At 71.9% G+C, this 456564-nt stretch carries 415 protein-coding genes, 4 tRNA genes and 10 pseudogenes (2 of these 429 only partly in view); 163 read left to right on the forward strand and 266 right to left on the reverse strand.

Annotation, left to right across the window (positions count from 1 at the left end):
• Both phoH2 and CP967_RS11660 read right to left on the reverse strand, forming a co-directional pair.
• A protein-coding gene (gene phoH2, locus CP967_RS11655; RefSeq protein ID WP_150487922.1) for an RNA 5'-3' helicase PhoH2 crosses the window boundary here: on the reverse strand, positions 1-846 show its 5' portion. Its footprint begins 477 nt before the window's first position; 846 of the gene's 1323 nt are visible here — the first part of the coding sequence; it begins with the start codon at positions 844-846; the stop codon falls past the left edge of the window.
• A 402-nt stretch (positions 847-1248) separates the two neighbouring features.
• Entirely contained in the window at positions 1249-2010 is a 762-nt protein-coding gene (locus CP967_RS11660) for an isoprenyl transferase (protein WP_150491802.1), read from the reverse strand.
• Positions 2011-2214: 204 nt separating this feature from the next.
• Here CP967_RS11660 and mgrA point away from each other — a divergent pair, with 204 nt between their 5' ends.
• Positions 2215-3252: an L-glyceraldehyde 3-phosphate reductase gene (gene mgrA / locus CP967_RS11665; RefSeq protein ID WP_150487923.1), complete on the forward strand. Its 1038-nt coding sequence runs from the start codon at positions 2215-2217 to the stop codon at positions 3250-3252.
• A gap of 588 nt (positions 3253-3840) precedes the next feature.
• Here the strand turns inward: mgrA and CP967_RS11670 are convergent.
• The 3 genes from CP967_RS11670 to CP967_RS11680 form a co-directional block, all read right to left on the reverse strand.
• Positions 3841-4293, reverse strand: coding sequence for a hypothetical protein (locus CP967_RS11670; protein ID WP_150487924.1), 453 nt, complete (start codon positions 4291-4293; stop codon positions 3841-3843).
• Positions 4294-4445: 152 nt separating this feature from the next.
• Entirely contained in the window at positions 4446-5276 is an 831-nt protein-coding gene (locus CP967_RS11675; RefSeq protein WP_150487925.1) for a class I SAM-dependent methyltransferase, read from the reverse strand.
• Between the two features lie 104 nt (positions 5277-5380).
• Positions 5381-6427 (reverse strand): prepilin peptidase, encoded by a 1047-nt coding sequence (locus tag CP967_RS11680; RefSeq protein ID WP_150487926.1) that lies wholly within the window; start codon positions 6425-6427, stop codon positions 5381-5383.
• Between the two features lie 105 nt (positions 6428-6532).
• Here CP967_RS11680 and CP967_RS11685 point away from each other — a divergent pair, with 105 nt between their 5' ends.
• On the forward strand, positions 6533-6982 hold the full coding sequence (locus CP967_RS11685) for a DUF192 domain-containing protein (RefSeq protein ID WP_150487927.1): 450 nt from the start codon (positions 6533-6535) through the stop codon (positions 6980-6982).
• On the opposite strand, the gene CP967_RS11690 is transcribed toward CP967_RS11685, so the two are convergent.
• Together CP967_RS11690 and CP967_RS11695 are read right to left on the reverse strand one after the other, a co-directional pair.
• A complete protein-coding gene (locus CP967_RS11690; protein WP_150487928.1) occupies positions 6954-7736 on the reverse strand; it encodes a hypothetical protein in 783 nt (260 codons plus the stop codon). The genes CP967_RS11685 and CP967_RS11690 overlap by 29 nt on opposite strands.
• Positions 7737-7835: 99 nt before the next feature.
• Positions 7836-9086, reverse strand: coding sequence for a hypothetical protein (locus CP967_RS11695; protein WP_150487929.1), 1251 nt, complete (start codon positions 9084-9086; stop codon positions 7836-7838).
• Between the two features lie 437 nt (positions 9087-9523).
• Here CP967_RS11695 and CP967_RS11700 point away from each other — a divergent pair, with 437 nt between their 5' ends.
• Positions 9524-10819, forward strand: coding sequence for a benzoate/H(+) symporter BenE family transporter (locus CP967_RS11700; RefSeq protein ID WP_150487930.1), 1296 nt, complete (start codon positions 9524-9526; stop codon positions 10817-10819).
• Positions 10820-10935: 116 nt separating this feature from the next.
• Here CP967_RS11700 and CP967_RS11705 read toward each other — a convergent pair whose 3' ends face one another.
• From CP967_RS11705 to CP967_RS11715, 3 genes are all read right to left on the reverse strand, one after another.
• Complete coding sequence (locus tag CP967_RS11705; RefSeq protein ID WP_150487931.1) at positions 10936-11199, reverse strand: Imm32 family immunity protein; 264 nt, start codon at positions 11197-11199, stop codon at positions 10936-10938.
• A 76-nt stretch (positions 11200-11275) separates the two neighbouring features.
• Positions 11276-12784 (reverse strand): Hint domain-containing protein, encoded by a 1509-nt coding sequence (locus CP967_RS11710; RefSeq protein ID WP_268253012.1) that lies wholly within the window; start codon positions 12782-12784, stop codon positions 11276-11278.
• Between the two features lie 170 nt (positions 12785-12954).
• Entirely contained in the window at positions 12955-13560 is a 606-nt protein-coding gene (locus CP967_RS11715; protein WP_150487932.1) for a hypothetical protein, read from the reverse strand.
• A 341-nt stretch (positions 13561-13901) separates the two neighbouring features.
• Here CP967_RS11715 and CP967_RS11725 point away from each other — a divergent pair, with 341 nt between their 5' ends.
• The 3 genes from CP967_RS11725 to CP967_RS11735 all read left to right on the forward strand — a co-directional run bounded on the left by CP967_RS11725 (position 13902) and on the right by CP967_RS11735 (position 17816).
• A complete protein-coding gene (locus tag CP967_RS11725; protein WP_150487933.1) occupies positions 13902-15896 on the forward strand; it encodes a hypothetical protein in 1995 nt (664 codons plus the stop codon).
• A 115-nt stretch (positions 15897-16011) separates the two neighbouring features.
• On the forward strand, positions 16012-16572 hold the full coding sequence (locus CP967_RS11730; protein WP_150491804.1) for a hypothetical protein: 561 nt from the start codon (positions 16012-16014) through the stop codon (positions 16570-16572).
• Positions 16573-16895: 323 nt separating this feature from the next.
• A complete protein-coding gene (locus CP967_RS11735; protein WP_150487934.1) occupies positions 16896-17816 on the forward strand; it encodes a transglutaminase-like domain-containing protein in 921 nt (306 codons plus the stop codon).
• Positions 17817-17865: 49 nt separating this feature from the next.
• On the opposite strand, the gene CP967_RS11740 is transcribed toward CP967_RS11735, so the two are convergent.
• The 15 genes and pseudogenes from CP967_RS11740 to CP967_RS11810 form a co-directional block, all read right to left on the reverse strand.
• A complete protein-coding gene (locus CP967_RS11740; protein WP_150487935.1) occupies positions 17866-18219 on the reverse strand; it encodes a hypothetical protein in 354 nt (117 codons plus the stop codon).
• Between the two features lie 159 nt (positions 18220-18378).
• On the reverse strand, positions 18379-19029 hold the full coding sequence (locus CP967_RS11745) for an OmpA family protein (RefSeq protein WP_150487936.1): 651 nt from the start codon (positions 19027-19029) through the stop codon (positions 18379-18381).
• Between the two features lie 8 nt (positions 19030-19037).
• Positions 19038-19394, reverse strand: a complete 357-nt coding sequence (locus tag CP967_RS35210; RefSeq protein ID WP_341874670.1) for a hypothetical protein — start codon at positions 19392-19394, stop codon at positions 19038-19040.
• A gap of 285 nt (positions 19395-19679) precedes the next feature.
• Complete coding sequence (locus CP967_RS11755) at positions 19680-20270, reverse strand: pilus assembly protein TadG-related protein (protein WP_268253014.1); 591 nt, start codon at positions 20268-20270, stop codon at positions 19680-19682.
• Positions 20267-20506, reverse strand: coding sequence for a hypothetical protein (locus tag CP967_RS11760; protein ID WP_150487938.1), 240 nt, complete (start codon positions 20504-20506; stop codon positions 20267-20269). Before CP967_RS11760 ends, CP967_RS11755 begins: the two co-directional genes overlap by 4 nt.
• Positions 20507-20721: 215 nt before the next feature.
• Positions 20722-21810: a response regulator transcription factor gene (locus tag CP967_RS11765; protein WP_150487939.1), complete on the reverse strand. Its 1089-nt coding sequence runs from the start codon at positions 21808-21810 to the stop codon at positions 20722-20724.
• A 67-nt stretch (positions 21811-21877) separates the two neighbouring features.
• The gene (locus CP967_RS11770) at positions 21878-23218 is read right to left on the reverse strand and encodes a sensor histidine kinase (RefSeq protein ID WP_150487940.1); all 1341 of its coding nucleotides are present in this window, start codon (positions 23216-23218) and stop codon (positions 21878-21880) included.
• 66 nt (positions 23219-23284) lie between these two features.
• Positions 23285-24169 (reverse strand): DUF5936 domain-containing protein, encoded by an 885-nt coding sequence (locus tag CP967_RS11775; protein ID WP_150491805.1) that lies wholly within the window; start codon positions 24167-24169, stop codon positions 23285-23287.
• Positions 24170-24194: 25 nt separating this feature from the next.
• Positions 24195-25133 (reverse strand): type II secretion system F family protein, encoded by a 939-nt coding sequence (locus CP967_RS11780; RefSeq protein ID WP_150487941.1) that lies wholly within the window; start codon positions 25131-25133, stop codon positions 24195-24197.
• A 10-nt stretch (positions 25134-25143) separates the two neighbouring features.
• Positions 25144-26481: pseudogene (locus tag CP967_RS11785) on the reverse strand (TadA family conjugal transfer-associated ATPase).
• Positions 26482-26546: 65 nt separating this feature from the next.
• On the reverse strand, positions 26547-26921 hold the full coding sequence (locus CP967_RS34570; protein WP_229888172.1) for a TadE/TadG family type IV pilus assembly protein: 375 nt from the start codon (positions 26919-26921) through the stop codon (positions 26547-26549).
• Positions 26922-27173: 252 nt separating this feature from the next.
• Entirely contained in the window at positions 27174-27641 is a 468-nt protein-coding gene (locus CP967_RS11795) for a TadE family protein (RefSeq protein WP_150487943.1), read from the reverse strand.
• 51 nt (positions 27642-27692) lie between these two features.
• Positions 27693-28937: a CpaE/TadZ family protein gene (locus tag CP967_RS11800; protein ID WP_150487944.1), complete on the reverse strand. Its 1245-nt coding sequence runs from the start codon at positions 28935-28937 to the stop codon at positions 27693-27695.
• 7 nt (positions 28938-28944) lie between these two features.
• A complete protein-coding gene (gene cpaB / locus CP967_RS11805; RefSeq protein ID WP_150487945.1) occupies positions 28945-29649 on the reverse strand; it encodes a Flp pilus assembly protein CpaB in 705 nt (234 codons plus the stop codon).
• 80 nt (positions 29650-29729) lie between these two features.
• Positions 29730-30596, reverse strand: coding sequence for a hypothetical protein (locus tag CP967_RS11810; protein ID WP_190174958.1), 867 nt, complete (start codon positions 30594-30596; stop codon positions 29730-29732).
• 742 nt (positions 30597-31338) lie between these two features.
• Between CP967_RS11810 and CP967_RS11815 the strand changes: the two genes are divergently transcribed.
• Positions 31339-33072, forward strand: a complete 1734-nt coding sequence (locus tag CP967_RS11815; RefSeq protein ID WP_150487946.1) for a chitinase — start codon at positions 31339-31341, stop codon at positions 33070-33072.
• Between the two features lie 229 nt (positions 33073-33301).
• A complete protein-coding gene (locus CP967_RS11820) occupies positions 33302-35236 on the forward strand; it encodes a caspase family protein (RefSeq protein WP_150487947.1) in 1935 nt (644 codons plus the stop codon).
• Between the two features lie 23 nt (positions 35237-35259).
• On the opposite strand, the gene CP967_RS11825 is transcribed toward CP967_RS11820, so the two are convergent.
• From CP967_RS11825 to CP967_RS11845, 5 genes are all read right to left on the reverse strand, one after another.
• Entirely contained in the window at positions 35260-39354 is a 4095-nt protein-coding gene (locus tag CP967_RS11825; RefSeq protein WP_150487948.1) for a CHAT domain-containing protein, read from the reverse strand.
• Between the two features lie 127 nt (positions 39355-39481).
• Positions 39482-40135, reverse strand: coding sequence for an RES family NAD+ phosphorylase (locus tag CP967_RS11830; protein WP_229888171.1), 654 nt, complete (start codon positions 40133-40135; stop codon positions 39482-39484).
• A gap of 2 nt (positions 40136-40137) precedes the next feature.
• Complete coding sequence (locus CP967_RS11835) at positions 40138-40839, reverse strand: hypothetical protein (protein ID WP_150487949.1); 702 nt, start codon at positions 40837-40839, stop codon at positions 40138-40140.
• A 47-nt stretch (positions 40840-40886) separates the two neighbouring features.
• Entirely contained in the window at positions 40887-41990 is a 1104-nt protein-coding gene (locus tag CP967_RS11840; protein ID WP_150487950.1) for a macro domain-containing protein, read from the reverse strand.
• 141 nt (positions 41991-42131) lie between these two features.
• Positions 42132-43511: an Nramp family divalent metal transporter gene (locus CP967_RS11845; RefSeq protein ID WP_150487951.1), complete on the reverse strand. Its 1380-nt coding sequence runs from the start codon at positions 43509-43511 to the stop codon at positions 42132-42134.
• Between the two features lie 173 nt (positions 43512-43684).
• On the opposite strand from CP967_RS11845, the gene CP967_RS35095 reads away from it, so the two are divergent.
• Positions 43685-45811, forward strand: coding sequence for a serine/threonine-protein kinase (locus CP967_RS35095; protein WP_150487952.1), 2127 nt, complete (start codon positions 43685-43687; stop codon positions 45809-45811).
• Positions 45812-45831: 20 nt separating this feature from the next.
• Here the strand turns inward: CP967_RS35095 and CP967_RS11855 are convergent, their stop codons facing one another.
• The 4 genes from CP967_RS11855 to CP967_RS11870 all read right to left on the reverse strand — a co-directional run bounded on the left by CP967_RS11855 (position 45832) and on the right by CP967_RS11870 (position 49758).
• Positions 45832-47301, reverse strand: a complete 1470-nt coding sequence (locus tag CP967_RS11855; protein WP_150487953.1) for a GntP family permease — start codon at positions 47299-47301, stop codon at positions 45832-45834.
• A 223-nt stretch (positions 47302-47524) separates the two neighbouring features.
• Positions 47525-47935, reverse strand: a complete 411-nt coding sequence (locus CP967_RS11860) for a RidA family protein (protein WP_150487954.1) — start codon at positions 47933-47935, stop codon at positions 47525-47527.
• Positions 47936-47941: 6 nt separating this feature from the next.
• The gene (locus tag CP967_RS11865; RefSeq protein ID WP_150487955.1) at positions 47942-48700 is read right to left on the reverse strand and encodes an IclR family transcriptional regulator; all 759 of its coding nucleotides are present in this window, start codon (positions 48698-48700) and stop codon (positions 47942-47944) included.
• Positions 48697-49758: a sugar kinase gene (locus CP967_RS11870; RefSeq protein WP_229888170.1), complete on the reverse strand. Its 1062-nt coding sequence runs from the start codon at positions 49756-49758 to the stop codon at positions 48697-48699. The genes CP967_RS11865 and CP967_RS11870 overlap by 4 nt, the downstream gene beginning before the upstream one ends.
• 185 nt (positions 49759-49943) lie before the next feature.
• On the opposite strand from CP967_RS11870, the gene CP967_RS11875 reads away from it, so the two are divergent.
• The 3 genes from CP967_RS11875 (at position 49944) to CP967_RS11885 (ending at position 54799) form a co-directional block, all read left to right on the forward strand.
• Positions 49944-51299 (forward strand): type III PLP-dependent enzyme domain-containing protein, encoded by a 1356-nt coding sequence (locus tag CP967_RS11875; RefSeq protein ID WP_229888169.1) that lies wholly within the window; start codon positions 49944-49946, stop codon positions 51297-51299.
• Between the two features lie 54 nt (positions 51300-51353).
• Complete coding sequence (locus CP967_RS11880; protein WP_150487957.1) at positions 51354-52976, forward strand: N-acyl-D-amino-acid deacylase family protein; 1623 nt, start codon at positions 51354-51356, stop codon at positions 52974-52976.
• 317 nt (positions 52977-53293) lie between these two features.
• Positions 53294-54799, forward strand: coding sequence for a glycosyltransferase family 39 protein (locus CP967_RS11885; RefSeq protein WP_150487958.1), 1506 nt, complete (start codon positions 53294-53296; stop codon positions 54797-54799).
• 51 nt (positions 54800-54850) lie between these two features.
• Here the strand turns inward: CP967_RS11885 and CP967_RS11890 are convergent, their stop codons facing one another.
• Positions 54851-55777, reverse strand: coding sequence for a S1 family peptidase (locus tag CP967_RS11890; protein WP_150487959.1), 927 nt, complete (start codon positions 55775-55777; stop codon positions 54851-54853).
• 328 nt (positions 55778-56105) lie between these two features.
• Positions 56106-56462 carry a helix-turn-helix domain-containing protein gene (locus CP967_RS11895; protein ID WP_150487960.1) on the reverse strand — a complete coding sequence of 119 codons (357 nt, stop codon included), beginning with the start codon at positions 56460-56462 and terminating at the stop codon, positions 56106-56108.
• Positions 56463-56789: 327 nt separating this feature from the next.
• Here CP967_RS11895 and CP967_RS11900 point away from each other — a divergent pair, with 327 nt between their 5' ends.
• Together CP967_RS11900 and CP967_RS11905 are read left to right on the forward strand one after the other, a co-directional pair.
• On the forward strand, positions 56790-58001 hold the full coding sequence (locus CP967_RS11900; RefSeq protein WP_150487961.1) for a pyridoxal phosphate-dependent aminotransferase: 1212 nt from the start codon (positions 56790-56792) through the stop codon (positions 57999-58001).
• A gap of 122 nt (positions 58002-58123) precedes the next feature.
• Positions 58124-58522, forward strand: a complete 399-nt coding sequence (locus tag CP967_RS11905; protein WP_150487962.1) for an SCO4983 family protein — start codon at positions 58124-58126, stop codon at positions 58520-58522.
• Between the two features lie 304 nt (positions 58523-58826).
• Here the strand turns inward: CP967_RS11905 and CP967_RS11910 are convergent, their stop codons facing one another.
• A complete protein-coding gene (locus tag CP967_RS11910; RefSeq protein ID WP_150487963.1) occupies positions 58827-60653 on the reverse strand; it encodes a phosphoenolpyruvate carboxykinase (GTP) in 1827 nt (608 codons plus the stop codon).
• A 218-nt stretch (positions 60654-60871) separates the two neighbouring features.
• On the opposite strand from CP967_RS11910, the gene trhA reads away from it, so the two are divergent.
• Positions 60872-61558 (forward strand): PAQR family membrane homeostasis protein TrhA, encoded by a 687-nt coding sequence (gene trhA, locus CP967_RS11915; protein ID WP_150487964.1) that lies wholly within the window; start codon positions 60872-60874, stop codon positions 61556-61558.
• A 109-nt stretch (positions 61559-61667) separates the two neighbouring features.
• Here trhA and CP967_RS11920 read toward each other — a convergent pair whose 3' ends face one another.
• Positions 61668-63689 carry a thioredoxin domain-containing protein gene (locus CP967_RS11920; RefSeq protein WP_150487965.1) on the reverse strand — a complete coding sequence of 674 codons (2022 nt, stop codon included), beginning with the start codon at positions 63687-63689 and terminating at the stop codon, positions 61668-61670.
• A gap of 198 nt (positions 63690-63887) precedes the next feature.
• A complete protein-coding gene (locus tag CP967_RS11925) occupies positions 63888-64706 on the reverse strand; it encodes an RNA polymerase sigma factor (protein ID WP_150487966.1) in 819 nt (272 codons plus the stop codon).
• A 148-nt stretch (positions 64707-64854) separates the two neighbouring features.
• Between CP967_RS11925 and CP967_RS11930 the strand changes: the two genes are divergently transcribed.
• Positions 64855-68070: a tetratricopeptide repeat protein gene (locus tag CP967_RS11930; RefSeq protein ID WP_190174990.1), complete on the forward strand. Its 3216-nt coding sequence runs from the start codon at positions 64855-64857 to the stop codon at positions 68068-68070.
• Positions 68071-68682: 612 nt separating this feature from the next.
• Here the strand turns inward: CP967_RS11930 and CP967_RS11935 are convergent.
• Positions 68683-68916 carry a hypothetical protein gene (locus tag CP967_RS11935; protein ID WP_150487968.1) on the reverse strand — a complete coding sequence of 78 codons (234 nt, stop codon included), beginning with the start codon at positions 68914-68916 and terminating at the stop codon, positions 68683-68685.
• Between the two features lies 1 nt (position 68917).
• The gene (gene mca / locus CP967_RS11940) at positions 68918-69799 is read right to left on the reverse strand and encodes a mycothiol conjugate amidase Mca (RefSeq protein ID WP_150487969.1); all 882 of its coding nucleotides are present in this window, start codon (positions 69797-69799) and stop codon (positions 68918-68920) included.
• A gap of 97 nt (positions 69800-69896) precedes the next feature.
• Here mca and CP967_RS11945 point away from each other — a divergent pair, with 97 nt between their 5' ends.
• A complete protein-coding gene (locus CP967_RS11945) occupies positions 69897-70295 on the forward strand; it encodes a DUF4307 domain-containing protein (protein WP_150487970.1) in 399 nt (132 codons plus the stop codon).
• 212 nt (positions 70296-70507) lie between these two features.
• Positions 70508-71005 carry a transcription elongation factor GreA gene (gene greA, locus CP967_RS11950; RefSeq protein ID WP_150487971.1) on the forward strand — a complete coding sequence of 166 codons (498 nt, stop codon included), beginning with the start codon at positions 70508-70510 and terminating at the stop codon, positions 71003-71005.
• Between the two features lie 78 nt (positions 71006-71083).
• Here greA and CP967_RS11955 read toward each other — a convergent pair whose 3' ends face one another.
• From CP967_RS11955 to ilvA, 3 genes are all read right to left on the reverse strand, one after another.
• Positions 71084-71941 (reverse strand): ABC transporter permease, encoded by an 858-nt coding sequence (locus tag CP967_RS11955; protein WP_150487972.1) that lies wholly within the window; start codon positions 71939-71941, stop codon positions 71084-71086.
• Positions 71938-72927, reverse strand: coding sequence for an ATP-binding cassette domain-containing protein (locus CP967_RS11960; protein WP_150487973.1), 990 nt, complete (start codon positions 72925-72927; stop codon positions 71938-71940). The genes CP967_RS11955 and CP967_RS11960 overlap by 4 nt, the downstream gene beginning before the upstream one ends.
• 277 nt (positions 72928-73204) lie before the next feature.
• Positions 73205-74434: a threonine ammonia-lyase gene (gene ilvA, locus CP967_RS11965; RefSeq protein WP_150487974.1), complete on the reverse strand. Its 1230-nt coding sequence runs from the start codon at positions 74432-74434 to the stop codon at positions 73205-73207.
• Between the two features lie 158 nt (positions 74435-74592).
• On the opposite strand from ilvA, the gene CP967_RS11970 reads away from it, so the two are divergent.
• A complete protein-coding gene (locus CP967_RS11970) occupies positions 74593-75126 on the forward strand; it encodes a MarR family winged helix-turn-helix transcriptional regulator (protein WP_150487975.1) in 534 nt (177 codons plus the stop codon).
• Positions 75127-75189: 63 nt separating this feature from the next.
• Positions 75190-75381, forward strand: a complete 192-nt coding sequence (locus CP967_RS11975; RefSeq protein WP_150487976.1) for a DUF1059 domain-containing protein — start codon at positions 75190-75192, stop codon at positions 75379-75381.
• Positions 75382-75447: 66 nt separating this feature from the next.
• Here the strand turns inward: CP967_RS11975 and CP967_RS11980 are convergent, their stop codons facing one another.
• The gene (locus CP967_RS11980) at positions 75448-76593 is read right to left on the reverse strand and encodes a cystathionine gamma-synthase (RefSeq protein WP_150487977.1); all 1146 of its coding nucleotides are present in this window, start codon (positions 76591-76593) and stop codon (positions 75448-75450) included.
• An 80-nt stretch (positions 76594-76673) separates the two neighbouring features.
• On the opposite strand from CP967_RS11980, the gene CP967_RS11985 reads away from it, so the two are divergent.
• The 3 genes from CP967_RS11985 (at position 76674) to msrA (ending at position 78835) form a co-directional block, all read left to right on the forward strand.
• The gene (locus tag CP967_RS11985; protein WP_150487978.1) at positions 76674-77777 is read left to right on the forward strand and encodes a hypothetical protein; all 1104 of its coding nucleotides are present in this window, start codon (positions 76674-76676) and stop codon (positions 77775-77777) included.
• 118 nt (positions 77778-77895) lie between these two features.
• Positions 77896-78066 (forward strand): hypothetical protein, encoded by a 171-nt coding sequence (locus CP967_RS33950; RefSeq protein WP_167535369.1) that lies wholly within the window; start codon positions 77896-77898, stop codon positions 78064-78066.
• 67 nt (positions 78067-78133) lie between these two features.
• Positions 78134-78835, forward strand: a complete 702-nt coding sequence (msrA, locus tag CP967_RS11990; protein WP_150487979.1) for a peptide-methionine (S)-S-oxide reductase MsrA — start codon at positions 78134-78136, stop codon at positions 78833-78835.
• Positions 78836-79129: 294 nt separating this feature from the next.
• Here msrA and CP967_RS11995 read toward each other — a convergent pair whose 3' ends face one another.
• Positions 79130-79615 (reverse strand): hypothetical protein, encoded by a 486-nt coding sequence (locus CP967_RS11995; protein WP_150487980.1) that lies wholly within the window; start codon positions 79613-79615, stop codon positions 79130-79132.
• Positions 79616-79769: 154 nt separating this feature from the next.
• On the opposite strand from CP967_RS11995, the gene CP967_RS12000 reads away from it, so the two are divergent.
• The 3 genes and pseudogenes from CP967_RS12000 (at position 79770) to CP967_RS12010 (ending at position 81302) form a co-directional block, all read left to right on the forward strand.
• The gene (locus CP967_RS12000) at positions 79770-79976 is read left to right on the forward strand and encodes a hypothetical protein (RefSeq protein WP_150487981.1); all 207 of its coding nucleotides are present in this window, start codon (positions 79770-79772) and stop codon (positions 79974-79976) included.
• A complete protein-coding gene (locus CP967_RS12005) occupies positions 79963-80472 on the forward strand; it encodes a DUF6879 family protein (protein ID WP_150487982.1) in 510 nt (169 codons plus the stop codon). The genes CP967_RS12000 and CP967_RS12005 overlap by 14 nt, the downstream gene beginning before the upstream one ends.
• Before the next feature lie 23 nt (positions 80473-80495).
• Positions 80496-81302 (forward strand): annotated as a pseudogene (locus tag CP967_RS12010) (helix-turn-helix domain-containing protein).
• Between the two features lie 361 nt (positions 81303-81663).
• On the opposite strand, the gene CP967_RS33955 reads toward CP967_RS12010, so the two are convergent.
• The gene (locus CP967_RS33955; protein ID WP_167535370.1) at positions 81664-81804 is read right to left on the reverse strand and encodes a hypothetical protein; all 141 of its coding nucleotides are present in this window, start codon (positions 81802-81804) and stop codon (positions 81664-81666) included.
• A gap of 24 nt (positions 81805-81828) precedes the next feature.
• On the opposite strand from CP967_RS33955, the gene CP967_RS12015 reads away from it, so the two are divergent.
• The 5 genes from CP967_RS12015 (at position 81829) to CP967_RS12035 (ending at position 84515) form a co-directional block, all read left to right on the forward strand.
• A complete protein-coding gene (locus tag CP967_RS12015) occupies positions 81829-82053 on the forward strand; it encodes a DUF397 domain-containing protein (RefSeq protein ID WP_150487983.1) in 225 nt (74 codons plus the stop codon).
• An 80-nt stretch (positions 82054-82133) separates the two neighbouring features.
• Entirely contained in the window at positions 82134-82604 is a 471-nt protein-coding gene (locus CP967_RS12020; RefSeq protein WP_150487984.1) for a hypothetical protein, read from the forward strand.
• 63 nt (positions 82605-82667) lie between these two features.
• A complete protein-coding gene (locus CP967_RS33960) occupies positions 82668-83015 on the forward strand; it encodes a hypothetical protein (RefSeq protein ID WP_167535371.1) in 348 nt (115 codons plus the stop codon).
• Between the two features lie 268 nt (positions 83016-83283).
• A complete protein-coding gene (locus tag CP967_RS12030) occupies positions 83284-84177 on the forward strand; it encodes a protein kinase domain-containing protein (protein WP_150487985.1) in 894 nt (297 codons plus the stop codon).
• A complete protein-coding gene (locus CP967_RS12035; RefSeq protein ID WP_167535372.1) occupies positions 84174-84515 on the forward strand; it encodes a GNAT family N-acetyltransferase in 342 nt (113 codons plus the stop codon). Before CP967_RS12030 ends, CP967_RS12035 begins: the two co-directional genes overlap by 4 nt.
• 518 nt (positions 84516-85033) lie before the next feature.
• Here the strand turns inward: CP967_RS12035 and CP967_RS12040 are convergent.
• Positions 85034-86284, reverse strand: coding sequence for a hypothetical protein (locus CP967_RS12040; protein ID WP_190174957.1), 1251 nt, complete (start codon positions 86282-86284; stop codon positions 85034-85036).
• Between the two features lie 703 nt (positions 86285-86987).
• On the opposite strand from CP967_RS12040, the gene adhP reads away from it, so the two are divergent.
• Positions 86988-88013 carry an alcohol dehydrogenase AdhP gene (adhP, locus tag CP967_RS12045; protein WP_150487987.1) on the forward strand — a complete coding sequence of 342 codons (1026 nt, stop codon included), beginning with the start codon at positions 86988-86990 and terminating at the stop codon, positions 88011-88013.
• A gap of 10 nt (positions 88014-88023) precedes the next feature.
• Here the strand turns inward: adhP and CP967_RS12050 are convergent, their stop codons facing one another.
• The 3 genes from CP967_RS12050 to CP967_RS12065 all read right to left on the reverse strand — a co-directional run bounded on the left by CP967_RS12050 (position 88024) and on the right by CP967_RS12065 (position 91683).
• The gene (locus CP967_RS12050) at positions 88024-88380 is read right to left on the reverse strand and encodes a helix-turn-helix domain-containing protein (protein WP_150487988.1); all 357 of its coding nucleotides are present in this window, start codon (positions 88378-88380) and stop codon (positions 88024-88026) included.
• Between the two features lie 297 nt (positions 88381-88677).
• A complete protein-coding gene (locus CP967_RS12060) occupies positions 88678-90153 on the reverse strand; it encodes an RICIN domain-containing protein (protein WP_150487990.1) in 1476 nt (491 codons plus the stop codon).
• A gap of 90 nt (positions 90154-90243) precedes the next feature.
• The gene (locus tag CP967_RS12065) at positions 90244-91683 is read right to left on the reverse strand and encodes a pectinesterase family protein (RefSeq protein ID WP_208838867.1); all 1440 of its coding nucleotides are present in this window, start codon (positions 91681-91683) and stop codon (positions 90244-90246) included.
• A 237-nt stretch (positions 91684-91920) separates the two neighbouring features.
• Between CP967_RS12065 and CP967_RS12070 the strand changes: the two genes are divergently transcribed.
• Positions 91921-94083, forward strand: coding sequence for a sigma-70 family RNA polymerase sigma factor (locus CP967_RS12070; protein WP_150487991.1), 2163 nt, complete (start codon positions 91921-91923; stop codon positions 94081-94083).
• 265 nt (positions 94084-94348) lie between these two features.
• Here CP967_RS12070 and CP967_RS12075 read toward each other — a convergent pair whose 3' ends face one another.
• The 7 genes from CP967_RS12075 to CP967_RS12100 all read right to left on the reverse strand — a co-directional run bounded on the left by CP967_RS12075 (position 94349) and on the right by CP967_RS12100 (position 101891).
• On the reverse strand, positions 94349-95557 hold the full coding sequence (locus CP967_RS12075; protein WP_150487992.1) for a hypothetical protein: 1209 nt from the start codon (positions 95555-95557) through the stop codon (positions 94349-94351).
• Positions 95558-95702: 145 nt separating this feature from the next.
• Entirely contained in the window at positions 95703-97082 is a 1380-nt protein-coding gene (gene gdhA, locus CP967_RS12080; RefSeq protein WP_150487993.1) for an NADP-specific glutamate dehydrogenase, read from the reverse strand.
• Positions 97083-97411: 329 nt separating this feature from the next.
• Positions 97412-97588 (reverse strand): hypothetical protein, encoded by a 177-nt coding sequence (locus CP967_RS33965; protein WP_167535373.1) that lies wholly within the window; start codon positions 97586-97588, stop codon positions 97412-97414.
• 123 nt (positions 97589-97711) lie between these two features.
• Positions 97712-98395, reverse strand: a complete 684-nt coding sequence (locus tag CP967_RS12085) for an ABC transporter ATP-binding protein (protein WP_150487994.1) — start codon at positions 98393-98395, stop codon at positions 97712-97714.
• 52 nt (positions 98396-98447) lie between these two features.
• On the reverse strand, positions 98448-99887 hold the full coding sequence (locus CP967_RS12090) for an ABC transporter permease (RefSeq protein ID WP_150487995.1): 1440 nt from the start codon (positions 99885-99887) through the stop codon (positions 98448-98450).
• Between the two features lie 140 nt (positions 99888-100027).
• Positions 100028-101296, reverse strand: coding sequence for a L,D-transpeptidase (locus tag CP967_RS12095; RefSeq protein WP_150487996.1), 1269 nt, complete (start codon positions 101294-101296; stop codon positions 100028-100030).
• Positions 101297-101489: 193 nt separating this feature from the next.
• A complete protein-coding gene (locus CP967_RS12100; protein ID WP_150487997.1) occupies positions 101490-101891 on the reverse strand; it encodes a hypothetical protein in 402 nt (133 codons plus the stop codon).
• 237 nt (positions 101892-102128) lie between these two features.
• On the opposite strand from CP967_RS12100, the gene CP967_RS12105 reads away from it, so the two are divergent.
• Positions 102129-102437: a hypothetical protein gene (locus tag CP967_RS12105; RefSeq protein WP_150487998.1), complete on the forward strand. Its 309-nt coding sequence runs from the start codon at positions 102129-102131 to the stop codon at positions 102435-102437.
• 52 nt (positions 102438-102489) lie between these two features.
• Here CP967_RS12105 and hutH read toward each other — a convergent pair whose 3' ends face one another.
• The 5 genes from hutH to CP967_RS12130 all read right to left on the reverse strand — a co-directional run bounded on the left by hutH (position 102490) and on the right by CP967_RS12130 (position 109126).
• Entirely contained in the window at positions 102490-104049 is a 1560-nt protein-coding gene (hutH, locus tag CP967_RS12110) for a histidine ammonia-lyase (RefSeq protein WP_150487999.1), read from the reverse strand.
• A 181-nt stretch (positions 104050-104230) separates the two neighbouring features.
• Positions 104231-105397, reverse strand: coding sequence for a GGDEF domain-containing protein (locus tag CP967_RS12115; RefSeq protein WP_150488000.1), 1167 nt, complete (start codon positions 105395-105397; stop codon positions 104231-104233).
• A 158-nt stretch (positions 105398-105555) separates the two neighbouring features.
• Positions 105556-106368: an enoyl-CoA hydratase/isomerase family protein gene (locus tag CP967_RS12120; RefSeq protein WP_150488001.1), complete on the reverse strand. Its 813-nt coding sequence runs from the start codon at positions 106366-106368 to the stop codon at positions 105556-105558.
• Between the two features lie 392 nt (positions 106369-106760).
• Positions 106761-107960 (reverse strand): adenylate/guanylate cyclase domain-containing protein, encoded by a 1200-nt coding sequence (locus CP967_RS12125; RefSeq protein ID WP_150488002.1) that lies wholly within the window; start codon positions 107958-107960, stop codon positions 106761-106763.
• A 299-nt stretch (positions 107961-108259) separates the two neighbouring features.
• Complete coding sequence (locus tag CP967_RS12130) at positions 108260-109126, reverse strand: biotin--[acetyl-CoA-carboxylase] ligase (RefSeq protein WP_150488003.1); 867 nt, start codon at positions 109124-109126, stop codon at positions 108260-108262.
• Positions 109127-109307: 181 nt separating this feature from the next.
• On the opposite strand from CP967_RS12130, the gene CP967_RS12135 reads away from it, so the two are divergent.
• From CP967_RS12135 to CP967_RS12145, 4 genes are all read left to right on the forward strand, one after another.
• Positions 109308-110888 (forward strand): acyl-CoA carboxylase subunit beta, encoded by a 1581-nt coding sequence (locus tag CP967_RS12135; protein WP_150488004.1) that lies wholly within the window; start codon positions 109308-109310, stop codon positions 110886-110888.
• 37 nt (positions 110889-110925) lie between these two features.
• Positions 110926-111132, forward strand: a complete 207-nt coding sequence (locus CP967_RS12140; protein WP_150488005.1) for an acyl-CoA carboxylase epsilon subunit — start codon at positions 110926-110928, stop codon at positions 111130-111132.
• Positions 111133-111228: 96 nt separating this feature from the next.
• The gene (mmpB, locus tag CP967_RS35100; RefSeq protein WP_267882482.1) at positions 111229-111357 is read left to right on the forward strand and encodes a morphogenic membrane protein MmpB; all 129 of its coding nucleotides are present in this window, start codon (positions 111229-111231) and stop codon (positions 111355-111357) included.
• Between the two features lie 93 nt (positions 111358-111450).
• A complete protein-coding gene (locus CP967_RS12145; protein ID WP_150488006.1) occupies positions 111451-112065 on the forward strand; it encodes a Maf family protein in 615 nt (204 codons plus the stop codon).
• 33 nt (positions 112066-112098) lie between these two features.
• Here CP967_RS12145 and CP967_RS12150 read toward each other — a convergent pair whose 3' ends face one another.
• Positions 112099-112551 carry a hypothetical protein gene (locus CP967_RS12150; protein ID WP_190174956.1) on the reverse strand — a complete coding sequence of 151 codons (453 nt, stop codon included), beginning with the start codon at positions 112549-112551 and terminating at the stop codon, positions 112099-112101.
• A gap of 432 nt (positions 112552-112983) precedes the next feature.
• Here CP967_RS12150 and CP967_RS12155 point away from each other — a divergent pair, with 432 nt between their 5' ends.
• Together CP967_RS12155 and CP967_RS12160 are read left to right on the forward strand one after the other, a co-directional pair.
• On the forward strand, positions 112984-114738 hold the full coding sequence (locus CP967_RS12155; protein WP_150488007.1) for an acetyl/propionyl/methylcrotonyl-CoA carboxylase subunit alpha: 1755 nt from the start codon (positions 112984-112986) through the stop codon (positions 114736-114738).
• 200 nt (positions 114739-114938) lie between these two features.
• Positions 114939-115505: a TetR/AcrR family transcriptional regulator gene (locus tag CP967_RS12160; RefSeq protein WP_229888211.1), complete on the forward strand. Its 567-nt coding sequence runs from the start codon at positions 114939-114941 to the stop codon at positions 115503-115505.
• Between the two features lie 218 nt (positions 115506-115723).
• Here the strand turns inward: CP967_RS12160 and CP967_RS12165 are convergent, their stop codons facing one another.
• On the reverse strand, positions 115724-116695 hold the full coding sequence (locus CP967_RS12165) for a DeoR/GlpR family DNA-binding transcription regulator (protein ID WP_150488008.1): 972 nt from the start codon (positions 116693-116695) through the stop codon (positions 115724-115726).
• Between the two features lie 174 nt (positions 116696-116869).
• Positions 116870-118309, reverse strand: a complete 1440-nt coding sequence (locus CP967_RS12170; RefSeq protein WP_150488009.1) for an NAD(P)H-quinone dehydrogenase — start codon at positions 118307-118309, stop codon at positions 116870-116872.
• 254 nt (positions 118310-118563) lie between these two features.
• On the opposite strand from CP967_RS12170, the gene CP967_RS12175 reads away from it, so the two are divergent.
• From CP967_RS12175 to CP967_RS12185, 3 genes are all read left to right on the forward strand, one after another.
• Positions 118564-119001, forward strand: coding sequence for a gamma-glutamylcyclotransferase family protein (locus tag CP967_RS12175; protein WP_150488010.1), 438 nt, complete (start codon positions 118564-118566; stop codon positions 118999-119001).
• Between the two features lie 137 nt (positions 119002-119138).
• The gene (locus CP967_RS12180) at positions 119139-119963 is read left to right on the forward strand and encodes a purine-nucleoside phosphorylase (RefSeq protein WP_150488011.1); all 825 of its coding nucleotides are present in this window, start codon (positions 119139-119141) and stop codon (positions 119961-119963) included.
• 43 nt (positions 119964-120006) lie between these two features.
• Entirely contained in the window at positions 120007-121647 is a 1641-nt protein-coding gene (locus CP967_RS12185; protein ID WP_150488012.1) for a phospho-sugar mutase, read from the forward strand.
• A gap of 56 nt (positions 121648-121703) precedes the next feature.
• On the opposite strand, the gene CP967_RS12190 is transcribed toward CP967_RS12185, so the two are convergent.
• Positions 121704-122348, reverse strand: a complete 645-nt coding sequence (locus CP967_RS12190; RefSeq protein WP_150488013.1) for a PH domain-containing protein — start codon at positions 122346-122348, stop codon at positions 121704-121706.
• A gap of 121 nt (positions 122349-122469) precedes the next feature.
• On the opposite strand from CP967_RS12190, the gene deoC reads away from it, so the two are divergent.
• Genes deoC through CP967_RS12205 form a run of 3 tightly spaced genes read left to right on the forward strand, consistent with a single transcriptional unit; the run spans position 122470 to position 125764 of the window.
• A complete protein-coding gene (gene deoC, locus CP967_RS12195) occupies positions 122470-123414 on the forward strand; it encodes a deoxyribose-phosphate aldolase (RefSeq protein ID WP_150488014.1) in 945 nt (314 codons plus the stop codon).
• 6 nt (positions 123415-123420) lie between these two features.
• Positions 123421-124857 (forward strand): aldehyde dehydrogenase family protein, encoded by a 1437-nt coding sequence (locus tag CP967_RS12200; protein ID WP_150488015.1) that lies wholly within the window; start codon positions 123421-123423, stop codon positions 124855-124857.
• Positions 124850-125764: an aldehyde dehydrogenase family protein gene (locus tag CP967_RS12205; protein ID WP_150488016.1), complete on the forward strand. Its 915-nt coding sequence runs from the start codon at positions 124850-124852 to the stop codon at positions 125762-125764. Before CP967_RS12200 ends, CP967_RS12205 begins: the two co-directional genes overlap by 8 nt.
• Before the next feature lie 66 nt (positions 125765-125830).
• Here CP967_RS12205 and CP967_RS12210 read toward each other — a convergent pair whose 3' ends face one another.
• Entirely contained in the window at positions 125831-126253 is a 423-nt protein-coding gene (locus CP967_RS12210; protein WP_150488017.1) for a hypothetical protein, read from the reverse strand.
• A gap of 127 nt (positions 126254-126380) precedes the next feature.
• Between CP967_RS12210 and CP967_RS12215 the strand changes: the two genes are divergently transcribed.
• A complete protein-coding gene (locus tag CP967_RS12215) occupies positions 126381-127043 on the forward strand; it encodes a uridine kinase (protein WP_150488018.1) in 663 nt (220 codons plus the stop codon).
• A 150-nt stretch (positions 127044-127193) separates the two neighbouring features.
• On the opposite strand, the gene CP967_RS12220 is transcribed toward CP967_RS12215, so the two are convergent.
• On the reverse strand, positions 127194-127970 hold the full coding sequence (locus tag CP967_RS12220) for a SigE family RNA polymerase sigma factor (protein WP_150488019.1): 777 nt from the start codon (positions 127968-127970) through the stop codon (positions 127194-127196).
• A gap of 203 nt (positions 127971-128173) precedes the next feature.
• Here CP967_RS12220 and afsQ1 point away from each other — a divergent pair, with 203 nt between their 5' ends.
• The 5 genes from afsQ1 (at position 128174) to CP967_RS12245 (ending at position 132122) form a co-directional block, all read left to right on the forward strand.
• Positions 128174-128851: a two-component system response regulator AfsQ1 gene (gene afsQ1 / locus CP967_RS12225; RefSeq protein ID WP_015578482.1), complete on the forward strand. Its 678-nt coding sequence runs from the start codon at positions 128174-128176 to the stop codon at positions 128849-128851.
• Positions 128848-130410 carry a sensor histidine kinase gene (locus tag CP967_RS12230; protein WP_150488021.1) on the forward strand — a complete coding sequence of 521 codons (1563 nt, stop codon included), beginning with the start codon at positions 128848-128850 and terminating at the stop codon, positions 130408-130410. The genes afsQ1 and CP967_RS12230 overlap by 4 nt, the downstream gene beginning before the upstream one ends.
• The gene (locus CP967_RS12235) at positions 130407-131027 is read left to right on the forward strand and encodes a hypothetical protein (RefSeq protein ID WP_229888168.1); all 621 of its coding nucleotides are present in this window, start codon (positions 130407-130409) and stop codon (positions 131025-131027) included. Before CP967_RS12230 ends, CP967_RS12235 begins: the two co-directional genes overlap by 4 nt.
• 205 nt (positions 131028-131232) lie before the next feature.
• Positions 131233-131826 carry a VanZ family protein gene (locus CP967_RS12240; protein WP_150488022.1) on the forward strand — a complete coding sequence of 198 codons (594 nt, stop codon included), beginning with the start codon at positions 131233-131235 and terminating at the stop codon, positions 131824-131826.
• Between the two features lie 92 nt (positions 131827-131918).
• On the forward strand, positions 131919-132122 hold the full coding sequence (locus tag CP967_RS12245) for a PspC domain-containing protein (protein WP_150488023.1): 204 nt from the start codon (positions 131919-131921) through the stop codon (positions 132120-132122).
• A 127-nt stretch (positions 132123-132249) separates the two neighbouring features.
• Here the strand turns inward: CP967_RS12245 and CP967_RS12250 are convergent, their stop codons facing one another.
• Both CP967_RS12250 and CP967_RS12255 read right to left on the reverse strand, forming a co-directional pair.
• Positions 132250-132543: a hypothetical protein gene (locus CP967_RS12250; protein ID WP_150488024.1), complete on the reverse strand. Its 294-nt coding sequence runs from the start codon at positions 132541-132543 to the stop codon at positions 132250-132252.
• A 134-nt stretch (positions 132544-132677) separates the two neighbouring features.
• The gene (locus tag CP967_RS12255; protein ID WP_150488025.1) at positions 132678-133832 is read right to left on the reverse strand and encodes an adenosine deaminase; all 1155 of its coding nucleotides are present in this window, start codon (positions 133830-133832) and stop codon (positions 132678-132680) included.
• 102 nt (positions 133833-133934) lie between these two features.
• On the opposite strand from CP967_RS12255, the gene CP967_RS12260 reads away from it, so the two are divergent.
• Entirely contained in the window at positions 133935-134693 is a 759-nt protein-coding gene (locus tag CP967_RS12260) for an alpha/beta hydrolase (protein ID WP_150488026.1), read from the forward strand.
• A 22-nt stretch (positions 134694-134715) separates the two neighbouring features.
• Here the strand turns inward: CP967_RS12260 and CP967_RS12265 are convergent, their stop codons facing one another.
• The gene (locus CP967_RS12265; protein ID WP_150488027.1) at positions 134716-135669 is read right to left on the reverse strand and encodes a LysR family transcriptional regulator; all 954 of its coding nucleotides are present in this window, start codon (positions 135667-135669) and stop codon (positions 134716-134718) included.
• A 62-nt stretch (positions 135670-135731) separates the two neighbouring features.
• Here CP967_RS12265 and CP967_RS12270 point away from each other — a divergent pair, with 62 nt between their 5' ends.
• The 3 genes from CP967_RS12270 to CP967_RS12280 all read left to right on the forward strand — a co-directional run bounded on the left by CP967_RS12270 (position 135732) and on the right by CP967_RS12280 (position 138952).
• A complete protein-coding gene (locus CP967_RS12270) occupies positions 135732-137060 on the forward strand; it encodes an MFS transporter (protein ID WP_150488028.1) in 1329 nt (442 codons plus the stop codon).
• Between the two features lie 86 nt (positions 137061-137146).
• Positions 137147-137863: a L,D-transpeptidase family protein gene (locus tag CP967_RS12275; RefSeq protein WP_150488029.1), complete on the forward strand. Its 717-nt coding sequence runs from the start codon at positions 137147-137149 to the stop codon at positions 137861-137863.
• 96 nt (positions 137864-137959) lie between these two features.
• Positions 137960-138952 (forward strand): sigma-70 family RNA polymerase sigma factor, encoded by a 993-nt coding sequence (locus CP967_RS12280; RefSeq protein ID WP_150488030.1) that lies wholly within the window; start codon positions 137960-137962, stop codon positions 138950-138952.
• A 291-nt stretch (positions 138953-139243) separates the two neighbouring features.
• Here the strand turns inward: CP967_RS12280 and CP967_RS12285 are convergent, their stop codons facing one another.
• Positions 139244-139660: an STAS domain-containing protein gene (locus tag CP967_RS12285; protein WP_150491813.1), complete on the reverse strand. Its 417-nt coding sequence runs from the start codon at positions 139658-139660 to the stop codon at positions 139244-139246.
• Positions 139661-139868: 208 nt separating this feature from the next.
• Between CP967_RS12285 and CP967_RS12290 the strand changes: the two genes are divergently transcribed.
• Entirely contained in the window at positions 139869-143222 is a 3354-nt protein-coding gene (locus CP967_RS12290) for a S8 family peptidase (RefSeq protein WP_425281754.1), read from the forward strand.
• A 244-nt stretch (positions 143223-143466) separates the two neighbouring features.
• On the opposite strand, the gene CP967_RS12295 is transcribed toward CP967_RS12290, so the two are convergent.
• The 8 genes from CP967_RS12295 to CP967_RS12330 form a co-directional block, all read right to left on the reverse strand.
• A complete protein-coding gene (locus tag CP967_RS12295; RefSeq protein ID WP_150488031.1) occupies positions 143467-144744 on the reverse strand; it encodes a thymidine phosphorylase in 1278 nt (425 codons plus the stop codon).
• Positions 144745-144891: 147 nt separating this feature from the next.
• On the reverse strand, positions 144892-145293 hold the full coding sequence (locus CP967_RS12300) for a cytidine deaminase (protein ID WP_150488032.1): 402 nt from the start codon (positions 145291-145293) through the stop codon (positions 144892-144894).
• Positions 145290-146555, reverse strand: coding sequence for an ABC transporter permease (locus tag CP967_RS12305; protein WP_150488033.1), 1266 nt, complete (start codon positions 146553-146555; stop codon positions 145290-145292). The genes CP967_RS12300 and CP967_RS12305 overlap by 4 nt, the downstream gene beginning before the upstream one ends.
• Positions 146552-147670, reverse strand: coding sequence for an ABC transporter permease (locus CP967_RS12310; RefSeq protein WP_150488034.1), 1119 nt, complete (start codon positions 147668-147670; stop codon positions 146552-146554). The genes CP967_RS12305 and CP967_RS12310 overlap by 4 nt, the downstream gene beginning before the upstream one ends.
• On the reverse strand, positions 147667-149253 hold the full coding sequence (locus CP967_RS12315) for an ABC transporter ATP-binding protein (protein WP_150491815.1): 1587 nt from the start codon (positions 149251-149253) through the stop codon (positions 147667-147669). Before CP967_RS12315 ends, CP967_RS12310 begins: the two co-directional genes overlap by 4 nt.
• Positions 149254-149710: 457 nt before the next feature.
• On the reverse strand, positions 149711-150766 hold the full coding sequence (locus CP967_RS12320; RefSeq protein WP_150488035.1) for a BMP family lipoprotein: 1056 nt from the start codon (positions 150764-150766) through the stop codon (positions 149711-149713).
• A 141-nt stretch (positions 150767-150907) separates the two neighbouring features.
• Positions 150908-152119, reverse strand: coding sequence for an amidohydrolase (locus CP967_RS12325; protein ID WP_373300323.1), 1212 nt, complete (start codon positions 152117-152119; stop codon positions 150908-150910).
• A 249-nt stretch (positions 152120-152368) separates the two neighbouring features.
• Positions 152369-152953: a TetR/AcrR family transcriptional regulator gene (locus CP967_RS12330; RefSeq protein ID WP_150488036.1), complete on the reverse strand. Its 585-nt coding sequence runs from the start codon at positions 152951-152953 to the stop codon at positions 152369-152371.
• Between the two features lie 126 nt (positions 152954-153079).
• Between CP967_RS12330 and CP967_RS12335 the strand changes: the two genes are divergently transcribed.
• The 7 genes from CP967_RS12335 to CP967_RS12360 all read left to right on the forward strand — a co-directional run bounded on the left by CP967_RS12335 (position 153080) and on the right by CP967_RS12360 (position 162890).
• Complete coding sequence (locus tag CP967_RS12335; protein WP_150488037.1) at positions 153080-153877, forward strand: SDR family NAD(P)-dependent oxidoreductase; 798 nt, start codon at positions 153080-153082, stop codon at positions 153875-153877.
• A 766-nt stretch (positions 153878-154643) separates the two neighbouring features.
• The gene (locus tag CP967_RS12340; RefSeq protein WP_229888167.1) at positions 154644-155876 is read left to right on the forward strand and encodes an MFS transporter; all 1233 of its coding nucleotides are present in this window, start codon (positions 154644-154646) and stop codon (positions 155874-155876) included.
• Between the two features lie 162 nt (positions 155877-156038).
• Positions 156039-157079 (forward strand): SGNH/GDSL hydrolase family protein, encoded by a 1041-nt coding sequence (locus tag CP967_RS12345; RefSeq protein ID WP_150488038.1) that lies wholly within the window; start codon positions 156039-156041, stop codon positions 157077-157079.
• A 136-nt stretch (positions 157080-157215) separates the two neighbouring features.
• Complete coding sequence (locus CP967_RS12350) at positions 157216-159402, forward strand: iron-containing redox enzyme family protein (protein ID WP_150488039.1); 2187 nt, start codon at positions 157216-157218, stop codon at positions 159400-159402.
• Positions 159403-159540: 138 nt separating this feature from the next.
• On the forward strand, positions 159541-161394 hold the full coding sequence (locus tag CP967_RS12355) for a carbamoyltransferase family protein (protein WP_150488040.1): 1854 nt from the start codon (positions 159541-159543) through the stop codon (positions 161392-161394).
• Positions 161395-161469: 75 nt separating this feature from the next.
• Positions 161470-161634, forward strand: coding sequence for a hypothetical protein (locus CP967_RS33970; RefSeq protein WP_167535374.1), 165 nt, complete (start codon positions 161470-161472; stop codon positions 161632-161634).
• The gene (locus CP967_RS12360) at positions 161631-162890 is read left to right on the forward strand and encodes an ATP-grasp domain-containing protein (RefSeq protein ID WP_150488041.1); all 1260 of its coding nucleotides are present in this window, start codon (positions 161631-161633) and stop codon (positions 162888-162890) included. The genes CP967_RS33970 and CP967_RS12360 overlap by 4 nt, the downstream gene beginning before the upstream one ends.
• Positions 162891-163030: 140 nt before the next feature.
• On the opposite strand, the gene CP967_RS12365 is transcribed toward CP967_RS12360, so the two are convergent.
• Complete coding sequence (locus CP967_RS12365) at positions 163031-164650, reverse strand: ADP-ribosyltransferase domain-containing protein (RefSeq protein ID WP_150488042.1); 1620 nt, start codon at positions 164648-164650, stop codon at positions 163031-163033.
• A gap of 231 nt (positions 164651-164881) precedes the next feature.
• Here CP967_RS12365 and CP967_RS12370 point away from each other — a divergent pair, with 231 nt between their 5' ends.
• A complete protein-coding gene (locus CP967_RS12370) occupies positions 164882-165562 on the forward strand; it encodes a macro domain-containing protein (RefSeq protein ID WP_150488043.1) in 681 nt (226 codons plus the stop codon).
• A gap of 43 nt (positions 165563-165605) precedes the next feature.
• On the opposite strand, the gene CP967_RS12375 is transcribed toward CP967_RS12370, so the two are convergent.
• From CP967_RS12375 to CP967_RS12390, 4 genes are all read right to left on the reverse strand, one after another.
• Entirely contained in the window at positions 165606-166649 is a 1044-nt protein-coding gene (locus CP967_RS12375) for a hypothetical protein (RefSeq protein ID WP_150488044.1), read from the reverse strand.
• 11 nt (positions 166650-166660) lie between these two features.
• Positions 166661-167596 (reverse strand): N-acetylneuraminate synthase family protein, encoded by a 936-nt coding sequence (locus CP967_RS12380; protein WP_150488045.1) that lies wholly within the window; start codon positions 167594-167596, stop codon positions 166661-166663.
• Between the two features lie 12 nt (positions 167597-167608).
• On the reverse strand, positions 167609-168901 hold the full coding sequence (locus CP967_RS12385; protein ID WP_150488046.1) for an acylneuraminate cytidylyltransferase: 1293 nt from the start codon (positions 168899-168901) through the stop codon (positions 167609-167611).
• A 164-nt stretch (positions 168902-169065) separates the two neighbouring features.
• Complete coding sequence (locus tag CP967_RS12390; protein WP_150488047.1) at positions 169066-170460, reverse strand: DUF6716 putative glycosyltransferase; 1395 nt, start codon at positions 170458-170460, stop codon at positions 169066-169068.
• A 208-nt stretch (positions 170461-170668) separates the two neighbouring features.
• Here CP967_RS12390 and CP967_RS12395 point away from each other — a divergent pair, with 208 nt between their 5' ends.
• Entirely contained in the window at positions 170669-171652 is a 984-nt protein-coding gene (locus tag CP967_RS12395; protein WP_150488048.1) for a glycosyltransferase family 2 protein, read from the forward strand.
• The gene (locus tag CP967_RS12400) at positions 171649-172986 is read left to right on the forward strand and encodes a polysialyltransferase family glycosyltransferase (protein WP_150488049.1); all 1338 of its coding nucleotides are present in this window, start codon (positions 171649-171651) and stop codon (positions 172984-172986) included. The genes CP967_RS12395 and CP967_RS12400 overlap by 4 nt, the downstream gene beginning before the upstream one ends.
• Positions 172987-173059: 73 nt before the next feature.
• Here CP967_RS12400 and CP967_RS12405 read toward each other — a convergent pair whose 3' ends face one another.
• Genes CP967_RS12405 through CP967_RS12425 form a run of 5 tightly spaced genes read right to left on the reverse strand, consistent with a single transcriptional unit; the run spans position 173060 to position 180388 of the window.
• Positions 173060-174157, reverse strand: coding sequence for an acyltransferase (locus CP967_RS12405; RefSeq protein WP_190174955.1), 1098 nt, complete (start codon positions 174155-174157; stop codon positions 173060-173062).
• A gap of 12 nt (positions 174158-174169) precedes the next feature.
• Positions 174170-176704 (reverse strand): polysaccharide pyruvyl transferase family protein, encoded by a 2535-nt coding sequence (locus CP967_RS12410; RefSeq protein ID WP_229888166.1) that lies wholly within the window; start codon positions 176702-176704, stop codon positions 174170-174172.
• Positions 176701-178014 carry a tetratricopeptide repeat protein gene (locus tag CP967_RS12415; protein ID WP_150488051.1) on the reverse strand — a complete coding sequence of 438 codons (1314 nt, stop codon included), beginning with the start codon at positions 178012-178014 and terminating at the stop codon, positions 176701-176703. Before CP967_RS12415 ends, CP967_RS12410 begins: the two co-directional genes overlap by 4 nt.
• 58 nt (positions 178015-178072) lie before the next feature.
• Positions 178073-179419, reverse strand: a complete 1347-nt coding sequence (locus tag CP967_RS12420) for a polysialyltransferase family glycosyltransferase (RefSeq protein WP_150488052.1) — start codon at positions 179417-179419, stop codon at positions 178073-178075.
• A 3-nt stretch (positions 179420-179422) separates the two neighbouring features.
• Positions 179423-180388, reverse strand: coding sequence for a glycosyltransferase family 2 protein (locus CP967_RS12425; protein ID WP_150488053.1), 966 nt, complete (start codon positions 180386-180388; stop codon positions 179423-179425).
• A 258-nt stretch (positions 180389-180646) separates the two neighbouring features.
• On the opposite strand from CP967_RS12425, the gene CP967_RS12430 reads away from it, so the two are divergent.
• Positions 180647-181105, forward strand: coding sequence for a MarR family winged helix-turn-helix transcriptional regulator (locus tag CP967_RS12430; RefSeq protein ID WP_150488054.1), 459 nt, complete (start codon positions 180647-180649; stop codon positions 181103-181105).
• A 58-nt stretch (positions 181106-181163) separates the two neighbouring features.
• On the opposite strand, the gene leuE is transcribed toward CP967_RS12430, so the two are convergent.
• Both leuE and CP967_RS12440 read right to left on the reverse strand, forming a co-directional pair.
• Positions 181164-181829, reverse strand: a complete 666-nt coding sequence (leuE, locus tag CP967_RS12435) for a leucine efflux protein LeuE (protein ID WP_150488055.1) — start codon at positions 181827-181829, stop codon at positions 181164-181166.
• A gap of 197 nt (positions 181830-182026) precedes the next feature.
• Positions 182027-183616 carry an acyl-CoA mutase large subunit family protein gene (locus CP967_RS12440; RefSeq protein ID WP_150488056.1) on the reverse strand — a complete coding sequence of 530 codons (1590 nt, stop codon included), beginning with the start codon at positions 183614-183616 and terminating at the stop codon, positions 182027-182029.
• A 259-nt stretch (positions 183617-183875) separates the two neighbouring features.
• Here CP967_RS12440 and CP967_RS12445 point away from each other — a divergent pair, with 259 nt between their 5' ends.
• Positions 183876-184826, forward strand: a complete 951-nt coding sequence (locus CP967_RS12445; protein ID WP_150488057.1) for a L,D-transpeptidase family protein — start codon at positions 183876-183878, stop codon at positions 184824-184826.
• Between the two features lie 218 nt (positions 184827-185044).
• Here CP967_RS12445 and CP967_RS12450 read toward each other — a convergent pair whose 3' ends face one another.
• From CP967_RS12450 to CP967_RS12470, 5 genes are all read right to left on the reverse strand, one after another.
• Positions 185045-186127, reverse strand: a complete 1083-nt coding sequence (locus tag CP967_RS12450; RefSeq protein ID WP_229888165.1) for a serine/threonine-protein kinase — start codon at positions 186125-186127, stop codon at positions 185045-185047.
• Positions 186106-186813, reverse strand: coding sequence for an RNA polymerase sigma factor (locus tag CP967_RS12455; protein WP_150488058.1), 708 nt, complete (start codon positions 186811-186813; stop codon positions 186106-186108). The genes CP967_RS12450 and CP967_RS12455 overlap by 22 nt, the downstream gene beginning before the upstream one ends.
• A gap of 657 nt (positions 186814-187470) precedes the next feature.
• Positions 187471-187959: a glutathione peroxidase gene (locus CP967_RS12460; RefSeq protein WP_150488059.1), complete on the reverse strand. Its 489-nt coding sequence runs from the start codon at positions 187957-187959 to the stop codon at positions 187471-187473.
• Positions 187960-187996: 37 nt separating this feature from the next.
• Positions 187997-189196, reverse strand: coding sequence for a DegT/DnrJ/EryC1/StrS family aminotransferase (locus tag CP967_RS12465; protein WP_150488060.1), 1200 nt, complete (start codon positions 189194-189196; stop codon positions 187997-187999).
• Positions 189193-190899 (reverse strand): carbamoyltransferase family protein, encoded by a 1707-nt coding sequence (locus CP967_RS12470; RefSeq protein WP_150488061.1) that lies wholly within the window; start codon positions 190897-190899, stop codon positions 189193-189195. The genes CP967_RS12465 and CP967_RS12470 overlap by 4 nt, the downstream gene beginning before the upstream one ends.
• Before the next feature lie 314 nt (positions 190900-191213).
• On the opposite strand from CP967_RS12470, the gene CP967_RS12475 reads away from it, so the two are divergent.
• Together CP967_RS12475 and CP967_RS12480 are read left to right on the forward strand one after the other, a co-directional pair.
• A complete protein-coding gene (locus CP967_RS12475) occupies positions 191214-192290 on the forward strand; it encodes a radical SAM protein (protein WP_244338960.1) in 1077 nt (358 codons plus the stop codon).
• A 61-nt stretch (positions 192291-192351) separates the two neighbouring features.
• On the forward strand, positions 192352-193431 hold the full coding sequence (locus CP967_RS12480; RefSeq protein WP_150488063.1) for a methyltransferase: 1080 nt from the start codon (positions 192352-192354) through the stop codon (positions 193429-193431).
• On the opposite strand, the gene CP967_RS33975 is transcribed toward CP967_RS12480, so the two are convergent.
• From CP967_RS33975 to CP967_RS12490, 3 genes are read right to left on the reverse strand one after another with little or no spacing between them, the layout of a single operon-like run.
• Positions 193432-193950: a hypothetical protein gene (locus CP967_RS33975; protein WP_167535375.1), complete on the reverse strand. Its 519-nt coding sequence runs from the start codon at positions 193948-193950 to the stop codon at positions 193432-193434.
• A gap of 8 nt (positions 193951-193958) precedes the next feature.
• Positions 193959-194594, reverse strand: a complete 636-nt coding sequence (locus tag CP967_RS12485; RefSeq protein ID WP_150488064.1) for a winged helix-turn-helix domain-containing protein — start codon at positions 194592-194594, stop codon at positions 193959-193961.
• Between the two features lie 54 nt (positions 194595-194648).
• Positions 194649-195605: a PIG-L deacetylase family protein gene (locus tag CP967_RS12490; RefSeq protein WP_229888209.1), complete on the reverse strand. Its 957-nt coding sequence runs from the start codon at positions 195603-195605 to the stop codon at positions 194649-194651.
• A 550-nt stretch (positions 195606-196155) separates the two neighbouring features.
• On the opposite strand from CP967_RS12490, the gene CP967_RS12495 reads away from it, so the two are divergent.
• Genes CP967_RS12495 through CP967_RS12525 form a run of 7 tightly spaced genes read left to right on the forward strand, consistent with a single transcriptional unit; the run spans position 196156 to position 205531 of the window.
• The gene (locus tag CP967_RS12495) at positions 196156-198060 is read left to right on the forward strand and encodes a KedN5 family methylcobalamin-dependent radical SAM C-methyltransferase (RefSeq protein WP_150488066.1); all 1905 of its coding nucleotides are present in this window, start codon (positions 196156-196158) and stop codon (positions 198058-198060) included.
• Between the two features lie 31 nt (positions 198061-198091).
• Positions 198092-198367 carry an acyl carrier protein gene (locus CP967_RS12500; protein WP_150488067.1) on the forward strand — a complete coding sequence of 92 codons (276 nt, stop codon included), beginning with the start codon at positions 198092-198094 and terminating at the stop codon, positions 198365-198367.
• Positions 198364-199329, forward strand: coding sequence for a glycosyltransferase family 2 protein (locus CP967_RS12505; protein ID WP_150488068.1), 966 nt, complete (start codon positions 198364-198366; stop codon positions 199327-199329). Before CP967_RS12500 ends, CP967_RS12505 begins: the two co-directional genes overlap by 4 nt.
• Positions 199326-201065: a beta-ketoacyl synthase N-terminal-like domain-containing protein gene (locus tag CP967_RS12510; protein WP_150488069.1), complete on the forward strand. Its 1740-nt coding sequence runs from the start codon at positions 199326-199328 to the stop codon at positions 201063-201065. Before CP967_RS12505 ends, CP967_RS12510 begins: the two co-directional genes overlap by 4 nt.
• Entirely contained in the window at positions 201058-202785 is a 1728-nt protein-coding gene (locus CP967_RS12515; RefSeq protein ID WP_150488070.1) for a B12-binding domain-containing radical SAM protein, read from the forward strand. The genes CP967_RS12510 and CP967_RS12515 overlap by 8 nt, the downstream gene beginning before the upstream one ends.
• Positions 202786-202834: 49 nt before the next feature.
• Positions 202835-204571, forward strand: coding sequence for a B12-binding domain-containing radical SAM protein (locus CP967_RS12520; RefSeq protein WP_150488071.1), 1737 nt, complete (start codon positions 202835-202837; stop codon positions 204569-204571).
• 3 nt (positions 204572-204574) lie between these two features.
• On the forward strand, positions 204575-205531 hold the full coding sequence (locus tag CP967_RS12525; protein WP_150488072.1) for a Gfo/Idh/MocA family protein: 957 nt from the start codon (positions 204575-204577) through the stop codon (positions 205529-205531).
• 206 nt (positions 205532-205737) lie between these two features.
• Here CP967_RS12525 and CP967_RS12530 read toward each other — a convergent pair whose 3' ends face one another.
• Positions 205738-206487 (reverse strand): alpha/beta fold hydrolase, encoded by a 750-nt coding sequence (locus tag CP967_RS12530; protein WP_150488073.1) that lies wholly within the window; start codon positions 206485-206487, stop codon positions 205738-205740.
• Between the two features lie 93 nt (positions 206488-206580).
• Here CP967_RS12530 and CP967_RS12535 point away from each other — a divergent pair, with 93 nt between their 5' ends.
• From CP967_RS12535 to CP967_RS35390, 5 genes and pseudogenes are all read left to right on the forward strand, one after another.
• Positions 206581-207828, forward strand: coding sequence for a bis-aminopropyl spermidine synthase family protein (locus tag CP967_RS12535; RefSeq protein ID WP_167535378.1), 1248 nt, complete (start codon positions 206581-206583; stop codon positions 207826-207828).
• An 11-nt stretch (positions 207829-207839) separates the two neighbouring features.
• Positions 207840-208322 (forward strand): GNAT family N-acetyltransferase, encoded by a 483-nt coding sequence (locus CP967_RS12540; protein WP_150488075.1) that lies wholly within the window; start codon positions 207840-207842, stop codon positions 208320-208322.
• Complete coding sequence (locus CP967_RS12545) at positions 208319-209419, forward strand: FkbH-like protein (RefSeq protein WP_150488076.1); 1101 nt, start codon at positions 208319-208321, stop codon at positions 209417-209419. Before CP967_RS12540 ends, CP967_RS12545 begins: the two co-directional genes overlap by 4 nt.
• Positions 209419-209685, forward strand: coding sequence for an acyl carrier protein (locus CP967_RS12550; protein ID WP_229888163.1), 267 nt, complete (start codon positions 209419-209421; stop codon positions 209683-209685). The genes CP967_RS12545 and CP967_RS12550 overlap by 1 nt, the downstream gene beginning before the upstream one ends.
• A pseudogene (locus CP967_RS35390) lies at positions 209682-210155 on the forward strand (4'-phosphopantetheinyl transferase superfamily protein); the annotation flags it as partial. The gene CP967_RS12550 and the pseudogene CP967_RS35390, both read left to right, overlap by 4 nt.
• 81 nt (positions 210156-210236) lie before the next feature.
• On the opposite strand, the gene CP967_RS34580 reads toward CP967_RS35390, so the two are convergent.
• The 3 genes from CP967_RS34580 to CP967_RS12570 all read right to left on the reverse strand — a co-directional run bounded on the left by CP967_RS34580 (position 210237) and on the right by CP967_RS12570 (position 212565).
• Positions 210237-210638, reverse strand: coding sequence for an S-adenosylmethionine decarboxylase family protein (locus tag CP967_RS34580; protein WP_229888162.1), 402 nt, complete (start codon positions 210636-210638; stop codon positions 210237-210239).
• A gap of 483 nt (positions 210639-211121) precedes the next feature.
• Positions 211122-211772, reverse strand: coding sequence for a histidine phosphatase family protein (locus CP967_RS12565; protein WP_150488079.1), 651 nt, complete (start codon positions 211770-211772; stop codon positions 211122-211124).
• 40 nt (positions 211773-211812) lie between these two features.
• On the reverse strand, positions 211813-212565 hold the full coding sequence (locus CP967_RS12570) for an SDR family NAD(P)-dependent oxidoreductase (protein WP_150488080.1): 753 nt from the start codon (positions 212563-212565) through the stop codon (positions 211813-211815).
• A gap of 166 nt (positions 212566-212731) precedes the next feature.
• On the opposite strand from CP967_RS12570, the gene CP967_RS12575 reads away from it, so the two are divergent.
• From CP967_RS12575 to CP967_RS12595, 5 genes are all read left to right on the forward strand, one after another.
• Positions 212732-214057 (forward strand): aspartate aminotransferase family protein, encoded by a 1326-nt coding sequence (locus CP967_RS12575; RefSeq protein ID WP_150488081.1) that lies wholly within the window; start codon positions 212732-212734, stop codon positions 214055-214057.
• The gene (locus CP967_RS12580; RefSeq protein WP_150488082.1) at positions 214054-215517 is read left to right on the forward strand and encodes a class I adenylate-forming enzyme family protein; all 1464 of its coding nucleotides are present in this window, start codon (positions 214054-214056) and stop codon (positions 215515-215517) included. Before CP967_RS12575 ends, CP967_RS12580 begins: the two co-directional genes overlap by 4 nt.
• A 12-nt stretch (positions 215518-215529) precedes the next feature.
• Positions 215530-216591, forward strand: a complete 1062-nt coding sequence (locus CP967_RS12585; RefSeq protein ID WP_150488083.1) for a ketoacyl-ACP synthase III family protein — start codon at positions 215530-215532, stop codon at positions 216589-216591.
• The gene (locus CP967_RS12590) at positions 216588-221879 is read left to right on the forward strand and encodes a type I polyketide synthase (protein ID WP_150488084.1); all 5292 of its coding nucleotides are present in this window, start codon (positions 216588-216590) and stop codon (positions 221877-221879) included. Before CP967_RS12585 ends, CP967_RS12590 begins: the two co-directional genes overlap by 4 nt.
• Positions 221880-222382: 503 nt before the next feature.
• Positions 222383-222592 (forward strand): DUF3073 family protein, encoded by a 210-nt coding sequence (locus CP967_RS12595; protein ID WP_150488085.1) that lies wholly within the window; start codon positions 222383-222385, stop codon positions 222590-222592.
• 25 nt (positions 222593-222617) lie between these two features.
• On the opposite strand, the gene rsgA is transcribed toward CP967_RS12595, so the two are convergent.
• The 4 genes from rsgA to CP967_RS12615 form a co-directional block, all read right to left on the reverse strand.
• Entirely contained in the window at positions 222618-223736 is a 1119-nt protein-coding gene (gene rsgA, locus CP967_RS12600) for a ribosome small subunit-dependent GTPase A (protein WP_150488086.1), read from the reverse strand.
• 361 nt (positions 223737-224097) lie between these two features.
• A complete protein-coding gene (locus tag CP967_RS12605) occupies positions 224098-225141 on the reverse strand; it encodes an SGNH/GDSL hydrolase family protein (RefSeq protein WP_150488087.1) in 1044 nt (347 codons plus the stop codon).
• Between the two features lie 546 nt (positions 225142-225687).
• Positions 225688-226467 (reverse strand): DUF4328 domain-containing protein, encoded by a 780-nt coding sequence (locus tag CP967_RS12610; RefSeq protein ID WP_229888161.1) that lies wholly within the window; start codon positions 226465-226467, stop codon positions 225688-225690.
• A gap of 133 nt (positions 226468-226600) precedes the next feature.
• Positions 226601-228229 carry a family 20 glycosylhydrolase gene (locus CP967_RS12615; RefSeq protein ID WP_150488089.1) on the reverse strand — a complete coding sequence of 543 codons (1629 nt, stop codon included), beginning with the start codon at positions 228227-228229 and terminating at the stop codon, positions 226601-226603.
• Positions 228230-228727: 498 nt separating this feature from the next.
• On the opposite strand from CP967_RS12615, the gene CP967_RS12620 reads away from it, so the two are divergent.
• The 6 genes from CP967_RS12620 to CP967_RS12645 all read left to right on the forward strand — a co-directional run bounded on the left by CP967_RS12620 (position 228728) and on the right by CP967_RS12645 (position 233704).
• Positions 228728-229234, forward strand: coding sequence for a 2-oxo-4-hydroxy-4-carboxy-5-ureidoimidazoline decarboxylase (locus CP967_RS12620; protein ID WP_190174954.1), 507 nt, complete (start codon positions 228728-228730; stop codon positions 229232-229234).
• A 192-nt stretch (positions 229235-229426) separates the two neighbouring features.
• On the forward strand, positions 229427-229807 hold the full coding sequence (gene sdhC, locus CP967_RS12625; RefSeq protein WP_150488090.1) for a succinate dehydrogenase, cytochrome b556 subunit: 381 nt from the start codon (positions 229427-229429) through the stop codon (positions 229805-229807).
• A gap of 5 nt (positions 229808-229812) precedes the next feature.
• Positions 229813-230292, forward strand: coding sequence for a succinate dehydrogenase hydrophobic membrane anchor subunit (locus CP967_RS12630; protein ID WP_014154476.1), 480 nt, complete (start codon positions 229813-229815; stop codon positions 230290-230292).
• A 30-nt stretch (positions 230293-230322) separates the two neighbouring features.
• Complete coding sequence (gene sdhA, locus CP967_RS12635; RefSeq protein WP_150488091.1) at positions 230323-232077, forward strand: succinate dehydrogenase flavoprotein subunit; 1755 nt, start codon at positions 230323-230325, stop codon at positions 232075-232077.
• Positions 232077-232844, forward strand: a complete 768-nt coding sequence (locus CP967_RS12640) for a succinate dehydrogenase iron-sulfur subunit (protein ID WP_150488092.1) — start codon at positions 232077-232079, stop codon at positions 232842-232844. Before sdhA ends, CP967_RS12640 begins: the two co-directional genes overlap by 1 nt.
• Before the next feature lie 131 nt (positions 232845-232975).
• On the forward strand, positions 232976-233704 hold the full coding sequence (locus tag CP967_RS12645; RefSeq protein ID WP_150488093.1) for a TetR/AcrR family transcriptional regulator: 729 nt from the start codon (positions 232976-232978) through the stop codon (positions 233702-233704).
• 30 nt (positions 233705-233734) lie between these two features.
• Here the strand turns inward: CP967_RS12645 and CP967_RS12650 are convergent, their stop codons facing one another.
• From CP967_RS12650 to CP967_RS12660, 3 genes are all read right to left on the reverse strand, one after another.
• A complete protein-coding gene (locus CP967_RS12650) occupies positions 233735-235288 on the reverse strand; it encodes an ABC transporter substrate-binding protein (protein ID WP_150488094.1) in 1554 nt (517 codons plus the stop codon).
• 333 nt (positions 235289-235621) lie between these two features.
• Positions 235622-237049: a metallophosphoesterase gene (locus CP967_RS12655; RefSeq protein ID WP_150488095.1), complete on the reverse strand. Its 1428-nt coding sequence runs from the start codon at positions 237047-237049 to the stop codon at positions 235622-235624.
• A 71-nt stretch (positions 237050-237120) separates the two neighbouring features.
• Positions 237121-237348, reverse strand: a complete 228-nt coding sequence (locus tag CP967_RS12660; RefSeq protein ID WP_425281755.1) for an SCO4848 family membrane protein — start codon at positions 237346-237348, stop codon at positions 237121-237123.
• Between the two features lie 55 nt (positions 237349-237403).
• Between CP967_RS12660 and CP967_RS12665 the strand changes: the two genes are divergently transcribed.
• Positions 237404-237640: an SCO4848 family membrane protein gene (locus CP967_RS12665; RefSeq protein WP_150488097.1), complete on the forward strand. Its 237-nt coding sequence runs from the start codon at positions 237404-237406 to the stop codon at positions 237638-237640.
• A gap of 57 nt (positions 237641-237697) precedes the next feature.
• Here CP967_RS12665 and CP967_RS12670 read toward each other — a convergent pair.
• From CP967_RS12670 to CP967_RS35395, 7 genes and pseudogenes are all read right to left on the reverse strand, one after another.
• Positions 237698-238273, reverse strand: a pseudogene (locus CP967_RS12670) (methyltransferase domain-containing protein); the annotation flags it as partial.
• Positions 238274-238294: 21 nt separating this feature from the next.
• Entirely contained in the window at positions 238295-238576 is a 282-nt protein-coding gene (locus CP967_RS35215; RefSeq protein ID WP_308436041.1) for a hypothetical protein, read from the reverse strand.
• 489 nt (positions 238577-239065) lie between these two features.
• Positions 239066-239266 (reverse strand): hypothetical protein, encoded by a 201-nt coding sequence (locus CP967_RS12675; RefSeq protein ID WP_229888160.1) that lies wholly within the window; start codon positions 239264-239266, stop codon positions 239066-239068.
• A gap of 90 nt (positions 239267-239356) precedes the next feature.
• A complete protein-coding gene (locus CP967_RS12680; protein ID WP_150488099.1) occupies positions 239357-240205 on the reverse strand; it encodes a helix-turn-helix domain-containing protein in 849 nt (282 codons plus the stop codon).
• Positions 240206-240215: 10 nt separating this feature from the next.
• Positions 240216-240735, reverse strand: a pseudogene (locus CP967_RS12685) (DUF6879 family protein).
• 137 nt (positions 240736-240872) lie between these two features.
• Entirely contained in the window at positions 240873-242600 is a 1728-nt protein-coding gene (locus tag CP967_RS12695; protein ID WP_150488101.1) for a recombinase family protein, read from the reverse strand.
• A gap of 64 nt (positions 242601-242664) precedes the next feature.
• Positions 242665-242739, reverse strand: a pseudogene (locus CP967_RS35395) (SCO4848 family membrane protein); the annotation flags it as partial.
• A gap of 121 nt (positions 242740-242860) precedes the next feature.
• Here CP967_RS35395 and CP967_RS12700 point away from each other — a divergent pair.
• Positions 242861-244129, forward strand: coding sequence for a D-alanyl-D-alanine carboxypeptidase family protein (locus tag CP967_RS12700; protein WP_229888159.1), 1269 nt, complete (start codon positions 242861-242863; stop codon positions 244127-244129).
• Here the strand turns inward: CP967_RS12700 and CP967_RS12705 are convergent.
• Positions 244077-244997 carry a YihY/virulence factor BrkB family protein gene (locus CP967_RS12705; RefSeq protein WP_150488102.1) on the reverse strand — a complete coding sequence of 307 codons (921 nt, stop codon included), beginning with the start codon at positions 244995-244997 and terminating at the stop codon, positions 244077-244079. The genes CP967_RS12700 and CP967_RS12705 overlap by 53 nt on opposite strands.
• Positions 244998-245125: 128 nt before the next feature.
• On the opposite strand from CP967_RS12705, the gene dprE1 reads away from it, so the two are divergent.
• Positions 245126-246469: an FAD-binding oxidoreductase gene (gene dprE1, locus CP967_RS12710; RefSeq protein WP_150488103.1), complete on the forward strand. Its 1344-nt coding sequence runs from the start codon at positions 245126-245128 to the stop codon at positions 246467-246469.
• Positions 246470-246543: 74 nt separating this feature from the next.
• A complete protein-coding gene (gene dprE2, locus CP967_RS12715; protein WP_150488104.1) occupies positions 246544-247299 on the forward strand; it encodes a decaprenylphospho-beta-D-erythro-pentofuranosid-2-ulose 2-reductase in 756 nt (251 codons plus the stop codon).
• A 90-nt stretch (positions 247300-247389) separates the two neighbouring features.
• On the opposite strand, the gene CP967_RS12720 is transcribed toward dprE2, so the two are convergent.
• Together CP967_RS12720 and trpS are read right to left on the reverse strand one after the other, a co-directional pair.
• Entirely contained in the window at positions 247390-247980 is a 591-nt protein-coding gene (locus CP967_RS12720; RefSeq protein WP_150488105.1) for a 2'-5' RNA ligase family protein, read from the reverse strand.
• A gap of 126 nt (positions 247981-248106) precedes the next feature.
• Entirely contained in the window at positions 248107-249120 is a 1014-nt protein-coding gene (gene trpS / locus CP967_RS12725; protein ID WP_150488106.1) for a tryptophan--tRNA ligase, read from the reverse strand.
• Positions 249121-249377: 257 nt separating this feature from the next.
• Here trpS and rocD point away from each other — a divergent pair, with 257 nt between their 5' ends.
• A complete protein-coding gene (rocD, locus tag CP967_RS12730; protein ID WP_150488107.1) occupies positions 249378-250583 on the forward strand; it encodes an ornithine--oxo-acid transaminase in 1206 nt (401 codons plus the stop codon).
• 48 nt (positions 250584-250631) lie between these two features.
• On the opposite strand, the gene CP967_RS12735 is transcribed toward rocD, so the two are convergent.
• The 3 genes from CP967_RS12735 to pdxR all read right to left on the reverse strand — a co-directional run bounded on the left by CP967_RS12735 (position 250632) and on the right by pdxR (position 253701).
• The gene (locus tag CP967_RS12735; protein ID WP_150488108.1) at positions 250632-251819 is read right to left on the reverse strand and encodes a glutathionylspermidine synthase family protein; all 1188 of its coding nucleotides are present in this window, start codon (positions 251817-251819) and stop codon (positions 250632-250634) included.
• A gap of 4 nt (positions 251820-251823) precedes the next feature.
• Positions 251824-252099 carry a hypothetical protein gene (locus CP967_RS12740; RefSeq protein ID WP_150488109.1) on the reverse strand — a complete coding sequence of 92 codons (276 nt, stop codon included), beginning with the start codon at positions 252097-252099 and terminating at the stop codon, positions 251824-251826.
• A 198-nt stretch (positions 252100-252297) separates the two neighbouring features.
• Positions 252298-253701 (reverse strand): MocR-like pyridoxine biosynthesis transcription factor PdxR, encoded by a 1404-nt coding sequence (pdxR, locus tag CP967_RS12745; protein WP_150488110.1) that lies wholly within the window; start codon positions 253699-253701, stop codon positions 252298-252300.
• Positions 253702-253748: 47 nt separating this feature from the next.
• Between pdxR and CP967_RS12750 the strand changes: the two genes are divergently transcribed.
• Both CP967_RS12750 and CP967_RS12755 read left to right on the forward strand, forming a co-directional pair.
• Positions 253749-254252: a carboxymuconolactone decarboxylase family protein gene (locus tag CP967_RS12750; RefSeq protein WP_150488111.1), complete on the forward strand. Its 504-nt coding sequence runs from the start codon at positions 253749-253751 to the stop codon at positions 254250-254252.
• Between the two features lie 12 nt (positions 254253-254264).
• Complete coding sequence (locus CP967_RS12755) at positions 254265-255002, forward strand: isocitrate lyase/PEP mutase family protein (RefSeq protein WP_150488112.1); 738 nt, start codon at positions 254265-254267, stop codon at positions 255000-255002.
• A gap of 161 nt (positions 255003-255163) precedes the next feature.
• Here the strand turns inward: CP967_RS12755 and CP967_RS12760 are convergent, their stop codons facing one another.
• The 3 genes from CP967_RS12760 to CP967_RS12770 all read right to left on the reverse strand — a co-directional run bounded on the left by CP967_RS12760 (position 255164) and on the right by CP967_RS12770 (position 258112).
• Entirely contained in the window at positions 255164-256153 is a 990-nt protein-coding gene (locus CP967_RS12760) for a malate dehydrogenase (protein ID WP_150488113.1), read from the reverse strand.
• Between the two features lie 490 nt (positions 256154-256643).
• Complete coding sequence (locus CP967_RS12765; RefSeq protein ID WP_150488114.1) at positions 256644-257216, reverse strand: DUF3017 domain-containing protein; 573 nt, start codon at positions 257214-257216, stop codon at positions 256644-256646.
• A 20-nt stretch (positions 257217-257236) separates the two neighbouring features.
• On the reverse strand, positions 257237-258112 hold the full coding sequence (locus CP967_RS12770) for a bifunctional methylenetetrahydrofolate dehydrogenase/methenyltetrahydrofolate cyclohydrolase (RefSeq protein WP_150488115.1): 876 nt from the start codon (positions 258110-258112) through the stop codon (positions 257237-257239).
• Between the two features lie 237 nt (positions 258113-258349).
• On the opposite strand from CP967_RS12770, the gene CP967_RS12775 reads away from it, so the two are divergent.
• Positions 258350-259093, forward strand: a complete 744-nt coding sequence (locus CP967_RS12775; protein ID WP_150488116.1) for an RDD family protein — start codon at positions 258350-258352, stop codon at positions 259091-259093.
• A 117-nt stretch (positions 259094-259210) separates the two neighbouring features.
• Here the strand turns inward: CP967_RS12775 and CP967_RS12780 are convergent, their stop codons facing one another.
• The 3 genes from CP967_RS12780 to purN form a co-directional block, all read right to left on the reverse strand.
• Entirely contained in the window at positions 259211-260692 is a 1482-nt protein-coding gene (locus tag CP967_RS12780) for a DUF2079 domain-containing protein (protein WP_150488117.1), read from the reverse strand.
• A gap of 219 nt (positions 260693-260911) precedes the next feature.
• Positions 260912-262465, reverse strand: a complete 1554-nt coding sequence (purH, locus tag CP967_RS12785) for a bifunctional phosphoribosylaminoimidazolecarboxamide formyltransferase/IMP cyclohydrolase (RefSeq protein WP_150488118.1) — start codon at positions 262463-262465, stop codon at positions 260912-260914.
• Positions 262452-263108 carry a phosphoribosylglycinamide formyltransferase gene (purN, locus tag CP967_RS12790; protein WP_150488119.1) on the reverse strand — a complete coding sequence of 219 codons (657 nt, stop codon included), beginning with the start codon at positions 263106-263108 and terminating at the stop codon, positions 262452-262454. Before purN ends, purH begins: the two co-directional genes overlap by 14 nt.
• A 242-nt stretch (positions 263109-263350) precedes the next feature.
• On the opposite strand from purN, the gene CP967_RS12795 reads away from it, so the two are divergent.
• Positions 263351-264331, forward strand: coding sequence for a hypothetical protein (locus CP967_RS12795; RefSeq protein WP_150488120.1), 981 nt, complete (start codon positions 263351-263353; stop codon positions 264329-264331).
• 57 nt (positions 264332-264388) lie between these two features.
• Here the strand turns inward: CP967_RS12795 and CP967_RS12800 are convergent, their stop codons facing one another.
• Positions 264389-266407, reverse strand: coding sequence for a cell division protein PerM (locus CP967_RS12800; protein ID WP_483030202.1), 2019 nt, complete (start codon positions 266405-266407; stop codon positions 264389-264391).
• 86 nt (positions 266408-266493) lie between these two features.
• On the opposite strand from CP967_RS12800, the pseudogene CP967_RS35400 reads away from it, so the two are divergent.
• Positions 266494-266643: pseudogene (locus tag CP967_RS35400) on the forward strand (helix-turn-helix domain-containing protein); the annotation flags it as partial.
• Positions 266644-267057: 414 nt separating this feature from the next.
• Positions 267058-267807, forward strand: coding sequence for a sigma factor-like helix-turn-helix DNA-binding protein (locus tag CP967_RS35405; RefSeq protein ID WP_381816204.1), 750 nt, complete (start codon positions 267058-267060; stop codon positions 267805-267807).
• A gap of 237 nt (positions 267808-268044) precedes the next feature.
• Here the strand turns inward: CP967_RS35405 and sucD are convergent, their stop codons facing one another.
• The 5 genes from sucD to CP967_RS12830 form a co-directional block, all read right to left on the reverse strand.
• On the reverse strand, positions 268045-268929 hold the full coding sequence (gene sucD, locus CP967_RS12810) for a succinate--CoA ligase subunit alpha (RefSeq protein ID WP_150488122.1): 885 nt from the start codon (positions 268927-268929) through the stop codon (positions 268045-268047).
• A gap of 21 nt (positions 268930-268950) precedes the next feature.
• Positions 268951-270132 carry an ADP-forming succinate--CoA ligase subunit beta gene (gene sucC / locus CP967_RS12815; protein ID WP_150488123.1) on the reverse strand — a complete coding sequence of 394 codons (1182 nt, stop codon included), beginning with the start codon at positions 270130-270132 and terminating at the stop codon, positions 268951-268953.
• Between the two features lie 447 nt (positions 270133-270579).
• The gene (locus CP967_RS12820) at positions 270580-271743 is read right to left on the reverse strand and encodes a VWA domain-containing protein (RefSeq protein ID WP_150488124.1); all 1164 of its coding nucleotides are present in this window, start codon (positions 271741-271743) and stop codon (positions 270580-270582) included.
• Entirely contained in the window at positions 271724-274300 is a 2577-nt protein-coding gene (locus CP967_RS12825) for a DUF5682 family protein (RefSeq protein ID WP_229888158.1), read from the reverse strand. The genes CP967_RS12820 and CP967_RS12825 overlap by 20 nt, the downstream gene beginning before the upstream one ends.
• Positions 274297-275394, reverse strand: a complete 1098-nt coding sequence (locus CP967_RS12830; RefSeq protein ID WP_150491824.1) for an ATP-binding protein — start codon at positions 275392-275394, stop codon at positions 274297-274299. The genes CP967_RS12825 and CP967_RS12830 overlap by 4 nt, the downstream gene beginning before the upstream one ends.
• A 377-nt stretch (positions 275395-275771) precedes the next feature.
• Between CP967_RS12830 and CP967_RS12840 the strand changes: the two genes are divergently transcribed.
• Positions 275772-277241 (forward strand): SWIM zinc finger family protein, encoded by a 1470-nt coding sequence (locus tag CP967_RS12840; RefSeq protein WP_150488125.1) that lies wholly within the window; start codon positions 275772-275774, stop codon positions 277239-277241.
• Between the two features lie 224 nt (positions 277242-277465).
• The gene (locus CP967_RS12845) at positions 277466-279268 is read left to right on the forward strand and encodes a DUF5691 domain-containing protein (RefSeq protein WP_373300322.1); all 1803 of its coding nucleotides are present in this window, start codon (positions 277466-277468) and stop codon (positions 279266-279268) included.
• Between the two features lie 488 nt (positions 279269-279756).
• Here CP967_RS12845 and icmB read toward each other — a convergent pair whose 3' ends face one another.
• The gene (icmB, locus tag CP967_RS12850) at positions 279757-280170 is read right to left on the reverse strand and encodes a coenzyme B12-dependent isobutyryl CoA mutase small subunit (RefSeq protein WP_150491825.1); all 414 of its coding nucleotides are present in this window, start codon (positions 280168-280170) and stop codon (positions 279757-279759) included.
• A gap of 912 nt (positions 280171-281082) precedes the next feature.
• Here icmB and CP967_RS35410 point away from each other — a divergent pair.
• Both CP967_RS35410 and CP967_RS12860 read left to right on the forward strand, forming a co-directional pair.
• Positions 281083-281283 (forward strand): annotated as a pseudogene (locus tag CP967_RS35410) (hypothetical protein); the annotation flags it as partial.
• Positions 281284-281892: 609 nt separating this feature from the next.
• Positions 281893-283662, forward strand: a complete 1770-nt coding sequence (locus CP967_RS12860; RefSeq protein ID WP_150488127.1) for a M23 family metallopeptidase — start codon at positions 281893-281895, stop codon at positions 283660-283662.
• A gap of 249 nt (positions 283663-283911) precedes the next feature.
• Here the strand turns inward: CP967_RS12860 and pcrA are convergent, their stop codons facing one another.
• The gene (pcrA, locus tag CP967_RS12865) at positions 283912-286347 is read right to left on the reverse strand and encodes a DNA helicase PcrA (RefSeq protein ID WP_150488128.1); all 2436 of its coding nucleotides are present in this window, start codon (positions 286345-286347) and stop codon (positions 283912-283914) included.
• A 441-nt stretch (positions 286348-286788) separates the two neighbouring features.
• On the opposite strand from pcrA, the gene CP967_RS12870 reads away from it, so the two are divergent.
• Positions 286789-287964: a C40 family peptidase gene (locus CP967_RS12870; protein WP_150488129.1), complete on the forward strand. Its 1176-nt coding sequence runs from the start codon at positions 286789-286791 to the stop codon at positions 287962-287964.
• Between the two features lie 86 nt (positions 287965-288050).
• Here the strand turns inward: CP967_RS12870 and CP967_RS12875 are convergent, their stop codons facing one another.
• A complete protein-coding gene (locus tag CP967_RS12875) occupies positions 288051-288404 on the reverse strand; it encodes a hypothetical protein (RefSeq protein WP_150488130.1) in 354 nt (117 codons plus the stop codon).
• Between the two features lie 266 nt (positions 288405-288670).
• On the opposite strand from CP967_RS12875, the gene CP967_RS12880 reads away from it, so the two are divergent.
• A complete protein-coding gene (locus CP967_RS12880; protein ID WP_150488131.1) occupies positions 288671-289735 on the forward strand; it encodes a C40 family peptidase in 1065 nt (354 codons plus the stop codon).
• A gap of 124 nt (positions 289736-289859) precedes the next feature.
• Here CP967_RS12880 and CP967_RS12885 read toward each other — a convergent pair whose 3' ends face one another.
• Positions 289860-290555, reverse strand: a complete 696-nt coding sequence (locus tag CP967_RS12885) for a LuxR C-terminal-related transcriptional regulator (protein WP_150488132.1) — start codon at positions 290553-290555, stop codon at positions 289860-289862.
• On the reverse strand, positions 290552-291838 hold the full coding sequence (locus CP967_RS12890; RefSeq protein ID WP_150488133.1) for an ATP-binding protein: 1287 nt from the start codon (positions 291836-291838) through the stop codon (positions 290552-290554). Before CP967_RS12890 ends, CP967_RS12885 begins: the two co-directional genes overlap by 4 nt.
• 163 nt (positions 291839-292001) lie before the next feature.
• Here CP967_RS12890 and CP967_RS12895 point away from each other — a divergent pair, with 163 nt between their 5' ends.
• The 3 genes from CP967_RS12895 (at position 292002) to CP967_RS12905 (ending at position 294407) form a co-directional block, all read left to right on the forward strand.
• The gene (locus tag CP967_RS12895; protein ID WP_150488134.1) at positions 292002-293360 is read left to right on the forward strand and encodes a PspC domain-containing protein; all 1359 of its coding nucleotides are present in this window, start codon (positions 292002-292004) and stop codon (positions 293358-293360) included.
• Positions 293347-293598, forward strand: a complete 252-nt coding sequence (locus CP967_RS12900) for a hypothetical protein (RefSeq protein ID WP_150488135.1) — start codon at positions 293347-293349, stop codon at positions 293596-293598. Before CP967_RS12895 ends, CP967_RS12900 begins: the two co-directional genes overlap by 14 nt.
• 134 nt (positions 293599-293732) lie before the next feature.
• Complete coding sequence (locus CP967_RS12905; RefSeq protein WP_229888157.1) at positions 293733-294407, forward strand: pentapeptide repeat-containing protein; 675 nt, start codon at positions 293733-293735, stop codon at positions 294405-294407.
• A gap of 37 nt (positions 294408-294444) precedes the next feature.
• On the opposite strand, the gene CP967_RS12910 is transcribed toward CP967_RS12905, so the two are convergent.
• From CP967_RS12910 to guaA, 3 genes are all read right to left on the reverse strand, one after another.
• On the reverse strand, positions 294445-294954 hold the full coding sequence (locus tag CP967_RS12910) for a DoxX family protein (protein WP_150488136.1): 510 nt from the start codon (positions 294952-294954) through the stop codon (positions 294445-294447).
• Positions 294955-295047: 93 nt separating this feature from the next.
• Complete coding sequence (locus CP967_RS12915) at positions 295048-296316, reverse strand: hypothetical protein (protein ID WP_150488137.1); 1269 nt, start codon at positions 296314-296316, stop codon at positions 295048-295050.
• 260 nt (positions 296317-296576) lie between these two features.
• A complete protein-coding gene (gene guaA / locus CP967_RS12920; RefSeq protein ID WP_150488138.1) occupies positions 296577-298169 on the reverse strand; it encodes a glutamine-hydrolyzing GMP synthase in 1593 nt (530 codons plus the stop codon).
• A gap of 310 nt (positions 298170-298479) precedes the next feature.
• Between guaA and CP967_RS12925 the strand changes: the two genes are divergently transcribed.
• Positions 298480-298857 carry a chorismate mutase gene (locus CP967_RS12925; protein ID WP_150488139.1) on the forward strand — a complete coding sequence of 126 codons (378 nt, stop codon included), beginning with the start codon at positions 298480-298482 and terminating at the stop codon, positions 298855-298857.
• 427 nt (positions 298858-299284) lie between these two features.
• Here the strand turns inward: CP967_RS12925 and CP967_RS12930 are convergent, their stop codons facing one another.
• The 7 genes from CP967_RS12930 to CP967_RS12960 all read right to left on the reverse strand — a co-directional run bounded on the left by CP967_RS12930 (position 299285) and on the right by CP967_RS12960 (position 315161).
• Entirely contained in the window at positions 299285-301018 is a 1734-nt protein-coding gene (locus CP967_RS12930; RefSeq protein ID WP_150488140.1) for a peptidase, read from the reverse strand.
• Between the two features lie 221 nt (positions 301019-301239).
• Entirely contained in the window at positions 301240-303114 is a 1875-nt protein-coding gene (locus tag CP967_RS12935) for a GMC oxidoreductase (protein ID WP_150488141.1), read from the reverse strand.
• A 77-nt stretch (positions 303115-303191) separates the two neighbouring features.
• Complete coding sequence (locus tag CP967_RS12940) at positions 303192-304820, reverse strand: succinic semialdehyde dehydrogenase (protein ID WP_150488142.1); 1629 nt, start codon at positions 304818-304820, stop codon at positions 303192-303194.
• A 147-nt stretch (positions 304821-304967) separates the two neighbouring features.
• Positions 304968-306719, reverse strand: a complete 1752-nt coding sequence (locus CP967_RS12945) for a serine/threonine-protein kinase (protein ID WP_150488143.1) — start codon at positions 306717-306719, stop codon at positions 304968-304970.
• 143 nt (positions 306720-306862) lie between these two features.
• The gene (locus CP967_RS12950) at positions 306863-310414 is read right to left on the reverse strand and encodes a protein kinase (RefSeq protein ID WP_150488144.1); all 3552 of its coding nucleotides are present in this window, start codon (positions 310412-310414) and stop codon (positions 306863-306865) included.
• Between the two features lie 304 nt (positions 310415-310718).
• On the reverse strand, positions 310719-312830 hold the full coding sequence (locus CP967_RS12955) for a serine/threonine-protein kinase (protein WP_150488145.1): 2112 nt from the start codon (positions 312828-312830) through the stop codon (positions 310719-310721).
• A gap of 621 nt (positions 312831-313451) precedes the next feature.
• On the reverse strand, positions 313452-315161 hold the full coding sequence (locus tag CP967_RS12960) for a glycerol-3-phosphate dehydrogenase/oxidase (RefSeq protein ID WP_150488146.1): 1710 nt from the start codon (positions 315159-315161) through the stop codon (positions 313452-313454).
• 427 nt (positions 315162-315588) lie between these two features.
• Between CP967_RS12960 and CP967_RS12965 the strand changes: the two genes are divergently transcribed.
• Positions 315589-316851, forward strand: a complete 1263-nt coding sequence (locus tag CP967_RS12965; RefSeq protein ID WP_150488147.1) for a nucleotide sugar dehydrogenase — start codon at positions 315589-315591, stop codon at positions 316849-316851.
• A gap of 111 nt (positions 316852-316962) precedes the next feature.
• Positions 316963-317556, forward strand: coding sequence for a hypothetical protein (locus tag CP967_RS12970; RefSeq protein ID WP_150488148.1), 594 nt, complete (start codon positions 316963-316965; stop codon positions 317554-317556).
• A gap of 76 nt (positions 317557-317632) precedes the next feature.
• On the opposite strand, the gene CP967_RS12975 is transcribed toward CP967_RS12970, so the two are convergent.
• From CP967_RS12975 to CP967_RS12990, 4 genes are all read right to left on the reverse strand, one after another.
• Positions 317633-318757: a GuaB3 family IMP dehydrogenase-related protein gene (locus tag CP967_RS12975; protein ID WP_150488149.1), complete on the reverse strand. Its 1125-nt coding sequence runs from the start codon at positions 318755-318757 to the stop codon at positions 317633-317635.
• Positions 318758-318906: 149 nt separating this feature from the next.
• Positions 318907-320412: an IMP dehydrogenase gene (gene guaB, locus CP967_RS12980; protein ID WP_150488150.1), complete on the reverse strand. Its 1506-nt coding sequence runs from the start codon at positions 320410-320412 to the stop codon at positions 318907-318909.
• A gap of 146 nt (positions 320413-320558) precedes the next feature.
• Complete coding sequence (locus CP967_RS12985; RefSeq protein WP_056796454.1) at positions 320559-321134, reverse strand: sigma-70 family RNA polymerase sigma factor; 576 nt, start codon at positions 321132-321134, stop codon at positions 320559-320561.
• A gap of 273 nt (positions 321135-321407) precedes the next feature.
• Positions 321408-322019, reverse strand: a complete 612-nt coding sequence (locus CP967_RS12990; RefSeq protein WP_003948568.1) for a response regulator transcription factor — start codon at positions 322017-322019, stop codon at positions 321408-321410.
• A 433-nt stretch (positions 322020-322452) separates the two neighbouring features.
• Between CP967_RS12990 and CP967_RS12995 the strand changes: the two genes are divergently transcribed.
• Positions 322453-322800 (forward strand): WhiB family transcriptional regulator, encoded by a 348-nt coding sequence (locus tag CP967_RS12995; protein WP_150488151.1) that lies wholly within the window; start codon positions 322453-322455, stop codon positions 322798-322800.
• A 119-nt stretch (positions 322801-322919) separates the two neighbouring features.
• On the opposite strand, the gene CP967_RS13000 is transcribed toward CP967_RS12995, so the two are convergent.
• Positions 322920-323810 (reverse strand): LysR family transcriptional regulator, encoded by an 891-nt coding sequence (locus tag CP967_RS13000; protein WP_150488152.1) that lies wholly within the window; start codon positions 323808-323810, stop codon positions 322920-322922.
• Between the two features lie 987 nt (positions 323811-324797).
• On the opposite strand from CP967_RS13000, the gene CP967_RS13010 reads away from it, so the two are divergent.
• Entirely contained in the window at positions 324798-325571 is a 774-nt protein-coding gene (locus tag CP967_RS13010; RefSeq protein WP_150488153.1) for an SDR family NAD(P)-dependent oxidoreductase, read from the forward strand.
• Between the two features lie 141 nt (positions 325572-325712).
• Here CP967_RS13010 and groL read toward each other — a convergent pair whose 3' ends face one another.
• The 3 genes from groL to CP967_RS13025 form a co-directional block, all read right to left on the reverse strand.
• Entirely contained in the window at positions 325713-327341 is a 1629-nt protein-coding gene (gene groL, locus CP967_RS13015; RefSeq protein ID WP_150488154.1) for a chaperonin GroEL, read from the reverse strand.
• Between the two features lie 101 nt (positions 327342-327442).
• The gene (gene groES / locus CP967_RS13020; protein WP_003966899.1) at positions 327443-327751 is read right to left on the reverse strand and encodes a co-chaperone GroES; all 309 of its coding nucleotides are present in this window, start codon (positions 327749-327751) and stop codon (positions 327443-327445) included.
• 291 nt (positions 327752-328042) lie between these two features.
• On the reverse strand, positions 328043-328990 hold the full coding sequence (locus CP967_RS13025) for a polysaccharide deacetylase family protein (protein WP_150488155.1): 948 nt from the start codon (positions 328988-328990) through the stop codon (positions 328043-328045).
• Positions 328991-329080: 90 nt separating this feature from the next.
• On the opposite strand from CP967_RS13025, the gene CP967_RS13030 reads away from it, so the two are divergent.
• Positions 329081-330328, forward strand: a complete 1248-nt coding sequence (locus CP967_RS13030; protein WP_373300310.1) for a THUMP-like domain-containing protein — start codon at positions 329081-329083, stop codon at positions 330326-330328.
• Between the two features lie 30 nt (positions 330329-330358).
• On the opposite strand, the gene CP967_RS13035 is transcribed toward CP967_RS13030, so the two are convergent.
• The 7 genes from CP967_RS13035 to tsaB form a co-directional block, all read right to left on the reverse strand.
• Positions 330359-331009, reverse strand: coding sequence for a hypothetical protein (locus tag CP967_RS13035; RefSeq protein ID WP_150488157.1), 651 nt, complete (start codon positions 331007-331009; stop codon positions 330359-330361).
• A 106-nt stretch (positions 331010-331115) separates the two neighbouring features.
• Positions 331116-331394 carry a DUF1876 domain-containing protein gene (locus CP967_RS13040; protein ID WP_150491827.1) on the reverse strand — a complete coding sequence of 93 codons (279 nt, stop codon included), beginning with the start codon at positions 331392-331394 and terminating at the stop codon, positions 331116-331118.
• Between the two features lie 78 nt (positions 331395-331472).
• Positions 331473-331937 (reverse strand): VOC family protein, encoded by a 465-nt coding sequence (locus CP967_RS13045; protein ID WP_150488158.1) that lies wholly within the window; start codon positions 331935-331937, stop codon positions 331473-331475.
• Positions 331938-332041: 104 nt separating this feature from the next.
• The gene (locus CP967_RS13050) at positions 332042-332344 is read right to left on the reverse strand and encodes a hypothetical protein (protein WP_150488159.1); all 303 of its coding nucleotides are present in this window, start codon (positions 332342-332344) and stop codon (positions 332042-332044) included.
• On the reverse strand, positions 332341-333447 hold the full coding sequence (gene tsaD / locus CP967_RS13055; protein ID WP_150488160.1) for a tRNA (adenosine(37)-N6)-threonylcarbamoyltransferase complex transferase subunit TsaD: 1107 nt from the start codon (positions 333445-333447) through the stop codon (positions 332341-332343). The genes CP967_RS13050 and tsaD overlap by 4 nt, the downstream gene beginning before the upstream one ends.
• A gap of 3 nt (positions 333448-333450) precedes the next feature.
• Positions 333451-333939 (reverse strand): ribosomal protein S18-alanine N-acetyltransferase, encoded by a 489-nt coding sequence (gene rimI, locus CP967_RS13060; protein ID WP_150488161.1) that lies wholly within the window; start codon positions 333937-333939, stop codon positions 333451-333453.
• On the reverse strand, positions 333936-334598 hold the full coding sequence (tsaB, locus tag CP967_RS13065; protein WP_229888156.1) for a tRNA (adenosine(37)-N6)-threonylcarbamoyltransferase complex dimerization subunit type 1 TsaB: 663 nt from the start codon (positions 334596-334598) through the stop codon (positions 333936-333938). The genes rimI and tsaB overlap by 4 nt, the downstream gene beginning before the upstream one ends.
• Before the next feature lie 155 nt (positions 334599-334753).
• On the opposite strand from tsaB, the gene CP967_RS13070 reads away from it, so the two are divergent.
• On the forward strand, positions 334754-335314 hold the full coding sequence (locus tag CP967_RS13070) for a hypothetical protein (protein WP_150488162.1): 561 nt from the start codon (positions 334754-334756) through the stop codon (positions 335312-335314).
• A 93-nt stretch (positions 335315-335407) separates the two neighbouring features.
• Here CP967_RS13070 and CP967_RS13075 read toward each other — a convergent pair whose 3' ends face one another.
• From CP967_RS13075 to CP967_RS13110, 8 genes and pseudogenes are all read right to left on the reverse strand, one after another.
• Positions 335408-335608 (reverse strand): hypothetical protein, encoded by a 201-nt coding sequence (locus CP967_RS13075; RefSeq protein ID WP_150488163.1) that lies wholly within the window; start codon positions 335606-335608, stop codon positions 335408-335410.
• 126 nt (positions 335609-335734) lie between these two features.
• Entirely contained in the window at positions 335735-336268 is a 534-nt protein-coding gene (gene tsaE, locus CP967_RS13080; protein ID WP_150488164.1) for a tRNA (adenosine(37)-N6)-threonylcarbamoyltransferase complex ATPase subunit type 1 TsaE, read from the reverse strand.
• Positions 336240-337513 (reverse strand): annotated as a pseudogene (locus tag CP967_RS13085) (alpha/beta fold hydrolase); the annotation flags it as partial. The gene tsaE and the pseudogene CP967_RS13085, both read right to left, overlap by 29 nt.
• A gap of 112 nt (positions 337514-337625) precedes the next feature.
• Positions 337626-338780, reverse strand: coding sequence for an alanine racemase (gene alr / locus CP967_RS13090; protein WP_150488166.1), 1155 nt, complete (start codon positions 338778-338780; stop codon positions 337626-337628).
• A 286-nt stretch (positions 338781-339066) separates the two neighbouring features.
• Complete coding sequence (locus CP967_RS13095; RefSeq protein WP_150488167.1) at positions 339067-340512, reverse strand: NAD(P)H-hydrate dehydratase; 1446 nt, start codon at positions 340510-340512, stop codon at positions 339067-339069.
• A 4-nt stretch (positions 340513-340516) separates the two neighbouring features.
• Positions 340517-340885, reverse strand: coding sequence for a holo-ACP synthase (locus CP967_RS13100; RefSeq protein WP_150491829.1), 369 nt, complete (start codon positions 340883-340885; stop codon positions 340517-340519).
• Between the two features lie 12 nt (positions 340886-340897).
• Positions 340898-342745, reverse strand: a complete 1848-nt coding sequence (glmS, locus tag CP967_RS13105) for a glutamine--fructose-6-phosphate transaminase (isomerizing) (protein WP_150488168.1) — start codon at positions 342743-342745, stop codon at positions 340898-340900.
• Between the two features lie 59 nt (positions 342746-342804).
• The gene (locus CP967_RS13110; RefSeq protein ID WP_308436036.1) at positions 342805-343152 is read right to left on the reverse strand and encodes a hypothetical protein; all 348 of its coding nucleotides are present in this window, start codon (positions 343150-343152) and stop codon (positions 342805-342807) included.
• A gap of 156 nt (positions 343153-343308) precedes the next feature.
• Between CP967_RS13110 and coaA the strand changes: the two genes are divergently transcribed.
• Together coaA and CP967_RS13120 are read left to right on the forward strand one after the other, a co-directional pair.
• Positions 343309-344301: a type I pantothenate kinase gene (gene coaA, locus CP967_RS13115; RefSeq protein WP_150488169.1), complete on the forward strand. Its 993-nt coding sequence runs from the start codon at positions 343309-343311 to the stop codon at positions 344299-344301.
• 18 nt (positions 344302-344319) lie between these two features.
• Positions 344320-345276, forward strand: coding sequence for a DUF389 domain-containing protein (locus tag CP967_RS13120; RefSeq protein ID WP_150488170.1), 957 nt, complete (start codon positions 344320-344322; stop codon positions 345274-345276).
• Positions 345277-345310: 34 nt separating this feature from the next.
• On the opposite strand, the gene glmM is transcribed toward CP967_RS13120, so the two are convergent.
• From glmM to CP967_RS13140, 4 genes are all read right to left on the reverse strand, one after another.
• Positions 345311-346669 (reverse strand): phosphoglucosamine mutase, encoded by a 1359-nt coding sequence (glmM, locus tag CP967_RS13125; RefSeq protein WP_150488171.1) that lies wholly within the window; start codon positions 346667-346669, stop codon positions 345311-345313.
• Between the two features lie 234 nt (positions 346670-346903).
• Positions 346904-347440 (reverse strand): 30S ribosomal protein S9, encoded by a 537-nt coding sequence (gene rpsI, locus CP967_RS13130; protein ID WP_150488172.1) that lies wholly within the window; start codon positions 347438-347440, stop codon positions 346904-346906.
• A gap of 45 nt (positions 347441-347485) precedes the next feature.
• Positions 347486-347929 (reverse strand): 50S ribosomal protein L13, encoded by a 444-nt coding sequence (gene rplM, locus CP967_RS13135; RefSeq protein ID WP_136201730.1) that lies wholly within the window; start codon positions 347927-347929, stop codon positions 347486-347488.
• 247 nt (positions 347930-348176) lie between these two features.
• Positions 348177-349796: an ATP-binding cassette domain-containing protein gene (locus CP967_RS13140; RefSeq protein ID WP_150488173.1), complete on the reverse strand. Its 1620-nt coding sequence runs from the start codon at positions 349794-349796 to the stop codon at positions 348177-348179.
• 66 nt (positions 349797-349862) lie between these two features.
• Between CP967_RS13140 and CP967_RS13145 the strand changes: the two genes are divergently transcribed.
• Complete coding sequence (locus CP967_RS13145) at positions 349863-350714, forward strand: hypothetical protein (protein WP_150488174.1); 852 nt, start codon at positions 349863-349865, stop codon at positions 350712-350714.
• An 81-nt stretch (positions 350715-350795) separates the two neighbouring features.
• Here CP967_RS13145 and truA read toward each other — a convergent pair whose 3' ends face one another.
• From truA to rpsJ, 31 genes are all read right to left on the reverse strand, one after another.
• Positions 350796-351650: a tRNA pseudouridine(38-40) synthase TruA gene (truA, locus tag CP967_RS13150; RefSeq protein WP_150488175.1), complete on the reverse strand. Its 855-nt coding sequence runs from the start codon at positions 351648-351650 to the stop codon at positions 350796-350798.
• 78 nt (positions 351651-351728) lie between these two features.
• Positions 351729-352223: a 50S ribosomal protein L17 gene (gene rplQ / locus CP967_RS13155; RefSeq protein ID WP_150488176.1), complete on the reverse strand. Its 495-nt coding sequence runs from the start codon at positions 352221-352223 to the stop codon at positions 351729-351731.
• A gap of 134 nt (positions 352224-352357) precedes the next feature.
• The gene (locus CP967_RS13160) at positions 352358-353380 is read right to left on the reverse strand and encodes a DNA-directed RNA polymerase subunit alpha (RefSeq protein WP_024755423.1); all 1023 of its coding nucleotides are present in this window, start codon (positions 353378-353380) and stop codon (positions 352358-352360) included.
• A 137-nt stretch (positions 353381-353517) separates the two neighbouring features.
• Positions 353518-353922, reverse strand: a complete 405-nt coding sequence (gene rpsK / locus CP967_RS13165; protein WP_150488177.1) for a 30S ribosomal protein S11 — start codon at positions 353920-353922, stop codon at positions 353518-353520.
• Positions 353923-354027: 105 nt separating this feature from the next.
• On the reverse strand, positions 354028-354408 hold the full coding sequence (gene rpsM, locus CP967_RS13170; RefSeq protein WP_014047799.1) for a 30S ribosomal protein S13: 381 nt from the start codon (positions 354406-354408) through the stop codon (positions 354028-354030).
• 197 nt (positions 354409-354605) lie between these two features.
• Positions 354606-354719: a 50S ribosomal protein L36 gene (rpmJ, locus tag CP967_RS13175; RefSeq protein ID WP_003956441.1), complete on the reverse strand. Its 114-nt coding sequence runs from the start codon at positions 354717-354719 to the stop codon at positions 354606-354608.
• 60 nt (positions 354720-354779) lie between these two features.
• Positions 354780-355001 (reverse strand): translation initiation factor IF-1, encoded by a 222-nt coding sequence (gene infA, locus CP967_RS13180; RefSeq protein ID WP_003956442.1) that lies wholly within the window; start codon positions 354999-355001, stop codon positions 354780-354782.
• A 184-nt stretch (positions 355002-355185) separates the two neighbouring features.
• On the reverse strand, positions 355186-356022 hold the full coding sequence (map, locus tag CP967_RS13185; RefSeq protein WP_150488178.1) for a type I methionyl aminopeptidase: 837 nt from the start codon (positions 356020-356022) through the stop codon (positions 355186-355188).
• Between the two features lie 131 nt (positions 356023-356153).
• Positions 356154-356810, reverse strand: a complete 657-nt coding sequence (locus CP967_RS13190; RefSeq protein WP_150488179.1) for an adenylate kinase — start codon at positions 356808-356810, stop codon at positions 356154-356156.
• Positions 356810-358129 carry a preprotein translocase subunit SecY gene (gene secY, locus CP967_RS13195; RefSeq protein ID WP_150488180.1) on the reverse strand — a complete coding sequence of 440 codons (1320 nt, stop codon included), beginning with the start codon at positions 358127-358129 and terminating at the stop codon, positions 356810-356812. Before secY ends, CP967_RS13190 begins: the two co-directional genes overlap by 1 nt.
• Positions 358130-358353: 224 nt before the next feature.
• Positions 358354-358809 carry a 50S ribosomal protein L15 gene (gene rplO, locus CP967_RS13200; protein WP_150488181.1) on the reverse strand — a complete coding sequence of 152 codons (456 nt, stop codon included), beginning with the start codon at positions 358807-358809 and terminating at the stop codon, positions 358354-358356.
• A 1-nt stretch (position 358810) separates the two neighbouring features.
• Positions 358811-358993, reverse strand: coding sequence for a 50S ribosomal protein L30 (rpmD, locus tag CP967_RS13205; RefSeq protein ID WP_150488182.1), 183 nt, complete (start codon positions 358991-358993; stop codon positions 358811-358813).
• Entirely contained in the window at positions 358993-359595 is a 603-nt protein-coding gene (rpsE, locus tag CP967_RS13210; protein ID WP_150488183.1) for a 30S ribosomal protein S5, read from the reverse strand. Before rpsE ends, rpmD begins: the two co-directional genes overlap by 1 nt.
• 47 nt (positions 359596-359642) lie before the next feature.
• Positions 359643-360026: a 50S ribosomal protein L18 gene (rplR, locus tag CP967_RS13215; protein ID WP_065484979.1), complete on the reverse strand. Its 384-nt coding sequence runs from the start codon at positions 360024-360026 to the stop codon at positions 359643-359645.
• Positions 360027-360028: 2 nt separating this feature from the next.
• Complete coding sequence (gene rplF / locus CP967_RS13220; RefSeq protein WP_150488184.1) at positions 360029-360568, reverse strand: 50S ribosomal protein L6; 540 nt, start codon at positions 360566-360568, stop codon at positions 360029-360031.
• A gap of 21 nt (positions 360569-360589) precedes the next feature.
• A complete protein-coding gene (gene rpsH / locus CP967_RS13225; RefSeq protein WP_150488186.1) occupies positions 360590-360988 on the reverse strand; it encodes a 30S ribosomal protein S8 in 399 nt (132 codons plus the stop codon).
• Between the two features lie 223 nt (positions 360989-361211).
• Positions 361212-361397 (reverse strand): type Z 30S ribosomal protein S14, encoded by a 186-nt coding sequence (locus tag CP967_RS13235; protein WP_003948630.1) that lies wholly within the window; start codon positions 361395-361397, stop codon positions 361212-361214.
• A gap of 2 nt (positions 361398-361399) precedes the next feature.
• Positions 361400-361957, reverse strand: coding sequence for a 50S ribosomal protein L5 (gene rplE, locus CP967_RS13240; RefSeq protein ID WP_003966948.1), 558 nt, complete (start codon positions 361955-361957; stop codon positions 361400-361402).
• On the reverse strand, positions 361957-362280 hold the full coding sequence (gene rplX / locus CP967_RS13245) for a 50S ribosomal protein L24 (protein WP_150488187.1): 324 nt from the start codon (positions 362278-362280) through the stop codon (positions 361957-361959). The genes rplE and rplX overlap by 1 nt, the downstream gene beginning before the upstream one ends.
• A 2-nt stretch (positions 362281-362282) precedes the next feature.
• Positions 362283-362651: a 50S ribosomal protein L14 gene (rplN, locus tag CP967_RS13250; RefSeq protein ID WP_003966950.1), complete on the reverse strand. Its 369-nt coding sequence runs from the start codon at positions 362649-362651 to the stop codon at positions 362283-362285.
• Positions 362652-362751: 100 nt separating this feature from the next.
• Positions 362752-363039, reverse strand: a complete 288-nt coding sequence (gene rpsQ, locus CP967_RS13255) for a 30S ribosomal protein S17 (protein WP_150488188.1) — start codon at positions 363037-363039, stop codon at positions 362752-362754.
• Complete coding sequence (gene rpmC / locus CP967_RS13260; protein WP_014047786.1) at positions 363039-363263, reverse strand: 50S ribosomal protein L29; 225 nt, start codon at positions 363261-363263, stop codon at positions 363039-363041. The genes rpsQ and rpmC overlap by 1 nt, the downstream gene beginning before the upstream one ends.
• Positions 363263-363682 (reverse strand): 50S ribosomal protein L16, encoded by a 420-nt coding sequence (gene rplP / locus CP967_RS13265; protein ID WP_014047785.1) that lies wholly within the window; start codon positions 363680-363682, stop codon positions 363263-363265. Before rplP ends, rpmC begins: the two co-directional genes overlap by 1 nt.
• Before the next feature lie 5 nt (positions 363683-363687).
• Entirely contained in the window at positions 363688-364524 is an 837-nt protein-coding gene (gene rpsC, locus CP967_RS13270; RefSeq protein ID WP_150488189.1) for a 30S ribosomal protein S3, read from the reverse strand.
• Complete coding sequence (gene rplV / locus CP967_RS13275) at positions 364524-364871, reverse strand: 50S ribosomal protein L22 (RefSeq protein ID WP_004571827.1); 348 nt, start codon at positions 364869-364871, stop codon at positions 364524-364526. The genes rpsC and rplV overlap by 1 nt, the downstream gene beginning before the upstream one ends.
• A gap of 42 nt (positions 364872-364913) precedes the next feature.
• Positions 364914-365195, reverse strand: coding sequence for a 30S ribosomal protein S19 (gene rpsS / locus CP967_RS13280; RefSeq protein WP_003966956.1), 282 nt, complete (start codon positions 365193-365195; stop codon positions 364914-364916).
• 12 nt (positions 365196-365207) lie between these two features.
• The gene (gene rplB, locus CP967_RS13285; RefSeq protein ID WP_150488190.1) at positions 365208-366044 is read right to left on the reverse strand and encodes a 50S ribosomal protein L2; all 837 of its coding nucleotides are present in this window, start codon (positions 366042-366044) and stop codon (positions 365208-365210) included.
• A gap of 39 nt (positions 366045-366083) precedes the next feature.
• A complete protein-coding gene (gene rplW / locus CP967_RS13290; protein ID WP_003966958.1) occupies positions 366084-366407 on the reverse strand; it encodes a 50S ribosomal protein L23 in 324 nt (107 codons plus the stop codon).
• Positions 366407-367057 (reverse strand): 50S ribosomal protein L4, encoded by a 651-nt coding sequence (rplD, locus tag CP967_RS13295; RefSeq protein WP_150488191.1) that lies wholly within the window; start codon positions 367055-367057, stop codon positions 366407-366409. Before rplD ends, rplW begins: the two co-directional genes overlap by 1 nt.
• Positions 367058-367061: 4 nt before the next feature.
• Positions 367062-367706: a 50S ribosomal protein L3 gene (gene rplC / locus CP967_RS13300; protein WP_150488192.1), complete on the reverse strand. Its 645-nt coding sequence runs from the start codon at positions 367704-367706 to the stop codon at positions 367062-367064.
• Positions 367707-367719: 13 nt separating this feature from the next.
• The gene (gene rpsJ / locus CP967_RS13305) at positions 367720-368028 is read right to left on the reverse strand and encodes a 30S ribosomal protein S10 (RefSeq protein WP_003948644.1); all 309 of its coding nucleotides are present in this window, start codon (positions 368026-368028) and stop codon (positions 367720-367722) included.
• Between the two features lie 516 nt (positions 368029-368544).
• Here rpsJ and CP967_RS13310 point away from each other — a divergent pair.
• Together CP967_RS13310 and CP967_RS13315 are read left to right on the forward strand one after the other, a co-directional pair.
• Complete coding sequence (locus CP967_RS13310; protein WP_150488193.1) at positions 368545-369411, forward strand: hypothetical protein; 867 nt, start codon at positions 368545-368547, stop codon at positions 369409-369411.
• A gap of 62 nt (positions 369412-369473) precedes the next feature.
• Positions 369474-369938 (forward strand): GNAT family N-acetyltransferase, encoded by a 465-nt coding sequence (locus CP967_RS13315; RefSeq protein WP_150488194.1) that lies wholly within the window; start codon positions 369474-369476, stop codon positions 369936-369938.
• 22 nt (positions 369939-369960) lie between these two features.
• On the opposite strand, the gene CP967_RS13320 is transcribed toward CP967_RS13315, so the two are convergent.
• The 11 genes and pseudogenes from CP967_RS13320 to CP967_RS13355 form a co-directional block, all read right to left on the reverse strand.
• Positions 369961-371394 (reverse strand): family 43 glycosylhydrolase, encoded by a 1434-nt coding sequence (locus CP967_RS13320; protein ID WP_150488195.1) that lies wholly within the window; start codon positions 371392-371394, stop codon positions 369961-369963.
• Positions 371376-372344 carry an arabinan endo-1,5-alpha-L-arabinosidase gene (locus CP967_RS13325; RefSeq protein ID WP_150488196.1) on the reverse strand — a complete coding sequence of 323 codons (969 nt, stop codon included), beginning with the start codon at positions 372342-372344 and terminating at the stop codon, positions 371376-371378. The genes CP967_RS13320 and CP967_RS13325 overlap by 19 nt, the downstream gene beginning before the upstream one ends.
• 256 nt (positions 372345-372600) lie before the next feature.
• Positions 372601-372967: pseudogene (locus CP967_RS34585) on the reverse strand (mycothiol transferase); the annotation flags it as partial.
• A 52-nt stretch (positions 372968-373019) separates the two neighbouring features.
• Positions 373020-373517, reverse strand: a complete 498-nt coding sequence (locus CP967_RS13330; RefSeq protein WP_150488197.1) for an HAD domain-containing protein — start codon at positions 373515-373517, stop codon at positions 373020-373022.
• A complete protein-coding gene (locus CP967_RS35105) occupies positions 373510-373632 on the reverse strand; it encodes a hypothetical protein (RefSeq protein WP_268253010.1) in 123 nt (40 codons plus the stop codon). The genes CP967_RS13330 and CP967_RS35105 overlap by 8 nt, the downstream gene beginning before the upstream one ends.
• A 313-nt stretch (positions 373633-373945) precedes the next feature.
• On the reverse strand, positions 373946-374194 hold the full coding sequence (locus CP967_RS34590) for a hypothetical protein (protein ID WP_229888155.1): 249 nt from the start codon (positions 374192-374194) through the stop codon (positions 373946-373948).
• Positions 374191-374391, reverse strand: a complete 201-nt coding sequence (locus CP967_RS34595) for a hypothetical protein (RefSeq protein ID WP_229888154.1) — start codon at positions 374389-374391, stop codon at positions 374191-374193. The genes CP967_RS34590 and CP967_RS34595 overlap by 4 nt, the downstream gene beginning before the upstream one ends.
• Before the next feature lie 34 nt (positions 374392-374425).
• Positions 374426-374647 carry a DUF397 domain-containing protein gene (locus CP967_RS13340; RefSeq protein WP_150488198.1) on the reverse strand — a complete coding sequence of 74 codons (222 nt, stop codon included), beginning with the start codon at positions 374645-374647 and terminating at the stop codon, positions 374426-374428.
• 47 nt (positions 374648-374694) lie between these two features.
• The gene (locus CP967_RS13345; RefSeq protein WP_150488199.1) at positions 374695-374904 is read right to left on the reverse strand and encodes a DUF397 domain-containing protein; all 210 of its coding nucleotides are present in this window, start codon (positions 374902-374904) and stop codon (positions 374695-374697) included.
• Positions 374905-374950: 46 nt separating this feature from the next.
• Positions 374951-375160: a DUF397 domain-containing protein gene (locus CP967_RS13350; protein WP_150488200.1), complete on the reverse strand. Its 210-nt coding sequence runs from the start codon at positions 375158-375160 to the stop codon at positions 374951-374953.
• Positions 375157-376038 (reverse strand): helix-turn-helix domain-containing protein, encoded by an 882-nt coding sequence (locus CP967_RS13355; RefSeq protein ID WP_150488201.1) that lies wholly within the window; start codon positions 376036-376038, stop codon positions 375157-375159. The genes CP967_RS13350 and CP967_RS13355 overlap by 4 nt, the downstream gene beginning before the upstream one ends.
• A 153-nt stretch (positions 376039-376191) precedes the next feature.
• Here CP967_RS13355 and CP967_RS13360 point away from each other — a divergent pair, with 153 nt between their 5' ends.
• Together CP967_RS13360 and CP967_RS13365 are read left to right on the forward strand one after the other, a co-directional pair.
• Positions 376192-376629 (forward strand): ATP-binding protein, encoded by a 438-nt coding sequence (locus tag CP967_RS13360; RefSeq protein WP_150488202.1) that lies wholly within the window; start codon positions 376192-376194, stop codon positions 376627-376629.
• 302 nt (positions 376630-376931) lie between these two features.
• Entirely contained in the window at positions 376932-377960 is a 1029-nt protein-coding gene (locus tag CP967_RS13365; RefSeq protein ID WP_150488203.1) for a helix-turn-helix domain-containing protein, read from the forward strand.
• A 26-nt stretch (positions 377961-377986) separates the two neighbouring features.
• On the opposite strand, the gene helR is transcribed toward CP967_RS13365, so the two are convergent.
• The 3 genes from helR to CP967_RS13380 all read right to left on the reverse strand — a co-directional run bounded on the left by helR (position 377987) and on the right by CP967_RS13380 (position 382202).
• Positions 377987-380134, reverse strand: coding sequence for an RNA polymerase recycling motor ATPase HelR (gene helR, locus CP967_RS13370; RefSeq protein ID WP_150488204.1), 2148 nt, complete (start codon positions 380132-380134; stop codon positions 377987-377989).
• Positions 380135-380629: 495 nt separating this feature from the next.
• A complete protein-coding gene (locus CP967_RS13375; RefSeq protein ID WP_150488205.1) occupies positions 380630-381082 on the reverse strand; it encodes a hypothetical protein in 453 nt (150 codons plus the stop codon).
• A 121-nt stretch (positions 381083-381203) separates the two neighbouring features.
• Positions 381204-382202: a hypothetical protein gene (locus tag CP967_RS13380; protein ID WP_150488206.1), complete on the reverse strand. Its 999-nt coding sequence runs from the start codon at positions 382200-382202 to the stop codon at positions 381204-381206.
• Positions 382203-382334: 132 nt separating this feature from the next.
• Here CP967_RS13380 and CP967_RS13385 point away from each other — a divergent pair, with 132 nt between their 5' ends.
• The 3 genes from CP967_RS13385 to CP967_RS13395 all read left to right on the forward strand — a co-directional run bounded on the left by CP967_RS13385 (position 382335) and on the right by CP967_RS13395 (position 386467).
• Positions 382335-383330: an ArsR/SmtB family transcription factor gene (locus CP967_RS13385; protein ID WP_150488207.1), complete on the forward strand. Its 996-nt coding sequence runs from the start codon at positions 382335-382337 to the stop codon at positions 383328-383330.
• A gap of 257 nt (positions 383331-383587) precedes the next feature.
• Positions 383588-385639 (forward strand): PIG-L family deacetylase, encoded by a 2052-nt coding sequence (locus CP967_RS13390; RefSeq protein ID WP_150491830.1) that lies wholly within the window; start codon positions 383588-383590, stop codon positions 385637-385639.
• A 96-nt stretch (positions 385640-385735) separates the two neighbouring features.
• Positions 385736-386467: a S1 family peptidase gene (locus CP967_RS13395; RefSeq protein ID WP_150488208.1), complete on the forward strand. Its 732-nt coding sequence runs from the start codon at positions 385736-385738 to the stop codon at positions 386465-386467.
• A gap of 222 nt (positions 386468-386689) precedes the next feature.
• On the opposite strand, the gene tuf is transcribed toward CP967_RS13395, so the two are convergent.
• From tuf to CP967_RS13425, 6 genes are all read right to left on the reverse strand, one after another.
• Positions 386690-387883, reverse strand: coding sequence for an elongation factor Tu (gene tuf / locus CP967_RS13400; protein ID WP_150488209.1), 1194 nt, complete (start codon positions 387881-387883; stop codon positions 386690-386692).
• Between the two features lie 157 nt (positions 387884-388040).
• The gene (gene fusA / locus CP967_RS13405; protein WP_150488210.1) at positions 388041-390167 is read right to left on the reverse strand and encodes an elongation factor G; all 2127 of its coding nucleotides are present in this window, start codon (positions 390165-390167) and stop codon (positions 388041-388043) included.
• Positions 390168-390205: 38 nt separating this feature from the next.
• A complete protein-coding gene (gene rpsG / locus CP967_RS13410) occupies positions 390206-390676 on the reverse strand; it encodes a 30S ribosomal protein S7 (protein ID WP_150488211.1) in 471 nt (156 codons plus the stop codon).
• A gap of 2 nt (positions 390677-390678) precedes the next feature.
• The gene (rpsL, locus tag CP967_RS13415) at positions 390679-391050 is read right to left on the reverse strand and encodes a 30S ribosomal protein S12 (RefSeq protein ID WP_003948652.1); all 372 of its coding nucleotides are present in this window, start codon (positions 391048-391050) and stop codon (positions 390679-390681) included.
• A gap of 262 nt (positions 391051-391312) precedes the next feature.
• A complete protein-coding gene (locus CP967_RS13420) occupies positions 391313-392008 on the reverse strand; it encodes a hypothetical protein (RefSeq protein WP_190175157.1) in 696 nt (231 codons plus the stop codon).
• Positions 392009-392392: 384 nt separating this feature from the next.
• Positions 392393-392842, reverse strand: a complete 450-nt coding sequence (locus CP967_RS13425) for a helix-turn-helix transcriptional regulator (RefSeq protein WP_150488212.1) — start codon at positions 392840-392842, stop codon at positions 392393-392395.
• A 196-nt stretch (positions 392843-393038) separates the two neighbouring features.
• Here CP967_RS13425 and CP967_RS13430 point away from each other — a divergent pair, with 196 nt between their 5' ends.
• Together CP967_RS13430 and CP967_RS13435 are read left to right on the forward strand one after the other, a co-directional pair.
• Positions 393039-393779, forward strand: coding sequence for a hypothetical protein (locus CP967_RS13430; protein WP_150488213.1), 741 nt, complete (start codon positions 393039-393041; stop codon positions 393777-393779).
• Positions 393776-393955 (forward strand): helix-turn-helix domain-containing protein, encoded by a 180-nt coding sequence (locus CP967_RS13435; RefSeq protein ID WP_150488214.1) that lies wholly within the window; start codon positions 393776-393778, stop codon positions 393953-393955. Before CP967_RS13430 ends, CP967_RS13435 begins: the two co-directional genes overlap by 4 nt.
• An 86-nt stretch (positions 393956-394041) precedes the next feature.
• Here CP967_RS13435 and CP967_RS13440 read toward each other — a convergent pair whose 3' ends face one another.
• On the reverse strand, positions 394042-394320 hold the full coding sequence (locus tag CP967_RS13440) for a hypothetical protein (protein ID WP_351740048.1): 279 nt from the start codon (positions 394318-394320) through the stop codon (positions 394042-394044).
• Positions 394321-394681: 361 nt separating this feature from the next.
• On the opposite strand from CP967_RS13440, the gene CP967_RS13445 reads away from it, so the two are divergent.
• The 4 genes from CP967_RS13445 (at position 394682) to CP967_RS13460 (ending at position 396610) form a co-directional block, all read left to right on the forward strand.
• Positions 394682-395092, forward strand: coding sequence for a hypothetical protein (locus CP967_RS13445; protein WP_150488215.1), 411 nt, complete (start codon positions 394682-394684; stop codon positions 395090-395092).
• Between the two features lie 141 nt (positions 395093-395233).
• Positions 395234-395836, forward strand: a complete 603-nt coding sequence (locus CP967_RS13450) for a phage tail tube protein (protein WP_150488216.1) — start codon at positions 395234-395236, stop codon at positions 395834-395836.
• A 79-nt stretch (positions 395837-395915) separates the two neighbouring features.
• Positions 395916-396206 carry a hypothetical protein gene (locus tag CP967_RS13455; RefSeq protein ID WP_150488217.1) on the forward strand — a complete coding sequence of 97 codons (291 nt, stop codon included), beginning with the start codon at positions 395916-395918 and terminating at the stop codon, positions 396204-396206.
• 65 nt (positions 396207-396271) lie between these two features.
• Entirely contained in the window at positions 396272-396610 is a 339-nt protein-coding gene (locus tag CP967_RS13460) for a hypothetical protein (RefSeq protein ID WP_150488218.1), read from the forward strand.
• Between the two features lie 30 nt (positions 396611-396640).
• Here the strand turns inward: CP967_RS13460 and CP967_RS13465 are convergent, their stop codons facing one another.
• A complete protein-coding gene (locus CP967_RS13465) occupies positions 396641-397042 on the reverse strand; it encodes a DUF3592 domain-containing protein (protein ID WP_150488219.1) in 402 nt (133 codons plus the stop codon).
• A gap of 231 nt (positions 397043-397273) precedes the next feature.
• On the reverse strand, positions 397274-397975 hold the full coding sequence (locus CP967_RS13470) for a hypothetical protein (RefSeq protein WP_150488220.1): 702 nt from the start codon (positions 397973-397975) through the stop codon (positions 397274-397276).
• Between the two features lie 35 nt (positions 397976-398010).
• On the opposite strand from CP967_RS13470, the gene CP967_RS13475 reads away from it, so the two are divergent.
• The 12 genes from CP967_RS13475 (at position 398011) to CP967_RS13530 (ending at position 409558) form a co-directional block, all read left to right on the forward strand.
• Positions 398011-398733, forward strand: coding sequence for a hypothetical protein (locus CP967_RS13475; protein ID WP_150488221.1), 723 nt, complete (start codon positions 398011-398013; stop codon positions 398731-398733).
• A gap of 42 nt (positions 398734-398775) precedes the next feature.
• Positions 398776-399975: a phage tail protein gene (locus CP967_RS13480; protein WP_150488222.1), complete on the forward strand. Its 1200-nt coding sequence runs from the start codon at positions 398776-398778 to the stop codon at positions 399973-399975.
• Positions 399972-401255, forward strand: a complete 1284-nt coding sequence (locus tag CP967_RS13485; protein WP_150488223.1) for a phage tail family protein — start codon at positions 399972-399974, stop codon at positions 401253-401255. Before CP967_RS13480 ends, CP967_RS13485 begins: the two co-directional genes overlap by 4 nt.
• A gap of 42 nt (positions 401256-401297) precedes the next feature.
• Positions 401298-402242, forward strand: a complete 945-nt coding sequence (locus CP967_RS13490) for a phage distal tail protein (RefSeq protein ID WP_150488224.1) — start codon at positions 401298-401300, stop codon at positions 402240-402242.
• A 47-nt stretch (positions 402243-402289) separates the two neighbouring features.
• Positions 402290-403489: a hypothetical protein gene (locus CP967_RS13495; RefSeq protein WP_150488225.1), complete on the forward strand. Its 1200-nt coding sequence runs from the start codon at positions 402290-402292 to the stop codon at positions 403487-403489.
• Between the two features lie 8 nt (positions 403490-403497).
• Positions 403498-404604: a hypothetical protein gene (locus CP967_RS13500; protein WP_150491832.1), complete on the forward strand. Its 1107-nt coding sequence runs from the start codon at positions 403498-403500 to the stop codon at positions 404602-404604.
• Positions 404605-404608: 4 nt separating this feature from the next.
• The gene (locus CP967_RS13505; protein WP_150488226.1) at positions 404609-405325 is read left to right on the forward strand and encodes a hypothetical protein; all 717 of its coding nucleotides are present in this window, start codon (positions 404609-404611) and stop codon (positions 405323-405325) included.
• Between the two features lie 51 nt (positions 405326-405376).
• On the forward strand, positions 405377-406834 hold the full coding sequence (locus tag CP967_RS13510; protein ID WP_150488227.1) for a phage tail protein: 1458 nt from the start codon (positions 405377-405379) through the stop codon (positions 406832-406834).
• 83 nt (positions 406835-406917) lie between these two features.
• Positions 406918-407835: a peptidoglycan-binding protein gene (locus tag CP967_RS13515; protein WP_150488228.1), complete on the forward strand. Its 918-nt coding sequence runs from the start codon at positions 406918-406920 to the stop codon at positions 407833-407835.
• A gap of 13 nt (positions 407836-407848) precedes the next feature.
• Positions 407849-408094, forward strand: a complete 246-nt coding sequence (locus CP967_RS13520; protein ID WP_150488229.1) for a hypothetical protein — start codon at positions 407849-407851, stop codon at positions 408092-408094.
• On the forward strand, positions 408087-408350 hold the full coding sequence (locus CP967_RS13525; RefSeq protein WP_150488230.1) for a hypothetical protein: 264 nt from the start codon (positions 408087-408089) through the stop codon (positions 408348-408350). Before CP967_RS13520 ends, CP967_RS13525 begins: the two co-directional genes overlap by 8 nt.
• A gap of 275 nt (positions 408351-408625) precedes the next feature.
• Positions 408626-409558: a L,D-transpeptidase family protein gene (locus CP967_RS13530; protein WP_229888507.1), complete on the forward strand. Its 933-nt coding sequence runs from the start codon at positions 408626-408628 to the stop codon at positions 409556-409558.
• 90 nt (positions 409559-409648) lie between these two features.
• Here CP967_RS13530 and CP967_RS13535 read toward each other — a convergent pair whose 3' ends face one another.
• The 10 genes from CP967_RS13535 to CP967_RS13585 form a co-directional block, all read right to left on the reverse strand.
• Positions 409649-413548 carry a DNA-directed RNA polymerase subunit beta' gene (locus CP967_RS13535; RefSeq protein ID WP_150488231.1) on the reverse strand — a complete coding sequence of 1300 codons (3900 nt, stop codon included), beginning with the start codon at positions 413546-413548 and terminating at the stop codon, positions 409649-409651.
• Between the two features lie 129 nt (positions 413549-413677).
• On the reverse strand, positions 413678-417163 hold the full coding sequence (rpoB, locus tag CP967_RS13540; RefSeq protein ID WP_150488232.1) for a DNA-directed RNA polymerase subunit beta: 3486 nt from the start codon (positions 417161-417163) through the stop codon (positions 413678-413680).
• 598 nt (positions 417164-417761) lie between these two features.
• Entirely contained in the window at positions 417762-418148 is a 387-nt protein-coding gene (gene rplL / locus CP967_RS13550) for a 50S ribosomal protein L7/L12 (protein ID WP_150488233.1), read from the reverse strand.
• An 84-nt stretch (positions 418149-418232) separates the two neighbouring features.
• Positions 418233-418790: a 50S ribosomal protein L10 gene (rplJ, locus tag CP967_RS13555; protein WP_150488234.1), complete on the reverse strand. Its 558-nt coding sequence runs from the start codon at positions 418788-418790 to the stop codon at positions 418233-418235.
• A 296-nt stretch (positions 418791-419086) separates the two neighbouring features.
• A complete protein-coding gene (locus CP967_RS13560) occupies positions 419087-420004 on the reverse strand; it encodes an SCO4651 family lipoprotein (RefSeq protein WP_150488235.1) in 918 nt (305 codons plus the stop codon).
• Between the two features lie 116 nt (positions 420005-420120).
• Complete coding sequence (rplA, locus tag CP967_RS13565) at positions 420121-420843, reverse strand: 50S ribosomal protein L1 (RefSeq protein ID WP_103491259.1); 723 nt, start codon at positions 420841-420843, stop codon at positions 420121-420123.
• A gap of 82 nt (positions 420844-420925) precedes the next feature.
• Positions 420926-421360, reverse strand: coding sequence for a 50S ribosomal protein L11 (gene rplK / locus CP967_RS13570; RefSeq protein WP_006126872.1), 435 nt, complete (start codon positions 421358-421360; stop codon positions 420926-420928).
• Between the two features lie 177 nt (positions 421361-421537).
• A complete protein-coding gene (gene nusG, locus CP967_RS13575) occupies positions 421538-422395 on the reverse strand; it encodes a transcription termination/antitermination protein NusG (RefSeq protein ID WP_150488236.1) in 858 nt (285 codons plus the stop codon).
• Between the two features lie 73 nt (positions 422396-422468).
• Positions 422469-422756: a preprotein translocase subunit SecE gene (gene secE, locus CP967_RS13580; protein ID WP_150488237.1), complete on the reverse strand. Its 288-nt coding sequence runs from the start codon at positions 422754-422756 to the stop codon at positions 422469-422471.
• Between the two features lie 106 nt (positions 422757-422862).
• Positions 422863-422935, reverse strand: a tRNA-Trp gene (locus CP967_RS13585).
• A 236-nt stretch (positions 422936-423171) separates the two neighbouring features.
• Here CP967_RS13585 and CP967_RS13590 point away from each other — a divergent pair.
• Both CP967_RS13590 and CP967_RS13595 read left to right on the forward strand, forming a co-directional pair.
• Positions 423172-424398 carry a pyridoxal phosphate-dependent aminotransferase gene (locus CP967_RS13590; RefSeq protein WP_150488238.1) on the forward strand — a complete coding sequence of 409 codons (1227 nt, stop codon included), beginning with the start codon at positions 423172-423174 and terminating at the stop codon, positions 424396-424398.
• A gap of 119 nt (positions 424399-424517) precedes the next feature.
• Positions 424518-425546, forward strand: a complete 1029-nt coding sequence (locus CP967_RS13595; RefSeq protein ID WP_150488239.1) for an adenosine deaminase — start codon at positions 424518-424520, stop codon at positions 425544-425546.
• 156 nt (positions 425547-425702) lie between these two features.
• On the opposite strand, the gene CP967_RS13600 is transcribed toward CP967_RS13595, so the two are convergent.
• From CP967_RS13600 to CP967_RS13625, 6 genes are all read right to left on the reverse strand, one after another.
• Entirely contained in the window at positions 425703-426782 is a 1080-nt protein-coding gene (locus tag CP967_RS13600) for a UDP-N-acetylmuramate dehydrogenase (RefSeq protein WP_268253041.1), read from the reverse strand.
• Positions 426783-426961: 179 nt separating this feature from the next.
• Complete coding sequence (locus CP967_RS13605; RefSeq protein ID WP_150488241.1) at positions 426962-427390, reverse strand: MaoC family dehydratase; 429 nt, start codon at positions 427388-427390, stop codon at positions 426962-426964.
• Positions 427390-427842 carry a MaoC family dehydratase N-terminal domain-containing protein gene (locus tag CP967_RS13610; RefSeq protein ID WP_150488242.1) on the reverse strand — a complete coding sequence of 151 codons (453 nt, stop codon included), beginning with the start codon at positions 427840-427842 and terminating at the stop codon, positions 427390-427392. The genes CP967_RS13605 and CP967_RS13610 overlap by 1 nt, the downstream gene beginning before the upstream one ends.
• Positions 427843-427954: 112 nt before the next feature.
• A complete protein-coding gene (rpmG, locus tag CP967_RS13615) occupies positions 427955-428119 on the reverse strand; it encodes a 50S ribosomal protein L33 (RefSeq protein WP_003956487.1) in 165 nt (54 codons plus the stop codon).
• 89 nt (positions 428120-428208) lie between these two features.
• Positions 428209-428281 (reverse strand) — tRNA-Met (locus tag CP967_RS13620).
• 45 nt (positions 428282-428326) lie between these two features.
• Positions 428327-428399: transfer RNA gene (locus CP967_RS13625), tRNA-Thr, on the reverse strand.
• Positions 428400-428775: 376 nt separating this feature from the next.
• Between CP967_RS13625 and CP967_RS13630 the strand changes: the two genes are divergently transcribed.
• A complete protein-coding gene (locus CP967_RS13630) occupies positions 428776-430029 on the forward strand; it encodes an amidohydrolase family protein (RefSeq protein ID WP_150488244.1) in 1254 nt (417 codons plus the stop codon).
• Between the two features lie 34 nt (positions 430030-430063).
• Positions 430064-430720 carry an SDR family oxidoreductase gene (locus CP967_RS13635; RefSeq protein WP_150488245.1) on the forward strand — a complete coding sequence of 219 codons (657 nt, stop codon included), beginning with the start codon at positions 430064-430066 and terminating at the stop codon, positions 430718-430720.
• 85 nt (positions 430721-430805) lie between these two features.
• Here CP967_RS13635 and CP967_RS13640 read toward each other — a convergent pair.
• Positions 430806-430887, reverse strand: a tRNA-Tyr gene (locus CP967_RS13640).
• A 266-nt stretch (positions 430888-431153) separates the two neighbouring features.
• Here CP967_RS13640 and CP967_RS13645 point away from each other — a divergent pair.
• Positions 431154-431642: a YajQ family cyclic di-GMP-binding protein gene (locus CP967_RS13645; RefSeq protein ID WP_019764830.1), complete on the forward strand. Its 489-nt coding sequence runs from the start codon at positions 431154-431156 to the stop codon at positions 431640-431642.
• Positions 431643-431833: 191 nt separating this feature from the next.
• The gene (locus tag CP967_RS13650; protein WP_150488246.1) at positions 431834-432343 is read left to right on the forward strand and encodes a methylated-DNA--[protein]-cysteine S-methyltransferase; all 510 of its coding nucleotides are present in this window, start codon (positions 431834-431836) and stop codon (positions 432341-432343) included.
• A gap of 118 nt (positions 432344-432461) precedes the next feature.
• Here CP967_RS13650 and CP967_RS13655 read toward each other — a convergent pair whose 3' ends face one another.
• From CP967_RS13655 to CP967_RS13720, 14 genes are all read right to left on the reverse strand, one after another.
• The gene (locus tag CP967_RS13655) at positions 432462-432734 is read right to left on the reverse strand and encodes a GlsB/YeaQ/YmgE family stress response membrane protein (protein ID WP_150488247.1); all 273 of its coding nucleotides are present in this window, start codon (positions 432732-432734) and stop codon (positions 432462-432464) included.
• Between the two features lie 78 nt (positions 432735-432812).
• The gene (locus tag CP967_RS13660; protein ID WP_150488248.1) at positions 432813-433205 is read right to left on the reverse strand and encodes a YccF domain-containing protein; all 393 of its coding nucleotides are present in this window, start codon (positions 433203-433205) and stop codon (positions 432813-432815) included.
• Positions 433202-434065, reverse strand: a complete 864-nt coding sequence (htpX, locus tag CP967_RS13665; RefSeq protein ID WP_150488249.1) for a zinc metalloprotease HtpX — start codon at positions 434063-434065, stop codon at positions 433202-433204. The genes CP967_RS13660 and htpX overlap by 4 nt, the downstream gene beginning before the upstream one ends.
• 181 nt (positions 434066-434246) lie before the next feature.
• Entirely contained in the window at positions 434247-434732 is a 486-nt protein-coding gene (gene mscL, locus CP967_RS13670) for a large conductance mechanosensitive channel protein MscL (protein ID WP_150488250.1), read from the reverse strand.
• Between the two features lie 109 nt (positions 434733-434841).
• Positions 434842-436380, reverse strand: coding sequence for an NADH-quinone oxidoreductase subunit N (locus CP967_RS13675; protein WP_150488251.1), 1539 nt, complete (start codon positions 436378-436380; stop codon positions 434842-434844).
• A complete protein-coding gene (locus CP967_RS13680) occupies positions 436377-438113 on the reverse strand; it encodes a complex I subunit 4 family protein (protein ID WP_150491834.1) in 1737 nt (578 codons plus the stop codon). The genes CP967_RS13675 and CP967_RS13680 overlap by 4 nt, the downstream gene beginning before the upstream one ends.
• A 27-nt stretch (positions 438114-438140) precedes the next feature.
• Positions 438141-440141 (reverse strand): NADH-quinone oxidoreductase subunit 5 family protein, encoded by a 2001-nt coding sequence (locus CP967_RS13685; RefSeq protein WP_150488252.1) that lies wholly within the window; start codon positions 440139-440141, stop codon positions 438141-438143.
• A complete protein-coding gene (gene nuoK / locus CP967_RS13690; RefSeq protein WP_229888508.1) occupies positions 440138-440590 on the reverse strand; it encodes an NADH-quinone oxidoreductase subunit NuoK in 453 nt (150 codons plus the stop codon). Before nuoK ends, CP967_RS13685 begins: the two co-directional genes overlap by 4 nt.
• Entirely contained in the window at positions 440590-441288 is a 699-nt protein-coding gene (locus CP967_RS13695) for an NADH-quinone oxidoreductase subunit J family protein (protein WP_229888509.1), read from the reverse strand. The genes nuoK and CP967_RS13695 overlap by 1 nt, the downstream gene beginning before the upstream one ends.
• The gene (locus tag CP967_RS13700; protein WP_150488253.1) at positions 441285-441962 is read right to left on the reverse strand and encodes a NuoI/complex I 23 kDa subunit family protein; all 678 of its coding nucleotides are present in this window, start codon (positions 441960-441962) and stop codon (positions 441285-441287) included. Before CP967_RS13700 ends, CP967_RS13695 begins: the two co-directional genes overlap by 4 nt.
• Positions 441962-442930: a complex I subunit 1/NuoH family protein gene (locus CP967_RS13705; protein ID WP_150488254.1), complete on the reverse strand. Its 969-nt coding sequence runs from the start codon at positions 442928-442930 to the stop codon at positions 441962-441964. The genes CP967_RS13700 and CP967_RS13705 overlap by 1 nt, the downstream gene beginning before the upstream one ends.
• On the reverse strand, positions 442927-444096 hold the full coding sequence (locus CP967_RS13710) for an NADH-quinone oxidoreductase subunit C (RefSeq protein ID WP_150488255.1): 1170 nt from the start codon (positions 444094-444096) through the stop codon (positions 442927-442929). Before CP967_RS13710 ends, CP967_RS13705 begins: the two co-directional genes overlap by 4 nt.
• Entirely contained in the window at positions 444093-444869 is a 777-nt protein-coding gene (locus CP967_RS13715; protein ID WP_150488256.1) for an NADH-quinone oxidoreductase subunit B, read from the reverse strand. Before CP967_RS13715 ends, CP967_RS13710 begins: the two co-directional genes overlap by 4 nt.
• The gene (locus tag CP967_RS13720; protein ID WP_150488257.1) at positions 444860-445261 is read right to left on the reverse strand and encodes an NADH-quinone oxidoreductase subunit A; all 402 of its coding nucleotides are present in this window, start codon (positions 445259-445261) and stop codon (positions 444860-444862) included. The genes CP967_RS13715 and CP967_RS13720 overlap by 10 nt, the downstream gene beginning before the upstream one ends.
• Positions 445262-445440: 179 nt before the next feature.
• Between CP967_RS13720 and CP967_RS13725 the strand changes: the two genes are divergently transcribed.
• The 5 genes from CP967_RS13725 (at position 445441) to CP967_RS13745 (ending at position 452699) form a co-directional block, all read left to right on the forward strand.
• On the forward strand, positions 445441-446676 hold the full coding sequence (locus CP967_RS13725) for a sensor histidine kinase (protein ID WP_150488258.1): 1236 nt from the start codon (positions 445441-445443) through the stop codon (positions 446674-446676).
• A gap of 356 nt (positions 446677-447032) precedes the next feature.
• Complete coding sequence (locus CP967_RS13730) at positions 447033-448397, forward strand: sensor histidine kinase (RefSeq protein WP_150488259.1); 1365 nt, start codon at positions 447033-447035, stop codon at positions 448395-448397.
• A 324-nt stretch (positions 448398-448721) separates the two neighbouring features.
• Positions 448722-449381, forward strand: coding sequence for a response regulator transcription factor (locus CP967_RS13735; RefSeq protein WP_150491835.1), 660 nt, complete (start codon positions 448722-448724; stop codon positions 449379-449381).
• A 311-nt stretch (positions 449382-449692) separates the two neighbouring features.
• On the forward strand, positions 449693-451648 hold the full coding sequence (locus CP967_RS13740) for a 2-oxoacid:acceptor oxidoreductase subunit alpha (RefSeq protein WP_150488260.1): 1956 nt from the start codon (positions 449693-449695) through the stop codon (positions 451646-451648).
• The gene (locus CP967_RS13745) at positions 451641-452699 is read left to right on the forward strand and encodes a 2-oxoacid:ferredoxin oxidoreductase subunit beta (RefSeq protein ID WP_150488261.1); all 1059 of its coding nucleotides are present in this window, start codon (positions 451641-451643) and stop codon (positions 452697-452699) included. Before CP967_RS13740 ends, CP967_RS13745 begins: the two co-directional genes overlap by 8 nt.
• Positions 452700-452753: 54 nt before the next feature.
• Here the strand turns inward: CP967_RS13745 and CP967_RS13750 are convergent, their stop codons facing one another.
• Positions 452754-453146, reverse strand: coding sequence for a winged helix-turn-helix transcriptional regulator (locus CP967_RS13750; protein WP_150488262.1), 393 nt, complete (start codon positions 453144-453146; stop codon positions 452754-452756).
• A gap of 105 nt (positions 453147-453251) precedes the next feature.
• On the opposite strand from CP967_RS13750, the gene CP967_RS13755 reads away from it, so the two are divergent.
• Complete coding sequence (locus tag CP967_RS13755; RefSeq protein WP_150488263.1) at positions 453252-454112, forward strand: SDR family oxidoreductase; 861 nt, start codon at positions 453252-453254, stop codon at positions 454110-454112.
• 129 nt (positions 454113-454241) lie between these two features.
• Positions 454242-455330 carry an EamA family transporter RarD gene (gene rarD / locus CP967_RS13760; protein ID WP_150488264.1) on the forward strand — a complete coding sequence of 363 codons (1089 nt, stop codon included), beginning with the start codon at positions 454242-454244 and terminating at the stop codon, positions 455328-455330.
• Here rarD and CP967_RS35110 read toward each other — a convergent pair.
• Positions 455322-455777, reverse strand: coding sequence for a MarR family winged helix-turn-helix transcriptional regulator (locus CP967_RS35110; RefSeq protein ID WP_150488265.1), 456 nt, complete (start codon positions 455775-455777; stop codon positions 455322-455324). The genes rarD and CP967_RS35110 overlap by 9 nt on opposite strands.
• Before the next feature lie 61 nt (positions 455778-455838).
• Here CP967_RS35110 and CP967_RS13770 point away from each other — a divergent pair, with 61 nt between their 5' ends.
• Positions 455839-456564: the 5' portion of an alpha/beta fold hydrolase gene (locus CP967_RS13770; protein ID WP_150488266.1), read on the forward strand. The gene runs 108 nt beyond the window's last position; only the first 726 of its 834 coding nucleotides appear in the window; it begins with the start codon at positions 455839-455841; the stop codon falls past the right edge of the window.

Genomic DNA, 456564 nt, shown 5'->3' on the forward strand with positions numbered 1-456564 from the left:
CTTCTGGTGCTGCCTGCGCTCCAGCACCGCCTCCAGGCCCGCGCAGAGCGCCAGCGCGGATTTGCCCGTGCCCGCGCGCCCGCCCATGGAGACGATGCCGACGTCCGGGTCGAGCAGCAGGTCCAGCGCGATGCGCTGCTCGGCGCTGCGGCCGTGGATGCCGAACGCTTCCCGGTCGCCGCGCACCAGGCGTACGTTGCCCTCGGCGGTGACCCTGCCGAGGGCCTTGCCGCGCTCGGACTGGATGACGAGACCGGTGTGTACGGGGTGTCCGGCCGCCTCGGGGACGTAGAGGGTCTCCTCCGAGAAGAGCAGGTCGACCTGTTCGCCGGTCAGCGCCAGTTCGGCCATCCCGGTCCAGCCGGAGTCGGTGATGGCGAGCTCGGCGCGGTACTCCTCGGCGAGCAGGCCCACCGAGGACGCCTTGATCCGGAGCGGGAGGTCCTTGGAGACGACGGTGACGTCGTACCCCTCGGCCTGGAGGTTGCGCGCGACCGCGAGGATCCGTGAGTCGTTGTCCCCCAGCCGGTAGCCGGCGGGCAGTACCCCGGGGTCCGAGTGGTTGAGTTCGACACGGAGCGTCCCGCCCAGGTCCCCGAGCGGGACCGGGGCGTCCAGCCGGCCGTACCTCACCCGGAAGTCGTCGAGCAGGCGCAGGGCCTGCCGGGCGAAGTAACCGAGTTCGGGATGGTGCCGTTTGGCCTCCAGCTCCGTCACCACCACGACCGGGAGCACGACTTCGTGCTCGTCGAAGCGGGTCAGGGCACTGGGGTCGGCCAGCAGGACACTGGTGTCGAGAACATAGGTGCGCCTGTCGGGCATGCGGCGCTTGGTACTGGTCACCACGGAAGGACGTACCCCCTCGGACGAGGTCGGGGAGTGCGACGGAAGTCGCGGAACTTCCCGAAGGAAGAGGACGGACCGGGTCCGGACCCTGTGCGCGGGCCGGACACCGGCCCTTCGCGTCGGCCGCACGTCGTGCGGTCCTTCGAGTGCAAAGGGCCTCCCGGGTGAGCGGGCGGGACGCCGCTCATCGGTCTGCGACGTCCGCCTGGCTGATGACCGGACATCGACCTGACAGAGGCATTCCCCTCAGGCAGCCCCGCCATGCCGAGCCCGTACGGTCATCGCCGCAGCCCGGAGGGCACGGTTCGGGAAGCACGGCCCGAGGGACGCGGGCCCCGGGCGGGGCGCCGCGGCCCGGGCCGTCCCCGCCGCCCGGGCCGGTCCGCCGGAACCGTTCCGCGCTCAGGCGCCGTAACGGCGGTGGCGGGCGGCGTAGTCGCGCAGGGCCCGCAGGAAGTCGACCTTCCGGAAGGCCGGCCAGAAGACCTCGCAGAAGTAGTACTCGGAGTGGGCGCTCTGCCAGAGCATGAACCCGGACAGCCGCTGCTCACCGCTGGTACGGATCACCAGGTCGGGATCGGGCTGTCCCCGGGTGTAGAGGTGCTCGGAGATCAGGTCCGTGGAGACGACCTCGGCGAGTTCCTCGAAGGTGGTGCCCTTGGCCGCGTGGTCCAGCAGCAGTGACCGGACGGCGTCCGCGATCTCCTGGCGTCCGCCGTAGCCGACGGCGACGTTGACGAGTATCCCCTCGACCCCGGCCGTGGCCTCCTCCGCCTCCTTCAGCACGGTCTGGGTCCGCGCGGGCAGCAGGTCCATCGTCCCGACGTGGTGGACGCGCCACCGCCCGTCGGCGGCGAGGCTGCGCACCGTGTTCTCGATGATGCCGAGCAGCGGGACCAGTTCCGCCTCGGGCCGGTCGAAGTTGTCCGTGGACAGCAGCCACAGGGTGACGACCTCGACCTCGGTCTCGCCGCACCAGCCGAGGAGCTCGGAGATCTTGTCGGCCCCGGCCTGGTGCCCCTGTACGGCCGACCCGCCCGACGCCTTCGCCCATCGCCGGTTGCCGTCGAGGATGACTCCGATGTGCTTGGGCACCTGGGCGTGGTCCAGGCGGCCTTCCACACGGCGCGCGTAGAGCCCGTACACCAGGTCACGCAAGTTCACTGAAGTCACCCTCTCGGTTCTTTACGGGTCGTGGGCCCGCCGTCCCCGTCACCGGGGGTCCGGGTCCGTCCCCGGGGGAGCTCCGCACGGTCCGCGCCTACAGATCCGGGCCGCGGACCTGCGCATCCCGAAGCCGCCACATTACTGCGGGCCGGTCACCACGGCCCAACCGGTGTGTCACAAGTCCGTGATAAGGAGTGAAAGGTGACTGAATCCATCCACCACCGTGCCGCTGAGTCGCGATACGACTCCATGGAATACCGCAGGACCGGGCGCAGCGGCCTCAGGCTGCCCGCCGTCTCGCTCGGCCTGTGGCACAACTTCGGCGACGACCGGGACCTGGCCACCCAGCGGGCGATCCTGCGCCGCGCCTTCGACCTCGGTGTGACCCACTTCGACCTCGCCAACAACTACGGTCCGCCGCCGGGCTCCGCCGAGCTGAACTTCGGCAAGCTCTTCCGCCAGGACTTCGCGCCGTACCGGGACGAGCTGGTCGTCTCCACGAAGGCCGGTTACCTGATGCACCCGGGCCCGTACGGTGAGTGGGGCTCCCGTAAGTACCTGCTGTCCTCGCTGGACGCCTCCCTGCGGCGGACCGGCCTCGATTACGTCGACATCTTCTACTCGCACCGCTTCGACCCGGCGACCCCGCTGGAGGAGACCATGGGGGCGCTGGCCTCCGCGGTGCACCGGGGCAAGGCCCTCTACGCGGGGGTGTCCTCCTACAACTCCGAGCAGACGGCCGAGGCGGCCCGGCTGCTCCGGGAGATGGGGGTGCCGGCCCTGATCCACCAGCCGTCCTACTCGATGGTGAACCGCTGGATCGAGGCCGACGGACTGCTCGACACGCTGGAGGAGGCGGGTATGGGCTGCATCTCCTTCGCACCGCTCGCCCAGGGACTGCTCACCGGCAAGTACCTCACCGGGATCCCGGAGGGCTCGCGCGCCAGCCAGGGCAAGTCCCTGGACCCGGGGCTGCTCACCGAGGAGATGGTGCGGCGGCTGCGCGGTCTGGACGGCATCGCGCGGGGCCGCGGCCAGACCCTGGCCCAGCTGGCCCTCAACTGGGTGCTGCGGGACGACCGTATGACGTCGGCCCTGATCGGCGCGTCCAGCGTGGAGCAGCTGGAGGAGAACGTGGCCGCGCTCGCCGCGCCGGCGCTGTCGGCGGACGAGCTGGTCGAGATCGACACCTTCGCGGTGGACACCGCGCGCACCAACATCTGGGCGAACCGGGGCTGAGGCGGCGCCCCGGCGGGGGGGCCGCCCGCTCCGGGCACCGGGGGTGGGTGGTCCCCTGGGCCCGGGGACCCGGCGACCCGGGGGCCCGGCGGGTGGCGGGTGGCGGGATTCCGGTGGCGGGGCTGGTCCCGGGTGCGCCGCCTGATTCCGGGCACAAAAAACGGGCCGGTCCGTGGGGGGGGGTTACGGACCGGCCCGAGGGGGGGTTTCCACCATAACCCTTCGTAAGGGATGCCGCGTGCCACGCCACTCCACAATTACTCTCCGGATTCGCCGGAATGCGCTGTGCCCGCATCGGCGAAACCGTCCTGGACGGGTCCCGGCCCTGGTCCGGGCGTGTTCGAAGGCCCTCCGGGGGGTCCGGCCCGGCTCCGGCCGCACTCCGGCCCCGCTCCCGCTTCCCGCGAGCCGCGCAGGACGGGGGTTGACCCGTTGACGCCCCGGGTCCGGCCGCATGACCCCGCACGCCCGCACCGTGTCCCGGGGCCGGGCCGGACTCCGCCCGGCGGCCCGCCCGTCGGGGGACGAGGGACGGCACCGCCGGCGCCGGTGACAGCGCGGGACGAGCCGGCCGGTACCCCGGAGCTCTCAGCGGCGTATGAAGCGGATCGTCACCGTGTCGCCCGAGCCCACCACGAAGTCACCCTCCTCGCAGCGGAGGACGGCCTCGTAGGCCCTGTCCCGCCCGTCGCGGTACTCCTCGGCTCCGACGACGGTCCACGCCCCGGTGTACGGGACCGGCGGGAGCTGGGGCAGCGGGCCGAAGTCCCACTGGCCGGGTACGCACCAGTCGGGCAGGGCGGGCCAGGAGCCGGAGGTGATGCCCAGCGTCCCGCCGGAGACACAGGTCAGCAGGACCGACTGCCCTTCGGCGAGCACGAATTCGACCGCCTCGGGCTCTCCCGCGCGCCCCTCGGGCCGGTAGAACAGGCCGTGGACGGCGGTGATGCGGGCTCCGGCCAGCCAGTCGGCCCTCCGGTGCCGAGGGCGGCCCGCCGGCCGTCCGGTCTCTCCGCCGGTGGCTTCCCTTCCAACCGTCATGACCTGCCCCTTCGTTGTGCGCTCAACCACCAGGGTCGCACTACCCATGAGTAGGACGGAGGGGCGGGCGGAGCCGTTGCGTCGGACACCGGCCGGATGCCCCTGGCGGACCCGGATCCGCACGGCCGGCGGGCCTGGTCGGCGGGGCTCGGTCAGCGGGGCTTGCGGGCCTCGATCAGGTACCTGGAGCTGTGCGCGACGAACGGCCCTTCGCTCTCGATCTTCCGGTGCAGGGAGCGTAGTCGGGGAAGGTACTCCTCGACGGTGAAGCCGGGAACCATCCAGATGACCTTGCGCAGGAAGTAGACGACGGCCCCGATGTCGAAGAACTCCATCCGCAGCCTCTCCGCGCGCAGGCCGACGACCTCCAGTCCCGCGGCCTCTGCCCCGGCCGCCGCGTGCCGCGGGTCGCGGGCGTCCCGGGCCTCGTCCGGCTGCGGGCCCAGGAAGTACTCGATGATCTCGAACACGCTGGAGGGCCCGACCTGTTGGGAGAAGTACGTACCGCCGGGCACCAGCACCCTGGCGATCTCCTCCCACCAGGTGGTCACCGGGTGCCTGCTGACCACGAGGTCGAAGGCGCCGTCCCCGAACGGCAGCGGCGGTTCGTCGGCGTCCGCGACCACCGCCACCCCGCGCGGGTGGAGCAGTGCGGTGGCGCGGGCGATGTTCGGGGGCCAGGACTCGGTGGCCACGGTCAGCGCCGGCAGCCGGGGCACGGAGGCCAGCACCTCTCCGCCGCCGGTCTGGATGTCGAGCGCGGCACCGGCTCGGGCCATGCGGCCGGCCATGGCGCGGGCGTACCCCCAGGAAGGGCGCTGCTCGGTGGCGCGCCCGTCCAGCCAGGAGAAGTCCCAGCCGTCGACCGGTACGGCTGCGGCCTCGGCGACCAGCGTCTCGAAGCGCCCGTCCGGGCCGGAGGCCGGGCGGGGACCGGGGCCGGACTCCACCGGGGGTGTGGGGGCGGGCGTGGAGGATTCCATACGGGAAGCGTGGCAGCCGGGGGCGCGCCCGCGCGAACGTTTATTCGGCACCGGTCCCTCCCCCTCCCCCTTCCGTCCGGAGCTCCTGCCGGCGCCTGGGCACCTCAGCCGGCCAGGCCGCCGGACAGCAGGCCGAGCAGCGCTCCCGTGATCATGAACGGGCCGAACGGGATGCCCGTCCTGCGCCCGGCCCGGCGCAGGAGCATCAGACAGGCTCCGTACAGGGCTCCGAGGAGGAAACCCGCGAAACCGCCGGCGAACAGCACCCCCCAGCCGTACCAGCCGAGGCCCACGCCGAGGGAGAGGGCCAGTTTCACGTCGCCGAAGCCCATGCCGTTGGGGTTGATCAGGAAGAGCAGGAAGTAGAAGCCGCCGAGCCCGGCACCGCCGAGCAGGGCCGTGGTCCAGGAACCGGCGTGTCCGGGGTGGAGTGCCGTGGCTCCGAGCAGCAGACCGAGCCCGGCGGCCAGCGGAAGGGTCAGCGGGTCGGGCAGCCGGTGCACCCGGTGGTCGATGACGGCCAGGAGCACCGCGACGGGCGCCGCCAGCAGCCATACGAGGAGTTCCGGCCGGGGGCCGACCGCCCAGGCCAGGGCGGCGCAGGCGAGGACGTTGACGGCGGGGGCCAGGAAGCGGGGGGCGTAACGGGGGTTCCGGGTGGCCTGCTCCCCCGCCCCGGGGCCGGGGTCCGATGCGGGGGCTTCCGGGGCCTGGGCTCCGGGGGCCGGATCCCGGGCTTCGGGGGGCGAGGCTGCGGCTCCGGAGGCCGCGGACCGGGCTTCTGGGGACGGCACCGCGGCTCCGGGAGCCGCGGGCCGGGCTTCGGCGGCCGCTGCCCCGGGGGCCGGGGCCGCGGTCTCCGGGGCGGTGGCTCCAAGTGCGGTCCGAGGGGCCGGTGTGCCGGGTGTCTGCGGGTGGGCCCGCGCCGTGTCTCCGGGGTGGACGGGCACGGGAGCCGTGGCGCAGCTCGCGCAGGTGGTGGAGCCGATCCAGCCGCGGCCGAGGGCCGGCCCGCCGAGCGTGTGCCCGGCCGGGCAGCTGTCCCGCAGCGCTTCCTCGGGTTCCACGGCGAAGCGGTAGGCGGCACGCGGCAGCAGCGGTCCGGTGGCGGCGCCCCAGAGCACGGCGACCGCAATCAGTGTGGCGTCCACGTCGGTGACCCTAATCCGGGCGGCTCCGGCCGGTCTTGGGCCCTGGGGCCCACTGCCCGCCGTTCCGGGCCCAGCGGGGCGCGGGGAGGGCTACGGTCGGTGCCCATGGGGAAATGGCGTAACGGCAACGGCACACTGACGGTGATGGCGGCCCCCGATCCGGCGGGGGGGCCGGGGCCGGACACGGGCCGGCCTCACGAACCGGCCCCCGCCGGGCGGGGGATACCGCTGCGGATCGCGGCGTCGTACCGGGCGCGGGCGAAGGGGCTGCTGGGGGTGGACGGTGTCGACGGGGCACTGCTGATCACCCCGTGCGGGAGCGTCCACACCTTCCGGATGCGTTTCGCCATCGATGTGGCCTATCTGGACCGGCGGTTCAGGGTCCTGGCGGTCCGCACGATGAAACCGGGCCGGCTCGGCCTGCCGAGGCTGCGGGCCCGGCACGTGCTGGAGTCCGAGGCCGGGGCGATGGAGGCATGGGGGCTGCGCCGGGGGGCCCGTGTCCGCGTCGAGGCGGAGCCCGCGGTCAGGGAAGCCTCGCCGCCTGGGCGGTGACCAGGGCTGCCGGGATCTCGGGGACGGTGTCCGCGAGGTAGTTGGCGGCGTAGAAGGTGACGACCGTGGACCCGGTGCGGACCAGGTGGAAGACGAGCGGGACCCGGTCCCCTTCGAGGCTGCCCGTCACCTGGTAGGCGAAGGCCTCCTGACCGGCGTCGGGGGCGGGCAGTTCCTTCACCTCGGTGTAGGTGGACGGCCCGTCCTCGCTCGTCGTACGGAACCCTCCGGCGCAGGCGCGTACCGCGTCGCGCACCGTGTGCAGAAGTTGTCCGGCGTCGCCCGGGTGGTGCGAGGTGAGGATCTCGGTGACGACGGTCTGGTCCTCCTGGCCCTCTTCCGCGGTGTCCACGGCCGTGCGGAAGACGGTGGCCGCGGGGGCCGGCTCGGGCGAGCCGTTGATGACGGCGGTGAGCGGCCGGCAGGCGTCGTCGTCGGGCTTCTCCGTGCCCCGCTCCTCCGTGCCCTGGAGCGGGTCGATCTCCCAGCCGGGCAGCTCCCCGGTGGTCAGTGCCACCTCGGTGAGTCCTGCTTCGGTGAGGGTCCTGCCGTCGCTGGTGGGTGCGGGGGCGGGCGGTCGCGACGAGGCCGGTGCCCCGTCGGCGGGGGATGCCGGGGCACCGGTCCCGGCGGCGCCCTTGCCGGTCCTGCCGCTCCGGTCGTCCTGCGCCCCGCCGTCCGGCCCGCAGGCGACGGCGGCGAGGCAGAGGAGGGCCGCGGTGGCCGCCGCCCGGACTGTCGTACGTACCTTCATCGCTCGCAGCTCCTGACCCGCCCGCGGTACGCGGTGCACGGGACCGCACGGTAACAACCGGTGTGTCGCCCGCGCGTGGGCCCGTGGGCCCAACTCCTCTCACGGCGGGCCGGATCCGAGCAGCGTCCAGGCGCCGTACACGCCGGACGCCACCGCGAGGACCGTGAGGACCGCGGCCGTCCGGGCGGTGGTACGCACCCCTGCCAGCGCCAGGGCGGGCGGGACGAGCAGCGGGAAGGCGGGCATCATCAGCCTCGGCCGGGACCCGAAGTACCCGGAGCCGATCAGCGAGATCACGACGACCGCGATGCCGTACACCAGGACCGGCACCGGCTGCCGCTGCCGTACGCACAGGGCCACCAGCCATCCGAGCAGCCCCAGCGCCGCGCAGAGGCCGAGTGCGGCGGGCAGCGGCAGCCCGGCGATGAACGCGGCCAGCGCCCGGCCGCCGTCGATGCTGTTGCCCCAGGCCGCCTGTACCTCGAAGTAGGCGAACGGGCCGCCCTCGCGCACGGCGACGAACACGACGTATCCCAGCCAGCCCAGCGGCGCGAGGCACACCCCGAGCAGCATGCGCGCCCGCCGTCGCGCCCGCCCGGCCGCGGGTGCGCCCGAGCGGTGCTCCCGTACGAGGGCGACCGCCGCGGTGATCCCGAGCGCGGCGATGAGCGCCGCGGCCGAGGGCCGGGTCAGTCCCGCGAGCACGCACAGGGCGCCGGCCGTGATCCAGCGGTCGCGCAGCACCGCGTACAGGGACCAGGCGGCGAGCGCGGTGAACAGCGTCTCGGTGTACGCCATCGACTGCACGAACGCCGTCGGGTACACCCCCCACAGCGCGGCCAGCACCACCCCGGCCCGCCGCCCGTACAGCCGCGCGCCCACGGCGAAGATCCCCCAGGCGGCGGCCAGTCCCGCGAGCCAGGCGACGGCGATGCCGGCGCCCTGGAGGGTGAGCGGGGACACGGTGGCCAGCGCGCGTTCCAGGGCGGGCAGCAGCGGGAAGAACGCCAGGTCGGGGTGGACACCGCCGTCGGGCAGGGTGACGGTGTAGCCGTAGCCGTTCCCGGCGATCCGCTGGTACCAGACGGAGTCCCAGCGTCCGCCCAGCAGGTGCAGGGCGTCCTTCCCGGTGGCCGACGCCCACACCCAGAGGACGAGGAGCCCGACGGCCCGGACGGCCGCGTACACGGCGAGGGCGGGGGCCGCGGCGGCGAACGCGGTCCGGGCGCGGTGGCGGAAGGTGCCGGACGGGCCGGGCGAACCGGGCGGGCCGGGCGGGCCGGGCGGGCCGGGCGGCGTCGGTCCGGGGGACGGCACCGGGGGGCGGGTCCGGGTCTCGGCATGAGGCATACGGCCGATTATGTCGGCCCGGGCGGGGCGGCCCCTCTCCGGGCGGCCCCGGTCAGCCGGGCGCGGGCCACGGGACCGGCGGGCGCGGGCCACGGGACCGGCGGGGCGTCCGACGACGAGCGTCCCCGGCGATGACGTACCACCGGAAGCGGCGCCCTTGTCCGGAGGCGGTCTCGGCCCCCGGCGCCCCGGCTCGCGGTCCTGCCGTGTCCGGGCCGCCCACCCGTCCGGGCCGCGGTGTCCTGTCCCGGGTGCCGGACGGGGCGGAGCGGACGCGGGAGGGCATGGAAGGGTTCGGGGCGTACGGCGCGCACCCGCCCGTACGGCTCGGGCGCGGTACACGCGCGGCTCGGGCCCGGTACACGCGTGGCGCGGTGCACGCACGGCTCGGGCGCGGTGCGCGCGCGGCACGGCACGGCAGGAAGGCGGCAGAACACATGGCGACCGGTTCATCGGCCCCGGCGGAGGAGACGGCCGAGCGGCCCCCGGCCCGCGTACCCGCCTCCCCGCCCCGGCTGCTGCGCGATCTGTCCCTGTCCGCCGTGCTCGCCGGCGTCGTCGCGGTCGTCGTGTCCTACTCGGGTCCCCTGGTCATCGTGCTGTCCGCCGCGCACGCGGCCCATCTGGACGCGGGGCGGACCGGTTCCTGGATCTGGGCGATATCGATCGGCAGCGGGCTCACCTGCGTCGTGCTCAGCCTGCGGACCCGGATGCCGGTCGTCACCGCCTGGTCCACACCCGGGGCCGCGCTGCTGGTGACCAGCATCGGTTCGTACGCCTACGGCGAGGTGATCGGCGCGTTCGTGGTGTCGGGGGTGGTGACGGCCCTGATCGGGCTGACCGGGGTCTTCGGGCGGCTGATGCGGCTCGTGCCGGGGGCGGTCGTCTCGGCCATGCTCGCGGGCATCCTGTTCTCGTTCGGCGCGGACGTGTTCACCTCGCTGGAGAGCGCCCCGGTCATCGCAGGTTCGGTGCTGCTGGCCTATCTCCTGGGGAAGCGGTGGCTCCCCCGGTACGCCGTGCTGCTCGCCCTGGTCGCCGGTGTGGTGTGCAGCGCGGCCACCGCGGAACTGCGCGTACGGCTGGACCATGTCGGTCTGGTGCAGCCGGTGTTCACGGCGCCCGCCTTCTCCGTGGCCTCACTGGTCGGCATCGCGGTGCCGCTGACCCTCGCCACGCTCGCCTCCCAGAACGCTCCCGGGGTCGGGGTGCTCAGCGCCTCCGGTTACCGCCCCGACGACAGGCTGCTGGTCGGTTCGACCGGAGTGGTCTCGGCCGTGCTCGCCCCCTTCGGCTCGCACGCGGTGAACCTCGCCGCCATCACCGCGGCGATCTGCACGGGGCCGGAGGCCCACCGTGATCCCCGGCGCCGGTACGTCGCGGGTGTCGCCTGCGGCGTGGTCTACCTGGTGGTCGGGGCGTTCGGCTCGACGCTGGTGGCGTTCTTCGCGGGCCTGCCGAAGGAGCTGGTCGCCGCCCTCGCCGGGGTAGCGCTCCTCGGTGCCCTGTCCGGTGGGCTGGCGGGAGCCGTACGGGAGGAGAAGGACCGGGAGGCCGCGCTGGTCACCTTCCTGGCCACGGCCTCGGGGGTCACCCTGTTCGGGATCGGTTCGGCGTTCTGGGGGCTGGTGTTCGGTATCGCGGCGCACCTCCTGGTCGGCGGGCGGCTGCGCGGCAGGCGCCGGGCGGATGCCGGGGCACCGGCCGAACAGCCTGCCTCGGCCTCCTCGTAGGACGGGACGCCTGCACCGGTGCGGGTGCGGGTTCCGGTGCCGGTGCCGGTGCGGGTGCCGGTGCCTGCACAGACACAGGCGCCGGGGGCTGTCTGCGAGCCTGCCGGCGCGGAGGCTCAGTCCTCCTTCATCAGTTCGAGGACGAGGTCGTGATCCGACTCGATTTCCTGCTGGGCCGTCAGATGGAGGTGCGAGCCCGGATGTACGCCCTCCTGGGCGAGGGTCAGCAGGTGGCGTGCCAGCGAAGTCAGTCCGGCGCGGTTCGCCCTGATGACGACCTCCGCCGGTCCGGCCGAGACCTCGATCTCGAAACCGTCGTCCCAGGCGAAGCGCAGCCCGGCGTCAGGCCGGTGTTCCGGGACATCGATCGTGTGGTCCATTGCTGATGCAGCTCCTCATGAGGGGGTCACGGCGGGGCCGTCGCGCCCGTCGGCTCGACGGCCCCGGGTGCGTGTTCTATTCGAGGTAGATGTGCCGGTTCTCGACGACCATCGACTTGCCGGGCTTCCTGGGGTTGGGGGCCAGACGCTCGAAGTTCATGTGCGGACCGCCACCGTGCTGTCCGGTGATGTCCGACTCGCCCATCCTGGCAACACGCGTGCCGTCCTTCGAGACGAATCGCCCGCTGCCCGGCACGGGCTCGTAGTAACCGGGGCCGAGCCACTTCTCCGCCGCGTCGAGGGCATCGTCCGTCGGGATCCGGGTCCCGTCGACCGGGTGACCGTCTTCGTCGTACTTCTTCTCCGAGGTCCAGGGGTCACAGGGGGTCTGGTTGTGGACGAGTACCGGTGTGGTTCCGGCGAGCACATAGTAGGTGTGGATGCCGTTGACGGTGAGGTCGTGGGTGGTCTGCCGCAGGGTGTGGCGGGAGACGGAGGCCACGGTCAGTGCGGTGCCCTCGTCGGTACGCAGTCCCGCTCCGGGACGGACGTCACCGGCATCGATCCATGCCTCGCGGTCGGTGGACCAGAACGGGTGCGTATCGGTCGCCGTGACCACCGCGGGCCCCGTCGGCGTACGGAACACCAGCCGGGTGAAGTCCTTGTCCTCATGGGTCGTGATCAGCCGCTCGACCCGGCGCGCCTCGGTCCGGCCCGTGACCGGATCCGTCGCCCACACCACCGAGCCCGCCGTGACCTCCTCGATCCCGACCCGCCGCCCGTCCGCCAGCAGGACCCGCGTCCCGGGCGGGAAACTGTGGTTCGTCGGACACTTCGTCGGTGTGTCGTCCGGCTTGTCCTCGTCCTTCTTCGGCGGGTCCTTCTTCTCCCGGTCCAGCTTGCCCTTCGCGTCGTCCAGCTTCTTCTGCGCGTCCCTGACCTTCTTACGGTTCTTGATCAGGTCCGTCAGCCCGTCGTACAGATCACCGCCGTGCTTCTTCAGCTTCTTGATCAGCTCGACGGCCTTCTTCCACTTCCACGGCGCCCCGTACTTCGCCGCCAGCTTCCCGACCGCGCCGCCCACCAGGCTCAGCAGGACGTTGATCAACGTCTCCGTGCACGCGCCCATGTCCCCCTTGGTGATGCAGTCCAGCGCGTCCGTGATCCCCAACTCGTCCGCGAGGATCTTCGCGAGCTCCTTCGCCGCCTCGACCGCCTTGTCCGAGCTCTCCCGCTCCGCCCGCTGAGCGTCCTGCAACTCCTTCAACGCTGCGTCGTAGTCCAGCTCCGTCTGCGACTTGGAACCGTCCCCCTCGCCGTCACCGCCGTCGGAAGCAGGCGAACCCTCCCCCGGCAGCCCCTGGTCCCCGCCTCGCGCCTCAGGGCCGCCACCCCCCGTGCCGCAGTCACCACCACCCGCGATCCGGCACACCTGAGCGCTGATCTTCTCCGTCAGCTCCGCGCCGATCCCGGTCGCCACCAGCGCGCCCACGATCGCCACGACCACCATGACCAGGCCGACGTACTCGATCGCCCCCTGGCCACGCTGGCCCCCGCCGGCCCGCCGCAGCCCCACAAGGCGCACACCCGTCCGCGGCACAGCCGTCCGCGACCAACGGCGCACCCGACGAGACACCCGACGACGCATATCCCCCAGCGATGACATACCACCGAAGTTAGAGCGGGGCGTCCGCCGCGTCTTGGGCCTCCGGACCCAACCCGGCGTCAGCCTTCCTGTGCGCGGCCGCCGTTCCTTCAGACGCTGAGGGCGGCGCTGCCGAAGACGCGCCACGGGGACTGGGCGACGGATTCGAGGGCGGCGAGCTGGGGGTGGGCGGCGGCGATGCCCTCGCGGACGGCGAGGACGTCGGGCCAGCCGTCGAGGAGGGCCGTACCGTCGACGACGAGTCCGTCCCAGTCACTGCCGGCGCTGACGCCCGTACGGTCCAGGACGAACCCGATGCAGAGTACGGACGCCCGGCCGACGGTGAGCCGGATGGCCCGGACCGCCCGTTCGCGTTCCGGTACGGGCAGTCCGCCGAGGCCGAACTCGACGGCGACGGCCCGGTCCCCGGCCCGCCGGATCCGCATGAGGACGTCGAGGTCGTGACGCACCCAGAGCCGGACGCCGACGGCGGGGACCCGTTCGAGGCCGGCGAGGGACAGGAACTGGTCGCGGGTCACCCGGGACCGTGTGGACGCCGTCCCGGCGGGCGACGCGGGGTCGTGGCTGTCGAGGAGGATCCGGCCGGTGTCCGGCTGGGCGATCCGCAGCCCCGCCGCTTCGAGGTCGCCGAGCAGGGTGCGGGCGTCCGTGCGGGCCCAGCCCAGGTGGTACGAGTGGAAGAAGCCGGAAACCATGGGACGCCTCACTCCTTCACAGCGTGGACACTTCACTCCGCGGCCGGCTCGGCCGGCCTGACCGGCTCGGTCGGCCTGACCGGCTCACCGGCTCACCGGCGAGCGTAGGCAGCCACCCGGTTCCGGCGCGTGGGCCCACGGACCCACCGGCGGCCCCGGCCGGAACGTTCCCCGGGCCCCTCCGGCGGGCCGGGACGGGGCCGTGGTGTCCCCTCCCGGGCCGGCTTCGGGTCCGGGTTCGGGCCCGGGTTTGGGGCCGGGGGCCCAGGCCAGGGGCGCGTACCGGCCGTACGCTCCCCCCGTCGGGGCACAGCAGGCGGGCGGTGACAGGAGGTCGGGCCGTGAGCGGTGGCGGTGGCTGGGGAGGTGGCGGCGCGGGCCACATACGCCCCGGGTCCGGGTCCGGCGGGGGCTCGGGGGGCTGGTTCTTCCCACTGACCCGCTGCTGGGCGGCGGGCGCGCTGGTCTATGCCGTGACCGGTCTGCTGTTCTCGCGGGCGCTCGTGGACACGCTGGCGGACGGGGAGCGCCTCGGCACGTTCGGCTGGCGGCTGGCCCTGCTGCATCTGCCCGCCGTCCTGGTGACCGTGCTGACGGTGCTGGCCTCGGCGAGGGTGCTGCCCGGCGAACAGCGCGGTACGCGGGTGCTGTTCGCGCTGGGCACGGTGACGGTGCCGGTGGCGGGGCTCGTCCTCGGTTACGCGGTCACCTGGGACGTGGTGGGCACCGAGGGTGTCCTGATGCCGGTGGTCGCGATGGCCACGGGCACGGCGGTGGGCCTGGGCCTGGACCGGTTGCTGGAGGACCGGGAGGACGGCGGGGCCTCGGCGCCGTACTCGCGTTCGTACGACTGGCGGGACGGCGGTGCCACGGCGGCGGAGTACCTCGGGGTCGTCCTGCTGGTGGTGGCGCTGGTCGGGGCGCTGGCGATGGCGGGGGTCGGCGGGCGGATCGGGGAGCGCATCCGCTGTGCCGTGTCCGCGCTGACGGGGGGCGGGGGCTCCTGCGCCACGGGCGGCGGGGACTCGGCGGCGCCGAAGACGGACGCGGACTACGAACCCGCGATGTGCCAGGTGTCGAGCCTCACCGACACGGCGGGCGGCAAGGTGAAGATCGGCTGGTTCGAGTGGGGCGAGGAGTACGGCTTCCAGCAGAAGGTCGCGCAGGCCGCAACCGATGTGAACGGGGACGGCGAGGTCGACGAGAACGACAAGCTGGTCTACATGACGTTCACCGACGCCGCTTCGGCGGGTGCGACCGCGAGCACCCCCGGCGTCAAACTGGGGAAGCTGGGCAAGGCCGACATCGACGTCGGCGGCGGCATCAAGATCACCAACGGGGACACCTGGGTCTTCGGGAGTGAGGCCGAGGCGGAGCGGCTGAGGGACGACATCGAGGAGATGAAGATGTGGGAGACCTCGATGACCCACAGCGGCGGTTACGGCGGCAACTGGTACGCGGGGATGAAGTGGGGCGAGAAGCAGGACGAGATCGAGAAGAAGATCGGTGACAAGAAGATCTCCTACTCGACGATCGGCCTGAACGTCTACGCGGACGGCGGCCTGTCCGTCAAGGACGGCGACGACTCCGAGCTGGGCGCGAAGCTGGGCGGCAGGGCCACGTTCTCGCCGGAGGTGACGATCACCCACGACGGCGTGAACGGCAACGAGTCGTACACGTACACCGCCAAGCTGGAGCTGGAGGGCAAGGCGGGCGGCAACGCGGGCCCGGTCAGCGGCAGCGTGAGCGGGAAGCACCACCGCACCGGGACCATCACCGTCACCCGTGACCAGAGGACCGGCAAGCTGGTCCAGATCAACATGACGCAGACGGTCGAATCGGGGTCGGCGTCGGGGAAGATCGAGATCGGCGGCGACAACGGTGAGAAGGGCGACGACAAGCGCGGCGGCAAGGGCAACGTGACCGACTCGTCCGGTGACAGCGGCATCGAGATCCAGACCGATTCGATCGTCTTCGGCAAGGAGACCGACCCGGAGACCGAGGCCATGCGCGCCGTCGCCGAGCAGTGGCTGGACGGCTCCGGCGACAACACCGCCCCGTTCGCCTACCTGTTCGGCGACCGTTCCCTCCAGGAGCGGCCCACGGGCGACGACCCCTTCGAGCAGTTGATGTTCGACGACGGACTGTCCAGCACCATGCGGTACGACGGTGTGACCGACGCCCAGAACTTCGGCTTCGAGATCTCGCTCGGGATGAGCCTCGGGTTCTCCGTCTCCGGCTCGCACAAGGAGGAGACCCTGACGGACGCCCGGTTCCTCGGGGCGCCGCAGGGCGACAGACGGACGTATCTGCCGTACAGCTACTGCGCACGGTGAACGCGGTGGACGAAGGGACGAGGGCGACGAGGTGAGGGCGTTGACGGCATCCAGGAAGCGGGACGGGGCGGCGGAGCGGGGCGGGGCGGCCGGTGCCGTCCGTGGCGGCGGCGCGGTGGTGGCGGCCGTACTCGGGCTGACGCTGCTGACCGGCTGCGGTGGCGGCGGTGGTGGTACGGGCGGGGCGGAGATCCCGGACGGCTGGGGAACGCTGGACGCGGGGAGCGTGTCCGCCGGCTACCCGGAGGACGAGGGGTACGTCCCGCAGCCGGCCGCCGAGCGGGCCGAGGCCAACGCGGCGGTGGCCCTCAAGGAGGAGGACGGCCTGCGCACCGGCATGGTCTCGGTCCAGCTCGACTTCGCCACAGGGGTCGACGACGCCCGGGAGGCGGCCGCGGCGGCGGGTGCCGGGATCGGACTGGGCACGACGCGCACGGACACCCGGGACGTACGGCTCGCCGGCGAGGGCAGCGCCCGCGAAGCCCGCCGGATCGACTACGAGTTCACCTCCTCGGGCAAGGACCGGACCCCCGTGAAGGGCACCCGGATGTCGGGGGTGGTGGTGGCCGGTGTGGACTCCGGGGGCGTGCCCTTCGCGATCCGCATCGACGCGGTGAAGGGCTCGCTGAGCCCCTCGGACCTCGACGCCTTCGTCGGATCCATCACCGTCGGATAGCACCCGGCGCGCGGCCCGGTGCCTCCACGCTCTTCCGGCCGCGCCCTCGGCCCCCTTCCCTTCCGCCGGAACAGGTGGAACGTCATCCCGTCCGCCCTGTGCCACCGGCCCTGACCGCACGGGGGCGGGCCGGAGCCCGGGGTCTGATACACGGGCCGCCTGGACATATGCCTTCTGTCTTCAGCCTTCTGCCTTTCGGCTTCTGGATTCCGGCTTCTGGCTTCTGGCTTCTGGCTTCTGGACAAGGGCGGGCAGATTTTGGCACGGTGAGGCGCACCGGCCCAGCAATCGAACATGAGGCCGATTCCTTCCGGGGGGCAGTCATGCCATGCGCGCGCCTCGCGCGGGACACCGCCGCCTTCTACACCGTCCAGAGCACCTTCTCCGACCCCGGCGACCTGAGCCGGCTGTACAGCGGGCTTCCCGATGATCCACGTCAACTCATACGTATCGCACGGGACTTGTTGATACACCGACTGGAAGGCGGACTGTTCCGGCACACCGTCCCGCAGGAGCGCCTGCACAACGACGCCGAGACGCGCTACCTCGATGACATCGTGCGGATCGTCATCGAACGGAACGGCTCCCCCCTCACACAGCGGCGCGGGGCCGGTGACCGTTTCGTGGGTGTGTGCCGCGACTTCGCGTTGCTGTACTGCTCGTTCCTCCGCCACATAGGGGTGCCCGCACGCCTGAGGTACGGGTTCGCCGACTACCTCGGCCCTGACGGTTTCCATGCCGACCATGCGGTCACCGAGTACTGGGACCGCGAACGTGGCTGGCTGCTCGCCGATCCGCAGCTGGCGGACCCGGTGGTCGCCGACGCCTGGAGAGCGGACTTCGACCCGATGGACGTACCACGGGACCGCTTCCTGGTCGCGGGCAGGGCGTGGCAGGCCATCCGGGCGGGAGACGCCGCTCCGGAGGCCTTCGGCCTTCACCCACCGGAGGAGGGCCCGATGTTCGGGGAGTGGTTCGTGGCGCACTGCGTCCGGGTCGACCTCGCGGCGCTGAACAAGGTGGAGACACTGCTGTGGGACACCTGGGGGGCGGGAGCGGACGACGGCGGGAAGCTGGCGGACACGGCCTACGAGCTGTACGACCGGGCCGCGCGGGTGACATCCGGCGACGTTCCCTTCGATGCGGCGCGGAAACTGTTCGCCGAGGAGGGAAGGCTGCGGACACCGAAGACGGTGCTGTCACTGGCACCGTTCAACGGCCCCCGCGAAGTCACCCTCCGGTGACCCCCCGGCCGCGTACCGCTCCCTGCCGGGAGCAGCGACGCCCGATACGTCACGGTCCGGCCGTACCGAAGGGGACGAAGGGCTCGTGGTGCCAGCGCCAGCCGGCGGTGCCGTCGCCGTGGATGCGCAGCATGAACTCGGCGACCCGGCCGCCGTCGGGAAACGTCAGGGTGAGCGCGGTACGGATCTGGTCGTAGCAGGCGTCGGCCCGGTCCCAGTCCTCCTCTTCGAGGGCCTGCTCCTGGTCGGCGAAGACCGGACGGAACCGCTCGAAACCGGGGAGCGTCTCGACCTCGGCACGGACCCAGGGCATGTCGGTGCCGGTGACCGCCAACCGGGCGATCTCCTGGGGGCCGTGGCGCAGCTGCCAGACGTTGCCTGCGGTCAGGTACGGATCGGTCATGCCCCCATGGTGGCAGCCACCGCTGACAGGCGGTCTCCCACAGCGGTGGCTCGGGTGCCACCACCGTGGGAGAACCCGCCCGGATGACGCATCGAGCGATGAGAGCCTGCGGCTCCCGTGCACACGGCAAGCGGGCGGGACGCGGGCGGGCAGGCGGGGTCAGGAACCTTCACCGCGCGGGAAGGAGACCTCCACGCGCCGGTTCTTCTTCCGGCCCTCCTCCGTGCTGTTGTCGGCGATGGGGTACTGCTCGCCGTAACCGCGGATCTCGAAGGTGATCGACGGGTCGAGCTGCCTGGACAGCACCGAGTTGACCGCCTCGGCCCGCTGCTTGGACAGCACGTCTCCATGGGCGGAGGAGCCGAGGTCGTCGGTGAAGCCGAAGATGCGCACCTTGGTGGCGTTCTGCTTCTCGATCTCTGCGGCGATGGCCGCGATGCGGGAGTTGGCGGCGGCACTCAGCTTGGCGCTGTCCTTGCCGAAGAGGACTTCGGCCTGGAGGGCGAACTTGATGCTGGAGTTGCTCTCCTCGCGGCGTTCCTCACCCCCGAGGTCCTCGACCACGGACTTGATGTTGAGGACCTTCTCCGGAGCCAGGGTGCCGCCTTCGGGCATCTTGAGGTCCGGATCGTTCGGGTCCACCTTGACCGGCGCCTCGGCGGTCTCCTCCATGCCCGGGGGCACACTCGGTCCGTCGTCGGCGAAGGCCGGGGAGATCACGGCCAGCTGGGCACCGGTGACCAGGACGGCCGTGGCGACGGCACTCATGGCGAAGCGCGAGAGGTACGGCTTCTGTCGGCTATCCGTCATGGTGTCGCTCACTCGGAGATCTTGATCTTGACGGTGTCGAAGGTCGGGATGGTGAAGTCGACCTCCGTCGTGCCGACGGGGGGCGCCGGGAACTGCATGAAGACGGGGACGGACTTGCCCGCATCGACCTTCGAGAGTCCTGAGGTACAGAGGCAGCGTCCATCGGTGTCGCGCAGCACGTAGTAACGCTTCTTGCCCTGGGAATCGACGAGCGTCCCGCCGCTCACCGCCTCGCCCGACCCGGCAATGATCTCTTTCTCATTGCCGCGCCAGCTGGGTACCTTGTAGAAGGCCTCACTGCCGGTGTTCTTCATGTCGCCCGTGATGGTGACGAAGCCCCCTGAATCGCGGACTGCTGACGTCACGGTGTACTCCATGGAGTCCGCGCCCTTGAGAACCGCGAGCCTGGCGTTCGGGTCCCTTTCCTCGCCGGCCGCGGTGTCCTGCTGCTTGTCGTCGCTTCCGGATGTCTGGGGAGCGGTCGACGCGTTCGCGTCCGACTTCCGTTCCCCCCCTCACCTTCACCACCGCAGCCGGCCACAGCGAGCGCCAGGACAGCTGTCATCGCGACAGCTGATGCACCGCGCCGGGCCTTCGTGGTCCGCCGAATGCTCATGAGATTCCCGTTCCTCGATTCCTTGTTTCGCTTGTCAGTCGACCAGGTGTACGGCAAAGAGAGCCTTGCTCAACTCTGCCCAAGGCTGCGGGTCCGTGGGGTCGATCACGATCCCGGACCGGGTGTCGCAGTCGAAGGTGAAGATCAGCTCCTTGGCCTTCCAGGTGCACCGGAACTCGATCACGGCCGTCGCATCGGCGGTCGCGTACTCGCGTTCGGTGCCTGGGATGACGGAACTGCCCACCGGCTGCTGAGTCCTGACCTGCGCGGTCACCCGGTCGCGGAGGTATCCGTACTCCCAGTCGCATCCCTGCAGATCCGACCCGTTGGCTGCGGCCAAGCGGGCCGCATGAGGGCAGGAGTCGTAGCCGTAACGGTAGTCACGGAGGAACTGGTCGAACGTCTGCGGGGACTGGAGGGCGGCGAAGAGCGGCGGCCCCAGTTCGTCCCGGGCGTCCTGGGCGGCGGCGAGGGCAGCGGCGTCCGCCGCTCCCTGAGCGCCGTTGCGAGTGGCGGACGCCTGGCCGACAGCGAAGAAGGCGAACGCGACGAAGAGCAGACCCGCCACCATCATGATGTAGATGGGGAAGGCCTGCCCTCGGTCGGCGCGGTGAGTCAGGATCAGCCGGCCTTGATGTTGTCGATCTGCTCGGTGATCTTCCCCTGGATCGCTCCGCCGATGCCCGAGGCCACGATGCCACCGATGATCGCCACGACCACCAGGATGATGCCCAGGTACTCGAAGGCCGTCTGGCCCTTCGAACGCTCGCGGCCGGTCATCCGGGAGACGACCGTGTTCCTCCAGCCGCGCACCGCGAGCTGGGTGTCCACTGCGGCCTTCAGCATGACGTTGTTCGACATGGTGTTCCCCTCCGGTATCGGCCGGCCGTGGGGCGGCCGACGCGTAAGTCCCTGTGGCGTCTTCCGTGGAACCGGCTTCCTCCTGGCCGGTTCCGCTTTCGACACGGGAAACGTACGCCGGACGGCCCTGCCCGCCGGAGGGCCCATGGACCCAAACGCGGGCCCAAAGACCGAGTTGGGTCCTCGGCCCTACCCGCCCGCGCCCCCTCCCCCGCTCATCCATGGCTGCCCGTCCCCCCGGCACCGCGCCCTCCGCTCGGTGCCGTACCGAGCCATCGGGCGATTGCCTCGCTCCTGCTGGCGCTGTGCAGCTTGGTGAAGATGCGGTTGATGTGGTTCTTGACGGTCTTCTCGCTGATGAAGCAGGTGGCGGCGATCTGCTGGTTGCTCATCCCCGACGCGATCAGGTCCATGACCTCCACCTCCCTCGAACTCAGCCCGAAGTGTGCCGCGTTGGGCCTGGAAAGACGTTCCGCCGGCCCACCAGTCGAAGACTGTGCCACAGCAGGTTGCAGTTGCGAAAGACCCTGCCCTTTCTCAGCGGGTCGCGGGTCGCCCGCACCGGCGGCGCTCCAGGCTCCGCGCCCGTACGGCGACGTGGTGGGCGACGGGGCGGCCCGGCCGGTGTCGGGGCGGGGGGCATCCGGGGCCAGGGCGGTTCCCAGGCCTTCCGGGAGGGACCGGCCCTGCTGTGGTGTCCCTTGCCGCATATGGGCGAGGAGTGCGTCGGCGGCCGTTGCGGTGAAGTGGGCGCGCCCCGCCCTGGTGTCGCGTACGGCCTGGACGAGCTGGTCCGCCGTGAACTCGCCGTGGACGAGGTAACCGCCCGCGCCGAGACGGAGCGCCTCGTGGACGATCTCGCTCTCCCTGCTGTAGGTCAACATCATCACGGGTGCAACCCTCACCAGGTGAGGGAGGGCCGAGATGCCGTCCACGCCGGGCATGCGGACGTCCAGGAGGACCACGTCGGGGCGGTGGCGTACGGCTTCGTCGTAGGCCTGCCGGCCGTCCGACGCCTCGGCGACCACCTCGATGTCGGCCCGGCCGGACAGCAGGACACCGAGTCCGGCGCGGACCACCGGGTTGTCGTCGGCGACGACGACCCTCAAGGGCTGGGCGGGGGTTCCTGGTCCCATCGGGAAGGGCGGAAGTGGCTGTTCGGATGCCGCGGAGCGCTGAGGGACGTGGTGCCCGGACGTGCCGTACTCCGAGCTGGGCGGCCCGGCGTGCGACGAGGTGTGCTGGGACGCGTGGTTCTGCGTGGCCCAGTGCTGACCCGACGAGCGGGAACTGTCTTCCGGCATGTCGCGACCTCCTTTCCAGGGTGTCGGGGAGTGGGGACGGAGAGTGCCGGCCGGTGGACCGGGCGGTTCAGTTCAGCAGGGGGGTGAAGGGTCTGAGGTCCGCCGGACCGGGCGGCGGTCCGGTCGCGAGTGCGGCTGTCGGCAGTTCCAGGCGGACCTCGGTCCCCTTGGCCGCCTTGCCCTTGCCGATGCGGATCCTGGCTCCGATGGACGCGGCACGTTCGACCATGCCGACGAGACCGAAGTGCCCGGCCTGCTTCAGGCCGTCGAGCGTGGTCCCTCTGGGCAGGCCCTGTCCGTCGTCGTACACCGTGATCCGCAGGACGTCGCCCTTGATACCGGCCAGGACCACGAGGTAGGTGGGCCTGGCGTGCCGGTGGGCGTTCTCCATCGCCTCCGAGGCGATGGTGAGCAGTTGGCGGGCCACGGCGTGGGGGACGGCGGGCACGGGCATGTCGCTGAGCCTCCGGAAGGCCGCGGGCAGGCCGTGGCGCCGGGTGAAGTCCTCCGTACGGGCCTTGAGTTCGGCCAGCACCTCCACTCCGCCGTCCAGGCCGGATTCACGGCGCAGGTCGGAGAGGAGTTCACGGGATTCGGCGGCGGCCCGCCGTGCGGAGCGAGCGACCAGTTCCGCCTGGTGCTTCACGGTGAGCGGGTCCATACGGTCCGAGGAGCGGGCGAGACCGTCGGCGGCCAGGGCGAGACCGTGCAGGGTCTTGGCGACGGAGTCGTGCATCTCCCGGGCCAGGCGGGTGCGCTCGTCCTCCACGGCCTGGCCGACGGCCAGCCGGGCCCGCGTCTCGGTGAGTGCCTGACTGGCCTCACCGAATCTGAGCAGCAGGTTGCGCAGGGTGACGCCGACAGCCCCCGCGATCACACAGAAGCCGGGCAGCAGCAGTCCGGCGGGGAACGCCCGGAGGGTTTCGTCGGCCGCGTACACCGTGGTGACGATCAGGATCTGGACGACGGCGAGAGCGGCCGCCCCCCGCCAGCCGGCCACCAGGCCGCCGAGGAGCGGGGTGCACACCGTGACGTACGCGAGGGTGGAGTCCGGGGTGGCGGTGATCAGCAGGAGGGCGCCGAAGAGCGCGTCGATGCCGAGGGCCCAGGGGTGGCGCAGGAGGACCGGCCCGAAGCGTTCCCAGTCTCGGAAGAGAACGTAGGAACCCATGAAGGTGACCAGGACTGCCGAGCCGACGAGCCAGGTGGCAAGTCCCGGTGCTGTGCCACCGAGGGCAAAGGGAGTAGCCAACGCGACCATGGCCAGCCGGAAGCCGAACACCTGGCGGCACAAGGCTTGCAGGGCGTTGACCTGGATGGCAAGAGCGGGGCGTGGCGGCCGAGCCTCAGACGCCGTGCCCAGTTCCTCCCTCAGCCGCATGGTGAAAAGCCTGAACTGGCTCGCCATGTCCGTCCCACCTCCCTGCGCTTTCCGGTGCAGCCCATCGCGTCATTCCCGCTCTGCTCCGTCTCATCACCCGCCCAGAAAGCCGAGGTCGACGTTCGCGCCGTAGACGAACCCCACGGTCAGCAGGATCAGCGTCCCCGGCAGCAGGAAGGTGGTCACCGCGAACGTCGCCTTCGGGACCGCCTTGGCCGCCTTGCGGCGGGCCGCCTGGGCGTCGGTGCGGCGCATGTCGTTGGCGAGGGCGATGAGGGTGTCGACGATGGGGGCGCCGAGTTCCTCGCCCTGCTGGAGCGCGGTCACGAACATGGCGACCTGCTCAGAGTCGTTGCGCCTGCGCAGCTCCTCGAACGCCTGACGGCGGCTGACGCCCATGTCCATCTGGCGGAGGGTGATGTGGAGTTCGTCGGCCCAGGGGCCCTCGTACTTGCCGGCCACCCGTTCCAGGGCCTGGCGGAAGCCGAGGCCCGCGGAGACCACCACGGCCAGTACGTCGAGGAAGTCCGGGAGGGTGCGCTCGATGTGCTCCCGGCGCACGCGTACCGCGGACCAGATGCCGGCCTCGACCCAGAACAGGCCGAAGAGGATCATCAGCAGGGCGAGGACGAGCTGTCCCTGGAGCAGCATCGAGAAGGCGCCGGCGAGCCCCAGGACGCCGTACACCGCCCGGCGGGCGGCGTAGCGGTCGATGGTGAGGCCGCCGGGGTTTCCGGCCATGTCGATCTGGTGGCGCTTCTTGTTGACGGCCTTGGGGCCCATCATCCTGAGTACCGCCGGGGCCCAGCGCATGCCCATCCGGTCGATACCCGACCCGACGGCGCCGGTGCGGCTGGCGCCGACCTCCAGGGCGACGGCGAGGTCGCTGGGCAGTTCGGCGTCCGCCCGGTACATACGGATGCCGAGGATGGCCCCGTACACGGACAGCCCGGCCACGAGGGCGAGCAACAGATTCATGTTCATGTCAGTAACCTCCTCGGCTTCAGACGTCGATGCGGGACAGGCGGCGGATGACGAAGAACCCCAGGGCGTAGAGGGCGATGGAGACGACGACGGCGGCCTGTCCGATGAAGGCGCCGGTCATCCGGTCGAGCGCGCCGGGCATGACGGCGTTGAGCAGCAGCAGGGAACCGAGCCCGAAGACGGGGACGGCGTAGGCGGTCACCGTGACCTGGGAGAGCTGGGTCTTGACCTCGCGCCGGGTCTCCTTGCGTTCCTCCAGGGTCTCGGTGAGGTTGCGCAGGGAGCTGACGACCGTGCCGCCGGCCCGGTTGGACAGGACGAGGGTGGTGACCAGGACGACGAGTTCGCGTGAGGGGAGCCGGTCGGTCAGCTCGCTCAGGGCGTCGTCGAGGGACTCGCCGACCGCCAGGCGACGGGCGACCCGGCTCAGTTCCTCCCCGGCGGGCGCCTCCAGTTCGTCGGCCGCCATGGAGATGGCCGTACGCAGCGCGAGTCCGGCCTGGGTGGCGTTGGCGAGGATGCGGGAGAGTTCGGGGAGCTGGTTGATGAAGCGTTCGGTGCGCTTGGTGCGCTGCCAGTTCAGGAAGGTGTTGGCGCCCCAGACCGCGATGACCGCGGCGACCGGGCCGAAGAACGCGGCGAGCAGCGAGGAGGCGATCGCCCAGAGGGCGGCGACGGCCACGACGGCGTAGACGAAGAACTCACCGGGGCTGATGTCGAGGCCGGTCGCGGCGAGTTTCAGTTCGATCCTCCGGCCCAGTGCGGTGGTGCGCAGCCTGCGGTCGACTCCCGGGAAGCGGCGGTGGCGTCCGGTGTCCGGGATCTGGCCCGTGTGGGACAGGCGTTCCACCAGGGCGTCGCGCTCGGCACGTCCGGCGCTGAAGGTGTGCAGGCCCATGACACCGAGCACACCGCACAACAGGGTGACGCCGATCGTGATCAGGGGGAGGTTGTCCATGGCGCGTTACCTACTTGGCCTCTCGTGCGGCGAGCTGTTCGACGGACCCGGCGACCCCGAAGGCCTGCGGGATGGGCTGGCTGGCCATGTAGAGGCGGTCGGCGGTCCTGCGCGGAAGGGGGAGGTACTGGAACTCCCCGGGGATCCGGCCGTCGGGGGCCATGGGCCGGGCGTTGAACCGGGCGACGGTCACGATGCGGTAGTTGTCCCGGCCGTGGGAGTCGAGGACGGCGATCTCGCTGACCTTGCGGGCGCCGTCGGCGAAGCGGGTGAGCTGGACGATGACGTCGACCGCGCTGTTGATCTGGTCGTGCAGGGCCTCGAAGGGGATCTCGACCTCGGACATCGACGCCAGGGTCTGGAGCCGCATCAGGGCGTCCTCGGCGCTGTTGGCGTGGACGGTGGCGAGGGAACCGTCGTGACCGGTGGACATGGCCTGGAGCATGTCGAGCGACTCGCCGCCGCGGACCTCCCCGACGACGATGCGGTCGGGGCGCATACGCAGTGAGTTGCGGACCAGGTCGCGGATGGTGACCCGGCCCTTGCCCTCGACGTTCGCCGGGCGGGACTCCAGCCGGATCACATGGTTCTGCTGGAGCTGGAGTTCCGCGGAGTCCTCGATGGTGACGATGCGCTCGTGGCCCGGGATCAGGCCGGAGAGCGCGTTGAGCAGGGTGGTCTTCCCGGTGCCGGTGGCGCCGGAGACGATGATGTTGAGCTTCGCCTGCACCAGGCCGGACAGGAGGACCAGCATCTGCTCGTCGAGCGAGCCGAAGGAGATCATCTCCTGGAGGGTGAAGGCGCGCGGGAAGCGCCGGATGGTGAGGGTCGCGCCGGTCAGCGAGAGCGGCGGGATGATCACGTTGACGCGTTCGCCGCTGGGCAGGCGGGCGTCGACCATGGGGTTGGACTCGTCCACCCGGCGGTTGACGGTCGACACGATGCGCTCGATGGTCTGCATGAGCTGCTCGTGCGAGCCGAAGCGCATCGGGAGCTGTTCGACCCTGCCGCCGCGCTCGACGAAGATCTGGTCGGGCCCGTTGACCATGATCTCGGTGATCGAGGCGTCCTCCAGCAGGGGTTACAGGATGCCGAGGCCGAGCGCCTCGTCGACGACGCGGCGGATCAGCTGGGAGCGTTCGGCGGTCGAGAGGACCGGCCCCTCACGGCTGATGATGTGGCCGAGCACCCGCTCCAGCCGGGCTCTGCGGTCGGCCGCGGCCAGCGAGGACATCTCCGCGAGGTCGATCTCCTGGAGCAGCTTCGCGCGGTAGGTGGCCACCATGTGGCCGTCCTCCCGCCCTTCGCCCCGCTCCTCGGGGGCGGTGATGCGTGCCCGCAGGCTCATTGCCGTAACTCCTCGGTCGGGTGGGCCGGCGCTCGGTGCGGCCCGCCTGGTCGGTTCGGGTCGGGTCAGTCGCGGGGCATCGTCGAACTCCGCTCGGCCCAGCCCCAGTCGTCGATGCCGGGCACCACGGAGGGGATCCTGACCCGCGCGGTGTACGTCACGGTGTCGAATCCCCCGGAGGAGGTGAAGACCGACTGGTCGGCGAGCCAGGAGCTCATCGCGGCGTGGCCGGCCGCGGGCGGCGGGAGGGTGGGCAGGTCGTGGCTGGCCATCCGGGCCGCGGCCCGGGCGCCGGTGCCGGCCTGGTTCACGGTGTAGGCGGCCACACCGAGCTGTACGGCGAAGAGGCCGACGATGAGCAGGAGCGGGATGAAGCCCAGGTACTCGATGGCCACCTGGCCGCGGTCGCGGTCGCGGCGCCCGCCCGCGGTACGGGGCACGCCGGTGCGGGCTCCGCCGGTACGGGGCGCGCCGGTGCGGCCCGTCGTGCCGGGGCCGGTCCCGCCGGTACGGGACGCACCGATGCGGACTACGCCGGTACGGGCCCTTCCGGTACGGGTTCTTCCGGTACGGGCATTTCCGGTACGGGGACTTCCGGTACGGGGAGCTCCGGCTCCGCCCGTACAGGTCCCGCCCGTACGGCCCGTCGTGCCGGGAGCGCGCTCTGCGGCGGACGGTGCTGCGGTCATCGCTCAGCCCTCCTTCACCGAGGCGGCGGTGCCCTCGACGGTCATCGGGAAGTTCAGGACACCGGGGACCAGGACGGGGACCTTCAGCCTGACCACGGCCCGGTACATGCCGTACTCGGAGCGGCACTCGGTGCTCGCCCCGCCCTCCCAGGCGCTCGGCAGGTCCTCCTCGGCCGCCCGGCGGCAGGCCTGGGCCTGCCAGAAGGAGGCGCCGGTGCCTGCCCGGGCGCCCTCGTCGGCGGCGTTCCCGGCCAGGCTGTAGGTGTAGCCGATCAGGGCGCACTGCCAGAGCGCGACCAGCACCAGGATGATCAGGGGGAAGACCCCGACGAACTCGATCGCCGTCTGGCCGCGTTCGCCCTCACGCCCGCCGGGTATCAGCGCGCGCACCCGCCCGGGGCCGGTGCCGGTCGGCGCCCGCTCCGGGCCTGCGCCGGGCGCGTGCTCCGGTAATTTCTCCACGGTGCTCATCGGTCGACGTGCCTCCTTGGTCGGTTCCGCGGGGTGCGGTGGCGGTCCTCGTCACCGTCGGCGGGTGCGTCCGATCGAGCCCCGGTCGTTGCGGTACTTGCCCGAGCCCTTCTCCTTGCTCTCGGCGGCCTTCACCAGGCCCAGTTCGCCCGCCAGGCTCCAGAGCGCCTGTTTGACGGCGCTCTTCGCGTCGAGTTCGTGCATCCGGCCGGCGTCCACGGCGCCCTGGAGCTCCTTGAAGCCGGCGGGCACGGCGGTGGCCGCCATCCGGGTACCGGTGATCTTGCTGATGAGCGGCGGCTGGATCTCGGTGTTCCGGGTGAAGCGGTTGACCAGGGTGACGGTCTCCTCCGCCTTGCGGATCTGCAGCCGGTCCCACAGCCGTACGATCCGTTTCGCACCGCGTACGGAGACCACGTCCGGGGTGGTGACCAGCAGGGCGGTGTCCGCCATCTCGACGGCCGCCGCGTTGGCGCCCTGCATCTGGCTGCCGCAGTCGATCACCACGACCTCGTAGCGGGAACGGAGCGCGCTGACGATCTGGCGGGCCGAACGGTCGCTGACCTCCTCACCGCGTTCGCCCTCCCCGGGTGCCAGGAGCAGGGCCATGCCGGTGGAGTGGGAGAAGACGGCGTCGGACAGCACCCGCGGTGAGATGTCGGAGATGGCGGCGAGGTCCACGACGGACCGCCGGAACTGGACGTCGAGGTAGGAGGCGATGTCACCGGTCTGCAGGTCGAGGTCGACCAGGGCCACGCTCCGGCCCGACGCCTGGGAGGCCAGGGCGAGCTGGACGGCGACGACGGTGGAGCCCACCCCGCCCTTGGCGCCGGTGACGGTGACCACGGTGCCGCCGGGGCCGGTGAAGACGTCTCCCCCCGTGCCGAGGTGGCGCCGCACGCCGACGGACCACTGGGCGGCGGCCTGCACCCGGTTGGCCAGCTCCTCGTAGCCCAGCGGCAGGGTGACCAGTCCGCGGGCGCCGGAGTCCATGGCCGCGGCGAAGAGACCCGGCCCCGCGTCCATGCTGATCAGCACGACCCCGACGGCGGGGAAGCGCAGGGAGACCTCCCGGATCAGTTCCAGGGCGGGGACCGGGCCGATCCGCTCATGGACCAGGACGACCTCGGGCAGTTCGTCGACGGATTCGCCGGCGAGGCGGGCGAGCATGTCGACCAGCTGGGTCGAGTCACCGACCGGAGCCGCGGGTTCCGCGTCGGGGAGCTGGCTGAGCAGGGTGGTGACGGACCTGGCCGCGTCCGGGTCACCGACGGCCGGGAGGATCCTGGTGGTCATCCGGACCTCACTTGTCCTTGTCGAGCGTGTAGGTCCGGTCACCCGGGCGGATGGTGCCGTCGCTGCCGGGGGCGATCAGCGCGAGCCGTACGTGCTCGGCGAAGGACTCCGCGTAGGCGACCCGCTGGGTGTCGAGGGTGTTGAGCGCGAAGGTGATGGGGACGACCTCGGTGGCCCGGTTCCGGCCGTCGTCGGCCGGCTCCAGCGCGGTGAGCCGTCCGATGTCCAGGACCTTGGCGTTGGAGACGATGACCTTGGACTGGGCGGGATCGCCCTCCCGTTCACCGGCGAAGGTGGCGTAGATGTTCACCTTGTCGTCCGGGTTGATCTTCCCGGCCACACCGGTGGCCGCGTCGATCATGATGGCGATCTCCTGTTCGCCCGGACGCAGTTCGGGACTCTTCACCATCATGTCCGACTGCATCAGGGAGCCCTCCTGGAGCTGGGTGACCGCGATCTTCCCGTCGATCTCCGCGAGGTCGGTGACGGCGTTCCCGGACAGCCAGCGCTTGGGCATCGAGACCTTCTCGAACTGGTCCGCCTTCAGCGCGGTGTACGGCTCCACGTTCTTCTTGAGCCGGTAGGCGTCGACCTCGGGGCCGACCTTCGAGTTGACGTCACTGATCACCGACAGCACGCCGGCGAAGGCACCGAACGCGCAGAGGACCGACAGGAGCAGGAGTATCACGCCGCGGCGCTGGCGGGAGTTCATGAGCCGGACAACCTCGTTCGAATCGGATGCGGGGGCAACGGGCAGAGGGATACGCGAAGGGCGGAGGTCTTCGGCGGGCGTCAGGTGCCCGGTGGTTCGGCTGTTCCCTGGGGGAGGACACCCGTCGCCCGCATTCGGTTCTCGGGCGGTCCGAGCGGGGCGGAGCAGAACCCGCAGCGGTCGCCGATCAGCTCCATTCCGCACCAGTGGCAGCTCTCCCGCCGTACCGACGAGACGAGTTGGTAGATCACCGAGATGTCCGGCAGATAGGAGGCGAATTCCACCAGCTTTCCGGTCCCCCACCAGCGCGGCGACGCCGAAGGCAGCGGGCACTCCGTAATGGCCTGGACCTGCCAGGCGGGGGCCAGGGTCTGCTGGACCCAGTCGGAGGCCAGCTGCCCCTTGGCGACGGCCAGATGGGTACCGAAGGAGGGGCCCGCCGGCGGCTCGGTGGCGGGCCCCAGCTTGACCAGCTGGGGCTTCGGGGCGGCGAGTACGGCGAACTGGGAGCCGGGCACCCAGGACTTGGCGTGCGTCCTGAGGCTCACGGGGACCCGGTCGAGCCGGGCCACCGAGTTGAGCTGGGCGCCGGCGTGGATGTAGTGGGCGAGCAGGCGGGCGGCGGACGCCACCACGCCGGGGGAGAAGTCGCAGATGGACAACTGCCTCAGCTGGCGCACCAGTACGGCCACGCCGAGCGGAGGCAGGTCCACCTTGAGCAGGGCGATCCGGTCCGATTCCAGCATCGACCTGACGGTGTGCATCCTGCGCTCGTGCGCGGGGCCGATGCCGGAGGGGTAGACCGCGACGACATGGCCGTGCTGTTCCAGCAGGAGGTGCATGTCGCCGACGGCCTGTTCGAGGCCCTGGGCTTCGGGGGACTGCAACAGTGCTGCCGTCGGGGTCTGCTGGTCGGTCGGCGGCAGCACCAGATCAGCACTCGTCACTGCTATCGCGGTCGGCACGCTCTTCCCCGTTCGGCTCCGGCCGTTGCCATGATGGCGCGGGCCGCAATCGCTGCTGCTCCGTGCTTCTTCCCAGCACTTTAGCCACGTCATACCGGGCAGAGAACAGCAATCGTGACCCGGTACGACAACACTGTGCACGCGTGTTCGGAACGTCCGCGTGCGAAAAGGGACGAAACCAAAATTGGTTAACTTCCGGACCACTGCGGAGGGTTACCTTCCGCACCGGGAACCGAAGCGCGGGTGAATTCATTTCCGCACGTCAGGACGGAGAGCGGCCTTTTACCGGAGTGCCGCCCGGATACGCGTTCCGTCACCACCGCGACGCCGGGGGCGGGTCCTTCCGGGAAAAGCCCCCGCCCCGGTACGGACCGGGAGACCACCCGGAAGGAGACACGGGCGAGAACACGGACAGGGGCCGCCCACGGGAACGGAAGAGAACACGGGCAGGGGCGCGGACCGGGGCACGGCCAGGGGCGCGGACGGGGCCGCCGACAGGCGCCCCCCGCTCACCGTCCGCCCAGCCGTCCACCCCGCCGTTCGCCCCGCCGTCCGCCCCACCGGGCGCCCCGCCGGGCACCCCCGCGCCCCCTCCGCAGTCGCCCGTCGGCACACATCGGCTCCGCCAGAGGTCTTGACAACTTGATTGGTCTGGACCAGTTTATGCGCCAACGGTGGCCACCGTTCCCGCCCGCATCCCCAACTCCCCCACCGGAGGCCGCAAGTGGATCGCTTCGCAGGCAGCAGCAGACGCAGGAGCCGCCGCTCCCGTCCCGTCCTCGGCGGGGCCGTCGCCGTCGCGGCGGCCGGTGCCCTCACCCTCACCGGGCTGGTCACCACCGCTTCCGCGGCCGACATCAACGTCGCCAAGAACGCCGGCTTCGAGTCGGGCCTGGCCAACTGGACCTGTTCCGGCGGCACCGGGACCACCGTCACCTCCCCGGTGCACGGCGGTACCTCCGCCCTCAAGGCCACCCCCGCCGGCCAGGACAACGCCAAGTGCTCCCAGACCGTGGCGGTGAAGCCGGGGTCCACCTACACGCTGAAGTCCTGGGTGCAGGGCGGTTACGCCTACCTCGGAGCGAGCGGCACCGGTACGACGGACGTCTCCACCTGGACGCCGGGCAGCACCGGCTGGACGCAGCTGAAGACCAGCTTCACCACCGGCCCCTCCACCACCTCGGTCACCGTCTACACCCACGGCTGGTACGGCCAGGCGGCCTACCACGTGGACGACGTCGAGGTCATCGGCCCGGACGGCGGCGGCGGTACGGAGGAGCCCGGCCCGACGATCCCCGGGGCTCCCGCGGGCCTGACCGTCGGTACCACGACGACCTCCTCCGTGAACCTGTCCTGGAACACGGTCTCCGGCGCCACCGGCTACACCGTCTACCGCGACGGCGCCAAGGCGGCCACCACCACCGGCACCTCCGCGACGGTCTCGGGGCTGGACGCCGACACGGCGTACCAGTTCTCGGTGACGGCCACCAACGCGGCCGGCGAGTCGGTCAAGTCGGCCACGGTCAGCGGGCGTACGGCCAAGCAGGACGGCGGCGGCGGCCCGGTGACCTCCGTGCCCAAGCACGCGGTGACCGGCTACTGGCAGAACTTCAACAACGGCGCGGCCGTCCAGAAGCTCAGCGACGTGCCCGCGAACTACGACATCATCGCCGTCTCCTTCGCGGACGCCACCACCACTCCGGGCGCCGTCACCTTCAACCTGGACTCGGCGGGGCTGAACGGCTACACCGTCGCGCAGTTCAAGGCGGACATCAAGGCCAAGCAGGCCGCGGGGAAGAACGTCATCATCTCCGTCGGCGGTGAGAAGGGGACCGTCTCGGTCAACAACGACGCCTCCGCCACCGCGTTCGCGAACTCCCTGTACGCCCTGATCCAGGAGTACGGCTTCAACGGGGTCGACATCGACCTGGAGAACGGCCTGAACTCCACCTACATGACGAAGGCGCTGCGCTCGCTGTCCTCGAAGGCGGGCCCCGGCCTCGTCATCACGATGGCGCCGCAGACCATCGACATGCAGTCGACGTCCAATGAGTACTTCAAGACGGCGCTCAACATCAAGGACATCCTGACCGTCGTCAACATGCAGTACTACAACAGCGGTTCGATGCTGGGCTGCGACGGCAAGGTCTACTCGCAGGGTTCGGTGGACTTCCTCACCGCACTGGCCTGCATCCAGCTGGAGGGCGGCCTCGCCCCGTCCCAGGTCGGCCTCGGTGTCCCCGCCTCCACCCGTGGCGCGGGCAGCGGCTACGTCGCCCCGTCCGTCGTGAACGCCGCCCTGGACTGCCTGGCCAAGGGCACCAACTGCGGTTCCTTCAAGCCGTCCAGGACGTACCCGGACATCCGCGGTGCGATGACCTGGTCGACCAACTGGGACGCCACGGCGGGCAACGCCTGGTCGAACGCGGTCGGCCCGCACGTCCACGGCCTGTCCTGACCCGGTGATCCTCCGCCCCGCCCCCTTCCCGCCCCGATGACCCGCAGCGCCGCCGCTCCCCCGGCGGCGCTGTCGGCTTTCCCGGCGGGTGCGGGTCCGGCCGCCGGTGATACCGGCTCTCCGCCGGCTCCGCGCCCTGTGCCCGGCGACCGGACAACGCCCCGAACCGGCCCGGCCCGCGCCCGGCCGGGCGGCCACCGGCCGTGCGGGAGCTGGAAGAATCCCGGTCATGGCTTCGATCCGTGCACTGCTGGTGGGGATCAACGACTACGCACCGGGCGTCGCGCCTCCGCTGAGCGGCTGTGTCAACGACATCACCGGTGTGCGGGCGCTGCTCGACGGCCGGGCCGGGACCGCGCCCGCCGTCCACGTCCTGCTGGACCGGGAGGCGACCGCGGCGGCGGTGGAGGGAGGCATCCGGGAGCGGCTGGGTGCGTCGGGCCCCGGTGACACCGCGCTGTTCTGGTTCTCCGGGCACGGCACCCAGACGTGGGCCCACGGCGCCGATCTGCTGATCGAGGCGACCGGCCGCAACCAGGCCCTGCTCTGCGCGGACGGCCCGCTGCCCGACAAACGGCTCCGGGTGCTGCTCGACGAGGTGGCCGCCCGCGGGGCGCGGGTGGTGGCCGTGCTCGACTGCTGCTTCTCCGGAGGCGCGACGCGCGACCCGGCGTTCACCGCGAGGTACGCGCCCGGCCCGTGGCCGTCCGCCCCGCCCCGCGAGGCGGCCCCCGGGGGCCCGGCGGCGGGGAGCGTCCTGCTCCTGGCCGCCTGCCGGCTCGACCAGCGGGCGTACGAGACCCACTTCGGGGGCCTGCGGCAGGGGGTGTTCACCCGCGCGGTCCTCGACGCGGCGCGGGCCGCGGGTCCGGACACCACCTATCGGGAGGTGATGTCCGCCGCCGACGCCCGGGTGCGGTGTTCGGGCGGTCACCAGCAGCCGGTCCTCCTTCCGGCCGGGCCGGGCGGCACCGCGGACACCGCCTTCCTCGGGAACGGCACGGGCCGGCTCACGGCCGGTGACCATCTGCTCCGCCACGGCGCCGAGGGCTGGGAGGTGGACTGCGGGGCGGGTCATGGACTGCCCGAGGGGGAGCCGGCCGCGGGGCCCACGGCCACGGAGTTCACCGTGGTGGGTACCGAGGAGGCCGGCCGGAGCGTCGCCGTCCGTACCGTTCTGACGGACCGCTGCCTGGTCGAACCGCTCGGCTGGGAACCCGGTCCGGACCGGGCCCTCCCCGTGGCACTCAGCGCGCTGGGCCTGCCCGCCGCCACGTTCGCGGTGCTTCCCCGTGCCGGCGCGGAGGCCGGGCTCGTAAAGGCCCTGGACCGGGCGCTGGCGACGGCCGGCCCGAACGCGGGCCCCTCCCCGCTCCTGCGGCGGGTGTCCGATGTCCGGCAGGCGGGCGACCTGCACTTCCGCCTGGAGGTGCACGGGCCGTCCGTCCACGTCCTGCGCCGCGACGGCACCCCTTTCGTGGCCCCGCTGCCCCTGGCCGCGCCCGAGGACGCGCGGCGGGCCGCGGACTGCCTGACCCATCTGACGCGCTGGCACCGGCTGCGGGACCTGCCGTCGCCCCCGTCGCCGCTCGACGGGCTGGTACGGGTCGAGATCGTCCCGTGGGGCGACGGGGACGGACGGCCGCTCGCACCGGACGGCAGCGGTGAGATCGTCTGCGCCTACGGCCCGGGGGCGGACGGACCGCGTCCGCCGCTCCTCTCCGTACGCCTGCACAACCGCTCGGCCGACCGGCCCCTCTGGTGCATGCTGCTCGACCTGACCGACGGATACGCGAGCCGTTCGACGCTCTACCCGGGCCACTTCATCGCCCCCGGCCGCACCGGGTACGCCCTGGACGGGCAGCCTGTGCAGTTCTCCCTGCCCCAGGGCCGCCCGCCGGTCCCGGGGGCGGAGGCGAGGGACTGGCTGAAGCTGGTCGTCGCCGAACAGGAGCTCTCCACCGTGCCGTTCCACCTGCCGGCGTGGACCGCCGGCCCCTTCGGCACCCGGGCGCAGTCCCCGTCCCGCGACGACGGCGTCCTCCGCTTCTCGCCTCCCCCGCCGAAGACGTCCGCCAGGGACCTCGGCAGCCCCGCCGGGCACCCGTACGGCCGGTGGACGACGCGTACGCTCGCGCTGCGCACCGTCGTACCGGAGACCTGACCGGGCGGCGGCCCCGGCCCGGTCTACCGGCCGAGGTGGAGGAAGCCCGCCCAGGCGCTCAGGTCGGCCGGGTCCACCCGGGCGGCCAGGGCGGCCTGCCCCGGGGGGAACCCCTCGGGGAGGTCCCGCTGCCCGCGCAGCATCCACAGCTGGGCCCGCCGCAGCGCCCCGGCGGGGGTCTCCTGTTCGCGGCGCAGGTAGTGGTGGGCCAGGAGCATCAGCACGGAGGTCGCCTCGTCGGGCACCGGCCACAGCGAACCGAGGACGGAGCGGGCGCCGGCCACCAGGAACGCCGTGGCCAGGGTGAACGCCTCGTTGTGCCCGTGTCCCGACACATGGCTGCGGCAGGCGGCCAGCACCACGAGCGCCGGGCCGTCGTGCTCCGCGCCGCGCACCGCCTCGGCGAGCTCCTCCGCGTACAGCACGCCCCCGTGCAGGGCCAGCCCCGCCGTGTGCCGGGCGTTCTCCACGACCGAGGCATGGCAGGCCAGGTGCAGCACCCCGTCGGCGCTCGTGTCGCCCCGGAGCCAGGCGAGCACCTCGGCCGGTGTGCCGGCACCGTCCGCCCTCCCCTCGCCGCGCCGCCCGAGGAACCGGCCCCCGGGGTAGTACGTCCGCTGCACGACGTCCGCCTCCTGGCCGGCGTACCGCAGGTCACCGGTCGGGTCGCCCACGACCAGGGCCCCCGCGGGCCGTGGGACGGCGGGCCGGGCGGCCACCTCGCAGAGCAGCCGCGCGGAGGCCGTGTAGGAGAGGTCGGCGTCCTGCAGCGCGTACCGGCGGCCGTGGGCGCCCGCCCGGTACGCGGCGTGCCAGGGGACCAGCCCGAGGCGCCCCATCGGGACGAGGACCAGCCGGGGGACGCGGCGCGGGCGGCCGGGAGCGGCGAAGGACGCCAGCAGCGGACCCATCGCCGCGTACCACGCCCAGCCGCACAGCCGGTCCAGCGCGACGCGCAGGCCGGGGCCGGTCCCCGGCGGCCCGGGCCGCGGGACCGGCCCGAGGTCCCGGCCGGCGCCGGGGGCCGGGTCGTACTCCCGCAGGGGGTCCGCCCGTTCGCTGAGTGCCAAAAGCGGCAGGGCGCGCACCTCGCCCCCGGCGGTGACGACGACGGCCGCACCGCCGCCGTCGTCCGACTCCGGCACGAGGTAGACCAGTGCGTCCCGGTCCAGGGAGCGGAGCGCCCCGGCGACGGCGGCGACGTCCGGCGGGTCGAGGAGGTGGTCCTGGGGGGTGTCCGTCCGCGCGCGCAGCGCGGTGAGCACACGCCGTCGCAGCGCGCTGGGCACGGTCCCCTCACCGCCGCCCCCGCTGAACAGTCCGGCCGGGGCCGCGTCGGCCAGAGCCGTCCGCCACTCGTCGGCGAGGGAGCCGAGTCCGGCCCGGGCCAGCCGCTGCGGGAGCGTGGCGGAGGTGACGGCGGCGTGCAGGGTGAGGCCCCGGCATGCCTCCAGGGCCTGGACGGCCGCGGGAGGATCACCGTCCCGCAGGGCCCAGGCGGCGACCTCGAGCGCCTCCTCGGTCGCCTGCGCCACGGCCTGTGCCGCGTGTTCCGTACCCGACTGGAGAAGCGCGGACCAGGCGTATCCGCGCAGGCCGTCCAGGCCGGCGCGGAGGGACGCTCGCAGGTCGCCGGCGGCGTTCCGGGGCGCGAGGGCGGCCCGCTCGCGGCGGGCGCGGGCGAGAGGCAGCGCGGACGTCGCGTACAGCGGGTGCTCGGGGCCCCCGCAGAGGTGCACGGCCTGTTCCAGCAGGGTGACGGCCCGGTCCAGGTGCCCGGCGCGCGTGCCGGGGGCGCCGGGCACGCAGGCCAGGGCCAGATGGCCGCTGCCCAGCATTCCGGTGTACCTGAGGTGGTCCTCACTCCCGGGGTCCGCCAGCCGGGCTGCTTCGCCGATCAGCTCCACCGCCCCGGCCAGCGCGTCGGCGTCCTCGTTCAGCGCGGCCATGGCGAGCCGGGAGCCCCCGTTGGCGCCCAGCACCCAGGCACGGTATCCGCGGGGCAACGGCTGTGCCGCGCGGCGCAGTTCGGCGACGTCCGGGGCTCCGGCCAGCCGGAGCGGCGGAAGTCCGAGCCGCCCGGCCAGCCCTTCCCGTCCCGCGTGCGCGGCGGCCAGCCCCGTCCACAGCTGGATCCTCGCCGGGTCGTCCGCGCCCAGTTCCGCGTGGATGGCGGCCACCCGGTGCACGCACCGGTCCACCATCGCGAGGTCCCCCCGCCGGGTGGCGGCACTCGCCTCCATGAAGAGCTGCTGCGCCTCCGTCAGCAGCAGCATGTAGGCGGGTACGGAGCTGTCGTCGCGCAGCCGCTCGTGGATGGCGCGCATGGCGTCGAGTTCGTCGGCTCCCCCCTCCGTCTGCGCGCGGTGCATGCGGGCGACCAGGGCCATCAGGTCCAGGCCGTAGTCGTGGCCCGCGTCCGGATCGTCGGAGGCGGCCCGGTCCAGGAGGTCCATCACCCGGTCCATGCCCGGACCCCTGCCCCGCTTCTCGTACTGCATCAGCACCCAGCCCGCCAGGCCGTGGGCACGCCGCTGCCAGGCCGGGTCGTCCTGGTCCGTCCGCAGCATGGCGTCCAGCAGGGCGTCCCGTTGCTCCTCGGTGGCGGTCTCCGCCTGGAGATCGGCCAGGACCGTCATGGTCAGCAGGAACGCCGCGTACTCCGCGCGCTCACGGCTGCCCTCCTCCAGCCGGTTCCAGCGCGCGTACATCAGGGCGAAGTCGGCGTCCCGGCGGCTCCTGGCGACGGTGCTGGAGAGTGTTCCGGGCAGCTCGGGGTCCGTGCCTCCCTGGTCCGGGAAGAGCCGGCCGGTCTCGACGTTCGCGACCATGGTGTCCCACATCCGCCGGACGGCCGTCGGGTCCGGCGCCGGAAGTGACTGGTCGTCGGGCCCCAGCAGTCCCCGCTCCTCCAGTACGGTCCTGGCCCAGCCCTGCACCATCAGTGCCCCGTCCGTCAGTTCGGGCTGCTGCTGTTCCTCGGCCAGGGCCAGCCCCGCCAGCCGGCCGGCCTCCCTGGCCCGCTGCGGGTCCTGGTCGGCGTAGTACCGCATCTGCTGATAGCCGGCCATCAGCAGGAGGGTCCGCAGGAGCGGCCCGTCCCGTTCCGGCTGCCAGAGCCGGACCGCTCGGCGCAGCATGGCGACGGCCCGGTCCTGGGCCTCGCCGTCAAAGCGGCGGCCGCCCCATTCGTAGACGACACGGGCGAACGCGTCGAGGAAGACGGGGTCGAGCCGGTCCTCCGCCCCCGGTTCGGCCAGCAGCCGGCCGATCAGCCGGTCGGCGGCTTCACCACGCTCCGGGGTCTTCCACGTGGACCAGACCGCCGCGTGGACGTAGGCGAGCCGGATCTCGGCGTCCCGGGTCCAGGGCTGCTCGCCCGTGCCTGCGGCGTCCGCCTGGGCGAGCGCCTCCTCGAACGCCTCACCCGCCTCCTCCCACAGGCCGCGGTCCCCGCTGGTGCGCGCCCTCACGAGCAGCGCCATGCCCATGGAGTGCCGGACGAAGGGGAGATCGCTCGCGGGCGGGGCGGCCTGCAGCACCGCCCCGTAGTGGGTGGCCGCCGTGTGCGCGGCCTCGGCGTCGCCGGTCAGCAGGCTGCGCTGGAAGTACAGGTAGCCCTGGGCCTCGTGGAGTTCGGCCAGGGTGCCCGGATCCGCGTCCGGCCGGCCCGCCCGGCCCGAGAACCAGGCCATCGCTTCGGTGTGCCGCAGCACGGCCCCGTCCAGCAACGGCAGCCGTCTGCCGGTGTCCTCGCCCTCGCTCTCCAGGAAGCGGAACTTCGCGACGTTGGCCGACAGCACATGGGCGAGGGTGCGGGTGCCGTCCTGTGCACCGTCGTCCTCCGGGTCCGCCGCCAGTCCGCGCAGGCCCTCGTCCAGCAGGTACTGCGCCTGCCGCAGCAGCCGGGCCGAGGGCGCCGCGTCGTACTGGAAGCCGCGCACGTGCCCGAACATGATGTGCCACACGGCCCAGTCGGGGCCCGTGCCGGGGTCGGCGAACATCTCCTCGAAGGCGGCGGCCGCCGTCCCCAGGGCGCCGGGTCCGCCGGTTTCGCAGTACGTCCGGTAGGCGTCCTCGGCGACGGACGCGAGGGACGGGCCGGTCTCCTCGTACACGTGTTGCCTCCCTGTGCTCGGCTCGGTGCCCGCCCCGCGGGGCCGGCGGGGGCCGGTCCCCGGAGCTCCGGGCGCCCCTTCCTCCCGGAGCTCCCGGAGCTCCGGACTCTCCTTCTGTCCGGTGCTGTTACGGGGCCAGCTGGACGCGGTAGGGCTGCAGCACCCCGTTGAGCCACTCCACGCCGTCCGGAGTGCCGAGTTCCAGCGTGCTCTCGGCCGCCGGCCCCAGTGCGCCCGGCGGGCAGCGGTCGCCGAAGAGCACCACCGCGCGGTCGCCGGGTTCCCGCTTCGAGGACCAGACCATTCCCTGCGCCCACGGGTCGGTGTGGCGCCGTATCCAGTGCGCCCAGTCGCGGGTGTAGGCGTACTCCTGTGCCTCCGCGTGGACGAGCCAGGTGTCCTGGTGGACGGCGGCCAGATCGCCCGCCGTCATCAGGGAGACGAGGCTGATGCCGGTTCTCAGCCGGAGTACGGAGAGCGAGCGCCCCTCGACCGCGGTGCGCGGCAGGAGCCGCGGGCCGCCCGCCGGGTCGAAGGGGAGCTGGCGCAGCAGCGCCTCGCAGACGGCGGCCTCGGCTCCGAGACCCGCGTAGAGGTAGCCGTATCCGTCGCAGGGGGTGGCGTCGAACCTGCCGCCCCCGTACAGGCAGTGCGCCGGGACGGGGTTGAAGTCCACCGGTGACCGGTGTGCGGCGTGTACCCGGTGGAGCAGGGTCCCGGCCGGCAGTCCGGCCTTGGCGGGTGTCCCCCGCATCCCCTCGGGGGGACGGTAGTTCGGCACGGCTACTCCTGCTCCATCAAGAATCTGGCGGTGTCGAGCAGCCGCGCCTCGTCCGCGGTGCCGACGAGCGCCTCGGGGCGGCCGCCGAGCCAGGCGTTGGCGGAGAGCCACCAGTCCGCGGCGCCCCACGGGTCGCGGTCGGCCGCCAGTACCGCGTTGACGCCCGTCACGATGGGCTGGGGCCGGGCGGCCGCGGTGAACTGGAAGCTGGGCAGCCGTACGGCACCGCCGGCCCCGGTCAGCCGGATCAGTACGGGTGTGTCCGGGTCGGTGCCCGCCCGTCGCAGGGTGTCGGGGTCCATGGCCGGGGCGGCCAGCAGCCGTCGCCGTACCGGGCCGAGCAGCGGGCCCACCATGCGGTGGCCGTCCAGCAGCAGCACGGCCAGGTCGTCGGCCGAGTAGCCCTGGTGGATCGCGGACCAGGCGCCCTCTCCCGGACGCGGGACGGCCGGGGTGAAGCGGCCCTGCGGGTCCGGGCCGAAGAGGCCGGGCAGTCCGGCGGCGAGCAGTTCCGCGGCGTCGAGCGCGGCCGCGTGACGCCGCTCCCCGGTCTCTTCGGCCCGGTCCCCCGTGGCGGCGGGTCCACCGTCCCGGCGGGCCTCGCGGAGCAGTCCGGCCAGCCGTTCCAGCGGCACGGGACCGAGCAGGCCGGCGATCCGCTCCCACCGGGCGGCGGCTGCGGCGAGTACGGCGTACGGATTCACGGTCGCCCCCTGGTCACGGTCTGCCTCTGGTCACGGCCTGCTTCCGGTCACGGTCGCCGGTTCTCGGGCGGGCCGGCGAGAAGCCGCCCGATGAGGTCGGCGCGGGCGTGCCGCCGGACCACGAAGTGGATGTCCCAGGAGGCCCCGCGGGCCAGTTCGGCCTCGACCGCCGCCCACATCGCGCCGAAGCTCTCCAGCGGCGGGAGGCCGCCGCGCCCCGCGCCGAGGAGCGGCAGGCAGAGGGAGCGGAGCGGCGGGTCGTACGCGGCGGATTCCCGTGCGAGGAGGGCGAAGACGGCCGCCACGGCACGTGTGACGTCCACGGGCAGGACGTCGTAGTCGTTGCTGCCGGGGTGCGGGACCGCTGTCGCCGCGTGGTAGACGCGGCGTATGCCCTGGCTGCCGAGTACGCCGGCCGAGGTCGCGGCGACGGTCCCGGGCACGGCCGCCCTGCCCGGCATCCCGTTGCGCAGGGCCCACTCCCGCAACTCGTCGTGGAGGTGGTCCTCGACCAGTGCCCCGGTGGGGTCCTTGCGTGCTCCCGCCCGTCTCAGGGTGGCGGCCACCGATGACTTGTAGGGGGCGGGCAGGGCGAAGTAGACGTTGGACGGGGAGACCACGACGTCGATGTCACGCAGCAGGTCCACCGAGTGGACGTGGACCGTGACACCGGCCCGCCGGCCGTGCACCAGCGGGCTCAGCTTCCGGTGCGCGGCGGCGAGTCCGGGGGGCGCCGGGTCCTCCGCCGGCCCTTCCCCGGCGGGTACGGCGACGAGGAGGATCTGTTCCGCCACCTGTCCCAGCACCATCAGCTCGTGGTGCTTGCGGAACCGTTCGACGCTGACCCCGTAGACCTGTGCGGCGCGCCGCCGCCGGTCCGCGGCGGGCCAGTCCCGCGTTCCGTCGGCGAGGCCGAGGCTGTATTCGGCGGCGTTGCGCAGAGTGCCGCCGCCGAGGCGGGCGACGGCGGTGCGCAGCAGCCGCTCGACGGCGGCGGGGCCGCTCCCGGCCGCACCGGGACCCGCCGGGTCCGCGATGCGGGAGAGTTCGGGAGTGGGCAGCGCCCGCAGCCCCACGACACCGGACCGCCGTATCATCCGCACCTCCGCGAGTACCGCCCCGTGGTCCGGCAGGTGAAGGGGGTGCGTCATGCCGCCAACCATGTCACCGGCTTTCCCCGGGCCACAAGCCGTTCGTCCGCTTCCCATTGGACACGAGGCGCGGGCCGGAACCGGGGCGTTTCCGGGTCGGTCGCCGGCGGGGCGCCCTCCGTGCCCCGCCGGCGGGCGCCGTCACCAGGGCAGGTCGATCACCTGCTTGACGCAGAGCACCAGGAACAGCAGCCCCGCGAGGCCGAGCATGCCGTTGCTGAGCCATCCGTTGCGCCACTGCGCGGGCGTACGGGAGGAGTTGAGCAGCCAGAGCAGGGTCAGGGCGAGGAAGGGCATGAAGAAGGCGCCGAGGACGCCGTAGCCGATGACGAGGCCGAAGGGCTCGTCCAGCCAGAGCAGGGTCATCGGCGGGAAGGTCAGCCAGAGCAGGTACACCCGGAACGGCACGGACCGCTCCTGCCGGCTGATCCTCTCGACGCCTGCCCGGGGCGTGTCGGCGGCGGGGCCGTCCGGGCCGGCGCGGCGGGCGGACCGGATCCGGTCGACGAAGTCGGCGAACATCAGGCTGACCCCGTGCCAGACGCCGATCAGCGACGAGAACGAGGTGGCGAAGAAGCCCACCAGGAAGAGCTTCGCGGTGCCCTGTCCGAACCGGTCCTCCAGCACCTGGCCGAGGTCGATCAGCCCCCGGTCGCCGGTGGCCAGGGCGATCTGCGAGGAGTGCAGCAGTTCGGCGCCCACGACGAGCATCGCGACGACGAAGATGCCGGTGGTGGCGTAGGCGACCCGGTTGTCCAGCCGCATCACCTTCATCCAGGAGGTGTCCGACCAGCCCTTGGCGTTGACCCAGTAGCCGTACGCCGCCATGGTGATGGTGCCGCCGACGCCGCCGATCAGTCCGAGCGTGTAGACCAGTGAACCGTCCGGGAGCACGGGCAGCAGGCCGGCGAAGGACGCGCCGATGTCGGGTGCCACCCGGATCGCGACGTAGACCACGACGACGAACATCACCCCGACCAGGACCGTCATGACCTTCTCGAAGACGGCGTACTGGTTGAACCAGACGAAGACCAGGCCGGCCAGGCCGGTGACGATCGCCCAGGTCTTCAGGCCGGGCCCGTCGGGGAACAGCGCGACGATGGGCAGGGCGCTGGAGGACATGGCCGTCGCGCCGTACACGAAGCCCCAGATGACGACGTACACCGCGAAGTAGCCGGTGGTCCAGTTGCCGAGGGTGCGCCAGCCGTCGAAGAGGGTGCGGCCGGTGGCGAGGTGCCAGCGGCCCACCGCCTCGGCGAGGGAGATCTTGACGAGGCAGCCGATGACGGCCGCCCACATGAGGGTGTAGCCGAACTTGCTCCCGGCGATGAGTGTCGCGACCAGGTCCCCGGCGCCCACGCCGGTCGCCGCGACGACGATGCCGGGGCCGATGTAGCGCCAACTGGACCTGCGTGAAGGGGTGTCGGGTCCGGGTGCCTTCGCACCGGACGGCGTGGCCGGGGCCCCCGGCGCCTCTCCCGGCCCCGGGCCCGCTCCTGTGGTTCCGCTTGTCTCCGCCATGCGGATCAACGAAGCGTAATGTGAGCTGCCACACAAGGGGGCGCGTCGCATCGTTCGTGTGGCGGAGGCGCGCGGGGCCGGTGCGGGACCGCGTGAGGCACTGGCCGGACCGGGGCCGCCGGTGGGACGCTGGACGGGCTCGGTGCCGTGCTGGGGGAAACAGGGGGAAGGGCATGACCGGAGCACAGGTGGACCCGCTGGACGGCGGGGACCCGGAAGCGCTCGGTCCGTACCGGTTACTGGGCCGGCTGGCCTCCGGGGGGATGGGGCGCATCTATCTGGCGCGGGGTGCGGACGGCCGGCTGGCCGCGGTGAAGACACTGCTCGCGGAAGGCGTCGTGAGCCAGGTGGACCGGCGGCGGTTCGAGCGGGAGGTGACGCTCGCCCAGCGGGTGGACAGCGACTTCACGGCCCGGGTCCGGGACGCGGACAGCAAGGCGGACCGCCCGTGGATGGCCATCGACTACATAGCCGCGCCCTCCCTGTCCCAACTGGTGCGCACCGCGGGGGTGCTGCCCGCGTCCGCGGTGCGGTGGCTGGCGGCCGGCACCTCTCAGGCGCTGGTCACCCTGCACGAGCAGGGCGTCGTCCACCGCGATGTGAAGCCGCAGAACATCCTGCTGCCGCTGGCCGGGCCCCGGGTGATCGACTTCGGTATCTCGCACGCGAACGACATCACCCGCACGAGTCTCACCCTCGGAACCATCGCCTTCACCTCGCCCGAGCAGGCCCGCGGTGAGCGGTCCACGGCCGCGTCGGACGTCTACTCGCTCGGGGCGACCCTCTTCCATCTGGCGCTGGGCAGGCCCCCCTACCGCGCGGACGGCGACACGCTGGTGCTGCTGGCCCGGGTGCAGCGGGGGGAGCTGCATCTGGACGGGCTGCCCAAGGAACTCGTCTCGCTGATCCGCCCGTGCCTGGAGGTCGAACCGGGCAACCGCCCCCGTCCGGCCGAACTGCTGGCCCGCTTCCGGGAGTCGCTGGCCGGGCTGCCCGCATCGCAGGACGGCGGCCGCTGGCTGCCGCAGCGCTGGACGTCGCTGATCACCGCGTACGAGCGGCAGGGGGAGCGGCTGGCGCGCGGCGGTGTGATCGGCGCGGCGGACCCCGGTGACGGGGCGGACGGCCGGCCCACCGACGTACTCCCTCCGCAGGGCCCGCCCCAGCCGCCGACCCGGGTCCTGCCGGAGGAGCAGGCGCGCCGGGAGCGGGAGGAACGCGGACAGCGGGAGCGGGAGGAACGCGGACAGCGGGAGCGGGAGGAGCGCGAACGCCTGGAGCGGGAGAAGCGGGAAGGGGAGCAGCGGGAGAAGCGGGAGCGGAAGGACCGGGCGGAGCGGGAGCGCCGGGAGCGGGCGGAACGCGCCCGCAGGGACCGGGCGCACCGGGAGCGGCGGGAGCGTGAGGAGCGGGCGCGGCTGGCCGCCGTGGCGCGGGCCCGTGCGTCGGGTTCCGCGCAGCCGCCCCAGCCCTCCGCACCGGACCCGGCCCCGGCCCCGGCCCCGCGGCAGCCGTCTTCCCCGGGCCCGGCCGGCCCGCCCGGGCGGGCGCGTTCCGCGCCTCTGCCGGACCCGTCCCCGCCCGCTCCCCCGCGGAGGAAGCCGTCGAACTGGTCCTGGCTGTTCGTCCCCCTGGTGGTCGTCCTGATCCTGTACTGGATGAACAGCGCCGAGGACTCCGGGAGCGGCGGCTCCGGTCCGGGGTCCTCGGGCGGATCGGTCTCCGGTACCGGCCTGAGCGGCACGGGCACCGGGAGCGGCACGGGCGGTGGCGCCCCGCCGGAGCCGACGCCGGGCGCCGCGGACGCCGCGTTCCTCGGCGTGTCCGGCGGCGACTGCCTGACCGCGTACGACGACGGCTACGGCAACTGGTCCACCGATGTCCCGCGGAAGACCGGCTGCGATGCCGCCGACGCCTATCTCCGGGTGACCTCGGCGCACCGCGGGGCGGCCGGTTCGAAGTGTCCGGACGACGTGGGTGCGTCGTGGTGGTACCACAGCGGGTCCCGGGCGGCGTACTCGACCACCCTGTGCGTGGTGCGCCAGTTCCGGACGGGCCAGTGCTTCGTGGCCGAGCGGACGGGGCGGGAGATCACCGACTCCCGTCCGCTGACGGTCTGGAGCTGCACGAAGGACACCGTGCCCGAGGGGTACAACGCCATACTGCAGATCACCGCCCGCTACCGTTCGCAGTCCTCCTACCCGGCGGGCTTCTGTGCGCAGAACGGGTCGGACCGGAACTACTACTGGTACTACGAGGTGGACGACGGCGAGGCGGTGATCTGCCTCCGGCAGGTGTGACGTGCGGCTGCGCCGGCCCGTCAGACGACCAGGCTCAGGGCCGCCGCGACGACGAAGCCCGCGACCGAGAGCACCGTCTCCAGGACCGTCCAGGACTTCAGCGTGTCGCGTTCGGAGATGCCGAAGTACTTGGAGACCATCCAGAATCCGCCGTCGTTGACGTGCGAGGCGAAGATGGAGCCCGCCGAGATCGCCATGATGATCAGGGCGAGGTGCCCCTGCGACATGTCCTGGCCCTCGACCAGGGGGACGACGATGCCGGCGGTGGTGACGATCGCGACCGTCGCCGAGCCCTGTGCGACACGCAGCACGACGGAGATCAGCCAGGCGAGCAGGATGACCGGCAGGCCCACGTCGTTGAAGGTGTCCGCGAGCGCGTCCGCGATGCCGCTGCCCTTGAGCACGGCGCCGAAGACCCCGCCCGCGCCGACGACCAGCAGGATGTTGCCGACCGGCTTGAGCGAGGACGTGGAGACGGCTTCGAGCGACTTGCGGGACCAGCCGCGGCGGATGCCCAGCAGGTAGTAGGCCAGGAGCAGGGCGATGCTCAGGGCGACGAACGGGTTGCCGAAGAACTCGACGACGGAGCGGAGGGAGGAGGGGGGCAGTGCGATCGAGGAGAACGTCGCGGCGAGGATCAGCACCAGCGGCGTCCCGATGATCGCCAGCACGGTGCCCAGGGCGACGGGCTGCTCGTGCGGGGCCGCACCGGCGGCCCGCTGCTCGGCGACGACCGCGGCCCTGGACTCGGCGGCCGCCTCGACCATGTCCTGCGGTACGCCGACGAAGAGGCGCTTGCCGATCCAGGCGGCGTACGCCCAGGCGGCGAGGACCGAGGGGATGCCGACGAGGGCGCCCATCAGGATGACCCAGCCCAGGGAGACGTCGAAGAGGCCCGCGGCGGCGACGGGGCCGGGGTGCGGCGGCAGGAACGCGTGTGTCATCGAGAGGCCGGCCAGCAGCGGCATGGCGTACAGGAGGACGGACTTCCCGGAGCGCTTGGCGGCCGCGTAGACGATCGGCGCGAGGACGAAGATGCCGACGTCGAAGAAGACCGGGATGCCGAAGATCAGGCCGGTGAGGCCCATGGCGAGCGGGGCCCGCTTCTCGCCGAAGAGACTGAGCAGCCGGGTGCTCAGGACCTCGGCGCCGCCGGACACCTCCAGGATCGCGCCGAGCATCGTGCCGAGCCCGATGATGATGGCGACGTGGCCGAGGATCCCGCCCATGCCGGACTCGATGACGGAGACCGCCGCGGACTTCTGGACGGTGCCGAAGAGTTCGGTGACGGAGAGCCCGGCGCCGAGGCCGACGGCTATGGACACCGCGAGCAGGGCGACGAACGGCTGCAGTCTGACCTTGATGATCAGCAGGAGCAGGAGGGCGATACCGAGGGCGGCGACGGTCAGCAGGCCGGCGGTCCCGTCGATCAGCAGAAGCAGGCCACCTGTGTGCGGTGGTGCCCCCTCGGCGGCGGTGGCGAGGGTCATGGTCGGTCAACTCCGTGGGTGGGGGGGCGCCCTTCGGGCAGGGAGGACCGCGGCACGGCGCTCCGGTGCGGGGAAGCGGGAGCGCCGTGCCGGGCGCGGGGGTTCTACGGGAGCGCCCGGTGTCCGGCGTCAGGCGCCCGGGACGGGGGCGCGGACGGGCCGGGGGCCGGGCGGGGACCGGACGGGAGCCGGGCCGGGCGGGGCCGGCCGGCGGTGTCCCGGGTCAGCCGAGGACGGCGAGTGCGTCGATCTCGATGAGGAGGCCCTTGGGCAGGCCGACGTACACGGTCGTACGGGCGGCGGCGGGGGCGGTGAGGCCCTGCTGCTCGAAGTACTCGTTGTAGATCGCGTTCATCTCGGCGAAGTGGTCGACGTCCGTGAGGTAGACGCGCATCATCATGACGTCGTCCCAGCTCGCGCCGCCCTCCTGGAGGATCGCCTTGACGTTGGCGAAGGTCTGCAGGGTCTGCTCGCGCAGGGTGGGGCCGGCCGGGGTGGGGGCCTGGCCCTCCACGGCGGGCAGGAAGCCGACCTGGCCGGCGACCTGGAGGATGTTGCCCTTCTTCACGCCGTGCGAGAACTTCGCGGGCGGGGCGGTGTGGGTGCTGGGGGTGAGCGCGGTCTTCTCGGTCATGGGGGTTCAGGCTTTCTCGGTGGGGTTGGTGCCGGAGTACTCCCGGCTGACGGCGTCGGCGGTGCGGCGCACCAGCGGGAGGAGGGTGAGGAGTTCCTCGGCGGTGACGACCACGTTCGGCGCGGAGACCGACATGGCGGCGACGACCCGCCCGTCGGCGCCCCGGACGGGGGCGCCGACGCAGTTGATGGATTCCTCGTGGCCGCCGAGGTCGGTGGCCCAGCCCTGTTCGCGTACGACGGCGAGTTCCCTGAGGAACGCCCCGGCGTCCGGGGTCGAACGGGCTGTGTACATGGGGTAGTCGAGCCGTTCGGCGATCAGGCGCCGCTCCGGTTCGGGCAGGTCGGCGAGGAGTAGTTTGGCGACGGCGGCGACGGTGATCGCGACGGGTTTGCCGATCCGCGAGTACATCCGTACCGGGTAGCGGCTCTCCACCTTGTCGATGTAGAGGACCTCGTTCTCCTCGTGCACCGCGAGGTGGACGGTGTGCCCGCACTGCTCGTTGAGCGCGACGAGGTGGGGGTGGGCGATCTCGCGTACGTCGAGGTTCTCGACGGCTTCCTGGGCGAGGGAGAAGAGCCGGGCGCCGAGGCGGTAGCGCTGGTCCTGCTGCCGGTGGACGAGGCCGTGCTCGTGGAGGGTGCGCAGCAGGCGCAGTGCCGTGGACTTGTGGACGCCGAGCCGCTCGGCGACCTGGCCGAGGTCGGCGGGGCCCCGGGCGAGCAGCGGCAGGATGCTCAGCGCGCGGTCGACGGTCTGGCTCATGTGACTCGTACCTCCTCGTTCGCCCCTGCGGCGGCTGTCCAGCCGGGGCCGAGACGAAGTGTGCCCCAGGCGGTGTCGTCGAGGGCCGCGAGGCGGTCGGCGTGGGCGCGGCCGGGGGGTGCGGTGAGGTCGCCGGGGACGGTGAGGACGGCGGCGGCCATCAGGTGGCCGTGCCGGGCCCTCTCGCGTACGGGCAGGCCGCGCAGGGTGGCGGAGAGGAATCCGGCGGCGAAGGCGTCCCCGGCCCCGACGGGTGCGACGACGTCCACCGCCAGGCCGGGCACGGTGGTGACCGTGTCGGCGGTGCCGTCCTCGCCGCGGGCGTACACGGTCGCGCCGTCGGCGCCCTGTTTGACGACGAGGACCGGGGGGCCGGGCAGGGCGGCCCGGACGGCGTCCGCGCCGTGCACGTCCCATGCCTCGGCGGCCTCGTCCTCGCCGACGAAGACCAGGTCGCAGCGGCGGGCGAGCTCCAGCAGCACCTCCGGGCCCCCGGGCCTGCCCCGCCACAGGCCGGGCCGGTGGTTGACGTCGAAGGAGACCAGGGGGCGGCCGGCGCGGGGGGCGGTCAGCGCGCGGAGGAGGTCCAGGCAGTCGTCGGAGAGGGCCGCGGTGATGCCGGACAGGTGCAGGATCCGGCAGCCGGGGAGGCCGTCGGGGGGGACGGTGTGCGGGGACATGGCGGAGGCGGCGGACCCGGCGCGGTAGTAGGCCACCTCGTGGACGTCGGTGGCCCGGTCCGTCGCCGTACGGAAGTAGACGCCGGTGGGGCGCACGGGGTCGCGGCGTACGTCGGTGGTGTCCACCCCGTAGGCGGCGACGGCGTCGAGGAGGTGGTCGCCGAAGCCGTCGGAGCCGACCCGGCTGACCCATTTCACCCGGTGTCCGGCGGCCGCCAGCGCGCAGGCGACGTTGGACTCGGCGCCGCCGATGCCCCGGGTGAAGGCGGGTACGTCGGCGAGGCGGCCGGGGCGGGACGGCAGGAACGTCACCATGGACTCGCCGAGGCAGACGACGTCCGTGTCCGCGGTGGGTGTCCTGGCTGCGGATCCGGGCACGCTGGGCTCCTCGTGGTCGGCCGGGGGTGCCGGTACGGACCATTGACCCGGCATCGGGTCGGATGTTAGACAGCATGGAGCGATATACGCAATGCTCGTTGCGTATGATGCAACAGCTTTCGTCCTCGGGCCGTCCGGACCGCCGGCCGGCCCCCACTTCTCCGAACTCTCCCGAGGAGGCCCCCTTGGCCGCCGAGCAGTCAGCAGAGCAGCCGGCCGGGCGATCCGCCGCACGGTCCGGGGAGCGGCGGGCGTCCGCGGCGCTTTCCCCGGAGTCGCTCGCCGGGGAGCGCGTGGACCACCGCTTCAAGGCGCTGCCGCCCGACGCGGAGGGCCTGACCGTCGGCGCCCTGGCCGCCGAGCGCCGGAACCTCTTCACCGGCGGGTTCACCACCCCCGTGCTGGCGCTGTCCGCCGAGTCCGTCGAGGCGAACCTGGCCCTTCTGGAGGGCTACACGAAGCGCCACGGCCTGGCGTTCGCCCCGCACGGCAAGACGTCGATGTCGCCCCAGCTGTTCGCCCGCCAGCTGGAGCACGGCGCCTGGGGCATCACGGCCGCCGTCCCACACCAGGCACGGGTCTACCGGGCGTACGGCATCAGCCGGATCTTCCTGGCCAACGAGGTCGTCGACCCGGTCGCGCTGCGCTGGCTGGCCGGCGAACTGGACGCCGACCCGGACTTCACCTTCGTCTGCTACGTGGACTCCGTGCGCGGGGTGGAGCTGATGGACCGGGCGCTGCGCGCGGCGGGCGCCGTCCGCCCCCTCGACGTGGTGGTGGAGCTCGGCGCGGGCCCGGGGGCGCGCACCGGCGCCCGTACGGAGGCCGGCTGCGCGGCCGTCGCGGACGCGGTGGCCGCCGTGTCCACCCTGCGCCTGGTGGGGGTCGCCGGGTACGAGGGCGAGGTGCCGGACGCCACCGGGGAGCGGGTGCGCGCGTGGCTGCGCGAACTCGTCGCGCTGGCCGCCGCCTTCGACGCGGCCGGCCGGTTCGGGGAGCTGCGGGACGGCGAGGAGATCCTGCTCAGCGCGGGCGGCAGCGCCTGGTTCGACGCCGTCGCCGACGTCTTCGCCTCTCTCCCGGCCCTGAGCCGCCCGGTCCTCCCCCTGCTGCGCTCCGGCGCGTACGTCAGCCACGACGACGGCCACTACCGCCATCTCACCCCCTTCAACCGGGTGCCCGAGGAGGGCGCGCTGCGGCCCGCCTTCCGGCTGTGGGCGCAGGTCGTGTCCCGGCCCTCCCCGGAGCAGGCGTTCGTCAACGCGGGCAAACGCGACGCGGCGTACGACCTCGACCTCCCCGAGGCCCAGGTGGTCCGCAGCGCACGCGACGGCTCCCTGCGCCCCGCCACCGGTGTCACCGTCACCGGGCTCTCCGACCAGCACGGCTGGCTCAGCACCGACGCGGACGCGGAACTGGAGGTGGGCGACTGGGTCGGCATGGGCCTCTCCCACCCCTGCACCTCCTTCGACAAGTGGCAGCTGATCCCCCTGGTGGAGGCGGACGGCACCGTCACCGGCTACGTCCGCACCTTCTTCTGATCCCGGCCGGGCCGCTCCCGGGGGCGGCCCGCCCTTCCCCGAAAGGCGGCACCCATGGATCTGGTCATCCGTGACGCCCGCGTCGTCGACGGTTCCGGCGCTCCCTCCTACCGCGCCGACGTGGGCGTCACCGACGGCCGGATCACCGAGATCCGCCGGGAGGGCGACGGCCCCCGCCCCTCCGCGGCCCGCACCCTGGACGCCGGCGGGCTCGCCCTGGCCCCCGGCTTCATCGACATGCACGCGCACAGCGACCTGGCCCTGCTGCGCGACCCCGACCACAGCGCGAAGGCCGCCCAGGGGGTCACCCTGGAGGTCCTCGGCCAGGACGGGCTGTCCTACGCCCCCGCCGACGACCGCACCCTCGCCGAGGTCCGCCGCACGATCTCCGGCTGGAACGGCGACGGCTCCGGCATCGACTTCGACTGGCGCACCGTCGGCGGCTACCTGGACCGCCTGGACCGGAACTTCGGCGGCCGGGGCATCGCCGTCAACGCCGCCTACCTCGTCCCGCAGGGCACCGTCCGGATGCTCGCGGTGGGCTGGGAGGACCGGCCCGCCACCGACGCCGAGCTGGACCGCATGAGGGAACTCGTCGACCAGGGCATGTCCGAGGGCGCAGTCGGCATGTCCTCCGGGCTGACGTACACCCCCGGCATGTACGCGAAGGACGCCGAACTCACCGAGCTGTGCCGGGTGGTGGCCCGCCACGGCGGCTACTACTGCCCGCACCACCGCTCCTACGGCGCCGGCGCGCTCGCCGCGTACGAGGAGATGGTGCGGCTCACCCGGGACGCCGGCTGCGCCCTCCACCTCGCCCACGCCACCATGAACTTCGGGGTGAACAAGGGGAAGGCGCCCGACCTCCTCGCCCTCCTGGACGACGCGCTCGCGGCGGGCGCGGACATCTCCCTGGACACCTATCCGTACACCCCCGGCTGCACGACCCTCGTCGCGATGCTGCCCAGCTGGGCGGGCGAGGGCGGTCCCGGAGCGGTCCTGGCCCGGCTCGCGGACGACGCGACGGCCGAACGGATCCGCCACCACCTGGAGGTCCTGGGTTCCGACGGCTGCCACGGCGTCCCCATCGAGTGGGACACCATCGAGATCTCCGGCGCCGGCGCCCCGTCCCTGGCCGGGTACGTCGGGCGTACGGTCGCCGAGTCCGCCCGGCTGCGGGGCGAGGAGCCCTGGGTGACGGCCCGCCGGCTGCTCACCGAGGACCGCCTGGGCACGACGATCCTCCAGCACGTCGGCCACGAGGAGAACGTCCGGCAGATCATGCGCCACCGGGTGCACACCGGCGGCAGCGACGGCATCCTCCAGGGCGACAAGCCCCACCCCCGCGCCTACGGCACCTTCCCCCACTACCTCGGCCGGTACGCCAGGGAGCTGGGCGTCCTCACCCTGGAGGAGTGCGTCGCCCACCTCACCTCCCGCCCGGCCGCCCGGCTGCGCCTGCCCGACCGCGGCCGGGTCCTTGAGGGCTACCGCGCGGACCTGGTCCTGTTCGACCCGGACACGGTGGCCGCAGGCTCCACCTTCGACGAACCGCGGACCCTTCCGGTGGGCATCCCCCATGTGCTGATCGACGGCCGCTTCGTCGTCCAGGACGGCCGGCGCACCTCCGTCCTGGCGGGCCGCGCGGTGCGGGGCGCCGGCCACCGCGCCCGCTGACCCGCGGGGCCGGGGGTCAGCGGTGCCCGGCGCGGTGCCGTTCCAGCAGGGCCGGGAGTCCGCCGACCGGGGGCGCCGCCCCGCACGCCGAGGAGACGACAGCCGCTCCGGGACCGGCGGACGCGCCCGGGGCCGGGACACCGGAAAGACGCCGCTCTCGATCGCATATCTGTTCGCCGATTCCCGGACAGGTGTTCTCCTGAGGCGCCTACCATGCGCCGGTGGTGAGTAGGCGTCAGCCGGCTCGCCCACCGAGCCGCCCAGCCGGGCGGCACCCCGTACGGCTCCCTGGCCCCGATCCGGAAGACCCCCTCCTCATGCTCCTGGACCGCCGCACCCGGACGGCCCGCGTCCACTTCGCGAACGGACCGGACGCGGTGGAACCCCGTACGGCGTCCCGCCGCCACCGGCTCCTCCTGTACACCCTCCCCGCCCTGTGGACGCTCGCGCTCGGCCTGTGGGGGCTGTCCCGCCAGGACAGCCTGTGGCGGGACGAGGCCGCGACATGGCAGGTGGCCGAGCGGTCCACCGCCGAGATCCTGCGCCTGCTGGAGAACGTCGACGTCGTCCACGGGCTCTACTACCTGTTCATGCACGGGCTGTTCGAGTGCTTCGGCCCCGGCACCACGGTCCTGCGGCTGCCCTCCGTGCTCGCCATGGCGGTGGCGGCCGCCTGTGTGACGGCCGTCGGCCACCGGCTGGCCGGGGTGTGGGCGGGCCTGGGCGGGGGGCTGGCGCTCGGGCTGCTGCCCGCCGTGCAGTTCTACCTCCAGGAGGGACGCCCGTACGCGCTGGTCGCGGCGGGGGCCGGGATCTCGACGCTGCTGCTGGTGACCGCGCTCCAGGGACGCGGCAGGACGGCGCACTGGGTGGCCTACGGCGGGGCAGTCCTGCTGAGCGGGCTGCTGAACTGGTTCTCGCTGATGATCCTCCCCGCGCATCTGGCGACCCTGGCCTGGGCGCGGGCCGGCCGGCGGGTGTGGACACGCTGGACGGCGGCCTCCGCGGCGGCCGTCACGGGGGTCCTCCCCCTGGCTCTCTTCAGCCGCGGCCAGTCCGGCCAGGTGTCCTGGATCCCGCCGCTGACCTGGCACATGCTGATCGGGCCGGCGGTCCTGCTGGCGATCGGCGGGGCCGGCGCCCTGGTGGACCGGCCCCAAAGGGGCCGTCTGTCACCGGCCGTCGTGGGTCTGCCGCTGCTCGCGGTGCCGCAGGTCTGCCTGATCGGCCTCTCCCTGATCCAGCCGCTCTTCCTGGACCGGTACGTCCTGTTCAGCCTGCTCGGGCTCGCGCTGCTGGCCGGCGCGGCCGTCGGCGGCGCGGTCCGGGCGGCCGCGCCGCGGTTTCCCCGGACGGCGGTGTGGATCCTTCCCGTGGTGACCGCCGTGGCGGTGGTGGCGCTGCTGCCGCAGTCACTGGCCAAGAGGTCCCCGGAGAGCCGGGTGGACGACGTCCTGGCCATAGCGTCCGAGATCCGGCGGATCGACAGGGCCGGGGCCGGAGTGCTCTACATACCGGCGGCCCGGCGGGACACCCGGCTGGTCTCCCCCGACGCCTTCGCGGGCCTCCGGGACCTGGCACTGGCGAAGAGCCCGTCGGGGTCCGGAACGCTGAAGGGCGTGGAGGCCGGACCCGACCGGATACGCGCCGCGATACTGACCCGGCGGCGGGTCCTGCTGGTCACGGACGCGCGGCCGGTGGCGAGGCCGGTGGTGGGCGGACGGGACACCGCGAAGATCTCCACGCTGGAGGAGTACTTCACCGTGGTGGCGGACCGGGAGGTCCGCGGCCGGAGGGTGAGGGTGTACGAACGGACCGCCTGAACCCGGCGCCCGGCTCCGGCTCGGGGTCCGGGCACCGGATTCAGGGGGACGTCACGGCCTGGGCAGGGCGCAGCCCGCGCGGCCGAGGTCGATCCGGCTCCCGGGTCCGACGCACGGCACGATGCCGTAGGTCTGCTGGGCGTAGTTGATGCCCGCGCGCACGGTCACGACGCCGTTCTCGTCGACCTCGCACGGGTTGTTGTCCGTGCACCGCTGGCCGTCCTCGTTACCGGTGTTGTTGACGGCGACCACCTTGCCGGTCGCGTCGTCGATCACCGGGGAACCGGACGTACCCCCGATGGTCTGGCAGTCCGGGGTGTAGCGGACCGAGTCCTTCCAGGTCCAGGCACCCTCCTGGAGACGGTAGGCGAACCCGTCGACGGAGCAGCTGTACAACCGCTTCCAGTAGCCGGACGCGACGGTGATCGCGGTGCCCTGCACCGGGCGCGAGGCGTCCAGTTCCAGGGCCTTGATGCCGTAGGAGCTCTCGATCTGGGCGTAGGTCCGGGTGAGGCGGTACAGCGAGACGTCGGTGTCCGTCATGGTGCCGTACGCGATCCTGTCGGCGCGCAGCGTCCCGACACCCCTTCCCGCCGCGTTCAGCAGCGTGAAGCTGCGGGTCGAGGCACGGTCGAGGACGACCTCGCCGGGACCGGGGAAGCCGGTCTCCAGGCAGTGGCCGTTGGACAGGACGAGCGCGGGATCGCCCGGCTGGGACGAGGGCACGCGGACGACCGAGCCGGAGCAGTTGCTGAGCGCCACCGTCCCGGCGAAGCCGACCGCCCGGACCGAGGCCCGGTCGGCTGTCGCCGGTCCCGCGCCCTGCGGGGTGCCCGGGGCCGCGGCCTTGCCGACGTCCGCGGCGGTGCCCGCGGAGGACCGCGCGGCCACAACCGCGTGCGGTTCCGCGACCGCGGGCGCGGCGCCCGCGCCGAGCAGCAGAACGGAAAGAACTGCGCCGATGAGAGGCGTCTTCATGTGGGGGTCCCCTCCAGGTGTGCCGTGACCGAAGTTCTTTCGGTTGACATGCGCATGCTTACGCACGGCCGGAAGTCCTCACAAGGGGCGGAATCCAGCCGCCCCGGCAGCACACGACGCCTCCCGCCCCTGCCGCACCCCCACCAGCCGCCACCCCGGCCGCACCCCCACCGGCCACACCAGCCGCCACCCCGGCCACACCCCACCGGCCGCACCCACGCCGGTCGCAACGCCCGGCACATTCCCGCCGCCTTCGGCTTCGAGTGCCCGCCCCGCCGGCCGGACGAGGACAGGCCGCCGCCCCGGCGCCGGTCACCCGGTCACCCGGTCACCCGGTGGACGACGTCTTGGCGCTCCCCTCCGTCTCCGCGGCCTCACGGGCACAGGTCACCGCCGCGAGGAGGCTCAGCCCGGGCTCGGCCCGGCGCAGCGCCCTGATCGCCTGGACCGAGTCGGCGGGGCCTTCGTGGCCGACGGCGGCGAGCCGCTGCCTGGCCCAGCGCCCGCGCAGGGCCGCGTCCGGTACGGCGGCGGCCTCCCGGACGAGCGCGAGAGCGCGTTCCATACCGGGACGCTCCTCGTCGGTGGCGGTCTCCAGTGAGTCCTGGAGGAGGGCCGCGATCCCCTCCGACTCCCGGAGCAGGAGGACGACGCCCTTGCGGCGCATACCGGCTGATGCAGTCATGCGGGGATCCTGCCCCCTGACCCTCCCGGCCCGCACGGGACTTGAGCTACTTCTGAGGCCTTTGCACACCACCGGAACACGGCCCCCGGCCCCCGGAGTCCGCCGCACCCGGGCCGCCGCGCCGGCGCCGCGTGGCGCATGTCACCCCGTTGTGCGGGTCACGCCCGCATTCCAAGCCGCGGCACCGCCCCGACCGGCCCTTCCCACGGCGCCGGGCCGGGCCCGCATGGCGATGGAAGCCCGGGCCCGCCGCCCCGCGGGCACCGGCGGGGTGTGCACGCCCGAAACCCGGCACACCGCCCGGACCGCAGTCGTAAGCTCGCAGCCATGCAGGTCATCCAGTCAACGAAGCTCTCCGGCGTCTGTTACGAAATCCGCGGCCCCGTGCTCGAGGAGGCCATGCGACTCGAAGCCGCAGGCCACCGCATCCTCAAGCTGAACACCGGCAACCCCGCCGCCTTCGGCTTCGAGTGCCCGCCGGAGATCCTCGAGGACATACTGCGCAACCTCTCCGGGGCGCACGGTTACGGCGACGCGAAGGGCCTGCTGTCCGCGCGCCGCGCGGTGATGCAGCACTACCAGACCAAGGGGATCCCCCTCGACGTCGAGGACGTCTACCTGGGCAACGGGGTCTCCGAGCTGATCCAGATGTCGATGCAGGCCCTGCTCGACGACGGCGACGAGGTGCTCGTACCGGCCCCGGACTACCCGCTGTGGACCGCCTCGGTCTCGCTGGCCGGGGGTACGGCGGTGCACTACCGCTGTGACGAGCAGGCCGACTGGATGCCGGATCTCGCCGACGTCGAGCGCAGGATCACCGACCGCACCAAGGCGATCGTGATCATCAACCCGAACAACCCGACGGGTGCGGTCTACGACGACGAAATGCTGCGCGGTCTGACCGAGATCGCCCGCCGCCACAGCCTGGTCGTCTGCTCCGACGAGATCTACGACCGGATCCTGTACGACGGCGCGACGCACACCCCGACCGCCGCCATCGCCCCGGACCTGATGGTCCTCACCTTCAACGGGCTCTCCAAGAACTACCGGATCGCGGGCTACCGTTCCGGCTGGATGGCGGTCTGCGGCCCGAAGGCCCACGCCTCCTCGTACATCGAGGGGCTGACGATCCTGGCCAACATGCGTCTCTGCGCGAACATGCCGGCCCAGCACGCCGTGGCCACCGCGCTCGGCGGGCGGCAGTCGATCGACGACCTGGTGCTGCCGGGCGGGCGGATCCTGGAGCAGCGGGACGTCGCGTACGACCTGCTGACGCAGATCCCCGGGGTGACCTGCGTGAAGCCGAAGGGGGCGCTGTACCTCTTCCCCCGACTGGACCCCAAGGTGTTCAAAATCAAGGACGACCGGCAGATGGTCCTCGACCTGCTCAGGACCGAGAAGATCATGGTGGTGCACGGCACGGGCTTCAACTGGCCCGAACCCGACCACTTCCGGGTGGTCACCCTGCCCCCGGCCAAGGACCTCACCGTGGCGGTGACCAGGATCGGCAACTTCCTGGACGGTTACAGCCAGCCCTGACCGGCTCCGGACCGGTTTCCGATCGGCTCCGGGCCGTTTCCGGCCACCCCCTTCCGGATCACGCACAACTTTAGACTGAATCCAAGATAGGATGGCCTTACTGCAACGCCAGGAGGCCACCCATGTACGAGCCGATCCGCACCAAATCGGTCCACACACCGGCCGACGACGCCGATCTTCCGCACCGCAGCCGGGAGGACGAGCTGGACATCCAGCTCGCCGGGCACCTCTCCGCCCTGCTCGCCGTCACCGACGAGCTCGGGCTCGCCGCCGACGGCGACCGCATCGCCCAGCAGGTGGCCCGGCTCCGGGGCGCCCCGCCCGCCCGGCACGCGGGGCGGAGCGACGCGTCCCCGGCCGCCCTGCACCGCCGCGCCCACGCCCTCGCGGGCCGGGTCCTGGTGGTGGCCGCGTCCCGCGCGGACACGGCGGTCGCGATCCTCGCGGCCGAGGCCATGGACGCCCACACCGCCGCCGCGTCCGCGGCCACCCCCGCGACCGCTCTGGTCGCGGCCCCCTGACGGCCCCGGTCCACGCGTCGTACGGACGCGCGGACCGGGCGCCCTCGTCACGGACCGGGCCGAGGACGGGCCCGGGACGGCGGACGGCCCCCGGAGCCCTGAACGGGCTCCGGGGGCCGTCGTGCCGTGGCGGGTAAACCGTCCCCCCCAGGTCAGGGCGGATGTCGTGATGCCCGGCCACGGGACCGGCGGGCGGCGCACCGGCCGCCGGACCGGCTGCGGCACCCCCGCCAGGGGGGCGGCGGGGGCGCCGCGGCCGGAGTACCGTGCCGGCCCGGCCGGGTGCCGGGCCGGGACGCGGCCGTCAGCCCAGGCGCTGGACCAGGGCGTGGTACTCGTCCCACAGCTCCTTCGGCGTGTGGTCGCCGAAGGTGTTGAAGTGGCCGGGGATCAGCGCGGCCTCCTCCCGCCAGACCTCCTTGTCGACCTTGAGCAGGAAGTCCAGGTCCGACTCGCTCAGTTCCAGGCCCTCGGTGTCCAGGGACTCCCGCGTCGGCAGGATGCCGATGGGGGTCTCGACACCTTCGGCCTTGCCTTCGAGGCGCTCGACGATCCACTTCAGGACGCGGCTGTTCTCACCGAAGCCCGGCCACACGAAGTCACCCGCGTCGTTCTTGCGGAACCAGTTGACGTAGTAGATCTTGGGGAGCTTCGTCCGGTCGGCCTTGTCGTTGCCGACGGTGACCCAGTGCTTCATGTAGTCGCCCATGTTGTAGCCGCAGAACGGCAGCATGGCGAACGGGTCGCGGCGCAGCTCGCCGACCTTGCCCTCGGCGGCAGCGGTCTTCTCGGACGCGACGTTGGCGCCGAGGAAGACACCGTGCTGCCAGGTGAAGGACTCGGTGACCAGCGGGACGGCGGAGGCGCGCCGGCCGCCGAAGAGGATGGCCGAGATCGGCACCCCCCTGGGGTCCTCCCACTCCGGGGCGATGGTCGGGCACTGGCCGGCCGGGACCGTGAAGCGGGCGTTGGGGTGGGCGGCGGGCGTGCCGGACTCGGGCGTCCAGTCGTTGCCCTTCCAGTCCGTGAGGTGCGCGGGCGCCTCCTCGGTCATGCCCTCCCACCACACGTCGCCGTCGTCGGTGAGCGCGACGTTGGTGAAGACGGAGTTGCCCCACATGGTCTTCATGGCGTTGGCGTTGGTGTGCTCGCCGGTGCCGGGCGCGACACCGAAGAAGCCCGCCTCGGGGTTGATCGCGTACAGCCGGCCGTCCTCGCCGAACCGCATCCAGGCGATGTCGTCGCCGATGGTCTCGACGGTCCAGCCGGGGATCGTGGGCTCCAGCATGGCGAGGTTGGTCTTGCCGCAGGCGCTCGGGAAGGCGGCGGCGACGTACTTGCTCTCCCCGCGCGGCGGCGTCAGCTTGAGGATCAGCATGTGCTCGGCGAGCCAGCCCTCGTCGCGGGCCATGACGGAGGCGATGCGCAGCGCGTAGCACTTCTTGCCGAGCAGGGCGTTGCCGCCGTAGCCGGAGCCGTAGGACCAGATCTCGCGGTCCTCGGGGAAGTGCGAGATGTACTTGGTGGAGTTGCACGGCCACGGGACGTCGGCCTCGCCCTCGGCGAGGGGGGCGCCGAGGGTGTGGACCGCCTTGACGAAGAAGCCGTCGGTGCCGAGTTCGTCCAGGACGGCCTGTCCCATGCGGGTCATGGTGCGCATCGAGGCGGCGACGTACGCGGAGTCGGTGAGCTCCACGCCGATCGCGGAGAGCGGGGAGCCGAGGGGGCCCATGCAGAAGGGGACGACGTACATGGTGCGGCCGCGCATGGCGCCGCGGAAGATGCCCTGCTCACCGGTGAAGAGGGCCCGCATCTCGGCGGGGGCCTTCCAGTGGTTCGTGGGGCCCGCGTCCTCCTCCTTCTCGGAGCAGATGAAGGTGCGGTCCTCGACGCGGGCGACGTCGCTCGGGTCGGACGCGGCGTAGTACGAGTTCGGGCGCTTGCCCGGGTCCAGTTCGGTGAAGGTGCCCTTCGCGACGAGCTCCTCGCACAGGCGCTCGTACTCGGCCTCGGAACCGTCGCACCAGACCACGCGGTCCGGCTCGGTGATGGCTGCGATCTCGTCCACCCAGGAGGCGAGCTCCTGGTGGGCGGTGGGAACAGTGAGGGGAGCCGCGATGTCGCGCGCCACGATCGCTCCTTGTGGGAGTGGGTGTCTGGTGAAGAGGCCCCGTGGGGGCTGCGGCCCGGATGCTGCTCCCCCGACCCCTGGCGCTCATCCGGTGCCGACCGCACTCATTTGATGTTCCGCTGTTCGCGCCCATATGTCCAGGGGGCCGCACACTTGAGCAGACGTGAGCATCGCCACTCCCGTCCGCCCTCCGGGAGGCCGCGGATAGCATGGCGGGCATGACCTCCGCCGCCGAAGTCTCCGGGCCCGTCGAGCTCACCGATCCCGTTCCCGTGAAGCCGAGACTGCGCGGCTGGCTGCACGCCGGCATGTTCCCGGCCGTACTCGTCGCCGGCATCGCCCTGATCGCCCTCACCGACAGCACCCGCGCCCGGATCGCCTGCGCGGTCTACGTCCTCACGGCCTGTCTGCTGTTCGGCGTGAGCGCCGTGTACCACCGGGGCACCTGGGGCCCGCGGGGCGAGGCGGTACTGCGCCGGCTCGACCACGCGAACATCTTCCTGATCATCGCGGGCACCTACACCCCCCTCACGATGCTCCTGCTGCCGGAGTCCACCGGGCAGCCGCTCATGTGGGCGGTCTGGGGCGCGGCCACGGCCGGCATCGCCTTCCGGGTGTTCTGGGTGGGCGCGCCCCGCTGGCTCTACACCCCGTGCTACATCGCCATGGGCTGGGCCGCGGTGTTCTTCCTGCCGGACTTCATGCGCACCGGCGGCATCGCGGTGCTGGTCCTCGTCGTCGTCGGCGGACTGCTCTACAGCGCGGGCGGCGTGATCTACGGCATCAAGCGGCCGAACCCCTCACCCCGCTGGTTCGGCTTCCACGAGGTCTTCCACTCGCTGACGCTGGCCGCGTTCGTCACCCATTACGTCGGCATCTCGCTGGTCGCCTACCAGCACGGCTGAACCGTCTCCCGTACGACGCGAAGGGCCCGGCCACCCGGCCGGGCCCTTCGCCGTACCCCACTCAGCCGTTCAGCCGTACGTCCGCACCCCCACTCAGCCGTTCAGCCGTTCAGCCGCCCAGCTTCCGGGCCAGTTCCGCCGCGTCCGTCGTCGGCGCGTCGCACACGAAGTGCCGGCAGACGTACGCGGTCGGGGCCCCGCCCACCAGCGGCCGGTCCACCAGCAGCGGGAACTCCGCGGCGCCCTCGGCGCCCTCGCCCACGGCCACCACCGCGCCCGGGGCGCGCCCGAGCAGCGCCGTCCGGTGCAGCTCCCCGCCGACCGGGCCGGCCACCGCCACCTCGCGCGGCCCGTCGACCAGGGCTTCGGCGACCGCCAGCCCCCAGCCGATGAAGCGGGGCGCCTTCGGGCCCAGCGCCTTCACCACCCCGAGCGCCCCCTCGGCCGCCGCCCGGTGCGCCTCCGATCCGGTGTGCGCGGCGTATGAGAGGAGGGCGCCGGCCGCGGCGGTCCAGCCGGCCGGGGTGGCGTTGTCGGTGGGGTCCTGGGGCCGGCGGATCAGCTGCTCGGCGTCGTCGGCGGTGTCGTACAGCTGTCCGCCCTCGCCGGTGAAGCGCTCCAGCACGATGTCCAGCATGAATCCGGCGAACTCCAGCCAGGCGCCCTCACCCGTGACCGAGGCGAGCGCGAGGAAGCCCTCGGCCACGTCGCCGTAGTCCTCCAGCACCCCGGCGTTGTCCCCGGCCCGGCCGTCCTTGGAGGTACGGCAGAGGCGGGCGGTGTCACCCATGTGGAGGCGCACCAGCAGATCGGCGGCCTCGGTGGCCCGCTCGACGAGGTCGGGCCGCCCGAAGCAGGCGCCGGTCTCGGCGAGCGCGGCGACGGCCAGCCCGTTCCAGGCGGCGACGATCTTGTCGTCGCGTTCGGGCCGCACCCGCCGCTCACGCGCGGCGAGGAGCCGGGCCCGTACGTCCGCGACCCGCGCCGGGTCCTCGTCCGGTCCCGCCGCGGCGAGCCGGAGCACGGAGGAGCCCTCCTCGAAGGTGCCCTCCTCGGTGACGCCGAAGTATCCGGCGGCGAACTCCGCGTCCTCCTCCCCCAGCGCCTCCCGCAGCTGGGCCGGCGTCCAGACGTAGTAGGCGCCCTCGACGTGCCGGCCCTGCGCGTCCTCGCTGTCGGCGTCCAGCGCGGAGGCGAACCCGCCCTCGGCGGTACGCAGTTCACGCACCATGAAGTCGGCCGTCTCCAGGGCGACCCGGCGCGCCAGGTCCGAACCGGTGGCCCGCCACAGGTGGGTGTAGACGCGGCACAGCAGGGCGTTGTCGTAGAGCATCTTCTCGAAGTGCGGCACGACCCACTCGCGGTCCACCGAGTACCGGGCGAACCCGCCGCCGAGCTGGTCGTAGATCCCGCCCCCGGCCATCGCCGCACAGGTGTCAACCGCCATCTCCAGGGCGCCCTCGGACCCCGTACGGGCGTGATGGCGCAGCAGGAACTCGATCGTCATGGACGGCGGGAACTTGGGCGCACCGCCGAATCCGCCGTGCTTCTCGTCGTAGTCCCGGGTCAGCCGCAGCAGCGCCTGGGCCAGTTCCGCCTCACCGGGCACGCCGTCGCCGCCGTGGGCCAGGGAGCGGCCCGCGAGGTCGGCGACGATACGCCCGGCGACCTCGGCGACCTCCTCCCGCCGGTCGCTCCAGGCGGCCCGGACACCTTCGAGTACCTGCCGGAAGGAGGGCATGCCGTGACGGGGCTCGGGCGGGAAGTACGTGCCGAAGTAGAAGGGTTCACCGTCCGCGGTCAGGAACACGGTCATCGGCCAGCCCCCCTGACCGGTCGCCGCCTGGACGGCCTCCATGTACACGGCGTCGACGTCGGGCCGCTCCTCCCGGTCGACCTTGACCGGCACGAAGTGCGCGTTCAGGTAGGCGGCGGTCTCCGCGTCCTCGAAGGACTCGTGGGCCATGACGTGGCACCAGTGGCAACTGGCGTACCCGACGCTCAGCAGGACGGGTACGTCGCGGCGCCTGGCCTCCTCGAACGCCTCGGGCGACCACGGCCACCAGTCGACCGGGTTGTCCGCGTGCTGGAGGAGGTACGGGGAGGTGGTCTGCGCAAGTCGGTTGGCCATGGCCCCCATCCTCGCGCACCCTCCCCCACGGGAGCCGCGCGCCACGGGGCGGGGTGCCGTCCTCGCGTGTGCGGCCCCGGCCGGCTCGGGCGGTCGTGTTCCCGCGCTCCGCACCCGTGTGGCGTTCCCGCAGCTCGGGCCCCGTGGACTGGCGCGCGCCCTCGGCGCCGCAGCACGGCAAGGGCGCCCGGGCCGGTCTCAGCCGCGCAGCCGTCGTACCAGGCCGAGCCACCCGGTGGCGGGCCCCTCGCGGTCCGCGACGGGGCGGGTGGCGGCGCGGGCCTCCAGGTAGGCGTGGTCGCCGAACCGCAGCACCGCGGCGGCGAGCACCGGGCCGGGGTCCCGGTCGAGTGCGGCCGCCTCGTCGCCCGCCGGGTCCGGCCCGGCGGCGAGGTACGCCTCCTTCAGTCCTTCCCGGGCCCGGTCCGTCAGTGAGGCCGCGCCGCCGGGGGTGAGGCCCAGCAGGGTGCCCGCCGTCGTGGCGGGTTCCTGTTCCACGAAGGTGTGCCAGAGGGCCGCCCGCCACCGCTCGGGCAGGGAATGGAAGGCGGCCGCCGCCGGGCCGTGCCCTTCCGGCCGCGTACCGCGGGGTCCGGCCGCCGCGGCTTTCTCCCGGCGGGCCCCGGCGTCCAGCCAGGCCCCGAAGGCGGGGGCGAGGTCGACCCGCCTGGCCTGGCCGGCCCAGTCGGCGGCGGTGTCGCGTACGGCCGTCAGCAGCCAGGGCCGCCAGGCGTCGACGGGGCCGCCCCGGCCGGTCCGGGCGGCCTGTACCGCGCGGTCGAACGCCTCACCGGCGAGGTCCTGGGCGGTCTGCGTGTCGCGGCAGCAGATCCCCGCGTACACGAGCGCGGCGGGGGCGTGCCGGCTGCGGAGCTTCTCCACCGCACCGGGGTCCCCGCCGTCGCGGATCGCCGCGGCCAGCAGTGCGTCGGCCCGCTCGTCCACCATGTCCCCGGCCCGGTGCCGGCCGGGGCCGCCGCTTCTTCGGGCCCTGCCGTCGTTGCCCCACTCGCTCATGTTCCCGCACTCCGCCTCGTCGCGATTTCCCGCCGCGCAGTCTCGCAGACTCCCTGTCGCCGGGGCGCCCGAGGAAGGAGACTGGACCGTCCACGTGACGGATCCGGCCCCGGCCGGACGAGGGGCGGGACGAGGGGGACGCATGGACATGCGGGACAGCCATCGGGCCGAAGCCGAACGGTTGCTGGCGCGGGCCGTGGAGGAGGAGGCACGGCGCACCGGCGGGCGTACCGACGCCGCAGCCCTGATGGCGCGGGCGCGGGGCGCCCTGGAGACCATCGCGGCGGGCGCGGCCGAGGAGTACGCCGCGTACACGCGGGCGCTGGACGAGGCCGGCGCGGGACAGCAGCCGCTGTCGCGGCGCTTCAGCAAGGCATCTCTGGGAACTCCCCTGCTGGTGACGGGTGTCGCCGCGGCTGCGGCCTTCGGGGCGGATCTGGCGCTGGGGACGGCGACCGGGCTCGCGTTCGGCGCCGGTGCCGTCGTCGCGGTCGCCGGCACCACCGCGACCGTCGCCCGGGTGACCGCCGCGCACTGGCCCGCCGCGCACCGCAGGGCGGCCGAGCTGGGCCGGCCCGGGGGCCCCGAACAGCTGCGGCTGCAGTGGCTGGCGGCTCTGGAGGTCCGGGGGATATGCCCTTATCTCGACCAGCAGCGGATGCTGGCCGCCGCTTCCCGCCCCCCGAAGAAGTCCGAGGCCGCCCCGGTCGGCCGGCTGCGGGGCAAGGACCGCAGTGCGGCCGCCCGCACCCGGTCGGTGCTGGAGCGTTCCTTCGGCCATCTGCCTTCCGCCGAGGGGCTGTTCGCGGGCCGCCGCGAGGAGCTGGGGCAGATCACCCGGTGGGTGCACGCGGCCCGTGCCGCGACGGACACCCGGCCCACCGTGGTCGTCCTGCACGGGCCGCCCGGTTCGGGCCGCACCACCCTCGCCGTACGGGCGGCGCACGCGCTGCGGGACCAGTTCCGGGGGGCCTGCGTGGTCGATCTGCGCGGTGACGTCGCGGGCGAGGCGCCGCTGCGGACCCGGGACGCCCTGCTGCACCTGCTGAACCGGCTGGGCGCGCCCCGGGAGCAGTTGCTCTTCCGGGAGCGGTCCACCGACCGGCAGCAGGTGCGGCGGCTGAGCGAGCTGTACCACCAGCACCTCACCGGTGTACCGGTGGTGATCGTCCTCGACGACGCGACCGACGGGGCCCAGGTCGGCGCGCTCCTGCCGGAGGGTTCCGACAGCCTGGTGCTGGTCACCTGCCGTGCGCCGCTCGCGCTGCCCGACGGCCTGCCGGCCCGGGTGCACCTGCTGCCGGTGGGCGCCCTCGACACGGCGGGTGCCGAGGAGCTGCTGCGGGAGACGGCCGAGGAGGAGAAGGGGCCGTACGACTACCCGTCCACGGACGCCGTCGTCCGGCTCTGCGGCGGCCTGCCCCTGGCACTGGGGGTGGCGGGTTCCTCGCTGGGGGCGCGTACCCGGGCCGAACTGGCGGCCGGGCTGGTCGCGTACGACACGGCGGGCCCCGTGGAACGTGCCCTGTGGCTGCGCTACACCGACCAGTCCGAGCAGGGCCGCCGGCTGCTGCGCCGCCTGGCCCTGGCCGGGCGGGCCAGCCTGGGGGCCGCCGCCGCGGCGTCCTTGCTGTCCGCCGGCGAGCAGGAGGCCGGCCGGCTGCTGGAGGCACTGGCACGGTCCGGGCTGCTCTCCCATGTGCGGGGTTCCCGCTACCGGCTGCACGACCTGGTACGGGAGTTCGCGCAGGCCCGTCTGCTCGACGAGGAGCCGGCCGCGGAGCGCACCGCCGCGCAGGAGCGTCTCGTGACGAACTACGCCGAGCTGGCGGACGCCGTGATCCGCATGGTGGACGGCAAGATGTCCACCCGTGCCGGGCAGTTCGGCTCGCACGGCTTCGGTTCGCTGGACGCGGCGCTGCGCTGGCTGGACGGGGAGTCCAGCTTCATCACCGCGGCGCTGCGGAACGCGGAGGGTGTCGACCAGGGGGCCGTGCTCCATCTGCTGGGCGCCCTGTGCGACTACTGCCTGCTCCGCGGCGACCTGTACCGGCTCGGCGAGATCAGCGAGCTGACGCAGGCCGTGGACAAGGGGCTGCTGGAACGGTCGGTGCAGTGGCGTACGGGTATCGCCGCCCGGCAGCTCGGTGAGCTGGACAAGGCGCGGGCCACCCTGTCCTCGGTCGTCGGGCTGTACCGGGAGGCGCAGAACGACGCGGGCGCCGCGCTGGCCCTGTGCTCGCTGGGCATCACCCTGCACCACCAGGGCAACCTCACCGAGGCGTCGGCCCGGCTGCGGGAGGCCATCGGCCTCCAGTCCTCCGACGACCAGGCGGAGGACCGGGCCTGGTCGCTGCACGCCCTGGCCGCGGTGGAGCGTGACCGGGGCGACCTGGACGAGGCGCTGCGGCTGCTGGACACGGCGCTCGCCCTGCACCGGGAGGGCGAATCGCTGCACGGCGAGGCGTGGTCCCACTTCCAGCTCGGCCAGGTCTGCCTGCGGCTGGGGGAGGTGGCCCGCGCGGAGGAGGAGCTGACGACCGCCCTGGAGCTGTACGGCCGTACCCGGGACGAGCGGGGTGAGGCGTGGGCCCTGACCCAGCTGGCCCGCGCCCGGCTGCTGGACGGCGACCCGGCCCCGGCGGTGGAGGAGCTGCGGGCGGCCCTCGCCCGGCACCGGGCCAACGAGGACGCCCGCGGTGAGGCATGGACCCGCTACTACCTGGGGCAGGCCCTGGAGGAGGACGGCGACACCGATCAGGCGGTACGGGAGCTGGAACGGTCCCGCACGATGTTCTCCCGGATGCGTGACGTGTACGGGCTGGCGTGTGCCCGCCACCACTCGGGCCGGGCCACCCGCGACCAGCGGGCCGCGCAGACCGGGAACCTGCGCAACTCCGGTTTCGCCCGGCAGCTCCTGATGGACGCCCGCGCCGACTTCCGGCGGATCGGGGTGGCCCACGGGGAGGCGTGGTCCTGCCTGGAGCTGGCCCTGGTCGACGGCGGCAACAACCGTACGGCGCAGGCCCTGGAGCTGTGCGACGAGGCCATCGGCCTGTTCGCCTCGTACGGCGACGCCCGGGGCGGCGACTGGGCCCGCTTCCTGCGCTGCACCCTGCTGCCGTACGCCTCGCCGGGCGGCAGCGAGGTGGGTACGGCGGTGGCCCGGCAGGAACTCGACGAGCTGCTGGAGGCCGGGCATCCGATGCGTGACGGCAAGCTGGAGGGCTGCGCGGAGGCGCTCCGGGTGGTGCTCGACCGGGGGGTGGACCTGGACGACGGCTGGCAGGCCTGGCGCCTCGGCCTCCTCCCGTCGCGGCACGCGCGCGAGATCATGGGCGTGCCGGTGAAGACCCGGCCGTGAGCCGCGCGGGGCGGGGTGGCGGGGCGGGGGCCCTCCTGCGGGGCTGCGGTACGGCTCGGGGCGGCGGGGGCCGGTTCTGCGGGCCGGGCCCGCGGCTCGGGCGCGCTGTGCGGGGCGCGGGTGCGCTGTACCCGGGCGCAGGCGGCGGTGCGGGCCTGCCGGGGCGCGGGTAGCGGTACGGGCGGCGCGCGGGCCCGTTCCGCGGCTCGGGCGCGCTGTGCCGGGGCGCGGGCAGCGGTGCGGCTGCGCTGTACCCGGGCGCGGCCTGCGGTGCGGGCCTGCCGGGGTGCGGGGCGGGGCCCGGTGGGGCTGGGCGGGGCCGCTCCGGAGTGTCTCCTCGGGACCGGCGTGCCGCCCCGGACCCCGTGGAACCCTCTGCCTACGCCGGTCCCTGCGGGGGCCCTCCTGCGCGGCCCCGCCTCTGTCCCGTACGCGTCCTCCGGCCGGTGGCGCACCGGGCCCGGGGCGTGCGGGAGGGCCCCGCGGGGCGACGAACGGGTCCCGGGGTCCCGCGACGGGACCCCGCGCGTTCGCCGCCCGGGGGAGGCGCTCCGGAGGGCAGCCGGAAGCCCGGGGCCGCCTTGCGGTCCCCGCGCCACGGATGCCCGCCCCCTACTTGGCGGGGGCCGCCTTCTCCTCGGATGCCGCCTGGGTGGCGGCCGGGTCCGGGGCCTCCTCGAAGTCGACCTTGGCCATGTGGCGGTTCATTGACTTCATCAGGAACCACACCCCCACGGCGAGTGCCGCGAAGACGAGGAAACCGAGGACGCCGGGGGTGACCTTGTTCTTGTCGAGCTCGTCGGCGGCGAGTGGGACGAGGTGCGTCAATGCCTGGGTCGCGTACATATCAGGCATTGTCGCGGATGCCCGCGAAGAGGTCGCTCTCGGGGAGGGAGGTATCGACCAGGGACTTGGCGAGCTCGTACTCCTCGGTCGGCCAGACCTCCTGCTGGACGTCCATCGGGACGCGGAACCAGCCGCCGTCCGGATCGATCTGCGTGGCGTGCGCGATGAGCGCCTTGTCACGGATCTCGAAGAAGTCGGCGCACGGGATGTGCGTGGTCAGCGTGCGCTCGGCGCGCTCGAACTCCTCCCAGCGCTTCAGCCAGTCGCCGTACGGGGACTCCAGGCCGCGGGCCAGCAGTGCCTCGTGGAGGGCGACGGTACGGGGGCGGTTGAAGCCCTGGTTGTAGTAGAGCTTCTGCGGCTGGAAGGCCGGGCCGAACTCCGCCTCGGGGAACCGCTCGGTGTCCGCGGCGCCGTCGAAGGCGATCATCGAGATGGTGTGGGTCTTGATGTGGTCGGGGTGCGGGTAGCCGCCGTTCTCGTCGTACGTGGTGATCACCTGCGGCCGGAACGCGCGGATCTTGGCCACGAGACGTCCCGCCGCCGTCTCGTCGTCCTCCAGCGCGAAGCAGCCCTCGGGCAGCGGCGGCAGCGGGTCGCCCTCGGGCAGACCCGAGTCGACGAAGCCGAGCCACTCCTGCTTGACGCCCAGGATCTCGCGGGCCTCGTCCATCTCCTTCTTGCGTACCTCGTGGATGTTCGCCTCGATGTACGCGTCCCCCTGGAGCTTCGGGTTGAGGATGGAGCCCCGCTCGCCGCCCGTGCAGGTGACGACCAGGACGTCCACCCCCTCGGACACGTACTTGGCCATGGTGGCCGCGCCCTTGCTCGACTCGTCGTCGGGATGGGCGTGAACGGCCATCAGTCTCAGCTGCTCGGTCAAGACTCGGTCCTCAGTGATTCGTCGCGATGGTCGGCTTCTATAGTGACTGAACCGGGGGGTGGAAAATTCCTCTATCCCCTGTACGGGAGGAACGATCATGGCAGCGGTGCGCGAGGCGGTGCCCGAGGGGCGCTACGGCCGGACACAGGACCAGCGCGCCGACCGCAAGCTGCGGATCATCGGCGGTGTGCTCGGTGTGGCCTTCCTCGCGATGATCGGCTGGTTCGGCTACTCCTACATCGCCGGCCAGGACGTCCGGGCCGAGATCGTGAAGTCCAGGATCGTCTCCGACGGGCGGGTCGACGCGCACCTGGAGATCCACAAGGACCGGGACGCCGTGGGCCACTGCACGATCCGCGCCCTGAGCGAGGACGGCGGCGAGGTGGGCCGCAAGGAGATCCGGGTCGAGGAGAGCACGGAGCGGATCGACACGGTCGTCTCGATGCGTACGACGACCAGGGCGACCGCGGTCGAGCTGATGTCCTGCGGCAGCTGACACCCCCGGGCGCTGACCAGGGGTGAACCGGGGCGCGTGACGCCGGCGCCCCGCGCGCTCCCCCTTCCGGCCTGCGCCGACGCTCGTGTGACGGTTTACCTTCTCCCCCTTTTCGCGGGGAATTGTTAGGCTCGTGGTTTCGCCCACCCGTGGCAGTACATGCTTGGGGTAGGGCGTTGCTTTGTATTCCCAGCACCGACGAGGAGCACCCTGTGACCCAGACCAGCGATAACGTCACCTGGCTCACGCAGGAGGCGTACAACCAGCTCAAGGCCGAGCTGGAGTACCTGTCTGGTCCCGCGCGCACGGAGATCTCCGTAAAGATCGCGGCGGCCCGCGAGGAGGGTGACCTCCGCGAGAACGGCGGGTACCACGCGGCCAAGGAGGAGCAGGGCAAGATGGAGCTCCGGGTGCGTCAGCTCACCCAGCTCCTGGAGCACGCGAAGGTCGGCGAGGCACCTGCCGACGACGGCGTGGTCGAGCCCGGCATGGTCGTGACGATCGCCTTCGACGGCGACCCGGACGACACGCTCACCTTCCTGCTCGCCTCCCGCGAATACGCGAGCGCGGACATCGAGACGTACTCCCCGCAGTCCCCGCTCGGCATGGGCCTGAACGGCAAGCGCACGGGCGACGACGCGGAGTACGAGCTGCCGAACGGCAAGAAGGCGACGGTGAAGATCCTCTCGGCGAAGCCCTACACGGGCTGACCCGCACACGACATCGAGAAAGCCCCGGCCGCGTACGGCCGGGGCTTTCGTCGTGGGGTCCGCGCCATGGGGCTCCGGTCAGGCGGTGGCCGAGCGGTACTTGCGGACCGCGAGGGTCCGGAAGACCACGAGGATGGCCACCGACCAGATCACCGAAGCCAGGATCGGATGCTGCATCGGCCAGGCGTCCGGGGTGACGAACCCCTCGGGCAGGTTGCCGAACAGCACCCGGCACGCCTGCACGGTGGCGCTGAAGGGATTCCACTCGGCGATGTGCCGCAGGAACGCCGGCATCTGGTTGGCGTCCACGAAGGCGTTGGAGATGAACGTCAGCGGGAAGAGCCAGATCAGCCCTCCCGAGGTGGCCGCTTCCGGTGTCCGTACGATCAGGCCGATCAGCGCTCCGATCCAGGAGAAGGCGTACCCGAGCAGGAGCAGCAGCAGGAAGCCGAGCAGGACCTTGCCGATGTTCTCGTGGGTCCGCCAGCCGACGATCAGGGCGACTCCCGCGAGTACCACGAGGGTGAGCGCGGTCTGCACGAGGTCGGCGAGGGTACGGCCGGTGAGGACGGCGCCCCGGGCCATGGGCAGCGACCTGAAGCGGTCGATCAGCCCCTTGTGCATGTCGTCGGCGATGCCCGCTCCGGCTCCGGCGGTGGCGAAGGTGACGGTCTGGGCGAAGATGCCGGCCATCAGGAACTCGCGGTAGGCCTGGGGCGAGATGGTGTCGCCGACCTTGATGGAGCCGCCGAAGACGTAGGTGAACAGGACCACGAACATGATCGGCTGGACGAGCCCGAAGATGACCATCTCGGGAATCCTGATCATGCGGATCAGGTTCCGGCGGGCGACGACCAGGGAGTCCACGACGGACTGGGCGAGCGCCCCCCGGGACACACGCGGCGCGGTCTCCTGTGCGGGTGTGGTGACGGTCACCGCTCCCCCTCCTTCTGCTCGGAACCGTTCTCCCCGTTCGTCCCCAGTTCGGCGGCGTGCCCGGTGAGGGAGATGAAGACGTCGTCGAGGGTGGGGCGGCGCAGACCGATGTCGTCGATCTCCACGCCCTGTGCGTCGAGGTCGCGGATGACCTCGGCGAGCAGTTTGGCGCCGCCGGTGACGGGGACGGTCAGCTTGCGGGTGTGCTCGGCGACGGCGATCTCGCCCTTGCCGTAGGCGGCGAGCACCGAGCGGGCGGGCTCGATCTGCGCGCGTTCGTGGACGACGACCTCGACGCGTTCGCCGCCGGTGCGGGCCTTGAGCTGGTCGGAGGTGCCCCGGGCGATGACCCGGCCGTGGTCGATCACGCAGATGTCGTGGGCGAGGTGGTCGGCCTCCTCCAGGTACTGGGTGGTCAGCAGCAGGGTCGTCCCTCCGGCGACGAGTTCCTCGATGACCTCCCAGAGCTGCTGCCGGTTGCGGGGGTCGAGGCCGGTGGTGGGCTCGTCCATGAACATGACCGGCGGGGAGACGACGAGCGCCGCCGCCAGGTCGAGGCGGCGGCGCATGCCCCCGGAGTACGTCTTCGCGGTGCGGTCGGCCGCGTCGGCCAGGTTGAACCGCTCCAGCAGCTGGGCGGCCCGTTTCTTCGCGTCGCGCCCGCTCATCTGGTAGAGCTGGCCCACCATCTGGAGGTTCTCCCGGCCCGTGAGGTACTCGTCGACGGCGGCGAACTGGCCGGAGAGGCCGATCGAGCGGCGCACCTCGTTGGGGTTCTTCAGTACGTCGATGCCCGCGACGACGGCCCGCCCGCTGTCGGGCTGGAGCAGGGTCGTCAGCACGCGCACCGCGGTCGTCTTGCCGGCCCCGTTGGGGCCGAGGAGGCCCAGGACGGTTCCCTCGGGCACGTCGAGGTCGACACCGTCCAGTGCACGTACGTCGCCGAAGGTCTTCACCAGGCCTTCGGCGTAGATGGCGCCTGGCATAAGGGATCCCCCAGTTGCTCTCTGGTGACTTCCGGTATGGGACGCGGGACGCCGGCCCCGCCGGTCTTGGCGGGCGACGGGCACCGGGTGTCCGGCGCTGCACAGTATCGCGATACATCGCGACTCTCAACGGGTTTTCGGTATCCGGCGTGCCGGGGTCGCGGAGCCCCGGGCCTCCGGGGTTCCCGATGCCTCCGGGGTCTCCGGGGCCCGGGGGTTCGGGGTCTCCGGGACCCCGGGGTTTCGGGGTCTCCGGGGGCCTCCGGGTCTCCGGGGCTCAGCCCATCACCCGGTAGCCCGCGGCCCGCAGGGCGGTGGCGACCTCCTCGCAGTGTGCGCGCCCCTGGGTCTCCAGGTGGAGTTCGACCTCCGCCTCGGTGAGTCCCAGCCGGGGGTCGGTGCGTACATGGCTCACGTCCAGGACGTTGGCGTCCGCCACGGACAGCGTGGCGAGCAGCGCGGCCAGTGCGCCCGGCCGGTCGGTGAGCCGCAGCCGCAGGCTCAGGTAGCGGCCGCCCGCCGCCATGCCGTGGGTGAGGATGCGCTGCATCAGCAGCGGGTCCACGTTGCCGCCCGACAGCACCGCGACGACCGGCCCGCGGAAGGACCCCGGGTCGCTCAGCAGGGCCGCCACCGGGCTGGCGCCGGCCGGTTCGACGACCATCTTGGCCCGCTCCAGGCAGAGCAGCAGCGCGCTGGACAGCTCGTCCTCGGTGACCGTACGCACCTCGTCGACCAGGTCCCGGACCAGGTGGAAGGGGATGTCCCCGGGGCGGCCGACCTTGATGCCGTCGGCCATGGTCTGTACGGAGTCCAGGGCGACGGGGTGCCCGGCGGCCAGGGACGGCGGATAACCGGCGGCGCCCTCGGCCTGCACCCCGACGATCGTCACGTCGGGGCGGAGCGCCTTCACCGCGACGGCGATCCCCGCGGCGAGCCCGCCCCCGCCGACCCCCACGACGATGGTGCGGACCTCCGGGCACTGCTCCAGGATCTCCAGGCCGACCGTGCCCTGGCCGGCGATGACGTCCGGGTGGTCGAAGGGGTGGATGAAGACGGCCCCGGTACGGTCCGCGTACTCCTGGGCGGCGGCCAGCGTCTCGTCGACGACCTGGCCGTGCAGCCGGACCTCGGCGCCGTAGTCCCGGGTGGCCGCGACCTTCGGCAGGGGGGCTCCGACCGGCATGAAGACGGTGGAGCGTACGCCGAGCAGCGAGGAGGCCAGGGCCACCCCCTGCGCGTGGTTCCCGGCGCTCGCCGCGACGACCCCGGCCGCCCGCTCGACGGGGCTGAGGCCCGCGATCCGTACGTAGGCCCCGCGCAGTTTGAACGAGCCGGTGCGCTGGAGGTTCTCGCACTTGAAGTGGACGGGCGCCCCGACCAGGGCGGACAGATGGCGGCTGCCTTCCATCCCGGTCGTTCTGGCCACCCCGGACAGCATCTTCCGCGCTCCCCGGACGTCGTCGAGGATCAGCGGCGGATACGGGCCAGTCGTGCGGAAGGTCATGGCCGCAAGTCTTGCAGTTCGAGGCCGTCCGGGCCGTCGTGTCTCACGGCGGGCCGGGGTGGTGTCCACAGGTTTGTGCAGCGCTGGTACGCGTTGCCCCGAGGCCGCGTACTCTGTCCCCCACTCCATCCGTCACCGCATGAAGAGAGCCCCCGGCCATGCCCCCTCAGGACATGACGACTGCCGACTCCCCTTCGGGGGGCGCGGTCCCCCGAGCCCAGGAGGACGAGCACCTCCTGGACACTCTCCAGCACCAGGTGGCCGTCTTCGCCCGCCGTGCCGAGCAGACCCGCCTCGGCGGGGTCGGCCAGGTCCGCAACTCCATGGACCGGGCCGCCTACCTGCTGCTCAACCGGCTCGACCGGGAAGGCCCGATGGGTGTCAAGGCACTGGCCGCGGGCATGGGCATCGACTCCTCGACGGTCACCCGGCAGGTGGCTCCGCTGGTCGACACCGGTCTGGTCAAGCGGACCTCGCACCCCGAGGACGGCCGGGCGGTCGTCCTCCAGCTGTCCCCGCGCGGCCAGAGCCGTCTGGAGGAGGTCCGCGCCTCACGCCGTGAGCTGATGTCCCAGGTGACCGACGACTGGAGCGAGGAGGAGCGTGACACCTTCTGCACGCTGCTGACCCGCTTCAACGCGTCGCTCGCCGCCCGGCAGGCGGCCTACCAGGCGAGCGTCCAGGCCGAGTGACACGGCGGCCCGGTCGCGGGCCTACCCTGGAAGGGCAGGCATTCGCGCGTCGAGGAGGCCGTCATGACACACAAGGTCGCCGACTGCCGCAAGTACCCGAGCGTTTCGAACTGCTCCCTCACCCTCTCCGGTGAGGAGGACGAGGTCGTACGGGCCGCCGCCGAGCACGCCGTCTCGGTCCACGAGCACACCGACAGCCCCGAACTGCGTGAGCAGATCAGGGCCTCGCTGGAGGACGAGAGGGCCGCGGTCTGAGCCGTGGCGTGTGACGTACCGGAGGCCGGGGCGTGCCCCGGCCTCCGGTGGTGTCCGGGGGCGCCGTCAGCCGAGGGCCTGCGTGAGGTCGGCCAGCAGGTCGTCGGCGTTCTCGATGCCGACGGACAGCCGGACGAGGTCGCCCGGCACCTCCAGCGGCGAACCCGCGGCGGACGCGTGCGTCATCCGGCCCGGGTGCTCCAGCAGCGACTCGACACCGCCCAGCGACTCACCGAGCGTGAACAGCTTCGCCCGGTCGCAGACCCGGACCGCCGCCTCCTCGCCGCCCGCGACACGGAACGACACCATCCCGCCGAACGCCCGCATCTGCTTGGCGGCGATCTCGTGCCCGGGGTGCTCCGGCAGCCCCGGGTAGAGGACCTGTGTCACCTTGGGGTGCCGGGTCAGCAGGTCGGCGACCTTGGCGGCGTTCTCGTTGTGCCGGTCCATACGCACCGCCAGCGTCTTGATGCCGCGCAGCACCAGCCACGCGTCGAACGGGCCGGCGACGGCCCCCATCGCGTTCTGGTAGTAGGCGAGTTCCTCGGCGAGCTGCGGGTCTCCGGTGACCAGTGCTCCGCCGACCACGTCCGAGTGGCCGCCCATGTACTTGGTGGTGGAGTGCACGACCACGTCCGCGCCGAGGGCGAGCGGCTGCTGGAGGTAGGGGCTGGCGAAGGTGTTGTCGACGACGAGCCGCGCGCCCGCCTGCCGGGCCACTCCCGCGACGGCCGCGATGTCCGTGATGCCGAGCAGGGGGTTGGACGGGGTCTCCACCCAGATCACCTTGGTACGGGGGGTGAGCGCCGCGCGCACCGCGTCCACGTCCGAGGTGTCGGCCACCGAGAACTCCACGCCCCAGCGCGAGACGACCTTCGCGAACAGCCGGAAGGTGCCGCCGTAGGCGTCGTTCGGGATGACCACGTGGTCGCCGGGGGTGAGCAGTGTCCGCAGGAGGCAGTCCTCGGCGGCGAGGCCGGAGGCGAAGGCGAGCCCGCGCCGTCCGCCTTCGAGGGCGGCGAGGTTCTCCTCCAGGGCGGTACGGGTCGGGTTGGCGCTGCGGCTGTACTCGTAGCCGCCGCGCAGTCCGCCGACACCGTCCTGCTTGTACGTGGACACCTGGTAGATCGGCGGGACCACTGCGCCGGTGAGGGGATCGGCCGTGTTGCCGGCGTGGATCGCGAGGGTCTCGAAGCTGTGCTGGTCGCTCATGGGGCCCGAGCGTAGTTCGTCGGGGCGGCCGCTTTGGGCCACTGCGCCGTTCCCGTACCCGTCCGGGGACAATGGACCGCATGGAGATTCTGTGGTTCCTGCTCGCGCTGTGCATGTTCGCCGCCGTCCTCGGCCCGGTCATGTTCCGCCGTCGCGGCGGCATCCGCCAGGTGGCGCCCGGTTCGCCCGACGCCGCGGACCCGGCCGCCTACGGTTTCGTACGGCAGGAGGAGCTGGACGTACGGATGCCCGGGCCCGACCAGGACCTCCTCGATGTCCTCGATGTGGTCCAGGCCACCCAGAACTGGCGTGCCGCCTCGCAGTTGCTCGCCGGTACGCCGAAGGACGGCGAGCTGCGCTGGCAGCGGGTGCAGGCGTTCGCCGGTGCCGCGTCCCTGGAGCTGGTGCGGCGCCCCGGGGAGGGCGGGGCGTGGCTGCGGAACTGGCGGTCCGAGGCCCCGAAGGACGCGGGTGCCGCCGCCGTGCACGCGGAGTTCCTGGTGCAGCAGGCGTGGCGTACCGGCACGGTGGGCACGGACGACTTCCGGGTGATCCTGGAGGAGGCCCGCACGGTCTGCGGCGAGGCGGCGCTGCTGGCGCCGGGCGACCCCGTCCCGTACATCGTGGAACTGGCCGTCGCGCGTGGACTGGGCTACTCCCACGAGCAGTTCGACCAGCTCTGGGCGAAGATCATCGACCGGGCGCCCGGCCACATGGGGGCGCACATCGCCGCCCTGCACTTCTGGTGCGAGAAGTGGCACGGCTCCCGTGAGGAGGCCGAGCGCTTCGCGACCACCGCCGCCGCCCGCGCCCCGCGGGGCTCGCTGCTCGCCGCGCTGCCGCTGTTCGCGGTGTACGAGCACCTGCCCGAGGTCAACCTGGTGCAGGGCTTCTACCAGGGCCTGGTGGTGACGAAGGCCGTCGAGGGCGCGATGTTCGCGGTGCACGCGGCCCGCCCGGACGATCCGATGCTCGCCCACGTCCGGCATCTGCTGGTCCTCTTCCTCGTCCGGATGGAACGCTGGTCGGAGGCGATGCACCAGTTCGTCCACATCGACGGGCACGTGGGCGCGCTGCCCTGGACCCAGAACCCGGACCCGGCGGCCGAGTACACGGTCTACCGCGCGCTGGCGGTCGCCGGTTACGAGGCGAACGGCGGCAACCCGGCCACCCTCCCGCACTGACCCCCCGCCCCCGCCTCCTCCGCCCCTCCCGCTGCCCCGTCTCCTCCACCCCTCCCGCTCTCCCCCGCCACCCCCGTCTCCTCCGCTCCCCCGTTCTCCCGGATTGGACCGGCACCCGATGGAACGCCTGATCCCCCTGATCCTGCTCGCCGCCGCCGTCTTCCTCTGGCTGCGCGCCCGGAAGAAGACGGCCGCCTACCTGGCCGCCTACGAATCGGCCTCGCACCCGGCGCCGGACCGGGCCCCGGACGCCGGTGACCGGCCGGAACCGCCCGCCCCGTCCCGCTGAGCGGGCGGAACACCGGCGGCTCCCGCCGTGTTGTACACAGCGCACCCGACCACTGGAGGAGCCCCGCATGTTCCTGACCCACCGCACCCCCCAGCTCCCCACCCCCGAGGAGGCCCTGCGCGGCCGTCCCGTCCCCGAGTTCCCGGTCCCGTCCCGCCACACGGTCCTCGGCAACCCGCTGACCGGCCCCTACCCCGAGGGCCTGGAGGTCGCGGACTTCGCACTGGGCTGTTTCTGGGGCGCCGAGCGCAAGTTCTGGCAGACCGAGGGCGTCTGGACGACCCTCGTCGGCTACCAGGGCGGTTACACCGAGAACCCGTCGTACGAGGAGACCTGCTCGGGCCTGACCGGCCACACCGAGGCGGTCCGCGTCGTCTTCGACCCCACGGTAGTCAGCTACGCCGACCTGCTGAAGCTGTTCTGGGAGTCCCACAACCCGACCCAGGGCTTCCGCCAGGGCAACGACGTCGGTACGCAGTACCGCTCGGCCATCTACACCCACTCCCCCGCCCAGGCGGAGGCCGCCGAGGCGTCCCGCGAGGCGTTCCAGAAGGTCCTGACCGGCGCGGGCCACGGCACCATCACCACCGAGATCCTCCCGGCCGAGGGCCGCACCTTCTACCCGGCGGAGCCGTACCACCAGCAGTACCTCGACAAGAACCCCGACGGCTACTGCGGCATCGGCGGCACGGGCGCCACCCTGGAATCCCCCTCCGAGACCAACTGGGGCCGCTCCTGCCCGACGGGCATCGCCCGCGCGGAGGGCTGAGCCCGGCCCGGCACACGAGCGGCTGACCCGGCTCCGGCAGGCCCACCGGCCCGCCGGGCCGGGCCTGCCGTGGAACACCCCGGCCGCCGCTCCTGACGGCGCGGCTGCCTGAACCCGCGCCGTCGCGGACGGCACGCGGCCTGGCGGCTCCGTGACGAGCCCCGGCCCCACCCGCATCCACCGCCCGGACGACGGCGGCGCGGACGCCACCCTCCCCGCTCCGGAGAACGGGGCCGCCTGCGTGCCCGCCTCCGCCACTCCGCCTTGCTGTCCGCCCACCCTTCGGGCCACTGATCAGGAAGGGTCGTAGCCGTAGACCCGTTTCGCTTCCAGATGGAGCTCGTACGGGCCCCAGCAGTCCGCGGCGAGCGTGGCCGTCCGGGCGCCGCAGGGACAGGCGCGGTTGAGTCCGCCGTCTCCGGACGGTCCGCAGCATCCGCCGCTGTTTTCCCAGTCCGGCAGCGGCTGGAGACCGGACGCGTCCTCGGGGTGGATCACGATGTTGTCGCGCGGCCCGGCGGAGATCATCGCCACCCCCTCGTCACTCCGCCAGGGCCCACGCGGCTGTGCGGGCCCGCCCTCCTCCTGGTCCGGGTGCGGCACGTACGGGGCGCCCCATGGTTCGGTCTCGATCGCGTAGTGCCCCCGCGGCATCGTGGCCGACGCCCGCCTGCTCCCCCTGTCCCGTTCTTCGGCGTCGGGCGCCGAGGGAACGGCGGGCAGCGGCGTCAGGTCCGGCGTGAGGCTTTCGCCGCACTTGGCACACAGGAAGACGGTCATGCTGCCGTTGTAGCCGCCGTGTACGTCCCGGCGCATCCCCGATTCCGACCAGGAGGGCTGCTTTCCTGTTCTGGAAAGGCTCAGCGCTTGACCCCACCGCAACCGGCTCGGGAGCATCGAACACGACAGGCATACGCCGACAAGTGGGGCGAGGATGCTGCGGAAGCTGTCCGGTGACCCGGAATGCAGGAACGGAACGTGCCCGACGCTGTGGGGCACCGAGGACGCCGGGGACTACGTGGTCCAGGGCTACGTCATCACCGACCCCGAGCGGCTGGCCCAGCTCGACCTGCCCGAAGGCGAGACCGCCGTCGTGGTCCCGGCCGCGGTGCTGGAGGAGTACTTCCGTGCTCGACGGTGAGGAGTTCGGCCGTCTCTTCGAGACCTTCGAGCGGACCGCCTTCCGCCTGGAGACGCTGTCCGTCTACAGCGTGGAGCAGGAGCGCGAGGAGTTCGAACGCTTCCTGGCCGGCGGGGACATGGGCCCTGACTGGGACGACAACCCATGGGTGCGGTCCATGACCGACAAGGGCAAGCAGGTCTCACGCGTCCACGTGCTCAGGTCTCCGTTGACCGACTACCTGCGGTACGAACTGGCCGCCTACCCGGGCAACATCGCGGCCGGCGAGACCATCGGCATCATCGACCGGGCCGACCAGGAAGTGGCCGGCCTGCCCGACCACGACTTCTGGCTGTTCGACGACCAGGACGTGTACCGGATGCACTACACGCCCGAAGGCGCGTTCATCGGCGCCGGTCTGCTTCCTGCCCACCGCCTTGCCGAGTATCAGGACTACCGGGACCGCGCCTTGGCCGAAGCGGTGCCGTTCGCGGACTACTGGGAGCGGCACCACTGAGCACAGACTCGATCGGAAAAGCCCTGAGGGCGCTGCGCGACGCATCCGGACTCACGGGTGACACGGTGGCCCGCAGGGCTTCCATGTCCGCCGGGAAGCTCTCGAAGATCGAGACGGGCAAGGTACGGCCGACCGTCCAGGACGTGGACCTGTTCATCACCGCCATAGGCGTGAGCGAGGAGGTCAAGGAAGAGTTCCTGACAGCCGCCCGCGCCGAAGCCACCGAGGCCACCGCGTGGCGCCTGCTGCGCCGCACGGGCCCGTGGAAGCACCAGAAGACCATCCGGGCCATCGAGGCCGGCACAACCGCACTCAGGCTCTTTCAGGGCCAGCTCGTTCCCGGGCTCCTCCAGACGTCCGAGTACGCCTCCGCCGTCATCTCCCTGCCTCCGTCCCTGCCGGAGGAGACCAGGGCCAAGACCGTGGCTGCCCGCCTCGAACGGCAGTCCGTCCTGTACGAGCCGGGCAGGTCATTCCACTTCCTGATCTGCGAGCACGTACTCCGGTGACGCATCAGCGAACCTGTGGTCATGGCGCTCCAGCTGGACCGGCTCGTGTCCGTGTCCCGGCTGCCCAATGTCTCGCTGGGTCTCGTCCCGTCCGACCGCCGGATGCCGGACTTCCCCATGACCTGCTTCAGCCTGCACGACGACCGGCTCGTCATCGTGGAGACGTTCCACTCCGAGGTCACCACCCGTGACCCGAAGGACGTCCAGCTCTACCTCGACACCTTCGAACGGTTCAGCGCGGTGGCTGTCTACGGAGACGCCATGAGAGCCCTGGTCGAGGGCGCGCGGGACGGATTCTTGCCCCAACGGGAAAGCTCCTAGAACAAGTTGCTCACCGGGTGAAGCATCAGCGGTGCCGACACCCGAGGGAGGTAATCCCAGTGAGCAGTCCCAGCACCACGATGGGCCCACCGGTCCAATCGTCCCCTCCCCCACACCGCCTGCACCTGTGCCGGGCAGCGGTGTCCGCGCCGCCCGGCGAAGCAACACACAGCGGCGTTCGGCACCGGGGACCTGTCCGCCGTCTCGGACTGCAGCGTCGAGCCGGCCGCGCCCCCCAGAAAAGCACTCTGGGGGGCGGTAGTGGACGTGCAGACCTGGAGAGACGGACGTACAGCAGCTTTGAGCGCCTCCGATGCCATGCACGAAGCACCTCGGCCTCCCCGGGCCTTCCGGAGAGCGCCTACGCGGCGATACGTCCGCAGGTGACCTCCGAGGCGAGCCGCTCGTGTACCTGGGCCAGGTCTCCGCTGCTCACGTCGGGCAGATCGCAGAGGCACTGCGAGTCCCCCGGACACACCCCGAGCGGCACAGCGGTGCCCATCCCATCTGAATCAAGGAGGACCAGATGACCGACCTGTACGGGCTCGACATCTCCGGAGCCCACTTCAGCAGGGTGTGTGGAGGTAACACCCACCCGGACGGCGAGGCGTGTGTGACGCTCGCGAGGATCGGGCCGGACGCATGGGCTGTGGGTGACAGCAAGCGCCCGGACGCCGAGCCGCTGCGCTTCACCACGGCCGAGCTGGACGCGGCGGGCATCGACCCCGCCCGATTCGACCTCTCCGCCTGATCCACCGCACCACCCGAGCTGACGGTCCTGCCCTCACGCCGACGGGCGGGGCCGTCGTCATCTCCCAGAACGGAGCAGCGGTGCACCACCACGGTTACGCATGGGCGGGGGAGAAGAAGACGTTCGACAGGGAGAGCGTCCGCAGACCGCCCGACCAAGCTCCGGCGGCGACCAGTGAGCAAGAGGTACACGACCGGTACCGGGAAGCCGTGGCAGTCTTCCCGACCACCGGCCTCCCTCCGGTCCAGACGGCGCACTGGCTGATGAAACCGCCCTCGATGATCCGAGGGACTTGGGAGGAGCCCGAGGAGGCCGGCAAGTGGCTGGGCCTCCAGCTCGCAGAGTTCGCACCCCGCTTCGCCTCTGAGCAGGATCGAGAAGTGACCAGGCTGGTTCTCCTGGTGAAGAGTGCGGTCGAGCGGCTGGCGTGGGGAGGAGACGTATCCCTCGGCCACTACCTGAAGGGCACTGTCTTCCACTCCGTCGCCCTTGTGACGTGCTCGCCGAACCGCTCCGCTCCGGACCTCCCCTGCCCGGTAGGACGTGCATGACAGCGGCCCCGGCGTATACCGAGGGCCTGCCTGCGTACGGCAACCTCCGAGAGGAGCACCATCATGAGTACCACTGTGGAACGTCGTGGGCTCGGCCGCTTCTTGGCCGTCGCTGGGCAGCAGTTCGCCGACGGCGGGTCATCTGCCGAGATGTTCTCCCAGGCTGTGGACGCCGCATGGCACCGGATGCTCGGCACCCCCGAGTACGCGGCCTTCAGTACCGAACACGCCGACACCGTCCTGGGACACCGCACGATGAGCGGGACCGGACCGATCGGCTGGGTGGTCTCGTACGAGAAGACATACGGGCTGCTGCCCGAAATCTGGTCCACCGGCCGCGCGGAGTCCTGCGGTACGAAAACATCGTCGTTCTGGGGGAGATCCCCGGCCTCCGGCACCGCGACCTGCTGATGTGGCCGCACTGGGTCCTCAAGAACCTGTACGGGCCTGTCGGGCTCATGTTCGGCAAGTTCTACGCGGGCGAGGAGGAGAACACGCAGGCCGGCAAGCGCATCCCGGTCGCCCCGGTTTCGTTCCTCCCCGTGAGAGCCGCGATCCACCGACGCGATCCACAGTTCCTCCGCGCGACCCCCGGCCTGGCCGCTGCACTCGCAGTGGCCAACGATGACGGCCGCAACGTCTTCGAGCAACTCCCGTACGAATGGCAGGAGATTCGCACATGGGCGAAGCGTTCCCTCCCCCCGGTGAAGCCGTCGATTTCCTCAAGGACCACATCGGCGAGCCCCTCACGAGTCGGCTCCTGAGCGACCGCCGCGGCTCGCGAGCCTGGAAAATCGAGGCCCCCAGAGGCACCGTCGCGTTGAAGGCGAACGCCCCGGACGCCCACACCGGCCGTGACAAGGCCGCCGAAATAGCCCAGGAGGACGATCACCTCGTCCGTCTCATCTCCGTGGGCGCCCTCCCCCCTGACTACCGGTTCGGCGCCGGAACCTGGGAGGACGGAAGGTGGCTCGCTGTGCGATGGATCGACGGCATCCCTGTGTGGCGCGCGTTCGCCCCCGCACGCGAATCCGAAGGTGATCACACCGCCGTGCGTCCCTGGCTTCTGGGCATTGCCCGGACGTGGGCCGAGCAGCTGGCGCGGATGCACACCGCCGGGTGGGCGCACGCAGACGTCCAGCCCACCAACACCCTGATCACGAAGACCGGCACCGCAGCGGTCATCGACTACGCCCTCGCCTGCGGCCCCGGTAACCAGCCCCGTCTCCCCTATCGAGGCGCGCTCACTCACACCACCGCCCCCGAAATCGCGGACGTCGTCCTCTCCACAACCGCCGACACCCACATCCGGGTGAAACCGTCGGCCGACATCTGGGCACTGGGCGCGTCACTGTTCTGGTGCTGGACGGGACACCGACCGTTTCCCTACGAAGACGGCGTCCCGCGCAGGGACAAACTCAAGACCATCGCGAAGGCCGTCCTTCTCCCGCTCGATGACGTTCGCCCCTGGGGGTTCCCTGAGTTCGAGAAAGTGATCCGCGCATGCCTGACACCGGTGCCGGAGGACCGGCCGTCCGCCACCGACCTGGCTGCCCTTCTCACCACCCCATGAACGTACTCCGGTACCTCACGTCCAACGATGCCCCGGCCATCCGCCACGTCTACAGCGGAGCCGCCTCCACGTTCCTTGGACGCTCCGCGATGACCACTCAGGAGGCCGGCGATTACGTGATGCGTGTGCGCGAATGGGCCACAGCCGATCCTGTTGAGCAATACGTCCTTGGTGTGGACATCGCCGGGGACCTGGTCGGCGTCGTCAAGCTCGGCCATCGTCCCAACGGTCATGGCCGGGTGAGCTACGCCCTGCGCGAGGACTGCTGGGGGCAGGGTCACGCAACGAGGGCCGTCAGGGAACTTGTCGCCTTCGCCTTCGCCACCCGTCGGCCTTGACTCTCTCGGCGCCAGACACCATCCCGACGACCCCGCCTCGGGCCGGGTGCTGATGAAGACGGGATTCACCCGGCTCGGAGCAGAGAAGGGGATGACCGAGTACTACCTGGCTGCGATGCCGTGAGGGCGGGGAGGAGACCGCACCCGGCGAGGCAGGGGCGCCCTGGCCAGGCCCGTCCCACGACCGGGGCACCGGTTGGCAGGCAGGGACGTCCCCGCGTGCGCGGGGAGCAGGGGGAGGGCCCGAGCTGCGGGCACCCCGCCCTGGGGTCATCCCCGCATGCGCGGGGAGCAGGTTGGTGGCGGCCTCGGCGTCGGCGATCTGCCGGGGTCATCCCGCATGCGCGGGGAGCAGTCTATTTGACCTGCGGGTTTATCCGGCGGAAGCAGCGGTTTCTACCAACTTCACCGACTCGGACATTTCGCACCTACCTCCCAGGAGGCACAGGGAAGCCGCCAAGCACACCCCCTTGCCCCCGGCCCAGGTTAGGCCCTCACCCCACCACCGAGAACACCGTTCACGTACTGACGAGGCGCTGCGCCTCCACAGCCGCGACCCGCTCCCGCCACGGAACATGCCGATAGACATCATCATCGTCATCCACCACAGGCCCCACAGACAGCCCCGGCGGCCCGGACAGCGAAGACAGCACCAGCGGCCCGGACGGCGAAGGCGCAGGAACAGCCGCACCCGTCCCGCCCGCCGCCGCCTCTTCCGCCAACTGGACGGCCCGCTTCCGCTCCCAGACCTCCCAGGCCACCTGACGACGGCAAGGCCCGCAGTGGGTGTCCCCCTCACCACCCCGGAAGACATGCTCATCCCCCGGACCCTGACACGTCACCCACCCCGCCTGAAGCGGCAGTTGAACACCCCCACCCGCCGGCTCCACTCCCACCGCACCAACGTCCCCGAAGCCCCCAGCCCCCGCCCCTCCGGAACGCGTCAGGCCGAGAGGGCGGGCCGGAGCCTCCGGCAGCTTCTGCACCAACCGCCACCGCACGAACCCCACCGCCGAACGCACCCCCGCAGACGGCATATCACTGCCCAGCACCCGGCACATCTCCTCCGCCGTGACACCCCGCCGCAACCACTCCGCAGCCAGCCTCACCAGCTTGCGGACCTCCCCCACACCCAACCGCAACACCTGATTGACACGCCGCAAACCCAGCAAAGCACGCTCAGCCTCAGCCTCCTCCGCACTCCACGGACCCATCTCCACCACCGAACCCGAACCCGGCCCCGGCCCCGGCCCCGGCCCCACCGCTGACTCCGGCTCCGGCTTCGTCGAAGTGGTTTCGGTGGGTGGGTGGGGAGAGTTCTTCTCCCGTTCTTCGTCTACCGGTGTATAGCCACCGGCCACCCGGCCTCCCGGCCCACCGACCGTCGGATTCCGCTCACCCGGAAACACCTCACCCACGTCGGCAATCACCACCCCGGCCCCCGCCGCCCGCAGCTCCGACGCCTCCGCGGGATCCAGCGCCACATTGGCCAGCAACTGCTCGGTCACCCAATGACCCCGCTCGTCCTGCCGCTGCCACTCATGCAGATGACCGTGCACGACCAGCAGCTTCTTCGCCTTCTGATACGCCCGGCCCATGATCCCCAGCTTCCGCGCATGCTCACTGAGCGCCACAGCACGGCGTTCAGCGGGGAGCCCCTGCACATACAGAAGAAGAATCTTCGCGTCACTGCTCAAACGCGGGGTACGCACAAGGTCGTTCGCGGCCTTCGTATAGGCGCGAGACAGCGCGGTAGCATGCCAAAGCATCCCGGTGGTTCCTTCGTAGAGGTAGTGCCCACTGGCGGTGAAGGTCCTCGGGCTGTGCTCCTACACACGTCCGGGGACCGCTCCGTATACGCGCACACATGCGCACGGAGCGTGATGACCCGCTTACCGTAACGCAGCCGAAAAGCCACACTCGCCACACAGCGGAAACATCAGCCATAAGGGTGGTTTTTGCTGAAACGCGACAACGCCCTGAGATATCGGCGCAGGCTCGCCCCAGTTCGATCGACGGTGTTCGAACCGTCCGGAGCGCCATACGAGTTGAGGAATACAGCGCGCCTGCCGCACGGGATCACGGTGACAACCATCGAATGAGTCGATTCCAGAGCTGCCCGACTTCGTATGAGCCGCGCCCACAGGCCGGCAGGGCCTCGTGCCCACCTTGATGCCGGTGTCTTCATCGAGGTCGTCAAAGGTGCGGCAGGCGTGGGAGGCCGCCGCGGAGAGGTGAAGCTGACCGATCAGCGTCACAGCCGTCACGCTCGCGGCGCCACGCCGGCACGGCCCGCCCATTCCTCCGGACCCGCGTAGGGGCCGCCGTGCCGCCGAACCGGTGAGCCTCCGTGCCGGGCGGCGCGGGTCCGTGGCGGGACGCGGGTGGCGTCCCAGACTGCTGGCGCAGGCCGGGCTCCCTGGGGTGTCCGGCATCGGGCCCGGAACCTTCGGAGGCAGCACCATGCAGGTCATGAAGGCAGCAGTCGTCAAGGACTTCACCGCTCCGCTCGTCGTCGAGGACGTCGAGCTGCCGGAGCCGGGGCCGGGACAGGCTCTGGTGAAGGTGCTGTACTCGGGGGTGTGCCACACCGATCTGCACGCGGCCCACGGTGACTGGCCGGTGAAGCCGACCGTCCCGTTCGTACCGGGACACGAGGGAGTCGGTGAGGTCGTGGCGGTCGGTGACGGGGTGACACGGCTGACGATCGGGGACATGGTCGGCAACGCGTGGTTCTGGTCGGCGTGCGGGGCATGCGAGTTCTGTGAGACGGGACGGGAGACGCTCTGCCCGGAGCAGCGGAACGGCGGGTACTCGGTCGACGGTTCGTTCGGGCAGTACATGCTGGTCGACGCCGCGTACGCACCCGTCATCCCGCCGGGTGTCGAGCCCTCCGCCGTGGCGCCGATCCTGTGCGCGGGGGTCACCGTCTACAAGGGGCTGAAGGAGTCCGAGGTCAGGCCGGGGCAGTGGGTGCTGATCTCGGGTGTCGGGGGCCTGGGGCACATCGCCATCCAGTACGCGCGTGCCATGGGCATGCGGGTGGTGGCCGTCGATGTGGCGGACGACAAGAGCGCGCTGGCCCGCCGCCATGGTGCCGAACTCGCGGTCAACGCGCTCACCGATCCGGACCCGGCCGCGACGATCAAGGAGTTCACCGGGGGCGGGGTCCACGGCGGGCTGGTGACCGCGGTCAACGGTGCGGCGTTCTCACAGGCCGTCGGCGCGCTGCGGCGCGGCGGGACGCTTGCGCTGGTGGGGCTGCCGCCGGAGCAGTTCCCGCTCGACATCTTCTCCACCGTGCTGTTCGGTCTGACGATCCGGGGTTCGATCGTGGGCACCCGGGCCGACCTGGCCGAGGCCATCGACTTCTTCGCCCGGGGCCTGATCAGCCCGACGTACACGGTGCGCCCGCTCACCGACATCAACGCGATCTTCGACGAGATGACCGCGGGACGGATCGACGGGCGCGTGGTGATGGACATGAGCGCGAGCTGAACGGCGGGGCTCAGGCCGCCAGCCGTACCTCCGCGAAGGGTATGGCCGTGTCCCGGCGGTGTGCGGGCTGCGGGCGGGACAGGGACTGCTGGGCGAGCGAGAGTACGTCGGTCAGGCCGAGGCCCAGGGCATGGGAGGCCGCCGCGAGGAGCTCGGACGACGCCTCCTTGCGGCCGCGCTCGATCTCGGAGAGATAGGGCACCGAGATCCGGGCGGCCTCGGCGACCTCCTTCAGTGTCCTTCCCTGTGACTGCCGTTCCTCGCGCAGGACGGCTCCGACGAGGTCGCGCCACAGGGGTTCGGCGGCGGTCACGGGCCGGATCGGGACGACGCGGGCCCGGTGGTCCGGGGCGGGCTGGCTGCTCATCGCTCCAGCGTAGGGAGAAGTGGCCCGGCACGGAACGGGGAGTCGCTCCGCGCCGGGCTGATCTGCTGCCGGCAGAACGGGGAACCGGCATCGCGTCCGGTCGGACCCGGACCCGGGCCGCGGGACCCGAGCCCGGGCCGCGGGGCCTGTGTCCGGGCCGCGGGGCCTGTGCGCCGGTGCCGGTGCCGTCCCCGGACGGTCAGGTACTGGAACGGGCACGGGCACAGGTCCCGGCACCAGCACGGGTACGGGCCCCGGCCCCGGCCCAGGCCCCGGCTCCGGCTCCAGCACCGGCGGTCAGCCGCCGATGTTCGCCTGCGGGCCGGCGTACTGCTTCAGCAGGGCGGGGACGTCGGCGGCCGGGTCCAGGGTGTAGCCGTAGTGGTCCGACGGCTTGAACGTCGTGCCGTTGGTCTGCTGCTTGCCGGTGCAGGAGACGCAGATGCTGCCGGTCTGGGTCAGCGACGCCGCCGAGGTGTCGTTGTAGTAGGGGTTGGCGACGTTCTGGTAGTAGCTGTTCTCGATGACGGTCTTCGAGGCACCGCGCGAGAGGTTGCCGTACGAGGACACGTTCTGCATGTAGTTGTTGTAGAGGTGGGCATAGGCCACGTTGTCGATGCTGGGGTTGCGCTGGCCGGTGTCGTGGATCCAGTTGTGGTGGATGGTCATCCTGGCGGTCACGTTGTCCGTCCAGCCGATGCCGAAGGCCTTGTTCTGCTCGCCCAGGACGTTCCAGGAGACGGTCAGGTAGCTGGTGTCCTTCCGGCTGTCGATGAGCCCGTCGTTCATCCGCTCGATGCGGTTGTGGTCGATCCAGATGTGGTCGGCGGTGTCCATCTGGATGCCGTCGTAGTCGTAGTCCTTGTCGTCCGGGTCGTCCTCGGTCATCAGGGTGTCGCGGATGGTGAGGTTGCGGATGATGACGTTGTGGACGCCGGTACCGAGGAAGAAGCCGCCGCCGACGATCTGCCCGGAGGTTCCGACGCCGATGATCGTCTTGTCGGACTTCACGGGGATCTCGTGTCCGTACGGGGTGACGGTGATCGCGGCGGCGACCTTGATGACGTACGGCGCGGAGGCGGTGGCGTACGTCACCAGATCCGCGTAGTTCTTGACGGTGACGGTCGTGCCGGCCGCACCGCCGGTGGTACCGCCGCCGGTGGAGGCGAAGCCGTCGGCCTTGTCGGACCAGACGCGTCCGCCGCCGACGGGGTTGAAGGCCCACTGCTTGTTGCTGTTGTGGGTGCAGGTCTCCTGGATGATCGCCGCACCACTGGCCGTGGACGCACCCTTGTCACTCATGCACAGACCGCTGTTGACGTTGACCACCTGATACGTGCCCGTACCACTCGGTGACAGCGTCCACTGCTGGTTGGCCTGACCGGAACCACAGCCCCACTGCTGGAGCCGCACCCCGCTCTCCTTCGAACCAGCCGGAACATCCACACACTTACCACTGCTCCGGCTCACCAGCCGGTACCTGTCCGACCCGTCGGCCTGCAACGTGAACTGCTGCCACGCCGCACCCTCCGTACACCCCCACTGCTGAAGAAGAGCACCGTTCGCCGACGACGCCCCAGGGACGTCCACACACATCCCGCTCTTCTTCACCACCAGCTGATACACCCCACCCGCCCCCGGCGACACCACCGCCCCGGCGGGAGAGGCCAGACCACCGGCGAGCACTCCGCCGACGGCCAGGAGCAGGGCCGTCAGCAGGGCTCCGAGTCTCAGGGTTTTCCGCTTGTTCCTGTGCTGTGACCGTGCGCGCATGTGTGTTCGTTCCTCTCGTTTCGTCCGTGTACGGAGGCAGGTTCGGGTTCGGGTGTGAGTACGGGAGCGGGGCCGTGGTGCGCGGGAGGGTCAGCGCACCGGGTTCCAGCCGTCGGTGCCGGCCAGGTACTTCTGCGGGGTGTGGTCCGCCGCCTGGGCGTCCGTCATCTGAGGGCGGTTGCCGTTGACGGTGGCTCCGGGGCCGGTGTTGCGGTACTCCGAGAAGCGGGCGTTCTTCCAGGAGTTGCTGGACATGTCGGTCCAGGGCTGGGCCGTGGCCAGGGCCGAGGAGAGGGAGGACTCCCGGTACAGCACCTGGGCGTCGGCCCGCCACGGGCGCCCGAGCTGGGTGGTGTTCGACACGGCTCCGGTGATGGAGGAGCGGTAGAAGAGGAAGCCGTACGCCTTGTCGGCGGGGGTGCTGGCCGCGGTGATCGGGCCACCGGTGCTGCGCTTCTCGTGGATGGTGCAGCCGTGGAAGACGGCGGTGCCGCCGCCGTAGATGAAGTCCACGGTGCCCTCGACGTAGGAGTCCACGACGTAGGCGCGCGCCTTGTTGTTGAGCAGGAAGGTGTCCTGGTCGCCGAGGAGCCGTACGTCGTCCAGGACGGCACGGTCGGCGTCCAGGTACAGGGCGAGGGCCTGGTGGCCGGTGTCGGCGGGGTTCTCGTCGTAGTCGTTGGAGAGGGTGAGGTTGGTGGCGGCGAAGTCGTGTCCGAGGGCGACGACGGTGGCCGAGCCGGCCGTGCCGTAGGCGCCCGCGTGGCGGTTGTTGACGATGACGACGTCGTCGGGCGAGTCCCCGAGGCCCTTCAGGCTGATGAAGGGTTTGTCCGCGGGGATGTTGACCTGCTCGCGATAGGTGCCGGGCTTGATGGTGAGGGTGACCCGGCTGGCGTTGCCGCTGCCGACGGCGTTCACGGCGGCCTGGACGGTCCGGTAGGTACCGGTGCCGTCGGCGGCGACCGTGGCGGGAGCGGTGGAGCCGCCGACGGGGTTGAAGGCCCACTGCTTGTTGCTGTTGTGGGTGCAGGTCTCCTGGATGATCGCCGCACCACTGGCCGTGGACGCACCCTTGTCACTCATGCACAGACCGCTGTTGACGTTGACCACCTGATACGTGCCCGTACCACTCGGTGACAGCGTCCACTGCTGGTTGGCCTGACCGGAACCACAGCCCCACTGCTGGAGCCGCACCCCGCTCTCCTTCGAACCAGCCGGAACATCCACACACTTACCACTGCTCCGGCTCACCAGCCGGTACCTGTCCGACCCGTCGGCCTGCAACGTGAACTGCTGCCACGCCGCACCCTCCGTACACCCCCACTGCTGAAGAAGAGCACCGTTCGCCGACGACGCCCCAGGGACGTCCACACACATCCCGCTCTTCTTCACCACCAGCTGATACACCCCACCCGCCCCCGGCGACACCACCGCCCCGGCGGGAGAGGCCAGGGTGCCCGCGGCCACGAGCGCGGCGGGCAGGGCGAGGGTCAGTACACGGCGCCTCTTGTTCGGTTTCCCGGTCACTGTTCGCTCCTCCAGATGGGGGGGTCGCCGCGGCGCTGTGGCGCCGTGGTGTCCAGGTAGAGGCCCGGGGCGGGCGGAGATGACAGAAATCCCGGAAGTTTTTCCGCGGTGTGCCGGACAGGTTTCTTCTTTACGGCCCGGTGGCCGTGTGTCACGATGCCTGGCGCCGGGGCCTGTTCGGTCGTGTGTACGGGCCGCCCCGGCCGGTCCCGACGCGAGCGAGGGAGCCGTGACGGGATGACGGACAGCGAGGCCGGTACGCGGGCGGGAGACATACCGGCGCTGGTGGAGCGTGCCAGGGACGGTGATCCCCGGGCCCTGGAGGAACTGCTCGCCGGGCACCTGCCGTTGGTGTACGGGATCGTCGGACGGGCCCTCAACGGCCATGCGGACGTGGACGATCTGGTGCAGGAGGTGATGTTCCGCGTCGTCCGCGCCCTGCCTTCCCTGCGGGAGCCCGCACGGTTCCGCTCCTGGGCGGTGGCGATCGCGTACCGGGAGATCCAGCGGTACCAGCGGCGTACCGTCCGCGAACGGCTGCTGAGGCACGAGGTGGCCGAGGTCGCCGACCCGCTCACCGACTTCGCCGAACGTACCGTCGCCGAGCTGGAGCTGACCGGACAGCGCCGGGAGCTGGCACGGGCGGCCCGCTGGCTGGACGACGGGGACCGCCGGCTGCTCGCCCTGTGGTGGGAGGAGGAGGCGGGCCGTCTCACCCGGGCGGAGGTCGCCGGGGCGCTCGGTCTGGGCCCCGGGCACACCGCGGTGCGGGTACGGCGGATGAAGGGCCGGCTGGAGGCGGCGCGCACCCTGGTCAGGGCGCTGGCCCTGACGCCCCGCTGCCCCGGGATGGCGGACGCGGCCCGGGGCTGGGACGGCTCCGCCGGTGCCCTGTGGCGCAAGCGGCTGGCCCGGCACGTGCGGGGGTGCCCGCGGTGCGGGGCGGAGGCGGACGGGCTGGTGGCCCCGGAGAAGCTGCTGCCCGGTCTGGCGCTCGTACCGGTACCGGGCGGGGTGGCCGACGGGGTCCGGCAGACGGTGGAGGCGTCGTCCCTGGCCGGGCAGGCGGCCGCCGGGCGGCTGCGCGACCTCCTCACCACCAAGTCGGTGGCGGCCTCCGCGGCGGTGTGCGCGGTCGTCGCCGGTGGTCTGAGCCACCCGGTGTGGCACACGCCCGCCCCGGAGCCGCGCGAGGCCGCGCCGCCCGCCGCGAGCCGGCCCGTGCGGCCGGCCCCCTCCCCCGCGGACCCGGCCCCGGAACGCTCCGCGGCCGCGTCGCCGTCCGCCTCCGCCCCCGTCTCCGCGTCGCCCTCGGCGTCACCGGCCCTGCGGGCCGCCGCCGCGGGCGGACCGCTCGGGGTGACGGGCGGCGACATCTATCTCGCGCCCGGCGGTTCGGACACCGGGGACGGCAGCAGGGCCCGCCCCTACGCCACGCTCGCCAAGGCCGTGTCGGTGGTGCGGCCCGGACAGACGATCGCGATGCGCGGGGGCACGTACCGCCCGGACCGGGGCACCACCCTCACCACCGACGGCACCGCCGCCCGCCGCATCACCCTGAGCAACGTGCGCGGCGAGCGGCCGGTGATCGACGCCTCGGGCATCCCGGCCGGTACCTGGGCGATCACCCAGCAGGCGGACCACTGGACGGTGCAGGGGCTGGAGATCCGTGGTTCGGGCAGCCACGCATACGTCTGCCGGGGCTGTGCGGACACCGTTTTCCGGGGCCTGGACCTGCATGACAACGCGGAGTCCGGGCTGACCCTGCGCGACGCGGGGACGCGGGACAACGCCGTGCTGGACAGCGACTTCCACGCCAACGGGCCGGGGAGCGGCGGGGTGGGCCTCGGGGTGAAGTTCGGTTCCGGTACGGGGAACGTGGTCCGGGGCGTGCGTGCCTTCGGCAACGGCGCCGACGGCGTCGACCTCGGCGGTTTCGCCACCCCGGTGGCGGTCCGGGAGTCCTGGTCCTACCGCAACGGCAACGGCTTCACACTCGGCGGAGGCGGCACCTCCGCCGCCGTGGCACACGTCCTGACCGACAACGCGGCCTGGGACAACACCGGGTCCGGCTTCAACGACGAGGGCAACCCGGGCGCGATCCGCCTGGTGCGCAACACGGCCTTCCGCAACGGCACCGGCTTCCACCTGCCCACGGCGGCGGCCGTGCTGACGGCCGGTGCGGCGGCGGACAACGCGCGGGGCCGCGACACGGTCCTGTCGGGGAGGGCCCGTTCCGAGGACAGCAGCTGGGACGGCGGCGGTGCGGCGTTCGCCGTCACGGACCCGGCCACCGCCGAGGCCGCCCGCCCCGCCGACGCGTCGCTGCCCCCGACCTCCTTCCTGGCACCCGCCGGAGGAGGCCCGGGGGCACGCATGGCGGCCTCCGCGCCGTCGTGACCGCCCGTCCCCCCGGGTGCGGCGAGGACCCGCGCCCGGGGAGACGGGCGGTGTCCGGGTCGGGGGACGGCCGCGGTGTCCGCGCGTACCAGGACGCCCACCGGTACGGGAGCGCCCGTACCCGCGTGCGGGAATCCGGCGGCGCCGGCGGAGGAGCACACCGCTGACGGCCGTCCCCGAGGCAAAGTGCCACCACGGCCGCCCGGGGCCGGCTCCGGCGGGGCGGCGGGCGGCACGCTGTCGCCCCGCCGGGGCCCGCTCCCCGTCAGGACGTGGTGAGGAAGCAGGTGTAGTCACCGGACACGACGGTGCCGGTGACCTCTCCGCCGAACGTCTGGTCGACGGTCCCGTACCCGAAGACCTTCAGTCTGCCCGGGACGGCGGCCTCCCGGACCCAGGCGTCCGGGGCCTCGGCATGGATACGGCGGCACTGCTCCTGGCCGTAGACGTCCGGATCGGAGTACTCCGCCCTCATGGGGAAGGTCTCCTTCACCTCGGTCTGCCCCAGCACCCTGACGGTGTGCTTCTTTGCGCAGTCGACCGGCCGTACGACCGCGAAGCCGCCGAGTCCCGTGTCGGAGGCGGCGCACCGGCCGCGCTTCATGTCACCGATCGGGGTCAGCACCTCGGCGGCGTCCTGGACGTCCCCGTCCGGCTCGTGCCCGCTGACGGGTTCGCCGTAGGAGCCGATGGTGTAGGCCGCCTCCAGGGAGGTGATGCCCTCGGCCCGGTCGTCGTCCTTGCTCAGGGTGACGAGCAGGGGGGAGAGATCGGCGGTCACCTCGCTGAGCCGCCCGGCCGGGTCGAGCCGTACCGTGACCTCCACCTCGTCGCCCTGGGTGACCTGGAGCTCCGGGGGCAGCAGTTCGGCGGCCGTCTCGGGCAGCGTGGTGACCCGGTAGAGGCGGCCGCCGGCCTCGTCCTGCTCCGGGGCCGTGCGGGGGATCATGCGCGGGACGAGGTCGGCGAGGGTGCCGCTGTACGGGGCCACGTCGCCGGCCGTGTGGGCGGAGACCGCCCTGGTGGGCACGCCCAGGCGGGTGATCGCCTCGGGGGTGTAGCGCAGCCAGGGTGACGAGTCCTGCCGGACGTAGACGTCGTCGCCCCGGGTGGACAGGGTGCGTCCGGCCGTCGAGCCGGGTTCGCCGACCAGCTCGGCCCCGCCCTTGTCGAAGCCCCGGTCCACCTTCAGGGTGACGGCCGCGCGGGCGGTCCCCTTGTCGAAGTCCAGACTGCCCTCGGTCCGCTCGACGGCCTTCCCGCCCCGGGAGGTGTAGGTGAGGGTGGAGGTGAAGGCGGCCGTACCGGTCCCCCGGGTGGCTTCGGTCGCCGCGTTGAACTGCTCCTGGAGCGGCAGACCGTAGACGGCCTTCCCGGTGTCCTGTTCCTTCGTCTCCGCGCCCCCGCACGCGGCCGTCGCGGCGAGTGCCGGTATCAGGACGAACGCGGCGGTCCAGCGTCTTGCGGTTCTCATGTTCCCCACCCTGTGCACCTGTTGTGAACAGGAACTCTGCCCGGGGCACGGGGGCGGGCGCCAGCACGGGGTGATCACGGAACGCGTAAGGGGACGGCCCGGGAGGCAGCTGCCTCCCGGATCGTCCCCCGGCCGGGCACCGGGCTCAGATCAGGCCCTGGGCCAGCATGGCGTCGGCGACCAGCTCGAAGCCCGCGATGTTCGCGCCCACGACGTAGTTGCCGGGGCTGCCGTACTTCTCGGCGGTGGTGTAGCAGGAGTCGTGGATGTGGCGCATGATCTCCGCCAGGCGCTCCTCGGTGTGGGCGAAGGTCCAGGAGTCGCGGGAGGCGTTCTGCTGCATCTCCAGCGCGCTGGTGGCGACACCGCCCGCGTTGGCGGCCTTGCCGGGGGCGAAGGCGACACCGGCCTCCTGGAAGATGCGGACCGCTTCGGGGGTGGTCGGCATGTTGGCGCCCTCGGCGACGGCCTTGACACCGTTGCGTACGAGGGTGAGGGCGTCGGCCTCGTGGAGTTCGTTCTGGGTGGCGCAGGGCAGGGCGACGTCCACCGGGACGTTCCAGACACCGGCGCCCTCGACGTACTTCACGTGGGGGCCGCGCCGCTCGGCGTACTCGGAGATCCGGCCGCGGCCCGTCTCCTTGATCTCCTTGAGCAGGTCGAGGTCGATGCCCTGCTCGTCGACGACGTAGCCGCCGGAGTCGGAGGCGGTCACCACGGTCGCGCCGAGCTGCTGGGCCTTCTCGATGGCGTAGATGGCGACGTTCCCGGAGCCGGAGACCGCGATGCGCCGGCCGTCGAGGCTGCCGCCCTGGCTGCGCAGCATCTCGGCGGTGAACATGACGCAGCCGTAGCCGGTGGCCTCGGTGCGGACCAGGGCGCCGCCCCAGCCGAGGCCCTTGCCGGTGAGGACACCGGACTCGTAGCGGTTGGTGATCCGCTTGTACTGGCCGAAGAGGTAGCCGATCTCCCGGCCGCCGACGCCGATGTCACCGGCGGGAACGTCGGTGTACTCGCCGAGGTGGCGGTGGAGCTCGGTCATGAAGGACTGGCAGAACCGCATGATCTCGGCGTCCGAACGGCCCTTGGGGTCGAAGTCGGCGCCGCCCTTGCCGCCGCCGATCGGCATGCCGGTGAGGGCGTTCTTGAAGATCTGCTCGAAGCCGAGGAACTTCACGATGCCGAGGTTGACGGAGGGGTGGAAGCGCAGCCCGCCCTTGTAGGGGCCGAGCAGGCTGGAGAACTCGACGCGGAATCCCCGGTTGACGTGGATGTCGCCGGAGTCGTCGGACCACGGCACCCGGAAGATCAGCTGGCGCTCGGGCTCGCAGATCCGCTCGATGACGCGGGCGTCGACGAACTCGGGCCGCTGGGCGAGCACCGGGCCGAGGGTCTCGAGCACCTCGCGTACGGCCTGGTGGAACTCCTTCTCGCCCTGGTTACGCCTCAGAACCTCCGCGTACAGCGGCTCGATGACGCGGTTCTCGGCGGCGTGCGGGGTGAGAGAGGCGGAGTTGGCCGGCATCTGATCAAGACCTTCCACTGGATGGGCTCATGCGCTCGGCGCTCCCGTCCCGGGGCGCGCCGCTGGTGGTCCTCTCGCGGAGGAGTCACAGAGGCGACGCTGCCTCCGAAGACATGGGGAACCATTGCACAGCACAATTGTCCCAGGGACCAGCGTGGAGCTGCCATGGTGTCCACGCGGGGGCCGGGGCCGTGCCGGCTGGTTCCGCCGCCGCAGGGCGTCGGAACCCCGGTTCCGCAGGGCCCTTCGGATCTCGGTGCCGCACGTGGTCCGGCCCGGGACGTGGCGAACCTCACAGTCCCGGGGGGAGGGCTGTGAGGTCCGTGCGGTCAGTACTCGCCCGACTCGCGGGGTTCGCGGCGGAACCAGAGCCCGATGCCCGATCCGATCACCACGGCGCCCGCGCAGGCGCTGAGCACGATCCGCGGTGCGCCGTCCTCCATGAGGTTGAGGAGGAGGTTGGCGGCGACGGCGAGGCAGAGCAGGGTCCAGAGCAGGGCCTTCATGGGTTCCTCCGTGGTCGGGCGGGTGTGTGTCCAGTCTTCCCGGGGGCGGCCGTCCCCGGGAGGGAGGCCGCACCCGGGAAAGGGGTGTAGCGGGCTGCACCCCGCCCCGCGGAGGACCGGCCGTCAGGCCGCGGCGTTCTCGGTGACCGTGACCCTCCCCTTCCTGATCGTCGCCACCCGTGGCGCCTTGCGGGCGAGGGAGCTGTCGTGGGTGACCATCACGAAGGTCAGCCCGTGCTCCTCCCGGAGGCCGTCGAGGAGTTCCATGATCTCGTCGCGCATGGACTCGTCGAGGTTGCCGGTCGGTTCGTCGGCGAGCAGCACCTTGGGCCGCTTGACCAGGGCCCGCGCGATGGCGACGCGCTGCTGCTGGCCGCCGGACATCTCGCCGGGCAGGTGGGTGGGGCGGTCGCCGAGGCCGACCGACTCCAGGGCTTCGGCGGCCCGTTCGCGCCGGGCCTTCGCGCCGAGGCCGAGGGGGACGAGGGCGGTCTCGACGTTCTCCCGGGCGGTGAGGGTGGGGATGAGGTTGAAGCTCTGGAAGACGAACCCGATGGATGCGGCGCGGATCTCGGTGAGCCGGGACTCGGGGAGCTTCGCCAGGTCGACGCCGTCGAGTTCGACGGTCCCGGAGGTGGGCCGGTCGAGGCCGCCGAGCATCTGGAGGAGGGTGGACTTGCCTCCGCCGGTCGGGCCCTGGATGACGAGCCGGCCCCCGTCCTCGATGGTCAGGTCGACGCCGGCGAGCGCGTCGACCGGGTTCTTGCCGCGCATGTAGCGCCTGGTGACTCCGGTGAGCTGGTACATGGTGAACTCCTGCTGTGCGTACGGTCGTCGAGGGGGCCTGCTGGAAGCGGTGTCATGCGACGCGGCGCAGGGCGTCGGCCGGGCGCAGCCGGGAGGCCCGCCAGCCGCCGAAGCCCCCGGCGACGAGGCCGCCCGCCACGGCCAGGCCGACGGCGATCAGGACGGTGCTCAGGGAGACCGGTGCGGTCAGGGCGATGTCGAGGGTCCTGGCCGCGGTCCGGCTGCCGGGGCCGCCGCCCATCCGGCCACCGCCGCCCGGGGAGCCGAGCTGGGCGGTGAGGGTGGGGCTGACGGCGGTCACGGCGTACGCGCCGGCGACGCCGGCGGCGATACCGAGGGCTCCGCCGATGAGGCCGTTGACCAGGGCTTCTCCGATGACCTGGCGGGTGACCCGGCCGCTCTTCCAGCCGAGCGCCTTGAGGGTGCCGAACTCGCGTACGCGGCGGCTGACCGCGGAGGAGGTGAGCAGGCCGGCGACGAGGAACGCGGCGATCAGCACGGCGGCGGAGAGCCACGTGCCGACGCCGGCGGCGAGGTCCGAGGCGGTCGACAGGGAGCCGGAGACCGTGTCGGCGAGGTCGGCGGAGGTGGTGACGGTGGTACCGGGGACGTTCTTCCGGATGGCGGCCTTGACGGCGTCGATCCGCTGCGAGTCGGTGGCCTTCACGTAGACCGTGGTGACCTCGTCCTCGGTGCCGGCGAGGGTCTGCGCCTGCTTCAGCGGTATGTAGACGTCGGCGGCGGCGTCACCGCTGTCGGCCGTGGCGATGCCGACGATCTCGTAGCCGGTGCCGGAGACCGTGACCTTCCCGCCGAGGGCGAGTTCCTTCTCCCCGGCGTAGGCGGAGTCGACGACGGCGACCTTCGCGTCGGTCTCGGTGGCCTCGAAGGTACGGCCGCTCGTGATCCCGGACGAGGTGAGCGGGCCGAGGTCCTGCCGGGTGACGTCGGTGCCGGACACGGTGAAGGAGTCGACGTCGAAGGAGGCGCCGCCCCCCTGGACCTCTCCCTCGGGCCGGCCGGTGCCGCCCCGGCCGCCGGGTCCGCCGTCCTGGCCGGAGCTCTCGTCCTGCGTGAACTCGCCGCGCCGGAACTGGCCGTCGACCTTCATGACGGTCAGGCTGAGGCCGCCGGCGGCGTCGGCGACGCCGTCCTGCCCGCCCACCTCGGTGACGGTGGAGGCGGCGAGGGTCTGGAACCCCTGGACCATGACCCGGTCCGTGCTCTGGGTCTCCTCGTCGTCCTTGGCGTCGAACTCGAACCGGGGCCGCTCGGTACCGCCGGCTCCCGGCGCCGCGGCGGCCTTGGTCACCGTCATGTCGGTGCCGAGGCCGTACAGCGACTGGAGGACCTTGTCCTGGGCCTTGGACATGCCGGAGGAGACCGAACTGACGACGATGACCAGCGCGATGCCGAGGGCGAGCCCCGAGGCGACGACGAGCGCCGCCTTTCTGCGGCGGCGCAGTTCGCGCCGGAGGTAGGTGAAGAACATGGCGCGAAGGTACGGAGCCGGTGTGATGAGGGGTTGAGGGCACGATGAGAGCGGGATGAGAACCCTGACACGCCGAAGGCGGCGGCACCCGGTGGTCCGGGTGCCGCCGCCTTCGGGCGGGGACGGGGGCGGTCAGGGGATCAGACGGCGGAGCCCGCGACCCACTCCGACCAGCTCATGTTCCAGCCGTTGAGGCCGTTGTCCGGGGTGATCGTCCTGTCCGGGGAGTTCTTGACGATGACGACGTCGCCGATCATCGAGTTGTCGTAGAACCAGGCGCCCGGGGTGTTCGGGTCGTCGGCGCCCTGCTTGTCCTCCAGGCCGACGCATCCGTGGCTGGTGTTGGCGGTGCCGAAGATGCCCTTGCCCCAGTAGTTGCCGTGGATGAAGGTGCCCGACGTGGACAGCCGCATGGCGTGCGGGACGTCCTTGATGTCGTACTCGCCCTTGCCGTCGTCGTCGGTGAAGCCGACGGTGGCACCGTCCATGCGGGTCTCCTTGTACTTCTCGGAGATCACCATCTGGCCGTTGTAGGTCGGGTTGTCGGGCGAACCGGCGGAGATCGGGATGGTCTTGATGGTCTTGCCGTCCTGGGTGACGGTCATGGTGTGCGCCTTGGCGTCCACCGTCGAGACCTGGTTGCGGCCGACCTTGAAGGTGACCGTCTTCTGCTGGACGCCCACCACGCCGTCGGCCCCCTCGACGCCGTCCAGCGCCAGCTTGAGGGAGACGGTGGAACCGCCCTGCCAGTAGTCCTCGGGACGCAGGTCGAGCCGCTGGTTGTTGAACCAGTGGCCGACGACCTCCTGGCCGCTGCTCGACGTCACCGTGATGCCGTCCTGGACGGCCTTCTTGTTGGTGATCGGCTTGTTGAAGTTGATCGAGACGGGCATGCCGACGCCGACGGTGGAGCCGTCCTCGGGGGTGAAGTTCCCGATGAAGCTGTTCTCGGGGGAGACCGTGGTGAAGGAGCTGTTGGCGTGTGCCTGACGACCTTCGGAGTCGGCGGCGGTCGCGCTGATCTTGTACGTGGTGGAGCGCTCCAGCTGGCCGTTCGGCTTCCAGCTGGAGCCGTCGGCGGCGAGGGTGCCCTCGACGGCGTCGCCCCCCGACGTGGTCATGGTGACCTCGGTCAGCTTGCCCTTGGTGACACTCACCGCGGCCGCGTTGTTGATGCTGGCGTCGGTCGCGCCGTTCTTCGGCGCGATCGTTATCTGGGCCTCGGACGCGTCCTTGGCCGCGGCCTCGTCCACCTGCGCCTGTGACGTCTTCGAGCTCTCGGCACCCGCGCCCGGGGCCGCTCCGCCGTCGTCGCTGCAGGCGGAAAGCACCAGTACGCCACCGAGCAGTGCGGACGCGGCCGTGAGGGCCCGGCGCCGCTTGCTGTCCGTCATCACACGCTTCTCCATCGTCGCCGTTTTCCCCAAAGATCCCCGGACGGGGGCAGCCGGACGGCTCTCCCCGTCAATGTTCCAAGAACACCCGGAACGGGTCTTCCGTTCCACATCCGCCGAAGATGTGGGGAACACCACTCATCGACGCACCGCCCGCGGCGGCGGTTCCCGGAGCCCGGTGGACGCCCCGCCGGGTACCCCGGCGGCGTCAGCGGTACTCCGCGTCGATGGCTTCCTCGTTGTCCGTCTCATTGTCCTCGATCCCGAAATAGGCATCGTCCTCGTCGTCCCCGACGGTCCAGTCCTCGGCGTCGGGGTCGTAGTCGACGGGCTCGCTGTTCCAGGACGCCTGGGCGAGCTCGACCCCGGGCACCCGGCCGACGAGGTCCAGCGGATCGACGAGCGACGCGAGCGCCTCAGCTGCGTCTTCCCTCACCGCCTCCTCGCCATGCGTGTCCGGCCCGTCGGAATCGGCGGGCCCCCGGCCGGCCTCGGTACGGCCCGCGGCGAGGTTCTCCAGGGCGGCGCCGGTCAGCGCTCCGGCGTCGGTGATCTCCAGCACCAGGTCCACCCGGAGCCGGACGAACGATGTTGTCTGCGAAGTGGTCATGGCCGGAGCGTAAGGGGCGGGGGGTCCGCGCCTCTCCTCCGGCCCACCGCTTCGCCGCCGGCCCCGCCGGCCGCGCCCCTGCGTCCCGGACTCCGCCTCCGCCCCGGTACGGGGAGCCCGGCACCGCTCCCCCTCCCCCTGACAATCGCGGGCGGGGTGGTTAGCATCGGCCCACGGGGTCACGGGGGCCGGGCACCGGGCCCTCCAACTGACGCTTGTCGCAAGGGGATCGATTCTGTGTCCATCGCTCGTCGCACACTGCTGACCGCAACGGCCGCCGGCACACTGCTCTGCGCCCTGTGGTTCGTACCCTCCGCCAACGCTACCGGCGGGAGCACCGCCCCCGCCGGGGCCGCCGCTTCCGCCGGGCAGGACCCGCGGGCGGACGCGGCGGAGGAGTCCGGCACCGGCGAGCGGCTCGCCGACACCGGCACCGGGGTCGACACCACGCCCTATCTGGCCGGCGGCACCCTGTCGCTGTGCCTGGGCGCGGGCTTCGTCGCCTACTCCGTACGCCGCGGCCAGGCCGTGAACCCCGGCGTCTGACCGGACGGGGCCCGAAGCCCCTTCGCTCCGCGCCGGCTTGAGGGGCGGTCCCTCAGGCCAGCGGACCGGTCACCGACTCGGCCGCCGCGACCAGTCCGCCCCCGGCCACGAAGGTCTCGGCGGCGGCCAGGTCGGGGGCGAGGAAACGGTCCGGCCCCGGCCCCTGCACACCTGCCGCGCGCAGGGCGCGGATGACGGCCGACGAGGCGGGCGCCGGGACCGGACCATCGGCGGAACGCAGTTCGACGGCGCGGGTGGCGGCGTACAGCTCCACGGCGACGATCCGCGTCAGCCCGCTGACCGCGGTCCGCAGTTTCCGGGCCGCCGACCAGCCCATCGAGACGTGGTCCTCCTGCATCGCGGACGACGGGATGGAGTCGACGGACGCCGGGACCGCGAGCCGTTTCAACTCGCTGACCAGGGCGGCCTGTGTGTACTGGGCGATCATCAGGCCCGAGTCGAGGCCCGCGTCGTCGGCGAGGAACGGCGGCAGCCCGTGCGAGCGGTTCCTGTCCAGCAGCCGGTCCGTGCGGCGTTCGCAGATCGAGCCGAGGTCGGCGGCGACGATCGCCAGGAAGTCCAGCACATAGGCGACGGGCGCCCCGTGAAAGTTCCCGTTGGACTCCACCCTCCCGTCGGGCAGCACCACCGGGTTGTCGACGGCGGCGGCCAGTTCGCGGTCGGCGACGAGGCACCCGTGTGCGAGCGTGTCCCGCCCCGCCCCGTTGACCTGGGGGGCGCAGCGTACCGAGTAGGCGTCCTGGACGCGGGGCGCGTCGCCGGTGAGGTCGGCGTGCCGCCCGGTGAGCCCCGAACCCGCCAGCACCCGCAGCATGTTGGCGGCGGAGACGCCCTGGCCGGGGTGCGGCCGGATGGCGTGCAGCTCCGGGGCGAGGACCTTCTCCGTACCGAGGAGCGCCTCCAGGCAGAGGGCGGCGGTGATGTCGGCGGCGGTGTAGAGGTTCTTCAGGTCGGCGAGGGCCATCACCAGCATGCCGAGCATGCCGTCGGTGCCGTTGAGCAGCGCGAGTCCCTCCTTCTCGCGCAGCTCGACGGGGGTGATCCCGTGTGCGGCGAGCAGCTCGCCGGCAGGCCGTACGACGCCGTCCGGGCCCTCCGCGTCCCCCTCGCCCATCAGCGCCAGGGCGCAGTGCGAGAGAGGGGCTAGGTCCCCGGAGCAGCCCAGCGAGCCGTACTCGTGGACGACGGGGGTGATGCCCGCGTTGAGCACGTCGGCCATGGTCTGCGCGACCTCGGGCCGTACGCCGGTACGACCGGAGGCGACGGTCTTCAGCCGGAGGAACATCAGGGCCCGCACCACCTCGCGTTCGACGCGGGGGCCCATGCCCGCGGCGTGCGAGCGGACGATGTTGCGCTGGAGGCGTGCGCGCAGCCCGGGGCTGATGTGCCGGGTGGCCAGGGCGCCGAAGCCGGTGGAGACGCCGTAGACCGGTTCGGGCTTCGCGGCCAGTGCGTCGACGACCTCGCGGGCGGCGGCGAGGGCTTCCACGGCGGCGGCGGAGAGCTCGACCCGGGCGCCCTCGCGGGCCACGGCGACGACGTCCTCGGCGGTGGTACCGGACGTCCCCACCACGACAGTGTGCATATCCATATTCAGAAGCGTACGGATTGAAAGCCGCCATGTCACCAGTGGTCGGCCCGCCGGCCCCTTACCTCCGTACCTCCGTGACCGCGCCCGCCCGCCCCGGTCCCTGCCCCCGTCCCGGTCCCGGTCCCTGTTCCCGTCCCGGCCCCGGGCCTGTCCCGGCCTCAGGCACCTGCCGCCCGGCCGGTCACCGCTCCGGGGACGGCAGGTTGCCGCGGAGTCTGCGCCGGTCGTGGGGCGCCTCGGGTGGGGAGTCGGCCAGCCGGAGCACCTCCCCGTCCCGCCCGGCCACCACCGGGTGGCGGGAGCGGGCCGCCTTGGCCTGGTACTGCGCCGCGTCCGCGAGGCGGAACAGCCTGCGGGCCGAACGCACCGGCCCGATGTCGTCGCCGGTCGAGGCGACCCCGCAGGCGACCCCGTCGCCGAGCTCCAGCCCGGCGGCGCGCGCGCACAGCTCCCCGGCCACCGCGATCACCTCGTCCGCCGCGGGGCCGACGGCCAGCAGGCAGAACTCGTCGCCGCCCAGCCGGGCCGCCAGGGTGTCCGGGAGCATCGCCCCACAGAAGGACAGCACCGAGCCGAATCGTTCCAGCAGGCGGTCGCCGACCGCGTGGCCATGGGTGTCGTTGACCGCCTTCAGCCCGTTGAGGTCACAGACGACGAGACTGACCACGGCCTCCTCGGTACGGTGCCGCTCCAGCGCCTCGTCGAGCCGGATGTCCACGGCGCGGCGGTTGGCGACGCCGGTCAGCGGGTCGGTGAACGCCAGCTTGCGGACCTCCTCCAGCCGCTCGGTCTGGACGATCCCGGCGGCGACGACCGCGGCCAGCACGGTCGCGAAGTCGGCGTCGTCCCGGTCGAAGACCGGCACCCCGGCCGGCCGGGCGACGTACAGCTCGCCCCAGGCCCGGCCGTGCAGCACGATCGGCGCCACCACACAGCAGCCGCGCCCGCGCCGGCGCAGCGCGGCGACCCGCTGGTGGCAGTACGGACGGGCCCCGCGGGCCGGGGCCCCCGGCGAGCCGGCGCCGTCGGCGGTCTCCACCCAGGCGTCCGGCTCACCGCCGCCGGCCCACCGCTCGTGGAGGAACTCGGTGATCTCCGGGAAGTGGTGCACGGGGTACGTCTCCTCGTCGGGGAACTCCTCCTCCCCCTCGGCCCGCTGCCCGGCGTTCACCAGGACCCGGAGCCTGCCCCGGTCCCGCTCCCACACGGAGAGGGCGGCGAAACCGCCGCCCAGTGCCTCGCACGCCCCGAGGGCGGCCGCCCGCCACGACTCCTGCGGCGTATAGGCCGCCGCCATGGCCTGTGCCAGCGAAACCACGGCCCGCAGCCGTCTGTCGTCACCGCCCATCACCCCAGCGTAAGGGCTGTCCGGTGATCCCTCGCGGGACAGGGCAGGACGGCGGACGCGACGCGCGGCAGGGCGAAGGGGCAGGACGACGGACGCCACGTGCTGCGGGACGAAGGGGCAGGACGGCGGGCGTGACGCGCTACGGAACGAAGGGGCGCTCACTCACCGGGCCAGTCGGGCGTCCGCTTCTCGTTGAAGGCGGCGACACCCTCGGCACGGTCCCCGGAGAAGGCCACCGACCGCCAGGCCGCGTCCTCCACCTCCAGGCCGGCCCGCAGGTCCAGCCCCTGCCCCAGCCGCAGCGCCCGCTTCGCGGCCCGCAGGCCGACCGGCGAGTTCGCCGCGATACGGGCACCGAGCGCCAGCGCCGCCTCCCGGTCGCGGCCCGCCTCGACCAGTTCGTCGACCAGCCCCAGCTCCCGGGCCTCGGCGGCCTCGACCCGCCGGGCGGTGAAGACCAGCTCGGCGGCGCGCGCGGCACCCACCCGGCGGGGCAGCAACTGGGTGCCTCCGCCGCCCGGGATGACCCCGACGGACACCTCGGGCAGCCCGACGACGGCCGTACGGTCGGCCACGATCACGTCGCAGGCGAGCGCCAGCTCGAAACCGCCGCCGAGGGCGAAGCCGTGCACCGCGGCGACGACCGGCACGGGCAGCTCCAGCACCCCGGTGTAGGCGGCCCGCGCGACGGGACGCTGGCGCACCAGGTCGGCGTCGCTGAAGGAGTTGCGCTCCTTGAGGTCCGCACCCACGCAGAAGGCCCGCTCATGGCTGGAGGTGAGCACGACGGCCCGTACGCCCGGATCCGCGCCGAGCGACTCGCAGGCGGCGGCGATCGAACGGGCCATCTCCGTGGACACGGCGTTCATCGCCTTCGGCCGGTCCAGGACCAGCTCCGCGACGTGTTCTTGGCCCTCGTGCCGCCGTACGGCGACGAACTCCCCGAACCGCTGCTCCGTGACGACGGTCATGGCTGCTCCCCTCCGGCCGACGGCCGCCCGGCCGGCGACCACCCGGTTAACGATCGTTACCGGGATCCTACAAGGGCCTCCCGGCGCCCCTGGGGGAAACGGCGCACGGCCCCGGGCGCGGGGAGGCGCCCGGCGGAGGGGCCCTTCGGGCACGGCGGCGTACGCGGACGGGCCGCCCGGGGCGGGAGCCCTCGGGCCGGCCGGGGCGGAGGCCGGCCGGAAGGCAGCCGCCGGGGCGGGGGCCGGCCGGGGCGGGAGTGGCCGGGACAGGAGCCGGCCGGGACGGGAGCCGGCCGAAAGGGAACGAACGGGCCGAGCCGGTGCGGCCCACCCGGAAGGGAGCGGCCCACCCGGAAGAGTGCGGCCCGCCCGGAAGGGAGCGGGCAGGCCGGTCAGGAGGCCGGGGTGCCCCGGCGGGCCAGCAGCCACGGCTCCACGACGCCGAGCCCGCGCACCGGCCGCTGCCACATCGGCTGGAGCCCGAAGCGGTACGCCGGCGGGGCGGGCTCGTCCGGCGGCGGCAGGCCCTCCTTCTCGGCCACCCGGGCGCGCTCGGCCGCCGCGGCGGCCTGCTCCGCCGCCTGGGCCTCCGACTCCGGCGCGTCCCCGGTGCGCTTCAGCTCCTGGGCGAACGCGCCGTCGACCAGCACCGCGTCCTTCGGCGCTATCGAGGTGAGCCGTGAGGCCAGGTTGACCGTCGTCCCGAAGACATCACCCATGCGGGTGGTGACCGTGCCGAAGGCGATGCCGACCCGCAGCGCGGGCATCGTGGTGTCCTGGGCCATCACCTCGACCAGCCGGAGCGCGATCTCACCGGCCGTACCGGCGTCGTCCGCGGCGAAGAGGACCTCGTCCCCGAGCGTCTTGATGAGCCGCCCGCCGTGGGCGGCGACCAGGTCGGCCGCGGTCGTCTCGAAGGCCTCGACGAGCTCACCGAGCTCCTCCTCCTCCAGCCGACGGGTCAGCCGGGTGAAGCCCACCAGGTCGGCGAAGCCCACCGCGAGCCGCCGGTCGACCATCTCCTCGTCGTCCGCGGCCTGCACGACCCGGCCGGTCGCCGCGGCGAGCTGCCGCCGCCACACGTACACCAGGAACTCCTGGAGCTCGGGCAGCAGCAGCTCGATCAGCGGATAGGTGACCTCGGTGCGGGTCATACCCGGCTCGGGGGGCTCGGTCAGCCCCTCCAGGAAGGAGTCGATCTGCCATTCCGCGAGCCTGGCCGTGGTCTGCCCGGTCGAACGGGCCACCTGGATCGCCATCGGCTCGCTGAGCAGCCCGGCCTCCACCAGACCGGCCAGCCGGCGCAGTGCCAGCACGTCGGCCTCGGTGAGCGCCTTGGCCTGGCCGATGTCGGCGAACCCCATGGCGCGCCAGAAGCGGGACGCCAGGTCCATGGAGACCCCGGCGGCCCGGGCGGACTGGAAGGGGGTGTAGCGGCGCTCCGCGCCCAGGATCAGGGATTCCAGCCGGATCGCGAGGGGGTCGTCGGTCGGCTCGGCCGTATGGTCGACCTCGTGGTGCGGGGTGGGGTGGACCGAGGGATCCGGCCCGGGGTCACCGCCCTCGCCGGAACTCGTGTCGTCGACGGTCACCGGCCGCCTCCTGCCCGTTCCCTGGCCACTGCCCTGCCGATCTGTCGCTGGATCGCCTCAACGATACGGCAGGTGTGCCCTGGCTCACGTCCCCGGTCGCCCGGTTCGGGTGTGCTTCCTGGTGTCATCGCGGGTGGGCGGGGCCGCCGCGCGCGCGGGGCGTGCGCCCCCGGGCCGGTTCTTCCCCCGCCCGCCCCCGGCCGTCCGCGACGGCCCGCGCCGGGCCCGCCCGCCCGCCGGGGCCCTCCGGCCGCCCCGGCCGCCCCGCCCGGTCAGGCCGCCCCGTCCGGTCAGGCCGGTCAGGTGAGTCCGCCCGCCGCGCCCCGCAGATGGACGATGTCCCCGGCCGAGACGGGCTCCCGCAGGCCGTCGGCGGTGGCCAGGACCAGCCTGCCGTCGCCGTCGATCGCGACGGCCTCGCCGAGCACGGCGCGCCCGCCCGGCAGCTCGGCCCGCACGGGTCGGTCCAGGGTGGCGCAGCCCGCCGCGTACGCGGCCTGGAGCCCCGAGGCCGCCGCGTCGCCGCCCGCCTCGCGCCAGCGGCCGTACCACTGCTCCAGCGAGCGCAGGACGGCTCGCAGCAGCGTCTCGCGGTCCGTGGAGACCGCTTTGGCCAGGGCCAGCGACCCGGCGTGCGGGGCGGGCAGCTCCCCGGCGCGCAGGGTGACGTTGAGGCCGATCCCGACGACGACCCCGTCGCCGGCGCGCTCGGCGAGGATGCCGCCCGCCTTGCGTTCCTCCCCGCCGACCGTGACCAGCAGGTCGTTGGGCCACTTCAGCGCCATGTCGACGCCCGCGGCCCGGGCGAGGCCGGTCGCGGTGGCCACCCCGGCCAGCAGCGGCAGCCACCCCCACCGCTCGGCGGGTACGCCGGCGGGGATGAGGTGGACCGAGAAGAAGAGGCCCGAGCGGGGCGGGGCGGTCCAGTTCCGGTCCAGCCGCCCGCGGCCCGCCGTCTGCTCCTCGGCGACCAGGACCGCGCCCTCGGCGAGGCCGGCGGCGGCCCGCGCCGCGAGGTCGGAGTTGGTGGAGCCGGTGGACCGGACGACGTCGAGCGAGCTCCACAGGCTGCCGGGCCTCAGCAGCCCGCGCCGCAGCGCGGGGGTGTTCAGGGGCGGCCGTTCGAGGTCGGACCAGCGGTTGTTCGGAGCGTCCGGAGGTGTCATGAAACCCAGGTTAGGTGTGGCCAACGACGCACTGCCGAACCGTATCGGCGCCGATACGCTACGGATCAGTAGCCGACCGCCGACGAGCCGTGCGCCGTCGAGCACCTTCCGTCCGGCGTCCCCACCGGACGTAACCGGACGTACCAGCCGTCCCCGTGACCAGGCAGGGAGCCGCCACCCGATGTCCGAGCCGCAGAGCGACATCCACACGACCGCGGGAAAGATCGCGGACCTGCAGCGCCGTATTGACGAGGCGACACACGCAGGTTCCGCCCGTGCCGTCGAAAAGCAGCACGCGAAGGGCAAGTTGACCGCCCGCGAGCGCATCGATCTCCTGCTCGACGAGGGCTCCTTCGTGGAGCTCGACGAGTTCGCGCGCCATCGCTCGACCAATTTCGGCATCGAGAAGAACCGCCCGTACGGGGACGGTGTCGTCACCGGTTACGGCACGGTCGACGGCCGCCCGGTCTGCGTGTACTCCCAGGACTTCACGATCTTCGGCGGGTCCCTCGGCGAGGTCTACGGCGAGAAGATCGTGAAGGTCATGGACTTCGCGATGAAGACCGGCTGCCCGGTCATCGGGATCAACGACGGCGGCGGCGCCCGGATCCAGGAGGGGGTGGCCGCGCTCGGCCTGTTCGCCGAGATCTTCCGGCGCAACGTGCACGCCTCGGGTGTGATCCCGCAGATCTCGCTGATCGTGGGCCCGTGCGCGGGCGGCGCGGTCTACTCCCCCGCCATCACCGACTTCACGGTGATGGTCGACCAGACCTCGCACATGTTCATCACCGGGCCCGACGTCATCAAGACCGTCACCGGTGAGGACGTCGGCTTCGAGCAGCTGGGCGGCGCCCGCACGCACAACACCACCTCGGGCGTGGCGCACCACATGGCGGGCGACGAGAAGGACGCCATCGAGTACGTCAAGTCCCTGCTGTCCTACCTCCCGTCGAACAACCTCTCCGAGGCCCCGGCCTTCCCGGAGGAGGCCGATCCGGCCGTCACCGACGAGGACCGCGAGCTCGACACCCTCATCCCGGACTCGGCGAACCAGCCGTACGACATGCACACCGCCATCGAGCGCGTGCTGGACGACGGGGAGTTCCTGGAGACGCAGGCCCTGTTCGCCCCGAACATGATCACCGGTTTCGGCCGGATCGAGGGGTACCCGGTCGGTGTCGTCGCCAACCAGCCGATGCAGTTCGCGGGCTGTCTGGACATCGACGCCAGCGAGAAGGCCGCCCGTTTCGTGCGGACCTGCGACGCGTTCAACGTGCCGGTGCTGACCTTCGTGGACGTCCCGGGCTTCCTGCCGGGCGTGGACCAGGAGTACGGCGGCATCATCCGCCGCGGCGCCAAGCTGATCTACGCCTACGCCGAGGCGACCGTCCCGCTGATCACGGTGATCACCCGCAAGGCCTTCGGCGGGGCGTACGACGTGATGGGCTCCAAGCACCTGGGCGCGGACCTGAACCTGGCCTGGCCGACCGCGCAGATCGCGGTCATGGGCGCGCAGGGGGCGGTCAACATCCTGCACCGCCGCACCATCGCCGCCGCCGAGGACCCCGAGGCCACCCGTGCCGCGCTGATGGCCGACTACGAGGACGCCCTCCTCAACCCGTACGTCGCCGCCGAGCGCGGTTACGTCGACGCGGTGATCATGCCGTCCGAGACCCGGGCCCACCTCGTGAAGGGGCTGCGCCAGCTGCGTACCAAGCGCGAGCAGCTGCCGCCGAAGAAGCACGGCAACATCCCCCTCTGAACCCGCACCGCCGAAGCCTCCACCACCGGGAGCCACCATGATCAAGGTCGTACGGGGCAATCCCACCCCGGAAGAACTGGCCGCCGCGCTCGCCGTGGTCAGGGCCCGGGCGGCCGCTGCCGCCGCCGTGCCCGCGGGGCCGCCGCTGCCGCCCGAGCAGTGGTCGGACCCGGGCCGTATCGCCCGCCAGGGGGTGCGCCGTCCGGGCCCGCGGTCCTGGGCGCGGACGTACTGGCCGGCCTGAGCTCCAGCCCGCCCGAGCAGGGCGGACAGGCCCGCGGGCGGTGCTTGAGTACGCGTACTCAGGCGCCGCCCGCGCCTTCGGAGGACCATCGGACCCATGCTGTGGTCCGACCCCGAGAACAAGCCGCCCAAGGAACTGCGCGACGCCCAGGAGATGATGCGCCGCGCGGGACTGCTGCTGGCGCTGGCCATGGTCGTCGCCATGTTCGTCCTGGGGACCCGCTGAGTCCTGTGAGGGGCCCGGCGAGTCCTGTGAGGGGCCCGGCCCCGCCCCCGCGGGCCGTCCGGGCCGGTTCCGGGGCCCGCCGGGGCGCCTACGATGGCCGGCATGACCGATCAGCGCCGCCGCCTCGTCCTCGCCTCCGCCTCCCCCGCCCGCCTCGGCCTGCTGCGGCAGGCGGGCTTCGCCCCGGACGTCGTCGTCAGCGGCGTGGACGAGGACGCCCTCTCCGCCCCGACGCCGGGTGAGCTGGCGCTGGTCCTGGCCCGGGCCAAGGCCGCCGCGGTGGCGGGCAGGCCGGAGGCCGCCGGGGCGCTGGTCATCGGCTGCGACTCGGTGCTCGAACTCGACGGCGAGGCGCTCGGCAAGCCGGCCGGCGCCGAGGAGGCCACCGCCCGCTGGAAGTCCATGCGCGGCAGGGCCGGTGTGCTGCGGACCGGGCACAGCGTGATCGACACCGCGACCGGCCGGTCGGCCTCGGCGACCGCGTCCACCACCGTCCGTTTCGGTGAGCCGACCGACGCGGAGGTCGCCGCCTACGTCGCCACCGGCGAACCGCTCCACGTGGCGGGGGCGTTCACCCTGGACGGCCGCTCGGCACCGTTCGTCGACTCGATCGAGGGCGACCACGGCAACGTCATCGGCCTCTCGCTGCCCCTGCTGCGCACCCTGCTCGGCGAACTGGGCATCTCCGTGACGGAGTTGTGGGCCTGAGACTTTGCGGTCCGGCGCCGGGCGGACCCGGCGTCAGACGGCCGCCGGCGCCCCGGCCCCGTCGCCCCGCGCTCCCCGGGCCCCGCCGCCCGGGCCCGCGGAGCCGTACAGCACCAGGGTCAGGACGAGCAGCCCGAGCACGGCCATCAGGACCGCGAACGCGGCCCAGCCGGCCAGGCCCACCGCCAGCGCGCCCAGCACCCCGTGCACCACGGCGCACGCGATGAGCCCGGCCCTGGCGAACCGGCCGGGCGCCCGGTCGCGCACCGCGGCCACCAGCGGCACCAGACCGCACAGCACCAGCAGCGCGCCGGACGTCCAGCCCAGGGCCCAGGTCCCGTCGGACAGGGCGCCGGGGTCCGTCCCGGCCAGGGACATCCGCTGGTTGTCGACCACCGTCGCGAGCACGGCGTTGACGAGCACGACGCCCACCGCCTCCCCGAACAGCACGAGCGCCGTCACCACGGCCACGGTCCTGCGCACCACGGCGCCTCCCCTGTTACCTCCGGTACGTGCGGTACAGCGCGGACCTTACCCGGGAGTACCCCCCGCCCGGGAAGGGGCCGCACGGCGGACGTCCGGTCCGGCGCCCTCCCCGTCCTTCGGTACGCGCCGCGCACCCGGCCACGCGGGTGACCGGCGGCGATGACGGGCCGGAGGGCAAAGTTTCATTAGCCCGTTCGTAGGGAGTCAACAAAGAATGGTTGCGCGGGGCTGACCGTACGAACAGAGACTTGGACCACACCTCGTGGCTACTGTGCGGTTATAGAACCCGGCGTACCGTGGTGCGACAAGGGATTTCGCGACTCGAGCAAGCCTCGAATCACACTCCGTGTGGGCAAGTTCACCATTGGGGACGGGTCGTAGGGCCGTGTCGGTAGTCCCTAAACTCAGCTTGTTCTCAAGGAGGGAGTCATCGTGCGCAAGGTGCTCATCGCCAACCGTGGCGAAATCGCTGTCCGCGTCGCTCGGGCTTGCCGGGATGCCGGAATCGCCAGCGTAGCCGTCTACGCCGATCCGGACCGGGACGCTCTGCACGTCCGTGCGGCCGACGAGGCGTTCGCTCTGGGCGGTGACACCCCGGCCGCCAGTTATCTGGACATGGCCAAGGTGCTCCAGGCCGCGAAGGACTCCGGCGCCGACGCGATCCACCCGGGGTACGGATTCCTGTCGGAGAACGCCGAGTTCGCGCAGGCGGTCCTGGACGCGGGGCTGACCTGGATCGGTCCGCCGCCGCACGCCATCCGCGACCTGGGTGACAAGGTCGCCGCCCGGCACATCGCACAGCGTGCCGGCGCCCCGCTGGTCGCCGGTACGCCGGACCCGGTGTCGGGCGCGGACGAGGTCGTGGCGTTCGCCGAGGAGCACGGCCTGCCAATCGCGATCAAGGCCGCCTTCGGTGGTGGCGGGCGCGGTCTGAAGGTGGCCCGGACGCTTCAGGAGATCCCTGAGCTGTACGACTCGGCGGTCCGTGAGGCGGTGGCGGCCTTCGGCCGCGGCGAGTGCTTCGTGGAGCGTTACCTGGACAAGCCGCGGCACGTGGAGACCCAGTGCCTGGCCGACACCCACGGCAACGTGGTCGTCGTCTCCACCCGTGACTGCTCGCTCCAGCGCCGCCACCAGAAGCTGGTCGAGGAGGCCCCGGCCCCCTTCCTGTCCGAGGCCCAGAACGCCGAGCTGTACGCGGCGTCGAAGGCGATCCTGAAGGAGGCCGGCTACGTCGGCGCCGGCACGGTCGAGTTCCTCGTCGGGCTGGACGGCACGATCTCCTTCCTGGAGGTCAACACCCGGCTCCAGGTGGAGCACCCGGTCACCGAGGAGGTCACCGGCCTCGACCTCGTGCGCGAGATGTTCCGCATCGCCGACGGCGAGGAACTGGGATACGGCGACCCCGCGGTGCGCGGTCACTCCTTCGAGTTCCGCATCAACGGTGAGGACCCGGGCCGGAACTTCCTGCCCGCCCCGGGCACCGTCACCACCTTCGCCCCGCCGGCCGGCCCCGGGGTCCGCCTGGACGCGGGTGTCGAGTCGGGCAGCGTGATCGGCCCGGCGTGGGACTCGCTGCTGGCCAAGCTGATCGTGACCGGTGCCACGCGTGAGCAGGCCCTCCAGCGGGCGGCGCGCGCACTGGCCGAGTTCACCGTCGAGGGCATGGCGACCGCGATCCCCTTCCACCGGGCGGTCGTCGTCGATCCGGCGTTCACCTCGGACCCGTTCCGGATCCACACCCGGTGGATCGAGACGGAGTTCGTCAACGAGATCAAGCCGTTCACCGTCCCCGCCGAGGCGGAGGCGGACGAGGAGTCGGGCCGCGAGACGGTCGTCGTCGAGGTCGGCGGCAAGCGCCTGGAGGTCTCCCTGCCCTCGTCGCTGGGCATGAGCCTGGCGCGTACGGGCCTGGCGGCCGGTGCGAAGCCCAAGCGCCGCGCGGCGAAGAAGTCCGCCTCCGCCGCCTCGGGCGACACCCTCGCCTCCCCGATGCAGGGCACCATCGTCAAGATCGCCGTCGCCGAGGGCCAGGAGGTCAAGGAGGGCGACCTGGTCGTCGTCCTGGAGGCCATGAAGATGGAGCAGCCCCTGAACGCCCACCGCTCGGGCACCGTCAAGGGACTGTCCGCCGAGGTCGGCTCCTCGGTCTCCTCCGGCGCCGTCATCTGCGAGATCAAGGACTGACCCGCCCCCGCGGACCGTCCGCCGGCCGCCCGTCCACCGCCTCGTACGCCTTCGCGTGCGGGACGGAGGGCGGGCGGTCGGTGGCATCCTGGACCCGGGAGCGCGAAGACCTGGAGGGCGGCGCCATGACGACGATCAGCACGGCGGGTACGTCCGCGGCGGACACGGACGCGCCGGGCGCGTGCGGCCCGGAGCGGCCCATGCGGGCCGATGCGCGGCGCAACCACGACCGGCTGCTGACCGAGGCCCGCGCGTCGTTCGCCGAACACGGCACGGACGCCTCGCTGGAGGACATCGCCCGGCGGGCGGGGGTGGGCATCGGCACGCTCTACCGGCACTTCCCCAACCGCCACGCCCTGATGAACGCGGTCTTCCAGGAGGCCCTCACCGCTCTCCTGGACCGTTCCGGGGAGCTGGCCGACGCGGAACAGCCGTGTGCGGCGCTGGTGGAGTGGCTGGGGGCGATCGTCACCCACGCGGGTGAATACCGTGGTCTCGCACAGGCCCTCATGTCGGCTTCGGCGGACCGGACTTCGGCGTTGACCCAGTGCCATGTGCCCTTGCGTCAGGCGGGCGCCCGGCTGCTGGAGCGGGCCCAGGCGAGCGGTTCGGTGCGGACGGAGGTCTCCATCGACGATCTGCTCCAGCTGACGAACGCCATCGCGCTGGCGGCCGAACAGACCCCGGCCGAACCCGCGTTGGCCGACCGTCTGCTGCGTCTGACCCTCCAGGGTCTGCGCGCCGTCACGGCGCCGCCCCGCGTCTGAGGAAGCGGGGAGCCCGGTCCCTGGCGCGTCCGGGGCCCGGAAGGGCGGGCCCCCGGGAGGGGCGGGGCGTCCGAGGTCCTGAAGAACCGGGCAGGCGTAAAGGGCCGGGCGTCCGGGGAAGAACCGGACGGCTGCGGAAGAACCGGGCAGCCGCAGAAGGACCGAACGGCCGCGGGAGGACCGGGCGGCCGTGCAAGGACCGGGCCTCCGGCGGGTGCCTACCGCCGCCGCATGTCCGCCACCCGCGCCGCCGTCCCCTCGGCCAGCGACGCCGCGCTCCGCAGCTGCGGGCCGAGCGGCGTCGGCCCGCCGTGCCCGCCCGGCTGGGTGCGCCGCTGGCCCGGCAGCGGCATGTCACGGCGGGGCCGGCGCCCCTGGGCGGCCAGTTGTTCGTCGGAGCACTCCGACTCGGGCCCGGCCACCGTGATCTCGACGCCCTGGTCCGCCAGCGCCTGCAACTCGGTGGCGGCCCGCTCGTCATGGGCCGGCGGCTCGTCCGTGACCAGCCGGGTGATCAGCTCCGTGGGCACCGTCTGGAACATGGTGTCCGAGCCCAGCTTGGTGTGGTCGGCCAGGACCACCACCTCGGCCGCCGCCTGCACCAGCGCCCGGTCCACACTCGCGGAGAGCATGTTGGACGTGGAGAGGCCGCGTTCGGCGGTCAGGCCGGTCCCGGAGAGGAACGCCCGGGACACCCGCAGCCCCTGGAGGGACTGCTCGGCCCCGCTGCCGACCAGCGCGTAGTTGCTGCCGCGCAGGGTGCCCCCGGTCATCACGACCTCGACCCGGTTGGCATGGGCCAGGGCCTGGGCGACCAGCAGCGAGTTGGTCACCACGGTCAGCCCGGGGACACGCGCGAGCCGGCGGGCCAGCTCCTGCGTGGTCGTACCCGCACCGACGACGACGGCCTCGCCCTCACCGACCAGCCCCGCGGCGAGGTCGGCGATGGCGGTCTTCTCCGCGGTCGCGAGATGGGATTTCTGCGGGAAGCCGGACTCCCGCGTGAAACCGCCCGGCAGTACCGCACCGCCGTGCCGGCGGTCGAGGAGCCCTTCTGCCTCCAGCGCCCGCACGTCCCGCCGTACGGTCACTTCGGAGGTCTGGACGACGCGGGCGAGCTCACGGAGGGACACCGCTCCGTTGGCGCGCACCATTTCGAGGATCAACTGACGACGTTCTGCAGCGAACACGGAACTGACAGTAACCTGGTCATGGGTTGCTTTTCAGCAGTTTGCACCGAATAACAGAAGTTGTACGCAGAAGGGGCCTCCCAGTGGTATAGGAGGCCCCGTTGTCGTTCACGGTCCGTCGACGGCCGCCCGGACGCGGCCCGGAGCCGCCCGCGCGGGCGGCTCCGCCGGGGGTCACCCCTCGCCCGCGCCCTTGCGGGTGTGCAGCTGCCGGGCCACCTCCGCGATCGACCCGGACAGGGACGGGTACACGGTGAAGGCGTTCGCGATCTGCTCCACCGTCAGGTTGTTGTCGACCGCGATCGAGATGGGGTGGATCAGCTCGCTGGCGCGCGGGGCGACGACGCAGCCGCCGACCACGATCTCGGTGCCCGGACGGCAGAAGATCTTGACGAAGCCGTCGCGGATGCCCTGCATCTTGGCGCGCGGGTTGCGCAGCAGCGGCAGCTTCACGACGCGGGCGTCGATCTTCCCGGAGTCGACGTCGGCCTGGCTGTAGCCGACGGTGGCGATCTCGGGGTCGGTGAAGACGTTCGCGGAGACGGTCTTGAGGTCCAGCGGGGTCACCGCGTCGCCCAGGAAGTGGTACATGGCGATCCGGCCCTGCATCGCGGCGACCGAGGCCAGGGCGAAGACCCCGGTGACGTCACCGGCGGCGTACACGCCGGGGGCGCTGGTGCGGGAGACCCGGTCGGTGCGGATGTGCCCGGAGTCCTTGAGCTGGACCCCGGCCTCCTCCAGGCCCATGCCGGCCGTGTTCGGGATCGCGCCGACGGCCATCAGGCAGTGGGTGCCGGATATGACCCGGCCGTCGGCCAGCGTGACCTCCACACGGTCGCCGACCCGCTTGGCGGCCTGGGCGCGGGAGCGGGCCATGACGTTCATGCCGCGGCGGCGGAAGACGTCCTCCAGGACCGCGGCCGCGTCCGGGTCCTCGCCGGGGAGCACCCGGTCGCGGGAGGAGACGAGCGTGACGCGGGAGCCGAGCGCCTGGTAGGCGCCGGCGAACTCGGCGCCGGTGACGCCCGAGCCGACCACGATGAGCTCCTCGGGGAGTTCGTCGAGGTCGTAGACCTGGGTCCAGTTCAGGATGCGCTCGCCGTCGGGCTGGGCGTCCGGGATCTCCCGGGGGTGCCCGCCGGTGGCGATCAGCACGGCGTCGGCGGTGAGGCGCTCCTCGGTGCCGTCGGCGGCGGTCACCACGACCTGCCGGGAGCCGTCGGCGGCCTGGAGGCCCTCCAGGCGCCCGCGTCCGCGCAGCACCCGGGCACCGGCGCGGGTGACGGAGGCGGTGATGTCGTGGGACTGGGCGAGCGCCAGCCGCTTGACCCTGCGGTTGACCTTGCCGAGGTCGACGCCGACCACGCGGGCGGCCTGCTCGACGTGCGGGGTGCCGTCGGCGACGATGATGCCGAGTTCCTCGTACGAGGAGTCGAAGGTGGTCATCACCTCGGCCGTCGCGATCAGGGTCTTCGAGGGCACGCAGTCGGTGAGTACCGAAGCCCCGCCGAGGCCGTCGCAGTCGACGACGGTCACCTCCGCACCGAGCTGGGCACCCACCAGGGCCGCCTCGTATCCGCCGGGGCCGCCGCCGATGATCACGATCCGGGTCACGAAAAGTCCGCCTCGCGTAGTGTCCTCCCGCGGCCGTCCGCCGCCCCGGCCGGGGGTCCGGGGGATCGCCCCGGCTGAATGCAGTACGTGGTTCATTGTCCCGCACCCGCCACATCGCTTCTCCCCCGGGCCCACCATCCGGGCACACGCCCGGCGCGGCCCGCGCTCCGCCGCGGCCTTCGGCGGGGCACGGCCGGGTGTTCCGGACGGCGGAACCCGGCGCGTTCCCCGCCGCCTCCCGTACTCTCGACCCCATGTCGCTCTACGCCGCGTACGCCGGCAACCTCGACGCGCGGCTGATGACGCGCCGCGCCCCGCACTCACCGCTGCGCGGCACCGGCTGGCTCAACGGCTGGCGGCTGACGTTCGGCGGGGAGCAGATGGGCTGGGAGGGCGCCCTGGCCACGGTGGTGGAGGCGCCGCGCTCGCAGGTCTTCGTCGCGCTCTACGACCTGGCGCCGATGGACGAGGACTCCATGGACCGCTGGGAGGGCGTCGGTCTCGACATCTACCGGCGGATGCGGGTGCGGGTGCACACCCTGGACGGTGAGGAACCGGCCTGGATGTACGTGCTCAACGGCTACGAGGGCGGTCTGCCCTCCGCCCGCTACCTCGGCGAGGTGGCCGACGCCGCCGAGTCCGCGGGCGCCCCGCACGACTACGTGATGGCCCTGCGCAAGCGCCCCTGCTGACCCGGCGGCGAAGGCCCGGCGCGGTGCGGCCCGTCCGTGCCGCGCACCGGCTTTCGTAGGAAACTCCGAATACCTCCGGCCAGACTCTGCGCCGCCGCATCTACGCGCGTAGGGAATCACCGGTTACCCTCGTCCGCGTGAACGCATCTGTTATTCCGGACCACATCCAGGGCGACCCGTACGCCGCCGCCACCGGGGCCGCCGCCCGCCTGCGCGAGCTGACCGGCGCCGAGACCCATGACGTCGCCGTCGTGATGGGCTCCGGCTGGGCGCCCGCCGGCGATGCGCTCGGCGTCGCGGAGGCGGAGTTCCCGGTGACCGAGCTGCCCGGCTTCCCGGCCCCGGCGGTCGAGGGGCACGGCGGCACGGTCCGTTCGTACCGGGTCGGCGAGAAGCGCGTCCTGGTCTACTTCGGACGTACGCACCACTACGAGGGCCGGGGCGTCGCCGCCGTGGCGCACGGGGTCCGCACGGCAGTCGCCGCGGGCTGCCGGACCGTGGTCCTGACCAACGGATGCGGTGGTCTGCGCGAGGGCATGCGCCCGGGGCAGCCGGTGCTGATCAGCGACCACATCAACCTGACGGCGGCGTCCCCGATCGTCGGCGCCAACTTCGTCGACCTGACCGACCTGTACTCACCGCGGCTGCGCGCCCTGTGCCGGGAGATCGACCCGACGCTCGAAGAGGGCGTCTACGTGCAGTTCCCCGGCCCGCACTACGAGACCCCGGCCGAGATCGGCATGGTCCGGGTGATGGGCGGCGACCTGGTCGGCATGTCCACGGTCCTGGAGGCCATCGCCGCCCGTGAGGCGGGGGCGGAGGTGCTGGGGATCTCCCTGGTCACCAACCTCGCGGCCGGGCTGAGCGGGGAACCCCTCAACCACGAGGAGGTCCTGCGGGCCGGCCGGGAGTCCGCGGCCCGGATGGGGGCGCTGCTCGCCCGCGTCCTGGAACGGATCTGAGACCCCCTTCCCCGTACCCGCACCCCCGAGAGGCGGCCCTTCCGTGCAGCAGGACATCGTCGACCGCGCCAGGACCTGGCTGGCCGAGGACCCGGACCCCGACACCCGTGAGGAACTCGCGGCCCTCCTCGACGCGGGGGACGCGGACGCCCTCGCGGAGCGTTTCTCCGGGACGCTCCAGTTCGGCACCGCGGGGCTGCGCGGGGAGCTCGGCGCCGGTCCGACGCGGATGAACCGCGCGGTCGTCATCCGTGCCGCGGCGGGCCTCGCCGCGTATCTGACGGCGCGCGGACAGGGCGGCGGCCTGGTGGTCATCGGGTACGACGCCCGCCACAAGTCGGCCGACTTCGCCCGGGACACCGCCGCCGTGATGACGGGCGCCGGGCTGCGCGCCGCCGTGCTCCCACGCCCGCTGCCCACCCCGGTCCTGGCCTACGCCGTACGGCACCTGGGGGCCGTCGCGGGGGTGGAGGTCACCGCCAGCCACAACCCGCCCCGGGACAACGGCTACAAGGTCTACCTCGGCGACGGTTCGCAGATCGTGCCGCCCGCCGACGCGGAGATCGCCGCCGCGATCGCCGCGGTGGGCCCGCTCCCCGGGGTGCCGCGGCCAAAGGCCGGCTGGGAGATCCTCGGCGAGGAGGTCCTGGCCGCCTATCTGGAGCGTACGGACGCCGTCCTCCTCCCCGGCTCCCCGCGCACCGCGCGCACCGTGTACACCGCGATGCACGGGGTCGGCACGTCCGTGCTCACGGCGGCCTTCGCGCGGGCCGGTTTCCCCGAGCCGGTGCTGGTGGCCGAACAGGCGGAGCCGGACCCGGATTTCCCGACGGTGGCCTTCCCGAACCCGGAGGAGCCGGGCGCCATGGACCTGGCGTTCGCGACGGCCCGGCGGGCGCGGCCGGACCTGGTGATCGCCAACGACCCGGACGCGGACCGCTGCGCGGTCGCCGTGCCGGACGCCTCGGCGGACGGCGGCTGGCGGATGCTGCGCGGCGACGAGGTCGGCGCGCTGCTCGCCGCGCACCTGGTGCGGCGCGGCGTCACCGGTGTCCTCGCCGAGTCGATCGTCTCCTCGTCCCTGCTCGGCCGGATCGCCCGCACGGCGGGCCTGGGGTACGAGGAGACCCTGACGGGCTTCAAGTGGATCGCCCGGGTGGACGGCCTGCGGTACGGCTACGAGGAGGCGCTGGGCTACTGCGTCGACCCGGAGGGGGTCCGCGACAAGGACGGCGTCACGGCGGCCCTGCTCGTCGCCGAGCTGGCCTCCGTCCTCAAGGAGGAGGGGCGCACGCTGCTGGACCTGCTGGACGATCTGGCCCTGGAACACGGTCTGCACGCCACGGACCAGCTCTCGGTGCGGGTCGAGGACCTGTCGGTCATCGCGGACGCCATGCGCCGGCTGCGGGAGAACCCCCCGGCCGTGCTGGCCGGCCTGCCCGTCACCTCGGCCGAGGACCTGGCGCGGGGCGCCGGCCGGCTGCCTCCCACCGACGGTCTGCGCTACCTGCTGGACGGCGCCCGGGTGATCGTCCGGCCGAGCGGTACCGAGCCGAAGCTGAAGTGCTACCTGGAGGTGGTGGTCCCGGTCGCCGGCAGGGACGGGCTGCTGGCCGCCGGGGAGCGGGCGGCGGAACTGCTGGCCGCCCTCAAGCGGGACCTGGCAAAAGCGGCCGGGATCTGAACCGCGCCGCCCGTGTCCGGGGCCGCTCCCGGTCACGGGCGGCGCCGGACGGCGGCTCAGCCGACGGCCAGCAGCACCGCGAGCAGGAGCACGCCCACCACCACGGGGGCGATCACCTCGTAGGCCCAGCGCACGGACGCCGTCGTGGCGCCCCGCTCCGCCGCCTCCCGTCCCTCCGTCCGCTCCGACAGCTCGCGCAGCTCGGCCACCGCACGGTCGGCGACGGCCGCGCGCGCCCCGGTGTCGCGTACGTCGGCGTGGACCGAGGTCCGGCCGAACGGGTCGTCCTGGGAGGCCCGTCCGGCCTGCCGGGCGGCCTTCTTGCGCTCGCGCAGCGAGACGGGGACCGCCCACAGCTGGTACTTCGCGCCTTCCCGGGTGAACACCTCGCTGGAGTACGTGGCGCGGATGTCCGCCACGTCCGTCCAGGGCAGCTCGATCGTCCGGAAGGGGTTGCGGATCCGCAGGCGCTCCTCGTTCGCGTACACCGCGGGCCGCAGGGTGAAGGCGGCGACCAGCGGGATCAGGGCCAGCAGGGCGGCCAGCGCGACCCAGGGCGTCCAGCCCTCGCCGCGGAACACCGCGTCACCGCCGATCAGGCAGATCAGCGCGAGAAGCAGTGCGCCGCTGACCAGGCCCGCGCCCGACCGGTACGTCCGGTCGGCATAGGGGGGCTCGGCGGGGGGCGTGGGGCTCGTCATGCCTCGATTCTGCCTGACGGCCCGCCCGGAGGGCCGGACGGACCCCGCCTTCGCGGGGATCGTCGGAGGGGAGGGGCCCTGTACAGGTTGCTACGCGCGTAGATATGCTCCTCTGGTGACCATGCCCACCATTGCACCCTTCGCCGACGTGACGGCGTCCGACCGTGCGCTGCGCCGCTTCCTGCACGGGCTGCCCGGCGTCGACGCCGTCGGCCTCGAAGCGCGCGCCGCGTCGCTCGGTACCCGTTCGATCAAGACGACCGCCAAGGCGTACGCCATCGATCTCGCCGTCTCGATGATCGACCTGACGACGCTGGAAGGCGCGGACACCCCGGGCAAGGTCCGGGCACTGGCCGCCAAGGCCGTCAACCCCGACCCCCTCGACCGCACGACGCCGCGCCCCGCCGCGGTGTGCGTCTATCCCGACATGGCGGCCACGGCCGCGGCCGCGCTGGCCGGTTCCGGGGTGAAGGTGGCGTCGGTGGCGACGGCCTTCCCGGCGGGACGCGCGGCGCTCGGCGTGAAGCTCGCCGACGTACGCGACGCGGTGGCCGCCGGCGCCGACGAGATCGACATGGTGATCGACCGCGGCGCCTTCCTCTCCGGCCGCTACCTCCAGGTGTACGAGGAGATCCTCGCGGTGAAGGCCGAGTGCGGCGACGCCCGGCTGAAGGTGATCTTCGAGACCGGCGAGCTGTCCACGTACGACAACATCCGGCGGGCGTCCTGGCTGGGGATGCTGGCGGGCGCGGACTTCATCAAGACCTCGACGGGCAAGGTCGCGGTGAACGCCACTCCGGCGAACACCCTGCTGATGCTCCAGGCCGTACGCGACTTCCGGGAGCAGACCGGGGTCCAGGTCGGCGTGAAGCCGGCCGGCGGCATCCGCACGACCAAGGACGCGGTCAAGTTCCTGGTGCTGGTCAACGAGACGGCCGGCGAGGACTGGCTGGACAGCCACTGGTTCCGCTTCGGCGCCTCCAGCCTGCTGAACGACCTGCTGATGCAGCGCCAGAAGCTCAGCTCCGGCCGCTACTCCGGCCCCGACTACGTGACGGTGGACTGATACTCCATGGCTTTTGCATTCGACTACGCACCGGCTCCGGAGTCCCGCTCCGTCGTCGACATCGCCCCCTCCTACGGGCTGTTCATCGACGGCGAGTTCACCGAGGCCGCCGACGGCAAGGTCTTCAAGACGCTCAGCCCGTCCACCGAGGAGGTGCTCTCCGAGGTCGCGCAGGCCGGCGCCGAGGACGTGGACCGCGCCGTGAGGGCGGCCCGCAAGGCGTTCGGGAAGTGGTCGGCGCTGCCCGGCACGGAGCGCGCCAAGTACCTCTTCCGGATCGCCCGGATCATCCAGGAGCGCTCCCGCGAACTGGCCGTCCTGGAGACCCTCGACAACGGCAAGCCGATCCGGGAGACCCGTGACGCGGACCTCCCGCTGGTCGCCGCGCACTTCTTCTACTACGCGGGCTGGGCCGACAAGCTGGGCCACGCCGGATACGGACCGGACCCGCGCCCCCTCGGTGTGGCCGGCCAGATCATCCCCTGGAACTTCCCGCTGCTGATGCTCGCGTGGAAGATCGCCCCGGCGCTCGCCACCGGCAACACGGTGGTGCTCAAGCCCGCCGAGACGACCCCGCTCTCCGCCCTGTTCTTCGCGGACATCTGCCGCCAGGCGGGCCTGCCCAAGGGCGTCGTCAACATCCTCACCGGCTACGGCGACGCGGGCTCCGCGCTCGTCGCGCACCCGGACGTGAACAAGGTCGCCTTCACCGGGTCGACCGCCGTGGGCAAGGACATCGCCCGCAGGATCGCGGGCACGGACAAGCGGGCCACCCTCGAACTGGGCGGCAAGGGCGCCAACATCGTCTTCGACGACGCGCCGGTCGACCAGGCCGTCGAGGGCATCGTCACCGGCATCTTCTTCAACCAGGGCCAGGTCTGCTGCGCCGGCTCGCGCCTCCTCGTCCAGGAGTCCGTGCACGACGAGGTGCTGGACGCCCTGAAGCGCCGGCTGACCACGCTGCGCCTCGGCGACCCGCTGGACAAGAACACCGACATCGGCGCGATCAACTCCGCCCAGCAGCTCGCCCGGATCACCGCGCTCGCCGAGACCGGCGAGGCGGAGGGCGCGGAACGCTGGACGGCGCCCTGCGAACTCCCCTCCTCGGGCTACTGGTTCGCCCCGACCCTGTTCACCGGGGTCAGCCAGGCGCACACGATCGCCCGGGACGAGATCTTCGGCCCGGTGCTGTCGGTGCTGACCTTCCGTACGCCGGACGAGGCCGTCGCCAAGGCCAACAACAGCCAGTACGGCCTGTCGGCGGGCATCTGGACCGAGAAGGGCTCCCGCATCCTCGCGGTGGCGGGCAAGCTGCGCGCCGGTGTGGTGTGGGCCAACACGTTCAACAAGTTCGACCCGACCTCGCCGTTCGGCGGTTACAAGGAGTCGGGCCACGGCCGCGAGGGCGGCCGCCACGGTCTGGAGGCCTACCTCGATGTCTGACAGCCGACTGACCGTCTTCAAGACCTACAAGCTGTACGTCGGGGGCAAGTTCCCCCGCTCCGAGAGCGGCCGGGTGTACAAGGTGTCGGATCCCGAGGGCAAGTGGCTGGCCAACGTCCCGCAGTCCTCCCGCAAGGACGCCCGGGACGCCGTCGTGGCGGCCCGGAAGGCCTTCGGCGGGTGGTCGGGCGCGACCGCGTACAACCGGGGCCAGATCCTCTACCGCGTGGCGGAGATGCTGGAGGGCCGCCGGGAGCAGTTCGCCCGGGAGGTCGCGGACGCCGAGGGGCTGGCGGAGTCCGAGGCGGAAGCCGTGGTGGACGCGGCGGTCGACCGCTGGGTCTGGTACGCGGGCTGGACCGACAAGATCGGCCAGGTCGTGGGCGGGGCGAACCCGGTCGCGGGCCCGTTCTTCAACCTCTCCACCCCCGAACCCACCGGTGTGGTCGCGGTGCTGGCCCCGCAGGAGTCCTCCCTGCTGGGCCTGGTGTCGGTGATCGCCCCGGTGATCGCCACCGGCAACACGGCGGTCGTCGTCGCCTCGGCCGCCCGGCCGCTGCCCGCGCTCTCGCTGGGTGAGGTGCTGGCCACCTCGGACCTGCCGGGCGGCGTGGTCAACATCCTCTCCGGGCGCACGGCGGAGCTGGCCGCCCCGCTCGCCTCCCACCAGGACGTCAACGCCATCGACCTCACGGGGGCGGCGGGTGACGCCGCGTCCGCGAAGGAGCTGGAAGCCGCCGCGGCGGACAACCTGAAGCGCGTCCGGCGCCCCCGGCCCGCGAACGGGGGCGGCGACGGCGAGGACTGGACGGCCGACCCCGGTACGCACCGGCTGACGGCCTTCCTGGAGACCAAGACGGTCTGGCACCCGACGGGCGCGCTGGGCGCCGCCGGGTCCTCGTACTGACGAAGCCGCCGGGCCGCCGCCCCCGCCGGACGGGGGACGGCGGCCCGGGGGTCCGCGGCCGGGCGGTCAGCCGGTGACCAGGTCGGCGGCCTGTCCCACCAGGGGCAGGTCACCGAGCGCCGCACCGCTGGTCAGCGGGTCGGTGACCAGCGCGGTGGTGACCGGCTTGAAGTCGGCGACCTGGGCGCCCACCGCGTTGTCCAGCGGGTCCACCCCGGTCCCGGCGAGCGGGTCGAGCTGGAGGTCGGTGACGGGCGCGACGGCGCCCGCCAGTCCGTACCCCAGGGCGCTGGTCACCGCGGGAGCGGCGGCGTCACCGACCGCCGAGAGGGTGCTGTCGGCGGTGTCCGAGCCGGTGGCCGGGACAGCGGGCAGCGACGCCGCCTGGGCCGCGCCTCCCGCACCGAGCGCCGCGCCCAGGGCGGTGAGGGTCAGGCCGGCGCGGAGCAGACCGCGACGCCGGGGCTTGGACAGTGCATGACGTGCCATGGTTTCCCACCTGATCGTGCTGGTCGTGTAATCGTCCGTGCGCGCAGAGTAGTTGACGTGTGACGCTGGATACCAACAGCACCTCCGGGGGATCCCCTGCGCGGGTCATGCCTCACACTGCTGTTCTGTGAGTTCCCAACCGATCCCCACTCGCGTCGTCCTGCTCACCGGCCCCTCCGGCTCGGGCAAGTCGTCCCTCGCGGCCCGCACCGGGCTCCCGGTGCTGCGTCTGGACGACTTCTACAAGGAGGGCAACGATCCGACCCTCCCGCAGGTCACCGGCAGCACCGACATCGACTGGGACTCGGTACGGTCCTGGGACGCGGACGCCGCCGTCGCGGCGATCTCCGAACTGTGCCGGAGCGGCCGCACGGACGTCCCGCTCTACGACATCGCGACGAGCTCCCGCACCGGCCACGAGATCCTCGACATCGAGCGCACCCCGCTGTTCGTGGCCGAGGGCATCTTCGCGGCGGACATCGTGGCCCGCTGCCAGCGGCTCGGCCTGCTCGCGGACGCCCTGTGCCTGCGCGGCCGCCCCTCGACGACCTTCCGCCGCCGGCTGCTGCGCGACCTGCGCGAGGGCCGCAAGTCGATACCCTTCCTGCTCCGCCGCGGCTGGCGCCTGATGCGCGCCGAACGCCGCATCGTGGCCCGCCAGACGGCCCTGGGGGCCCACCCCTGCGGCAAGGAGGAGGCCCTGGGCCGGCTCGCCGCCGCGGCGGCGGGCCGCTGCCGCCGGGCGCCGGTGGAAGCGCCCGCCCCGGAGTGGAGCGGCCACGCGCCGTGAGCGGCCGCCCGGCCCCGGTCCCCGGAACGGCGAACGGGGCCCGACGAGACCCCCCGGCCCGTCCGGCCCCGCTGCGCTCTCCCCCGTGCCGCCGCCTCCCCCGAAGCGGCGGCCCGTTCCTCCCCCGTGTCCCCGTTCCCCCGTACGCCTTCAGGCCACCAGCTCGCCGAAGGACTCCTCCTGGTCACGGCCGAAGCTGAGGACCTCGTCCTCACGCAGCCGGCGGAGCGACCGCCAGATGCTGGACTTCACCGTGCCCACACTGATGCCGAGGATGGACGCGATCTCCGGGTCCGTGCGGCCCTCGTAGTAGCGCAGGACCAGCATGGTGCGCTGGGGTTCGGGCAGCCGGGCGAGCGCCTGCCAGAGGACCGCCCGCAGTTCCGTGCCGCGCATCGCGTCCGTGTCGCCCACCGTCTCCGGGAGCTCCTCGGTCGGGTACTCGTTGAGCTTGCGCCTGCGCCAGGCGCTGATGTGCAGGTTCGTCATGGTGCGGCGGAGGTATCCGCCGACCGCCGCCTTGTCCGTGATCCTGTCCCATGCCCGGTACGTCGAGAAGAGGGCGCTCTGCAGCAGGTCCTCGGCCTCGAACCGGTCACCGGTCAGGTGGTAGGCGGTCGCGTACAGGGAGGCGCGGCGCTCCTGGACGTACGCCGTGAACGCCTCTTCGGCGTCCTCGGCGCGCGCCAGGGGCCTCCGCTCCCCCGAGCCCTCCCCGCACGCGTTTCCCCCGTGGGCCGCGCTTCCGGCGCGGCCCCCGTTCCCCCCCGTGGACACGTCGACCATCGTCAGGTGCGACGCGTGCTGGCGCCCGGTGCCGCGGAAGCACCCCCGCCCTCCCTGGGCACCGGACTTCTCCTGGCTCCGGCCGGCGTCGTGGAGGCGCGTGGCAACCGCGCTCGAGGTGGTGCCGTGCAGTGCGTTCATCCCGCGCCCCCCATCGGTGGAGTCCGTCGTCCGTGCTGTGACCACCAGCTTGCCGAGGCGATTTCATGGCCCTGTCCTCCGACTGTCACAGGCCTGTCACAGGGCACTTCGGGCTCACGCGCGGCCGGCCGCGGCTCCCGGGGAACGGCCGATGTGGGGAGCACTGTCGAACTGTGGCACCCCCATGGGCCAGAATGGCCTGCGTGCCTTTCCTGTTGCTGATCGAGGACGACGACGCCATCCGCACGGCCCTCGAACTCTCGCTGTCACGCCAGGGCCACCGTGTGGCCACCGCGGCGACGGGAGAGGACGGCCTGGAGCTGCTCCGGGAGCAGCGGCCCGACCTGGTCGTGCTGGACGTGATGCTGCCCGGGATCGACGGCTTCGAGGTCTGCCGCCGCATCCGGCGCACCGACCAGCTGCCGATCATCCTGCTGACCGCGCGCAGTGACGACATCGACGTGGTGGTGGGGCTGGAGTCCGGCGCCGACGACTACGTGGTGAAGCCCGTGCAGGGCCGGGTGCTGGACGCCCGTATCCGGGCGGTGCTGCGCCGCGGTGAGCGTGAGTCCACCGATTCGGCGACCTTCGGCAGTGTGGTCATCGACCGTTCGGCGATGACCGTCACGAAGAACGGCGAGGACCTCCAGCTCACGCCGACGGAGCTGCGCCTCCTGCTCGAACTGAGCCGCAGGCCCGGCCAGGCGCTGTCCCGGCAGCAGTTGCTGCGGCTGGTGTGGGAGCACGACTACCTGGGCGACTCCCGGCTGGTGGACGCCTGCGTCCAGCGGCTGCGGGCGAAGGTGGAGGACGTGCCGTCCTCGCCGACGCTGATCCGTACCGTGCGCGGTGTGGGTTACCGGCTGGACTCGCCTCAGTGAGCGGTCCGGACGGTCCCGCGAGGCGTTCGGTACTCGCGGGTCTCCGCTGGACGAGCCTGCGGGTCCGTGTGCTGATCGTGTTCGCCCTGGTGGCCCTGGTGGCCGCGGTGTCCGCGTCGGGCATCGCCTACTGGCTCAACCGTGAGGCCGTGCTGACCCGCACGCAGGACGCGGCGCTCGGTGACTTCCGCCGCCAGATGCAGAACGGGGCGGCCTCCCTCCCGATGGAGCCGACGGGCCCCGAACTGCGGTCCGCCGCGGAGCGGATGGCGGACAGCAGTCCCGGTTACCACGTGCTGCTGACCGGCACCCATGACGGCAAGCCGGTCGTCGCCTCGTCCGACCTGGACGCGTTCACCAAGCTGGACGTGCCCGAGTCGCTGCAGAAGCAGGTGAACAAGAAGCAGCCGCTGAAGAACGGCAACTCCCACGAGTACCACCTGTTCTGGCAGCGTACGACCATCCGCGGCACGCCCTACCTGGTGGCCGGCACGAAGATCATCGGTGGGGGCCCGGCCGGGTACATGCTGAAGTCCCTCGACCAGGAGCGTGAGGACCTGAACTCGCTGGCCTGGTCCCTCGGGGTCGCGACGGCGCTCGCCCTGATCGGTTCGGCACTGCTCGCGCAGGGCGCCGCGACGACCGTGCTGCGGCCGGTCCAGCGGCTGGGCGACGCCGCCCGGAAGCTGGGCGAGGGCAAGCTGGACACCCGTCTCGTGGTCTCCGGGACCGACGAACTGGCCGATCTCTCCCGTACGTTCAACAGGGCGGCCGGATCGCTGGAGAAGCAGGTCGCGGACATGAGTGCCCGTGAGGAGTCCAGCCGCCGGTTCGTCGCCGACATGTCGCACGAGCTGCGCACCCCGCTGACGGCGATCACCGCGGTCGCGGAGGTGCTGGAGGACGAGGCGGACAACCTGGACCCGATGATCGCCCCGGCCGTGCATCTGGTGGTCAGCGAGACCCGGCGGCTGAACGACCTGGTCGAGAACCTCATGGAGGTCACCCGTTTCGACGCGGGTACGGCCCGGCTGGTCCTGGACACGGTGGACGTCGCGGACCAGGTGACCGCCTGTATCGACGCCCGCGCCTGGCTGGACGCGGTCGATCTGGACGCCGAGCGCGGTCTGATGGCCCGGCTCGATCCGCGCCGGCTGGACGTCATCCTGGCCAACCTGATCGGCAACGCGCTCAAGCACGGCGGCTCGCCGGTCCGGGTGGCCGTGCGGGCCGACGAGGACGAGCTGACCATCGAGGTGCGCGACCACGGACCGGGCATCCCCGAAGAGGTCCTGCCGCACGTCTTCGACCGCTTCTACAAGGCGAGTGCCTCCCGGCCGCGCTCCGAGGGCAGCGGACTGGGCCTGTCCATCGCGGTGGAGAACGCCCACATCCACGGGGGTGACATCACGGCGCACAACTCGCCGGACGGCAGGGGCGCGGTGTTCGTCCTGCGGCTGCCGCGGGACGCGGAGCGGCTCGCCGGGGGCGCGGAGCGGGCGGGCGGGGAGCAGGCGGGCGGGGACCGCGGGGCGCACGGGAAGGACGGCGCGAAGTGATACGCGGCGAGCGTCCGTACGGCGGGCGCGGCGGCCGGGCCGCCGCCGTACTGGCCGCGGTGGCGGCCACGGCGGCGCTGGCCGCCGGGTGCGGGATCCGCAGTACCACCGTGCCGGTCGACGCGGGTCCCGCGCCGTCCCGGGTGCCGTGCCGGACCACGGACGCGGATGCCCCGGCCGACGCCGGCACCCCGACGGTGCGTATCTATCTGGTGTGCGCGTCGCAGCTGGTGACCGTGGACCGTGCGGTGGAGGCCGGCGAACCGGGGACCGGCCGGGTCGATGTGGCGCGGTCGCTCCTGACCCAGCTGCAGCAGTCGCCGTCCGCCGACGAGCGGCACGCGGGCCTCGCCACCCTCGTACCGGCGGGGCTGCGGGTCGGTGAGGCCCGCTCGGGCGACCCGCGGCGCAGCCTGCGCCTGAGCGAGCAGCCGGAGGACCTGTCGGCCGAGGCGCTGGCCCAGCTGGTGTGCACCTACGCGGAGAGCGAGGCGGTGGGGTCGGGGCACTCGGTGCTGCTCGGCGGCCCCGGTGACTACGCCCCGCGCGACTACCTGTGCACGTCGGCGACGAAGCGGCGGCCGACGGAGGTGCCCACCCTGCGGGCCACGCCGTGACGTCCCTCCCTCTCCGGGGTGCGGGAGAGGACGCGGCCCCGGGGCCGTGCCGTGTGCGTGCCCCTGTACCGCCGGGCGGGACCGCGCCGTAGTCTTGCCCCCCGTGCCCCCTGCGATCCCGCCGTCCCGGCCCCGTGCCGGTCGTCACAGCCCCGTCGGCCGACGGTGCGGAACCGATCCTGCCGGTCGCGGCGTCTTCGTTCGCGTGCGTCACTGTTCGGACGGCAGGGCCGTCATCCACTTCCGCGCGGCGGGGGTCGTCCTCCTTCTCGCGCATCTGCTGCTCGTCGGCTGGCTGACGCTGCGCCCGCTGGACGTGCCCTGGGTGACGGCCGCGAACCTGCGGCCCTTCGACGGCATCAGAGCGGACCTGGCACTCGGCCCGGGGGAGGCGGTGCGCCGGATCGGGGAGGGGCTCGTGCTGCTGGCGCCGCTGGGCGTACTGCTGCCGATGGCCGGCGGCCGGGTGCTGGTCTCGCCGTGGGCGTCGCTGGCGCGCACGGTCGCGGCCGGGGCACTGCTGTCGTCCGCCATCGAGCTGGGGCAGACCGGGGTGCCGGGGCAGGTCGTCGACGTCGACTCGATCCTGCTGAACACGGCGGGGGTGGCGCTCGCCCATCTGCTGGTCGTCCCGGTGTCACGGGCGCGGCTGCGCCGTGCGAACCGGGCGGGGGCCGGTGATCCGGCCCGGCTCACCGGCGAGTCGCGGGCGGTGCGGAGCGAAGCCCCCCATGAGGCGCCCGGTGAGGTCTCTCAGGGGAAGACCCCGACGATTTCCAGGGTCGGTATCGCCCCGTAGAGCGATGGTTTGCCCCGCTTGGTGAGAGCACCATGGACGTATCGGGAGCACGACGGAGCTGCTCCCCGCAACGGTTCGCGAAGGAGCCCGCCATGGCCGCACTTGCCCGCCCCCGCGACGGACGCATGATCGGTGGAGTGTGCGCGGCGCTGGCCCAGCGCTTCGGCACCTCCGCCACGACGATGCGCGTGATCTTCCTGGCCTCGTGCCTGCTGCCCGGTCCGCAGTTCCTGCTCTACCTGGCGCTGTGGCTGCTGCTGCCGTCCGAGAAGCACTCCTCCGCGACGGCCTGGTGACGGCGGGACCCACGGGGAGCACCGGGGGGAACGGCGAAGGGCGCGCACCCTGACCAGGTGCGCGCCCTTCGGTGTGCGGAGCCGCGCGGTACGCGGGTCCCCGCACACGGGTCCGGTGCGAGCGGCCTCAGCGGCCGATCGGCAGGGCGCCGGTGACGCCGCCGGCGGGGAGGCCCCCCAGCAGGTTGCTGCCGGCCGCCTTGACCGCGCTGCCCCCCTGCTTCTGGTCGAGGAGGCCGCCGACGGCCTTCTGCGCGGCCGGTACCGCGTCGGTCACGGAGTCGAGCGCGACGTTCGCGGGCAGCGCGCCGGCCGCCGAGTCGAGCGGGAGGCCCACGGCGGAGGCGGAACCCGCGCCGGCGGCCGCGAAAGCGGCGCCGAGGGCGGCGGCACCGAGAACCCGGGCAGCTGACTTGTTCATATGACATTCATCCTTACGGAAGGGGATGTGAGCGGCTTCGCAACGTAGCCAGCCGCGCACCTCCCCCGCAAACATCCCCGGATCCGGAAAACGGCCGGAATTCCGCCGCACCGGCCGCCCCCCTCCCTTTCGGATCAGCCGGACGACGCCGAAGAACCACTGGTCACAGCGGTCTGCCGGAAGAGCCACTCCGACTTAAGTTCCGCGTACCCGGGCTTCACCACGTCGTTGATCATCGCCAGACGTTCATCGAAAGGAATGAACGCCGATTTCATCGCATTGACGGTGAACCACTGCATGTCATCGAGCGTGTATCCGAAAGTGTCGACCAGTCGCTCGAATTCCCTGCTCATGCTCGTACCGCTCATCAGCCGGTTGTCGGTGTTGACCGTGACGCGGAAATGCAGCTTGCGCAGCAGTCCGATGGGGTGTTCGGCGTACGAGGCGGCGGCACCGGTCTGGAGGTTGGAGGTCGGGCACATCTCCAGCGGGACGCGCTTGTCCCGTACGTAGGAGGCGAGCCGGCCGAGCGTCACTCCGCCGTCGTCGGTGGTGGTGATGTCGTCGATGATGCGGACGCCGTGGCCGAGCCGGTCGGCGCCGCACCACTGGAGGGCCTGCCAGATGGACGGCAGCCCGAACGCCTCGCCCGCGTGGATGGTGAAGTGGTTGTTCTCGCGCTTGAGGTACTCGAAGGCGTCGAGGTGGCGGGTGGGAGGGTAGCCCGCCTCGGCGCCCGCGATGTCGAAGCCGACGACGCCCCGGTCGCGGTAGCGGTTGGCGAGTTCGGCGATCTCCAGGGCGCGGGCCGCGTGGCGCATCGCGGTGAGCAGGGCGCCGACCCGGATCCGGTGGCCCGCCTCGCGGGCGCGCCGCTCACCCTCGCGGAAACCGTCGTTGACCGCCTCGACCACCTCTTCGAGGGTCAGTCCGGCGGTGAGGTGCTGCTCGGGGGCGTACCGCACCTCGGCGTAGACGACACCGTCCTCCGCCAGGTCCTCGGCGCACTCGGCGGCGACCCGGAACAGCGCGTCACGGCTCTGCATGACGGCGCAGGTGTGGGCGAACGTCTCCAGATAGCGCTCCAGCGAACCCGAGTCGGCCGCCTCGCGGAACCACCGGCCGAGCCTGTCGGCCTCCGTCTCGGGCAGGCCCTCGTACCCCTGGGCCGCCGCGAGTTCGACCACGGTGCCGGGGCGCAGGCCCCCGTCGAGGTGGTCGTGGAGGAGCACCTTGGGCGCGCGGCGGATCTGGTCGGGACCGGGAACGTTGCGGTTCTGGCTCGTCATCCGCCAACTCTAGCGCCTACGCGCGTAGATCGCTCCTCCCGATACGTAACAGTGACCGCGATGACGGATGGAATACACCTGCCCTTCTGAGACTGTTCTGCCATGGCACAGCGCGCACTTCCCCAGTCCGTCGCGAGGCTGGGACGGGCCGTCCGCACGGCCGGGGCACCTGTCGAGGTCAGCGGCGTCGTCCTGCTGCTCCCGGACGGCGAAACGGATTCACGGCGCCGTCCCTCCCCCCTGTCGTACGCCGCCCAGCTGCCGCTGGCCCGGATGCTGGCCCGGGCCGGCTGCGGGGAGGGGCTCGCGGTGCACGTGGTGCGCTACCGCAGCCGCGGCTGGAACCCCGGCGCGGATCCGGTGGCCGACGCCCGGTGGGCCGCCGACGAGGTCCAGCGGAGGTACGGCGACATCCCGGTCTGCCTGGTGGGGCACGGGATGGGGGGGCGGGCGGCCCTGCGGGCGGGCGGGCACGCGGCGGTCACCTCCGTGCTGGCGATGGCCCCCTGGCTGCCGGAGGCGGCCGGCCCGGAGCCCGAGCCGGTCAAGCACCTGGCGGGACGGCGGGTACTGATCGTGCACGGCACGAACGACGCCCGGACGAACCCGGAGCTGTCCTACCGGCTGGCCGAGCGGGCCAAGAAGAACAACCGCGACACCTGCCGCTTCGAGGTCCACTCGGACGGCCAGGCCCTGCGCCAGCACCGTGCCGAAGTCGTGGCGCTCGCGGCGGACTTCGTCCGCGGCTCGCTCTTCGCCGGGTCGTACGCACGGCCGGTCGAGGACGCCTTCGCGGCGCCGCCGCCGCTGGGGCTGCGGATGCCGCTGGCCGCGGGCTTCGGACGCTCGCTGCGGTACTGACGCGCGCCGGTGCGGTGGCCGCTCAGTCCGGGAGCAGGTTCCCCCGGCGGGACAGCAGGAAGCGCTTGAAGGCGGCGACCGGCGGGGTGTCGGGGTGCCCGTCCAGCCAGGCGAGACCGATCTCGCGGACGGCGCGCGGTGCCGTGACCGCCAGCTCGACCACGCCCGGCCGCGCCACCGCGGGCGGCGGCAGCAGCGCCACGCCGAGCCCCGCGGCGACCAGACCGCGCAGGGTCTCGGCCTCCTCCCCCTCGAACGCGACGCGCGGGGCGAACCCGGCCTCCGCGCAGAGGTCGTCGGTGATCCGGCGCAGGCCGTAGCCGGGTTCCAGGGTGACGAAGGTCTCGTCGGCGGCCTCCGCGAGGCGGACCCGCCGCCGACGGGCCAGCCGGTGGTCCTCGGGCACCACCAGACGCAGCCGCTGTTCGTCGAGCCGGCGGGCGACGAGGCCGGGGGCGTCCGGCACGGGCGAGGTGAGGCAGAGGTCGAGGCCGCCGGCCCGCAGGCGCTCCAGCATCGCCTCGCCGTAGTTCTGGACGAGCTGGAAGCGGACCCGGGGGTGGTCGGCCCGGAAGGCCCGGATCAGGGCGGGCACCGTCTCGGAGCCCATGGTGTGCAGGAAGCCGAAGGCGACCTTGCCGGTGGCGGCGTCGGCGTCGGCGCGCACCGCGTCGGCGGCCTTCTCCACCTCGGCCAGCGCGCGTTCGGCCGAGCCGAGGAAGGTACGGCCGGCGGGGGTGAGCTGGACGGTGCGGCCCCGGCGGGCGAACAGGGCGACACCCAGGTCCTGTTCGAGCCTGACCATGGCCCGGGAGAGCGTCGACTGGGGGACGCCGAGCTCGTGCGCGGCCCGGGTGACGTGTTCGTGCCGGGCCACCGCCTCGAAGTACACGAGGCGGGGCGCGAGTACGGCCCGGATGTCGTCTTCGTAACTGCTCGGTGACAGCCGGGCCTGTGAGCTGGGTTGATGCACCATGGGAACGATTATGGCGGCTTCATGCATTGGACGCATGAAACGGGGCGTCCTAGGTTCTCCGTATGCCTCCTGCCAGTACCGGGGCGCCCACCGTCACGCTGGGCGCCGCCGCTCCGTCATCCGTCCCCGCCTCCGAGAGCGCCCCCGCCGTCGCGGGCCCCGCCGTCCCCGGCCGTCTGGAGCCGGGACGTCCCGGTTACCGCCGGATGAGCTTCTCGCTCTTCGCCGCCGGGGTCGCGACCTTCGCCCTCCTCTACTCCACCCAGGCCCTGCTGCCCGCCGTGTCCGCCTCCTTCGGCGCCACGGCCGGGCAGGCGAGCTGGACGGTCTCCGCGGCGACCGGCGCGCTGGCCCTGTGCGTGCTGCCGCTGAGCGCGCTCTCCGAGCGCTTCGGGCGGCGCCGGATGATGACCGCGTCCCTGGCGGTGGCGGTGCTGGTCGGGCTGCTCGTGCCGTTCGCCCCGTCGCTGGGCTGGCTGATCGCGCTGCGCGCCGTCCAGGGCGCGGCCCTGGCCGGGCTGCCGGCCTCGGCGATGGCCTATCTGGCTGAGGAGGTGCGGCCCAGGGCGCTGGTGGCCGCGATCGGCCTGTTCGTGGCGGGCAACAGCATCGGCGGTATGAGCGGACGTATCCTCACCGGCTGGATCGCCCAGCTGTGGGGCTGGCGTGCGGCACTCGGCGCGGTCGGCCTGCTGGCCGCCGGCTGCGCGGTCGTCTTCCACTTCATGATCCCCAGGGCCCGGCACTTCACGCCCGGCTCGCTCGACCCCAGGGCTCTGGCGAAGACCGTCACCACGCATCTGTCCGACCCGCTGCTGCTGCGGCTGTACGCGATCGGCGCCCTGTTCATGACGGTGTTCGGCGCGGTCTACACCGTGATCGGCTACCGGCTGGCCGAGGAGCCGTTCAGCCTGCCGCAGGGCGTCGTCGGCTCGGTCTTCCTGGTCTACCTGGTCGGCACGCTCTCCTCCGCCGCGGCGGGGCGCCTGGTCGGCCGGCTGGGCCGCCGGGGCGCGCTCTACCTGGCGGTCTCCACGACGGCCGCCGGCCTGCTGCTCTCACTGGCCGACCGGCTGGCCGCCGTCCTGCTGGGCCTGGTGCTGATCACGGCGGGCTTCTTCGCCGGGCACGCCGTCGCCTCGTCCTCGGTGAGCCGGACGGCGACGACCGGCCGCGCCCAGGCGTCGGCGCTCTACCAGTCCGCGTACTACCTGGGCTCCAGCGCGGGCGGCACCCTGGGCGCCGTCGCCTTCCACAGCGGGGGCTGGACGGGCACGGTGGCGCTGGGCCTGTTCGCGGTCCTCGGTGTCGTGACCGTCACCCTGTACGGAAGCCGGGCCGCCCGCGCCGAACGCCTGCGGGCGCCGGACCCGGAGCCGGTGCGCAACTGAGACCTCCGGCACACAACCGCCGCTCCCCCTCACGCGTCGGACAGTGCGGAGTCACTCCGCATCGAGCGTGAAGGGGAGCTGGGCGTATGCGCATCTGGGGGAAGACACGCGGTGTACGGGTCCGGCGCGGTACCGCGCTGTCCGTCGCCGGTCTGCTGGCCGCTCCGGCCCTGGTCCTGGGCACGGGCACGGCCGCGCAGGCGGCGTCCTGCACGGCGGCGAAGGGCCCGTACCAGAAGCAGGTGGAGAAGTACCTGAAGCGGCCCGTGGACGGCAGGCAGTCCACGGCGGACTGCAAGGCGATCAAGGCGTTCCAGAAGACCAGGGGCATCACCCCGGCCGCCGGGTACGCGGGGCCGGTCACCTGGAACACCATGAAGACGATCACCGCCCAGAAGGCCGGCAAGAAGAACCCGAACAAGGCGAAGAAGTGCCCCACGAACAAGGGGCGCATCGCCTGCGTGGACCTGACCCGGCAGCTGAGCTGGATCCAGGACGGCAAGAAGCTGAAGTTCGGCCCGGTGCCGGTCCGGACGGGCCGCGACGGCGCCGAGACCAGGACCGGCGCGAAGAAGATCTACTGGCGCAACATCGACCACTGGTCGACGCTGTACGACGTCCCCATGCCGTACGCCCAGTTCTTCGACGGCGGCCAGGCCTTCCACTCGGTCACCAAGTCGATGTACAACAACCCCGGTTCGGCCGGTTGCGTCAACATGCGGCCCGCGGACGCGAAGGCGTACTGGAAGCTGCTGAAGAACGGTGACGACGTCTACGTCTACGGGCGCAAGCTGGGCACCTGAGCGGCGGTTTCCGCACTTCCCGCCCCTGTTGTCAGTGGCCTGGGGTAGCTTCCCGAGTGCTGGGTGAGCGGTGTCACGGCGCAACAGGGGTGAGCGATGGGTGATCTGACGGCGACGACGTCCGATATCGACAGCCGTCTGGAGGAACACCGGGTCGAGCTGACCGGTTACTGCTACCGGATGCTCGGCTCGGCCTTCGAGGCGGAGGACGCGGTCCAGGACACGCTGGTGCGTGCCTGGCGCAACTTCGACAAGTTCGAGGGGCGTTCCTCGCTGCGCTCCTGGCTCTACCGCATCGCGACCAACGTCTGCCTGGACATGCTCAAGGCGGGGAACAAGCGGGCCAGACCGGTGGACCTCACGGGTCCGACCCCGCTGGCCCGGGCGGCGCTCAACCCGCTGCCGGAGAACACCTGGCTGGAGCCCATGCCGGACGGACGCGTCCTCCCCTCGGCCGCCGACCCGGCGGAGGCCGCGGTCGCCCGCGAGTCGGTGCGCCTGGCGTTCGTCGCCGCCCTGCAGCATCTGCCGCCGAAGCAGCGCGCGGTGCTGATCCTGCGTGAGGTCCTCGCCTGGAAGGCCGCCGAGGTCGCCGAGCTGCTCGACACCTCGGTCGCCTCGGTGAACAGCGCGCTGCAGCGGGCCAGGGCGACCCTGGCCGACGCGGACGGCCCGGTCCCGGACGCGGCGAACCCGCTGGACGAGGAGCAGCGCAAACTGCTGGACCGCTATGTCGCCGCGTTCGAGGGGTACGACATGGCGGCGCTGACGGCTCTGCTGCACGAGGACGCCGTGATGACCATGCCGCCGTTCGACCTCTGGCTGCGGGGGCACGACGACATCACGGGCTTCATGCTCAGCATCGGCGCGGGCTGCGCGGGCTCCCGGCTGGTGGCGACCGAGGCCAACGGCTCCCCGGCGTTCGCGCACTACAAGCCGGACCCGGACGGTCCGGGCTTCGTGCCGTGGGCGGTGCAGATCATCGATGTCTCCGGGGGTTCGATCACCGGTCTGCACTGCTTCCTGGACACTCCGCGCTGGTTCCCGCTGTTCGGGCTCCCGGACCGCCTGGACGCGGACGGGGCGTGAGGGCCGCCGGCCGTCGCGGGGCGCGCGGCGGGCCGGCAGCGGCACGGGGGCCGTACCGGCGGTGGGCGGCCGGAGGCCGACCGGTGGCCGGGCGAGCCCGCCGCGGCCGGCCACCGGTCGGCCCCTGCCGAGGCCCGGAGACGGAGCCGGACCACCGGTGGGACGAGGTCTGCGACGGCCCCCGCCGTCCCCGCCGCCCCTGCCGTCTCCGCCGGTGATGGCCGAGGGCTCCGCCGGGGCGGTGGGCGGGGGCGTGGACGGGGCGCACCTGGTCTCCGTGGTCCGCGCGCTCTACGGACCATCGGACTGAGGGCGGTGGCGGGCCGTCCCCCGGAGGAGGCCCGGCGGCCCGGCCCCCTCCACGCCGGCGACGTCCGCCCGTCCCGCGCCGGCGCTGTCCGCCCGATCCACGCCGATGACGCCGGTCAGCCCCACCAGACCGAGCAGAGCGTGTACGCCGGGTGGCACCCGGCGCAGCCTGAGTTCGGCGCCGCCCGCCCGCCGTACGACGAGCGCCAGCCGGGCCAGCGCCTCGACGAGGGCGAGGTCGGCGTGGGTCACCCCGCCGACGTCGCAGTCCACGACCGTCACGGGGGCGCCTTCGCCCCTGTCCCCGCGCAGGGCGAGCCGGGTCTCCAGCCGGTCGCAGAGCCGCGGCACATCGGCCCGGGTGACGCGGCCGGTGAGGGCCAGGGCCCAGGGGTTCATGTCGTCCACACCGGCAGAGACCGCGCGGGCGGCCGGAACTCATCGGTCCCACCGGCGGCGTTCCCGCCCCGGGCGTCGGTTTCCCGTCAAGTCCCTTTTTCCGGGGTCCGGTTGTCAACCCGGCCGCCCCGGATCCGCTCTCCCTCGGTGAACCCTGGGCACTTCTGTCACCCGGTGCCCGGGACCGACCGATTCTCCAGGGGGAGAGTTGCGCAGACATGTGAAGAGCGCGTACGCGCCCGTGGTCGCCGTGGCGGCCGCCGTGGCGCTCGCGGCGGGGATGACCACCCCGGCCGCGGCACGGACGGACCGGACACCGCCCTCCGGCACACAGGGCTCCGAGCCCGTGGTCCAGCACCACATCACGCTGATCACCGGTGACCGGGTCGCGGTGGACGCCGAGGGCCGGGCGGTCGGCTTCGAGCCCGCCGAGGGCCGTGAGGCGATACCCGTGCAGCGGCAGACGCATGGCGGGCACACCTATGTCGTGCCGGCCGACGCGCGGCGGATGGTCGCGGACGGGACGCTGGACCGGCGGCTGTTCGACGTGACGGAGCTGAGCCGCCCCGAGTACCGCGGGGACCGGGAGCGGGAGCTGCGGCTGATCGTCCGGTACAAGGGCGCGGCGGCCGCCGACGCGAAGGCAGGGGTCAGGGACGCGGGCGGCACCGAGGTGGGCCGGACGCTGAGGTCCCTGGGCGCCGAGTCGCTGACGACTCCGGAGCATGACGCCCAGGACATCTGGCGGGCGCTCACCGCCGCCTCCGGTACGCACGCGCAGCGCACCACGGCGGCGGGCGTGGACCGTGTCTGGCTGGACGGGGTCCGCCGGGCGAGCCTGGACCGGAGCGTGGGGCAGATAGGCGCCCCGAAGGCCTGGGACGCGGGCTGGACCGGCAAGGACGTCACCATCGCCGTGCTGGACACGGGTGTGGACGCCACCCACCCCGATCTGAAGGGGCAGGTCGTCGCGGAGCGGAACTTCTCCGCCGCGGCGGACGCCGTGGACCGCTACGGCCACGGCACCCATGTGGCGTCGATCGCCGCCGGTACCGGCGCGAAGTCGGGCGGGAAGTTCAAGGGGGTGGCCCCCGACGCGTCCCTGCTCAACGGCAAGGTGCTGGACGACGACGGTTACGGCGACGACTCCGGCATCCTGGCCGGGATGGAGTGGGCGGTCGCGCAGGGCGCCGACATCGTCAACCTGAGTCTGGGCGGCGCTGACACCCCCGGGACCGACCCGCTGGAGGCGGCGGTCGACAAGCTCTCCGCCGAGAAGGGCGTGCTCTTCGCGATCGCCGCGGGCAACGAGGGCTCGGGCCCGGGTACGGTCTCCTCCCCCGGCAGCGCCGACGCGGCGCTGACGGTGGGCGCGGTCGACGACCAGGACGCGCTGGCGGACTTCTCCAGCCGCGGCCCGCGGATCGACGACGGGGCGGTCAAGCCCGATGTGACGGCGCCGGGCGTGGACATCACGGCCGCCGCGGCGCCCGGTTCGGTCATCGACGAGGAGGTCGGCCAGGACCCGGACGGCTACCTGACCATCTCGGGTACCTCGATGGCGACCCCGCATGTCGCGGGCGCCGCGGCCCTGCTCAAGCAGCAGCACCCGCAGTGGACGTACGCCGAGCTGAAGGGGGCGCTCACCGCGTCCACCGTGCCCGGTGCGTACAGCGCGTTCGAGCAGGGTTCGGGCCGGATCGCGGTGGACCGGGCGCTCGTCCAGACCGTCGTGGCGGAGCCGGTGTCGGTGAGCTTCGAGAGGCAGGAGTGGCCGCACACCGACGACACCCCGGTCACCCGGCAGGTGACGTACCGCAACCTGGGCGACCAGGACGTCACCCTGTCGCTGGCGGCGTCGGGCACCGGTCCGGACGGCGAGCCCGTTCCGGCCGGTTTCCTCACGCTCGGGGCCCCGGAGGTGACCGTGCCGGCCGGCGGGCGGGCCTCGGTGGCGCTGACCGCCGACACCCGGCTCGGCACGGCGGACGGCACGTACTCCGGCCATGTGGTGGCGACCGGTGGCGGACAGACGGTCCGCACCGCCGTCGGCATCGAGCGCGAGGTGGAGTCGTACGACCTGACCCTCACCTTCACCGGCCGTGACGGCGGGCCCGTGGACGGGTCGGCCCAGCTGATCGGCACCTCCGCCGCGACGGAGGGGGTGTGGAAGTCGCTGTGGAGCGAGAACGGCAAGGCCACCGTGCGGGTCCCGGCCGGTTCCTACGCGCTCGACACCAGCGTGGACACCGACCCCCGGGACCCCTCGGCCCCCGTCGACTGGATGGCCGCACCGGATCTGGAGGTGACGAAGGACCTCCAGGTGTCCCTCGACACCCGCACGACGAAGCAGACCCGCATCAGTGTCCCCGTCGCCGAGGCGCAGGTGCGGATGGCCTCCGCCGACGTCCTCGTGGAGAAGGAGGGGAACTCCTTCGGCTTCGGCTGGTGGCTGGACTCCTTCGACCAGCTGCGGACCGCCCATGTGGGGCCCGCGGTCACGGACGGTTCGCTCCACCAGTTCTGGACGGGCAACTGGAGCAAGGGCGCGGCCACCGAGTACGACGTGGTGCTCGGCGGCCCGGTGACGAAGCTGGCCAGGGGCTACACCCGTGCCCTGAAAGCCGGTCAGTTCTCCGTGGTGAAGGCCGGGATGGGCGCTTCGGGGAAGGGGAAGGCCGGCGAGCTCCTGGTCTGGGGCACCGTTCCGGGCATGCAAGGGGGCACCGCCACGTCGGTCCCGCAGCCGCTCCCCGGTACCCGCACGCTGTACCTCGCCGACGTGGACGACGCCGTCTACTCGTTCGACTTCGCCCAGCTGGGCGGCTTCGACGAGGAGGGCTGGCCGCTGTACGAGGCCCAGTACAGCCTCGGTGAGCCCCGGGCCTACCAGGCGGGCAAGACCTACCGCAGGACCGTCAACACCCCTGTGTTCGGGCCGCTCCTGGGCGACGGCTTCGGTCTCTACCGGGACGAGGAGGGCATCAGCGGCCGTCTGCCGATGGCGGCGGACGGCGCGGGCAACCCCGGCGGTTCCCTGTACCCCTCCGCGACGACCGTGCTCTACCGCAACGGCAAGGAGATCGGGCGGAACAACGACCCGCTGACCGGTGAGGCCGAGCCGTTCGCGGTACCGGCCGGCTCCGCCGCCTACCGGCTGACGTCCTCGGTACGGCGTTCCCCCTCGCTCGCCGCGGGCTCCAGCCGTATCGACGCCGAGTGGACCTTCCGCTCCGCGAAGCCGTTCTCCCCGGTGCTCCTGCCCGCCTCGATGGTGCGCTTCACGCCCGAGGTCGCCCTGGACGGCACGGTGCCGGCCGGGAAGAAGGCGACGGTGCCGGTGAAGATCCAGGGCCCCGCCGCCGGGAAGAAGTCCACGGCGCTCACGGTGTACGTGAGCGGGGACTCCGGCAAGCACTGGAAGAAGGTGCCGGTGAAGTCGGGCGGCATCTCCGTCACGAACCCGGCGAAGGGCAAGTCCCTGTCCTTCAGGGCCGTCCTGAAGGACAGGCGGGGCAACGGTCTGAAGCTGACCGTCTTCGACGCCTACCGGGGGAAGTGACCTCCACGCGCAGGTGAGCGGCCTGCCCGGACGGGACCGTCCGGGCAGGCCGCTCGTCCGTTCCCGTGCGGGCGGACCTCGGAAACGGCCGTCCTGCCCCGGTCCTGGCCGCGGCCCGGCGGGGAGCTGCAGGCGGGTGCGCTCATGGCGGTCCCCTCCGGCCGGTGCGTCACCGGGTCCGGCATGCCGGACGGTACCGGCGCGGGTCCGCCGGTACCGTCCGCCCTCACGGGACGACCGCGGGTCAGGCGATGCGCTCCCGTACCACCGGCGTGGGGGTGAAGGGGGTCCCCGCGGGGGCGACGTCGTAGGCGCCGGGGAGTGCCTTCAGGGCGTATTCGAACTTCTCCGGGGTGTCCGTGTGCAGGGTCAGCAGCGGCTGGCCCTCGGTCACCGTGTCGCCGGGCTTGGCGTGGAGCTCTACGCCGGCACCGGCCTGGACCGGGTCCTCCTTGCGGGCCCGGCCCGCGCCGAGGCGCCAGGCGGCGACGCCGACGTCGTAGGCGTCGAGGCGGGTCAGCACCCCGGAGGCGGGGGCGGTGACGACGTGCTGTTCACGGGCGACGGGGAGCGCGGCGTCGGGGTCGCCGCCCTGGGCGGAGATCATGCGGCGCCATACGTCCATGGCGGAGCCGTCGTCGAGGGCCTTCTCCGGGTCGGCGTCCTTGAGGCCGGCCGCGTCCAGCATCTCGCGGGCCAGGGCGAGGGTCAGGTCCCGTACGTCGCGCGGGCCGCCGCCGGCGAGGACCTCGACGGACTCGCGTACCTCCAGGGCGTTCCCGGCGGTCAGGCCGAGCGGGGTGGACATGTCGGTGAGCAGCGCGACCGTCCGTACGCCGCTGTCGGTGCCCAGCGCGACCATGGTGGAGGCCAGTTCTCGGGCGTCCTCGATGGTCTTCATGAAGGCGCCGGAGCCGGTCTTGACGTCCAGGACGAGTGCGCCGGTGCCCTCGGCGATCTTCTTGGACATGATCGAGCTGGCGATGAGCGGGATCGCCTCGACGGTGCCGGTGACGTCGCGCAGCGCGTACAGCTTCTTGTCGGCGGGGGCGAGCTGGTCGCCGGCGGCGCAGATGACGGCGCCGGTGGTGTCGAGGACGTCGAGCATCTCGGCGTTGGAGAGCAGCGCCCGCCAGCCGGGGATGGACTCCAGCTTGTCCAGGGTCCCGCCGGTGTGGCCGAGGCCCCGCCCGCTGAGCTGCGGGACGGCGGCGCCGCAGGCGGCGACCAGCGGGGCGAGCGGCAGGGTGATCTTGTCGCCGACGCCGCCGGTGGAGTGCTTGTCGGTGGTGGGGCGGGAGAGGCCGTCGAAGCTCATGCGCTCGCCGGAGGCGATCATCGCGGCGGTCCAGCGGGCGATCTCGGTGCGGTTCATGCCGTTCAGCAGGATCGCCATGGCCAGCGCGGACATCTGCTCGTCGGCGACCTCGCCGCGGGTGTAGGCGTCGACGATCCAGTCGATCTGCTCGGGGCTGAGTTCGCCCCGGTCCCGCTTGGTGCGGATGACGGAGATGGCGTCCATGGCGTGAGAGTCCTTCCGGCCGGTGCGTACGCGGGAGTCCTGGATCACTCTACGCGCATAGAGGACGGGGTGGGCCGGACGGTTCGCACCCGTCCGGCGCGTGGGGGCCGCCGGAGTCCCCGGCGGCCCCCACGTCCTGGGGAACGGTCAGCGCAGATGCTGCGGCCCGAAGGCCTGCGGCAGCATCTCGTCGAGGGTGCGGAAGCCGTCCGGGGTCTCCAGGACCAGCTCCGGCCCGCCGAACTCGTAGAGCAGCTGCCGGCAGCGTCCGCAGGGCACCAGCGGGGCGCCCTCGCCGTCCACGCAGACGAAGTGGGTCAGCCGGCCGCCGCCGGTGGCGTTCAGCTGGGAGACCAGCCCGCACTCGGCGCAGAGGCCGACGCCGTAGCTGGCGTTCTCCACGTTGCAGCCGGTGACCGTGCGCCCGTCGTCCGCGAGGGCGGCGGCCCCGACCTTGTAGCCGGAGTACGGGGCGTACGCCCGGGACATGGCGTCCCGGGCCGCCTCGCGCAGGGCCTCCCAGTCGGGGGGCGTCCCGGCGCCCGTCATTTGCCCTCGCCCTTGCGGTACGTCATGCCGTCGGCCTTCGGCATCCGCAGCCGTTGGGCGGAGAGCGCGAGGACCAGCAGGGTCGTGACGTAGGGGGCGGCGTCGACGAACTGGCTCGGGACCTGGTCGGTGAGCGCGTACCAGGTGAACAGCAGCGCCGAGACGGCCGCCGAGACCACCGCGGCCACGTACTTCCTGCGGTACAGCTGCCAGATCACGGCGGCCACCAGCAGGATCGCCAGGAGCAGCAGCATCGCGTGGACGTTCTCGGCGCCGCCGCGCAGCTTGAGGCTGTCGGTGAAGCCGAAGAGTCCGGCACCGAGCGCCATGCCGCCCGGCATCCAGTTGCCGAAGATCATCGCGGCGAGGCCGATGTAACCGCGCCCGCCGGTCTGGCCCTCCTGGTAGATCCCGGTGGAGACGATCGCCAGGAAGGCGCCGCCGAGGCCGGCCAGCGCTCCGGAGACGGTGACGGCGATGTACTTGTACTTGTAGACGTTGACGCCGAGGCTCTCGGCGGCCACCGGGCTCTCACCGCAGGAGCGCAGCCGGAGGCCGAAGGCGGTGCGCCAGAGCACCCACCAGGTGGCGGGGATGAGCAGCAGGGCGACGACGGTCAGCAGGGACAGGCCGGTGAAGACGCCGCCGACGATGCCGGCGAGGTCGGAGACGAAGAACCAGTGCCGCTGTTGCAGGTCCTGCATCCAGTCCGAGAGCCCTGGGACGGTGATCTTGTCGATGGCGTCGATGCGCGGCGACTGCTTGGAGGAGCCGCCGGGCGCGTCGGCGAAGGTGAAGTTGGAGAGGTAGCGGGTGAGGCCGACGGCGAGGATGTTGATCGCCACACCGGAGACGATGTGGTTGACGCCGAAGGTGACGGTGATGACGGCGTGCAGCAGACCGCCGAGCGCGCCGCCGATGACGCCGAACAGGACACCGGCCCAGGGGCCCCACTGGAAGCCGGCCCAGGCACCGAACCAGGTGCCGAGGACCATCATCCCCTCGAGCCCGATGTTGACGACACCCGCGCGTTCGGCCCACAGGCCGCCGAGCCCGGCGAGGCCGATCGGCACGGCGAGTTCGAGGGCGCCGTGCACCTGTCCGACGGAGGTCACGTCGTTCGCGCCGCTGATCAGCCGGACCAGGGACACGAGGGCCAGCGCACCGGCGATGACCAGGAGGACGACGGGCAGGGACAGCTTGCGCCGGCCGCCTCCCTTCGGTGGGGCGACGCGAGCGGCGGAGACTTTGCTGGTGCTCACAGGGCCGCCTCCTTCTCGGTGGTGAGGGCGTGGCCGGCGGCGAGTTCCTCGCCGACCTTCTGCTGCTGGCGGCGGGTTCCGTAGCGCCGGACGAGTTCGTAGCTGACGACCACGGAGATCACGATCAGGCCCTGCATGATCGTGGCGATCTCCTTCTCGTACCCGAACTGGTCGAGCGAGGAGGACGCCTTGTCGAGGAAGGCGATCAGCAGGGCGCTGAGCGCGATGCCGAGCGGGTTGTTCCGGCCGAGCAGGGCGATGGTGATGCCGGTGAAGCCGATACCGGTGGGGAAGTCGAGGCTGTAGGTGTGGGTGTCACCGAGCAGCGTCGGCATGCCGGCCAGACCGGCGACGGCACCGGAGATCAGCATCGAGGTGAGGACCATCTTCTTGGCGTCCACACCGGAGGCCTGGGCGGCGCTCTCGCTGGCGCCGGTGGCGCGCAGGTCGAAGCCGAACCGGGTGCGGTTCAGGACGAACCAGTAGACGAGGCCGCAGCCGGCGGCGACGAAGGTGAAGCCGTAGATCTCGCCGGCCTCGGGGCTCAGGGAGAGGCCCGGGAACCAGCCCGACTCCGGGATGTCGCCGGTGGTCAGGTTGTTGGAGCCGGCGGCCTGCTCACCGAAGTTCTTCGGCAGGATCAGCCAGGCGATCAGCGAGGTCGCGATCGAGTTGAGCATGATCGTCGCGACGACCTCGCTCACCCCGCGGGTGGTCTTCAGGAAGCCCGCGATGCCCGCCCAGAAGGCGCCGACCAGCATGGCGACGACGACGATGAGGACGATCTGGAGCGGCCCGGGGAGATCGACGCTGGCGCCGACGAGGGCGGCCATCATCGCGGCCAGGCGGTACTGCCCGTCGACCCCGATGTTGAAGAGGTTCATCCGGAAGCCGACGGCGACCGCGAGCGCGGCGAGGTAGTAGGTGCCGGCCTGGTTGATGATCAGCACCTGGATGTCGGAGTACGACGCCTGCTCGAACATCAGCCGGTACGGCTCGAAGGGGTTGCGCCCCGATGCCAGCAGCACCAGGGTGGTGAGCGCGAACGCGACGACCAGGGCGAGTGCCGGGCCGGCGAGGCCCAGGATCAGCCGGTCCTTGTCGAATTTCTTCATCGGGCCTCGTCCTTAGGTGCTGCTTCGAGGTGACCGGCGGCGGCACCGGTCATGGCCGAACCCAGTTCCTCGGGAGTGATGGTGGCGGGGTCGGCGTCCGCGACCAGCTTTCCGCGGTACATGACGCGCAGGGTGTCGGAGAGCCCGATGAGCTCGTCCAGGTCCGCCGAGATGAGCAGGACGGCAAGGCCCTCGCGGCGGGCCTCACGGATCTGGTCCCAGATCTGGGCCTGTGCGCCGACGTCCACCCCGCGGGTGGGGTGGGCGGCGATCAGCAGCTTGGGGCCGTGGCTCATCTCGCGGCCGACGATCAGCTTCTGCTGGTTGCCGCCGGAGAGCGAGGCCGCGGTGACCTCGATGCCGGGGGTGCGCACGTCGTACTCGCGCACGATGCGCTCGGTGTCGGTGCGCGCCGCCTTGGGGTCGAGGAGGAAGCCCCGGCTGTTGGGCTTCTCGGTGACGTGGCCGAGGATGCGGTTCTCCCACAGCGGGGCGTCCAGCAGCACCCCGTGGCGGTGGCGGTCCTCGGGGATGTAACCGATGCCGTCCTCACGCCGCTTGCGGGTGGGGGCGTTCGAGATGTCCACGCCGTCCAGGGTGATGGCGCCGCTGTCGGGGCTCCGCATCCCCATGAGCGCCTCGATCAGCTCGGTCTGGCCGTTGCCCTCGACACCGGCGATGCCGAGGACCTCTCCCTTGTGGATGGTGAGGCCGACCTCGGACAGCACGTCGCGGACGGCGCCGTCCGGGTCCGTGGCGCTGAGCGAGAGCCCCTCGACGCGCAGCATCGGCACGTCGGTCACCGTGGACTCGCGGGTCTCGGGCGAGGGGAGTTCGCTGCCGACCATCAGCTCGGCGAGCTGCTTGGTGGTGGTGTCCGCGGGGTCCGCGGTACCCACCGTCGTACCCCGCCGGATCACGGTGATCTCGTCGGCGACGGAGAGCACCTCGCCCAGCTTGTGCGAGATGAAGATGACCGTCAGGCCTTCGGCCTTGAGCTCCCGGAGGTTCGCGAAGAGCGCGTCGACCTCCTGCGGGACGAGGACGGCGGTCGGCTCGTCCAGGATCAGGATGCGGGCGCCGCGGTAGAGGACCTTGAGGATCTCCACGCGCTGCCGGTCGGCGACCCCGAGGTCCTCGACGAGCGCGTCGGGCCGTACGCCCAGACCGTAGGCGTCGGAGATCTCCTTGATCTTCCTGCGGGCGGCGGAGCCGATGCCGTGCAGCTTCTCGCCGCCGAGCACGACGTTCTCCAGCACGGTGAAGTTGTCGGCGAGCATGAAGTGCTGGTGCACCATGCCGATCCCGCGCGCGATGGCGTCACCGGGGTTGCCGAAGGTGACCTGCTCACCGTCCACGGCGATGGTGCCCTCGTCCGGCTTCTGCATGCCGTAGAGGATCTTCATCAGGGTGGACTTGCCGGCACCGTTCTCTCCGACGAGGGCGTGGACCGTGCCCTTGCGGACGGTGATCCCGATGTCGTGGTTGGCGACGACGCCGGGGAAACGCTTGGTGATGCCGTGCAGTTCTACGGCGGGGGGACTGCTGGACGCGTTGATGACGCACTCTCCTTGGCCGGACAGGAGCGGGGGCACAGGGGCGGGCGGGACGGGCGGGGTGAAGCTATCGCGCCGGAAGGCTGTCTACACGCGTAGCGCTGCCGAATCGTGAAGCACGGGACCGTCGGGCGGCCGGTCGGGAATCCGGGGCCGCCATGGGCGGGTACCGCACAGGACACGACTTCTTCGGTACGTCCGGGAGGGCTTCGCCGTCCCGGAGGCTTCGGGCCCCGGAGGTTCCGGGGCCGGGGGGCAGGGGCCCGGCGGGAACCGGGGGCGGGGGTTCGCGGCCGGGACCACCGGACCCGGCCCGCCCCGGGACCCTGCCGGGCCCGGGGGCCGGCGGGATCTTCGAGGGCCGGCGGCTCCGGGGCCGGGACGGGCCCCTTCGGCGCGGGCTCCGGCGAGCACCCCACGGGCCCGGAGCGGCGACGACGCCCACTCCGGGCCCACGGGAAACCAGCCGGTGCGGCCGGAGCCGTTACGGGGCGGTCTTGACGGTGATCTCGCCGGCGATGATGCTCTTCTTCGCCTCGTCCACCGCGGCGATGACGTCGGTCATCTCCGTGAAGGCCGGGTTGGACATCGCCAGGCCGACGCCGTCCTTGTCGAGGCCGTAGCGGACCTCACCGGTCTCGGGCTTGCCGTCCTGGACGGACTTGATCAGGTTGAAGACGGAGTCCTCGACGTCCTTGGTGACCGAGGTGAGGATCGACTCCTTGTAGGCGGCGAGCCCCTCCTGCTTGTACTGGTCGGAGTCGACGCCGATGTTCCACTTGCCCGCCTTGGAGACGGCCTCGATGGCACCGGAACCGGCCAGGCCGGCCGCCGAGTAGACCACGTCGGCACCCTTGTCCAGCTGGCCCTGCGCCGCGGCCTTGCCGAGGTCGGGCTTGGAGAAGCCGTCGAAGTTCGGCGGCTGGGTGAGGTACTGCGGGACGACCTTCACCTTGGAGTCGGTGTCCTTGACGCCCTGCGTGAAGCCGGCCTCGAACTTCTTGATCAGCGGGGTCTCGACACCGCCGATGAAGCCGACCGTCTTGGTCTTGGTGACCTTGGCGGCGGCGACACCCGCGAGGTAGGAGCCCTGCTCCTCGTTGAAGACGATGTTGGCGATGTTCTCGCCGGTCACCGAGGCGTCGTCGATGATGCCGAAGGTGATCTTCGGGAACTTCGGGGCGACCTTCTCTATGGCGGGGGCGTAGGCGAAGCCGACGCCGATCACCGGGTTGTTGCCGGCGCGGGCCAGCGCGGTGAGGCGCTGCACCTTGTCGGCGTCCGCCTCGCCGTCGGAGGGCTCGGCCTCGGTGCCCTTGACACCGAGCTCCTTCTCGGCGCGGGCGAGGCCCGCGTAGGCGGCGTCGTTGAACGACTGGTCGCCGCGGCCGCCGATGTCGTACGCGATGGCCGTCTTGTCGGCCTTGGAGTCGGAGCTGCTGCTCGACGAGGAGGAGGACGACTCGCCGCACGCGGTGACGCTGAGCGCGAGCGCCGCGGACATGACGCCCACGGTGGCAATCCTGGTGATCCGGCGCAAGGGAAGGCTCCTTCAAACCTGACCGAAGCGCCTCTTCCGGCGCTGGTTTCGCCGCGATCGTAACGCGCGTAGATGTCAGATAAGGACCCCTACGGAAGCTGTTATCGGATCGTCGCGAACAGAAGGTGTCCTCCGCGCCGATCAGGGATTGCCGTCGAGCAGCGCCGAGGCGGTGAACAGCTCCACCCCGACCGTGATCGCCTCCTCGTCCACGTCGAAGTTCCCGCGGTGCAGGTCCAGGCCGCGGGCGTCCCCGACCGGGCGCACGCCGAGCCTGGCCATGGCGCCGGGGACCTGCTCCAGGTACCAGGAGAAGTCCTCGCCGCCCAGGCTCTGCTCGGTGTCCTCGATCGCGTACGATCCGCGCCGTACGGTCATGGCGGCGTCCAGCAGGCCGATCGACTCGGCCTCGTTGACCACGGGCGGGACTCCCCGGATGTAGTCGATCACCGTCTTCGCCCGGTACATTCCGGCCACCTCGTCGATGGCGGAGTGGACCAGGTCGGGGGCCTGGCGCCAGCTCTCCAGGTCGAGGCAGCGGACCGTCCCGGACAGCTCTGCGTGCTGCGGGATGACGTTGGGGGCGTGCCCGGTCGTCAGCCGTCCCCAGGTGACGGCGAGCCCGGCCCGCGCGTCCACGCGCCGGGAGAGCAGCGCGGGCACGTCGGTGACGATACGGGCCGAGGCGGTCACCAGGTCGGTGGTGAGGTGCGGGCGGGCGGTGTGGCCGCCCGGTCCGTCGAGGGCGACCTCCAGCCGGTCGCAGGCGGAGGTGATCGGCCCGATCCTCAGGCCGATCTTCCCCACGTCCACCTTGGGGTCGCAGTGCACCCCGATGATCCGCCCCACGCCTTCCAGGACGCCGGCCTCCACGGCGTCGGTGGCCCCGCCGGGCAGCACCTCCTCGGCCGGCTGGAACAGCAGCCGCACCGGGCGGGGCAGCAGTCCCTGCCGGTCCAGGCCGGCGAGCACCAGCCCGGCGCCGAGGACGCAGGTGGTGTGGACGTCGTGCCCGCAGGCGTGCGCCCGGTCGGGCACGGTGGAGCGGTAGGGCACCTTGGTCTTGGTGTCCGGGATCGGCAGCGCGTCGATGTCCGCCCGCAGCGCCAGCATCGGCACCCCCTGGCCCCGGTCCCCGATGTCGCAGATGAGCCCCGTGCCCAGGGGCAGCACCCTGGGGCGCAGCCCCGCCTTCTCCAGCCGGTCCTTGATGGCGGCGGTGGTGCGGTACTCCTGGTTGCCGAGCTCCGGGTGCATGTGCAGATCACGGCGGAAGGCGATGAGCTCGGCACGCAGGTCGTCGGAGAGGGTGCCGGGCATGACGGCCTCGGCACGGGACGCGCGGGACTTCAACTGGTTCACCCAGTGAAGGTTAGGCCCCCACCCCCCTCAACTGGCCACAGATCAACAAAAGTTCAGCCGCACAGGGGAACGAAAGTCGGCGCTGCGGCGTGTGAGGGCCCAGTGGGGTGGGTACACTGCGCGGCTCCTTCCGGGTGCGTACGGCGCACACATGCCGCGCGTCCCGCCCGCTCCGGCCCCCGGACGGCGGCCCCGGAGTCCGGGGAGACCCCGGGCCGGGGCCGCCCGGCGGGGGCCGGATCAGGAATCGATCAGCCGCTGGACGGCGTCCCCGTACCGCGCCGCGAGGACCTCGGGGTCCGCCGCGAGCAGGACCGGGTCCTGGACCACATGGAGGCTGGTGAGCAGTCCGCCGAGCTGGGCGGCGATCAGATGGGCGCGGAGCTCGGCGTCCCCGCCCTCCAGCCGGCGCACCAGGGGGCGGGCGAAGACGTCGTCGACGGCCGTACGGAGGGTGCGCCGCACCTCCTCCCGGTCCGAGGCCCGGAACAGTGCGGAGAGCGCGGTCACGGCCAGCGCCCCGGTGCGCGTCGAGGGCAGGCACACCACGTGACCGACGATCGCCCTGCCCATGCCCTCCAGCGGTCCCTCCATGACCTGGGCGGCGGGCAGGTCGACGGTCATCGTCTCCAGGAACAGCCGTTCCTTGGAGCCGAAATGGCGGATGACCAGTGCGGCGTCGACGCCCGCGCGGGCTGCCACGGCACGGATGCCGACGGCGTCGAACCCCGCCTCGCCGAAGAGCTCGCGGGCGGCGTCGAAGATCACGCCCCGGGTCACGGCTGCGGGCTGCCGGGGCTTGGCGGCGCGGGGGCGTGCGGTCATGGCGGAAGGGCTCCTCGGTCGTGCCGTTCGATAAGTCATCATAGATGACTTACGCTTGTCATCATTGTTGACAACGGTCCGCGGACGGCGGGGGGCGGCCGCCGGAAGAACGAAGGAGCAGCGGATATGGACCGCTTGAAGGACAAGGTCGCGATCATCACGGGCGCCGGCAGCGGGATCGGCCGGGCCGCCGCGGAACTGATGAGCCGCGAAGGCGCGCTGGTCGTGGCGGCCGACCACGACACGGCCTCGGCCGAGCGGACCGCGCGCCTGATCGGCGACGCGGGCGGGCGGGCGCTGGCGTACACGGTGGACGTCATGGACGACACCTCCGTGGGCGACATGGTCGAGGCCTCGGTGCGCGAGTTCGGCCGCCTCGACGTCCTGTGCAACCACGTCGGCGGGACGAACCCGCGCAAGGACCTGGACCTGCTGCGCCTGGACATGGACGAGTTCACCCGGGCCGTGGACCTCAACGTCCGCTCCACCCTCACGGGCTCCCGGTACGCCATCCCCCACATGGCGCGCTCGGGCGGCGGCTCGATCGTCAACACGGCCTCGGTGGCCGCCCTGGTCGGCGACGTGCTCCAGATCTCGTACGGCGCGGTCAAGGCGGCGGTCGTCAGCGCCACCAAGTCGATCGCCGTGCAGTACGGCCCCCAGGGCATCCGCTGCAACGCGGTGGCTCCGGGGACGGTCATGACCCCGGCGCTGCTGGACAACCTCCCGGCCGAGGTCATCGAGTCCCTGAAGGGCTACAACTCGCTGCCCTACCTGGGCGCCCCGGAGGACATCGGCCACACCATGGTCTTCCTGGCCTCCGACGAGTCGCGCTACCTCACCGGCCAGCTGCTGGTGGTCGACGGCGGGATGACCAGCCAGTCGCCGGCCGCTCCGGGGCGCCGGGCGATGCTGCCCGCGTGACCGTACGCGGCGGAGCCCCCGTCCGCCGGCGCCCGCGCCCGGCGGCGCCCCCGGTACGGGCCGGGGGCGCGGGCCGTCCGCCGGCCCGGCCGGGGAAGAGCGGGACCGGAGGCAGCGGGGAGGGGCGCGTTCGCCCCGGCGCGGGGCGGCGGTGCCGCCCGGGGCGCGGCCCGTCGCCGGTCCGCCCGGGACGCGTCCGGCGTACCGCGGCCGGACGGCGGGGGCGCCGCCGTAGGGGTTGACGACACCGGGCCGGGCAGGCGGTCACCAGGACGTGCGGGGCTGCGCGCGTCCGGCGGGCGCCGACGGCCGCGCCGGCGAGGACCGCGCGGGGCCCGCCGCCGCGTCCGGGAGTACGGGCGCCTCCCCGGCAGGACGGTCCACGGACGGAAGCGCCTGAAGCGGCTCTGACGGTCCGGAGCGGCGTCCGGGCGGAAAGGAATGCGGACGGATTCCCGAACTCGAATCCACCGTTCCGCAAACACATCCCGAATACCGGTCACGGAATCCGGTGTGGGTGGTATTGCCACACTGTCCACCGAATCACACAAACCGGAGAAGACCTTCCGGAATTCGAAACACACCTGCGGGAACATGGCCGAAAATTCGCTGGCATGGCGCGATCCCCGCACCAACAAACCCTACTGACCAGTCACTTGTCATCTCGCATACTGGAATCCTCTGGACGGGCCCGCCACGGTCGCGTTAATTTCCGCATCTCATCGGGGTCCGGAATTCCTGTCCTCTTTCCGAGCGGAGAGACGAGTTGCTTCCGAAGCGTCTGCTGCCGGCCTCCGGCCCGGAGCGATTACTTGCGGCCTCCACCCTGGTGAGTTCCGCGGGAAAAGGGATCTTCCTCACCGCCGGCGTCCTCTACCTGACGCGCGCGGTGTCCCTGCCCGCCGTGCAGACCGGGCTCCTGTTCAGCGTGGCCGGACTGGTGTCCGTGCTCGCGGGTATCCCGCTGGGCAAGACGGCCGACCGGTTCGGGCCGCGCGGGGTGCTGTGGGGCAGCCTGGGGCTCAGCTCCCTCTCCGCGCTCGCGTTCCTCCTCTGCCGGGGCTACGCCGACTCGCTGCTCGTCGTGATCGCGGCGACCGTCGGCCAGGCGGGCCTGCTGGTGGCGCGCGGGCCGGTCATCAACCGCATCGCCACCCGCAAGGCCCAGGAGCTCCGTGCCTACATCCGGGCGGTGACCAACGCCGGTATCGCGCTCGGTGCGGCGGTCGCGGGCTGGGCGGCCCAGCAGGACACCGCCCAGGCGTACCGGGTCCTGGTCGTCGTGTGCGCGGGGTGTTTCGCGGGCGCGCTGCTGATCGCGCTGCGGCTGCCCCGGCTCGCCCCGATCCCGGCCGACCGCGCGTCCCGCTGGGCCGCCCTGGGCGACCGCCCCTATGTGGTCCTGTCGCTGCTGGACGGCATCCTCTCCATCCAGTACCGGGTGCTGACGGTCGCTCTGCCGCTGTGGATCGTCACCGCGACCGAGGCCCCGCGCTGGTCGGTCTCCGGCGCGGTCGTCCTCAACACCGTTCTGGTGATCGCGCTCCAGGTCCGGGTCAGCCGCGATGTGGACACCCCCGAGCGGGCCGGCCGTGCCATGACGGTCGCCGGGATGTTCCTCCTGGGTTCCTGCCTGGCCCTCGCGGCGACGTCGGGGCTGCCCGGGGAAGCCGCCGTGGTGATGCTGGTGATCGCGGTCGCCGCGCACAGCTTCGGCGAACTGAAGCAGGCGGCGGGCGGTTTCGAGCTGTCCAACACCCTCGCCCCGCCGCATGCCGTCGGGCAGTACCTGGGGCTCTTCGGCATGGGGATGGGGCTCGCCGAGTCCTTCGGCCCGGCTCTGCTGACCTGGCTCTGTATCGGCTGGGGGTGGCCCGGCTGGTGCGTGATGGGAGTCGTGTTCCTGCTGGCCGGAGTGGCCGCGCGGCCGGTCGTCCGCTGGGCGGAACGCACCCGGCCCGCCACCTGGGCCGAACCACCACGAGCGGCCGCCGTCTGAGCCGTACCGACCACCCGCCCGGCCCCGCGCCCCCGCCCTCCGGGCCCTGCCCCGGCCCCGGGACCCGCGCCCCGGAGCCGTACCGCCCGAATCCGTACCGACCGAAGCCGTACCGCCCTGCCCGGTCCCCGTCCCCGTGGCCCCGCCGACGAAAGGTCCACCATGCCCACGCCTCCCTCGCACCGCGAGCGGCTCACCCCGCAGATGCTCCGGTACGCGGAGAAGTTCGACGACCGCGGAGAGATCCGCTGGCTGCCCTACCTCATGTACTTCCACGCGGCGGGCCACACCTCCGGCACCGTCAACACCGACCAGCTGGGCTTCCGGTTCTCCGAAGGCCCGGACGGGCAGCGGGCCTCCGCCGGCCGTCCGCCGGCCGGCGGCCCGGTGCGGCTGATCGCGGGCAGCTCCACCGTGTTCGGGATCGGGGCCTCCGCCGACGCGCACACCCTGGCCTCACGGCTCTGGGCCAAGCACGCCCCGTCCACCCCGTGGCTCAACTTCGGCGGGCGCAGCTTCAACTCGGCCCAGGAACTGCTGCTCTTCACCTTCTACCGCCATCTGCTCCCCCAGGTCGACGAGATCGTCCTGTTCAGCGGCTTCAACAACCTCGGGCTGGCACGGCTGCCGCGCTGGATGCAGGGGGACGAGGGGGCCTTCTTCAACGGCCACGACTACTTCGCCCAGGTCGAGGCCGCGAAGGAGCAGCAGCGCAGGGCGTCCTCGGGCCGCCGGCTCCTCGGCCGCCGGCCCGCCGGCCAGGAGAGCGGCCGGGACGAGACCGTACCGGACCTGGAGGACCAGATCGCCCAGGCCGTCGACCGTACGGTCCGCCACCTGGACAACTGGAAACTGCTCGCCCGGGGCACCGGTGCCAAGCTCACCTACGTCCTGCAGCCGCTCGCCCCCTGGGTACGCGAACGCCCGGCTCCCCAGGAGAAGTTGCTCTTCGACGAGCTGGACGGCCTCGCCGACTTCGGCAAGGCGTACGGCGACATCTGCACGATCGAGTCGGGCCGCCGTTACGCGGACCGGCTCCGGGAGGGCTGCGCCGGGATCGGTGTGGACTTCGTGGACCTCAACCCGCTCCTCGGCGAGGCGCTCGCCGCGGACGAGTGGCTCTTCGTCGACCGCATCCACTTCACCGACGAGGGGCACGACACCGTCGCCGCCCTGCTCTCCGACGTCCTCGGCCTGAACTGACCGGGCCCGACCGACCCATGAAGGGAAACGCCCATGCGTATCGTCCGCAAGATCCTCGAAGTGCTGCGGCTCCGGCGGAAGAAGCCGGACAACAGCTCCTCCATCTACCCGATGTTCTGAGGGCGGCCGGCCACCGATGACTTCCATGACCGCCCGCTCGCTCTACCCCCTGGTCTGCGACCCGGAGTGCACGGTGGCGGACACCGTCCGGGCCGGTGCGCTGCGCGCCGTCCTGGACGGGTCCCGGGACCCAAAGGCCGCCCAGGACGGCCTGGATCTCCTGCGCAAACGGATACGGACCTGGGCCGACGGGGAACGCGACCGGTTCGCCGCTCTCGCCGGGACCGCCCCCGCCGGCACCGGCCTGCACCGGTCGGCCGCCCGGGTCCTGCTCCAGTGCGCCCCGCTCGCCCTGGTCTCCGGTGCCTGGCTGTCCGGTTCCACCGGTATGGCCACCGCCGACGAACCGACGGCTCTGGCCGCGCTCACCCTGTACGCCTCGGACGTCGGGGTGGGGCGCCCGTACCGGTCCCGGGGCGACGCCTTCGCGGCGCTGCTCCGCGCCCTGGACTCCGCAGAGTACGCGGACCCGCCCGCCCGGACCGCCCTGGACCCGCGGATCCTGGACTCCTCCTTCGAACTCCCTTCCCTGCTTCTCCTGTTCGGGCGGATGGCCGAGGAGTTCCGGCCCGAGACCGCCGGCGCCGACCTGTGCCTGCGGGAGGCGGGACTGCTGCCTCCGCTCGCCCTGGTGCGCGCCGTCCACGGCGGGGAGCAGCGGGCCGACTGGGCGGCGCTCGACCCCGGGGCCCCGCGGCCGCTGGAGCCGGCGGGCGGGCTGGCCGGTTCGGCGGCCGTGGTGGAGACCCTCGCCGGGGACGGTGACGACGAGGACTCCCGCCGGGTGCTGGCGGGCTGCCGCTGGGCGTTCGACCGGCTCGTCGCCTGGTCGCAGGAGGTGTACCGGTTCGCCGGGGACATCGCCCGGCCGGAGCAGCAGGCCGCCGAGCTGATCCGGCTGCGCGCCCGTGAGGGGTCCGTCTACCACCACGCCTTCCAGCTGGCCGGACGGCCGCTGGCGACCTGGCTGGCCGAGGCCCGGCAGGACCCCTACCCCCTGATGTCCGCACTGGCCGCGAGCCGTCTGGTCCGCCCCGGGCAGCCGGAGCGGAGCGCGCTGGTCACCGGGCTGGTCGGGGAGCGGGGGGCGATGTTCCGGGTGTTCAGCCCCGAGGACCTGTCCGTGCTGCGGCAGTGGATCGCCTCGCTGCCGGCCCGGGACGGTACGGGCACCGGCGGCGACGCGGACACCACCGTGGAGGCCGGCACGGACACCGGTGCGCCGAGCGGTGCGGCGGCGGGCCCCGGTGCCGGTGCCGGTGCCGTACGCCCGGTGCCCGCCCTTCCCGCCTTCGGCGGCGGTCCGGACGGGCAGCCGCCCCGCGACCTGCGCGAGGCGTACGTACTGCTCCAGCGCCGCACCCAGTCACCGGCGCTCCGGTCGTGGGCCGTCAGCTACGTCCACGGCTGGCTCGGCCGGGCCCGCCACCGCATCGACCGCAGCGCGCTGCCGCTGCCCGCGGACTGGCCGGCCGAGGGGCTGCGGCCCTGGCTCGCCGCCCAGCACGACCGCCATGCCGAGGAGTTCGCCCAGAACCGGGAGGACGAGCTGCCCACCCGTGAGCAGCTGATCGACTCCACCGTGCAGCTGGCCCCGCTCACCATGATCGACGGGGGCTGGCTCCAGGGCTTCACCGACTACCGGCTGGCCTCCTCCCAGGTGGGCTACTCGCTGTTCGAGACCTACTGGGACGAGCTGGGCAACGGCCTGACGGCCCTCAACCACCCGCTGATCTACCGTGAGCTGGTCGAGGGCATGGGGGTCGGGCTGCCGCCCACCGGCTCCGCCGAATTCGCCCGCTGGGACGGCTTCCAGGACAGTTCGTTCGAGCTTCCGGTCTACTGGCTGGCCGTCGGACGCTTCCCGGTCACCTTCGAACCGGAGATCCTCGGCCTGAATCTGGCCATGGAGCTCTCCGGTGTCGGCGGCACCTACCGGCGGGCCCGGCTCGGACTGCGCAAGCACGGCTTCAGCACCCGCTTCGTGGACATCCACAACACCATCGACAACGTGGCCACCGGGCACTCCGCCTGGGCCGCCGACGCGATCGACAGCCATCTGTCCGCGCTGCCGGTGGGCGGCCCGTACCGGCAGGAGGCATGGCGGCGCGTCCGGGAGGGTTACCGCTCCCTCAACCCGCCCCGGTCCTTCCCCGCCTGGCTGGCCGACCGCCGGGCCAGGCTGGCCGCCCGCCCCCACTGACCACGGGCCGCCCCGCGGGCCGGCTCCCCGGCCCGTGCGCTCCCCCGCCCCGCACCCGCGGCCGTCCCCGCCGGCCCCGGACCGCCCCGCACCCGCGGCCGGCCCCGGAGCCGGGACAGAAAGGAACACGAGACAGCCATGCCAGACCTGGTGCTCGGCCTCTCGGCCTACTACCACGACAGCTCCGCCGCCCTCGTCGCCGACGGGGTCCCCGTCGCCGCGGCCCAGGAGGAACGCTTCTCCCGGATCCGCCACGACCCCGGGTTCCCCTCGCACGCCGTCCGCTACTGCCTGGACGAGGCGGGCGCCACCCTCGACGACGTCTCGGCGGTCTCCTACTACGAGGACCCGGAGCTGAAGTTCCGGCGGGTGCTCGCCACCTACCTCGGTGCCGCGCCCCGCGGCCATGCCGCCTTCCGCCGGTCGCTGCCGCAGTGGCTCTCCTGGAAGCGGACCACCACCACGACCGTCCGGCGTGAACTGGAGGCCCTCGGCCTCGGCCGGGTCCCGGAGGTCCAGCCGCGCCGCCACCACGAGTCCCACGCCGCCTCCGCCTTCTTCCCCAGCCCTTACGAGTCAGCCGCCGTGCTCTGCGTGGACGGGGTCGGCGAGTGGGCCACGACCACCCTGTGGCACGGGCGCGGCACCGCCCTGGAACCGCTGATGGAGCTGCGGTTCCCGCACTCGCTGGGCCTGCTCTACTCCGCCTTCACCTACTTCTGCGGCTTCAAGGTCGACTCGGGCGAGTACAAGGTGATGGGCCTGGCGCCGTACGGCACCCCGCGCTACGCCGACCTCATCCGGTCCACCCTGATCGACGTCAAGGAGGACGGCTCCTTCCGGCTCGACATGCGGTACTTCTCCTACCTCGCCGGTGAGGTCATGACCGGCCCGGCCTTCGAGAAGCTGTTCGGCGGCCCCCGGCGTACGCCGGAATCGCCGCTCACCCAGCGGGAGTTCGACCTCGCGGCCTCGGTGCAGGCGGTCACCGAGGAGGTGGTGCTGAAGCTGGCCAGGACCGCGCGGGAGCGTACCGGGGAACGGCACCTGTGCCTGGCCGGCGGGGTGGCGCTGAACTGCGTCGCCAACGGCAGGATCATCGAGGCGGGCGTCTTCGACGAGGTCTGGATCCAGCCGGCGGCCGGTGACGCGGGCGGAGCGCTGGGCAGCGCGCTCACCGTGGCCCTCGCGCGCGGGGCGGACCGCGGCCACCTGGGCACCGGACGGGACGCCATGTCCGGCTCGCTCCTCGGCCCGGCCTTCACCGACGAGGAGATCCGGACGTACCTGGACGGTGCGGGCGCCGTCCACACGAAGGCGGCCACCGACGGGGAACTGGCCGCGACGGTCGCCGGGCGGCTCGCCGAAGGCGCGGTGGTCGGCTGGTTCCAGGGGCGGATGGAGTTCGGACCGCGCGCGCTGGGGGCGCGCTCGATCCTGGGCGATCCGCGCGACCCGGCGATGCAGTCCGCGATGAACCTCAAGATCAAGTTCCGGGAGTCGTTCCGCCCCTTCGCTCCCTCGGTGCGCGCCGAGGACGCCAAGGACTGGTTCGAACTCGGCCAGGACAGTCCGTACATGCTGGTCGTCGCCCCGGTGGCGCCCTCCCGCCGGATCGAACCGCCGGCGCGGGACGACGGGGACGACGGCCGGCCGGAGGGCCTGGGGCTGCTCCAGGTCCAGCGCTCGACCGTCCCGGCGGTCACCCATGTCGACCACTCGGCCCGCGTGCAGACCGTCGACGCAGCGGCCTCCCCCGTGTACCACCGGCTGCTGACCGCGTTCAAGGAGCGGACCGGCTGCCCGATCCTGGTGAACACCTCGTTCAACGTACGCGGGGAGCCCATCGTGCACACGCCGGAGGACGCCTACACCTGCTTCATGCGCACCGGTATCGACGTGCTGGTCCTCGGCAACCACGTGCTGGAGAAGAAGGACCAGCCCGCATGGGAGGAGGAGCGGGACTGGCGCGACGCCATCCCCCTGGACTGACGCCGCCGGCCCGCCGTGTCCCGTCCGCGCGCCGCCCCCGCCGGGGCGGCGCCCCGCCCGGAAAGGTTCCACCCCGTGCGCAACCCCCTCTACTCCCTGCTCTTCTTCGTGGTGGTCGTCCCCGCCGGGCTGCTCGCCCGGCTGGTCAGGGACCCCATGACCCGGCGCCCGCAGCCCGGCGCCACCAGCTACTGGATCCCCGCCGACGGCCCTGTCGCGGGACGGAAGGACGCACGATGACCGACCCCGCCCCCGCACCCGGCCGCGACCGTGCCCTGGCCTTCATCGAGTCCAACATGACCGGGACAGGGGTCCAGGCGCTGCGTCTGGCCCGTGACATGGGGCTCAACCCGCTCTTCGTTACCAACGGCATGGAGAAGTACGAGACCGATCCCGCCACCGCCGGGGCGATCCGCGAACTCGCCGCCGGCATCCGGGTCTGCGACACCCAGGACCCGGACGCGGTGGAGAAGGAGCTGCGGGCGCACACCCTCCCCGTCTGCGGGGTCGTGACCGTCATGGAGTACTACGTGCCCCTGGCCACCGAGGCCGCCCGCCGTCTCGGTCTCCCCGGCCTGGACCCCGGCGCCGCCCAGGACGCCAGGAACAAGCTGCGCACCCGGGAGCGGTGTGCGGCGGCCGGGGTCCCGGTGCCCCGCTTCCACTTCGTCCTGACCGAGGAGGAGATCGACACCGCCCTCGCCGACACCGGACTGCCGTGCGTGGTCAAGCCGGTCGACGAATCGGCCAGCATCGGTGTGGAGCTCTGCCGTACCCGCGCGGAGGTGCGGGCGGCGGTGGCGGGCATCGCGGGCAGCGCGGTGAACTCCAAGGGACAGGCCCGGGTGCCGGGCGCGCTGCTGGAGCAGTGCCTCTTCGGCCCCGAGGTCAGCGTGGAGACCTTCACCTACGACGGCCGTACCCACGTCCTGGGGGTCACCGACAAACTGCTGGGCCCCACACCGCACTTCGTGGAGTTCGGGCACACCTTCCCCTCCGCCCTCGGCGAGCAGGCCGGCGCGGCCGCCGCCGTCGCGGTCTCGGCGCTGGCCGCCATCGGGTTCGACTTCGGTCCGGCCCATGTGGAGGCCAAGCTGACGCCGGACGGCCCGGTCCTGATCGAGATCAACGCCCGTACGGGCGGCGACTTCATCCCCGACCTCGTCGAGCACGCCCTGGGGGTCGCCCTCCTGGAACAGTCCCTGCGGGCCCACTCCGGGGAGCGGCCCGACCTGGAACCGGTCCGCCGCCGGGGCGCCGCCATCCGCTTCCTGGCCGGGCGCGACGGCACCGTACGCGAGGTCCCGGACGCCGGGATCCTGGAGCACTTCCCGGCGGTCGTGGCGCACCGGGTCAAGGCGGTGGCGGGGCAGACCACCACCTGGCCCGCCAACAGCCACCAGCGCCTGGGCCACGTCATGGCCGTCGCGGACACCGCCGCCCAGGCCGCCGCCGCCGCGGAGGCCGCCCTCTGCCACCTGGCCCCGCGTTACTGAGGCGGCACGGCGGGGGCGGCCGGCGGGCCCGCGGGCCGCGGCCGTCACCGCGCGGAGCAGCCTCGAACGCAGCACCCCCGGGGGCGGGCCCCCTGCCGCTTCACGTGGCACGCACCCCGCCCCCGGGGCCGGGCCGCGGCTCAGGACACCAGGGTCTGCTCCTCCAGTTCGGTCAGCCGCACCGTGCACAGGCCGCCGCGCTCCGTCCTGACGTCCGTCACCTTCAGCTGCGTACCCGGGGAGAGGATGAACTCCTCCTCCCCGGTGAAGGCCGAGAAGTCGCGGATGCCCACCGCCCGGCGCGGGGTCACCTCGAAGAGCGTCCGTCTGCCCCGTCCGCCGAGGAACGCCCGGGCCACGCCGAGCACGGGTGTGCAGGAGGAGACGCCCCACCAGGTCACGGTCCGGCCCAGCGGGTACTGCGCCCGCAGGTCCAGCGCCACCCCGCGCCACAACGGCCGCGTGTGCGCGGGGAGCTCGGACACCGCCGCGAAGAGCAGCCGCAGATAGGGGAGGTAGGGCACCACCCGGCTGCGGTCCGGGGACCGCAGCACGGCGTTGATCTTCCGGTAGAACTCCGACTCGCACGTGTAGAGGTGGAGGGCCGCGATCGTGTCCGCCGAGAGGACGCCGGTGCCCTCGTCGGCGCGCCTCTTCCCGAACTCGTCCGCCCGGTCGACGTGGTGGCCGATCGAGCGGAGCAGTTCGGCGACCGGGCCGACGGCGTCCCGGAAGCCCATGAGCGGGGTGTCGAACACCCCGGTGATCCCCGGGAGGACGAGACCTTCGTCCTTGACCCCCGAAAGCCGCTCCAGGTACTGCTGGTGCAGTTCCATGGTCGATGCGATGAAGGCCCCCATCCGCTCGGAGACACCGCTCTGCGCCCCGCCCGGGGCGGACGCGGTCCCGTTCCACCCCTTGCTCGGCAGCCAGTCGATCCCGTCGGCCCCCACGGCCGCGAGGGCGTCGTTGACCAGGGTGAAGTGGTCGCCGTCGCAGAAGATGTCGCCCTGCGCCGCCGGGTTGGCGTGGTCGATGTGCCGGACCTCGACCCCGGGGTACTTCTTCTGGATGCGGAGGACGGCCGTCTTCAGGCTGCGCGCGTGGGCACCCCACCAGGCGAAGACGACCCCGCGGTCCTCCTCGTCGGCGTGCTGCTTGGCCCTGAAGATCTCCTCGACGATCCGCTCGGCGACGGGCCGCCAGAACCCCGTGTGCCGGTCGGTCCCCATCGCCCCGTCGGCGCTGGCGGTGAGGGACGTGTTCAGCAGCAGCACCCCCTGGGTGAGCATCGCCTGGAACCACTCCGGCGGCTGGACGGTGTCCCGCTCGGCGAGCAGCGCGCGGACGTCCTTGATCGGGGTCTTCTTGGGTATGCCGTACTTCCACATGGCCGCCGCCTTGATGAGGCAGCGGATGCTGACGACCCGTCCGAACCTGCTGTCCTTCCAGTCGTGGAAGGTGTTGTCGAACATGGCGATACCGGTGGCGCTCTCCGGCCGCGGGTACGGGTTCTGCCCGAAGGCGACGACCTTCCACTTGTGCGGCGGGTTCGGCTTGAGCGCCTGGAAGGTGAGTTCACGGACCGGTACGACGTCCGGGCCGCGGTCCGCGCCGATGAACGCGGCCGCGTCCGGCCGCGCCTCGATGGCCGGCTTCAGCAGCGGAAGCCACGGCTCACCGCCGCCCTGGAACAGCTCGGCCAGAGCGAGCGGGTCGTTCGGGTCAGGCGTGGTGGCCGGGGTGTTGACATCGCTCATGGTGGAAGCGCTCCGGGATTCTGGCCGTGCGGACAAAGGCGGGGCGGAGGCGCGGGCGGGGAAGCCGCCGGCGCACCGCACCCCAAGCCGTGCTGAGGGGCGAGGAGTTGTCCAGGACCCTAGACCCGCGGTCTGACAACGGGGGGCCGGCTCCTGTCGTCCGGCGGCCTGTCAGTGGGGGGCGGTAGCGTCCGGAGAAGTGGAGGAGCCACCTCTCGAACGGAGTGAACGATGACCGCGAGCCGCCCGCAGCCGACACCTCTCAGGGTGATCCTGACCGACCTCAGCACCGAGGTGGTCGAATCCTGGCGGGCGGCGTTCGCCGACACCCCGGAGATCGAGATCCGCAAGGGATCGATCCTCGGAGTGGCGGCCGACGCCTGGGTCAGCCCGACCAACTCCAAGGGCCGTATGGACGGCGGCACCGACGCGGCCGTCAAGCGGCACCTCGGGGCCGGCATCCAGCTGCGCGTGCAGCAGGCGATCCGCGACCGGTTCGCGGGGACCCTCCCCGTGGGCAGCGCGGTGTGCGTGCCCTCCGGGGCGGTCAACCCGAAGTTCCTGATACCGACGCCCACGATGACCGGTTCCTCGGAGAACGTGAGCCGGACGCTGAACGTCGCCCTGGCCTGCGCCGCCGCCTTCCAGGCCGTCCACCGGCAGAACGAGAGCGCCCCGGGCAGTATCCGGTCGGTCGCCCTGGTCGGCATGGGTGCCCGTACCGGCCGGGTCCCGGCCCGGGTCTGCGCCAACCTGATGTGGACGGGCTACACCCTCTTCAACGACCACTACTTCGAGGACTTCGACGACCTGCGCGCCACGATCACCGCCCAGCTCCACGACATCGAGACCGCCCCGCCGGCCCAGCGGGTCCGCATCACCCCGCCGGCCCCCAGGACCGCCCGACGCTGACCGGCCGGGCCCGGCCTCTCGTCCCCCGCCGTCCCGCTCCGGCTCACCCCTCCGCGGCCGCCGTCATCCGCCACGGCGACAGCCGCTGGACGTCCCGGGCCGTTTCCGTGACGCCGCTCAGGAAGCCCTGGGCGCGGGGGGAGGCGGTGTCACGGAGCCACTGGGGGGCTATGTCGCAGACAGCGACCTTCACACCGGTGCCGGCCAGCGCCAGCGGGAGGGTGTGGACCACCGTGGAGGGGAAGCTCAGGACCGTGTGGCCGACCGGGCCGCGCCGGGCGATGAGTTCCAGGGGGAGGTCCGGGCGGACGATCTCCAGACCGGTGGCGGACTCCAGGGCGTGGAGTTTGTCCGCGGACTCCCTGCGGTGGGCGAAGTAGCGGGTCGCCCCGTGTGCCCGGGCCAGGGCCGCCACCGCCTCCTGGTACGGCACCGTGTCGATCACCCCCGTCTCGACCAGTGAGGTACCGACCAGGTCGGCGCCTTTGGTGACGGTGGGCGGGCCGAAGCGGTCCCGGGTCCAGGCGAAGGTGTTCGACGTGACCTCGACTCCCTCGGGAGTCTCCACGGGCATCGCCGTGAACACCTCCACCGTCCGGTGTCCCGAGGGCACGAAGCTGCGCCGGGCCACGGCGGTGACCGGGGCCAGGGCCATCTCGCGCGGCCCCCGGCTGCCGCGCCGGTGCCAGCGCACCAGGCGTTCACCGCGTGCGAGCTGGGCGGTGAACTCCATGGTGGCGGTGCCGTCGTCGACGACCGTGACCCGGCGGGGGCGGGCCATCGACAGCAGCAGCTGTACGTACCGGGAGAACGGGTCCCCGATGACGATCCGGTCGGCCGCGCGGACCAGACCGGCCAGCGCCCGCAGGGCCTTGAGGGGCGCGCCGGTCTCCCCGCGCGCCTCCTGCCAGCGGACGGTGACGCCCTCGTCGCGGGCCAGCTCCGCCATCCTGCGCAGCTGACCGCGCGACATCGGGTCGACCGGGGGGAGGACGACGACGGTGGTGCCGCCGTGCCCTCCCCGGGCGTGGGTCCACTCCAGGACGTTCAGGAGCTGGACCGGGCTCTCGACGAAGGCGAGGTTCACCGGTCGGCCCGTCAGACCGCGACCGGCTCGGCGGCCGGAGCGTTCCCGGCCTCGGCGACGACGCCCGCGACGCGGCGCAGCTTCTTCATCGGGCCGAGCTCCGACTCGTAGACCCTCTTGACGCCGTCACCGAGGGACGCCTCGATGGTGCGGATGTCGCGGACCAGGCGCGTGAGGCCCTGCGGCTCGACGGAGGCGGCCTGGTCGGAGCCCCACATGGCGCGGTCGAGGGTGATGTGGCGCTCGACGAAGGTGGCGCCGAGCGCGACGGCGGCCAGGGTGGTCTGGAGGCCCGTCTCGTGGCCGCTGTAACCGATCGGCACGTTCGGGTACTCCTGCTGGAGGGTGTTGATGACCCGCAGGTTCAGCTCCTCGGCCTTCGCCGGGTACGTCGACGTGGCGTGGCAGAGCAGGATGTTGTCGCTGCCGAGGACCTCGACGGCGTGCCGGATCTGACGGGGCGTCGACATGCCGGTGGAGAGGATGACGGTGCGGCCGGTGGCGCGCAGCGCGCGCAGCAGCTCGTCGTCGGTGAGGGAGGCGGAGGCCACCTTGTGGGCGGGGACGTCGAACTTCTCCAGGAAGGCGACGGCCTCGGTGTCCCACGGGGAGGCGAACCAGTCGATGCCGCGCTCGGCGCAGTGCTCGGCGATGGCGGTGTACTCCGCCTCGCCGAACTCCACGCGGTGGCGGTAGTCGATGTACGTCATCCGGCCCCAGGGAGTGTCGCGCTCGATGTCCCACTGGTCGCGCGGGGTGCAGATCTCCGGGGTGCGCTTCTGGAACTTCACGGCGTCGCAGCCGGCTTCGGCGGCCACGTCGATCAGCGCGAGGGCGTTGTCGAGGTCGCCGTTGTGGTTGATGCCGATCTCACCCGTGACGTAGACGGGGTGGCCGGGGCCGGCGGTGCGGGAGCCGAAGGTGCGCAGGCGGGAGGTGCTGCTCATGGTGGTGCTTCCTTACTCGGAGGGGGTGGCGGGGGTTTCGGTGGTGAGGGTGGTGGCAGGGGTTTCGGTGGTGAGGGTGGGGCCCAGGAGCCAGGCCGCGATCTCGCGGACGGCACCCGAGCCGCCGGGGGTGGTCGTGACGGCGCGCGCCGCGGCGCGTACCGAGTCGTGGGCGCTCGCGACGGCGACGGGCCAGCCGACGAGGCCGAAGCAGGGCAGGTCGTTGACGTCGTTTCCGACGTAGAGCACCCGTCCGGGATCGACGGACTGCTCCTCGCACCACTGCTTGAGCGCCAGGTCCTTGCGGTCGATGCCGTGCAGGACGGGCACCCTGAGCTTGTGGGCGCGGGCGGCGACGACCGGGTTCCGTTCGGTCGACAGGATCAGCAGCGGTACGCCGGCCTCGCGCAGGGCGGCGACACCGAGGCCGTCCCCGCGGTGCACGGAGACGATCTCGCGTCCGTCGGAGTCGATGAGGACCCGGTCGTCGGTCTGGGTGCCGTCGAAGTCGAGGACGACCGCGTCGATGTCCTCGCGCGAGGGCAGCGGTGACGGGTCGAGCAGTGGCGCGAGTGCCCGGGCGCGGGCCAGGTCGTGCGGGTCGTCGATCTCCAGCACCCGGGCCGGGTCGGTCTTCACCAGCGCGGTGTCGCCGAAGAACCGGTGCCGGTAGGTGCGGAAGCCGGCCACGTCCATGGCGTAGGCGGCCCCGGTCTCCAGGTAGTCCTGGGGGCGGTCCTGGCGCCGGGGGCGTACGGACTTGTCGTGGTTGACGCCGTAGGTGCCGTCCTCGACGGCGTTGCCGTCCCGCCAGACGAAGCCGTGGAAGGGCGCGACGGTGACGGCGGTGTCGGCCCCGTCGCGGGCCACGGCGGCGGCGACGCCGTCGATGTCCTCGCGGGTGAGGAAGGGGCTGGTGCACTGCACGAGGAGGACCACGTCGGCGCCGTGCCCGGGGCGCATCGCCTCGTAGGCGTCCAGGGCGTGCAGGACCGCGGCCTCGCTGGTGGCGGTGTCACCGGCGATCGCGGCGGGGCGGCTGACGCAGTGCAGCCGGCCCGACTCCCCCAGCACGTCGCCGGCGGCACGGGCCGCCTCGGCGACGGCCGGGTCGTCGGTGGTGACGACGACGTCGGTGACCTCGGCGGAGGCGAGACAGGCACGGACCGCGCGGGCCACCAGGGGGGCGCCGGCGACCTGGGCGAGGTTCTTGCCCGGGACGCCCTTGGACCCGCCGCGGGCGGGGATCACGGCGACCACGGTGCGCGCGGCCGGAGGCCGGGCCGGGGACGGTGGCGGGGTCATGGGTGCTCCTGAAGTGATGGACGCGCCTGAAGGGGTGGATGCGGCGGAGGGGACGGAGACGCCCGGAGCGGCGGACGCGCCGGAAGGGACGGAGACGCCCGGAGCCGTGGACGCGCCGGGAGGCGCGGGCGGACCGGGAGGGCCGGGCGTCCGGGAGGAGGGGGTCACAGCTCGCCCACCCGCCGGATCGCCGGGGCGACCCGCTGGACGCCGTGCCGGTAGGCACCGCGCGCCGCGTTACGGACCGTCTCGCGCACCGCTCCCCTGACCCGGCCGGTCTCCTTGGGCACGGCCGCGCCCGGCAGCGGCCGGCCGTCGGGGGCCAGGTGGTAGCGAGCGAGGATGCCGGGGAGGTAACCGGGGGCGGAGACGGGGGTGTAGTACGGGGTGATCGCCGGGAGCGGGCCGGCGTCGAGCAGCCCGGCGACCCTGGCCCCGGCGGCGTCGTAGGCGTCCGCGTACGAGCCGTCGGCGGCGACGCCCTGGCCGGCCAGCCACTCCTCGTCGGGGAGCGGGCGGTGGCCCTCGTCCAGCCGGTCCCAGGAGGTGATCAGACCGGAGGAGATGAAGTGGTGGTTGCCCAGCGCCTCGCGCACACCGAGGTCGGAGAGGACCGCGGTCGGGATCCGGCGGTGCAGGGCCTCCAGGGCGGCCGTCGAGGAGACCGTGACCAGCAGGTCCGTGCGGTCCAGGACCTCGCCCATGTGCCCGTAGACGAGCCGGAAGTTGGGCGGCGGTCCGCCGGGGATCCGCTCGGCGAGACGCTGGTAGGGCAGTTCCTCGATGTGCGTGGTGTGCTCGCCGGGCTTGGAGCGCAGCTTCAGCAGCACCTCACGGCCGGGGTGCCTGCGGGCGTGCTCGACGAGCCTGCGCAGCAGATAGGTGCGGTCGGCGCGGGACGCCGGCACGGAGGGCTGCGCGGCGAACACGACGGTGTCGCGGCCGGGCTCCCGCCGGTACGGTTCACCGCCGAGGAACGGCAGGGCGGCCTCGGTGACGGCCGAGGAGTCGGCCCCGACCCCCTCGTACACGGCCCGGAAACGGCCGGCGTCGTGACGGGAGTTGGCGAGGACGACGTCCGCGCCGTGGCGCAGCAGCAGCCCGTCCGCCAGCTTCTCGTAGACGACGCCGACGTAACCGGTGACGACGACCGGGCGGCGGGGCAGCCCCAGTGCGGCCAGGCCGTGCAGCATCGCCTGGACGGCGCCGCCGACGAGGGCGAGTACGACGACGTCGTAACCCTCGTCCCGTACGGCGTGCAGGAATTCGAGCGTGGTCACCTCGCGCACCCGGCCGGCGTCCACGCCGACCTCTCCGACCTCGGCGAGCTGCCTGGGTGTCGGGGTGGCCCGGCCGCGCAGCAGCAGCCCGTGCACCTCGGGGCCCCGGGCGGGACCGCCGTCACCGCGTCCGGCCCCCGGGGCGGTCAGGCGGCGCGCGGTGAGCGCGCCCCACTTCCACCGGGTGTCGGAGTCGGCGAGGACGGCGACCCTGAGCGCCGGGGCGCCGGAGGACGGGGAGCCGGCCGGGCCGGCCGGGTCATCGGTACGAGGAGGCACGTCCAAGAAGCTAGGAAGGCAGGGAGAGGACCGGCCCAACGCGGGGGCAACAGATGGTTAACAGCCCACCGACGATTGACCAACCGGCTCCGGAAAGCCCTGGAATTCCATGGAACCGGCGCCGGTTCACCATGCGGTCACGGGTCGTTCACCCGTCATCCCCTTCGGGTAAAGGGAAGATGCCGGGCCCGCCCCTAACGTGCTGCGGGTGGTCGAACTCTCCGTCATCGTGCCGTTCTACAACGTCCGGGCGTACGCGCCCGACACCCTCCGCTGCCTCCGCGCGAACGCGGGCGAGGACATCGAGTTCGTCCTCGTCGACGACTGTTCGACGGACGGGACCGCGGAAATCCTCCGCCTCGCCCGGGACGGACTCCCGGGGGCGGTGCTGCACAGACACGAGCGGAACCGCGGACTGGCGAGCGCCCGCAACACCGGTCTCGACGCGGCACGCGGCCGGTACCTCGCCTTCCTCGACGGCGACGACTGGGTGGCGCCCGGCCACTACGCCCGGCTGCTGTCCGAAACGGTGCGCCTGGGCTGCGACTTCGTCCGTACGGACCATGTCCAGGTCACCGGGGTGTCCCGCACCGTGCGCCGGGTCCCGCACGGGCTGCGGGGCGTGGTGGGCTGCCCGCGCGACGCCATCCTGCCCGCCGGCCGGACGACCTCCGTCGACTACGCCTTCGCCTGGGCGGGGCTCTACCACCGCCGGCTGCTGGAGAAAGGGCTGCTGCACTTCACCGACGGGCTGCGGACCGCCGAGGACCGCCCGTGGATCTGGCGGCTGCACCGGGAGGCGGAATCCTTCGCCGTCCTGGGAGTACTCGGCAATTTCTACCGCCGGGGGGTCGCCTCGTCCCTCACCCAGATCCGGGACGTCCGCCAGCTCGACTTCCTGCGCGCGTTCGACCAGGTGGTCGAGGAAACGGCGGCGGACCGCGACGCGGAGAAACTGCTGCCGAAAGCGGTACGCGCCTACTGCGCGGTGCTCTCCCACCATGTCAACGCCCTGGACACCTTCGAACCGCCCGTCGCCCGGGCGCTGAGATCGCGGGGGGCCGCCGCACTCGGACGGCTGCCCCGGCAGGTGCTGGACGAAGCGCTGGACTCCATGGACGTCAGCCGGTCGGCCCCGCTGCGCAGGCTGCGCCGGCGACCGCTCCCGGGGAAGGGGACGGCCGCCGCATGACCACGCAGATCCTCACCGCCACCGGGACGCGTGCCACGGCCCTGCTCGCCGCCGCGCTGGACTCCGGCCGCCTCGGTGACGCCGACCGCCGCGTCCTGCTCCTCACCGGGACCGGCACCGCCCCCGAGGCGGCGCCGCCCGCGTCCGCGATGCCGGGGTTCGAGTCGCTGCGGGCCCGCTTCGACGACGTCCTCTCCTACGACGACGCCATCGCCCCCCTCCATCCGTCCGGCTGGGTACCCCGCGCCGACGACGCACCCCTGTGGGAGCGTCATCTGCGCCGGCTCTGGGGGCTCGGTGACGACACGCTCGAACTCGTCGTGGAATCCCTCCACACCGGCCCGGCCAGGGCGCTCGCCGCGGTCTTCACCGGCACCCCCGTCGACGTGTACGCCACCGGGTCCGGCGCCCACGCCCCGACCGGCGCCAAGATCCCTCCCCTGACCGGCACCCGGGTGCGGCGGCTGATCCACCCCGGCGTGTTCCCCGGCCTGGGCGTCCGGCTGCTGTCGGAGTACGGCGCGGAGCCGCTGGCGGTGCCCGCCTCCGCGCAGATCGAGGTCTACACCGGACTGGCGGAGGCGGCAGGCGGGCTGCCCGGCGTCTCCGCTCCCGCCCTGCTGATCGGCGAGGGGCTGGCGGAGGCGGGCCTGCTCACCGGCGAGGAGGAGAGGGAGCTCCATCTGGGGGCCGTACGCGCACTCGCCGCGCTCGGCCACACCCGGGTGGTGTTCGCCCCGCACGACGCCTCTCCCGTGCCCTGGGCCGAGGCCCTGGTCGCGGAGGCGGAGGGCCTCGGTGCCGGGCTGACGGTGCTCGACGCGGCGTCGGCCGGGGCCCCGGTGCTCCCGGAGGTGCTCTGCCTGCGGCTGCGGCCCGCGGTGGCCGTCGGTTCGTTCTCGCCCGGACTCCTCGCCGCCTCCGCCCTGTTCGGGGTCCCGGTGGCCACCGTCGGGACGGGCGCGCTGCTGGAGGGCCTCACCCCGTACGAACACGACGCCCGCGTCCCGGTGACGCTCGCCGACGCGGTGCTGCCCGCCCTGGACGGCCGTACCCCGCCCGCCGTCGTCGGGTCCGGGGCGGCGGCGGAGCAGGACGGCCTGGTGGCGGCGGTCGCCTTCGCGATGCAGCCGCGGGTACGGCCGGACCTGCGCCCGGCCGCGGAGCTCTATCTCTCCACCCGTCTGACCGCCCGCACCTGGCGCTACTTCAAGCGCCGCCGGCTGGCCTCCCTCGCCCTTCCCGGTGTCGTCCCCGCCCGCCTGGCGCCCCTCCGCCGCAGCCCCGCGCTCCGCCGCCTCGCCCGGCGGGCGCGGGCGCTGAAGCGGGGCTGAGGTACCGGGGCGCCCGGGCGGCGCGGGCGTCAGGACGCTCCGCGCCGCCCGGGGGTCCTGCCGCCCGGAGTTCTCAGCCCAGCACCCGCGTCAGGCCGAGCCGGGCCCACAGCAGAGCCGCCCCGAAGGAGAGGGCCGTCGTCGCGGCGGTCACCCCCGCCACCAGCGCCAGGGCCGCCGGCCAGGCCAGGTCCGGGGAGACGAACCACTCGGTCAGCACGCCCAGGACCAGCACGTGCACCAGGTACGCTCCGAACGACGCGTCGGACAGCCGGGTCAGGGCCGGGCGCAGGCGCCCCGGCACACCGGCCCGGTGCAGGGCGAGCAGGACACCGCCGCTGAACAGGGCCACCAGGACGCTCGCGTACGGGATCGCGTAGTGCACCTCGTGCTGGTACGCGACGATCGCCGTGAGGAGGACCCCGGCCCCGGCCGCCCACCACAGCCGCAGCCGGCCGAAGGCGCCGGCCGGGGCGGCCAGGACCAGCGCCCCCAGCACCGCGTAGATCACCTGGTACGGGCCGAAGCCCCAGCCGAAGCGGGGCAGGTCCAGGTCCGTGACCTTCCCCAGGTCCCCGAACAGGGTGGGGGCGCCGGCGAGCACCAGCAGAGCGGCCCCCAGGCCCCAGGGCCGCCGCCCCGCCCTCACCAGGGCCGCGAAGGCCAGCAGCATGATCACGGGGATGTAGGCGTACAGGTACCAGAGGTGGTAGGCCGGGCGGACCGAGCCGAACAGGGCGTCGGCGGCCAGGTCGCGCAGCGGCCCGTCGTGGGCGCCGCGCAGCCGGCCCCACGCCAGGTAGAGGGCCGTCCACACGGCCAGCGGCAGGACGATCCGCCCGATCCGCCGGCGCAGCTGCCGCCCGTCCTTCACCGGGGCGCCGGTCAGCACCACCCAGCCGGCGATCGCGAAGAACAGCGGTACGGCGAAGCGGCCCGCCGAGTCCGCCGCCAGGCCCGCCCAGTAGGTCGCCGGCCCGTCGGCGGGGGTGCGGCCCGCCGCGTTCACGAAGGCCGAGCCGGTGTGGCAGAGGATCACGCCGACGGAGCAGAGCAGCCGGATCAGGTCGATGTCGTACCGGCGTTCACGCGGCGACGGGGCCGGGTCCGCGGGGGCGGCGGGACCGGGGGCCGGGGCGCCGGGGGCGGGGGAGGTGGCGGAGGATCGCATGGTCACCGCAGGCTACGGACGTTCCGCCGGTCCGTGAACTCCGTCCGGGTGAACGCTCTCTCCGGTGGGATGTCCGGAAGGTGAAGGGCCCGTGCCGCCCGCCGCCCCGCGCGGACCCGTGCCGCCCGCCGCCCCGCGCGGATCCGTGCCGCCTTCCGCCCCGCGCGGATCCGTGCCGCCTTCCGCCCCGCGCGGATGCGTACCGCCCGCCGCCCCGCGCGGCCCCGGGACGCGGGGGCCGGGCTGCGGCAGGCCGAAGACCGGCCGCAGCTCGGCCAGGTTGGCCCGGGTGGTCTCCCACAGCAGGTCCTGGCGGCCGTGCACGTCGGCGACCGCCGCCCGGTGGTCGTCCAGCATCGCCGTGGCCCGTTCGGTGAGCACCGCGCCCAGCGCCCGGTCGTGGACGGACACCCCCCAGTCGGGGCGGTCGATGTCGGCGAGGAAGTAGGCGAGTTTGGGGTGCGAGACGAGGCTGATGACCGGGGTGCCGCAGCCGAAGGGGATCATCCCGGCGTGCCCCCGCATGCCCACCACCAGCCGGGTGCTCCGGTAGAGGCCGCGGATCTCGTCGTTGGTGCGCAGGTAGAGCGGCTCCACCGGCAGTGAGGTGCCGTGTTCCCGGCGCAGGTCGTGGACGAACCTCTCGTCGGCCGGCATGTGGGCCGCGTACCGGACCTCGGCGTGCTCGCCGAGAGCGCGCACCGCGGTGTTCATCTCGGCGAGGAAGTGGCCGTAGTCATGGCCGAAGCGGAGGTTCGCCCGGTCGTAGGCGCAGTTGACGAGCACGGTGTCCGCACGGCGCACCGGGTCGCTCCAGCCGGCGTCGAGATGGCGGGCGACGGTGGTGGGGCAGGGCTGGTAGCGGACCCGATCCCGCAGCCCGGGGGGCAGGAGTTCCCTGACCCGGGCCACGGAGCCCTGGTTGCGGAGCCCGAAGAAGGCGGACCGTTCGACCAGGACGCGCAGGCTCCGGGCGAACCTCTCCCGGTGGTAGTGCTGGCCGTCGAAGACGTTGTAGCCGACCGCGAAGACCGCCAGCGGGACGGTGATCCGGCGCAGCATGTCATCGGGGACGTTCCACTGCCAGCCGCTGTTGCCGTTGGGCGCGGTGTCCGGCAGGAAGAGCCCTCCGCCGCCGACGACCACCCCGCGCCGGGCGTTCAGCCCGGCCAGGACCTCCTCGTCCACCAGCCGGTGCACGGAGCGGCCGTGCCAGCGGTCCGGGCCGGTGTCGGTGCCGAAGCACATCCGTACCGCCTCGGGCAGCACCTTGTCGCCCGCGTTCTCCTGCCCTTCGGCGAACAGCGCGACGTGCGCGAGCTGTCCGGCCGGGTCGGGCCGGGGGGCCTGCCGTACGGCCGGTGCGGCGGGCCGGGTACGCGCGTACCAGGCGTGGCAGTTGGCGTCGGCCGGGTCCGCGTCCAGACCGTCGCGGGCGTAGGCGTGCGCGTCCTCGGTCCGGCCGAGCAGCCAGGCCAGCCGGGCCAGCTGGCCGTAGGCGCGGGCGGCGAAGTCCGGTGACACGGTGGCCAGCAGGAGGTGCGCCTCGGCCTCCTCGTAACGGGACAGGGCCATCAGGCAGATGCCCAGCGTCTCGTGGCAGCGCGGCAGATCGGGCCGGTGCGCGACGGCGGCGCCCAGCAGGGCGACGGCTTCCTCGTGGCGGCCACGGGTGCGGTGGACCTCGGCGACCTGCCGGACCAGGTCGACCGAGGCGCGCCCGGCCTCGATCAGCGGGAGCGCGCAGTGCAGCAGCAGTTCGGGGTGCTTGGCGCCGGGCAGCGCGCAGTAGGCGGTACGGAACGCCTCGTCGTCCAGTTCGTACCGGTCCCGGGCCTCGTACGCCGGTGCGTGGCCCGCCCGGTCGGCGCCGGGGCCCGGGAAGTGCAGGACGACGGTGTGCGCGGGCACGGGTGTGTCGTCGTAGAGCCGGGAGACGAGGAAGTCGTACCGCGAGTCGAGCGGGGTGAACGGGCCGGGGGCCGGGTCCTTCGCCGGGGCGCCTTCGGGCACGCCGCCGTGGTCCTCGCACTGGATCACCAGCAGCCCGTCGTCCCGCACCGTGCGCCGTCCGTCGCCGCCGGGCTGCGGCACGGCCGCCACCCCGGTACGCAGCCGCAGCAGCGGGTCCAGCGGGCCGAGGACGACCATGCCGGGGTCCAGGACGACGAGGGTGTCGTACTCCTCGACGGCCGTCGCGTCGAGGGCGGCGCCATGGCCCTCGGTCCGGCGCGGGAGGAGGCGGGGGTGCAGTCTGCGGGCCTCGTCGAAGGCGGTGTCGGGCAGCCCGGGGTGCAGGACGAGGAAGTCCTCGCAGACGGCGGGGTTGGTCAGGGCGAGACTGCGCAGCAGGACCGGCAGGCCGGGCAGCCGGTCCGCGTCGGTCCGGACGGCGAAGGCGATGCGCCGCCGGCCGGTGACCGCGCGTCTGTCGTCCGCGCCGGACCCCGGGGAGGCGGAAGGCGCGGGGGCCGGGTCCGGGGAAGCGGCGGCCGGGTCCGGGGAGGGAGCGGCCGGTCCGGGGGAAGGGGCGGCGGGAACGTTCAACGGAGTTCGGTCCTCAGGTCGGTGACGTCCTCGTGGGTGGCGTGGGCCGTGATCCAGGCCCGTTCCGGCGGCAGCAGCTGTCCCGGCAGCCCGAAGCCGACGAGGTCGAGCCGGCCGGCGGTGTCCAGGAAGTCCAGCAGCCGCAGCACGGTGAAGGCGGTGGTGGTGCGGGCGCTCCAGCCGCTCTCGCCGATCAGCGCGGGATCGGTCAGCGGGCGGCGCAGCGAGGCGTCGCCGATGCGGTCCTGGGCACCGGGCACGAGCCGTGCGCGCAGGGTCCGGCGCCAGTCGGAGAGCGGGTCGCCGAAGACCAGCCGGGTCCCGGCCCGGTGGTCCCAGGCGGGCCCGTCCCACGGCGTGTCACCGCGCAGCGTGACGGCGTGCAGATCGGTACGGCGGTCCGCGTGGCCCCCCGCCCCGCGCGGCTCGTCGCAGCGCACCACCACGTCGTAACCGTCGATCATCCCGGCCAGGGCGCTGCCCGGGGTCCGCTCCTCCTCCGCGATCCGCGCCGCTTCGGCCACCACGCAGACGGAACGGCCCTCGACCAGCCGGCGCAGCGCCGGGACCCCGGCCGGCTCGGTGCCGCCCAGCAGCGGGTCCGCCGTCCTGTCCCGGTCCAGCAGCCGGCGGAAGGCGGCGTACGAGGCGGTCAGGTCCCGCACCGCCGGGTCGCCCAGGCCGCCCGCCTCGGCGCTCCGGCGCCGTACGACGTCGGCGAATCCGGCCCGCGCGCGGTCGGCCGGCGCGTCGTACAGGGCGCGGAGCCGGGCGGCGTCCTCGCCGTCGGGGACCAGGCCGGCCGCGTCCTCCAGCAGGCGGCGCAGGTCCCGGAGGGTTTCGGTGCGGCGGATGATCTCCTGCGCGGGGCCGGGGTTCTGCTGGAGCGTCAGGTGGCGTTCGTAGGCGCGTACCGCTTCGTCGCGCCGGCCGAGGGCGTCCAGCGCGTGCCCGCGCAGCCGCCACGCCCCCTTGGACCGTTCACGCATCCCGGTGGCCTCCGTGGCGAGGGCCAGGGCGAGGTGCGCCTCCGGTGCGCCCCCGGTGTCCAGGGCGCACCGGGCGGTCCGCAGCAGGGCGTCGAAGAGCCCTTCCGCGCCCGGTGAGCACGCCGAGGTGAGGGCGCCGACGGCCACCACCAGACGGGTCCTGGCCCCGTCCTCCCGGGGCCCGGCCCCGGGGAGGGAGCCGAGGTAGTCGCCGCACAGCCGCAGCGCGGCCGCCGCGGCCGGCACCGGCTGCCCCGGTCCGCCCGCCGAAGCCGCCCTGGCCCGTACGGCCTTGAGCAGGCCCGTGAAGGTCTGGCCCATGGTCCATTCCGCCGTTCTGTGTGATCGGTGGCCGGCCGGGGCGCGGCCCCGGGCCGGGTCACAGTCCGAGACTGCTGCGCGTACGCCGCACGGTGCGGCGCAGGCGTACGGCCGCTCCGCGCGGGCCGGCCCCCGGGAGGAGGAGTTTCTGGAGGCGCCGGCGCTTGAAGTAGTGCTGGGTGGTGGCGTCCAGGTGGGTGCGGAGCCAGTCCTCGGCCGCCGGGCGGAGCTGGGGGTGGAGGCCGGACTGCATGCAGTAGCCGACCGCCCCCACCAGGGGTGCGAGCGTCGCCGGCGCGGTGGCGGGCAGGGCGGGGACGGGTCCGGGGCCCTGCTGGTCCAGGTCGGGCACCAGGTGGTCGACGATCGTGAGGGGGACGCGGTTGCTGTTCTCGTACGGGGTGATGCGGTCCAGCACGAGACGGGTGCCGACCCGGGCCACCGGGATGCCGTAGTACACGGCGGCGGTGAACATCGCGGTGGAGAAGCAGCCGACGACCAGGGCGGGCCGGCACCGTTCGTACAGCGTCTCGGCGAGCAGCGGGCCGTCCAGGACGGTCAGGCGTACACCGGCCTCGGCGGCGGCGTCCTCCAGGACGCGGGAGTAGCGCGCCGGAGCGGTGGGATGCGGCTTGAAGAGGACGCTGGTGTGACCGGCGCGCACGGCGCCGCGCAGCATCCGCACGTGCAGGTCCTCCTCCTCCTGGGGGGTGAGGATGCCCAGCGCGGCGAGGTACTGCCCCAGCAGGACGGCGGTGGGGGCCTGTTCCCCGGCCCCGGCGAGCAGCCGGTCACCGTCGGCGGCGCGGGCGATCTCGGCGAGGACGGCCCGGAAGGCGTCGTCGGGGACGAGTTCGGAGCCGACCCCGGCCTCGGTGAGCAGCAGCGGTGTGAGGCCGGGCACCAGGTCCAGGTGCAGCACCCGCTGGACGCGGCAGGAGATCAGCACCGGGAGCTTGTTGCGGGTGGGGCCGTAACTCATCAGGCCGTCGGCGTAGACGTGCAGGGCGCTCTCGGAGAAGATCGCCGCGAGCGCGCGGGCCGGATTGACCTGGATGGACTCCACGGCCAGCTCGACGGGGGTGTCGGGGCCTATGCCCCAGGCCAGGCGGAAGGCGCGCTGCCACAGCACGGTCTCCTCGGCACGCGGCCCCCAGCCGCTGGGGTGGTGCGGGCTGATCGCCTCGTTCCAGTCGACGACCGCGTCGAAGCGGGCGGCGAGGGAGCCGTAACCGCGCATCTCCTCCAGGCGCAGCGCGGTCTCGGGCACCTCGGCGTTGTTGGAGACGAGCAGGATCCGGTGGCTGTCCCGGCCGGGCCCGAACAGACCCGCGTCCAGTGCCGCCGCGACGGTCGCCGCGCCGTAGAGGGTGGAGACCTGGAAGATCTGGGTGCGCACGGTCATGGTTCAGGCCGCCTTCTGCTTGTCACGCAGGCGGTTGAGCAGGGTGCTGCGCCTGGTGTCCATCATCGACAGGGTCGTCTCCAGCACCTGCTGCGGCATACGGCGCAGGGCGGCGGCCGACTCCTGGCGGAGCCGCTTCGCGGTCGGCGGGTCGTACTCGTCCGCCTTCCCGTTGTGGAAGGCGATCATCGCGCAGTACGTGCGGACCGCCTTGGGCAGCAGGACTTCCGCGTCCCGGTCCCGGCCGATCTCCGCCAGGAGCGTGTCATAGGCGGGGAAGAAGTCCAGCTGCCGGGAGTCCTTGATCTGGGTGAGGGAGGTGGCGACCCCGCGCCGGTAGAAGATCCCGTACAGGCCGAGGGCCGCGTAGGTGCGGGCGTGCAGGTGCAGCCGCCAGACGAACAGCCGGTCCTCCGCGGTGCGCAGCCCGGTGTCGAAACGCAGCGCGCCGTCCTCGAAGAGCCGCCGGTGGTAGATCCCCGCCCAGACGAACGGGTAGTCGACCATGGTCTCCCGCTCCGGTGCCGCGATCCCCTCGCGCGGGTCGAGCACCGTGCCCCTCAGGCGGGCGGGCGCCCGGCGCACCACCCTGCTGGTGCCGGTGGCCTGGACGTGGTCGGTGCGGGCGAAGTCGCAGTCCAGTTCCCGGGCGGCGTGCAGCAGCCGGGCCAGATGGCCGGGCGCGTACCAGTCGTCGCCGTCGAGGAAGGTGACGAAGTCGCCGCGTGCCGCGTCGATACCGCTGTTCCGGGCCGCCGCGATGCCCGCGTTGGCGGTGTGCCGGATGACCTCCGCGCCGGGGATCCGGTCGGCCCACCGGTCGACGACCGCCGGGGTGTCGTCCGTGGAGCAGTCGTCGACCAGCAGGAACTCCACGTCCGGGCCCGCGTTGCGGGCCAGGCTCCCCAGGGTGGTGTCGGCATAGGCCGCGACATTGTGGAACGGGACGACAACGGACAGTTTCGGCACGCGGGCCCTCGCCTTCGGTCAGATGCGCACAACGTAGTGACGCACCTGGAGGAGCGGGTGTCCCCCGGCCCGACGAACGGTGAACTCTGGGCATCGGCGGAGTGACCCGGACCGGGACCGGCGGGGAGGGGCGGGGGCCGTGGGGCGGGGCGTCGGCCGGGCGAGGGCCCGGCGGGCGGGGACACCCCCGGGTCCGCGGAGCGCCCCGCCGGAACAGGCCTTGACCTCAAGCATGCTTGAGCTTCTACGGTCCAGGACATGGACTACTCACACGACGACACCCGACTCGCCCTCCAGCCCATCGGCTACTGGAGCTGGGCCGCCCACGACGCGACCGTCACCCACATCCGCGCCGCACTGGCCGAACACGGCCTGACCCAGCCGCCGTGGTGGGTCCTCAACCAGCTCGTCGGGGCGGACGGGGAGGGACGGCCCCGCTCCGAGGTCGTCGCGCTCCTCCGCGGCTACCTGGACGTGGGCGACGCGCTGGAACCCGAGATCGACACCCTCGTCGCCCGGGGCCTGGTCACCCAGGACCGCACCGCCCGGCTCCGGCTGACCCCCGAGGGCCACGCGCTGCGCGACAAGGCGTACGAGCGGGTCGCACGGGCGCGCGCCGAGATCCACGACGGCATCCCGGACGAGGAGTTCGTCGCCGCCCTGAAGGTCCTCCAGCGCATGATCCACAACGTGGGCGGCAGGGCCTGGCACCACTGAGGGCTCCGGGCTCCCCTCCCCCAGGAGCCCTGAGCCCCGCCGGGCCGGGCGCCCCCGGTCAGACGCCGCTGAACGTCAGCTTGGCCGCGAACCCGAGGAAGAGCACACCCGCCGCCGACGTGGCCCCCGCCGACAGCCGCTTCCGGCGGCGGAAGACGGCGGCCAGGCGGGTGCCGCCGAATATGAGCGTGGACAGGTACAGGAAGCTCCCGATCTGCAGCAGCGTGCCCAGCACCAGGAACGACAGGGCCGGGTAGGCGTAGCCCGGATCGACGAACTGCACGAAGAAGGAGACCAGGAACAGGATGGCCTTCGGGTTGAACAGGCTGACCACCAGCGCCCGCCGGTAGGGCCGCTCCCGCTCGCCCCGCGCCTCGGCCGGGCCGGGCTCCTCCGTCAGCTCGGCCACCCGCCGGTGCCGCTCGCGCCACGTCGCCACGGCGGCCCGCAGCATCCCGACGGCCATCCACGTCAGATAGGCCGCGCCGGCGTACTTCACCACGGCGAACAGCACCGGCGTGGTCTGGAGCAGGGAGGCGGCCCCGAGCGCGGACAGCGTCATCAGCACCGTGTCCCCCGTCCACACCCCGGCGGCGGCCACATATCCGCTCCGCACCCCGCGCCGGGCGGCGACGGACAGCACGTACAGCGAGTTGGGGCCCGGCAGCAGGATGATCAGCACCAGGCCGGCGAGGTAGGTCGGAAGATCGGTCACTCCTAGCATGGACGGAGTGTCGCACGCGGGTACGACACGCCGTCCACCCTGTCCGGAATCCGGCCCGCCGGATGCGCCCCCGGGGCGGGACACGCTCCCCGGAAGCACCTCCCCCGGAACACGCTCCCCACAAGCGTCCCCGGGAACACCCTCCCTGGAGCGAGTCCCCCGGAGCACGCCTCTCAGAACGCGTCCCTGCGCGTCCCTCAGAACGCGTCCGTCGGGACGTACGTCCCCCAGACCTCCCTCAGCGCGTCGCAGACCTCGCCCACCGTCGCCCTCGCCCGGAGCGCGTCCTTCATCGGATAGAGGACGTTGACCGTGTCCGCCGGGCTCTGAGCCGCCTTCCTCAGCTCCGCCAGCGCCGCGTCCACCGCGCCCTGGTCGCGCTCGGCACGCAGCTTCGCGAGCCGGTCCGCCTGCTGGGCCTCGATCGCCGGGTCCACGCGCAGCGGCTCGTAGGGCTCCTCCTCGTCGAGGCGGAAGCGGTTGACACCGACGACGACGCGTTCGCCGCTGTCGGTCTCCTGCGCGATGCGGTAGGCGGAACGCTCGATCTCGCTCTTCTGGAAACCGCGCTCGATGGCGTTGACCGCCCCGCCCATCTCCTCGACGCGGAGCATCAGTTCCAGGGCGGCGGCCTCGACGTCGTCGGTCATCCTCTCGACCACGTACGACCCCGCGAACGGGTCCACCGTCGCCGTCACGTCCGTCTCGTACGCCAGCACCTGCTGGGTGCGCAGCGCCAGGCGGGCCGACTTGTCGGTGGGCAGGGCGATGGCCTCGTCGAAGGAGTTGGTGTGCAGCGACTGGGTGCCGCCGAGCACCGCGCCCAGCCCCTGGACGGCGACGCGGACCAGGTTGACCTCGGGCTGCTGGGCGGTGAGCTGCACGCCCGCGGTCTGGGTGTGGAAGCGGAGCATCAGCGACTTGGGGTTCTTCGCGCCGAACTCCTCCTTCATCACCTTCGCCCAGATCCGGCGGGCGGCACGGAACTTGGCGACCTCCTCCAGGATCGTCGTACGGGCGACGAAGAAGAAGGAGAGCCGGGGCGCGAAGTCGTCCACGTCCATGCCGGCGGCGACGGCCGTACGGACGTACTCGATGCCGTCGGCCAGGGTGAACGCGATCTCCTGCGCGGGCGAGGCACCCGCTTCCGCCATGTGGTAGCCGGAGATCGAGATGGTGTTCCACTTCGGGATCTCGGCCTTGCAGTACTTGAAGATGTCGGCGATCAGCCGCAGCGAGGGCTTCGGCGGGAAGATGTAGGTGCCGCGGGCGATGTACTCCTTGAGCACGTCGTTCTGGATGGTGCCGGTCAGCTTGTCCGCCGGGACGCCCTGTTCCTCGCCGACCAGTTGGTAGAGCAGGAGCAGGAGTGCGGCGGGGGCGTTGATGGTCATCGAGGTGGACACCTTGTCCAGCGGGATCCCGCCGAACAGGACGCGCATGTCGTCGATCGAGTCGATCGCGACGCCCACCTTGCCGACCTCGCCGCTCGCGATCGGCGCGTCCGAGTCGTGCCCCATCTGCGTCGGCAGGTCGAAGGCGACCGACAGTCCCGCCGTGCCGTTGGCGATGAGCTGCTTGTAGCGCGCGTTGGACTCGGTGGCCGTGCCGAACCCCGCGTACTGGCGCATCGTCCAGGGGCGGCCCGTGTACATCGACGGGTACACACCACGGGTGAAGGGGTACGCCCCCGGCTCACCCAGTTTCTCCTCGGCCCTCCAGCCGTCGAGCGCGTCCGGCCCGTACACCGGCTCGATGGGCAGTCCCGACTCGGACTCACGCGTCATGCGCCATGCCTCCCGTTCAGTTACTTGTGGGTAACAGGTTCCGCCGGACAGACCCTAGCGGCGGCCGTCCTCCCGGGAAGGGCTCCGCGCCTGGGACCTTGCTCACAGCGCGCGCCGTGCACCCGCCGGCCGGTTCCCATCATGCGCGGGATTCGGCAACCGGTGGGGGTGGGAATCCGTCCATTGGGATGACGACCCCGCCGGTGGCCGCCGGTGTACGGACGGCCGGGGCGACGGAGGCGGACGAAGGGGGCCGAGGATGGGAACGGTTCGGACGGGCGGCCGGGCGGGACGACGGCGTGCGGCGGCGGCCGCCGCCGGGGTACTCGCCCTCACCGCGCTGACGGCGGGATGCCGGGTGGAGCCCGCCGGGGCGGCGGGCGCCCCCTCCACGCCACCGGCCCCCTCGGCACCGGCGGCCCCCTCCGAGGACGCCGGGTCCGGCGAGGGGGAGAGTGCCGTCCCCGGCCCCCCGGCCTCCTCCCGGCCGCCCTCGCCCGAACCGCCCGAACCGTCCGCACCCGCAGCCCCGGACAGCGCCTCGCCCTCGGCGCCGGAGCCCACGCCCACGCCCGTGGCGAAGACCCTGATGAAGACCGGCGACAGCAGCGAGCGGGTCCGCGAACTCCAGGCACGCCTGCGGCAGATCGGCCACTTCGACCGCGGCCCCACCGGGTACTACGGCACCACCACCGAGGCGTCCGTCCGGTCCTTCCAGGCCAAGCGCGCGCTGCCCTCCACCGGCAGGACCGACACCGTGACCTGGGAACGGCTCCTGGGCATGACCCGGAAGCCGTCCGCCGACGAGCTCCGCCCGCCGACCGAACGGGAGCCGTCGAAGCCGGACCCGCGGTGCCTGGAGGGCCGGGTGCTGTGCATCAGCAAGAGCAGCCGCACACTGGTGTGGATGATCGACGGGCGGGCCGTCTCGGCGATGGACGTCCGTTTCGGCTCGGAGTACACCCCGACCCGCGAGGGCACCTTCTCGGTCTACTGGAAGTCGCGCCACCACGTGTCCACGCTCTACGACTCCCCCATGCCCTACGCCATGTTCTTCAGCGGGGGCCAGGCGGTGCACTACTCCTCGGACTTCGCGGCCCGCGGCTACGCGGGCGCCTCCCACGGATGTGTGAACGTCCGCGACGAGGCGAAGATCGCGGCGCTCTACGCCCAGGTGAAGGACGGCGACAAGGTCGTCGTCTACAAGTAGGCCGCCCGCCCCGGCGGGCCGGCCGTGAGGGGCGCGGACGGGACCGGGGGAACGTGTCCCGCCCGCGCCATGTGCGCCGAGCCGAAGGTACGGGGGGAACCCCGGCTCTCTCGCGCGGCCGATGACCAGTCGGCACTCAGTACTGCGTCCCCGGGCCGAAAAGTGTCACACCTGCCGCTCCGCCCTCCCGTATGCCCAGGTCAGCGCGGTGTTGTCGGCTACGCGGAAGGGGCGGACCCGGTCGGCCGCGGCTCGCCCTCCGCCGCGTCGGCGCCCTCCGCCGAGCCGGTGTCCTCCGCCTCCCCGGTCCGGAAGGTGAGCGAGGGCAGGGCCTCCTTGCCGCCTTCCTGGGGCTCCTCGTCCGTACCCCCGGGCCCGTCGCCGCCGTTCCCCTTCCCGCCGCCCTTGTCCCCGCCCCCGCCCAGGAGGTGGTCGCAGAACCGTTCCACGTTCTTCTCGCCCCGGGCCAGCTCGGCCAGCCTGCGCCTGCTCTCGCCGTCCAGCCGTCCGGCGCGGTGGTCACGGCAGCCCTGGACCCACTTCCCGTACACGCCGGCGGGGTCCTTCCCGGGCGGGCCCGTGGACGGCTCCGGGGAGTGCCCGGGACCGTCCCCGCCGGCGCCGTCGCCCCGGCCGCCGTCCCCGGCCCGCTCCCGGTCCACCCCGCCGCCGAAGCCGTCCCGGGGCGACTCCCGTCCGTCCTCACCGGGGCCGGAGGGGTCCGGATCCGCCGTCGGGGCGGGCGCGTCGGGGGAGCCGGAGGACCGGGCCGAGGGCGGTGCCCCGGGCGGCTTCGCGCGTAGTTCATCGGGAGTGGCCGCGGCCGACACCGACGAGGCCGGGACCGGGGAGACCCGGTCGCCGAACGGCACGGGCAGCACACCCGTACCCGCCGCGACCGCCACCCCGCCCAGCGCGCACCCGGCCAGCGAGACGGCCAGACCGTAGCGGAGCGGGCGGCTCCAGCGGGGACGGCGCCGCGCGGGCCCCTGGTGCGGCACACCGATCCGCACGGTGTGCGCGAGGCTGTCCGGACGCCCGGCACCGGCTGTCCGGGCCGCCCCGGCCCGCCCCGCGGCCGCCTCCCGGAACGCGGCCAGTACGGCTTCCTCGCCCGGCAGTCCGGCCCCGGGCGGACAGGGTGCGCGCAGCGCGCGCAGCGCGGCCTCCAGCTCCCGTGCGCCGGTCAGGCCATGAGCGCCGGCGGGTTCGGTCCACTCGCCGCGGAGCAAGGCCTCCGCCGCGTCCGCGTCCAGCCACTCGTACCGCTCGTCGGCCATCACATGTCCCTCTGCGTCCACGCACGCGAATGCGTCACACCGGCGGGCGCCGTCGCGCCGTCGTGCGCGAGGCGCTGCGCGGGTACGGCACCGAGCCCCGCGCCCCGCTCCAGGACCCCGTCGTCCGGGGCGCCGGACCGGCCGCCCGCGGGACCGCCGTCCGCCCCCACCAGTTCCGCCAGCCGCTTCAGTCCGCGATGGGCGGCCGTGCGCACCGCGCCGGGCCGCTTGCCCAGCGTCCGTGCCGCGCTCTTGGCGTCCAGACCGACGACGACCCGCAGCACGACGGCCTCCGCCTGGTCCTGCGGGAGCTGGGATATGAGGTCCAGGGTGCGGCCGGTGGCGAGCGCCTCCAGCGCCTCGCCCGCCGTGTCCGACTCGGCGGCCCGGCCCGCCAGTTCGCTCTCGTCGCCGCCGATCGCCGGACGCCTGCCCCGCATCCGGATGTGGTCCAGCGAGCGGTTACGGGCTATCCGGGCCGTCCAGCCCCGGAAGCGGTCGGCGTCCCCGCTGAAGCCGCCCAGGTCCCGCGTTATCTGGAGCCATGACTCGGAGGCCACGTCCTCGGCGTCCGGTTCGCCCACCAGCGTCCGTATGTACCCCAACAGCCGTGGATGCACGGCGCGGTACACAGTACGGAAGGCGTCCTCGTCCCCGTCCTGCGCCGCGAGCACCGCGGCGGTCAGCTCCGCGTCGTCCCCCAGCACTCCCTCAACCCGCCCTGCCGATCCGAATCGCGGCTGGTCACCACCGCCACGCCACTGTGCGCGACTCAGCACGCTACGTGCTCGGACAGCACCCCGTCCATGACTTGTACAACACGCAACCGTCTCCTGACGCAGTGCGGTGTGACAGAAAACGCACCCGTGGCGCTGAGAGGAGTACGGGGCCGCCCAGCGGTTCCGTGAAAGACGGCCGGGGCCTCTCCTGTGGGGGGTGGCGGCCCCGGTCGTCGCTTCTCCGTGTGCCGCGCCGCCCTGCGGCTGTACGACCGCGCGTCCAGGCCGCCTGTGACCTCGCCGTGCCGCCGACCGTGCGTGCGGAACCGGCCGGGCGGCCGCGAGCTCTTCCCGGTGCTCCGCCACCGCGCAGCCGCCTGGCCGGCGTCCGGGCGCACCTCGGGCGTCCCGGCCCCCTCGCGTCCGGGGAGAAGCGCCGTGCCCGCCGGGGCGACGGCCGGCCGGGCGCCCCCGGATACGCCCGGCACCCTGCCCTGGCCCGCCGGCCCCCGCTCCGTGCAGGAGCCTCGGGCGAGGGCCGCCCGGGGACCGGCCGCGAGGTCCGTCCCCGGGCGTGTCAGGGCCTCGGGTGCGAGGAGAGCGCTCGCCGCCGCTCTCCGGCCGGCACGGCGGACCGGGCCCCGGTCAGGCCGGCAGCAGTGCTTCGATCCTGTCGGTGACCTCGGGGGTGCCCGGCTTGACGCCGGAACGGATACGGTGCGCCACCTGGCCGTCGGGCGACACGAGGAACTTCTCGAAATTCCACTCGACGTCCCCGGCCACCCCGTGCTCGTCGGGGGCGGTGGTGAGGAACTCGTAGACCGGATGCCGTCCGGGGCCGTTGACGTCCACCTTCTCCAGGAGGGGGAAGGTGACGTCATAGGTGGCCGAGCAGAACGCCCGGATCTCCTCAGGGGTGCCAGGCTCCTGCTCGCCGAACTGGTTGCAGGGAAAGCCCAGGACGGTGAAGCCCCGGGCGCCGTAGCGCCGGTGCAGCTCCTCGAGTGCCGCGTACTGCGGTGTGCGCCCGCACTGCGAGGCCACGTTGACCACGAGCAGGACCTTCCCCCGGTAAGGGCTCAGGTCACCGGGCTCACCCTCGAGTGTGCGTACGGGTATGTCGTACAGGGACATGCTGGTGTGTCGCTCCACTCCTGTCGGCGGTACTCACTCAGTCGGCTCGGACGATGCCCTCGTAGGTCTTGCGGAAGGCGGTGACGACGGCGTCGACGTCCTCTTCGGTCATGGCGGCACCCAGCCCGATGGTGACGGAGCGGCCGAGGAGCCCTTCGCTCGTCCGGTACCGCGGGGGGCGGTCCCACTCCACGCCCCAGGGTGTACGCCCCTCCCGTACCGCGCGGTTGGCCGTGACCGGCTGCCCCTGGTACATGGTGTGCGCCGGGATGCCGGCGTCGTTCAGGCCGGTGACGAAGGCGCGCGCCTGGAGCCGGGAGTCCAGGAACAACGTGAGGTCGCCGCCCGATCCCTCCTCGTCCGGCAGCCGCCTCCAGTGGACCGACAGGTCGGCGGTCTCGCTCCGCACGTGGCGCGCCACGTCGCGCAGCCGCCGGCACATGGGGACGAGGCGGGGGAGCTGCGCGCACAGGATGGCCGCGGTCAGCTCCGTCATGCGCTGGTTGGCGCCGATGAACGGCGGTGTGTCGCCTGCCCCCCGCGTCATGCCCTTGGAGGTGGTGAACTGGCCGCCCTGGTCCTGGTACCGGGCCACCCGGTCGTACACATCGGCATCGGTCACGGTGACCGCGCCGCCCTCGCCGGCGGTGATGTTCTTGTCGAGCTGGAAGCTGAAGGCACCCGCGTCACCGAGGCTGCCGACGGGCCGTCCCCCGTAGCTGACCCCGGCGGCCTGGGCCGCGTCCTCGATCACCCGCAGTCCGTGCCGGCGCGCCACCTCCGTGATCGGCCCCATGTCGGCGGCCACGTTGTTGAGGTGGACCGGCATCACGCCCCAGGTCCGCTCGGTGATCAGCTCCTCGATCCTCGCGGGGTCCAGGGTCAGCGAGTCGTCGACCTCGGCGAAGACGGGGACGCCGCGGGCCCCGACGACGGCGCTGACACTGCCGACGAAGGTCACGGCGGGAACGATCACCTCCGCCTGTGCCGGGATCCCGAGCCCGACCATCGCGGAGGTGAGCGCGGCGGTGCCGGATGTCACGGCGACCGTGTGCGGGACGCCCGCCATCTCGGAGAAAGCGGTCTCGAACGCGTCCGTCCGGTGGAGCAGGTCCGGCCCGTAGTACCGGAACAGGGACCGCGACCGGATGACCTCCACGGCGGCGGCTTCCTCCTCCTCCCCCCACAGCGCGAGGGCCCGCCAGGGCTCGTACCGCATCTTCGGCTCGTCGCTCACTCCACCGTCTCCGTCACCGAGTCGAGGTCCGCCGCACTGTGGGCCACCACGAAGTCCTCCAGGAAGAGGTAGTCGAGCCGGCTCTTCCCGTAGAAGCGCAGCGCTTCCTCGGGGGTCTCGACGATGGGCTCACCGCGGTCGTTGAACGAGGTGTTGAGCACGACGGGCACGGAGGTGAGCTCCTCGAACCGTTCCACCAGTTCGTAGAAGACGCCGTTCGCCTCCGGTGTCAGCGTCTGGACCCGCGCCGTGCCGTCGACGTGGGTGATGGCCGGCACCTCCTGCTGCTTCTCCTCCCGCACCGGCGCCACGATCAGCATGTACGGGGACTCGATGTCGAGGTCGAAGTACTCGGAGGCCCGGTGGGCCAGGACGGCGGGGGCGAACGGCCGGAACGCCTCGCGGTGTTTGACCTTGCTGTTGAGGATGTCCTTCATCTCCGCGCGGCGGGGGTCCGCGAGGATGCTGCGGTGCCCCAGGGCGCGCGGCCCGAACTCGGAGCCTCCGGTGAACCAGCCTATGAGCGCGCCCTGCGGGAGGAGTCCGGCCGCCAGCCTGGCCGGCCGCTCCACCCGCCGGTAGGGCAGCCCGGAGGCGTCGAGGGCGGTCTGGATCTCCTCCGTGCTGTACGAACGGCCGAGATAGCTGTGGCGCTGGGGCCGCGGAGCCGATTTCGGGGCCTTCGGGCCGCGCGGCCGCGGCTGCTCGCCGAGGACGTGGTAGCCGTAGTACGCGCAGCCGACCGCACAGCCGTTGTCACCCGCGGCGGGCTGGGCGAAGACCTCGGTGAACGGGGTGTTCCGGAGTATCTTCCCGTTCGCGACCGAGTTGAGGACGACACCGCCGGCCAGGCAGATGCGGGAGAGCCCGGTCTCGGCGTGCAGCCAGTTGGCGGCGTGCAGCACAGCGGTCTCCAGCAGGTCCTGGGCGGCCCAGGCGAGGTCGGCGCCGCGTGCGAAGCGCTCCTCGCCCTCGAGTCCGTCCAGGGCGTGCTCGACGAAGTCGAGCAGTCCGCCGTCCTTCAGGTGCAGCGTGTACTTGCCCTCCGGCTGGAGATCGAGGTAGCGGCGGAACACCGTCCGGTAGCGGTCGGTGCCGTAAGGCGCGAGGCCCATGGTCTTGCCGTCCTCGGTCAGGTACCAGGCGCCCTCCTCGTAGAGGGTGAAGCCGATGGCCTTGCTGACCGCCTTGTACATGAAGCCCAGCGAGTGGTCGCTGTCACCGGCCTGGTAGACCTTGGCCTCCCGCAGGCCGTCGGTGCTCCAGTTGGTTCCGTACACCTTCGAGATCTCGGTGATCTCCGTGCCGTTGCCGACCGACATGCTCAGGGTCTCGACGCCCTGCCCCTCGAACAGGCTGCCGGCGCCGTCGACCACGAGAATCGCGGACTCGGCGAAGGGCGAGGGATAGAAAGCACTCGCGGCATGCGCCATGTGGTGTCTGATGAGCGTCGTCCGGCTGCGGAAGGAGAAATAGCAGCTGGGCAGGAGGGTGTCGTCCGCGACAATCGCCTCGACGTCACCGAGCCGGACCCCGTGCGTGTTGAGGCAGTACCGCCAGCACTGGTTCGCCAGGGAATTCACATTGACGGCGTACTTACGTCGTGTCAGCCGTTCCTCTTCGATACCGACAACGATCTCACCGTTCTCGACGAGACTGGCCGAGAAGTCGTGATTGGAACCACCTAGCCCAAGAGTGAGCATCCAGCCGTCCTTACTTCCAGGTCAGCCTATTGATTTGGTGACTACGCATTCGCAGATGCTACATCATTTCTTCCGGTCAACCGACAGACGCATACGAGCCATCCTCCGGCCGGATCGCGTCATATTCCAGCCGTTCGACAGCACCGTCGGTGGCGTGTATTGACCCTGCGTTAAGGGCGCCCGTAAGCTCGCCGACGAACGCTGGAGTCATGCGCGAAACGACCTAGGTGTGGAGATAGGGTATGGCCCTAAAAACGCAGATTCGTGAAGCGATGTTCGCGCATCGTGACGGGCAGAATCGCCTCAAGCTCCTTATGAACGACATGGTCATCGAGGAACAGCTGTGCCAGATGCGGTGCACCTACTGCCTCACCGAGGACTTCAATCTCCTGATGGAGGTCCCGGACGCGCGGCTTCGCCTGACCACCGACCGGCGTGCGGACTGGCACGAGATCCTCGACGCCTACCACCAGCAGGTGGACAGCCCGATCATGCGCCTCAGCGGCGGTGAGTTCTTCTGGCTGAAGGGCTCCACCGAGTTCGTCGCGGAGTGCAGCGAGAAGTACGAGGTCGTACAGGTCATCACCAACGGCGCCTTCCTGACGCCGGCCCGCCTGGAGGCGCTCGCCGCGCTGGGCAACGTCCAGCTGTGCCTCTCCCTGGACGGCCACACCCTGGAGATGAACAGGCACCGGCTGCCGCCCAAGCAGCACAAGCTCTTCCCCGTCATCATGCGGCACCTGGACCACGCCGCACAGCTGGGCATTCCCATCGAGGTCCAGTCGGTGATCACCGACGCGAACGCCACCGGTCAGGCGGACTTCGCCGAGTTCCTGCTGGAACGTTACGGCCAGGGCGTCATGCTCTACTTCTTCCCCGTCCGCGGCGAGACCAGGGCCAGCCACGCGCCCGAACTCGGTGATCATTTCGCACCGCTGCTCGAGCGCTACGACGAGCTGTCCACGGTCCTGCCGCCGCGCGCCTTCGTGGAGCACATCGACAACCAGCTGCGCACCGGCGTCCGCACCCTGCGGTGCTACGCGACGGCCACCATGGTCCAGCTTTTCGGACAGGGAGACGTCTCCGCCTGCCCCTATGCCTGGCTCAAGCCCATGGGAAACATAAAGCAGGGGCCCGAACTCATCCACGAGCAGTTCGGAAAACACCAGCACTACGATATGTTCATGCAGAACCGGCCCCGTTTCCCCTTCTGCAAGAGCTGCACCGGACCGATAGACGTGGTCAATCTCTATCTGTTCGGCGGTATCTCCGAAGAGGAAATCGCGCGCTGCGCACCGTACTCGGGGCCCCGCGCCCTGGAACGGCTGCGGGAACTGAAATCGGCATTCACCCCGGTCTTCGAGCCGACCGGGGAACCCTCTCCCCACTGATCTGATTCCGCGGGCGACAGGGCGCCAGAAAGCCAGAGCACACAAGACGTCGAGGAGCGTAATGATTTCCGTGGATGGGATTTCCGGCGACGATTTCGCAGGTGCCGGGCTGCAGAGGCTTCGCGGGCTCCCGCAGCACGATCTGCTCACACTCGCCGGAGACTGGCTCGGCGAACTAGCACCATGGCGGAACGCCGAGACCCTGGCGGCGATCTCCACCACCATGTCCGCCGAGTCCGTCCTCTCCTCCCTGTTCGTCTTCGGGGAGCGGGTGGCGGAATCCGAGGTCCGCTCGGAGCTCCCCGGTCCGCTGTTCGATCTCCTGCTCCGCGCCGGGGTGCTCTCCGAGGACTCCGGCAAGGTGTCGGCCGACTACTGCCTGGTCCGCGGGGACGGTATGGCCCTCCTCGCCGCCTGGCGGGCGGCGGGGCGGGACTCCGGATCGTACGCACCCTGGGTCGGCACCGACTCGATGACCCTGTCCCGGCTCGTGGCGGCCCGCACCGGTGTCCGGTCGGCCCTGGACCTCGGGTGCGGCACCGGCATCCTCGGCCTCTCGGCGGCCCGGAACGGCGCCGACGTGCTGTCGGTCGACATCAATCCGGAGTGCACGGCGGCCGCGACGGTCAACGCGCACATCAACGGTCTCGGAGACCGGCTGACAACCGCCGAGGGGGACATCATGTCCCTGTCCCTCGACGACCGGTTCGACCTCGTCGTCTCCAACCCGCCCTGCCTGCCGCTGCGTCGCGGCTCGCTCGGCTGGCTGGCCGGTGAAGCCGGGCTCGACGGCCTGGAGTTCTTCTGGGAACTCCTGCGCCAGGTCCCCCGGCTCCTCAGCCAGGAGGGCGAGGCCCTGCTCCAGGCCGCGGCCTACGGTGACGAGAGCGGACCGTTCTTCATCTCGGAGCTGGAGGCCGAACTGCGGCGTCTGAACGTCTCCGGGCGGCTGCTGCTGAGGCCGTCCACGCCCCCGCGCTGGCCGGCCTTCGCCCAGCTCGACGAAGACCAGCAGCTCACGGGCCCGCTCGGCGAGGAGGTCCGGGAGTACGTCACGGGGATCGGCGCCACGCACTACTACGGTTTCGTCCTCTCCACGCGGTCCGGCGGCGAGGGCCTGGAGGTCGGCCGTTTCCAGTGATCACGCCGGCGTGCCGAGCCACCGGGGCCCCAGCTCGGCACGCTCCAGGGCCGCGACCGCGTCGACCGCTTCCATCAGGGTCAGGTGCGTGGTGTCGATCAGCCGGACACCGGGCACATCGGGCACCTCCGCGTCGAGGTAGAGCTCGGCCAGCCGCCCCTCGATGAAGTGCCGGCCGCCCGCATCGTTCTCGATCCGGGCGGCCAGGGCCTCTTCCTCGGCCCGGAGCCCGTAGTAGACCGGGTCGGCGCCGAGCTCCTCGAACACCTTGTGGAGGCGGTCGTAGGCACGGCCCGCCAGGACCACCCCGGTGACGACCACGACGCGCGCACCCCAGTCCTGGTACACGGGCACGGCGGCGCGCAGGGCCGAGGCCATCAGGTCGTATATCTCCTCGCCGCCGTCGTAGGGATGGACGACGGGATCGCAGTCCATCGCCGCCGCCGGGACGCTGTACCGGGTCACCAGCTGGTGGCCCAGCCTGGTCTTGCCCACACCGGGGGCACCGGTTACCACCACGGCGCGCATCAGTTCGCGCCCTCGCGGACCGTCCCGACCAGACGGAAGCCCAGGTGCGGGATCTTGAGGAGCTTCGCGCCGGAATCGATGTCCAGGAACTTCTGCTTCAGCACCGAGGTCACCTTGTTCACGTCCTCGCCCCCCGCGGCCTCGGTGAGGTCCTCGCGGGAGACGATCTGGCCCGACCGGTCGTGCAGCAGACGCAGCAGCCCCGCCTCGGCGTCGGTCACGGGGACCGACTTCGCGGCGGAGCTCAGTGTGCCCTTCCCGTCCAGGGTGAGCACCTGGGTGTTCTCGGGCGGCGTGACGGTCTTGAAGTAGCTGAGCGTCTTCACGAGCCGGGACCGCTTCAGAGGACTGGCCAGCGTGAAGCCGAAGCCGCTGGAGACGGCCGAGAGGACCTCGGTGGCGGATATGCCGTCGAGCACGGCCACCGGGTAACCGCCCCGGCTCTTCAGCTCCTCCACGGACAGGTCGCCCGGCCGGTCGGCGGCGACCCGGTGGAAGGAGACGAGGAGTCCCTCGGACGGTGCGGTGTGGCTCGCTTCGGGGTCCGTCACGTGCAGAGTGATGCCCACTTCGGCACATGCCTCCGCGAGGACCTCCTGGTCCTCGGGCGTCAGGGACTGAGCCAGTGCGTACATAGGAAACCCTTCACAGAGCGGCGGGGCCGCGGTTGCTGGTCATGGGGGAACCGGTCAGCTGCGTCGCATCCACCAGACACGCTCGGCGGCCGGGCTCCAGGAGCCCTCCGCCATGCGCAGGCCGTGCCGGCGGATGCGGTGGATGATGCCTTTGCGTACCTGGATGCGGTAGGCGCTCAGTGCCTCGCTCTTGATGAGCGCCGCCGTGTCGTCCACGGGCAGGAGCTCCGGGTGCAGTCCGCCGAGGCCCGTCCGGGCCAGGCGCGCACCGAGCTTCGCCGCGGTCTCCTCCGCCGAGGAGAACAGGGAGTACGGCTGGTCCTCGTAGAAAGCGACCCGCGCACCGTCGAGCGCGCCACGGCGTGCCAGTTCGAGGACGGCCTCCCGGCAGGCGAGGTGGTCGACGTGGCCGCCGACTCCCAGCGGCGCGAAGACGTCGCCGGCGCCGTCGAGGAGGGTGGCGAGCCGTTCGGTGACGGCCTCGAAGAGCTCCGGCTCCTCCTGCGCGAACCCGTCGGACCAGGCCGTGTCGGCGAAGAAGCGGTCCTTTCTGAAGTCGCGGTCGGCTGCGTCGACGAAGCCCAGGAACTCCGCCCGGGCGCGCAGCACGCGAGCGGCGACCTCCTCCTCGGCGAGCAGCAGGCGCTCCGTCATCGCCGGGTGTCCGGCGTAGTACGGGTCCTTGGTCCAGGTCTCGACGCTGAAGACGTCGAGGAACCGGCCGCCCTGCCGGGCTATCGTCCCGCCGAGGGCCAGCGCGGCGTCATCCGGGTGGGGTGACACGACCACGGGCGGTGCCGTGGCCGCGTGGCCGGGGGTGAGCGGGGGTGCCATGAGCAGCAGTCCGTGCTGCCGCCAGCGGCCGATGGTCTCGCGGTCGGCCGTGCTGAAGCCGTCCAGGGGCCGGCTGCCGTCGCAGCGGGACAGCAGGGCGGCGTCGCCGTCCGGCAACTGGCCGGAAACCTCGACCTGACGCCCCATGAAATAGAGCCGTCCGTCGTCCGTTTCCACATGCGGCAAGACGACCGGGCACCACGTGTCGGAAATCTCCTTCATGTAACTCCGAGCCCGAGCGGTGACGAATAAAAGGTGCAGCACAGCGGAGCGTAGCGATGGCCGCCTTGCACGCACAGAGCGGTTTCCAGACTGGCAGAAAACGAGAGGGAAGGTGGCCGAAAACGCCTGGATTCGGGTTTGCCATGTTTACTTCCCGTCCCACCGGGATCAATATGTTTCCAGCCATTCCCACGGCCTCACAACCCCCTTCCGGCTCCGTCGTCCACCCCTGCCGGCCACCCGGCCCGCATCGCGCGATCATCAGAGAAATCCCACTTCAGCCAGCTGATCATCGGAAGGGTGGCGGGCCGCCGCGCTACGTCCGCACGGTGGCCCGCATCAAGCCGCCACCCGGCCGGAAACGTACAGACCGAAAAGAATTGGCCACGCCGGCGGCATGGCCGACAGCATGGTTTCGGCGGCACCATTGCACTGGCGACCTGCTGCTGTAACCTCGATCTGCAACCTGTACCTGACTTAGTGACTGCTGGGGATGGGCCAACATATGGAGAAGACTCGCGCATTGCTCGTCCAGCAAGGCGTCTGGGGGAATTCTGCAGCCTCCATGCCCCTGGCAATTGGCTATCTGAAGTCCTACGCCGAGGCGGATGACCGCGTCCGGCGCCTCATGGACATCTCCATCAGGAACTATCCCGGTGACGCCGGCCTGAACGCCATGGCCCGGGACCTCATACGCGACGGCGTCCCCGACATCCTCTGCTTCTCCGTCCTCGGCTGGAACTTCCGCGCCTTCGGCACCCTCGCGGAGACCTTCAAGCAGATGAACCCGCAGGGCTGGGTCATCTTCGGCGGCAACCACGTCGCCCACCAGGCCGAGCGTGTTTTCCGCATGTTCCCCCAGGTCGACGTGGTGGTGAACGGTGAGGGCGAGCTGGTCTTCCGGGACCTGATGAACGCCTATATCGACGGAGCCCGCCACGCCGAACTCCACGGAATCCAGGGCATCTCCTTCCGGGAGACCGACGGAAACCTCGTCACGACCCCCCCGCGCGAGCGCATTCAGGATCTTGAGATCCTGCCGTCCCCCATCCTGACGGGAGCAATACCTCTCGTCGACAAGAAGGGGCGCTTCCTCTACGACTACGCACTCATGGAGACGAACCGCGGGTGTCCGTACAAGTGCGCATTCTGTTATTGGGGGGGCGCCACCGGGCAGAAGATGCGGGCGTTTTCACGGGAGCGGCTGCGCGAAGAGCTGGACGTGCTGGGCCGGCACGGCGCGGACATCCTCATGCTCGCCGACTCCAATTTCGGGCTCCTGCGCGAGGACGAGGAATTCCTCGACGACCTCCTCCGGGTACGGAGTAAATACGGTTTCCCGAACCGGCTCGAAACCTCCTGGGCGAAGAACAAGTCTGCCGGGTTCTACCGCATCATGGAGAAGATGAAGCAGTCCGGGATGCACAGTGCCTTCATCCTCGCCCTCCAGACGATGGATGACTCGGTGCTCGATCTCATGCGCCGGCGGAACATGAAGCTGAACGACTGGGAGGGCCTCGTCTCCTGGCTGATCGAGCACGACATCACGCCGTACCTGGAGCTGATCTGGGGTGCGCCGGGAGAGACGGTCGCCTCGTTCCTGGAAGGCTACGACCGGGCGGCACGGCACACGCCGTTCATCGCCGTCCACCCGCTGATGCTCCTGCCGAACACCGAGTACCACACCAAGAAGCAGGAGCACGGGCTGGTGACCGTGCGCGGTGAGCAGGACGACTTCGACTACGTGCTCTCGCACAACACCATGACGCTCGCGGACAACGAGCGCATGCTCCGCTTCATCTGCTGGAACCGGGTACTGGCCCGGAGCCTGTGGTTGCACAACATCTGGGTCGCCCTGCGGGAGCTCGCCGACATCCCCCAGTCACGCGTCATCCTCAGTTTCTCCGACTGGGTCGAGGAGAGCGACGATCCCGAGGCGAGGGAGCTGCACGCGGTCGCCAGACCGACGAGTTCCGCCAGCGAGAACGTCGACCCCAACGTCTGGCGGCTGCTCACCAAGCGGCTGCTGAAACTCTGGTGGGAGGAGAGCATGCGCCCCGGCCTGCCCCCGCACCTGGTGCCGGTCATGGACGAGGTGTTCCGGTACGACCTGATGTGCCAGCCCATCCGCATGCTGCCGGACGGTTCGGGTCCCGAGGAGGACCTCCCGGTCGTCACGAAGCACGGCGAGAACTGGTACCTGCGCAGCAAGGTCGAATTCCTCTACCCCGTCTCCGACCTGATCGCCGCGCTCCGGCGCGGGGAGAAGGTCAGCACGGAGACGGAGCGCCACACCACGGACTTCTACTACCGCGCCGAGTTTGGCGGCGACCTCCAGCACTACTTCCGCATGGACCGCTTCCGCGGCCTGACCGAGCAGCAGGTCGACGAGCGGTGCACCAAGGTTTGACCGCGATTCTTCACACAGGAGACAAAACACAATGGACCGCGCCGAACTCATCAAGGAACTCCACGAGATAGCAGCAGGCATGACCAAGGCCCCTCTCCGGGAGGTGTCCGGGGAAGGCGACGCCAGCATGGTGGAGCAGTACGGGTTCAGCTCCCTCGACGCTCTGGAGTACCTGCTGATCCTTGAGGAGAAATTCGATGTCGTCTTCGAGGACGAGGAACTGACGGAGGAGACGCTCTTCTCCATCGAGGGGCTCGCCACCTACATCCTCGGCCAGAAGGCCCCCGACAGCGCCTCCTTGGCATGACGGACATACCACTGACCGCTGTGCCGCCGGGCCACCCGCCCGGCGGCACAGCGGTCAGTGTGGTCGTTCCGACCCGCGACCGGACCACGCGCTTACTGCTCACGCTGACGGCTCTGGCGCAACAGACCCTGGACCGCGAGCGGTTCGAGGTCATCCTGGTCGACGACGCGCCGGAGCCCGGTGCGGTGGAGCAGGTCCTCGATGCCGTTCCGGAGGGTCTGCCGATCCGGTCCGCCGCTACGGGCGGGCGTGGCGCGGCCTGCGCGCGCAACAGCGGTGCCCGGCTGGCGCGCGGCGAGGTGCTGCTCTTCCTCGACGACGACACGGTGGCCACACCGCGGCTGCTGGAGGAGCACCTCACGGCCCACCGGAGCCCGGCCGCCGCCGTGGTGCACGGCGGCATCGTCGACCTCTCGGCATTCGCTCTGACGCCCGACCCCCAGCCGCTGCAGGCGACCCTGACAGGTGCCCGCGGCCGGCAGATCGAGCCCGGCACCGTCGCCGGCCTCGGTTCCGCCGCCCCTCTTCTCGGGCCGCGCCGCTCGTTCATCGAGAGGACCGCCCGGAAGGTGGTGCAGTCGCCCGACTACGCCTCGCTGCGCTGGCTGACCTGCATCGGTACGAACACCAGCATGCGGCGCACGGTGTTCGAAAAGGTCGGCGGCTTCGACGAGCACTACGGGGAGCTGTGGGGCGGCGAGGATCTCGAACTCGGGCTGCGCCTCTCCGCTGCGGGCGCCACCTTCGAGCTGCTCGACGCGATCGCGTACCACCTGCCGAGGGCGCGCCGGGACACCGGTGACCTGCTGCCGCGGTTCTGGCGGCTGGTCGCGGACCGGCACGACGACCCGCGCCTCGCGGACGTGGGCCCCTTCCTCGCCGGCCGGCTCACCCTTCACGAACTGGCCGCGCGGCTCGGTCCGGTGGACGACGCCCCGGCGCCCGGAACGGCGGTGACATGACCACCCCGAAAACGAGCACGGTGATCGTGGGCGGTACGGCCCCCCGGGTCCTGGACGGCCTGCGTTCCCGGCGGGACCTGTCCGTCCTCGCCCCCGGCGAGACCTTGGCCGCCGCCTTCGTCGAGGTGCTGTCCACGGCCCTCGGCCACCTGCCCCCCTCCCTGCGCGCCGGCGTGCCGGTGGTGATGGCGGCCACCGACTACTGCGTCACGACCACCTCCCGGTACGTCGCCCGGTGCGTGGAGGCCGAGGCGGGAGGCCGCAGGCTGCGGCCGTCCGAGGCCATGTCCCCGGAGCCGGCCCAGCTGCTCCAGGAACTGGCGGAGGTCAGCGGCTGGGACGGTCCGGGCTATGTGCTGATCAGCCCCCGTGGGGCCACCTCGCAGGCGACACGCTGGGCCCTGGGCGCGGTCTCCGCGGGCCTGCACGAGGCGATGGCCGTGTGCGAGGTCCTGCGGGACCCGGACAGCGACGGCTACCGGGTCGCGGCAGTGACCGTGACCGCCGCCGACGCCGACGGCTCCCGCGCGTCACGCGCCGGCGGCACCGCCCGGACAGGGCCCCGGCTCCCGCAGCGGGCGGACCCGTCGGTGGTCGTCTCCGGCACCGGCCTGGTCACCGCCTTCGGCGACGGGGGCGACGCGTTCTGGCAAAACCTCCTCGACGGCAACCGGGGACTGTCCGAACTGACCCGGTTCGACGCGTCCCGCTTCCGCAGCAGAACCGTGTGCCAGACCGATGTGGAGACGCCGCACGGACAGCCCGCGCGGCGCGCGCTGGTCGACCGTGCGCGCCGTGAGGCCCTGCGGGAGGCCGGGCTCGACCGGTTGCCGGGCCGGACCCTGCTGGTGTCCGCCGGGGTGGTCCCGCATCTCCCGCAGGTCGGTGACGCCCCCCGGATCGGCGAGATCGCCCTGGAGCCCGGCGGGAACGACGACGCAGCGGGCGTCGCCCCGCAGAACGCGGTGCTGATGGCCCACGCGTGCGCCTCGGGCGCCTTCGGACTCGCCATGGCGCGCGAGTGGCTGCTGTGCGGGCTCGCCGACACGGCGGTCGTCACCGGGGTCTCGTCCCTCAACTCGTACGACTACGCCTGCCTCGACGTGCTGCGGGCGACGTCCACGAGCGCCGCCCGCCCGTTCGACGAGGAGCGCTCCGGCGTCACCATCGGCGAGGGCGCCGGCGTGATCGTGCTGGAGAGCGCCGAGCACGCGGCGGCCCGCGGGCACACGCCCCTGGCGACGCTCAGCGGAATCTCCTGCCGGGTGGCGGGGCAGGGCATCAGCCGGCTCAACGCGCACATCGGCGCCGCGTGCATGAGAGAGGCGCTGGCCATGGCCGGTCTCACCAGCGTCGACTACGTACACGGCCACGCCCCCGGCACCCGGCAGGGCGACGAGGCCGAGCTGCTGGCCCTCGACCAGGTCGGCGCCGAGCACGGATGGCGGGGCGTCCCGGTCAGTTCGTACAAGGGAGCGGCCGGCCATCTGCTGCACGCCTCGGTCTTCCCCGCTGTCGTAGCGGCGGTACGGGCCCTGCATCACGAGGTGCTCCCGGGCACACCGGGTCTGCGCAAGCCCCTTGACGCACGACATGTGCGGGTGCTGCGCGATCCGGAGCCCTGTGACGGGATCCGTTCCGTCATGGTGAACAACTTTGGGTTCGGCGGTAACAACGCCGCGTTCCTCCTCACCGGAGGCGCGGCAGGGCACTCGGAGTGGAGTACAGATGGCTGACGCGATCCTGCTGACCCCTCGGGAGATCCTCACCGGGTTCTCCAGTGTCAACAATCAGAACGTCCTGATCAACGATGACGAGTACCTCCGCCTGGATCCGGCGATGCGCCTCTTCTACGAGAAGGTCCGGGAGAACCTGGGTGTGGCCTGCATAGCGGGTCACCTCAGGGGCTGCGGGTATTCGGTCCAGGCACTCAACCTGCACGGGCGGAACCCGAGTGACGAGGTGATCACCGATCTGATCCGGCGTGAACGGCCGAAGTTCGTCGGCATCAGCATCATGTACGACCTGCACATCATCGACGCGGTCCGGCTCCTGCGCTGCGTCCGCAAGGCGGATCCCAACGTCTTCGTCGCGATCGGCGGGGCGTTCTGCACCTACAACGGCAAACTCATCGCCGAACGCATCCCGGAGGCCGACTGCGTGGCCTTCGGCGAGGGCGAACTCACGGTCGAAGGGCTGATGGAGTGCCTGGGCGCCGGCCGGGACTGGCGTACCGTCCCCGGACTGTGGTTCTGGCAGGACGGCCGCGTCCGCAGCAGCGGATCGCCCAGGCTCCCCGACCTCGCCAAAGTGCCCTGGCCCGGGCGCGACCTGCTCCTCCACCACCGCAAGAACGGCATCCCCACACCGGTGGCGTCGACGTACACCAGCCGCGGCTGCCACGCCAAGTGCACCTTCTGCTACGTGCCCCGGGCGCCGGGGGTCCAGGCGGGCAACGCCTGGCGGGTCAGGTCGCCGATAGACGTCGTGGACGAGATCGAGTACCTGCAGAGGGAGTTCGGCACCCGCTTCCTCTGGTTCAACGACGACAACTTCGGCGGCGCCTTCCAGGACGGCTACAACCACGCCGTCGGCTTCGCCGAGGAGATCCTCCGCCGCAACCTGAAGATCAGCTTCCACTCCGAGTTCCGCGTCGACACCGGCCTCATCGACCGGGAGGCCCTGCACACCCTGCGCCGGGCCGGCATGGCCTCCGCGCTGCTGGGCATGGAGACCGGGTCCCCGGCCATGGCCAAACGGTTCCGCAAGGGAACCCTGGTGGAGTACAACTTCGACGCCGCCCGCATGTTCAAGAAGGAGCGCATCGAGCTGGAACCCGGCTGGATCATGATCGAGCCGGAGACGACGATCGACGACCTCTGGGAGAACCTGGAGTTCATCGTGGCCGCTGACATCGCCGTCAGTGAGAACCCCTTCTCCTTCGTCAGCCGGGCCATCGCACTGCGCGGCACGGAAATGTACGACAAGATAGCCGACCCCTCCCCCCCGGAACTCCCGGATGTGGAAGGCCCGGCCAGGGACGTCCTCCTGGAAGCCCGCCGGGAGTACCGGATCCCCGACCAGCGGGTCGAGGACGTGTGGGCCGCCTGGAGCAAGGTCAGCGGGGAAGTCGCCGACCGCAAGGAAGAACTCCCCTTCGTCGCGCAGCTCGTCGTCGATGCCACCAGGAAGCGCAGGGCCGAGGGCGGGCAGGGTCTGCGTGTGCTGATCACCCGGCTGCGCGGCTGGGTCGAGGGCCTGTCGGATCTGCTGGTCACCTTCCTCAACGTCGGGCTGCTGCTCGCGGACGAGAACCCGCCCGGACTCGCGGACCGGCTGGAGACGGAACTGCGCGCGCTGGTCGACGCCTACGACCGCAAGGTCCTCGGGCAGCCCTACCCCGAGTTCGTCGAGGAGACGAAGAGGCTGTGCGGAGAACAGGCGATGGCCAAGTGACCCGGTCGGTGCCGAGACGCGCACGTACACACGAGAATGGAAACCAGCCATGGCAGATGCAGTCCTGCTGACCCCCCGGGAAATCCCCACCGGCGTCGCGAGCCTGAACAACCAGAACGTCCTCATCAACGATGAGGAGTACCTGTCTCTGGACCCGGCGATGCGGCTGTTCTACAAGCGGGTCCGGGAGAACCTGGGTGTGGCCTGCATAGCGGGTCACCTCAGGGGCTGCGGGTATTCGGTCCAGGCACTCAACCTGCACGGGCGGAACCCGAGTGACGAGGCCATCACCGACCTGATCCGGCGTGAACGGCCGAAGTTCGTCGGCATCAGCATCATGTACGACCTGCACATCATCGACGCGGTCCGGCTCCTGCGCTGCGTCCGCAAGGCGGACCCCAACGTCTTCGTCGCGATCGGCGGGGCGTTCTGCACCTACAACGGCAAACTCATCGCCGAACGCATCCCGGAGGCCGACTGCGTCGCCTTCGGCGAGGGCGAACTCACGGTCGAAGGACTGATGGAGTGCCTGGCCGCCGGCCGGGACTGGCACACCGTCCCCGGACTGTGGTTCTGGCAGAACGGCCGCGTCCGCAGCAGCGGGCCGCCCAAGCTCCCCGACCTCGCCAAAGTCTCCTGGCCCGGCCGCGACCTCCTCCTCCACCACCGCAAGAACGGCATCCCCACGCCCCGCGCGTCGACGTACACCAGCCGCGGCTGCCACGCCAAGTGCACCTTCTGCTACGCGCCGCGACAGCCCGGAGTGGTGGGCGAGTACTGGCGCGTACGGCCGGTGGAGGACGCGGTCGACGAGATCGAGTACCTGCAGAGGGAGTTCGGCACCCGGTTCCTCTGGTTCAACGACGACAACTTCGGCGGCGCCTTCCAGGACGGCTACAACCACGCCGTCGGCTTCGCCGAGGAGATCCTCCGCCGCGACCTGAAGATCAATTTCCACTGCGAGTTCCGCGTGGACACCGGCCTCATCGACCGGGAGGCCCTGCGCACCCTGCGCCGGGCCGGCATGGACCTGGCGCTCCTCGGCATGGAGACCGGGTCGCCCGGCATGATGAAGCGGTTCCGCAAGGGGACCACGGTGGAGTACAACTTCGACGCCGCCCGCATGTTCAAACAGGAGCGCATCGAGCTGGAACCCGGCTGGATCATGATCGAACCCGGTACGACGCTCGACGAACTCTGGGAGAACCTGGGGTTCATCGTGGCCGCCCGGGTGCACGAGAGCGAGAACCCGTTCTTCCTGATCAACCGTGCCATCGCGCTCCGCGGCACCGAGATCTACGAGAAGGCCACGCGGTACGAGAAGCCCGAGATCGACGGGGTGGAGGGCGCCGCCAGAGAGGTGCTGTGGCAGGCCCGCCGTGACTACTACGTCGAGGACGAGCGGGTGGAGCACCTGTGGACGGCCTGGAGCAGGGTCTCCTCCGAGATCAACGACCGCAAGGAGAACGAGGCCCCGTTCCTGGCGCAGAGCATCGCTGACGCCGTCCGTGCCGGGCGCGGCACCGGCGCCGAGTCCGTGCTCCCCCTGCTCGGCCGGCTGCGGCGCTGGAACCAGGGGCTCGCCGAGCTGCTCGTGGCCTTCCTCAACGTGGGGCTGATGCTCGCGGACGAGAACCCGCCCGGACTCGCCGACCGGCTGGAGACCGAACTGCGCGCCATGATCGCCGCGTACGACCGGGAACACCTCGGCCAGACGTTCCCGGTCTTCGCCGCCGAGACGGCGAGGGCATGCGGTGAGCACGCCCTCGCACAGCTGAGGAGCTGACCGATGAGCGACGAGCGGATACGGTTCGCGGCCGTGGGCGCCGGAAGGGTGTTCCAGCGCTACCACCTGCCCTGCGCCGACGCCCGGGACACCATGGACCTCGTGGGGCTGGTGGACAGCGACGTCGAGCGCGCCCGGGCCCTGGTGGCGGACCGTCCACAGGTGTGGACCGGTACCTCCGTCGAGCGGCTCATCCAGGAGGCGCGCCCGGACGTGATCAGCGTCTGCACGCCCAACGACTCCCACGCACAACCGGTCCTGGCGGCGCTCGACGCCGGTATCGCGGTGCTCTGCGAGAAACCCCTCGCCGCCACGGTGGAGGAAGCGCGGCGGATGGCGGCACACCCGGCCGCCGAGAAGCTGCTGGGTGTGAACATGCCCTTCCGCTTCCACCCGCTGCTGAAGCCGTTCGCCGAGGTGGCGCGCTCCGGCGCGCAGCGCGTCGAGTTCTCCTTCGCCACCCCCGGCAACCGGGTGTGGCGGGCCTGCACCCCCTGGTACGACGACGCGCGGCGGGCCGGCGGCGGGGCCCTCCTGGACCTGGGGCCGCACGCCATCGACCTGCTCATGGCGGTCTTCGGCCCGCCGGACGTCGAAGCGTGCGAGGTGGACGCGACGGGCGTCGAGCAGCGGGCCCGGGTGGACATGTCGTTCCAGGGCGTACCGGCGACGCTGCGGATCGACCGGGCCGCGCGCCGGCTGGAGACCTCGGTCACCGTCACCACCGCGGACGGCGACCACGTCCTCGATGTGCGCCGCAACGAGCTGCGGCGGGCGGACGGCACGGTCGAGGAGGGCGGGCGGAGCCCGGAGCTCGCCGCGATCTCGGCGTACTTCGACACGGTGACGGGCGTCGTCTCCCCGCACGGAAAGGTCGGTGCCCAGGACGCCCTGGAGGTGCAGCTCGTGGTGGAGTCCGCCTACCGGTGCGCGAAGGAGGCGGCCGCTCCCCTGGCCTGAGGGCCGTTCTGTGCCCCCTGGCGGGCCCGGCGGCGTCCGGTGCGCGCCGTCGTGAGGCGGAGAGGGCCACCCCGGTACCCGGACGTACCGGGGTGGCCCCGGCGGCGCGGCTCGGGGTCTCCCCCCGGCCCTCGTGGCGTCGAAGGCGTGCGCACTCCGGGCGGACGGGCCTTACGGAACGCGCCCCGGCGCCCCGGGGCCGGGGTTCATCCGAGGAAGCGGGCCACTTCGGCGCAGAAGCGATCGGGTTCGGTGCGGTGCACGTAGTGGCCCGCGTCGATGGCGAGGAGCCGCCCCCGCGGCACCGCCTCGGCGACCTCGGCCAGCAGGGCGCGGGGGACCGGGCTGGACAGCCCGCCACTGATCACCAGCGTCTCGGCGGTGACCTGCCCGAGCCGCTGCCACCAGCCCGGATCCACCTTCCTGAGGCCGTCGATGATCGGGCGCACCGCCGTGCTGTCCAGCTCTCCCGTCCTGCGCAGCTCGCGGAACTCCTGGTATAGGGAGATGACGGGTCCGTGGCCGCCGGCCCCCCGTGAGCGTTCCCGCAGCTCCGCCTCCGCGGCCGCGTCCCGCGGGGGCGGAGGTGTGTCCTCGATCACCAGCTTGCGGACCCGGGAGGGGTGGCGCTGGGCGATGAGCCAGGCGACATGGCCCCCCATGGAGTGCCCCACCAGGTCGACGGCGCCCAGGCGGTGCCCGTCGATCAGGGACATCACGTCCTCGTACATCAGCTCGAAGGTGTACGCGTCGGCCCGGGGACTCAGCCCGTGCCCACGGAGATCCGGTACGTACAGGCGGCGTTTCTGCGGACTCAGCGCGGATACGAGCCGGTCCCAGCTCCGCCCCGTGTTCCCCAGCGCATGGAGCAGAACCGTCGGCCTCCCCGCCGGATCACCGGATATCCGGCATTCCAACCGCAACGGCGCCTCGGACGAACTCTTCCGGGCTGGCATCTGATACGCGTGATCCGACACGCAGCGATGCTATCCATCAGCGGCCCGTACTATGCAGAGGGCTTCCTCCACTCGATGCTGAACGGATTTCACATGGCTGGCGAGACGACATCACGGGAGCGCCGGGTTTCCGGGACCACCCTGACGGGCATCGCCGACGCGGTGGGCCTCCAGGAAGGCGCGGCCGGGGTCCGGTCCGTCGTCGCCGCCTTCCGCCGCCTCGGCAACCCCGCGGTGAAGGACGTGAGCAGGGCCACGTCCCTGCCCGTGCCGCTCGTGGCCGCTGTCGCCGGCGAGCTCCGCAAGCGGGGACTGCTGACCAAGGAGCGCCCGTCCTCGCTCACCCCGAAGGGCATGTCCCTGTCGGACGCCCTCGGCATGGGGCTCGACCTGTCGTCGGTGTGCCGCTCCTGCGACGGCAACGAGATCGTGATCCCCCCGGAGCTGGCCGGCGCGGTGGAGGAGCTGCGGGAGATCATGGCGGCGGGCCCCGCGGTCGACCTCTCCCTGGACCAGTCGCACTGCACGGCCGAGACCAAGGTCCGCAGGGTCCTCGCGCTGATCAACGCGGGCCTGCTGCCCGGCAGCTCCCTGGTGCTGATCGGGGACGACGACCTGGTCTCGCTCGCGATCGGCGTCGTCGGACGCGCTCTGGGGATCCCGCTCACCTCACGGCTGGCCGTGGTCGACATCTCCGAGGACTTCCTCGACTTCATCGCGGACACGGCGACCGATCTGTCCCTGCCGGTCGACCTCACCCAGCACGACCTGCGGCAGCCCCTGCCGCAACGGCTGCTCGGCCAGTTCGACGTGGCCATGACCGACCCGCCGTACACCGCCGAAGGCGCGCGCCTGTTCCTCTCCAGGGCCGTGGAGGCCCTGGAGGAAGGCCCGGCGCGCAGCATCTTCTTCTCCTTCGGCGCCAAGGGCCCGAACGACATGCTGGACGTGCAGCGGGAGATCATCGATCTGGGCCTCGTCACCCATTCCATGATCCGCAACTTCAACGAATACGAAGGCAGCGGAATCCTCGGCGGGACGGGGTTCTTCCAGCATCTGCTGACCACGAACACCACCGGCCTGTCCGCGGCGGACGCGTACGAGGGCCCGCTCTACACCCGCGAGAAGCTGCAACGCCGCCGGGAATACCGCTGCATGAACTGTGACGAACGGTTCGAGGTGGGGTTCGAGGCCCCCTGGAGCTCGGTGACCGCTCTGCAGGAGGCCGGGTGCCCGAAGTGCGGGGAGCGGCGGTTCCGTCCAGGTGCCCTCGTCAGGAAGGGTGCGGCGGCCGAGGCGGGGGCGGAGCGTCCGGTCCGGGACACGGCCCGTCAGCTATGATTAGCCCTATCATGCACGATGACTCCGACGGTTTCACGGTCCGCCAGGCCCGGGAGGACGACGTCTCACGATTGGCCGAGTTCGAGGTGGAGATCGCGAAGATCTCCTTCGCCGACGACGCCATCACCGCCGTGGAAGTGCACGAGAAAAGGCTGAGCAAGGCGATGGCCCGGTCCCGGGACGGGATGTTCGTGGCCTGCCGGGGCGACCGGCCGACCGATGGCTGGGTCTGGATCACCGTGAACACCAACCCCATGAGCGGCCAGTGCTACGCCAACTTCCGGTCCCTGGCGGTGGCGGACGTCCCCGAGCGCACGCTGATCGGTGAACTGCTGCTCCGACGGGGCCTGGAGTACGTGCGGGCACAGGGCGTCGAGGAGATCGTGGGCAAGGTGCATGTGCAGAACGTGCGTATGCGGGCGCTCTACCGCCAGTTCGACTTCGAGGCGACCCATCTGACCATGCGGCTCCGCAAGGTGGGATCCCGGTCATGACCGGTCGGGAATCGCTGATCAAATGCGTGGTCTGGGATCTCGACAACACGATGTGGGACGGCATCGCGGTCGAGTCCCGGGATGCCGCCCTGCCGGCCATGAAGCCCGAGGTCCTGGGTCTCGTCGACCGTCTGGCCGGCCGCGGGGTGCTCAGCAGCATCTCCAGCCGCTCCGATCCCTCGATCCTCGCCCTGCTGAAGGCCGACCCGAAGCTGGCGGGACGGTTCTTCGCACCGCGGGTCGCATGGCAGGACAAGAGCGAGTCCCTGCGCAGCATCGCCGAGGAACTGGGCATCGGCCTCGCGTCGATGGTCCTGGTCGACGACAGTCCGTATGAACGCGCCGAGGTGCGCTCCGCCCTGCCGCAGGTCCTCACGCTCGCCCCCGAAGAGGCCGGCGCGCTGCTCGACCTGCCCGCCCTCGACCCGTCACGGATGACCGCGGAGAGCCTGGACCGGGTCGGCCGCTACCGCGAGGAGGAGCGGCGCAAGGAGGCCGAAGGGGCCTTCGCCGGCTCGCGGGAGGACTTCCTGCGGTGGTGCGGCATGCGTGTGCGGGTGTCCCCCGCCCGGCAGGACGACGCCCCGCGGATCGCCGAGATGGCCGCGCGCACACACCGGCTCAACTCCAGCGGCATCGTGCTGGACCTCGAACGGGTCCGGTCGCTGATCGACGACCCGCGCTGGTTCGTGCCCGTGGTGGAGCTGTCCGACCGGTTCGGCGACTACGGCCTGGTCGGGACGGCCGTCACCGAGCTGTCCGCGCCGGACGTGTGGGACGTCCAGCTGTTCACGCTGTCCTGCCGGGTGGCCGGCCGCGGGGTGTCCGAGGTGTTCCTGCACTGGCTCCTCGGCCAGGCCCGCACGGCGGGTGCCGGTCCCGTGCGGACGCCGGTCCGGATCGGCGAGGCCAATCTGGAACTGCGGCTGCTGCTGAGGCGGTTCGGTTTCCGTGCCGAACCGGCATCCGGGCTGTCCCCCGGAGGAGCACCCGGGACCGGTGAGGACCGGCTGGTGACGTTCACCTACCGGCCTGCGGACGGTCCGCTGCCTGACCCTCCCGGATGGATCGATCTCGAGGTCGAAGTAAAGTCATGATGCCCGCCGAGACGCATGCGGAACTCGAGCGGGAGCTCCGGCAGCTGATCGCCGAGGCGGTCGGAGCGGAGTGGGAGGCCCTCGCCCGGCTGCCCTCCGGCACACGGCTGTTCGGCCCCGAGGTGGCCCTGAACTCGCTGGCGGGTCTGCGGCTCATCAGCCGGGTGCGGGAACGGTTCGGCGTGGACATCGCCGCGGAGGATCTCAACCTGGACGCGCTGGAGTCCATCGCCTCGCTCCGCGATTTCGTCGCCCGGTACGCGTGATCCACCTCGTCACCGCCGACGTCCCCGCCCCCCACGGCCCCCACGAGCAGCACAGGGCCGGGCGCGCGGCGGCGGCGGACGCTCTGCGGCGGTCGGGGAGCACGAAGCTGGAGGTCGGCCGGCGCCCCGACGGGGCGCCCGTGTTCCCGGCCGGATTCGCCGGTTCGATCGCCCACACCCCACGGCTGGCCGTCGCCGCCGTGTGCCGCGCCGAAGAGGCCCGGGGCGTCGGAGTCGACCTGGAGACGGACACCGTACAGGAGCGCCTCCACCGCATCCTCTTGCGGGAGGAGGAACGCGAGAGCCTTTGGGTGCCCGCCGACGAACCCACGCTGAGGAGACTCTTCGTCGCCAAGGAGGCCGCGTTCAAGGCGTTCTCGGCATGCGAGGAGCCGGTGGCGCGGACGTTCTGGCGTATCCGGCTCGAACAGGCGGCCCCGGGCGCCGGCCGGCTGCTTGCCCGGGCGGGCGACGAGCGTGCGTGGGTCCGGGTGTGGGCGGACAGCGAGCGGGCCTGGGCCGTAGCCGTACTGCTCAGGCCGGAACAGACGTCAGCGAACCGACCGGTGCAGGCGGGACACGTTGATGCGCTCGGGAGAAAGGGACTTCTCGATCTCGGCGATCATCAGCTCGCCGTTGAGCCGCCCGTAGGCCAGCAGGTCGATATTGGCGAGACTGAACTCGGGCCAGGTGTGGACCGTGAGGTGGGAGGCGGACAGCAGCAGCATCCCCGTGACGGCCCCATTGGGGAAGACGTGGGATGACTCGTCGAGCACCGTGGCCTTACCCGCGGTGGCCGCACGGCGGAGAATCGAAAGGAGCGCTTCCTTGTCCGTCAGAATGCCCACATCGCTGACCCAGACTTCGACGGCGTAGGAGCAGAGCTCGCCTTCCGCGATCTCGACGACGTCGTTCGAGGGACTGTTGACTGGTGTGTTTTGCTCTGTGGTCACTCCTGTAGCTTACAGACTGCCCATACGGGTTGGCACCTCAGGCGAACCGGCCGCCCCGTGGGGGCCCCGGGCGCGGAAGCGGGTGGCGGCGGCCCGAAGGCTTGCCCGCCGGCGGGCTCGCGACGACAGCCCCGGAGGTGGCGTGGACATGACGTCCCGCCCTGACCCGGCCGGTACACGGGCCGCCAGAGTCCCGTCGGCCGCGGCTGTTCTCCGCCGCCGCCCGGCTGATCACCACCGGCCGCCGCGGAGACCCGGATCCGGCCCCGGGCCCGGCCTCGTCACGGACGTGATCCACTGGTCCGGCACCCTCCCGGGCCCCGGCCGGCGCGTACACCCCACCCGGTCCCACCGGGCCTGTGGGGCGCCGCGGCGCCCGCCCGGCACGGCAGCCGGAACCGCCCGCCATCAGCCGCAGAGGACGAAACGGCCCACCGGTCCCGCCGGCGGGCCGTCACGGAGGACCGGAACCGACCGGCTCCGTCACTTGGCCTCGTCGATGTGCTTCGTGTCGTCGAACCGGAGCATGGTCCACCCGGATTCGTCGTGGGCGAGCTCGCTGATCGATGTCGGCCCCGGCGTCGAGTCCGTGAACAGCACCGGCGGGACGGTGTCCAGCAGTGCGGACATCACCGCGACGATGAGACCCGCGTGGCACACCACGAGGACGGTCTCCCCGCGGTGGCGCGACAGCAGGTCCGCCATGACACGGCCCGCCCGGAGCCGGAACCGGCTCCAGCTCTCCCCGTCGGGGGCGAAGGGCCGCTCGGGGTGGGCGATCATGTCGAAGGCACCGTGGACGCGCTCGTACGCGTCGATGGACAGGCCGTCGGCCGCCCCGAAATCCAGCTCCCGCACCTCCGGCTCGACGGTCGGCGGACCGAGGGACAGAACGCCCGCCAGGACATCGGCCGTCTCCCGGGCCCTGCGAACCGGGCTGGTCAGCAAGGAGTTCAGCGGCAGCTGTTCGGCCTCGAGCCGTGCCGCGAGCAGCGCCGCCTGCGTACGGCCCAGCTCCGTGAGACCGGCACACGTCCGGGAACCCGCTATCACCTTCCGTACGCTGGCCTGCGATTGCGCGTGCCGCACCAGCAGTACACGGGTGACGGAACTGTCTTCCTCTTCGTGTGCCATAAGTATTTTTATTCCCGGATCGATTTTCGTTTCATACAGGTCAGTTGAGGTCCCAACCACCGTCCACGGTCAGACTCTGCCCTGTGATGAACCCGGCTTCGGGTGAGGCGAGAAATGCTACAGCCTCGGCAACGTCTTCCGGTCGGCCATGTCGTTTGAGGCATTGCCGGTCGAATTCCCGTTGACGCCAGGACGGATAATCCGGATGGGACCTCTGATCGGTACTCAGTTCGATCGGCCCCGGCCGCACCGAATTCACCGTGATCCCGTGGGGACCGAGTTCGCGGGCGAGAGCGCGGACAAACGCCTCCAGGCCGCCTTTCGCCGCGAGGTACGGGACGAGTTCCACACGTCCGATCCGCGTGAGCACGGTGGACACGGCGACGATCCGGCCCGCTCCGCGTGCCACCAGGTGGGGCGTGGCGGCACGCGCACAGGCGATGTGCGCCAGCAGGTTGACGTCCACGGCCGAGCGCACGTCGTCCCACCCGGTCTCCTGCCACGGCACGTACGCGTACGCCCCGGCATTGCACACGAGGACGTCCAGTCTCCCGCCGCAGGAGGCCATGGCCTCCTCCAGGCGCTCCACGGTCTCCCGCCGCGTGAGGTCCCCGGCCACCGTGGTGAGGACGTCCGCACCGGCCGCCGACACCCGGTCCACGGTGCCGGCGAGCCCGGAGTCCCGGGTCAGATGGGTGAGTACCAGGTCGTGGGTGGCGGCGAGCCGTACCGCGATGGCGGCCCCGAGGCCGGACCCCGCTCCGGTGACGACGGCGACGCTCCGAGAAGGCATCACATCCCCCCTCCGCTGGACGAGTCCGGACACCGGGCCGATCCTGCCACCCGGGGCGGGCCGGACGCCCTCGTGATTCAGCCATTCCAGGAACGGTCACTGTCGGACACCAGGGCCTTGAGGCATCCTGTGGTGCCAGGTCAGGCGGACGAAGGCGGAGGTTGTCATGGGTGGCGCGGACAGTGAGCTCCAGACGAACGCTGAGTACCTCGAGGCCATCAAAGAGGTCGTCGTCGGCGGCGTCAGCAGCAGCATGCGTGCGGCGGCCGTCCCCCAGCCCCTCGTGGTGCGGCGCGCCGACGGCTGCCTGATCCGGGATGTCGAAGACGGCGAGTACATCGATTTCAACATGGGTTACGGCCCTCATATCTTCGGCTACGCGGACCGCGACCTCGCCGAGGCCGTGGCCGACCAGTTCACCAAGGGCCACATGACCGGTCTGCCGCACGAGCTGGACGCCGAGGCCGGAGCCCTCGTCGCCGAACTGGTGCCCGGCGTGGAGCAGATCAAGTTCGCCAACTCCGGTACGGAGGCGGTCACCTCCGTACTGCGGCTCGCCCGTGCCACTACGGGCCGCCAGCTGGTCGTCACCTTCGAGGGGCACTACCACGGCTGGAGCGAGACCGTTTTACGCGCGGGCAAGACCACGCTCCAGGTGCAGGGCACCCGGCCGACGGACGTCGTCCCGGGAGCGCCGGGAATGATCCCCGAGGCCCTCGGGCACACCGCGCAGGTGCCGTGGAACGACCCGGAGGCCGTCAAGGAGCTCTTCGCCCGGGACGGTGACCGAATAGCGGCGGTCATCCTGGAGCCGGTCCTGGCCAACGCCGGTGTGATCCCCCCGGCCCCCGGCTTCCTCCAGCTCCTGCGCGACCTGACCTCGCGCAGCGGATCGATGCTGATCTTCGACGAGGTCATCACCGGTTTCCGGGTCGCCCGGGGAGGGGCGCAGGAACGCTACGGCGTCGAGCCCGACCTCACGGTGCTGTCCAAGGTCATGGGCGGGGGGTTCCCCGTCGCCGCCTTCGGCGGACGGAAGGCCGCGATGCGGCTGTTCGCCTCGAACGAGGCGCACCACGCGGGTGTCTACGCCGGGAACCACGGGTCCCTCCGCGCGGTCGTCACCATGCTGACCAAGATCCGCGCGCAGCGCGGCCTCTACGAGGAACTCGAAGGCGTCGGCGCCGCCGCGGAGGACACGCTGCGCGAGGTCTTCGCCGCGGAGGGGCGGTCCGTGCACATCAACCGCGTCGGCACCCTGATGTGTGTGGCCCTGCTCAGGAAACCGCTCGAGAAGAGCGACACGCTGCGCGGCCTCGCCGAAGCCTTCGACTTCTCCCAGCACCGGCGGTTCCAGATCCTGGCCCAGAGGGAAGGCGTGTACTTCCACCCCAACCCGCTGGAGCCGTGGTTCCTGAGCACCGCGCACACCCGGTCCGTCCTCGACAAGGCGGCAGGGGCACTGCGGCGCGCACTGGTCGTCCTGGGATGACCGACGCGCGTGCCGCACTGCTCTCCCTGCTGCGCGACCGGTGCGCCCGCCTGGGGGACACGCCCTTGATCAGCGACGGCTCCGGGGCGACCGGCGCGCGGCGGCTGCTGGAGGACGTCGACGCCAAGGCCCGTGCCTGGCGTGCGGCGGGTGTCGGTCCGGGTGCCCTGGTGGGGACCGTCGCCTGGCCCGCGGCGGAGTTCGTCAGCGATGTGTTCGCGATCATCTCCACGGGAGCGGTCGCCGTACCGCTCTCGCGCCGGCAGACGCCGTGGGAGCTGCAGCGCATCCAGGAACGCTGCGCGCTCGACTTCCTGTCGGCCGCCCACGATTCGCCGCTGGCTCTTGCGGTCACGGCCGTGTCCCGCGGCGCACGGACGCTGAGCCGTGCCCCGGCATCCGGCCGGGAAGCGACGCGGGGCCGTGCCTTCGCCGAGGCGGCCACGGCACAGATCACCTCGGGCACCACCGGGTACCCCAGGGTCGCGCTCCGCTCCGCTTCCGCCCTGCTGGCCGAGGCGGAGCACTACCGCGTGGCCCTGGACCTCGGTCCGGAGAGCCGGCTGCTCTGTCCCGTACCCCTGCAGCACGCGTACGGCTTCGGACTGTGCGCCCTCGCCGCCCCCCTGGCGGGGGCCCCCGTCCGCTTCCTGCCACCCGGCAGACCCCGCGTGCTGCTGTCCGAGCTCGACGCCGGTGAGGTGACGCTCTTCGTCGGTGTGCCCCCCATGCTGCGGATGCTCGCCAAGGCCGCCCGCACCGCGCCGCCCGAGGGGCGGAGGGCCGGATTCCTGTCCGCCGGTATGGCCCTGGACGCGCACACCGCCGAACTGGTCGGGACCCGGCTCGGCGGCCACACCGGCCAGGTCTACGGGACCACCGAGACCGGGCCGATCTGTGTGAGCGCTCCCGCCCCGCGGCGGCCGGGCGTGCTGGGGCCGGGCGCACCCCTGCCCGGGGTGGACGTCCGCCTCGCCCCGGTCCCGGGGGACCCCGGTGACGGTGCCGGCGGCTCCCCGGCCGGGACGGGGCTCGTGACCGTCACGTCCCCCTCGATGATGCTCGGTTACGCCGAGGCGGGGACCGTCGACCCGGCCTCACTGGCCGGCGGGTTCACCACGGGTGACCTGGCCCGGTGGGAAGCGTCGGAGCTCGTCCTCGTCGGGCGCCTGTCCACGAGCATCAACGTCGCGGGGGCCAAGATCAGCCCCGAGCAGATCGAATCCGTCCTGCTCGCCTTCCCGGACGTCGCCTCCTGCCTGGTGGCCGGTGTGGACGACCCGCTCCTCGGACAGCGGATCAGCGCGACGGTGACGCCCGGCACGGTCGACCTCGACAAGCTGAACCGCTTCTGCCGGGAAAAGCTGTCGCCTTCCCAGGTCCCCCATGTCTTCGCCGCCGCGGCGGAATTGCCGACCACTGAGACCGGGAAGGTCATCAGGCCCCGGACCGGTCAGTAAGGAAGCAAGAGAGTGAAAACAGAGAACATCTTCCTGGCCGGGACCGGGGCGTACATTCCGCCCAGGGTGAGTGCGGCCGAGGCGGTCCGGAACGGTTCGTACGACAAGGAGCGGATGGAGTCGTGCGGTTGGCGCAGTATCGCCGTCTCCGACGGCGTCTCCGCACCGGACATGGCGGTGGCGGCCGTCCGCCAGGCGGTGGGCCGCTCGGGGCTCGGCCCGGAGGAGATCGACATCCTCATCCACTCCTGCGCCTACCACCAGGGCCCTGACGGCTGGTCGGCACCGCACTACGTACTGCGTTCCACCCTCGGCACCCCGATCCCGGCGCTGACGGTGGATCAGGGGTGCAACGCGTTCCTCGCCGCCCTGGAGATGGCCACCCAGTACCTGCTGTGCTCGCCGTCCCGCACCGGAGCCCTGGTGAGCAGCGCGGACAACTTCGGCGCTCCCTCGGTCGACCGCTGGTACGCCCACCGTGACGCGGTGCTCGCCGACGCGGCCTCGGCGGTGGTGCTGTCGAAGCGGTCCGGCTGGGCCGCGCTGCGTTCCGTCGAATCGGTGTCGCTTCCCCAGTTCGAGATCCTCAACCGCGGGCACGAACCGATCTTCCCGCCCGCGCTCACCACCGGGCGGAAGCTCGACATGAACGAGCATCTGGAGGCGATGGTCGAGGAGCTGGGCCCGAAGGCGTCCGAGATCGGCCGGGACTACGCCGCGAGCGGGTCGAAGCTGATCGAGCAGGTGACGGGCGAAGCGGGTATCGGCGTGGCGGACCTGTCGAAGGTGCTCCACCTCGGGGCGGGCAGCCCCGACTTCCTGGAAAGCCACCTGCGGCCGATGGGCCTGGACGCGTCCCTCGGCGGCGTCGACTTCTTCCGGGACGTGGGCCATGCCGGCGCCGCCGACGTCGGGCTGCAGCTCAACCACCTCGTCGAGGACGGGCAGGTGAGCCCCGGGGACCACCTCCTGATGATGAGCGCCGGGCCCGGAATCATGATCACCGCGGCGGTCGTCACGGTGCTCGAAATCCCCTCCTGGCACGCGGGGGGCACCGAGGGGAGCCAGGCATGACGGGCCCGGGAGCCACCCCGGTACCGGGCCCCGCCGGGCCCGAGGAGACCGTCGCCGTCGTCGGGCTGAGCTGCCGGTTCCCCGGCGACGCCGACTCCCCCGACGCCTTCTGGGACCTCCTGGTCCAGGGCCGGGACGGCACCCGGGACGACGGGGCGGAGCGCTGGGCGCCGTACGCGGAGACCGGTCACGGCCACGCGGCCGTCCTCCGGAAGACCACGACGCGCGGCGGCTTCCTCACCGACATCGCCGGTTTCGACGCGGAGTTCTTCGGCATCTCGCCGCGCGAGGCCGAGCTGATGGATCCGCAGCAGCGGCTGCTGCTCGAACTGGCATGGGAGGCACTGGAACACGCGGGCATCCCTCCCCTCAGCCTGGGCGGCAGCGACTGCGGTGTCTTCGTGGGCGTCGGCTCGGACGACTACGGGCGCCGGCTGCTGGAGGACCTGGACCGGATCGAGCCCTGGACCGGTATCGGCGCGGCCCTGTGCGCCACCGCGAACCGCATCTCCCACAACCTCGACCTGCGCGGCCCCAGCCTCGCCGTCGACACCGCGTGCTCCGCCTCCCTGGTCGGCATCCATCTGGCCTGCCGGAGCCTGCTGTCCGGGGAGTCCGGCCTGGCCCTGGCCGCGGGCGTGAACCTCATGGTCGCGCCCGGCGTCTCGGTGACCCTGGACCGTGCGGGCGCCACGTCACCGGACGGCCGCAGCAAGCCGTTCGACGCCTCGGCGGACGGTTACGGCCGGGGCGAGGGGGCGGGCGTACTCGTCCTCAAGCGCCTGTCGGACGCCGAGCGGGCGGGGGACCGCGTCCTCGCGGTGATCCGCGGCACCGGGGTGAGCCAGGACGGACGTACCGACGGCATCATGGCGCCCAACGGTGAAGCGCAGGCGGACCTGCTGCGCAGGACCTACGCGCAGTGCCGCATCGCCCCGGACACCGTCGACTACGTGGAGGCGCACGGCACCGGGACCGTGGCAGGCGACCCGCTGGAGACCGCTGCGCTCGCCTCGGTCTTCGGTGCGGGCCGCCCGGTGGACCGGCCCTGCCTCATCGGCTCGGTGAAGGGCAACATCGGGCACCTGGAAGCCGGTTCGGGGATCGCCGGGATGATCAAGACGATCCTGGCGCTCGTGCACGAGGAGATCCCGCCCAACGTCCACTTCTCCACCCCCAACCCGCGCATCCGCTGGGCGGAGTCACGGCTCCGGGTGGCCACGGAGCGCATCCCGTGGCCCCGTGGGGACCGGCCCCGCCGGGCCGGTGTCTCCAGCTTCGGTTACGGCGGCACCATCGGGCACATCGTCCTGGAGGAGGCGCCGGCACGTCCCGAGCCGCCGGCCGCGTCCGGGGGCGGCGCGGCTCTGCCGCGCCTGTTCCCGCTCTCCGGCCGGTCCGGGGCGACCGTCCGGGAGGACGCGGCCAGGCTCGCCGACTGGCTGAGCGGACCGGGCGCGGACGTCCCGCTCGCCGCGCTCGCGCAGGACCTCGGGGCCCGGCGCAGCCATCTGGACCGCCGTGCCGCCGTCGTCGCCGCCGGCCACGCGGAGCTGGAGAGCAGGCTGCGCCGCGTCGCCGCGGGGGAGACGGGCCACGGTCTCGCCGAGGGCACGGTGGCGGGCGAGGGCCGGGACGAAACGGTGTGGGTCTTCTCCGGAACCGGCGCCCAGTGGGCGGGCATGGGCGGCGAACTGCTGGCCACGGACCCCGGCTTCGCCGAGGTGATCGACAGGATCGGGCCGGTCTTCGCCGAGGAGATCGGCACGACGGCCCGGCAGATGATCGAGGAAGGCGAGGTCACCCGCACCGACGTCGCCCAGGCGATGATCTACGCGGTCCAGATGGGCCTCGTCGCCGTCTGGCGGTCGCTCGGGGTGGAGCCCGCGGCCGTCATCGGTCACTCCATGGGGGAGATCGCGGCCGCCGCGACGGCCGGGATCCTGTCGGTCGAGGACGGCGCCCGGCTGGTGTGCCGTCGCAGTGTCCTGCTGCGCCGGGTGGCCGGGGCCGGCGGCATGCTGATGATCGGCCTGCCCGCCGACGAGGCCGCTGCCCGGCTGACCGGCGTCGACGGTGTGGTTCCCGCGGTCCTCGCCTCGCCCACCACGACCGTGGTGTCCGGGGCGGTGGCGGAGATCGACGCCCTTGCCGGAAAGCTGGCGGCGGACCCGGACGTGCTGGTACGCCGGGTCAGCAGTGACGTGGCCTTCCACAGCCCGCAGATGGAGCCCCTGATGAAGGAGCTCGCCGAGGCCGCGGCCGACCTCACCGTCCGCCCGCCCCGTATCCCCGTCTACAGCACCGCGCTGGAGGACCCGCGTGACGCGGCCCCCCGTGACGGCGCCTACTGGGCCACCAACCTGCGCAGCCCGGTACGGCTGTCCGGCGCCGTGGCCGCTGCGGCCGAGGACGGGTTCAGGACCTTCCTGGAGGTGTCGGCCCATCCGGTGGTCGTGCACTCCGTCCAGGAGGTGCTGGACACGGCCGGGGTCAAGGGGAGCTGTGTCGCCGCCTCCCTGCGCCGGGGCACCGGGGAGCGGGAGCAGCTCCTCGTGAACGCGGGGCTGCTCCACTGCCGCGGAGTCGCCCTCGGCTGGGCCCCGGCCCCGGGTGCGGAGCCCCTGTCGCTCCCGCCCCGGAGCTGGCGGCGCCAGCGGTACTGGCGCGACCTGCCGGTCCACAGGGCCGACCGCGGACGCCACGACCCGGCGAGCCGTACCGTCCTGGGGCCACGGACCACCCTGGCGGGGAGCACACCGCTGGAGGTCTGGCGCACCCGCGTCGACATGGAGCTCCGGCCGTACCCGGGAAGCCACACCATCCACGGCGTGGAGATCCTCCCGGCGGCCGTCGTCCTCCAGACGTTCCTGGACACGGCGGAGCGGGGCGAAGGACCGTGCGGCCTCTCCGACGTGTCGTTCGACCTGCCGCTCACCCTGACCGCGGCCCGGGACATCGACGTGATCGCGCAGGACGGCGTGGTCCGCCTGCTGTCCAGGCCCACCGGTCCGGACGAGGGCGGCCCGGACGCGGACGGGCAGCAGTGGCTGACCCACGCGGTGGCCTCCGTGTCCGCCGTGCACTCCGCGGCCGACGCGCTCCCGCCGCCGTCCCTTCCGGCCGTCGGCGCCGAGGGGGGCGCAGAGCTCCCCCTGGACCGGATCCATACCGGCCTCGCCGCGGTCGGCGTGCCGTCCATGGCCTTCCCCTGGCGCGTGGAACGCCTGGAGCGCGTCTCCGAGGGGCTGCGCGCGGACGTCCTCGCGGCCGATGAGCATGCCTCCGGCCCGGCGGCCTGGGCGCCGCTGTTCGACGCCGCGCTGTCCATGGCGGCCGTCGCCTTCCCCGGCCCCGCCGCGCTGCGCGTGGTGGCCGGGGCCGACCACGTGTGGGTCACGGGCGAGCCCCCGGCCCGCGCTCGCGTCGAGGCGCTCCTCGACGGCCCGGCCGCCGGCGCCCACGGCACGGTGCATGTGCGGATCTCGGCTGAGGACGGGCGGACCGTGGCCGTGCTCGCCGGGGTGCGGTACGCGGGCGCGGAGGCCGGGACGCGTCCGGGCACGCCCGGGGAACTGCTGTTCCGGATGGACTGGAAGCCGCTGACCCTCGACGGTGCCGGCACCCCCGGCCCGTCCCGGGCCCTGGTGCTGATCGGCGCGGACGGCGGGCTGACGGCGGAATTCCGGGCCGCTGCCGGGGACGCGGGGCTCCGCTGCCTCGTGACGGAGGATCCGGACGGTCTCGGAGTCCTGCGCGACCAGGTGCCCGGGCCCGTGGACGTGCTCGTGCTGCCGTCGGCGGAGCGGCCCGGGCAGGAGGCCGGGGACCGGGCCGTACAGGAGGCGTGGCTGCTCGCGCGGGCGGCGCAGCGGCTCGGCGCGTGGCCGCCCGGTACGGCGAGGCTCTGGTCGCTGACCTCCGGCGTCCGCGAGGCGGACCGCCTCGGGAGCGTGGCCCAGGCGGCCCGCTGGGGTCTCGGCCGGGTCGTCGGCGGGGAGCACCCCGGACTGTGGGGCGGCACGCTCGATCTCGGCCGGCGGCCCACGAGGGACGACCTCGTCACCGCGCTCGCCGTCATCGCCGCGAACCCTGGCGAGGACGTCGTCGCGATCCGCGAGGGCGGGGCCCTGGCGAACCGTCTGGTCCGCTCCGAACCGGGTGCGGGCGCGGAGCAGGCCCCTCTGCGGTGCAGGCCGGACGGCACGTACCTGGTCACGGGCGGTCTGGGCAGCCTGGGTGGCGACATCGCCCGGTGGCTGGTGGAGCGGGGGGCGCGCCGCCTCGTGCTGGCCGGGCGGAGTGCGCTGCCGCCCCGGTCCCGGTGGGACGCGGTCACCGACGCGGTCCAGGCACGCCGTATCGAGACCGTCCGCGGGCTCGAAGCCCTCGGGGCGACCGTACGGGTGCTGTCCGTCGACCTGTCCGACGCCGATGCGGCGGCGGCGGCCCTGGCCCCGGACGCGCTGGGCATGCCTGCGATCCGCGGGGTCGTGCACGCCGCGGGCGTGCTGGAGGACCAGCTCGTCGACCAGCTCGACGCCGGCTCCCTGGCTGCGGTGATGCGGCCGAAGGCCGGTGGCGCGCTGACGCTGCACCGGCTTTTCCCGCCGGGGACGCTCGACTTCCTGGTCCACTTCTCGTCGTGCGGGCAGTTCCTGGGCCTGACCGGCCAGGCCGCCTACGCGTCCGCCAACGCGTTCCTCGACGCCATGGCCGCGTACGACCACACCCTCGGCGCCACCGGCAGCATGAGCCTGGCGTGGACGTCCTGGCGGGGTATGGGCATGGCGGACAACGCGGCCGTGGACGCCGAGCTCCAGGCCCATGGTGTCGGGGCCATCACACCGCCCGAGGCCTTCGGTGCCTGGGAACAGGCCGGCCGGGCCGGCGTCGCCTCCCTCGCGGTGCTGCGCCCCGTGCCGCTCCCGGACGGCGCGCGCCGGACGGGGCTGCTGCGCGACATCGCCGAGGGCGAGACGGCGGCGTCGGAGCAGCAGGAGCCGACGGCCGGCCATCAGAATCTCGCCGAGCTGTCCGAGGAGGCGCTCCGGGCGCTGCTGCACGAGCAGACGGTGTCGGTCGTCATCAGTGAGATGCGGCTGGATCCGGCAGAACTCGACCCGGACCGGTCGTTGCTGAAGATGGGCCTGGACTCCGTGATGGCGATCGTCCTGCGCCGTCGGCTGGAACGGCTCCTGGAGCGCAAGCTCCCGGCCAACCTGGTCTGGCATCAGCAGACGGTCTCGGCCATCGTGAACTACCTCGTGGCCAGTATTCGGTCCTAAAGGCTGTCCCGTAATCCGTGGTGGAGCAGCGTGCGGCGTCAGACGCGGTACATCGCAAGGCGGAGGGGCGTTCGCATACTGGATGTATGCGGACGTTCCGACAACGCCGCGAGGTGCCGTGGCTGTCGTCGCGCGCCCGCCAGGGATTACGGGACAGCCTGTAGGAGGCCCCGAGCAGGGGCGGGGCGGGCGCAGGGCTCTCGGTGATCATGGAGTTGCGACACTCTGTGATCACCACGGAGACCCGCGCCCGCCCCGCCGGTCCCGCCCGCCCCACGGGCCTGCGGGATCACGCCTCAGCGGCCGATCGTCACAGGTCACACCGTGTCCGCGCACCCGGCCTCGGCATGCCCGGCGGCCGAGAACCCTCACACTTTGGGTAACAATCGGCGTGGTAAGCTGAATCGAGTGCGTTCCGAGTGAAGCGCTGGGGTAGAGACGCTGGGCGGACGTTAACAGCGCCGGGCGAATGGGTGCACAACCTCGTCTAGGGAGGCGAATTCATGGGGCGCGGCCGTGCCAAAGCCAAGCAGGCGAAGATCGCTTACAAGTTGAAGTACGAGGGTGGCCCCTCGACGGACCTCTCCCAACTGGCCGAAGAACTGGGCGCATCCCCCTCGATCCGGAACGCCGCGTCCGATGACACCGACACCCAGGGCGACGACCCGGACTCGGATCAGGCCGCGATCCGTCCTCGGAACGGGCTTGCGTGACACGCTGACCGGGCGCCCGCCGGCCTCAGCGCGGCGGGCCCTGCGGGCCGCGCTTGCGTTCCCTCATATGACGGCCCAGCGTCGTCTTCTGCTTCCAGCTCCGTAGCATCTCCGCGTCCAGCCGCGCATCACTCCTGGCGGCGATCCGCTCGTTCTCGCGGAGCAGCTTCCGGTAGTTCCCGAGCCGCCGCAGGGGCAGTTCCCCGCTCTCGGCCGCCGCACGCACCGCGCACCCGGGCTCCACTCCGTGCGCGCAGTCGTGGAAACGGCACTCCCGGGCCAGGGCCTCGATATCGGGGAAGGTCCGGGGGACTCCGGTGTCCGCCTCCCACAGTCCCACTCCGCGCAGTCCCGGCGTGTCGATCAGAACCCCGCCCCCCGGCAACGGCAGGAGATCGCGGGTCGTCGTCGTGTGCCGCCCCTTGCCGTCGCTGTCACGCGTGACAGCGACCCGCTGCACATCCGCTCCGGTGAGCGCGTTGGCGAGAGTGGACTTCCCGGCCCCGGACCGGCCGAGAAGAGCAGCCGTCCCGCCGCACCCGGCATCTGCGCCGCCGACCAGGGCCGCGAGGGTGGCGATGCCCTGCCCCGAGGCCGCGCTGACGCAGAGCACACGCGCCCCGGGGGCCACCCGCTCCGTGTCCTCGACGAGATGGGAGCGGGTCACCGGATCGGGTACCAGATCGGCCTTGGTGAGGACCACGACCGGCTGTCCGCCGCTCGCCCACGCCAGGGAGAGGAAACGTTCGACGCGTCCGAGGTCGAGTTCGTCCGCGAGTGACACGACGATGAGCAGCTGGTCGATGTTGGCGGCCAGCACCTGGCCCTCGGACCGCTGCGAGGAGACCGCCCGGACGAAAGCGGTACGCCGCGGCAGCAGCGCCCGGACGGCCTTCTGGTCCGGGTCGAGTGCCACCCAGTCGCCGGTGCAGGGATTGTTCACGAGGTCGGCGGATGCCACCGGCCACGTGTCCGCCCGCGAGGAGACGACCTGTCCGTCCTCGACGGCGACGACCTCGCAGCTTCCGCGATCGACCCGCACGACCCGGCCGGGGCGGAGGCCCTCGGCTTCGTAGGGGCCGAATCCGGCTGCGAACGTATCGTTCCAGCCGTACCGGTGGAGCGGATGCGACGCGGTGGACATGGTGAGGGCTGATCCTTCACGCGGAGGGGTGCCGGGGCGACGGAATGCCCCTGAATCCACGTTTCCGCAGGCCAAAAGACAATTTCGCAATGAAACGCAGGGAATTTTAACTTACGAATGAGACCTCTTCAAGCCTATTTCCGCCGGACCACCTGAATAGCGTCTCTCGCTCCCCGCCCTGCTGAGTACTCCTCGATCCTGCTGAGCACTCCTCGATCCTGTTCGGACCCGTCCGTACGACGTATGGGCACACGGCCCGCGCGGCGCTCGCGCCTGGCCGGGACGTCGGGCCGAAGACGGCGCTGACGCCGGAGCCGCCGGCCGGGGGGCGGGCTCCGGCGTCAGACCTCTGACCGGTGGGTCAGTGGTGATGGAGGGCGATGCGGACCGCGCGCTCCACCTCGACAGCGGTGTTGGCGTGTCCCGCGGCGTTGGGGTGGATCATCGTGGCGTGCTTCCCGATGGGGCCGCAGTCGACGTCCGTACCGGGGAACGTGGTGGGCCAGTAGTCCGCGGCGTCGCCACAGATTCCCTCGATCCACTTGGTGCCCTCGGGCTGACAGACGTCGTGGCCCTCGCTGGAGGAGGCGATGTCGACGTAGCGGTCGCCGAAGAACGACGCGGCCTGCTTGATCGTCTTGTTCAGCGGCTTGAGGACGCCGTCACGGAGCCAGTCGACGTCGGCGTGGGTGGTCTCGCCGAGTTCGGTGAGGGAGCCGCGGTCACAGTCGGTGGCGTCGGTCGGCATGATGGTCGGGTAACCGACGGCGAGCACCTTGGCGTTGGGCGCGGCCTTGTGTACCGCGGCCAGCATCTCGATGTACTCGCCCCGGACCCGGGTGAGCCTCTGCTGGATGCTCTCCACCCCCGCGGGCGGGTTGGTGAAGTAATCACGACAGGACCCGTCCAACGCGCCCTGTTCGAGGCACTTGGGGAAGATGTCGCCGAAGGGAATGCTGTTGCCGCCGATGGCGACGGTGACGACGTCGGTCTCGCTGTCGAGCCCGGCCCGCTTGATCTGCGTGTCCACCGCGGGCCAGCCGTCGGCGGGGATCTCGACCGGACTGATCGGCGTCTGCTTGACCTTGGCGACGTTCGCTATGACGGCGCTGCTGCAGGCGACGTTGGTCATCTGGACGCTCTTGCCCGGCGGGGACGCGGCGAGTTCCTGTGCGACCAGGCTGGGGTAGGAGGCGCTGGTCCGGGCACAGCCGTCCTGCGAGGGATCCCCCAGCGGAGGCTGCGGGTCGCCGACGAAGACGCCGGCGGTGAACGAGTCGCCGAGCGCGGCCCACTCGTACTGGTCGGTCGCTCCGGCGGAGCCTGCGGGTAAGAGTGTGGCCGCGGCGAGCGTCAGCCCCACGGCCAGGGCCCGTATGCGCGGGCGGGAGACAGCGTGTCGCATGGATCCTCCAGGATCGAAAAAGACGTCCGGGCGGCCGGAATGCGACGCCCGGATGGAACGCGCACCTCATCCAAAATCATCCGCGCTGTCACCTCGCCCTGTCCGGCGAAACGGTCCATCATCATCCGATCGGCCTAATTGATCGATCTTTTACGTCGGAGACACGATCAATCTGCTATCTTCGCGCGCGCCACGGGCTGTCCCGTCATGTCCGGCGGGTCAGCACACGGCGTTCGGACGACGGGACGCATCGCGGGGCGGAGGAGCGTTCGTATACGTACGGGGCGTCCCCGGGCGGAGCCGCCGGTGGAGCACGCGGGCGCTCCGGCGGCGCCCTTCGGCCCTCGGTGGCTCGCTCCCGTCCTCGCGTACGCCGGATCGCCGGATCGCCGGATCGCCGGATCGCCGGAGAGCATCGCTCCGGCAACGCGAGTGATCACTCTCCGAGCCGGTCGGCGACCTGGGATGCCCGTGAGCGCTCCCGGGCCCCGGAAGGCTCACGGGCATCCCACGGCCGGAAACCGCCTCCCCCTCAGGGTCTCCCCCTCAGGCCGGGACCGGCCCCCCGGAAGACACCTGCGCGGCGAGCGCCGTGGCGCGTTCCCCCTGCATCGCGGTCAGCCGGCGCACGAACAGGATCGCCAGGACCGCCGCCACTGCGTCGAGCGCGTCGGAGACGAGGAGCAGCCGCAGCCCTTCCACGATGTCCTCGGCAACCACCGCGTCCGTGTACTGCCGTGAGGCGAACCGGCCGAAGACCAGGTCGAAGATCCAGACCCCCCACCACAGGTTGAGCACCAGCGGCGAATCCGCGCGCCGGCCGGGTCCGCCGCCGGGCAGGACACTGGCCTCCCAGATGCCTCCGGCGACCCGGCGCGGCAGCCAGAGGTTGGCGATCGGCACGAACCAGGCGCCGATCGCCCAGCCGGGCTTCATCGGCTGCGCCCCGGCGTCGAACACCTCCGCGTTGCGCCGGACCCGGTGGAACCAGACGAGGAAGACGACCGCCGTGGCCAGGTTCGTCAGTATCTGGAGGCTGGTCGCCACCGTGTCCAGGTTCTCGGCGGTCCGCAGCCCGTCGAGGACGACGAAGGAGCCCTCGGAATCTCTGTACACGCGCAGCAGGTTCACCTCGGAGACGACCGCGAGGAGGTCCGCGGCGGCTACGGCTGCCAGCAGGGCGACCACGGCGACGGCGAGCCCCCGCGGTGAGCGGAGCCGGTACAGCCCCTCCGCCCCGGGGGGCGGGAGGGGCGCCATCAGCGCGCCCGGGGGCGAGGAGTGCAGCACCGTGCACCGGGTGCAGCCGGCGGTACCCGGGACCACCGGTCTCCTGCCGCAGGTGGAACAGAGCATGGAAAGCCCCCCAGGGTCTTGTTTCGTACACAGAGCCGCGCGCCCCTCCCCGGGACGCGCGGCAACCGGAACCTAGCCGGTGGCACGAGTCATGTCCATGAACTTACGGAGCCGTGGATCGGTCCGGGGTGTCGACCTCGTCCGCGAGCTGCTGGAACTCGGCCCAGGTCAGGGCGGGCTTCCTCGGGTCCCAGAGCTTCTGGGAGACCGCGTTGAGCGGCATCCGGATGCCCTCGGCGACCTGTGCCTGGGTCTGGGCGTCCGGGAAATCGCCCCAGACGGCGAAGCGGCCGCCCAGGATCTGCTTCGAGTAGCGCTTCGCCACCGGTTCGGTGCCGCGCAGCACGAACGGGGTCCACTGCTCGTAGATCCGCTCCCCCGTCGGGTAGACGAACTCGTTGGGCTCACCGAGTACGTAGTAGAGGAACTCGTCGTTGAGGTTGATCACCTTGCGGCCCTCGGCCAGGTAGTCCTGGGGAGGCCGGGCACCGATCTCCTTGCCCGTCCAGTACTCCACCTCGATGTCCTTGCCCGCGGTGACCGCGCCGCCGCTGAAGAAGCCGTCGTTCCACGCCTTGGGGATCTTCTCCGCCTTGCGGACCACCGCCGCCCGGTCGTTCAGCCAGCCCTCGGTGAGGTCCTGGACCGTGGCGCCGTCGCCGTACTTCTCACGGGCGGCCACGGCGAGCTGCGGGTAGGAGGCCGCCGGGTCGCTGACGGTCAGCGCCTGGTACTCGTCGGCGCCGACGTGGAACCACTGGCCGGGGAAGAGTTCGGCGTACTCGCGCAGCAGGTCGTCGACGATCTCGGCCGACTCCGCCTTGGAGATGTCGACGGCTCCCTGGCGGGCGGTGCCCTGGGTGTCGCGCAGCTGCAGGCCGGGGTGGGCCTTCAGGACGGCGCCGAGGTGTCCGGGCGAGTCGATCTCACCGATGACCGTGATGTGGAGGCTCTGGGCGAGCTTCACGATCCGGCGGACCTCCGCCTTGGTGAGGTGGTCCTCGGAGACCACCTCGGGGTGCGTCTCGGACTCGATCCGGAAGGCCTGGTCGTCGGAGAAGTGCAGTCCGAGCTGGTTGAGCTTGAGGTCGGCCATCTCGCGCAGCCGTGCCTCGATCCACTCGGCGCTGTAGTGCTTGCGCGCGATGTCGAGGTTGAAGCCGCGCTGCGGGCGGTCGGGCGCGTCCCGCACCACTCCCTCCGGGACGGTGTCGTCCGCCGCGAGCGACTGCACCAGCGTGCGTGTGCCGTAGAAGACGCCGGCCTGGTCGGGCCCGCTGATGGTCACCCGGTTCCCCGAGGTCTTCAGGGTGTAGGACTCCGCACCGCCCTCGCCCTTCTTCCCGAGGGCCAGTTCCACGTCCCCGGCCCGGGCCGCGGTCTCGCCGCGGTAACTGATCCCCAGTTCCCCGGCGAGCGTCTTCGCCTCGTCGGCGAGCGCGTGGTCGGCCGCGACGACCGTGCTGTTCTTCCCCGGCTTCCAGCCCGGCCCCCGCGCGGGGGTGTGCTCGCGCACCGCGGGTACGGTCCTCGGCGCCTCGGAGAGCGGGTAGCTGCGGGTGGGGGACGGCGAGGGGGCGGTACGGGAGGAGGCCGAGCCGTTCTGCGGCCCGGAGCCGGACCCGTCGGGCCAGACGACCACGGTGAGGGTGACGGCCGCCGCCACGGTGACGGCGGCGGCGGCTATCAGGGCTCCGCGTGAGGGCGGGGTGGCGCGATGTGAGGGTGACATCGGTCGGAATCCTCCGGATCGTGGGGGGCGTGGGAGGGGCATGAGGGGGGACGCGGGGGACGTGGGGTGTGGGAGGGCGCGGGGAAAGGCGGGGGCTCAGGGGAAAGGGAAGCAAGTCAGGGGAAACATAGACATTCACCTCGTCCGCGCGTTCGCCGGAAGCCGCGAAACTCTCCCGTCCGGGTGAATTTCACGCGGGCTTCGCGTACTCGCCCCCCGGTCTCGCTACCGTTGCGACACATTCGTCCCTGCCTTCTCTCTCCCCCCGCGCAACCTCGCCGCTCCCCTGTCCGTCTCCAGGGGCACAGACACCATCCGTACGAGGAGTTTTTGCTGTCCAGGTCCAGCGAGTCCCCCGCAGGCCTGCCTGAGCGAGGGCGCCGGGCCGGGCGGACCGCCGCCGTTCCCGCCCAGGGCCGCGCCCCGGCCCTGGGCACCGGAAACGCCTCCGGGCCGGGCCTGCCGCCCGGTCGGACGGCAGGTCCGGAACCAGTCTCGGTGAGCATCCGCCCGGGTGCCCACTCGAACGGGCTCGCCCGCTTCAACGCCTGGCCGCGGCGCGTCGCCGAGGCGGCCCTGCTGGAGTGCTGCGGCAGTCGCCGCTGGGCCCTGCGGCTGGCCGCGCACCGCCCCTACCCGGACCTCTCCTCCCTGCTGGCCGCCTCCGACGAGGCGGGCTACGACCTGGGCTCCGCCGACCTGGCCGAGGCCCTCGCCGCCGAGTCCGCCCCCTGCCTGCACCACGCGGCACCGCGCGCCGCCCACCTCGCGCTCCGGGCGGCCCACGCCGCGTACGAGAGCCGTTTCGGACATGTGTTCGCCATCTGTCTCGACGGGGTGCCGCCGTCCCAGCACGTCGATCAGGTGCTGGCTGCCATCCGCGCGCGGCTGACCCATGACCCCGACGAGGAGCGCTCCCTGACCGCGGAGGAGCTGCGCCGACTCGCCCGGGGCCGCGTCATCGAGCTGGTGACGGCGGCGGGCGGCCCGGAACCGTCGGCCTGACCAGGAACGTTATGGCAGGCGATAGCCCGTCCGTGCCTGTTTGGCTGCCGCTTTGATCACACCACCGGGCCCCGCCGCCATGGAACCGACAAACCGTCGCTACGATGGCCGGGGCCGGTGGACCGTACCCGGCCGGGTCAGACCGACAGTCAAGCCGGCCGACCCCAATCCCCGCTCCCGGAGGGTTCTTCCGTGCCGGCTGGAACGCTGTACCGCGGCCGGGAAGGCATGTGGTCCTGGGTGGCTCATCGAGTCACCGGTGTCCTCATTTTCTTCTTCCTGTTCGTACACGTCCTGGACACCGCTCTTGTCCGTGTCTCCCCCGAGGCGTACGACGACGTCGTCGCCACCTACAAGACGCCGCTCGTGGCTCTGCTCGAGTACGGCCTGGTGGCCGCGATCCTCTTCCACGCGCTGAACGGTCTCCGGATCGTCGCCGTGGACTTCTGGGCCAAGGGCGCCCGATACCAGAAGCAGATGCTGTGGACCGTCCTGGGCATCTGGATCGTGCTGATGGTCGGGGCCCTGTACCCCGTCCTCGGTCACGCCGTACGCGAAGTCTTCGGGAGCTGAGGCCGATGTCCACCGAGACTCCTTCTTCCGCGATCGGTGACGTCGAGGGCGTAAGCCTCTACGACGTCGACAACCCGGCCCCGGTGATCGAGCCCCCGCGCAAGCGCACGGGCAAGACCCCCAAGGGTTCGCGCACCAACTTCGAGATGTACGCCTGGCTCTTCATGCGCCTGTCGGGCATCGTGCTGGTCGTCCTCGTCATCGGCCACCTGCTGATCCAGCTGGTGCTCGACGGCGGTGTGTCCAAGATCGGCTTCGCCTTCGTGGCCGGCCGCTGGGCCTCGCCGTTCTGGCAGGTCTGGGACCTGGCGATGCTGTGGCTCGCCATGCTGCACGGCGCCAACGGCCTCCGTACGGTCATCAACGACTACGCCGAACGGGACAACACCCGCTTCTGGCTGAAGATGCTCCTGTACACCGCCACGGTGTTCACCGTCCTGCTGGGCACGCTGGTGATCTTCACCTTCGACCCGAACATCCGCTAGGCGCCGGGACAGAGGGACCAGAGGAAAACCATGCAGATCCACAAGTACGACACCGTCATCGTCGGCGCCGGCGGCGCCGGCATGCGCGCGGCCATCGAGTCGACGAAGCGCAGCCGCACCGCCGTGCTGACGAAGCTCTACCCCACCCGCTCCCACACGGGCGCCGCGCAGGGCGGCATGGCCGCCGCGCTGGCCAACGTGGAGGAGGACAACTGGGAGTGGCACACCTTCGACACGATCAAGGGCGGCGACTACCTGGTCGACCAGGACGCCGCCGAGATCCTGGCGAAGGAGGCCATCGACGCCGTCCTCGACCTGGAGAAGATGGGGCTGCCGTTCGGCCGCACGCCCGAGGGCAAGATCGACCAGCGCCGTTTCGGCGGCCACTCCCGCAACCACGGTGAGGCCCCGGTCCGTCGCGCCTGCTACTCCGGCGACCGTACCGGCCACATGATCCTCCAGACGCTGTACCAGAACTGCGTCAAGGAGGGCGTGGAGTTCTTCAACGAGTTCTACGTCCTGGACCAGCTGGTCGTCGAGGAGGACGGCGTAAAGAAGTCCGCCGGCGTCGTCGCCTACGAGCTGGCCACCGGCGAGATCCACGTCTTCCACGCGAAGTCGGTCATCTACGCCTCGGGCGGCACCGGCAAGTTCTTCAAGGTGACGTCGAACGCGCACACCCTGACCGGTGACGGCCAGGCCGCCTGCTACCGGCGCGGTCTGCCGCTGGAGGACATGGAGTTCTTCCAGTTCCACCCGACGGGCATCTGGCGCATGGGCATCCTGCTGACGGAGGGCGCCCGCGGTGAGGGCGGCATCCTCCGCAACAAGGACGGCGAGCGCTTCATGGAGAAGTACGCGCCGGTCATGAAGGACCTCGCGTCCCGTGACGTCGTCTCCCGCTCCATCTACACGGAGATCCGTGAGGGCCGCGGCTGCGGCCCCGAGGGCGACCACGTCTACCTCGACCTCACGCACCTGCCGCCGGAGCAGCTGGACGCCAAGCTGCCGGACATCACCGAGTTCGCGCGTACGTACCTCGGTATCGAGCCCTACACGGACCCGATCCCGATCCAGCCGACCGCGCACTACGCCATGGGCGGCATCCCGACCAACGTCGAGGGCGAGGTGCTGGCCGACAACACCACCGTCGTCCCGGGCCTGTACGCCGCCGGCGAGGTCGCCTGTGTCTCCGTGCACGGCGCCAACCGCCTCGGCACCAACTCGCTGCTCGACATCAACGTCTTCGGGCGCCGTTCGGGCATCGCCGCCGCCGAGTACTCCGCGAAGAACGACTTCGTCGAGCTTCCCGAGAACCCGGCCCAGCTGGTCGTCGACCAGGTCGAGCGGCTGCGCAACTCCACGGGCACCGAGCGCGTCGCCGAGCTCCGCCTGGAGCTCCAGGAGTGCATGGACGCCAACGTGATGGTGTTCCGCACCGAGCAGACGATCAAGACCGCCGTCGAGAAGATCGCCGAGCTGCGCAGGCGCTACCTCGACGTGTCCATCCAGGACAAGGGCAAGCGGTTCAACACCGACCTGCTGGAGGCCATCGAGCTGGGAAACCTGCTCGACCTGGCCGAGGTCATGGCGACCTCCGCGCTGGCCCGCAAGGAGTCCCGCGGCGGTCACTACCGCGAGGACTACCCGAACCGCGACGACGTCAACTTCATGCGCCACACCATGGCGTACCGCGAGGTCGCGGACGACGGCACGGAGTCGATCCGGCTCGACTACAAGCCGGTCGTCCAGACCCGCTACCAGCCGATGGAGCGTAAGTACTGATGGCTACCCCGACCCTGGAGAAGACCGGCGCGGCCGAGCCCGGCTTCGCCGACACTCCGTACATCACGGCCACGTTCCGGATCCGCCGCTTCAACCCGGAGGTCTCGGACGAGGTCCAGTGGCAGGACTTCCAGATCTCGATCGACCCGAAGGAGCGTGTGCTCGACGCCCTTCACAAGATCAAGTGGGAGCTGGACGGCTCCCTGACGTTCCGCCGGTCCTGCGCGCACGGCATCTGCGGCTCCGACGCGATGCGGATCAACGGCAAGAACAGGCTCGCCTGCAAGACGCTGATCAAGGACATCAACCCGGAGAAGCCGATCACCGTCGAAGCCATCAAGGGCCTCACGGTGCTCAAGGACCTCGTGGTCGACATGGACCCGTTCTTCCAGGCCTACCGCGATGTCATGCCCTTCCTGGTCACCAAGGGCAACGAGCCGACCCGGGAGCGTCTGCAGTCCCCCGAGGACCGCGAGCGTTTCGACGACACCACCAAGTGCATCCTGTGCGCCGCGTGCACGTCCTCGTGCCCGGTGTTCTGGAACGACGGGCAGTACTTCGGCCCGGCGGCGATCGTCAACGCGCACCGCTTCATCTTCGACTCGCGTGACGAGGCCGGGGAGCAGCGCCTGGAGATCCTCAACGACCGTGACGGTGTGTGGCGTTGCCGCACGACGTTCAACTGCACGGACGCCTGCCCGCGTGGCATCGAGGTCACCAAGGCGATCCAGGAGGTCAAGCGCGCGCTGATCACGCGTCGCTTCTGAGAGGCCGCCGTCCCGTGCACCGGGCCCCGTCCCCCGCTCGTGGGGGGCGGGGCCCGGTGCGTGTCCGGTGCGGCGCCCTGCCGGGGCCGTGACCCGGCGGGACCGGCCGGGGGCCCCGATAGCCTGGGGGTGTGGCGAAGGAAGAGAAGACCGCGAAGGCCCCGAAGAGCGAGCAGACCCGGACGCTGATCCTGGAGACCGCCCTCAGACTCTTCGAGGAGCGGGGGTACGACCGGACGACGATGCGGGCCGTCGCCCAGGAGGCCGGAGTCTCCGTGGGGAACGCGTACTACTACTTCACGTCGAAGGAGCACCTCGTCCAGAGCTTCTACGACCGGATCGCCACCGAACACGCGGCGGCGGTGCGCCCGGTCCTGGACGGTGACCCGGATCTGGCCGTACGCATCCGGGGGCTGCTGCTGTGCTGGCTGGACGTGGCGCAGCCCTACCACCGGTTCGCCGCCCAGTTCTTCAGGAACGCCGCCGACCCGGACAGTCCGCTCTCCCCCTTCTCCGAGGACTCGGCCGAGGCGCGTGAGGCGGTGATCTCCCTGCACGAACGCTGCCTGACGGGTTCCAGTACCCGTTACGACCAGGAACTGGGCCCGATACTGCCGCAGTTGCTGTGGCTGATGCAGATGGGGCTGGTGCTGTTCTGGGTCTACGACCGGAGTGAGGGGGCCGAGCGCAGCCGCCGGCTCGTGGAGCGCACCGCGCCGCTGGCCGCACGGGCGATCGCGCTCTCCCGCTTCCGGGTGCTGCGTCCGCTCGTACGGCAGCTCCACGAGGTGCTGGTGGAGTTCATGCCCGGGGCCGGCGGGGCCGGCCGGAACGCCGCCGCCCCCGAGGCCGGGAAGTGAGGCGTCGGGGGCGGCGGTGGTCCGGGGGCGTCAGATCCAGCTGAGTTCCCACAGGCGCCAGAGGCCGGTGCCGTCGGAGAGGTACTGCGAGCCGGACACCTCGGGCTTGGCGACGACGTAGTCCTTCTTCTGCCACAGCGGGACCAGGGGCACGTCCTCGCCGACCAGCTTCTGGAGCTTCTTGAAGTCGTTCGAGGTACGGCCGCGGTCGCTGTACTGCTGGGTCGCCGCGATGAGGGCGTCCACCTGCTTGCTGGCGTAACCGTTGTGGAGGCTGTTGTCCCGGCCGACCAGGGGCTGGCTGAAGGTGTCGGAGTCGGGGTAGTCGGGGAGCCAGCCGACGGTGTAGACGTCGTACTTCCCGGCCGCGTACTCCTTCTGGAAGGCCGTCCACTCCACGGCCTTGTCGGTGACCTCGAACAGGCCGTCCTTCTCCAGCTGGCGGATCAGTTCGGTGGTCTCCGCCTTGTTCGCGTCGTCGTCGCGGTGGCCGAAGACGATCGGTACCGGGATCTGCACGCCGGCCTCCTTCAGCAACTGCTCGGCCTTGGCGGGGCTGGGCTCCGGGTAGGCGTCGAAGAAGGGGGTGCTGTGCCCGATGTAGCCCTGCGGGATCAGTGAGTACAGCGGCTCGACGGTGCTGTGGTAGACGTCGCCGACCAGCGGTCCCCGGTCGATGAGCCAGGCGACGGCCTGCCGGACCCGCTTGTCGGCGAAGGCCGAGTCGTCGCGGACGTTGAAGACCAGGTTGCGGATCTCCGCGCTGTCGGCCTCGGTGACGCGCTGGTCGGTGGCGCCGGGGTTGAGCTCGGCCAGCTTCTCGGCCGGGAGCTGGCGGTGCGTCACATCGACGTTGCCGGCCGCCCAGGCCGCCTGCAGTTCGTCGGGACCGTCGAAGTAGCGGACGTCCACCGCCTGCCCGGTCTCCTTCAGCGCCCCCTTGTAGGAGGGGTTGGGCACCAGTTCGGCCTGGACGCCGGGCTCGTACGACTTCAGCGTGTACGGGCCCGAGCCGTCGACCGCGCTCCCGCCGCGGAGCTTGTCCGCGGGGTACTTCGTGGAGTCCACGATCGACCCGGCGCCGGTGGCGAGCTTCTGCGGGAAGGTCGCGTCACGGCCGGAGAGGTGGAAGGTGATCTCCCGGCCCTTCGTCCCGATCGTGTCGAGGGCGGGGAAGAGCACCGCGGGACCGGCGTCCGCCTTGATCCTGAGCATCCGCTCGAAGGAGTACTTGACGTCCTCGGCCGTGATCTTGCGGCCGTTGGAGAAGGTCAGGTCGTCCCGCAGCGTGCAGCGGTAGGTCTTCAGCCCCTCACCGACGAACTCGCAGCTCTCCGCCGCGTCCGGCTCCGGGACGATCGCACCGGACTTGAAGGTCATCAGCGACTGGTACAGGTTGCTGTAGACGGCCCAGGAGCCGGCGTCGTAGGCGCCGGCCGGGTCGAGCGAGGTCACCACGTCCGTGGTGCCGACCGTGACCGGGTCCTCGTTCGCCTCGTCGGACGGCAGCAACTGCCAGGCACCGACGCCGACGATGATCAATACCGCGAGTACCGCGAGTATCCGTATACGGACCGATCGCATGTGCCGTGCTCTCCCTTACCAGCCCCGCCTCGGCTCTGCACTGCCTTCGCACGCATTGCCGCATGTTGTTCAGCGCTCACCCAATCACACGATTTTCACATCTGGAAGAGCAAATGAGGTGCTCACAGCACCTTGTTCGCCGTATGCCGGGATTTGACGTGGAAACGATCAACAAACAGCCCTCCACCTGCAACTTTCGTTGCCGAGTGTGAGGGCTGTGTGTGGTCTGCGTGTTCGCCCTGGAACGTTCACGTCCGTAAGGGATCCGGGCGGAAGGGGGGTTCGGGCGGCTCGCGGTGCCCGGTGCGCGGTGCGCGGGCCGGGGCGCCGTGGTCAGGCCTGCTTCGAGGCGAGCTCCACGACGGTGATGTCGGAGGGCGCGCCGACCCGGACCGGCGGGCCCCAGGCGCCCGCGCCCCGCGAGACGTACAGCTGGGTGTCGCCGTAGCGTTCGAGCCCGGCGACCGTCGGATTGGCCAGCTCCGCGAGCAGGCTGCCGGGCCAGAGCTGGCCGCCGTGGGTGTGCCCGGAGAGCTGGAGGTCGACCCCGTGCCTGACGGCGTCGTCGATGACGACCGGCTGGTGCGCGAGGAGGACGGAGGCGCGGCCCCGGTCACGGTCGCCGAGCGCGGCGGCGAAGTCCGGCCCCTGCCCCTCGCTCTCGCCCGCGACGTCGTTGACTCCGGCGAGGTCGAACCCGGCGATCTCGACCCGGGCGTTCTCCAGCGGGTGCAGGCCCAGTTCGCGTACGTGGCCGACCCACTCCGCGGCGCCGGAGAAGTACTCGTGGTTGCCGGTGACGAAGTAGCTGCCGTGGCGCGCCTCCAGGCCGGCCAGCGGCTCGGCCGCGGTACCGAGATCGGCGACCGACCCGTCGACGAGGTCCCCGACGACGGCCACCAGGTCGGGCCCGGTCGCGTTGATCGTGTCGACGATCCGCCGGGTGTGGGCGCGGCCGAGGATCGGGCCGAGGTGGATGTCGCTGACGACGGCGATCCGGAAGCCGTGCGCGGAGCGCGGCAGCCTGGCCAGCGGGACGGTGACCCGCTTGACCCGGGGGCCGCGCAGCACACCGTAGGTGCCGTACCCGACGGTGCCCAGGCCGGCGAGGGCCGCCGCACCGCCGACGGCACGGGCGACGAACAGCCGGCGGGACGGTCCGGCGGGGGCTTCGGTGGAGGCTCCCGCGGTCTCCGGTGCGGCCTCGGCGGCCTCGGCGGCCTCCGGCCCGGTGCCGTCGGTGGCGACGGGGGCGGGGGCGGGGGCCGTACCGCCGGCGGCTTCCGCCCGGTCGCCTCCCGCGCCCCGGTCCGCGGTCGCGACGGCACCGGCGGGCGCGGCGGCTGCGGCGGGCGCGGCGGCTGCGGCGGGCGCGGCTCCGGCCGGTCCCGTCCGGGCGGGGTCCTGGGCCGGGGCCGCGTCCGGGGCCCGTCGTGCGGCCCGCCGTTCCAGCGCCCGGCGCAGCAGCGGACGTACCGCCTCGCCCACCAGCAGGGCCAGGGTCAGATAGAGCAGAGCGGCCAGCCACAGGAAGCCGGGCCAGGCCAGCACCTGCTGCAGTCCGAACGGGAACCCCACGCGGCCGCCGGCCAGGGCGCCCACGCTCAGCAGCGGCAGGACGAACGCCGCGACCGTGCCGGCCCGGCGCGCGAGGCTGCCCTCGGCCGTCGTGTCACCGATCAGCCGGCGCCAGACATAGCGGTGTACGCCGGCGAGCAGCGCGAGGACCGCGACCGCCACCAGCACGAAGACGACTGCCACTTACGTTTCCCCGTTCCCCCACCGGACCGACCGCGCCCGGATGCCCCTCCGTGCCCGGGTCGTCCCGATACTCATGTACGTGTGTGCCGCAGAGCCCTGACGCCACGGAACCCGATGACCCCCACAGCCGTCCCCAGAAGAAACGAGGCGATGGCGAGCAGCAGGTGGACCCAGAAGTAGGCGGTCGGGTCGCCCGCGTCGTCGAACGCGAGCCCGCTGCCGTCCTTCCAGAGGTTTCTGGCGAAAGTGATCCACAGACAGCTAACCACTAGCGTACCGAGACCCACCCGCAAGATCACCGCAGACCCGTTCGATACTGGCAGGGCACGGCCACCCCATCCCGAAGGACACCCCATGAAGCTCAGCCCCCGCGTCTCCTGGTTCCTGCTCGCGTTCGGCGTCTGGTCTTGGGTGATCTGGGTGACCTTCGCGAAGAACCTGTTCAAGGACGCCAGCGGACTCGCCTTCGACGACGCGGGAAACCCGACGGCGTACCTGTGGGTCCATCTGGCACTCGCTGTCACATCGTTCATCCTAGGGACGGCTGTGGGCGTGATCGGCTTCCGGGGTGTCCGCGCGGGCAGGAAGTAAAGCTCCGCCCGTGCGCCACGGGGGGGGGGAGGCGCACAGACAGGGCGGTCTTTCGGATCAGCCGGCTACGGGAACGGGCCGATCGGGAGTGTCCAGCCAGGCTGACTCTCCCTTCGCGGTCACGGTCAGACCGAACCGCTCCGGTCCGGGACGGTCGTGCAGCAGCCACCAGGCGTGCGCCGCTGCCACTTCGTCCCACAGCCGACGCGGACCGTGCTGCCACACGGTGAACCGGTCGTCCGACTTCCCGTCCCAGTCGACGGCAGCCCACGACGTGGCAACCCACGGACTTTCCCACGGCGTGAGGATGACGCCCCCGGGCTTCACCTGGTCGACCCACGGATGCGGGACGGACCGCACAGAGCACGTCGCCACGAGCCGGTCATACGGCGCGTTGTCCGCGTATCCCTCAGCCTCGTCCCCGGGCACCACGGCAGCGGTGACGCCCTCTTTTCGTGGACGTTCCCCGGCTTCCCTCGCCAACGCGGGGTCGACTTCCACGGTCGTCACGTTCGCCGGGCCGGCGACATGGGCCAGGAGCCCCGCGTTCCATCCGGTTCCGGTGCCGATCTCCAGGCCCCTGTGTCCCTCGTGCACGTCGAGCATGTGCAGCATCCGGAACACGATGTTCGGGGCGCTCGCGGACGATGACGCTCACCGCTCGCCGTCGTCGGGGTCCTCGCCGTCGTTGATCTGCGTCACGACGGAATCGTTGGCGTAGACCGCGCGAAGCCACGTTTCCGGGGCGTCCGCCCGGTTGCACGGCTCCAGGCCCTCGCCCAGAAAGATGCGGTCGGGGACGAACGCGGATCGGGGAACAGTCCATGCCGCATGCTCCCACTCGGGCGTCACCGGCGCGTCCATGTCGTCGTTCACCGCGCCGAGTAGACCGCACAGGGCGATTCGCTCGGACTCGGCGATTTTCGGTGTCGTCACCTGCGTCAGTCTTCCTTCTTGTGCTTCGGCGGGTCCTTCGGCTCGGCGGTGTCGGACGACGGCTTGGACGTGCCAGGGTCCTTCCCCCCGGAATGCTGCCCGTTGCCTCCGCTGCCGCCCTTACCCGTTCCCCATCCCATGGTGTTCCCCTTCTGGTTACGTACGGATCCTGGGAACCCGCCCGGTGGAATCACGCCCCCATAAGGGCCGTACCGGACGGGCGTGGTGCACCCGAGCGCACAGGCCGGTATCGCGCAGAGTGTGCTCGGGAGGTCTTCGGGGCTACTCGTCCCCGCCTGAGAACTTCGGTGGCGTGCTGCCCGGCGGGAAGTAAACGACCCCGGATCGGGGATCTCGGGCCCCGCCGTACTCCGTCCACCAGCCCTCGGGAGAGCCCCTGTATGGGCTGTCAGGGCTTGTCGAGGGGACTCACCAGCTCCGGGGCCGGTAACGGTCGCACAGGACGTCTCTGGAGCCGCGCAGGGGTCCTCAGACACTCCGGTACGGTTTGGCGCACTTGCTGTGCCGGTAGACCACGGCGGGCGGTCCCGACTGCCGTTCCACCGATCCCCGGCGGCAGGGCTCAAGCACCCCGATCGGCTGGTTGCACTCGGGGCAGGTCACCCCCTCGGGCGCGTACGTCGCGTACTCGTCCCTGCGAGCGTCCGTGTCTCTGGTCGTACTCGCCATCGCTGGTATCCCCTCACGTGGTCCGACGACGACCAAGCTGGGGAGAGAGGAACCCCCACTCCCATGCGATTGCATGAGGTTGCACGCGAGTTATTCGAGAGCGTCCAGCGCCGATGTGATCAGCGCACGAGCGGCAGCCCCGTAGACAGCCAGCGCCGCCAGTTCGGCGAACGTCTCGGCATACATGGCCACCTCGCTGGGCTGCGTGATCGTGAGGTAGCCGGAGACCAATTCGATGTTGACCTGTGCCATGTCGTAGATCCAGAACCCCTCAGCCGGCCAGCGCTCCCGATCGGGCCGCATGGGCACAACCCCCAAGCTGACGTTGGGAAGTGAGGCAATCGAGATCAGGTGCCCAAGCTGCCCGGACATGACCTCGGCGCCGCCGATTCCGGCGCGCAACACGGACTCTTCGACGAGGAACGCAAACCGCCGGACGCCTGCGTACAGCACCCGCTGACGTTCCATGCGAGCGGCTACGGCGTCAGCCACATCGTCCACCAGGCCGCGCCGTCGCTGGATCGCTTGGAGCGCTGCCGTGGTGTACGGCTGCGCCTGGATCATGCCGGGCACGAGCCACGACGAGTAGGACCGGAAACGGCGGGTCCGTTGATACAGCGGCAAGCGCGCCTCCTGCGCTTGTTTGAGCCCGGCCCTCTCCATGCGGCGCCAGTTGACCCACATGCCCTCTGCGGTCCGCAGCGAGGCGATCAGGTCCTCGGTCTGGTCCTCGGCACCGCACGCCTGACACCAGGCCCGAATGTCGTCAGCGGACGGGGGTGTCCTGGCGTTCATGATCCGGGACGACTTGGACCGGCTCCATCCGCAGCGCTCGGCCAGGTCGAGACCGGTCAACCCGGCATCCCGGCAGAGATCCGCGAGACGTTCCGCGAGAGCCTGCCGGGCCTGCTGGGCACTGGAAGATGCAGAGACAGCCATGGGTACGTGATCAGGCGGGCCGGTACTCCGCGTGAGGAATCGCCCGCTCCCACGCTGCCTCGTACGCGCTGACGTACTGCGCTGCCAATGCCGGATCGTGCAGGACTTCCATGCGCGGACCGGTCCACTGACCATCGCCGCTGAAATGGTGGAGGATCACGGTTTCCTCATCCATGACCCACCCGTCCAGCGCGGGGAGCAGCAGATCACGCGACCGCGAGCGCGGCAGCCAACGGACGTCCTCGCCGGCTGCGACGTTCCGTAAAGGTGCCGTCGTACTCGTACCGCACGTAGTCGCTCAGGGGCTCGGAGACAATCCGAAGACGGCGCATGGCAACACCCCGGCCCGTCGTCTCAGCCACCACGTCCAGCCACGAGCGCCACCACGAGTCACGGTCGGCAGGGTCGTACCGGTGCCCTTCCTGCCAACGGATGAACTCCGGGTCATCCCGCATGTAGCTGTCCCGCATCTCAAGGTGCATCGCCGAGCGCTGCGCCTTCGCGAGGCATTCACGTACCGCTGTTGCCACCGTTGCCCTCACTGTCCGGACGGGGAATGAACTGGAGCATGTTCGCAGGGCGCCGGATCACGGTCTCGTGGTCCGGCACGTCCGTCGAGTGACCCGGCACCGAGCCGACTTCCTGCGCCTGCCGGATCGTCTCCGCGTCAGCCTTCGTCGTCCTCGTGGTCCTCATCCGACTCAAGGCGCCGCCAGTTCAGCGTCACCCGGTCTTCGACCGCGATGTACTTCCGGGTCTCCGGGTCCCGGCCAGGGCCGACGGAGACGCCCTCAAGGAAGAGGTCGAGGAACTCGCGGCGCTTGAACACGTCCCACCCAGCCCACGGGGAACCAGAGCCCAGCGGGTTCTCCCCCGGTTCATGCCATTCCGACGGAACCATGATCGCTGCGGTGGTCAGCTCGCTCAGCTCTTCCAACTTGGCCGTGCACTGGTCCTCGAAGCTCCGGTACTGCGTCATCGTCGCGCGCCACATGGTCAGTTCGTCGCGCCCTCGGTACAGCCCCGCCTTGCGGTCGGCCTGGAGTTCGGCGATGGAGTTCCGCACGTGCTCAAGGTGCGCCTCCGTCTCGCGCCTCTCCTCTTGGACTCCGGACAGGTCACGCTGGAGCGCAAATCGGAGTGCCGCCTCCGCCAGCCATTCCCTGTCCTCTTCATCGTCGATGTCAGCAGCGTGGAGCCGTGCCCAGACACAGCCCGCCACGTAGTCGTCGAGGTCGTTGCGCTTGATGCTCAGACCGCCGTGACCCTTGGGATTGGCGCACATGTAGTAGTCCTGCCCGCCGTTGTTCTTGCTCTGACCCATGGAGCCCGAGCAGATCCCGCAGGTCGTGAAACGCCAGCCGCTCAGGAGGGTGGGCGTGGCCTCGCCGCCGGGCTGCCTGTTGGTCTTCGTGCGCCTGCTTCGCCGCTCCTGGAGTTCCAACCACCTGGCCCCGTCGATGACTCCCTGGTGAGGCGTCAGCGGTGCCCCTGCCTCGTTCCTGGCGATCACGTTCACGTACGCCTTGCCCCGCTTCACTCGTTCACTGGCGAAGCCCCCAATGGCCGGGTGGGAGAGGATCCAGCGGACTGTCTGGGCTCGCCAGCGGATCGGGCTGTCATCCGTCGACACGCGGCGCTTCTTGATGGACTGCATCCGCTTGTCGGTGGCTCGTCGTTCGGCCTCCCCGGGCGCGGGTACGTCCTCTGACGCCAGCGTCGTCGCGATCTTGTTGTCGGAGATCCCGGCGAACGACATCTCGATCATGCGCTCGACGATCTCGACGTGCTCGGGGTTGTCCGCGTCCGGCTCCAGGACCGACACGACAAGGTTGCCGATCTTCTCGCGCACAGCACGCATCGCGTACGGGGCGGAGCTGGAGTGCCGGCCACCGACCGCCTTGATCTCGTCCTTGGCTCCGCGCAGGCGCTCCGCCTTGATGTCGCTGTCCTGCTTCGCGAGTGCCGCGATCAGCGCGAAGATCGCAACGCCGATCGGGTTCGACGTGTCCAGGAAGGGTTCGAGTACGGAGACGAAGCGAACGCCGTACTTCTTGAACTCCTTGTCGATGTCCAGCGCGTCATGCGCACCCTTGCGGGTCAGCCGCGACAGCTCGTTGACCACCACCACGTCGACCTCACCCGCGCGCACGGCGGACATGAGGTCTTCGAAAGCCGGGCGGACCGCGTTGGGATCCCAACCGGACCTTCCGACGTCTTTGAAGGCGTGAACGACCTCCCATCCCCGGCTCGCCGCCAGCGCCTCACCGGCCGCGAGTTGTGCCTCTGGGGACGCCTCGGACGAGTCCAGGCGGGCCTTGCTCTGGCGCGCGTACACGGCGACTCGCACCGTGTCGAGTTGTTCGGATCCGACGGCCGACACGAACGGTGCCAAGGTCTCTCACCTGCTCTTTTCTGTTCTTGAAGCTCTACCAAGCTCTACTGGTTAGTTACTCATAGAAAGTGATCCAGATGAACCAGCTCCACACCCCGAAAGCGAGCAGGAACCAGGACACGGGGCGGCTGAGCTTCATGCCTCCAGTATCGCCGCCGCGCTCGGGCACCCTCGTCCGGGGTGGGCTGTCCTGGCGGTCCGCACGGCGGGTCAGGCGGTCCGGGTCCCCATCCCCAGCCAAGCCCTGTACGTTTCCGACCGTGCCTGCTCTGAAACAGATCGCATCGACGGTCATCTCTACAGCCTTGTTGTCTGCATTTGCCCTCACTCCGGCTGTGGCAGCCGACAAGGACAAGGCTGACGACAAACAGCCGAAGCCGCCCGCTTCCATGTCGACCGTCGGTGGGACACGGCTGGGCCAGACCGGCACCCAGGTGGAACTGGGGCCGGGCGCCCCGGTGCTGCCCAAGGACCTGACCGCGAGGTCCTGGGTCGTGGCCGACGCGGAGAACGGCGAGGTCCTCGCCGCGCACAACGCGCACTGGCGGCTGCCCCCCGCCTCCACGCTGAAGATGCTCTTCGCCGACACGGTGCTGCCGGCCCTCCAGCCGAAGACCATGACCTACACCGTCGACGAGGCGGACCTCGCCGGGGTCGGCGAGGGCAGCAGCCTGGTGGGCATCAAGGAGGACCACAGCTACACCGTCCACGACCTGTGGCTCGGGGTCTTCCTGCGCTCCGGCAACGACGCGGTGCACGTGCTGTCCGCGATGTACGGCGGGGTGGACGCCACCGTCGCCGCGATGCGGCGGCACGCCGAGGAACTGCAGGCCCTCGACACCTATGTGGTCTCCCCCGACGGTTACGACGCCCCGAAACAGGTCTCCAGCGCGTACGACCTGACGCTCTTCGCCCGCAGCGGCATGCAGAAGGCGGACTTCCGCGAGTACGCCGCCACGGCCACCGCGAGCTTCCCCGGGGAGAAGAAGGGGAAGAAGCGCGAGAGCTTCGAGATCCAGAACACCAACCGGCTGATCACCGGTGACATCGGCGTCGAACCGTACAAGGGCATCGCGGGGGTGAAGAACGGTTACACCAGCCACGCCGGCAACACCTTCACCGGTGTCGCCGAGCGCGACGGGAAGGTACTGCTGGTCACCGTCATGCACCCGGACGACGAGGTGAGCCACGCCGTCTACAAGGAGGCCGCGAGCCTGCTCGACTGGGGATTCGAGGCGAGCGGCAAGGTGTCCCCGGTCGGCATGCTGGTGCCGCCGAAGTCCGCCGAAGCCTCCCTGGGGAAGGGCGGCGAGGCCGCTTCGGGGGCCGCCGTGCCGAAGGAGGAAGGGGCGCACGGGAAGCCGGTGACCGTCGGGACGAGTGTGGCCGCCGCCCCCGCCGGCTCCGGCGGGGTGTGGACCGCGCTGTCCGTCACGGCCGGCTCGCTGCTCCTGCTGGCGGCCGGGGTCTACCTGGTCAACCGGCGCTGGCCGCTGCCCGACCTGGTGCGCCGCCTTCCCCGTCACTGACCGCCGGCTCCTCCTCCCCGCTGTCCCGCGTCGCCGTCCAGGCGGCGCAGACCAGCAGCAGTTTCGCGCTGAGGTTGATCCACAGCAGGAGGGCGACCGGCAGCCCGAAGGCGCCGTACATGCTTTTCGAGGCGACGCTCTTCATATAGCTGCCGAGCAGCAGTTTGAGCAGCTCGAAGCCGACGGCGCCGACGAGCCCGGCGACGACCAGCCGGTGCCTCGGCGGCTCCACCCCGGGCAGCAGCGTCAGCATGTAGAGCAGGAGGAGGAAGTCGGCGCCGGCCGCCACGATCAGCGCGGCCGTCCGGATCAGCACCCCGCCGGCCCCGTCCTCGGGGATGCCCAGCTTGTCGGCGGTCCAGCCGATGGCGGTCGAACCGACGGCGGAGACGGCGAGCGTGGCGAGTGCCGCGCCGCCGAGGCCGAGCAGCAGGACGGCGTCCTTCAGCTTGCGCACGATCGGATTGCCCTCGTCCGCGTCGTCCCTCTCCCAGACGGCGCGCAGGCACTCCCGCATCGAACCGATCCAGCTGACGCCGGTGAAGAGCAGCAGTACACCGGCGACCACTCCGACCGTGCCGGCGTGGGCCACCAGGTTGTCGATGCCCAACTGGTCGGAGATACCCGGCACCTGCTCGGCCAGCTGCTTCTCGATCCTGGCCAGCTGCCGGTCCGTCAGCAGCGCCGCACCGGCGGCCGCGCCGACCGCGATCAGCGGGAAGAGCGCGAGGAAGCTGAGGAAGGTGATCGCCGCGGCGAGCCGGGTCCAGTGGACCCGGTCCAGGGTCTCGTAGGAGTGCCAGGCGTGCGTCCGCGCCAGCCGGACGACGAGCGGTCCCACCACGGGGAGTTTCTTCAGCCAGTCCATGCCGTACGCGTACCCGGCCGGGAGCGGAAAACCGGCGGCCGGGGCCACGTGCGGAACCAATCACCTATTTCAGCGAGTTCTGCAATAAATCCCTCATAAGGGTTTTTACGGGCGATACGGTCACGTCCATGTCCGTCGACACGGTGTCCATGACCGGTTGGGGCCGTACCGCCCCGACGACCGCCCTCCGTTTCCGTCCCCGTACGTACGAGGAGGCGGCGGTCGCCGTGACGGGCCGCGGGCCGCGCGGGGTCGTCGCCCGTGGACTGGGCAGGGCGCACGGCGACGCGGCGCAGAACGCGGGCGGTTCGGTGGTGGACATGACCGGGCTGGACCGCGTGCACGCGGTGGACGCGGTCGGCGGCGTGGTCGCCTGCGACGCCGGGGTGAGCCTGCACCGCCTCATCGAGGCGCTGCTCCCGCTGGGCTGGTTCCTCCCGGTGACCCCGGCGACCCGGTACGTCACGGTGGGCGGGGCGATCGGCTCCGACCTCCACGGCACCGGCCACCGGACGGCCGGCTCCTTCACCCGGCACGTGCGCTCCCTGGAGCTGCTGACCGCCGACGGCTCGGTACGGCGGGTGGTGCCCGGCACCGATCTGTTCGACGCGACGGCGGGCGGCCTGGGGCTGACCGGGGTCATCCTCTCCGCCACGCTCTCCCTCCTGCCGGTCACGACCTCCCTGATGTCGGTGGACACCGAGCGGGCGGCCGACCTGGACGCGGCGCTGGCCGGGCTCGCCGCGGGCGGTGCCGCCTACGAGTCGGCCCGGATCGACCTGATGGCACGGGGGAGGGCGACCGGGCGGGCCGTCCTGATCCGCGGGGAGCACGTGCCGGTGGACGCGCTCCCGGCGCGCGCCCGGCGCACCGCGCTGGCCTTCCGCCCGGGGAAGCTGCCGCCCGTTCCGGCGTACGTACCGGAGGGGCTGCTGGGCCGGGCCCCGGCGGCGCTGCTGGGGGAGCTCCGCTTCCGCGGCGCGCGCGCCGCGCGGGCCGGGCGGCTCCAGCGGATCAGCGCCTTCTTCCACCCCCTGGACGCCCTCCCCGGCTGGAACCGGCTGCACGGCCCGGGCGGGTTCGTGCAGTACCAGTGCGCCGTCGGCGACGGGCAGGAGGAGGTGTTGCACAGGATCGTGCAGCGGCTCGCGCGGCGCCGCTGTCCGGCCTTCCACGCCGTGCTCCAGCGCCTCGGGGCGGGAGGGCCGGGGTGGCTCTCGTTCCCGGTGCCCGGCTGGTCGCTCTCGTTCGGGCTGCCCGCGGGGCTGCCCGGTCTGGGGCGGCTGCTGGACCTCTTCGACGACGAGACGGCGGCGGCGGGCGGCCGTGTCTGCCTCGCGAAGGACGCCCGGATGCGGCCTTCGGCACCGGCCGCGATGTACCCCAGGCTGCCGGACTTCCGGGCGTTGCGCGGGGAGCTGGACCCGGAGGGCGCCTTCCGCTCCGATCTGTCCCGCCGGCTCGCGCTCTGACCCCCCCTCTGCCCGTCCGCCGCTCCTCCTCTCCCCTCCCCCTCCCCTCCTCTCCCCTGTCGCCAGGAGTCCCCGTGAAGAACGCCTTCGGTGCCCCGCAGTCCCTGCTCGTCCTCGGCGGCACCTCGGAGATCGGGCTGGCGACCGCGCGCCGGCTGATCGCCCGCCGCACCCGCGTGGTGCGGCTGGCCGGGCGCCCCTCGCCCGCTCTGGAGCGGGCCGCGGCCGGACTGCGTGAGCTGGGCGCCGAGGTGCACACCGTGGCCTTCGACGCGCTGGACCCCGGCTCGCACGAGGAGGTGCTGGGGAAGGTGTTCGCCGAGGGCGACACCGACATGGTGCTGCTGGCCTTCGGTGTCCACGGTGACCAGATCCGCGACGAGGAGGAGCCGCTCGGCGCGGTCGAGGTGGCGCAGACGAACTACACCGGCGCGGTCTGTGCCGGTCTGGTGTGCGCCGGCGCGTTGCAGGCGCAGGGGCACGGATCGCTGGTGGTGCTCTCCTCGGCCGCCGGGGCGCGCGCCCGGCGCGCCGACTTCATCTACGGCTCCAGCAAGGCGGGGCTGGACGCCTTCGCCCAGGGGCTGGGGGACGCGCTGCACGGGACCGGGGTGCATGTGATGGTCGTACGCCCCGGGGCCGTGCGGACGCGTCCGGCGAGGCGTGGGGAGAGTCCGCTCGTCACGACGCCGGGGGCCGTCGCGGACGCGATCGTCACGGGGTTGCGGCGCCGTTCGGAGACGGTGTGGGTACCCGGCCCCCTGCGGGCGGTGGCGGCGGCCCTGCGGCTCGTACCGCGCCCGCTGTACCGGCGGCTGCCGGTGCGCTGAGCGGACGGGGCCCGGCGGGCCGGGCCGGGGCCTCGGGAGGCGCCGGGTTGCCACCGGGCGCGCCGGGTCAGGGGTGCGGGGAGCGCCGGGTCAGGGGTGCAGGGAGGGCTGGTCCACGAACCAGCCGCCCTGCGCGGGAACGGCGGGCGCGCCGCCGCCGCCCCCGAAGGGGAACTCCTGGATCTTGCGCCAGACGGCGTCCGCGCCCTGTTCGTACAGCGCGAAGGAGCCACAGGTCCACGACGCCTCGTAGGAGGAGAGCTCCTCGTAGGCGCGGTCCATGGCCGCCTCCTCGATGCCGTGCGCCACCGTCACGTGCGGGTGGTAGGGGAACTGGAGCTCGCGCACCAGCGGTCCCGAGGGCTCCCTGACCCGCTTCTGGAGCCAGGAGCACGCGGAGGCGCCCTCGACGACCTGGACGTAGACGACCGGGGACAGCGGCCGGAAGGTCCCGGTGCCCGACAGCCGCATCGGGAAGGGCCGGCCGGCCGTGGCGATCTGCGCGAGGTGCGTCTCGATCGCCCGCAGGTCGGCGGCCTCGGCCTCGGTCGGCGGGAGGAGGGTGACGTGGGTGGGAATGCCGTAGGCGGCAGGATCCCCGAAGCTCGCGCGCCGCTCCTGGAGCAGGCTGCCGTAGGGCTCCGGGACCGCGATCGAAACGCCGAGCGTTACGGTCCCCACATCGTTCTCCTCTGTTGTCGATGGCCGGTTCTCGACCCTGGCGAGTGGCGCACCGGGTGCCGTGGCGTCACTCGTGCCGACGCCAGTGTGGCCCCTCGGACGGCCTTCTCGCCAGGGTCCTTGGTCTCAGTGCTTCGCGGGCAGAAGTCCCATACGGTCGTATGCCCGGGCAAGCGTCTCGGCGGCGACGGTCCGCGCCTTCTCGGCGCCCTTGGCCAGAATCGAGTCCAGCGTCTCCGGGTCGTCGAGGTATTCCTGGGTGCGGGTCCGGAAGGGGGTGACGAACTCCACCATGACGTCGGCGAGGTCCGTCTTGAGCGCGCCGTACCCCTTGCCTTCGTACTTCCGCTCCAGGTCCTCGACCGAGGTGCCGGTGAGGACGGAGTAGACGGATAGGAGGTTGCTGACGCCGGGCTTCTTCTCCGGGTCGTAGCGGATGACCGTGTCCGTGTCGGTGACGGCGCTCTTCACCTTCTTCGCGGTGGCCTTCGGCTCGTCGAGCAGGTTGATCAGGCCCTTCGGCGTGGACGCCGACTTGCTCATCTTGACCGAGGGGTCCTGCAGGTCGAAGATCTTCGCCGTCTCCTTGAGGATGTACGGCGAGGGGACGGTGAACGTGTCACCGAAGCGGCCGTTGAAGCGCTCGGCGAGGTCGCGGGTCAGCTCGATGTGCTGACGCTGGTCCTCGCCGACCGGGACCTCGTCGGCCTGGTAGAGCAGGATGTCCGCCACCTGGAGCACCGGGTAGGTGAAGAGGCCGACGGTGGCGCGGTCGGCGCCCTGCTTGGCGGCCTTGTCCTTGAACTGCGTCATCCTCGACGCCTCGCCGAAGCCGGTGAGGCAGTTCATGATCCAGCCGAGCTGGGCGTGTTCGGGGACGTGGCTCTGGACGAACAGCGTGCAGCGTTCGGGGTCGAGACCGGCGGCCAGCAGCTGGGCGACGGCGAGCCGGGTGTTGGCGCGCAGTTCGGCGGGATCCTGCGGAACGGTGATCGCGTGCAGGTCCACCACCATGTAGAAGGCGTCGTGGGATTCCTGCAGCGCCACCCACTGGCGGACCGCGCCGAGGTAGTTGCCGAGGTGGAACGAGCCTGCGGTGGGCTGGATCCCGGAGAGCACACGAGGACGATCAGAGGCCATGCGGCCATTGTCTCAGGTGCGCGGAGGGGGCTGGGCAACCGGTGCGGGAATGCGGTAGGGGGCCCGCCCGCGGGCGCCGGGGCCCCGCGGCTTGCGGGTCCGGCCGGGCGGTGCGGGGCGTGGGGCTTCCGGGCCCGCCGGGCGGCGCGGGGGCGGTACGGGGCGCGCCGGGCGGCGCAGGTTTCCCCGTCCCGGATCCGGCCGACGATACAAAGTGGGGCACACCCCGCCCCCCTCGTACGACGAACGGAGACCCCGTGCCGACCACGGAGAACGCCCTCGCCCTGGCCGAGGCGCACAGTGCGCACAACTACCACCCGTTGCCCGTCGTCGTCGCGACCGCGGAGGGTGCCTGGATGACCGATGTGGAGGGGCGCCGGTACCTCGACATGCTGGCCGGTTACTCGGCTCTCAACTTCGGCCATGGCAACCGGCGGCTCCTCGACGCGGCCAGGGCCCAGCTGGAGCGGGTGACGCTGACCTCGCGCGCCTTCCACCACGACCGCTTCGCCGAGTTCTGCGCCCAGCTCGCCGAGCTGTGCGGGATGGAGATGGTGCTGCCCATGAACACCGGGGCGGAGGCCGTGGAGACGGCGGTGAAGACCGCCCGGAAGTGGGGCTACCGCGTCAAGGGGGTGCCGGACGGCATGGCGAAGGTCATCGTCGCCGCCGACAACTTCCACGGCCGCACCACGACGGTCATCAGCTTCTCCACGGACCCCGAGGCGCGCGCCGACTACGGCCCCTACACGCCGGGCTTCGAGATCGTGCCGTACGGGGACCTGACCGCCATGGCCGAGGCGATGACCGAGAACACGGTCGCGGTGCTGCTGGAGCCGGTCCAGGGCGAGGCGGGGGTCCTGGTGCCTCCGCCGGGTTATCTGGCCGGGGTGCGGGAGCTGACCCGGGAGCGGAACGTCCTGTTCGTCGCGGACGAGATCCAGTCGGGGCTCGGGCGTACGGGCCGCACCTTCGCCCTCGAACACGAGGGCGTGGTCCCCGACATGTACGTCCTGGGCAAGGCGCTGGGCGGCGGGGTCGTACCGGTGTCGGCCGTCGTCTCGTCGGCCGGGGTGCTGGGCGTCTTCCGCCCCGGTGAGCACGGTTCGACGTTCGGCGGGAACCCGCTGGGCTGCGCCGTCGCCCTGGAGGTGATCGCGATGCTGCGCACCGGTGAGTACCAGCAGAGGGCGGCGGAGCTGGGCGACCACCTCCACCGCGAACTGGGCCTGCTGGCCGACGGTGACGCGGTGACGGCCGTACGGGGGCGCGGGCTGTGGGCCGGAGTCGACGTCGCCCCGCGGCTGGGGACCGGCCGGGAGGTCTCGGAGCGGCTGATGGAGCGGGGTGTCCTGGTCAAGGACACCCACGGTTCCACCATCCGGATCGCCCCTCCGCTGATGATCGGCAAGGAGGACCTGGACTGGGGTCTGGAGCAGCTCCGGGGCGTCCTGACGGGCTGAGCGGGCCGCACGGGCCGGAGACAGGCGGACGGGGCGGGGCCCGGCCGTTCAGAGGATGACGTGGGGCAGGAAGCGGGCGTACTCGTCCGTGACCGGTCCCGCGGACTCCCGGATGCCGAGCCCCGCCGCCTCGTTCTCCACCACCCAGGCGCCGAGGACCACACGGTTGCCGTCGAAGTCGGGCAGCGGCGCCAGCTCCTGGTAGCAGCAGGCGTCCTCGCGCCGTACCGGCGGCGCCCCCGCCTCGTGCAGGGTCACCCCGGCGCCCTCGCGGCCCAGCAGGGGCTTGGCGGCGTAGCCCGCCCCGCCGGGCTCCGCCAGCTCGCGGGGGCCGTCGAGATAGGACGGCAGCAGGTTGGGGTGGCCCGGGTACAGCTCCCAGAGGACCGCCAGGAGCGCCTTGTTGGAGAGCAGCATCTTCCAGGCCGGCTCGATCCAGCAGGTGGTGCCGGTGCCTCCCCCGTTGTCGAGGGTGTCCAGGACGTGCGGACCGAACTTGTCGGTGGTCAGCCACTCCCAGGGGTAGAGCTTGAAGCAGCTGCGGATGAAGCGGAGCCGGTCGTCGACGAAGCGGCCGGCCAGCCGGTCCCAGCCGATCCGTTCGACGGAGAGCGCCTCCGTCGCGATCCCCGCCTGTTCGGCCGTCTCCCGCAGGTAGGCGACCGTCATCAGGTCCTCGCCGAGCTCGTCGCCGTCGGAGTGGGCGAAGTGCAGGGGGCCGGGCGGCAGGAGGGCGGCCTGCCGCCTCCAGGCGTCGACCAGGCGCTCGTGCAGCGAGTTCCACTGGTCGGCGCCGGGGAAGCGCTCCTCCATCCAGAACCACTGCGGGCTGGCGGCCTCCACCAGCGAGGTGGGGGTGTCGGCGTTGTACTCCAGCATCTTCGCCGGGCCCGTACCGTCGTACCGCAGGTCGAACCGCCCGTACAGGCTGGGGAGTTCCGCGCGGCGCCGCCAGGACTCGGCGACCAGCCCGGCCAGCCGGGGATCGGTGATGCCCAGGTCGGCGAAACGGTCCTGCTCCACGATGTGCGCGGCTGCGGCCAGGCACATGGCGTGCAGCTCCTCGACGGTCTCCTCCAGCGCCTCGACCTCGGGCAGCGAGAAGACGTAGTAGGCGCTCTCGTCCCAGTAGGGGCGCAGCGATCCGTCCGGGTGCCGGGTGAGGGGGTAGACCAGACCCTGCTCCTCGACGGTCTCCTGCCAGCCGTCGCGCGGCTGGGCGGTACGGCGCTCCACGGGCTCAGCCGCCGCCGGTACCGGAGCAGCCGAACCCGCCGCTCTCCACGGCCGACTTGTTGAAACTGCCGCCGGAGTAGGTGCCGCTGCTCTTGCTGCCGCCGTAGTAGTAGGAGCCGCTGCCGCCGCTGTCGTCGCACTCGTAGCTCGGCAGCTCCTCCCGGGTGACCGGGTCGACGCACCGCCGGTCCGGCTCCGAGCCGCACGAGGTGATCGTCAGTGCGAGCATGCCCATGCCACCGAGCACCACGGTGCTCGACCTCAGTCTCCGCTTAGCCATGTCCCCTGTTCCCCCCGTGGTCACCTGGGCGGGCGGCTTCAGGACAGCCGCCACCCGGCCATCAGATTAGATGCCCGATCCTTCCGGCCGACAGCCACGGCCCCCGGATATCCGGTACGCCCCGGTATCCGGTACGTCCCCGGCCGCGCCCCGGAGTCACGGGCGCCGCGAACCGGGCGCCCCTTCCGTCCGGAGCTCTCACGGCAGGACCCGGCACAGCGCGTCGAGGGCGCCGGTCCAGGCGCTCTGGGCGGGCGAACCGTAACCGATCACCAGTCCCTCACGGGCCGGTTCCGTATCCGGGTGACGGAACCGGGTCAGGCCCTCCAGGGCGAGCCCCTGCCAGTTCGCCGCCTGGACCACGGACCGCTCGGTGCCCGGGGGGAGTTCCAGGACGGCGTGCAGCCCGGCCGCGATACCGCTCACGAAGACGCCGGGCGCCCGGTCGGCGAGCGCGGCGACGAGTTCGTCGCGCCGTCGCCGGTAGCGCAGCCGCATGGCCCGCACATGCCGGTCGTACGCCCCCGAGGCGATGAACTCGGCCAGGGTCAGCTGGTCCGGGGCGGCCGACATCCACTCCGCGCCCCCCTTCTCCGCGCAGACCTCCCCCACCAGGCTCTCCGGCAGCACCATCCAGGCCAGCCGCAGCCCCGGCGCGAGTGACTTGCTGGCCGTCCCGAGGTAGACGACGCGTTCCGGGTCGAGACCCTGGAGCGCGCCCACCGCCTGCCGGTCGTAGCGGAACTCCCCGTCGTAGTCGTCCTCCAGGATCAGCCCGCCCCGCGAACGCGCCCAGTCGACGGCGGCGGCCCGCCGGGCGGCGTGCAGCGGGACCCCGGTCGGGAACTGGTGCGCCGGTGTCAGCAGGACAGCGCCCACCTGGCGCATCGCGGCGAGTTCCGCGGTCCTGGCGCCGAGCCGGTCCACCGGGACCGCCGGGGTGCGCAGTCCGGCCCCGGTCAGCAGGTCCCGGTGGATGTCCAGCCCGTACGCCTCGGTGGCCACCTCCCGCACCCCGCGCCGCCGCAGCACCCTCGCCAGCAGCGACAGCCCGTGCACGAAGCCGGCGCAGACGACGATGCGTCCGGGCGCCGCGTGGACTCCGCGGGCCCTGGCCAGGTAGTCCGCCAGGACGGTCCGCAGCTCGATGCGGCCCTGGCTCATCGCGTCGTAGCCGAAGGCCTCGTGGGGGGCCGCGGTGAGGGCGCGCCGGCCGGCCTTCAGCCATTCGGCGCGCGGGAAGGACGAGAGGTCGGGCGAGCCCGGCAGCAGGGTGTGGGCCGGGCGCCGCCGCACCGGCGGGGTGCGGGGCCCGCCGTCGGCGCCTCCGCGTACCGCCACCCGCTGGGCGACCCGGGTGCCCGAGCCCTGCCGGGCGGTGAGCCAGCCCTCGGCGACCAGGTCGGCGTAGGCGTCGGCGACGGTGTTGCGGGCGATCCCCAGATCGGCGGCGAGCGTCCGGGAGGAGGGGAGCCGGGTCCCCGGGAGGAGCCGCCCCGAGCGGACGGCGTCCCGCAGCGCGGTCGTCAGCCCGCTGCGCAGCCCGGGACCGACCGGTTCGATGTGCAGGTCGGCGCCGAAAGTGGCCCAGGAATCGGTCATGGAAATGGACCATACCGTTGTGCCATCCGGCCCGTAACGTCGTCACCATGACGACCCGCGAAACCCCCGCCCCGTACGCTCCCGAACACCCCGCCCGCCTCCCTTGGGCGACCCTCGCCCCGGAGGTCTACAAGGCGATGGTCCGGCTCGACGCCGCGGCCCGTAAGGGGCTCGACCCGAAGCTGCTCGAACTGGTCAAGGTCCGCGCCTCGCAGCTCAACCGGTGCGCCCTGTGCCTGGACATGCACTCCAAGGACGCCCTCGCGGCGGGCGAGTCCGTCGAGCGGCTGATCCAGCTCGGCGCCTGGGAGGAGTCGCAGCACTTCTACACGGAGAAGGAGCTCGCTGCGATCGAACTGACGGAGGCCGTGACGGTCCTCACCGACGGTTTCGTGCCCGACGAGGTGTACGCGAAGGCCGCGAAGCACTTCGAAGACACGGAACTCGCCCAGCTGATCGCCACGATCACCGTGATCAACGCCTGGAACCGCTTCGGGGTGGCGACCCGCCAGGTGCCGGGCCACTACACGCCCGGTGACCACAAGCACTGACAGGAGCCCTCCATGAGCGACCCCGCCTCCGTCTTCCGTGCCCTGCACCGGGGCCGTGCGCCCGGGGACCCGCTGGTGCTGCCCGGTCCCTGGGACGCCGCCGGCGCCCGGGTCTTCGAGGATGCCGGGTTCCCGGCACTGGCGACGCCGAGCGCGGGGATCGCCGCCTCGCTCGGGTACGAGGACGGACGGACGCCGGCCCACGAGATGTTCGCGGCCGTCGCCCGGATCACCCGCGCGGTGTCCGTCCCCGTGTCGGCGGACGTCGAGGGCGGATACGGGCTCGCGCCGGGCGAGCTCGTCGAACGGCTGCTGGAGGCGGGCGCCGTCGGCTGCAACCTGGAGGACTCCGCCGACGGTGTGCTCCTGGACCCCCGGCGGCAGGCGGACCGCCTGGCCCGGGTGTGCGCGGCGGCGGCCGGGCGCCTCTTCGTCAACGCCCGGATCGACACCTACGTCCGGGGCCTGCCCGGGGGCGCCGACCCGGTCGCGGAGACGATCGCCCGGGCCCGGCTCTACGCGGAGGCCGGGGCGGACTGCGTCTACCCGATCATGGCTCCGGCCGACGACCTGCCCCGGCTCTCCGCCGCCGTCCCCGTACCGCTCAACACGAACGGCATGCCGGACGACCCGCCGGGGCTGAGGCGCCTGGGTGAACTGGGCGCGTCCCGGATCACCTTCGGTCCGCTGATGCAGATCCACGCGATGGACGCCGTACGGAAGCTGGCGGAGCGGGTGCGTACCGGCTGAGGCGGGCGGAGCGGGTGCGTACCGGCCGGCCCGCGCGCGGGTCCGCGGACGGGTTGCTCCCTCCGCGGACCGGCGCACGGACGAAGGGGCGCCCCCGGCAGCACGTGCCGGGGGCGCCCCTTCAAACGTCCGGGCCCGGCGGGGAGCCGGGACCGTCCGCGTCAGATCAGGCCGAGCTCGCGGACCGCGTCGCGCTCCTCGGTGAGCTCCTTCACCGACGCGTCGATGCGCGCACGGGAGAACTCGTTGATGTCCAGGCCCTGGACGATCTCGTACTTCCCGTCCTTCGTGGTCACCGGGAAGGAGGAGATGATGCCCTCGGGGACGCCGTAGGAGCCGTCGGAGGGGATGCCCATCGAGGTCCAGTCGCCCTCGGCGGTGCCGTTGACCCAGGTGTGCACGTGGTCGATGGCGGCGTTGGCGGCCGAGGCGGCGGAGGACGCGCCACGGGCCTCGATGATCGCGGCGCCGCGCTTGGCGACGGTCGGGATGAAGGTGTCGGCCAGCCACGCCTCGTCGTTGACGACCTCGGCGGCGTTCTTGCCGGCGATCTCCGCGTGGAAGATGTCCGGGTACTGGGTCGCCGAGTGGTTGCCCCAGATCGTCAGCCGCTTGATGTCGGAGACGGCGGCACCGGTCTTGGCGGCCAGCTGGGAGATCGCGCGGTTGTGGTCGAGGCGGGTCATCGCGGTGAAGCGCTCGGCCGGTACGTCCGGGGCGGCGGCCTGGGCGATCAGGGCGTTGGTGTTGGCCGGGTTGCCGACGACGAGGACCTTGATGTCGTCCGCGGCGTTGTCGTTGATGGCCTTGCCCTGCGGCTTGAAGATGCCGCCGTTGGCGGAGAGCAGGTCGCCCCGCTCCATGCCCTTGGTACGCGGGCGGGCGCCGACCAGGAGGGCGACGTTGGCGCCGGCGAAGCCGACGTCGGGGTTGTCCGTGATCTCGATGCCGCGCAGCAGCGGGAAGGCGCAGTCGTCGAGCTCCATGGCGGTGCCCTCGGCGGCCTTGAGGCCCTGCGGGATCTCGAGGAGTCGCAGGTTGACCGGCACGTCCGGGCCGAGCAGGTGGCCGGAGGCGATGCGGAAGAGCAGCGCGTAGCCGATCTGGCCGGCTGCGCCGGTCACGGTGACATTCACGGGAGTGCGGGTCATGGCGGTCTCCGTTAGACAGCTGGCGGTAGGGATTTCGTGCCCCTGGTCCTGGACACCCCTGAATCTTGATGTGAAGAGATATCCAGCGGCCAGGCTATCCGACCCGCCCGTTTCCGGGCGCCCGCCCCCCTCGTGTCACCCCTGACGGTCCGCCGCCCCGCCCCGGTACCCCGGCCCTCCGGCCCGCCGGCGTCCGCCCGTCCGCCCCGGTACCGCGCCGTCGCGGCGCCGGCCGCGTCCGTCGCACGGTGTTGCGCGACGATCACACAGTGCCGGAATGGTCACTTCCGTGCCACAGGCACCAGGCACCCCTTGAAGCGGACACCCCGTGTCCATGACGCTGGGACGACGACGGGGCAAGGCCGCTCAAGTCACCGCATTCCGGTAATTCTTGTACTGGTCGGTGTACCCCGTCAGGTGTCCGTCCCTCCTCGGGGGAGGGGACGGACACCGTCCGTCGTCCACCGGCCGGGCCGGGCGTCCGGCCCGGTCAGCGGATCGTGAAGTGGACGACGTCCTGGAGGAACGGGGCGTGCAGCCAGGGCTCGGGCTGCGCCATCAGCGCGAGCAGCACGATCAGGGCGCCCATCAGCCCGTAGGTGACGATGTCGGTGAACCGGGACCGCACGGCGAGCATCCCGACGGACGGCACCACCCAGCGCAGCACGGCTCCCGCGAGCAGGGCCACGCCGATCAGCATGGCGCCGATCCTGAACGCCTGGTCGAACGGGCCGGCCGCCACGGTCAGCAGCCCGGCCCCCGCGGTGCAGAGCACGGCCAGCAGGGGCCACTGCCGGGCGGGGGCGGGGGCGTCCCCGGACGCCGCCCGGCCGCCTCCTTCGGGGCGCGCGGTGTCACGGGTCAGCGAGAACCGCCGCGACCGGGCCGGTGCCGGACCGCCGTCCTCGGCGCCCTCCCCCGCCGGTCCGCCTGCCGGTTCACCCGCCGGGCCCTCCGTCGGCTCGACCGCCGGCTCAACCGTCGGTTCGTCCGTCGCGGGACCGGCACCGGCGGCCTGCCCGCCGGTCCCCGTGCCGTCCGCCGGACTCGTACCAGCACCCATGGCGTTCCCTCCGGGCCGGATCAGCCGGCGGAGACGGCGGAGGCCGCGGCGGCGCGCTCGGCCGCCTCCACCACGTTGACCAGCAACTGGGCGCGGGTCATGGGGCCGACACCGCCCGGGTTCGGGGCGACCCACGCGGCCACCTCACGGACGCCGGGGTGCACATCGCCGACGATCTTGCCGTTCTCGTCCCGGCTGACGCCGACGTCGAGGACCGCCGCGCCCGGCTTGACGTCCTCGGGCTTGACGAGGTGGGGCACACCGGCGGCGGCGACGATGATGTCGGCCTGCCGCAGGTGCTCCGAGAGGTCACGGGTACCGGTGTGGCACTGGGTGACGGTGGCGTTCTCCGACTTGCGGGTCAGCAGCAGCGGCAGCGGGCGGCCGATGGTGACGCCGCGCCCGACGACCACCACATGGGCGCCGTTGATCTCCACACCGTGGCGGCGGAGCAGCGTGACGACGCCCTGCGGGGTGCAGGGCAGCGGGCCCTCCTCGTTGAGCACGAGCCGCCCGAGGTTCATCGGGTGCAGGCCGTCCGCGTCCTTGGCCGGGTCCATCAGCTCCAGGATGCGGTTGGTGTCGATCCCCTTGGGCAGGGGGAGCTGCACGATGTAACCCGTGCAGGCCGGGTCGGCGTTGAGCTCCCGTACGACGTCCTCGATCTCCTCCTGCGTGGCGGTGCCGGGGAGTTCGCGCTGGATGGAGCCCATGCCCACCTCGGCGCAGTCGCGGTGCTTGCCGTTCACGTACCAGCGGCTCCCCGGGTCGTCGCCGACCAGCAGGGTCCCGAGGCCCGGGGTGATGCCCTGTGCCTTGAGGGCCGCCACGCGGACGGTCAGATCGGACTTGATCGCAGCTGCGGTGGCCTTGCCATCGAGAATCTGGGCAGTCATAGCACCCATCTTCGCGGATGACCCGCCCCGCATACCAATTGCGGTCCACCCCGTGGGCGCCAGATTGCACTTGCACAACACCCAGGCTGTGCGACTGGACAAACTTACTTCACGTTTATAACGATGATGGCGCAGTGCCGCAGGTAGTAACGGGGGGCGGATCGCTGACACTTGTTCCTCCGCGTTTCCTCCGCGCGGCACGTTCGTCCCCGCAGAACCGTTGGAGGAAGACCCCGCATGAGCTTCGGCGACCCGAACAACCCGTACAACCAGCAGCCCAACCAGCCCCCGCAGGGCGGTCAGCCCGGTTACGGCTACCCGCAGCAGCCGGGCATCCCCCCGCAGCAGGGCCAGCCGGGCTACGGCTACCCGCAGCAGGGCATCCCCCAGCAGCCGGGCCAGCCCGGTTACGGCTACCCGCAGCAGCAGCCGGGGACCCTCCAGGCCAACAACGGCTACATCAACGTCCCGGGGCTCGGCACCGTCCAGGTCGCCACGATGGGCCGCCGCCTGGGCGCGCGCCTCATCGACGGCGTGATCATCTGTGTGGTCTACGCGATCCTCAGCGGGATAGGCCTGGCCGGCGCGCTCGGTCTCGCGGAGACCGCCGAGGAATGCGGTTCCACCCTCGACCCGGGCTACAACGCCTGCATCGAGGACGCCAGCGCCGGCTTCCTCGTCACCATGCTCGGCATCTTCGCGCTCTTCGCCCTGATCACCCTGCTCTACGAGTGGCTGATGATCTCCTTCCTCGGCGCCACCGTCGGGAAGATGGCCCTCGGCCTGCGCGTCGTGAAGGAGAACACGGGCCGGAACCCGGGTCTCGGCGGCGGCTTCATCCGCTACATCATCCCGATCGTCGGCGCGCTCCTCTGCTACATCGGCACCATCCTGGTCTACCTCTCCCCGTTCTTCGACAACTCCGGGAAGCTCCAGGGCTGGCACGACCGTGCCGCCGGCACCCTGGTGGTCAAGAAGTAGGCGTCGTAGCCGCTCACACACTGTGAAGGGCCGGAGCGATCCGGCCCTTCACGCTGTCCCGGCCCCTCTCGCCGCTGCGGCCCGTCCGGCGGGGCGACGGGCCTCCGGGCCGCCGGGTCATCGCGTGGCGTCCGCCGGGGCCGGGGTCGTGCGTTCCATGACCACGAAGGACCCCGAGCGCAGCGTGATCCGGTAACGCGCCTCCGGGTGGAGCTGCTCGGCGTACCTCACCGGGTCGTCGATCGGCCGCGACCAGCCGAAGTCCAGGTTGATCGCCACGACGTCGGGGGCGGTGCCCGGCGCTCCGCCGATCCAGTAGACCGTGCGGTCCCCGGTCAGGTGCGACATCAGCGTGATGTCGGTCTCCACCCGCGCGCCGGCGGGGATGGCCTCAAGGGCCCGCTCGGCCGCCGCGACGCGCTCGTCGGCCCGGTACGTCTCGGGGCGCAGCAGGTCGCGCATCGGCAGGTGCTGGGTCATGGCCACGGCGATGGCGGTCGCCACCGGGACGGCCACGTTCGCATACGCGACGAGCCAGGGCCGTCGCGACGTACGGCTGCGGCGGATGCCGTCGGTCATGGCCAGGAAGACCACCGGCATGAGGATCGCGCTGTAGTGCCAGACCATGCCCCAGTGATGGGAGTCCTGGGAGAGCAGACGCCAGCCGAGGGTGGGCAGGACGAGCAGGATCAGAGGGGAGCGCAGGGCCAGGAAGGCGGTGATGCCGACCAGGAAGACCAGCATCTCGATCTTGACGGAGGAGTCGAGGACGCCGAGGACGGAGTCGAGCGGCGAGACCTCCCGTTGGCCGTCGGTCTCGATCTTCTTCCAGTAGTCGTAGGTGCCCGCACTGCTGGCGGCCGGAATGAGGACGAAGACCGTCAGCGCGAAAGCGAACACCCCGAACGCGGCCAGCAGCATCCCCTGGGCACGCCGTCCGTAGAGGAAGAGCAGCACCCCGACGAGCGCCACGGTGACCCCGAGGTCCTCCTTGACCAGGACCAGGGGCAGCGCCCACAGGGCGGCGGCCCGCCACCGCTCCAGCAGCAGCGCGCGGCAGACCAGGGCGAAGAGCGGGACGGCGAGGGCTATCTCGTGGAACTCGGACTTCACCGCTTCCTGGAGCCCCCAGGAGAGTCCGTACGCCACCGTCACGGCCAGGCCCGAGCGGCCGCCCAGGATCTGCTGGGCGGTACGGCCGACGACGACGGCGGACGCGGCGAACAGCGCCGCCTGGGCGAAGAGCAGGGCGAGGGCGGACGGCCAGATCCAGTAGAGCGGGACCAGCAGGGCCACCAGAGGGCTGAAGTGGTCGCCGAGTATGAGGTAGCCGGGTCCCTTGATGTCGACGACCGGGGCGTCGAAGGCGGCGTAGGCCCGTACCTCCTGCTCGAAGATCCCCAGGTCCCAGGAGGGTGACTGGAAGTGGCTGTGGCGCAGGTAGGCGTAGAGGAAGTACAGCGCGCAGAGCACGGCGGCGGTGATCAGGTACGGGCGCGGCGGGGCGGGGTGCAGGACGCGTCCGCTGGCCGTGGACGCCTGTTCCGGCCCGTCGCCCGCCTCGGGCACGTCCGTTCCGCTCCGGTTCAGGTCAAGCATCACGATGCCCCCGTCGGCCAAGGCGCTCACTGGTCACTGCCCTCGCGCCGTTCCCCCGGAGCGGCCCGGCCGGGGCCGTCACGGGAGCGGGGGCCATTCATTAGAACAGAGGGCCGAGCGGATTCCGCAACCCTGTCCCCCGTGCTCCGGGCCCCTCCCGTCCGGGTACGGCACAGGCCGTACCCGGTCCGGGTACGGCCTGTGCGTGGAGGGCGACGGTCAGTGGAAGAAGTGGCGGGTGCCCGTGAAGTACATGGTCACGCCCGCCTTCTTCGCCGCCTCGACGACCAGCTCGTCGCGGACCGAGCCGCCCGGCTGGGCCACCGCCCGGATGCCGGCGGCGGTCAGGATCTCCAGCCCGTCCGGGAAGGGGAAGAAGGCGTCCGAGGCGGCGTAGGAGCCCTTCGCGCGCTCCTCACCGGCCCGCTCGACGGCCAGCTTGGCGGAGTCCACACGGTTGACCTGGCCCATGCCGACGCCGACCGAGGCGCCGTCCTTGGCGAGCAGGATGGCGTTGGACTTGACGGCCCGGCACGCCTTCCAGGCGAAGGCGAGCTCCTTCAGCTCCTCGGCGGACAGGGCGTCGCCCGCGGCGAGGGTCCAGTTGGCCGGGTCGTCACCGTCGGCCTGGAGCCGGTCGGTGACCTGGAGCAGGGCGCCGCCGTCGATCGGCTTGACCTCCAGCTGCGAGGCCGGGGCGTCGGGGCAGCGCAGCACCCGGATGTTCTTCTTGCGGGCGAGGATCTCGACCGCGCCGTCCTCGTAGGCGGGGGCGACGATGACCTCGGTGAAGATCTCCGCGACCTGCTCGGCCATCGCGACGGTCACCGGGCGGTTGACCGCGATGACGCCGCCGTAGGCGGAGAGCGGGTCGCAGGCGTGCGCGTTGCGGTGCGCCTCGGCGATGTCGTCGGCGATCGCGATGCCGCACGGGTTGGCGTGCTTGATGATCGCGACGCAGGGCTCGGCGTGGTCGTAGGCGGCGCGGCGGGCGGCGTCGGTGTCCGTGTAGTTGTTGTAGGACATCTCCTTGCCGTGCAGCTGCTCGGCCTCGGCGAGACCGCCCTCGCCGGAGGTGTAGAGCGCGGCGGGCTGGTGCGGGTTCTCGCCGTACCGCAGGACGTTCTTGCGCGCGAAGGTGTCACCGAAGAACTCGGGGAAGCCGGAGTCTCCGGAGGCCGCGTAGCCGTCCGCGAACCAGGAGGCGACCGCCACGTCGTAGGCGGCGGTGTGCTGGAACGCCTCGGCCGCGAGCCGCTTGCGGGCGGTGAGGTCGAAGCCGCCCGCCTTGACCGCCGCGAGGACGTCGGCGTAACGCCCGGGGCTCGTCACGACTGCCACGGACGGGTGATTCTTGGCGGCGGCGCGGACCATCGACGGACCGCCGATGTCGATCTGCTCCACGCACTCGTCGTCACCGGCGCCGGAGGCGACGGTCGCCGTGAAGGGGTAGAGGTTGACGACCACCAGGTCGAAGGGCTCCACACCGAGTTCGGCGAGCTGCTCGCGGTGGGCGTCCAGGCGCAGGTCGGCGAGGATGCCGGCGTGGACGCGGGGGTGCAGCGTCTTCACGCGGCCGTCGAGGCACTCGGGGAAGCCGGTGAGCTCCTCGACCTTGGTGACCGGGACTCCGGCGGCGGCGATCTTTCCGGCGGTGGAGCCGGTGGAGACCAGCTCGACACCCGCCTCGTGCAGACCGCGGGCGAGGTCTTCGAGCCCCGTCTTGTCGTAGACACTGACCAGGGCGCGGCGGATGGGCTTATTCACCGACATGACCGAGATGAACCTTTCGTCCCTCAATGCGATAGCCGTCGCGGGCGAGCCGCCCTACGGCCTCGACGAGCAGCTTGCGCTCGACTTGTTTGATGCGTTCATGGAGGGCTGCTTCGCCCTCCGCGGTGTCCTCTTCGGTCACCTCGACCACGCCCTGCGCGATGATCGGGCCTGTGTCGACACCGTCGTCGACGAAGTGGACGGTGCACCCGGTGACCTTCACACCGTGCGCGAGGGCGTCGCGCACTCCGTGAGCACCGGGAAAGCTGGGGAGCAGGGCGGGGTGGGTGTTGATGAAGCGGTCGCCGAACCCGGCGAGGAACGTCTTGCCCACGATCTTCATGAAACCGGCCGAGACGACCAGGTCCGGCCGGTGTTCGGCCACCGCCTCGGTCAGCGCCGCGTCCCAGGCCTCGCGGCTCTCGTACTCACCGAGTCTGCACACGAAGGTGGGGATGCCCGCGCGCTCGGCGCGCTCGGCGCCGAGCGTGCCGTGGCGGTCCGCGCCGACCGCGACGACCCGGGCGCCGTATCCCTCGGGGTCGCCCTCGATCGCGTCGAGGAGCGCCTGCAGGTTGGTCCCGGTGCCGGAGAGGAGTACGACCAGGCGGGCCGGGGCGGCGGAGGGGGGCGGGGAGGCCACGGCGGGGCCCTTTCTCGCGGAGTAAGCAGAGGTGCGCGGGAGCCGGGCTGTTGCGTTTGTATGGTCGTACGAAAGAACCTTGTCCCTCGATACGGGGAACTCTACGAACGGCCCGGCCGTCAGCAACGATACCGGCACACCCGACGGCCCCCACGGGACGGGGGCGCGACCGGAAGGTAGCGTCAGGGGACAGGGAACCGCCCTACGGGCGGAAATGACGAGATGGGGAAGACGTTCACCACATGCCGGACCGCCTCCGCACCGCCTTTGGCCACCCGCTGCCCGAGCGGGCATCCACGCTGATGCGGGAACGCCAGCCCTCTTCGCCGGATCCCTCGCCGGGCTCCGGATCCGGGACCGGGCCCTCCTCGGGCTCCGGGTCCCCTTCGGGCTCCGGGTCATCGCCGGACTCCGGATCTTCTTCGGACTCCGGGTCATCGCCGGACTCCGGATCCTCTTCGGGTTCCGGATCGTCTTCGGGCTCCGGGTCTTCGTCCGCGCCGGCGGACGACAATCCCTTCGCCGCCCCGCCCGAGGGGCGTCCCGACCAGCCGTGGCAGCCCCGCCGCCCGTCGTCCGGTCCGGACGACAGCGGTGACAGGTCGTCCTCCGGCGGCCGGCGGGGCTGGGGCAGCCAGTGGAGCGACCGGCAGCCGGGCCGGCAGAACGGCGGCTTCGGCGGCGGCGCCGGCGGGCAGGACGGCCAGGGCAACAGCCCCCAGGGCAACCCGGGCGGGCTGCGCTGGGACCCGACCGACCCGGCTCAGCGACGCGCCCGCTACGCGGTGCTCGGCGGTATGTGGGCGTTCTTCTTCGCGCTCTTCGACTTCCCCGAGATCGCCCTGCTCCTCGGCGCGCTCGCGGTGTACTGGGCGGTCAGCGCCCTGCGCTCCGGGCCTCGTAAGTCCCAGCCGTCCGCCACCGGTGACGCCGGGGCACCCGAGGCGTCCGACGCGGCCCCGGCCGGCGCCGCCCGCGCGCCGCAGGGTGCGGCCGGTGCCGGTACGCCGGCGAACGGCGGCCGGCAGCTGACCACGGCCGCCGTGAGCGGCCTGGTGACGTCGATCCTGGCGCTGGCGATCGTCGCCACCGGGTACACGGTCCAGCTGGTCTACCGCGACTACTACACCTGCGTGAACGACGCGCTCACCAAGTCCGGCGCGCTGGCCTGCAACGAACAGCTGCCCGATCCGCTGGAGCCGTTCTTCGGCGTGAAGCGGTGACGAGGTAACAGGGCCGTCGGCCCCGGCCGCCCCGGGGGCACACTCCGCCGGCCGGGGTCATGCCCCCGTCGGCGGTGCGGTCTTCCGGCCGGGTTCCGTGTGCTCCTGAGCATCCGGAGCCCGGCCGTTCGCGGTCCGGGACACCGCCGTCCCGTCGCCCGCTCCTCCGTCGTCCGTCCCTCCGCCCCCTGCCCCTTTGTCGTCCGCGCCTCCGCCGTCCGCTCTCCCGGCGCCTGCCCTCCTGTCCGCCGTGCCGCCTCCCGCCGTCGCCTCGTCGGCGGGGACGGGTTCGTTCCCGGCCCCGTCACCGCCGCGTCCCGTGTCCGCCCGGCCCCCCGCGTCGTCCGCGTCCTTTCCGCTCTCCTCGGCGGCGGTGCCCCCGTCGGCGCCGTGCCCCGCAGGGGTGGGGGTGAGTACGGCTCCAGGTGGCGCCGGGGTGGCCGGGGTGGCGGCGAAATCCGCCATCAGGCCGCCGGAGTTCTTCCTGAGCGCGGACCAGCGTGCCTTCCGCGCGGTCTCCGTATGCCATGACTCGGCCGCGAGAAAGACGTAGTCGTCCGCGAGGGGGTCACGCCGGTCCGCCTCCACCGCTGCCCCCCGCTCGTCCTCGCCCCGGCCGCGCCCGCTCCACAGGCGGACCCGGCCCCTGCCCTTCCACCACGCCCGCCTCGGCTCGCCGGCACCGGCCTCCGCGGGCCCGGGGGGCTCCTCGCTCACGGAGTGGTGCTGCCGCCAGGCCCACCTCCTCTCCCTCAGCCGCCAGACGCGGATCAGCAGTGCGCCCGGTACGCCGAACACGGCGGTCCAGACCGAGGCCGCCAGGCCGGTCAACCACCACACGGGGCCGAACTCGGCTAGCGCCCCGGTACCCAGCGGTCCGCCCGACGCGGCTGCCAGCAGCGCCGCACCCGCCCCGCACCCGAGGGCGGCCAGTCCCACCACCAGTGCCGTCCCGCCAGGACTCCAGACGTCCTCGCGCACGCCGGACCCGCCGGGCTCACCGGACAGCGGGGTCGCCGCCCGGGCGGCGAACAGGGCGACGGCGAGCCCGGCGGCGGCGGGGACCGCGGCGGCCGCCCAGTTCACGGCCGTGCCCTGGCCCTGGGCCGGAAGGGCGGCCAGCAAGGGGAAGTCGGGCAGTGCCGGCCGGCCGCCGAAGGCGAGCGGGGTGACCGTGGACGCCGTACCCAGGGCGAAGCCCGGCCCCAGGCCATAGGCGGCCCCCCACATCGCGGCGTTCGGTACGAACACCAGGGCCAGCAGCAGGACGCAGACCCGGCCCGCCCAGCCACCGGCGAGCGCCAGGAAGGACTCCTGCGCCTCCCCCATGTGCCACACCAGCGCCACGGTCACCAGCAGGGCACCGCCGCCGAGCAGTACCGCGACGCCGGCCGCCGCGGCCCGCGCCGCCGCCCGCGTCCCGGCCCGGAACCGGGCCCGGGCCGCCGCCTCCTGGAAACTCAGCGGAGCCCAGACCAGCAGGGAACCCAGCGGGCGCCCCCGGCCCGCCCACACCCCGGCCGCGGAGGCTCCGGCCACCACCGCGGTGAGCGGCCAGGCGAGCGAGAGCCGCTCGGGAAACATGTCGCTGTTCCGCGCGTACGCGGCGGCGGCCAGCGTCACCAGCAGATATCCGGCCGCAACCGCACAGGAGGCGCCCACCGCCGAATGCCGGGCCCGGGGCTTCTCCCCCTCGTCCCCGGGTTCCGTGGAGTCCCGGCCCGCCCGGTACATCAGCCACACCGGCAGCACCGCGAGCAACAACGGTACGGTCGCGACGGGAGCAGGGTGCCCGCTCAGCGTGTCGGTCCTGATCAGTTCCGCACCGTGCGCCAGCAGCCATACGCCGATGGCGACATGGAAGGCTCCGCCCGGACCGCTGTCCGGATACGGGGCACTGATCCACAGCACCATGACGAGCACCGCGATCGCGCCCAGCCCGAGGCCCGCGGCGCACGCGCCACGTACGAAGGCTGAGGCCAGGACTGCGGACCGGCTCCGCTCCACCGACAACATCGGGCTGCGTTCGGACACTTGGGAGGTCACCCGGCCATGCTGCCAACGACACGCGCTCATTCCATGTAACGGGCGTAAGACCGCTGTGTCGCCCAATATACGTTTATGTACTTTTTCACCCAGTGCAGTGCTCGGGGAGGCCGGACATGACACGGCGTACCACCGGGCCCGCTCCCGCAGTTCCGTTGCCCTCGCCCAAGGAACGCCGCAGGCTGCGCGAAGCCAGGGCACTGAGTGAGGAGCAGCTCGCGGCGGCCGTGGGGGTGACAGCGGCCACCATCCGCTCCTGGGAGACGGGACGCACCAGCCCCCGGGGCCGCCGCCGTGCCGCGTACGCCAGGGCCATCGGCTCGACCGGTCCCGGCCCGGAGCCGAGCACGAAGCCGAGCGCGAAGCCGTCTCCGGCGCCGGCGGGATCCGGCGTCACACCCGGTGCTGAAGGCGCTGAAGGTACTGAGAACGCCGCAGTCGGGACTTCCGGCACCACCCCTGCCCCGGTCGCCTCACCGCTCCCCTCGGCCCTACCCGCCACAACGCCCGAGCCCGCAACGCCCGAGCCCTCGGCGCCGGCCGCGGCACCCGAGCCCGCCGCACGAGCCGCGGCACTCGCTGCTCCTGACGCGACGTCAGCAGCCGTCCTCCTCACACCTGAGCAGGCGTTCGACGCCCTGTACCTCCATACCGCACCGGGCCTCGTCCGGCAGACGTATGTGCTGACCGGTCACAGGAAGCTCGCCAGGCAGTCGGTCGAGCGCGCCTTCCAGGTGGCATGGGCCCGCTGGCCCGAGGTGGCCAGGGACCGGGACCCGGCGGGGTGGGTGCGGGCGGTGGCGTACGAGTACGCGATGTCGCCCTGGCGGCGGCTGAGGCTTGGACGGCGGCGGCCCGACGCCCTGCCCGAGGAACCGGAGCGGCGTGCTCTGCTCTCCGCACTGCTGGCCATGCCGCCGTCCTACCGCCGCGCCCTGCTGCTCCATGACGGGGTGGGGCTGGGACTCGCGGAGACGGCCGCGGAGACCGAGGCGAGTACGCCCGCCACGGCCGGGCGGCTGGTACGCGCACGGGCCGCCGTCGCCGAGCGGCTGCCGGAACTCGCCGATGCCGCGTCATCCGGCCGTCGGTCCCCGGTACTTCGCGAGCGGCTGGGGGCGCTGGCCCTCGCCGAGCACGTACCCGCCCCCTCCGCGCCTTCGGCCGTCCGCCGGGGCGGCGAACGCCGGGCAGGCCGGTGGACCCGGGCGACCGTGTCCTTCGGGGCGCTGCTCGTCGGCGCGACGTGCTTCACGCTGAGCACCGCGCCCACGCAGTACGTGGCACCGATCGCCCCGGCCGAACGCGTCGAGGGCGTCCCCGCGCTGAGCGGCCCGCAGAAGCTGACGCCGCAGGACCTCGAACTGCGGAAGACACTGAGCCGCGAGCTGAACCACGGCCCGGAACGGCTGGTGCCGCACATCCCCTGACCCGGTCCGGTCGCGCCGGGCGCATGGCGGCCCCGGCACCGGCCGGGATCCGGGCCGCCCGGGGCACCTCGGAACCGCTCGGGCCCGTCCGGCGCGAGGGGCGGTGGCCTCCGGGCGCCCGCCCGCCGGACGGAAACGGCGTGGGCCCGCCCCCTGCGATGAGGGGGCGGGCCCACGCCGTTTCCGCGGTGCGGTGGTGACGCGGTGCCGTGGCGGACCGGCCGCCACGGCGCGCAATCAGCCGCCGAGGATCTCGCGGGCCAGCTTGGCGGTCTCGGTCGGCGTCTTGCCGACCTTCACGCCGGCGGCCTCAAGGGCCTCCTTCTTGGCCGCGGCGGTGCCGGAGGAGCCGGAGACGATGGCGCCGGCGTGGCCCATGGTCTTGCCCTCGGGGGCGGTGAAGCCGGCGACGTAGCCGACGACCGGCTTGGTGACGTTCTTCGCGATGTAGTCGGCCGCGCGCTCCTCGGCGTCGCCGCCGATCTCGCCGATCATCACGATGAGGTCGGTCTCCGGGTCCGCCTCGAACGCCGCGAGGGCGTCGATGTGCGTCGTACCGATGACCGGGTCGCCACCGATGCCGACGGCGGAGGAGAAGCCGATGTCACGGAGCTCGTACATCATCTGGTAGGTCAGCGTGCCGGACTTGGACACGAGACCGATGCGGCCGGGCTTGGTGATGTCGCCCGGGATGATGCCGGCGTTGGACTGGCCGGGGGTGATCAGGCCGGGGCAGTTCGGGCCGATGATCCGGGTCTTGTTGCCCTTCGAACCGGCGTACGCCCAGAAGGCGGCCGAGTCGTGGACGGCGATGCCCTCGGTGATCACGACGGCCAGCGGGATCTCGGCGTCGATCGCCTCGACGACGGCGGCCTTCGCGAAGGCCGGCGGCACGAAGAGGACCGACACGTCGGCGCCGGTCTTCTCCATCGCTTCCTTGACGGAGCCGAAGACCGGTACCTCGGTACCGTCGAAGTCGACGGAGGTGCCCGCCTTGCGCGGGTTCACGCCACCGACGATGTTGGTGCCGTCGGCCAGCATGAGCTTGGTGTGCTTCATGCCCGTGGCGCCGGTCATCCCCTGGACGATGACCTTGCTGTCCTTGGTGAGGAAGATAGCCATGGTGTTGGAGTCCCTCGTCCCTTACTTCGCAGCCGCGGCGAGCTCGGCGGCCTTGTCGGCCGCGCCGTCCATGGTGTCCACGCGCTGAACGAGCGGGTGGTTGGCGTCGGAGAGGATCTTGCGACCCAGTTCCGCGTTGTTGCCGTCGAGGCGCACGACCAGCGGCTTGGTGACGTCCTCGCCCTTGGACTTCAGCAGCTCCAGAGCCTGGACGATGCCGTTGGCGACCTCGTCGCAGGCGGTGATGCCACCGAAGACGTTGACGAAGACGGACTTGACGTCCGGGTCGCCGAGGATGATCTCCAGGCCGTTCGCCATGACCTCGGCGGAGGCGCCGCCACCGATGTCGAGGAAGTTGGCGGGCTTCACGTCGCCGTGCTTCTCACCGGCGTACGCGACGACGTCCAGGGTCGACATGACCAGGCCGGCGCCGTTACCGATGATGCCGACCTCGCCGTCCAGCTTGACGTAGTTGAGGTTCTTGGCCTTGGCGGCGGCCTCGAGCGGGTTGGCCGCGGCCTTGTCCTCGAGGGCCTCGTGCTCCGGCTGGCGGAAGTCGGCGTTCTCGTCGAGGGAGACCTTGCCGTCCAGCGCCAGGATGCGGCCGTCCTTGGTCTTCACCAGCGGGTTGACCTCGACGAGGAGCGCGTCCTCGGCGACGAAGGTGTCCCACAGGGTCACGAGGACCTCGGCGACCTTCTCGGCGACCTCGGCCGGGAACTTCGCCTGCGCGACGATCTCGCGGGCCTTCTCGATGGTGACGCCGGAGTTGGAGTCGACCGGAACCTTCGCGAGGGCCTCGGGGGTCTTCTCCGCGACCTCCTCGATGTCCATGCCGCCCTGCACCGAGGCCATGGCCAGGAAGGTGCGGTTGGTGCGGTCGAGGAGGTACGAGACGTAGTACTCCGCCTCGATCTCCGGGGAGAGCTCGGCGATCATCACCTTGTGGACCGTGTGGCCCTTGATGTCCATGCCGAGGATGTCGGTCGCGCGGGCGACCGCCTCGTCGGGGGTGGCGGCCAGCTTGACGCCACCGGCCTTGCCGCGGCCGCCGACCTTCACCTGCGCCTTGACGACGGACTTGCCGCCCAGCCGCTCGGTCGCCTCGCGGGCTGCCTCAGGCGTGTCGATGACTTCACCGGCCAGCACCGGTACACCGTGCTTGGCGAAGAGGTCCCTCGCCTGGTACTCGAACAGGTCCACGCGCGTCCGTCCCTTTTAGTGGTCTCGCGGTTCGTTTTCTGCGTGGGCGTGCCGCGAGGGCAACGTGACTGCGCGGTCACTGGGGATGCGCACACGGTGACCCGGTACGCGGCATGTCCATCCGGCAGGTTATCCCCGCGCTCGGTCCCACCCTAAATTGCGGATCACACCGGAGCGGTGATAACGGTCACAGATCGTGCTGGTGGCCGGGGTACGGAGGACAAAACGCCATGTCGGCCGGGGTGCGCGGGCATCCGGCCCCTCCCGGGCCGCGCGCCGCGGGTGCGGCGGCCGCTCCCGCGGGGCGGGCCCACGCCCCGTCCCGGTCCGCACCGCCCCGTATCGCCCGCCCCGGCCCGCCCCGGTCCGGCGGTGCGGGCGGTGCCCGGCCGGGTGTCCCGTGTACATGGCAGCCGGGCGGGGCCGGGCGGGATCCGCGCGCGGCGGTCAGGCGGTGTCCGGTATCGGCAGGGGCCGCTTCTCCAGGGCCGCCGCCATCACCTCCGGGAAGAGATCGGGGGTGCAGGCGAACGCGGGGACGCCGAGGGCCGCGAGCGCCGCCGCGTTCTCCCGGTCGTAGGCCGGCGCCCCTTCGTCCGAGAGTGCGAGCAACGTCACGAACCGCACTCCGGACGCCGTCATCGCCGACACCTGTCCCAGCATCTCCTCACGGGCGCCGCCCTCGTAGAGATCGCTGATCAGGACGACGACGGTGTCGGCGGGCCGGGTGATCCTCGACCGGCAGTAGGTGAGGGCGCGGTTGATGTCCGTGCCGCCGCCGAGCCTGGTGGCGAACAGCACGTCCACCGGGTCGTCGAGCTGCTCCGTGAGGTCGGCGACGGCGGTGTCGAACACGACGAGCCGCGTCGACAGGGCTCGCACGGAGGCGAGCACCGCGCCGAAGACCGAAGCGTGGACGAGCGAGGACGCCATCGACCCGGACTGGTCGACGCAGAGGATGACGTCCTTCTTCACCGCCCGGGCGGTACGGCCGTGGCCGATCAGCCGTTCCGGCACGACCGTGCGGTGCGCGGGCAGGTAGTTCTTGAGGTTGGCCCGGATAGTGCGGTGCCAGTCGATGTCCTGGGGACGCGGCCGGACGGTACGGGCCGAACGGTCCAGCGCCCCCGCGAGAGCGCCTCTCGTACGGGTGGCGAGGCGCTGCTCCAGGGCCGTGACGACCTTGCGTACGACCGCCCTCGCCGTCTCCCTCGTCGTCTCGGGCATCGCCTTGTCCAGGGAGAGCAGTGTGCCGACGAGGTGGACGTCGGCCTCCACCGCCTCCAGCAGCTCGGGCTCCAGGAGCAGGGCGGACAGCCCCAGCCGGTCGATCGCGTCACGCTGCATGACCTGGACGACGGAGTCGGGGAAGTACGTGCGGATGTCGCCCAGCCACCGGACGACGGACGGCGCCGAGGCCCCGAGTCCCCCGGCCCGGTCGGCGCCGCTGCGGCTCTGCGGCCTCCCTCCGGCGTCGTACAGCGCGGTCAGCGCGGCGTCCATACCGGCGTCGCCGCCGGTGAGCGTCGGCCCGCCGCCTCCGGCCCCGTCCGGTCCGAGCACCAGGCGCCAGCGGCGCTCCCGCTCGGTCTCATGCGCGGTCGCCGTCATTCCCGCCTCCTTCTCCTTCCCGCAGGGACTTCCCCGCGGTGTTCCCGCCTGCTTCCCCGGTACGGGCCGCCGGACCGGCCGGCCCCGCACCGGCCGGTGTCCTCGCGTCCGTTCGTGTGCCGGCCGGTGTCCTCGCGTCCGCTCGCGTGCCGGGTCCCAGCAGCAGGCGCAGCACCGGGACCACCGCGTCCGCCCGCTCCTCGTCGAGGTCCGGGCCGAAGCCCGGGGCGGTGGCACCGGCCGGGCCGGGAGCGCCGCCGGGGTGCGGCCCGCGCCGCACGAGGCCGCCCAGCGTGCGGCGTACTCCTGGTTCGTACGCCGAGAACGTGCGGCGGAGGAGGGGCAGCACAGCGGTGAATGCCTCGGCGGGCATACCGGTCAGCCAGTCGTCGACGAGGGCCAGGAGCCGCTCGTCGTGGACGAGCAGCATCCCGCCGCCGGCCGCCACCCCCAGGAAGCCTTCCGCCCAGGCCGCCGCGTCGGGTGGCGGAGTGCCCGGTGAGAGGGCGAGGCCCATCAGCCGGGCCACCCGGTCCGGGGTGAGTCCGCCGTCGTCGAGGAGCAGCCGGGCGGCACGGCCCCGGACCAGGCCGGCCACCGCCTCCCGGCCGGCCAGCTCGCGCAGGACCCCGCGCCAGCGCCCCCGCAGCCCGTCCCTCACCCTGCCGCCGGTGGCCGTGCCGCCCTCTCCGGCCTCCTCCGGTCCCGGCGCCCGCGTCCCTCCTCCGGTGAGCAGCGCCACCGCGGTGTGCACCTCGTCGAGGCGGCGGCACTGCTCCTGGGCGGCGTCGGGGCCGAGGCCGGTGCAGGCGGACGGCAGGCCGACGCAGACGCGTCCGGCGAGACCGGCGGCCACCTCGGTGAGGGCCGTGGTGTCCGTGGACCGCACGTCCCCGTACCGCAGTGAACGGGCCAGTGCCGGGAGCGCGTCCGCGAGGTGGCCGACGTCCGCGTCGAGGGCGGCACGGTCCGCGAGCGCGCCCATGACGACACCCAGGGCGTCCGGCAGCCCGGCCAGGAGGCACCGCTCCGCGAGGAGGGCGACCTCGGCGAGTGTGGCCGCCGACACCGCGTCGGCCCCGGCCCTGGCCGTCGCGGCGGAAAGCACCGTGGTCCCCCACACGCCGGCTTCCGCGACTTCGACGAACAGTTCGGGCCGCCAGTGCAGCCGCCAGCTCTCCCTGAACGTGCCCGTGCTGCCCCGCCCCGCCACGGTCTCGCCCCAGCCGATGCCGAGGAGCCGCAACCGGTGCAGGAGTCTGCTGCGGGCGGCGTCGGTGTCCTTGCGCAGGTCGAGCTCCAGGTCCCGCCGGTCCGCTTCCGGGCGGAGCCGTAGAGCGCGCTGCTGCGCGGCCAGGTCTCGCTGGAGCGGCGCCGCGGGGGCCGTCTCCGGGACCTCGCCGAGCACCTGGCCGACGACCAGCCGGTCCCGCACCAGCGCGAGGGGGACGTCGGAACCACCGCACATGACGGCACGGATCGCGTCGGTCGCCTCGGGGAGCCCGGCGGCCGGGCGGCCCCGGACCGCCGCCAGCGCCCCGGCGAGACGCACCGCCTCGACCACGTCGGCGGGCGAGACGGGGTGGTCCTCCTCCCGCAGCAGCCCGGCGGCCTTCGTCATCCAGTGTTCGAGTGTCCGCTCCCGGGTCCCGAAGAGGTGGCCGTACCAGCCGGGTGACTCGATGCCCGCCCCGTATCCGCTGTGCCGGGCCAGCCTGCGGTTGGTCCAGGGGACCCAGGTCGTCCTGACCCTGGTCTTGGGGATCCCCTTGAGCAGTGCCTTGTCGGCGGCGATCGTCGTCCGCGCCGTGAGGGCGGGGGCGTGCCAGGCGCCGCAGACCACGGCGACCGCGTCCCCGAACTCCTTGCGGGCGGCCCGCACCTTCAGCCGCATGTGCGCCTCCCGGACGGCGTCCCCGGGGTGCCCTCCGTCGCCGTACACCTCGCGCAGTGCGCCCATCGCCTCGGCGAGAGCGGCGAAGGAGGCCGGTACGCCGTCTTCCGCGCCGTCCGCCGAGCGGTGCTCGACGACGTCCTCCCACCAGCGTTCCGCGTCGTCGTACCCCGCGGTGGCGGCCAGCACACCGACCGGGTCCATGGCACGGGCGTCGCCCGGGCCCGGCTCCGGTTGTCCGGGCACCGCCAGGCCGTACGCGGCCGGCAGGTCCATGAACCGCACCGGGACCCGCCGGTCCAGCGCCCACCGGATCGCCACCCACTCCGGGGAGAAGGCGGACATCGGCCAGAACGCGGCACGCTCGGGGTCGTCCACCGCATGGACCAGCAGCGCCACCGGCGGTCTCATGCCCTCATGGGCGGCCAGCTCCACCAGGGCGTCGCCTTCCGGCGGCCCCTCGACGAGCACCGCTGCGGGGCGTACGTGGTCCAGTGCGGCCAGCACCGCCCGGGCGGACCCCGGGCCGTGGTGGCGCACGCCGAGCACATACGGTCCGCCCGGTGCCCCGGGGCCGCCTCCCACCGCACCGCCCCTCACCGCACCGCCTTTCCGTACGCCGCCTTCCGCCGTACCGGCGCCGGGTCCGCGGTCGGCCGTCATGCGGGGATCTCCCGGCAGGCACGGTAGAAGTCCTTCCAGCCGTCCCGCTCCCTGACCACGGTCTCCAGGTACTCCTGCCAGACGAGCCGGTCCGCCGCCGGATCCCGGACGACGGCGCCGTGGATGCCCGCCGCCACGTCACCGGGCCGCAGGACACCGTCGCCGAAGTGCGCCGCGAGCGCCAGGCCACCGGTCACCACGGAAATCGCCTCGGCCGTGGACAGTGCCCCGGTAGGCGACTTGAGCCGGGTACGGCCGTCCGTGGTGACGCCGTCGCGCAGTTCGCGGAAGACCGTGACGACGCGTCGTATCTCCGCCGCTCCGTCGGGAGCGGGTGGCAGATCGAGCGAGCGGCCGATCTGTTCGACCCGACGGGACACGATGTCGACTTCTGCCTCGGCTGTGGCGGGCAGGGGCAGTACCACCGTGTTGAAGCGGCGGCGCAGGGCGCTGGAGAGCTCGTTGACACCGCGGTCGCGGTCGTTGGCCGTGGCGATGAGGTTGAAACCCGGCACGGCCTGGACCTCTTGGCCGAGCTCCGGGACGGGCAGGGTCTTCTCCGACAGGATCGTGATGAGCGCGTCCTGCACGTCGGCGGGGATACGGGTCAGTTCCTCGATCCTGACGATGGTCCCGCCGGCCATGGCCCGCATGACCGGGCTCGGCACGAGCGCTTCCTGGCCGGGGCCGCGGGCGAGCAGTTGCGCGTAGTTCCACCCGTAGCGGACGGCCTCCTCCGGGGTGCCCGCCGTGCCCTGGACGAGCAGGGTCGAGTCCCCGCTGACGGCTGCGGCGAGGTGCTCGGACACCCAGGTCTTCGCCGTGCCGGGCACACCGAGCAGGAGCAGGGCCCGGTCGGTGGCGAGTGTGCTGACGGCGACTTCGACGATGCGGCGGGGGCCGACGTACTTCGGGGTGATCACGGTGCCGTCCCGGAGCGTGCCGCCGAGGAGGTAGGTGGCCACGGCCCATGGGGAGAGACGCCAACGGGCCGGACGCGGGCGGTCGTCGGCGGCGGCGAGCGCCGCCAGTTCGCCGGCGAATGCCTGCTCGGCGTGCGGTCTCAGCACGCCGTGCCCGCCGGCCGCCCCGATCGTGCCGGCCGTCGGCGCGGCGGTGGCCGTCGGCGCGGCGGTCGTCGGTGGGGTGGTGGTCGTCTGTGAGGTGGCGGTCGGCGGCGGGGTGGTGGCCGGCGCGGCAGTGGTCGGCGGGGTGGTGCGGACGGATTCGGACACGGTCAGGATCCCCCTCCAGATCGTTCGACCCGATGTGCTTTCCACCGTGCACCACGGCACTGACAATCGGCCCCCGCCCAGGACCGCACCAGGAGTGAACCGTCTTCTCGGCACTGTGGGGAGACGGGGTGTCAGCAGGGGGCGGTCAGCACGGAAGAGAGCGTGAAAGACCGGCACCTGTCCGGTATTCCAGCAGGTCACAGGCGTTGTCAGTGGTGCGTCCTACCGTGGACGGCATGTTGTTCAACGGGGGAGACCAAGGGCGCGCGGCTGCACCGGCCGTGCGCCTGACGGCAGAACAGGTGATGGCGCTGGCGCCGGACGACGCGTCACGCGCGGCGGCCCGCAGGCTGGCCTCCGCCCGCCTGTGGTCCGAGGTGGGCGCGGCGGATCCAGGGGTGCTGTGGGGGCGGTGCGAGGACACCGTCGGCGGCTCGTGGCACACGGTGGCCGACAGCGTCGGGCCGGCGTATCTGTGCGACTGCCCGAGCCGGACGTCACCCTGCGGGCACGCGCTGGGACTGCTGCTGCTGGGGGGCTCCGGTGATGCCGTGGCACGGGACCGGCCGCCGCCTTTCTGGGCGGCCGAGTGGCTGGAGGCCCGTCGTCGGGGGCCCGGAGGAGGGGCCGGGTCCCCGAAGGCGGGCGGCAGGACTGTCGCCGATCCGGAGGCCGCCGCCCGCCGGGCGGAGCGGCGGGCCGAGCGGGTCACCGGAGGCGTCATGGAGCTGGAACAGCGTCTCGCCGACCTGCTGCGCGGCGGGCTGGCGGCGGCGGACCGGCCGGGGTACGCCCTGTGGGAGGAGACGGCCGCCCGTATGGTCGATGCCCAGGCCCCCGGTCTCGCCTCGCGTGTGAGGGGGCTGGAGGGGGTCACGGCGTCCGGGCCGGACTGGCCGGTGCGGCTGCTGGAGGAGTGTGCGCTGCTGCATCTGCTGGACTCCGCCTGGCTGCGCCGGGAGCAGCTGCCCGCCCCGCTGGCCGCCACCGTCCGCACCCGGGTGGGGCTGACGGCCTCCGCCGGGGGGACGCCCGTCCGGGACGACTGGCTGGTCCTCGCTCGGTACGACACCCCGGACGGCAAGCTGACGGCCCGGCGCACCTGGCTGTACGGCCGACGGTCCGGCCGTACGACGCTGCTGCTGTCCTTCGGGGCAGCTGGACGGCCGCCCGCGTACGCCTTCCCGGTGGGCGCGTCGGTCGATGCCGTCCTCGCTCCCCACTCCGGGGGCGGCCGGTTGCGGAGCGATCTGGTCGAGCGGTACGACCCGCCGTCCCGAGCGGTGCCGCCGCCTCCCGGAGGTTCGGTCACCGAGGCCACCGAGGCGTACGGGCGGGCCCTGAGGGACGATCCCTGGCTGGATTCCTGGCCGGCCGTCCTGCGCGAGGTCATACCCGTGCCGTCGAAGGACGGCTGGCAGCTGGTGGGAGCGTCGGACGGCCTGGCCCTGCCGGTGGTTCCGGCCGCCCTGTCCCGCCCCGGTCTGTGGAAGCTCGTCGCGGTCGCCGGCGGCGGCCCCGTATCGGTCTTCGGCGAATGCGGCCACCGGGGGTTCGACCCGCTGGCGATCTGGGCCACCGGCACCACTACGGAGACGCACACCGTCCCTGGCCCCGATACCGGCAGCGGCCCCGGATCAGTTCCAGGTTCCGGTCCAGGTGCGGGGAACGGCACCGGCGGCTCCGGAATCGTCTCGCTGGTCTGACAGGCCGCCGCCCGCCCTCGCTCCCGCTCACCCCGCTCGGCCGATCGGCATCGGAGAGGACCCATATGCCCACCACCACGGCGATCAGGACCTCGGCATCGGCTGCGGGCAGGCCCCCGGCCGGGGCTTCGGACCGGGCTTCGGATTCCTGCCCGGCTCCGGCCGCCGCCGGCAGGCTCGCGCGCCCTGTGACCGCGGCGGGAGCCGACGCCGGGGCGGAGTCCCTGTCCGAAACAGAGGGCCCCTTCCAGGCGGAGGCCGGACCGGGGACCGGCGCTCGGACCGGGACCACGCCCGCGACCGCTCCGGAGACCGGGGCGGGGGCGCGATCCGCCCCGGAGACTGCCGTCCCCTGGGACGAGCTGGTCACCTCGGCGCTCCTGGGCACGGACCGCCGGCCGTTGCGGGCGGGCCCCGGGCTGCCGGACGGCCCGGCGTCCTTGCTGCGGGCGGCGGCTCTGCACACGGTACGGCGCCGGGCGGCGCTTCGGCCGGCCGCAGGTCCGCCCCTGCCCGAGCCGGCGCCCGTCGACCCCCGTCCGCCGCTGCCCGCGGCCGCTCGGCGCCGGCTCGCCCAGCTGCTGGCGGACCGGACCGCACCGGCCGGCGGGGGGCGCCGGGGCGCGGCCCCCGACCTCACCGAGCTCATCCCCCAGTGGCTGGTGACGGCAGGTGAACGCGGATTCCGCGCGCCGCCCGAGTTGTTGCCCGCCCTGCTGGACGCGGCCAGGGCCCGGACGGACCTGCGCCCGCACGTGCTGGCGTTCGCGGGGCCTCGTGGTCTCTGGCTGGCGAGGTCGAACCCGGAGTGGAGGTTCGCTCTGCGCGCCACCACGACCGGCGCCGGGCGCGCTGTCACCGAGGGCCCGGAGGCGGTGCTCCGCCTCTGGGAGGAGGGGCTGTTCGCGGAACGCGTGGCGCTGCTCGGAGCGGTGCGGGCGCAGGATCCCGCTGCCGGGCGGGCCTTGCTCTCCGGCACATGGTCCGCGGAGCGGGCGGAGGACCGGCTGTTGTTCCTCGATTCCCTCCGCTCGGATCTCGGTGAGGACGACGAGCCCTTCCTTGAGGCGGCGTTGGCGGACCGGAGCCGTAATGTCCGGGCCACAGCCGCGGAATTGCTGTCCGCACTGCCCGGCTCGGCGTTGGCCCGGCGGATGGCGGTACGTGCGGCGACCTGCGTGAATCCCGACCGTACGGGTGACAGGGCGGCCATCGCCGTGGAGGCCCCGCACGAATGCGACGCCGCCATGCAGCGGGACGGGGTGATCCCGGCACCACCCTCCGGGCGCGGTGAACGGTCCTGGTGGCTGGGCCAGTTGGTGGAGGCGGCACCTCTCGGCTTCTGGTGTGAGCGGTTCGGCGGCCGTAGCGCCCAGGAGATCGTCGCCCTGCCGGTGGCGGACGGCTGGGAGGGGGAGCTGCACGCGGCATGGTGCCGGGCCGCCGTGCGGCAGCGGAATCCCGAGTGGGCCAGGGCCTTGCTGGGCGTCCCCTCGACGCCCCCGGCGAACGGACCGGGTACCGCCTCCCTCTCGGAGAGGTCGCAGCTTCTGGCCACCCTGCCCTCCGCCGAACGGGCTGACTGGGTAGCCGGTTTCATAGCCGCGCACGGCCTGTCCGAGGCGTTCCAGCTGCTCGGAGTCTGCGCGGTGCCATGGGCGGGGCCGCTGGGCAGGTCGGTGGTCGACGCCCTGGACATCGCCCGGGACGCGGGAAGTTATCCGTGGAGCTTCAGTGGCGTGATGGGACTCGCCGAGCGCTGCCTCGACCCGGCGGAAGCGGACCGGCTGGAGGTGCTCACCACGGCGCGGGACGAACCGGAGGACGCTTCGCCGGGCGCGGGTGGCTACTGGTCGGAAGCCTTCCGGCGCTTGGTGTCCACCCTGCGCCTTCGTGCCGCCATGAGTGCCGAACTGACCCCGGCCCGACAGCGGGGCGAACCGGATCCGGACCGAGAAGACCGAGAAGGCCGAGAAAGCCAAGAGGGTCGAGAGGACCGAGGAAGCCGGGAAGAGCGAGGAGTCTGAGCAGGGCGGGTCGAGCTGGGCCGACGGAGCTTCCAGCGGACGCCTCCGGCCATCGTGAGCCGGGCATCCCTTTCGTCCGGATCTCTTACGGACGGAGAGCGGCCCGGGGCCCAGAGGCCCGGAGCCTCAAAGGGTCCAAGAACGCAAGGGCCATGGGCTCGGGGGACGATGCCCCCTGGTGCTCCGGCGGGCGCGCCGACGTCGGCCCGTGACAGGCCGACGAGGACGCCGGGGGCACACCCCGCCCGGCTTCAGCAGGCAGAGCCAGAGCGGGCGGACAGTCGGCCCGCCCCACGCTCCGGCCCGCCGCTCCGCACTCCGGTCCGCTTTACGCCCCGGCCCGCCCCGTACTCCGGGCCGCTCCACGCTCCGGTCCGCTCCGTACTCCGGGCCGGTGCGCTCGGTGCCTGGGACGGACCGAAGCCGGAGCCTCCCCCGCCGGGGCAGTCCCCCAGGGAGACGCCCGAGCAGAGGGGGACCGGGGCGGCTCAGGCCTCTGCCGGCTGACGGACGTGGGCGTTCACCCAGTCCACGATGGAGGCCGTCGTCGCGCCGGGCGTGAAGATCTCCGCCACGCCCTTCTCCTTCAGCGGTGCGATGTCCGCCTCGGGGATGATGCCGCCGCCGAAGACCTTGATGTCCTCCGCGTCGCGCTCCTTCAGCAACTCGATGACCTTGGCGAACAGCGTGTTGTGCGCACCCGAGAGGATCGAGAGGCCGATCGCGTCGGCATCCTCCTGGATCGCGGTGTCCACGATCTGTTCAGGGGTCTGGTGCAGCCCCGTATAGATGACCTCCATGCCCGCGTCCCGCAGCGCCCGCGCGATCACCTTGGCCCCGCGGTCGTGGCCGTCGAGACCCGGCTTGGCCACCACCACACGGATCGGACCGGTCACACCCATCATTGCCTCCACACGCCTCTCCCGTCCCTGACAGGCCGGGTATGTGAACGAACGTTATCCACAGCATCCCGCACCGTCTCGTTTCGCGGTGGACGGGGAGGGGGAAATCACACAGGGGACATGCTCGCCGAGCGTCATCCCCCGCAGCCCGCCTGCCGCGTGGGGGGCCGCCGCAGGAGAGCCGCACGAGGTCGTCGTGTCACCGCGCCGTCAGCCGCACGGCACGGTGACACGGCCCAGGCCTGGGCCCGCGCTCCGTTTGCCCAGGCTCCGTTCGCCCAGGACAGGGCTCCGCCTCCCCGTGGCTCCCGTAACGGCATGCGGACCGGGCCTTCCTGCCCCGCATGCCGTGCAGGAGGTAGGACGATGGGGGTCCTCCCCCTCCCCCGTAGCCGTCCTGGCCGTGCCGACACCCGCCCTGGCCGTCATCCGCACCGGTCAGGGCCGCCGCGCTCGAATTCGCGACCCTCGCCGCACACACACTGATCTACCTTTCAGGGCCTCTTCCCGAGCGCCGGGGCCCTTCGCGCCGCCCCGCGCGAAAGCTCCAGCGGCCCCGAAAACCCCGGCCTCACCAAAAACCCAGGCTCCTCCGGAAACACCGCACACCCTGGAGACCACCACCGGCGCCCCCGGCCTCCGTCCCCGGCGGTGAGCACAGCGCCGAACGCGGCGACCGACCCGACTGCCGAACCGCCGACGACCCGTTTCTTCCGCTGCACGGCTCCCTCGGCAACCGCTCGGTCTTCGTACTGCTGCCTGCTGCGCCGTTCGCTCGCCCGGCACGGCTGGCACCACCTGGAATCGCTCAACTGCCCGTCGCCGGCCTGCGGCACCCGCGCCACGGCCGAGTTGCCGGGCCGGCCTGTGGACGAGATCCACGCCAGCACCGGGTACCGCGCGATCGGCATCGTGGGCCACAGTCTGGGCGGCCCGATCGCCCGGTACTACGTACGGCGGCCCGGCGGCGACCGCCGGGCACGCGCCCTCGTCACGCCCGGCACTCCACACTCCACACGACGGTACGGCGGTCGCCCCGCCGACCGGGGCGCACCCCACCGTCCGGCAGAGGCGCAGCGGATCCGACCTCATCGAGGGACTACGCCTTCCCGCCCCGGGCTGCCGAACCCGGCTCATCAGCTTCTGGAGCGAACTGGACCGGATGATGCCGCCGATCGAGACCGCCCGCGTCGATCACCCGGACCTCGGCACACCCGATGTCCGCGTCACCGGGACCGGGACCGGCCATCTGGCGCTTCCGGCCCATTCGGCGGTCGCCGCCGCGGTGCGCAGGAACCTCGGATCCGCCGCCGGCCAGATGTCCGGCGCCTCCACCACAGGCCCCCTAGCGGGCACCCACCCTCACGGACATCTCGGCCGCGGACATCTCGGCCGCGAGCACCTCGGCCGCGGCCACCTTCGCCACAGGCACCTCCGCCACGGATATCTCCGTCGCCTGAATTCCGTGCGCACGAAATGCCCCCACCGGGCCGAACTCCCGCGCTACCCCCCACCAGTAAATAGAACAAATATCGAACATAGCTCCAAGCGTCGTCATCCTCTCCCCCGAAAGACGGTCGATTGCCCGATTCCTGGGGGCTCAAAACCCGGCGAAGATTGTCGCCGTCGCATACCGCCGGGTACAGTCGCGGCCACTGCTCCCCTGGGATCCCCCCACCGGACCCCAGAACAGGTCCTGCTGCCGAGGCGAGAGAGAAGTTGGTGAACGACCAGCACCCCCACGCCGGGTATGCCGGATACGACAGTGCCACCACCATCGGCGGTTTCGACGCCGATCCGCTGTTCGGCACGCTCCCCGGCGCCCAGGACCACGGTCACCACGCGACGTTCGGCGACGACCACCACGGCGCCCATGAAACCGCGGCAGCGTACGGCGGCCACGCGGGGGCCGGTCAGGCCGGGCAACATCCGTACGACACCGGGCAGTACGACAACGCTCCGTACGACACCGGGCAGTACGACACCGGACAGTACGAAACAGGGCAGTACGGCACGGGCCTGTGGGACACCGGAGCCCACCAGCAGGCCGACGTGTACGGGGCGTACGGCGCGGCTTCCCACTCCGACGCCCAGGCCCAGCAGGCGGGGCACGAGACCACCGCCGTCTGGGCGCCCGAGCCCGTGATCCCGGCACAGGCGCCCTCCCCCGAGGCCACGGGCCAGTGGGACACCGCCGGCTGGAACCGGCCCGCCGCCGATCCGTGGGGCGGTGGTGACACCGGCGCCCTCCCCACCGCCACGTTCACCGACACGGCGTACGCCACCGGCACCTACGCCCCCACCGGGTACGCGACCACCGACTCCGGAGCCTGGGACGCCACCGCCTGGAACACCGGCGACACGTCCGAGACCACGACGTACCCCTCCGAACAGACGTCGCACTCGTCCGCCGAACACCGGACGACGCCCCACGAGCCGTACGAGACGGCCTCGTTCGAGGCGGCACCGTTCGAGACGGCCGCCTTCGAGGCATACGGGACGGCAGAGTTCAAGTCGCACGAGTACACCGACGAGGCGCACGAGTACGCCGACGAGCCCGCCGGGAACCCGGACCCGCCCGCCTCCGACAGCCGGCAGACGGCCGGCACGGACACAGCCACGGCCACGGCCACGGCCACGGCCACAGCCGGTCTGCACGACGCGGTGACCGAGATCGCCGAGGTCATCGACATGGGCGCGGACCGGGAGCCCGTCGCCGCCCGCCCGAACCGGTCCGTCCCGCGTGCGAACGGCAGCCGGGGCCGGCGCCGCACCCCGGCGAAGCGCTCCGCGCTCCTCACCGTGGCCGTACCCTCCGCCTGTGTCATGAGCGTCGCGGGTATCGCCGCGGCCTCCGTGAGCGGTGTGAGCGCGGAGGAGAAGAAGGACGAGACCACGTCCCTGGCGGCCGCCGACACGGTCAAGCCGGTCGTCGCCAACAACAAGCTGGACACCCAGCTCGCCAATCTCAGCGCCGACGCCGAGAACTTCGCCGACCGCGCCTCCCGCACCCAGGAGCGCATCGACCTGAAGGAACGTCAGGCTGCCGAGAAGGAGCGGCGCAAGAAGGAGGCCGCCCGCCGCGAGGCCCTGCGGCCCAAGTTCGTGCTCCCGGTCTCCCAGCACGGGCTCAGTGCCTCGTACGGCCAGGCCGGCGTCAACTGGATGTCCGTGCACACCGGGATCGACTTCCCCGTCTCGTACGGCACCCCCGTGATGGCGGCGACCGACGGTACGGTCCGCACCCAGTGGAACAGCGCCTACGGCAACATGGCCATCGTCACCGCGGCCGACGGCACCGAGACCTGGTACTGCCACCTCAGCAGCACCAAGATCCGCTCAGGGGCGGTCAAGGCCGGTGACGTGATCGCGTACTCGGGCAACTCCGGCAACTCCACGGGCCCGCACCTGCACTTCGAGGTGCGGCCGGGCGGCGGCGCGGCGATCGACCCGACGCCCTGGTTCGCCAGCCACGGGATCAACCCCAACTGACGCCACCGCCGTCCCCCGTGGTTCTGCCGGTGCCGGTCCCGTGCACCGGCCGGACCACGGGACCGGCAGAACCACGGCCCCGCAGGCCGTACGACCCGCGAAAACCGCGGAACTCACAGAGCACGCGGAACCCACGGAACCCGCAGGGCCCCCGGAACCCGCAGAGTCCGCGGAACCCTGGGCCCTGCGGGCCCCGCAGACCCCCCGGCCACCGAAAACCGCAGGCCCCGCGGAATCCGCAGGAGCAGGTCAGAGCTTCTCGACCGGCGCGTACCGCAGCAGGAGCTTCTTCGGCCGCTCGTCCCCGAAGTCGACGGTCGCCTTCGCCTGGTCGCCGAACCCCTCGACTGCCGTCACCGTGCCCAGCCCGAACTGGTCGTGGGTGACCCGGTCCCCCACCACCAGGGTGACCGTCGGCTTCTCCGACGCCCGCCGGGTCGCGAAACCGGACGGCCCCGACCGGGAACGGGCCGAGGACAGCGACGAGGTGATCCCCGACGTCGGCCCCGCCGGGGCCGCCATGGGCCCCTTGCGCTTCCACTCCAGGTGCTGGTCCGGGATCTCCTCCAGGAACCGCGAGGGCGGGTTGTACGACGGCTGCCCCCAGGCGCTGCGCATCGCCGCCCGGGTCAGGTACAGCCGCTCACGGGCGCGCGTGATGCCCACATAGGCGAGCCGGCGCTCCTCCTCCAGCTCCTTGGTCTGCCCCAGCGCGCGCATGTGCGGGAAGACGCCGTCCTCCATGCCGGTCAGGAAGACCACCGGGAACTCCAGGCCCTTGGCGGTGTGCAGGGTCATCAGGGTGATGACCCCGGCCCCCTCCTCGTCCTCGTCGGGGATCTGGTCGGAGTCGGCGACGAGCGCCACCTTCTCCAGGAACTCCGCGAGCGTCCCGGCCCCTTCCTCCTCGGCCCGTTCCTGCTCGAACTCCAGGGCTACGGCCGCGAGTTCCTGGAGGTTCTCGATACGGGTCTCGTCCTGCGGGTCGGTGGACGCCTGGAGTTCGGCGAGATAACCGGTCCGCTCCAGAACCGCCTCCAGCACGACCGCCGGGCCGGCGCCCGACTCCACGATCGTGCGGAGTTCCTCCATCAGCGTGTTGAACCGCTTCACGGCGTTGGACGAGCGGGCCGCCATGCCGTACGCCTCGTCCACCCGGCGCAGCGCCTGCGGGAAGGAGATCTTCTCGCGCAGCGACAGGGCGTCGATCATCGCCTCGGCCCGGTCGCCGATACCGCGCTTGGGCACGTTCAGGATGCGGCGCAGCGGGACGGTGTCCTCAGGGTTGGCGAGGACCCGGAGATAGGCGAGGACGTCCCGGACCTCCTTGCGCTCGTAGAAGCGCACCCCGCCGACGACCTTGTACGGCAGGCCGACGCGGATGAAGACCTCCTCGAAGACGCGGGACTGGGCGTTCGTACGGTAGAAGACCGCGACGTCGCCCGCCTTGGCGTCCCCGGCGTCCGTCAGCCGGTCGATCTCGTCGGCGACGAACTGCGCCTCGTCGTGCTCGGTGTCGGCGACGTAGCCGGTGATCCGGGTGCCCTCGCCCGCCTTCGTCCAGAGGTTCTTGGGACGGCGGCTCTCGTTGCGTTCGATGACGGCGTTGGCGGCGGAGAGGATCGTCTGCGTGGAGCGGTAGTTCTGCTCCAGCATGATCGTCGTGGCGTCCGGGTAGTCCTCCTCGAACTGGAGGATGTTGCGGATCGTCGCCCCGCGGAAGGCGTAGATCGACTGGTCCGCGTCGCCGACGACGCACAGCTCGCCGGGGCTGTCGCCCTCGCCGGCCGGGCCGACCAGCTCACGCACCAGGGTGTACTGGGCGTGGTTGGTGTCCTGGTACTCGTCGACCAGGACGTGCCGGAAGCGGCGGCGGTAGTGCTCGGCGACGTCGGGGAACGCCTGGAGCAGGTGGACCGTCGTCATGATGATGTCGTCGAAGTCCAGGGCGTTGGCCTCGCGCAGCCGCGCCTGGTACAGCGCGTACGCCTGGGCCAGCGTCTTCTCGAAACCGTCTGCGGCCTGCCCGGCGAAGGTCTCCTCGTCGATGAGCTCGTTCTTCAGGTTCGAGACCTTCGCCGTGAACGACTTCGGCGGGTAGCGCTTCGGGTCGAGGTCCAGGTCGCGGCAGACCAGGGCCATCAGCCGCTTGGAGTCGGCCGCGTCGTAGATGGAGAACGACGAGGTGAAACCGAGGCGCTTGGACTCGCGGCGCAGGATCCGCACACAGGCGCTGTGGAAGGTCATGACCCACATGGCGTGGGCACGCGGGCCGACGAGGTCCTCGACGCGCTCCTTCATCTCGCCCGCGGCCTTGTTGGTGAAGGTGATCGCGAGGATCTGCCCCGGGTGCACCCCGCGCTCGGCGAGCAGGTGCGCGATCCGGTGCGTCAGCACCCGGGTCTTGCCCGAGCCCGCCCCGGCGACGATGAGCAGGGGCGAACCGGCGTGCACGACGGCGGCGCGCTGCTCGGTGTTCAGCCCGTCGAGCAGGGCGGCGGGGTCGGTCACGGGGCGCGGGGCCCCGTCGCGGTAGTACGGCTCACGCGGCGGGGGCGCGTCGAAGACGTCCCCGAACAGGCCCTCCGGCACCGCTTCGGGAGCGTCCTCCTCGGGAGGCGGCGGAGGGCCTTCGTCACGCTGCTGGAGACCGGTCAGGAAACTGTCGTCAAAGAGGCTGCTCATCGCCTCACGAGTCTAGGCCGCCGGACCGACGGTCCGGAGCCGGTTCGCCCCCGGACCCCTCCCGCCGTCCGCGCACAGCGACGGATCACCCACGGAGTGTGCGGTTCCGGCCGCCGGAACAGGGCGTTCGCCCGTCGCGCGGAAGAGGTCACGAAAATGTATCGGGCATATCGAACATCAACCTTCACAGGTGCGCCGCGGTTGGCTAGCGTGCTCCGGCAGGTGACCCGTACCCCCTTGAGGCGACCCACGCCACGCGGGCACCCCGCCGAATCCGCTCCTCCCGCCGGAGGACCGGAACCGGGGACCCACACGCAGCACGGGGTGTACCGGTCCGCCCCCACCGGACCGCAGGGCAGCCTTCCGTTCCGCCCGGACCCTCCCAGCGCCCGAACGGCCTGGGCCCCGTCGCCGACCCGGTAGAGCGGTCCACGGAAGGAGATGCCGGCCTTGGCCTCGCATCGCAAGCCGCGCACCCGTGTGCGCACCACCCCCGCCGTCGGCTTCACCACGGCGGCGCTCGCCTCCGTCACCCTGCTCTCCACGCAGAACGCGACGGCCGCCCCGGCGGAGCCGAAGCCCAGCATCGAGGAGGTACGCGAGAAGGTCGACGACCTCTACCGCCAGGCGGGCACCGCGACCCAGGAGTACAACCGGGCGAAGACCGACACCGCGGAGCAGCGGGCCGAGGTGGACGCACTGCTGGAGGCCGCGGCCGTACGGGCCGACAAGCTCAACGAGACCCGCCGCGAACTGGGCCGGTACGCCGCGGCCCAGTACCGCAGCGGCACGCTGTCGCCGACGGCGACCTTCCTCCTGGCGGACGACCCGCAGTCGTTCTTCGACCAGGAGCGGCTGATGGCCCGCATGACCAGCCAGCAGCAGAAGGCGGTCGAGGACTTCCGGGCGCAGCAGAGAGAGGCGGCCGCGAAGCGGGTCGAGGCGACGAAGAGCCTTCAGGAGCTCACCGAGGCACAGGCCGGCCTGCGCGCCGGCAAGCAGCAGGTGCGGGAGAAGCTGTCCGAGGCGCGCGCCCTGCTCTCGGAGCTGACCGCCGAGGAGAAGGCGCGCCTGGCCGAGCTGGAACGCGAGAAGAAGGCGGAGGCCGAGCGGAAGGCCGAGGAGCTCGCGCGCCGGCAGGCCGCCGCGGAGGCCGAGCGCGCCGCCCGGCAGGAGGCCGCGAAGGAGGAGGCCGGCTCCGGGACCGGCGGCGGCACGGAACCGGACACCGGCTCGGACACCGGCTCGGGCGCGGGTTCCGGCTACGCGGCGAAGGCCGAGAAGGCCCTGGCGTTCGCCGCCGCCCAGATCGGCAAGCCGTACGTCTGGGGGGCGACGGGCCCTTCCTCGTACGACTGCTCCGGGCTCACCCAGGCCGCGTGGAAGGCGGCCGGTGTCGACCTGCCCCGGACCACCTGGGACCAGGTCGAGGCCGGCACCCGGGTGGCCACCGAGGACCTCCTGCCGGGCGACCTGGTCTTCTTCTACGACGACATCAGCCACGTGGGCGTCTACAAGGGCGACGGCATGATGATCCACGCGCCGAAGCCCGGTGCGAACGTCCGTGAGGAGTCGATCTACTCCATGCCGGTCCACGGCAGCGTGCGCCCGGCCTGACCCGCCCCCGCCCCCGGGCGCCCGCGGGCACACGGAAGGGGGGCGGACCTCCCGGTCCGCCCCCCTTCCCGCTCTCCCGCCCTGGATCAGGTCCAGAGCGTGGCGATGAAGATGTTGGCGACGGTGAGTCCGCCGACCGCCGCGAACGCGCCCTTGCCGGCCTTCTCGTCGTCCCTCTTCACATAGACGAGCACCAGGATGACCAGCAGGATCAGCAGCTTGATGCCGATCTTCACGTGGTTCACGGTGTGGTCCTGGGCCTCGTGTATGCCGACCAGCGCCACACCCGTGACGAGCATGGTGAGCGCGCCGTGCAGCATGGCCGGCACGAAGCGCGCCGTCCCGGCCCCCATGGCCTTCATCTGGGTCAGGAATCCGCCCAGCAGGGAGGCGATACCGATGACGTGCAGCGCCACGAAGACATTGATGAGTACGTCCATGGCCGCAGCCTAGCCACCGCCCTCGGCCCCCTTCCGGCCAGGTACGACTTACCTACGAGTCCGTCCGCACACGGAACGGATTGCCGGACTCCGCTTGGCTTTCCCAGTCACAAGCCGCAACCGAAACGTCACAACAGGGCAAATAAACGTCATTACGGCCCTTCTCTGCCTTCCGGGCTTAGCGTCCCTCCCAGATACCGCCGGAACCCGGCGGGCGGCCCGCCGGTACCTGCGACGGGCAGTCGAACGGAAGGACCCCCGCCCCCGTGGCCGCCCAGCGCACGTCCGCTCACCGCAAGCCCAGGCAGCGCCTGTTCACCGGCTCCGCCGCCCGCACCGCCGCCTCCCTCGCCATCGCCGGAGCGGCGACCGCCACCGCCCTCGAAGGCGCCGCCCAGGCCGAGCCCCAGCTCACCCAGGCCCAGGTCAAGGCCAAGGTGGACCGGCTCTACCACGAGGCCGAGGCCGCCACCGAGAAGTACAACGGCGCCAAGGAGGAGGTCGCCGCCTCCGAGAAGTCCCTCGACGCGCTGCGTGACGAGGCCGCCCGCAGGACCGAGCGCCTCAACGCCGCCCGCGACGCCCTCGGCGCCTTCGCGACCGCCCAGTACCGCACCGGCGGCATCGATCCAGCCGTCCAGCTGGCGCTCTCCTCCGACCCGGACCAGTACCTCGCACGCGCCTCCTACGTGGACCGGGCGGCCGACCGCCGGGCCGCGGCGCTCAACGGCGTACGCAGACAGATGAGCGACATCGCGCAGCTGCGCGCCAGGGCCGAGGACGAACTGGAGAACCTCACGGCCCGGCGTGCCGAGCTGAAGAAGCAGAAGGACGCGGTCCGCGCCGGACTCGCCGAGGCCCAGCGGCTGCTGGCCACCCTGACCGCCGAGCAGCGCGCGGCCTACGAGCGCGGGGCCGACGCCGCGCACGGCGGCACCCGCGCCGACCGGGGCGCCCCGCGCTCCGCCGTCGTGGCCCCCAACCCCCGGGCCGCCCAGGCCGTCGACTTCGCGTACGGGGCGCTCGGCAAGCCGTACGTCTGGGGTGCCACCGGCCCCTCCTCCTTCGACTGCTCCGGGCTGACCCAGGCCGCCTGGCGCGCCGCCGGCGTCTCCCTGCCCCGCACCACGTACACCCAGATCAACGCGGGCCGGCGTGTCTCACGCTCCGAACTCGCTCCGGGCGACCTGGTGTTCTTCTATCCAGGGGTCACGCACGTCGGGCTCTACATCGGCGGCGGCCAGATGATCCACGCCCCGCGGCCGGGTGCGCCGGTCCGGGTCGCGCCGGTCGACGAAATGCCTTTCGCGGGAGCGACCCGGGTGGCATAGACCCCACGCCGGCCGGCCCCCGTGCCGACCGGCTGCCGCATCACCCGGCTCCCGTGCCGACCGGCTGCCGCATCACCCGGCCCCCGTGCCGGTCGGCTGCCGCATCACCCGCTCCCGTGCCGGGTCAGACCAGCCGGCGCGCCGTCGCCCACCGGGTCAGTTCGTGCCGGTTGGAGAGCTGCAGTTTGCGCAGCACCGCCGAGACGTGCGACTCGACCGTCTTCACCGAGATGAAGAGCTGCTTGGCGATCTCCTTGTACGCGTACCCGCGTGCGATCAGCCGCAGCACCTCGCGCTCCCGCTGGGTGAGCCGGTCCAGGTCCTCGTCGACCGGAGGCGCGTCGGTGGAGGCGAAGGCGTCGAGCACGAAGCCGGCCAGCCGCGGCGAGAACACCGCGTCGCCCTCCTGGACCCGGAAGACCGAGTCGATCAGGTCGGCCCCGGTGATCGTCTTGGTGACGTAACCGCGGGCACCGCCCCGGATGACACCGATGACGTCCTCGGCGGCGTCCGACACGGACAGGGCCAGGAAGCGCACCGGGTTCTCGACCGCTCCCATCATCGCGGCGCACCGCCGCAGCACCTCGACACCGCCACCGCCCGGCAGGTGCACGTCGAGGAGGACGACCTCGGGGCGGGTCGCCGTGATCACGGTGACCGCCTGGTCGACGTCGGCCGCCTCACCGACGACCTCGACACCGGTCTCCTCGGTCCGTCCGATCTCCGCCTGGACGCCGGTGCGGAACATCCGGTGGTCGTCGACGAGCACGACCCGTACCCGGCGCTCCGGCCCCCCGGCCGCTTCGGTGTTCTCGGTCATTGACCCGCCCTCTCCATCTCCAGCTCGACTTCCGTGCCCCCACCGGGCACCGGACGCAGCCGCGCCGTACCGCCGTTGCGCTGCATCCGGCCGATGATCGACTCGCGTACGCCCATCCTGTCGTCCGGGACCGCGTCGAGGTCGAAACCGGGCCCCCGGTCCCGTACGGAGACGAAGACCGTGTTCCCCTCCACCTCGGCGTAGACCTGGACGGCGCCGCCCTCGCCACCGTACTTGGCGGCGTTGACCATGGCCTCACGCGCGGCCTGCATCTGTGCCGCCAGCTTCTCGTCGAGCGGGCAGTCGCCGACGACCACGACCTCCAGCGGGACCCCGTGCTTGTCCTCGACCTCGGCGGCCGCGCGCTTCACCGCCTCGGCCAGCGTCCCGGGCTCCTCGTCCTCGTCCTTGCCGGTGCCCTCCGGGTTGTACAGCCAGTTGCGCAGTTCGCGTTCCTGGGCGCGGGCCAGTCTGCGTACCTCCCCGCCGTCGTCGGCGTTGCGCTGGATCAGGGTGAGAGTGTGCAGGACGGAGTCGTGGACGTGGGCGGCGACCTCGGCGCGTTCCTGGGCGCGGATGCGCATCAGGCGTTCCTCGGAGAGGTCCTGGGTCATCCGGACCAGATAGGGGCCGGCCAGCAGCGCGACACCGGTGAGTACGGCGATCGCCGCGGTCAGTACGTTGCCGAGCTGGGCCGCCGAACCGCGTACGACCATGAACACGGCGAGCCCCAGGCCGACGAGGGCCACCCCGGCCAGGGCCCTGGCCAGGTGCAGCAGCCGGCGGCGGCGGCCGACCTCGATCCAGCGGGCGCGGCGCGCGTTGTCCGCCTGGCGCCAGACCAGCACCGACCCGGCGCCGATCAGCAGGGTCGGCCAGATGTAGCGGTCGGCGCCACTGCCCATGTCCACGTTGCCGACGAAGACCATCGCGCCGACGAGCAGCGCGACCAGGGCGAAGACCTGCCCCCGGTCGGGCTTGCGGAGCCGCCGTCTGCCGTCCGGGGCGGTCTCGAAGACGGACCGGGGCGCCTCGACCCCGCCCACCCCCAGCGGTACGACGATCCAGAACACCGCGTAGAGCGGGGCGCCCAGGCCGTCCGCCATGAACAGCCCGAGGAACAGGAACCTGACCCAGACCACCGGCAGCCCCAGGTGTCCGGCGAGTCCGCGCGCGACACCGCCCAGCATCCGGGCGTCGGCACTGCGGTACAGCTTGCGCGGCGGCTGGTCGGCCGGGTCCGGGGCATGGGCGCTCGGGGCTCGGGTCGTGGCGGCTGGCATGCACCGATCGTCACACGTCCGGGCCCGAGGACACATCAGGGTCCGGCCCGGAGCGGACCCTGATCCGGCCGGATCCGGTGTGCCGCCCCCAGGGGCCGATATCAGGGACCGACCAGGGTCGCCGTGGCTCCCGGCAAGGGGTACGGGCCGTCACCATGGAGCCATGACCGTTCCCCAGGACACCGCTCCCGGTGCCGTGCCGGAGTCCGAGCAGCCACCCCCGTTGCGGCGCAGTCCGCGGCAGAAGGTGGTGGCCGGGGTGTGCGGCGGGCTCGGCCGGTACTGCGACGTCGACCCGGTGATCTTCCGGATCGTGCTCGGTGTCCTCGCGGTCACCGGAGGCATCGGCCTGATCTTCTACGGCTTCGCGTGGCTCCTGATCCCGTTGGAGGGCGAGGAGGAGAACGAGGCGCGCGGACTGCTCTCCGGCCGGGTCGAGGGGGCGTCCCTGATCGCCCTGCTGTTCGCGCTGGCGGGCTGCGGGCTGCTGCTGTCGATGCTGCACAACGGCGGGATGCTGGCGTTCGCCGGGATGCTGTCGGTGGCGGTCGCCGGTTTCCTGGTGTGGTCCCAGCACCGCCGGACGGTTCCCCCCGCACCGCCCCCGGGCACGGCGGCGCAGAGCCCCAGGGGCCCGGTCTACACGGCGGGACACGGCGCGCCGCCCGAGGTGAAGGCGCCGCCGACGCCGGGCGGGCCCTCCTGGTGGCGGGACCCGATCGTCAAGGACGGCACGACGGGCCCGGTGGGATCCGGTTATCTGTGGGGCCCGGCGGACCACCCGGCCGACGCGCGGACCGCGCCCGGCCGCGGGGCCGCCCCGGCCGGGCGCGGGACCGCCGTGGCCGACCCGTACCGCGTCCCGCACAGCGCGCCCGGCACCCGGGGCCCGCGTTCGATCGGCGGGCCGGTCCTCCTGCTCGCCCTGCTCGCGGGCGGACTCGGTACCGGGCTGAGCTGGGAGACCCATCCCCTGGGCACCAGCCTCCAGTTCGGGCTGGCGGCGGCGCTCGCGGTGTTCGGGCTGGGGCTGCTGGTCGCCTCGGTGCTCGGCCGGACCGGCTTCGGCACGATCACGCTGGCGGTGGTCACGGCGGGGCTGCTGGCGGGCGCGTCGGCGGTGCCGAAGGAGATCGGCACCGACTGGATCCGCGAGGAGTGGCGCCCCGCGACGGTCGCCGCGGTCCAGCCCCGGTACGAACTGGGCACGGGTGTGGCCGAGCTGGACCTGTCCCGGGTCACCGTCCCCGAGGGCGAGACCCTGCGCACCCGGGTCGAGGTCGGGGCGGGCGTCGCCCGGGTCGTCGTACCGAACGGAGTGACGGTGAAGGTGGACTCCACGACCGGGTTCGGCGACATCCGGCTCTTCACCGAGGCGGCCCACGACGGGCTCCGCCTCGCCACGAACCTGCGTGAACGGCGGACCTTCGGCCCGCTGGAGGACAGCAAGCCCGCCGGTACGGTCGAACTCGGCCTGGAAGTCGGGGCCGGACAGGTGGAGGTCACCCGTGCTGCGTCATGAGTTCCGTCCCGGCCGCGCGGTCGTCGGCATCGTCATGCTGGCCGTGGCCGGCGGTTACGCCGCGGACGCGGCCGGCACCTGGAGCGTCCCCTGGACGTTCTTCCTCCCGCTGTTCCTCGGGGGGCTCGGACTGGCGGCCGCGGTGACCTGGCTGAGTTACCGGTTGCGCCGTCGCAGGGAGGCCGGCCGGCCGGGGCCGAAGGAGCGGCCGTCCGGCCGTTCCGCTCCCGCCCCCTGACCTCCGGCGCCGCGGTGCCTCCGCCCCCGGCCCCGGCGCCGCTGCGCCTCCGCGCCGCTGTGTGCCCGCGCTGCTAGGCTGCACCACTTCCCTCGGCCTGATGCCCGGGGACAGGCGGAGAAGGAGCGGTGCGGATGTCTCGGGTCATGCGTCAGGGCGGACCGGTCAAGAACCCCGCCGCCCCTCGTCTGCCGTCCCGCCTCGAACCGGCCGAGCTGTGGCGGGACGCCCTGGAGGACGACGCGACCGTCAAACGCGTCGCCTACACGGGCTGTTCGTTCGCCGGTGTGCACGCCGAGGCGTTCGAGGCCGAGGCATGCCGGTTCGAGGGCGTCCGCTTCACCGGGGCCGCGGTGCGGCAGAGCCAGATCTCCGACTCCGTCCTCGGTACCTGCGACTTCGCCGAACTCAAGGCCCACGACGTGTCCCTGATCCGCTGCACCGTGTCGGGCAGCCGCATCACCGGTTCGTCCTGGAACGCCTCCGCCTTCCGCGATGTGCGCTTCGAAGGCGGCAAGGCCGACCACGCGCTCTTCCGGGAGTGCACGTTCCGTGGTGTCGCCTTCGAGGACGTCACGATGCGCGGTGCGGACTTCCAGCGGTCACAGATGCACAACGTCCGCTTCGTCAACTGCGACCTCACCGGCGCCCAGTTCGCACACCTGGTCCCGGGGAGCGTGCGCTTCGAGAACTGCACCCTCACCGACGTCGGCGGCGCGGCCTCGCTGCGAGGCGCCGTGGTGCAGGGCCCGGGATCGATGGAACTGGCCCTGAGCCTGGCACGGGAGGCCGGGATCGTCTTCGAGTGAGCCACCGGCGGCCGGTCCGCGGTCCCGGAACCGGTCCTCAGGTCCGCGGCCGGCGCCGCCGTCCGGTCAGGGCGTCCAGCGACCAGCAGGAGGCACCCGCGAGTACCAGCGGCAGCCAGGCCATGAGGTAGATCAGGTCGTTGCCGTAGTAGTAGGGCGAGATCTGCCAGCTCACCGTCAGCCACAGGCTCAGCGAGATCAGCGCACCGCCCAGCGCCGCGACCCGGGCCCACAGTCCCGCCAGGGTGCCGAGGCCGACGAGGAGCTCCCCGATCGCGAGGGCGTAGCCGAAGCCCTCGGGGCTCTTCAGCCCGAGGTCCACCAGGCCCGGGATCGCGGCGCTGTCGCGGACGGCGGCCATCTGCTCACCGATCGAACCGGGGCCGGCCGCCGACAGGAAAGCGCCGTCCGTCAGCTTGTCGAGGCCCGCGTACACGAAGGTGGCCCCGAGGAAGATCCGCAGGGGCAGCAGCGCGTACTGCCGTGCCCGGTCCCGGATCCCTTCACGCTCCCGCAGCCCGTAAGCGCCGCCGCCGTATGTCCGCATCACTGCCCGCCTTCCGTTGGTTTTTCAACAAAACCATACGTATGCCGGGGCGGCTCGGCCCACCAGGTGTGCGGTTCGGTCCGTGTGCGCGGCTCAGTCCGTGACGTCGATCGAGCGGGGCTCGGTCTCCACCCCCGCCGCGGTGATCACCTGGACGTCCACCGTGCCCGGTTCGACCTCGACGGGGACGGGGACGGTGAGGACCGTGTCGGAGGGATTGGCGAAGCCGCCGGTGACCGGGATCAGCGGCACATGGACGTGCACCCGGCCGATCCGGACGACGACCTCGGCCAGCCGGTCCGGCGTCCCCGCGCCGGGCGGGACGAAACCGGCACCGCGGATCTCGATGTCGTCGCCGGTGCGGATCGGGGCGTCCAGGTCCCCGGCCTCCCGGGTCCGGACGACGGAGAGGACCACCGGACGGCCGCCCTCCGTGTACTTCCCCGCGAAGTACGTCGCCGCGGACACCGCCACCAGGAGCGCCAGACCCCACGGCAGGTCCGGCAGCTGCTCCGGGCGGCGGGCCAGCCGGACCGCGGCGAACAGCACGGCGACGGTGGAGACCAGCACGTACTGCACATCGGTGAAGCTGCCGCGCCCGGAGTCGTCGGTGAACAGGTCGGCGGCGCGCGGCCGGACGGCCCGCAGCTTCTGCAGCCGCCGCCCCAGCACCCGTACGGCCACCACCCGGCGTACGACGACGGCGACCGCGCACACCAGGGCGAGGACCGTGAGCACACCGGCCGACCGGACCAGGTCCAGCCCCTCGATCAGGGCGTCCCGGTCCGCGTGGCCGGAGGCACCGGCCAGCTGCAGGGCGAGGACGAGTACGGCGAAGACGGCGAGCAGCACCCAGGATGCGGCGACCGTACGCGAGGTGGAGAGCCGGTTGTCCTCGCCGATCAGCGGGGCGAGGATCCCCCCGCGGGCCCGGTGGACATGGGCGGCGGCGCTGAGCAGGCCCGCCGTGACCAGGCCGGCGGCCAGCCCCGCCGTGCGGGCGGTGGACCAGCCGGCGCCGACGGCGGTGAGCGCCTCGCCGACGGCCAGCAGCGCGAGGCCGCCCCACACGGCGATCAGGGTGCGCCGGCGGACGGTGTGCAGCCAGGCGTCACCGGCCTCACGGCCGCGTTCGGCGACGGTACGGGCCGACTCGGTCAGCTCGTCGGACACCCACTGCCGGGAGGCCGACACGGACCGGGCGACCTGGGCGGGCAGCCCCTTGCCGGCCGCGAGTTCGTCCCGGCGGGCGAGGAAGGCCGCGACGGCCCGCCGATGTCCCGCACGCGCTCCGTGCGGGCAGTCGCCGCATGTACAGCCCCCGGCGTGCGGGCTGTTCACCCTCGCCTCGTCCAACGCCACGGAGAACGCCGCCCTTTCCCACCCCGCACAAACAACTCACTTGTTATTGCTGCGAATTGTGCCGTACGTGGCGGGCCCCGGCAGCACCGGGGCGGCCACCGGGAACCCCCTGTACACATGTGCGATTGCCGGGTGGTGAGGCGGACGAGGCCGGGCGTCCCCTGGGGGACTTCCGCTGCGGCCCAACGGATACGGCACTGCCGCCGCTCGGACGGATGAGCGACGGCAGTGGCACCGGCCTCAGCGGGCCGGACGGGAGATCACTCCCACTCGATGGTCCCCGGCGGCTTGCTCGTCACGTCGAGCACCACACGGTTGACGTCGGCGACCTCGTTGGTGATACGGGTCGAGATCTTCGCCAGCGTCTCGTACGGCAGGCGCGACCAGTCGGCCGTCATCGCGTCCTCGGAGGAGACCGGGCGCAGCACGATCGGGTGGCCGTAGGTCCGGCCGTCGCCCTGGACGCCGACGCTGCGGACGTCGGCGAGCAGGACCACCGGGCACTGCCAGATGTCGCGGTCCAGACCGGCCGCGGTCAGCTCCTCGCGGGCGATGGCGTCGGCCTCACGGAGCAGGTCGAGCCGCTCCTTGGTGACCTCGCCGACGATACGGATACCGAGGCCGGGGCCGGGGAACGGCTGGCGCTGGACGATCTCCTCCGGGAGGCCGAGCTCCTGGCCGACCATCCGGACCTCGTCCTTGAACAGCTGGCGCAGCGGCTCGACGAGCTGGAACTCGATGTCCTCGGGGAGGCCGCCCACGTTGTGGTGGGACTTGATGTTGGCGGTGCCGGTGCCGCCGCCGGACTCCACCACGTCGGGGTAGAGGGTGCCCTGGACGAGGAAGGCGACGTCCTCGCCCTCCGCCGCCTCGGCGACGATCTCCGCCTGGGCCTGCTCGAAGACCCGGATGAACTCCCGGCCGATGATCTTCCGCTTCTGCTCCGGGTCGGAGACCCCGGCGAGCGCGTCGAGGAAGCGCTTCTCGGCGTCGACGACCTTGAGCTTGACCCCCGTGGCGGCCACGAAGTCCTTCTCGACCTGCTCGGTCTCGCCCTTGCGCATCAGACCGTGGTCGACGTAGACGCAGGTGAGCTGGGAGCCGATGGCCTTCTGCACGAGGGCCGCGGCGACCGCGGAGTCCACACCGCCGGAGAGACCGCAGATGGCGCGCTTGGTGCCGACCTGCTCGCGGATCAGGGCGACCTGCTCCTCCACGACGTTGGTCGTGGTCCAGGTCGGCTCGATGCCGGCACCGCGGTAGAGGAAGTGCTCCAGGACCTGCTGGCCGTGGGTCGAGTGCATGACCTCCGGGTGGTACTGGACGCCGTACAGCTTCTTCTCGTCGTTCTCGAAGGCGGCGACCGGCACGACGTCCGTGGACGCGGTGACGGTGAAGCCCTCCGGGGCGGCGGAGCAGGCGTCGCCGTGCGACATCCACACCGACTGCTCGGTGGGCGTGCCCTCGAAGAGGGTGGAGCCGGCCTTGGAGACGGTGAGCGGGGTGCGGCCGTACTCGCGGGCACCGTTGTCGTCGACGGTGCCGCCGAGCGTGGTGGCCATCAGCTGGAAGCCGTAGCACATGCCGAAGACCGGGACGCCGGCCTCGAACAGGGAACGGTCGAGGCTGGGCGCGCCCTCCGCGTAGACCGAGGACGGGCCGCCGGAGAGGATGATCGCCCGCGGGTTCTTCGCCAGCATCTCGGCCACCGGCATGGTGGACGGCACGATCTCGCTGTAGACCCGCGCCTCACGGACACGGCGGGCGATGAGCTGGGCGTACTGCGCGCCGAAGTCGACTACGAGAACCACGTCGGTGGTGCTGTCGGGGGCGGCGGGGGGTGCTGCTGGCACGGGAGCGGCCTTCCGGCGGTGGAGAGGGGTGTGTACTTCCGATTCTACCGGCCTCACGGATTTCCCCGGCCGGACGCCCGTCTCACCATCCGGGCCCCGCGTGGACCCGGCGCCGCAAGGGGGCCATACTTGCCGCCATGCGTCAGCACACGACCTTCGTCTTTACCTATGGCACCCGGCCCGCCGGCTGCCATGGTCGTGCTGCTTGAGCAACTGACGAGCAACTTTCCAAGGCGCCCCGGGCCACTGGCCCGGGGCGCCTCGGCGTGACGGGACCGTGGTCCGGGGCCCCGACCACCGGGAGTCACCGATGACCAGCACCGCCGCCACCGCCACCGCCGTGAAGACCGGCGCCTCGAAGGCCGCCGCCGTGGAGTCCGCCACCACCGTGAAGACCGCCGCGGCGAAGTCCGCCGCCGAGTGGACCGGCGCGCGCACCGACGAGGCCGTCTCGCTGATCGGGGACGCCAGGGGCCGTATCGACGCCCTGGACGACCGGATCATCGGCCTGGTCCAGGAACGCATGGCCGTCTCCGCCGTCATCCAGGAGGCGAGGATCACCTCCGGCGGGCGCCGGGTGAACCTCGCCCGCGAGATGGAGGTCCTCGGCCACTACAGCGACGCCCTGGGCAAGCCCGGCACCGCGCTCGCCATGACCCTGCTGGAGCTCTGCCGCGGCCGGGTGTGACGGGCGGGGAACCGGCTCCGGGGCGTCCGCCCGGGCCGGCGGGACGAGCGCGCCCCGGACCGGAGGCTGTACGGGCGCCCCGCGGACCGGAGGCTGTACGGGCGCCCCGCGGACCGGAGGCTGTACGGCCCGCACCCGCGTTCGGGCCCGGTCTCACCCGTACGGCGCGTGACCCGCCCTCCACCGCTTCGTTGGTCCGGGTGTCCGTGTCAGCCAGGTGCGGCAGCGAGAGGGAACCACGCGTGGCTCCGCCGGGACGTGTGACGTACCGCAGGTACGTCGTGGGACCGCGTTCCGGCGCGTGTGACCGGTCGGCAGGGGACAGCAGCCCGGTCACGCATGTGCGGCCGGCCCCGGGGACGCCCGGGACCGGCCGCCCTCGAACCCGTACGGGCCCGGGGCCGCGTGCCGGTGCGAGGGTCCCGGGTCAGCCGAGCCGGGCGCGGCGCCGGGTGACCGCGTAGAGCACTCCGCCCGCGGCCAGGGCGACGGCCGCCGCCCCTGAGGCCATCAGCGCGGTGGAGCCGGTGGAGGCCAGGCCGCCGCCGGAGGAGCCGGATCCGGCCGTGCCGGTGGAGCCCGACGTGGACGTGCCGCCCTCGCCCGGGGAGCCGCTCGGTGTGCCGCTGGTGGAACCGCTCGTGGAACCGCCGGTGGAGCCCTCGGCTGATCCGCCGTCCCCGTCGCCACCGGAGGCCGACCCGGCGCCCTGGTCGTCACCGTTCAGCACGAGGTACGCGGTGTTGTTGGCCGGCTCGGGGTCGAAGGCCAGCTCGGGGTCCATGACCCAGCCGCTGCCGATGGTGACCTTGCCCTTGGCGTTCGCGATCTCCTCGGTGATCTTCAGCTCGAACGGCAGGGAGACCTCCGCCTTGTCGTTCACGGTCATGGAGGAGGGGCAGAGGTAGCGGGGCGCGCCGAGCTGCTCCTCGCGGTACTTGCCCTCGGCGGTCACGCCCCGGCAGTTCTCCGGCTTGCCGGTGACCTGGGCGCCCTCGGGGACGGTGAAGTCGAGTCCGGCCACGCTCTCCCCGGAGCGGATGTGGCCGACCCAGGCCGGGCCGTCGTTGCGGTAGCCCAGCTTCGCGGTGACGGTGTCGCCGGCCTTGCCCTCGGCACGGTCGCCGGTCGCGGCGAAGTCCGCGGTGTTCTCCGTCCGGAAGTCGACCTCCTGCTGGTTGTTCCAGGGGTCGAGGTCCGCGCCCCGGGCGGAGGCGGTGGCCTTCTTCAGGGTCAGCTGGGGGCCGGTACCGCGGGTGAAGGCGGCGCCGCCCCGCTGCGCGGAGCGCTCGGCGGGGCTGTCCTCGTTGATGCGGTAGACGAAGGAGTCGATGAGCGCGCGCTCGGTGGCCTCGACGGAGAGCGGTACGCCCAGGGTGTAGGTGGCGCCCGGCTCGTAGGTGCCCTCGACGGCGCAGAGCGCGGTGGCCCAGGCGTAGTCCTGGAACGGGGGCTCGCCCGTGTTCTCGAGGTACTCGCAGTTGGAGTAGCGCTCGGGGATGTCCAGGCCGCGTGAGTAGTGCAGGGTGAGCAGGACGCCGTCGGCGGCGGTGGTGCCCTGGTTGGAGAAGGTGATCGGGGCGGGCTGCGCGTCGCCGGGCTTCAGCTCCGTCTTGAAGGGCAGCGGCTTCATGACCAGGTCGGGGCCGCCGACGGTGACCTTCGTGGTGAACGGGGTGAAGGCGGCGCCTTCCGCGGATCCGGTCACCTCGATGGTGCCGGTGGCGCCTTCCTTGCTGCCCTTCGCGGCGGAGAGGCCGAATTCGGCGGCGGTGCTGAGGCCGGGCCAGATGCCGTAGTCGTGGCAGACGGCCGTGGTGCCCGTGATCTCGCAGTCGGTGGCGGTGTCCTCCGCCGGGGAGAGGACCGCGACGCCCTGGATCCCGCTCAGGTCGAGGGTGTAGGTCACCTCGCCCTGGAAGGTGCCGTTCTCCTCGTCGGTGCTCGGGTTGTGGACGGTGAAGGAGAGGGCGTTCTTCTGCGGGGAACCGCTCTCCGGGTAGGGGTGCAGCGCGGTGTCCGCGCTTCCGCCCAGGGTGAAGACGGGGTCGGCCGCGTATGCCGGTGCGCCCACGGCGAGGGAGCCCGCCGCCAGCAGTCCGGCGGCGGCGAAGCTCCCGGCGGTACGGCGCAGCGCGGTTCTCGGGGAAATGCGTGTCATCGCGAACCTCTGTGGATCGACAGGTGCTGTGTGACGGCTGTGACTGCGACGAGGCAGTACGGGTTCGACCACACAGCGGCCCGAACAGTTGCGCGATGCAAGATCACGGATTGAGCACAGTGCCGCCCCGCCGGCCCGGGCCGGCGGGGCGGCCCGCGGGAGGAACGGGGCGGCTCAGGGAAGGGGCAAGGGCGGCCCACGGGAGAAGGCGGCCGGTCGCCTCAGCTGTCGGCGGCGCCGACCACGTCGCCCCTTGCGGGTCCGGTCCTCTCGGCGGTGGCGGCCTTCGGCGGTACGGCGGGCATCCCCAGGAACGGCAGTTTCAGCGCCCCGAACGCCTTCTCCGGTACCGCGGGTGCCTGCGGTTCGACGGCGGGCAGCCGTTCGTACGCCTCGCCCTGGGCCGGCCGGGGGTCCTCCTCGCCCTTGTTGGGCCAGAAGGACATCGCCCGCTCGGCCTGCGCGGTGATGGTCAGCGACGGGTTGACGCCGAGGTTGGCGGAGACGGCGGAACCGTCGACGACGGAGATGCCGGGGTGGCCGTACACCCGGTGGTAGGGGTCGATGACGCCTTCCCCGGGGTTCGCGCCGATCGGGCAGCCGCCGAGGAAGTGCGCGGTGAGCGGGGTGCCCATCAGCTCGCCTATGTTCGAGCCGGCGAAGCCGTTGATCTCCTCGGCGAGCAGGGTGGCGCCCAGGGTCGCCTCCGCTATCTGCGTCGGGTTGGGCGCACCGTGCCCCTGCCGCGCCGTGAGCAGCCCCTTGCCGATGCCCTTCGGCTTGCGGTACGCGGTCAGGGAGTTGTCCAGCGACTGCATGACGAGCCCGATGATGGTCCGCTCCGACCAGCGCAGGTTGGACAGCGAGCGGGCGGCGAGCCACGGGTGCCGGGCCACGTTGCCGAGCCAGGCCCGTACCCGGTGGGTGCTGTACGGGACCTGGAGGACCGTGAGGGCACCCATGGAGTTGGATCCCTTGCCGTAGCGCACCGGTTCGATGTGGGTGTTCTCGTCGGGGTGGACCGAGGAGGTGATGGCGACGCCCTTGGTGAAGTCGGCCTTGGCGGTGCCGTGCTTCCTGCGGTAGCGGCGGTCGCTGGTCTGCGCCCCCACCAGCCCCTCGGAGTTGGTCCGGGTCAGCTCGCCGAGCCGCGCCGAGAGGCGGGGCAGGTGTCCCTGGTCCTTCATGGTGTGCAGCAGGGTCTGGGTGCCGTAGGTGCCGGCCGCCACGACCACCTTCCGGGCACGCAGCACGGTGGGCCTCGCCCTGCGGCGGTGCGTGGGCACGGTCGACACCCGGTAGCCGCCGTCGGGGTGGTCGGTGACGCCGACGACGGTGGTCATCGGGCGGATGACGGCCCCGGCCTTCTGGGCCAGGTGGAGGTAGTTCTCGTTGAGGGTGTTCTTCGCGCCGTGGCGGCATCCGGTCATGCACTCGCCGCACTCGGTGCAGGCCCGGCGGGCGGGTCCCGCGCCGCCGAAGTACGGGTCGGCGACCTCCGTCCCCGGCTTCGCCCGCGCGGTGCCCTCGGCGTCCTGGCCGTCGCCGAAGAAGACGCCGACCGGGGCGAAGTGGAAGGTGTCGCCGACGCCCATGGCCTCGGCGGCCGCCTTGAGGTGGACGTCGGCGGGGGTCATGGTCGGGTTGAGCCGGACGCCGAGCATCCGCTTCGCCTGGTCGTAGTAGGGGGCCAGCTCGTCCTGCCAGTCGGTGATCGACGCCCACTGCCGGTCCTCGAAGAAGGCCGCGGGGGGCACGTACAGCGTGTTGGCGTAGTTGAGGGAGCCGCCGCCGACGCCCGCGCCGGCCAGCACCATGACCTTGCCGAGCAGATGGACCCGCTGGATCCCGAAGAGGCCCAGCGCCGGTGCCCACAGGTAGTTCTTGATGTCCCAGGAGTTCTTCGGGAGGGTCTCGCGGGTGAAGCGGCGGCCCGCCTCCAGGACCCCGACCCGGTACCCCTTCTCGCTGAGCCGGAGGGCCGAGACCGCCCCGCCGAAGCCCGAGCCGACGACGAGCACGTCGTAGTCGTACGCCGCGTCGTCCGCCGCGGTGACCGGTGCGGCCTGTTTCTGGGCAGGGCTGTCCTGGGACATGGCTCTCCTCGGTACGGGAAGGACGGAAGGAAGCGGAGGGGGACGGGCGGAAGGCGCGGGGCGGGGGCCCCGTGCGCTCAGCGGAGCCGGAAGGCCTTCATCGCCTTGAGGCTGCGGCTCATGAAGGCCGCGTACTTCTCGTCGTCCATCCCGAACGCCGGGGCGAGCGGGATCAGCCGCTGCTGGGCGACGGTCTGGGCCTCGGTGTACTTGAGGATGCCCTCGGAACCGTGCCGGCGTCCGAGACCGGAGTCCTTCATCCCGCCCATCGGGGACTGGACGCTGCCGTACGCGGGTGCGTACCCCTCGTTGATGTTGACGGTGCCGGCCCGCAGCCGGGCCGCGATCCGGTGGCCGCGCCGGGAGTCCCTGGTCCAGACGCTGGCGTTGAGGCCGTACGGGGTGGCGTTGGCGAGGGCGACCGCCTCGTCCTCGTCGGTGAAGCGGTAGAGGGAGACGACGGGCCCGAAGGTCTCCTGGGTGCAGACGGCCATCGGTTCCTGGACGTGGTCGAGGATCGTCGGCTCGTAGAAGAGCGGGCCGATGTCGGGGCGGGCGACTCCGCCGGCGACCAGGGTGGCGCCCTTCTCGACGGCCTCGGCGACATGACGGCTGACGGTCTCCAGCTGCCGCTCGCCGACCAGGGAGCCCATGTCGGCGCCGTAGGCGAGGGAGCTGCCGAGGCGCATCGCCCTGGTGCGCGCGGCGAAGCGCTCCACGAAGGCGTCCGCGACGGACTCGTGGACGTAGAGCCGCTCGATGGAGATGCAGAGCTGCCCGGCGGAGGAGAAGCAGGCCCGGACGGCGCCCGCGGCGGCCTTCTCCACGTCGGCGTCGGCCAGGACCAGCATCGGGTTCTTGCCGCCGAGCTCCAGCGAGACGCCGACCAGGCGGGCGGCGGCGCGCTGGGCGACGTCACGGCCGGTACGGGTGGAGCCGGTGAAGGAGACGTAGTCGGCGCGGGCGACGACCTCGGGGCCGACGACGGGGCCCTCACCGAGCACCACCTGGAACACCTCGGCGGGCAGCCCGGCCTCGATCAGCAGGTCACGGGCCCAGAGCGCGGTCAGCGCGGTCTCCGTGTCGGGCTTCATCACGACGGCGTTGCCGGAGACGAAGGCGGGCAGCGCGTCGCCGACGGAGAGCTCCAGCGGGTAGTTCCAGGGGGCGATCTGGCCGACGACCCCGCGCGGCTGGCGCAGTTCGGTGACCTTGGTGAGGGCCGGTACGACACCGGTGTGCCGCTTGGGCTTCAGGTAGGCGGCGGCCCGCCGCCCGTAGTGCCGGGCGGCGACCGCGACGGCCTGCACCTCCTCGTGGGCGTGCAGCCGGGCCTTGCCGGTCTCCAGCTGGATGAGGTCGAGGACCTCGGACTGGCGGCTCAGGACCAGGTCGTGGAAGCGGAGCAGCACCGCGGCCCTGGCCCGGACGGGGGTGGCGGCCCAGACGGGCTGGGCGGCGCGGGCGCGCTCGAAGGCGGTCTCGACGTCCTCGGGCGTGGACTCGGGGAGGTCCGCCAGCTTCTGCCCGGTGAACGGCGAGTGGTTGGCCGTACGCCCCGACCCGACGACTCCGCGGACCAGCCGGGCGACCACCTCGGGGGTGACCACATCGGCGGCGGTCCGTACGCCGGCCGGGGTGGGGGCCACCGGGTTGGTACCGGTGCCGGAGGCTGCGGGGGCGGTGGGGGCCTGCGAGTCCGTCATGAGGCCGAGAGTATGCCGCGCCGCCCGCTTTGGGTACCCGTCGGTAACAGCTTTTCACACTCCCTCCGGCCGACCCCGGCCGCACCCGCCAACCCGGCCAGTGATCACTGGCGACATAACCGCTGATCAGGGGCGTTGCGCCCGGCGTCAGTCGCTGGTCGTCGGCGGGCGCCAGCTGCGCAGCATGGTTTCGAAGAGCTGCCGGCTCTCCGCCCAGTCCTCTTCGGGACCCGTCATGTAGAGGGCGTACTCCGGCCCGCCCGGCTCCCCGAAGTACATCTGGTCGATGCCGTGGCGGGGCCCCGGGTGGTCCTTGGACTCGACCCAGGTGAACTCCCAGAGCGAGCCGGGGCGGTCGCGGAAGACGTTCGAGTGCAGGGTCAGCCGGTCGTAGCCGGGCAGCCGCTTCTCCAGGTCCTTCTCGATGCTCAGCATGTGCGTGTACGGGTTGTCGAAGTCGGGTGCCGGGTCGACGCTGATCCGGATCCGGTGCGCCCCGTTGTCCGGGGTGTAGTCGATCTGGCCGCCGTCGGTCTGCCGCGTCCACCCCCGGGGCACGGCGAGGCTGAAGCCCCCCGGGTCCTGGACACGTATCCAGCCGTCGGGGACCTCCCCGGCGGCGGCCCGTCCCGCCGCCGGGGAGCCGCCGGCCGAGGGCGTCGCGGCCGGCCGGGACGGGGCCGGCGTGTCCGGTGCCGTGGCACTCCGGTCCTGCCCGTCGGCGGCGGCCCGGTCCCCTTCCTTGATCAGGAACAGCCCCGCGGCCCCGCCCACCAGTGCCGCGACCACGAGGACCAGAACCGCCGTACGCCTGCGGCCCCTGCTCCGCCGGGGGGCGGCGGCCGGTGCGGTGTGACCGGGCGGCGGACCGTAGACGGGCTCCCGGCCTGAGGGAGGACTGTAGACGGGGTCCCTGCCGGAGGGAAGGCCGTAGACGGGCTCCCGGCCGGACGGCGGGGTCTGCAGCGGGAGCCGGGTGGTCGCCCCGTCCGGGGCCGACGCCTCGTGCAGTTCGTCACCGGAGAACCGCTGGGTCGGGACGTGCGCCTGCGCCGCCCGGGGCTCCCGGCCCTCCATGGCGTCCAGCAGCATCCGTTCCGCCTCCGCGGCAGACGGCCGCTCGGCCGGGTCCTTGCGCAGCAGGGCCGTGATCACCGGGGCGAGGACGCCTCCCCGCTCCGGGTACGGCGCCTCCTCGCCGACGACGGCCTGCATGGTGGAGATCGGTGAGGTGCGGCGGAACGGGGAGCGCCCCTCCACCGCCGTGTAGAGAGTCGCCCCGAGCGACCAGAGGTCGGACGCCGGCCCCGGGTCGCCGCCGCGCACCCGCTCGGGGGCCAGGTAGTCGATGGAGCCCACCAGTTCACCGGTCCTGGTGATGGTGGAGTCGCCCTCGATCGCGGCGATCCCGAAGTCGGTCAGCAGGACCGTCCCGTCCTTGGCGAGCAGGACGTTGCCGGGCTTCACATCACGGTGCAGCACCCCCGCGCCGTGCGCGGCGCGCAGGGCGCCGAGCACATGGAGGCCGATCCTGGCGGCCTCGCGCGGACCTGTCTCGCCGCCCTCCTTCGTCGCGTCGGCGAGCGAGGGCCCGTCGACGTACTGCATGACGATCCAGGGCCGCTGGTCGTGGTCGATGACGTCATGGACGGTGACGACCCCGGGGTGGGTGATCCGGGCGGCGGCCCGCGCCTCCTTCTGCGTACGGGCGTGCAGCACGGCACGGTCCGCCTCGGTGGCGTACAGCCCGGCGGTCAGTTCCTTGACGGCGACGGTGCGGCCGAGCACCTCGTCGTGGGCGCGCCACACCTTGCCCATGCCGCCGCGCCCCAGGACGTCGCCGAGCCGGTACCGGCCCGCCAGTACGAGCCCCGATTCCGTACCCTGCGCCTGATCCACGTGTCCCCGCCCCGTCGCTCGAACTGACAGGTTACGGAGGGGAGGTGGTGGCGCGTAACCGCGCACCGCCCACGAGACCGCACTGTGATGCTTGTCGCGTGTACCGATGGCCCGTCATATGCCGGTCCGGTCAAGGGGACGGGTCAGGAACCCGCCCGGTAGCTGGCGACGGCCTGCTCGTAGATGTCGGACACCCGGTCGCGTTCGCTCTCGGGCCCGATGACCTGCACGACGTGGTACCGGCCGGAGACGATCAGGGCCAGGTTGCGGACGTACACCTCACGGCCTCCATCCTCCTGCCAGGTGAACTGCCCCTCGGCCATGGCCTGCCGGCCGACGTCGATGCGCCGCATCCCGGAGGAGGTGGCCCAGCTGGACTCCCGGAAGGGCGCGAGTTCGGGCTCGCCGCTGCGCTGGTAGTCCAGCGGGTCGGGTCCGTTGGCCTCGACGGTGTCCCGGCCGGGCACGACGAGCACGGTGAACCCGCCGCCGCTGTAACGGACCTGGCGCCGGTCGTTGGCGGGGGTGCGCCGGAATTCCTCCGGCACACCGATCTCGAAGCCCTCCGTGTCCTTGCGCAGTGCGTAACCGGAGGGGAGCGCGTCGGCGGACCCGCTGGTCTGCGGGCTGCGGGAACCGGTCGCGCCCTCCGGCGGGGCGGAGGCGCCGCCGGTGGGCGCCGCCCCGGCGTCCGCGCCGTCGGTGTCCTCATCCGCGGGTGCGGCGGGAGCGGAGGACCTGTCCGGTGAACCGGGGCCCGTGCCGGGGTCGCTGTCCGCCTTGGGCATGAACACCAGGGCGTACGCCACCGCGCCGGCCATCAGCAGCAGTATCAGCACGAGCAGCAGCCGGCCGAGCCGCCGCGGGGAGCCGCCGGGCTGCCGGGCGGGCGGCCTGCGCAGCTCCTTGGGGCCCTTCGGCTCGCGGGGAACGCGCGGCGGACTCTCGTATCCCGGCTCCGGTACCTCCTGCCGCGGTGCCGGCTCCTGCCCCGCTACCGCCACCGGCCGCTGCCGCCTGCCCTGGCGGTGCCGGCCGTGCGCCGCGCCGCGTCCCCGGCGTTTGCGGACCAGTTCGCCCCGGCGCCGTACGACGGGCAGCCGTGCGGTGTCCGCGGGCGGCAGGGGCACCACGTCGAGGCCCGCTTCCGGCTCGGGCGCCGAGCGTATGAGGGAGCGCAGCCAGCCGCGGAGCTCCTCGAAGTCCGGCCGCTCGGTGGGGTCCTGACGCAGCAGCGACTCGACGACGGGACGCAGCGGCCCGCACTCCTCCGCGAAGGCGGGCGGCTCGCCGCAGACCATCTGGACCAGCTCGGCGGCGTTCTCCTCCGGGTACGGGGCGTGGCCCTGGACCGCACGGTAGAGCAGGGCGCCGAGGGCCCACAGGTCGGTGGAGGGCCCGATCGGCGGGGCCAGCTGCCAGTTGTCGTGGACCGGGCCGGCCTGTTCGGGCGCCCAGCGCTCGGTGACCGCCCCGACGACCGCGATACGGGCCTGCCGGGCGCGTTCGGCGGCGAGCGGGGTGGCGGGCCCCCGGTAGGCGGGGGTGCCGGCGCCCGCCACGACCTCGTCCCAGCCCGCACGGGCGCCCACCGGCTGCGGGAGGCGTTCGTCGTGATCCCTGTCCCGGCCGGGGCCGAGGGCGGGGAGCCGGCCGTCCGCACGCGACGCGTCCCCGCCCGCTCCCGGGCTCCCGTTGCCGGGGGAACCGCCCGCGGGCACCGGGCGGCCGGACAGCGGGCCGTCGTCCCAGGTACCGGTCAGATGGACCCGCCGGCCGGGGGGCGGGCCGCCGGCCCCCGGGCCGCCCTCTCCCGGCCCCTCGTCGTCCTCGTCGTCACCCTCGTCGTCGTAGGGGTCCTCGTACAGCCCGTCGTACGGTCCCCGCCCGAGCTGCCCCCAGGCACCGGTCAGCCGCGGCCGGCCGGCGGGGCCCTCGGACTCCGCGGGACCTGCGGGTGTCTCAGGGCCTCCGGTTGCCTCAGGACCCGCGGGCGTCTCAGGGCCTGTGGGTGCCTCAGGACCCGCGGGCGTCTCAGGGCCTGCGGGTGCCTCAGAGTCTGCGGGTGCTTCGGGACCTGCGGGTGCTCCGGGCGAGGAAGCCGTGGTGCCCGGAGCGCCGGGGGTGGCTGGAACACCGGGGACGGCGGGGGCGGCGGACCCCGCGGCGGCTCCGTCTCCGTCCGGCGGCGGCCCGGCGGTCCCCCCGGACGCCGGTACCTCGCCGGACCTCCATGCCCCGCCGGACTGCCATACCCCGCCGGGCGCCGGGGGACCGCTGAGGGCCGGTGAGCCGCCCGTACCGGCGGATCCCCTGTCCTGCCGGGCCCTGTCGGCGTGAGGTCCGTGGTCCGTGCCGGAGCCGCCGCCCCCCTGGTGCTGCTGGTCGTCGTTGGCGCGGGCCGCGGCACGCGCGCCCGCCCGGTACGCGGCGATGGCCCCGGCCCGGGCCGCACGCAGCTGCGCGGCACTGCCCGCACCGGGCTCGGCCGGCGGCGCGGTGGGGGCTGCGGGGTCGGCGGGGACCGAGGGAGGGACCGCCCGGCCGGACACGGCCGCCTGCCCCGGGACCGGGGGGCGCCCGGGGTCGACGGGGCGCTCAGGGCCGGCGGGGCTAGCGGGGCCGGCCGGAAGACCGGGCACCGCAGGACCGGCAGGTCCGATGGGACCGGCAGGACCGGCAGGACCGATGGGACGGGCGGGGCGGGCGTACGGGGACGGGCCGGGCTGCCGGGCCGCGGCCGACGGCCGGGCGGGGTCCGAAGGACGTGCGGGGGCCGCCGGACCGGGCGGCCGGTGTCCGTCCGGCGGACCGCCTGGACGCGGCAGCGCTCCGGGGGCGGCCGGAACGCCCTGCCGGGCGGGGCGGGAGACGGGCTCCCGCCGGTCGGGCGCGGTGCCGCCGAACGGCCCCGGGCCCCCGGGCACAGGCGGCGCGGGCTCTATCTCCCGATGGCCCCGCGAGGCGGGCACCGCAGCGGGCTCCGCCGTCTCGTCCCCGTCCGGGGCGGGCTCGGGCCCGTCCTCCGGGTCCGAAGGCGGCCGATAGGGGCCGGTGGGACCCGACTCCACAGCGGGCGGCCCGTAGCCGCCGCCCTCCCCGTCGGGCTGGGGCACCGGCACATAGCCGCACAGCGCCTCCTCCGCGGCCCCGGCCGCGAGACCCGTCAGCACGACACGGCCGTCGTCGCAGACCAGCACCGTACGGACGGTGATGTTGCGGTGGGTCCACCCGTGCGCGTGCAGCACCCGCAGCGCGGTCAGGACGTCGGAGCCGATCTCGGCGGCCCGGTAGGGGTTGAGCGGCCGCTCCGCCAGCAGCGCGGCGAGCGGCCGGGCGGCGACCAGCTCGCTGACTATCCAGAGCGACCCGGCCTCGGCGAACACGTCGAAGACCTGGTCGAGGCGCGGATGGTCAGGCACCTGGGCGGCGGCCTGCGCGGCCTCGATCGCCCGGCGGACCGCCGGATCGGTGGGCCTGCGCACCGCCCGCCCGGTCGCGCGCCGGGCCGTGGGCGTCCCGTCGGCGTCGAGCACCTCCGCGTCCACGACCTCCGGCAACGGCACCTGCCGGACCAGGACTTCCTGCCCGCTGTAGGTGTCGAACGCGCGGGTCTCCGCGAGTTCGTACGCATCGGACGGGGGCAGCGGCAGGCGGTAGCGGTCGGCAAGAACCCGACCCGCGTAGTCGTCCACGAGGCCTCCCCAGAGCGCACGGCCCCCCTGGTCAAGGAGACCGCATCAAACCGTCAATTGCGTTCACTTGTTGTGCAATTGACCCATGATCCCGGCTGCGCACGGTCCATGACGTCTCACGATACGTGGCAAGCCGCCGATGCGCGGCCGAGTCGGACAACCCGGCCGCCGCCCGGCGGGCGCGTACCGGACGGCCCGTCACCCGCCCCCGCTCCGGCGGCCGGACCGCCCCGCCGTACCGGGTGCCCGGCACGTCCACCCGGTACGTCCACCCGCCGGATCACCTACCCGGCCGGGCCCCTCGTCAGTCCGTCGGCTCGAACGTGGCGTGGGCGGTCTCGCGCAGGGCGGTGCACTCCGCTCCGTCCCACTCGCTCGCCTTGCAGCTGATCATGATCGAGTAACCGTGGGTGGCGTCCGCCTTGAAGCCCCGGTTGAGCACCCGGACCCGCATGCCGTCCTGCATGCGCGTGAACTCCCAGTCGGCGACGGTCGGGTAGCCCTTGTAGTCGACCTTCTTGATCCCGATGTGCTCGTAGCCGGAACTGAGGCTCTTGGTGGCGGTCACCGCCGCCGCCCAGGCGGCGGCGGCGTCGTCCTTCGGGGAGGAGTTGTAGTCGACCTGGACGCGCGGGAACCCGCCGTCGGCGTTGTAGATGGCGCCCGAGTTCCGGCCCGCCACCCGGTCGAAGGTGAAGTCCTCGGGCATCGCCATGCTGAAGTGGAACTGCTTGTTGGTGACGGTCTCGAACCCGTCCGGCACCGCGTCCGGAGCGGGCGACGCCGGGGCCGACGGGGTCTCACCGGATGCTCCTCCGGACGCCTCCCCCTTCTCCTCCCCCTGGCCGTCCTGCCCGGCCTCCCCGTCGGCCGCGCCTCCGGCCGGGGTCTTCCCGGCCGGTCCGCCGTCGGCGTCACCGCCCGCCGCCGCACCGGCCGACGAGGCGGTGTCGCCCTTGCCGGATCCGCCCGACCGGTTGTCCTTCTCGTCGCCCCCGAGGGTCAGCGCGAGCACCGTGCCGAGGACGGCGAGCACCACGACACCGGCGATGATCACCAGGGTGCGGCGCGGAACCACGTCGGTGATCGGCGCGCGCTGGACCGCCGGGGCGCCTGCCGGAGCCTTCGGGGCGGTGGCCGGGCCGGCGGCCGAGGCGGTGGCCGCCGTGGCGGACGGGGTCTTGGCGTTCCTGACGGACCGCAGCGCGCCGCGCAGCCGTTCCTTGGTGCTCTCCCCGGCCGCCGACCCCGGCCCGGCCCCGATTCCGGCCGCCGGGCCTCCCGGGGCGGTGCCAGCCGTGCCGCCGGCGGGCCCGGGGACCGGGCCGGCGCCCGGGCCTCCCGCTGTGCCCGCGCCCGTCACGGCGCCCGCGCCGGGCGTGGAGCCGCTCGCGGTGCCCGTCCCGGCTGCGGCGAGCCCTGCGGCCGCTGCCGCTGCCCCTGCCGCCTTCTTGCTCCCGGCGCCCTTCGCGCCCTTGCCGGCGCTCTTCGGGGCGGGGGTGTCGGGGGTCCGGGGCAACGCCATGACCTGTGTGGCGTCGGCCGGCGGTGCGGGCGGCTCCTGGGGGGCGTTGATCACCGCGTTGAGCAGGACCCGCGCGCCCGCGTCGTCGAGCCGCTGCTCGGGGTCCCGGGCGAGCAGGCCGTAGATGACCTCGGTCAGCGGGCCGGCGTTCTTCGGCGGGTCCACCGGTTCCGTCATCACGGCCGTCAGCGTGGCGATGGCCGAGCCCTTGTCGTAGGGCGGGCAGCCCTCGACGCTCGCGTACAGCAGGCCGCCGAGCGACCAGAGGTCGGCGGGCGGGCCCGGCTTGTGGCCGCGCGCCCGCTCCGGCGAGATGTACGAGGGCGCGCCGACGAGCATTCCGGTCGACGTCACGGACGGGTCGCCCTCGACCTGCGCGATGCCGAAGTCCGTGAGGACGACCCGGCCGTCCTCGGAGATCAGCACGTTGGACGGCTTCACGTCGCGGTGCAGGATGCCCTCGCGGTGCGCCGAGCGCAGCACGTCGAGGATGGCCAGACCGACCTCGGCCGCGCGTCTCGGCGTCAGGGTCCCGTCCTCGCGGATCACTTCCGCCAGCGACTTGCCCTCGATCAGTTCCATCACGATCCACGGCCGGTCGTCCTCGTCGACCACGTCGTAGACCGTCACCGCGCTGGTGTTGCGGATCCTCGCGATCGCCTTGGCCTCACGCAGGGTGCGTGTGATCAGCCGTCGCTTCTCGTCCTCGTCGATGGCCGACGGGAACCGCAGTTCCTTGACGGCCACCGTGCGGCCCAGCGTCTCGTCGTCCGCACGCCAGACCGTGCCCATGCCGCCCCGGCCGAGCACACCTTTGAGCCGGTACCGCCCCGCGAGAAGACGTCCTTCTTTGTCCCGTTGGGGCTCCCGTGCCTGCTCCGCCTCCGACATGCGTCCCCTCTGCGATCAACCCGCCCTGGCAGAGCGTTCATTGTCCCTCACCCCGGGACCGGTCATGGTGCCGGGTCCGGGGCCGGTCGCGATGCGGCCCTGCCGGGAAGCCCCGGGCAGCGCCGGGGGTCAGGGCGCCACTTCCCGCCCCCGCACCGCTGGTTCCACCCGCCCGGACAGGGCGGTCCGCCCAGCGAACCACATCTCGTCCCATCGTCCTCCCCCGGCCTGCGCGCCGTCGAGGGGCGTATCCCACGACGGCCTCCCGGCGGGTGGCGGTTCCCCGCACCCTACGAGACGCGGCCCCCGTCCGGAGCGGCCGTCTCGCCGGACGGCCGCTCCCGGACCGCCGGCACACCGGGACGCGGCGGCCCCGCACCCCGCCGGCGACCGTCACCGGCCGTCCGCCGCCGGCCGCCGTCACCGGGCCCGCCGGACAGCGGAAGGACGCCCGCCCCTCCCCTCGCGGTCCTCCAACTCCCCCGCTCCCCAAGGGCTCCGGCCGGAGGGATCCGGCCGGAAGGCCCCCGCCGCGCCCGTGCCGGACGCCGGCCCCCCGGACAGCACCGGTCCCGGGCAGCGGGGCCCCGGACAGCACCGGCCCCGGCCCACCGCCCCGGACTACTGGAGCGGCACGATGTCCGGCGCTCCCAGCCGTGCCGCGTCCGCCGTGAGGTCGTCGGGCTGCCGCTGCGACTCCCGCTCCGCCTCGACCCGCTTGCGGTAGTGCTCGACCTCCCGCTCCACCTGCCCGGTGTCCCAGCCCAGCACCGGCGCCATCAGGTCCGCGCACTCCCGTGCGCAGCGCGTGCCCCGGTCGAAGGTCTCGATGGAGATCCGGGTACGCCGGGTCAGTACGTCGTCGAGGTGGCGGGCCCCCTCGTGCGAGGCCGCGTAGACGATCTCCGCCCGCAGGTAGTCCTCCGCCCCGGCGAGGGGTTCGCCGAGCGCCGTGTCCCGGCCGATCAGCTCCAGGACCTCCTCGGCCGTGGCGCCGTAGCGGTTGAGCAGGTGCTCGATCCGGGCGACGTGCAGCCCGGTGCGGGCGGCGGTCCGGGCCCGGGCGTTCCACAGGGCGCGGTACCCCTCGGCGCCGAGCAGGGGCACCTCCTCGGTGACGCAGTCCGCCACCCGCTGGTCCAGCCCGTGCACCGCGGCGTCCACGGCGTCCTTGGCCATCACCCGGTACGTCGTGTACTTGCCCCCGGCCACCACGACGAGCCCCGGCACCGGGTGGGCGACCGTGTGTTCGCGGGAGAGCTTGCTCGTCGCGTCCGACTCACCGGCCAGCAGCGGCCGCAGCCCGGCGTAGACCCCCTCGACGTCGTCCCTGCCCAGCGGGACGTTGAGTACGGAGTTGACGTGTTCGAGCAGGTAGTCGATGTCGGCGCTGGACGCGGCCGGGTGCGCCTTGTCCAGGTCCCAGTCGGTGTCGGTCGTGCCGATGATCCAGTGCCGCCCCCAGGGGATGACGAAGAGGACGGACTTCTCGGTGCGCAGGATCAGCCCGGTCGTGGAGTGGATACGGTCCTTCGGCACGACCAGGTGGATGCCCTTGGAGGCCCGGACGTGGAACTGCCCGCGCTCCCCGATGAGCGCCTGGGTGTCGTCCGTCCACACCCCGGTCGCGTTGACCACCTGTTTGGCCCGGATCTCGTACTCGCCACCACCCTCGACGTCCTGCACCCGCGCGCCGACGACGCGCTCGCCCTCCCGGAGGAAGCCGGTGACCCGCGCCCGGTTCGCCACGTGCGCGCCGTAGCCGGCGGCGGTGCGCACCAGCGTCGCCACGTACCGGGCGTCGTCCATCTGCGCGTCGTAGTACTGGAGGGCGCCGACCAGGGCGTCCTTCCGCAGAGCCGGTGCCACGCGCAGCGCCCGGCGCCGCGACAGGTGCCGGTGGACGGGCAGCCCGCGCCCGTGCCCCGAGGACACCGACATCGCGTCGTACAGCGCCACGCCCGAACCCGCGTACAGCCGCTCCCACCCCTTGTGCTGGAGGGGGTAGAGGAAGGGGACGGGTTTCACCAGATGCGGGGCCAGCCGCTCCAGCAGCAGCCCGCGCTCCTTCAGCGCCTCCCGCACGAGCGCGAAGTCCAGCATCTCCAGATAACGCAGCCCTCCGTGGATCAGCTTGCTCGACCTGCTGGACGTCCCCGACGCCCAGTCGCGCGCCTCGACGAGTCCGGTCGAGAGTCCTCTGGTGACGGCGTCCAGCACGGTCCCGGCGCCGACCACGCCCGCCCCCACGACCAGCACGTCCAGTTCGCGTCCGGCCATCGCGGCCAGCGCCTCGGCGCGCTCCGCGGGTCCCAGTGTCGCTGTCCTCACTGCTGCCTCCCGGTACTCCCGGTGCTCCGGTGGTCAGGGTGCTCCGCACGGGAACGCGGCCCGGCAGGTGGCCGGGGCAGCCTCGCCCGCCCCTCGATTCTGTCCGCGGTCCGCGACTTCAGCCACCGCCTGTGGACAACACCTGGCCGACGTGCGCCACAGAATGCGACATATAGGTCATATTTACGCCTAGTCTGACATAGCGCTGTCCACAGCGGTTGCGCTTTCAGGCTTTCGGTCTTAGAGGACCTGGCAGAGCGGGGCCCGATGGGACCGCGGCGTCCGGCGCGTGCGGTCGCAGGACGCCGGAGCGCCCTCGTGGCGGAGTCACGCGGGCGCTCCGGCGGCACAGCGAGCGGGCGTGCCGGGCATCGCGGGCCGGGCCCCCGTTCCGTCCGGGCCTCTCAGGGAAGGACGGCTCCTCCACATGCCCGCAGACCTCGCAGTCGTCGGACTCGGCCATCTCGGTTTGCCCCTCGCCCAGGCGGCCGTCGCCGCCGGCATCCAGACGGTCGGATACGACACCGACCCCCGCCCCCACGCCGAGCTGTCCGCCGGCCGTACGCCGGTCGAGGGGTCCCTCAGCGCCTCCGACATCCGCCGGATGCTCGCACGGGGCTTCCGGACCACCACGGACCCCGCCGAACTGGGACGCGTCCGCACCGCCGTGATCTGCGCCCCCACCCCGCTCGGCCCCGACCGCACCCTCGACCTCGGCGCCGTCACCGGGGCGACCCGCGCGCTGGCGGCCAGGCTCCGCCCGCACACCACCGTCCTGGTCGAGTCGGCCGTCCCGCCCGGCACCACCGAGAACGTGGTCCGGCCCCTCCTGGAGGAGGGCTCCGGGCTGCGCGCCGGACGCGACTTCCACCTCGCCCACTCCCCCGGCCGCCTCGACCCCGGCAACCGCACCCACGTCCTCGCCAACACCCCCAAGGTCATCGGCGGCCTCACCCCCGCCTGCACCGAGTCCGCCGCCGCCTTCTACAGCCGGCTCACCGACAAGGTCGTCCGGGCCCGGGGGCCCCGCGAGGCGGAGATGACCAAGGTCCTCGAAACCAACTTCCGGCACGTCAACATCGCCCTGGTCAACGAGATGGCGGTGCTCTGCCACGACCTCGGCGTCGACCTCTGGGACGTCATCCGGTGCGCCGAGACCAAGCCCTTCGGCTTCGAGCCCTTCCGCCCCGGCCCCGGCGTCGGCGGCCACGGCGTCCCCGTCGACCCCGGCCACCTCCCGTACAGCAGCCGCACCCCGGGGCACCCGCTGCGCATGGTCTCGCTGGCCAAGGAGATCAACGACCGGATGCCGGGCTATGTCATCCAGCGCTGCGCGACCCTGCTCAACGAACACGGCAAGTCCGTCCGGGGAGCCAGGGTGCTGCTGCTCGGCGTCACCTACAAACCGGACCTCGCCGACCAGGAGGCCGCCCCGGCCCGGGAGATCGCGGGCCGCCTGATCGACATGGGCGCGCAGATCGGGTACCACGACCCCCTCGTCCTGGACTGGCGGGTGCGGGAGGCCCCCGTGCCCCGCGCCGACTCGCTGTACGAGGCCGCCGCGGCGGCCGACCTGACGGTGCTCCTCCAGCACCACCGCACCTACGACCTCCAGGGACTGGCCGTGAAGGCCCAGCTCCTCCTGGACACGAGAGGGGCCACACCGGCGGGCGCCGCACACCGGCTCTGAGCGGCCGTCCTCCCCTCCGATATCACGGTGGGCAGGGCCGGTGCGGCCTGCTAGCCTGCGGCGTCACTCGTCGCACAGCCGTGCGCTTCCACTCCGGGGGGACCCACCACCATGAGCCAGCCACCGACCCCGCCCCAGCAGCCCTACGGCGGCGGGCAGCCCGCCGACGGCAACCCGTACGCGCAGCAGCAGCCCGGTCCGTACGGCCAGCAGCCCGGCGCGCCGACCGGCAACCCGTTCGCGCAGCAGGGCCAGCAGCCCGCCCCCTTCGGCGGTGCCCCGTACGCTCCCCCGCCGCCGGCCCGCAACAACATCGGCCTCGGTGTGCTGGCCGCCCTCGGCGCCGCGGTCGTCGCCGCCGTCCTCTACGGCGTGCTGGCGGGCACCATCGAGCGCGAGGTCGGTTACGCGGCCATCGGTGTCGGTTTCCTGGTGGGCTTCGTCGCGAGCAAGGTCGGCGGCTCCAACCCGGCCGTCCTCGGCGCCAGTGCCGTCTTCTCCCTGGCCGCCGTCTTCATAGGCCAGTTCATCGGCATGTCGATGATCCTCTCCGACCTGCTGCACGTGGGCTTCTTCGAGGTGTTCTTCGACCACTTCGGCGACCTCCTGGACGTCTGGAAGGAGGAGGCGGACTTCATGACCTACCTCTTCCTGATCCTCGCCCCGGTCGCCGCCTTCGGTGGCGCCAGGAAGGCCGACGGCTGACCGCCCCTCCCGACCACGCGCCGGGGCCCGGACCGCAGTCGCGGTCCGGGCCCCGGCGTCCGTCACCGTGCGGAGGTCAGCGGCGGTGCTGCGCGTCCGCCACCGTCACCTCGACGCGCTGGAACTCCTTGAGCTCGCTGTAGCCGGTGGTGGCCATCGCGCGGCGCAGGGCGCCGAAGATGTTCATCGACCCGTCGGGCGTGTGCGAGGGACCGGTCAGGACCTCCTCGGTCGTACCGACGGTGCCCAGGTCCACCAGCTTGCCGCGCGGCACGTCCTCGTGGACCGCCTCCATGCCCCAGTGCCGGCCGCGGCCCGGAGCGTCCGTGGCACGGGCCAGCGGGGAGCCCATCATCACCGCGTCGGCACCGCAGGCGATCGCCTTCGGCAGGTCGCCGGACCAGCCGACACCGCCGTCCGCGATGACGTGGACGTACCGGCCGCCGGACTCGTCCATGTAGTCGCGGCGGGCCCCGGCCACGTCCGCGACGGCGGTCGCCATCGGGACCTGGATGCCGAAGACGTTGCGCGTGGTGTGCGCGGCGCCGCCGCCGAAGCCGACGAGCACACCGGCCGCACCGGTCCGCATCAGGTGCAGGGCCGCGGTGTAGGTGGCGCAGCCGCCGACGATCACCGGGACGTCCAGCTCGTAGATGAACTGCTTCAGGTTGAGCGGCTCGGCCGCGCCCGACACGTGCTCGGCGGAGACCGTCGTACCGCGGATGACGAAGATGTCCACGCCCGCGTCGACGACCGCCTTGGAGAACTGGGCGGTGCGCTGCGGGGAGAGCGCGGCGGCGGTGACGACACCGGAGTCGCGCACCTCCTTGATGCGCTGCCCGATCAGCTCCTCCTGGATGGGGGCCGAGTAGATCTCCTGGAGCCTGCGGGTCGCGGTCGCGGCCGGCATCTCGGCGATCTCGTCGAGCAGCGGCTGCGGGTCCTCGTGCCGGGTCCACAGCCCTTCGAGGTTGAGGACCCCGAGACCGCCCAGCTCACCGATGCGGATGGCGGTCTGCGGGGAGACCACCGAGTCCATGGGGGCGGCCAGGAAGGGCAGCTCGAAGCGGTAGGCGTCGATCTGCCAGGCGATCGAGACCTCCTTCGGGTCGCGCGTACGCCGACTCGGTACGACGGCGATGTCGTCGAACGCGTATGCCCTGCGGCCGCGCTTGCCGCGCCCGATCTCGATCTCAGTCACGATGGTGTGGCCTTTCCTCTACGTCTGCGCTGACCAGTATCCCCGACCCACACACGAGGGGCGGTACCGGAACCCCGGACCGCCCCTCGTCTGCGCCACTGCCTGACGAGCCGGTGTCCGGCCCCTTTCCGGAGCCGGACGACGACTTCTTACTTCTTGCTGTAGTTCGGTGCCTCGACCGTCATCTGGATGTCGTGCGGGTGGCTCTCCTTGAGACCAGCCGAGGTGATCCGGACGAAACGGCCGTTGTCCTGGAGTTCGGGGACCGTCCGGCCGCCGACGTAGAACATCGACTGCCGCAGACCGCCGGTGAGCTGGTGGACCACCGCGGACAGCGGGCCGCGGTAGGGGACCTGGCCCTCGATGCCCTCGGGCACCAGCTTCTCGTCGGAGGCGACGCCCTCCTGGAAGTAGCGGTCCTTGGAGTACGAGCGCTGCTCGCCCCGGGTCTGCATCGCGGCCAGCGAACCCATGCCGCGGTACGACTTGAACTGCTTGCCGTTGATGAACATCAGCTCGCCCGGGGACTCCTCGCAGCCCGCCAGCAGCGAACCGAGCATCACCGTGTCGGCGCCGGCCACCAGGGCCTTGGCGATGTCACCGGAGTACTGGAGCCCGCCGTCACCGATGACCGGGACGCCGGCCGCCTTGGCTGCGAGGGACGCTTCGTAGATCGCGGTGACCTGCGGGACGCCGATACCGGCGACCACCCGGGTCGTGCAGATGGACCCCGGGCCCACCCCGACCTTGATGCCGTCCACACCGGCGTCGATGAGCGCCTGGGCGCCGTCCCGGGTGGCGATGTTGCCACCGATGACGTCGACCCCGGAGGAGTTCGACTTGATCTTCGCGACCATGTCGCCGACGAGCCGGGAGTGGCCGTGCGCGGTGTCCACGACGATGAAGTCGACACCGGCCTCGATCAGCGCCTGCGCCCGCTCGAAGGCGTCACCCGCGACACCGACGGCGGCGCCGACGATGAGCCGGCCTTCCTTGTCCTTGGCGGCGTTCGGGTACTTCTCCGCCTTGACGAAGTCCTTGACGGTGATGAGGCCCTTGAGGATCCCGGCGTCGTCGACCAGCGGGAGCTTCTCGATCTTGTGCCGGCGCAGCAGCTCCATGGCGTCCACGCCGGAGATGCCGACCTTGCCCGTGACCAGCGGCATCGGCGTCATGACCTCGCGCACCTGACGGCCGCGGTCGTTCTCGAAGGCCATGTCGCGGTTGGTGACGATGCCGAGCAGCTTGCCCGCGGCGTCCGTGACCGGGACACCGCTGATGCGGAACTTGGCGCAGAGGTCATCCGCCTCACGCAGCGTCGCGTCCGGGTGCACCGTGATCGGGTCGGTGACCATGCCGGACTCCGAGCGCTTCACCAGGTCGACGTGGTTGGCCTGGTCGGCGATGGACAGGTTGCGGTGCAGTACGCCCGCGCCGCCCTGCCGTGCCATGGCGATGGCCATGCGCGCCTCGGTGACCTTGTCCATCGCCGCGGACAGCAGCGGGATGTTCACCCGGACGTTCTTCGAGATGTACGAGGAGGTGTCGATCTGGTCGGGCGCCATGTCGGACGCGCCGGGCAGCAGCAGCACGTCGTCGTATGTCAGCCCGAGCGTCGCGAACTTCTCGGGCACTCCGTCGACGTTTGCAGTCATGACACCTTCCCCAAATGGCCTTGATCGGTGCGGACGTCCATGCTAACGGCCTCGCGGGCCGTCTCATTCCACCGCTGAGATCATCCGGTGGTTCTGTGACCGCCCGCACACCCGCGACGGGCCCCGCTCCGGACGCCCTGACCGGCCTATTGACCCGCGAGAGCCCTCAGCCGGCTCAGCGCGCGGTGCTGGGCGACCCGGACCGCACCCGGTGACATTCCGAGCATCTGTCCGGTCTCCTCCGCGGTCAGCCCGACCGCCACCCGCAGGACCAGCAACTCGCGCTGGTTCTCCGGAAGGTTGGCGAGGAGCTTCTTCGCCCAGGCCGCGTCACTGCTGAGCAGGGCGCGCTCCTCCGGACCCAGCGAGTCATCGGGGCGTTCGGGCATCTCGTCCGAGGGCACGGCCGTCGATCCGGGATGGCGCATGGCGGCGCGCTGGAGATCGGCGACCTTGTGGCCCGCGATGGCGAAGACGAATGCCTCGAAGGGCCTGCCGGTGTCCTTGTACCGGGGCAGCGCCATCAGCACGGCGACACAGACCTCCTGGGCGAGGTCCTCCACGAAATGACGGGCGTCGCCCGGCAGCCGGTTCAGCCGGGACCTGCAGTAGCGCAGGGCGAGCGGATGGACGTGGGCGAGCAGATCGTGCGTGGCCTGCGCGTCGCCGTCGACGGCACGGTGCACCAGAGCGCCGATCACCGTCGTCTCGTCGTCACGCATCGGACCATGGTGCCTTGGCGCCGCCTGATCCGCGGCATCGCGTCCCGAGTTGTGCACCGAAGCGTTATGAGCGGGTGCGCCGGATGTCATGTCCTGCGCCCTCCCCTTCCGCTCGACCGAATCGTTCCCGAGGAACTCCACACCTCAAGGATGCGGCATCGGCCGGGAAGCGTCACATACCACCGGCGGAGCCGGGCCGTCCACGGTTCCGCCGCCGTCCCGCCCGCGTCCGGCGGGCGGGACCGTACGACTGCCGGACACCGCCCCGCGGTGTCAGCGGACCAGGCCCCAGCGGAAGCCGAGCGCCACGGCGTGCGCGCGGTCCGAGGCCCCCAGCTTCTTGAACAGACGCCTGGCGTGCGTCTTCACGGTGTCCTCCGACAGGAAGAGCTCGCGTCCGATCTCCGCGTTGGAACGGCCGTGGCTCATGCCTTCCAGCACCTGGATCTCCCGCGCGGTGAGCGTCGGGGCGGCGCCCATCTCGGCGGACCGCAGCCGCCGCGGCGCCAGCCGCCAGGTCGGGTCGGCCAGGGCCTGGGTCACGGTGGCCCGCAGCTCGGCCCGCGAGGCGTCCTTGTGCAGGTAGCCGCGGGCACCGGCGGCGACCGCGAGGGCGACTCCGTCCAGGTCCTCGGCGACGGTCAGCATGATGATCCGGGCGCCGGGGTCGGCCGAGAGCAGCCGGCGGACCGTCTCGACACCCCCCAGGCCGGGCATGCGTACGTCCATCAGAATCAGATCCGAACGGTCGGCCCCCCAGCGGCGGAGGACTTCCTCGCCGTTGGCCGCCGTCGTCACCCGTTCGACGCCGGGCACGGTCGCGACCGCCCGGCGAAGCGCTTCTCGGGCAAGCGGGGAGTCGTCGCAGACGAGGACGGATGTCATGACCGTCCTCCGCAGCTGATGCGCGTCACCTTGAGCCTCCAGGGCTGGTACAAGTCGTCACCTGTGCGGTTGACCCCCTCGGACATCTGCCCGAGCTCGTTCTCCGTCAACCGCCTCCCCCTCCTCAACGACGGTCACTCGAAAGAGTTACGGGTCGAAGCGTCCGGTTCGGCACTCTAAGTGAGACGGCGCTCACAGAGAAGAACAACGCGTGTCCATTCACCCCCAATCACCTCTCTCACCCCTCTACGTGCCCCATTTAGCGGGTTTTCTTCCTTTTGTCTGCGTCTGTAGCTAGATTCCCGAGTAGTCATATTTACATCTACTAACACCGTGGATGTACGGTCGGGACTCCGGCCACCGATCACGTCCGGCGGCCGTCCGACGGCCGTGGTAGCCGTTCCGACTCAGCAAGGTTTCGAGGGGACACGCAATGGCAGATTTCTCCCGCCTTCCCGGACCCAACGCGGATCTGTGGGACTGGCAGCTGCTGGCCGCCTGCCGCGGGGTCGACAGCTCGCTGTTCTTCCATCCCGAGGGAGAACGCGGGGCGGCCCGGAGCGCCCGTGAGACCTCGGCGAAAGAGGTCTGCATGCGCTGCCCCGTACGCGCCGAATGCGCGGCGCACGCCCTCGCGGTCCGCGAGCCCTACGGCGTGTGGGGCGGCCTGACGGAGGACGAGCGCGAGGAGCTCATGGGCCGCGCCCGCAACCGCCTCGTCCCGGCGGGCGTCCCGGGCGGCACGAAGCCCCCCGCACGCCCGGAGCCCGGGCAGGACTGACACATCACCGTCACCGGCCGACGCAGAAACGATTCTTCACACCATGGCCGCGTGTCGGTCCGTCCCGCGGCGGGCGGCACACGGCCGTCCGCGGCCCGCCCGGTGGCGGACCGTTCCGGTCAGCGGGCGGCCGCCAGGGCCAGCTGGTCCAGGGTGGCCGCGACCGCCGGGACCCGCGCGAGGTCGGGCAGCGTGAGCGCGACGATCTCCCGTTCCACGGCTGGTTCCACCGTCACCGCGCCGGCGCCCTTGGGACGTACGGACTCGATGGCCAGGCGGGGCAGCACGGCGACGCCGAGGCCCGCGCCGACCAGGCCGACCACCGCCGGGTAGTCGTCGGTGGCGAAGTCGATCCGGGGGGTGAACCCGGCCGCCTCGCAGACCTCCACCAGCTGGCGCCGGCAGCGCGGGCAGCCCGCGATCCACGGCTCGTCGGCCAGGTCCCCGATGTCCACCGACTCCGCGCCGGCCAGCCGGTGCCCGTCGGGAAGCAGCCCGATCAGCCGGTCCCGCAGCAGCGGGCGCACCACCAGGTCGTCCCACTCGCCGCCCACGTCCCCGTAGCGGAAGGCCAGGGCGATGTCGCAGTCGCCGTCGCGCAGCATCTCCACCGAGCGCGGCGGTTCCGCCTCGACCAGCGAGACCCGGGTGCCGGGGTGGGCGGCGCGCAGGGCGGCCAGCGCCCCGGGGACGAGCGTCGAACTCCCGCTGGGGAACGACACGAGGCGCACCCGGCCGGCCCGCAGTCCGGCGATCGCGGCGACCTCCTCCTCGGCGGCGGTGAGCCCCGCGAGGATGCCGGACGCGTGGCGCACCAGCGCCTCGCCGGCCTCGGTGAGGCGCATCTCGCGGCCGGTGCGGATGATCAGCGGCGTACCGGCCGAGGACTCCAGGGCCTTCATCTGCTGGCTGACCGCGGGCTGGGTGCAGCCGAGTTCGCGGGCGGCGGCGGAGAAGGACCCGGTGGCCGAGACGGCACGCAGGACACGGAGGTGGCGGGCTTCGATCACCCTTCAACCATAAGCACTTCTTGCAGGGTGGGCGAATCGCTGGCGGGAAACTTTGAGGATCGCCGGTCCGCGCCCGACCGGCGTGGACGCCACAGGGTGCTGACCGTGCGCACCGGACGCCCGTAGGCGTTCCCGCACGCCGGTGGGCTCACCGGTGTCGGCAGGCGTCCGGCCGGGGATCCGGCGCCGGTCACCGGTCCGGGCGGCGGGGGGACGGACTGCGAGGGGGCGGGCGGCGGAAGGACGGGCGGCGGCGCGGTGTGCGGCCCGCGCCGCCACGGCGGCTCCGACCGGGGGGTGTACGCCTTCCCCCGTGAGGAACCCGGCTTCCGGGAGCGGGAGTCGGGGCGACCGCCGCCGAACGGCTCCCACCGCGGGGGCCCGACGGCCTGCGGGCCGCCGGTGGGTGAGGCACCGACCGGTGAACGCCCGTGGATCGGCGGGGAGTCGGCCTGGAGGGTACGAGCGGCCGCACCCCCTGCCGTACGCTCGCGGGCCCCCGGGCGAGAGGGGCCGGATGAAGCGGTTCACCCGCCGGGGCGCGACCGGCGCGTACCCGCGGGTCATCCGTCCGGGGGCGATCCGCGCGGGGGCCCGGTCGGGACCGTGTACCGGCCGGACCACGGGGTCACGGCCGCCCCGGTGCTCCGGGCGACGGCGGCGGACCGTTCCCCGCCCCGCCGCGCCTGTCGGCCGCGGGGGCCGCGCCGCGCCCGGAGGCCCTGAGGTCGGTCCGGGCGTACACGGGCACGCGCGGACCCTGAGGTCGGCCCGGGCGTACACGGGCACGCGCGGTCCCCGAGGGCGGCCCCGAAAGCACACGGGCACACAGGCACACAGGCACACACGGTGGTCCCCAGGGGCGGCCCCGGTGCATGCGGGCACGCGGTTCCCGGGGGCGGCCGGGTGCCCGCAGCCGCCCGCGGTTCCCGGCCGCGTCCCGGACCGGCCGCCGGGCCGTCGGCGCGGGGCACTAACGTGCCGCGTATGACGACTGCACTGATTACGGGCGCCACAGCGGGCATCGGGGCCGCCTTCGCGCGGCGGCTGGCGGCCGACGGGCACAACCTGGTGCTGGTGGCCCGTGACACCGGGCGGCTGCGGGCCCAGGCCACGGAGCTGCACGACCGGCACGGCATCGAGGCGGAGGTCCTGACCGCCGACCTGTCCACGGACGCCGGCATCGAGGCGGTCGAGAAGCGGCTGGCGGACCGGGTGAGCCCGGTCGACCTGCTGGTCAACAACGCGGGTTTCGGCAACAAGGGGAAGTATCTGGACGTCCCGATGGCCGACGAGCTGACGATGCTGAAGGTGCACTGCGAGGCGGTGCTGCGGCTGACCTCGGCCGCGGTGAGCGGGATGCGGGAGCGCGGCCGGGGCGGAGTGGTCAACGTCGCCTCGGTGGCGGCCTTCCTGCCGCGGGGCACGTACGGCGCGTCGAAGGCGTGGGTGGTGCAGTTCACCCAGGGCGTGGCGAAGGACCTGGCGGGTACCGGCGTGCGGCTGATGGCGCTGTGCCCGGGCTTCGTGCGCACCGAGTTCCACGAGCGGGCCGGGATGGGCACCGGCAACATCCCGGGCTGGATGTGGCTCGACGCCGACAAGGTGGTCACCGCCGCCCTGGCGGACCTGGCCCGGGGCACCTCGGTGTCGGTCCCCGACCCCCGCTACAAGGCGCTGATGGGTCTGGTGAAGCTGACCCCGCGTGCGCTGCTGGGCGGGGTCACCTCCCGCGCGGGCCGCACCTACGGCCCGAAGTAGGACCGGGGCGGTACGGCTGAGGCCCGGTGCCCCCGCGACGGGGGCACCGGGCCTCAGCTGTGTACAGGTGGTACCAGGGCGTGTTCCGAAAGCGGCGCCGTCCGCCCGGAGGCCGGGCAGGCGGGACCGCCGGAAAACGCTCTAGTGCGAGTGGCCGTGGCCGTGGCCGTGACCGGCCTCGCCCTCTTCCTCGGCCGGCTTCTCGACGACCAGGGTCTCGGTCGTGAGCAGCAGCGAGGCGATCGACGCGGCGTTCTCCAGGGCGGAGCGGGTGACCTTGACCGGGTCGATGACGCCGGCCTTCACCAGGTCGCCGTACTCACCGGTCGCGGCGTTGAAGCCCTGGCCCTTGTCGAGCTCGGAGACCTTGGAGGTGATGACGTAACCCTCCAGGCCCGCGTTCTCCGCGATCCAGCGGAGCGGCTCGACGGCGGCGCGGCGGACGACCGCGACACCGGTGGCCTCGTCGCCGGTCTTGCCGAGGTTGCCCTCGAGGACCTTGACGGCGTGGACGATGGCGGAGCCACCACCGGAGACGATGCCCTCCTCGACCGCGGCGCGGGTCGCGGAGATGGCGTCCTCCAGACGGTGCTTCTTCTCCTTGAGCTCCACCTCGGTGGCGGCACCGACGCGGATCACGCAGACGCCGCCGGCCAGCTTCGCGAGGCGCTCCTGGAGCTTCTCGCGGTCCCAGTCGGAGTCGGTGCCCTCGATCTCGGCCTTGATCTGGTTGACGCGGCCCTGGACGTCGGCGGAGTTGCCGCCGCCGTCGACGATGGTCGTGTCGTCCTTGGAGACGGTGACGCGGCGGGCGGTGCCCAGCACGTCCAGACCGGCCTGGTCCAGCTTGAGGCCGACCTCCTCGGCGATGACGGTCGCACCGGTGAGGGTGGCGATGTCGCCGAGCATGGCCTTGCGGCGGTCGCCGAAGCCCGGGGCCTTCACCGCGACGGCGTTGAAGGTGCCACGGATCTTGTTGACGACGAGGGTGGAGAGCGCCTCGCCCTCGACGTCCTCGGCGATGATCAGCAGCGGCTTGGAGCCACCCGCCTGGATGACCTTCTCCAGCAGCGGGAGCAGCTCCTGGATCGAGCCGATCTTGCCCTGGTGGATCAGGATGTACGGGTCGTCGAGGACGGCCTCCATACGCTCCTGGTCGGTCACCATGTACGGGGACAGGTAACCCTTGTCGAAGGCCATGCCCTCGGTGAACTCCAGGTCCAGACCGAAGGTGTTGGACTCCTCGACGGTGATGACACCGTCCTTGCCGACCTTGTCCATCGCGTCCGCGATGAGCTCGCCGACCTGCGGGTCCTGCGCGGAGAGCGCGGCGACGGCGGCGATGTCGGACTTGTCGTCGATCGGGCGGGCGGTCGCGAGGAGCTCCTCGGACACGGCCTTCACGGCGGCGTCGATGCCCTTCTTCAGGGCGGCCGGGGAAGCGCCCGCGGCGACGTTGCGCAGGCCCTCGCGGACGAGCGCCTGGGCGAGGACGGTGGCGGTGGTGGTGCCGTCGCCGGCGACGTCGTTGGTCTTGGTCGCCACCTCCTTCACCAGCTGGGCGCCGAGGTTCTCGTACGGGTCGTCGAGCTCGACCTCGCGCGCGATGGTGACACCGTCGTTGGTGATGGTGGGAGCGCCGAACTTCTTGTCGATGACGACGTTGCGGCCCTTCGGGCCGATCGTCACCTTCACCGTGTCGGCGAGCTTGTTGACGCCGCGCTCAAGGGCGCGACGGGCGTCCTCGTCGAACTTCAGGATCTTCGCCATGGGCTGAGCTGTGTCCTCTCGAACGAACTGCGCCCCTTGCCACCCGGCTAGTCATCTCGCAGGGGGCCAGGGGCGCAGAACAGAAGCAAACGTAAAGTGGATTACTTCTCGACGATCGCGAGAACGTCGCGCGCCGAAAGGACGAGGTACTCCTCGCCGTTGTACTTCACCTCGGTGCCGCCGTACTTGCTGTACAGGACGACATCGCCGGTCTTGACGTCGAGCGGAAGACGCTCGCCGTTCTCGAAGCGGCCCGGGCCCACGGCCAGGACGACGCCCTCCTGGGGCTTCTCCTTGGCGGTGTCCGGAATGACCAGGCCGGAGGCCGTGGTCTGCTCGGCGTCGAGCGGCTGGACCACAATGCGGTCCTCGAGCGGCTTGATCGCAACCTTGGAGCTGGTGGTCGACACGATCCGGTCTCCCCCTTCGGAGATCTCACGGGGTTTAACAGTCTGAGGGTGGCGACCAGGCTGATCCGTCGTCGCGGGTGCCGGACCTGTCCTGTCGCGCGGTTGTGCTGGCACTCTCCAGTGGGGAGTGCCAGACCCGAGACTATGACCGCGATTAGCACTCGGTCAAGCGGAGTGCCAATTCACCACTCGTGCGTGGCGCGGACACGGCCGCGCCCGCCGGGAACAACGCGGGAGGGGCCCTCGTCGTTCCGTGCGGCGGGCGCGTCGGACGGATCTCTCCGGTCCCGGTCAGACGTAGTCCTCCAGCCTGGCCACGGCGTAACCCTTGCCGGTGACCGTCTTCATGACGGTGCGGATCATGTCGGCCATGGACCCGCCCCACTCCGCCTCGCCCCGGAAGTGGGTGAGGATGATGTCGCCCGGGTGCAGGTCCTGGTCCCGCTCCCGCCACTCCATACGGCCGGGGAACGCCTCGGCGGCCCACAGCGGCACGGCCTCGATCCCGCAGGACTTGGCGATGCGCAGGGTGTCGCCGTTGTAGTTGCCGTACGGCGGCCGGAAGAGGGTGGGGCGCTTCCCGAAGCGTTCCTCCATCCTGTCCTGCTCGCCGCAGATCTCCTCGCGCTGCTCGTCCGCGGAGAGCCCGGGCAGGTAGGGGTGGGTGAGCGTGTGGTTGCCGAGGACCACCCCGCTCTTCTGCATCTCCTCGAAGTACCCGTAGTCGTCGCGCACCACGTAGTCGCTGAGGAAGGCGCTGTACGGGATGTCCAGTTCGGTCATCATCCGCAGCAGTTCGGGGTCCTTCTCCGAGCCGTCGTCCATCGTGAGGAAGACGACCCGGTCCTCGGTCGGCACGGTGGTGAAGACCGGCGGCAGGTCCTCACCGCCCTTCACCTCGAAGCCCTCGCGGGTGGTGAGGCGCGGCTTCTTCGCGGGGGGCTCGGGGGCGGCCAGCGGAGTCTCGGCCAGGCCCCACTTCTTCGCCGCGACCGCGCGGGCGGCCTGCTTCCGCTTCAGCCCCTCGGCGCGGGCACCGGCGGCCGGAGCGGGGCCGGCGTGGCCGGCCTGCGCCTCCCGGCCCGCGGCCGGGGAGGCCGGCTGCCCCCGGTCCGGTCCGTCCGCCGCGCCTCCGGCGCATCCCGAGGCGACGGCGGCCGCCAGCAGGGCGGACACGGCCACGCCGACCGGACCGTACCGCCTGGACCCAAATTTTCCCTTTTGTCGTACTAGCTGCATGGCGCCGCATCCTGCCAGCCGCTCCGCGAGCCCCGGCCCCGACACCGCCGCCCGCCCCGGCAGGTCCCCCGGCTGGCTCACAATGGACCGGTGAACGTCCTTCCCCCCTCCGGCAGAACGGCCGGTGACAGCACCGGCGAGACCGCCCCCGCCGATCCGCTCGCCGTCTTCGCCGCCCTGCGCACCCCGCGGGGCGCGGCACTCCTCGACGAGCTGCGCGACCACGACCCCGCCCGGGAACTGGCCACCGCGACCCGGCTGCGCCGCGACCATCCGGCCTCGCTGGTCTCGGCGGCGCTGGGCCAGGCGCGGCTGCGGCAGCGGGCCGTGGCGAAGTTCGGGGCCGAGGACGCCTACCGGATGTTCTTCACGCCCGCCGGTGTGGAGCAGGCGACCCGGGCCACGGTGGCCGCCCACCGCGCCGGACGGTTCGCGGGAGCCGGCGGTGTACGGAGCGTCGCGGACCTGTGCTGCGGGATCGGCGGCGACGCGATCGCGCTGGCCCGGGCCGGCGTCTCGGTGCTGGCCGTGGACCGCGACCCGCTCACCGCCGAGACCGCCCGCGCCAACGCGGAGGCGCTCGGGCTCCAGGACCGCATCGAGGTGCGGTGCGCGGACGTCACGGAGATCGACACCTCGGCGTACGACGCGGTCTTCGTCGACCCGGCCCGGCGGGGCGGGCGGGGCCGGATCTTCGACCCGGAGGCATATTCGCCGCCGCTGTCCTGGGCGACGGACGCCGCGTCGCGGGCCCCCCGGGCCGCGCTGAAGATCGCCCCCGGCATCCCCCACGAGGCGATCGACCCGCGGGCCGAGGCCGAGTGGATCTCGGACGGCGGCGACGTGAAGGAGGCCGTGCTCTGGTTCGGCGAGGGCGCCGTCCCGGGCACCTTCCGGGCCACCCTGCTCCCGTCCGGCGCGGCCCTCGCCGCCCCGGCCCCGCTCCCCGCCCCGCCCGTCGGCCCGGTCGGCCGCTATCTGTACGAACCGGACGGCGCCGTGATCCGGGCGCATCTGGTCGCCGCCGTGGTGGAGGAGTGCGGCGGCAGGCTGATCGACGAGACGATCGCCTACGTCACGAGCGAGAGGCGCTACGAGTCGGCGTACGCGGCCGGTTACGAGATCACCGATCAGCTGCCCTTCAGTGTGAAGAGGCTGAAGGCGCTGCTGAGGGGGCGTCAGGTCGGGGTCCTGACCGTGAAGAAGCGCGGTTCCGCGGTCGAACCGGAGGAGCTGCGCCGGAAGATGAAGCTCCAGGGGCCGAACGCGGCGACGGTGTTCCTGACCCGGGTGGCCGGGGCGCCCACCATGCTGCTCGGGCAGCCGCTGGCCCGCTGACCGCGGCCCGGGACGCCGCGCTCCGGTCCCTCAGCGGTGCGCGGCGCCGTACGCCCGGGGAGCCGGCGGGCCGGCGAGCACCCGCAGCACCCAGCGGCGGTGGGCGAATGCCTTGACGAGGCCGATCAGCCCGGTCACCCAGGCGATGAGGCCGAGGCCCGTCATCAGGGCCACCAGACCGTAGGGCTCGCCCGGGACCGCCGACGCCGGGGCCACCACACAGCAGAACAGCCCCGCCGCGCACAGCAGGAACGACAGCACCATCCAGACGACGCTCACCCCGGGCGCGCGCAGCGGCAGGTCCCGGACCGGGTCCCGGTCCAGCGCGCCCCACGCGTCCAGGAGCGGGCGCACCCGGCGGTCGCGGGCGACCCCCACGGCGACGAGCACCACCGCGGGGACCAGGGCGGCCGCTCCGGCGACGAGGCAGACCAGCCCGATGATCAGGCTGATCACGTCGTAGCCCTCCTCGAAGGCGATCAGGCCCGTGCCGACGAACGACCAGCCCAGGGCGGCCAGCGCCGCCCACAGCACCAGCAGCCCGAGCCTCCCGGGCCCGATGTGCAGCCTGACGAGTTCGCCCAGGACGACGGCCCGGTCGCGCAGCAGTGCCTCGCGGTCGGGCCAGGTGCGTATCCCCTCCGGCGGGGGAGGAGGCGGAAGCGGTGAACTGCGTGCCATGCGGGGGACCTTACCGATCCCGGCGTCCGCTCCCCGCGTGCGGGCCCGGCCCCCGGTCCCGCCGGCCCTCGGCCGGGGCCGCGGCGCGGAGGTGTGCGTACGGACGTCAGGTCATGCCCAGCGGGTACGACGCCCGGCCGGATGCCTCGTCGATCTCGTCGTGCGCCTTGGTGAGCAGTTTCATCGCGAGTTCGTTGAGCGCGCGGGCGCCGGCGATCTCCTCGCCGACCCGTGGCTGCTCCGTGTCGGAGGGGTGGCGGCTGGCGTACCCGTGGGCGCGCACCTCGGTCCCGTCGCTGAGCCGCACCATCGCGGCCGCCCGGGTCCGGTGGCTGTCCTCCTCGAATTCCAGCTCGATGTGCCAGCCGACCGTGGTCTCCATCATGTCGGTCACCTCCCGGAATACCTCCTTCCAGGGTGCGCCCGTTCCGCGGGCGGCGCCATGGTGGGGCGCCCGGACCGCTCAGGCGTTCTCCAGTGCCGCGACGTCCAGCTTCCGCATGCCCGTCATCGCCTTCATGACCCGGTCCGCACGGGCTCTGTCGGGACCGGAGAGCAGCTCGGGCAGCACCCGCGGGACGATCTGCCAGGACAGGCCGTACCTGTCCTTCAGCCACCCGCAGACGCTCTCCTCGCCGTCCTCGGTGAAGGCGGCCCAGAACCGGTCCACCTCCTCCTGCGACTCGCAGTCCACAGAGAGGGAGACCGCCTCGGAGAAGGTGAACTCCGGGCCGCCGTTGAGGGCCGTGTACTCCTGGCCCGCGAGCACGAAGTCCACGGTGAGCACCGCGCCGGTCTCCCCCGGCGCGGCCCCGGTGTTGTACGTGACGTCCACGACGCGGGAGTCACCGCCGAAGACCGAGACGTAGAACTCGGCGGCCTCCAGGGCCCGGCCGTCGAACCACAGACAGGGCTTGATCTTCTGCATGGTCCTCTCCCCGCATTCGGTGCCGTGCGCCGAAGGGCGCCGTACAAGGTGGACCGGCGCGGGCCCCGGAACTCATCGGTGCGCCTCCCGGAACGCGGAACCCCTCAGTGCGCGCCCGGCCCCGGCCCCGGCCGGTCCCGGCCGTCCGCGGGCCCCAGCGACTCGAAGCGCCAGCGGTGCACCGCCCGGGTCACCAGGCCGGGGGCGGGCTCGGGCAGTTCCGGCAGTTCGGCGTCGTACGCCGCGTCCCACCAGGTCAGGACGAGGACCCGGTCCTGGGGGGCGCGCAGCAGTTCGCTGCGCAGCGGCGACCGGGCGAGTTCGAGGGTGCGGGCCCTGGCCCACTCCAGCAGTTCGGCCCCCCGGCCACCGGCGGCGCGGGCCTCCCACATCAGGGCGACGGTCACGGGTAGAGGTTCTCCTTGCTGACCTCGTGCACATGGTCGTGGGAGTGGGAGTGGCCGTGCGCGCCCGGGACGTGGGGCTCGGTGACCGGGAGGGAGGAGTCCGCGGAGAGCTCCAGGTCGGAGGCCGGACGGTTGCGGGCGACCATCTCCGCGCCCAGCGCGGCGACCATCGCGCCGTTGTCGGTGCACAGGCCGGGGCGGGGCACCCTCAGCCGGATCCCGGCCCGCTCGCACCGCTCCTCGGCCAGGGCGCGCAGCCGGGAGTTGGCCGCGACGCCGCCGCCGATCATCAGGTGGTCGACGCCCTCGTCCTTGCAGGCCCGCACGGCCTTGCGGGTGAGTACGTCCACCACGGCCTCCTGGAAGGACGCCGCCACGTCCCGTACGGGGACCTCCTCGCCGGCGGCCCGCCTGGCCTCGATCCACCGTGCCACGGACGTCTTGAGCCCGGAGAAGGAGAAGTCGTACGGGGCGTCGCGGGGGCCGGTCAGCCCGCGCGGGAAGGCGATCGCCGCCGGGTCGCCCTCACGGGCCAGCCGGTCGATGACCGGGCCGCCGGGGAAGCCGAGGTCCAGCACCCGGGCGATCTTGTCGAAGGCCTCGCCGGCCGCGTCGTCGATGGTGGCGCCCAGCGGGCGCACGTCGCGGGTGATGTCCGGGGCGAGCAGCAACGAGGAGTGTCCGCCGCTGACCAGCAGCGCCATGGTCGGCTCGGGGAGCGGGCCGTGTTCCAGCTGGTCCACGCAGATGTGCGAGGCGAGGTGGTTGACCCCGTACAGCGGCTTGCCCAGGGCGTAGGCGTACGCCTTGGCCGCCGACACCCCGACGAGCAGCGCCCCGGCGAGCCCGGGGCCGGCCGTGACCGCGATGCCGTCGAGGTCGCGGGCGCTGATCCCGGCGTCCTTCAGGGCGCGTTCGATGGTGGGGACCATCGCTTCGAGGTGGGCGCGGGAGGCGATCTCGGGGACGACACCGCCGAAGCGGGCGTGGGTGTCGACGCTGGAGGCGACGGCGTCGGCGAGCAGGGTCGTACCGCGCACGATGCCGACACCGGTCTCGTCGCAGGAGGTCTCGATACCGAGTACGAGCGGTTCGTCAGCCATCAGTTATGTCTCTGTTCCTTGTACGGTCAGGCGCATGACGAGTGCGTCGATGTTCCCCGGCTGGTAGTAGCCCCGCCGGAAGCCGATGGGTTCGAAGCCGAAGCGTTCGTAGAGCTTCTGCGCCCGGATGTTGTCGACACGGACCTCCAGGAGCACCGCGGCGCTCTCGAAGGCGGTGGCGTGCCTGAGCAGGTCGGTCAGGAGTTCGGAGCCGAGTCCGCCGCCCCAGTGGCTGCGGCGGACGCCGATCGTCTGGACGTCGGCGAGGTCCCCGGCCGAGGCGAGCCCGGCGTAGCCCACGACGCGGCCGTCGGCGGGGTCCTCCGCAACGACGTAGCGGTGGGTGGCCCGGGGGCCGCGGGCGCGGGCCAGTTCGGACCAGAACATGCCGGCCGACCAGGCGTCGTCGGGGAAGAGCTCGTGTTCCAGCTCCAGCACCGGTTCGATGTCCCACCAGCGCATCTCACGGAGCACAGCGGTCGCGGTCGTCACCGGGGGGTGACCACCTTGTAGTTCTTCGGCACCTGGGCATCGGGCCTGCGCAGGTACAGCGGCTGCGGCGGCAGGAGCTCCGCACCGGCCGCGAGCCGCTCGGCGGCGAGCGCGGCGAGCGCGCCGGCCCGTACGTGCTCGGGGCGGCGGGCGTCGGGGAAGGCGTCCGGGTAGAGCAGGGCGCCCGCCCCGACGACGGGCAGCCCGGCGAGCTGTCCGGCGATGTCGGCGGGCCGGTCCACGGCGGGCTCACCGGTCCGGGTGCGGGCGTCCTCGTAGCGCGCCCAGTAGACCTCCTTGCGGCGGGCGTCCGTCGCGACGGCGAAGGGGCCCTCCAGGCCGTCCAGACCGGCCGCGTAGGCGAGGCCGTCGAGCGTGCAGAGCCCGTGGACGGGGACGGAGAGCGCCGATCCGAAGGCCGCCGCGGTGACCAGGCCCACCCGCAGTCCGGTGTACGGGCCGGGGCCGACGCCCACGACCACGTCCGTCACGGCGTCGAGTCCCGTCCCGGCCTCGGCGAGGACCCGGTCGACGGCGGGCAGCAGCAGTTCCCCGTGCCTTCGGGCGTCGACCTGGCCCGTCTCGGCGACGACGGAGGTCCCGTCGTGGAGGGCGACGGTGACGGCGGGGGTGGCGGTATCCACGGCGAGCAGGAGCACACAAACAGCCTACGGCTCCGCCGACCGGCCGAGCGCAGCCCGTACACCGTCCCGGCCGGTACCTCCGCGGCTGGTACCGTCGCCCGGGTACGCGTGTGTACGACGTAAATGCTTGTACGACATGTGATGGACGGCAGGCGGAAGGGGAGCTCACGGTGGCAAGGGGCAGCTCGGGAATCGTGGCCGGGCTCACTGCCGTGGCGGTGGCCGCGGTCTGTTTCCTCGCCTACCAGGCGTCGGCGAACGCGCCGGAGTCGGTCGCGACGCCGTCCGCGCGGGCGTCCGGCCACTTCGGCCCCACGCCTTCGCCGAAGCCCTCCGTCACCGTGGACCCGCTGGCCGTGCCCGAGGACTCCGGTTCCGGGGAGCGGGTCGTGTACGCGCTCGCGGACCGGCGGGTGTGGCTCGTGGACGGCCGGGAGAAGTCGCTGCGGACGTTCACCGTCATGCCGAGTGCGGTGAGCCCGGCTCCCGGGGCGTACCAGGTGACCTCGCGTTCGGGCTCCATCACCGGCTCGGACGGGGTACCGATCGAACACGTGGTCCGGTTCGCGTCCGTCGACGGGGTCTCGGTGGGCTTCAGCGCGGCGCAGGACGGCTCCATGGAGAGCCCCGACCCCACGAAGAAGACCGGCGGCGTGCGGATGAAGGTCGCCGACGGCAACGCGGTGTGGACCTTCGCGACGGTCGGCGTCCCGGTCGTCGTCGTCCCGTAGGCCCCGGGGCCGGGCCCCGCGGGGCCGGAACTCCCGGCCCGTGCCGACGGGCCGCACGTGCCCGAGGGCCGACGGACCTCCCGTACCTGCCCGCTACGCCGCCTCGCACCGGCCGGCCGGCCGGTCGTCCTGCCCGTCCCGCGCCCCGTCCGCCGGGGTTTCCTCGCGGGGCGGGGTGGAGACCGCCGTCGCGGCGGCGCAGGAGGCCAGCAGGTCCTTCATCGAAACAGCGGAGGCCGACGGCGGCCGTGTCCACGGCGACCGCTCCTCCACGTCACGCTCGGGTGTCGGCATATGAGCCTCCTCGGGCCTCGGAGAAGGACGTGGTTAGGTAGACCTAACCAGGTCTCCCGTCCATGTGACCACGCCCGCCGCCTCCGATGCAACATTTTACCGACGCCTTGTCGGAAACCGGGCGGTTCAGTCCTGCGGCAGCTCCGCCGGGAGCGCCGCCCAGCGCGTCCCGATCCCGGTCAGCGTGACCGTGCGCCGCTCGTCGTCGGTGTCGCCGACGGCCCGGTCGATCACCACGTGCAGCCGGTCCTCGGACAGCTCCTCCACCTTGCCGTCGCCCCACTCGACGACGACGACGGAGTCCGGCAGCGACACGTCGAGGTCCAGGTCCTCCATCTCGTCGAGCCCGCCGCCCAGGCGGTACGCGTCCACGTGGACCAGCGCGGGACCGGTGCCCAGCGAAGGATGGACCCGGGCGATCACGAAGGTGGGCGAGGTCACGGCACCGCGTACGCCGAGCCCCTCACCGAGACCGCGGGTGAGGGTGGTCTTGCCCGCGCCGAGCTCACCGGTGAGCATCACCAGGTCGCCGGGGGCCAGCACCGCGGCGAGCCGGCGCCCCAGTCCGCGCATCTGCTCGGGGGACTCGACGGCGAGGGCCAGGGTGACGGCGGCCGGTACGGCGGTGCCGGCGGCCGGGTCGTTGTGCGCTGCTTCCATGCGGACAACGGTAGGGGATCAGGGCGCCCCGGCCGGAACCGCTCCGATCCGTACCAGCAGGTCCGCGAGCCGGTCGGTGACGGTCCGGGGGTGCTCCAGCATCACCAGGTGACCGGCGTCGGGGACGATGACCAGTTCGGCGTCCGGCAGCCGCCCGGCGATGGCCTCGCTGTGCGAGGCGGGGGTCACCAGGTCCTTGTCACCCGCCAGGATGAGTACCGGCAGGTCCCTCAGGACGGACAGGGCCCCGCTCTTGTCGTGCTCGGTGAACGCGGGGTAGAACTCGGCGACCACATCGATCGGGGTGGACTCGATCATCCGCTCCGCGAACCGCGAGACGGCGGGGTCCACGTCCCGCGAACCGAACGAGTAGCGCTTGACCAGCCCGGCGAACAGGTCGGCGGTCGCCCGCCGGCCCCGCTCCACCAGCTCGGTCTGGGAGCCGAGCGCCCGCAGCACCCCCGGCAGCACGCGGCGCGCCGCCCGCACACCGGCCACCGGCAGCCCGAAGTCCACCTCGCCGAGCTTCCCGCTGGAGGTGCCGACGAACGCGACCGCGGCGACCCGGTCGCGGATCAGTTCGGGGTACCGGTCGGCGAGCGCCATGATCGTCATGCCGCCCATCGAGTGTCCGGCCAGCACCAGCGGGCCCTCGGGGGCGGCCGCGTCGATGACGGCCCTGAGGTCGCGGCCGAGCTGGTCGATGCCGAGTTCCACCCCGTCGGCCTGTGCCTTTCCACGCCCGGAGCGCCCGTGGCTGCGCTGGTCCCAGTAGACCGCGCGGACCAGGCCGCGCAGCGCGGCCCGCTGGAAGTGCCAGGAGTCCTGGCTGAGGCAGTAGCCGTGGCTGAAGACCACGGTGACGGGGCCGGGCGCCTTGCGGCCGAAGAGCCTGCGGCGGCGCGCGGCGGCGGCCGTCCCGCCGGTGTCCTCCGGCGCGCCCTCCGGGCCCGCCTCGGCCTCGTCCACCTCGTCCACCTCGTAGTGGAGCTCGGTGCCGTCGTCCGCGACCGCCCGGCCGGGGCGCCCGCGCAGTGAGCCGTACGGCCCGGAGGCGTCCAGCGCCAGCCGCGCCTTCTTGCGCATGCCGCGGCCGACCGTGAGCCGTTCGACGGCGACACCCGCGGCGGCGCCCGCCGCGAGCACCCCTATCGCCGCCCCGGCGAACCCGGCGCGCCGCCAGCCCGCCGCCGCGACGGCCGCCGTCGCCGCCACGTCCCCCGCGCCCGCGCTGGTCTCACTCACCGTGCCGTGCTCCTCGTCGCCGTCGTCGTCTCGTCGCCGTGCGGTCCTCGTGCAGTCGTCGTACCCGCCGCAGTGCCGCCGCAGTGCCGCCGTCGTGCCCGGGAGGCCCGGGTCAGTCCCGCTCGGGGGCGGCGTGGAGGTGGATCCGGGGCACCCGGGTGCCGATCCGGGTGACGATCTCGTAGGCGATCGTGTCCGCCGCGGCCGCCCAGTCCTCCGCGGTCGGCTCGCCCCGGTCCCCCGGCCCGAACAGCACCGCGTCGGCGCCCGGTTCCGGCCGGTCGCCGCCGAGGTCCACCACGAACTGGTCCATCGCCACCCGGCCGGCGACGGTGCGGACGGCACCGCCGACGAGGACCGGGCCGCGGCCGGAGGCGTGCCGCGGGATGCCGTCGGCGTAACCGAGCGGCACCAGGCCCAGCGTCGTCCCGGTGGTGGTCGTGTAGTGGTGGCCGTAGCTGATGCCGTGCCCCGGCGGCACCTCCTTGACCAGGGCCGTCGAGGCGGTGAGGGTCATCACCGGCCGCAGCCCGAAGTCCGCCGGGGTGCCCAGTTCGGGGCTGGGCGAGAGCCCGTACATCGCGATCCCGGTGCGGACCAGGTCGAAGTGGGAGTCCGGGACGGTGAGGGTCGCCGGGGAGTTGGCGATGTGCCGCACCTCGGGCCGGACGCCTTCCTTCTCCGCGTAGGCCACCATGTCGCGGAAGACGGTCAGCTGGGCCCCGATCGAGGGGTGGCCCGGTTCGTCGGCGCAGGCGAAGTGGGACCACAGGCCGGTGATCCTGAGGGCGCCCGCCTCCTCGGCGGCGCGGGCCGCACAGACGAGTTCCGGCCAGTCGGCGGGCTGGCAGCCGTTACGGCCCAGGCCGGTGTCGGCCTTGAGCTGGACCCGGGCCGTCCGGCCCGCGGCGGTGGCCGCGGCGACGGCCTCGCGCAGCGCCCACATACCGCTGACCGAGACGTCGAGGTCCGCCTCGACCGCCTCGCGCCAGGGACCGCCCGGCGTCCACAGCCAGCACATGATCCGCCCGCCGATCCCGGCCCCGCGCAGGGCGAGCGCCTCCTGCGGGGTCGCCGTGCCCAGCCAGGTGGCCCCCGCGTCCAGCGCGGCCCGTGCGCAGGGCAGCGCCCCGTGCCCGTAGGCGTCGGCCTTGACCACGGCCATGAGCTGCGCCCCGGACGCCCGCGCACGCAGGGCGCGCACGTTGGCACGCAACGCGGCGAGGTCGATCTCTGCACGGGCTCTCGAAGGCGCTGTCTCATTCATAACGGCCCCAGTCTCTCACCGGTCCGCTCCAGGCCCCGGACTCCCGGCCCGGGGAGAGCCCCGCCGGGTGGTCCCAGCGGCGGCCCGTGAGGTGCTTCAGGTGGTCCACCGGGACCGTTACACGGCTGGCCAGGACGTTTTTCGCCGCGGTGGCCGGGCCGCCCTCGCGGAGCAGGGCGGCCGGTGCGGCAGCGCTCCACGAAGGTGTCGTAGCGCCACGGGGACCGGTCCGCGTGGTACCGGGCCCGGGGCTCCCCGGAGGGGGCGGCGCCCCCCGCCCCCTGGATCAGGCGTACACGTCCCGCCAGACCTCCGGGATCCGAGCCGCGACGTCCCGCGCCGCCACCGGGGCCCCGGCAGACGCCCGGCGCGCCGCCAGGCCGTGCAGATAGGCGCCCACCGACGCCGCGTCGCGCGGCGCCAGGCCCGCCGCCAGCAGTGATCCGGCCAGCCCGGACAGCACATCGCCGCTGCCGGCCGTGGCCAGCCAGGACGTGCCCGTCGGGTTGACCCGCACCGGCGCGCCGCCCGGTTCCGCGACCAGGGTCGTGGAGCCCTTGAGCAGCACGGTGGCGTCGTAGCGCGCGGCCAGCTCCCGTACGGCGGCGAGCCGCCCCGCCTCGACCTCCTCGCGCGCCACCCCCAGCAGGGCGGCGGCCTCCCCGGCGTGCGGGGTGAGCACCGTGGCGGCGTCCCGGGCGCGTACGGCACCGGTGTCCATCAGCCGCAGCCCGTCGGCGTCCACCAGGACCGGGACGTCCGCGGCCAGGACGTCGGCGACGGCCTCGACGGCCTCGGGTGTGTTACCGAGACCGGGGCCGACGACCCAGGCCTGCACCCGCCCGGCCTCCGCGGGCCGTCCGGGGTGGACCAGGGTCTCCGGGTGGCGGGCGATCACCGCGTCCGCGCCGGGGCCGGCGTAGCGGACGGCGCCCGCCCCGCCGTGCAGCGCGCCGGAGACGGCGAGGACGGCCGCGCCCGGGTACTGCCGGGAGCCCGCGGCCACTCCGACCACTCCGCGCCGGTACTTGTCGCTCTCGGTCCCCGGTACGGGCAGCAGTGCGGCCACGTCCTCGTACTGGAGGGCCTCCAGGCAGGGCCGGGCGGGGAGTACGGAGCCCAGGCCGATGTCGACCAGGCGCAGGGCCCCCGCGTGTCCGGCCGCCGGGTCGATGAGCAGGCCCGGTTTGTACGTGCCGAAGGTGACCGTGACGTCCGCCCGGACGGCCGGGCCGAGCACCTGCCCGGTGTCCGCCTCGACACCGCTCGGCAGGTCCACGGCGACCACCGGGGCCCGGCCGGCGGTCGCCTCGCGCACCAGGCGCTCGGCGTCGGGGCGCAGGCCGCCGCGCCCGCCGATGCCGGTGATGCCGTCGACGACGAGATCGACCGGGCCGAAGCCGTCCGGGGTGCCGATGACCGCTCCGCCCGCCGCAAGCAGTTCGGCGAGCCCGCCGGGGTGCGCCTTGCCGGGGGCGGCGAGCAGGGCCCGGACGCCCGCGCCGCGCCGGGCGAGGCGGGCTCCGGCGTACAGGGTGTCGCCGCCGTTGTCCCCGCCGCCGACGAGGAGCAGGACCCGGGAGCCGTACACCCGGCCGTTGCGGCGGAGCACGTCACCGCAGGCCACGGCCAGTCCGGCGGCGGCGCGCCGCATCAGCGCGCCGTCCGGCAGTTCCCGCATCAGCGTCTGCTCGGCGGCCCGTACGGTCTCGGTGTCGTAGGCGTGTCGCATGCGTTCAACCCTCCGCGATCACGACGGCCGACGCCACCCCCGCGTCATGGCTGAGCGAGACGTGCCAGCCGCGCACCCCGAGCTGCTCGGCGCGGGCCGCGACCGTGCCCCTCACCTCCAGCCGGGGCCGGCCGCTCTCCTCGACGCACACCTCGGCGTCCGTCCAGAGGAGTCCGCCCGGCGCCCCGAGGGCCTTGGCCAGGGCCTCCTTGGCGGCGAACCGGGCCGCGAGCGAGGCGATCCCCCGCCGTTCGCCGCCCGGCAGCAGCAGTTCCCGGTCCAGGAACAGCCGCCGCGCCATCTGCGGCGTGCGCTCCAGCGCCGCGCCGAAGCGCTCGATCTCCGCCACATCGATCCCGATCCCGATGATCACGCGTTCTTCCACTCATTCGACCGTCACGGACTTCGCCAGGTTGCGGGGCTGGTCCACCTCGTTGCCCCGGGCCGTCGCCAGTTCGCACGCGAACACCTGGAGCGGCACGGTGGCGACCAGGGGCTGGAGCAGCGTGGGAACGGCCGGGACACGGACGAGGTGGTCGGCGTACGGGACGACCTCCTCGTCGCCCTCCTCCGCGATGACGACGGTACGCGCTCCCCGGGCCCTGATCTCCTGGATGTTGGAGACGATCTTGTCGTGGAGCACCGAACGCCCGCGCGGGGACGGCACGATGACGACGACCGGCAGCCCTTCGTCGACGAGTGCGATCGGCCCGTGCTTGAGTTCCCCGGCGGCGAAGCCCTCGGCGTGCATGTACGCGAGTTCCTTGAGCTTCAACGCGCCTTCCAGGGCGACCGGGTAGCCGACGTGCCGGCCGAGGAAGAGCACGGTGTTCCGGTCCGCGAGCGTCCGGGCCAGCTCCCGCACCGGCTCCATGGTGCCCAGCACCTCCTCGACCTGGCGGGGGATCTCGGAGAGCTGGCGGACGACGGTGCGGATCTCGTCGCCCCACTTGGTGCCGCGCACCTGGCCGAGGTAGAGCGCCACCAGGTAGCAGGCCACCAGCTGGGTCAGGAACGCCTTGGTGGAGGCGACGGCGACCTCGGGCCCGGCATGGGTGTAGAGGACCGCGTCGGACTCGCGGGGGATGGTCGAGCCGTTGGTGTTGCAGATGGCGAGGACCCTGGCGCCCTGTTCGCGGGCGTGCCGCAGCGCCATCAGCGTGTCCATGGTCTCGCCGGACTGGGAGATCGCGATGACCAGGGTGCGGTGGTCCAGGATCGGGTCGCGGTAGCGGAACTCGCTGGCGAGTTCCGTCTCGCAGGGCAGCCGGGTGGTGTGCTCGATGGCGTACTTGGCGATCATCCCGGCGTGGTACGCGGTCCCGCAGGCGATCACGACGACCTTGTCGGCCTCCCTCAGGACGTGCGGCGGGATGCGCACCTCGTCGAGGCGGAGCGTGCCCGAGGCGTCGATCCGGCCGAGGAGCGTGTCGGCGACGGCCTTCGGCTGGTCGGCGATCTCCTTGAGCATGAAGGAGGCGTAGCCGCCCTTCTCGGCGGCGGAGGCGTCCCAGTCCACGTGGTAGCCGCGGACCTCTGCCCTCGTGCCGTCGAACCCCGTCACCGTGGCCCCGTCCCGGCGCAGTTCCACCACCTGGTCCTGGCCGAGCTCGATCGCCTCCCGGGTGTGGGCGATGAACGCGGCGACGTCGGAGGCCAGGAACATCTCGTCCTCGCCCACCCCGACCACGAGCGGGGAGTTCCGGCGGGCCCCGACGACCGTTCCCGGTTCGTCGGCGTGCACCGCGACCAGGGTGAACGCCCCTTCCAGCCGCCGGCACACCTGCCGCATGGCCTCGGCGAGGTCCCCGGCCGAGGAGTACGCCTCGGCCAGCAGGTGCGCGACCACCTCGGTGTCGGTCTCGGACACCATGCCGTGGCCCCGGCCGGTGAGTTCCTCGCGCAGTACGGCGAAGTTCTCGATGATCCCGTTGTGCACGACGGCGACCCGGCCCGCGTTGTCCAGGTGCGGGTGCGCGTTGGCGTCGTTCGGGCCGCCGTGCGTGGCCCAACGGGTGTGGCCGAGGCCGGTGCTGCCGGCCGGCAGGGGCCGTTCCTTGAGCTCCTTCTCCAGGTTGACCAGTTTCCCGGCCTTCTTGGCGGCCGCCAGCCCGCCGTCCGCGAGGACGGCGACGCCCGCCGAGTCGTACCCCCGGTATTCGAGGCGCTTCAGTCCCGCGACGACGACGTCCTGCGCCGACTGCCCACCGACGTAACCCACGATTCCGCACATATCGGCACCATACGGCCCACAGGGTCCGCTACCGGGCAAGGCGTCCCGGCCGGTGCCGCTCAGCGCACGTCGACGTGGTCCCCGGCGGTGACGGCGGTGCCGGTGGTGGACCAGCCGCCGAAGTTCCATCGCCAGTAGCCGTCGGCGGACGCCTTGACGGTGGTCTTCAGGGCGCCGGTGGAGCTGCTCTTCACCGTCTTGACGGTGGTGTAGGAGGAAGTGCCCTTCTTCCGGAACTGCAGCTTCACCGAGGCCGCGGCCACCCCGGTGTAGGAGTGCTTGACCCAGTCGGCGCGCTTGAGGCCGCCGGTGACGGTGAGGGTGCCGCCCTTCTTCACCGGTTCCGGGCCGGCGTTGACGGTGGCCTTCGCCCACCGCTTGACCTGCGCGGTGCCGGAGGCGGTCATGACCTGCTCCGCCTTGAGCCCGCCACTGGTCTTCCAGAGCTGGACTCACCGGGGACGCGCGGCCCTGCGGGCGCCGGCGCACCACGCCTCACCGCCCCTCCCCCACGTGACCGAGCACACCCCCCGCTCCGCCGGAAGTCCCGCGACAATGAGGGGGTGATCACTTCGCCCGCACGGAGCACCCGCCGCACCGAGCACGCGCCGACGCCCTACGTCGACCTGACCCGGGCGGAATGGAGTGCCCTGCGCGACAAGACGCCGCTGCCGCTCACCGCCGAGGAGGTGGAGAAGCTCCGGGGGCTCGGTGACGTGATCGACCTGGACGAGGTACGGGACGTCTATCTGCCGCTGTCCCGGCTGCTCAACCTCTACGTCCAGGCCACCTCCGGGCTGCGCGGCGCGCTCAACACCTTCCTCGGTGACGCCGGCGGCGGCCACGGTGAGCAGCGCGGCACGCCCTTCGTCATAGGGGTCGCCGGCAGTGTCGCGGTCGGCAAGTCCACCACCGCCCGTATCCTCCAGGCCCTGCTGGCCCGCTGGCCGGAGCACCCGCGGGTGGAGCTGGTGACCACGGACGGGTTCCTGCTGCCGATGAAGGAGCTGGAGTCCCGCGGGCTGATGTCGCGCAAGGGGTTCCCGGAGTCGTACGACCGGCGGGCACTGACCCGGTTCGTCGCCGACATCAAGGCCGGCAAGGACGAGGTGACCGCCCCGGTCTACTCCCACCTGATCTACGACATCGTGCCGGGCGAGCGGCTGTCCGTGCGCCGTCCCGACATCCTGATCGTCGAGGGCCTGAACGTGCTCCAGCCCGCGCTGCCCGGCAAGGACGGCCGCACCAGGGTCGGACTGGCGGACTACTTCGACTTCAGCGTGTACGTGGACGCGCGCGCCGAGGACATCGAGACCTGGTACCTCCACCGCTTCCGCCGGCTGCGGGAGACGGCGTTCCAGAACCCGTTCTCGTACTTCCGCAAGTACACCCAGGTCTCCGAGGAGGAGGCGCTGGACTACGCGCGCACCATGTGGCGGACCGTCAACAAGCCGAATCTGCTGGAGAACGTGGCGCCGACGCGCGGGCGTGCCACCCTGGTGCTGCGCAAGGGCCCGGACCACAAGGTCCAGCGTCTGTCGCTGCGCAAACTCTGAGTCCTCCGGGGGTCCCTCGTGCTGCATCTGCGCCTCATCGTGCCCGCCGGCCTGACCGGGGCGGTAGTAGAGGTGGCCGAGCGGACCGTCGGCGCCACCCACCTCGTGGTGCTGGCCGGTGCCGCCCGCCGTCCCGCGGGCGACGTGGTGATGTGCGACGTGGCCCGTGAGGCGGGCGACGAGCTGATCGGCGCGCTGCGGGAGCTGGGGATCGACCGGTCGGGTTCGATCACCGTCGAGAACATGGACCTGACCCTCTCCGCGCACGCCGACGAGGCGGAGCGGCAGGCGCCCGGGGAGAGCGCGGACGCGGTGCTCTGGGAGGAGCTGAGCGAGGTCACCCACGAGGAGTCCACGTTCAGCGCCACCTATGTGGCCTTCCTCGCCGTCGCGACGATGCTGGCGGCCTGCGGCGTGATGCTGGACAACGCGATCCTGATCGTCGGCGCGATGGCCGTCGGGCCGGAGTTCGGGCCGCTCGCGGGGATCTCGACGGCCCTGGTGCAGCGGGCCCCCCGGCTGGTGGGCCGGTCGCTGTGGGCGCTGATCGGCGGGTTCCTGGCGGCGATGGTGCTGACGGCCGGGTTCGCCTGGCTGATGGACGGCTTCGGGCTCTTCCACGCGGACATGATCACGGCCGACCGGCCGAACACCGGGTTCATCTGGCACCCGGACTGGATGTCGTTCGTGGTGGCCCTGCTGGCGGGCATCGCCGGGACGCTCTCGCTGACCTCGGCGAAGTCGGGGGCGCTGATCGGGGTGGCGATCTCCGTGACCACGGTGCCGGCCGCCGCCAACGCCGCGGTCGCCTTCAGCTACCAGGACCTGAACCAGACGTGGGGCTCGTCGGCGCAGCTGCTCGCCAACCTGGGCGGCATCGTGGTGGCGGGCACGCTGACCCTGCTGGTCCAGAAGGGGCTCTGGGCCCTCCAGCGCCGGTCGGCCCCGGCCGTGAAGCCGGGGCCGGCCGGATGAGCGGGCGGGCTCTCTTCACCCGTACGGGGGAACGTCAGCCCAGGGCCGATTTCACGACGTCCGCCAGCTGACCGGCCACGGCCCGCGCCTGCTCGATGTCGGCGGCCTCGACCATGACCCGCACCAGCGGCTCCGTACCGGACTTGCGCAGCAGTACCCGGCCCGTGGAGCCCAGCTCACGCTCGGCCTCGGCGACCGCGGCGGCCACCTCCGCCGAGGTGTCCACCCGGGACTTGTCGACGTCCCGCACGTTGACCAGGACCTGCGGCAGCCGCCGCATCACCCCGGCGAGTTCGGCGAGCGTACGCCCGGTGGCGGCGACCCGGGCCGCGAGCATCAGGCCGGTCAGGGTGCCGTCGCCGGTCGTGGCGTGGTCCAGGACGATGACGTGGCCGGACTGCTCGCCGCCCAGCGCGTAGCCCTCGGCCTTCATCGACTCCAGGACGTAGCGGTCACCGACGGCGGTCTGGACGAGCTCGATGCCCTCGCGCTCCATGGCCGTCTTGAATCCGAGGTTCGACATGACCGTGCCGACGACGGTGTTCCTGCGGAGCCGGCCGGCCTCACGCATGGCGAGGGCCAGCACGGCCAGGATCTGGTCCCCGTCGACCTCCTCGCCGGCCGCGTCCACGGCCAGGCAGCGGTCCGCGTCACCGTCGTGCGCGATGCCCAGGTCGGCGCCGTGCTCGACGACGGCGGCGCGCAGCAGGTCCAGATGGGTGGAGCCGCAGCCGTCGTTGATGTTCAGGCCGTCCGGCTCCGCGCCGATGGTGACGACCTCGGCACCGGCCCGGGCGAACGCCTCGGGCGAGACCCGGGCGGCGGCGCCGTGCGCCTCGTCCAGCACGACCTTCAGCCCGTCGAGCCGGTTCGGCAGTACGCCGATGAGGTGGGCCACGTAGCGCTCGAAGCCCTCGGTGTAGTCGGTGACCCGGCCCACCCCGCCGCCGGTGGGACGGTTCCACGGCTCACCCGTGCGGTGCTGCTCGTAGACCGTCTCGATACGGTCCTCCAGCTCGTCGGCCAGCTTGTGGCCGCCCCGCGCGAAGAACTTGACGCCGTTGTCCGGCATGGCGTTGTGGCTGGCCGAGAGCATGACACCGATGTCCGCGCCGAGCACCCCGGTGAGGTACGCCACGGCCGGAGTCGGCAGCACACCGACCCTCAGCACGTCCACGCCCGCGCTGGCCAGGCCCGCCACGACGGCGGCCTCCAGGAACTCGCCGGAGGCGCGGGGATCGCGTCCCACCACGGCGGTCGGCCGGTGCCCCTCGAAGGTTCCCGCCTCGGCCAGTACGTGCGCCGCCGCGACCGAGAGCCCGAGCGCGAGCTCGGCCGTCAGGTCCGCGTTGGCGACACCGCGCACGCCGTCCGTGCCGAAGAGTCGTCCCACTGGTGTCCTCCGAAGGTGCTCCGAAACCGCAAAACCGTCAGCGATCAAAACCACAAAAGCGATCAGTCAAAACAGGGCAAGGCGATGCACCACCTACCGAAACACGACAGGAAGAGGCCACCGGCCCGATAAACGTCTTAAGCCGTTATACGCCCGCGAGGGCTGATAAACGAACGCCCCAGCAGCACGGAGCGTGCCGCCGGGGCGAACGTGTGGAGCAGACGAGCAGGCGATTTAGCGCTTGCTGTACTGCGGAGCCTTGCGGGCCTTCTTGAGACCGGCCTTCTTGCGCTCGACCGCACGGTCGTCGCGGGAGAGGAAGCCGGCCTTCTTCAGCGTGGCGCGGTTGTTGTCCACGTCCGCCTCGTTCAGCGCGCGGGCCACACCGAGGCGCAGGGCGCCGGCCTGACCGGAGACACCGCCACCCGCGATGCGGGCGATGACGTCGTAACGGCCGTCGAGCTCGAGCACCTTGAAGGGCTCGTTGACTTCCTGCTGGTGCACCTTGTTGGGGAAGTAGTCCTCAAGGGTGCGACCGTTGATCTTCCACTTGCCGGAGCCCGGGACGATCCGGACGCGGGCGATGGCGTTCTTGCGACGGCCCAGGCCGGCGGCGGGCTGCGGGTCGCCGAAGCGGCCCGCGAGCGACTCGGAGGTGTACTCGCCCTCGACGGGGACCTCCGACTCGAAGGTGGTCACCTCGGCGAAGGTCTCCTCGCCCTCGGCGCCCGCCACATCTTCGGTGGTCGTCTCAACAGTGGTCTCGGCCACGATTCTCCTCAGATCTTTCTTTTGGTCTCGGGGGGAAGGCCGGAACTACTGCGCGACCTGGGTGATCTCGTACGGGACCGGCTGCTGAGCGGCGTGCGGGTGCTGGTCACCCGCGTAGACCTTCAGCTTCGAGATCATCTGGCGACCCAGGGTGTTCTTGGGGATCATGCCCTTGATGGCCTTCTCGACGGCCTTCTCCGGGTTCTTGGAGAGCAGCTCGTCGTAGCGCACGGAGCGCAGACCACCCGGGAACCCGGAGTGGCGGTACGCCATCTTCTGGGTCTTCTTGTTGCCGGACAGGTGAACCTTGTCGGCGTTGATGATGATGACGAAGTCGCCCATGTCCATGTGGGGGGCGTAGATCGCCTTGTGCTTACCCCGGAGGAGGTTCGCAGCCGTGGTGGCCAGACGGCCCAGGACGATGTCCTGGGCGTCGATGATGTGCCACTGGCGCGTCACATCGCCGGGCTTGGGGCTGTACGTACGCACGGTCGTAGCCTTCGCTTCTTCAGTGGATGGGTCCAGACACATGGCACCTCTGAAGCGATCATGCAGCTGGGGCTCACACTGCCGGGGACGCTGCCCGTATGCGAGCCACTGGTAACTGCTCCAGAGAACCTACGTAAGGGCCCTTCGCGTGAGAACGACCAAGCCAATACGTATAACAAACCAGAAGAATACCGTTCGGCCCCCGCGCGGGTCAAAACGCCCCCCGCGCGGGCGGCCCCACCGCCTCCTACCTGGCGCGTTCCACCCGGCGCTCGTCCCAGACCGGCTCCGTGGTCTCCCTGACCACCCCGTCCGAGCCGAAGACCAGGAAGCGGTCGAAGGACCTCGCGAACCAGCGGTCGTGGGTGACGGCCATCACCGTGCCGTCGTAGACCTCCAGCCCGTCCTGGAGCGCCTCGGCGGACTCCAGGTCCAGGTTGTCCGTCGGCTCGTCCAGCAGCAGGGCCGTCGTCCCGGACAGCTCCAGCAGCAGGATCTGGAAGCGGGCCTGCTGGCCGCCGGACAGCTTGTCGAAGGGCTGGTCGCCCTGCCGTTCCAGCTCGTAGCGGCGCAGCACGGACATCGCGCCGCCCCGGTCCCTGGCGTGTTCGGACCACAGGATGTCCACCAGGGACCGGCCGAGCAGTTCGGGGTGGGCGTGGGTCTGCGCGAAGTGGCCGGGGACCACCCGGGCGCCCAGCTTCCACTCACCGGTGTGCGCGACCGGCTCCCCGGCGAGCAGCCGCAGGAAGTGCGACTTCCCCGACCCGTTGGAGCCGAGGACGGCGACCCGCTCGCCGTAGTAGACCTCCAGGTCGAAGGGTTTCATCAGGCCGGTCAGCTCCAGGCCGGTGCAGGTCACGGCCCGCACCCCGGTCCGGCCGCCGCGCAGCCGCATCCGGATGTCCTGCTCGCGCGGCGGCTCCGGGGGCGGGCCGGCGTCCTCGAACTTCTTGAAACGGGTCTGCATGGCCCGGTAGCGGGAGGCCATGTCCGGGCTGTTCGCCGCCTGCTGGCGGAGCCGCAGCACGAGCGCCCTCAGCCGCTTGTGCTCCTCCTCCCAGCGCCGCAGCAGCTCCTCGAAGCGGGCGAACCGCTCCTTGCGGGCCTGGTGGTACGTGTCGAAGCCGGCGCCGTGCACCCAGACGTCCGAGCCGGCCGGGCTGGGCTCCACGCTGACGATCTTCTCGGCGGCGCGGGAGAGCAGTTCCCGGTCGTGGGAGACGAACAGGACCGTCTTGCGGGTCTCCTTGAGCCTCTCCTCCAGCCACCGCTTGCCGGGCACGTCCAGATAGTTGTCCGGCTCGTCCAGCAGGAGCACCTCGTCGGGGCCCCGCAGCAGCGCCTCCAGCACGAGCCGCTTCTGCTCACCGCCGCTGAGCGTGCGCACCTCGCGCCACTGCGCCTTCTCGTACGGGATGCCGAGCGCGGCCGTGGTGCAGACGTCCCAGAGCGTCTCGGCCTCGTAGCCGCGGACCTCGGCCCAGTCGCTGAGTGCCTGCGCGTACGCCATCTGCGCGGCCTCGTCGTCCACCGTGAGGATGCGCTCCTCGGCGGCGTCGACGGCCTCGGCCGCCCGGCGGATGTTCGGCTGGGCCACCGAGACCAGCAGGTCGCGTACGGTCCGCTCGTCGCGCACGGACCCGACGAACTGGCCCATCACCCCGAGCCCGCCGCTCACCGACACCGAACCGCCGTGCGGCTGGAGCTCCCCGGCGAGCAGCTTCAGCAGTGTCGTCTTGCCCGCGCCGTTCGCCCCGACGAGGGCGACGACGGCCCCGTCCGCCACCCGGAACGAGGCGTCGCCGAGCAGCACCCGCCCGTCCGGCAGGTAGTACTCCAGATGGCCCGCTTCGAGATGTCCCATGACAGCATTGTCACGGCCCGCGCACCCCGGCCCCAACCGATTTGCCGTCGGTCTAGGATTCGCCGCATGAGCTTTGGGCAAGGGGGGCCCTCCTGGGGGCCGGAAGAGAGCCGGACTCCGGACTGGGCGGCACTGGCCGACGCGTCCGCCGCGCGCAACCGCCGCAGGAAGTGGCTGATGATCGGCGGCGGGGCTCTCGCCACGGCGGCGGTCGCCGCGATCGTGGCCACGGCCGTCATCACGACGAACAACGGCGGCTCCACCGCCTCGGGCAAGAAGGCGAGCGAGCTGCCCGCCCCGGCCGACCTGCCCTCGCAGAGCGCCGCCCCGCAGCCCTCCTTCTCCTCGGTCGCGCCGCTGCCCCCGCCGGATCCGAAGGACTACATATCCGACGCCCGTAAGGACAGGGCCCCGGTCACCGTCGACGCCTTCTTCCCCGGGAAGCGGCTGAACATGGGTGACCGCGCCTACACCAAGGGCGCGACGCACCGCACCGGGAGCTGCGCGACGACCACCCAGGGCGCCCTGGGGCAGGTCCTCACCTCCAACGGCTGCGACCAGGTCATCCGGGTCACGTACCGCAAGGACGGGGTGGCGGTCACCGTCGGCCTCGCCGTCTTCGGCACCGAGGCCGAGGCGAAGAAGGCCGCCGAGCAGGCGTCCGGCGGCCTCGCCTCCCTCAGCGGCTCGGGGGTGCCCACCTTCTGCCGGGGCGGCTCCGTCTGCCGGCGTACCGCCAACTCCTACGGCCGGTACGCCTACTTCACCGTCGGCGGGTTCACCAGCGGCAGGAACGTCACCAAGGCCGACACCGCCGTCTTCACCGCGGGCAACGACCTCACCGACTTCACGTTCCGTCAGATCCGGCACCGGGGCGAGGTCCAGGCGTCCGCGGCGGCCGCGGCGCCGTCCACCTGACCGGGGAAGCCCGTGCCCGCGGCGGGCCCGGTCCGGAGCGTCCGCGCCCCGGGCCCCGCGCCGCCGTCCGCCGGCCCCCGGTCAGCAGCAGCCCGCCCCCGGCAACGTCCTGACGTTGCGGGCCTCTTCGGCCCTGGCCGCCAGCAGGCCGTCCGCCGGGTAGGCGACTTCCTCCAGCGTCAGCCCGTGCGGGCGCACCACGTGCACCCCCGGGTCCCGTACCTTCGCCGCCAGCACCTCGGCCGGCCACCCGGCGGGCCGCCGCCCGTCTCCGACGAAGAGCGCCGCGCCGATCAGCGCCCGCACCATGTTGTGGCAGAAGGCGTCCGCCTGCACGGTCGCGGTCAGCACCCCGGACTCCGCGTCCCGCACCCAGTGCAGCTTCTGCAGGGTGCGGATGGTCGTGGCGCCCTCACGCTTCTTGCAGTAGGCCGCGAAGTCGTGCTCGCCCGTCATCAGGGCCGCCGCCTCGTTCATCGCGTCCAGGTCCAGCGGCCGGTCGTGCCACAGCACATGGCCCCGCAGCAGCGGGTCCACCCCGCCCGGCCGGTCCCCCACCCGGTAGGCGTACCGCCGCCACAGCGCCGAGAACCGCGCGTTGAACCCCGCCGGGGCCGGTTTTGCCCGCCAGACCCGTACGTCCGGTGCCAGCCGGCCCGCCAGCCGGCGCAGCAGCTTCTCCTCGTGCTCGGCCCACACCTCCACCGGCAGGTCCACGTGCGCGACCTGGCCGCGGGCGTGCACCCCTGCGTCGGTCCGTCCGGCCACCGTCAGGTCGTAGGTCACCGGGGACCGTGTCACGGTCCGCAGCGCGTCCTCGATCTCCCCCTGCACGGTCCGCCTGCTGGTCTGCTTCGCCCAGCCGGAGAAGTCCTTGCCGTCGTAGGAAAGGTCCAGCCGTACCCGCACGTATCCGGGCTCTGCCTCGTCACTCACCCGCGCATCCTCTCAAACGGGAACGGGCCCGCACCGCCCCGGAGGGAGGTGCGGGCCCGTCCAGGGGTCCCGGGGACGTCAGGCGTCCTTGGACTCCTCGGCGGCCTCGTCGGCCGGCTTGGCGTCCTCGACGGCCTCGTCCTTCTTGAGGGCGTCTTCCTTCACGGCGCGCTTCGTGGCGGCCTCGGCCTCACCGGTGGCCTGCTGGGCCACGGTCAGCGCCTCGACCAGCTCGATGACGGCCATCGGGGCGTTGTCGCCACGACGGTTGCCGATCTTGGTGATGCGGGTGTAACCACCGGGGCGGTTCTCGTACCGCGGGGCGATCTCGGTGAAGAGCGTGTGGACGATGCTCTTGTCCGTGATCGACTGCAGCACCAGGCGACGGTTGTGGATGTCGCCCTTCTTCGCCTTGGTGATGAAACGCTCGGCGACCGGACGCAGGCGGCGGGCCTTGGCCTCGGTCGTGGTGATGCGGCCGTGCTCGAACAGCGACTTCGCGAGGTTGATGAGAAGAAGCTTCTCGTGCGCAGCGCTGCCGCCCAGACGGGCGCCCTTGGCGGGCTTCGGCATGGTGTTTCTCCTTGTGTGCTGCACCGGCCGTATCAGGTACCGGTGTCAGTTCCCGCGAGGCGGCCGCCCCGCGGAAGTCTTCCGCTCGCCGGCGGGGGCACCCGGGAGACCCCGGGTGCCCCCGCCGAAGACGATCAGTACTGCTCGGTCTCCACGAAACCGGCGTCCGCGTCGTCGTCCGCGCCGAAGGCGTCGGCGGCGGCGGTCGGGTCGAATCCGGGCGGGCTGTCCTTGAGCGCCAGGCCCATGCCGGCCAGCTTCGCCTTGACCTCGTCGATCGACTTGGCGCCGAAGTTGCGGATGTCGAGCAGGTCCGCCTCGGAGCGGGCCACGAGCTCGCCCACCGAGTGGATGCCCTCACGCTTGAGGCAGTTGTACGAACGGACCGTGAGCTCGAGCTCCTCGATCGGCAGCGCCAGATCGGCGGCGAGCGCGGCGTCCGTCGGGGACGGGCCCATGTCGATGCCCTCGGCGTCGATGTTGAGCTCGCGCGCCAGACCGAACAGCTCGACCAGGGTCTTGCCCGCCGACGCCATGGCGTCGCGCGGACGCATGGCCTGCTTGGTCTCGACGTCGACGATCAGCTTGTCGAAGTCGGTGCGCTGCTCGACACGGGTCGCCTCGACCTTGTACGTGACCTTGAGCACCGGCGAGTAGATGGAGTCGACCGGGATCCGGCCGATCTCCTGGCCCGCCTGCTTGTTCTGGACGGCGGAGACGTAGCCGCGACCGCGCTCGACGGTCAGCTCCATCTCCAGCTTGCCCTTGCCGTTCAGCGTGGCCAGGACCAGGTCCGGGTTGTGGACCTCGACACCGGCCGGCGGGGCGATGTCCGCGGCGGTGACCAGGCCGGGGCCCTGCTTGCGCAGGTACATCACGACCGGCTCGTCGTGCTCCGAGGAGACGACCAGCTGCTTGATGTTGAGGATGAGGTCGGTCACGTCCTCCTTGACGCCCGGCACGGTGGTGAACTCGTGCAGGACACCGTCGATCCGGATGCTGGTGACGGCGGCACCGGGGATCGAGGAGAGGAGCGTGCGGCGCAGGGAGTTGCCGAGGGTGTAGCCGAAGCCCGGCTCCAGCGGCTCGATCACGAACCGCGAGCGGAATTCGTCGACGACCTCTTCGGTCAGCGACGGACGCTGAGCGATAAGCATGCTGAGATCCTTGCGGTCATGGGCACCCGCTATTTGATGCCCGACAGATGAGACAAGGATACGGGCGGTACGTCCCGAAAGGACATGCCGCCCGCATCCGGCGTTACTGGCGCACGGCCGTCACCGGCCGCGACGGATCAGACGCGACGACGCTTCGGCGGGCGGCAGCCGTTGTGCGGCGTCGGGGTGACGTCCTGGATCGAACCGACCTCGAGGCCCGTGGCCTGCAGGGAGCGGATCGCGGTCTCACGGCCGGAGCCGGGACCCTTGACGAAGACGTCGACCTTGCGCATGCCGTGCTCCTGCGCGCGGCGGGCGGCGGCCTCGGCGGCCATCTGCGCGGCGAAGGGGGTGGACTTGCGCGAGCCCTTGAAGCCGACGTGGCCGGCGGAGGCCCAGGAGATCACGTTGCCCGAGGGGTCCGTGATCGAGACGATCGTGTTGTTGAACGTGCTCTTGATGTGCGCGTAGCCGTGAGCGACGTTCTTCTTTTCCTTGCGACGCACCTTCTTGGCTGCGCCCTGACGACCCTTGGGGGGCATGTCTTGACTCCAGATGGAGAGGGGAGGTGATCGGTCCTACAGCGAAGACCGCTGGTTGCTGCGAACCCCCGGGAACCCGGGGACGCGCAGTGCGTCCGCTGAGGACTACTTCTTGCCCGGCTTCTTCTTACCGGCGATGGCGCGACGCGGGCCCTTGCGGGTACGCGCGTTCGTGCTGGTGCGCTGACCGTGCACGGGCAGGCCACGACGGTGGCGGATGCCCTGGTAGCAGCCGATCTCGATCTTGCGGCGGATGTCGCCCTGGATCTCGCGGCGGAGGTCACCCTCGGTGCGCAGGTTGGCGTCCACGTACTCGCGGATCTTGACCAGGTCCTCTTCGGCCAGGTCGCGAACGCGGGTGTTCGGGTTCACACCGGTGGTGGCGAGGATCTCCTTGGACCGGGTGCGCCCGATACCGAAGACGTAGGTGAGGGCGACTTCCACGCGCTTTTCGCGCGGGATGTCAACACCTGAAACGCGTGCCATTCAATGGCTCCAGTTGTTATTTCGGGGGTCTTCCGCAGTACCGCTCCCGGACGCCGACCCCGCCCGTGGGGCGAGAGGTGGTACGCCCGGGTCCCCGGCCCCCGCCGGAGGTGTCGTCAGCCGGAGCTTGGACGGGCACTGCTTATGTACGTGTACGTGCGTCGCGCGAAGAACTGCGAGATGCAGGTGGTCGTGCGTCAGCCCTGGCGCTGCTTGTGGCGCAGGTTGTCGCAGATGACCATGACCCGGCCGTGACGGCGGATCACCTTGCACTTGTCGCAGATCTTCTTGACGCTCGGCTTGACCTTCATGGGATGTCAGGTTCTCCGGGTCAGTGCTTCCGCCACGCCGAAACGGGACGGCGGCAAGATCTACTTGTAGCGGTAGACGATCCGGCCACGCGTCAGGTCGTACGGAGAGAGCTCCACCACGACCCGGTCATCCGGGAGGATACGGATGTAGTGCATCCGCATCTTGCCGCTGATGTGCGCGAGGACCTTGTGACCGTTCTGGAGTTCCACCTTGAACATGGCGTTCGGGAGGGACTCGATCACGGTGCCCTCAATTTCGATGGCACCTTGCTTCTTGGCCACGCTTCGCCTTTCGAATCGGCTACCTTGATCGACTCCCGACCACCGGTGTGCGGACACACGGATGCACGAGAGCCGACGAGTCAGTCTACGTCAGCGAACCCCAAAAGACGAATCCGTCAAGTTTGCCCACTCCCGCTGATCGGAAAACCAGCGCGGGACCGCCGGGGCCCGCCCCGGGGCGGGCTCAGGCCAGCGGGTCGGGCGCCGCCTGGACGCCGTACTTCGCCAGCCGCTCACGGCCGCAGTCGGGGGCGGTCAGCACCAGCGGACCCTCCTCGGTGAGCGCGATCGAGTGCTCCCAGTGCGAGGACCAGCTCTTGTCGGTGGTCAGCACCGTCCACTCGTCGGCGAGGACCTCCGTCTTCGCCGTACCCAGCGAGACCATCGGCTCGATCGCCAGGCAGACGCCGGGGACCAGCTTGATGCCCTTGCCCCGCTTGCGGGAGACGTAGTTCAGCAGGTGCGGGTCCATGTGCATCTCGGTGCCGATGCCGTGGCCGCCGTAGTCCTCGATGATCCCGTACTTGCCGGTGGCGGGGCGGGGCTGGCGGCGGATGTAGGACTCGATGGCCTTGGAGATGTCGACGAGCCGGTTGTTCACCTTCATCGCGGCGATCCCGGCCCACATCGACTCCTCGGTCACCCGGGAGAGCTCGACCAGCTCCGGAGCGTGACCGGTGCCGACGAAGGCGGTGTACGCGGCGTCGCCGTGCCAGCCGTCCACGATCGCGCCGGCGTCGATCGAGATGATGTCGCCGTCCTTGAGGACCGTCTCGTCATCGGGGATGCCGTGCACGACGACCTCGTTGACCGAGGTGCAGATCGTCGCGGGGAAGCCGCCGTAACCGAGGAAGTTGGAGGTGGCGCCGTGCTCGGCGATCACCTTGCGGGCGACCTCGTCGAGGTCCTTGGTGGTGGCTCCGGGGACCGCGGCCTCGCGGGTGGCGGTGTGAACGGCGGCGACCACCAGGCCCGCCTCGCGCATCTTCGCGATCTGCTCGGGGGACTTGATCTGCACCATTGCTCAGGGCCTCTCATCTGCGAGGGGGGTTCGGGTCGACGGCCGTATCCAACGATACGGCGCAAACAGTCGGCCGCGGCGCCCGATGGCGCCGCGGCCGACTGTGGTGGTACGGGGAACTGCCGGGGGCGTCAGCCCTCGGAGCCCTTGAGAGCCTCCATGGCCCGGTCGGTCACCTCGGTGACCTTGCCGAGCGCCGGGATCGTCACGACCAGGCCCTGGGCCCGGTAGTAGTCGATGATCGGCTCCGTCTGCGTGTGGTAGACCTCGAGACGGGTACGCACCGTCTCCTCGCTGTCGTCGTCACGCTGGTACAGCTCGCCGCCGCACGCGTCGCAGACGCCCTCGGTCTTCGGCGGGTTGTACGCCACGTGGAAGACGTGCGCGCTGTCGTTGCGGCAGATGCGGCGGCCCGCGATGCGCTTGACCACCTCGTCCTCGGGGACCTCCAGGTCCAGGACCGCGTCCAGCTTGACGCCCTCGTCGTCGAGCATCGCGTCGAGGGCCTCGGCCTGGCCCACGTTGCGCGGGAAGCCGTCCAGCAGGAAGCCGTTCACGGCGTCCGGCTGGGCCATGCGGTCCTTGGCCATCGCGATGGTCACTTCGTCCGGCACCAGCTGTCCCGCGTCCATGAAGGAGCGGGCCCGCTTGCCAAGGTCCGTGCCCTGGCTGATGTTGGCGCGGAAGAGGTCGCCTGTGGAGATGTGCGGAATCGAGAGATTCCTGGCGAGGTACGCGGCCTGCGTTCCCTTACCGGCACCGGGCGGCCCGACGAGGACGATTCGCATCAGCGGAGGAACCCTTCGTAATTGCGCTGCTGGAGCTGGCTCTCGATCTGCTTCACGGTCTCCAGACCCACACCCACGATGATCAGGATGCTCGTCCCGCCGAACGGGAAGTTCTGGTTCGCACCACCGAAGCCCGCCAACGCCATCGTCGGCACAAGAGCGATCAACCCCAGATACAGCGAGCCCGGCCAAGTGATCCTGTTGAGCACGTAGCTCAGGTACTCGGCAGTAGGTCGACCAGCCCGGATACCCGGGATGAAGCCACCATACTTCTTCATGTTGTCCGCGACTTCCTCGGGGTTGAACGAGATAGCCACGTAGAAGAACGCGAAGAACACGATGAGCAGGAAGTACGTCGCGATGTAGTAGGGGTGGTCACCCTTGACGAAGTGGTCCTGGATCCAGGTCGCCCAGCCGGCCGTTGAATTGGAGAACTGAACGATTAGAGCAGGAATGTAGAGCAGCGAAGAAGCGAAGATGACCGGGATCACACCGGCCTGGTTCACCTTGAGCGGGATGTAAGTGGACGTACCACCGTAGGACCGGCGGCCGATCATCCGCTTCGCGTACTGGACCGGGACGCGGCGCTGGGCCTGCTCGACGAAGACGACGAGACCGACCATGACGAAGCCGATCAGGATGACCGTGGCGAACTCGATCCAGCCGTCGGCCAGCTTGCCACTCTCCTTGATGGCCCACAGGGCAGCGGGGAAGCTGGCGGCGATCGAGATGAACATCAGGATCGACATGCCGTTGCCGATGCCGCGGTCGGTGATCAGCTCACCGAGCCACATGACGGCGGCGGTGCCGGCGGTCATGGTCAGGACCATCACCACGGTGGTGAAGATCGACTGGTTCGGGACGATCTGGTCGGCGACCGGGCAGCCGCTGAACAGGGTGCCGCTGCGGGCGGTGGCGACCAGGCCGGTGCCCTGGAGGATGGCCAGCGCGACGGTCAGATAACGCGTGTACTGCGTGATCTTGGCCGTGCCCGACTGACCCTCCTTCTTCAGGGCCTCAAGGCGGGGAATGACGACGGTCAGCAGCTGAAGGATGATGCTGGCCGTGATGTACGGCATGATGCCGAGCGCGAAGATCGTGATCTGCAGCAGCGCACCACCGCTGAACATGTTCACCAGACCGAACAGGCTGTTGTTTCCTTGACTGGCCTGATCAACACAGATCTGGACGTTCTCGTAGCTCACCCCCGGAACGGGAATGTGCGCCCCGAGACGGTAGAGCACGATGATGCCGAGCGTGAAGAGCAGCTTCTTGCGCAGGTCGGGCGTCTTGAACGCCCGGGCGAACGCGGTGAGCACGGTGCCTCCTGCGACCCCCGCGCAATGCGTAGAGGTGACGGTCTTGAGGATCGACGGTTACGTAACAGCCAAAGGGCCCCGGGCGGTTGCCCGGGACGTACCACAGCTACAGTGCACGCCACCTTACCGGCGGACATGCCCCCCTAGGAACGACCAACCGGGGATGCCCCATATGAGAGGCATCCCCGGTCGGGTGTTCAGACCACCGGCTTGTCCGAGTTGTCTCAGACGAGTTCGGTGACGGTGCCGCCGGCAGCGGCGATCTTCTCCTTGGCGGAGGCGGAGACGGCGTCAACCGAAACCTGCAGCGCCACGGAGATCTCGCCCTGTCCGAGGACCTTGACGAGGTGGTTGTTGCGCACGGCGCCCTTGGCGACCAGGTCGGCCACCGTGACCTCTCCACCCTCGGGGTAGAGCGTCGCGAGCTTGTCCAGGTTCACGACCTGGTACTCCGTGCGGAACGGGTTCTTGAAGCCCTTGAGCTTCGGGAGACGCATGTGGAGGGGCATCTGCCCACCCTCGAAGCGCTCCGGAACCTGGTAACGGGCCTTGGTGCCCTTGGTACCACGACCTGCGGTCTTACCCTTGGACGCCTCACCACGACCCACACGGGTCTTGGCGGTCTTGGCGCCCGGGGCAGGCCGGAGGTTGTGTGCCTTCAGCGGGTTGTTCTCCGCCATGTCAGTCAACCTCCTCAACCGTCACGAGGTGGCGGACGGTGTGCACCATGCCGCGGAACTCGGGGCGGTCCTCCTTGACAACCGTGTCGTTCAGGCGCTTGAGGCCGAGCGAACGCAGGGTGTTTCGGTGGTTCTGCTTGCTGCCGATGTACGACTTCGTCTGCGTGATCTTGAGGCGAGCCATTACGCACCCGCTCCCGCACGCGCACGGAGCAGAGCCGCGGGGGCGACGTCCTCGAGGGGCAGACCGCGGCGGGCCGCGATCTCCTCGGGACGCTGCAGGCCCTTCAGGGCCTCCACGGTCGCGTGCACGATGTTGATCGGGTTCGACGAACCGAGCGACTTCGACAGGATGTCGTGGACGCCGGCGCACTCCAGGACGGCGCGCACCGGGCCACCCGCGATCACACCGGTACCGGGGGAAGCAGGCTTGAGCAGGACGACGCCCGCGGCCTTCTCGCCCTGGATCGGGTGAGGGATGGTGCCCTGGATACGCGGGACCTTGAAGAAGCTCTTCTTGGCCTCTTCGACGCCCTTGGCGATGGCCGCGGGAACTTCCTTGGCCTTGCCGTATCCGACACCCACGGTGCCGTCACCGTCGCCCACCACGACCAGCGCGGTGAAGCTGAAGCGACGACCACCCTTCACTACCTTGGCGACGCGGTTGATCGCGACGACACGCTCGACGTACGCGGTCTTCTCGGCGGCAGCGCCACCGTCACGGCCCTTCCGGTCCCGCCGCTCGCCGCCACCGGCACCGCTTCCGCGGCGCTGGGGTCCAGCCATTGGATTTACCTCTCTCTGTTACGTCCGCTGTGCGTAGGAACCGGGGCTTAGAACTTCAGCCCGGCTTCACGGGCGGCGTCAGCCAGAGCGGCAATCCGCCCGGCGTACTGGTTACCACCGCGGTCAAACACGACGGCCTCGACGCCTGCAGCCTTGGCGCGCTCGGCGACCAGGGCCCCGACCTGCTTGGCCTGGGCGCTCTTGTCACCCTCGCCACCGCGGATCGACGTGTCCAGGGTCGACGCCGACGCGAGCGTGTGGCCCGCGATGTCGTCGATGACCTGGGCGACGATGTGACGGTTGGAACGCGTCACGACCAAGCGCGGACGCTCCGGCGAACCGGAGATGTGCTTGCGGACGCGGATGTGGCGCCGCTTGCGGGCAGCGCGCTTGTACGCGTCGCCCTTGGCGATCTTCACACCGTATGCCATGGCTACTTACCAGCCTTTCCGACCTTGCGGCGGATGACCTCGCCGGCGTACTTGACGCCCTTGGCCTTGTACGGGTCGGGCTTCCGCAGCTTGCGGATGTTGGCGGCCACCTCGCCGACCTTCTGCTTGTCGATGCCCTCGACGCTGAGCTTCGTGGGGGACTCGACCTTGAAGGTGATGCCCTCCGGAGCCTCGATGAGGATCGGGTGGCTGTAGCCCAGGGCGAACTCCAGGTTGGAGCCCTTCGCCTGGACGCGGTAACCGACACCGCTGATCTCGAGCGCCTTGCTGTATCCCTGGGTCACACCGGTGATCATGTTCGCCACCAGCGTGCGGGACAGGCCGTGGAGGGCCTTGTTCTGACGCTCGTCGTTCGGGCGGGAGACGTTGAGCACGCCGTCCTCACCCTTGGTGACCTCGATCGGCGCGGCGACGGTGTGCGTGAGGGTCCCCTTGGGGCCCTTCACCGCGACCGTGCGGCCATCGATGGTGACGTCCACACCGGCGGGAACCTGGATGGGGAGCTTGCCGATTCGCGACATGAGCTTTTCCTCCGTTCCCGACTACCAGACGTAGGCGAGGACTTCCCCACCTACGCCCTTCTTCTGAGCCTGCTGGCCGGTCAGGAGACCGTGGGACGTGGAGATGATCGCCACGCCCAGGCCGCCGAGGACCTTCGGCAGGTTGGTGGACTTTGCGTAGACACGCAGACCCGGCTTCGAGATGCGCTTGATGCCGGCGATCGAGCGCTCGCGGTTCGGGCCGAACTTCAGCTCGAGGACGAGGTTCTTGCCGACCTCGGCGTCCTCGACCTTCCAGCCGGTGATGAAGCCCTCCTGCTGGAGGATCTCCGCGATGTGCGACTTGATCTTGCTGTGCGGCATCGAAACGTCGTCGTGATACGCCGAGTTCGCGTTGCGCAGACGCGTGAGCATGTCTGCGATGGGATCAGTCATGGTCATGAGTTGGCCTTCGGCCTCTCTCGCCGGGGTTTCCTGTATGCGCCATCCCTCTCCCCACTCAGTGGCGGGACGGGTGCGGTGCGGGGACCTACGGCGTAGTAAGTCGGTCAGGGCGGCAGGCGCCCAACCCTTCAAGCCTACGGCATGAAAAGCGGGGCTCCCGCCGACCAGATACTTACCGAGAGCTTTCCGGTACCTCCGACGCCCAAGGGGCGAAGGGGGATTACCAGGAGCTCTTGGTCACGCCCGGCAGCTCGCCACGGTGAGCCATCTCACGGAGGCACACGCGGCACAGGCCGAACTTGCGGTAGACGGAGTGGGGCCGGCCGCAGCGCTGGCAGCGGGTGTACCCGCGGACGCCGAACTTCGGCTTACGGGCGGCCTTAGCGATCAGAGCCTTCTTCGCCACGGTCAGTTCTCCTTGAACGGGAAGCCGAGGTGACGAAGGAGGGCACGACCCTCGTCGTCGTTGGTCGCCGTGGTGACCACGGTGATGTCCATGCCCCGGACCCGGTCGATCTTGTCCTGGTCGATCTCGTGGAACATGACCTGCTCCGTGAGACCGAAGGTGTAGTTGCCACGGCCGTCGAACTGCTTGGGCGACAGGCCACGGAAGTCACGGATACGCGGCAGCGCGAGCGACAGCGTACGGTCCAGGAACTCCCACATGCGGTCACCGCGGAGGGTGACGTGGCAGCCGATCGGCTGCCCCTCGCGCAGCTTGAACTGCGCGATCGACTTGCGGGCCTTGGTGACGGCCGGCTTCTGACCGGTGATCGTGGTGAGGTCCTTGACGGCACCGTCGATCAGCTTGGAGTCGCGGGCGGCGTCGCCCACACCCATGTTGACCACGATCTTGACCAGGCCGGGAACCTGCATGACGTTCTCGTAGGAGAACTCCTCACGCAGCTTGCCGGCGATTTCCTCGCGGTAGCGCGTCTTGAGACGCGGCGCAGTGGTGGCAGTCATCAGATGTCCTCACCGGTCCGCTTGGCAACGCGGATCTTCTTGCCCTCGTCGTCGAAGCGGTAGCCGACGCGGGTGACGACCTTCTTGCCGTCCTTCTCCACCACCAGCTGCACGTTGCTGACGTGGATCGGGGCCTCGGTGGTGACGATGCCACCGGTCTGCGAGCCGCGAGCCGTCTGACCGGCCTTGGTGTGCTTCTTGACCCGGTTGACACCCTCGACGAGGACGCGGTCCTGAGCCGGGTAGGCCACGATGACCTTGCCCTGCTTGCCCTTGTCCTTACCGGTGATGACCTGGACCAGGTCGCCCTTCTTGATCTTCATGCTTACAGCACCTCCGGCGCGAGCGAGATGATCTTCATGAACTTCTTCTCGCGCAGCTCTCGGCCCACCGGGCCGAAGATACGGGTGCCGCGGGGGTCGCCGTCGTTCTTGAGAATGACAGCGGCGTTCTCGTCGAAGCGGATGTACGAGCCATCCTGACGACGACGCTCCTTGACGGTGCGAACGATGACGGCCTTGACGACGTCACCCTTCTTCACGTTGCCACCGGGGATCGCATCCTTGACGGTGGCGACGATGACGTCACCGATGCCCGCGTAGCGGCGACCCGAGCCACCGAGAACACGGATGGTGAGAATTTCCTTCGCACCCGTGTTGTCGGCGACACGCAGTCGCGACTCCTGCTGGATCACGTCTATCTCCTGATCGTCTGCCGGTTCCCGGCGGGGGCCCCGGTGAGGGAGCCCCCGCCGAGCCTGGCGGAACTGTCCTGAGGGGAGTTCCCCTCAGGGATTACTTGGCCTTCTCGAGGATCTCGACGATGCGCCAGCGCTTCGTCGCGGACAGCGGACGCGTCTCCATGATGAGGACGCGGTCGCCGACGCCTGCGGCGTTCTGCTCGTCGTGGGCCTTGAGCTTGTTCGTACGGCGGATGACCTTGCCGTACAGCGCGTGCTTGACGCGGTCCTCGACAGCGACGACGACGGTCTTGTCCATCTTGTCGCTGACGACCAGACCCTCACGGGTCTTGCGGAAACCGCGCTCTTCGGTCTTGGTCTCAGTCACAGTGTTCTCGCTCATCAGACGCTCTCCACCGTCTCGATGCCCAGCTCGCGCTCGCGCATCAGGGTGTAGATCCGGGCGATGTCCTTACGGACGGACTTGAGCCGACCGTGGTTCTCGAGCTGGCCCGTCGCCGCCTGGAAGCGGAGGTTGAACAGCTCTTCCTTGGCCTCGCGGAGCTTGTTGAGGAGCTCCTCGTTGCCCAGCTCGCGCAGCTCGGACGCCTTGGTACCGGCCGACATCACGACTCACCTGCCTCGCGCCGAACGATCCGGCACTTCATCGGAAGCTTGTGAGCAGCGCGGGTGAGCGCCTCACGAGCAATCTTCTCGTTCGGGTAGGACAGCTCGAACATCACCCGACCGGGCTTGACGTTCGCGATCCACCACTCGGGAGAACCCTTACCGGAACCCATGCGGGTCTCGGCCGGCTTCTTCGTCAGGGGGCGGTCCGGGTAGATGTTGATCCAGACCTTGCCGCCACGCTTGATGTGGCGGGTCATCGCGATACGAGCTGCCTCGATCTGGCGGTTCGTCACGTACGCCGGGGTCAGCGCCTGGATGCCGTACTCGCCGAACGCAACCTGCGTGCCACCCTTGGACATACCGCTGCGCTTCGGGTGGTGCTGCTTGCGGTGCTTGACCCTACGGGGGATCAGCATTTCGGTCAGGCCTCCGTTCCGGTGCTCTCAGCCGGAGCAGCGGCGGCGGGAGCGTCGGCCTTGGGGGCCTCGGCTGCCGGCGCGGACTGCTGCGGCTTGCGGCCGCGGCCGCCACGCTCGCCACCACGGCCACCACGGCCGGCCGGGCGGTCTGCGCCGCCACGGGCCGGACGGTTGCCGGCACGGGCCGCTGCGTTCTCGGCGCGGACCTCGGCGATGTTCTTGACGTCGCCCTTGTAGATCCAGACCTTCACGCCGATGCGGCCGAAGGTCGTCTTGGCCTCGAAGAAGCCGTAGTCGACGTTCGCGCGGAGCGTGTGCAGGGGCACACGGCCCTCGCGGTAGAACTCCGAGCGGGACATCTCGGCGCCGCCGAGGCGGCCACCGCACTGGATCTTGATGCCCTTGGCGCCGGCCTTCATCGTGCTCTGCATGCTCTTGCGCATGGCACGACGGAAGGAGACGCGGGAGGAGAGCTGCTCGGCGACGGCCTGGGCCACCAGCTGAGCGTCCACCTCGGGGTTCTTGACCTCAAGGATGTTCAGCTGGACCTGCTTGCCGGTCAGCTTCTCCAGCTCGCCGCGGATGCGGTCGGCCTCGGCGCCGCGGCGGCCGATGACGATGCCCGGGCGAGCGGTGTGGATGTCGACGCGGACGCGGTCGCGGGTGCGCTCGATCTCCACCTTGGAGATGCCGGCCCGCTCCATGCCCTTCGCCATCATGCGGCGAATGGCGACGTCTTCCTTGACGTAGTCCTTGTACAGCTTGTCGGCGTACCAACGGGACTTGAAGTCCGTGGTAATGCCGAGCCGGAACCCATGCGGGTTAACCTTCTGGCCCATTACCGGGTTCCTTCCTTGCTGCTGACGACCACGGTGATGTGGCTGGTCCGCTTACGGATCCGGTAGGCACGGCCCTGGGCACGCGGACGGAACCGCTTCAGGGTCGGGCCCTCGTCCACGTACGCCTCGCTGATGACCAGCGAAGAGGCGTCGGTGTGGTCGTAGTTGTGTGCTGCGTTGGCGATGGCGCTGTCAAGCACCTTGCCAACCGGCACGCTCGCGGCCTGCGGGGCGAAACGCAGGACCGCCTGAGCCTCCGTGGCATCCATGCCACGGATGAGGTCCACCACGCGGCGGGCCTTCATGGGCGTGACGCGGATGTACCGCGCCTGGGCCCTGGCTTCCATGGTTGTCCCTTCGGTGTAAGTCATAGTCGTTCCACTCCGCGGTTAGCGGCGCTTCGACTTCCGGTCGTCCTTGACGTGGCCGCGGAAGGTGCGAGTCGGCGAGAACTCGCCGAGCTTGTGGCCGACCATCGACTCGGTGACGAACACCGGGACGTGGATCTTGCCGTTGTGCACCGCGATGGTGTGACCCAGCATGGCCGGGACGATCATCGAGCGACGGGACCAGGTCTTGATGACGTTCTTGGTGCCTGCCTCGTTCTGTACGTCCACCTTCTTGATGAGGTGTCCGTCGACGAAGGGCCCCTTCTTGAGACTGCGCGGCATCTAAACCCGCTCCTAGCGCTTCTTGTTCGTCTTGCGGCGGCGGACGATGTACTTGTTGCTCGCCTTCTTGGGAGAACGAGTACGACCCTCCTTCTGACCCCACGGCGAGACCGGGTGACGACCACCGGAGGTCTTACCCTCACCACCACCGTGCGGGTGGTCGACCGGGTTCATCACGACACCGCGGACGGTCGGGCGGACGCCCTTCCAGCGCATGCGGCCGGCCTTGCCCCAGTTGATGTTCGACTGCTCGGCGTTGCCGACCTCGCCGATGGTGGCGCGGCAGCGGGCGTCGACCAGCCGGATCTCACCGGAGGGCATACGAAGGTGGGCCATGGTGCCCTCCTTCGCCAGCAGCTGCACGGAGGCACCCGCGGAGCGGGCGAACTTCGCGCCGCCGCCGGGCCGCAGCTCGATGGCGTGGATGGTCGTACCGACCGGGATGTTGCGCAGCGCCAGGTTGTTGCCGGGCTTGATGTCGGCGGCCGGGCCGTTCTCGACACGGTCGCCCTGCGCCAGACCACGGGGGGCGATGATGTAGCGCTTCTCGCCGTCCGCGTAGTGCAGCAGCGCGATGCGCGCGGTGCGGTTGGGGTCGTACTCGATGTGCGCGACCTTGGCCGGCACGCCGTCCTTGTCGTGACGACGGAAGTCGATCACGCGGTAGGCGCGCTTGTGGCCGCCACCCTGGTGGCGAACGGTCACACGACCGGCGTTGTTACGGCCGCCCTTGCTGTGCAGCGGGCGGACCAGCGACTTCTCCGGCGTGGACCGCGTGATCTCGACAAAGTCGGCGACGCTGGAGCCACGACGGCCCGGGGTCGTCGGCTTGTACTTGCGGATACCCATTTCTCAGTCCTCGTCCGATTCCGGACGACTCGACCCCTGTTAGGAGGTCGGGCCGCCGAAGATGTCGATACGGTCGCCCTCGGCGAGGGTCACGATGGCGCGCTTCGTGTCGGCGCGCTTGCCGAAACCGGTGCGGGTGCGCTTGCGCTTGCCCTGCCGGTTGATCGTGTTGACCCCGGTGACCTTGACCGAGAAGACCGCTTCCACGGCCTGCTTGATCTGGGTCTTGTTGGAGCCGGGCGCGACGATGAACGTGTACTTGTTCTCGTCGAGCAGCGCGTAGCTCTTCTCGGAAACGACCGGCTTGACGAGAACGTCGCGCGGGTCCGAGTAGGTCTTGCTGGTAACGGTCGCCTCACTCATCAGGCGGCGCTCCCTTCGGTCTCAGCGGTCTGGGGGCCAGACACGAAGGACTCGAAAGCGGCCTGGGTGAAGACCACGTCGTCAGAGACGATCACGTCGTACGTGTTCAGCTGGCCCGGCTCCAGGATGTGCACCTGGGGCAGGTTGCGCGCGGACAGCCACGCGGCCTCGTCGGAACGCTCGGCGACCAGGAGCAGGTTGCTGCGCTCCGAGATCTTGCCGAGCAGCGTCTTGACGGCCTTGGTGGAGATCCCACCCTCGACCACGCCGGTGACGACGTGGATGCGGGAGTGACGCGCCCGGTCCGAGAGGGCACCACGCAGGGCGGCGGCCTTCATCTTCTTCGGGGTGCGCTGCGAGTAGTCACGCGGCTGCGGGCCGTGGACGACGCCACCGCCGACGAACTGCGGCGCGCGGGTCGAACCCTGGCGGGCGCGGCCGGTGCCCTTCTGGCGGTACGGCTTACGGCCACCACCGCGGACTTCACCGCGGCGCTTGGTCTTGTGCGTGCCCTGACGGGCAGCTGCCAGCTGTGCGACGACGACCTGGTGGATCAGCGGAACGCTGGTCTTCGCGTCGAAGATCTCCGCGGGGAGCTCGACGGTACCGGCCTTGTCGCCTGCCGGCGAAAGGATGTCAATGGTGCTCATTACCTCAAGCCCCCTTGGCCGCGGTACGGACCAGGACGAGGCCGCCGTTCGGACCGGGGACCGCGCCCTTGATGAGCAGCAGACCCTTCTCCGCGTCAACCGCGTGGATGGTCAGGTTCTGGGTGGTGACGCGCTCGTTACCCATGCGGCCGGCCATGCGCATGCCCTTGAAGACACGCCCAGGGGTGGCGCAGCCACCGATCGAACCGGGGGAACGGTGCTTGCGCTGGACGCCGTGGCCGGCGCCGAGGCCCTTGAAGTTGTGACGCTTCATGACACCGGCGAAGCCCTTGCCCTTGCTCTTGCCCGTGACGTCGACCTTGACGCCGGACTCGAACACCTCGGCAGTGACCTCCTGGCCCAGCGTGTACTCGCTGGCGTCAGGGGTGCGGAGCTCCACCAGGTGGCGGCGCGGGGTGACGTCGGCCTTGGCGAAGTGACCCTTGAGGGGCTTGTTCACCTTGCGCGGGTCGATCTCGCCGAAGGCGATCTGGACCGACTCGTAGCCGTCGCTGTCGTTGGTGCGGATCTGGGTGACGACACAAGGCCCGGCCTTGACGACGGTCACCGGGACGACCCGGTTGTTCTCGTCCCAGACCTGGGTCATGCCGAGCTTCTCGCCCAGGACGCCCTTAATGTTCTTAGCCATCTCGCGCGTCACCTCAGAGCTTGATCTCGATGTCGACGCCCGCCGGCAGGTCGAGACGCATCAGCGAGTCAACCGTCTTCGGCGTGGGGTCGAGGATGTCGATGAGGCGCTTGTGCGTGCGCATCTCGAAGTGCTCGCGCGAGTCCTTGTACTTGTGCGGCGACTTGATGACGCAGTACACGTTCTTCTCAGTGGGCAGCGGCACCGGGCCCGCGACCGACGCACCAGTGCGGGTCACCGTCTCGACGATCTTCTTCGCCGAGGAGTCGATGACCTCGTGGTCGTAGGCCTTGAGCCGGATGCGGATCTTCTGTCCCGCCATGGCTACTAGTAGTCCTGTCTCTCAATAACGCTCTGGAACCCGGCGGTTCGGTAACTCCGTCTCCGACCCACGCGGTCGGGCGTGTCGCATCCCCACCACGTAGAACTCCCGAAGGATTTCCCTGCTAGGGGTTGCGGGCCGAAACCGCGCTTCCGGGGGCGAAACCCCACCGGGTGCCTGGTCAGCGCCCCACTGACGCTTCCCGGAAGATTCCCGTACGTCCGGCCCGCATGGGGCCGACGAGTACTGTGGGACTCGCTTCCGGTCCTCCCGGCGGGAGGCGCGCAGCATTGACACTCAACCGAGCAACCTGGCTAGTGTGCCACACGGCTTGTGGCGCTGGCCAATCGGGCCGAGGATCTTACCCCCTGCGGGGGACGGCACAAACGCAGACGCCCATCGGCGGACATCGGCCCGCGTCCGGACAGACGGACATTTGTGCGAGATGTCGCCGGATCGCGGGGTTCCGAGGCTTTTGGCATATGCCGTAGGAATAACGGCCCTAGCGTCCGGATCATGGTCAAGTCATCGCATGAGGCGATGCACCGGATCTTCCAGAAAGAGCCGGGCATCTTCACCAGGACGTTCCGCAGCCTGGGCATCCCCTTTCCCGAGACGGTCGACGTCGGAGTCCTCACCACCGACCTCACCGAGACGGAACCGCTGGAACGCCGCCTGGACACTCTGCTCCGGGTGGAGACCGCCGAGGGGCGGCCCTATCTCCTGGCCGTCGAGTCCCAGGGCCGGCGGGACCCGGCGAAGCGCAGCAGCTGGCCCTACTACCTCGCCTACCTGCACGCCAAGTACGGCATCGATCCCGTGCTGCTCGTCGTCTGCCAGGACGAAGCGACGGCCCGGTGGGCCGCGCGGCCCATCCGTGTCGGTCCGCCCGAGTGGCCCTCGCTCACCGTGCGCCTGATGGTGCTGGGCCCGCACAACGTCCCCGTGGTGACCGATCCGTCAACCGCGGCGCGTGATATCCCGCTCGCCACGTTCTCGGCGATCACCCATGGTAAGGATCCGAATGCGGCTGCCATACTCGAAGCGCTGGCCTCCGCGCTGAAGACCCTCGACGAAGAGACCGCGGTCATCTTCGGCGAACTCACCGAACTCGGCTTGGGTGATTCCCCGGCCGCGCACATCTGGAGGGACCTCATGGCCGTCGACCTGTCTTTCTTCCGCTCGGAATCCTCACAGCGGCTGCGGGCGGAGGGGAAGGCCGAAGGGAAGGCCGAAGCCGTGGTCCAGGTCCTGGAGCAGCGCGGGTTCGCCGTCCCCGAGGAGGCCAGGGACCGTATCCGGGCGTGTGCCGACACCGAGGTCCTCGGCCGCTGGCTGGCTCGCGCGGTGACCGCTTCTTCGGTGGAGGACGTACTCGCGTAGGAGCGGGGGCCGGCCGGGTCCGCCTGTGGCCGCGGGCGGACCCCTTTGGTTGAATCCGGCCCATGTCCATCCGTGCCACCGCCCAGACCTGGGGCCTGCGCCCCGCCACCCCCGAGGACGTCGAGGCCATGGCCGAGCTCCGGGCCGTCGTCATGCGTCCGGACCTGGAACGCCTGGGCCGGTACGACGAGCACCGCGTCCGGCAGCGTCTGCGGGACGGGTACGAGGCCGGGCACACCACGGTCGTCGAGACGGGCGGGACCTTCGCCGGGTGCGTGACCCTGCGCCCGGGTGGGAGCGGGGAGCGGTGGCTGGAGAGTTTCTACCTCTCCCCCGGGCTCCAGGGCCGGGGCATCGGGTCCGCGGTGCTGGCCGGCCTCCTGGCCCGTACGGACGCCGAGGGCGTGCCGGTCCGCCTCCAGGTCCTCCAGGGCAGTCCGGCCCGCCGGCTGTACGAACGCCACGGGTTCACCGTGGAGCGTGAGGACGCGGTGGACGTGTACATGGTGCGGGCGGCCCGGTCCTGAGGGGCGCCGGGCCGCCCCCGGGTCACACCGGGTTCAGCCGCCACTGCTGGCAGGCGTTGTTCAGCCAGGTCCACTGCCGTACGTCGGCCGCGTCCGCGGTGGAGCAGTCCGCCACGTCGGCGACCTTGCCGGTGGCCTGGTTGACGATCCGGACGTGACCGCTGTCGGTGGCGAGGAAACGGAACCGCTGGCAGGGGTTGTCCAGCCAGGACCACTGACGCAGGTCGGCGCCGTCGGCGGCCGAGCAGTCGGCCGTGTCGAGCACCTTGCCGGTGGCGGCGTTCAGCAGACGGTGGGTGTCGTCGCCGAGGTCCTGGAGCCGCCAGCGCTGCTGTGATCCGCCGTCGCAGGCCCGCTGGACCACGTTCGCCCCGTCTGCCGGTGAACCGCCGCTCACCTCCAGGCACTTGCCGCTGTTGCGGTTGGTGAGGGTGTAGGTGGCGGCGACGCCGGACGGCTCGCCCGAGGGCCCGGACACGCTCGCCCCGAGCCGCAGGGGTGTGCCGAGGTGGGGTGTGCCGTCGGAGTTCCAGGTGAACTTCTGGGCCCGTGCGGTCCGCCCGTTGTCGCAGCCGTCGGAGGCGGAGTCGTTGGCGTGGTAGACGATCCAGCTCTCGGTCCCGTCCGGCGAGGTGAAGAAGCCGTTGTGGCCGGGCCCGTACACCCCGTTCCCGTCGCTGCGCTGGAAGAGCGGTGTGGGTTTCTTCGTCCAGGAGGAGGCCGAGGCCGGGTCGCGCCCGGTCAGTTCCAGCTGCCCCAGCTTGTAGTCCGGGGTCCAGCAGCCGCTGGCCGAGTAGACCAGGAAGGTCCTGCCGTTCCGCTGGAGGATCTCCGGGCCCTCGTTGACCGGGGCCCCGGAGCGCTCCCAGTCGTGGGTGGGCCTGGCGACCGTGGAGAACGACGAGCTGACGGTGTACGGGTTCGACATCCGCGCGGCGACGATGTTCTGCGTGCCGTCGTGGGTGCTGCCGAAGAGGTACAGCTGCCCGTTGATGTCCGCCACCGTCGGGTCCAGCATCCAGGACGCGTTGAGCCGGCCCCGGTAGGTGTACGGCCCCATGGGGTCCGGTCCGGCGCTCTCCAGGACGTGGCTGCGCTGGGTCGGGTTGTAGTCGGACACGTTCTGCCCGGCGACGTAGTAGAGGTACCAGCGTCCGTTCAGGTGGTGCAGTTCCGGTGCCCAGATGTTGCAGCACCGGGAGGGGTCGTCGCCCTTCCACACCTGGATGCCGGGCGCGGTGGCGAGCCCGGCGAGCGTCGGTGACCTGCGGATGGTGATGACGTCGGTCCAGCTTGTCGACACGAGGTGGTAGTTGCCGTCGTGGTAGGTGATCCAGGGGTCGGCGCCCTTGACGGACTTGACGGGGTTGGCGAAGGAGGCGGCGCTCGCGGAGGACTGCCCGAGGGAGAGCGCGAGCAGGAGCGCGGCCAGCAGGGTCAGTAGGCGACGGGCCATCCGCTGCTCCAGTTCAGAAGGTTGATGCCCAGCTTGGGTGTGCCGTTGTCGTTGCCGTCGTAGTAGTGGTAGACGATCAGGTCGCCGTCGGTGTCCTTCATGATCGACTGTCCGCCGGGGCCGATGACCCTGCCGTGCGACTCCAGGACCGTCGTGCCGCCGTTCTGCGTCATCGGCACGCCGTTCTTGTCGGTGTACGGCCCGGTGACCCTGGTGGCCCGGCCGACCTTGACCTTGTACGTGGAGCTGGTGCCGGCGCAGCAGGTGTCGTACGAGGCGAAGAGGTAGTAGTACCCGTTCCGCTTGACGACGAAGGGGGCCTCGACGGCCTTGGTGCCGGTGGGACGGGAGGCGAGGGAGCGGCGGGAGGTGTCGGAGGACAGCTGCTTCCCGGTGGACGGGTCGATCCGGATCATCTTGATCCCGGTCCACCAGCTGCCGAAGGACAGCCACCACGCACCGTCGTCGTCGACGAAGAGGTTCGGGTCGATGGCGTTGTAGTCGCTGGAGGAGTTGGAGGTGTACACGACGCCGTAGTCGCTCCAGCTTCCCGGCAGACCGGTGGCCGACCCCGCCAGCCCGATGGCGGAGGTGTTCGAGCCGAACGACGACACGGAGTAGTACATGAGGTACTTGCCGCCGTGGTACGAGATGTCCGGCGCCCATGCCTCCATGACAGAGGAGTACTGCGACCACCAGCCCGGCCGGGAGGGGAAGGCGTCCGCTCCGGCGGCGAAGGCGGTGCGGTCGGACGAGGTCTTGCTGGTGATGCCGTCGTCGGTGGCGTAGAGCAGGTACTGCCCCGACGTGCTGCGGATCATCGTCGGGTCGTGCGTGATGACCGATCCGGTGACGTGACCGGGGTTCGGATACGCGGACGCCGAGGTGGGGATGAGGGCGAGCAGCGCGGCTGCGGGGAGGGCGATGAGTGCTGTTTTCCTGCGGCTCACGGGAACACTCCTGTTCGAGATTACGAACGTTGGTCGTGTTTCTGGACGGAAGGTAGGAGTGAACCCTGGGTGCGTCAACAGCCTGTGCAGCATTGGGGGCCGGTGGCCGGAAACAGACGGACGAGGGGGTGTGCGAGAGACGTGAGGCAGCGGCGGGCCGGAGACGGCACGCTCACCGGGCCGCAGCCGCACCGGCGGCCGGGCCCCTTCCGGCTCGAAGGACGGGAGAATCCCGGGCCGCCGCCGCCCGTCCGTACCCGGTCGTGCCGTCGAGCATCTCGCGCAGGGCGGCCGGGGGGCCGTGATGGCGGGCCGGCTCCCCGGTGGGGCGGGGGAGGACCCGCTTCGGATCGACGTGGAGGCCGTCGCGGACGGCGCGCCGGGCCCGGGTGTCCAGGGCCGTTTCCGGCGACCGGTTCGCGGTGGCGGGCGCTCCGCCCGGCTTACGCTTCGGGCAACCGCGTGAGCGGGAGGCCGACGGCTGTGCACATCTCGCGGCCGGGGTCCTCATCGGTCCAGAGCCCTTGGTCCTCCTCACCGAGGAAGACCACGTGGGACCAGTGGTACTCGACCCAGCGGGGGTGGTTGATCAACCCGCTCATGGTCGTCAACGGTGAGCCGGGTGCGTTCCGCCCCACGGGTAGCCGCCCATTCCTGTGGATCAGCGCGGGAGCCTCACGTGGCCCGCAGCCACTGGTCAAGGACTGCGAAGTCCTCGTGGGTGAGGCCGCGGGACGAGGCGATGCGGTGGAGGAGGGCCGGGGCGGGGTGGTGGGCGGACACCCAGTCCCGATCGGCGTCGGTGAGCTCGTCGTCAACCCAGGCGAACGGACGTCTGTCCGCCCATGCCACCAGGGTCCGGGTCTTCCAGTGGAGTCCGAACCACGTGTCCTCGCGTTCATGCGCGCCGGAGGTTTCCGGCCAGTGCACGACCGGCAGGGGCGGCAGGCCGAGCCGCGGCGCTATGTCGGTGTTCGCCGTCTCTTCCCAGGTGGTCGCCCAGACCAGCTCGCACGGCAGGGCCGCGAGGCGAGGCCCGACGCGCGGGTCGAGCCGCGTCAGATGCGAATCCGCCGTGGCGTTTGACGGCTCGTGCCGCGGGCGGTCACCGAACGGCAGGAGGGGCCCGTCGACGTCCAGGAACAGCAGCGGGCGGTGCTCTCGCTCATTCACGCCACGCGTCCTCCCGCTCACGCTCGACCAGGACGCCGGGCTCGAAGCGGACGGCCCGCAGGGACGATGTCGTCCCGCAGGAAGCCGCTCCGGGTAGGCCGTCCTCGTTGCCCACGCTCAGCACCTGTGTGCCTTCCCGGCCCGCGCTGCGACACGGGCCCGCTCGATGACCAGAAGTCGATCGCTCGGAAAGGTACGCCCTCCGCGTTCCGCGAGGCACCTCTCCCGGGTCCGGTCCACAGGTCCTGGGCGTTGCTCTCGTCCCACGCGGGCGGTGTGCCATCGGTTCCGGTCACCGCACGAAGCGTCCCTGGCCATCGGGTCGGTGTCGAGGTGTTCACCCGGCGCCGGCACAGCGCGGCCCGGACGAGAGGCCCGGGGCATCCGGCGCGTGGGAGGGCCGGGTGATGCGGCCGAGGGCGAGGGAATCAGCCGGGGCTACCGGGCGCCGGATGCCCGGTGGCGCCCCGGTCCAGGGCCGCGAGGACGCGCGGCAGCTCGTTCGGCATCACGGCGACGTGGACACGCCCTTCGGGGGAGGCGCACTCCACGATCGTGCACCTGCCGTTGATCTTCACGGATTCGCGGAACGTCGGTGGTCGTACGCCGGCCTTCCGCAGCCCTGCCGGAAGACTCACCGCCGCACCGGCCTTGATACGGCCCTCCCAGGCCATCACGTCAGGCAGGCCATCACGTCAGGCCCGATCAGCATGTGCCCGCGAAGCCGGCGGCCTTCGCGGGCGGGGAGGCGGAGCAGACAGGGAACCCTGACGGTGTCTCCCTGGGCGGCGCTTTCCGCACGCCGCTTCACTGACCGGCGCAAGAGCCACGCCGTCAGCCCGCCCGCCACCAGGGCAACCACGAGCTCGATCACTGTGGCATTCAAGCAGCGAGCAGGCTGACAGCTGCTACGCGGGGGACTCGCCGCATGCAGCGTGGGACACGAAGTCCGTCCACGCGGCCGGGGCGAAGCCGAGCTGCGGGCCCGGGACGTACTTGGAATCGCGCACATGCACCGCCCCGGGAACGGTGGCAACCTCGACGCAGTCGTTGGGGTTGCTGGTGTCGCTGTAGCTGCTCTTGAACCAGACGAGGCCGTCGGACTCCGCGACGGAGGTCTTGCGGATCATGTCACTCCCCGTACTTCTTCGATGAGGACCAGCGGCCCCGAAGTGGCTCAGCACTCGGAGGCGTACGCTACGAAGCCCGCCCAAGCGGCTGGGGCGAAGCCGAGCTGCGGGCCCGGGACGTTCTTGGAATCGCGCACATGCACCGCGCCGGGAGCGGTGGCGACCTCCACGCAGTCGTTGGGATTGCTGCTGTCGCTGTAACTGCTCTTGAACCAGACAAGGCCGTCGGACTCCGCGACGGAGGTCTTGTAGATCATCGCTCTCCCAGTACTTCCTCGATGGAGACCAACGGTTCAGGGTGGTTCAGCCCTCAGAGGCGTACGCCACGAAGCCCGCCCAAGCGGCTGGGGCGAAGCCGAGCTGCGGGCCCGGGACGTTCTTGGAATCGCGCACATGCACCGCGCCGGGAACGGCGGCAACCTCGACGCAGTCGTTTCCGTTGCTGCTGTCGCTGTAACTGCTCTTGAACCAGACAAGGCCGTCGGACTCCGCGACGGAGGTCTTGCGGATCATGTCTCTCCCAGTACTCGCTCGATGAAGGCCGACGACTCCCGTGCGTTCAGAGCCTCGGCCCGGATGATGCCATAACGCAGCTCAAGGATCCGGAGCTGCCTCGGCTCGGAGACCGGGCGGCCGCCGAATTCCTCATCGGCACGTCCCACCGCTGTGCCATCACTGAACTTCAGCATCTGAATCCGCCCGCCCGACCCCGGATGCTGCCAGTAGCCAGTTGGCATCACCTGGATCTCGACGTGACGCAACTCGCCCAGCTCCAGAAGCCGTTCCAGTTGTGCTCGCCATACCATCTTGCCCCCGACCGGGCGCCGAAGAGTCACTTCCTCCTGTACAAAACTGAGTTCAGGCCCGGGAGAACGCTCGAAGATGGACTGCCGCGCGACACGGGCGGCCACCATCCGATCCAGTTCGTCCACCGAGTACGCAGGCCGCCGGGTCCCCAGAAGTGCCCTCGCGTAGGACTCGGTCTGGAGCAACCCGTGCAGGTTGTAGCTGCCGTACGACAGCAGCTCCACCGCCCGCGCCTCCAGTTTCGCCAGGTCCCGCACCTTCTTCGGGTAGCGGACCTCCGCCACGTCTTCCTTCATCGCCGCGATGAGGCCGCCCGCCCTCAGCACCTCGTCGGCCTTGTCCAGGAACTCCGGACGCGGGATCCGCTTGCCGCCCTCGACCTTGTAGACCAGGTCCTCGCCGTATCCGATGGCCGTGCCGAACTCACCGGCCCGCATGCCCGCCGCCTCGCGGCGCATCCGCAGCTGGCGGCCCACCGTGGCCACCACGGCCGCGCCGGACTCGTCGTCGGGGTCCACTTCCCAGCCCGGCTCATCCACTTCCTCGACGACGACCGCCTCCGCACCACTCGTCTCCACCGTCATGGGAATCCCTCCATCGTGCTTCGAACCTGGACGCCCTCTACCCGTGGGGCACTTCCGGACAGGCACGACAGCGCCGGACAAACCTCGGACAGTGATCGTACGTACCCGGTGTGTCACTTCTCAGCGTAGGCGGCGCCCACCACGCTGTGTGACGTGAACCACGAAACCGCCCAACTGGCGCCCGTTGCCCGCAGCTTCACAGTGATCCTCTCCCCCACGCCTCGCGGGGCCCGGCTGGCCCGGCTGCTCACCGCCGCTCAGCTCCACGACTGGGGGATGGCGCCGGATCTCGTCCATACCGCGCAGCAGGTGGTGGCGGAGCTGGCCTCCAACGCGGCGACCCACGGCCGGGTGCGCGGTCGTGATTTCCTGCTCGGCCTCGCCACGGCCGGCGAAGGGCGCACGCTGCGTGTAGAGGTGACCGACACACGGGGTGACAGCCTTCCGCGCCTCCTGCCGTGCGTCCCTCCCCCGGACGACGAGACCGGGCGTGGCCTGCTGCTGGTCGAGGCGCTGGCCGATCGCTGGGGTGTCGTTCCGGGGCCCGTACCGCGTAAGACGGTGTGGGCGGAGATCGATCTCCGGGCATGACCGGCGGCGCTTTCACCGGGTCGTGGAAACCCGCGACCCGGTGAGCCGCGTCATGGGCAACCGCGTCGCGGTGACCCACGAGGTAAAAGGCTTTCAAGTAAGGAAAGAAATGAACTTCCCCACCCAACCCGACCCCGTTCAGGTCGTGTCACTCACTCGGGTGACATAGGGCAACTCAGCTGGATTTGGGTCGGGTTGCCGTGCATAAGCTCACCCCGACAACCACAGACATGAGACGGCCCCCGACGGGACAGACATCCCGGCCGAGGGCCTGACCACCGAGGAAGTACAGGAGCTTCCCGATGGGTATCCAGCAGGTTATCGCGCCCCCGTGTGCCGCATCCGGTCCGGTTGTGGCTTCCGCGCCCGCCTCCGGCGTCATTCACGTCAACGTCCGGCACACCTCCAGCTTCACCGTCGCCGGAAACCACCTCGCCCAGCACCGGCAACTCTCACTCGTCGCCATCGGACTGGCCCTGCACATCCAGTCCCTGCCCACCGGCGCGAAAGCCACCGTCCGACACCTCGCCGGACGCTTCCCCGAGAGCGAACACCGCATCGCCGCCGGACTACGCGAACTGGAAGCAACCGGCTACCTCCACCGCAGCCGCGTACGCCTGGCCGACGGCCGCATCATCACCCGCACCATCTCCTACAACCAGCCCACCACCACACCTGCCGCAGCACCGGCACCCCGGCAGCGCAAGGCACGGAAAACACCGGAACCCGCACTCGCCCCGGCCCCGGCATCAGCACCGGCGGCCACACACCAGCCCACCCCGACGCCCGAGCCCACCCCCACACCAGCTGCCACCCCAGCCCCAGCCCCAGCACCGGCCCCGGAACCGGCCCCCGCACCCCCCACAACCCCGCGCGTCCCCCTCCCCACCGCCCGCACCACACCCCGACCACCACTCCCCCAACCCCGGACAGCCACCCCCGAACTCCTCAAGGCAGCCACCACACTCCTCGCCGACCTCCCCCGCCACACACCCCGGCTCACCCTGTCCGAACAAGACGTCACCACACTCGCCCCCGGCGTCGCCGCCTGGCTCGAACGCGAAACACACCCCGACACCATCCGCCACGCCCTCACCCACGACCTGCCCAACCCCGTCAAACACCCCGCCAGCCTCCTACGCCACCGCCTCACCACCCTCCTCCCACCCCAACCCCCCAGCACAACCGAACTGGAAGCCGCACAACCCCGCAGAATCACCATCCCCCTCCAGAACTGCGACCGCTGCGACCGCGCCTTCCGCTCCCGCCACCCCGGCCACTGCCGCGACTGCCACAACAACAACCACAGCCCTGCGCAGACAGCCGCATGACAGGGGCGTGACAGGGGTGGACGGAGTCAGGCGCTCGTGAGGATCACCAGTTGCTGGGTGGCGCGGGTCATCGCCACATAGCGGTCGACCGCTCCTTCGACGCCCGTGCCGAAGTTCTCCGGGTCCACCAGGACGACCAGGTCGAACTCCAGGCCCTTGGACAGCTCCGGGGTGAGCGAGCGGACCCGTGGCATCGCCCGGAAGGCGGGGTCGCCGATGACGCAGGCGATGCCGTCCTCGTGCGCGGCGAGCCAGTCCTCCAGTACCGGTTCCAGGTCCGATACCGGCCCGTGGACGACGGGGACACCGCCGCTGCGGATGGAGGACGGCACGTTGGCGTCCGGGATCACGGAGCGGATGACCGGCTCGGCCTCCGCCATGATCTCTTCCGGCGTCCGGTAGTTGACCGTCAGGGAGGCCAGTTCGATCCGGTCGAACCCGACCCGTTCGAGGCGTTCGCGCCAGGACTCCGTGAACCCGTGCCTGGCCTGGGCGCGGTCCCCGACGATGGTGAAGCTGCGGGAGGGACAGCGGAGCAGCAGCATCTGCCACTGGGCGTCGGTCAGTTCCTGCGCCTCGTCCACGACGACGTGGGCGAACGGTCCGGCGAGCCGGTCCGGTTCGGTGCCGGGCGCACCGGAGTCGTCGGCCAGGGTGTCCTTCATGTCCTGGCCGTGCAGCATCGTGATCGCCCCCTCGCCGTCGGGGTCGGACGCGAGGAGGTTGTCGACGACCTTGGCCATCTCCTCCCGGTGGGCCTCGGCGGCGGCGGCCTGCCGGCGCTTGCGCCGTGACGCCTCCGGATCGCCGAGCCGCTGCCGGGCCGCGTCCAGGAACGGCAGGTCGGAGTCGGTCCAGGCCCGGGGGTTCTCGCGTTGCAGCAGGGACACCTCGTCCCGGCTGAGCCAGGGGGCGCACATCCGCAGGTAGGCGGGCACCGACCAGAGGTCCCCGACGATGTCGGCGGCGTCGAGCAGCGGCCACGCGCGGTCGAAGGCCGTACGCAGTTCCCTGTTGGCCAGCAGCGACTTCCGCAACAGCGCCGTCGGAGCGTCGCCGTCGTGCCGGTCCATGAGGATCGTGAGCAGTTCCTCCCACACCTCGGCGCGCGCGTCGTTGTGGGGTGCCCCGGTCTCCGCCGCCTCGAACGCCACGGCCCAGTCGTCGGCGGTGAGCGGGATGTCGTTCCAGTGGGTCGTGACCGTCATCCCCTTCGTGGGCGGCTCCTCGTAGAACCGGACCGCCGCCTCGACCGCCCGCACCAGGCGGGCCGAGGACTTCAGACGGGCCACCTCCGGGTCGGCCTCGGCCCCGGCCGAGGCTCCCTCGGGTACGAGGTCCCGCAGGGTGCAGGTCTGCACCCCCTCCTCCCCGAGGCTGGGCAGCACGTCGGCGACATAGCCCAGGTAGGGCTGGTGCGGGCCGACGAACAGCACACCGCCACGGCGGTGGCCCAGGCGCGGGTCGGAGTAGAGGAGATAGGCGGAGCGGTGCAGGGCGACGACGGTCTTGCCCGTGCCCGGTCCGCCGTCGACGACGAGCGCTCCGCGTGAACCGGCCCGGATGATGGCGTCCTGGTCGGCCTGGATGGTGCCGAGTACGTCCCGCATGCGCGGGGAGCGGTTGCTGCCCAGGCTGGCGATGAAGGCGGACTGGTCGTCGAGCGCGGCGTGGCCGGCGAACGCGTCGGCGGTGAACACCTCGTCCCAGTAGTCGCTGATCCGGCCGCCGGTCCAGCGGTACCTGCGGCGGCTCGCCAGCCCCATGGGGTTGCCGTGGGTAGCCCCGAAGAACGGCTCGGCCGCCGGGGAGCGCCAGTCCAGGAGCAGCCTTCGGCCCTCGCTGTCGGAGAGGCCGAGCCGCCCGACGTAGACGGGCTCGGAGCCGTCCTCGCCGACCATGTGCCCGAGGCACAGGTCCAGGCCGAAGCGGCGCAGGGCGCGCAGGCGGGAGGACAGCCGGTGGATCTCCGTGTCCCGGTCCATCGCCTGCCGGCCCGCGCCGCCGGGAGCCCTGCGTTCGGCGTCGAGGCGGTCGGACAGTTCGGCGATCGTCTGGTCGAGGCACTCGGCGATGGCCGCGAAGTGCTCCTCGTCGTGGGCGATCAGGGCCGGGTCCGCCTTGGCCCTGAGGCGGTCGGGGAGGTCGAACGCGCTGGTGGTCGCAGGGGTCATGTCATCGGCTCCGTTCCGAGGTGGTGCCCATGAGGGCCTGCGCGAGAGCGCACGTCCGCGCCCCGGTGCCGGGCACCCGCGACAGCGGCGCGCACCCCGCCACCGGCTCGGCGCCTTCGCGCACTCCGTACACCGACATATGCACACGCACGTCGTGGATCTCCCGTTTCCGCAGGTTAAGGCCTTGGCCGGTCATTCTGCGGTACGACGGGGGCCTTGCCGCAAGGCCCCCTGTGCGCTATACGTTGAGAGTGGAGAGGAGTGGGTGTAGTCCTCCTTGTTCCGCCTTCCGCGGTATCCCCGCTCCCCGCTTCGCCCTTTCTCCCTGGCTCTCCCGGATCCCGTCGCAGGCATGGGTCCCAGAACCCGGACACGGCTCGTGGCCCGACGGCGCTCGGGTGCCGTCGGGCCACGATGTCGGACCGCGGTGGGGCGGGGCCCCCGTGGTGCCCCGCCCCACCGGATCGCCGGATCAGGAGTCCGGCAGGTTCCGGATCAGGAGTTCAGGAACTTGCCGCACTCGCCGTGCCACACCCACTCGTGGGAGCTGATGCTGGCGTTCACCGGGCTGCCGTCGGTGAAGGTGTACCCGGAGAGGTCGTCCATGTAGTACTCGGCCTTCGCCAGGCAGGTGTGGCCTCCCGCGTAGCCCGCGTGCCGGTAGAGCTTGACGGCCATGCCGGAGCTGCCCTTGTGCACGAGCGACTGGGCGTCGTCGTTGTCGCCGCCCTGGAAGCCGCCGGAGGAGTCGGCCCAGCTGTAGTCGGCGTCGGCGTCCCTGCCGAGGTAGCCGCTGCAGCTGTCGTAGTCGTAGGCGTAGAGGTAGCCCGATGCCGCGTTCTTCCAGGCGGTGTCGCAGGCCGCGGATGCCTGGGCGGCGGTCGCCGGGACGATGACGCCGAGGCCCGCGAGGCCGAGTGTGGCGGCGGCGGCCAGGAATTTGCGCATGGTGGATCACTCCTTGGTCGAATCGGTGCAGGATGTCCCGCGGCTTCGGTACCGCGGAAGTCGGAAGGGTCCGGACGGCTTCGGGTCCGGACGGGAGGCCGGGCCGGCGCTCCGTGCGGCGTCAGGCCGTGGAGCCGGTGATCTTCTCGGCGCGGGCCAGCGCGGCGAGGCTCATCCGCCGGTAGGCGGCGATGTCCTCGGCGTACGGCTGGAGCTTCTCGTCCCGGTACTCGGTCTGCAGTGCGCGTGCCGTGGCCGCCAGGGGTGTCGCGCCGGCACAGGTGGCTTCGGCGACCGCGAGTTCCACCTCGGCGGCATACGCCTCCGCCTCCGCGGCGCCCGGCTCCGCCTCCGCGGCGCCCGGCTCCGCCTCCGCGGCGCCCGCGGCGGATGCCGCGCGCTCCTCGCGGATCTCCGCCGGGGAGGCGTAGTCGTGGCCCTTCTTCCGCATACACGCCGACCAGTCCTGGACCGCCCGCACGAAGCGCTCGTCCGCGACGAGGGCCGGCACATACAGCGGGGTCAGGTTCATCGCGGTCTTCTCGGCGCGGAACCAGGTCTCGAAGTCTCCGTAGAGCTGTCGCCCGGCCTCGGCCAGACAGCTTTCGCGCGGGGTCCGGACGGAGCCGCCGCCGGGCAGCGGGGCCGTCACCGTCCCGCCCGCCGGCGTCCCTTCGAGGACCGTGCCGTACCGGGCACGCTCCCCTCCCGTGAGCCCGTTGACATAGGCGTGGTTGCGGTCGGTCCGCTGGGCCTCCTGGGCCCTCTCCCGCAGCCGGCTGCCGTAACCGTGCCTCTTCGCCCAGCCGGCGTCGGTCAGCACATAGCCGCCGCCTTCGAGATCGTCGGCGGTCGGCAGCGGTCCCACCCAGTAACGGAAGCCCTCGGCCGCCATGCACTCCTTGACCAGCATCTGCTCCGCGCGCTCGACCAGGACCCTTTCGGCCCCGGTCAGCTCACGTCCCCGGTCGACAGGGGTCCCGGCCGCGGCGACGGCGTCGTTCTGCCGTGAGGGACCACCGGGCCGGTCCCCACCGCCGCCGGTACCGGTGGTGCAGCCGGCCAGTGCCCCCGTGACGGCCAGCACGACCGCAGATACGCGGACGGACGTACGTCCCATGGCGATACCCACTCCCCCGAGTAGTGGCGCGTCCCCTCGCGCCTCTTTGCTCCTTGAGCTTCGCTGACGCGAGCATGACTAACCAGGGTTTTTCGTCCATGCGGAAAAGCCCAGGAAATCAGGGGGAACCGAATGCTCCGTATCCACTTCACCGACGCCGACCTCGTCAGGACCCGGGTGGCCGCCGCACCCGACCCGCTGTGGGAGATCTGCCTGAGCCTGCACCGCCTGCAGACCCGCCACGGACGCTGGGCGTACGCGGACTGGCACCGCGCCACCCGCGCCCGGATCCAGGACACGCACTTCACCCGGACCCTGCGCACCCTGTTGTTACCGCTGGTCCCCCGGGCCGCCTACTTCCCCGACTTCCTCACCCCGCCCGAGGGGGCCGAGGGGCTCGACAGCGGTCTGGAGGCCGTCCTCACGACCCCGCCGAGCCGGGTCCTCCACGAGGTCGGCGTCCTCAGCCGTACGTCCAGGACACCGTCCTGGGCACCGCGCCTGGCCGAGCCGGGCATGCGCGGGGAGCTGGTCCGGGCGATGCGGGCCTACCACGACATGGCCATCGCCCCCTACCGCGAACGGGTCCAGGCACGGATCGACGCGGAGCGGACCGCACGCGCCCGTACCGTCCTCGACCACGGAGCCGACGGCCTGCTCGAAGGGCTGGGGCCCTGCCTGCGATGGCGGCGCCCGGTCCTGCACACCGTCTATCCCGAGGACCGCGACATGTCCCTGGGCGGGCGCGGGCTCCGCCTGGTCCCGTCGTACTTCTGCTGGGGCAACCCGGTGGCCTTCGCCGACGCCTCGCTCGACCCCGTCCTGATGTACGCGCTGTGCCACGAACCCCACCCCGGCCCGCTCCCCGGGGGCACCGGCTCGGACGCGCCCCTGACGGTCCTGCTGGGCCGCACCCGCTCCACCGTCCTGCGCGCGGCCGCCACCGGTGCCACCACCGGCGAGATCGCGCGCACCGCCGGGATCTCGGCACCCTCCGCCAGCAGGCACACCACCGCGCTGCGGGACAACGGCCTGATCACCAGCCACCGGCAGGGCATGCGGGTGCTGCACACCCTCACCCCGCTGGGAGCCGCGCTGCTGCGCGGTTCCGCCCAGGGGCCGGGATGACCCGTGCGGCCGGATCCGTCCGCCCGCACGGATCCGGCCGCACCCACACCCGCACCCATTCATGGCCGCGGCCGGGCAACCTCCGCTCCCTCCGGGCCGTCTGACCATCCGTATATACGCACATACGCAGGACAGGGCACCCCGGCACCCGTCCGGCGGGGGGACGGACGGAGCACACCGTGTCGGAACAGCCATGCCTGCCCACCCACGGCGAACGGGCCGCCCCCGCGCGGAGGCCGCCCCTGCCGGGTCGGGGACTGCCCAGACGGGGCCTGCTCGCCGCGGCGGCCCTGGCTCCCGCCCTCGCCGCCTGCTCCGTGCCCGCCCCCCGGCGCAGCGACCCGGCCCCCGACCCGGCGCCCGGACTCGCCATCGGCACCGGCCGGCCGGCCCTGATGATGCAGTTCCTGGCCCACCCGGACGACGACCTGTACTTCATGAACCCGGACACCCGGCAGGCCCTCGACGCCGGTGTCCCCCTGGTCTGCGTGTACCTGACCGCGGGCGAGGCCGACGGCCTCAACAAGATCCCCGGCGCCCCGCGCCCGGCCCCCGACAAGGCGGCGTACTCCTCCTCGCGCCACCAGGGGCTCCGGCAGGCCTACGCCACCCTCCTCGGGCTGGAGACGTTCACGCCCTGGCGCACCTCCGTCGCCGGACTCGCCGGGGGCCACCGGGCCGAGGTCAACACCCTCACCGCCGGAACGCGCCGCGTCGAACTGGTCTTCCTGAACACGGCCATGCACACCACCCGGCACCGGCTCGGACTGCCCAGCCTCTGGAACGACCGGCAGCTCTCCCTCCGTACCGTCGTCGCGGAGGGCTCACCGCTGCGCCGGGCCGGTTCGTACACGTACGACGGACTGCTGGACGTCCTCGTCGGCCTGCTGGAGCACTACCGGCCCACCGTCGTCCACACCCTGGACCCCGACCCGGACATCCAGCACAGCACGGAGGCCGAACGCCGCGCGGACAGCGAGCAGCGCGGCTACTCCGACCACGCCGACCACACCGCCGCCGCGTGTTTCAGCTGGGCCGCGATGATCCGGTGGGTGGCGCGCACGACGGCGGCGGGCGGCGAGGTGCCCGGCTTCGCCGTGACCTCCTACCGCGGCTACTACAACCGCCACTGGCCGAAGAACCTGCCGCCGGAGGTCCTCACGGCCAAGGCCGCCCACCTCGTCCCCTACGGCGGCTCACCGGACTGGGACTGCGGCAACCCGTCCGGCTGCGGTGACTACAACGTCGGCGGCGACCGCCCCCTGACCAACCGCAAGGGCTGGGTCCGCTCCACCCACCACCGCTATCCGGGACCCCGCGTCATCACCGCCGACGGGCCCGGCGGGCGCCTCGACGCCTACGCGGTGCTCGGTCTGCGTCTGGTCCGCCGGCGGGAGACCGCCCCGGGCAGCGGCTTCTGGGGGCCGCCGCGGGACCTCGGCGGCGGGCCGCTGGCCCCCGCGCTGGGCGCGGCCACCACCGCCGACGGCCGGCTGCTCCTGTTCGGGCTGCGCTTCGCGGCGCTCGGCGGGCACGGCGGTGACAACGAACGCGAGATCGTGGTGCTGGAACAGCGGTCCCCCGGCGGCGGGTTCACCGCCTGGCGCGGCCTCGGCACCCCCTCCCCCGGGCGGGACGAGGGGCGGCGCATCGGCGTCCCGGTCGCCCGGACGACCCCCGACGGCCGTGTCCACCTCTTCGTGCGCACCGCGGAGAAGGGCCTCGCCACCCGGGTACGCGACACGGCCGGCCGGTGGAGCGCCTGGCGGGACACGGGCGGCGGCGAGGTGCAGGACGGCCTGGCCACCGCCGTCGACGGCACCGGCCGGATACACGTCTACGGGGCCGGGCACCACGCCGTGCACCACTGGACCGAGGAGGCCCCCGGCGACGGGCCGACCGCCCGCACCCAGCTCGGCGCGGGCCCTGTGCCCGGCACGCCCCCCGCCGCGCTGACCGCGGCGGACGGCACCGTGGACGTCTTCCACCGGGGCCAGGCGGCCTCCCGCCCGACCGTCCTGCGGGCCGGGACCACGGCGGAGCACCTGTCCGGGTTCGACGGCTACGGGCCGGTGACCGCGGCCGCCTCACCGCTGGGCCCGGTGCTGCTGGGCCGCACCGCGGACGGCCTGATCCAGCTCCGTACCCCGCGGGCGCACCACGTCCGCGCGGACGGACCCGTCGCCCTGGACGGGACCGCGCTCCACCTCGGCCCGGACGGCCTCCCGGCCGCCGTCGGCCTGGGCGTGGACGCGTTGCCGTGGCTCTGGCGGCCCGCACCGGAAGCGGGGCATAACGCCGCGTCATGACCAGACGTTAGGTACCCGGCGCGGCCGTTCTCCGGGAATCTGGGGCCCGTCAACCCCCACAGACACGCCCTCGCGTGTCCCGCGAAACGAGGAAGCATGCGCATAACCAGGCTGATCCCCGCTGTCGCCGCCGCGGCGGTCTCCGTCCTCGCCCTGCTCTCCCCCACCGCCTCCGCCGCCCCGCAGGCCCCCGCCCCCACCGCGCCGGTGGCCAAGGCCGTGCAGCCCATCATCGGCGGCGGCTACGCCCAGAACGCGCCCTGGGCCGCCCGGCTCTTCTCCAACGGGCGGGAGACCTGTTCGGCCACGATCATCGCCCCGACCTGGATCCTCACCGCCAAGCACTGCGTCACCGGCGGCGGCCTCCAGTTCCGTATCGGCAGCCTCGACCAGCACAGCGGCGGCACCGTGGCGAGCGGCGTCCAGACCTACACCCACAGCTCCGACCTCGCCCTGGTCCGCCTGGACCGCTCCGTGTCCGCGACGTACGCCACCCTCGGCCAGCCCGGCACCGTACGCGTCGGACAGAACGTCCAGGTCTGGGGCTGGGGCGCCACCTCGCAGTGCGGCTCCGAGGCCAACTGCCAGTCCCGCTACCTGAAGGTCGCCGACGTCACGGTGACCAGCGGCTGCACCGACGCCTACGGCGGCTCGGCGATCTGCGCCCGCCGCGGCAACGGCATCACCGCGGGCGGCGACTCCGGCGGCCCGATGACCCTGAACGGTGTGCAGGTCGGCGTCGCCTCCACCAGCGACCGCCAGACCACGACCGCGTACACCAACGTCACCGCGTACCGCTCCTGGATCCAGCAGATCGCAGGCGTCTGACACCGCCCCGCGCACCGGCCGGGCCGGGCCCTCTGAGGCGTACCGGCCGGCGCACGGACCGTTCACACCGCGTACCACCCGCCCGGACCGTCCGCCGCGTACCACCCGCCCGGACCGCCCGGAAGGGACCTCCCCGCACGGCGAAGGGCCCCGCACCTCTCACGAGGTGCGGGGCCCTTCTGGTGCTCTTGTGCGGAGCTACCAGGTCAGACGATCAAGTGATTACTTGATGATCTTGGTGACCTGGCCGGCGCCCACGGTCCGGCCACCCTCACGGATGGCGAACTTCAGGCCCTCTTCCATGGCGACCGGCTGGATCAGCGCGACGTCCATGAGGGTGTTGTCACCCGGCATGACCATCTCGGTGCCCTCGGGAAGGGTCACAACGCCCGTCACGTCCGTGGTACGGAAGTAGAACTGCGGGCGGTAGTTGTTGAAGAACGGGGTGTGACGGCCACCCTCGTCCTTCGACAGGATGTAGGCCTGGGCCTGGAACTCGGTGTGCGGCGTGACCGAACCCGGCTTGATGATGACCTGGCCGCGCTCGACGTCCTCGCGCTTGATGCCACGAAGCAGCAGACCGACGTTCTCACCGGCCTGGCCCTCGTCGAGCAGCTTGCGGAACATCTCGATGCCGGTGACCGTGGTGGTGGTCTTCTCGGTCTTGATACCGACGATGTCGACGGTCTCGTTGACCTTCAGGACACCACGCTCGATACGGCCGGTGACGACCGTACCGCGACCGGTGATCGTGAAGACGTCCTCGATCGGCATGAGGAACGGCTTCTCGACGTCACGCTCGGGCTGCGGGATGGCCTCGTCGACGGCCGACATGAGCTTGAGGACCGACTCGCCCCACTCCTTGTCGCCCTCGAGCGCCTTGAGCGCCGAGACCTTGACGACGGGAACGTCGTCGCCCGGGAACTCGTACTCGGAGAGGAGCTCACGGACCTCGAGCTCGACGAGCTCCAGGATCTCCTCGTCGTCCACCATGTCGGCCTTGTTCAGGGCGACGACGATGTACGGAACGCCGACCTGGCGGGCCAGGAGCACGTGCTCCTTGGTCTGCGGCATCGGGCCGTCGGTGGCGGCGACCACGAGGATGGCGCCGTCCATCTGCGCCGCACCCGTGATCATGTTCTTGATGTAGTCGGCGTGACCCGGGCAGTCGACGTGCGCGTAGTGACGCGACTCCGTCTGGTACTCGACGTGCGCGATGGAGATGGTGATACCGCGCTGGCGCTCCTCAGGAGCCTTGTCGATCTGGTCGAAGGCCGAGGCCTCGTTCAGGTCCGGGTACGCGTCGTGCAGCACCTTGGTAATGGCGGCCGTGAGGGTCGTCTTACCGTGGTCGATGTGACCGATGGTGCCGATGTTGACGTGCGGCTTAGTCCGCTCGAACTTCGCCTTCGCCACTGGGTCCTCCTGGAGTGGTTCTGTACGCCTTGCTTCATCGGCGCCAGGTGATCTTTGCTGGAATGCCGGTGCCGGGGGCATTCACCACGAGAGCGAACTCCGCGGTGAATGCCCTACCGGGCTCCGGTGACAAGCCTAAAGCGTGAACTCGGGTGAGTTACTCGCCCTTGGCCTTCGCGATGATCTCCTCGGCGACGTTCCGCGGAACCTCGGCGTAGGAGTCGAACTGCATCGAGTAGCTTGCGCGACCCGAGGTCTTGCTGCGGAGGTCTCCGACGTAGCCGAACATCTCCGAAAGGGGCACGAGGCCCTTCACGACGCGAGCGCCGCTGCGCTCCTCCATGGCCTGGATCTGGCCACGGCGGGAGTTGAGGTCGCCGATGACGTCGCCCATGTAGTCCTCGGGCGTGGTGACCTCGACGGCCATCATCGGCTCGAGGAGCACGGGGGACGCCTTGCGGGCACCCTCCTTGAACGCCTGCGAACCGGCGATCTTGAAGGCGAGCTCCGAGGAGTCGACCTCGTGGTAGCCACCGTCGAGAAGGGTGACGCGGACGCCGACCATCTCGTAACCGGCGAGGATACCGAACTGCATGGCCTCCTGGGCACCCGCGTCCACCGAGGGGATGTACTCGCGGGGGATGCGGCCACCGGTGACCTTGTTGACGAACTCGTACGAGGCGTCTCCGCCTTCGAGCGGCTCGATCATGATCTGCACCTTGGCGAACTGGCCGGTACCACCAGTCTGCTTCTTGTGCGTGTAGTCGATACGCTCGACGGTCTTGCGGATCGTCTCGCGGTACGCGACCTGGGGCTTGCCGACATTCGCCTCGACGCGGAACTCGCGCTTCATGCGGTCGACGAGCACCTCGAGGTGAAGCTCGCCCATACCACCGATGATGGTCTGGCCGGTCTCCTCGTCGGAGTGCACCTGGAAGGAGGGGTCCTCCTCCGAGAGACGCTGGATGGCGACACCCAGCTTCTCCTGGTCACCCTTGGACTTGGGCTCGATGGCGACCTGGATGACCGGCGCCGGGAAGTCCATGGACTCCAGGATGACCGGGGCCTTGTCGTCGCACAGCGTCTCACCGGTGGTGGTCTGCTTCAGACCCATGACGGCGACGATGTCACCGGCACCCACCGAGTCGATCTCCTCACGCTTGTTCGCGTGCATGCGGTAGATCTTGCCGATGCGTTCCTTCTTGCCCTTGACCGAGTTCAGCACCGCGGTGCCGGCCTCGAGGCGGCCCGAGTAGACCCGGACGAAGGTGAGCTTGCCGAGGTGCGGGTCGCTCATGATCTTGAACGCGAGCGCCGACAGCGGCTCCTGGTCGGACGGCTTGCGCTTGACGACCAGCTCCGGGTCCTTGACGTCGTGGCCCTCGATGGCCTCGACGTCCAGGGGCGACGGCAGGTAGCGCACGACGGCGTCGAGCAGGGGCTGGACGCCCTTGTTCTTGAACGCGGTGCCGCAGAACACGGGGGTGACCGTGGTCTCGCCGGCCTTGCCGGAGTTGAGGGTGATACGGCGGATCGCGGCGTAGAGGTCCTCCACCGAGGGCTCGTTGCCCTCGAGGTACTGCTCCATCACCTGGTCGTCGTTCTCCGCGACGACCTCGATCAGCTTGCCGTGCCACTCGGCGGCGGAGTCGGCGAGCTCGGCCGGGATGTCGACGATGTCGTACATCTCGCCCTTGGTGGCCTCCGCCGAGTAGACGTACGCCTTCATCGTGACGAGGTCGACGACGCCCTGGAAGTCGGCCTCGGCACCGATCGGGAGCTGCATCACGATCGGGGTCGCGCCGAGGCGGTCCGTGATCATGTCGACACAGCGGAGGAACTCGGCGCCGGTGCGGTCCAGCTTGTTGACGAAGCAGATACGCGGAACGCCGTAGCGGTCCGCCTGACGCCACACGGTCTCGGACTGCGGCTCGACGCCCGCCACACCGTCGAACACGGTGACGGCGCCGTCGAGGACGCGGAGCGAACGCTCCACCTCGACGGTGAAGTCGACGTGACCCGGGGTGTCGATGATGTTGATGGTGTGGTCAACATCTTCGAGCGGCCAGTGACAGGTCGTCGCGGCGGACGTGATCGTGATGCCGCGCTCCTGCTCCTGCTCCATCCAGTCCATCGTGGCAGCGCCGTCGTGGACTTCACCGATCTTGTACGAAACGCCGGTGTAGAAGAGGATCCGCTCGGTGGTGGTCGTCTTGCCCGCGTCGATGTGGGCCATGATCCCGATGTTGCGGACCTTGGCCAGGTCAAGCGAAGTGGTGGCCATAAGGCTCAATCTTCTCTCGGTCTCGATAGGGGAAGCGACTACCAGCGGTAGTGCGCGAAGGCCTTGTTGGACTCGGCCATCTTGTGGGTGTCCTCGCGCTTCTTGACAGCTGCGCCAAGACCGTTGGAGGCGTCGAGCAGCTCGTTCATGAGGCGCTCGGTCATGGTCTTCTCGCGGCGGGCGCGGGAGTAACCGACGACCCAGCGCAGCGCGAGGGTGGCGGCACGACCGGGCTTGACCTCGATCGGCACCTGGTAGGTGGCGCCACCGACACGGCGGGACTTGACCTCGATCGAGGGCTTGACGTTCTCGAGCGCGCGCTTCAGCGTGATGACCGGGTCGGCGCCGGTCTTCTCGCGAAGACCTTCCATGGCGCCGTACACGATCCGCTCGGCGGTGGAACGCTTGCCGTCGAGCAGGATCTTGTTGATCAGCGACGTGACAAGAGGAGAGCTGTAGACCGGGTCGATGATGACCGGGCGCTTCGGGGCGGGGCCCTTACGAGGCATTCTTACTTCTCCTTCTTGGCGCCGTAGCGGCTGCGGGCCTGCTTGCGGTTCTTGACACCCTGGGTGTCGAGCGAGCCGCGGATGATCTTGTAACGAACACCCGGCAGGTCCTTCACACGGCCACCACGCACGAGCACGATGGAGTGCTCCTGCAGGTTGTGTCCCTCACCCGGGATGTAGGCCGTGACCTCGATACCGGAGGTCAGACGCACACGCGCGACCTTACGGAGCGCCGAGTTCGGCTTCTTCGGGGTGGTCGTGAACACACGCGTGCAGACACCACGACGCTGGGGCGAACCCTCGAGCGCGGGCGTCTTGTTCTTCTCGACCTTGTCCTGCCGGCCCTTGCGGACCAGCTGCTGGATCGTAGGCACTACTTCTCCGGTTTCTGTGTGCCGTTCGTGAAACTAACCTGGAACACCCACCGACCCACGCGGTCGGGTGTGTCGGATACTGCAAGCTCCTGCCCGGGGGCAGAAGGAGCGCAGATCACAGTGGCCACATACGGACTCACCGTGCGGCCGAAAACACGCACGGAAAGGCCAGGCACACCCCAGGCACAAGGCTTGAGCGTACCTACCTCACGGAGCTGGGTCAAAACAAATGCCTGGCCGCGGGCCGGGGTGCCGGCCCGCTCTACATCGGCTCGCCCTCCGGGGTGGTACCGGTCGTGTCCTCGGCCGGCCGACGCGCCGGAGGACGCAGGCGCGGGATGGTGGGCACGCGGGAGTTGCGGCTCTTGGGCACCAGCGCGGGGGCGGTGCCGGGAGGGCGGTCGGTCCGGCCCCGGGGAGCGGCCGGACCGGCCGCGGCCCCCCGGTCACCCGCTCCGTCGCCGGCGCGGCCCCCGTCGCCGGGACCGGGGTCCGGGCCGGCGTCGGGACCGTCGTCGGGACCCCCGTCCGGACCGGCGCCAGGGATGTCCGGGCCGTCGTACCGCCTGAGCGGGATCACCGCGGCCTGCCCAGGGACGCCCCTCACCAGGCGCAACGCGCGCCCGCGCGCGGCTCTGGCCTCCTCCAGCGCGGGCTCGTAGTGGGCGGCGGCGTCCTGCCAGCCGCTGGAGTACGCGCGCAGCTCCCGGCGCTCCAGTTCCTCACGCACCAGCACCAGGACCTCCTCGGGCGCGTGGCTCTCCAGGAGGCGTCCGAGCGCGGCGAGGAGACCGGGGAGGCCGTCCGGTGTGTCCTCGGGGTCGCCGGGGGGCGGGGCGGAAGCACGGGCGGCGGGAGCGCTCTCCTCGTGGAGGGGGTCGCCGGCCGCCGTGGTGTCGGCCGTGGGGCCCGCCGCGGTACTCCGGGGCGCGGCGCCCTCTCCGTCCGGACGTTTCACGGGAACGCGTGGCCGACTGCTCCGTCCGGCCACGCACATCCCCCCGTCCCGCCCGAATCGCGCACGCCCACGCAGGGCGTACGTCGCCATGCGCGGGGGCCTGCCGGGGTGGGGGGACAGGCCGTCTCAGCTTACGGGCGGCCCGTCGCCGGTTCACAGCGAGGCCACTTCAAGATCATCGCACGGTCGCGGTCCGGGAGGACGGGCGTCCGGGGCGGGCGGGAGACCTCCAGGCCGGGGCGGCGGGCGTCCGGGGCGGGGCGGCGACGGAGCGCGGCCGGGCCGGGGCGGCCGGGTCAGGCCGACGGCGGAGCGAGGAGCGCGGCCGGGCGGAAGGAGCGGAGGGGGCAGCCGGAGGCGGCGGTTCAACCGGAGGCGAGCGGTTCAGTCGGAGGCGAGCGGTGCCCGTCGTCCGGCGGATCTCGCGGGCTCCCCGGGGAGGAACTGTCCGGCGATCCTGATGAACATCTCGCGCTGGTCGGCCGAGACGCCGAGTCCGTCGGCGGCCTCCTCCAGCGTGAGCCGGCGCCCGTCGGCCGCCGTGTGACCGGCGGACGGGGCGGACGGGAGGGGCAGATCCTCCTCGGAGAGCCGGCCGGACCGGATGAGCATGTCGCGCACCGGGACCTGGAGCACCTGGGCCAGCCTGCGCATGGTCTCCAGGTCCGGCATGCTCTGGCGCTGGAGAAGCCGGGTGATGGCGGCCCTGTGCACTCCCGCTTCATCCGCGAGGCGCGATTTCCCGCCACCGCGCGGGCTGTCGATGTCGAACCCGCGCCGACGGACCAGTTCTTCGATCCAGGCAGCGAAGCGGTCGAGTTCACCCGTGGTCATGAGCGTCGCCTCCCTCCGAAGCGAATCTCAGCCTATCGCGCTTGCGCGCAAGGAATTACCCACACAGCTCGTCTCCATTGTGAGGATTTCGGGGAGTTCAAAGCGGCTCCCTCCCCCGCAACCTGCTTGCGTGCGAGCCCGCAACATGCCAGTGTGCGAACGCGCAACCAAGCACCCGCGGAGAAAAGGACCGCCCATGACCGCACCGACCGACGACAGGGCCGCCGTCCGCGACGCCGCCCTCTGGATCGAGCTGCTGCTCCGGCAGTTCCCGGAGCTGCTGCATGAGCTGGCGCCCGCCCGGCGCTCCCCTTCCGCGCCGCCACCGGACGGCGCGCGTCCGCACGCCGCGCGGGGCCGCACCCGGGCCGAGCGCGAGGAGGCGCTGCGGGTCGAGCAGGCGCACGGCCTCACGCCGTCCGGGCCCACCACCGCGCCCCTGCGGCTGCACGTCTCCGACACCATCCGCGACATCACCGACGGAGTGGTGGAGCTCGACGAGGCGGTGCACGACCGGCTCCGGCTCCCCCGCCCGCGCCGGGCCCAGGTTCCCGAACGGCTGCTGCGCGTCGCCGCCCTGCTCGGCCGGGCGTCCGAGGACGCGGTGCTCGCGGCACACATCCGGGACGAGACCCGCAGGATGGCGCGGCGCTGCACGCGCGCCCTCGGCGCGGCGGAACCGGTGGTGCGGGTGAGCGGCCGCTGCCCGTGGTGCGACTCGGTCTCGCTGCGGGCCTTCCCCGCCAGGCACGCGGTGCTCTGCGTCAACCCGGCCTGCCGGTGCGCCGACCGGGACTGCGACTGCCGCACGGACCCGGCACACCGGCACGCCTGGACGCAGAGCGCCTGGGTGCGGCTCGCGGAGGAGTCCGGCGCGGACCTGGGCGAGCTGGCCGGCGCGACGGCGGACACCGCGGAACGGGAGGTGCACCGATGACCACGGCGACGATGCTGACGGGTGAACAGGCCGCGCACGAGGCGGGGGTGGCCCCGGCGACGATCCGCAAGTGGGTCCAGCGGGGCCGCCTGGCGCCGGCGGGGAAGCAGGGGCGGGCCCAGCTCTTCCGGCTGGAGGACGTCTTCGCGGCGGAACGCGCGGCCCGCGGGAAGTAGGGGTCGCGCACAGGACCCGCGCGGGGCGCGGGAGCACGGAAGGAGAGGGGCGGCCCACCGGGCCGCCCCTCTCCTTCCGTGTCCGCCTACTCCTCGGAGGAGGAGGGCATCCGCAGGACCTCGGCGCCCGACTCCGGTGCGCCCGCCGCCAGTTCCATCGCCTCGCTCCAGCCGCTGCGGAACCCCCGCACCTCGGCCTCCACGGCGATCCTCGCTCCGACCTTGCCGACGACGGCGGTGAGCGTACGGGCGACCTCGGCGGTGTACGTACCCGACTCCCCTGACTCCGCGGCCACTTCGACCACGGCGGCCATGACATCGGCCAGCCGTTCCTGGGCACTGATCACCATCGCGCTCCCGTCCACCCACTCACCGATCCTTCGTGCTCACGCCTGCGTCACGGCGCTTCCTGCCTCAGAACCGCCACCTCTCGAATACGCGTTCGATAGCCGCAGAGTAACAAAACCGGACCCCTTCGCGCGGAGGACGCGGGGCCGCGCCTTCCGCTCCCCCGGCCCCACCCCTCCTTCAGATTGCGCTCTCGCACTAGTTAGTTGCGCACACGCACGCACTGTGTCACGATAAGTGCAGCGGCGGAGCTGCGCCCACCTCCCTCCAGGGCGCGGCTCCGCCGTTCCCGTACCCGTACGTCCACCGGTGCCCGAGGCCCGGCCGGCGGATCAGGGGCGGACGGACCCTGACCACGAACAGGAGTGATGCCCCGTCATGAGTTCACCTCCCAGCACCTTCCCCGACGTGGAGGCCATCGTCGTGGAGCTCCTCTCCGACCGCCCGGACCTCGCGGACGCGGTCGTGGACGAGACTCCCCCACCGGGCTTCGACGGCACCCAGCCGGCGGTGATCGTCAGCCGGCGCGGCGGCGCCTGGATCGACGATCTCCACCTCGACCAGCCGCTCATCGAGCTGGAGGCCTACGGCCCGGACAAGGCGACGGCGCACCGCCTCGCGAACTCCGCCCGCGCCGAGCTGCTCTCGGCGACCGGCCGGACGTACGGCACGGACATCGTCATCACCGATGTCGTCGAGGCCGACGGCCCGCGCTGGCTGCCCGAGTACCTGTACCCGGCGGCCAACCGCTACCTCACCGTGCTGCGGGTCTCCCTGCGCATCGGCTGACCCGGCTGCCGCCCGGGCGTCCCTCGGCGTCCCACCCGGCGCGATTCCGCGCCCCACAGACGAGGCCCCGCCGCCGGCGGGGCCTTCGCCGTACCCACGGCAGGCACCACCACCCAGGAAATCCATCCCAAGGAGTCATCCATGGCAGGCAACAACTCGTCCGAGATCCGCGTCGCCGGTACCGGCCGCATCCTCGTCGCGAACCTCAACGCCCCTCTCCCGGAGGCGTTCTCCGACGACCCGGCGGCCGACTGGGGTTCGGAGTGGACCGACCTCGGCTACACCTCCACGGACGGGGTGACCTTCTCCAAGAAGGACAAGCTGGACCCGGTCGAGACGTGGCAGTCGATCAGCCCGGCCCGGTTCGTCTACGCGGACCGCGACCTGACGCTGAAGTTCTCGATGCTGCAGTTCAACGAGGACACGCTGCCCTTCTTCCTGGGCGGCTCCGGGGGCGACTTCCGCAGGGGCGCGGAAGGCTCGAACACCGTCCAGTTCGACGTGCCGGACGGCCCGACCTTCGACGAGCGCGCCCTCGGCCTGGAGTTCACCGACGGCACGGCGGTCACCTACCGCTTCGTCATCCCGCGCGGCCAGGTGACGGCCACCGACGACATCAAGCTGGCCCGCAAGGCCGCCGCGATGCTCGGTGTCACCTTCACCGCCCTCTCCCCGGGTGAGGGCCAGGCACTCGCCACCTTCGTCATGAAGGACGCCGCCTACGCGGTGCCGGCCGGCGCCTGATCCCCCGCCGGGCGGGGCCGGTCCACCCCGGTCCCGCCCGGCACCCCGCCCCACCACCACACAAGGAGACTTCCCACCCATGGCCTCATTCGACGTCAACGCCGCACGCGCCCAGCGCATGGAGGCACTCGGCCGCTCCTGGTCCTTCGACCTGGACGACGACACCTTCGAACTGCCCACCGAACTCGGCCGCAACACCGCCAAGGCCCTGCGCGGCCTCGACGACAACGACGTCGACGGGCTGTTGAAACTCCTGCTGGGCGAGGAGCAGTTCGCGCGCTTCGAGCAGCACGACATCACCATGCAGGACATCGCCGCGATCCTGGAGGCGTACGGCAAGGAGACCGGGCTCGGCCTGGGGGAAGGCTGAGCCTCGACGCGTTCGCCGAAGAACACGCCGAGGCGCTCGAAGCCGACCTGCTGAGGCACTACGGCGTGGACCTGCTCGACTGGTACCGCGGCCGGCTGACCTCACGCCGGCTCGCGGTGCTGGTCAAGCACATGCCACGCGACAGCGCCATAGCCCAGGAACTCCACGGTGACGGCGCCGAATGGAAGGTGGGCGACTACCTCCTGGCCGCGGCCGTGGACCACCTCGCCGCCGCCAACTGGATGTTCGCCTCCGTCAACACGGACGAGGACTCCGATCCGCCGGAGCCGCCGGTCCCGGTGCCGAGGCCGGGTGACGGCGACGGGCCCGCGGAACCGTCCGTGGAGGATTCCCCGCCGCCCGGAGGGCCCTCACGCGCGGAACTCATGCATTTCTTTTCCTGAAGGCCGCGCGGACCATCAGCGGGCCCCGCTTCACCAGGTGAGAAAAATTCCCACGACGGCCCCCGCCCACAGCGTCCCCATGACAACCGTCAGCGCAGTGTCGTAGCCCACCCTGTTGCCGACTTCGAATGACAGCATCGAGCGCTCCGGATTCTTCCGGTCATAGGTGACTTCTACGAGGTCACCTATCTCCACAGGCGCGACGGAATACCGCGAAGAGCGAACCGACAGGTCCTCCCTGCCCCCCGCGGAATATGTGCAGATCGCACCCACATAACCGCCACTGGGCCAGTAGTGGTTCACGCATTCACCCTCCACCCGCGCCCCGGTGGATTCGAGCCGCCGCGCCTTGCGCAGGGCGTAGAGGTTGGTGACCAGCACCAGGGACGTGGCACAGACCATGACAACGAGAAATATTCTCACCGCGAGCACGGAGGACCTCCCGGAACAAGGACGCAAAAGGTTTCGCCGAAGACGCCGGCGGCCGCACCGGAGTGAATCCGGGTGGCCGGGCCTCGACGCGTTCGCCGGAGAACCCGCAGAGGCGGCCCGAAGTCGGCCTGTTGCGGTGTCACGGTCTGGACCTGATCAGCCGACACCGCGGCCGGCCGATCAGGACGACGACGTCGGCCCCCGGCCAGGAGGGCCGTCCTCCCGGCTCGCTCACGCGAGGGCGACGACGAAAAGGCATCCGGTCAGCACTCCGCCGGCCAGCGCCACACACGACTCGGTGACGAACAGAACCCAGTGGAACTTCTCGGCACGCGTTTCGGGTACCAGGGTCCCACCTCGCATCCGGCTGAGAGCGAGGCCCCTTTCCCGCAAGAGTCGCTTCCGCTTCTTTTTCGATTGAGGCAGTTCTTCGAGTACCCAGAATTTACCTTTCGCCCACGCCGCTGTACCACCCTCGAAGAAACCCTTGAAGAAACCCTTGGCCAGGATGGCGAACACCCAGAACGGGATAACAGCGATCAGCCCGGCCAACACGGACCACGCGACACTGTCTGCAGAAAACACGTCCCATGCGAAAACCCACACAAGACCTGCGGACCCGTACAGCAGGGAAACCCCGCTGAACACTCCTACCGGCCCCGACCACCCGGCGCTTCTGTCCAGGAGACCGAAAACCAGGATGCCGGCCATGAAGACGGGGGCGCCGAGGCCGAGCAGCGCCGTTTCCCCCTCGCAGAGGCCGGTGGACCGATAGCCGCAGTTCACGAGGTCATCCGCCCGGTTGAAAAATTCGATGAGGAGCGTGACCCCGCAGAACTGGAGAAAAACCGCACCGACCACCAATACATGACGGAGCGGCAAAATACCGCCCGAAGCATTCCCTGTCACACCCATTTCGACTGAATCGCTCACTCGGCTGACGGTACCAGAGGAGGGCAAGGAACGCGATGAGCAGTCCCGAAGAACAGATAAAACAGATAAAAGAAGATCTGGCGGCGCAGGATTCGCGCCTCACCACCCAGATCCAACGAAAACTAGACAAAGATAAATTCTCCTTCCTCGCCGAGAAGGACGAGAAGAAGAGGGAGGCAGAAAAAGGGGAGAAAGCGACCTTCGAGGCTTCCCTGAAGGCGATGATCGCCAAAGAGGTCGAAGAGGCCGGAAAATCCACCTGGACTCCCGACACGCGTCTGTACAAGACCCCGGAGTTCATGGGCATCGTAACCGCTCTGACGGCGGCCGCACTGGGGGCCACCTTTGCGTCCATCGGACTGACCTTCGTCAAGTACGACTTCGCATTTTTCGATCTGACCGAGAAGATCAACCGCAACTTCGCGCGTATAGCCAACCTCGCCACGGGGCGCAAGCAGTGGCAGAACCAGTTCCGCACCAACCAGCACAATGCGGAGCTGGAACTGAACCGGAAGTTCCACGACCTCGACCACCGGCTCTCCCGCCGGATCAAGGAAGTCGCGAAGAAACTCAACAAGAGGATCGACGGGCTGGACAAACGAGTGGCCGAGAACACCCGGGCGCGCCGGAACACCCGCGACCAAGTGAGGTCACGCGTCCCGGCTTCGCCCGGAACCATACCGTCCAGTCGCACCGCCGCGGCCGAACTCAACGAATTGCACACGCGGATCGACCAACTGGTCGCGGCCATCGGATGAGCCGGGCACATCACACTCCCCTGCCGAGAAAGAGGTGGATACATGTCCCTGGTGCGATCACTCGGGAAAGCGACGACTTCTCTCAACAACTTCAAAGGCGCCACCCAGGGGGCCGAAAGGGCGGCGAGTGGCCTCCAGGGCAAGGTCAACGCCGGTGACCGCGGACTCAAAAATCTCAAGACCTCCGCCCAGGGCTCCGCCCGCGAGCTCACCGGCATCCAGCGCGCCGCCGACAAGGCCGAGCGCTCGATGGCCAAGGCCGGCAAGACCGGTCAGAAGAGCGGCACCCAGGTCGGGAAGTTCAAGTCCGGGGCCGACAAGGCGTCCAAGGGCATGAAGGGGCTCAACAAGTCGATGAAGGGCAACCTCGTCGGCCAGTTGCTGTCCCTGCTCGCCCCGCTGGTCGAGAAGGTGGTCGAGATGGCCACCCGCTCGAAGACCATGCAGAAGGTCCTCAAGGTCGCCTTCGACGCCATCAAGAAGGTCATCAGCTCGGTCATGAAGGTCGTCGGGCCGATCATGAAGAAGGCCGGCGAGCTGATCAAGAAGGTCTGGGACGGCATCAAGAAGGCGATCACCGTCGTCATCAAGGCCGTCGCCAAGGTCATCACGACCTACTTCAACGCCTGGAAGAAGATCATCACGACGGTGATGAACGCCGTCAAGAAGGTCATCTCCAGCGTCTGGAACGGCATCAAGAAGGTCATCTCACCGGTCGTCAACTGGATCCGCGACGTCATCCCCAAGGCCTTCAGCAAGGTCAAGGAGAAGCTGTCCAGCATCTGGGGCGGGCTGAAGGGCATCGCGGGCCGGGCCTTCGACAAGATCAAGGGGGCGGTGAAGGGCCCGATCAACTCCGTGATCCGGCTCATCAACTCCGCGATCGACAAGCTCAACCGCATCAAGGTCTCGATCCCGGGCTGGGTCCCGGGCGTCGGCGGCAAGACCTTCGGCATCAGCCTGCCGAAGATCCCGCAGCTGGCGGCCGGCGGCATCGTGGCACCGCGCAACGGCGGTGTGCACGCCATCGTCGCCGAGGCCGGTGAGGCCGAGGCCGTGCTGCCGCTGTCCAAGCTGGACCGGCTGCTGCGGCACACCGCCCGCCGGGCCAGGGCCGACTCGGTCAACGCCACGGCCGGAGCGGTGGCCGGCTTCCAGATCGAGAACTACTACGAGGCGTCCACGGCCGACCTCCAGGAGACGGCCACCGCCCTGCTGTTCCTGTCCAAGGCGCGCGGATGAGCGCCATGGCCCTCCGGCCCGGTACGGACCCGCTCGCGGGGGTCGCCGGAGCGCTGGGTTCCTTCCGCGGGCAGCTCACCGGCGCCTCACGGGCCATACGCACCGCCGCGCAGAACATCGGCCGGGCCGGAACAGCCGCCGGCCGGATCAAGGGCTCCGCCGCCGCGGCCGGCACCCAGCTCCGGCAGCTCAGAACCGGTGCGGACAAGGCCGGGAAGTCCCTCACCAAGACGGGCAGGACCGCCGGCCGGACGGCGACCCAGCTGCGTACCGGCTCCTCCAAGGCCCGTGCCACCGTCGCACCGCTCACCTCCGTCGCCACCGAGGGCGCCGCCTTCAGCGGCCTCGCCGGCACGCTCGGCAAGGGCTCGGGCACGGTGTCCAAGCTGATGGGGCTCTTCGGCGGCGCGCTCACCGTCGCCTCCGGTGCGATGACCGCCGTCAACGTCGCCATGCGCGCCAACCCGCTCGGGTTCGTCCTCGGCCTGGTCGCCCCGCTCGTCGGCTACCTCATCGAGTACGCGCTCAACTCGCAGACCGGCCAGAAGATCGTGAAGCAGGTCTTCGACCAGGTCCTCAAGGTGTTCCAGACCATCTCCAAGTTCCTGGGACCCGTCCTCAAGGCGTACGCCACCGTGATCTCGGCCTACTTCAAGGCCGCGTTCGCGGTCGTCACCGCGGTCCTGAACGTCGTGGGCGCCGTCCTGTCCAAGGGCTTCAACGGCACCCGGTCCGCCGTCACCTCCGCCACCGACGCCGTGACCGGCCTCATCCGCCGGGCCTGGAGCGGCTTCCGCACGGTCATCCAGCCCGTCCTGGACTGGATCACCCGGAAGATCCCCGACATGTTCACCCGGGTCAAGGACGCCATGTCCAAGACCCTGGACGGCATCGGCCGCTTCGTCAGCACCGGCATGCAGGGCGTCATGGCCGCCGTCACCGGGCCGGTCAAGGCGCTGATCTCCTTCGCCAACTGGGTCATCGACGGCCTCAACAAGCTCAGCTTCAACTTCTTCGGAAAGAAGTTCGGAGTCGACCTTCCCAAGATCCCCCAGCTCGCCGAGGGCGGCGTCGTCCAGCCCGCCGGGCCGGCCGGCGCCCCGTCCGTGCTGCCGCTGTCCGCGCTCAGCCGGCTGCGCCCCGCCGAGGCCGCGCCACGCACGAGCGGCCCCACCGGTCCGACGGACCGCTCCCGGCTGCGCGCCTACCACGCCGCCGAGGGCAACGGGCCGCTCGCCGTCGCCACCGACCTGCTGTTCCTGCACGGAGCGGCGGCATGAGCACCCCACCGCCCCACGACTGAAGCGAGGTGACGGCCCCTCATGGCCGAGACCACAACCCCATACGCCCAGGAGGCCGCACCCGGCTCACTGATCACCCGCGACGGGCAGATCCAGTGGGCCGGACTGCTGATGGGCCCCGGTACGCCGTACGAGATCGACCGCACCGGTATCACCGGCTGGGACGACCTGCCGGTCCTCGACACCGGGGACATCACCCGCCCCGACCAGCACGGCGCCTGGCCCGGTGCCCGCTGGGCACAGCCCCGGCTCGTCGGCGCGTCCGTCTGGCTGCTGCCCCGGACCGCCGGGCAGATCCCCGGCGTCCTCGCCGCCTTCCGCTCCGCCACCGGCGCCGACGGCGGCGAGCAGTGGCTGGCCGTGCGGCTGCACGGCGAGACGCTGGCCGTACGGGCCCGGGTCAGCCGCCGTGTCGTACCGCAGGACCGGTCCTTCGTGGTGCACGGCGCCTCCAAGGCCAGCCTCCAGTGGACCGCCACCGACCCGCGCCGGTTCGGGTCGGTCCTGCGGGAAACGCGGGCCACGCTGCCCGTCATGGAGCCGGGCCTGGACTGGCCGGCCGAGCCCGGGGCCGCCGGGATGGGACTGGAGTGGCCCCTGGAATGGGGGGCGACCGGTGCCGCGGGCACCTGCACCGCCGTCAACGGCGGCGCGGCTGCGGCCCATCCGGTGATCGAGTTCCGCGGCCCGCTGCGCCGCCCGACACTGACCCGGCTCCGCGACGGCCGGCGGCTCCAGTACGACATCGTGCTGGGCCCCCAGGACGTGCTGACGGTGGACACCGAGTCCGGCACGGTGCTGCTCAACGCCACCGCTTCCCGGCTCTACACCGCGTCCCCCGCCTCGGTGCCCGAGCAGCTGTTCCAGCTGGCCCCGGGCAGTACGGAGCTCGCCTTCCGCTCCGACGACGCCACCCCCGACCCCCGGGCCTCCGCCACCCTGCGCTGGCGCGACGCCCACTGGTGACCTCGCGGGTCACGACCGACACCCCCATCACTTCTCAGGAGGACAACATGCCCGTACGCAGTGCCTGGCTCGTCAACCGCACCGAGACCGAGACCGGTCAGTCCCGGGCCGACACCCGGCTCTCCCCCGTCGGCACCATGGCCCCCAACGGGGCGCTGACCACCACCAGCGGGGTGATCCCGGGCTCCACCGGCGGCGAGTACCTGATGTCGGCCCTCTACGTCTTCGGCGAGAACGCCGGGATGAGGGCCACCGTCTCGCCGGGCCGCGCGGTGATCCAGGGCCGCGAGCCGGCCGGCGCCTACCCGGTCGTCCTCACCGACTACACCGAGGTGACCTTCGACGACGGGGACGCCACCAACCCGCGTATCGACCTGGTGGTCCTGCGCGTGCACGACGCCCAGTCCGACGGCGGGAACCGTACGGAGGCCGTCCTGGAGGTCCTCGTGGGCAAGCCGGGCGCCACCCCCGAGCCGCCGCAGGTCCCGGAGGCCTCGCTGCCGCTCGCCCGGGTCACCGTGCCCGCGGGCGCCTCGGTGGGCACCGGCGGCATCCCCTGGGCGGACGCGGTGTACGACCTGCGGGTGTCGACGGTCGCCGTCGGCGGCATCCTCGCCGACTCCTGGAACCGCGACACACCCGGCGGCTACCCGGGCCAGTACCGCGACACCTCCAGCGCCCTCCAGCGCTGGGACGGGACCCGCTGGGCGAGCTACCCCCGCGAGACCGGCGGCATCGCCCCGCAGGACGCCCTCGCGGCGGGCGAGTACACCGGCCAGTACCGCGACGAGGCCGGGCGGCTCCAGCGCTGGGACGGCACCGTCTGGCGGCCGGCCGTCCCGTCCTCCGCGTTCGCGTTCAACAACGACGGCGGCTACTGCTCCACCACCGCCTGGGTCGAGGCGGTGGACGACACGAAGGGGCCCACGCTCATCGCCACCTTCACCGCACCGGTGTCGGGCGCGGTCCTGGTGACCGTCGGATTCATGGGCAACACCGGGATCGACAACAGGTGGTCACGGATGAGCGCCACCATCCGCAAGGAGAGCACCCTGGTCCTGGAGCCCCACGAGACCCGCTCCGCGATCGTCTCGTCCAAGGTCCTCACCTCGGTGTCCACCACGTTCCCCGTCACCGGGCTCCAGCCCGGCACGGTCTACACGGCCGTCTCCGCCTACTCCTCGTCGGCGACCGACAACAAGGGCTGGTACGACAACCGTTTCGTCCGCGTCGACCCGTTCGTGTGAGGCAGCAGATGACCCCGTCCGTCACCACGCCCGTCTACCGGGCGCTCTTCTGCGACCTGCGCACCGACCGCCTGCTGGACGTGCTGCCGCTCACGGAGACCAAGTTCGACGACTACATAGGCAAGCCCGGGTCGCTCACCGCCAACGTCCCCCTGCCCGGGGGCGCGCTGGCGGCCCGGGCGCGGGCCGCGCTCCAGCCCGGCCGCACCGCGGTCTGGCTGGAGCGCGACGGTGACATCTGGTGGGGCGGGATCCTGTGGACCTGCACACCGGTCGCCGACGAACAGGGCCGGATCCAGGTGCAGTTCCAGGCCGGCACGTTCGACTCGTACCTGGACCACCGCATCCTCTCCGACAGCCTGGCGGGCACCGGCACGGACCAGTTCGACATCGTCCGCGACCTGATCACCCACACCCAGGAACAGCCCGGCGGAGACATCGGCATCAGCCCGGGACACGGCCGGTCCGGGGTGGTCCGGGACTACGCCTACGCCTATTCCGCGCTCGCCCGCATCCGTGAACTGATCGACAAACTGGGTCAGTTGAGCGACGGGTTCGAGTGGCGCATCCACTGCTACCGGGACTCCGAGGGCCGGCGGGTCAAGCGCCTCCAGCTCGGCCACCCGAAGATCCGTACCGGGCACAGCGACATCGTGCTGGACCACCCCGGCCAGGTCCTCACCTACAGCCTGCCGACGGACTCCACCGTGCAGGCCAACGTCTGGGTCGCCCGGGGCGACTCCGACAACACCGACCAGTCCCAGGAGTCCCAGCCGCTCACCGTCAGGGAGGTCTCCCCGGGCGACCTGGAGGCCGGCTGGCCCCGGCTGGAGCTCACCTCCGACCACAGCGGTGTCACGGACGAGGCGACCCTGCGCTCGCTGGCCCGCGCCGAACTGGTCCGGCAGAACCGCCCCGAGGTCATCCCGGAGCTGACCGTGCTGCTGGACGGCCGGATCACCCCGGCCCTCCTCGGGGCCCGCATCCGGCTGCGGATCCACGACCTGTGGCACCACGAGGGGCTCGACGCCGCCTACCGGATCGTCGGTATCGCCGTCACCCCGCCCCAGCGCACCAAGGCCGAGACCGCCGTCCTCTACCTGGAAGGAGCGTGACCCCGTGGCGATCATCCCCACCGATCTCCTCGACCGCATCCGTTCGCTGGAACGCCAGGTCAGGGAGCTGATGGGCAGCGCCAACACCACACCGGCGCTGAACCAGATCATGGGCGGCGAGGTCGTCATCGGCGACCAGGGCCGGCTGCGCGTACGCACCTCCGGCGACGAGGACCTGCTCTACCTGGGACGCGTCCAGCCGGACCGCGGCGAGGACGACCCGCAGCAGGGCTTCGTCGTACGCCGCGACGACGGCTCCCTCGCCCTGACCGTCTGGACGGCGTCCCCGGACACCCTGCCCGTCCAGCCGGTGCAGATCCTCGACCGCCGGGGCAACGTGGTCGTCGCCGACGACGCCGTCCAGGGCGGCCTGGCCCGCCCCTACATCCCGTACCCGCTGCCCGGCCCGGCCGGGGCAGCGCGCTGGGAGTCCACCGGATCGACCGAATGGACCACGCTCTACCAGGGCCCGGGCATCGTCCAGCACCCCCGGCTGCACTGCGTGGTCGCCGCCGAGGGCAGTACGGGCGCCGAGGTGCGGCTGTGTGTCGACGGCGTCCCGCTCGGCGGGACGGGCGGACCGGGCGGCGGCCTGACGGTCACCGAGCGGCTGCCCGCCGCCTTCGGCACCGCGGTCTCCTTCGAGATCCAGGCCAGGGTCGCGGCCGCCGGCGACACCCTGCGCTGCCGTCCGCTCGCCCTGTACGGCATCCAGTCCTGACGCACCGCCGCGCCGGACGGCCACCCACCAACCACCGAGGAGGGCACCCGAGTGCTGCCTGAAAACATTCCCACCGTCACCGTCACCGCCCGCTACATGACCCCCGACGGCCGCCCGATGAGCGGCACCGTCGAGTTCCGGCCCCCGGCGCTCCTCACCCACGCCGAGGAGGACCTCTTCCTGGGCGGACCGACCCGGGCCACCCTCGACGCGGAGGGCAGGATCAGCGTCGTCCTGCCCGCCACCGACGCCCCGGGCTGGAACCCCGCCACGTGGACGTACACCGTCACGGAGAAACTCGCCGGCCTCGCCCGCGGCGGACGCGCCTACCAGATCGTGCTGGCGTCGGACGTCCCCGCCGTGGACCTCGCCGACATCGCCCCGGCCGATCCGAACACCCCGCAGTACGTGGCCGTACCGGGGCCGGCGGGACCCGTCGGCGCACCCGGCCCCCAGGGCCCCGCCGGACCGGCCGGAGCGGTGCACTCCGTCAACGGACACACCGAGGCCGACATCGTCCTGGGCGCGGCGGACGTCTCGGCCCTCGCCTCCTCGGCGGCGGGCGCGCCCGGCGGGGTCGCCACCCTCGGCCCGGACGGGCTGGTACCGGCCGCCCAGCTGCCCGCGGGCGGCGGCGCCGTCGCCTCCGTCAACGGGCAGACCGGCGAGGTCCTGCTGACCGCGAACGACCTGGGCGCGCTGACCCAGGCGGCGGGCGACGCCCGCTACCTGCCGCTCGGCGGCGCCCCGGTCACCTCGGTCAACGGCCTCATCGGCGAGGTCGCCCTCTCCGCGTCGGACGTGTCCGCGGTACCGGCGGGCGAGGGGGTCCTGCGCACCGGGGCCCAGGAGATCGACGGTGCCAAGACCTTCCTCGTCCCGCCGTCCACCACGGCCGCCCCCACCACCGACGACCAGCTGACCCGGCGCGGCTACGTGGACGCGGTCTCGGCGGCCGGCACCTGGACCCCCTCCTCGATGGGGTTCCGCGGCTGGGCGTTCGACCCGGCGGCGGGGGCCGCCCCCACCCCCCAGTACTGCATCAACGGCTGGGTGTACCTGATCGGCATCCCGCTGCACGCCCCCGCCACCGTCAAGAACGTGGTGTTCTACGTCCCGGGCTACGTCGGCGGAACCCTCAGCACCTCCTCCTACGCGGGCCTCTACACCGACGCCGGCACCCGGGTCGGGGTGACCGCCAACCTCACCACCCTGATCCCCAAGACCGAGGGCGTGACCGTGGTCTGCCCGCTGTCGGCCGCGTACAGCGCGAAGGCGGGCAACTACTGGATCGGGCTCGTCGTCAACGGGCCCAGCCCCAACTCCAACGGCCCCGCCTTCCTGCGCGGCGCCCATGTGGGTGAGACGCCGGGCGGCAGCGCCCGGATGCCGGGCAAGTTCGTCCGCCACGGCCGGCTGAGCACCACCGGCCAGACCTCGCTGCCCACCTCCTTCGCGCTCGACAAGGTGATGGACGACTCCAACGCGATCTGGGCAGCACTCTCCTGACGCACCCGTGCGAGGGGCCCCGCACCACCCGGTGCGGGGCCCCTGCCGTACCCGTGTGCGCCGTACCGAAAGGAACCACATCCATGGCCACCCCCCTGACCGCCGACCAGCTGCTCGCCGCGCTGCACGCCGAAGGCGTCACCGTCGTCGAGTACGCGGACTGGCGCACCCACAACCGCAACCACAAGGGCGCCTGGGGCCCCGTGAACGGCGTGATGATCCACCACACCGTCAGCAGCGGCACCGACGCGTCCGTGGAGCTCTGCTACAACGGCTACGCCGCGCTGCCGGGCCCGCTCTGCCACGGCGTCATCGACAAGTCCGGCACCGTCCACCTGGTCGGCAACGGCCGCGCCAACCACGCGGGGGGCGGCGACCCGGCCGTGCTCCAGCGGGTGATCGCGGAGGACTACGGCGACCGCCCGCCCGCCCCGCACGAACACGAGGGCAGCGCCGGCGCGGTCGACGGCAACGCCCGCTTCTACGGATTCGAGTGCGTCAACCTCGGCGACGGCGAGGACCCCTGGCCGGCCGCCCAGCTCGACGCGATCGAACGCGTGTCGGCGGCGATCTGCCGGGCCCACGGCTGGACCGCGCGCAGCGTCATCGGCCACCTGGAGTGGTCCGACTGGAAGGTCGACCCGCGCGGCTTCACCATGCCCTCCCTGCGGAACCTCATCGCCACCCGGCTCGGCGCCCCGGCGAGCGGCGCCTCCACGGGCAAGCAGGCCGGCACGGCCCCCGCCCCCCGCTACCAGCCGTTCCCCGGTGCCTCCTTCTTCACCGGCCGCACCAGCTCCCCCGTCATCACCGCCATGGGCCGCCGGCTCGTCGCCGAGGGCTGCTCGTCCTACGCCGTCGGGCCGGGCCCCCGCTGGTCCGACGCGGACCGCCGTTCGTACGCCGCCTGGCAGCGCAAGCTGGGTTTCCGGGGCGGCGACGCCGACGGCGTACCCGGCCGGACCTCCTGGAACGCCCTCAAGGTCCCCTACGCGAAGTGAGGAACCCCCAGCCATGTCCGACGCCGCCCGCCGGACCGCCCGCACCGTGGTCCAGACCGCTCTCTCCCTTGCCGTGCTCCTGCCCGCGCTTGTCGACGCGGCCGGGCTCCCGGCGGCCCTGCCCTGGGTCGCCGGGACCCTGGCCGTCGCGGGGGCGCTGACCCGGGTGATGGCCGTGCCCGGGGTGCAGGCGCTGCTCCCCGGGTGGCTCCGCACCGGACCGCCCGGAAGCACGAACACCGGAACCGCCCATGAATGAGACCGACCCGAACAACCCGGTCGCCGTCGCCCTGGAGCTGGAACGCCTGCGCGGCTCGCTGGAGGCCGGGTTCGCCCGTGCCGACGGCCAGCTGGCGCTGCTCGTCCAGCGCAGCGACCAGACCGACAAACAGCTGGCGGACCACGAGAACCGCCTCGACACACTGGAACGCTCCCGGTGGCCGCTGGCGAGCATCGGCGCGCTCACCGCGACCGTCGGCCTCGCCGTCGTCCTCTGGGAGACCGTCGTGCGCTGAGTCCGCCCCCGTCCGGCGGCGGACCGGGGCGAGGAGCGTCCCGGCGAGCGGCACACCGGGGCACGGCGTTCCGGCGGCGACGACCGGTGGTCCGTGGTCCCGCGCCACGGCGGGACCACGGATCACCGGAAAACCAACCCCCCCGGCGTGACGGATCGTTAGGATTCCCCTCGCGTGCCCCTGGGCGCGGGGCCCCAGCGTCACCGTCCCCCACGCCCCGGACCACGCGCGGCCCCCACACCTCCAGCCGTTCTCCCGTCATCCAGGAGCACCACGTGCAGGTCGTGTACCGTCCCGTCATCGCCGCCCTCGCCACCGCGGGAGCGCTGCTGCTCAGCTCCGGCTGCGGGACCGAGACGTCGGACGACGGGGCAGCCCCGCCGCCCGGCCCCTCGGCCGCCTCATCGGTGGCGGCCGACGCCGGGGAGGGCCCGAGCGCCACACCCTCCGCTTCCGCCCCGGCCTCTCCCTCCGTGTCCGCGAGCGCCTCCGCCTCGGCTTCCGCCTCCGCCTCCGCCTCGAAGAAGCCCGGACCGGCCGGTTCCTCCCGCACCTCCCCGAAACCGGGAGCGAAGGAGGAACCCGCCCCCGCAGCCCAGGAGAAGGCCCCCGCCCCGTCCTTCCCGGTTCCCGTCTCCGTCGGCGACTCCACCCAGGTGATCACCGTCGACGCCAGTGGCTCGTACGCCACCGTGACCGCCTGGCAGAAGGGCTCCTCCGGCTGGAAGCCGCAGTTCTCCACCACGGCCGGCCGCGTCGGCTCGAACGGGGTGACCAACGGGTCCACCCGGAAGCAGAACACCTCCACCACCCCCTCGGGCACCTACACGCTCACCGAGGGCTTCGGCGTCCAGGCCGGCGGCACCTCCATGCCGTACACCGTCGTCAACAGCAGCCACTGGTGGGTCCAGGACCCCGAGTCGAAGTTCTACAACTCGATGCACACCGAGGCCGGCGCCGACTTCCCGCTGACCGAGAAGGGCGAGAGGGGCAGCGAACACCTGGTCAACTACCCGACCCAGTACGCCAAGGCCCTCGTCATCGACTACAACCGGTGGCCCGCCGTGCCCGGCCGGGGAGCCGGGATCTTCCTGCACGTCAACGGCAGCGGGGCCACCGCCGGCTGCGTCTCCGTGCCGCGCGCGACGATGGACCGGATCATGGCCTGGATCAGCCCCTCCGCCCACCCGCGGATCGCCATCGGCTGAACCGGCACGGCCGGGCAGGCGGCCGGGCCACGGCACACAGAAGGGCGCCCACCCCGTACACCACGGGATGGGCGCCCTTCTCACTCACTGCTACTGGTTGTACGGACCGTAGTCGTAGTCCTCCAGCGGAACGGCCTGGCCGGAGCCCGTGCCGAACGGCGAGTAGTCGATGTCGTCGTAGCCGACGGCCGAGTACATCGCGGCCTTGGCCTCCTCGGTCGGCTCCACCCGGATGTTGCGGTAGCGGGACAGACCCGTACCGGCCGGGATGAGCTTACCGATGATGACGTTCTCCTTGAGGCCGATGAGCGAGTCGGACTTGGCGTTGATCGCCGCGTCCGTCAGCACCCGGGTCGTCTCCTGGAAGGAGGCGGCCGACAGCCAGGACTCCGTCGCCAGCGAGGCCTTGGTGATACCCATCAGCTGCGGACGGCCGGAGGCGGGGTGACCGCCCTCGGTGACCACACGACGGTTCTCGGTCTCGAACTTCGACCGCTCGACCAGCTCGCCCGGCAGCAGCTCCGCGTCGCCGGACTCGATGATCGTCACCCGGCGCAGCATCTGCCGGATGATGATCTCGATGTGCTTGTCGTGGATCGACACGCCCTGCGAGTTGTAGACCTTCTGGACCTCGCCGACCAGGTGGACCTGGACCGCGCGCTGACCGAGGATCCGCAGCACGTCGTGCGGGTTGGTCGCACCGACGGTGAGCTTCTGGCCCACCTCGACCGGGTCGCCCTCGCCGACCAGGAGACGGGCGCGCTTGGAGATCGGGAAGGCCGTCTCCTCGCTGCCGTCGTCCGGGGTGACGACGATCTTCTTGGTCTTCTCGGTCTCCTCGATCCGGACACGGCCGGCCGCCTCCGAGATCGGGGCGACACCCTTGGGCGTACGGGCCTCGAAGAGCTCGACGACACGCGGCAGACCCTGGGTGATGTCGTCACCGGCCACACCACCGGTGTGGAAGGTACGCATCGTCAGCTGGGTACCGGGCTCACCGATGGACTGGGCGGCGATGATGCCGACCGCCTCACCGATGTCGACCAGCTTGCCGGTGGCGAGCGAGCGTCCGTAGCAGAAGGCACAGGTGCCGACCGCGGACTCACAGGTCAGGACCGAGCGGGTCTTGACCTCCTCGACGCCGGCGTTCACCAGGGCGTCGATCAGGACGTCACCGAGGTCGACGTTGGCAGGCGCGATGACCTTGCCGTCGACGACGACGTCCTCGGCGAGCATGCGGGCGTAGACCGAGGTCTCGACGTCCTCCGTCTTGCGCAGGACACCGTCCGCACCCTTGACGGCGATCTTCAGCTTCAGGCCGCGGTCGGTGCCGCAGTCCTCCTCGCGGATGATCACGTCCTGCGAGACGTCCACCAGACGACGGGTCAGGTAACCCGAGTCGGCGGTACGCAGGGCGGTGTCCGCCAGACCCTTACGGGCACCGTGCGTGGAGATGAAGTACTCCAGCACCGTGAGGCCCTCACGGAAGGACGCCTTGATCGGACGCGGGATCGTCTCGTTCTTCGCGTTCGACACCAGACCACGCATACCCGCGATCTGACGCATCTGCATCATGTTTCCTCGGGCACCCGAGTCGACCATCATGAAGATGGGGTTCGTCTTCGGGAAGTTCGCGTTCATCGCCTCGGCGACCTCGTTGGTCGCCTTGGTCCAGATCGCGATGAGCTCCTGCGTGCGCTCGTCCTTGGTGATCAGACCGCGCTCGTACTGCTTCTGGACCTTCTCGTCCTGCTCCTCGTAGCCCTTGACGATGGCCTTCTTGGCCTCGGGCACGACGACGTCGGAGATGGCCACGGTCACACCGGAGCGGGTCGCCCAGTGGAAACCGGCCGCCTTCAGGTTGTCGAGCGTCGCCGCCACGATCACCTTGGGGTAGCGCTCGGCCAGGTCGTTGACGATCTCGGAGAGCTGCTTCTTGCCCACCGAGTAGTCGACGAACGGGTAGTCCTCGGGCAGCAGCTCGTTGAAGAGCGCGCGGCCCAGGCTCGTACGCAGCCGGAAGGTGTCACCCGGCTGGTACTCGGGCTCGCCCTCCTCGGCGACCGGCGGCACCCAGCCACGCGGCGGGATGGTGCCCACCGGGAAGCGGATGTCGACCTTCGCCTGGAGCGACAGCTCGCGGGCGTCGAAGGCCATGATGGCCTCGGCCGTGGAGCCGAAGGAGCGCCCGGCGCCCTTGACGTCGCGGCCCTCGTCGTCCGTGGTGAGGAAGAAGAGGCCCAGCACCATGTCCTGGGTCGGCATGGTGACGGGGCGGCCGTCGGCCGGCTTCAGGATGTTGTTCGAGGACAGCATCAGGATGCGGGCCTCGGCCTGCGCCTCCGCGGAGAGCGGCAGGTGCACGGCCATCTGGTCACCGTCGAAGTCCGCGTTGAACGCGGTGCAGACGAGCGGGTGGATCTGGATGGCCTTGCCCTCGACCAGCTGCGGCTCGAAGGCCTGGATGCCGAGGCGGTGCAGGGTGGGCGCGCGGTTCAGCAGCACCGGGTGCTCGGCGATGACCTCTTCGAGGACGTCGTACACCACGGTGCGGCCACGCTCGACCATGCGCTTGGCCGACTTGATGTTCTGCGCGTGGTTCAGGTCCACCAGGCGCTTCATCACGAACGGCTTGAAGAGCTCCAGCGCCATCGCCTTCGGCAGACCGCACTGGTGCAGCTTGAGCTGCGGACCGACGACGATCACGGAACGCGCGGAGTAGTCCACGCGCTTGCCGAGGAGGTTCTGGCGGAAGCGGCCCTGCTTGCCCTTCAGCATGTCGCTGAGGGACTTCAGCGGGCGGTTGCCGGGACCGGTGACCGGACGGCCGCGACGGCCGTTGTCGAACAGCGCGTCGACGGCCTCCTGCAGCATCCGCTTCTCGTTGTTCACGATGATCTCGGGGGCACCGAGGTCGAGAAGGCGCTTGAGGCGGTTGTTGCGGTTGATCACACGGCGGTACAGGTCGTTCAGGTCGGAGGTCGCGAAGCGGCCACCGTCCAGCTGCACCATCGGACGCAGGTCCGGCGGGATGACCGGCACGCAGTCGAGCACCATGCCCTTGGGCTTGTTGCTCGTCTGCAGGAACGCGGAGACGACCTTGAGGCGCTTGAGCGCACGGGTCTTCTTCTGGCCCTTGCCGGTGCGGATGATCTCGCGGAGACGCTCGGCCTCCTCGTCGAGGTCGAAGGACTCCAGGCGCTTCTGCAGCGCGGCGGCGCCCATGCAGCCGTCGAAGTACGTGCCGAAGCGGTCACGCAGCTCGCGGTAGAGCAGCTCGTCGCCCTCCAGGTCCTGGACCTTGAGGTTCTTGAAGCGGCTCCACACCTCGTCGAGACGGTCGATCTCGCGCTGCGCACGGTCACGCAGCTGCTTCATCTCACGCTCGGCGCCTTCGCGCACCTTGCGGCGCACGTCGGCCTTGGCGCCCTCGGCCTCCAGCTCGGCGAGGTCCGTCTCCAGCTTCTTGGCACGGTTCTCGAGGTCCGAGTCGCGGCGGTTCTCGATCTGCTGGCGCTCGACGGAGACGTGCGCCTCCAGCGACGGGAGGTCGCGGGTACGGCGCTCCTCGTCGACGAACGTGATCATGTACGCGGCGAAGTAGATGACCTTCTCGAGGTCCTTCGGCGCGAGGTCCAGCAGGTAGCCCAGGCGCGACGGGACGCCCTTGAAGTACCAGATGTGGGTGACGGGAGCGGCGAGCTCGATGTGGCCCATGCGCTCACGGCGCACCTTGGCGCGCGTGACCTCGACGCCGCAGCGCTCACAGATGATGCCCTTGAAGCGGACACGCTTGTACTTGCCGCAGTAGCACTCCCAGTCCCGGGTCGGACCGAAGATCTTCTCGCAGAAGAGTCCGTCCTTCTCGGGCTTGAGGGTGCGGTAGTTGATGGTCTCAGGCTTCTTGACCTCGCCGTGGGACCAGGTCCGGATGTCGTCCGCGGTGGCAAGGCCGATCCGCAGCTCGTCGAAGAAGTTGACGTCGAGCACTTGTCGTCAATCCCTCTTTCGGGGGTTCGAGCCCCCTCGCGTCACGCGAGAAATCGGGGCACTTCAGCAATGGTCTGAACGGGTCCGGGGAAAGCCGGCCGGTTCACTGGGATCCGGCCGGCCAGCCCGTCAGACCTCTTCGACGCTGCTCGGCTCGCGCCGGGACAGGTCGATACCGAGCTCCTCCGCCGCGCGGAAGACGTCCTCGTCCGTGTCACGCATCTCGATGGACATGCCGTCCGAGGACAGCACCTCCACGTTGAGGCAGAGCGACTGCATTTCCTTGATGAGCACCTTGAAGGACTCGGGAATGCCGGGCTCGGGGATGTTCTCGCCCTTGACGATCGCCTCGTAGACCTTCACACGGCCGGTGACGTCGTCGGACTTGATCGTCAGGAGTTCCTGGAGGGCGTATGCGGCGCCGTATGCCTCAAGGGCCCACACCTCCATCTCACCGAATCGCTGACCACCGAACTGCGCCTTACCACCCAGCGGCTGCTGCGTGATCATGGAGTACGGGCCGGTCGAACGCGCGTGGAGCTTGTCGTCGACCAGGTGGTGCAGCTTGAGGATGTACATGTACCCGACCGAGACCGGGTCCGGGAACGGCTCGCCGGAGCGGCCGTCGAACAGCTGGGCCTTGCCGGAGGGCTGCACCATGCGGACGCCGTCGCGGTTCGGGATCGTGGCCTGGAAGAGGCCGGAGATCTCGTCCTCGCGCGCACCGTCGAAGACGGGCGTGGCGACGTTGGTGCCGGGGGCGACCTGGTCGGCGCCGATGGCCTGGAGGCGCTTGGCCCACTCGTCACCGAGGCCGGAGACGTCCCAGCCGCGGCTGGCGAGCCAGCCGAGGTGGATCTCCAGGACCTGTCCCGGGTTCATTCGGGACGGGACACCCAGCGGGTTGAGGATGATGTCGACCGGGGTGCCGTCCTCCAGGAACGGCATGTCCTCGATCGGCAGGATCTTGGAGATGACGCCCTTGTTGCCGTGACGGCCGGCCAGCTTGTCACCGTCGGTGATCTTGCGCTTCTGCGCGACGTAGACGCGGACCAGCTGGTTCACGCCCGGCGGCAGCTCGTCGCCCTCTTCGCGGTCGAAGACGCGGACGCCGATGACCTTGCCGATCTCACCGTGCGGCACCTTCAGGGAGGTGTCGCGCACCTCGCGCGCCTTCTCACCGAAGATCGCGCGGAGCAGGCGCTCCTCCGGGGTCAGCTCGGTCTCACCCTTGGGCGTGACCTTGCCGACGAGGATGTCGCCGGCGACGACCTCGGCACCGATGCGGATGATGCCGCGCTCGTCGAGGTCGGCGAGGACCTCCTCGGAGACGTTCGGGATGTCCCGGGTGATCTCCTCCGGGCCCAGCTTGGTGTCACGGGCGTCGACCTCGTGCTCCTCGATGTGGATCGAGGAGAGGACGTCGTCCTGCACGAGGCGCTGCGACAGGATGATCGCGTCCTCGTAGTTGTGGCCCTCCCACGGCATGAACGCCACGAGCAGGTTCTTGCCGAGCGCCATCTCACCGTTCTCGGTGGCCGGCCCGTCGGCGAGGACCTGGCCCTCGATGACCCGGTCGCCCTCGGAGACGACGACCTTCTGGTTGACCGAGGTGCCCTGGTTGGAGCGCGAGAACTTGGCGATGCGGTACGTGGTGTACGTGCCGTCGTCGTTGGTGACGGTGACGTAGTCCGCGGAGACCTCCTGGACCACACCGTCCTTCTCGGCCTTGAGGACGTCACCGGCGTCGGTGGCGCAGCGGTACTCCATGCCGGTGCCGACCAGCGGCGCCTCGCTCTTGATGAGCGGGACGGCCTGGCGCATCATGTTCGCGCCCATGAGGGCGCGGTTGGCGTCGTCGTGCTCCAGGAAGGGGATCATCGCGGTGGCGACGGACACCATCTGGCGCGGCGAGACGTCCATGTAGTCGACGTCGTCACCGGGGATGTAGTCGACCTCCCCGCCACGACGGCGGACCAGGACGCGCGGCTCGGTGAAGCGCATGTCCTCGGAGAGCGTCGCGTTCGCCTGGGCGATCACGAAGCGGTCTTCCTCGTCGGCGGTGATGTAGTCGACCTCGTCGGTGACCTGGCCGTCGACGACCTTGCGGTACGGCGTCTCGATGAAGCCGAACGCGTTGACGCGGCCGTACGAGGCGAGCGAACCGATCAGACCGATGTTCGGGCCTTCAGGGGTCTCGATCGGGCACATGCGTCCGTAGTGGGACGGGTGCACGTCGCGGACCTCGAAGCCGGCCCGCTCACGCGAGAGACCACCCGGGCCGAGCGCCGACAGACGGCGCTTGTGGGTGAGACCCGAGAGCGGGTTGTTCTGGTCCATGAACTGCGACAGCTGGCTGGTGCCGAAGAACTCCTTGATGGAGGCGACGACCGGCCGGATGTTGATCAGGGTCTGCGGCGTGATCGCCTCGACGTCCTGGGTCGTCATGCGCTCGCGCACGACGCGCTCCATACGGGCGAGACCCGTGCGGACCTGGTTCTGGATGAGCTCGCCGACGTTGCGCAGGCGGCGGTTGCCGAAGTGGTCGATGTCGTCGGTCTCGACGACGATCTCCCGGCCCGACTCGCCGATCGTCTCGGTCTCGCCGGCGTGCAGCTTCACCAGGTACTTGATGGTGGCGATGATGTCGTCGCTGGTGAGGACACCGGCGTCGAGCGGCTCGTCCGCGCCGAGCTTCTTGTTCACCTTGTAGCGGCCGACCTTCGCGAGGTCGTAGCGCTTCGGGTTGAAGTAGAGGTTCTCCAGCAGCGTCTGGGCGGCCTCGCGCGTCGGCGGCTCGCCCGGGCGCAGCTTGCGGTAGATGTCGAGCAGCGCGTCGTCCTGGCCCTGGGTGTGGTCCTTCTCCAGGGTGGCGCGCATCGACTCGTACTCGCCGAACTCCTCCAGGATCTGCTCGGTGGTCCAGCCGAGCGCCTTCAGGAGGACGGTGACGGACTGCTTGCGCTTGCGGTCGATGCGGACACCGACCATGTCGCGCTTGTCGATCTCCATCTCCAGCCAGGCACCCCGGGAAGGGATGATCTTGGCCGAGAAGATGTCCTTGTCGGACGTCTTGTCGATGGAGGAGTCGAAGTAGACGCCCGGGGACCGGACCAGCTGCGAGACCACGACACGCTCGGTGCCGTTGATCACGAAGGTGCCCTTGTTGGTCATGAGCGGGAAGTCGCCCATGAAGACCGTCTGGGACTTGATCTCGCCGGTCTCGTTGTTGGTGAACTCGGCGGTGACGAAGAGCGGCGCGGCGAAGGTGAAGTCGCGCTCCTTGCACTCGTCGATGGAGTTCTTCGGGGGCTCGAAGCGGTGGTCGCGGAACGTCAGCGACATCGACCCGGAGAAGTCCTCGATCGGGGAGATCTCCTCGAAGATCTCCTCCAGGCCGGACTTGGTGGGGACGTCTTGTCCGCTGTCCAGAGCAGCCTCGACGCGAGCCTTCCAGGCGGCGTTGCCGAGGAGCCAGTCAAAGCTCTCGGTCTGCAGCGCGAGGAGGTTCGGAACCTCGAGGGGCTCCTTGATCTTTGCAAAAGAGATGCGCAGCGGGGCGGTGCTGGCACCGTTGTTCGTATTCGAGGTCGAGGCGTTGCGCGAGGCGGCCAAGAGGGGGTCCTTCCGAGGGCTCGGACTCACTACGCGCGTACCGGCCCCAAGCCCCACACAGCGACAGAAATCCCAGGTCAGGGAAGGTCCGGTCATCGGTGCTAGGCGTGGGCATGCCCCTGGTGACGGGCAGGAGGCAGCTAACAGGCAGCGCAAAGGGTCAGTGTAGCCAAACGCCACACTGATGTCCAGTCGGGGCTCTCAGAAACCCTCGTCGTTCGCAACAGCTGTTCTCAACACCTATGGATAGACCTCACGCGCGGTGCGCGCTCTTCTTTACTGCCCTCTTCACTCTCGATCCATGCCTCGGAAGCGGATCGAGATGACGACGCGTCCTGAGAATTGCGCGCCGCGTGCGGTTCGTCAAGGCCCTGAGCCACTGACGGCCACCCAGCGATCTTCACCCCTCGCGCGGGGACCCCGGTTGACGTCCCCTTTCGGAGACGCACGGCGAAGATCACCCTACCCGGCACCGGCAGAAGATCAAGGCAGCCTCCCGCAGCACGCCGAAGGGCGACCACCCAAGCGGGTGATCGCCCTTCGCGAGTGACGTCCCCGCCGCGAGGCGGGGGCGTGAGGAGTCAGAGGACTCCAGGGGTCACTTGACCTCGACGGAGGCGCCGGCGGCCTTGAGGGACTCGGCAGCCTTCTCCGCGGCCTCCTTGGCGACCTTCTCGAGGACCGGCTTCGGGGTGCCGTCGACGAGGTCCTTGGCCTCCTTCAGACCCAGCGAGGTCAGCTCACGCACGACCTTGATGACCTGGATCTTCTTCTCGCCGGCGCCGGTGAGGATGACGTCGAACTCGTCCTTCTCCTCCTCGGCCGGGGCGGCACCGGCAGCGGCGCCACCGGCGGCGGCAACGGCGACCGGGGCGGCGGCGGTGACGTCGAACTTCTCCTCGAAGGCCTTCACGAACTCGGAGAGCTCGATGAGGGTCATCTCTTCGAACTGCGCGAGCAGGTCGTCCTGGGACAGCTTCGCCATGACAGGCGTCCTTCCACTATTCGGCAGGTGCCGGATGTATATGTCGGCGGGCGTACGTGGGGCCCGCTGGACCGCTGAGCGTGATTACTCGGCGGCCTCGGCGGGAGCCGGAGTACCGGCACCGCCCTGCTCTTCCTTCTTGGCACGAAGCGCTTCCGCGGTGCGGACGAACTTCGAGGGCAGCGCCTGGAAGAGCGCGGCAGCCTGCGACTGCTTGCCCTTCATGGCACCGGCCAGCTTGGAGAGCAGAACCTCGCGGGACTCGAGGTCCGCGAGCTTCTTGATCTCATCGGCGGACAGCGCCTTACCGTCAAGGACACCGCCCTTGATGATGAGGTTGGGGTTGTCCTTGGCGAAGTCACGAAGACCCTTCGCCGACTCCACCGGGTCACCGGTGACGAAGGCAACCGCCGTCGGACCCGTGAAGAGGTCGTCCAGCGTGTCGATCCCGGCCTCGTTGGCCGCAATCTTGGTCAGCGTGTTCTTCACCACGGCGTACTGGGCGTTCTCACCGAGCGAACGGCGCAGCTGCTTGAGCTGGGCCACGGTGAGACCCCGGTACTCGGTCAGCACGGCGGCGTTCGAGCTGCGGAACTGGTCCGTCAGCTCGGCTACCGCGGCAGCCTTGTCGGGCCTTGCCATGAGCGTCGGCCTCCTTCCGGGTGATGAGGACCGCTCAGAAGGGGCCGGGAAAAACAAAGCGCCCCGGCGCAGGCGCCAGGGCACGGCTCGACCGGACATACATCCGGGAGCGATCCACAGTCACCTGCGCAGGTCGCCCGTCCTCGACGGATCCTTCGGTCACCGGCCCCCTTGCAAGAGCACAGCAACGACCAGCGGTCTTTGGCTTCCTGTGGAGCGTACGCGACCGGAGCCGCGTGGAGCAAATCCGTCCTGATTTCACCGGTGCGGGAGGTTTGGACCCGCACCGGCCGGGGTCAGGAAGCGGCGCCCTGCTGCTGCTTCAGCAGTGTCCTGAAATCGATCGTGTCGTCGGCCGCCGGCCTTTGCGCCGCGACCTCGGTGCCGTAGTCGCTGTAGTAGACCGTCGAGTTCATCTCGCCGTTCGCCGTGTCCGCGCGTTCGACCTTCTTCACCAGCAGGTTGTTCTCGTCCACCCAGATGTCGACCGTCTCGGTCTCCACGCCCGACTGGGACAGCTGCTTCCTGAGGGCGGCGAGCTCGTCCTCGCCCAGGTCCGAGTTCGTGGTGGCGAGTTCCGTGACGTCCACCGTGCCGCTGTAGTGCGTCGTGGCGACGCCCCGCACGTCCTCCTTGCCGACCTCCACGACGTCACCCGCGGCCAGCAGAGCGTTGACCCCCTGCTGGGGGGTGCCGTTCTGGATCTGGTCCGCCATCACCTCTCCGGATGCGCCGCCCATCTCGGCCAGGTCGGCGTAGGCGTACCGGATCCAGTGCTTGCCCCCGGCGTTCGCGGCGAAGCCGTCGCCCATGTTCGCGTAGTACTCCTCCTTGAAGTACCGGGCCAGCACGGTGCCGTCGCCACCGGACTGCTTCAGGGCCTCCCCCATGGAGCCGCCCGTGTAGACGATCTCCATCTCGCCCGTCACGCCGTCTCCCCAGCCGAGCACTCCGGACTGCTTCATGGACATGGCGGCACCGAGCTCCATGGTGCCCTCGATCCTCGCGGATTCCGCCCCGCCGGTCTCCTTCTGCGCCACGCGCAGCGCCGATATCGCGTCCGTACGCGCCACGGCGCCGTCCCTGGCCTTCGGCGCCCCCTGGGAAGAGGAAGGGGACGGGTCCCCTCCCGGCCCGCCGCACGCCGTCACCGTCGCCAGTGCCGCCGCCATCGCGACCAGGAACCCCGCCCGTCCTGCCCTGCCTGCCGTCATCGAAGACCCACCCCTGCCGTGCTCGTCGCTTTCCCGTCAACGAGGACGGGCCCCGCGACCAGATGGTCGCGGGGCCCGTCCTGTTGAGAAGGAGGCTACCGGGTGAGCACGGGGGCTCAGACGGCGGCCGGGTCCTCCTCGACGAGGAGGTTGCGCACACGGTTGGCGTCCAGCGGGATGCCGGGGCCCATCGTGGTGGTGAGGGACGCCTTCTTGATGAAGCGGCCCTTCGCGGCGGACGGCTTGAGGCGGAGGATCTCCTCCAGGGCCGCGCCGTAGTTCTCGACCAGCTTCGTCTCGTCGAAGGAGACCTTGCCGATGATGAAGTGCAGGTTCGAGTGCTTGTCGACGCGGAACTCGATCTTGCCGCCCTTGATGTCGTTGACAGCCTTCACGACGTCGGGGGTGACAGTGCCGGTCTTCGGGTTCGGCATCAGACCACGCGGACCGAGCACGCGGCCCAGGCGGCCGACCTTGCCCATGAGGTCCGGCGTGGCGACGACGGCGTCGAAGTCCAGACGGCCCTTCGCCACCTCGTCGATGAGCTCGTCGGCGCCGACGATGTCGGCGCCCGCGGCTTCCGCGGCCGCAGCACGGTCACCGGTCGCGAAGACCAGGACCCGGGCGGTCTTGCCGGTGCCGTGCGGGAGGTTCACGGTGCCACGGACCATCTGGTCGGCCTTGCGAGGGTCAACACCCAGGCGGAACGCGACCTCGACGGTGCCGTCGAACTTCGTGGTGGCGGTCTCCTTGGCGAGACGGACGGCCTCGAGCGGGGCGTAGGTACGCTCCCGGTCGATCTTGGCGTCCGCAGCGCGGAGGTTCTTGCTGCGCTTCACTTCTGCTCCTGTGGTTTTCAGAGTGTGGAGTCGTGGTGCGGACCAGCGCTTGGCCCTACCACTGGGGGCTTACGAGGCTGACTCAGCCTTCGACCGTGATGCCCATGGAGCGGGCGGTGCCGGCGATGATCTTCGACGCGGCGTCGAGGTCGTTGGCGTTCAGGTCGGGGAGCTTCGTCGTGGCGATCTCGCGGACCTGGGCAGCCGTGAGCTTGGCGACCTTGGTCTTGTGCGGCTCGCCGGAGCCCTTCTCCACACCCGCGGCCTTGAGGATCAGCTTCGCGGCCGGCGGGGTCTTGGTGACGAAGGTGAAGGAGCGGTCCTCGTAGACCGTGATCTCCACCGGCACGACCATGCCGCGCTGCGACTCGGTCGCGGCGTTGTAGGCCTTGCAGAACTCCATGATGTTGACGCCGTGCTGGCCGAGCGCGGGGCCGACCGGCGGGGCCGGGTTGGCCGCACCGGCGTTGATCTGGAGCTTGATAAGCCCCGTGACCTTCTTCTTCTTGGGAGGCATTGCTCTCTCCGGGTCCTAGTGAGAGTGTTTCGCCGCCATTCCGGTCATCCGGACGGAGGCATACCGCACAACGATAACGGGTATAGCTGCGCGACCAAAAACCGAGCAGGTCAGCCCGGCTGCGAAGCCGGTCCGACCTGCTCGGTAGGTATGTGTCCCAGAAGGGCGCAGAAGCGACTAGTTCTTCTGGATCTGGTCGAAGCTCAGCTCGACCGGGGTCTCCCGGCCGAAGATCTCGACGAGGCCCTTGACCTTCTTCGAGTCGGCGTTGATCTCGTTGATCGTCGCCTGGAGCGTCGCGAAGGGGCCGTCGGTGACGGTGACCGAGTCGCCCACCTCGAAGTCCAGGACCTGGACCTCGACCTTGCGGGCCGGAGCCGGCTTGCCCTCGGCCTCGGCGGCCTCGCGGGCGGCCTTCTCCTCGGCCTCGGGGGCGAGCATCTTGACGATCTCGTCCAGGGTCAGCGGGTAGGGGTCGTAGGCGTTGCCCACGAAGCCCGTGACGCCGGGGGTGTTGCGGACGACGCCCCAGGACTCGTTCGTCAGGTCCATGCGCACCAGGACGTACCCGGGGAGCTTGTTCTGACGGACGTTCTTGCGCTCGCCGTTCTTGATCTGGACGATCTCTTCCTCGGGCACCTCGGCCTGGTAGATGAAGTCCTCGACGTTGAGCGAGACGGCGCGCTGCTCCAGGTTGGCCTTCACGCGCTTCTCGTACCCGGCGTACGTGTGGATGACGTACCACTCGCCCGGGAGGCCGCGCAGCTCCTCGCGCAGGGCGGCGACGGCGTCGACGGGGGCGGCCGGCTCGGCGTCCTGCTCGTCGTCGTCCTCGGAACCGTCGGCCTCCGCCTCCTCGTCGGCACCGGCCTCGACGGCGTCCTGCTCGGCAGGCTCGTCCGCGGCGGCGTCAGCAGCTTCGACCTGGTCCGGGGCCCCGGCATCCGACGCCTCGACGATGTCGAGCTCGTCCTCGGCGGACTCGACGGCGCTCGCCGTGGGCTCGGCGTCGTCGTTCAGGTTCGGGTCAGACACGATGGCTGCTTCTTCCTGGATACAGAGGGTGGAACATGCGAAAGGGGCGCCGACGAGGCGCCCTCCGCGGGGATCAGCCGAAGACGTACTTGACGGCCCGCGCAAATCCGAAGTCAATCACGGTAACGAGGCCGATCATGACCACCACGAACACGATCACCACGGTCGTGTAGGTCATCAGCTGGCTGCGTGTCGGCCATACGACCTTGCGGAGCTCGGCGACGATCTGGCGGTAGAAGAGCGCGAGGCGGCCGAACGGGCCCTTCTTGCCGCGCTTGCCACCCTTACGGGGCTTCTTCTTCGACTCAGGCGCTTCGTCCTCGGCATCAGGCATGTCGATGGAGCCCACGGCGTCCGTCACGCTACTCACCTGATTCCGGGTCGTGGCCGTGCCGCGCCCGGTGGAGCCGCACGGCGGTGCATTGAAGTACGTACATGCGCACACATCCTGGCGAAGGAGTGTGTAGCAGGGCCGGAGGGACTTGAACCCCCAACCGCTGGTTTTGGAGACCAGTGCTCTACCAATTGAGCTACGACCCTTTGTGGTTCCCCCAACCTACCGCATCTTCCCCGGTGGACCGGGTGCGGAAACGGTGCGGCTGGTGAAGGCCAACGACAGGTGAGTGTACGTGTTCATGGGCCTCGCGTCGAACAGACCGCGTGCGACCGGTCCCGCGGGCCGCGGGTGACCGGCCTCGGCCGGATGCCGTCCGCGTCCTGTCCGGTCCCTGAAACCCCTGTGCCGACCGCGATTCCGGTCTGGGAGCATGGGGGGCATGAGCGCTGCAACTTCTCCGTCCGAGCGCCGGGTCTCGGCCCGCATCGGTGCCATCTCCGAGTCCGCCACCCTCGCCGTCGACGCCAAGGCCAAGGCCCTCAAGGCCGCCGGGCGCCCGGTGATCGGCTTCGGTGCCGGTGAGCCCGACTTCCCGACCCCCGGTTACATCGTCGAGGCGGCGGTCGAGGCCTGCCGCAACCCGAAGTACCACCGCTACACCCCCGCCGGCGGGCTCCCCGAGCTCAAGGCCGCCATCGCGGAGAAGACGCTGCGCGACTCCGGCTACGAGGTCGACGCCTCGCAGATCCTGGTGACCAACGGCGGCAAGCAGGCCATCTACGAGGCCTTCGCCGCGATCCTGGACCCGGGTGACGAGGTCATCGTCCCGGCCCCGTACTGGACCACCTACCCCGAGTCCATCCGTCTCGCCGGCGGCGTGCCGGTCGAGGTCGTCGCCGACGAGACCACCGGCTACCGCGTCTCCGTCGAGCAGCTGGAGGCGGCCCGCACCGAGCGGACCAAGGTCGTCCTGTTCGTCTCCCCGTCCAACCCCACGGGCGCCGTCTACAGCGAGGCCGACACCGAGGCCATCGGCCGCTGGGCCGTCGAGCACGGCCTGTGGGTGATGACCGACGAGATCTACGAGCACCTGGTCTACGGCGACGCGGCGTTCACCTCGATGCCGGCGGTCGTGCCCGAGCTGCGCGACCGGTGCATCGTGGTCAACGGTGTCGCCAAGACGTACGCCATGACCGGCTGGCGGGTGGGCTGGATCGTCGGCCCGAAGGACGTCGTCAAGGCCGCGACCAACCTCCAGTCGCACGCCACCTCCAACGTCGGCAACGTCGCCCAGGCCGCCGCGCTGGCCGCCGTCTCGGGTTCGCTGGACGCGGTCGCCGAGATGCGCACCGCCTTCGACCGCCGCCGCCGGACCATCGTGCGGATGCTCAACGAGATCGACGGCGTCCTCTGCCCGGAGCCCGAGGGCGCGTTCTACGTGTACCCCTCGGTGAAGGCGCTGCTCGGCAAGGAGATCCGCGGCAGGCGCCCGGCCGACTCCGTCGAGCTGGCGGCGCTCATCCTGGACGAGGCCGAGGTCGCGGTCGTGCCGGGCGAGGCCTTCGGCACGCCGGGTTACCTCCGGCTCTCGTACGCCCTGGGCGACGAGGACCTGGCCGAGGGTGTCTCGCGGCTGCAGAAGCTGCTGGGCGAGGCCCGCGACTGAGCCTCCCGCGCGACGCAGGCGGCCCCCGGCTCAGGCCGGGGGCCATTTCTGTGTTCGAGGGGTAATCCGGTGCGGGATCCGGGTACCACGAAACCCTCCGGATGGGGCAGGATCCATGGATGGAGCGTGACGTACGGCTGTTGCCCAAGGCCCATCTGCATCTGCACTTCACCGGGTCGATGCGGCCGACCACCCTGCTCGAACTCGCGGACAAGTACGGCGTGCGCCTGCCGGAGGCCCTGACCGGCGGTGAGCCGCCCCGGCTGCGGGCCACGGACGAGCGCGGCTGGTTCCGCTTCCAGCGCCTCTACGACATCGCCCGGTCCTGTCTGCGTGCCCCGGAGGACATCCAGCGGCTGGTGCGCGAGAGCGCGATGGAGGACGTGGCCGACGGCTCGGGCTGGCTGGAGATCCAGGTCGACCCCACCTCGTACGCGCCGCTGCTCGGCGGGCTGATCCCGGCCATCGAGATCATCCTGGACGCGGTGGACAGCGCCTCCCGGGAGACCGGGCTGGGGATGCGGGTGGTGATCGCGGCGAACCGGATGAAGCACCCGCTGGACGCCCGCACCCTGGCCCGGCTCGCCGTGCGGTACGCGGACCGGGGGGTCATCGGGTTCGGGCTCTCCAACGACGAGCGCCGGGGCATGGCGCGGGACTTCGACCGCGCCTTCGCCATCGCCCGGGAGGGCGGTCTGCTGGCCGCCCCGCACGGCGGTGAGCTCTCCGGCCCGGCCAGTGTCCGGGACTGCCTGGACGACCTGGACGCGGCCCGGATCGGGCACGGCGTACGGGCGGCGGAGGATCCGCGGCTGCTGAGGAGGCTGGCGGAGCGCGGGGTGACCTGCGAGGTGTGCCCGGCCTCCAACGTGGCGCTCGGGGTCTACGAGAAGCCCGCCGACGTGCCTCTGCGCACCCTCTTCGACGCGGGGGTGCCGATGGCGCTGGGCGCCGACGACCCGCTGCTCTTCGGTTCGCGGCTGGCCGCGCAGTACGACCTGGTGCGCCGCCACCACGGTTTCACCGACGAGGAGCTGGCGGAGCTGGCCCGGCAGTCCGTGCGGGGCTCGGCGGCACCCGCCGACGTGCGGGCGGCACTGCTGAGCGGGATCGACGACTGGATCGGGGAGTGCCCGCCCGGCGGCTGATCCCGTCCGTCAGCTGACGGACGGCCCCCTGACGGGCGGGCGGACGGGCGCGTCCGGCCGGCGCGGTGGCGTGCTGCGGGAGGGGCTGGTCCCTCCCGCGGGCGGACGCGGCCCACGCGGCGGGCGCGCCCTGGACGCCGCCCCGGGGCGCCCCGCTCAGAGGCTGACGCCGACCGTCACCGGTTCGTTGACGAGGGTGACCCCGAAGGCCGCGTGGACCCCGGCGACGACCTCGCGGGCCAGGGCCAGCAGGTCCTCGGTGCTCGCGCCGCCGCGGTTGGTGAGGGCGAGGGTGTGCTTGGTGGAGATGCGGGCGGGGCCCGTGCCGTACCCCTTGGTGAAGCCCGCCTTGTCGATGAGCCAGGCGGCCGAGGTCTTCGTCCGGCCGTCGCCGGCCGGGAACGCGGGGGGCGTCACCCCGGCGCCCAGGCGTTCCGCGGCCCGGCTCAGGAAGGCGGCGTACTCGGCCTCGTCCAGGACCGGGTTGGTGAAGAAGGACCCCGCCGACCAGGTGTCGTGGTCCTCGGGGTCGAGCACCATGCCCTTGCCGGCCCGCAGCTTCAGGACGGTGGCACGGGCGTCCGCGGCGGGCACCCGGGCGCCCTGCTCGACGCCCATGGCGCGAGCGGTCTCCGCGTACCTCAGCGGCGCGGACATCCCGCCCGCGTCCTCCAGCCCGAAACGGACCCGCAGGACGACGAAGCGTTCGGGCTCCGCCTTGAAACGGCTGTGCCGGTAGGAGAACGCGCACTCCTCGTTCGTCAGGGTGACCGTCTCCCGGGCGCGCCGGTCGTAGGCGACGACCCCGGTGATGACCGAGGACACCTCCTGCCCGTACGCGCCGACGTTCTGGATCGGTGTGGCGCCCGCGGACCCGGGGATCCCCGCGAGGCACTCGATGCCCGCGAGCCCGGCTTCGACGGTACGGGCCACCGCGTCGGTCCAGACCTCTCCGGCGGCCAGTTCCAGCGTCGTACCGGAGAGCTCGAAGCCCCGGGTCGCGATGCGCAGCGCGGTTCCGGCGAAGCCCTTGTCACCGATGACGAGGTTGGAGCCGCCGCCGACGACCAGCAGCGGGGTGCCGCTCGTGTCGGCCTCGTGGACGGCGGCGATCACCTCGGCGTCCGTGGTGGCGGTCAGGAGGCGGTCGGCGGTGCCCCCGAGCCGGAAGGTGGTCAGGGGGGCGAGGGGGGCGTCGTGGAGTTCCTGCACGGGGACAAGAGTACGGTCCGCCACCTGCCCGGACCGTACGCGCGGGTGCCGGGCGGCGTGGGCCGTACGGCACCGGACGGCCGGGGGCTACGGCGTCGGGCGCCGAGGCACGGCGCCGGGCAGCCGGGGCGCGGGGCGGCCGAGGGGCGCCTCCTGGACGCCCCTCCCCCGCCCCTGGGGCCGGTCACCGGCCCCAGGGGCCGTCAGGCCAGCCGGACCACGGCGCGGGACATGCCCAGCACCTTCGCGCCGGCGCTCGTCGCGACGAGGTCCACCCGGACCAGGTTGTCGTCCAGCTTGGCCCCGATCTTGCCGCTGACCTCGACCGTCGCCCCGGTTTCGTCGTTCGGCACGATCACGGGGCGGGTGAAGCGCACGCCGTACTCGACGACCGCCCCCGGGTCGCCCGCCCAGTCGGTGACGACGCGGATCGCCTCGGCCATGGTGAACATGCCGTGGGCGATCACATCCGGCAGTCCGACCTCACGGGCGAACTTCTCGTTCCAGTGGATCGGGTTGAAGTCACCGGAGGCACCCGCGTACCGCACCAGCGTCGCGCGGGTCACCGGGAAGGACTGCGCCGGCAGCTCCGTGCCGACCTCGACCGACTCGTAGGCCATGCTCGCCGTCATCACGCCTCCTCGGCGGCACGCGCCACCAGCTTCGTCCACGCGGTCACCACGTGTTCGCCCGACTCGTCGTGCACCTCGCCCCGGACGTCCACGATGTCGTTGCCCGCCATCGACTTGATGCCCTCGATCGTCGAGGTGACGGTCAGCCGGTCACCGGCGCGCACCGGGCGTACGTACGCGAACTTCTGGTCGCCGTGCACCACACGGCTGTAGTCCAGGCCCAGCTGCGGGTCCTGCACCACCTGACTCGCGGCCCTGAACGTGATGGAGAACACGAACGTGGGCGGGGCGATCACATCCGGGTGCCCCAGCGCCTTGGCTGCCTCCGGGTCCACGTACGCGGGATTGGCGTCACCCACCGCCTCCGCGAATTCCCGGATCTTCTCCCGGCCGACCTCGTAGGCCGGGGTGGGCGGATAGGTCCGCCCCACGAAGGACTGGTCGAGCGCCATGAGCCCGCTACCTCCTGAGGGAAATGTGAAAGAGGGCGAACAGCCTCCTGTTCACCCGGTACAACGACACGAGGCCGCCCCCTGTGGGGACGGCCTCGTGCACGAGCCTGATTCAGCGCGTTTCGCGGTGCGCGGTGTGCGAGTTGCAGCGCGGGCAGTGCTTCTTCATCTCCAGTCGGTCCGGGTTGTTACGCCGGTTCTTCTTGGTGATGTAGTTCCGCTCCTTGCACTCCACGCAGGCCAGCGTGATCTTCGGGCGGACGTCGGTGGCAGCCACGTGAGTGCTCCTTGGACGGACGGATGAACGGATGAACGCAAAAAAGAGTAGCCGATCGAAGGACCGACCCCGCAATCGGCTACCGTGAGTAGCGGTGACCGGACTTGAACCGGTGACACAGCGATTATGAGCCGCTTGCTCTACCGACTGAGCTACACCGCTTTGATGATGAGTTTCCCCGCCGAAGCGGGGTCACCCGATCACCAGAGCCCCAATGCGGAATCGAACCGCAGACCTTCTCCTTACCATGGAGACGCTCTACCGACTGAGCTATTGGGGCGAGCGAGGAAGACATTACACGGTCTCTCGCCGATCGCCCAAATCCGTTTCCGCGCTCCCCGCGCGCACCGCGCTCCGCCCCCGCCCGCGGCCCCTCCGGTCCCCGCCATCCGCCCCCTGATCAGGGCCTTGATCGCCGGGGCCGCCCGCTTCCGGACCGCGCCGAAGGGCCGGGCGGCCGCCCGGGTACGGCCCGTGGGGCGGCCCCGTATCCGTCCGGCCGGCGCGCTCCGGGCCGGGCACCGCGGGCGCCGGCCCGAGGGGTCCTTCGACGCCGCGCGCTGATCCGCCGGGAATCGCGGATCAGCCCTTAGGCTCGGCCGCATTCCGCGTGATCATGCCTCCGGTGCTCCCGCGCCACCCCTACCAGGAGAGCGATGCCCGACAGCCGGCCGCTGCCGCCCGACGCCGGCCCGAACGGGCCCCGGGCACCTTCCGGCCTCCTCCTCCGCGACGCCCGGCTCACCGACGGGCGGGCCGTGGACGTCCGGATCGCCGGCCACCGCATCGAGGCCGTGGGCACGGCCGGCAGCCTCACCACCCGGGGCCCCCACCTGGACCTGCGCGGCGCCCTCCTGCTGCCGGCCCCCGCCGAACCGCACGCCCACAGCGACACCGCGCTCACCGCCGCTCCCGAGTACGCCGGCCCGCACACCGCCGAGGACGTGCGGCGCCGCGCCACCGAGGCCGCGCTCCTCCAGCTCAGCCACGGGGCCACGGCGCTCCGCTCCCATGTGCGCGTCTCGGACGTCACCGGGCTCGCCCCGCTGGAAGCGGTCATGGAGGCCGGCCGTTCGCTGCACGGGCTCAGCTCCCTGACCACCGTGGCGGTGCCCGGGGTGCTGACCGGCGCCGCGGGCGCGGAGGGCCTGGCGGTGCTGCGCGAGGCGGTGGCCATGGGGGCCGATGTGGTCGGCGGCCGTCCCGACCTGGACCCGGATCCGGCCGGCCACACCGAGGCGGTCCTGGAGCTCGCCGCCGCGTACGGCCGTCCCGTCGACCTCCACACGGACGCCGACGACCCCGTCCGCCTCACCCGGCTCGCCGCCATGGCCGGCGGGCTCCGGCCCGACGTGGCCCTCGGCCCCTGCGCGGGCCTGGCCCTGCTGCCCGGCGACAAGGCCGCGCGGATCGCCGATCAGCTCGCCGCGGCGGCGGTGACGGTGATCTGCCTGCCCCAGGGCGGCTGCCCCTCGGCCCGCCTGCCCGGCACCCCTCCCCTGCGTCTGCTGCGCTCCGCGGGGGTCCGGGTCGCCGCGGGCGGCGGGGCGCTGCGGGACGCCGCCCGCCCGGTCGGCCGGGGGGACCCGCTGGAGGCGGCGTACCTCCTGGCCGCGCAGCACGGCCTGAGCGCCGCACACGCCTACGAGGCGGTCTCGGCCACGGCCAGGGCGGTGATGGGGCTGCCCGCCGTCCGCGTCGAGGCGGGCTTCCCCGCCGAGCTGCTCGCCGTACGCGGCACGGACCTCGCGGGGGCCCTCTCCCTGTCCTACAGCAGGGTCGTGGTGCACGGCGGCCGGGTGGTCGCCCGTACCAGCGCCGTACGCGAGTACTGCGACTCCGAGGCCGCCGCCGCCCTGGATCTGCCCCGCCAGGGGCGGATGGATCCCGGCCCGGACGGCGGGCCTTGAGCACCGGCGGGCTCCCCGGCGTACGGTCGGAGGCATGCGCATTGTCATTGCAGGTGGACATGGTCAGATCGCGCTGCGGCTGGAGCGGCTGCTCGCCGCGCGCGGTGACGAAGCGGTGGGTGTGATCCGCGATCCCCAGCAGAGTGAGGAGCTGCGGTCGGCCGGTGCCGAGCCCGTGGTCCTCGACCTCGAATCGGCCACGGTCGACCAGGCCGCGGACGTCCTGCGCGGCGCGGACGCGGCGGTCTTCGCGGCCGGCGCGGGCCCGAACAGCGGGGCGGCCCGCAAGGACACGGTGGACCGGGGCGCGGCGGTGCTCTTCGCGGACGCCGCGGAACGCGCGGGCGTGCGCCGGTACGTGGTGGTGTCCTCGATGGGCGCCGATCCCGGCCACCCCGGCGACGAGGTCTTCGACGTCTACCAGCGGGCCAAGGGGGAGGCGGACGCGTACGTCCGCTCCCGCGGCGCGCTGGAGTGGACGATCCTGCGCCCGGGGATGCTGACGAACGACGCCGGGACGGGCCGGGTCGCGCTCGCCGCCTCCACGGGCCGCGGCCCGGTCCCCCGGGACGACGTGGCGGCGACCCTGCTGGAGCTGCTGGACACCCCCGCCACGGCGGGGCTGACCCTAGAACTGATCAGCGGCGACAAGCCGGTGCCCGTCGCGGTGAGGGACGTCGCCGGGAACTGAGCGGCACGGGGCCCGCCGGTACCGCGCGGGCCCCGCACACGGGAAAGCCCCTGACCAGCTGTGCTGGTCAGGGGCTTCGTCCCTGTGGCGGCGCCAGGGTTCGAACCTGGGTAGGCTGAGCCGGCAGATTTACAGTCTGCTCCCTTTGGCCACTCGGGCACACCGCCTGGAACAGCGCCTCGGACTCCTTGGGGGTGTCCTTGGCGACGACGTAAACGATACCTGATGCCCGGGGGTGCTCCGCCACCTGATTGATCAGCGGATACCGGTGCGCGGGGACGGCGCGGCGGTGGGGCGGCAGCGGGGGCCGCGGCGGCTCGGAGGCGGCCGGGATCCGGGGAGGCGGCTGCCGTCGCGTGCCCGCCGGGGACGGTGGATCAGCCCTTAGGCTTTGTGCCGTACCCAACGCATACGACGCAAGGAGCCACACGTCATGGCCGACTCCAGTTTCGACATCGTCTCGAAGGTCGAGCGGCAGGAGGTCGACAACGCCCTCAACCAGGCCGCCAAGGAGATTTCCCAGCGCTACGACTTCAAGGGCACGGGTGCCTCGATCTCGTGGTCCGGCGAGAAGATCCTGATGGAGGCGAACGGCGAGGAGCGGGTCAAGGCGATCCTCGACATCTTCCAGTCCAAGCTGATCAAGCGCGGGATCTCGCTGAAGTCGCTGGACGCGGGCGAGCCGCAGCTCTCCGGCAAGGAGTACAAGATCTTCGCCTCCATCGAGGAGGGCATCTCCCAGGAGAACGCCAAGAAGGTCGCGAAGATCATCCGCGACGAGGGCCCGAAGGGCGTCAAGGCGCAGGTCCAGGGTGACGAGCTGCGGGTCAGCTCGAAGAGCCGGGACGACCTCCAGGCGGTGCAGGCGCTGCTGAAGGAGAAGGACCTGGACTTCGCGATCCAGTTCGTCAACTACCGGTAGCCGGTCCGCTGCCGTGTGCAGCGGGTGGGGGCGGGGCGGGGTGTGCCGGTGGGCGCGTCCCGCCCCGCCGTCGTGTGCGCGGGCCGGGGGGCGATGTCGCGATGTCCGAATACCGCCGGTCCCGGTGAGGGGCGGGCCGCAGACTGGGTGGTGCGGGAGGAAGCGGCAAAGGGCAGAGAGGGTGACGGGTGATGGCCACGGTGTACGCGCGGATCGGCAGTCCGCTGGGCGAGCTGTTGCTGACCGGTGAGGAGCGGGCCGGAGGCGGGGTGGCGCTGGCGTCGCTGTCCCTGCCGGGGCAGAAGGGCGCTCCGGTCGTACAGGACGGTACGCGCCATGCGCCCGGGGTGTTCGCCGGGATCGCGGAGCAGCTCGCGGAGTACTTCGCCGGGCGTCTGACACGCTTCGACATCCCGTGCGCGGACGGCTCCGGCACGGAGTTCCAGCGGCGGGTCTGGGCGGCCCTGGACACCGTCCCGTACGGGCAAACGGTGTCGTACGGGCAGATCGCCGCACTGGTCGGTTCGCCCGGTGTCGGGGTGCGGGCGGTGGGGACCGCGATCGGGCGCAATCCGCTGCTGATCGTGCGGCCGTGCCACCGGGTGATCGGGGCGGACGGTTCGCTGCGGGGCTACGCGGGCGGTGTGGAGAGCAAGGAGCGGCTGCTGGGCCTGGAAGGGGCCCTGGCGGGACGCGGCTGAGGCGCCGACGGTCCAGGCGGCCGGGCGCCGCACCCGGGCAAAGCGGCCGGCGGGTCCTTTACCGGCCGCCCCGGCGCCGGGGTTCTCGTATTCGTGCGTACGGCGCGGGCTCCCGCTCTCAGCGGCGGTCCCGGGAGTTGCCGAAGAGCAGGCGGTACGCGATGAGCAGGACCAGTGAACCGGCGATCGCCGCGACCCAGGTCGCCGTGTCGTAGAAGTCGGCGGTGATGGGGCGGTCCAGGAAACGCGAGGAGAGCCAGCCCCCGACGAAGGCACCGACGATGCCGATGAGGGTGGTGCCCACGATCCCGCCGGGGTCGCGCCCCGGCAGGAGGAACTTGGCTATCGCGCCGGCCAGCAGGCCGAGAATGATCCAGCTGATGATGCTCATGATCGCCTTCCTACCCGTCACACGGTCCTGTGGGCAAGGACGCGTGTGGCGGGCGGCCCGGTTGCCCGGCCGGTGCGGTCAGCGGGCGGCGAACGGCTGGTCGCTGCGGACGATCTCCTTGCCGAAGGGCATCAGCGAGACCGGGATGAGCTTGAAGTTGGCGATGCCCAGCGGGATCCCGATGATCGTGACGCACAGGGCGATGCCGGTGAAGATGTGGCCGAGCGCCAGCCACCATCCGGCGAGGACCACCCAGAGGACGTTGCCGATGAGGGAGGGGCCTCCGGCGTCCCGGCGGTCCACGACGGTGTACCCGAAGGGCCACAGGGCGTACACGCCGATGCGGAAGGCGGCGAGGCCGAAGGGGATGCCGATGATCGTGATGCACAGCAGGACGCCTGCGGCGAGGTAGCCGAGGAACATCCAGAAGCCGCTGAGCACCAGCCAGATGAGATTCAGGATCGTCTTCACGGTCGATACCCTGCCATCTGCTCGAGTCGGGCGATGCGTTCCGCCATGGGCGGGTGTGTGGAGAACATCCTGGACAGGCCCTGGCCCGGCCGGAACGGGTTCGCGATCATCATGTGGCTCGCGGTCTCGATCCTCGGCTCGGGCGGCAGCGGGAGCTGCTTGGTGCCGGCTTCCAGCTTGCGCAGGGCGTCGGCCAGCGCGAGGGGGTCCCCGGTGAGCTGCGCCCCGGAGGCGTCCGCCTCGTACTCGCGGGAGCGGCTGACGGCGAGCTGGACGACGGAGGCGGCGAGCGGGCCGAGGACCATGACGAGGAGCATGCCGAGCAGGCCCGGCCCGTCGTCGTCGTCGGACCGGCCGACCGGGATCAGCCAGGCGAAGTTCACCAGGAACATGACGACGGAGGCCAGTGCTCCGGCGACCGACGAGATGAGGATGTCCCGGTTGTGGACGTGGCTGAGCTCGTGTCCGAGGACGCCTCTCAACTCGCGTTCGTCGAGTATCCGCAGGATGCCGTCGGTGCAGCACACGGCGGCGTTGCGCGGGTTGCGGCCGGTGGCGAAGGCGTTGGGCGCCTGCGTCGGCGAGATGTAGAGCCGGGGCATGGGCTGGCGGGCGGCGGTCGAGAGCTCCCGGACGATGCGGTAGAGGTGGGGGGCCTCGAACTCGCTGACGGGCCGGGCCCGCATGGCCCGCAGCGCCAGCTTGTCGCTGTTCCAGTAGGCGTAGGCGTTGGTGCCGAGGGCGACGAGCAGGGCGACGAGCAGGCCGGTACGCCCGAAGAAACTGCCGATGACGATGATGAGGGCGGACAGGCCCCCGAGGAGAACAGCGGTTTTCAGCCCGTTGTGCCGGCGGTGCACGGTACGCCCTCCAAATGGTGCAGCAGGGGAACCCTTGCTCGGTGGTGCTCCACTTCCCGGCGGAGCCTCCCGAAGTGGTCAACGTGAGGCGGCGGACGCTAGTTCCCTTGTGCCCTGCGGGCGGCGCACGGCGAAGGGGCGGATCCGGTGGGATCCGCCCCTTCGCCGTCCGGGTGCCGGGTCAGCTCTTGGCGGACCCGGCGCGGGCGGGCTGGGCCGGGAGGCCCGCCAGGGCGCGGGCCTCGGGGTCCGGCACGACCTCGCTGGTGCAGTGGCGGCAGCGGGTGGCGATGGCCGGGATCTCCGTGTAGCACTGCGGGCAGTCGCGGAGGGCGGCCTTGATGTCGACCTTCTCGGCCTCCTTGGCCGTGAAGCGGTTCTGGACCTTGTTCATGGGCACCACGACCAGGAAGTAGAGGACCGCGGCGGTGATGAGGAAGGCGATGGCGGCGCTGACGAAGAGGCCGTAGGGGAAGTCCACGCCGTCGACCTGGAAGTGCGCCTTGCTGAAGTCTCCGGTGCCGCGGGTGAAGAGGCCGATGAGCGGCACGATGAAGGCGTTGCTGAAGCCGGTGACGACGGCGGTGAAGGCGGCACCCACGGCGAGGCCGATGGCCATGGAGATGACGTTCCCGCGCAGGATGAAGTCCTTGAACCCGTTCAGCACCGCTCCGGCTCCTCTTCAGCTCTTCCCAGGTGGACGTGTGCGGTCACACGTCCGTGCAGCCACGACCATGCCTTGCGGCCGTGTCGGCGGGCAAACCGGTCCTCGGGGATCAGAAGAGGCCGACGGCGGCGAAGCGGAGGATGACCTGCGGCGCACCGGAGAGTGCGATGCCCGCCACCGCGGTGAGGACGACGGCCGTGACCAGGGGGGCCGGGGCCCGGGGCGGGCGGGACGCGGTGGGCTGCTCGTCGCCGGACGCCGGGGCGGGCGGCGCGCGGAAGAGCGTCGCGGTCCAGGAGAGGTAGTAGTACAAAGCGATCACGACGTTGACGGCCATGACCACGGCCAGCCAGCCGAGACCGGCGTCGACGGCCGCGGAGAAGACGGTGACCTTCGCGAAGAGGCCGATGATCCCGGGCGGCAGACCGGCCAGGCAGAGCAGGAAGAAGCCCATGGCCAGGGCCGCGAGCGGGCGGGTGGCGTACAGGCCGCGGTAGTCGCTGATCCGGTTGCCGGGGTGGGTGCGGGCGACGAGCGCGGCGACGGCGAAGGCCCCGAGGTTCACGACCGCGTACATCAGGGCGTAGGCGACGGTGGAGCCGACCTGCTCGTCGCTGGAGTACGCGGCGGCGGCGATCGGTACGAGGAGGTAACCGGCCTGGCCGACGGAGGACCAGGCCAGGAGGCGTACGGCGCTGCGGGCGCGGGTGGAGCTCTGGCGGAGCGCGGCGACGTTGCCGGCGGTCATGGTGAGCGCGGCGAGTACGGCGAGGGCGGGCCCCCAGACGTCGGCGTACGACGGGAAGGCGATCACGGTGACCAGGACGAGCCCGGAGAAGCCGACGGCCTTGCCGACGACCGAGAGGTAGGCGGCGATGGGCAGCGGGGCCCCGACGTAGGTGTCGGGGACCCAGAAGTGGAAGGGTGCCGCGGCCGTCTTGAAGGCGAAGCCGACGAGGGTGAGGACGACACCGGTCGCGGCGAGGGTGGAGAGCCGGCCGGGGACCTCGTCGATCCGGGAGGCGATCTCGGTGAGGTGCATGGTGCCGGTGGCGGCGTAGACGAAGCTGACGCCCAGCAGCGTCACGGCGGTGGCGACGACCGAGGAGAGGAAGAACTTCAGCGCGGCCTCGGAGGACCGCCGGTCACCGCGCTTGATGCCGACGAGCGCGAAGGCGGGCAGCGAGGCCACTTCGAGGGCGACGACGAGGGTGGCGAGGTCGCGGGAGGCGGGCAGCAGGGCGGCCCCGGCCGCCGAGGACAGCAGCAGGAACCAGAACTCGCCCGCGGGGAGCTTGCGGGTGTCGCCGAGTGAGAGCAGCGCGGTGAGGAGGGCGCCGCCGAGCACGAGGGCCTGGATGACGACGGCGAAGTGGTCGGCGGTGTAGCTGCACGCCTGGGCCCCGTCGGTGAGGCAGAAGGTGGAGCGGTCGCCGGTGCGCAGGGGGACGAGGAAGGCCAGGGCGGCGACGAGCGCGACGACGGTGGCGTGGCCGAGGAGCGGCTTGCGCCGTTCGCTGACGAAGAGGTCGGCGACGAGCACGGCGAGGGCCGCCGCCGCGGTGATGACGGGGGGTGCGATCGCGAGCCAGTCGATGGACTGGACGAGGCTTGCCGCCTCCGGTGCGCTGTCGGCTGCCACGGTCACGACTTGCCTCCCGAGAGGAGCTTCTGCACGGCCGGGTCGGTCAGGCCGAGCAGGACGGCGGGCCAGAGTCCGGCGAGGACGGTGAGGGCGGCGAGCGGTGTCCAGGCGGCGAGCTCGTAGCCCTGGACGTCGGCGAGCGGCTGCGGCTGCGTGCCGGGCGCGCCGGGGCCCGTACCGCCGGTGTCCGCGTCCTCGGGCCTGCCGGCGCCCTCAGGCGTGCCGGTGCTCCCGGGCGTGCCGGTGCCGACGGGTCCGTCCGCGCTCCCGGTCCTGTCCGTGCCGGTCGCGTCCGCGCCGGTCCCGTCCGTGCCGGGGCCGCTGGTGCCGGGGCGGGCGGCGCGGGGGTCGCCCATGCAGACCCGGCGTACGACGATCAGCATGTACGCGGCGGTGAGGAGGGTTCCCGAGGCGCCGATGGCCATGAACGTGAGGAAGGCGGGGCGGCTGAGCCCGTCGGCGGGGTCGAAGGCGCCGAAGAGGGTGAGCATCTCGCCCCAGAACCCGGCGAGCCCGGGGAGTCCGAGCGAGGCGACGGCGGCGAAGGCGAGGAGGCCGCCGAGGCGGGGCGCGCGGCCGTAGAGGGCGGCGCCGGTGGCCCCGGAGAGCGTGTCGAGGTCGGCGGTCCCGTAGCGGTCCTTGACGGCGCCGACGAGGAAGAACAGCAGGCCGGTGATGAGGCCGTGGGCGATGTTCGCGAAGAGCGCGCCGTTGACGCCGGTGGGGGTCATGGTGGCGATGCCCAGGAGCACGAAGCCCATGTGCCCGACCGAGGAGTAGGCGATCAGCCGCTTCAGGTCGCCCTTGGCGCCGGGGCGGGCCAGGGCGAGGCAGGCGAGGGAGCCGTAGACGATGCCGACGACGGCGAAGGCGGCGAGGTAGGGCGCGAAGGTCTCCATCCCGTCGGGGGCGACGGGGAGCAGGATCCGGACGAACCCGTAGGTGCCCATCTTCAGCAGGACGCCTGCGAGGAGGACGGAACCGACCGTGGGGGCCGCCGTGTGGGCGTCGGGGAGCCAGCTGTGCAGGGGCCACATCGGGGTCTTCACCGCGAGCCCGACACCGATCGCGATCACGGCGATGACCTGCACCGACGAGGTGAGACCGCGGCCGTTGTCAGTGGCGAGTGCCACCATGTCGAAGGTGCCGCTCTTCAGCCCGACGAGGAGCAGGCCCAGCAGCATCACGACGGAGCCGAGCAGGGTGTAGAGGACGAACTTCCAGGCGGCGGGCTGCTTCCTGTCACCGCCCCAGCGGGCGATGAGGAAGTACATCGGGATGAGGACCATCTCGAAGGCCAGGAAGAAGAGGATCAGGTCGAGGACGGCGAAGGTGGCCAGCGTGCCGGACTCGAGGACGAGGACGAGGGCGACGAACCCCTTCGCGGAGGGGCCCGCGGGGAGCTTGAAGTAGCTGTAGAGCGCGCAGAGGAAGGTCAGCAGCGCGGTCAGGACGAGAAGGGGGAGCGAGATGCCGTCGGTACCGAGGTGGATCCGCACGTCCAGTGCCGGGATCCAGCTGATGTCCGTGGTGGCCTGCATCTTCGACGGCTGGTCGTGGTCGAATCCGGCCGCGAGGACGAGGGTCGCGACGAGGACGGCTCCGGTGACGGTCACTCCGTGGCGGAGCACGGCCTGGTCGGGGCTGCGGCCCTTCAGTCCGGGCGGGGCGGGCAGGAGCGCGGCGAGTGCGCCGAGCAGTGGTGCGACGACGACGAACGCCAGAAGGAACTGCATCACGGACGCGCTGATATCGATCACGGCTCACGCCCCGGCGTAGACGTTGGCAAGGACGACGGCGGCGATCGCCAGGACGAGGGTTCCGCCGAGCAGGGCCCCCAGATAGGTCTGCACGTTGCCGGTCTGGGCGCGGCGGACCAGGGCCCCGAGCCCACGGGCGGCGCCGCCCGAGCCCCGTACGTACGTCTCGACGACCTCGCGGTCCAGGAAGTGGACGAGGCGTGCGCCGGCCTGGACGGGGCGGACGAAGAGCGCCGTGCAGAGGGCGTCGAGGTGGAAGCCGGTGACCGCGTGGCGGTGCAGCGGGCCGAGGAGCAGGCGTCCGGGGTCCGTGGGGTCGGGGGCGCCCGCGATGGTGCCGTAGGCGGCGGTGTGCGAGGTGATCGCCTCGGCCTCGACCAGGGCGGGTTCCGCCCGGGGGTGGGCCGCGACGGCGCCGACCGGGGGCCGGGGCGCGAGCGCGGTGGTGTGGCGCCAGGCCCCGTAGGTGACGAGTCCGCCGATGAGACCGACGCCGGTGGAGAGGACCGCGGTCGCCAGGGAGGGGGAGAGGCTGTGTCCGTCGAACCAGTCGCCGAGGACGCCCGCGGTGAGTCCGAAGCCCAGGGTGGGCACGGCCAGGATCCAGAGGACGGAGGTCATGGCGGCGGGCTGCCGGCCGTGGTCGGGGGCCGTGGTGCCGCGCCCCCGGAAGGCGAGGAGCCACAGGCGGGTGGCGTACGCGGCGGTGAGGAGGGCGGCGAGCAGGCCGGCGACGAGGACGGTCCAGCCGGCCGCGGCCGGGGCGGCGTCGCGGTCGCCGAAGGCGGTGTGCTCGGCGGCGACGAGGACGGCTTCCTTGGAGAAGAAGCCTGCGAACGGCGGGATGGCGGCCAGCGCCAGCAGGGCGAGGGTCATCGTCCAGCAGGCGTCGGGGATGCGCTTCGCGAGTCCGCCCATGCGGGACATGGCGGCGAGTGAGTTGGTGCCCGCCGCGTGGATGACGACCCCCGCGGCGAGGAAGAGCACGGCTTTGAAGGCGCCGTGGGAGAGGAGGTGGAAGACGGCGGCCCCGCGGTCGCCGACGGCCAGGGCGCCCGCCATGTAGCCGAGCTGGCCGATGGTCGAGTAGGCGAGGACGCGTTTGATGTCGTCCTGGGCGAGGGCGGCCAGCCCGGAGCCGGTCATCGTGACGGCCGCCATGACGGCGAGGACGACGAGCGCGGCACCGGAGGCGGCGAAGACGGGGAGGAGCCTGGCCACGAAGTAGATACCGGCGGCGACCATCGTCGCCGCGTGGATGAGCGCCGAGACGGGTGTGGGGCCCGCCATGGCGTCGGGCAGCCAGGTGTGCAGCGGGAACTGCGCGGACTTGCCGGCCACTCCCGCGAGGAGCAGCAGGGCGATGAGGGTCGGATGGTCGAGCCCGCCGTGGCCGACGGCGGCCAGGATCTTGGTGATCCGGAAGGAGCCGGTGTCCGCGGCGAGCGCGAACAGGCCGATCAGGAACGGCACGTCGCCCAGCTTGGTGACGAGGAACGCCTTGAGCGAGGCGGCCCGGGCCTCGGGCGTCTCCCAGTAGTGGCCGACCAGGAAGTAGGAGCAGATGCCCATGACCTCCCAGCCGACCAGGAGCACCATCAGGTCGCCGGAGTAGACGACGAGCAGCATCGCGGAGGTGAAGAGGGAGACGAGGGCCGCGTAGGACGGATAGCGGGCGTCGTCCCTGAGGTAGGCCGTCGAGTAGACCTGTACGCAGGTGGCGACGAGCCCCACGAGGACCGCGACGAGGACCGCGAAGCCGTCGAGGTGCAGGGCGAGCTCGATCGGGACCGAGCCGGTCGGGGTGAGCTGGGTGGCGGCGTCGACGGCCTGGCCACCGCCCTGCCGTACGGCGACGACGACGGCGACGGCGGTCGCGGTGAGCGGGGGCAGGACGGCCAGGGGGCGGACGAAGCCGGGGGCGGTGCGCCCCAGGAGGAGTCCGGCCACGGCGCCCAGGAAGGGGAGGAGGGGGACGAGGACGGCGAGGGTCGTGGTGGTCACGCGGTGGCCTCCGCCTTCTGCGTGTTCTCCGTCTTCCCCGCGCCCCGTGCTTCCCGCGCGCTCCGCGCTTTTCGTGCGGAGCCGGGGGTGTGCCCCTCGGGGGCGCCGTCGGGGAGGTCGTCGGGAAGCGTCTCGGCGTCGTCGGTCTCGGCTGTGTCGCGGAGGCGGTCGATGTCGGAGCTGCCGCGGTTCCGGTAGACGGCCAGGACGATGGCGAGGCCGATGCCGATCTCGGCCGCGGCGATGGCGATGGTGAAGAGGGTGAGCGCCTGACCGGAGTGGAGCGCGTCACGCAGCCAGACGTCGAAGGCGACCAGGTTGAGGTTGACGGCGTTGAGCATCAGCTCGACGGACATCAGGACGAGGATCGTGTTGCGGCGGGCGAGGACTCCGTACAGCCCGGTGCAGAAGAGGAGGGCGGCGAGCACGGCGGGATAGGCGAGGTGCATCAGCTCTTGTCCTCTCGGTTCGCACCCCGGCCGGGGGCCTTCCGGCTCTCCTGCGCGGCCCGGCCGGCGGTCTCCTGGCCCTGCTGCGCGGCTGTGCCGGGGGCCGGGTCGCCGGTCGCGGTTCTGCCGGTGACGGCGGTGACGGCTGTGACGGCGGTCCGGTCGCCTTTGCGGGAGAGGACGATCGCGCCGACGAGGGCTGCCAGCAGGAGGACGGACAGCGCCTCGAAGGGCAGCACCCAGTGCCGGAAGAGGAAGCTGCCGGTCACCGCCGTGGATCCCTGGGCCGGCCCGTCCAGGTCGATCCAGGTCGCCCGGAAGGCGTCGACGACGACCCAGACCAGGGCTGCGGCCGAGGCGGCGGCGACGGCGAGGGCCACCCACCGGTTGCCCGAATCGGCGTCCGGGGAACGGCCGATGGGGGCCCGGGTGAGCATCAGGCCGAAGAGGAGGAGGACGACGATCGAGCCGACGTAGATCAGGACCTGCACCCAGGCGATGAACTCGGCGGTGAGCAGCAGGTACTCGACGGCCAGTCCGCCGAGCGCCACGACCAGCCAGAGCGCGGCGTGCACGAGCTGCTTGGTCGTGACGGTGATGACGGCCGCGCCGAAGGTGACCAGACCGACGAGGAGGAACGCGATCTCGACCCCGGTCGGGGAGAGGAAGCCGGGGTGCCCGGTGGCTGCGAGGGTCACTCCCCGGCCCCCTGCCCGGAGTCCGGACCAGGAGCCGTGCCTGGTCCCGTGCCCGTGCCCGTGCCCGTTTCTGCGCCTGTGCCAGGGGCCCGGGTCACCGTGCCGGTGGCGGTCCCGCCGACGGTGGTCCCGCCGGCGGTGGCAGCGGCCTCGGCGGCCCGGAGCTTGTCGGCCGTCTTGCGGGCGGCGGCGACCTCCTTCGGCTCCTCGGCCCCCGGGTCGAGCGCGGGCGGTTCGGGGACGGTCCACATCCACTCGCGGAGCTTGTCCCGTTCGTGGGTGAGTTCGTGGATGTCGGTCTCCGCGTACTCGAACTCCGGCGACCAGAACAACGCGTCGAAGGGACACACCTCGATGCAGATGCCGCAGTACATGCAGAGGGCGAAGTCGATGGCGAAGCGGTCCAGCACGTTACGGCTGCGCTCACGGCCGCCCGGTGCCGACGGCGGCACCGTCTCCTTGTGGGAGTCGATGTAGATGCACCAGTCGGGGCACTCACGGGCGCAGAGCATGCAGACGGTGCAGTTCTCCTCGAACAGCCCGATGACACCGCGGGTGCGGGGGGCGAGTTCGGGCTGGACGTCCGGGTACTGGGCGGTGACCGTGCGCTTGGTCATGGTCCGCAGGGTCACGGCCAGGCCCTTGGCGAGGCCCGAGCCAGGGATCGGGGGCACTAGTTGATCGCCACCTTCACGATGCCGGTGAGCGCGATCTGCGCGAGGGCGAGAGGGATGAGCGTGGTCCAGGCGAGCTTCTGCAACTGGTCCTCCCGCATCCGGGGATAGGTGACCCGCAGCCAGATGACGACGAACGCGAGCACCGCCGTCTTCAGGAGGGTCCAGACCCAGCCGAGGCCGTCGGCCCCGAGCGGGCCGTGCCAGCCGCCCAGGAAGAGGACGGTGGTCAGGCCGCACAGGACGACGATCCCGGCGTACTCGGCGAGCAGGAACAGTGCGAACCTCAGCCCTGTGTACTCGGTGTACGCCCCGAAGATGATCTCCGAGTCGGCGACCGGCATGTCGAAGGGCGGGCGCTGCAGTTCGGCGAGCCCCGCCACGAAGAAGACCAGGGCACCGGTGATCTGCCAGGGCAGCCACCACCACTCGAAGGCGTCGACGATGCCGGGCAGCGAGACCGTGCCCGCCGCCATGGCCACGGAGGCCGCGGCGAGCAGCATCGGCAGCTCGTACGCGAGGAGCTGCGCGGCGGTACGCAGACCGCCGAGCAGGGAGAACTTGTTGGCCGACGCCCAGCCCGCCATCAGCGAACCGAGCACCCCGACGCCCATGACGGCGAGCACGAAGAAGATCCCGGCGTCGACGACCTGGCCGACGGCCCCCTCACCGGGGCCGACGGGGATGGCGACCAGCACGAGGAGGTACGGCAGGAGGGCGACCGCCGGGGCCAGCTGGAAGACGCGGCGGTCGGCCGCGGCCGGGACGACGTCCTCCTTCTGCGCGAACTTCACCCCGTCCGCGACCAGCTGGGCCCAGCCGTGGAAACCGCCCGCGTACATGGGGCCGAGCCGGCCCTGCATATGGGCCATCACCTTGTGCTCGGTCTGCCCCACCACGAGCGGGAGGACCAGGAACACGGCGAAGACGATGACGAGCCGGATGGCGACGTCGAGTGCGTCGTTCACGCGGTATCGCCTCCGGTGGGCCGGTCGTCGGTGCGGGAGTCATCGCCTTCGGCGGAGTCTGCGGGGCCGGTGGAGCCGGGGGGCTCCGTCGGGCCGGTGGGCTCCGTCGGACCGGTTGAGTCCGTCGGGCCGGGGGAGTCGGTGGACTCCGCCGGGTCGGCGGGCTCGGCGAACGCGGGCCGGTCGTTGTGCCAGGGGGCGTCGGAGCCGCGGGCGGTACGGGGCCGTCGCGCGGCCTCGCCCCGAGGCTCGGCGGCCGTACCGGGGCCGCCGTCCTGAGGCGTGGCCGGAGGTGTCGCCGGGGCGGACTGGCTCGCCGATCCCTGGGAGGCGCTGCGGTTGCGGCGCGGCCGGACCGCCGGCGCACCCGTGGCGGGGGGCGCGGCCGGGCCGGGAGCGGCGGCCGGCCCCGCGGAGCCGGGGGACGGCTCCGTGCCGGGCGCGGGCGCCGCGGCCTGCGGCCCCGCGGCACGCTGGGCGGCCGACCCCTCGCTCGCGCTGCGGGTCCGGCGTGCCGGGCGGTCGCCCGCCGCGCCCGCCGCACGCGCTCCCCGGGCCGGGCGGGCCGGGGCGGGGGGCAGCTGTCCCTTGAGCGGACCCCATTCGTTCGGGTCGGGCACCCCCGGCGGGAGCATCGTGCGCCGCTTGGGTCCGCCGTGTTCCGACTCGCCGGGCTCCTTGGCGCCCGGCCACGCCTTCGCGACCCGGGCCGCCAGGACGAAGTCCTTCCGGAGCGGATGGCCCTCGAATCCCTCGGGCAGCAGCAGCGGTACGAGGCCCGGGTGCCCCTCGAAGGTGACGCCGAACATCTCGTGCGTCTCACGCTCGTGCCAGGCGGCGCCCGCGTAGACCCCGACCGCACTCGGCAGGGTGGCCGCAGCGTGCGGGACCGTCGTACGGACGAGCAGGCGCCGTACCGAGCCCGCGCCCAGCGCGACGACATGGGCGCAGACCCGGAAGCCGGTGCCCGGCTCGTCCACGGCGCTCAGCCAGTCGAAATAGGTGCAGCCGAGCCGGTCGCGCGCCGTTTCGAGCGCGGCGGTCCAGGCGGTGGCGGGGACGTCCACGGTCAGCAGGTCGTACGCCCGTGCCGCGGTGGCCTCCTCGCCGAAGACCTCGGTGACGGCGTCCGGCAGCCGGTCGTAGGCGTCGGCGGCGCTGCTCACTCCCGCTCCTCCCCCGAAGCGTCCGAAACGCCCGGAGCCCCCGGAGTACCCGGGCCCTCCGGAGCACCCGGGCCCCCCGCACCGGACGGACCGGCCGACCCGTCCGGCCCGCCCGTGGTCCCCGGACCGTCCGCACCGCCCCCGGCCCCCGGCCCCGGTGCCGCGGACGGCGCCGCGGGCGGTGTCACGAGGCCGCTGCGCAGCGCCGCGGCCGAGGGCCGGGCGGGCCCGTCCTCGGTGGCGTACCGCCCGGCGAGCGACTCGCGGGCGATCTTCTCCTGCAGCTTGAGGATGCCCTGGAGCAGGGCCTCCGGGCGGGGCGGGCAGCCGGGTACGTACACGTCGACCGGGATGATCTGGTCGACGCCCTTGGTCACCGAGTACGAATCCCAGTACGGTCCGCCGCAGTTGGAGCAGGCGCCGAAGGAGATGACGTACTTGGGCTCGGGCATCTGCTCGTACAGCCGCTTCACCGCCGGGGCCATCTTGTCCGTCACCGTCCCGGAGACGACCATCAGGTCCGCCTGCCGGGGGCCGGGCGCGAAGGGGATGACACCCATCCGCATGAAGTCGTGGCGGGCCATGGAGGCCGCGATGAACTCGATGGCGCAGCAGGCGAGTCCGAAGTTGAAGACCCAGAGGCTGTAGCGGCGGCCCCAGTTGAGGACCACCTTCATCGGTTCGGGCGCGAGCCGGGACAGCACTCCGAGCCGTTTCGGCTCGGGCAGCGGAACCGATGAGTCCGGGTTCGGGGGCCGACTCGTCACGCCCATGTGAGGACGCCCTTCTTCCATGCGTAGAGCAGTCCCACGGCCAGGAAACCGAGGAAGACGAACATCTCCACCAGCGTCGTCGCCCCGTACCCGGGCGCCGCGAACACGGTGGCCCACGGGAACAGGAAGATGGAGTCGACGGCGAAGATCACGTACAGGAAGGCGTAGACGTAGTAGCGGACCTGGGTGTGGGCCCAGCCCTCGCCCACCGGGTCCACGCCGCATTCGTAGGTGAGGAGCTTCTCCGGGGTCGGGACCACGGGCCTCAGCAGCCGCCCGGCGCCGAAGGCCACGGCGACGAAGAGCACACCGACGACGGCGAGCAGTCCGACCACCGAGTAGCTCTGGAAGTAGTCCGACGCGAGAACGGTCGGTTCCGGCAGTTCCGCCACGTCCGTCCCCTGCTCCTTCGGCCTGTCCGGCGCCCTCTCCGACGCCCTGTACGCACGGGAGTCTAGGCCCTGCCGGAGAGCCGGCAGGCAGCCGTGTCACACAAGGGTGGGGTTATCCCCACTTCCCGCCACCCACGAACCCCATGGCGTGCGGGCGCGCCGCCCGGCAGGCTGGTCACATGACCATGACCCCTCCTCCGCCGGACACCGACCGGCCGCCGGCCGCGCGCTTCGCCTTCGACCGGTGGACGTGGAAGGAGATCGCGCATCTCCTCGCCGATCTCCCCATGGCGCTCGCCGGTTTCGTCTACACCGTTTTCCTCGTCGGGGTGGGCGCGGGGCTCTCCGTCACCGTGGTCGGCCTGCCGCTGCTCGCGCTGGGGCTGCGGGGGGCGCGCGTGCTGGGCCGGGCCGAGCGCGGCCGGGCACGCGGGATGCTGGGGGTGCGGATCGACGAACCGAGCCCCATGACGCGCGGCCGCCGGGACCGGGGCTTCTTCCCCTGGCTGTGGTCGGGGCTCAAGGACCCCGTGGGCTGGCGGACGTTGCTGTACTGCTTCATCCGTCTCCCCTGGGGCGTGGTGACCTTCGCGGTGACGCTGGTGGGGCTGTTCGTCCTGTGGCCGGTGCTCCCCTTCATCGTGCGCGGGCTGGCCAACGCGGACCGGGCGATGGTACGGGGGCTGCTCTCGCCCTCCGACGAGCTGGAACGCCGCATCGCCGAGCTGGAGTCGGACCGGGGGGTGGTGGTGGACACCGCCGCCGCCGACCTGCGCCGTATCGAACGCGACCTGCACGACGGCGCCCAGGCCCGCCTCGTCGCCCTCGCCATGGGTCTCGGGCTCGCCAAGGAGAAGTTCCTCGACGATCCGGAGGCCGCCGCCCGCATGATCGACGAGGCCCACGGGGAGGTCAAGGTCGCCCTCCAGGAACTCCGCGACCTCGCCCGCGGCATCCACCCCGCCGTCCTCACCGACCGGGGCCTGGACGCGGCCCTCTCCGCCATCGCCTCCCGCTGCACCGTCCCGGTGACGGTGACGGTGCAGTTGTCCGCCCGCCCGGCGGAGGCCATCGAGGGCATCGCGTACTTCACCGTCTCCGAGCTCCTCCAGAACGTCAGCAAGCACAGCCGCGCCCGCACCGCGGCGGTCGAGGTGTGGCGGACCGGGGAGCGCCTGATGCTCCAGGTACGGGACGACGGCCGCGGCGGCGCCCGGATGGAGGGCGGTACGGGCATGGCCGGGCTCGCGGAACGCCTGGGGGCGGTCGACGGGGTGTTCGTCCTGGACTCCCCCGAGGGCGGCCCGACCACCGTGACCGCCGAACTGCCGTGGCGCGACCGCCAGGACGCCCCCGCCAAGGGCTCCCCTTCCCGTTCCAGGAGAAGCACCGCCGGCAAGGGCGCCCGTACGTGACCACCGGGCGCGGCGGACACCCCGCACGCGCCCCCGCACGCGTCCCCGTCGTGCCCCTGCCGCGCCCGGCCCGCGCCGGGCGCGCCACCCTCTGCTCGCGCCCCCTCCGCGCTCCGGCGCCCGGCGGGGGGGGCGTGAGCGTGACAGGTGCCGTACGCCCCGCGCGTACGGCACCTGTCGCACGTCTTGGACCGCCGTGAGCGCCGGGGTGGGGAAAACCCCCGGACGGATACGGAGACCGCCCTCATGGCGCCGGCCCCCTCCGGACAGCACCCTTGGGTCATCAGGCAGAACCTCGGACATCAGCCGTCGTATCGGCGCGGGAAGTCCCCGCCAGGAAGAAACGGACGCCACTCATGGCCACGGCATACGGACCGGACACACGGGACCAGTACCGGCCCGGCGACGGCGCGGGCAGCCGCCCCCCGGCCGGGCGTACGAAGCACTTCCTCCCGGCGGCACTGCGCGCGCCGGTCGAGGCACGGGCCTGGGGCGAGCTGGGATACCTGCTCCTGAGCCTGCCGATCAGCGTGGTGCTGTTCACCTTCGCGATCACGATGATGTCGCTGGGGCTGGGCCTGCTGATCACCTTCCTCGGCATCCCGGTGCTCGCCGCCGCCCTGGCGGGCTGCCGTGGTTTCGGCGCGCTGGAGCGGGCCCGGGCGCGTGGACTGCTCGGGCTGGAGGTCGCGGACCCGGAGCCGGCGCGGGGCCGGACGGGCGGCCTGATGTCCTGGGTCGGCGCGATGCTGAAGAGCGGGGCGTCCTGGCGCCACCTGCTCTACGCGGTGCTGCACTTCCCGTGGGCCACCTTCGCGTTCACCGTCGCGGTGACGTTCTGGGCGACGGGCTGGACGGCCTTCACCTACCCGCTGTGGCACTGGGTCTTCCCGGCGTTCGGGGAGAACGGCGGCATCCAGCTGTACGGCGACGGGACCCACCAGGTCTACCTCGACTCCCCCTTCGAGGTGGCGGTGACGTCCGCGCTCGGTCTGGCGGTCGTCATGGCCACCCCGTGGATCGTGCGCGGCCTGACCTGGGTGGACCGGCTGATGGTGCTCGGCCTGCTCGGCCCCTCCCGGCTGGCGACACGGGTCTCGGAGCTGGAGTCGGACCGGGGGGTGGTGGTGGACACCGCCGCCGCCGACCTGCGCCGCATCGAACGCGACCTGCACGACGGCGCCCAGGCCCGCCTCGTCGCCCTCGCCATGGACCTCGGGCTCGCCAAGGAGAAGCTCGCCGACGACCCCGACGCGGCCGCCCGCATGGTCGACGAGGCCCACGGGGAGGTCAAGGTCGCCCTCCAGGAACTCCGCGACCTCGCCCGCGGCATCCACCCCGCCGTCCTCACCGACCGGGGCCTGGACGCGGCCCTCTCCGCCGTCGCCTCCCGCTGCACCGTCCCGGTCAAGGTAGAGGTGGACCTGGAGGCCCGGCCCGCCCAGGCCATCGAGGGCATCGCGTACTTCACCGTCTCCGAGCTCCTCCAGAACGTCAGCAAGCACGCCCGTGCCACCCGGGCGTCGGTCGACGTCTGGCGTGCGGCGGACCGGCTGATGCTCCAGGTCACCGACAACGGGCGGGGCGGAGCCGACGCCTCCTCGGGCAGCGGTCTGGCCGGGCTCACCGAGCGGCTGGACGCCGTGGACGGCATCCTCGTCGTCGACTCCCCGGTCGGCGGCCCGACCACCGTCACCGCCGAGCTCCCCTGGCGCGGCTGACGCCCCTCCCCGCAGGTCCTCCGCGCCACCTGTGCCCCGGCCCCGTCCCGACGGCGGCCGGGGCACCTCCGCGTGTCCGGGCACCGGCAGCCCCCCACGCGCCCAGTCCCAGGCCCCGGCACCGCCCCCGGCCCGGCGCGCGGAGGGGCCGGGGCCGGGAAGATCCGGGTCCGTACCGTCCGGGCACCGGGATACTGGGATGCTGGACGTCCAGGGCGGCGCCCCGGCGGCGTCGGAACGCCGCCTCCGGGGCGCGTGCCACGGGTACCGGCCGTGAAGAGGACCGTTTTGACCAGTGGGGGAAACAGCGTCGTGGAGGACAGGGTGCGCGTCGTCATCGCCGAGGATTCGGTACTGCTCCGGGAGGGGCTGACCCGGCTGCTGACCGATCTCGGGCACGACGTCGTGGCGGGGGTCGGGGACGCCGAGGCCCTGATCAGGACGGTGGACGACCTGGCGTCCCGGGACGCGCTGCCCGACGTGGTCGTCGCCGACGTACGGATGCCTCCCACCCACACCGACGAGGGGGTCCGGGCCGCGGTCCGGCTGCGCAAGGAGCACCCGGGCGTCGGGGTGCTGGTGCTCTCCCAGTACGTCGAGGAGCAGTACGCCACCGAGCTGCTGGCCGGCAGCAGCCGGGGCGTGGGCTATCTGCTGAAGGACCGGGTGGCCGAGGTCCGGGAGTTCGTGGACGCCGTGGTGCGGGTGGCCCAGGGCGGTACGGCCCTGGACCCGGAGGTGGTGGCCCAGCTGCTGGGACGCAGCCGCAAGCAGGACGTGCTGGCGAACCTCACCCCGCGCGAGCGGGAGGTCCTCGGTCTGATGGCCGAGGGAAGGACGAATTCCGCGGTCGCCAAACAGCTGGTGGTGAGCGACGGCGCCGTGGAGAAGCACGTCAGCAACATCTTCCTGAAACTCGGCCTCGCCCCCAGCGTGGGTGACCACCGGCGAGTTCTCGCCGTTCTCACCTATCTCAACTCCTGAGTACGCCGTAGACAGCCCTGAGGTTCCCCGCCGAGCATGTCCGGAAAGCGCCGCTACGCCCTCCCCGTACGGTGATCCACCGGAAGTGAGGCAATACCCCAGTCCTACGACCGAAGGTGGAGCGGAGAAGAGGTTTCGGCGCCGGCCACGGGCCTTGTGACGTGCGGCGAAGCCTGCGGAATCCATGACGTGGAATGGATGCCCGCCATATGATCGGTCCGAGGAAGGCCACCCTTACAGAAGTAGGGTGGCCTTGGACCGCCGGCGGGCCGGCCGGTCCCGAGCCGCCGCCCCGAGGGAGGTCCAGTTCAGTGACCAGTCAGGTCAGTAGCCCAGCCGGAAAGACCGACGAGGCCAGTGAGGCTCTCGTCGGGGAGCAGCGTGTCCCCCGATCCGGACCCGAGGGTGCCATGGACAAGGAGATCCGTCGCCTGGACCGGGTGATCATCCGCTTCGCGGGCGACTCCGGCGACGGTATGCAGCTGACCGGCGACCGGTTCACATCGGAGACGGCGTCCTTCGGGAACGACCTGTCGACGCTGCCGAACTTCCCGGCCGAGATCCGGGCACCCGCCGGGACGCTGCCGGGGGTCTCGTCGTTCCAGCTGCACTTCGCGGACCACGACATCCTGACGCCGGGCGACGCTCCGAACGTCCTGGTGGCGATGAACCCCGCCGCGCTGAAGGCGAACATCGGCGACGTGCCGCGCGGCGCCGACATCATCGTGAACACCGACGAGTTCACCAAGCGCCCCATGGCGAAGGTCGGATACGAGACCTCTCCCCTGGAGGACGGCTCGCTGGAGGCGTACAACGTGCACCCGGTGCCGTTGACGACCCTGACGATCGAGGCGCTGAAGGAGTTCGGACTTTCCCGCAAGGAAGCCGAACGGTCGAAAAACATGTTCGCGCTCGGCCTGCTTTCCTGGATGTACAACCGTCCGACCGAGGGCACGGAGAAATTCCTCCGGTCGAAGTTCGCCAAGAAACCGGCCATCGCCGAGGCGAACGTGGCCGCTTTCCGGGCGGGCTGGAATTTCGGTGAGACCACCGAGGACTTCGCGGTCTCCTACGAGGTGGCCCCCGCCTCACAGGCTTTCCCGACGGGCACCTACCGCAACATCTCCGGAAATCTGGCCCTCTCCTACGGGCTGATCGCGGCGGGCCGGCAGGCGGATCTGCCGCTCTATCTGGGTTCCTATCCCATCACCCCGGCTTCCGACATCCTCCATGAACTCAGCCGCCACAAGAACTTCGGTGTGCGGACATTCCAGGCGGAGGACGAGATCGCGGGCATCGGGGCTGCCCTGGGCGCGGCCTTCGGCGGGTCCCTCGCGGTGACGACGACCTCCGGGCCGGGGGTGGCGCTGAAGTCGGAGACGATCGGCCTGGCGGTCTCCCTGGAGCTGCCGCTGCTGATCGTCGACATCCAGCGCGGTGGTCCGTCCACGGGCCTGCCGACCAAGACGGAGCAGGCCGACCTGCTCCAGGCGATGTACGGCAGGAACGGCGAGGCCCCGGTCCCGGTCGTCGCCCCGCGTACGCCCGCCGACTGCTTCGACGCGGCGCTGGACGCGGCGCGGATCGCCCTGACGTACCGGACGCCGGTGTTCCTGCTCTCGGACGGTTACCTGGCGAACGGCTCGGAGCCCTGGCGGATCCCCGAGACGGACAGCCTGCCGGATCTGCGGACCCGGTTCGCGACCGGTCCGAACCACGAACTGGCCGACGGCACCGAGGTGTTCTGGCCCTACAAGCGTGACCCCGAGACGCTGGCCCGCCCGTGGGCGGTCCCCGGCACCCCGGGCCTGGAGCACCGGATCGGCGGCATCGAGAAGCAGGACGGCACGGGCAACATCTCCTACGACCCGGCCAACCACGACTTCATGGTCCGCACCCGGCAGGCGAAGATCGACGGCATCGCCGTGCCGGAGCTGGAGGTCGACGACCCGGCCGGCGCGGACACGCTGGTGCTGGGCTGGGGTTCGACGTACGGCCCGATCACCGCGGCGGTCCGCCGGCTGCGGGCGTCCGGACAGCCGATCGCCCAGGCGCACCTGCGGCACCTCAACCCCTTCCCGGCCAATCTCGGCGAGGTGCTGGAACGTTACGGGCGGGTGGTCGTCCCGGAGATGAACCTGGGCCAGCTCGCCACCCTGCTGAGGGCGAAGTACCTGGTGGACGTGCAGAGTTACACCCAGGTCAACGGGATGCCCTTCAAGGCCGAGCAGCTCGCCACCGCCCTCAAGGAGGCCATCGATGCCTGACACCAACGAACTCCTCCAGCTGGTCCCCAAGGCCGAGGGCAAGCAGTCCATGAAGGACTTCAAGTCCGACCAGGAGGTGCGCTGGTGCCCCGGGTGCGGTGACTACGCGGTCCTCGCGGCGGTGCAGGGCTTCATGCCCGAGCTGGGGCTGGCGAAGGAGAACATCGCCTTCGTCTCCGGCATCGGCTGCTCGTCCCGTTTCCCGTACTACATGAACACCTACGGGATGCACTCCATCCACGGCCGCGCCCCGTCCATCGCGACGGGCCTGGCGACCTCCCGGCGGGACCTGTCGGTGTGGGTGGTCACCGGGGACGGTGACGCGCTGTCCATCGGCGGGAACCACCTGATCCACGCCCTGCGCCGCAACGTCAACCTGAAGATCCTGCTGTTCAACAACCGGATCTACGGTCTGACGAAGGGGCAGTACAGCCCCACCTCGGAGCTGGGCAAGATCACCAAGTCGACGCCGATGGGGTCCCTGGACGCGCCGTTCAACCCGGTCTCGCTCGCGCTCGGCGCGGAGGCGTCCTTCGTGGCGCGGACGGTCGACTCCGACCGCAAGCACCTGACGAGCGTGCTGCGGGCCGCGGCCGACCACCCGGGCACCGCGCTGGTGGAGATCTACCAGAACTGCAACATCTTCAACGACGGCGCCTTCGAGGTCCTCAAGGACAAGGAGAAGGCCGAGGAGGCGGTCATCCGTCTCGAACACGGCCGCCCCATCCTGTTCGGTGCCGACGACTCCAAGGGGGTCGTGCGCGACCCGCTCACCGGGGACCTGGAGGTCGTCACCGTGACCGAGGAGAACCGGTCCCGGATTCTCGTCCACGACGCGCACAACCCGAGCCCGACCACGGCGTTCGCGCTGTCCCGGCTCGCCGACCCCGACACGCTGCACCACACCCCGATCGGTGTCCTGCGCAGCGTGGAGCGCCCGGTCTACGACGCCCTGATGTCCGAGCAGCTGGACGCGGCGGTCGAGCAGCGGGGCAAGGGCGACCTGGGTGCCCTGCTGGCCGGGAACGACACCTGGACCGTCGTCGGCTGACCAGGCGGCCGGCCCCGCCCGCGCGGGCGAAGCCCGGAGCGTCCCCGGAGGGGGTCAGCTCCGGGCTTCGTCGTATGCGGCGCGCGCCGCCTCGACCGCGTCCAGCCTCTGCTCCGACCAGCGGGCCAGCGCCCGGACCTGGCCGGCGGCCTCCCGGCCGAGCGGGGTCAGCGCGTAGTCCACGCGGGGCGGGATGACCGGCTTGGCGTCCCGGTCGACGAAGCCGTCGCGCTCCAGCGTCTGAAGGGTCTGGGCCAGCATCTTCTCGCTGACGCCGCCGACCGCGCGGCGCAGCTCGCTGAAGCGGTAGGAGCGCTCCATCAGCACGGCCAGCACGAGCACACCCCACCGGCTGGTGACGTGTTCGAGGACCAGCCGGGAGGGGCAGTTCTGCCGGTTGACGTCCGGGCGCCGGCCACCCAGTTCGTCCAGGATGCTTACTGTCATACCAGTACCTTACTTCAAAGTGGGTACTTTCCCAGAGTTAGTACCTCTCCTAGGGTGAGTGAAGACCGCCCGTACACAGGAACAGCGCACCCAGGAGAGAGACCCATGAGCATCGTCGTCACCGGCGCCACCGGCGCACTCGGCCGCCTCGTCATCGAGCGGCTGCTCGCGACCGTCCCCGCGGACCGGATCGCCGCGGTCGTCCGCGACAAGGAGAAGGCCGCACCGCTCGCCGCCCTGGGCGTGGAGCTCCGCATCGCCGACTACGACCGGCCCGGGACGCTCGCCGGCGCCTTCCGTGCCGGTGACCGCGTCCTGCTGGTCTCCGGCAGCGAGGTCGGCAAGCGGGTCGCCCAGCACACCGCCGTGATCGACGCCGCGAAGGCCGCCGGGGTGGCCCAGCTCGCCTACACCGGGGTGCTGGGCGGGCCGGACGCCGACTTCCTGCTGGCCGCCGAGCACAAGGTGACCGAGCAGCTCGTCCTCGACTCGGGGCTCCCCCACACCTTCCTGCGCAACGGCTGGTACACGGAGAACTACACGGCGAACCTCGCCCCGGTCCTGGAGCACGGCGCCGTGGTGGCCAACGCGGGCGACGGGCGGGTCGCCTCCGCGACCCGGGCGGACTACGCCGCGGCGGCGGCCGCGGTGCTGACCGGCGAGGGCCACCTGGGCGCGGCGTACGAGCTGAGCGGCGACGTCGCCTGGTCGCTGGAGGAGTACGCCGCCGTGGTCGCGGCGGCCACCGGCAAGGAGATCGCGTACCGGCGGGTCCCGGCCGCCGTGCACCAGGAGATCCTCGTCGGCGCCGGTGTGCCCGAGCCCTTCGCCGCGATCCTCGTCGACGTGGACGAGGCCATCGCCCGCGGCCGGCTCGCCGGGACGAGCGGGGACCTGGCCCGGCTCATCGGCCGGCCGACGACCCCGCTCGCCGACACCGTGGCCTCGGCGGTCGCCGCCCTCTGAGGGGTCCGGGCGGCACGGGGCCGGCCGCCTGTCATGACCGTATCCATGAGACGGCCATGACAGGCTGCTGTTCCGGCGCTACCGTCGTGCAGTGGGCCGACCGCCGGCCGAGGAGTGCCGGGAGGGCCCGTGAAGGGGAAGAACGAGCAGCGGGCAGGTCTGCTGTACGGAATAGGCGCGTACGGGATGTGGGGGCTGGTCCCCCTGTTCTGGCCGCTGCTGGAACCGGCGGGGGCGGTGGAGATCCTCGCCCACCGGATGGTCTGGTCGCTGGGTGTCGTGGTGATCGCCCTGCTCGCCCTGCGCCGCTGGGCGTGGGTACGCGAACTGGCCGGGCAGCCGCGGCGGCTGGCCCTGATCACGGTGGCCGCCGCCGTCATATCCGTCAACTGGGGCCTGTACATCTGGTCCGTCAACAACGGCCACGTCGTCGAGGCGTCACTCGGTTACTTCATCAACCCGCTGGTCACCATCGCCATGGGCGTGCTCCTGCTCGGCGAGCGGCTGCGGCCCGCGCAGTGGGCGGCGGTGGCGACCGGTTTCGCCGCGGTGCTGGTGCTGGCGATCGGCTACGGGCAGCCGCCGTGGATCTCGCTGGTCCTGGCGTTCTCCTTCGCGACGTACGGGCTGGCGAAGAAGAAGGTCGGCATGGGCGGCCTGGAGTCGCTGGCCGCCGAGACCGCCGTACTGTTCCTGCCCGCCCTCGGCTTCCTGCTGTGGCTCGGCGCGCGCGGCGAGTCGACGTTCGGTTCGGGCGCGGGCCACGCGGCCCTGCTGGCCACCACGGGCCTGGTCACCGCGATCCCGCTGATCTGCTTCGGCGCGGCGGCGATCCGGGTCCCGCTGTCGGTGCTGGGACTGCTCCAGTACCTGGCCCCGGTCTTCCAGTTCGGGCTGGGCGTCCTGTACTTCCACGAGGAGATGCCGCCCGAGCGCTGGGCCGGCTTCGGCCTGGTGTGGGTCGCGCTGGCCCTGCTGACCTGGGACGCGCTGCGGGCGGCCCGGCGCAACCGGAGCGAGGCGCTGCGCCTGGCGGCCCTGGCCGCCGGAGCGACCCCGGACGACACGGCGGCCCCCGGCGACACGGCGGCGCCCCCGGACGGCACGGCGGCACCCGGTGGCACGGCGGCTCTCCCGGACGACACGGCCGCCCCCGGTGACACGGCGGCCCCCTCGGACGACACGGCCGCCCGCCGTACCGAAGCCCCCTCAGGCTGAACGCACCCGCCCGGCGGACTCCAGCACCGCGGCCAGAAAGCGGCGCACCGTCTCCAGTTCGTCCGCCTCGAACCCCTCCGCGGCCGCCACCACCTCACCGATCACCGGCCCGAAGAAGCTCCACCCGAGCTCCGTGGCCTTCTCCTCCACGTCCAGCAGGACGCGCCGCCGGTCGGCCGTGTCCCTGCTGCGCCGGACCAGTCCGAGCCGCTCCAGCCGGTCCACCAGGGCGGTGGTCCCGGCCGAGTTCAGGCGCAGCTGCTCACCGAGCCACCCGGGGGTGGCCCGGGTACCGGCCCGCGCCGCGTCCAGCAGGTGGATCAGGGCGCGCACATCGGTGGGGTGCAGCCCGTGGCGCGCGGCGAACTCGGCACCGAGCAGGTCGAACTCCACGGTGACCGCGCGCAGTGAATGGACCAGCTCCATCACCGGGTTCCGACCGTCCATGCATACTCCTCGGGCTCATGCGTAATATCTCGCCGAACGAGATTATCGTCCAGCGAGAGGAATGCCGGTGCCCCGGTCCGCCTTCGACCTTGCCTACGACGAACTCCGCGCACGCTGGCCCGAGTCCACCGAGGACCGTGACGTCGCCACACCGTACGGGCCCACCCGGGTCCATGTGTACGGTCCGCGGGACGGCAGCCCGCTGGTGCTGCTGCCCGGCGGCTCCGCCACCGGCCTGGTCTGGTTCGCCAACGCCCCGGCCCTCGGGAAGCGGTACCGCATCCACGCGGTCGACCTGCTGGGCGACGCCGGCCGCACCGAACGCCGGGGCACACCGCTGAAGAGCGCCGAGGACCTCACCGCCTGGCTGGACGCGCTGCTGGACGGACTCGGACTCTCCCGCACACACCTGTGCGGACACTCGTACGGCGCCTGGCTCGCCGTCAGGTACGCGCTGCACGCGCCCTGGAGAGTGGACCGCCTCGCCCTCGTCGACCCCACCCAGGTCTTCGCCGGGTTCCGCCCCGGCTACCTGCTGCGCGCGCTGCCCTCCCTGCTCCGCCCGAGCGAGGCCCGCGCCCGCGCCTTCCTGGCCTGGGAGACGGCGGGCACCCGCCCGGACGGGGCCTGGCAGCGCCTCTACGCGCTGGCCACCACCGTCCCCGGCCGCAAACTGATCGCCGGCGGCCGTCCGCCGGTCTCCGGCCTCTCCATGCCGGTCCTGGTCCTGCTCGCGGAACACAGCCTCACCCACCGCGCCGCCGAGGTCGCCGACCGGGCCCGCCGG

The sequence above is a fragment of the Streptomyces nitrosporeus genome, from assembly GCF_008704555.1.
Taxonomy (GTDB): Bacteria; Actinomycetota; Actinomycetes; order Streptomycetales; family Streptomycetaceae; genus Streptomyces; species Streptomyces nitrosporeus.

Coding starts and splice junctions, on each gene's coding strand:
- CP967_RS11670 (WP_150487924.1), bottom strand. CDS start 4,293: ATGACGGTTGGAAGGGAAGCCACCGGCGGAGAGACCGGACGGCCGGCG.
- CP967_RS11675 (WP_150487925.1), bottom strand. CDS start 5,276: ATGGAATCCTCCACGCCCGCCCCCACACCCCCGGTGGAGTCCGGCCCC.
- CP967_RS11685 (WP_150487927.1), top strand. CDS start 6,533: ATGGGGAAATGGCGTAACGGCAACGGCACACTGACGGTGATGGCGGCC.
- CP967_RS11690 (WP_150487928.1), bottom strand. CDS start 7,736: ATGAAGGTACGTACGACAGTCCGGGCGGCGGCCACCGCGGCCCTCCTC.
- CP967_RS11695 (WP_150487929.1), bottom strand. CDS start 9,086: ATGCCTCATGCCGAGACCCGGACCCGCCCCCCGGTGCCGTCCCCCGGA.
- CP967_RS11700 (WP_150487930.1), top strand. CDS start 9,524: ATGGCGACCGGTTCATCGGCCCCGGCGGAGGAGACGGCCGAGCGGCCC.
- CP967_RS11705 (WP_150487931.1), bottom strand. CDS start 11,199: ATGGACCACACGATCGATGTCCCGGAACACCGGCCTGACGCCGGGCTG.
- CP967_RS11715 (WP_150487932.1), bottom strand. CDS start 13,560: ATGGTTTCCGGCTTCTTCCACTCGTACCACCTGGGCTGGGCCCGCACG.
- CP967_RS11735 (WP_150487934.1), top strand. CDS start 16,896: ATGCCATGCGCGCGCCTCGCGCGGGACACCGCCGCCTTCTACACCGTC.
- CP967_RS11740 (WP_150487935.1), bottom strand. CDS start 18,219: ATGACCGATCCGTACCTGACCGCAGGCAACGTCTGGCAGCTGCGCCAC.
- CP967_RS11745 (WP_150487936.1), bottom strand. CDS start 19,029: ATGACGGATAGCCGACAGAAGCCGTACCTCTCGCGCTTCGCCATGAGT.
- CP967_RS11760 (WP_150487938.1), bottom strand. CDS start 20,506: ATGTCGAACAACGTCATGCTGAAGGCCGCAGTGGACACCCAGCTCGCG.
- CP967_RS11765 (WP_150487939.1), bottom strand. CDS start 21,810: ATGCCGGAAGACAGTTCCCGCTCGTCGGGTCAGCACTGGGCCACGCAG.
- CP967_RS11770 (WP_150487940.1), bottom strand. CDS start 23,218: ATGGCGAGCCAGTTCAGGCTTTTCACCATGCGGCTGAGGGAGGAACTG.
- CP967_RS11775 (WP_150491805.1), bottom strand. CDS start 24,169: ATGAATCTGTTGCTCGCCCTCGTGGCCGGGCTGTCCGTGTACGGGGCC.
- CP967_RS11780 (WP_150487941.1), bottom strand. CDS start 25,133: ATGGACAACCTCCCCCTGATCACGATCGGCGTCACCCTGTTGTGCGGT.
- CP967_RS11795 (WP_150487943.1), bottom strand. CDS start 27,641: ATGAGCACCGTGGAGAAATTACCGGAGCACGCGCCCGGCGCAGGCCCG.
- CP967_RS11800 (WP_150487944.1), bottom strand. CDS start 28,937: ATGACCACCAGGATCCTCCCGGCCGTCGGTGACCCGGACGCGGCCAGG.
- cpaB (WP_150487945.1), bottom strand. CDS start 29,649: ATGAACTCCCGCCAGCGCCGCGGCGTGATACTCCTGCTCCTGTCGGTC.
- CP967_RS11820 (WP_150487947.1), top strand. CDS start 33,302: ATGGCTTCGATCCGTGCACTGCTGGTGGGGATCAACGACTACGCACCG.
- CP967_RS11840 (WP_150487950.1), bottom strand. CDS start 41,990: ATGACGCACCCCCTTCACCTGCCGGACCACGGGGCGGTACTCGCGGAG.
- CP967_RS11845 (WP_150487951.1), bottom strand. CDS start 43,511: ATGGCGGAGACAAGCGGAACCACAGGAGCGGGCCCGGGGCCGGGAGAG.
- CP967_RS35095 (WP_150487952.1), top strand. CDS start 43,685: ATGACCGGAGCACAGGTGGACCCGCTGGACGGCGGGGACCCGGAAGCG.
- CP967_RS11855 (WP_150487953.1), bottom strand. CDS start 47,301: ATGACCCTCGCCACCGCCGCCGAGGGGGCACCACCGCACACAGGTGGC.
- CP967_RS11860 (WP_150487954.1), bottom strand. CDS start 47,935: ATGACCGAGAAGACCGCGCTCACCCCCAGCACCCACACCGCCCCGCCC.
- CP967_RS11865 (WP_150487955.1), bottom strand. CDS start 48,700: ATGAGCCAGACCGTCGACCGCGCGCTGAGCATCCTGCCGCTGCTCGCC.
- CP967_RS11880 (WP_150487957.1), top strand. CDS start 51,354: ATGGATCTGGTCATCCGTGACGCCCGCGTCGTCGACGGTTCCGGCGCT.
- CP967_RS11885 (WP_150487958.1), top strand. CDS start 53,294: ATGCTCCTGGACCGCCGCACCCGGACGGCCCGCGTCCACTTCGCGAAC.
- CP967_RS11890 (WP_150487959.1), bottom strand. CDS start 55,777: ATGAAGACGCCTCTCATCGGCGCAGTTCTTTCCGTTCTGCTGCTCGGC.
- CP967_RS11895 (WP_150487960.1), bottom strand. CDS start 56,462: ATGACTGCATCAGCCGGTATGCGCCGCAAGGGCGTCGTCCTCCTGCTC.
- CP967_RS11900 (WP_150487961.1), top strand. CDS start 56,790: ATGCAGGTCATCCAGTCAACGAAGCTCTCCGGCGTCTGTTACGAAATC.
- CP967_RS11905 (WP_150487962.1), top strand. CDS start 58,124: ATGTACGAGCCGATCCGCACCAAATCGGTCCACACACCGGCCGACGAC.
- trhA (WP_150487964.1), top strand. CDS start 60,872: ATGACCTCCGCCGCCGAAGTCTCCGGGCCCGTCGAGCTCACCGATCCC.
- CP967_RS11920 (WP_150487965.1), bottom strand. CDS start 63,689: ATGGCCAACCGACTTGCGCAGACCACCTCCCCGTACCTCCTCCAGCAC.
- CP967_RS11925 (WP_150487966.1), bottom strand. CDS start 64,706: ATGAGCGAGTGGGGCAACGACGGCAGGGCCCGAAGAAGCGGCGGCCCC.
- CP967_RS11930 (WP_190174990.1), top strand. CDS start 64,855: ATGCGGGACAGCCATCGGGCCGAAGCCGAACGGTTGCTGGCGCGGGCC.
- CP967_RS11935 (WP_150487968.1), bottom strand. CDS start 68,916: ATGTACGCGACCCAGGCATTGACGCACCTCGTCCCACTCGCCGCCGAC.
- CP967_RS11945 (WP_150487970.1), top strand. CDS start 69,897: ATGGCAGCGGTGCGCGAGGCGGTGCCCGAGGGGCGCTACGGCCGGACA.
- CP967_RS11960 (WP_150487973.1), bottom strand. CDS start 72,927: ATGCCAGGCGCCATCTACGCCGAAGGCCTGGTGAAGACCTTCGGCGAC.
- ilvA (WP_150487974.1), bottom strand. CDS start 74,434: ATGACCTTCCGCACGACTGGCCCGTATCCGCCGCTGATCCTCGACGAC.
- CP967_RS11970 (WP_150487975.1), top strand. CDS start 74,593: ATGCCCCCTCAGGACATGACGACTGCCGACTCCCCTTCGGGGGGCGCG.
- CP967_RS11975 (WP_150487976.1), top strand. CDS start 75,190: ATGACACACAAGGTCGCCGACTGCCGCAAGTACCCGAGCGTTTCGAAC.
- CP967_RS11980 (WP_150487977.1), bottom strand. CDS start 76,593: ATGAGCGACCAGCACAGCTTCGAGACCCTCGCGATCCACGCCGGCAAC.
- CP967_RS11985 (WP_150487978.1), top strand. CDS start 76,674: ATGGAGATTCTGTGGTTCCTGCTCGCGCTGTGCATGTTCGCCGCCGTC.
- CP967_RS33950 (WP_167535369.1), top strand. CDS start 77,896: ATGGAACGCCTGATCCCCCTGATCCTGCTCGCCGCCGCCGTCTTCCTC.
- msrA (WP_150487979.1), top strand. CDS start 78,134: ATGTTCCTGACCCACCGCACCCCCCAGCTCCCCACCCCCGAGGAGGCC.
- CP967_RS11995 (WP_150487980.1), bottom strand. CDS start 79,615: ATGACCGTCTTCCTGTGTGCCAAGTGCGGCGAAAGCCTCACGCCGGAC.
- CP967_RS12000 (WP_150487981.1), top strand. CDS start 79,770: ATGCTGCGGAAGCTGTCCGGTGACCCGGAATGCAGGAACGGAACGTGC.
- CP967_RS33955 (WP_167535370.1), bottom strand. CDS start 81,804: ATGGGCACCGCTGTGCCGCTCGGGGTGTGTCCGGGGGACTCGCAGTGC.
- CP967_RS12015 (WP_150487983.1), top strand. CDS start 81,829: ATGACCGACCTGTACGGGCTCGACATCTCCGGAGCCCACTTCAGCAGG.
- CP967_RS33960 (WP_167535371.1), top strand. CDS start 82,668: ATGAGTACCACTGTGGAACGTCGTGGGCTCGGCCGCTTCTTGGCCGTC.
- CP967_RS12030 (WP_150487985.1), top strand. CDS start 83,284: ATGGGCGAAGCGTTCCCTCCCCCCGGTGAAGCCGTCGATTTCCTCAAG.
- CP967_RS12035 (WP_167535372.1), top strand. CDS start 84,174: ATGAACGTACTCCGGTACCTCACGTCCAACGATGCCCCGGCCATCCGC.
- CP967_RS12040 (WP_190174957.1), bottom strand. CDS start 86,284: ATGCTTTGGCATGCTACCGCGCTGTCTCGCGCCTATACGAAGGCCGCG.
- adhP (WP_150487987.1), top strand. CDS start 86,988: ATGAAGGCAGCAGTCGTCAAGGACTTCACCGCTCCGCTCGTCGTCGAG.
- CP967_RS12050 (WP_150487988.1), bottom strand. CDS start 88,380: ATGAGCAGCCAGCCCGCCCCGGACCACCGGGCCCGCGTCGTCCCGATC.
- CP967_RS12060 (WP_150487990.1), bottom strand. CDS start 90,153: ATGCGCGCACGGTCACAGCACAGGAACAAGCGGAAAACCCTGAGACTC.
- CP967_RS12070 (WP_150487991.1), top strand. CDS start 91,921: ATGACGGACAGCGAGGCCGGTACGCGGGCGGGAGACATACCGGCGCTG.
- CP967_RS12075 (WP_150487992.1), bottom strand. CDS start 95,557: ATGAGAACCGCAAGACGCTGGACCGCCGCGTTCGTCCTGATACCGGCA.
- gdhA (WP_150487993.1), bottom strand. CDS start 97,082: ATGCCGGCCAACTCCGCCTCTCTCACCCCGCACGCCGCCGAGAACCGC.
- CP967_RS33965 (WP_167535373.1), bottom strand. CDS start 97,588: ATGAAGGCCCTGCTCTGGACCCTGCTCTGCCTCGCCGTCGCCGCCAAC.
- CP967_RS12085 (WP_150487994.1), bottom strand. CDS start 98,395: ATGTACCAGCTCACCGGAGTCACCAGGCGCTACATGCGCGGCAAGAAC.
- CP967_RS12090 (WP_150487995.1), bottom strand. CDS start 99,887: ATGTTCTTCACCTACCTCCGGCGCGAACTGCGCCGCCGCAGAAAGGCG.
- CP967_RS12095 (WP_150487996.1), bottom strand. CDS start 101,296: ATGGAGAAGCGTGTGATGACGGACAGCAAGCGGCGCCGGGCCCTCACG.
- CP967_RS12100 (WP_150487997.1), bottom strand. CDS start 101,891: ATGACCACTTCGCAGACAACATCGTTCGTCCGGCTCCGGGTGGACCTG.
- hutH (WP_150487999.1), bottom strand. CDS start 104,049: ATGGATATGCACACTGTCGTGGTGGGGACGTCCGGTACCACCGCCGAG.
- CP967_RS12115 (WP_150488000.1), bottom strand. CDS start 105,397: ATGGGCGGTGACGACAGACGGCTGCGGGCCGTGGTTTCGCTGGCACAG.
- CP967_RS12120 (WP_150488001.1), bottom strand. CDS start 106,368: ATGACCGTCGTCACGGAGCAGCGGTTCGGGGAGTTCGTCGCCGTACGG.
- CP967_RS12130 (WP_150488003.1), bottom strand. CDS start 109,126: ATGACACCTCCGGACGCTCCGAACAACCGCTGGTCCGACCTCGAACGG.
- CP967_RS12135 (WP_150488004.1), top strand. CDS start 109,308: ATGTCCGAGCCGCAGAGCGACATCCACACGACCGCGGGAAAGATCGCG.
- CP967_RS12140 (WP_150488005.1), top strand. CDS start 110,926: ATGATCAAGGTCGTACGGGGCAATCCCACCCCGGAAGAACTGGCCGCC.
- mmpB (WP_267882482.1), top strand. CDS start 111,229: ATGCTGTGGTCCGACCCCGAGAACAAGCCGCCCAAGGAACTGCGCGAC.
- CP967_RS12145 (WP_150488006.1), top strand. CDS start 111,451: ATGGCCGGCATGACCGATCAGCGCCGCCGCCTCGTCCTCGCCTCCGCC.
- CP967_RS12160 (WP_229888211.1), top strand. CDS start 114,939: ATGCGGGCCGATGCGCGGCGCAACCACGACCGGCTGCTGACCGAGGCC.
- CP967_RS12175 (WP_150488010.1), top strand. CDS start 118,564: ATGTCGCTCTACGCCGCGTACGCCGGCAACCTCGACGCGCGGCTGATG.
- CP967_RS12190 (WP_150488013.1), bottom strand. CDS start 122,348: ATGACGAGCCCCACGCCCCCCGCCGAGCCCCCCTATGCCGACCGGACG.
- deoC (WP_150488014.1), top strand. CDS start 122,470: ATGCCCACCATTGCACCCTTCGCCGACGTGACGGCGTCCGACCGTGCG.
- CP967_RS12200 (WP_150488015.1), top strand. CDS start 123,421: ATGGCTTTTGCATTCGACTACGCACCGGCTCCGGAGTCCCGCTCCGTC.
- CP967_RS12205 (WP_150488016.1), top strand. CDS start 124,850: ATGTCTGACAGCCGACTGACCGTCTTCAAGACCTACAAGCTGTACGTC.
- CP967_RS12210 (WP_150488017.1), bottom strand. CDS start 126,253: ATGGCACGTCATGCACTGTCCAAGCCCCGGCGTCGCGGTCTGCTCCGC.
- CP967_RS12220 (WP_150488019.1), bottom strand. CDS start 127,970: ATGAACGCACTGCACGGCACCACCTCGAGCGCGGTTGCCACGCGCCTC.
- CP967_RS12245 (WP_150488023.1), top strand. CDS start 131,919: ATGGCCGCACTTGCCCGCCCCCGCGACGGACGCATGATCGGTGGAGTG.
- CP967_RS12250 (WP_150488024.1), bottom strand. CDS start 132,543: ATGAACAAGTCAGCTGCCCGGGTTCTCGGTGCCGCCGCCCTCGGCGCC.
- CP967_RS12255 (WP_150488025.1), bottom strand. CDS start 133,832: ATGACGAGCCAGAACCGCAACGTTCCCGGTCCCGACCAGATCCGCCGC.
- CP967_RS12260 (WP_150488026.1), top strand. CDS start 133,935: ATGGCACAGCGCGCACTTCCCCAGTCCGTCGCGAGGCTGGGACGGGCC.
- CP967_RS12265 (WP_150488027.1), bottom strand. CDS start 135,669: ATGGTGCATCAACCCAGCTCACAGGCCCGGCTGTCACCGAGCAGTTAC.
- CP967_RS12270 (WP_150488028.1), top strand. CDS start 135,732: ATGCCTCCTGCCAGTACCGGGGCGCCCACCGTCACGCTGGGCGCCGCC.
- CP967_RS12275 (WP_150488029.1), top strand. CDS start 137,147: ATGCGCATCTGGGGGAAGACACGCGGTGTACGGGTCCGGCGCGGTACC.
- CP967_RS12280 (WP_150488030.1), top strand. CDS start 137,960: ATGGGTGATCTGACGGCGACGACGTCCGATATCGACAGCCGTCTGGAG.
- CP967_RS12285 (WP_150491813.1), bottom strand. CDS start 139,660: ATGAACCCCTGGGCCCTGGCCCTCACCGGCCGCGTCACCCGGGCCGAT.
- CP967_RS12295 (WP_150488031.1), bottom strand. CDS start 144,744: ATGGACGCCATCTCCGTCATCCGCACCAAGCGGGACCGGGGCGAACTC.
- CP967_RS12300 (WP_150488032.1), bottom strand. CDS start 145,293: ATGACGGGCGCCGGGACGCCCCCCGACTGGGAGGCCCTGCGCGAGGCG.
- CP967_RS12310 (WP_150488034.1), bottom strand. CDS start 147,670: ATGAAGAAATTCGACAAGGACCGGCTGATCCTGGGCCTCGCCGGCCCG.
- CP967_RS12330 (WP_150488036.1), bottom strand. CDS start 152,953: ATGACCGCACGCCCCCGCGCCGCCAAGCCCCGGCAGCCCGCAGCCGTG.
- CP967_RS12335 (WP_150488037.1), top strand. CDS start 153,080: ATGGACCGCTTGAAGGACAAGGTCGCGATCATCACGGGCGCCGGCAGC.
- CP967_RS12345 (WP_150488038.1), top strand. CDS start 156,039: ATGCCCACGCCTCCCTCGCACCGCGAGCGGCTCACCCCGCAGATGCTC.
- CP967_RS12350 (WP_150488039.1), top strand. CDS start 157,216: ATGACTTCCATGACCGCCCGCTCGCTCTACCCCCTGGTCTGCGACCCG.
- CP967_RS12355 (WP_150488040.1), top strand. CDS start 159,541: ATGCCAGACCTGGTGCTCGGCCTCTCGGCCTACTACCACGACAGCTCC.
- CP967_RS12360 (WP_150488041.1), top strand. CDS start 161,631: ATGACCGACCCCGCCCCCGCACCCGGCCGCGACCGTGCCCTGGCCTTC.
- CP967_RS12365 (WP_150488042.1), bottom strand. CDS start 164,650: ATGAGCGATGTCAACACCCCGGCCACCACGCCTGACCCGAACGACCCG.
- CP967_RS12370 (WP_150488043.1), top strand. CDS start 164,882: ATGACCGCGAGCCGCCCGCAGCCGACACCTCTCAGGGTGATCCTGACC.
- CP967_RS12380 (WP_150488045.1), bottom strand. CDS start 167,596: ATGAGCAGCACCTCCCGCCTGCGCACCTTCGGCTCCCGCACCGCCGGC.
- CP967_RS12385 (WP_150488046.1), bottom strand. CDS start 168,901: ATGACCCCGCCACCGTCCCCGGCCCGGCCTCCGGCCGCGCGCACCGTG.
- CP967_RS12400 (WP_150488049.1), top strand. CDS start 171,649: ATGACCACGCAGATCCTCACCGCCACCGGGACGCGTGCCACGGCCCTG.
- CP967_RS12405 (WP_190174955.1), bottom strand. CDS start 174,157: ATGCGATCCTCCGCCACCTCCCCCGCCCCCGGCGCCCCGGCCCCCGGT.
- CP967_RS12415 (WP_150488051.1), bottom strand. CDS start 178,014: ATGGGCCAGACCTTCACGGGCCTGCTCAAGGCCGTACGGGCCAGGGCG.
- CP967_RS12420 (WP_150488052.1), bottom strand. CDS start 179,419: ATGACCGTGCGCACCCAGATCTTCCAGGTCTCCACCCTCTACGGCGCG.
- CP967_RS12430 (WP_150488054.1), top strand. CDS start 180,647: ATGGACTACTCACACGACGACACCCGACTCGCCCTCCAGCCCATCGGC.
- leuE (WP_150488055.1), bottom strand. CDS start 181,829: ATGCTAGGAGTGACCGATCTTCCGACCTACCTCGCCGGCCTGGTGCTG.
- CP967_RS12440 (WP_150488056.1), bottom strand. CDS start 183,616: ATGACGCGTGAGTCCGAGTCGGGACTGCCCATCGAGCCGGTGTACGGG.
- CP967_RS12445 (WP_150488057.1), top strand. CDS start 183,876: ATGGGAACGGTTCGGACGGGCGGCCGGGCGGGACGACGGCGTGCGGCG.
- CP967_RS12460 (WP_150488059.1), bottom strand. CDS start 187,959: ATGTCCCTGTACGACATACCCGTACGCACACTCGAGGGTGAGCCCGGT.
- CP967_RS12470 (WP_150488061.1), bottom strand. CDS start 190,899: ATGCTCACTCTTGGGCTAGGTGGTTCCAATCACGACTTCTCGGCCAGT.
- CP967_RS12475 (WP_244338960.1), top strand. CDS start 191,214: ATGAACGACATGGTCATCGAGGAACAGCTGTGCCAGATGCGGTGCACC.
- CP967_RS12480 (WP_150488063.1), top strand. CDS start 192,352: ATGATTTCCGTGGATGGGATTTCCGGCGACGATTTCGCAGGTGCCGGG.
- CP967_RS12485 (WP_150488064.1), bottom strand. CDS start 194,594: ATGTACGCACTGGCTCAGTCCCTGACGCCCGAGGACCAGGAGGTCCTC.
- CP967_RS12495 (WP_150488066.1), top strand. CDS start 196,156: ATGGAGAAGACTCGCGCATTGCTCGTCCAGCAAGGCGTCTGGGGGAAT.
- CP967_RS12500 (WP_150488067.1), top strand. CDS start 198,092: ATGGACCGCGCCGAACTCATCAAGGAACTCCACGAGATAGCAGCAGGC.
- CP967_RS12505 (WP_150488068.1), top strand. CDS start 198,364: ATGACGGACATACCACTGACCGCTGTGCCGCCGGGCCACCCGCCCGGC.
- CP967_RS12510 (WP_150488069.1), top strand. CDS start 199,326: ATGACCACCCCGAAAACGAGCACGGTGATCGTGGGCGGTACGGCCCCC.
- CP967_RS12515 (WP_150488070.1), top strand. CDS start 201,058: ATGGCTGACGCGATCCTGCTGACCCCTCGGGAGATCCTCACCGGGTTC.
- CP967_RS12520 (WP_150488071.1), top strand. CDS start 202,835: ATGGCAGATGCAGTCCTGCTGACCCCCCGGGAAATCCCCACCGGCGTC.
- CP967_RS12525 (WP_150488072.1), top strand. CDS start 204,575: ATGAGCGACGAGCGGATACGGTTCGCGGCCGTGGGCGCCGGAAGGGTG.
- CP967_RS12530 (WP_150488073.1), bottom strand. CDS start 206,487: ATGCCAGCCCGGAAGAGTTCGTCCGAGGCGCCGTTGCGGTTGGAATGC.
- CP967_RS12535 (WP_167535378.1), top strand. CDS start 206,581: ATGGCTGGCGAGACGACATCACGGGAGCGCCGGGTTTCCGGGACCACC.
- CP967_RS12540 (WP_150488075.1), top strand. CDS start 207,840: ATGCACGATGACTCCGACGGTTTCACGGTCCGCCAGGCCCGGGAGGAC.
- CP967_RS12545 (WP_150488076.1), top strand. CDS start 208,319: ATGACCGGTCGGGAATCGCTGATCAAATGCGTGGTCTGGGATCTCGAC.
- CP967_RS12550 (WP_229888163.1), top strand. CDS start 209,419: ATGCCCGCCGAGACGCATGCGGAACTCGAGCGGGAGCTCCGGCAGCTG.
- CP967_RS12565 (WP_150488079.1), bottom strand. CDS start 211,772: ATGGCACACGAAGAGGAAGACAGTTCCGTCACCCGTGTACTGCTGGTG.
- CP967_RS12570 (WP_150488080.1), bottom strand. CDS start 212,565: ATGCCTTCTCGGAGCGTCGCCGTCGTCACCGGAGCGGGGTCCGGCCTC.
- CP967_RS12575 (WP_150488081.1), top strand. CDS start 212,732: ATGGGTGGCGCGGACAGTGAGCTCCAGACGAACGCTGAGTACCTCGAG.
- CP967_RS12580 (WP_150488082.1), top strand. CDS start 214,054: ATGACCGACGCGCGTGCCGCACTGCTCTCCCTGCTGCGCGACCGGTGC.
- CP967_RS12590 (WP_150488084.1), top strand. CDS start 216,588: ATGACGGGCCCGGGAGCCACCCCGGTACCGGGCCCCGCCGGGCCCGAG.
- CP967_RS12595 (WP_150488085.1), top strand. CDS start 222,383: ATGGGGCGCGGCCGTGCCAAAGCCAAGCAGGCGAAGATCGCTTACAAG.
- rsgA (WP_150488086.1), bottom strand. CDS start 223,736: ATGTCCACCGCGTCGCATCCGCTCCACCGGTACGGCTGGAACGATACG.
- CP967_RS12605 (WP_150488087.1), bottom strand. CDS start 225,141: ATGCGACACGCTGTCTCCCGCCCGCGCATACGGGCCCTGGCCGTGGGG.
- CP967_RS12615 (WP_150488089.1), bottom strand. CDS start 228,229: ATGTCACCCTCACATCGCGCCACCCCGCCCTCACGCGGAGCCCTGATA.
- CP967_RS12630 (WP_014154476.1), top strand. CDS start 229,813: ATGTCCACCGAGACTCCTTCTTCCGCGATCGGTGACGTCGAGGGCGTA.
- sdhA (WP_150488091.1), top strand. CDS start 230,323: ATGCAGATCCACAAGTACGACACCGTCATCGTCGGCGCCGGCGGCGCC.
- CP967_RS12640 (WP_150488092.1), top strand. CDS start 232,077: ATGGCTACCCCGACCCTGGAGAAGACCGGCGCGGCCGAGCCCGGCTTC.
- CP967_RS12650 (WP_150488094.1), bottom strand. CDS start 235,288: ATGCGATCGGTCCGTATACGGATACTCGCGGTACTCGCGGTATTGATC.
- CP967_RS12665 (WP_150488097.1), top strand. CDS start 237,404: ATGAAGCTCAGCCCCCGCGTCTCCTGGTTCCTGCTCGCGTTCGGCGTC.
- CP967_RS12675 (WP_229888160.1), bottom strand. CDS start 239,266: ATGGCGAGTACGACCAGAGACACGGACGCTCGCAGGGACGAGTACGCG.
- CP967_RS12680 (WP_150488099.1), bottom strand. CDS start 240,205: ATGGCTGTCTCTGCATCTTCCAGTGCCCAGCAGGCCCGGCAGGCTCTC.
- CP967_RS12705 (WP_150488102.1), bottom strand. CDS start 244,997: ATGGACTGGCTGAAGAAACTCCCCGTGGTGGGACCGCTCGTCGTCCGG.
- dprE1 (WP_150488103.1), top strand. CDS start 245,126: ATGTCCGTCGACACGGTGTCCATGACCGGTTGGGGCCGTACCGCCCCG.
- trpS (WP_150488106.1), bottom strand. CDS start 249,120: ATGGCCTCTGATCGTCCTCGTGTGCTCTCCGGGATCCAGCCCACCGCA.
- CP967_RS12740 (WP_150488109.1), bottom strand. CDS start 252,099: ATGGCTAAGCGGAGACTGAGGTCGAGCACCGTGGTGCTCGGTGGCATG.
- pdxR (WP_150488110.1), bottom strand. CDS start 253,701: ATGACCGATTCCTGGGCCACTTTCGGCGCCGACCTGCACATCGAACCG.
- CP967_RS12750 (WP_150488111.1), top strand. CDS start 253,749: ATGACGACCCGCGAAACCCCCGCCCCGTACGCTCCCGAACACCCCGCC.
- CP967_RS12755 (WP_150488112.1), top strand. CDS start 254,265: ATGAGCGACCCCGCCTCCGTCTTCCGTGCCCTGCACCGGGGCCGTGCG.
- CP967_RS12760 (WP_150488113.1), bottom strand. CDS start 256,153: ATGACCCGCACTCCCGTGAATGTCACCGTGACCGGCGCAGCCGGCCAG.
- CP967_RS12765 (WP_150488114.1), bottom strand. CDS start 257,216: ATGGGTGCTGGTACGAGTCCGGCGGACGGCACGGGGACCGGCGGGCAG.
- CP967_RS12770 (WP_150488115.1), bottom strand. CDS start 258,112: ATGACTGCCCAGATTCTCGATGGCAAGGCCACCGCAGCTGCGATCAAG.
- CP967_RS12775 (WP_150488116.1), top strand. CDS start 258,350: ATGAGCTTCGGCGACCCGAACAACCCGTACAACCAGCAGCCCAACCAG.
- CP967_RS12780 (WP_150488117.1), bottom strand. CDS start 260,692: ATGCTTGACCTGAACCGGAGCGGAACGGACGTGCCCGAGGCGGGCGAC.
- purH (WP_150488118.1), bottom strand. CDS start 262,465: ATGTCGGTGAATAAGCCCATCCGCCGCGCCCTGGTCAGTGTCTACGAC.
- CP967_RS12795 (WP_150488120.1), top strand. CDS start 263,351: ATGCCGGACCGCCTCCGCACCGCCTTTGGCCACCCGCTGCCCGAGCGG.
- CP967_RS12800 (WP_483030202.1), bottom strand. CDS start 266,407: ATGAGCGCGTGTCGTTGGCAGCATGGCCGGGTGACCTCCCAAGTGTCC.
- sucD (WP_150488122.1), bottom strand. CDS start 268,929: ATGGCTATCTTCCTCACCAAGGACAGCAAGGTCATCGTCCAGGGGATG.
- CP967_RS12820 (WP_150488124.1), bottom strand. CDS start 271,743: ATGACGGCGACCGCGCATGAGACCGAGCGGGAGCGCCGCTGGCGCCTG.
- CP967_RS12825 (WP_229888158.1), bottom strand. CDS start 274,300: ATGACGGCCGACCGCGGACCCGGCGCCGGTACGGCGGAAGGCGGCGTA.
- CP967_RS12840 (WP_150488125.1), top strand. CDS start 275,772: ATGTTGTTCAACGGGGGAGACCAAGGGCGCGCGGCTGCACCGGCCGTG.
- icmB (WP_150491825.1), bottom strand. CDS start 280,170: ATGGGTGTGACCGGTCCGATCCGTGTGGTGGTGGCCAAGCCGGGTCTC.
- pcrA (WP_150488128.1), bottom strand. CDS start 286,347: ATGAGCAGCCTCTTTGACGACAGTTTCCTGACCGGTCTCCAGCAGCGT.
- CP967_RS12870 (WP_150488129.1), top strand. CDS start 286,789: ATGCCGGCCTTGGCCTCGCATCGCAAGCCGCGCACCCGTGTGCGCACC.
- CP967_RS12875 (WP_150488130.1), bottom strand. CDS start 288,404: ATGGACGTACTCATCAATGTCTTCGTGGCGCTGCACGTCATCGGTATC.
- CP967_RS12885 (WP_150488132.1), bottom strand. CDS start 290,555: ATGACCGAGAACACCGAAGCGGCCGGGGGGCCGGAGCGCCGGGTACGG.
- CP967_RS12890 (WP_150488133.1), bottom strand. CDS start 291,838: ATGCCAGCCGCCACGACCCGAGCCCCGAGCGCCCATGCCCCGGACCCG.
- CP967_RS12895 (WP_150488134.1), top strand. CDS start 292,002: ATGACCGTTCCCCAGGACACCGCTCCCGGTGCCGTGCCGGAGTCCGAG.
- CP967_RS12905 (WP_229888157.1), top strand. CDS start 293,733: ATGTCTCGGGTCATGCGTCAGGGCGGACCGGTCAAGAACCCCGCCGCC.
- CP967_RS12910 (WP_150488136.1), bottom strand. CDS start 294,954: ATGCGGACATACGGCGGCGGCGCTTACGGGCTGCGGGAGCGTGAAGGG.
- CP967_RS12925 (WP_150488139.1), top strand. CDS start 298,480: ATGACCAGCACCGCCGCCACCGCCACCGCCGTGAAGACCGGCGCCTCG.
- CP967_RS12930 (WP_150488140.1), bottom strand. CDS start 301,018: ATGACACGCATTTCCCCGAGAACCGCGCTGCGCCGTACCGCCGGGAGC.
- CP967_RS12935 (WP_150488141.1), bottom strand. CDS start 303,114: ATGTCCCAGGACAGCCCTGCCCAGAAACAGGCCGCACCGGTCACCGCG.
- CP967_RS12940 (WP_150488142.1), bottom strand. CDS start 304,820: ATGACGGACTCGCAGGCCCCCACCGCCCCCGCAGCCTCCGGCACCGGT.
- CP967_RS12955 (WP_150488145.1), bottom strand. CDS start 312,830: ATGTCGGAGGCGGAGCAGGCACGGGAGCCCCAACGGGACAAAGAAGGA.
- CP967_RS12965 (WP_150488147.1), top strand. CDS start 315,589: ATGCCCGCAGACCTCGCAGTCGTCGGACTCGGCCATCTCGGTTTGCCC.
- CP967_RS12970 (WP_150488148.1), top strand. CDS start 316,963: ATGAGCCAGCCACCGACCCCGCCCCAGCAGCCCTACGGCGGCGGGCAG.
- guaB (WP_150488150.1), bottom strand. CDS start 320,412: ATGACTGCAAACGTCGACGGAGTGCCCGAGAAGTTCGCGACGCTCGGG.
- CP967_RS12985 (WP_056796454.1), bottom strand. CDS start 321,134: ATGCGTGACGACGAGACGACGGTGATCGGCGCTCTGGTGCACCGTGCC.
- CP967_RS12990 (WP_003948568.1), bottom strand. CDS start 322,019: ATGACATCCGTCCTCGTCTGCGACGACTCCCCGCTTGCCCGAGAAGCG.
- CP967_RS12995 (WP_150488151.1), top strand. CDS start 322,453: ATGGCAGATTTCTCCCGCCTTCCCGGACCCAACGCGGATCTGTGGGAC.
- CP967_RS13010 (WP_150488153.1), top strand. CDS start 324,798: ATGACGACTGCACTGATTACGGGCGCCACAGCGGGCATCGGGGCCGCC.
- groL (WP_150488154.1), bottom strand. CDS start 327,341: ATGGCGAAGATCCTGAAGTTCGACGAGGACGCCCGTCGCGCCCTTGAG.
- CP967_RS13025 (WP_150488155.1), bottom strand. CDS start 328,990: ATGCAGCTAGTACGACAAAAGGGAAAATTTGGGTCCAGGCGGTACGGT.
- CP967_RS13035 (WP_150488157.1), bottom strand. CDS start 331,009: ATGGCACGCAGTTCACCGCTTCCGCCTCCTCCCCCGCCGGAGGGGATA.
- CP967_RS13040 (WP_150491827.1), bottom strand. CDS start 331,394: ATGATGGAGACCACGGTCGGCTGGCACATCGAGCTGGAATTCGAGGAG.
- CP967_RS13045 (WP_150488158.1), bottom strand. CDS start 331,937: ATGCAGAAGATCAAGCCCTGTCTGTGGTTCGACGGCCGGGCCCTGGAG.
- tsaD (WP_150488160.1), bottom strand. CDS start 333,447: ATGGCTGACGAACCGCTCGTACTCGGTATCGAGACCTCCTGCGACGAG.
- CP967_RS13075 (WP_150488163.1), bottom strand. CDS start 335,608: ATGCCGACACCCGAGCGTGACGTGGAGGAGCGGTCGCCGTGGACACGG.
- tsaE (WP_150488164.1), bottom strand. CDS start 336,268: ATGGAAGCAGCGCACAACGACCCGGCCGCCGGCACCGCCGTACCGGCC.
- alr (WP_150488166.1), bottom strand. CDS start 338,780: ATGAATGAGACAGCGCCTTCGAGAGCCCGTGCAGAGATCGACCTCGCC.
- CP967_RS13095 (WP_150488167.1), bottom strand. CDS start 340,512: ATGCGACACGCCTACGACACCGAGACCGTACGGGCCGCCGAGCAGACG.
- glmS (WP_150488168.1), bottom strand. CDS start 342,745: ATGTGCGGAATCGTGGGTTACGTCGGTGGGCAGTCGGCGCAGGACGTC.
- CP967_RS13110 (WP_308436036.1), bottom strand. CDS start 343,152: ATGACCGCCTCCGGCACCGCGCAGGTCAAGCGGTGGGCGAAGGCCACC.
- CP967_RS13140 (WP_150488173.1), bottom strand. CDS start 349,796: ATGGGACATCTCGAAGCGGGCCATCTGGAGTACTACCTGCCGGACGGG.
- CP967_RS13145 (WP_150488174.1), top strand. CDS start 349,863: ATGAGCTTTGGGCAAGGGGGGCCCTCCTGGGGGCCGGAAGAGAGCCGG.
- rplQ (WP_150488176.1), bottom strand. CDS start 352,223: ATGCCGAAGCCCGCCAAGGGCGCCCGTCTGGGCGGCAGCGCTGCGCAC.
- CP967_RS13160 (WP_024755423.1), bottom strand. CDS start 353,380: ATGCTTATCGCTCAGCGTCCGTCGCTGACCGAAGAGGTCGTCGACGAA.
- rpsK (WP_150488177.1), bottom strand. CDS start 353,922: ATGCCCCCCAAGGGTCGTCAGGGCGCAGCCAAGAAGGTGCGTCGCAAG.
- rpsM (WP_014047799.1), bottom strand. CDS start 354,408: ATGGCACGCGTTTCAGGTGTTGACATCCCGCGCGAAAAGCGCGTGGAA.
- rpmJ (WP_003956441.1), bottom strand. CDS start 354,719: ATGAAGGTCAAGCCGAGCGTCAAGAAGATCTGCGACAAGTGCAAGGTG.
- map (WP_150488178.1), bottom strand. CDS start 356,022: ATGGTGCAGATCAAGTCCCCCGAGCAGATCGCGAAGATGCGCGAGGCG.
- CP967_RS13190 (WP_150488179.1), bottom strand. CDS start 356,810: ATGCGAATCGTCCTCGTCGGGCCGCCCGGTGCCGGTAAGGGAACGCAG.
- rplO (WP_150488181.1), bottom strand. CDS start 358,809: ATGGCGGAGAACAACCCGCTGAAGGCACACAACCTCCGGCCTGCCCCG.
- rpmD (WP_150488182.1), bottom strand. CDS start 358,993: ATGGCTCGCCTCAAGATCACGCAGACGAAGTCGTACATCGGCAGCAAG.
- rpsE (WP_150488183.1), bottom strand. CDS start 359,595: ATGGCTGGACCCCAGCGCCGCGGAAGCGGTGCCGGTGGCGGCGAGCGG.
- rplR (WP_065484979.1), bottom strand. CDS start 360,026: ATGGCATACGGTGTGAAGATCGCCAAGGGCGACGCGTACAAGCGCGCT.
- rplF (WP_150488184.1), bottom strand. CDS start 360,568: ATGTCGCGAATCGGCAAGCTCCCCATCCAGGTTCCCGCCGGTGTGGAC.
- rpsH (WP_150488186.1), bottom strand. CDS start 360,988: ATGACCATGACTGATCCCATCGCAGACATGCTCACGCGTCTGCGCAAC.
- rplE (WP_003966948.1), bottom strand. CDS start 361,957: ATGACTGCCACCACTGCGCCGCGTCTCAAGACGCGCTACCGCGAGGAA.
- rplX (WP_150488187.1), bottom strand. CDS start 362,280: ATGAAGATCAAGAAGGGCGACCTGGTCCAGGTCATCACCGGTAAGGAC.
- rpsQ (WP_150488188.1), bottom strand. CDS start 363,039: ATGAGCGAGAACACTGTGACTGAGACCAAGACCGAAGAGCGCGGTTTC.
- rpmC (WP_014047786.1), bottom strand. CDS start 363,263: ATGTCGGCCGGTACCAAGGCGTCCGAGCTGCGCGAGCTGGGCAACGAG.
- rplP (WP_014047785.1), bottom strand. CDS start 363,682: ATGCTGATCCCCCGTAGGGTCAAGCACCGCAAGCAGCACCACCCGAAG.
- rpsC (WP_150488189.1), bottom strand. CDS start 364,524: ATGGGCCAGAAGGTTAACCCGCATGGGTTCCGGCTCGGCATTACCACG.
- rplV (WP_004571827.1), bottom strand. CDS start 364,871: ATGGAAGCCAGGGCCCAGGCGCGGTACATCCGCGTCACGCCCATGAAG.
- rpsS (WP_003966956.1), bottom strand. CDS start 365,195: ATGCCGCGCAGTCTCAAGAAGGGGCCCTTCGTCGACGGACACCTCATC.
- rplB (WP_150488190.1), bottom strand. CDS start 366,044: ATGGGTATCCGCAAGTACAAGCCGACGACCCCGGGCCGTCGTGGCTCC.
- rplW (WP_003966958.1), bottom strand. CDS start 366,407: ATGAGTGAGGCGACCGTTACCAGCAAGACCTACTCGGACCCGCGCGAC.
- rplD (WP_150488191.1), bottom strand. CDS start 367,057: ATGAGCACCATTGACATCCTTTCGCCGGCAGGCGACAAGGCCGGTACC.
- rplC (WP_150488192.1), bottom strand. CDS start 367,706: ATGGCTAAGAACATTAAGGGCGTCCTGGGCGAGAAGCTCGGCATGACC.
- rpsJ (WP_003948644.1), bottom strand. CDS start 368,028: ATGGCGGGACAGAAGATCCGCATCCGGCTCAAGGCCTACGACCACGAG.
- CP967_RS13310 (WP_150488193.1), top strand. CDS start 368,545: ATGGTCAAGTCATCGCATGAGGCGATGCACCGGATCTTCCAGAAAGAG.
- CP967_RS13315 (WP_150488194.1), top strand. CDS start 369,474: ATGTCCATCCGTGCCACCGCCCAGACCTGGGGCCTGCGCCCCGCCACC.
- CP967_RS13320 (WP_150488195.1), bottom strand. CDS start 371,394: ATGGCCCGTCGCCTACTGACCCTGCTGGCCGCGCTCCTGCTCGCGCTC.
- CP967_RS13340 (WP_150488198.1), bottom strand. CDS start 374,647: ATGATCCGCAAGACCTCCGTCGCGGAGTCCGACGGCCTCGTCTGGTTC.
- CP967_RS13345 (WP_150488199.1), bottom strand. CDS start 374,904: ATGATCTACAAGACCTCCGTCGCGGAGTCCGACGGCCTTGTCTGGTTC.
- CP967_RS13350 (WP_150488200.1), bottom strand. CDS start 375,160: ATGATCCGCAAGACCTCCGTCGCGGAGTCCGACGGCCTTGTCTGGTTC.
- CP967_RS13355 (WP_150488201.1), bottom strand. CDS start 376,038: ATGACGGTGGAGACGAGTGGTGCGGAGGCGGTCGTCGTCGAGGAAGTG.
- CP967_RS13365 (WP_150488203.1), top strand. CDS start 376,932: ATGGGTATCCAGCAGGTTATCGCGCCCCCGTGTGCCGCATCCGGTCCG.
- helR (WP_150488204.1), bottom strand. CDS start 380,134: ATGACCCCTGCGACCACCAGCGCGTTCGACCTCCCCGACCGCCTCAGG.
- CP967_RS13375 (WP_150488205.1), bottom strand. CDS start 381,082: ATGCGCAAATTCCTGGCCGCCGCCGCCACACTCGGCCTCGCGGGCCTC.
- CP967_RS13380 (WP_150488206.1), bottom strand. CDS start 382,202: ATGGGACGTACGTCCGTCCGCGTATCTGCGGTCGTGCTGGCCGTCACG.
- CP967_RS13385 (WP_150488207.1), top strand. CDS start 382,335: ATGCTCCGTATCCACTTCACCGACGCCGACCTCGTCAGGACCCGGGTG.
- CP967_RS13395 (WP_150488208.1), top strand. CDS start 385,736: ATGCGCATAACCAGGCTGATCCCCGCTGTCGCCGCCGCGGCGGTCTCC.
- fusA (WP_150488210.1), bottom strand. CDS start 390,167: ATGGCCACCACTTCGCTTGACCTGGCCAAGGTCCGCAACATCGGGATC.
- rpsG (WP_150488211.1), bottom strand. CDS start 390,676: ATGCCTCGTAAGGGCCCCGCCCCGAAGCGCCCGGTCATCATCGACCCG.
- CP967_RS13425 (WP_150488212.1), bottom strand. CDS start 392,842: ATGACCACGGGTGAACTCGACCGCTTCGCTGCCTGGATCGAAGAACTG.
- CP967_RS13430 (WP_150488213.1), top strand. CDS start 393,039: ATGACCGCACCGACCGACGACAGGGCCGCCGTCCGCGACGCCGCCCTC.
- CP967_RS13435 (WP_150488214.1), top strand. CDS start 393,776: ATGACCACGGCGACGATGCTGACGGGTGAACAGGCCGCGCACGAGGCG.
- CP967_RS13445 (WP_150488215.1), top strand. CDS start 394,682: ATGAGTTCACCTCCCAGCACCTTCCCCGACGTGGAGGCCATCGTCGTG.
- CP967_RS13450 (WP_150488216.1), top strand. CDS start 395,234: ATGGCAGGCAACAACTCGTCCGAGATCCGCGTCGCCGGTACCGGCCGC.
- CP967_RS13455 (WP_150488217.1), top strand. CDS start 395,916: ATGGCCTCATTCGACGTCAACGCCGCACGCGCCCAGCGCATGGAGGCA.
- CP967_RS13475 (WP_150488221.1), top strand. CDS start 398,011: ATGAGCAGTCCCGAAGAACAGATAAAACAGATAAAAGAAGATCTGGCG.
- CP967_RS13480 (WP_150488222.1), top strand. CDS start 398,776: ATGTCCCTGGTGCGATCACTCGGGAAAGCGACGACTTCTCTCAACAAC.
- CP967_RS13485 (WP_150488223.1), top strand. CDS start 399,972: ATGAGCGCCATGGCCCTCCGGCCCGGTACGGACCCGCTCGCGGGGGTC.
- CP967_RS13490 (WP_150488224.1), top strand. CDS start 401,298: ATGGCCGAGACCACAACCCCATACGCCCAGGAGGCCGCACCCGGCTCA.
- CP967_RS13495 (WP_150488225.1), top strand. CDS start 402,290: ATGCCCGTACGCAGTGCCTGGCTCGTCAACCGCACCGAGACCGAGACC.
- CP967_RS13500 (WP_150491832.1), top strand. CDS start 403,498: ATGACCCCGTCCGTCACCACGCCCGTCTACCGGGCGCTCTTCTGCGAC.
- CP967_RS13515 (WP_150488228.1), top strand. CDS start 406,918: ATGGCCACCCCCCTGACCGCCGACCAGCTGCTCGCCGCGCTGCACGCC.
- CP967_RS13520 (WP_150488229.1), top strand. CDS start 407,849: ATGTCCGACGCCGCCCGCCGGACCGCCCGCACCGTGGTCCAGACCGCT.
- CP967_RS13525 (WP_150488230.1), top strand. CDS start 408,087: ATGAATGAGACCGACCCGAACAACCCGGTCGCCGTCGCCCTGGAGCTG.
- rplL (WP_150488233.1), bottom strand. CDS start 418,148: ATGGCGAAGCTGTCCCAGGACGACCTGCTCGCGCAGTTCGAAGAGATG.
- rplJ (WP_150488234.1), bottom strand. CDS start 418,790: ATGGCAAGGCCCGACAAGGCTGCCGCGGTAGCCGAGCTGACGGACCAG.
- CP967_RS13560 (WP_150488235.1), bottom strand. CDS start 420,004: ATGACGGCAGGCAGGGCAGGACGGGCGGGGTTCCTGGTCGCGATGGCG.
- rplK (WP_006126872.1), bottom strand. CDS start 421,360: ATGCCTCCCAAGAAGAAGAAGGTCACGGGGCTTATCAAGCTCCAGATC.
- CP967_RS13590 (WP_150488238.1), top strand. CDS start 423,172: ATGAGCGCTGCAACTTCTCCGTCCGAGCGCCGGGTCTCGGCCCGCATC.
- CP967_RS13595 (WP_150488239.1), top strand. CDS start 424,518: ATGGAGCGTGACGTACGGCTGTTGCCCAAGGCCCATCTGCATCTGCAC.
- CP967_RS13605 (WP_150488241.1), bottom strand. CDS start 427,390: ATGACGGCGAGCATGGCCTACGAGTCGGTCGAGGTCGGCACGGAGCTG.
- CP967_RS13610 (WP_150488242.1), bottom strand. CDS start 427,842: ATGGCGCTCGACCAGTCCTTCGTGGGGCGGACCTATCCGCCCACCCCG.
- CP967_RS13630 (WP_150488244.1), top strand. CDS start 428,776: ATGCCCGACAGCCGGCCGCTGCCGCCCGACGCCGGCCCGAACGGGCCC.
- CP967_RS13635 (WP_150488245.1), top strand. CDS start 430,064: ATGCGCATTGTCATTGCAGGTGGACATGGTCAGATCGCGCTGCGGCTG.
- CP967_RS13645 (WP_019764830.1), top strand. CDS start 431,154: ATGGCCGACTCCAGTTTCGACATCGTCTCGAAGGTCGAGCGGCAGGAG.
- CP967_RS13650 (WP_150488246.1), top strand. CDS start 431,834: ATGGCCACGGTGTACGCGCGGATCGGCAGTCCGCTGGGCGAGCTGTTG.
- CP967_RS13655 (WP_150488247.1), bottom strand. CDS start 432,734: ATGAGCATCATCAGCTGGATCATTCTCGGCCTGCTGGCCGGCGCGATA.
- CP967_RS13680 (WP_150491834.1), bottom strand. CDS start 438,113: ATGCAGTTCCTTCTGGCGTTCGTCGTCGTCGCACCACTGCTCGGCGCA.
- nuoK (WP_229888508.1), bottom strand. CDS start 440,590: ATGCACCTCGCCTATCCCGCCGTGCTCGCCGCCCTCCTCTTCTGCACC.
- CP967_RS13715 (WP_150488256.1), bottom strand. CDS start 444,869: ATGGGCGTGACGAGTCGGCCCCCGAACCCGGACTCATCGGTTCCGCTG.
- CP967_RS13725 (WP_150488258.1), top strand. CDS start 445,441: ATGACCATGACCCCTCCTCCGCCGGACACCGACCGGCCGCCGGCCGCG.
- CP967_RS13730 (WP_150488259.1), top strand. CDS start 447,033: ATGGCCACGGCATACGGACCGGACACACGGGACCAGTACCGGCCCGGC.
- CP967_RS13745 (WP_150488261.1), top strand. CDS start 451,641: ATGCCTGACACCAACGAACTCCTCCAGCTGGTCCCCAAGGCCGAGGGC.
- CP967_RS13750 (WP_150488262.1), bottom strand. CDS start 453,146: ATGACAGTAAGCATCCTGGACGAACTGGGTGGCCGGCGCCCGGACGTC.
- CP967_RS13755 (WP_150488263.1), top strand. CDS start 453,252: ATGAGCATCGTCGTCACCGGCGCCACCGGCGCACTCGGCCGCCTCGTC.
- CP967_RS35110 (WP_150488265.1), bottom strand. CDS start 455,777: ATGGACGGTCGGAACCCGGTGATGGAGCTGGTCCATTCACTGCGCGCG.